403 protein-coding genes, 10 tRNA genes and 1 pseudogene (1 of these 414 cut by a window edge) are annotated in these 461373 nt (G+C 43.8%); 229 read left to right on the top strand and 185 right to left on the bottom strand.

Going from position 1 to position 461373, the window contains the following annotated elements; all coding sequences use genetic code 11:
• Positions 1 to 261: 261 nt before the first annotated feature.
• The 7 genes from ACZIX4_RS02285 to ACZIX4_RS02255 all read right to left on the bottom strand — a co-directional run bounded on the left by ACZIX4_RS02285 (position 262) and on the right by ACZIX4_RS02255 (position 12337).
• On the bottom strand, positions 262 to 1416 hold the full coding sequence (locus ACZIX4_RS02285) for an acyltransferase family protein (protein WP_463333985.1): 1155 nt from the start codon (positions 1414 to 1416) through the stop codon (positions 262 to 264).
• A gap of 27 nt (positions 1417 to 1443) precedes the next feature.
• On the bottom strand, positions 1444 to 3654 hold the full coding sequence (locus tag ACZIX4_RS02280; RefSeq protein ID WP_463333984.1) for a glycoside hydrolase family 3 C-terminal domain-containing protein: 2211 nt from the start codon (positions 3652 to 3654) through the stop codon (positions 1444 to 1446).
• 32 nt (positions 3655 to 3686) lie between these two features.
• Positions 3687 to 5966, bottom strand: coding sequence for a beta-glucosidase BglX (gene bglX, locus ACZIX4_RS02275; protein WP_463333983.1), 2280 nt, complete (start codon positions 5964 to 5966; stop codon positions 3687 to 3689).
• Between the two features lie 276 nt (positions 5967 to 6242).
• Positions 6243 to 7829, bottom strand: coding sequence for a DUF6377 domain-containing protein (locus ACZIX4_RS02270; protein WP_463333982.1), 1587 nt, complete (start codon positions 7827 to 7829; stop codon positions 6243 to 6245).
• A 285-nt stretch (positions 7830 to 8114) separates the two neighbouring features.
• A complete protein-coding gene (locus tag ACZIX4_RS02265; RefSeq protein ID WP_463333981.1) occupies positions 8115 to 9017 on the bottom strand; it encodes an SDR family oxidoreductase in 903 nt (300 codons plus the stop codon).
• 90 nt (positions 9018 to 9107) lie between these two features.
• Positions 9108 to 9929: a DUF4249 family protein gene (locus ACZIX4_RS02260; RefSeq protein WP_463333980.1), complete on the bottom strand. Its 822-nt coding sequence runs from the start codon at positions 9927 to 9929 to the stop codon at positions 9108 to 9110.
• 32 nt (positions 9930 to 9961) lie between these two features.
• A complete protein-coding gene (locus ACZIX4_RS02255) occupies positions 9962 to 12337 on the bottom strand; it encodes a TonB-dependent receptor (RefSeq protein ID WP_463333979.1) in 2376 nt (791 codons plus the stop codon).
• 302 nt (positions 12338 to 12639) lie between these two features.
• On the opposite strand from ACZIX4_RS02255, the gene ACZIX4_RS02250 reads away from it, so the two are divergent.
• From ACZIX4_RS02250 to ACZIX4_RS02180, 15 genes and pseudogenes are all read left to right on the top strand, one after another.
• Complete coding sequence (locus ACZIX4_RS02250; protein ID WP_463333978.1) at positions 12640 to 13686, top strand: sensor histidine kinase; 1047 nt, start codon at positions 12640 to 12642, stop codon at positions 13684 to 13686.
• Positions 13687 to 13690: 4 nt separating this feature from the next.
• Entirely contained in the window at positions 13691 to 14413 is a 723-nt protein-coding gene (locus tag ACZIX4_RS02245) for a LytR/AlgR family response regulator transcription factor (protein ID WP_463333977.1), read from the top strand.
• 177 nt (positions 14414 to 14590) lie between these two features.
• Positions 14591 to 15916, top strand: coding sequence for a TolC family protein (locus tag ACZIX4_RS02240; protein ID WP_463333976.1), 1326 nt, complete (start codon positions 14591 to 14593; stop codon positions 15914 to 15916).
• Between the two features lies 1 nt (position 15917).
• Complete coding sequence (locus tag ACZIX4_RS02235; protein ID WP_463333975.1) at positions 15918 to 16979, top strand: efflux RND transporter periplasmic adaptor subunit; 1062 nt, start codon at positions 15918 to 15920, stop codon at positions 16977 to 16979.
• 3 nt (positions 16980 to 16982) lie between these two features.
• Positions 16983 to 20117 carry an efflux RND transporter permease subunit gene (locus tag ACZIX4_RS02230; RefSeq protein WP_463333974.1) on the top strand — a complete coding sequence of 1045 codons (3135 nt, stop codon included), beginning with the start codon at positions 16983 to 16985 and terminating at the stop codon, positions 20115 to 20117.
• Between the two features lie 6 nt (positions 20118 to 20123).
• Positions 20124 to 20807, top strand: coding sequence for a LytR/AlgR family response regulator transcription factor (locus tag ACZIX4_RS02225; protein WP_463333973.1), 684 nt, complete (start codon positions 20124 to 20126; stop codon positions 20805 to 20807).
• 154 nt (positions 20808 to 20961) lie between these two features.
• A complete protein-coding gene (locus tag ACZIX4_RS02220; RefSeq protein ID WP_463333972.1) occupies positions 20962 to 21633 on the top strand; it encodes a lipid-binding SYLF domain-containing protein in 672 nt (223 codons plus the stop codon).
• Positions 21633 to 21755: pseudogene (locus ACZIX4_RS02215) on the top strand (helix-turn-helix domain-containing protein); the annotation flags it as partial. The gene ACZIX4_RS02220 and the pseudogene ACZIX4_RS02215, both read left to right, overlap by 1 nt.
• 180 nt (positions 21756 to 21935) lie before the next feature.
• Positions 21936 to 22325 carry a hypothetical protein gene (locus tag ACZIX4_RS02210; protein ID WP_463333971.1) on the top strand — a complete coding sequence of 130 codons (390 nt, stop codon included), beginning with the start codon at positions 21936 to 21938 and terminating at the stop codon, positions 22323 to 22325.
• A 192-nt stretch (positions 22326 to 22517) separates the two neighbouring features.
• Complete coding sequence (locus ACZIX4_RS02205; RefSeq protein WP_463333970.1) at positions 22518 to 23831, top strand: TolC family protein; 1314 nt, start codon at positions 22518 to 22520, stop codon at positions 23829 to 23831.
• A 6-nt stretch (positions 23832 to 23837) separates the two neighbouring features.
• The gene (locus tag ACZIX4_RS02200) at positions 23838 to 25061 is read left to right on the top strand and encodes an efflux RND transporter periplasmic adaptor subunit (RefSeq protein WP_463333969.1); all 1224 of its coding nucleotides are present in this window, start codon (positions 23838 to 23840) and stop codon (positions 25059 to 25061) included.
• A gap of 143 nt (positions 25062 to 25204) precedes the next feature.
• Positions 25205 to 25951: an ABC transporter ATP-binding protein gene (locus tag ACZIX4_RS02195; RefSeq protein ID WP_463333968.1), complete on the top strand. Its 747-nt coding sequence runs from the start codon at positions 25205 to 25207 to the stop codon at positions 25949 to 25951.
• Positions 25952 to 25969: 18 nt separating this feature from the next.
• On the top strand, positions 25970 to 27187 hold the full coding sequence (locus ACZIX4_RS02190) for an ABC transporter permease (protein ID WP_463333967.1): 1218 nt from the start codon (positions 25970 to 25972) through the stop codon (positions 27185 to 27187).
• On the top strand, positions 27180 to 28211 hold the full coding sequence (locus ACZIX4_RS02185; protein WP_463333966.1) for a sensor histidine kinase: 1032 nt from the start codon (positions 27180 to 27182) through the stop codon (positions 28209 to 28211). Before ACZIX4_RS02190 ends, ACZIX4_RS02185 begins: the two co-directional genes overlap by 8 nt.
• Before the next feature lie 105 nt (positions 28212 to 28316).
• Positions 28317 to 29057, top strand: coding sequence for a LytR/AlgR family response regulator transcription factor (locus ACZIX4_RS02180; protein ID WP_463333965.1), 741 nt, complete (start codon positions 28317 to 28319; stop codon positions 29055 to 29057).
• A 152-nt stretch (positions 29058 to 29209) separates the two neighbouring features.
• Here the strand turns inward: ACZIX4_RS02180 and ACZIX4_RS02175 are convergent, their stop codons facing one another.
• The 7 genes from ACZIX4_RS02175 to ACZIX4_RS02145 form a co-directional block, all read right to left on the bottom strand.
• Positions 29210 to 30052, bottom strand: a complete 843-nt coding sequence (locus ACZIX4_RS02175; RefSeq protein ID WP_054410214.1) for an AraC family transcriptional regulator — start codon at positions 30050 to 30052, stop codon at positions 29210 to 29212.
• Positions 30053 to 30218: 166 nt separating this feature from the next.
• Positions 30219 to 31157 (bottom strand): NADP-dependent oxidoreductase, encoded by a 939-nt coding sequence (locus ACZIX4_RS02170; RefSeq protein WP_054407606.1) that lies wholly within the window; start codon positions 31155 to 31157, stop codon positions 30219 to 30221.
• Positions 31158 to 31193: 36 nt separating this feature from the next.
• Positions 31194 to 32687 (bottom strand): L-dopachrome tautomerase-related protein, encoded by a 1494-nt coding sequence (locus ACZIX4_RS02165; protein WP_082344202.1) that lies wholly within the window; start codon positions 32685 to 32687, stop codon positions 31194 to 31196.
• Positions 32688 to 32691: 4 nt separating this feature from the next.
• Positions 32692 to 33831, bottom strand: coding sequence for an L-dopachrome tautomerase-related protein (locus ACZIX4_RS02160; RefSeq protein WP_463333964.1), 1140 nt, complete (start codon positions 33829 to 33831; stop codon positions 32692 to 32694).
• A gap of 153 nt (positions 33832 to 33984) precedes the next feature.
• On the bottom strand, positions 33985 to 34554 hold the full coding sequence (locus ACZIX4_RS02155; RefSeq protein ID WP_054407608.1) for a YbhB/YbcL family Raf kinase inhibitor-like protein: 570 nt from the start codon (positions 34552 to 34554) through the stop codon (positions 33985 to 33987).
• A 206-nt stretch (positions 34555 to 34760) separates the two neighbouring features.
• Positions 34761 to 35618, bottom strand: a complete 858-nt coding sequence (locus ACZIX4_RS02150; protein ID WP_463333963.1) for an MBL fold metallo-hydrolase — start codon at positions 35616 to 35618, stop codon at positions 34761 to 34763.
• Between the two features lie 94 nt (positions 35619 to 35712).
• Positions 35713 to 36519: a helix-turn-helix domain-containing protein gene (locus ACZIX4_RS02145; protein WP_463333962.1), complete on the bottom strand. Its 807-nt coding sequence runs from the start codon at positions 36517 to 36519 to the stop codon at positions 35713 to 35715.
• Positions 36520 to 36704: 185 nt separating this feature from the next.
• Here ACZIX4_RS02145 and ACZIX4_RS02140 point away from each other — a divergent pair, with 185 nt between their 5' ends.
• The 4 genes from ACZIX4_RS02140 (at position 36705) to ACZIX4_RS02125 (ending at position 39940) form a co-directional block, all read left to right on the top strand.
• Positions 36705 to 37562, top strand: coding sequence for a helix-turn-helix domain-containing protein (locus ACZIX4_RS02140; RefSeq protein ID WP_463333961.1), 858 nt, complete (start codon positions 36705 to 36707; stop codon positions 37560 to 37562).
• Between the two features lie 70 nt (positions 37563 to 37632).
• Complete coding sequence (locus ACZIX4_RS02135; RefSeq protein ID WP_463333960.1) at positions 37633 to 38196, top strand: DUF417 family protein; 564 nt, start codon at positions 37633 to 37635, stop codon at positions 38194 to 38196.
• A 133-nt stretch (positions 38197 to 38329) separates the two neighbouring features.
• The gene (locus ACZIX4_RS02130; RefSeq protein ID WP_054407612.1) at positions 38330 to 38869 is read left to right on the top strand and encodes a carboxymuconolactone decarboxylase family protein; all 540 of its coding nucleotides are present in this window, start codon (positions 38330 to 38332) and stop codon (positions 38867 to 38869) included.
• Positions 38870 to 38896: 27 nt separating this feature from the next.
• Positions 38897 to 39940, top strand: a complete 1044-nt coding sequence (locus tag ACZIX4_RS02125) for an alpha/beta hydrolase (RefSeq protein WP_173571678.1) — start codon at positions 38897 to 38899, stop codon at positions 39938 to 39940.
• A 77-nt stretch (positions 39941 to 40017) separates the two neighbouring features.
• Here ACZIX4_RS02125 and ACZIX4_RS02120 read toward each other — a convergent pair whose 3' ends face one another.
• Complete coding sequence (locus ACZIX4_RS02120; protein ID WP_082344203.1) at positions 40018 to 40932, bottom strand: helix-turn-helix domain-containing protein; 915 nt, start codon at positions 40930 to 40932, stop codon at positions 40018 to 40020.
• 208 nt (positions 40933 to 41140) lie between these two features.
• On the opposite strand from ACZIX4_RS02120, the gene ACZIX4_RS02115 reads away from it, so the two are divergent.
• From ACZIX4_RS02115 to ACZIX4_RS02075, 9 genes are all read left to right on the top strand, one after another.
• On the top strand, positions 41141 to 42337 hold the full coding sequence (locus ACZIX4_RS02115) for an MFS transporter (protein ID WP_054407613.1): 1197 nt from the start codon (positions 41141 to 41143) through the stop codon (positions 42335 to 42337).
• Positions 42338 to 42440: 103 nt separating this feature from the next.
• Entirely contained in the window at positions 42441 to 43265 is an 825-nt protein-coding gene (locus ACZIX4_RS02110; RefSeq protein WP_463333959.1) for an oxidoreductase, read from the top strand.
• Between the two features lie 47 nt (positions 43266 to 43312).
• Positions 43313 to 44050, top strand: coding sequence for a hypothetical protein (locus tag ACZIX4_RS02105; RefSeq protein ID WP_463333958.1), 738 nt, complete (start codon positions 43313 to 43315; stop codon positions 44048 to 44050).
• A gap of 35 nt (positions 44051 to 44085) precedes the next feature.
• Positions 44086 to 44922: an alpha/beta fold hydrolase gene (locus ACZIX4_RS02100; RefSeq protein WP_463333957.1), complete on the top strand. Its 837-nt coding sequence runs from the start codon at positions 44086 to 44088 to the stop codon at positions 44920 to 44922.
• A 106-nt stretch (positions 44923 to 45028) separates the two neighbouring features.
• The gene (locus ACZIX4_RS02095; protein WP_054407617.1) at positions 45029 to 45880 is read left to right on the top strand and encodes an alpha/beta fold hydrolase; all 852 of its coding nucleotides are present in this window, start codon (positions 45029 to 45031) and stop codon (positions 45878 to 45880) included.
• Complete coding sequence (locus ACZIX4_RS02090) at positions 45867 to 46763, top strand: helix-turn-helix domain-containing protein (protein ID WP_054407618.1); 897 nt, start codon at positions 45867 to 45869, stop codon at positions 46761 to 46763. Before ACZIX4_RS02095 ends, ACZIX4_RS02090 begins: the two co-directional genes overlap by 14 nt.
• 148 nt (positions 46764 to 46911) lie before the next feature.
• A complete protein-coding gene (locus ACZIX4_RS02085) occupies positions 46912 to 47730 on the top strand; it encodes an SDR family NAD(P)-dependent oxidoreductase (protein ID WP_463333956.1) in 819 nt (272 codons plus the stop codon).
• Positions 47731 to 47900: 170 nt separating this feature from the next.
• Positions 47901 to 48716, top strand: a complete 816-nt coding sequence (locus ACZIX4_RS02080; protein WP_463333955.1) for an SDR family oxidoreductase — start codon at positions 47901 to 47903, stop codon at positions 48714 to 48716.
• A gap of 215 nt (positions 48717 to 48931) precedes the next feature.
• On the top strand, positions 48932 to 49696 hold the full coding sequence (locus tag ACZIX4_RS02075; protein ID WP_463333954.1) for a helix-turn-helix domain-containing protein: 765 nt from the start codon (positions 48932 to 48934) through the stop codon (positions 49694 to 49696).
• A 9-nt stretch (positions 49697 to 49705) separates the two neighbouring features.
• Here ACZIX4_RS02075 and ACZIX4_RS02070 read toward each other — a convergent pair whose 3' ends face one another.
• Both ACZIX4_RS02070 and ACZIX4_RS02065 read right to left on the bottom strand, forming a co-directional pair.
• Complete coding sequence (locus tag ACZIX4_RS02070) at positions 49706 to 50521, bottom strand: helix-turn-helix domain-containing protein (protein ID WP_463333953.1); 816 nt, start codon at positions 50519 to 50521, stop codon at positions 49706 to 49708.
• Positions 50522 to 50589: 68 nt separating this feature from the next.
• Complete coding sequence (locus ACZIX4_RS02065; RefSeq protein ID WP_463333952.1) at positions 50590 to 52002, bottom strand: aldehyde dehydrogenase family protein; 1413 nt, start codon at positions 52000 to 52002, stop codon at positions 50590 to 50592.
• Between the two features lie 620 nt (positions 52003 to 52622).
• Here ACZIX4_RS02065 and ACZIX4_RS02060 point away from each other — a divergent pair.
• The 8 genes from ACZIX4_RS02060 to ACZIX4_RS02025 all read left to right on the top strand — a co-directional run bounded on the left by ACZIX4_RS02060 (position 52623) and on the right by ACZIX4_RS02025 (position 58710).
• On the top strand, positions 52623 to 53369 hold the full coding sequence (locus tag ACZIX4_RS02060; protein WP_463333951.1) for a phage integrase SAM-like domain-containing protein: 747 nt from the start codon (positions 52623 to 52625) through the stop codon (positions 53367 to 53369).
• The gene (locus ACZIX4_RS02055) at positions 53303 to 53902 is read left to right on the top strand and encodes a tyrosine-type recombinase/integrase (protein ID WP_463334580.1); all 600 of its coding nucleotides are present in this window, start codon (positions 53303 to 53305) and stop codon (positions 53900 to 53902) included. Before ACZIX4_RS02060 ends, ACZIX4_RS02055 begins: the two co-directional genes overlap by 67 nt.
• Complete coding sequence (locus ACZIX4_RS02050) at positions 53902 to 54765, top strand: hypothetical protein (protein WP_463333950.1); 864 nt, start codon at positions 53902 to 53904, stop codon at positions 54763 to 54765. The genes ACZIX4_RS02055 and ACZIX4_RS02050 overlap by 1 nt, the downstream gene beginning before the upstream one ends.
• Before the next feature lie 88 nt (positions 54766 to 54853).
• Positions 54854 to 55147 carry a helix-turn-helix transcriptional regulator gene (locus tag ACZIX4_RS02045; protein ID WP_463333949.1) on the top strand — a complete coding sequence of 98 codons (294 nt, stop codon included), beginning with the start codon at positions 54854 to 54856 and terminating at the stop codon, positions 55145 to 55147.
• A gap of 125 nt (positions 55148 to 55272) precedes the next feature.
• Positions 55273 to 56469: a BT4734/BF3469 family protein gene (locus ACZIX4_RS02040; protein WP_463333948.1), complete on the top strand. Its 1197-nt coding sequence runs from the start codon at positions 55273 to 55275 to the stop codon at positions 56467 to 56469.
• 160 nt (positions 56470 to 56629) lie between these two features.
• On the top strand, positions 56630 to 56851 hold the full coding sequence (locus ACZIX4_RS02035) for a hypothetical protein (RefSeq protein ID WP_463333947.1): 222 nt from the start codon (positions 56630 to 56632) through the stop codon (positions 56849 to 56851).
• A 10-nt stretch (positions 56852 to 56861) separates the two neighbouring features.
• Positions 56862 to 57908, top strand: coding sequence for a radical SAM protein (locus ACZIX4_RS02030; RefSeq protein ID WP_463333946.1), 1047 nt, complete (start codon positions 56862 to 56864; stop codon positions 57906 to 57908).
• A gap of 82 nt (positions 57909 to 57990) precedes the next feature.
• Complete coding sequence (locus ACZIX4_RS02025) at positions 57991 to 58710, top strand: hypothetical protein (RefSeq protein ID WP_463333945.1); 720 nt, start codon at positions 57991 to 57993, stop codon at positions 58708 to 58710.
• A gap of 27 nt (positions 58711 to 58737) precedes the next feature.
• Here ACZIX4_RS02025 and ACZIX4_RS02020 read toward each other — a convergent pair whose 3' ends face one another.
• The 3 genes from ACZIX4_RS02020 to ACZIX4_RS02010 are packed head-to-tail and all read right to left on the bottom strand — an operon-like array spanning position 58738 to position 60421.
• Positions 58738 to 59163 (bottom strand): hypothetical protein, encoded by a 426-nt coding sequence (locus ACZIX4_RS02020; protein ID WP_463333944.1) that lies wholly within the window; start codon positions 59161 to 59163, stop codon positions 58738 to 58740.
• 1 nt (position 59164) lies between these two features.
• Positions 59165 to 60019, bottom strand: a complete 855-nt coding sequence (locus ACZIX4_RS02015; protein ID WP_463333943.1) for a hypothetical protein — start codon at positions 60017 to 60019, stop codon at positions 59165 to 59167.
• A gap of 3 nt (positions 60020 to 60022) precedes the next feature.
• On the bottom strand, positions 60023 to 60421 hold the full coding sequence (locus ACZIX4_RS02010; protein ID WP_463333942.1) for a hypothetical protein: 399 nt from the start codon (positions 60419 to 60421) through the stop codon (positions 60023 to 60025).
• A gap of 101 nt (positions 60422 to 60522) precedes the next feature.
• Here ACZIX4_RS02010 and ACZIX4_RS02005 point away from each other — a divergent pair, with 101 nt between their 5' ends.
• The gene (locus ACZIX4_RS02005; protein ID WP_463333941.1) at positions 60523 to 60738 is read left to right on the top strand and encodes a helix-turn-helix domain-containing protein; all 216 of its coding nucleotides are present in this window, start codon (positions 60523 to 60525) and stop codon (positions 60736 to 60738) included.
• A gap of 450 nt (positions 60739 to 61188) precedes the next feature.
• Here ACZIX4_RS02005 and ACZIX4_RS02000 read toward each other — a convergent pair.
• Positions 61189 to 61262: transfer RNA gene (locus ACZIX4_RS02000), tRNA-Met, on the bottom strand.
• Positions 61263 to 61421: 159 nt separating this feature from the next.
• On the opposite strand from ACZIX4_RS02000, the gene ACZIX4_RS01995 reads away from it, so the two are divergent.
• Complete coding sequence (locus ACZIX4_RS01995; RefSeq protein WP_463333940.1) at positions 61422 to 61814, top strand: START-like domain-containing protein; 393 nt, start codon at positions 61422 to 61424, stop codon at positions 61812 to 61814.
• A gap of 54 nt (positions 61815 to 61868) precedes the next feature.
• Complete coding sequence (locus tag ACZIX4_RS01990; protein WP_463333939.1) at positions 61869 to 62708, top strand: aminotransferase class IV; 840 nt, start codon at positions 61869 to 61871, stop codon at positions 62706 to 62708.
• Positions 62709 to 62718: 10 nt separating this feature from the next.
• On the opposite strand, the gene ACZIX4_RS01985 is transcribed toward ACZIX4_RS01990, so the two are convergent.
• The 5 genes from ACZIX4_RS01985 to ACZIX4_RS01965 form a co-directional block, all read right to left on the bottom strand.
• Positions 62719 to 63279, bottom strand: a complete 561-nt coding sequence (locus ACZIX4_RS01985; RefSeq protein ID WP_463333938.1) for a YqgE/AlgH family protein — start codon at positions 63277 to 63279, stop codon at positions 62719 to 62721.
• Between the two features lie 118 nt (positions 63280 to 63397).
• Entirely contained in the window at positions 63398 to 63673 is a 276-nt protein-coding gene (locus tag ACZIX4_RS01980; RefSeq protein WP_411407096.1) for an HU family DNA-binding protein, read from the bottom strand.
• A 191-nt stretch (positions 63674 to 63864) separates the two neighbouring features.
• Positions 63865 to 64812: a methionyl-tRNA formyltransferase gene (gene fmt / locus ACZIX4_RS01975; RefSeq protein WP_463333937.1), complete on the bottom strand. Its 948-nt coding sequence runs from the start codon at positions 64810 to 64812 to the stop codon at positions 63865 to 63867.
• Positions 64812 to 66707, bottom strand: a complete 1896-nt coding sequence (locus ACZIX4_RS01970; protein ID WP_463333936.1) for a RecQ family ATP-dependent DNA helicase — start codon at positions 66705 to 66707, stop codon at positions 64812 to 64814. The genes fmt and ACZIX4_RS01970 overlap by 1 nt, the downstream gene beginning before the upstream one ends.
• Position 66708: 1 nt before the next feature.
• Entirely contained in the window at positions 66709 to 67248 is a 540-nt protein-coding gene (locus tag ACZIX4_RS01965; protein WP_463333935.1) for an AAA family ATPase, read from the bottom strand.
• Between the two features lie 198 nt (positions 67249 to 67446).
• Here ACZIX4_RS01965 and ACZIX4_RS01960 point away from each other — a divergent pair, with 198 nt between their 5' ends.
• A complete protein-coding gene (locus ACZIX4_RS01960; RefSeq protein WP_463333934.1) occupies positions 67447 to 67617 on the top strand; it encodes a hypothetical protein in 171 nt (56 codons plus the stop codon).
• 53 nt (positions 67618 to 67670) lie between these two features.
• Here ACZIX4_RS01960 and ACZIX4_RS01955 read toward each other — a convergent pair whose 3' ends face one another.
• The gene (locus tag ACZIX4_RS01955) at positions 67671 to 68747 is read right to left on the bottom strand and encodes a hypothetical protein (RefSeq protein WP_463333933.1); all 1077 of its coding nucleotides are present in this window, start codon (positions 68745 to 68747) and stop codon (positions 67671 to 67673) included.
• 210 nt (positions 68748 to 68957) lie between these two features.
• Here ACZIX4_RS01955 and ACZIX4_RS01950 point away from each other — a divergent pair, with 210 nt between their 5' ends.
• Together ACZIX4_RS01950 and ACZIX4_RS01945 are read left to right on the top strand one after the other, a co-directional pair.
• Entirely contained in the window at positions 68958 to 69581 is a 624-nt protein-coding gene (locus ACZIX4_RS01950; RefSeq protein WP_463333932.1) for a hypothetical protein, read from the top strand.
• Between the two features lie 273 nt (positions 69582 to 69854).
• Positions 69855 to 70085, top strand: coding sequence for a hypothetical protein (locus ACZIX4_RS01945; RefSeq protein WP_463333931.1), 231 nt, complete (start codon positions 69855 to 69857; stop codon positions 70083 to 70085).
• A gap of 76 nt (positions 70086 to 70161) precedes the next feature.
• Here the strand turns inward: ACZIX4_RS01945 and hisS are convergent, their stop codons facing one another.
• Entirely contained in the window at positions 70162 to 71586 is a 1425-nt protein-coding gene (gene hisS, locus ACZIX4_RS01940; protein WP_463333930.1) for a histidine--tRNA ligase, read from the bottom strand.
• 148 nt (positions 71587 to 71734) lie between these two features.
• Here hisS and ACZIX4_RS01935 point away from each other — a divergent pair, with 148 nt between their 5' ends.
• Positions 71735 to 72979, top strand: a complete 1245-nt coding sequence (locus ACZIX4_RS01935; RefSeq protein ID WP_463333929.1) for an ABC transporter permease — start codon at positions 71735 to 71737, stop codon at positions 72977 to 72979.
• Between the two features lie 76 nt (positions 72980 to 73055).
• Here ACZIX4_RS01935 and prmC read toward each other — a convergent pair whose 3' ends face one another.
• Together prmC and ACZIX4_RS01925 are read right to left on the bottom strand one after the other, a co-directional pair.
• The gene (prmC, locus tag ACZIX4_RS01930; RefSeq protein WP_463333928.1) at positions 73056 to 73901 is read right to left on the bottom strand and encodes a peptide chain release factor N(5)-glutamine methyltransferase; all 846 of its coding nucleotides are present in this window, start codon (positions 73899 to 73901) and stop codon (positions 73056 to 73058) included.
• On the bottom strand, positions 73898 to 74389 hold the full coding sequence (locus tag ACZIX4_RS01925; RefSeq protein WP_463333927.1) for a GNAT family N-acetyltransferase: 492 nt from the start codon (positions 74387 to 74389) through the stop codon (positions 73898 to 73900). The genes prmC and ACZIX4_RS01925 overlap by 4 nt, the downstream gene beginning before the upstream one ends.
• 88 nt (positions 74390 to 74477) lie before the next feature.
• Here ACZIX4_RS01925 and ribD point away from each other — a divergent pair, with 88 nt between their 5' ends.
• The 4 genes from ribD (at position 74478) to ACZIX4_RS01905 (ending at position 76757) form a co-directional block, all read left to right on the top strand.
• A complete protein-coding gene (gene ribD, locus ACZIX4_RS01920) occupies positions 74478 to 75539 on the top strand; it encodes a bifunctional diaminohydroxyphosphoribosylaminopyrimidine deaminase/5-amino-6-(5-phosphoribosylamino)uracil reductase RibD (RefSeq protein WP_463333926.1) in 1062 nt (353 codons plus the stop codon).
• A complete protein-coding gene (locus ACZIX4_RS01915; protein WP_463333925.1) occupies positions 75517 to 76137 on the top strand; it encodes an HAD-IA family hydrolase in 621 nt (206 codons plus the stop codon). The genes ribD and ACZIX4_RS01915 overlap by 23 nt, the downstream gene beginning before the upstream one ends.
• A 67-nt stretch (positions 76138 to 76204) precedes the next feature.
• A complete protein-coding gene (locus ACZIX4_RS01910) occupies positions 76205 to 76579 on the top strand; it encodes a DUF4258 domain-containing protein (protein WP_463333924.1) in 375 nt (124 codons plus the stop codon).
• Between the two features lie 100 nt (positions 76580 to 76679).
• Positions 76680 to 76757 (top strand) — tRNA-Val (locus ACZIX4_RS01905).
• Here the strand turns inward: ACZIX4_RS01905 and ACZIX4_RS01900 are convergent.
• The 5 genes from ACZIX4_RS01900 to ACZIX4_RS01880 form a co-directional block, all read right to left on the bottom strand.
• A complete protein-coding gene (locus ACZIX4_RS01900) occupies positions 76714 to 78276 on the bottom strand; it encodes a recombinase family protein (RefSeq protein WP_463334579.1) in 1563 nt (520 codons plus the stop codon). The two genes, ACZIX4_RS01905 and ACZIX4_RS01900, sit on opposite strands and share 44 nt — an antisense overlap.
• Complete coding sequence (locus ACZIX4_RS01895) at positions 78263 to 78457, bottom strand: hypothetical protein (protein ID WP_463333923.1); 195 nt, start codon at positions 78455 to 78457, stop codon at positions 78263 to 78265. Before ACZIX4_RS01895 ends, ACZIX4_RS01900 begins: the two co-directional genes overlap by 14 nt.
• Before the next feature lie 111 nt (positions 78458 to 78568).
• Entirely contained in the window at positions 78569 to 78925 is a 357-nt protein-coding gene (locus tag ACZIX4_RS01890) for a hypothetical protein (RefSeq protein ID WP_463333922.1), read from the bottom strand.
• Complete coding sequence (locus ACZIX4_RS01885; RefSeq protein WP_463333921.1) at positions 78912 to 80192, bottom strand: hypothetical protein; 1281 nt, start codon at positions 80190 to 80192, stop codon at positions 78912 to 78914. The genes ACZIX4_RS01890 and ACZIX4_RS01885 overlap by 14 nt, the downstream gene beginning before the upstream one ends.
• Entirely contained in the window at positions 80155 to 80592 is a 438-nt protein-coding gene (locus ACZIX4_RS01880; RefSeq protein WP_463333920.1) for a hypothetical protein, read from the bottom strand. Before ACZIX4_RS01880 ends, ACZIX4_RS01885 begins: the two co-directional genes overlap by 38 nt.
• 172 nt (positions 80593 to 80764) lie before the next feature.
• Between ACZIX4_RS01880 and ACZIX4_RS01875 the strand changes: the two genes are divergently transcribed.
• The gene (locus ACZIX4_RS01875; protein ID WP_463333919.1) at positions 80765 to 81127 is read left to right on the top strand and encodes a helix-turn-helix domain-containing protein; all 363 of its coding nucleotides are present in this window, start codon (positions 80765 to 80767) and stop codon (positions 81125 to 81127) included.
• Positions 81128 to 81154: 27 nt separating this feature from the next.
• Here ACZIX4_RS01875 and ACZIX4_RS01870 read toward each other — a convergent pair whose 3' ends face one another.
• Entirely contained in the window at positions 81155 to 82120 is a 966-nt protein-coding gene (locus ACZIX4_RS01870) for a hypothetical protein (protein WP_463333918.1), read from the bottom strand.
• A 2-nt stretch (positions 82121 to 82122) separates the two neighbouring features.
• Positions 82123 to 84168 carry an ATP-binding protein gene (locus ACZIX4_RS01865; protein ID WP_463333917.1) on the bottom strand — a complete coding sequence of 682 codons (2046 nt, stop codon included), beginning with the start codon at positions 84166 to 84168 and terminating at the stop codon, positions 82123 to 82125.
• A gap of 524 nt (positions 84169 to 84692) precedes the next feature.
• Here ACZIX4_RS01865 and ACZIX4_RS01860 point away from each other — a divergent pair.
• The 4 genes from ACZIX4_RS01860 to ACZIX4_RS01845 all read left to right on the top strand — a co-directional run bounded on the left by ACZIX4_RS01860 (position 84693) and on the right by ACZIX4_RS01845 (position 92267).
• Positions 84693 to 85763, top strand: coding sequence for a DUF932 domain-containing protein (locus ACZIX4_RS01860; RefSeq protein ID WP_463333916.1), 1071 nt, complete (start codon positions 84693 to 84695; stop codon positions 85761 to 85763).
• Positions 85764 to 86499: 736 nt separating this feature from the next.
• The gene (locus tag ACZIX4_RS01855) at positions 86500 to 86838 is read left to right on the top strand and encodes a hypothetical protein (protein WP_463333915.1); all 339 of its coding nucleotides are present in this window, start codon (positions 86500 to 86502) and stop codon (positions 86836 to 86838) included.
• A gap of 5 nt (positions 86839 to 86843) precedes the next feature.
• Positions 86844 to 87773, top strand: coding sequence for a hypothetical protein (locus ACZIX4_RS01850; RefSeq protein ID WP_463333914.1), 930 nt, complete (start codon positions 86844 to 86846; stop codon positions 87771 to 87773).
• Between the two features lie 717 nt (positions 87774 to 88490).
• Positions 88491 to 92267 (top strand): nSTAND3 domain-containing NTPase, encoded by a 3777-nt coding sequence (locus ACZIX4_RS01845; RefSeq protein ID WP_463333913.1) that lies wholly within the window; start codon positions 88491 to 88493, stop codon positions 92265 to 92267.
• A 319-nt stretch (positions 92268 to 92586) separates the two neighbouring features.
• Here the strand turns inward: ACZIX4_RS01845 and ACZIX4_RS01840 are convergent, their stop codons facing one another.
• From ACZIX4_RS01840 to ACZIX4_RS01795, 10 genes are all read right to left on the bottom strand, one after another.
• Positions 92587 to 94458 carry an AAA family ATPase gene (locus tag ACZIX4_RS01840; RefSeq protein ID WP_463333912.1) on the bottom strand — a complete coding sequence of 624 codons (1872 nt, stop codon included), beginning with the start codon at positions 94456 to 94458 and terminating at the stop codon, positions 92587 to 92589.
• Positions 94455 to 94967 carry an ABC-three component system middle component 2 gene (locus ACZIX4_RS01835; protein WP_463333911.1) on the bottom strand — a complete coding sequence of 171 codons (513 nt, stop codon included), beginning with the start codon at positions 94965 to 94967 and terminating at the stop codon, positions 94455 to 94457. The genes ACZIX4_RS01840 and ACZIX4_RS01835 overlap by 4 nt, the downstream gene beginning before the upstream one ends.
• Positions 94949 to 95290, bottom strand: coding sequence for an ABC-three component system protein (locus ACZIX4_RS01830; RefSeq protein WP_463334578.1), 342 nt, complete (start codon positions 95288 to 95290; stop codon positions 94949 to 94951). Before ACZIX4_RS01830 ends, ACZIX4_RS01835 begins: the two co-directional genes overlap by 19 nt.
• Positions 95287 to 96045, bottom strand: coding sequence for a hypothetical protein (locus ACZIX4_RS01825; RefSeq protein WP_463333910.1), 759 nt, complete (start codon positions 96043 to 96045; stop codon positions 95287 to 95289). Before ACZIX4_RS01825 ends, ACZIX4_RS01830 begins: the two co-directional genes overlap by 4 nt.
• A gap of 489 nt (positions 96046 to 96534) precedes the next feature.
• Positions 96535 to 97170: an NAD(P)H-dependent oxidoreductase gene (locus ACZIX4_RS01820; RefSeq protein WP_463333909.1), complete on the bottom strand. Its 636-nt coding sequence runs from the start codon at positions 97168 to 97170 to the stop codon at positions 96535 to 96537.
• A 15-nt stretch (positions 97171 to 97185) separates the two neighbouring features.
• The gene (locus ACZIX4_RS01815) at positions 97186 to 97941 is read right to left on the bottom strand and encodes an SDR family NAD(P)-dependent oxidoreductase (protein ID WP_463333908.1); all 756 of its coding nucleotides are present in this window, start codon (positions 97939 to 97941) and stop codon (positions 97186 to 97188) included.
• A gap of 9 nt (positions 97942 to 97950) precedes the next feature.
• A complete protein-coding gene (locus ACZIX4_RS01810; RefSeq protein WP_463333907.1) occupies positions 97951 to 99144 on the bottom strand; it encodes an NAD(P)-dependent alcohol dehydrogenase in 1194 nt (397 codons plus the stop codon).
• 9 nt (positions 99145 to 99153) lie between these two features.
• On the bottom strand, positions 99154 to 99540 hold the full coding sequence (locus ACZIX4_RS01805; RefSeq protein ID WP_463333906.1) for a DUF2255 family protein: 387 nt from the start codon (positions 99538 to 99540) through the stop codon (positions 99154 to 99156).
• Positions 99541 to 99542: 2 nt separating this feature from the next.
• Positions 99543 to 100604, bottom strand: a complete 1062-nt coding sequence (locus ACZIX4_RS01800; RefSeq protein ID WP_463333905.1) for a carboxymuconolactone decarboxylase family protein — start codon at positions 100602 to 100604, stop codon at positions 99543 to 99545.
• Positions 100605 to 100613: 9 nt separating this feature from the next.
• Positions 100614 to 101105, bottom strand: coding sequence for a (R)-mandelonitrile lyase (locus ACZIX4_RS01795; protein ID WP_463333904.1), 492 nt, complete (start codon positions 101103 to 101105; stop codon positions 100614 to 100616).
• A 148-nt stretch (positions 101106 to 101253) separates the two neighbouring features.
• Here ACZIX4_RS01795 and ACZIX4_RS01790 point away from each other — a divergent pair, with 148 nt between their 5' ends.
• From ACZIX4_RS01790 to ACZIX4_RS01775, 4 genes are all read left to right on the top strand, one after another.
• A complete protein-coding gene (locus ACZIX4_RS01790; RefSeq protein WP_463333903.1) occupies positions 101254 to 102150 on the top strand; it encodes a helix-turn-helix domain-containing protein in 897 nt (298 codons plus the stop codon).
• 106 nt (positions 102151 to 102256) lie between these two features.
• On the top strand, positions 102257 to 103081 hold the full coding sequence (locus ACZIX4_RS01785; RefSeq protein ID WP_463333902.1) for a helix-turn-helix domain-containing protein: 825 nt from the start codon (positions 102257 to 102259) through the stop codon (positions 103079 to 103081).
• 104 nt (positions 103082 to 103185) lie between these two features.
• Positions 103186 to 103743: a DapH/DapD/GlmU-related protein gene (locus tag ACZIX4_RS01780; protein ID WP_463333901.1), complete on the top strand. Its 558-nt coding sequence runs from the start codon at positions 103186 to 103188 to the stop codon at positions 103741 to 103743.
• Positions 103744 to 103754: 11 nt separating this feature from the next.
• On the top strand, positions 103755 to 104795 hold the full coding sequence (locus ACZIX4_RS01775) for an alpha/beta hydrolase (protein WP_463333900.1): 1041 nt from the start codon (positions 103755 to 103757) through the stop codon (positions 104793 to 104795).
• Positions 104796 to 105442: 647 nt separating this feature from the next.
• Here the strand turns inward: ACZIX4_RS01775 and ACZIX4_RS01770 are convergent.
• The 7 genes from ACZIX4_RS01770 to ACZIX4_RS01740 form a co-directional block, all read right to left on the bottom strand.
• A complete protein-coding gene (locus ACZIX4_RS01770; RefSeq protein WP_463333899.1) occupies positions 105443 to 106231 on the bottom strand; it encodes an SDR family NAD(P)-dependent oxidoreductase in 789 nt (262 codons plus the stop codon).
• A 44-nt stretch (positions 106232 to 106275) separates the two neighbouring features.
• Entirely contained in the window at positions 106276 to 106857 is a 582-nt protein-coding gene (locus ACZIX4_RS01765) for a TetR/AcrR family transcriptional regulator (protein ID WP_463333898.1), read from the bottom strand.
• Positions 106858 to 106911: 54 nt separating this feature from the next.
• Positions 106912 to 107832: a helix-turn-helix domain-containing protein gene (locus tag ACZIX4_RS01760; RefSeq protein WP_463333897.1), complete on the bottom strand. Its 921-nt coding sequence runs from the start codon at positions 107830 to 107832 to the stop codon at positions 106912 to 106914.
• Positions 107833 to 107841: 9 nt separating this feature from the next.
• Positions 107842 to 108678: an SDR family NAD(P)-dependent oxidoreductase gene (locus ACZIX4_RS01755; RefSeq protein WP_463333896.1), complete on the bottom strand. Its 837-nt coding sequence runs from the start codon at positions 108676 to 108678 to the stop codon at positions 107842 to 107844.
• 461 nt (positions 108679 to 109139) lie between these two features.
• Entirely contained in the window at positions 109140 to 109286 is a 147-nt protein-coding gene (locus ACZIX4_RS01750) for a hypothetical protein (protein WP_463333895.1), read from the bottom strand.
• Positions 109287 to 109322: 36 nt separating this feature from the next.
• Positions 109323 to 109463 carry a hypothetical protein gene (locus ACZIX4_RS01745; RefSeq protein WP_463333894.1) on the bottom strand — a complete coding sequence of 47 codons (141 nt, stop codon included), beginning with the start codon at positions 109461 to 109463 and terminating at the stop codon, positions 109323 to 109325.
• A 20-nt stretch (positions 109464 to 109483) separates the two neighbouring features.
• Positions 109484 to 110266, bottom strand: a complete 783-nt coding sequence (locus ACZIX4_RS01740; RefSeq protein ID WP_463333893.1) for an SDR family oxidoreductase — start codon at positions 110264 to 110266, stop codon at positions 109484 to 109486.
• A gap of 135 nt (positions 110267 to 110401) precedes the next feature.
• Here ACZIX4_RS01740 and ACZIX4_RS01735 point away from each other — a divergent pair, with 135 nt between their 5' ends.
• The 14 genes from ACZIX4_RS01735 (at position 110402) to ACZIX4_RS01670 (ending at position 124699) form a co-directional block, all read left to right on the top strand.
• The gene (locus ACZIX4_RS01735; protein ID WP_463333892.1) at positions 110402 to 110758 is read left to right on the top strand and encodes a winged helix-turn-helix transcriptional regulator; all 357 of its coding nucleotides are present in this window, start codon (positions 110402 to 110404) and stop codon (positions 110756 to 110758) included.
• 494 nt (positions 110759 to 111252) lie between these two features.
• Positions 111253 to 111885 carry a hydrolase gene (locus tag ACZIX4_RS01730; protein WP_463333891.1) on the top strand — a complete coding sequence of 211 codons (633 nt, stop codon included), beginning with the start codon at positions 111253 to 111255 and terminating at the stop codon, positions 111883 to 111885.
• A gap of 40 nt (positions 111886 to 111925) precedes the next feature.
• Complete coding sequence (locus ACZIX4_RS01725; protein WP_463333890.1) at positions 111926 to 113290, top strand: alginate export family protein; 1365 nt, start codon at positions 111926 to 111928, stop codon at positions 113288 to 113290.
• Between the two features lie 13 nt (positions 113291 to 113303).
• Positions 113304 to 114020: a M17 family peptidase N-terminal domain-containing protein gene (locus ACZIX4_RS01720; RefSeq protein ID WP_463333889.1), complete on the top strand. Its 717-nt coding sequence runs from the start codon at positions 113304 to 113306 to the stop codon at positions 114018 to 114020.
• A 7-nt stretch (positions 114021 to 114027) separates the two neighbouring features.
• Positions 114028 to 115923 carry an amidohydrolase gene (locus tag ACZIX4_RS01715; RefSeq protein ID WP_463333888.1) on the top strand — a complete coding sequence of 632 codons (1896 nt, stop codon included), beginning with the start codon at positions 114028 to 114030 and terminating at the stop codon, positions 115921 to 115923.
• A 15-nt stretch (positions 115924 to 115938) separates the two neighbouring features.
• Positions 115939 to 116373: a DoxX family protein gene (locus ACZIX4_RS01710; RefSeq protein ID WP_463333887.1), complete on the top strand. Its 435-nt coding sequence runs from the start codon at positions 115939 to 115941 to the stop codon at positions 116371 to 116373.
• 51 nt (positions 116374 to 116424) lie between these two features.
• Positions 116425 to 116898, top strand: coding sequence for a Dps family protein (locus tag ACZIX4_RS01705; RefSeq protein ID WP_463333886.1), 474 nt, complete (start codon positions 116425 to 116427; stop codon positions 116896 to 116898).
• 5 nt (positions 116899 to 116903) lie between these two features.
• Positions 116904 to 117560 (top strand): YoaK family protein, encoded by a 657-nt coding sequence (locus ACZIX4_RS01700; RefSeq protein WP_463333885.1) that lies wholly within the window; start codon positions 116904 to 116906, stop codon positions 117558 to 117560.
• Between the two features lie 12 nt (positions 117561 to 117572).
• On the top strand, positions 117573 to 119522 hold the full coding sequence (locus ACZIX4_RS01695) for a tetratricopeptide repeat-containing sensor histidine kinase (RefSeq protein ID WP_463333884.1): 1950 nt from the start codon (positions 117573 to 117575) through the stop codon (positions 119520 to 119522).
• 21 nt (positions 119523 to 119543) lie between these two features.
• Positions 119544 to 120908 carry a sigma-54-dependent transcriptional regulator gene (locus tag ACZIX4_RS01690; RefSeq protein ID WP_463333883.1) on the top strand — a complete coding sequence of 455 codons (1365 nt, stop codon included), beginning with the start codon at positions 119544 to 119546 and terminating at the stop codon, positions 120906 to 120908.
• A 20-nt stretch (positions 120909 to 120928) separates the two neighbouring features.
• Positions 120929 to 121555 (top strand): TMEM175 family protein, encoded by a 627-nt coding sequence (locus ACZIX4_RS01685; protein WP_463333882.1) that lies wholly within the window; start codon positions 120929 to 120931, stop codon positions 121553 to 121555.
• Positions 121556 to 121621: 66 nt separating this feature from the next.
• Entirely contained in the window at positions 121622 to 123199 is a 1578-nt protein-coding gene (locus ACZIX4_RS01680) for a sigma-54-dependent Fis family transcriptional regulator (protein WP_463333881.1), read from the top strand.
• Between the two features lie 136 nt (positions 123200 to 123335).
• On the top strand, positions 123336 to 124325 hold the full coding sequence (locus ACZIX4_RS01675) for an alpha/beta fold hydrolase (protein ID WP_463333880.1): 990 nt from the start codon (positions 123336 to 123338) through the stop codon (positions 124323 to 124325).
• 59 nt (positions 124326 to 124384) lie between these two features.
• Entirely contained in the window at positions 124385 to 124699 is a 315-nt protein-coding gene (locus ACZIX4_RS01670; protein WP_463333879.1) for a phosphoribosylpyrophosphate synthetase, read from the top strand.
• Positions 124700 to 124911: 212 nt separating this feature from the next.
• On the opposite strand, the gene ACZIX4_RS01665 is transcribed toward ACZIX4_RS01670, so the two are convergent.
• From ACZIX4_RS01665 to ACZIX4_RS01655, 3 genes are all read right to left on the bottom strand, one after another.
• Complete coding sequence (locus ACZIX4_RS01665; protein ID WP_463333878.1) at positions 124912 to 126897, bottom strand: glycoside hydrolase family 127 protein; 1986 nt, start codon at positions 126895 to 126897, stop codon at positions 124912 to 124914.
• A gap of 202 nt (positions 126898 to 127099) precedes the next feature.
• On the bottom strand, positions 127100 to 128734 hold the full coding sequence (locus ACZIX4_RS01660; RefSeq protein ID WP_463333877.1) for a RagB/SusD family nutrient uptake outer membrane protein: 1635 nt from the start codon (positions 128732 to 128734) through the stop codon (positions 127100 to 127102).
• 12 nt (positions 128735 to 128746) lie between these two features.
• Positions 128747 to 131758 (bottom strand): SusC/RagA family TonB-linked outer membrane protein, encoded by a 3012-nt coding sequence (locus tag ACZIX4_RS01655; protein WP_463333876.1) that lies wholly within the window; start codon positions 131756 to 131758, stop codon positions 128747 to 128749.
• A gap of 342 nt (positions 131759 to 132100) precedes the next feature.
• Between ACZIX4_RS01655 and ACZIX4_RS01650 the strand changes: the two genes are divergently transcribed.
• Together ACZIX4_RS01650 and ACZIX4_RS01645 are read left to right on the top strand one after the other, a co-directional pair.
• Entirely contained in the window at positions 132101 to 135220 is a 3120-nt protein-coding gene (locus tag ACZIX4_RS01650) for a ligand-binding sensor domain-containing protein (RefSeq protein ID WP_463333875.1), read from the top strand.
• Positions 135221 to 135222: 2 nt separating this feature from the next.
• A complete protein-coding gene (locus tag ACZIX4_RS01645) occupies positions 135223 to 135993 on the top strand; it encodes a response regulator transcription factor (RefSeq protein ID WP_463333874.1) in 771 nt (256 codons plus the stop codon).
• Between the two features lie 145 nt (positions 135994 to 136138).
• Here the strand turns inward: ACZIX4_RS01645 and ACZIX4_RS01640 are convergent, their stop codons facing one another.
• The 10 genes from ACZIX4_RS01640 to ACZIX4_RS01595 all read right to left on the bottom strand — a co-directional run bounded on the left by ACZIX4_RS01640 (position 136139) and on the right by ACZIX4_RS01595 (position 151904).
• The gene (locus tag ACZIX4_RS01640; protein ID WP_463333873.1) at positions 136139 to 137305 is read right to left on the bottom strand and encodes an aldose epimerase family protein; all 1167 of its coding nucleotides are present in this window, start codon (positions 137303 to 137305) and stop codon (positions 136139 to 136141) included.
• 81 nt (positions 137306 to 137386) lie between these two features.
• Complete coding sequence (locus ACZIX4_RS01635) at positions 137387 to 138085, bottom strand: L-ribulose-5-phosphate 4-epimerase (protein ID WP_463333872.1); 699 nt, start codon at positions 138083 to 138085, stop codon at positions 137387 to 137389.
• Positions 138072 to 139760: a ribulokinase gene (locus ACZIX4_RS01630; RefSeq protein WP_463333871.1), complete on the bottom strand. Its 1689-nt coding sequence runs from the start codon at positions 139758 to 139760 to the stop codon at positions 138072 to 138074. Before ACZIX4_RS01630 ends, ACZIX4_RS01635 begins: the two co-directional genes overlap by 14 nt.
• A gap of 81 nt (positions 139761 to 139841) precedes the next feature.
• Positions 139842 to 141821 (bottom strand): alpha-L-arabinofuranosidase C-terminal domain-containing protein, encoded by a 1980-nt coding sequence (locus tag ACZIX4_RS01625; RefSeq protein WP_463333870.1) that lies wholly within the window; start codon positions 141819 to 141821, stop codon positions 139842 to 139844.
• A 174-nt stretch (positions 141822 to 141995) separates the two neighbouring features.
• The gene (locus ACZIX4_RS01620; RefSeq protein WP_463333869.1) at positions 141996 to 143003 is read right to left on the bottom strand and encodes a family 43 glycosylhydrolase; all 1008 of its coding nucleotides are present in this window, start codon (positions 143001 to 143003) and stop codon (positions 141996 to 141998) included.
• Positions 143004 to 143008: 5 nt separating this feature from the next.
• Complete coding sequence (locus tag ACZIX4_RS01615) at positions 143009 to 143950, bottom strand: glycoside hydrolase family 43 protein (RefSeq protein ID WP_463334577.1); 942 nt, start codon at positions 143948 to 143950, stop codon at positions 143009 to 143011.
• A gap of 41 nt (positions 143951 to 143991) precedes the next feature.
• Positions 143992 to 145617, bottom strand: coding sequence for an arabinan endo-1,5-alpha-L-arabinosidase (locus tag ACZIX4_RS01610; protein WP_463333868.1), 1626 nt, complete (start codon positions 145615 to 145617; stop codon positions 143992 to 143994).
• Positions 145618 to 145642: 25 nt separating this feature from the next.
• On the bottom strand, positions 145643 to 147148 hold the full coding sequence (locus ACZIX4_RS01605; protein ID WP_463334576.1) for an alpha-N-arabinofuranosidase: 1506 nt from the start codon (positions 147146 to 147148) through the stop codon (positions 145643 to 145645).
• Between the two features lie 149 nt (positions 147149 to 147297).
• Entirely contained in the window at positions 147298 to 148863 is a 1566-nt protein-coding gene (locus ACZIX4_RS01600; RefSeq protein WP_463333867.1) for a RagB/SusD family nutrient uptake outer membrane protein, read from the bottom strand.
• Positions 148864 to 148877: 14 nt separating this feature from the next.
• On the bottom strand, positions 148878 to 151904 hold the full coding sequence (locus ACZIX4_RS01595; protein ID WP_463333866.1) for a SusC/RagA family TonB-linked outer membrane protein: 3027 nt from the start codon (positions 151902 to 151904) through the stop codon (positions 148878 to 148880).
• 232 nt (positions 151905 to 152136) lie between these two features.
• Between ACZIX4_RS01595 and ACZIX4_RS01590 the strand changes: the two genes are divergently transcribed.
• Entirely contained in the window at positions 152137 to 152820 is a 684-nt protein-coding gene (locus tag ACZIX4_RS01590; protein WP_463333865.1) for an NUDIX hydrolase, read from the top strand.
• Positions 152821 to 152911: 91 nt separating this feature from the next.
• Here the strand turns inward: ACZIX4_RS01590 and ACZIX4_RS01585 are convergent, their stop codons facing one another.
• Positions 152912 to 153574: a DUF4294 domain-containing protein gene (locus ACZIX4_RS01585; RefSeq protein WP_463333864.1), complete on the bottom strand. Its 663-nt coding sequence runs from the start codon at positions 153572 to 153574 to the stop codon at positions 152912 to 152914.
• 81 nt (positions 153575 to 153655) lie between these two features.
• On the opposite strand from ACZIX4_RS01585, the gene ACZIX4_RS01580 reads away from it, so the two are divergent.
• Entirely contained in the window at positions 153656 to 154744 is a 1089-nt protein-coding gene (locus tag ACZIX4_RS01580; protein ID WP_463333863.1) for a M42 family metallopeptidase, read from the top strand.
• A gap of 48 nt (positions 154745 to 154792) precedes the next feature.
• On the opposite strand, the gene ACZIX4_RS01575 is transcribed toward ACZIX4_RS01580, so the two are convergent.
• The 3 genes from ACZIX4_RS01575 to ACZIX4_RS01565 form a co-directional block, all read right to left on the bottom strand.
• A complete protein-coding gene (locus tag ACZIX4_RS01575; protein ID WP_463333862.1) occupies positions 154793 to 157000 on the bottom strand; it encodes a tetratricopeptide repeat-containing sensor histidine kinase in 2208 nt (735 codons plus the stop codon).
• Between the two features lie 200 nt (positions 157001 to 157200).
• Positions 157201 to 158784: a family 43 glycosylhydrolase gene (locus ACZIX4_RS01570; RefSeq protein ID WP_463333861.1), complete on the bottom strand. Its 1584-nt coding sequence runs from the start codon at positions 158782 to 158784 to the stop codon at positions 157201 to 157203.
• Positions 158785 to 159025: 241 nt separating this feature from the next.
• Positions 159026 to 160648, bottom strand: a complete 1623-nt coding sequence (locus ACZIX4_RS01565) for an ABC-F family ATP-binding cassette domain-containing protein (RefSeq protein ID WP_463333860.1) — start codon at positions 160646 to 160648, stop codon at positions 159026 to 159028.
• 183 nt (positions 160649 to 160831) lie between these two features.
• Here ACZIX4_RS01565 and ACZIX4_RS01560 point away from each other — a divergent pair, with 183 nt between their 5' ends.
• Complete coding sequence (locus ACZIX4_RS01560) at positions 160832 to 162190, top strand: TlpA family protein disulfide reductase (protein WP_463333859.1); 1359 nt, start codon at positions 160832 to 160834, stop codon at positions 162188 to 162190.
• An 89-nt stretch (positions 162191 to 162279) separates the two neighbouring features.
• Here the strand turns inward: ACZIX4_RS01560 and ACZIX4_RS01555 are convergent, their stop codons facing one another.
• From ACZIX4_RS01555 to ACZIX4_RS01540, 4 genes are all read right to left on the bottom strand, one after another.
• Positions 162280 to 162483: a hypothetical protein gene (locus ACZIX4_RS01555; protein WP_463333858.1), complete on the bottom strand. Its 204-nt coding sequence runs from the start codon at positions 162481 to 162483 to the stop codon at positions 162280 to 162282.
• Between the two features lie 133 nt (positions 162484 to 162616).
• Positions 162617 to 163279, bottom strand: a complete 663-nt coding sequence (mnmC2, locus tag ACZIX4_RS01550; RefSeq protein ID WP_463333857.1) for a tRNA (5-methylaminomethyl-2-thiouridine)(34)-methyltransferase MnmC2 — start codon at positions 163277 to 163279, stop codon at positions 162617 to 162619.
• Positions 163280 to 163282: 3 nt separating this feature from the next.
• Positions 163283 to 163741, bottom strand: a complete 459-nt coding sequence (locus tag ACZIX4_RS01545; protein ID WP_463333856.1) for a hypothetical protein — start codon at positions 163739 to 163741, stop codon at positions 163283 to 163285.
• Positions 163741 to 164415, bottom strand: coding sequence for a DUF4920 domain-containing protein (locus ACZIX4_RS01540; RefSeq protein WP_463333855.1), 675 nt, complete (start codon positions 164413 to 164415; stop codon positions 163741 to 163743). Before ACZIX4_RS01540 ends, ACZIX4_RS01545 begins: the two co-directional genes overlap by 1 nt.
• Positions 164416 to 164610: 195 nt before the next feature.
• Here ACZIX4_RS01540 and ACZIX4_RS01535 point away from each other — a divergent pair, with 195 nt between their 5' ends.
• Entirely contained in the window at positions 164611 to 165678 is a 1068-nt protein-coding gene (locus ACZIX4_RS01535; protein ID WP_463333854.1) for a branched-chain amino acid aminotransferase, read from the top strand.
• Positions 165679 to 165801: 123 nt separating this feature from the next.
• On the opposite strand, the gene ACZIX4_RS01530 is transcribed toward ACZIX4_RS01535, so the two are convergent.
• The gene (locus ACZIX4_RS01530; RefSeq protein WP_463333853.1) at positions 165802 to 166191 is read right to left on the bottom strand and encodes a pyrophosphohydrolase domain-containing protein; all 390 of its coding nucleotides are present in this window, start codon (positions 166189 to 166191) and stop codon (positions 165802 to 165804) included.
• A gap of 75 nt (positions 166192 to 166266) precedes the next feature.
• On the opposite strand from ACZIX4_RS01530, the gene ACZIX4_RS01525 reads away from it, so the two are divergent.
• The 9 genes from ACZIX4_RS01525 to ACZIX4_RS01485 all read left to right on the top strand — a co-directional run bounded on the left by ACZIX4_RS01525 (position 166267) and on the right by ACZIX4_RS01485 (position 174380).
• Positions 166267 to 166464, top strand: a complete 198-nt coding sequence (locus ACZIX4_RS01525) for a hypothetical protein (RefSeq protein ID WP_463333852.1) — start codon at positions 166267 to 166269, stop codon at positions 166462 to 166464.
• Between the two features lie 107 nt (positions 166465 to 166571).
• A complete protein-coding gene (locus tag ACZIX4_RS01520) occupies positions 166572 to 167351 on the top strand; it encodes a sensor histidine kinase (protein ID WP_463333851.1) in 780 nt (259 codons plus the stop codon).
• Complete coding sequence (locus ACZIX4_RS01515; RefSeq protein ID WP_463333850.1) at positions 167348 to 167950, top strand: response regulator transcription factor; 603 nt, start codon at positions 167348 to 167350, stop codon at positions 167948 to 167950. The genes ACZIX4_RS01520 and ACZIX4_RS01515 overlap by 4 nt, the downstream gene beginning before the upstream one ends.
• 192 nt (positions 167951 to 168142) lie before the next feature.
• Positions 168143 to 168736: a penicillin-binding protein activator LpoB gene (locus ACZIX4_RS01510; protein WP_463333849.1), complete on the top strand. Its 594-nt coding sequence runs from the start codon at positions 168143 to 168145 to the stop codon at positions 168734 to 168736.
• Positions 168737 to 168762: 26 nt separating this feature from the next.
• The gene (locus ACZIX4_RS01505) at positions 168763 to 170613 is read left to right on the top strand and encodes a COG3014 family protein (RefSeq protein ID WP_463333848.1); all 1851 of its coding nucleotides are present in this window, start codon (positions 168763 to 168765) and stop codon (positions 170611 to 170613) included.
• A gap of 2 nt (positions 170614 to 170615) precedes the next feature.
• Entirely contained in the window at positions 170616 to 170987 is a 372-nt protein-coding gene (locus ACZIX4_RS01500; protein WP_463333847.1) for a hypothetical protein, read from the top strand.
• Positions 170988 to 171065: 78 nt separating this feature from the next.
• The gene (locus ACZIX4_RS01495; RefSeq protein WP_463333846.1) at positions 171066 to 172631 is read left to right on the top strand and encodes a GyrI-like domain-containing protein; all 1566 of its coding nucleotides are present in this window, start codon (positions 171066 to 171068) and stop codon (positions 172629 to 172631) included.
• A gap of 4 nt (positions 172632 to 172635) precedes the next feature.
• Positions 172636 to 173655, top strand: a complete 1020-nt coding sequence (locus ACZIX4_RS01490) for a transglutaminase domain-containing protein (protein WP_463333845.1) — start codon at positions 172636 to 172638, stop codon at positions 173653 to 173655.
• The gene (locus tag ACZIX4_RS01485) at positions 173655 to 174380 is read left to right on the top strand and encodes a 5'-methylthioadenosine/adenosylhomocysteine nucleosidase (RefSeq protein WP_463333844.1); all 726 of its coding nucleotides are present in this window, start codon (positions 173655 to 173657) and stop codon (positions 174378 to 174380) included. Before ACZIX4_RS01490 ends, ACZIX4_RS01485 begins: the two co-directional genes overlap by 1 nt.
• A 33-nt stretch (positions 174381 to 174413) precedes the next feature.
• Here ACZIX4_RS01485 and ACZIX4_RS01480 read toward each other — a convergent pair whose 3' ends face one another.
• Positions 174414 to 175157: an SDR family oxidoreductase gene (locus tag ACZIX4_RS01480; protein ID WP_463333843.1), complete on the bottom strand. Its 744-nt coding sequence runs from the start codon at positions 175155 to 175157 to the stop codon at positions 174414 to 174416.
• A 94-nt stretch (positions 175158 to 175251) separates the two neighbouring features.
• Here ACZIX4_RS01480 and ACZIX4_RS01475 point away from each other — a divergent pair, with 94 nt between their 5' ends.
• The gene (locus ACZIX4_RS01475) at positions 175252 to 175593 is read left to right on the top strand and encodes a winged helix-turn-helix transcriptional regulator (RefSeq protein ID WP_463333842.1); all 342 of its coding nucleotides are present in this window, start codon (positions 175252 to 175254) and stop codon (positions 175591 to 175593) included.
• An 11-nt stretch (positions 175594 to 175604) separates the two neighbouring features.
• Here the strand turns inward: ACZIX4_RS01475 and hutH are convergent, their stop codons facing one another.
• Together hutH and ACZIX4_RS01465 are read right to left on the bottom strand one after the other, a co-directional pair.
• Complete coding sequence (hutH, locus tag ACZIX4_RS01470) at positions 175605 to 177113, bottom strand: histidine ammonia-lyase (protein WP_463333841.1); 1509 nt, start codon at positions 177111 to 177113, stop codon at positions 175605 to 175607.
• Positions 177114 to 177182: 69 nt separating this feature from the next.
• The gene (locus ACZIX4_RS01465) at positions 177183 to 178682 is read right to left on the bottom strand and encodes an NAD(P)H-hydrate dehydratase (protein ID WP_463333840.1); all 1500 of its coding nucleotides are present in this window, start codon (positions 178680 to 178682) and stop codon (positions 177183 to 177185) included.
• Between the two features lie 294 nt (positions 178683 to 178976).
• Here ACZIX4_RS01465 and thrA point away from each other — a divergent pair, with 294 nt between their 5' ends.
• The 5 genes from thrA (at position 178977) to ACZIX4_RS01440 (ending at position 187657) form a co-directional block, all read left to right on the top strand.
• The gene (gene thrA, locus ACZIX4_RS01460) at positions 178977 to 181427 is read left to right on the top strand and encodes a bifunctional aspartate kinase/homoserine dehydrogenase I (RefSeq protein ID WP_463333839.1); all 2451 of its coding nucleotides are present in this window, start codon (positions 178977 to 178979) and stop codon (positions 181425 to 181427) included.
• A 152-nt stretch (positions 181428 to 181579) separates the two neighbouring features.
• Positions 181580 to 182503: a homoserine kinase gene (locus tag ACZIX4_RS01455; protein ID WP_463333838.1), complete on the top strand. Its 924-nt coding sequence runs from the start codon at positions 181580 to 181582 to the stop codon at positions 182501 to 182503.
• Positions 182500 to 183792, top strand: coding sequence for a threonine synthase (gene thrC / locus ACZIX4_RS01450; protein ID WP_463333837.1), 1293 nt, complete (start codon positions 182500 to 182502; stop codon positions 183790 to 183792). The genes ACZIX4_RS01455 and thrC overlap by 4 nt, the downstream gene beginning before the upstream one ends.
• Positions 183793 to 183808: 16 nt before the next feature.
• Positions 183809 to 185350, top strand: coding sequence for a glycosyltransferase family 39 protein (locus tag ACZIX4_RS01445; RefSeq protein WP_463333836.1), 1542 nt, complete (start codon positions 183809 to 183811; stop codon positions 185348 to 185350).
• A 174-nt stretch (positions 185351 to 185524) separates the two neighbouring features.
• A complete protein-coding gene (locus ACZIX4_RS01440; protein WP_463333835.1) occupies positions 185525 to 187657 on the top strand; it encodes an RICIN domain-containing protein in 2133 nt (710 codons plus the stop codon).
• Positions 187658 to 187790: 133 nt separating this feature from the next.
• Here ACZIX4_RS01440 and ACZIX4_RS01435 read toward each other — a convergent pair whose 3' ends face one another.
• Entirely contained in the window at positions 187791 to 188531 is a 741-nt protein-coding gene (locus ACZIX4_RS01435) for an SDR family oxidoreductase (RefSeq protein WP_463333834.1), read from the bottom strand.
• Positions 188532 to 188703: 172 nt separating this feature from the next.
• Entirely contained in the window at positions 188704 to 189273 is a 570-nt protein-coding gene (locus ACZIX4_RS01430) for a Crp/Fnr family transcriptional regulator (protein WP_463333833.1), read from the bottom strand.
• Positions 189274 to 189436: 163 nt separating this feature from the next.
• Between ACZIX4_RS01430 and ACZIX4_RS01425 the strand changes: the two genes are divergently transcribed.
• From ACZIX4_RS01425 to ACZIX4_RS01390, 8 genes are all read left to right on the top strand, one after another.
• Positions 189437 to 190375, top strand: a complete 939-nt coding sequence (locus tag ACZIX4_RS01425; protein ID WP_463333832.1) for a ring-cleaving dioxygenase — start codon at positions 189437 to 189439, stop codon at positions 190373 to 190375.
• A gap of 196 nt (positions 190376 to 190571) precedes the next feature.
• Positions 190572 to 191468, top strand: a complete 897-nt coding sequence (locus ACZIX4_RS01420) for a pirin family protein (RefSeq protein ID WP_463333831.1) — start codon at positions 190572 to 190574, stop codon at positions 191466 to 191468.
• Between the two features lie 3 nt (positions 191469 to 191471).
• A complete protein-coding gene (locus tag ACZIX4_RS01415; RefSeq protein WP_463333830.1) occupies positions 191472 to 191750 on the top strand; it encodes a GNAT family N-acetyltransferase in 279 nt (92 codons plus the stop codon).
• Positions 191751 to 191783: 33 nt separating this feature from the next.
• Positions 191784 to 192578: an alpha/beta hydrolase gene (locus ACZIX4_RS01410; protein WP_463333829.1), complete on the top strand. Its 795-nt coding sequence runs from the start codon at positions 191784 to 191786 to the stop codon at positions 192576 to 192578.
• Positions 192579 to 192650: 72 nt separating this feature from the next.
• Positions 192651 to 193037, top strand: coding sequence for a rhodanese-like domain-containing protein (locus tag ACZIX4_RS01405; protein ID WP_463333828.1), 387 nt, complete (start codon positions 192651 to 192653; stop codon positions 193035 to 193037).
• Positions 193038 to 193790: a sensor histidine kinase gene (locus tag ACZIX4_RS01400; protein WP_463333827.1), complete on the top strand. Its 753-nt coding sequence runs from the start codon at positions 193038 to 193040 to the stop codon at positions 193788 to 193790.
• On the top strand, positions 193759 to 194490 hold the full coding sequence (locus tag ACZIX4_RS01395; RefSeq protein ID WP_463333826.1) for a LytR/AlgR family response regulator transcription factor: 732 nt from the start codon (positions 193759 to 193761) through the stop codon (positions 194488 to 194490). Before ACZIX4_RS01400 ends, ACZIX4_RS01395 begins: the two co-directional genes overlap by 32 nt.
• Before the next feature lie 125 nt (positions 194491 to 194615).
• Positions 194616 to 196886: a cation:proton antiporter gene (locus ACZIX4_RS01390; protein ID WP_463333825.1), complete on the top strand. Its 2271-nt coding sequence runs from the start codon at positions 194616 to 194618 to the stop codon at positions 196884 to 196886.
• 132 nt (positions 196887 to 197018) lie between these two features.
• Here the strand turns inward: ACZIX4_RS01390 and ACZIX4_RS01385 are convergent, their stop codons facing one another.
• Genes ACZIX4_RS01385 through ACZIX4_RS01375 form a run of 3 tightly spaced genes read right to left on the bottom strand, consistent with a single transcriptional unit; the run spans position 197019 to position 202734 of the window.
• Entirely contained in the window at positions 197019 to 198110 is a 1092-nt protein-coding gene (locus ACZIX4_RS01385) for an efflux RND transporter periplasmic adaptor subunit (protein ID WP_463333824.1), read from the bottom strand.
• Between the two features lies 1 nt (position 198111).
• The gene (locus tag ACZIX4_RS01380) at positions 198112 to 201339 is read right to left on the bottom strand and encodes an efflux RND transporter permease subunit (protein WP_463333823.1); all 3228 of its coding nucleotides are present in this window, start codon (positions 201337 to 201339) and stop codon (positions 198112 to 198114) included.
• Positions 201340 to 201351: 12 nt separating this feature from the next.
• Positions 201352 to 202734, bottom strand: a complete 1383-nt coding sequence (locus tag ACZIX4_RS01375) for a TolC family protein (protein WP_463333822.1) — start codon at positions 202732 to 202734, stop codon at positions 201352 to 201354.
• 167 nt (positions 202735 to 202901) lie between these two features.
• Here ACZIX4_RS01375 and ACZIX4_RS01370 point away from each other — a divergent pair, with 167 nt between their 5' ends.
• From ACZIX4_RS01370 to ACZIX4_RS01360, 3 genes are all read left to right on the top strand, one after another.
• Positions 202902 to 203930, top strand: coding sequence for a sensor histidine kinase (locus ACZIX4_RS01370; RefSeq protein WP_463333821.1), 1029 nt, complete (start codon positions 202902 to 202904; stop codon positions 203928 to 203930).
• Positions 203927 to 204634 (top strand): LytR/AlgR family response regulator transcription factor, encoded by a 708-nt coding sequence (locus tag ACZIX4_RS01365; RefSeq protein ID WP_463333820.1) that lies wholly within the window; start codon positions 203927 to 203929, stop codon positions 204632 to 204634. Before ACZIX4_RS01370 ends, ACZIX4_RS01365 begins: the two co-directional genes overlap by 4 nt.
• A gap of 131 nt (positions 204635 to 204765) precedes the next feature.
• Positions 204766 to 205815 carry an NAD(P)-dependent alcohol dehydrogenase gene (locus ACZIX4_RS01360; RefSeq protein WP_463333819.1) on the top strand — a complete coding sequence of 350 codons (1050 nt, stop codon included), beginning with the start codon at positions 204766 to 204768 and terminating at the stop codon, positions 205813 to 205815.
• A 111-nt stretch (positions 205816 to 205926) separates the two neighbouring features.
• Here ACZIX4_RS01360 and ACZIX4_RS01355 read toward each other — a convergent pair whose 3' ends face one another.
• From ACZIX4_RS01355 to ACZIX4_RS01345, 3 genes are read right to left on the bottom strand one after another with little or no spacing between them, the layout of a single operon-like run.
• A complete protein-coding gene (locus tag ACZIX4_RS01355; protein ID WP_463333818.1) occupies positions 205927 to 206238 on the bottom strand; it encodes a rhodanese-like domain-containing protein in 312 nt (103 codons plus the stop codon).
• 28 nt (positions 206239 to 206266) lie between these two features.
• The gene (locus ACZIX4_RS01350; protein ID WP_463333817.1) at positions 206267 to 206881 is read right to left on the bottom strand and encodes a thioredoxin family protein; all 615 of its coding nucleotides are present in this window, start codon (positions 206879 to 206881) and stop codon (positions 206267 to 206269) included.
• A gap of 12 nt (positions 206882 to 206893) precedes the next feature.
• Positions 206894 to 207427 carry a TlpA disulfide reductase family protein gene (locus ACZIX4_RS01345; RefSeq protein WP_463333816.1) on the bottom strand — a complete coding sequence of 178 codons (534 nt, stop codon included), beginning with the start codon at positions 207425 to 207427 and terminating at the stop codon, positions 206894 to 206896.
• Between the two features lie 180 nt (positions 207428 to 207607).
• On the opposite strand from ACZIX4_RS01345, the gene ACZIX4_RS01340 reads away from it, so the two are divergent.
• From ACZIX4_RS01340 to ACZIX4_RS01320, 5 genes are all read left to right on the top strand, one after another.
• Positions 207608 to 208060, top strand: coding sequence for a MarR family winged helix-turn-helix transcriptional regulator (locus ACZIX4_RS01340; RefSeq protein WP_463333815.1), 453 nt, complete (start codon positions 207608 to 207610; stop codon positions 208058 to 208060).
• Positions 208061 to 208090: 30 nt separating this feature from the next.
• Complete coding sequence (locus ACZIX4_RS01335) at positions 208091 to 208729, top strand: NAD(P)H-dependent oxidoreductase (RefSeq protein ID WP_463333814.1); 639 nt, start codon at positions 208091 to 208093, stop codon at positions 208727 to 208729.
• A 53-nt stretch (positions 208730 to 208782) separates the two neighbouring features.
• On the top strand, positions 208783 to 209352 hold the full coding sequence (locus ACZIX4_RS01330; protein WP_463333813.1) for a YceI family protein: 570 nt from the start codon (positions 208783 to 208785) through the stop codon (positions 209350 to 209352).
• A 79-nt stretch (positions 209353 to 209431) separates the two neighbouring features.
• On the top strand, positions 209432 to 209818 hold the full coding sequence (locus ACZIX4_RS01325) for a hypothetical protein (protein ID WP_463333812.1): 387 nt from the start codon (positions 209432 to 209434) through the stop codon (positions 209816 to 209818).
• Positions 209766 to 210032, top strand: a complete 267-nt coding sequence (locus ACZIX4_RS01320; RefSeq protein ID WP_463334575.1) for a Fic family protein — start codon at positions 209766 to 209768, stop codon at positions 210030 to 210032. The genes ACZIX4_RS01325 and ACZIX4_RS01320 overlap by 53 nt, the downstream gene beginning before the upstream one ends.
• Here ACZIX4_RS01320 and ACZIX4_RS01315 read toward each other — a convergent pair.
• Complete coding sequence (locus tag ACZIX4_RS01315; protein WP_463333811.1) at positions 210003 to 210188, bottom strand: hypothetical protein; 186 nt, start codon at positions 210186 to 210188, stop codon at positions 210003 to 210005. The two genes, ACZIX4_RS01320 and ACZIX4_RS01315, sit on opposite strands and share 30 nt — an antisense overlap.
• Positions 210189 to 210368: 180 nt before the next feature.
• Between ACZIX4_RS01315 and lpdA the strand changes: the two genes are divergently transcribed.
• Complete coding sequence (lpdA, locus tag ACZIX4_RS01310) at positions 210369 to 211757, top strand: dihydrolipoyl dehydrogenase (protein ID WP_463333810.1); 1389 nt, start codon at positions 210369 to 210371, stop codon at positions 211755 to 211757.
• Positions 211758 to 211900: 143 nt separating this feature from the next.
• Positions 211901 to 212491 (top strand): CpXC domain-containing protein, encoded by a 591-nt coding sequence (locus ACZIX4_RS01305; protein ID WP_463333809.1) that lies wholly within the window; start codon positions 211901 to 211903, stop codon positions 212489 to 212491.
• Between the two features lie 58 nt (positions 212492 to 212549).
• On the opposite strand, the gene ACZIX4_RS01300 is transcribed toward ACZIX4_RS01305, so the two are convergent.
• From ACZIX4_RS01300 to tgt, 8 genes are all read right to left on the bottom strand, one after another.
• Positions 212550 to 213683, bottom strand: coding sequence for a lactonase family protein (locus ACZIX4_RS01300; protein WP_463333808.1), 1134 nt, complete (start codon positions 213681 to 213683; stop codon positions 212550 to 212552).
• Entirely contained in the window at positions 213683 to 213964 is a 282-nt protein-coding gene (locus tag ACZIX4_RS01295) for a type II toxin-antitoxin system RelE/ParE family toxin (RefSeq protein WP_463333807.1), read from the bottom strand. The genes ACZIX4_RS01300 and ACZIX4_RS01295 overlap by 1 nt, the downstream gene beginning before the upstream one ends.
• Positions 213954 to 214160 carry a hypothetical protein gene (locus ACZIX4_RS01290; protein ID WP_463333806.1) on the bottom strand — a complete coding sequence of 69 codons (207 nt, stop codon included), beginning with the start codon at positions 214158 to 214160 and terminating at the stop codon, positions 213954 to 213956. The genes ACZIX4_RS01295 and ACZIX4_RS01290 overlap by 11 nt, the downstream gene beginning before the upstream one ends.
• A 353-nt stretch (positions 214161 to 214513) precedes the next feature.
• Entirely contained in the window at positions 214514 to 217090 is a 2577-nt protein-coding gene (gene dnaB, locus ACZIX4_RS01285) for a replicative DNA helicase (RefSeq protein WP_463333805.1), read from the bottom strand.
• Between the two features lie 189 nt (positions 217091 to 217279).
• Positions 217280 to 218233, bottom strand: coding sequence for an acetyl-CoA carboxylase carboxyltransferase subunit alpha (locus ACZIX4_RS01280; protein WP_463333804.1), 954 nt, complete (start codon positions 218231 to 218233; stop codon positions 217280 to 217282).
• An 88-nt stretch (positions 218234 to 218321) separates the two neighbouring features.
• On the bottom strand, positions 218322 to 219242 hold the full coding sequence (locus ACZIX4_RS01275) for a DMT family transporter (RefSeq protein ID WP_463333803.1): 921 nt from the start codon (positions 219240 to 219242) through the stop codon (positions 218322 to 218324).
• A complete protein-coding gene (locus tag ACZIX4_RS01270; protein WP_463333802.1) occupies positions 219229 to 220302 on the bottom strand; it encodes an LptF/LptG family permease in 1074 nt (357 codons plus the stop codon). Before ACZIX4_RS01270 ends, ACZIX4_RS01275 begins: the two co-directional genes overlap by 14 nt.
• A 102-nt stretch (positions 220303 to 220404) precedes the next feature.
• Positions 220405 to 221535, bottom strand: coding sequence for a tRNA guanosine(34) transglycosylase Tgt (gene tgt / locus ACZIX4_RS01265; RefSeq protein WP_463333801.1), 1131 nt, complete (start codon positions 221533 to 221535; stop codon positions 220405 to 220407).
• A gap of 263 nt (positions 221536 to 221798) precedes the next feature.
• On the opposite strand from tgt, the gene ACZIX4_RS01260 reads away from it, so the two are divergent.
• From ACZIX4_RS01260 to ACZIX4_RS01235, 6 genes are all read left to right on the top strand, one after another.
• Positions 221799 to 222695 (top strand): bestrophin family protein, encoded by an 897-nt coding sequence (locus ACZIX4_RS01260; protein ID WP_463333800.1) that lies wholly within the window; start codon positions 221799 to 221801, stop codon positions 222693 to 222695.
• A gap of 63 nt (positions 222696 to 222758) precedes the next feature.
• Positions 222759 to 223373, top strand: coding sequence for a porin family protein (locus ACZIX4_RS01255; RefSeq protein WP_463333799.1), 615 nt, complete (start codon positions 222759 to 222761; stop codon positions 223371 to 223373).
• Between the two features lie 71 nt (positions 223374 to 223444).
• On the top strand, positions 223445 to 224662 hold the full coding sequence (locus ACZIX4_RS01250; protein WP_463333798.1) for an RsmB/NOP family class I SAM-dependent RNA methyltransferase: 1218 nt from the start codon (positions 223445 to 223447) through the stop codon (positions 224660 to 224662).
• 78 nt (positions 224663 to 224740) lie between these two features.
• Positions 224741 to 225853 (top strand): endonuclease, encoded by a 1113-nt coding sequence (locus ACZIX4_RS01245; protein ID WP_463333797.1) that lies wholly within the window; start codon positions 224741 to 224743, stop codon positions 225851 to 225853.
• A gap of 99 nt (positions 225854 to 225952) precedes the next feature.
• Positions 225953 to 226624, top strand: a complete 672-nt coding sequence (locus tag ACZIX4_RS01240) for an XAC2610-related protein (protein ID WP_463333796.1) — start codon at positions 225953 to 225955, stop codon at positions 226622 to 226624.
• A 118-nt stretch (positions 226625 to 226742) separates the two neighbouring features.
• On the top strand, positions 226743 to 227192 hold the full coding sequence (locus ACZIX4_RS01235) for a hypothetical protein (protein WP_463333795.1): 450 nt from the start codon (positions 226743 to 226745) through the stop codon (positions 227190 to 227192).
• Here ACZIX4_RS01235 and ytxJ read toward each other — a convergent pair whose 3' ends face one another.
• Complete coding sequence (gene ytxJ / locus ACZIX4_RS01230; RefSeq protein ID WP_463333794.1) at positions 227193 to 227585, bottom strand: bacillithiol system redox-active protein YtxJ; 393 nt, start codon at positions 227583 to 227585, stop codon at positions 227193 to 227195.
• A 128-nt stretch (positions 227586 to 227713) separates the two neighbouring features.
• On the opposite strand from ytxJ, the gene clpB reads away from it, so the two are divergent.
• Together clpB and ACZIX4_RS01220 are read left to right on the top strand one after the other, a co-directional pair.
• Entirely contained in the window at positions 227714 to 230320 is a 2607-nt protein-coding gene (gene clpB / locus ACZIX4_RS01225) for an ATP-dependent chaperone ClpB (protein ID WP_463333793.1), read from the top strand.
• A 96-nt stretch (positions 230321 to 230416) separates the two neighbouring features.
• Positions 230417 to 232834 (top strand): T9SS type A sorting domain-containing protein, encoded by a 2418-nt coding sequence (locus ACZIX4_RS01220; RefSeq protein ID WP_463333792.1) that lies wholly within the window; start codon positions 230417 to 230419, stop codon positions 232832 to 232834.
• A 96-nt stretch (positions 232835 to 232930) separates the two neighbouring features.
• Here ACZIX4_RS01220 and ACZIX4_RS01215 read toward each other — a convergent pair whose 3' ends face one another.
• A complete protein-coding gene (locus ACZIX4_RS01215; RefSeq protein ID WP_463333791.1) occupies positions 232931 to 233173 on the bottom strand; it encodes a hypothetical protein in 243 nt (80 codons plus the stop codon).
• Positions 233174 to 233403: 230 nt separating this feature from the next.
• Between ACZIX4_RS01215 and ACZIX4_RS01210 the strand changes: the two genes are divergently transcribed.
• On the top strand, positions 233404 to 233604 hold the full coding sequence (locus ACZIX4_RS01210) for a hypothetical protein (protein WP_463333790.1): 201 nt from the start codon (positions 233404 to 233406) through the stop codon (positions 233602 to 233604).
• Between the two features lie 8 nt (positions 233605 to 233612).
• On the opposite strand, the gene ACZIX4_RS01205 is transcribed toward ACZIX4_RS01210, so the two are convergent.
• From ACZIX4_RS01205 to ACZIX4_RS01190, 4 genes are read right to left on the bottom strand one after another with little or no spacing between them, the layout of a single operon-like run.
• Positions 233613 to 234296 carry a response regulator transcription factor gene (locus ACZIX4_RS01205; protein ID WP_463333789.1) on the bottom strand — a complete coding sequence of 228 codons (684 nt, stop codon included), beginning with the start codon at positions 234294 to 234296 and terminating at the stop codon, positions 233613 to 233615.
• 4 nt (positions 234297 to 234300) lie between these two features.
• The gene (locus tag ACZIX4_RS01200) at positions 234301 to 235065 is read right to left on the bottom strand and encodes a sensor histidine kinase (protein WP_463333788.1); all 765 of its coding nucleotides are present in this window, start codon (positions 235063 to 235065) and stop codon (positions 234301 to 234303) included.
• Positions 235062 to 235709, bottom strand: a complete 648-nt coding sequence (locus ACZIX4_RS01195) for a hypothetical protein (RefSeq protein WP_463333787.1) — start codon at positions 235707 to 235709, stop codon at positions 235062 to 235064. Before ACZIX4_RS01195 ends, ACZIX4_RS01200 begins: the two co-directional genes overlap by 4 nt.
• Before the next feature lie 56 nt (positions 235710 to 235765).
• Positions 235766 to 236380, bottom strand: coding sequence for a hypothetical protein (locus tag ACZIX4_RS01190; RefSeq protein WP_463333786.1), 615 nt, complete (start codon positions 236378 to 236380; stop codon positions 235766 to 235768).
• Positions 236381 to 236608: 228 nt separating this feature from the next.
• On the opposite strand from ACZIX4_RS01190, the gene ACZIX4_RS01185 reads away from it, so the two are divergent.
• From ACZIX4_RS01185 to ACZIX4_RS01175, 3 genes are all read left to right on the top strand, one after another.
• Positions 236609 to 237484: a carbon-nitrogen hydrolase gene (locus ACZIX4_RS01185; RefSeq protein WP_463333785.1), complete on the top strand. Its 876-nt coding sequence runs from the start codon at positions 236609 to 236611 to the stop codon at positions 237482 to 237484.
• A 95-nt stretch (positions 237485 to 237579) separates the two neighbouring features.
• Positions 237580 to 237954, top strand: a complete 375-nt coding sequence (locus ACZIX4_RS01180) for a four helix bundle protein (protein ID WP_463333784.1) — start codon at positions 237580 to 237582, stop codon at positions 237952 to 237954.
• Positions 237954 to 239021: an agmatine deiminase family protein gene (locus tag ACZIX4_RS01175; RefSeq protein WP_463333783.1), complete on the top strand. Its 1068-nt coding sequence runs from the start codon at positions 237954 to 237956 to the stop codon at positions 239019 to 239021. Before ACZIX4_RS01180 ends, ACZIX4_RS01175 begins: the two co-directional genes overlap by 1 nt.
• A 94-nt stretch (positions 239022 to 239115) precedes the next feature.
• Here ACZIX4_RS01175 and trxA read toward each other — a convergent pair whose 3' ends face one another.
• Positions 239116 to 239418 (bottom strand): thioredoxin, encoded by a 303-nt coding sequence (gene trxA, locus ACZIX4_RS01170; RefSeq protein ID WP_463333782.1) that lies wholly within the window; start codon positions 239416 to 239418, stop codon positions 239116 to 239118.
• 157 nt (positions 239419 to 239575) lie between these two features.
• Here trxA and ACZIX4_RS01165 point away from each other — a divergent pair, with 157 nt between their 5' ends.
• Positions 239576 to 241144: a L,D-transpeptidase family protein gene (locus ACZIX4_RS01165; RefSeq protein WP_463333781.1), complete on the top strand. Its 1569-nt coding sequence runs from the start codon at positions 239576 to 239578 to the stop codon at positions 241142 to 241144.
• A gap of 61 nt (positions 241145 to 241205) precedes the next feature.
• Here the strand turns inward: ACZIX4_RS01165 and ACZIX4_RS01160 are convergent, their stop codons facing one another.
• Positions 241206 to 241904: a hypothetical protein gene (locus ACZIX4_RS01160; protein ID WP_463333780.1), complete on the bottom strand. Its 699-nt coding sequence runs from the start codon at positions 241902 to 241904 to the stop codon at positions 241206 to 241208.
• Positions 241882 to 242433 (bottom strand): hypothetical protein, encoded by a 552-nt coding sequence (locus ACZIX4_RS01155; protein WP_463333779.1) that lies wholly within the window; start codon positions 242431 to 242433, stop codon positions 241882 to 241884. Before ACZIX4_RS01155 ends, ACZIX4_RS01160 begins: the two co-directional genes overlap by 23 nt.
• A 160-nt stretch (positions 242434 to 242593) precedes the next feature.
• Here ACZIX4_RS01155 and gcvT point away from each other — a divergent pair, with 160 nt between their 5' ends.
• The 3 genes from gcvT to ACZIX4_RS01140 all read left to right on the top strand — a co-directional run bounded on the left by gcvT (position 242594) and on the right by ACZIX4_RS01140 (position 246611).
• Positions 242594 to 243676 (top strand): glycine cleavage system aminomethyltransferase GcvT, encoded by a 1083-nt coding sequence (gcvT, locus tag ACZIX4_RS01150; protein WP_463333778.1) that lies wholly within the window; start codon positions 242594 to 242596, stop codon positions 243674 to 243676.
• Positions 243677 to 243792: 116 nt separating this feature from the next.
• Complete coding sequence (locus ACZIX4_RS01145) at positions 243793 to 245829, top strand: S41 family peptidase (protein WP_463333777.1); 2037 nt, start codon at positions 243793 to 243795, stop codon at positions 245827 to 245829.
• A 71-nt stretch (positions 245830 to 245900) separates the two neighbouring features.
• Complete coding sequence (locus tag ACZIX4_RS01140) at positions 245901 to 246611, top strand: YebC/PmpR family DNA-binding transcriptional regulator (RefSeq protein WP_463333776.1); 711 nt, start codon at positions 245901 to 245903, stop codon at positions 246609 to 246611.
• 202 nt (positions 246612 to 246813) lie between these two features.
• Here ACZIX4_RS01140 and ACZIX4_RS01135 read toward each other — a convergent pair whose 3' ends face one another.
• Positions 246814 to 247308 (bottom strand): DUF6646 family protein, encoded by a 495-nt coding sequence (locus ACZIX4_RS01135; RefSeq protein WP_463333775.1) that lies wholly within the window; start codon positions 247306 to 247308, stop codon positions 246814 to 246816.
• Positions 247309 to 247484: 176 nt separating this feature from the next.
• On the opposite strand from ACZIX4_RS01135, the gene ACZIX4_RS01130 reads away from it, so the two are divergent.
• From ACZIX4_RS01130 to ACZIX4_RS01115, 4 genes are all read left to right on the top strand, one after another.
• Positions 247485 to 248036, top strand: a complete 552-nt coding sequence (locus ACZIX4_RS01130) for an RNA polymerase sigma factor (RefSeq protein ID WP_463333774.1) — start codon at positions 247485 to 247487, stop codon at positions 248034 to 248036.
• Entirely contained in the window at positions 248036 to 248593 is a 558-nt protein-coding gene (locus ACZIX4_RS01125) for a hypothetical protein (protein WP_463333773.1), read from the top strand. The genes ACZIX4_RS01130 and ACZIX4_RS01125 overlap by 1 nt, the downstream gene beginning before the upstream one ends.
• Positions 248577 to 249626, top strand: a complete 1050-nt coding sequence (locus tag ACZIX4_RS01120) for a DUF4097 family beta strand repeat-containing protein (RefSeq protein WP_463333772.1) — start codon at positions 248577 to 248579, stop codon at positions 249624 to 249626. The genes ACZIX4_RS01125 and ACZIX4_RS01120 overlap by 17 nt, the downstream gene beginning before the upstream one ends.
• A gap of 65 nt (positions 249627 to 249691) precedes the next feature.
• Positions 249692 to 250411 (top strand): head GIN domain-containing protein, encoded by a 720-nt coding sequence (locus tag ACZIX4_RS01115; protein WP_463333771.1) that lies wholly within the window; start codon positions 249692 to 249694, stop codon positions 250409 to 250411.
• 130 nt (positions 250412 to 250541) lie between these two features.
• Here ACZIX4_RS01115 and ACZIX4_RS01110 read toward each other — a convergent pair whose 3' ends face one another.
• From ACZIX4_RS01110 to ACZIX4_RS01090, 5 genes are all read right to left on the bottom strand, one after another.
• Positions 250542 to 250916, bottom strand: coding sequence for a DUF779 domain-containing protein (locus ACZIX4_RS01110; protein WP_463333770.1), 375 nt, complete (start codon positions 250914 to 250916; stop codon positions 250542 to 250544).
• Positions 250917 to 250981: 65 nt separating this feature from the next.
• Positions 250982 to 252487: an aldehyde dehydrogenase family protein gene (locus ACZIX4_RS01105; RefSeq protein ID WP_463333769.1), complete on the bottom strand. Its 1506-nt coding sequence runs from the start codon at positions 252485 to 252487 to the stop codon at positions 250982 to 250984.
• Positions 252488 to 252709: 222 nt separating this feature from the next.
• Positions 252710 to 253489 (bottom strand): TerC family protein, encoded by a 780-nt coding sequence (locus tag ACZIX4_RS01100; RefSeq protein ID WP_463333768.1) that lies wholly within the window; start codon positions 253487 to 253489, stop codon positions 252710 to 252712.
• 16 nt (positions 253490 to 253505) lie between these two features.
• The gene (locus ACZIX4_RS01095; RefSeq protein WP_463333767.1) at positions 253506 to 253880 is read right to left on the bottom strand and encodes a DNA topoisomerase IV; all 375 of its coding nucleotides are present in this window, start codon (positions 253878 to 253880) and stop codon (positions 253506 to 253508) included.
• Positions 253881 to 254465 (bottom strand): DUF1572 domain-containing protein, encoded by a 585-nt coding sequence (locus ACZIX4_RS01090; RefSeq protein WP_463333766.1) that lies wholly within the window; start codon positions 254463 to 254465, stop codon positions 253881 to 253883.
• A gap of 220 nt (positions 254466 to 254685) precedes the next feature.
• Between ACZIX4_RS01090 and ACZIX4_RS01085 the strand changes: the two genes are divergently transcribed.
• Positions 254686 to 255246 (top strand): hypothetical protein, encoded by a 561-nt coding sequence (locus tag ACZIX4_RS01085; RefSeq protein WP_463333765.1) that lies wholly within the window; start codon positions 254686 to 254688, stop codon positions 255244 to 255246.
• A 138-nt stretch (positions 255247 to 255384) separates the two neighbouring features.
• On the opposite strand, the gene ACZIX4_RS01080 is transcribed toward ACZIX4_RS01085, so the two are convergent.
• From ACZIX4_RS01080 to ACZIX4_RS01065, 4 genes are read right to left on the bottom strand one after another with little or no spacing between them, the layout of a single operon-like run.
• Complete coding sequence (locus ACZIX4_RS01080) at positions 255385 to 255603, bottom strand: DUF6095 family protein (RefSeq protein ID WP_463333764.1); 219 nt, start codon at positions 255601 to 255603, stop codon at positions 255385 to 255387.
• Positions 255590 to 256405, bottom strand: coding sequence for an N-acetylmuramic acid 6-phosphate etherase (murQ, locus tag ACZIX4_RS01075; protein ID WP_463333763.1), 816 nt, complete (start codon positions 256403 to 256405; stop codon positions 255590 to 255592). Before murQ ends, ACZIX4_RS01080 begins: the two co-directional genes overlap by 14 nt.
• 22 nt (positions 256406 to 256427) lie before the next feature.
• Complete coding sequence (locus ACZIX4_RS01070; RefSeq protein ID WP_463333762.1) at positions 256428 to 257147, bottom strand: ZIP family metal transporter; 720 nt, start codon at positions 257145 to 257147, stop codon at positions 256428 to 256430.
• 8 nt (positions 257148 to 257155) lie between these two features.
• Complete coding sequence (locus tag ACZIX4_RS01065) at positions 257156 to 257890, bottom strand: class I SAM-dependent methyltransferase (protein ID WP_463333761.1); 735 nt, start codon at positions 257888 to 257890, stop codon at positions 257156 to 257158.
• A gap of 183 nt (positions 257891 to 258073) precedes the next feature.
• On the opposite strand from ACZIX4_RS01065, the gene ACZIX4_RS01060 reads away from it, so the two are divergent.
• The 3 genes from ACZIX4_RS01060 (at position 258074) to ACZIX4_RS01050 (ending at position 260575) form a co-directional block, all read left to right on the top strand.
• Positions 258074 to 258562 (top strand): hypothetical protein, encoded by a 489-nt coding sequence (locus ACZIX4_RS01060; RefSeq protein ID WP_463333760.1) that lies wholly within the window; start codon positions 258074 to 258076, stop codon positions 258560 to 258562.
• A gap of 228 nt (positions 258563 to 258790) precedes the next feature.
• Entirely contained in the window at positions 258791 to 259945 is a 1155-nt protein-coding gene (locus ACZIX4_RS01055) for a THUMP domain-containing class I SAM-dependent RNA methyltransferase (RefSeq protein ID WP_463333759.1), read from the top strand.
• An 18-nt stretch (positions 259946 to 259963) separates the two neighbouring features.
• Positions 259964 to 260575 carry a hypothetical protein gene (locus ACZIX4_RS01050; RefSeq protein WP_463333758.1) on the top strand — a complete coding sequence of 204 codons (612 nt, stop codon included), beginning with the start codon at positions 259964 to 259966 and terminating at the stop codon, positions 260573 to 260575.
• A gap of 6 nt (positions 260576 to 260581) precedes the next feature.
• On the opposite strand, the gene ACZIX4_RS01045 is transcribed toward ACZIX4_RS01050, so the two are convergent.
• Entirely contained in the window at positions 260582 to 261520 is a 939-nt protein-coding gene (locus ACZIX4_RS01045; protein ID WP_463333757.1) for an alpha/beta hydrolase, read from the bottom strand.
• Positions 261521 to 261678: 158 nt separating this feature from the next.
• The gene (locus ACZIX4_RS01040) at positions 261679 to 263307 is read right to left on the bottom strand and encodes an acyl-CoA carboxylase subunit beta (RefSeq protein ID WP_463333756.1); all 1629 of its coding nucleotides are present in this window, start codon (positions 263305 to 263307) and stop codon (positions 261679 to 261681) included.
• A gap of 197 nt (positions 263308 to 263504) precedes the next feature.
• On the opposite strand from ACZIX4_RS01040, the gene ACZIX4_RS01035 reads away from it, so the two are divergent.
• Positions 263505 to 264149, top strand: a complete 645-nt coding sequence (locus ACZIX4_RS01035) for a DUF47 domain-containing protein (protein WP_463333755.1) — start codon at positions 263505 to 263507, stop codon at positions 264147 to 264149.
• 22 nt (positions 264150 to 264171) lie between these two features.
• Positions 264172 to 265494 (top strand): anion permease, encoded by a 1323-nt coding sequence (locus ACZIX4_RS01030; protein WP_463333754.1) that lies wholly within the window; start codon positions 264172 to 264174, stop codon positions 265492 to 265494.
• 165 nt (positions 265495 to 265659) lie between these two features.
• Here ACZIX4_RS01030 and kdsB read toward each other — a convergent pair whose 3' ends face one another.
• Positions 265660 to 266391 carry a 3-deoxy-manno-octulosonate cytidylyltransferase gene (gene kdsB / locus ACZIX4_RS01025; protein ID WP_463333753.1) on the bottom strand — a complete coding sequence of 244 codons (732 nt, stop codon included), beginning with the start codon at positions 266389 to 266391 and terminating at the stop codon, positions 265660 to 265662.
• 256 nt (positions 266392 to 266647) lie between these two features.
• Positions 266648 to 268069 carry an ATP-dependent DNA helicase gene (locus tag ACZIX4_RS01020; RefSeq protein ID WP_463333752.1) on the bottom strand — a complete coding sequence of 474 codons (1422 nt, stop codon included), beginning with the start codon at positions 268067 to 268069 and terminating at the stop codon, positions 266648 to 266650.
• A 107-nt stretch (positions 268070 to 268176) separates the two neighbouring features.
• Between ACZIX4_RS01020 and ACZIX4_RS01015 the strand changes: the two genes are divergently transcribed.
• From ACZIX4_RS01015 to ACZIX4_RS01005, 3 genes are all read left to right on the top strand, one after another.
• A complete protein-coding gene (locus ACZIX4_RS01015) occupies positions 268177 to 268977 on the top strand; it encodes a DUF3822 family protein (protein ID WP_463333751.1) in 801 nt (266 codons plus the stop codon).
• Positions 268974 to 269570, top strand: a complete 597-nt coding sequence (locus ACZIX4_RS01010) for an RsmD family RNA methyltransferase (RefSeq protein WP_463333750.1) — start codon at positions 268974 to 268976, stop codon at positions 269568 to 269570. The genes ACZIX4_RS01015 and ACZIX4_RS01010 overlap by 4 nt, the downstream gene beginning before the upstream one ends.
• A gap of 69 nt (positions 269571 to 269639) precedes the next feature.
• A complete protein-coding gene (locus ACZIX4_RS01005; protein WP_463333749.1) occupies positions 269640 to 270227 on the top strand; it encodes a hypothetical protein in 588 nt (195 codons plus the stop codon).
• Between the two features lie 252 nt (positions 270228 to 270479).
• Here the strand turns inward: ACZIX4_RS01005 and ettA are convergent, their stop codons facing one another.
• The 4 genes from ettA to ACZIX4_RS00985 form a co-directional block, all read right to left on the bottom strand.
• Positions 270480 to 272174 (bottom strand): energy-dependent translational throttle protein EttA, encoded by a 1695-nt coding sequence (gene ettA / locus ACZIX4_RS01000; RefSeq protein WP_463333748.1) that lies wholly within the window; start codon positions 272172 to 272174, stop codon positions 270480 to 270482.
• 53 nt (positions 272175 to 272227) lie between these two features.
• Complete coding sequence (locus tag ACZIX4_RS00995; RefSeq protein WP_463333747.1) at positions 272228 to 272404, bottom strand: CAL67264 family membrane protein; 177 nt, start codon at positions 272402 to 272404, stop codon at positions 272228 to 272230.
• A 77-nt stretch (positions 272405 to 272481) separates the two neighbouring features.
• A complete protein-coding gene (locus tag ACZIX4_RS00990) occupies positions 272482 to 273315 on the bottom strand; it encodes a CvfB family protein (protein WP_463333746.1) in 834 nt (277 codons plus the stop codon).
• A 99-nt stretch (positions 273316 to 273414) separates the two neighbouring features.
• Entirely contained in the window at positions 273415 to 273759 is a 345-nt protein-coding gene (locus ACZIX4_RS00985) for an MmcQ/YjbR family DNA-binding protein (protein WP_463333745.1), read from the bottom strand.
• A 143-nt stretch (positions 273760 to 273902) separates the two neighbouring features.
• Here ACZIX4_RS00985 and prmA point away from each other — a divergent pair, with 143 nt between their 5' ends.
• Both prmA and ACZIX4_RS00975 read left to right on the top strand, forming a co-directional pair.
• Positions 273903 to 274739 carry a 50S ribosomal protein L11 methyltransferase gene (gene prmA / locus ACZIX4_RS00980; RefSeq protein WP_463333744.1) on the top strand — a complete coding sequence of 279 codons (837 nt, stop codon included), beginning with the start codon at positions 273903 to 273905 and terminating at the stop codon, positions 274737 to 274739.
• A gap of 19 nt (positions 274740 to 274758) precedes the next feature.
• Positions 274759 to 275034 carry an ATP-dependent Clp protease adaptor ClpS gene (locus ACZIX4_RS00975; RefSeq protein ID WP_463333743.1) on the top strand — a complete coding sequence of 92 codons (276 nt, stop codon included), beginning with the start codon at positions 274759 to 274761 and terminating at the stop codon, positions 275032 to 275034.
• A gap of 74 nt (positions 275035 to 275108) precedes the next feature.
• On the opposite strand, the gene ACZIX4_RS00970 is transcribed toward ACZIX4_RS00975, so the two are convergent.
• A complete protein-coding gene (locus ACZIX4_RS00970) occupies positions 275109 to 275633 on the bottom strand; it encodes a hypothetical protein (RefSeq protein ID WP_463333742.1) in 525 nt (174 codons plus the stop codon).
• Between the two features lie 521 nt (positions 275634 to 276154).
• Here ACZIX4_RS00970 and ACZIX4_RS00965 point away from each other — a divergent pair.
• The 8 genes from ACZIX4_RS00965 to ACZIX4_RS00930 all read left to right on the top strand — a co-directional run bounded on the left by ACZIX4_RS00965 (position 276155) and on the right by ACZIX4_RS00930 (position 291733).
• Positions 276155 to 277573 (top strand): T9SS type A sorting domain-containing protein, encoded by a 1419-nt coding sequence (locus ACZIX4_RS00965; protein ID WP_463333741.1) that lies wholly within the window; start codon positions 276155 to 276157, stop codon positions 277571 to 277573.
• Positions 277574 to 277667: 94 nt separating this feature from the next.
• Positions 277668 to 280466 (top strand): triple tyrosine motif-containing protein, encoded by a 2799-nt coding sequence (locus ACZIX4_RS00960; RefSeq protein ID WP_463333740.1) that lies wholly within the window; start codon positions 277668 to 277670, stop codon positions 280464 to 280466.
• Positions 280467 to 280712: 246 nt separating this feature from the next.
• Entirely contained in the window at positions 280713 to 283751 is a 3039-nt protein-coding gene (locus tag ACZIX4_RS00955) for a SusC/RagA family TonB-linked outer membrane protein (RefSeq protein ID WP_463333739.1), read from the top strand.
• A gap of 11 nt (positions 283752 to 283762) precedes the next feature.
• Positions 283763 to 285232, top strand: a complete 1470-nt coding sequence (locus ACZIX4_RS00950) for a RagB/SusD family nutrient uptake outer membrane protein (protein ID WP_463333738.1) — start codon at positions 283763 to 283765, stop codon at positions 285230 to 285232.
• A 12-nt stretch (positions 285233 to 285244) separates the two neighbouring features.
• The gene (locus ACZIX4_RS00945) at positions 285245 to 286783 is read left to right on the top strand and encodes a hypothetical protein (RefSeq protein WP_463333737.1); all 1539 of its coding nucleotides are present in this window, start codon (positions 285245 to 285247) and stop codon (positions 286781 to 286783) included.
• Between the two features lie 6 nt (positions 286784 to 286789).
• Positions 286790 to 288454: a glycoside hydrolase family 16 protein gene (locus ACZIX4_RS00940; RefSeq protein WP_463333736.1), complete on the top strand. Its 1665-nt coding sequence runs from the start codon at positions 286790 to 286792 to the stop codon at positions 288452 to 288454.
• Between the two features lie 201 nt (positions 288455 to 288655).
• Positions 288656 to 290965 (top strand): beta-glucosidase BglX, encoded by a 2310-nt coding sequence (gene bglX / locus ACZIX4_RS00935; RefSeq protein ID WP_463333735.1) that lies wholly within the window; start codon positions 288656 to 288658, stop codon positions 290963 to 290965.
• A 12-nt stretch (positions 290966 to 290977) separates the two neighbouring features.
• Positions 290978 to 291733 carry a glycoside hydrolase family 16 protein gene (locus ACZIX4_RS00930; RefSeq protein ID WP_463333734.1) on the top strand — a complete coding sequence of 252 codons (756 nt, stop codon included), beginning with the start codon at positions 290978 to 290980 and terminating at the stop codon, positions 291731 to 291733.
• Positions 291734 to 291805: 72 nt separating this feature from the next.
• Here the strand turns inward: ACZIX4_RS00930 and ACZIX4_RS00925 are convergent, their stop codons facing one another.
• Genes ACZIX4_RS00925 through ACZIX4_RS00900 form a run of 6 tightly spaced genes read right to left on the bottom strand, consistent with a single transcriptional unit; the run spans position 291806 to position 298845 of the window.
• Positions 291806 to 292207, bottom strand: a complete 402-nt coding sequence (locus ACZIX4_RS00925; RefSeq protein ID WP_463333733.1) for an excinuclease ABC subunit B — start codon at positions 292205 to 292207, stop codon at positions 291806 to 291808.
• Positions 292208 to 292241: 34 nt separating this feature from the next.
• The gene (locus tag ACZIX4_RS00920; protein WP_463333732.1) at positions 292242 to 292835 is read right to left on the bottom strand and encodes a chemotaxis protein CheB; all 594 of its coding nucleotides are present in this window, start codon (positions 292833 to 292835) and stop codon (positions 292242 to 292244) included.
• Positions 292817 to 293626: a CheR family methyltransferase gene (locus ACZIX4_RS00915; RefSeq protein WP_463333731.1), complete on the bottom strand. Its 810-nt coding sequence runs from the start codon at positions 293624 to 293626 to the stop codon at positions 292817 to 292819. The genes ACZIX4_RS00920 and ACZIX4_RS00915 overlap by 19 nt, the downstream gene beginning before the upstream one ends.
• 11 nt (positions 293627 to 293637) lie before the next feature.
• On the bottom strand, positions 293638 to 294009 hold the full coding sequence (locus ACZIX4_RS00910; RefSeq protein WP_463333730.1) for a response regulator: 372 nt from the start codon (positions 294007 to 294009) through the stop codon (positions 293638 to 293640).
• An 18-nt stretch (positions 294010 to 294027) separates the two neighbouring features.
• A complete protein-coding gene (locus ACZIX4_RS00905) occupies positions 294028 to 297612 on the bottom strand; it encodes a response regulator (protein WP_463333729.1) in 3585 nt (1194 codons plus the stop codon).
• 27 nt (positions 297613 to 297639) lie between these two features.
• The gene (locus ACZIX4_RS00900) at positions 297640 to 298845 is read right to left on the bottom strand and encodes a hybrid sensor histidine kinase/response regulator (RefSeq protein WP_463333728.1); all 1206 of its coding nucleotides are present in this window, start codon (positions 298843 to 298845) and stop codon (positions 297640 to 297642) included.
• A gap of 263 nt (positions 298846 to 299108) precedes the next feature.
• On the opposite strand from ACZIX4_RS00900, the gene ACZIX4_RS00895 reads away from it, so the two are divergent.
• From ACZIX4_RS00895 to ACZIX4_RS00865, 7 genes are all read left to right on the top strand, one after another.
• On the top strand, positions 299109 to 300146 hold the full coding sequence (locus ACZIX4_RS00895; protein ID WP_463333727.1) for an endonuclease: 1038 nt from the start codon (positions 299109 to 299111) through the stop codon (positions 300144 to 300146).
• Between the two features lie 207 nt (positions 300147 to 300353).
• On the top strand, positions 300354 to 304706 hold the full coding sequence (locus ACZIX4_RS00890) for a T9SS sorting signal type C domain-containing protein (protein ID WP_463333726.1): 4353 nt from the start codon (positions 300354 to 300356) through the stop codon (positions 304704 to 304706).
• A gap of 250 nt (positions 304707 to 304956) precedes the next feature.
• On the top strand, positions 304957 to 307731 hold the full coding sequence (locus tag ACZIX4_RS00885; RefSeq protein WP_463333725.1) for a beta strand repeat-containing protein: 2775 nt from the start codon (positions 304957 to 304959) through the stop codon (positions 307729 to 307731).
• Positions 307732 to 308113: 382 nt separating this feature from the next.
• Complete coding sequence (locus tag ACZIX4_RS00880; RefSeq protein ID WP_463333724.1) at positions 308114 to 313261, top strand: beta strand repeat-containing protein; 5148 nt, start codon at positions 308114 to 308116, stop codon at positions 313259 to 313261.
• Positions 313262 to 313636: 375 nt separating this feature from the next.
• A complete protein-coding gene (locus ACZIX4_RS00875) occupies positions 313637 to 316813 on the top strand; it encodes a PKD domain-containing protein (protein WP_463333723.1) in 3177 nt (1058 codons plus the stop codon).
• A 127-nt stretch (positions 316814 to 316940) separates the two neighbouring features.
• Positions 316941 to 318200, top strand: coding sequence for a glycoside hydrolase family 5 protein (locus ACZIX4_RS00870; RefSeq protein WP_463333722.1), 1260 nt, complete (start codon positions 316941 to 316943; stop codon positions 318198 to 318200).
• Between the two features lie 81 nt (positions 318201 to 318281).
• Positions 318282 to 318929: an HAD family hydrolase gene (locus tag ACZIX4_RS00865; RefSeq protein WP_463333721.1), complete on the top strand. Its 648-nt coding sequence runs from the start codon at positions 318282 to 318284 to the stop codon at positions 318927 to 318929.
• A 124-nt stretch (positions 318930 to 319053) separates the two neighbouring features.
• Here the strand turns inward: ACZIX4_RS00865 and ACZIX4_RS00860 are convergent, their stop codons facing one another.
• Positions 319054 to 319482: a hypothetical protein gene (locus ACZIX4_RS00860; protein ID WP_463333720.1), complete on the bottom strand. Its 429-nt coding sequence runs from the start codon at positions 319480 to 319482 to the stop codon at positions 319054 to 319056.
• 63 nt (positions 319483 to 319545) lie between these two features.
• On the bottom strand, positions 319546 to 320181 hold the full coding sequence (locus ACZIX4_RS00855) for a RipA family octameric membrane protein (RefSeq protein ID WP_463333719.1): 636 nt from the start codon (positions 320179 to 320181) through the stop codon (positions 319546 to 319548).
• Positions 320182 to 320246: 65 nt separating this feature from the next.
• On the opposite strand from ACZIX4_RS00855, the gene ACZIX4_RS00850 reads away from it, so the two are divergent.
• Positions 320247 to 320858 carry an IMPACT family protein gene (locus ACZIX4_RS00850; protein WP_463333718.1) on the top strand — a complete coding sequence of 204 codons (612 nt, stop codon included), beginning with the start codon at positions 320247 to 320249 and terminating at the stop codon, positions 320856 to 320858.
• 71 nt (positions 320859 to 320929) lie between these two features.
• Here the strand turns inward: ACZIX4_RS00850 and ACZIX4_RS00845 are convergent, their stop codons facing one another.
• Complete coding sequence (locus ACZIX4_RS00845) at positions 320930 to 321328, bottom strand: acyl-CoA thioesterase (protein ID WP_463333717.1); 399 nt, start codon at positions 321326 to 321328, stop codon at positions 320930 to 320932.
• A 188-nt stretch (positions 321329 to 321516) separates the two neighbouring features.
• On the opposite strand from ACZIX4_RS00845, the gene dnaA reads away from it, so the two are divergent.
• The 6 genes from dnaA (at position 321517) to ACZIX4_RS00815 (ending at position 327792) form a co-directional block, all read left to right on the top strand.
• Positions 321517 to 322944 (top strand): chromosomal replication initiator protein DnaA, encoded by a 1428-nt coding sequence (gene dnaA, locus ACZIX4_RS00840; RefSeq protein ID WP_463333716.1) that lies wholly within the window; start codon positions 321517 to 321519, stop codon positions 322942 to 322944.
• Complete coding sequence (locus ACZIX4_RS00835) at positions 322944 to 323408, top strand: low molecular weight protein-tyrosine-phosphatase (RefSeq protein ID WP_463333715.1); 465 nt, start codon at positions 322944 to 322946, stop codon at positions 323406 to 323408. Before dnaA ends, ACZIX4_RS00835 begins: the two co-directional genes overlap by 1 nt.
• Positions 323408 to 324121, top strand: a complete 714-nt coding sequence (locus ACZIX4_RS00830) for an SAM-dependent methyltransferase (protein WP_463333714.1) — start codon at positions 323408 to 323410, stop codon at positions 324119 to 324121. The genes ACZIX4_RS00835 and ACZIX4_RS00830 overlap by 1 nt, the downstream gene beginning before the upstream one ends.
• A 302-nt stretch (positions 324122 to 324423) precedes the next feature.
• Entirely contained in the window at positions 324424 to 325944 is a 1521-nt protein-coding gene (locus ACZIX4_RS00825) for a SulP family inorganic anion transporter (RefSeq protein ID WP_463333713.1), read from the top strand.
• Positions 325945 to 325994: 50 nt separating this feature from the next.
• Positions 325995 to 327167, top strand: coding sequence for a Na+/H+ antiporter NhaA (nhaA, locus tag ACZIX4_RS00820; RefSeq protein WP_463334574.1), 1173 nt, complete (start codon positions 325995 to 325997; stop codon positions 327165 to 327167).
• 220 nt (positions 327168 to 327387) lie between these two features.
• On the top strand, positions 327388 to 327792 hold the full coding sequence (locus ACZIX4_RS00815; protein ID WP_463333712.1) for a hypothetical protein: 405 nt from the start codon (positions 327388 to 327390) through the stop codon (positions 327790 to 327792).
• Here ACZIX4_RS00815 and ACZIX4_RS00810 read toward each other — a convergent pair.
• The 4 genes from ACZIX4_RS00810 to dapF all read right to left on the bottom strand — a co-directional run bounded on the left by ACZIX4_RS00810 (position 327789) and on the right by dapF (position 331090).
• Positions 327789 to 328439 (bottom strand): peptidoglycan-binding protein LysM, encoded by a 651-nt coding sequence (locus ACZIX4_RS00810; protein ID WP_463333711.1) that lies wholly within the window; start codon positions 328437 to 328439, stop codon positions 327789 to 327791. The two genes, ACZIX4_RS00815 and ACZIX4_RS00810, sit on opposite strands and share 4 nt — an antisense overlap.
• 293 nt (positions 328440 to 328732) lie before the next feature.
• The gene (gene mltG / locus ACZIX4_RS00805; protein WP_463333710.1) at positions 328733 to 329773 is read right to left on the bottom strand and encodes an endolytic transglycosylase MltG; all 1041 of its coding nucleotides are present in this window, start codon (positions 329771 to 329773) and stop codon (positions 328733 to 328735) included.
• Between the two features lie 10 nt (positions 329774 to 329783).
• Entirely contained in the window at positions 329784 to 330314 is a 531-nt protein-coding gene (locus ACZIX4_RS00800) for a GNAT family N-acetyltransferase (RefSeq protein WP_463333709.1), read from the bottom strand.
• The gene (gene dapF / locus ACZIX4_RS00795) at positions 330308 to 331090 is read right to left on the bottom strand and encodes a diaminopimelate epimerase (RefSeq protein WP_463333708.1); all 783 of its coding nucleotides are present in this window, start codon (positions 331088 to 331090) and stop codon (positions 330308 to 330310) included. Before dapF ends, ACZIX4_RS00800 begins: the two co-directional genes overlap by 7 nt.
• Before the next feature lie 112 nt (positions 331091 to 331202).
• On the opposite strand from dapF, the gene ACZIX4_RS00790 reads away from it, so the two are divergent.
• The 3 genes from ACZIX4_RS00790 (at position 331203) to ACZIX4_RS00780 (ending at position 334848) form a co-directional block, all read left to right on the top strand.
• Positions 331203 to 332603, top strand: coding sequence for a S1C family serine protease (locus tag ACZIX4_RS00790; protein ID WP_463333707.1), 1401 nt, complete (start codon positions 331203 to 331205; stop codon positions 332601 to 332603).
• 140 nt (positions 332604 to 332743) lie between these two features.
• Positions 332744 to 333103, top strand: coding sequence for a hypothetical protein (locus ACZIX4_RS00785; RefSeq protein WP_463333706.1), 360 nt, complete (start codon positions 332744 to 332746; stop codon positions 333101 to 333103).
• A gap of 296 nt (positions 333104 to 333399) precedes the next feature.
• The gene (locus ACZIX4_RS00780) at positions 333400 to 334848 is read left to right on the top strand and encodes a glyceraldehyde-3-phosphate dehydrogenase (RefSeq protein ID WP_463333705.1); all 1449 of its coding nucleotides are present in this window, start codon (positions 333400 to 333402) and stop codon (positions 334846 to 334848) included.
• 425 nt (positions 334849 to 335273) lie between these two features.
• Here the strand turns inward: ACZIX4_RS00780 and ACZIX4_RS00775 are convergent, their stop codons facing one another.
• Entirely contained in the window at positions 335274 to 336326 is a 1053-nt protein-coding gene (locus ACZIX4_RS00775; protein WP_463333704.1) for a DUF2891 domain-containing protein, read from the bottom strand.
• An 87-nt stretch (positions 336327 to 336413) separates the two neighbouring features.
• On the opposite strand from ACZIX4_RS00775, the gene ACZIX4_RS00770 reads away from it, so the two are divergent.
• Positions 336414 to 337325, top strand: coding sequence for a helix-turn-helix domain-containing protein (locus ACZIX4_RS00770; RefSeq protein WP_463333703.1), 912 nt, complete (start codon positions 336414 to 336416; stop codon positions 337323 to 337325).
• Between the two features lie 87 nt (positions 337326 to 337412).
• Positions 337413 to 338309: an oxidoreductase gene (locus ACZIX4_RS00765; RefSeq protein ID WP_463333702.1), complete on the top strand. Its 897-nt coding sequence runs from the start codon at positions 337413 to 337415 to the stop codon at positions 338307 to 338309.
• A gap of 21 nt (positions 338310 to 338330) precedes the next feature.
• Here ACZIX4_RS00765 and ACZIX4_RS00760 read toward each other — a convergent pair whose 3' ends face one another.
• Both ACZIX4_RS00760 and ACZIX4_RS00755 read right to left on the bottom strand, forming a co-directional pair.
• A complete protein-coding gene (locus tag ACZIX4_RS00760) occupies positions 338331 to 338936 on the bottom strand; it encodes an outer membrane beta-barrel protein (protein WP_463333701.1) in 606 nt (201 codons plus the stop codon).
• 184 nt (positions 338937 to 339120) lie between these two features.
• Entirely contained in the window at positions 339121 to 339753 is a 633-nt protein-coding gene (locus ACZIX4_RS00755; RefSeq protein WP_463333700.1) for an outer membrane beta-barrel protein, read from the bottom strand.
• A gap of 246 nt (positions 339754 to 339999) precedes the next feature.
• On the opposite strand from ACZIX4_RS00755, the gene ACZIX4_RS00750 reads away from it, so the two are divergent.
• From ACZIX4_RS00750 to ACZIX4_RS00730, 5 genes are all read left to right on the top strand, one after another.
• Positions 340000 to 340962 carry an ABC transporter ATP-binding protein gene (locus ACZIX4_RS00750; protein WP_463333699.1) on the top strand — a complete coding sequence of 321 codons (963 nt, stop codon included), beginning with the start codon at positions 340000 to 340002 and terminating at the stop codon, positions 340960 to 340962.
• A 95-nt stretch (positions 340963 to 341057) separates the two neighbouring features.
• Complete coding sequence (locus tag ACZIX4_RS00745) at positions 341058 to 342071, top strand: 3-oxoacyl-ACP synthase III family protein (RefSeq protein ID WP_463333698.1); 1014 nt, start codon at positions 341058 to 341060, stop codon at positions 342069 to 342071.
• A 419-nt stretch (positions 342072 to 342490) separates the two neighbouring features.
• A complete protein-coding gene (locus ACZIX4_RS00740) occupies positions 342491 to 343009 on the top strand; it encodes a L,D-transpeptidase family protein (protein WP_463333697.1) in 519 nt (172 codons plus the stop codon).
• A 90-nt stretch (positions 343010 to 343099) separates the two neighbouring features.
• Entirely contained in the window at positions 343100 to 343426 is a 327-nt protein-coding gene (locus ACZIX4_RS00735; protein WP_463333696.1) for a hypothetical protein, read from the top strand.
• Between the two features lie 218 nt (positions 343427 to 343644).
• The gene (locus tag ACZIX4_RS00730) at positions 343645 to 344025 is read left to right on the top strand and encodes a hypothetical protein (RefSeq protein ID WP_463333695.1); all 381 of its coding nucleotides are present in this window, start codon (positions 343645 to 343647) and stop codon (positions 344023 to 344025) included.
• A gap of 167 nt (positions 344026 to 344192) precedes the next feature.
• Here the strand turns inward: ACZIX4_RS00730 and ACZIX4_RS00725 are convergent, their stop codons facing one another.
• On the bottom strand, positions 344193 to 344600 hold the full coding sequence (locus ACZIX4_RS00725) for a 5-fold beta-flower protein (RefSeq protein ID WP_463333694.1): 408 nt from the start codon (positions 344598 to 344600) through the stop codon (positions 344193 to 344195).
• 372 nt (positions 344601 to 344972) lie between these two features.
• On the opposite strand from ACZIX4_RS00725, the gene ACZIX4_RS00720 reads away from it, so the two are divergent.
• Positions 344973 to 346565, top strand: a complete 1593-nt coding sequence (locus ACZIX4_RS00720; RefSeq protein WP_463333693.1) for a peptide chain release factor 3 — start codon at positions 344973 to 344975, stop codon at positions 346563 to 346565.
• Positions 346566 to 346926: 361 nt separating this feature from the next.
• Here ACZIX4_RS00720 and ACZIX4_RS00715 read toward each other — a convergent pair whose 3' ends face one another.
• Entirely contained in the window at positions 346927 to 349971 is a 3045-nt protein-coding gene (locus tag ACZIX4_RS00715) for an Ig-like domain-containing protein (protein ID WP_463333692.1), read from the bottom strand.
• A gap of 365 nt (positions 349972 to 350336) precedes the next feature.
• Between ACZIX4_RS00715 and ACZIX4_RS00710 the strand changes: the two genes are divergently transcribed.
• Positions 350337 to 351380, top strand: coding sequence for an aldo/keto reductase (locus tag ACZIX4_RS00710; RefSeq protein WP_463333691.1), 1044 nt, complete (start codon positions 350337 to 350339; stop codon positions 351378 to 351380).
• A gap of 296 nt (positions 351381 to 351676) precedes the next feature.
• Here the strand turns inward: ACZIX4_RS00710 and ACZIX4_RS00705 are convergent, their stop codons facing one another.
• Positions 351677 to 353227, bottom strand: coding sequence for an alpha-amylase family glycosyl hydrolase (locus ACZIX4_RS00705; protein WP_463333690.1), 1551 nt, complete (start codon positions 353225 to 353227; stop codon positions 351677 to 351679).
• Positions 353228 to 353352: 125 nt separating this feature from the next.
• Here ACZIX4_RS00705 and udk point away from each other — a divergent pair, with 125 nt between their 5' ends.
• The 9 genes from udk to ACZIX4_RS00660 all read left to right on the top strand — a co-directional run bounded on the left by udk (position 353353) and on the right by ACZIX4_RS00660 (position 359909).
• Entirely contained in the window at positions 353353 to 353961 is a 609-nt protein-coding gene (gene udk / locus ACZIX4_RS00700) for a uridine kinase (RefSeq protein WP_463333689.1), read from the top strand.
• A 182-nt stretch (positions 353962 to 354143) separates the two neighbouring features.
• Positions 354144 to 354494: an FtsB family cell division protein gene (locus ACZIX4_RS00695; protein ID WP_463333688.1), complete on the top strand. Its 351-nt coding sequence runs from the start codon at positions 354144 to 354146 to the stop codon at positions 354492 to 354494.
• Between the two features lie 12 nt (positions 354495 to 354506).
• Positions 354507 to 355865: a methylmalonyl-CoA mutase subunit beta gene (locus tag ACZIX4_RS00690; RefSeq protein ID WP_463333687.1), complete on the top strand. Its 1359-nt coding sequence runs from the start codon at positions 354507 to 354509 to the stop codon at positions 355863 to 355865.
• A gap of 34 nt (positions 355866 to 355899) precedes the next feature.
• The gene (locus tag ACZIX4_RS00685) at positions 355900 to 357555 is read left to right on the top strand and encodes a T9SS type A sorting domain-containing protein (RefSeq protein WP_463333686.1); all 1656 of its coding nucleotides are present in this window, start codon (positions 355900 to 355902) and stop codon (positions 357553 to 357555) included.
• Between the two features lie 69 nt (positions 357556 to 357624).
• Complete coding sequence (locus ACZIX4_RS00680) at positions 357625 to 357864, top strand: hypothetical protein (RefSeq protein WP_463333685.1); 240 nt, start codon at positions 357625 to 357627, stop codon at positions 357862 to 357864.
• A complete protein-coding gene (locus tag ACZIX4_RS00675) occupies positions 357854 to 358147 on the top strand; it encodes a type II toxin-antitoxin system RelE/ParE family toxin (protein ID WP_463333684.1) in 294 nt (97 codons plus the stop codon). The genes ACZIX4_RS00680 and ACZIX4_RS00675 overlap by 11 nt, the downstream gene beginning before the upstream one ends.
• The gene (locus tag ACZIX4_RS00670; RefSeq protein ID WP_463333683.1) at positions 358144 to 359070 is read left to right on the top strand and encodes a methylmalonyl-CoA mutase family protein; all 927 of its coding nucleotides are present in this window, start codon (positions 358144 to 358146) and stop codon (positions 359068 to 359070) included. The genes ACZIX4_RS00675 and ACZIX4_RS00670 overlap by 4 nt, the downstream gene beginning before the upstream one ends.
• An 83-nt stretch (positions 359071 to 359153) precedes the next feature.
• Complete coding sequence (locus tag ACZIX4_RS00665; protein WP_463333682.1) at positions 359154 to 359786, top strand: carbonic anhydrase; 633 nt, start codon at positions 359154 to 359156, stop codon at positions 359784 to 359786.
• A gap of 49 nt (positions 359787 to 359835) precedes the next feature.
• Positions 359836 to 359909: transfer RNA gene (locus ACZIX4_RS00660), tRNA-Pro, on the top strand.
• A gap of 102 nt (positions 359910 to 360011) precedes the next feature.
• Here the strand turns inward: ACZIX4_RS00660 and ACZIX4_RS00655 are convergent.
• Complete coding sequence (locus ACZIX4_RS00655) at positions 360012 to 362450, bottom strand: beta-galactosidase (protein ID WP_463333681.1); 2439 nt, start codon at positions 362448 to 362450, stop codon at positions 360012 to 360014.
• Between the two features lie 208 nt (positions 362451 to 362658).
• On the opposite strand from ACZIX4_RS00655, the gene ACZIX4_RS00650 reads away from it, so the two are divergent.
• Both ACZIX4_RS00650 and ACZIX4_RS00645 read left to right on the top strand, forming a co-directional pair.
• Entirely contained in the window at positions 362659 to 363378 is a 720-nt protein-coding gene (locus tag ACZIX4_RS00650; protein WP_463333680.1) for a hypothetical protein, read from the top strand.
• A gap of 156 nt (positions 363379 to 363534) precedes the next feature.
• Positions 363535 to 367626 carry a DUF7948 domain-containing protein gene (locus ACZIX4_RS00645; RefSeq protein WP_463333679.1) on the top strand — a complete coding sequence of 1364 codons (4092 nt, stop codon included), beginning with the start codon at positions 363535 to 363537 and terminating at the stop codon, positions 367624 to 367626.
• A 92-nt stretch (positions 367627 to 367718) separates the two neighbouring features.
• On the opposite strand, the gene ACZIX4_RS00640 is transcribed toward ACZIX4_RS00645, so the two are convergent.
• From ACZIX4_RS00640 to ACZIX4_RS00615, 6 genes are all read right to left on the bottom strand, one after another.
• Positions 367719 to 370175 carry a DUF4982 domain-containing protein gene (locus ACZIX4_RS00640; RefSeq protein ID WP_463333678.1) on the bottom strand — a complete coding sequence of 819 codons (2457 nt, stop codon included), beginning with the start codon at positions 370173 to 370175 and terminating at the stop codon, positions 367719 to 367721.
• Positions 370176 to 370363: 188 nt separating this feature from the next.
• On the bottom strand, positions 370364 to 371815 hold the full coding sequence (locus tag ACZIX4_RS00635; RefSeq protein ID WP_463333677.1) for a bifunctional 2-methylcitrate dehydratase/aconitate hydratase: 1452 nt from the start codon (positions 371813 to 371815) through the stop codon (positions 370364 to 370366).
• A gap of 25 nt (positions 371816 to 371840) precedes the next feature.
• A complete protein-coding gene (prpC, locus tag ACZIX4_RS00630; protein ID WP_463333676.1) occupies positions 371841 to 372995 on the bottom strand; it encodes a bifunctional 2-methylcitrate synthase/citrate synthase in 1155 nt (384 codons plus the stop codon).
• Positions 372985 to 373890 (bottom strand): methylisocitrate lyase, encoded by a 906-nt coding sequence (prpB, locus tag ACZIX4_RS00625; protein WP_463333675.1) that lies wholly within the window; start codon positions 373888 to 373890, stop codon positions 372985 to 372987. The genes prpC and prpB overlap by 11 nt, the downstream gene beginning before the upstream one ends.
• A gap of 270 nt (positions 373891 to 374160) precedes the next feature.
• Positions 374161 to 376128, bottom strand: coding sequence for a polyphosphate kinase 1 (gene ppk1 / locus ACZIX4_RS00620; RefSeq protein WP_463333674.1), 1968 nt, complete (start codon positions 376126 to 376128; stop codon positions 374161 to 374163).
• Between the two features lie 89 nt (positions 376129 to 376217).
• Entirely contained in the window at positions 376218 to 377225 is a 1008-nt protein-coding gene (locus tag ACZIX4_RS00615) for a bestrophin family protein (RefSeq protein ID WP_463333673.1), read from the bottom strand.
• A gap of 211 nt (positions 377226 to 377436) precedes the next feature.
• On the opposite strand from ACZIX4_RS00615, the gene ACZIX4_RS00610 reads away from it, so the two are divergent.
• The 3 genes from ACZIX4_RS00610 to ACZIX4_RS00600 all read left to right on the top strand — a co-directional run bounded on the left by ACZIX4_RS00610 (position 377437) and on the right by ACZIX4_RS00600 (position 380580).
• Positions 377437 to 378258, top strand: a complete 822-nt coding sequence (locus ACZIX4_RS00610; protein WP_463333672.1) for an SDR family oxidoreductase — start codon at positions 377437 to 377439, stop codon at positions 378256 to 378258.
• A gap of 15 nt (positions 378259 to 378273) precedes the next feature.
• Positions 378274 to 379431, top strand: coding sequence for a mannonate dehydratase (uxuA, locus tag ACZIX4_RS00605; RefSeq protein WP_463333671.1), 1158 nt, complete (start codon positions 378274 to 378276; stop codon positions 379429 to 379431).
• A gap of 111 nt (positions 379432 to 379542) precedes the next feature.
• Positions 379543 to 380580: a glycoside hydrolase family 53 protein gene (locus tag ACZIX4_RS00600; protein WP_463333670.1), complete on the top strand. Its 1038-nt coding sequence runs from the start codon at positions 379543 to 379545 to the stop codon at positions 380578 to 380580.
• Positions 380581 to 380854: 274 nt separating this feature from the next.
• Here the strand turns inward: ACZIX4_RS00600 and ACZIX4_RS00595 are convergent, their stop codons facing one another.
• A complete protein-coding gene (locus ACZIX4_RS00595) occupies positions 380855 to 381574 on the bottom strand; it encodes an NUDIX hydrolase (RefSeq protein ID WP_463333669.1) in 720 nt (239 codons plus the stop codon).
• Between the two features lie 250 nt (positions 381575 to 381824).
• On the opposite strand from ACZIX4_RS00595, the gene ACZIX4_RS00590 reads away from it, so the two are divergent.
• The 13 genes from ACZIX4_RS00590 to ACZIX4_RS00530 all read left to right on the top strand — a co-directional run bounded on the left by ACZIX4_RS00590 (position 381825) and on the right by ACZIX4_RS00530 (position 403440).
• Entirely contained in the window at positions 381825 to 383315 is a 1491-nt protein-coding gene (locus tag ACZIX4_RS00590) for a xylulokinase (protein ID WP_463333668.1), read from the top strand.
• 7 nt (positions 383316 to 383322) lie between these two features.
• On the top strand, positions 383323 to 384645 hold the full coding sequence (xylA, locus tag ACZIX4_RS00585; protein WP_463333667.1) for a xylose isomerase: 1323 nt from the start codon (positions 383323 to 383325) through the stop codon (positions 384643 to 384645).
• A 48-nt stretch (positions 384646 to 384693) separates the two neighbouring features.
• Positions 384694 to 387801, top strand: a complete 3108-nt coding sequence (locus tag ACZIX4_RS00580) for a SusC/RagA family TonB-linked outer membrane protein (RefSeq protein WP_463333666.1) — start codon at positions 384694 to 384696, stop codon at positions 387799 to 387801.
• A gap of 15 nt (positions 387802 to 387816) precedes the next feature.
• On the top strand, positions 387817 to 389388 hold the full coding sequence (locus tag ACZIX4_RS00575) for a RagB/SusD family nutrient uptake outer membrane protein (RefSeq protein ID WP_463333665.1): 1572 nt from the start codon (positions 387817 to 387819) through the stop codon (positions 389386 to 389388).
• A gap of 24 nt (positions 389389 to 389412) precedes the next feature.
• Positions 389413 to 390264: a hypothetical protein gene (locus ACZIX4_RS00570; protein WP_463333664.1), complete on the top strand. Its 852-nt coding sequence runs from the start codon at positions 389413 to 389415 to the stop codon at positions 390262 to 390264.
• A gap of 62 nt (positions 390265 to 390326) precedes the next feature.
• Positions 390327 to 392813: a glycoside hydrolase family 2 TIM barrel-domain containing protein gene (locus ACZIX4_RS00565; protein ID WP_463333663.1), complete on the top strand. Its 2487-nt coding sequence runs from the start codon at positions 390327 to 390329 to the stop codon at positions 392811 to 392813.
• A gap of 43 nt (positions 392814 to 392856) precedes the next feature.
• Positions 392857 to 395253 carry a glycoside hydrolase family 31 protein gene (locus ACZIX4_RS00560; RefSeq protein ID WP_463333662.1) on the top strand — a complete coding sequence of 799 codons (2397 nt, stop codon included), beginning with the start codon at positions 392857 to 392859 and terminating at the stop codon, positions 395251 to 395253.
• A gap of 94 nt (positions 395254 to 395347) precedes the next feature.
• Complete coding sequence (locus ACZIX4_RS00555; RefSeq protein ID WP_463333661.1) at positions 395348 to 397507, top strand: glycoside hydrolase family 3 C-terminal domain-containing protein; 2160 nt, start codon at positions 395348 to 395350, stop codon at positions 397505 to 397507.
• A gap of 16 nt (positions 397508 to 397523) precedes the next feature.
• A complete protein-coding gene (locus tag ACZIX4_RS00550; RefSeq protein WP_463333660.1) occupies positions 397524 to 399767 on the top strand; it encodes a glycoside hydrolase family 3 C-terminal domain-containing protein in 2244 nt (747 codons plus the stop codon).
• Between the two features lie 90 nt (positions 399768 to 399857).
• Positions 399858 to 401354, top strand: coding sequence for an alpha-L-fucosidase (locus ACZIX4_RS00545; protein ID WP_463333659.1), 1497 nt, complete (start codon positions 399858 to 399860; stop codon positions 401352 to 401354).
• Positions 401355 to 401688: 334 nt separating this feature from the next.
• A complete protein-coding gene (locus ACZIX4_RS00540) occupies positions 401689 to 402201 on the top strand; it encodes a hypothetical protein (RefSeq protein WP_463333658.1) in 513 nt (170 codons plus the stop codon).
• 52 nt (positions 402202 to 402253) lie between these two features.
• A complete protein-coding gene (locus tag ACZIX4_RS00535; protein WP_463333657.1) occupies positions 402254 to 402754 on the top strand; it encodes a hypothetical protein in 501 nt (166 codons plus the stop codon).
• Between the two features lie 149 nt (positions 402755 to 402903).
• Positions 402904 to 403440, top strand: a complete 537-nt coding sequence (locus ACZIX4_RS00530) for a hypothetical protein (RefSeq protein ID WP_463333656.1) — start codon at positions 402904 to 402906, stop codon at positions 403438 to 403440.
• A 74-nt stretch (positions 403441 to 403514) separates the two neighbouring features.
• Here the strand turns inward: ACZIX4_RS00530 and ACZIX4_RS00525 are convergent, their stop codons facing one another.
• Both ACZIX4_RS00525 and ACZIX4_RS00520 read right to left on the bottom strand, forming a co-directional pair.
• Positions 403515 to 404255 carry an LVIVD repeat-containing protein gene (locus tag ACZIX4_RS00525; protein ID WP_463333655.1) on the bottom strand — a complete coding sequence of 247 codons (741 nt, stop codon included), beginning with the start codon at positions 404253 to 404255 and terminating at the stop codon, positions 403515 to 403517.
• Positions 404255 to 404755, bottom strand: a complete 501-nt coding sequence (locus tag ACZIX4_RS00520; RefSeq protein ID WP_463333654.1) for a hypothetical protein — start codon at positions 404753 to 404755, stop codon at positions 404255 to 404257. The genes ACZIX4_RS00525 and ACZIX4_RS00520 overlap by 1 nt, the downstream gene beginning before the upstream one ends.
• A gap of 152 nt (positions 404756 to 404907) precedes the next feature.
• Between ACZIX4_RS00520 and ACZIX4_RS00515 the strand changes: the two genes are divergently transcribed.
• The 8 genes from ACZIX4_RS00515 (at position 404908) to ACZIX4_RS00480 (ending at position 413288) form a co-directional block, all read left to right on the top strand.
• Positions 404908 to 405789 carry an SDR family oxidoreductase gene (locus ACZIX4_RS00515; RefSeq protein WP_463333653.1) on the top strand — a complete coding sequence of 294 codons (882 nt, stop codon included), beginning with the start codon at positions 404908 to 404910 and terminating at the stop codon, positions 405787 to 405789.
• A gap of 190 nt (positions 405790 to 405979) precedes the next feature.
• On the top strand, positions 405980 to 407713 hold the full coding sequence (locus ACZIX4_RS00510) for a T9SS type A sorting domain-containing protein (protein ID WP_463333652.1): 1734 nt from the start codon (positions 405980 to 405982) through the stop codon (positions 407711 to 407713).
• 131 nt (positions 407714 to 407844) lie between these two features.
• Positions 407845 to 408621 carry a ParA family protein gene (locus ACZIX4_RS00505; RefSeq protein ID WP_463333651.1) on the top strand — a complete coding sequence of 259 codons (777 nt, stop codon included), beginning with the start codon at positions 407845 to 407847 and terminating at the stop codon, positions 408619 to 408621.
• Entirely contained in the window at positions 408618 to 409526 is a 909-nt protein-coding gene (locus tag ACZIX4_RS00500; RefSeq protein WP_463333650.1) for a ParB/RepB/Spo0J family partition protein, read from the top strand. The genes ACZIX4_RS00505 and ACZIX4_RS00500 overlap by 4 nt, the downstream gene beginning before the upstream one ends.
• The gene (locus ACZIX4_RS00495) at positions 409526 to 410122 is read left to right on the top strand and encodes a DUF5683 domain-containing protein (RefSeq protein ID WP_463333649.1); all 597 of its coding nucleotides are present in this window, start codon (positions 409526 to 409528) and stop codon (positions 410120 to 410122) included. The genes ACZIX4_RS00500 and ACZIX4_RS00495 overlap by 1 nt, the downstream gene beginning before the upstream one ends.
• Positions 410123 to 410125: 3 nt before the next feature.
• Entirely contained in the window at positions 410126 to 410824 is a 699-nt protein-coding gene (gene dapB, locus ACZIX4_RS00490; RefSeq protein WP_463333648.1) for a 4-hydroxy-tetrahydrodipicolinate reductase, read from the top strand.
• 44 nt (positions 410825 to 410868) lie between these two features.
• Positions 410869 to 412584, top strand: a complete 1716-nt coding sequence (lepB, locus tag ACZIX4_RS00485; protein ID WP_463333647.1) for a signal peptidase I — start codon at positions 410869 to 410871, stop codon at positions 412582 to 412584.
• Between the two features lie 83 nt (positions 412585 to 412667).
• Positions 412668 to 413288: a WbqC family protein gene (locus ACZIX4_RS00480; protein WP_463333646.1), complete on the top strand. Its 621-nt coding sequence runs from the start codon at positions 412668 to 412670 to the stop codon at positions 413286 to 413288.
• Positions 413289 to 413459: 171 nt separating this feature from the next.
• Here the strand turns inward: ACZIX4_RS00480 and ACZIX4_RS00475 are convergent, their stop codons facing one another.
• From ACZIX4_RS00475 to mutL, 4 genes are read right to left on the bottom strand one after another with little or no spacing between them, the layout of a single operon-like run.
• Positions 413460 to 414503, bottom strand: a complete 1044-nt coding sequence (locus ACZIX4_RS00475) for an endonuclease/exonuclease/phosphatase family protein (protein ID WP_463333645.1) — start codon at positions 414501 to 414503, stop codon at positions 413460 to 413462.
• Positions 414504 to 414538: 35 nt separating this feature from the next.
• Positions 414539 to 415444 (bottom strand): rhomboid family intramembrane serine protease, encoded by a 906-nt coding sequence (locus ACZIX4_RS00470; RefSeq protein ID WP_463333644.1) that lies wholly within the window; start codon positions 415442 to 415444, stop codon positions 414539 to 414541.
• Positions 415445 to 415449: 5 nt separating this feature from the next.
• Positions 415450 to 416211, bottom strand: a complete 762-nt coding sequence (locus ACZIX4_RS00465; RefSeq protein WP_463333643.1) for a rhomboid family intramembrane serine protease — start codon at positions 416209 to 416211, stop codon at positions 415450 to 415452.
• Complete coding sequence (gene mutL / locus ACZIX4_RS00460) at positions 416208 to 418145, bottom strand: DNA mismatch repair endonuclease MutL (RefSeq protein WP_463333642.1); 1938 nt, start codon at positions 418143 to 418145, stop codon at positions 416208 to 416210. Before mutL ends, ACZIX4_RS00465 begins: the two co-directional genes overlap by 4 nt.
• A gap of 148 nt (positions 418146 to 418293) precedes the next feature.
• Here mutL and ACZIX4_RS00455 point away from each other — a divergent pair, with 148 nt between their 5' ends.
• Positions 418294 to 419424, top strand: coding sequence for a hypothetical protein (locus ACZIX4_RS00455; protein WP_463333641.1), 1131 nt, complete (start codon positions 418294 to 418296; stop codon positions 419422 to 419424).
• Positions 419425 to 419504: 80 nt separating this feature from the next.
• Here the strand turns inward: ACZIX4_RS00455 and ACZIX4_RS00450 are convergent, their stop codons facing one another.
• The 23 genes from ACZIX4_RS00450 to ACZIX4_RS00340 all read right to left on the bottom strand — a co-directional run bounded on the left by ACZIX4_RS00450 (position 419505) and on the right by ACZIX4_RS00340 (position 440876).
• Positions 419505 to 419816: a DUF3467 domain-containing protein gene (locus ACZIX4_RS00450; protein ID WP_411409088.1), complete on the bottom strand. Its 312-nt coding sequence runs from the start codon at positions 419814 to 419816 to the stop codon at positions 419505 to 419507.
• A 2-nt stretch (positions 419817 to 419818) separates the two neighbouring features.
• Entirely contained in the window at positions 419819 to 424117 is a 4299-nt protein-coding gene (gene rpoC, locus ACZIX4_RS00445; RefSeq protein WP_463333640.1) for a DNA-directed RNA polymerase subunit beta', read from the bottom strand.
• 71 nt (positions 424118 to 424188) lie between these two features.
• Positions 424189 to 428001, bottom strand: a complete 3813-nt coding sequence (gene rpoB, locus ACZIX4_RS00440) for a DNA-directed RNA polymerase subunit beta (protein ID WP_463333639.1) — start codon at positions 427999 to 428001, stop codon at positions 424189 to 424191.
• 124 nt (positions 428002 to 428125) lie between these two features.
• Positions 428126 to 428500: a 50S ribosomal protein L7/L12 gene (rplL, locus tag ACZIX4_RS00435; protein WP_463333638.1), complete on the bottom strand. Its 375-nt coding sequence runs from the start codon at positions 428498 to 428500 to the stop codon at positions 428126 to 428128.
• Positions 428501 to 428556: 56 nt separating this feature from the next.
• Positions 428557 to 429078 (bottom strand): 50S ribosomal protein L10, encoded by a 522-nt coding sequence (rplJ, locus tag ACZIX4_RS00430; protein ID WP_463333637.1) that lies wholly within the window; start codon positions 429076 to 429078, stop codon positions 428557 to 428559.
• Positions 429079 to 429101: 23 nt separating this feature from the next.
• Entirely contained in the window at positions 429102 to 429791 is a 690-nt protein-coding gene (rplA, locus tag ACZIX4_RS00425; RefSeq protein ID WP_463333636.1) for a 50S ribosomal protein L1, read from the bottom strand.
• A gap of 19 nt (positions 429792 to 429810) precedes the next feature.
• Positions 429811 to 430248, bottom strand: a complete 438-nt coding sequence (gene rplK, locus ACZIX4_RS00420; protein ID WP_463333635.1) for a 50S ribosomal protein L11 — start codon at positions 430246 to 430248, stop codon at positions 429811 to 429813.
• A 67-nt stretch (positions 430249 to 430315) separates the two neighbouring features.
• Positions 430316 to 430867, bottom strand: coding sequence for a transcription termination/antitermination protein NusG (gene nusG, locus ACZIX4_RS00415; RefSeq protein WP_463333634.1), 552 nt, complete (start codon positions 430865 to 430867; stop codon positions 430316 to 430318).
• A 10-nt stretch (positions 430868 to 430877) separates the two neighbouring features.
• Positions 430878 to 431072, bottom strand: coding sequence for a preprotein translocase subunit SecE (gene secE, locus ACZIX4_RS00410; protein WP_463333633.1), 195 nt, complete (start codon positions 431070 to 431072; stop codon positions 430878 to 430880).
• A 21-nt stretch (positions 431073 to 431093) separates the two neighbouring features.
• A tRNA-Trp gene (locus ACZIX4_RS00405) sits at positions 431094 to 431164 on the bottom strand.
• Positions 431165 to 431222: 58 nt separating this feature from the next.
• Complete coding sequence (gene tuf / locus ACZIX4_RS00400; RefSeq protein WP_463333632.1) at positions 431223 to 432410, bottom strand: elongation factor Tu; 1188 nt, start codon at positions 432408 to 432410, stop codon at positions 431223 to 431225.
• 55 nt (positions 432411 to 432465) lie between these two features.
• A tRNA-Thr gene (locus ACZIX4_RS00395) sits at positions 432466 to 432537 on the bottom strand.
• Positions 432538 to 432619: 82 nt separating this feature from the next.
• A tRNA-Tyr gene (locus ACZIX4_RS00390) sits at positions 432620 to 432700 on the bottom strand.
• A gap of 44 nt (positions 432701 to 432744) precedes the next feature.
• Positions 432745 to 432818 (bottom strand) — tRNA-Thr (locus ACZIX4_RS00385).
• Positions 432819 to 432910: 92 nt separating this feature from the next.
• Complete coding sequence (gene hpf, locus ACZIX4_RS00380; protein ID WP_411409078.1) at positions 432911 to 433213, bottom strand: ribosome hibernation-promoting factor, HPF/YfiA family; 303 nt, start codon at positions 433211 to 433213, stop codon at positions 432911 to 432913.
• 28 nt (positions 433214 to 433241) lie between these two features.
• Positions 433242 to 434156, bottom strand: a complete 915-nt coding sequence (locus tag ACZIX4_RS00375) for a tyrosine-type recombinase/integrase (protein ID WP_463333631.1) — start codon at positions 434154 to 434156, stop codon at positions 433242 to 433244.
• Between the two features lie 79 nt (positions 434157 to 434235).
• Complete coding sequence (gene rpsU / locus ACZIX4_RS00370; protein WP_411409076.1) at positions 434236 to 434430, bottom strand: 30S ribosomal protein S21; 195 nt, start codon at positions 434428 to 434430, stop codon at positions 434236 to 434238.
• 74 nt (positions 434431 to 434504) lie between these two features.
• Positions 434505 to 435854 (bottom strand): alpha-amylase, encoded by a 1350-nt coding sequence (locus ACZIX4_RS00365; RefSeq protein WP_463333630.1) that lies wholly within the window; start codon positions 435852 to 435854, stop codon positions 434505 to 434507.
• Between the two features lie 483 nt (positions 435855 to 436337).
• The gene (locus ACZIX4_RS00360) at positions 436338 to 437477 is read right to left on the bottom strand and encodes an acyl-CoA dehydrogenase family protein (protein WP_463333629.1); all 1140 of its coding nucleotides are present in this window, start codon (positions 437475 to 437477) and stop codon (positions 436338 to 436340) included.
• Between the two features lie 18 nt (positions 437478 to 437495).
• Positions 437496 to 438431 carry a ComEA family DNA-binding protein gene (locus tag ACZIX4_RS00355; RefSeq protein ID WP_463333628.1) on the bottom strand — a complete coding sequence of 312 codons (936 nt, stop codon included), beginning with the start codon at positions 438429 to 438431 and terminating at the stop codon, positions 437496 to 437498.
• Positions 438432 to 438455: 24 nt separating this feature from the next.
• On the bottom strand, positions 438456 to 438683 hold the full coding sequence (locus tag ACZIX4_RS00350) for a PspC domain-containing protein (protein ID WP_463333627.1): 228 nt from the start codon (positions 438681 to 438683) through the stop codon (positions 438456 to 438458).
• A 69-nt stretch (positions 438684 to 438752) separates the two neighbouring features.
• Positions 438753 to 440021 (bottom strand): DUF2851 family protein, encoded by a 1269-nt coding sequence (locus ACZIX4_RS00345; protein ID WP_463333626.1) that lies wholly within the window; start codon positions 440019 to 440021, stop codon positions 438753 to 438755.
• Between the two features lie 471 nt (positions 440022 to 440492).
• A complete protein-coding gene (locus tag ACZIX4_RS00340) occupies positions 440493 to 440876 on the bottom strand; it encodes a hypothetical protein (RefSeq protein ID WP_463333625.1) in 384 nt (127 codons plus the stop codon).
• Positions 440877 to 441172: 296 nt separating this feature from the next.
• On the opposite strand from ACZIX4_RS00340, the gene ACZIX4_RS00335 reads away from it, so the two are divergent.
• Together ACZIX4_RS00335 and ACZIX4_RS00330 are read left to right on the top strand one after the other, a co-directional pair.
• Positions 441173 to 442021, top strand: a complete 849-nt coding sequence (locus ACZIX4_RS00335) for a transketolase (protein WP_463333624.1) — start codon at positions 441173 to 441175, stop codon at positions 442019 to 442021.
• Positions 442022 to 442124: 103 nt separating this feature from the next.
• Positions 442125 to 443078 carry a transketolase family protein gene (locus tag ACZIX4_RS00330; RefSeq protein WP_463333623.1) on the top strand — a complete coding sequence of 318 codons (954 nt, stop codon included), beginning with the start codon at positions 442125 to 442127 and terminating at the stop codon, positions 443076 to 443078.
• Between the two features lie 637 nt (positions 443079 to 443715).
• Here ACZIX4_RS00330 and ACZIX4_RS00325 read toward each other — a convergent pair.
• Positions 443716 to 444672, bottom strand: coding sequence for an FKBP-type peptidyl-prolyl cis-trans isomerase (locus ACZIX4_RS00325; RefSeq protein ID WP_463333622.1), 957 nt, complete (start codon positions 444670 to 444672; stop codon positions 443716 to 443718).
• Positions 444673 to 444752: 80 nt separating this feature from the next.
• Here ACZIX4_RS00325 and ACZIX4_RS00320 point away from each other — a divergent pair, with 80 nt between their 5' ends.
• The 3 genes from ACZIX4_RS00320 to ACZIX4_RS00310 are packed head-to-tail and all read left to right on the top strand — an operon-like array spanning position 444753 to position 446242.
• Positions 444753 to 445160 (top strand): RNA-binding S4 domain-containing protein, encoded by a 408-nt coding sequence (locus ACZIX4_RS00320; protein WP_463333621.1) that lies wholly within the window; start codon positions 444753 to 444755, stop codon positions 445158 to 445160.
• Positions 445153 to 445737, top strand: coding sequence for a methyltransferase (locus ACZIX4_RS00315; protein ID WP_463333620.1), 585 nt, complete (start codon positions 445153 to 445155; stop codon positions 445735 to 445737). Before ACZIX4_RS00320 ends, ACZIX4_RS00315 begins: the two co-directional genes overlap by 8 nt.
• Before the next feature lie 13 nt (positions 445738 to 445750).
• The gene (locus ACZIX4_RS00310) at positions 445751 to 446242 is read left to right on the top strand and encodes a phosphoribosyltransferase domain-containing protein (RefSeq protein ID WP_463333619.1); all 492 of its coding nucleotides are present in this window, start codon (positions 445751 to 445753) and stop codon (positions 446240 to 446242) included.
• On the opposite strand, the gene ACZIX4_RS00305 is transcribed toward ACZIX4_RS00310, so the two are convergent.
• The gene (locus ACZIX4_RS00305; RefSeq protein ID WP_463333618.1) at positions 446239 to 446754 is read right to left on the bottom strand and encodes a shikimate kinase; all 516 of its coding nucleotides are present in this window, start codon (positions 446752 to 446754) and stop codon (positions 446239 to 446241) included. The two genes, ACZIX4_RS00310 and ACZIX4_RS00305, sit on opposite strands and share 4 nt — an antisense overlap.
• Before the next feature lie 143 nt (positions 446755 to 446897).
• Between ACZIX4_RS00305 and ACZIX4_RS00300 the strand changes: the two genes are divergently transcribed.
• From ACZIX4_RS00300 to ACZIX4_RS00285, 4 genes are all read left to right on the top strand, one after another.
• Positions 446898 to 446970 (top strand) — tRNA-Lys (locus ACZIX4_RS00300).
• Positions 446971 to 446996: 26 nt separating this feature from the next.
• A tRNA-Lys gene (locus ACZIX4_RS00295) sits at positions 446997 to 447069 on the top strand.
• 53 nt (positions 447070 to 447122) lie between these two features.
• Positions 447123 to 447204 (top strand) — tRNA-Leu (locus tag ACZIX4_RS00290).
• Positions 447205 to 447523: 319 nt separating this feature from the next.
• A complete protein-coding gene (locus ACZIX4_RS00285; RefSeq protein ID WP_463333617.1) occupies positions 447524 to 448102 on the top strand; it encodes a hypothetical protein in 579 nt (192 codons plus the stop codon).
• A gap of 90 nt (positions 448103 to 448192) precedes the next feature.
• Here ACZIX4_RS00285 and ACZIX4_RS00280 read toward each other — a convergent pair whose 3' ends face one another.
• Positions 448193 to 449113, bottom strand: a complete 921-nt coding sequence (locus tag ACZIX4_RS00280; RefSeq protein ID WP_463333616.1) for a helix-turn-helix domain-containing protein — start codon at positions 449111 to 449113, stop codon at positions 448193 to 448195.
• 226 nt (positions 449114 to 449339) lie between these two features.
• Positions 449340 to 450182, bottom strand: a complete 843-nt coding sequence (locus ACZIX4_RS00275; RefSeq protein ID WP_463333615.1) for an SDR family NAD(P)-dependent oxidoreductase — start codon at positions 450180 to 450182, stop codon at positions 449340 to 449342.
• A 335-nt stretch (positions 450183 to 450517) separates the two neighbouring features.
• Between ACZIX4_RS00275 and ACZIX4_RS00270 the strand changes: the two genes are divergently transcribed.
• The 7 genes from ACZIX4_RS00270 (at position 450518) to ACZIX4_RS00240 (ending at position 457343) form a co-directional block, all read left to right on the top strand.
• A complete protein-coding gene (locus tag ACZIX4_RS00270) occupies positions 450518 to 451621 on the top strand; it encodes a fatty acid desaturase family protein (RefSeq protein WP_463333614.1) in 1104 nt (367 codons plus the stop codon).
• 246 nt (positions 451622 to 451867) lie between these two features.
• Complete coding sequence (locus ACZIX4_RS00265; RefSeq protein WP_463333613.1) at positions 451868 to 452182, top strand: RNA recognition motif domain-containing protein; 315 nt, start codon at positions 451868 to 451870, stop codon at positions 452180 to 452182.
• A gap of 219 nt (positions 452183 to 452401) precedes the next feature.
• Positions 452402 to 453517, top strand: coding sequence for a DEAD/DEAH box helicase (locus ACZIX4_RS00260; RefSeq protein WP_463333612.1), 1116 nt, complete (start codon positions 452402 to 452404; stop codon positions 453515 to 453517).
• A 71-nt stretch (positions 453518 to 453588) separates the two neighbouring features.
• Positions 453589 to 453789: a hypothetical protein gene (locus ACZIX4_RS00255; protein ID WP_463333611.1), complete on the top strand. Its 201-nt coding sequence runs from the start codon at positions 453589 to 453591 to the stop codon at positions 453787 to 453789.
• A 69-nt stretch (positions 453790 to 453858) separates the two neighbouring features.
• A complete protein-coding gene (locus ACZIX4_RS00250; RefSeq protein WP_463333610.1) occupies positions 453859 to 454110 on the top strand; it encodes a hypothetical protein in 252 nt (83 codons plus the stop codon).
• A 26-nt stretch (positions 454111 to 454136) separates the two neighbouring features.
• Positions 454137 to 454370 (top strand): hypothetical protein, encoded by a 234-nt coding sequence (locus tag ACZIX4_RS00245; protein ID WP_463333609.1) that lies wholly within the window; start codon positions 454137 to 454139, stop codon positions 454368 to 454370.
• Between the two features lie 147 nt (positions 454371 to 454517).
• Complete coding sequence (locus ACZIX4_RS00240; protein ID WP_463333608.1) at positions 454518 to 457343, top strand: T9SS type A sorting domain-containing protein; 2826 nt, start codon at positions 454518 to 454520, stop codon at positions 457341 to 457343.
• Between the two features lie 159 nt (positions 457344 to 457502).
• On the opposite strand, the gene ACZIX4_RS00235 is transcribed toward ACZIX4_RS00240, so the two are convergent.
• Positions 457503 to 457853 carry a nuclear transport factor 2 family protein gene (locus tag ACZIX4_RS00235; protein WP_463333607.1) on the bottom strand — a complete coding sequence of 117 codons (351 nt, stop codon included), beginning with the start codon at positions 457851 to 457853 and terminating at the stop codon, positions 457503 to 457505.
• A 117-nt stretch (positions 457854 to 457970) separates the two neighbouring features.
• Here ACZIX4_RS00235 and ACZIX4_RS00230 point away from each other — a divergent pair, with 117 nt between their 5' ends.
• From ACZIX4_RS00230 to ACZIX4_RS00220, 3 genes are all read left to right on the top strand, one after another.
• Entirely contained in the window at positions 457971 to 458540 is a 570-nt protein-coding gene (locus ACZIX4_RS00230) for a hypothetical protein (RefSeq protein WP_463333606.1), read from the top strand.
• Positions 458541 to 458802: 262 nt separating this feature from the next.
• Positions 458803 to 460467, top strand: coding sequence for a T9SS type A sorting domain-containing protein (locus tag ACZIX4_RS00225; RefSeq protein ID WP_463333605.1), 1665 nt, complete (start codon positions 458803 to 458805; stop codon positions 460465 to 460467).
• A 692-nt stretch (positions 460468 to 461159) separates the two neighbouring features.
• Positions 461160 to 461373 carry the beginning of an Ig-like domain-containing protein gene (locus ACZIX4_RS00220; protein WP_463333604.1) on the top strand. 14612 nt of this gene lie beyond the right edge of the window, so only the first 214 of its 14826 coding nucleotides appear in the window; it begins with the start codon at positions 461160 to 461162; its stop codon lies off the right edge, out of view.

Raw genomic sequence — 461373 nt, 5'->3', positions numbered from 1 at the left:
ACCGTTAAAATTCAAAAGTAAGTTATTCTGAAAAGAAACCGCATATAATTAATATTTTAAACAAAACAACGGACCATAATGCTATAAAAAAGAGCCGCCCCCTCCGGGACGGCTCAACCAAACTCTGATTTATCATGCTAAGTAAATTATAAACACACCCTTAGCTCACCGGGCGAATCCATTTACTATTAACAACCAGATATTATTGTTAACTTTTAACGATAAAATTCTCTAAAGTCTTGCACTCTGCATCAGCAGACGTTAATTAGCTGCCTTCGCTTTCCTTAAATATTTATCCATTAGCCATTGCCTAACAGGTATATCGTAAAGCTTTAGTGAAGCGTATGCCACCAGAATAGTCAGCACAAACACACCGGCACCTACCGGCCAGGCTTTCTCTAATGGCACTTTATTATTATCTACCCAGCTGTAAAAAGTATAAACAATAGGATAATGCGTAATGTAGATGGGGTACGATATGTCACCGAAAAAGTTGCAAAGGCGCTTAACCTTAGCCCCGCTTACAACCCCGCAGGCGCCTATGTATACTATAGCAGGAAATATAAATATGATTACCATAGAATCATAAATGCCGTTTGCCCAAAGGCTTCCAGAATCTCCAACCCTTGGAAACGCAAGAGTGATAAAAATCAGCACACTGCTGTACAGGAATGCATTTTTTATGTCCTTCTGCTTAAATAACCTGCGTAGTAACATACCGGCCAGGAAAGGATACGCTAAACGGGTAAAGCCTATACGTAATTGCACCGCATCCACTGACCAGCCGCCTATTACATCTCCGCCGGGGCTTGTTACTGCATAATGGATTAACACTATCCCAGCGATTACCACCAGTAGAGACAGGACGGTATTCGAGGCTTTTTTAAGGAACAGCGCATAGAAAATGTTGGCAATATATTCGAAAAAAAGCGACCATGCCGGGCCGTTAAGCGGATGCATCTCTGCCCAGCCCCTGATGTCCAAACCTGTTGTTACAGGGATTAGCGTACAGCCTATAACGGTTACCAATACCAGTTTCCAAACTGGTGTCCCTTCAATAGCCGGAAACATGGACGATGCCTGCAAGTAAAAGCAGATGGCTCCCAGCAGCATCCCTACAATAATCATGGGGTGCAGCCTTATAAGCCTTCGTTTAAAAAAGTCTTTAAGGCTCATCTTGCCCCAGCGGTCGTCATAGGCATGGGCTATGACAAAGCCCGACAAAAGGAAGAAAAAGTCTACGGCAAGGTAACCGTGGTTAATGATTTGCTTACTGTGGTCGCCCCCCGAAAAAATCTCGAAGATGTGGAATACCACTACAATCAGGGCAGCTACTCCCCGAAGTCCGTCAAGTATAGGATAGTGTTTTTTACTGTCAGGAAATACGGTCTCCTGCACCGGACTAATATTACCCATTTCTGTTTGTTTGGTTATAGCGTTATTTTATTTAAGGGTAAATTTCACCTGCCCCTTAATATCCTGGGATGAAGCACCTACTATGGCCTGGAAATCGCCCGGCTCGGCTACCCATTCGTGCTTTTTGTCATCAAAATAGCTCAGGTCTTCTTTATCTAAAGTAAGGGTAATGGTTTTCTCCTCACCTGCTTTAAGGTATACTTTTTCAAAGCCTTTCAATTCTTTTACCGGTCTTGGCAATGACGATTTAAGGTCGGCCACGTACAACTGTACTACCTCAGCACCATCGCGCTTTCCTGTATTTTTTACGGTAACAGTAACGGTAAGCGTATCATCTTTACCCATAACGGCTTTATCGGCCTTAATGTTGCTGTACTTAAATGTAGTGTAGCTTAACCCGTGCCCAAACGGGAACAACGGTTTTATGTTTTGCTTTTCAGCCCACCTGTATCCTACAAAAATGCTTTCTTTATAGGTAACTTCATCGCCACCCGGAAACGCATTATAAGCATTAGCCGCGTTGTCCTTTATTGAAACAGGGAACGTAAATGTAAGCTTGCCCGATGGGTTTACATCGCCAAACAATACCGCAGCAAGTGCATTGCCAGCCTCAGTCCCTAAAAACCATCCCTGTACTATAGCCGGAACTTCTTTTACCCACGGCATGGCCACAGCATTACCCGATATGTTTACAAACACAAGGCTCTTATTCACTTTTGCCAAAGCACTGATCAGGTCGTTCTGGTTATACGGCAGCTCCAGTTCTTTACGGTCATACCCTTCACAGTCCTGGTAATCGCTCTTGTTAAGCCCGCCCACAAACAGTACCAGGTCGGCATCTTTTGCAGCTTTAAGCGCTTCCGCCTTAAGTTCAGCGGCACTGCGGGTTTCTTTCAGGTTTTGCCCGGAAACAACCCCGTTATAATCACCGGCTGCATCGCCTACATAGCCACGCACATATACTACCTCAGCGTCCTTGCCGGCTCTTTTCTTTATTCCGTCTAGCGGCGATACTTCATATTTTGCTTTCAATGACGAACTGCCTCCGCCTACGGTCATCATCTTGATGGCATTTTCGCCAATAACCACTATTTTCTTATGCTTTGCCGTATTTACAGGCAGCAATGCATTTTGGTTCTTAAGCAGTACAATACCCTCCTCGCCTATGCTGCGTGCGGCAAGTGCATGTTCCTCCGTACCGAAAGAGCCAAATGGCCTGTTGCGGTTCATGGTAGTCCTGAATGACAGGCGCAGTATGTTTCGTACCTTTTCATCCAGCTCCTTTGTACCTACCTCACCCGATTTAATCAGCTCAAGGTACGGCTGCGCCAGGTAATAGTTGTCGTAAGCATTTTTTCTTCCTGCCGAAAGCCCGTCTGTCCAGGTACCAAATTCCATATCAAGGCCGTTAAAAATAGCTTCTTTGGTATTGTGGGTACCACCCCAGTCGGCTATTACCACACCATTAAAATCCCATTCCTTACGAAGGATATCCTGTAACAGCACCTTGTTATGGCAGGCATGCTGTCCGTTATACTTATTATAAGCCCCCATTATGGCCCAGGCGTTACCTTTTTGTACGGCTGCCTTAAACGCCGGAAGGTATATTTCATACAATGCCCTGTCGTCTACAATAACATTGATGGCACCCCTGTTGGTTTCCTGGTTGTTAAGCGCATAGTGCTTCACGCAGGCCGCCACACCGTTTACCTGTACCCCCTGTATGTAAGGCACTACCATTTCACCGGCAAGGAACGGGTCTTCGCCCATGTATTCAAAGTTCCTTCCGTTTAGCGGCGTGCGGTAAATATTAACACCGGGGCCCAGCACCACATTTTTGTTACGGTAACGGGCTTCTTCTCCAAGGCTTTTACCATAAAGCCTGGCCAGGTCCCTGTTCCACGTAGCCGAAAGCGCAGTAAGCGCCGGGAACGCTATACACGAATCGTTAGTCCAGTTGGCCTGGTCCCATTCGTCCCACAATGTTTCCGGGCGGATACCATGCGGGCCGTCGGTCATCCAGTTTTCAGGAATGCCAAGGCGCGGCACACCCGGCGAACTGAATTTTGACTGCGCATGGATCATTGCTATCTTTTCTTCGGTGGTAAGCCTTTTCAGCGCATCTTCTATACGCTGTTCCATCGGTTTTGTGTCGTCAAGATAAACAGGTATTGCCTGCTGTGCCTTTGCCTGGAATGCCAGGAGCAATATAGCTACGACTGCTATTTTACGTATCATAGTTTATTTTATGTTTGAGATATTGGTTATTCTTATTTCAGGTTAAATGAAGCCGTTTTTACCGTATTGCTGTCTGTGCCTATCATAACTTCAAAAGCACCCGGCTCGCTTACATGCTGTAGCTCGGCATTGTAAAACTTAAGCAACTCCTCATTAATGGTAAAGGTAACAACTTTAGATTCGCCCGGCTTTAATGTTATCTTCTCAAAGCCTTTTAACTCCTTCACCGGCCTTGATATACTGGCTACAACGTCTCTTATGTACAATTGCACCACCTCGGCACCTTCCTTTGAACCTGTGTTTTTTACCGTAACACTTGCAGTAATTGTATCCGTTGCCGGCATTTCCTTAGCGCTCAGGTTAATGTCGCTATATTCAAATGTGGTGTAGCTTAAGCCATAGCCAAACGGGTAAAGCGGTGCATTTTTCTCGTCCATGTAATTGCTCCTGAACTTTTCAAAGCTTTTGTCCGATGCCGGCCTTCCCGTCTTCAGGTGGTTGTAATACAATGGTATCTGCGCTACATTCCTCGGGAAAGTGGAAACAAGCTTACCGCCTGGGTTAACAGTACCAAAAAGCACATCGCCTATAGCCTGGGCTGCTTCGGTACCGCCAAACCACACATTAAGTATGGCCGGTACGTTTTCCTGTTCCCAAACCAGTGTCATAGGGCGCCCTGCAAACAATACAAGCACCACAGGTTTGCCGGTAGCAACAAGCTTCGCCAACAGCCTTTTCTGCACCGCAGGGATACCGATATCGGTACGGCTGCTGGATTCACCACTCATTTCAGAAGCTTCTCCCATGGCAGTAACAATTATATCTGCCTTGGCGGCAACAGCCAGGGCCTCAGCCGTCATTTCTTCCTCAGTCCTGTTATCCCACGTTATCTCCCTGCCAAACATGGTGGCATCTTTCTGCATGGCCGGGTTGTCTATCAGGTTAGTACCCGCAGCATACAGTATGTTGGCATTTTTGCCCGCAACATCCTTCAGGCCTTCTATAAGGCTCAACGGCTTGTCCAGTTTGGCGGCCACGCTCCAGGTACCCACCATATTCGATTTGCTGTTACCCAGCGGGCCTATCACGGCAATGGTTTTCGATTTGCTAAGCGGCAGTATGTTGCCTTCATTTTTAAGCAGCACAAAACTTTCAGCCGCTGTTTTGCGTGCCACAGCCCTGTGCTCTTTTGTGTAGATTTCTTTTTTAGCCCTTTTGCTGTTGCAAAATTTATACGGGTCTTTGAATAACCCCAGCTTGTATTTTGCCTCAAGCACACGGCGGCATGCACGGTCTATTTCCTCTACCGAAGCCTTGCCTTCCTTAACCGATTCTGCCAATGTAGTAAGGTACCCTTCAGCCACCATATCCATATCCAGCCCGGCGTGCAGTGCCAGTTGCGAAGCCTGTTTCAGGTCGCCAAGGCCATGGCTCGGGATTTCCCCTATACCACCGTAGTCTGCCACAGTAAAGCCTTTAAAATCCCACTGGTTACGCAGTACTTCAGTCAGCAGCCAGCGGTTGGCATGCGCAGGTATCATATCCACCACATTAAACGAAGCCATGACACTCCCCACACCCTGCTCTACTGCTGCCTTATACGGATAAAAATAATCATTGTACATGCGTACATGGCTCATGTCTGCGGTATTGTAATCCCTGCCTGCCTCAACGGCACCATACAGGGCAAAGTGTTTTACGCAAGCCAGTATATTGTAGTTTTCAGAAAACGTATTGTCTTTTCCCTGATAGCCCCTAACCATAGCCTTGGCGATTTTTCCGCCCAGAAACGGGTCTTCGCCGCTGCCTTCAGATACGCGGCCCCACCTTGGGTCGCGGGCTATATCTACCATAGGGCTGAACGTCCAGTTGATACCATCAGCACTTGCCTCCGTAGCTGCAATGGCAGCCGATTTTTCTATGGCATCCATATCCCAGCTGCACGCAAGCCCCAGGGGTATTGGGAATACGGTTTCATAACCGTGTATAACGTCCATCCCGAAAAGCATCGGGATTTTCATACGGCTTTCCTCTACGGCGATTTTTTGTATGTCCCTTATTTTATCGGCACCCTTAATGTTGAACATTCCGCCCACCTGCCCTTTGCGGATTTTAGCAGCAATATTGCTGTTACTACCAAGGCCGGTAATAATGTCCCCCTCACTCGGAAGGTTCAGCTGGCCTATTTTTTCCTCAAGGGTCATCTTCGCCATCAGCCCGTTGATGAACTTATCCATCTCCGGATCCTGTTGCTGGGCTTTGGCACTAACGACTGCTAAAACAGCAAGTGCCACTGTCACGATTTTTTTCATTGCGTATCTGGTTTTTCTCCAGCCTTATCCCGGCCGGTATTGACAGCAACAAAACTAAAACGATATAGTGAAGTATTTTAGTAGTGGAATTTAGAATGTAGACGCTTAAAATAAATAAACCATTGTTTTACAGACAGATAAAACAAAAAACCAATAAAAAATAGTAGCCCGTAAAACAGCCCCTGAAACAAAATGGGTAGTAAAAAACACATCAATCACCCATACATCATTACTACAACGGATGTTTTAAAACCCTTGTTAAAGCTGGAAAACGGCTTAACCAATCCCTTTTACCTGCTGTTCAAAAACCTCCCGTGGCACTGCTGCCTTGTTCCTTATTTTAGTCCGGTAATTGTATATTGTGCTTACCGAGTAACGCAGGAAGGATGCTATTTTAACCCCGTCGCTAATACCCAGCCTTTCCAGGGCAAATATGCGCAACTCGGTATTTAGTATCTCACCGTCCTTTAGTTCTATCTGCTCTCCGGGCAATAAAAGGGCGTTAAGCTCCTTTACAAAATCCGGATAAAGGTTTATGAATATGATGTCGAACCTGCGGTACAGATCGTTAAGTTCTTCATCAATAACCCCACTCGATTTTAGTATATCAGACAGTTCATCGAACTGCTTGCTCATCGCTTTTTTATTGAGTTTTTTCCGGTAATCGTCCAGCTTATCTATGTAGGACGAACAGATGTCAAAAAACTGCGCTATGTACTCTTCCTTAATACGGTTCGATTCGTGCAGCTGCTTATTAAAATCCTTCAGCTGCTCATTAACGTTATGCAGCTCCCCGTTAAGCTCCCGGAGCTTTTCCCCGGAAACGGTGAGTTCCTCCTTGATTTTAGAAACCCTTCGCATCTGGCGGTAAACATAGATTATTGCTGCTGCCAGGAACAACACAAGGATACTGATAAGATAAAGATATCGTTCCAGCTGCTGGCGGGCCTGTGCTTCTTTTTCCTGATAGGATGCATTGATAATGGAATTGAACTCAGACATCATCAGCGTCCTGAATTTTACATTGCAAAACACAGCATCGGCCAACGCAGATTGTGCATACTTATATGCCAAATCTATTTTTCCGTCGTAGTAATAAAAGATGGCAAGATTTTGAATGGCACCATGGTCTTTAATAGCATTTTCAATATCGGTAGTAGCAGCAAGGCTGTAATAATTAAGGCCGTCCTCTCGCTTTTTCTCAACCATGCTTATATCGCCCAAAAGGTATACGTACATGGCATAATCTGCATCCCTTTTGGTACTTTTCTTTGCCATATCACTCAGCAGTTCCCTGGCCCTGGTATACTCTTTCTTATACATGAGTTTCTGGGCAAGGTTTATCTTGTACTTAGGAGCGTTTGGATTAAGCACCGCAAGCAGCGAATCCCTGTACACTTCTATCTGACGGCTGTAATATTCGCTCGGGGTATTTGTAGTGTAGTGTTCATAAAACTGGCTGTAAAACTCATAGTAAAGCGCCTTGATGTCATTGGGCAACTGTTTTGATTGTATACCACTAAGCAATGCCTGTGCCTCAAGGTAACTCCCTTTTGAGGAATACAGGTTTGCCAGCTGGATTTTCGCACGGTCTGCGAAATAAGAATTGCCCGAAGCTTCCGCTACTGTAATATTCCGTTTTACGTAATAAAGCGCCGTATCTATTTTAAACTTCCTGTACTCTTCGTATAGTTTCTGGTTAATGCTGTATTCCTCATCGGTTCCTTTTACCTGTTTCAGTTTAGAGGTATAGGAAGCAATGCGGTCCATCTTGGCTTTTACATACGTATCCTTTTCAAGCAATGCCTTATCAAGCCGTGACCTGGCAGATTCCAGGTCCTGCCCCATCAGGGAACTGCTCAAAACAAGGAAAAAAACAGCGATAAAAAACTTGTGCCTCACGTTTGGTTATGCATTTCTAAACATGCAAATATATACTAATAAGCATTTTTTTGCTTTACTTTTTTTAGTAACACTGTACCAACCTAAAATAAGCTGAGATAGCGGGCTTAAGAATCCAAACAAATAATCCGAAGGAATTTTCCTTCGGATTATCAGTAGGTCTACCTAAACAAATATCAAATTGTTGAGGAAGATGCGGAAAAATTATATTTATTAAGATTACTCAATTTACCCAATACCCCCCTTCTATGCCTGCTTTTTACTTTCTCCGTGAGAATAAGCATTATACTTTTCTGCCAAAAACTCTGATACAGCTTTCGGGCTTCTTACTAACAATGCCTCCAGCTGGTTGCTTTCGCCTTCTAACTCGCCCTGCGCCACCGCTGCCGCAAAACCGGCAAGCATCAAAACCATTTTTCTCGGTATATTTTCCGTAGCCGCATTATCAATATAGCGGTCATAGTTGGCATTTATATAGCCTACACTGTGCCCCGTAATCTGTGTAAGCAACAAGGCTATTTCTGCAAACGTTACATTGTTTGCACAAAGGTCGTACGTCTTGTTTTTATGGCTGTTAGACACCAATATATTAGCCGTAGCTTCTGCAAGGTCGCCCCTAAGGGTAAATGCCACACTGCCATTTCCCGCAGGCAGGAAAATTCCATCATCAAGAACCCTGTTGCCAAGGAAAACAGGAAGTAAATCCATATAAAGCCCATTGCGTAGTATGGTATACTCCATACCGCTTTTTTTAATCGCATTTTCAGTATCCAGGTGCGAATTCACAATAGATTTAATTGGCGAGTCGGCACGGTCAGTTTTATGCAGCTGGCTGGTGTATATAATATGCTTTACCCCTGCCCTTTTGGCCGCCTTTACTACCTGCTTATGCTGTGCACTCCGGTTAATGGTTTTGGTACTGGAAACAAAAAGCAGTTTATCTATCCCGGCAAAAGCCCAAAGCAGTGAGTCATAATCATCATAATCTCCATAAATAATGTTTATGCCGAGTTTTTCAAGGTATCCTATTTTTGCAGCGTCCCTTGCCATGGCATACAGCAGGTGGGGCTTTATACCCAGTTTTACTAAAGTTTCAATTACTACCTTGCCATATTCTCCAGTTGCTCCTGTAATTAATATTTTCTCCATAGTTCTTCAAAATAAATGTGCTGTTAAAAAAAATGCCGGCATACGAAAACGCAGGCCGGCACCTAAACAAAACAAAGTACTTAACCCAAATTATTGTATTGTATAGTCTCTCTTATCTACTTCTGCAAGCCTGAAATAGCCGAAGGCAAAGTTGTTAAACTCGGTTTGGTTTACAATATTACCACGCACCGCCGATGGTGTTGTTGGCCAGGGGCCGGCATCGGCTCCGGAGGCTATAATCAGCTTATGCATATAATCGTAGTACTGCTTAGATATGCCATATAAACTTATATTTACAACATCTCCCGGTTTTAAATCTTCGTGCGAATAGAATTCGGGCACTATATTACCCTGGCTGTTTTCGTCATCCTCAACTTCATACAGTGGATATGCCACCGCCGGTGACGTTACACCAAAGAGATAGTAGTTTGTAACTGCCGGATCGTCCTGGTAATAATAGGTAATTTCTATTTCATCGCCGCCCATACCGCCTTCATCGTCCTGTTCTATGTTTTCCATAATATCAGGTGCCGCAGTAAGGGTTTCGGTAGCAGTGTAAGTTTCGCCGTTCAGCAATATTGTCATTTGGTAGGTTTCACCTATTGCCGGTTCAAAATTGGTGCAGATGTATTCACCGGTACCTGTAGTTTCGGTAAAAGTAAATACCGTCCCCGTAGAATTAGTAACTGTAATATCAGCTCCTGATACTGTAGGGAATGTAGGGCTGTAATAACCCGTAGTTGTAGAAAGCACAATCTTTTGCTCGTTACCAGGGGTACCTTTAACCCAGTTTATAGAGGCGTCTATAACCAGCCGTGGTGCTGCCGTATCAAGGTCTACATCAATAACATCTTCGCAGGAAATGATTGAAAACCCTATTATCATCATTATTATTTTCTTATATATATTCATCTTATAATGCTTTTAGTTTAAACTGTATCTCCTTAGAATTTAAAGTTGTAGGTTACACTCGGCATAACCCCGAATATAGACAGCCTTTTTGCTTCGCTGGCACCGGTATCCTGGTTTTGCCCAAAGGTGTATGATGCAGCGTTGTTCCTTGCATACGCGTTGTAAACACTGAATACCCACTCACCCTGCCAGCCTTTGGTTTTATCGGGTTTTGGCACATAAGTAGCCGAAAGGTCCAGGTGGTGGTATGCCGAAAGGTTATCGGCATTCCTTGTACCATAGTTGGCCACCGTTATGCCGTGGTACTGGTATTTGCCGTCAGGGAATGTAGCAGCCTTACCGGTCTGGAAAGTGAATATCGCCCCGAAAGACCATTTTTTTGTGAACTGGTATGCACCTGTAAGCGAAAGGTTATGGGTTTTGTCGTAATTAGCACGGTACCAGTCGCCATTATTAATGCCGGGACCACCTGCTGTTCCGCCCGGTGTACGCTGTTCCGCCCTCGATAAGGTGTAAGACAGCCAGCCGGTAAGTTTGCCTGTATTCTTTTTAAGCATAACTTCTAAACCATACGCACGGCCTTCCCCATTTAGCATTACCCGTTCAATGGCCCTGTTTGCAATAAGGTCGGCTCCGTCAATGTAGTCAGACTTATTTTTGATTTTTTTATAAAACACTTCTGTTTCCAGTGAGTACTTATCGTTACTGAAGTTCCTGAAATAACCTGCCGCTACCTGGTCTAATATCTGCGGTTTCAGGTACTGGTCGCTCGGTGCCCATATATCAAGCGGTGTAGCCGATGCCGTATTAGAAATAAGGTGTATGTATTGGCTCATACGGTTATAACTTGCCTTAATCGACTGGTCATCATCCAGGGCATAAGACACCCCTAACCTCGGCTCAAGGTTGTCAAAGTTTGCTATTTTTTCGTTATCCTTATATTGCTTTGTACCTGTAGGTTCTGCTTCCTCATATATTTGATACTGCTCGTTAAACACCACCGGGCGGTTATCTGCATAGGTATTCCTTAGCTCTTTACCCAGCCTTAAAAAGTTACTGTAGCGCAGGCCATAGGTCATAGACAGCTTATCGGTAAGCTTATGTTCTGCGCTTATGTAGGCAGCGTTCTCCCAGGCATATTTTCTCTCCAGCTGTTCGGGGTTTACGCTTGATGTGTTGCCAAACGGTGTAATAGTCCCCGGGTTAAAGTTGTAATAAATAGAGTTGATACCGTAATTAAGCACAAAATCGTTAGATACATAGTGCTTAAAATCGTACTTAAAGTTGTAGTTCTTTATTTCGGTAATACCGTTTAGCCCGGCAAACTTAATCCTTATAGCATAGTCATAATCGCTGTAAATGGCCGATGCGTTTGAGAAAAGCTTGTCTGAAAAAATATGGTTCCACCTTACGTTAACAAAGGTATTCCCGTAGTCGTTTATAAGGGCATCGTTAAAGTTCATGTAATCATAACCGTAGTAGCCCGATACAAAAAGGTTGTTATTTTCATTAAGCTTATAATTAAGCTTGGCATTAAGGTCATAGAAATAAACCGAGTTAGGCTCATCGGCCAGTTTAAGGAAAAGATGCATGTACGAGCCCCTGCCTGCCACCACAAAAGAACTTTTTTCTTTTACAATAGGGCCTTCAACCAAAAGACGGCTCGAAATAAGCCCAATACCCCCTGTGGCATGGTATTCTTTATTATTCCCTTCTTTCTGGTAAATATCCAGTACTGATGATATCCTGCCCCCAAAATTGGCCGGGATGCCTCCCTTATATAGCTTAAGGTCTTTAATAACATCTGAATTAAAAACAGAGAAAAACCCAAAAAGGTGCGAAGTGTTGTACACTACCGCCTCATCCAGCAACACAAGGTTACCGTCTACAGAGCCGCCCCTTACGTTAAAGCCCGAAGCCCCCTCCTGCGCGCTGGTAACACCCGGCAGCTGTAATATTGATTTCAGGACGTCAACCTCACCCAAAACAGCCGGCATTTTCTTAATAGTAGCTATAGAAAGCTTGTGTACGCTCATTTCAGGCTTGCGGATATTTGCCTTATTAGAGTTAGATGTAATAACAACTTCCTGTAACTGCTGGCTGCTTTCTGCCATGGCAAAATCCTTCTTTGTATTGCCCTGCAGCGAAATTTGTTCCTGCACATCGGCAAATCCCATGTAGCTTATCATAACAGTGTAGGTCCCTTTAGGAAGCGTAACCGAATAAAAGCCATAAGAGTTTGTGGTAATTGACACATTGGCTTCAGGAATGTAAATGCTTACACCTATCAGTGTCTCATTGTTAGACTTGTCTGCAATGGTACCGCTAAGTGTGGCTTTTTCCTGGGCCAAGGCGCTGAAGGCCGTACTAATGACCAACAGCAATACATAAAAGATTTTCTTCTCCATTTTTAAGTATTTGAATTAGTAATTAAATCCGGAGCTAAACTATGTTTTTACAAAACCCTTATTTTAGATAATATACCAAACAGAGTATTTACTATATTAAAATGAGAATTACCACTACTAAATATATTTGGGCTGCCGGTAAATTATATTCAGTACTTTTAAGTGTTTAAACCGGTAAAATGTGCAGCATTGTATAATGTACACTAAGCAGCTTATTTGGTATATGCTATTTTATATTTGGTATAATATAAAATTACCCGCCTGCTTTTTAAAATACATTTGTGTACTATACTTTACAGATCATGAGCGAAACTTTACACACAAAAAAAATAGAAACCAACTGGATGCTTTTGGTTATCATTTCAAAGAAATACAGGCTTTACCGCCATTTAATACTTATAGTGTTTAGTATAGTAGTACTGTACTATAGCCCACCGGAGTATGTAGAGCCTTATGAAACCTACAGCAGGGCAGTTACCTTTTTCCAGATATTGTTTTTGGTGTACAGCAATATGTACTTTTTTGTACCCAGGTTCCTGTTTAAGAAAAGATACCTTAGTTATGGCCTGGCAATACTGGCCAGCATAATAGTTTCGGGCATTATTCACCGCACGGCCTCTTATTTTTTAAGGCACAATTTACTGCCTTATGAAGAGGACAGCCTTAACTTCCTTACCTTTTCATTTTCCATATTAGTGCTTACCGTGGCCTCTGCCTCAGTTAAGCTATTTCAGCAATGGATACATGATGCCCAGCTAATACACGACCTGGAGCAGGCAAAAACCAATGCAGAACTGGAACAATTGAAAAACCAGATTAACCCGCATTTTTTATTCAATATGCTTAATAATGCCAATGTATTGACTAAAAAAGACCCTGATAAAGCATCTGAGGTATTGGTAAAACTGAGCGACCTGCTGCGTTACCAGCTTTACGACAGCAGCAGGCAGAAAGTACTGCTTACCTCAGACATCCATTTCCTGGAAGATTTCTTAAATTTGGAAAAAGTAAGGCGCGACAATTTCCATTTCATGATATCTAAGGAAGGTAACCTCAGCGGTGTTCAAATCCCTCCTTTGCTTTTTATTACATTTGTAGAAAATGCCGTTAAACATAATAACGATGCTTCAAGGCAATCTTATGTACACCTTTACTTTGACGTAATAGATAATGAGCTGTATTTTAAATGTGTAAATTCTAAACCTACTGTAAAAGCTGTAAAAAAAGCCGGAGGGCTGGGGCTGGCCAATATAAAACGCAGGCTGGAACTTCTTTTCCCGTTATCGCACATGCTGAAGATTGAAGATGAACAGGAAACGTACACCGTTACCCTAATTATAAAAATATAACTTAATGACCTGTATTATTGTAGATGATGAGCCGCTGGCAAGGGAAGCCATACAAATGCTGGTTGAACAATTCAGCCAGCTTGAACTTATAGGTACTTTTAACGGCCCTGAGGCTGCCGGGAACTTCCTGGCAGGCAATAAAACAGATTTAATATTCCTGGATATACAAATGCCGGGCGTAAACGGTATTGAATTTGCCCGCACCATACCCAAAGAAACACTGGTTATATTTACCACTGCTTTTTCTGAGTTTGCTACAGACAGCTATGAGGTAGATGCTGTAGACTACCTGATTAAGCCTGTAAAAGCCGAACGTTTTATAAAAGCCGTAGAAAAAGCAAATGTTTACCTGAAGCTGCTTAAAGCAGATTATAGCCAGAATAACATTGAAAACGTAACCGAAGACTACTTTTTTGTAAAGGCAGACCGCAAGATGTTTAAGGTGTATTTTAAGAACATCCTCTATGTAGAAGGACTTAAGGATTATGTGGTAATGCATACCGAAGGCCAAAAAGTAATAACCGGTATGAATATAAAAACCATTTTTGACCAGTTACCGAAAAGCATGTTTGTAAGGGTAAGCAAATCGTATATAATAAACATCAACCATATAGATTCTGTAGATAACAATACTGTGTATATAGGCCGTGCCGAAATCCCTATAGGTAATGTATACCGTGATTTCTTTTTTGATGAATATGTAACCAAAAAGCTCCTTAGCAAGTAAAGGTTGTGCTGTATATTATTGCTTTAGCCTTACCTGTAAAAAAACAGGTATTTTTTTCGTATTATTTGGTATACCAAAAACTCCATTTGGTATAAATATAAAAAAACGCTTTACTGCCCTGCCTACTTTAGCCCTGTATAACAAACTGCTGTTGCAGAAGTTTATAACTAAAGTGCTATGGGCAAACGAACTGTTTTACTGCTACTGTTAGGGTTTTCTTTTAAAGCCCCCGCACAGGAAATATATACCTTAAAAAAATGCATTGATTACGGCTTAAAAAACAACCGTAACAATGCCATTTATGCCAATGAAAAACGTATTGCCGATGCCAAAGCCCGCGAGGTTCTTTCAGATTACCTTCCACGGGTAAGCATCAGTGCAGCTTTTGATAATAACCTGCGGCTTCAGCAGAGTATTATCCCGGCAGGAGTTTTCGGGCCAGACGAAATCAGGGGTTCACTTTCGCAGCGGTACGCCACAGATGCTGTAGTGCAGGCAGAACAGGTTATTTATAACCAGTCACTACTCACAGGCATAAGGGCGAGCAAATACCTGAAACAACAGGCCACCCTTAATGCCGTACAAAACAGGGAAGCCATTATATACAATATAAGCATGGCTTACTTTCAGGTATTAGTGTACAGGCAACAACTGGAATTGCTGCAAACCAACAGTGATACCTATAAACAACAGATAGAAATATATACGTTACAGGCCGGTAAAGGCATTCTCCTGCAAAAAGACCTTGACAAAGTTGTGGTAGACTATAACAACATTGATTCTCAGATACGCATAGCGCAAAGTAACCTGGAGCTGGCTATGAACGAACTTAAATTTGAGATGGGGCATCCTATAGCAGATAATATATTACTGAATACTGCCACTCAATGGGAAATGCCTGCTGATGAAGACACAAGCACTACATTTTCTCCTCTGGAAAGGACGGGGTACAAACTTGAGGTAGTAAATGCAAAAATACTTGAAACCGAACATGCACGCATTAAAGCCGAGGGGCTGCCAGTGCTGTCAGCCTATTTCAGGTATGGTGCGGTAAGCTTCAGCGACCATTTTAAAGATGCCTATAACGAAAGTTTCCCCTACGCCACAGCAGGTATAAAACTTAGTATTCCCTTCCTGGACTTCTACAACAGGGATTCCCGCTACCGCCAGGCAAAACTAAAACATGCCAATGCCGAAGAAAACCTGAAACTGGCAGAAAGCAGGTACACGGCAGACTATGAAAACGCCCGAACCAAGTTAGTACAGGCCCGTACCAATGTAGCTATTGGCAAACGGAATATAGAACTTGCCGGGCAGGTACTAAAAGTTACCAGCCTGCAACTGCAAAAAGGTACCACAAACCTTACCGACTGGCTTAATACGCAATATGCGTTAAAAGAAGCGCAGAACACATACCTCGGTTCGCTATATCTTTTTTACCAGGCGGGCATAGACCTGGAAAAGGCAAAAGGTACTTTACAAACGTTTTATAATTCATTGTAACATGAAGAACAAAACCCTATTACTAATCGGCCTGTGTGCTGTTGCCGGGCTTATTGCCTTTAAGCTTGTGGCTAATAAGCAGAAGATAGAAGAGAAAGAAAAACCCACAGATACCGCTAACCTGAGGATTCCTGTAACTACGGCAACGGTTTCAGAAAAAGTACAGGAAATAAAACTGGCAAAAACAGGAAGGTTTACACCATACAGCGAAGCCACAGTGGTAGCTACAGGTAATGCAAATGTAAAACGGCTTTTCTTTTCACTTGGAGATAAAATAAAAAAAGGACAGGTACTTGCTGTACTTGATACACGCCTGTTGGAACTGGAATTGCAGAAATCAGAATCTACCGTATTAAAGCTAAAAAATGACCTGAAAACCTATACCGAATTGTTTGAAGGCAATGCCGCTACCCGCGAAAAAGTTGACGAAATCAGGCAAAGCTATAGTGATGCCATGAACCTGTCGGGCCAACTTAAAAGGCAAATTGCCGATGCTTCCATTAAAGCACCTGTGGGGGGGATCATTGAAACAAAAAAGGTTGAGGAAGGTGTTTTTGTTGCTGCCGGTACCGAAATAGCCACTATAGTAAACCTCGAAAAAATAAAAGTAAGCATTAACCTTACCGAACAGGAAGTATACCAGGTAAACTTAAACCAAAAGGTTACACTTACTACAGATGTGTACCCCGGCATAAAATTTACAGGCAACATCACTTTTATCAGCCCACGTGCCAATGAAGCAAATAATTATACTGTAGAGGTAACTGCGGCCAATAACACCACTACTCCCCTTAAGGCCGGCACATTTGTTACCGTGGGCTTGTCTCATAAAACACTTGAAAAAATAGTACTTATCCCCCGGGCAGCGTTGTTACAAGGCATCCAGGATGCTTCGGTATATGCAGCAGAAAACGGCAGGGCACAGCTGATAAAAATTAAAACCGGCAGGACCTTCGGAGAGCAGATAGAGGTTACCGGTGGCCTTACAGCAGGAAGCCGTATTATTATATCGGGGCAAATTAACCTCCACAACGGCTCACCCATACAAATTATAAACAACTAAGCCATGTCACTTACCGCTATAGCCATAAAAAGACCGTTGTTACTATTGGTGGCATTTACCATACTGCTGTATTTTGGTATATGGTCTTACCTTAACCTTAACTACAACCTGCTCCCTGATTTTGCTATGCCCGAGGTTTCAGTCAGCGTACTGTACCCGGGTGCATCGGCGGCTGAAGTGGAAACCACGGTAACAAAAAAGCTTGAAGATGCCTTCTCTACCGTAGAAGGTCTTAAATCCATTACTTCGTCTTCAGAAGAAGGCGTATCGGGCATAAAACTCACTTTTAAAAGCACAACCGATATTAACCAGGCCGAACGCGATGTGCAGCGGAAAGCAGACCAGGTTATGGAAGACCTTCCCGAAAAAGCCGGGCACCCTGTTGTAAGCAAAATAAACATGCAGGAAGCCCCTGTAATAAGGGCTGCGGTAACAGCCGATATACCACCCCGCGAACTTTATAATCTTATTGACAAACAACTGCGCCCTGCATTACAGGTTATTGAGGGCGTGGGGAAAGTAGATATTATAGGCGGCGAAAAAAGGGAAATCAGGATTAATGTAAACCGGGAGAAACTTTTAGCCTACGGGCTGTCTATAGAGCAGGTTACGCAGGCTATTGCCAATGCGAACCTTTCTTATCCTGCCGGTAATGTGCAAACTACCGAAAGGCAATTTTCCATCAGGTATGATGTGTATGTAAAATCTCCTGAACAGATTCGGCAAATTATAATTTCACAAGACCCCGTAAACGGAGCCGTTTACCTTGAAGATGTAGCAGATGTGGCAGACGTGTCGGCAGATGCAGCCACCATAAACCACATAAATGGGGTACCATCGGTAGGCATCCAGATTATTAAGCAAACCGATGCGAATGCCGTAAAGGTAAGTGCATTGGTAAAGCAGGCTTTCACGAAACAGGAAATGCAACACAAGGCAACCAGCCTTAAATTCACCATTTCCTCAGACCAGAGCGAGTATACCCTGGATTCGGCAAACGCTGTAGTATACGACCTTATGCTCGCCGTACTGATTGTAGGCCTGGTAATGCTTGCTTTCCTGCACAGTGTAAGGAGTTCTCTTTTTGTACTGGTAGCATTGCCTGCATCTATCATCCCTACGTTTATTGCCGTATATCTGCTTGGCTTTTCGCTAAACCTAATGACACTTATGGCCCTGTCATTAGTAGTAGGTATCCTGGTAGACGACTCTATAGTGGTATTAGAAAACATTTACCGCCACATGGAAATGGGCTCCAATAAAAAAGATGCAGCACTCAGCGGCCGGAACGAAATAGGCTTCACTGCACTTTCCATAACACTGGTAGATGTAGTAGTGTTCCTTCCCCTGGCACTTAGCGGAGGTATGATAGGCGGTATATTACAGGAATTTTCGCTTGTAGTGGTATTCTCTACGCTTATGAGCCTGTTAGTTTCGTTTACCATAACACCGCTGCTGGCAAGCCGTTTCGGGAAATTAGAACACCTGAAAGATACTACACTGTGGGGCAAGGCTGGCCTTAGCTTTGAGAAATTTCTTTTCAATGTGAAAGAAAGTTACGGCAGATTGCTTGAGGTAGCGCTCCGCAGGAAGAGGTGGGTCCTGCTTATAACAATAGGGCTTATAGCCGCTACCATAGCATTAGTACCGGCTGGCTTTATAGGCGCCGATTTTATGCCGGCCACAGACCAGGGCAACCTTGTACTGAAACTGGAACTGGAACCTTCTGCCCCACTGTACAAAACCAACGTATATGTACAACAGGCAGAAAAAATAATTTTAGCCCAGCCCGAAGTGGTTACTGCTTTTGCAAATGTGGGGTTTGTAAGCGGTAGCGCTTCGGGTAGTGGGGCTAATGCCAACCTCGCCGAAATTACGCTGACACTGGTAGACCGAAATGAACGCTCTATGTCTTCGCAGGAATTTGGCACCTATATACAGCAAAAACTCACCCAGTCAATTGCCGGGGTACGGTTTTCCACAGCTTCTACTTCACCCACCGGCGAAGCGGACAGCGCTCCCATTGAAATTGCGATAAAGGGCTTGGATATGCAACAGGTAAGGACCGTTGCAGAAGCATACAAACAAGTAGTAGAAAAAGTACCGGGTACACAGTTTGTAAAACTATCTGTAAAAGACAGAAAGCCCGAAATAGCAATTACCCTGGACCGTGCCAGGATGGGCATGCTGGGCCTTGACGCTAAGATTGTGGGCGCAGTGCTCGAAAATTCATTCAACGGGAATGATGAAACTAAGTATAAAGAACAGGGAAATGAATACAACATAAAGGTACAGCTGGATAAATTTAACCGTGCTGATGTTACTGATGTAAAGAACCTGCCATTTGTAAACACCAAAGGCCAGGTTATATTACTGTGGCAGTTTGCCCACGTAAGCGAATCGTTAGGCGAAACAGCGCTACAGCGCATAGACCGCATGGGGGCAATCACAGTACAGTCTTACGTTGCCGGACGCTCTACAGGTACTATAAGCGATGAGATAAAAGCAGGGGCAAAAAGCATCAGCATACCCAATGGTATTACGGTAGATTACCTTGGCGAAACTGAGAACCAGGAAGATGCTTTTGGCAACCTCATCTTCGCGCTTGTTACCGCATTTGTATTGGTTTACTTTATCATGGTAGCGTTATACGAAAATGCCGTATATCCTTTTGTAGTACTGTTTTCTATACCTGTAGCCCTTATAGGAGCCTTACTTGCACTTGCACTTGCTATGGAGTCGCTTAATATTTTTACTATTATAGGTATGATAATGCTGCTGGGGCTGGTATCTAAAAACGCCATACTGATTGTAGACTTTACCAACAAACTAAAAGCCGAAGGGCACGGCGCTACCCGGGCACTGATAGAAGCCGGTAAGGAAAGACTGAGGCCCATATTAATGACCACCCTGTCCATGATATTCGGTATGCTCCCTATAGCAATGGCGGGCGGTGCATCTGCCGAAATGAAAAACGGTATGGCCTGGGTAATAATAGGAGGGCTTACAAGCTCTATGCTCCTAACACTTTTTGTAGTGCCGGCAATGTACCTGATTATTGACAATACCCTGAACCGCCTTGTAAAACGGAAGCCTGCCGCCAAAAACACACTTAATGATATACAAACCCATTCATAAGACAAAATGATTAATGCTGTAGCTGTTGATGACGAACCTTTAGCCCTCGAAGGCCTGAAAATGCTTTGCGAGCAAAGCGGTTATATACATCTCACAAAAACATTTACAAGCCCGAAAGAAGCCTTAAAGTACCTGCGGAAATTTCCTGCAGACCTTATATTCTGTGATATAGAAATGCCCGAAATGACAGGTATAAGCCTTATAAATAAATTGAGGTATAAAACAATGGTGATATTTACCAGTGCATTTCCTCAATATGCTGCTGCAAGTTATGAACTCAGCGCTATAGACTACCTGCTGAAGCCAATACCGGAAAACAGGTTTAGTCAGGCATTGGTTAAAGTGCAGGAACACTATGCGAAAAATAAACCGGTTGCGGACAGGTACATTTTTATCAGGGCCAATTTCAGCCTTGTGCAAATTCAGCTGGATGATATAGAGTATATAGAGGGGCTTGCAGATTACATTAAAATACATGTGTTTGGCCGTAAGACCATAATTGCCCGCAAGTCAATGAAAGACATGCTGGAAAAGCTTCCCGGGGAAGATTTTATACGGATACACCGCAGCTATATACTCCCCCTTAAAAAAATTGAGGCCGTAAAAGGGACAACAATCTTTATTAACGGCAAAAAATTTCCTATCGGTAAAACATATATCAGCACTTTCTTAACACGCTACTTTGACTGATTTGGCAGCCCTTGTAGTATTAACATTTTGAATAAACGTTCGTCGCATAGCTGGCCTACTTTGTCTCATAAATTTTGGCTTCAGCTGTTTAATTGCAAAATTTAACTTGTGATTACTGTAGCTGAAACATATAATAACTAAAAATGAAAGAACTATGAGAAATTTAAAATTCTGGAATATTCCATTAATGGCAGTATTACTGATTATCCTTACCTCAGCCACGGTACAGGATGAAGAAACTAAGAAGATTAATGAATCTGCAGGTATTCTTGTTGAATTTAAAAACATGAAAGAAGGCTTACCCCAAGATCTCCTTACAACTTACGAGGGCATAGTAGTAATACCGAAATTATTAAATGCAGGCATTGGCGTTGGCGCTAAGCGGGGTAAAGGCATAGCAGTGGTAAAATTGCCCGACGGCACCTGGAGCAATCCGGTATTTGTTACCCTTACAGGTGGCAGTGTTGGCTTCCAGGCCGGTATACAATCTATAGACCTTATTTTAGTATTTAAGAATAAAGGGGTACTCACAGAAGTTAAGAAAGGGGAATTTACCCTTAGTGGTGATGCTGCCGTAACTGCGGGTCCGGTAGGCCGGAACACATCTGCCGGTACAGACCATAAGCTGGAAGCGGAAATATATTCATACTCTAAAAGCAGGGGGGCCTTTGCAGGTGTAAGTATTAGCGGATCGGTGTTGTCTATTGATAAATCTTCCAACACCAAATTTTACGGAAACAACAGTGATGCAGAAACCATATTTTCTGCAAGCAACAGTAATGATAAAACGGTAGCAAGCTTAAGGGATGCACTTACATCTAAATAACTGAGTTGTCTATAAGCGAAATAGCTTACGGACTGGGTTTTGAGCATCCGCAATCATTCAGTAAACTCTTTAAAACCAAGACAAATCAAAGCCCTTTAGAGTTCCGGCAGTCCTTTAATTAAGAAGTAAGCTATCATTATCAAAAATATTTTAGTGCTAAAAAAATTCATCACCGGCTGAGACTTACTCTCAGCCAGTCAGTTGATTGATTAGTTGGTTGACAAAAACTGCCTGTTATCAGGCAGTTTTTTATTCCCATTCCAAAATAAGATGCATGCAATTAACATCTAACCCGATTAAAAATGATTCCAATAAATTTTATAAAAGCTACTTTAATTTCCGGCTTATTTATACTGTTAGGCAAGCCTCAGCAGCAAGACCCGTTTTTAGGCATTTGGGAAAATGAAGACAAAACACTTCAGATTGAAATGTTTTATGCTGAAGGAACTTATCACGCAGACCTTATAAGTATAAATGGTGAATCACGAAAGGGAAATAACCAGGCTATTTTAATCCAGATGATGCGGAACGAAAAAATCCTTTATGGCGGTACCTATAGGGACCATATAACCCGGAAAGAGAATGAAGCAAGGATAAAGCTTATCAATGATACTACATTTACCATGAAAATATTTTGCGGTTGGGGAGGTAAACATTACAGATGGACAAAGCTTAAGGATAAAATTAAGTAACGAACCTTAACAAATATTGAACTTTTGAAAAGAGATTTGTTCCTAAAACCCATTTCATTCATTTCAATAACCCAAAGCGTTTTACCGTCTTCTATAAATAAGGAATCAACGTCGGTACAATGTGTGCAAACGTCGATTCTGTAATTCATTTTTACTTGTACGGTTGTTCCTTTGATGTGTAAATCAACGGATATGAAGACCTTTGTAAAAATAATAATCGCCATACTTTGCCTGACTCCGGCGGCCTATAGCCAGGAAAAAAGCTGGACATTACAGGATTGTATAGACTATGCCACAGCGCACAACATTACCATAAAGCAAAGTGAGTACAACAAACAAGCTGCCGAGGTTACCTATACCCAGAGCAAGTACTCAAGGCTGCCATCAGTAAGCGGTTCTGCCAGCCAGAACGTAAGGAACGGACAGAGTGTAGACCCTATTACCAGCCGTTTTGTAAACCAGACGATAAACTCTACATCGGTAGGTGCGGGAGCACAGGTTACGCTTTATAACGGCAACTACATTAACAACACCATAAAGCAGAACGACCTGTATGTAAAACAAAACGAGTTTTACATCAGCGAGACTAAGAACAGTATCATACTAAGCGTTACCGAGGCATACCTACAGGCGCTGTATTATAAAGAAGGCATAAGCGTTGCCGAAGCCACAGTAGCATCTTCTCGTGAACAGGTAGCCCAGATGCAGTCTAAATTTAAAGCGGGGTCGGCAGCGGGACTTGATGTAGCTGATCTGCAAACCCAGGTTAGTAATGACGAATACACCCTGGTTACCGCCAAAAATAGTTACCGCCAGCAACTCATAACACTAAAGCAATTGCTGGAACTGGATCCTGCAGAGGAGTTTAACATAGCCACACCTACCCTACCTGAGGAAACCAAACCGGTACCCGGCCTTACTGAAACATATAACAACGCGGTAGCTACCATGCCCGAGATTAAAAGTGCACAGCTGCAAACCGACATCTATAATTACGACATTAAAAAAGCTAAAGCAGGCTACCTGCCCACACTTAGTGCCAGCGCAGGGCTGTACAGTGGGTATACCAATACACAGAACTACAGCTTTAGCACCCAGCTGAACAATAACTTCTACCAGTCGGCAGGCCTGTCGCTCAGCATCCCCATCTTTAGCAACTACAAGAATAAAGCTTCAGTAGAAAAGGCAAAGATAAATGTGGAGCTCAGCAAAATTTCTACGCAAAGCGAAGTGAAGCAACTGTACCTGAAAGTGGAAAGCGCGTGGCAAAATGCCATATCGGTACAAAGTGAGATGAAGGCCGCAGAAGCATTACGCAATTCGTCTAAGCAAGCGTACGAAATGGCACAAAAAAAGGCAGATTTAGGCTCACTTAGCGCTACCGACTTACTGGTAAGCAAAAACACCTATCTCTCTGCCGAACAGAAATACCTTCAGACAAAATTCTCAAACGCTTTATATTATCAGTTACTGCAATTTTATCAGGGTAACGAGATAAAACTATAATTCACCATGAAAAACAACAAGAAAATACTGATTGCCGTAGTGGCACTGCTGGTTGTGGGCCTGGGTTTGTACTTCTTTGTATTCAATAAAAAAGAACAGCCGGTTACCCTAAACACTACAACGGTAAAAAAAGGGAACATAAGCACCGTGGTTACTGCCACAGGCACCATAGAAGCCGTAAAACAGGTAGAAGTAGGCACACAGGTATCGGGTGTGGTACAAAAAATTTATGTAGACTACAACTCCCGTGTAAAATCAGGCCAGCTCATAGCCGAACTGGATAAGGATAACCTTAATGAACTACTTGATCAGGCTAAGGCTGCTTACGATGTGGCCGTAAATGACCAGCACTACAAGCAAACCCTTTATAACAGGCAAAAACAATTATATCAGGCAAGTGTTATCAGCCAGGCTGATTTCCAGGAAGCTGAATACAATTTGGCTACAGCCAAAGGTACTGCAATCCAGAAACTGTCTGACCTGAAAAAGGCACAAACCAATTTGGGTTATGCTAACATCTATTCTCCAATAGACGGTGTGGTACTGAGCCGCGATGTAGATGAAGGGCAAACCGTAGCGTCAAGCTATTCTACCCCTACCCTGTTTACCATAGCACAGGATTTAAAACAAATGCAGGTGGAAGCCGACGTGGATGAAGCCGATATCGGCAATGTTAAACAAGGACAAAGGGTAACGTTTACCGTAGATGCCTTTCCCGGTGAGGAATTTAATGGATCGGTAACACAGGTAAGGTTAAACAGCACAGTAGAATCTAACGTGGTCACCTATACTGTGATAATTAAAGCCGACAATGAAGATGAAAAGCTAAAACCGGGGCTAACAGCAACAGTCTCCATCTACACCATGGAAGTTAAAGATGTACTGACTGTTGAAGGCCAGGCACTGAACTTTGTACCTGACTCAGTAGCATTACAGCAATACAACAAGCAGCATGGTTTTGCAAATACAGCACTACCGGCACCCAAAAAACAGGACGGCCAGGCAACAGATAATAAAGTTGTATGGATAGAAACCGCTACAGGTTTACAGCCTAAAGAAATAAAAATAGGGCGTAATGACGGTATTAACTACGAAATACTGAATGGCCTTGCCGAAGGTGAAAAAGTAGTAACCCGAATGGAAGCCGCAAGTAATATTACAACGCCGGCAGGCGGTGGCGAGGCATCGAGCCCGTTTATGCCCAAGCCACCGGGAAGCAAAAAGAAATAATATCTTATAGTTTCGTGAAACTTTGGATATAGGTTGAGTAGGTCATGTTTTTTACGGGGCAGCCGGTTGAGGTTTAGTAATCATTCTCCATGCGTATTACGCCGGCTGCCTAAAAAAACGGTTTATCCTAAAAACATTCTATCATGAGCAAAACAATCATTAATATACAAGACCTTAAGCGCGAATTTACTATGGGCGGTGAAACGGTACGTGCACTAAAAGGGGTGAACTTCGCCATACAGGAAGGCGAGTTTGTAACCATAATGGGCAGCAGCGGTTCGGGTAAAAGCACCATGCTGAATATACTCGGCTGCCTGGACCAGCCTTCATCGGGATTGTATGAAATAGACGGCATTGCCGTAAAAGACCTTAGCCGTAACGAGCTGGCACGCATCCGTAACCGAAAAATAGGCTTTATATTCCAGGCGTATAACTTATTGCCGCGTACTACAGCCATAGAAAACGTAGAGTTGCCATTACTATACAACAGTGAGGTCTCTGCCAAAGAACGACGGGAGCGCGCCCTCCATGCGCTGGACCTGGTAGGATTATCAGGACGTCTGCACCATACTCCGAGCCAACTCTCGGGTGGGCAGCAGCAGCGTGTAGCCATAGCGCGTTCACTGGTAAACGACCCGGTTATTATACTGGCAGACGAAGCCACAGGTAACCTTGACACCCGTACGTCTTATGAAATTATGGCGCTTTTCCAGAAACTGAACAGCGAAGGCAAAACCATAGGTTTTGTAACCCACGAGCCCGATATAGCCACCTTCAGCAGCCGCACCATTGTGCTTAAGGACGGTAACCTTATAAAAGACGACCTCATAACCAACAGGCAAAATGCAGCGGCAGCGCTGGCCGCCCTTCCGGTTGATAAGCATGAATAAATACAAAAACGATTGACCATGAATCTTTCCAATCTTTTAAAGATAGCCTTTAAGGCCCTTAAGCTGAATAAAATGAGGGCGTTCCTTACCATGCTGGGCATTATTATAGGCGTTGCCTCGGTTATTGCCATGCTGGCTATAGGAGAAGGCTCTAAGCAAAGCATAAAGTCGCAAATATCAAGTATGGGGTCAAACATGATTACCATACGCCCGGGCGCCGGTATGATGGGTGGCGTAAGGCAGGATCCCGCCAGCATGCAGACCCTTACCATGAACGATTATGAAACCATAAAGAACGAATCGAAATATACTGAGAATACATCGCCTATGGTAAACAGCAGCGGGCAGTCCATAAACGGCTCTAACAACTGGCCTACTACTATTTACGGTGTGGCCCCGGAATACCTTAAGGTACGTGTTATGGAAGTGAAGGAAGGCACCATGTTTACTGACCAGGATGTAAAATCATCAGCTAAAGTAGCGGTAATAGGCCAAACCGTAGCAGAGAACCTTTTCCCTGACGGCCAGAGCCCTATTGGCAAAACCATCCGCTTCAATAGCATACCATTTAAGGTTATAGGCGTTCTATCAGAAAAGGGCGAAAACACCTTTGGCCAAGACCAGGACGACGTAATACTTGCCCCTTACACATCGGTACAAAAAAGGATACTTGCCGTTACCTACCTGCAATCTGTAGTAACTTCCTCTACCAGTGAAGAAACTGCCGAGAAAGCAGTGGAAGAAGTTTCTGCATTACTGCGTGCCAATCACAAAATTGCCGATGGCGCTGATGATGATTTTAACGTGTTCTCCCAACAGGAGCTTATTACAACCCTTAGTTCTACCAGCGAAATGTTAACGGTATTGCTGGTAGCCATAGCAGGTATATCGCTGCTTATAGGCGGAATAGGCATTATGAACATTATGTACGTATCGGTTAAGGAACGTACCCGCGAAATAGGTCTGCGGATGGCTGTGGGTGGCCGCGGCGGCGATATATTGCTGCAATTTTTAACCGAAGCAGTAATTATAAGCGTAACGGGGGGTATTATTGGCGTACTTTTAGGATTAGGTACTACATTTGTAATATCACTCATTGGGTGGCCGGTAAGCATTACGTTCTATTCGCTGGTGCTGTCGTTTGCCGTGTGTGCCGTAACAGGCATTTTCTTTGGGTGGTACCCGGCAAAAAATGCCGCAGCCTTAGACCCCATAACCGCTTTGCGCTATGAATAAACTTATAAAAAACAGGTTCGTAAGGGTACTCCTCCATGCACTGGTGTGGATGGCATTATTCTGCCTGCCGTACCTGTTGGCTTCATCTCAAAACTTCAACATATCACTTTTTGCAGAGCGCCTGTTGTTGCCACTGGTACTTTCAGCCCTGTTATTTTATAGTAATTACCTATTGCTTACAGACAGGTTGTTGTTCCGCAAGAAAAGGTTGGCCTACTTTGTCATTAACATCCTGCTGATTGCCCTGTTTGTAGCCGTAAGGATGTGGGCGAGGGAATACCTGTTTGTACCGGACGATAACGGCCCAAGGGAAAAGCCACCGGTAATTTTCTTTATTTATTTTGACAGTATATCATTCCTGATTCCGTGGGCCATAGCCGTGGCAGCAAGCGTTTTTGAGCGTTGGCTAAAGACCGAAGCAGAGAAAAAAGAAAGTGAAAATGCGCGGTTGCTATCGGAGCTTGAGCATCTTAAATACCAGCTCCAGCCGCACTTTTTCTTTAACTCACTGAACAACATTTATGCATTGGTGGATATTTCTCCCGAAAAGGCAAAAGTTACCATTTTGGCACTAAGCACCTTAATGCGTTATTTGTTGTATGAATCGAATACTGAAAAGGTAAGCCTTGCCAAAGAAGTAGATTTTTTGCGGAAGTATATTGAACTTATGCAGTTGCGTACATCGGCAAATACGGTAGTGGAAACAGATTTTGAGGGAATATCTGCCAATGCACAGATAGCCCCACTGCTACTGATACCGCTTATAGAAAATGCCTTTAAGCACGGTATTTCGGCCACGCAGAAAAACCATATAAAGGTAACGCTTAAATACACAGGCAATGAACTGTATTTTGAAACCCGTAACGGCAATTATCCTAAAAACCAAACGGATCGTAGCGGTAGCGGCATAGGCCTAAAAAACATACAAAAACGCCTGGAGCTTATTTATCCTGAGGTATATACATTTACAACAGGTATAGAAAACAATGAGTTTGTTGCAGCACTTACTTTAAAAGTTGATTAATAATTGGTTGGTTTGTAACCCGCAGTACATCTTACAGATGGCTACGGGTTTTACAGGCTTTAAAAAAGTAGTATCTTGTAACTTATAAATTATGACAACTTAAGTATGCTTATAACATGCATTATAGTAGATGATGAGCCTATGGCACTTGCGCTTCTTGAAAGCTATGTGGCCAAAACCCCTTTTTTAAAGCTGGTACGCAAATGCCATAATGCTTTTGAGGCACTACAGGCTGTAAATGAACAGCCGATAGACCTTGTATTCCTGGATATACAAATGCCTGAGCTTACCGGCCTTGAGCTGTCTAAAACGCTGCCACAGCATACACGCATTATTTTTACGACCGCCTTTAACGAATATGCACTTGAAGGTTTTAAGGCACGTGCGCTGGACTACCTGATGAAACCTTTTGGCTTCGACCAGTTTTATAACGCAGCGCTTCGTGCAAAAGAATGGTTTGAGCTGCTGCAAAAACAGGAAACTGTTATTGTAACACCCGAAGCCTCTGCCCCGACTGAAAAACCGTTTATTTTTGTAAAATCAGAATACCGCCAGCTAAAAATAATGCTTGATGAGGTGCTGTATTTTGAGGGGTTAAAAGACTACATAAAAATTTGGATAGAGGGGGAACCCAAACCCATACTCACCCTTATGAGCCTTAAATCGCTGGAAGCCGACCTTCCCGCCAGTAAGTTTATGCGCATACACAGGTCTTTTATCATTGCACTTAACAAAGTGGAAGTCATAGAGCGTAATCAGGTGATAATAAATAAGCAGCGTATTACCGTAGCTGACCAGTACCGTGATAAATTTCAGGAGTATATACGCTCAAATTCAATCAATTAAAAAATTTTATAAAATAAAAAATCCGAAAGAAAATTCTTTCGGATTTTAGTAGCGTTACCCGAACAAATGTCGAACTATTTTAAAGAGGATTTGGAGCGTTTGTCTACATTAACTTTACCCTAAAAATATATTTCAGGGACTTATCATTAATATTATCCTGCAAAACTACTACAACTGGTCCCCGCATCATCATAATATTTTTTAATGACCTTCGTCATATGGCTGGCATCAGTAAATCCAAGGTCATAGGCAATTTCCTTAAGGCTCTGCCCAGAATATTCCATACGGCTTTGCGCCACATTTACACGTGATTTCAGTATATATTCTTTAAGGCTCTCACCCGTTTTCTTTTTAAAATATTCACTTACATAATTTGGCGAAAGGTTAAACTCGCCCGCAATAACATCGGACTTAAGCTTATTATTATCAAATAGGTTAAATTGTATATACTGTAACACATCACGTGTTTGGTTGTCTTTGTCTTTATGTTTTTCAAAGAAACTGTTTTCGAAATTCCTGAGCAGTATATTGAGCATTGCCACCATGTTTGTGCGGAGTATAGACTCCGAAAAATTAGCTTGCTGCCTTTCAAGCTGCATACTGTTTATAAGGCTAATCATTACTGCCTTATCGGCATCAGAATGAATGACATCCCCGGGCGTGCGGTTATAGGTACTCAGTATATAGTGTAGATTACTAAACCACTGGCTGTAATCCATCATGGTGCGCTTGTCTTCCTTAAAAAACAGGGCATTGAATTTAATAAACACAAACGTTGTGGGCTTGTCTATCTCAAACGAATGGCAGTCGTAAGGAGGCAGCAAAAAAATGCTCTGCCCACTGTAGGGCAGTATACTGCCATTGATGCACTGGTTGCCGTTGCCCTCCTGTATAAAAACCAATTCAAAGAAATTATGGCGGTGCGGACGGCGTGTCCACTCCGTTAGGGTTTCTTTTTCAATGTCAAAGGGTTGCAATGAATTTTCTATATGCATATTGGTTTCTTTTAGATAACAGGAAGGGGTAAACAAATATAAAACTTTCCCGCTTTTTACAGAATAATACATTTGCATAATGACCCGGATTTTGAGAATTATAAATACACAATCTGCGATCGCCATAAGGCAGCCGCAGATGTGCCGTTGTGTTGCTTTAGCAGTATTATAGCGTTACTACTACTTTACCTACGGTACGACCGCTTTCTACATGCAGATGTGCTTTATCCATATCTGCAAAAGCAAAGGTTTCAGATACGTGCGATTTTATATACCCTTTTGCCAGCCAGTCTGCAATTACTTTCATATCATCGCCGTTAGAACTAACCATAAAAAAGTAACCGTTTACGCCTTTCGCTTTCGCTTTTTCGGTTACAGCTTCGTTAAGCCCTGTTGGGATACTGATGACCGTACCGCCGCTTTTAGCCACTTCAAGTGAATTGTCTATGTTATCGCCGCCTACGGTATCAAAAACAAAATCAAAACTGTATGGGCTTTCTGCCCAGTTGTAGCCGTGATAATCAATATGGGCATCAGCGCCAAGACTCAGCACGAAATCTTTATTCTTAGTCGATGAGGTACCCGTAACATTAGCACCCAGGTGTTTCGCTATCTGTACGGCATAGTGCCCCACACCACCCGATGCAGCGTGAGCCAGTACATTTTGCCCCGGCCGCACCTTAGCGTTGTGTACTATAGCCTGGTAAGCGGTAAGTGCTGCGAGCGTAGCTGCCGCGGCTTCTTCATGGCTAATGTTGGCTGGTTTAAGTGCCAGGTGTGCAGCGGGTGCGGCAACATATTCGGCATAAGCTTTACCATGACCGGGAAAGTTTACCATACCAAAAACTTCATCGCTTTTTTTGAATCCTGAATTACTGCCTGCCTGGACTACCACGCCGCTGATGTCCCAGCCCAGTATAAGTGGAAGTTCTTCTTTAAGCCTGCCAAAAACACCCTTGCCGGCACGGCTTTTTACGTCTACGGGGTTTATACTTATGGCTTTAACCTGTACCAGCACTTGGTCTTCGTTTATAGATGGTGTAGGAAGTTCTGTATGAACCAGTTTTTTAGTATCACCCGGTTCGTTTATAATAATAGCTTTCATGTTGTTATGTATTTTAATGTTGATTTTTTTATTTGATTACCTAAATGGCACGCCTGCTACAAGTGGCTTAAACCTGAAAATATAAAACGGCGCCGTTGCTTTGTTTTGGCCATTGTTAAACACTTCGCCCAGGTGCACCTGCGCTGCCGATACATACATGTAACCATCGGCAGCGTTGTAGCTTACGCCATCAGGCCACAGCATGTTATTATCAATTACAAATCTGTGCACACTGCGGTCTTTAGCCAATACTACATCTATACTATTTGTTTCAAGTGCTGTGAGATAAATATTACCCTCAGCATCAATACTTAGTCCGCCATTGTTTGGCTTAGCTGAATAGGTTTCAACGCGCTTGTCTAACTCCGCTTGCAAAAAGGTTTCGTTTAAAATATCATCAATTTTTACACGGTAAATCTTGCTACCATTTAGAGGTGCATAATACAGCCATTCAAACCCTGCATCGGCAGTAATACCATCGGCACCTACCAAAAGGTTTTTACCGTTTATGGCTAACGGTTTTCCATTAATAACTGTGGGGGTATTTTCCGGCAAAGTGGTGCGGGTGCCTTCCAGAAGCCTGCGTGTGGCTCCGGTTTTCATATCAACCACAATAAGGGCTGCTTTGTTGCCGTCGCCGCCGTTGCCTATGCCTTCATCTGCAATAATAAACACACCGTGTTTGGTATCTACCACCATATCATTAGGCTGCGATGTAGTAGCAACTGCCGTTTGTGGCAGGTAATAAATTCTTTCAAGCTTATCGGTTCGCGTGTTCCAACCTACAATTTTAGGAGTTATGGCATTGCGCTGCCCCATATCGAGCATCCAGATAATACCATTAGCATCGTTGCGGATGCCCAATACATTACTCAGGTAATGGTCGTCAGTATCCCGTGGGGTATTCCATTCCAGGTTAGGAAATGGGCTGCTTGTCTTGGCCTTTGCATCATATTTCACAACTCTTATATCAGGGTTAAAAAATGGGTGGTTGCTGTAAACCAGATCACCCTGTGATGTGTAGGCTATGTTACCTACGGCATTTTCTACCGTTGCATAAACTTCAGGTGTGGTTACTTTGCCGTTCCATTTGGCAGACACGGTTGCTTTTGTATCTGTCTTGGTAAAATAATTATCGGTTCCGGCAATCCAGTCCATACGGGCAGGAGTAAAAAAATCGATGTCTATAGTATTATCTTCCAGAGCTATAAAACTGTGTGGCACATTAGCTGGAATGATGATACCTTCGCCTGCTTTTACAATTACTTCCTTTCCTTCAACCAAAACCTTAACACTGCCTTGTGTTATGACCGAATATTGCTCGTTTATATGCTGGTGTACGGGTACCACTGCGCCTTTTTTATAGGTAAAATAACCTATGGTGCCTGATTCGCCCGAAATAGTGCCGCGAGTCAGTAACTCATTTACCTGTTTTACGGGGAGGCTTTTAAACGAAAAGTGCTGTACCTGCTGCGCCTGCCCTACCCATGCAATAGCAAGGGCTATGGCTGTTATTAAATTCTTTGCCATGGCATTACAGTTTTAACCTTAAAATTTTATACGGTTTTTCGGTTTTGTTTACGTTGTTGTTAAACCACGGCATAAGCTGTATTTGCGATATAGATATATACAAGTAGCCATCGTTAGAAATGCTATAGCTGTCCGGCCAAATCAGTTTATCTGTATCGGTAATCAGCGTATGCATTTTAAGGTCGGGTGTTATTTTTACAATACTGCTTTTCTCAAGGTCGCCCAGGTAGAGGTTACCGTCTTTATCGAACTCCATACCATCGGTAGTTATAAAATGCCCCAGGTCTTCTACTTTATCGTTAATGGTTTTAAGTGGAGTAGTAAAATCTCTCAATAACGTGGTGTTTACGCGGTACAACTTATCATCGGTAAGGGGTTTATAGTACAGCCATGCTTTATCGGGCGAAAGCGCTATACCATCTGAATTTATTTTAGGTATACTGCCGTCTGCCTTGGCAAATTCTTTTCCGTTGAAAGTAAAATGATAGGCCGGGTCAGACAGTACCGATGGCGAATCGTGCAGTACAAAGCGTGAATCACCCGTTTTAGTATTAAGCACTACAATACCACCGTTAGAAGAACTGGTCATGTATGCAAAACCGTTTGTGTTGTCTATCCTTATGTCGTTTATGTAGCTGTCTTTTCCGGCTACGCTTTCGGGGAATTTGTATATGCGCTCTATACTGTTGTCAGCAAGTTTTATTTTAATGACCTTGTTACTTTTCTGGTATACCGGGCCAAGTCCTATACCCGCCGCGTCTACCACCCATAGGTAGCCTTTTTCATCGGCCACCACTGCCTGTACACAAACAAATTTGTTGTCGCCGTTGTCGCCTTTTTTAAAGCTGTTCCAGTTGGCATCCGGGTAAGGCACCGGTTTGCCGTCTTTTACTTCAACAACCGAATAGCTGTGTTTATCAAGCCAGTACGGATAGTTAGTAAACACCCTGCCGTCCGGCGATACTGCCACGCCGGTAAGTTGATAGGTACTGTCTGCAAACACCTCCTCAAGCTGGGCTACAGGCGTTTCCTGAATAGTATCAGTAGCAGCCGGTTGTGCCGTTTCATTTGTTTTTTCTTTGTTACCGCAGGCCAAAAGCAAAGCTGCTATGGCAAGTGCAGATCCTATAATATATTTTTTCATGATACTGTGGGTTTATGTATTTTGATGTTACAAAGTTAGTTTTGGGGTATGCCGTTAGTCTAGTACGTTTTTAGGATTTAATAGTACAAAATCACGTTTCTTGTTTTTAAAAAAGGGTGACCGCCCGTATCCGGGCGGTGTATTAAACCCACATTAAGGCACATAAACATATGCTATTATAGATGCCTTTGCTATAACATTAGCACTAAGATTAAAGCCCACCAGCGCGGGGTTTGCATCTTTGTCCAGGTTAAGTTTAGATTTAAGGGCATATACCGTAATTACATACGGGTGGTAGCCGCTGCCGGGTATAGGAACCGGGCCACCGTAGCCATACTGCTTAAAGTCGTTTAAAGACGATATACTGCCGGCAGGTAATAGTTCTGGGTGTGTACTGGCTGCACCGGCCTTTAGCGCTTTTGTATCTTTAGGCAGGTTAAACAGCACCCAGTGCCACCAGCCGCTACCTGTTGGGGCTTCGGCATCATACATGGTTATGGCAAATGCCTGGGTGCCGTCGGGGGCGTTATCCCAGCTCAGGTCGGGCGAAATGTTGCCGCCTTTTACACCCCAGTCGTTATAATAAAAATCGTTAGTTAGCTGCCCGCCCAGCGTAGCGCTTTTAAGGGTAAATGTTTTAGGAGATGTTTGCGCCTGTAGCACAACTGCTGCTAATAACAGCGTGCCTAAAAAAATGTTTTTTACAGATGAAATAGTTTTCATGGTACTAATAATTAATGTTTTAAAATTGTTATTGCAGGTACGTTAACCTTACAATGCAAAGTTCGGTAGCAAGAGGGTGGTGTTTATGGTACGTTTCTGGGTTAGGCAGGTATAAAAACAGGTTTATTTACCTGCCCCATAAAACAAATCCTGCCCAGAAGGATTGTGGACAGGATTATAGTTTAACTATTCAGTATTGCTGCGTGTTACAGCCATTGCTTAGGCACTAACTGATAGCCATTGCCCAGTTTTTTTACATAACTAAGGCTGGGAAATTCAAAGTGCGGGCCGGCAAGCAGTAGCCTTTCGGCAGTTGCTTTTTCCAACAGTGTTTTTCTTGTTTGCGCTGCCTGGGCATAATCAACATCGGTAGCAAAGCCCACTTCGGGCATGGCAGCCTGAATGGTCGGTATGGTAAAAATATCACCACAAAACAGCAGTTTTTCACCATCAGATTCTAACAAAAACCCAGTATGGCCCGGTGTATGCCCGGGTAGCGGTACCGTGGTTATGCTTTCTAAAATCTCAGAACCCGAGGTATTAATCCTTTGGTAAGGCTGTAGCGCGGCTTTTATATCTTCGGCATTTTGTATATCATGCGGCTGGGTGTGAACGGTTTTCAACCAATAATCTTCTTCCACATCAGATACCCATATTTTAGCATTAGGAAAATTCTTTATTCCATCGCGTGTTATAAGTCCATAAAAATGGTCGCCGTGCAGGTGCGTTAACAGTACCGAGCCTATTTGTTCGGGTTGTATGCCTATGAACTGCAGTGCTTCCAAAAGGCGGCCTTCCATATCTGGGGCAAGTTTGTTACCCATGCCCGTATCTATAAGTATTGGCGCATGCCCTGCACCTTCTATAAGAAATACATTTGTTGTTAGTGTAGGTACTTCGGACCTGAAAGCTTCGTGTAAAAAATGTCCAAGTCCATCGGCAGGTGCATGCGTTAAGTAGGGTTCACCGGCAGTAAAATAGCTATCGTTTATTACGGTTACTTTTTTTGTACCAATTTTCCATTGTAGTATGCCCGGTAAAAGTTTAAGAGCTGTATCCATCATTAAATAAAATATATTGAGTTTATAAAATAGTTATCCTGTCCATAGATTTTTGTCTATAGCTATTTAAAATGTATCAAATTAAAATATGTGGTGTTTAGTTGTGCTTAGCGATCATAGAGGGCGATATGCCATACTGTTTTTTAAACACATAAGAAAAGTGCGATAAATCCTGAAAGCCGAGGTCAAGATATATTTCTACCGACGTTTTGTGCTGGCTTACAATCAGCTCATAAGCACTGGCAAGGCGTTTTTTAAGTATCCAACGGGCGGGCGGTTCATTATATAGTGCCTTAAAATCTCTCTTAAAAGATGTAAGGCTTCGCCCGGTGAGGTAGGCAAAACGTTCTAAAGGCACATTAAACAAAAAGTTTTGTTCCATAAACGGGCTCAGGTCGGCTTTTACAGGCTGGGTGAAATCAAACAGCACATCCTGCCATGTAGCCGCATTTTGCATGAGCAGTAATAATGCCTCCTTCTGTTTTAGTTGCGACAACTTTATATCATTTTCAAGGAAACCTTCGTAAGCCAAAAGCGATTCCATAAAAACTTTTATGGTTTCATAATTTCCCAGGCTTTTCATTTCCGGCTTTCCCGCAGTCCCCGCTGTTTTATAGCCAAATTCTGAAGCTAAGTCAAGCAGCGTATTATCATCAAAAAAGAGAGTAATAGTTTTAAAATCGGTTTCAGAACCATTAAGCTTTTTAAATTTTAGTAGTTGGTTCTTTTTTATAAAGAACAGATCGCCTGCTGTAAGCACGTTTTTGGTAGTGCCGTAGTCCAGTTCCATTTGGCCGGAAACCACAAGGCCCAAGCTGTGCAGCGCAACAAACTCTTCGCCATCTTTCCAGTCTGAAGCATGGCATGCAAAACTAACCGGGGTAAATGTATCTTGCTTAATCATAGTTAAAACTTAATTGCTTATACAAAGGTAAGCAGATTACAGCTTGGTTACTTTGCTAAAAAGGCCAAAAACAACTTTGTAAAAAAGGCCAATTTACATCCAGACATAATTGTATTCTTTATTCTCAACTTATTGAAAAGGAAACTAAATTTGTGCTTGCATTATGCAACAAACCAAACACACTTATGGGGCAGTTAACATCTGGAACGGGAACCAAGCTAATAAGCCTGTACAATGCAGGCGAAAATATTTTGGGTACACCAATACGGTTCAGCGAATACAGTATAATTTTTGTAAACGCGGGACAGGGCACATTCTATTCAGATTTTGGCGCATTTCCATTCAATGGACCAATGTTGTTCTTTGCCACACCCATGCAACTAATATATATAGAAGAGATAATTGCCGCTCAATATACCGTACTACAGTTTCATGGTGATTTTTATTGTATGGAATACCACCGTGAGGAAGTGGCGTGCAACGGCCTGTTGTTTAACAACATATATATAGAGCCTTCTCTACAACTTAGCGATGCCGACCATAAGGGTTTTAACCAGCTTATGGAGCAGATAACCGAAGAGTTTACAATGACCACACCTTCGGATATTGTTTTAAAATCGTTACTGCAACTGTTTCTGGCAAAATCGAGCCGCGTAAAAAACAGGGAGCTGGACAGTACCGCCCACATAAGCCAGCGCGATGACGAAATGGAACGCTTTAAAGAGCTACTGGAAGCCCATTTCCTTACCCTGCGCAAACCTGCCGATTATGCCGATTTACTTATCATGGCACCTAACACACTTACTAAGCGATGTACAAAGTACTTTAAAAAAACACCTTCGCAACTTATTACAGAGCGCCTTATTGTTGAAGCAAAAAAACAATTGCACCTTACCCGAAAAAGCATTAAGGAAATAGCCTACGCCCTTAACTTTCAGGATGAGTTTTACTTTAGCCGCGTTTTTAAAAAACATACTAATGAGTCTCCCCAAACCTTTAGAGATAAAACAGGCATATCTATAGTGGCAGATTTGTACAGGTAATATCCTTTTTTGTCCATGTTTCAGGGTTTATGCCCGGTGTAACTTTGTTTCAACAATAACAAATTACATTATGAAACGATTAATTCAACAAATAGCCCATTTAGAATCCCTTGCCAAAAACGCAACCCGTTTTGCCATAGTAGTAGTTTTTATATGGATAGGCAGCCTTAAGTTTTTTACCTACGAGGCCGATGGTATAGTGCCCTTTGTGGCAAACAGCCCTTTTATGAGCTTCTTTTATAATCACCCTGAAGATTATAAAACCCACCAGAATAAAGAAGGCGAATTTATAGCCGAAAACCATGAGTGGCATATTGAAAACAATACCTATGGTTTTTCTAAAGGGCTTGGCATCTTTTTAATTGGCGTGGGCGTTCTTGTTGCCCTGCACAAAGTTGCACCGCTATGGAGTATGGTGGGCAGCCTGCTGGTGTTTTTAATGACGCTGGGTACACTCTCATTTCTTATTACCACACCCGAAAGCTGGGTACCTAACCTGGGCGATACTGATTATGGTTTCCCATTCCTGTCCGGGCGTGGCAGGCTGGTTGTTAAAGACCTTGTAATACTGGGCGGTGCGCTTATTACCATGAGCCAGTCGGCACAGCTTTACCTGAAAAGAAATAAAGCATAACGTTTTGCACAAAATTACAGCTACGTAATTCTGTGCTATTCTTCCCGAAAAATGAAGCATCCTGTGGCAAACAGGCATCATAACTTTGCCTTATCAAATTGAAACAATCAATAACATTAAAAAATTAATAATCATGAAAGCAATTAACGTTCCTGCAAAAGAACAGGTAAGCGAACAATCGCAACAACTATTTGAAGCCATTTCTAAAAAAATGGGAAAAGTGCCCAACCTCTATGCTACCATAGGCTATTCGGCAAACGCGCTTAAAGGTATACTGGAGTTTGAAGAGGCATTTAGCCACAGTGCCTTTACCGCTAAAGAGCGTGAGGGTATTAACCTTGTGGTTTCTCAGGTTAACAGCTGCGACTACTGTTTGGCTGCCCACACCATGCTTGCCGGACTTAAAGGTTTTAAAGCCGATGAAGTTATAGCCATGCGTAAAGGTTTTTCTTCTGATGCTAAATTTGAAACCGCGCTGCAACTTGCCAAATCTATAGCCGAAAATAAAGGCGCTGCCAATGCCGACGTTAAAGATGCATTTTTTGCCGCAGGTTACACCGAAGCTGCCCTTATAGACCTTATAGGTATAATTACCGTGCGCACCTTTACAAACTATGTGTATGCCCAAACCGAAATCCCTGTAGACTTTCCCGCTGCACCCGCACTTAACTAATTAAAACAACACAATAAAATTTTAACCATGAAAGCTTTAAATTTAAAACACGTGGTACTGGCAATTGTATTGCTAACCGCAAATGTGCTGATGGCACAGGAAAGGCCATATAAAGGCGAAAACGATCCTGAGGTTTTTAAAGAAGTACAATCTTTCTTAAAAGCGCTTAACTCAGGTGGTGGTAAACCTATGGAGCAAATGACTCCGGCTGAGGCACGACAGATACTGATAGGTGCTCAAAAATCAGTGGAGGTTGATTATTCAGGCATTGAAGAGTCTGAAAGGGTAATTACCCAAAACGGTTATAAGGTAAAAATACACATTACCAAACCTAAAGGAGCTAAGCCCAATGCACCGGTGTTTATTTTTATACACGGTGGTGGCTGGGTACTGGGCGATTACCCTACACACCGCAGGCTGGTGCGCGACCTTGTGGTAGAAAGCGGTGCCGTAGCCGTATTCCCTGACTACAGCCCGTCGCCCGAGGCTAAGTACCCTACCGCTATAAACGAAATATATGCAGCAACAGAATGGGTTGCTAAAAACGGTAAAGAGATAGGAGTTGACGGTAAAAACCTTGCCGTGGTGGGTAATAGCGTAGGTGGTAATATGTCGGCAGTAATTGCCCTAATGGCGAAAGACAAAAAAGGCCCTGAAATAAAGCTACAGGTACTGCTATGGCCCGTAACCGATGCTAACTTTGAAACAACATCCTACAATGCTTACGCAAACGGAAGATTCCTTACTAAAAACATGATGAAATGGTTTTGGGACAGCTACCTGCCTGATGCAGCCAAAAGAAAAGAAATATATGCATCGCCACTACAGGCAAGCTTAGATCAGCTTAAAGGCCTGCCACCGGCACTGGTACAAACCGCAGAAAATGATGTATTGCGCGACGAAGGCGAAGCCTATGCACGCAAGCTTGACCAGGCAGGTGTACCTGTGACGCTTACACGCTACAGCGGTCTTATACACGACTATGGCCTGCTAAACCCTATAGCGAGTGTACCGGCAGTAAAAACAGCTGTGCTACAGGCAGCTACGGTAATAAAAAACACGCTAAAATAAGTAGTGTTAAGCAACTGCGTTAAACAAAAAAGATAAGCCAAAACAGCTTATCTTTTTGTTTTATATACAGACTATGGTTAAACCTGCGCTCCATATTGCTGTTTGTACTGCACCGGTGTGTGGCCTACCACTTTTTTAAACAGCCTTGTAAAATAAGAAGGGGTTTCAAAACCCAGATCATAAGCTATTTGCGCCACGTTATTATCACTGCTCAGGAGCAGGTTTTTGGCCTCTTTTATAAGGTAGATGTGTATGTGGTCGAGCGCGGTTTTACCGGTTTCCTGTTTTAGTACGTCGCTCAGGTACCGGGGCGATATGCTTAGCTTATCAGCCAGGTAGTTTACCGTGGGCAAGCCTTTACTTTGGTGCAGCATGGTTTCAAAATAGCTTCCCAGTAAATCCTGAAACTTTTTTAACGTAGTGCCCGATACATTGGTACTGCGGTTAATAAACTGCCTTTTATAATAACGGTCAGAATATTTAAGTATCGAATCTATATGGCTTAGTATAATATCACGGCTAAGTTCGTCTTCGTTGTTTTCATATTCGGCTCGGGTTTTATAGTATAAGTCCCATATTACAGTTTCTTCCTGTGGCGAGAGGTGTAACGCTTCATTAATTTCATACTCAAAATAACCATACTTTTTAATCAGGTCATGCAGGTGGTGGCCAGACAGGTAGTCTTCATGAAAAAACAGCACAAAGCCTTTTTCAGCAAACTTTACATTGCTTACCTCTATAATCTGCCTTGGTTTTACAAATACCATAGAGCCGTTGTCGTTATCATATTTGGTTTTGCCGTAAAGCATATAACCATCCATAATCTTCTTTAGAGCTATCATATAAAAATCGCCCGTAAACCTTGACTGCCCTACAGAGTAGGTCATAAGTTCTTTACAGGTCATCATACTTATATGCGGGTGCAAGGGCGGTTCAAAACCACTTTTTTCATGCAGCTCAGTAATGCTTTTGTAGTGGGCTATTTTTTCCATAATAGGTGGTTTTATAGATGGTAGGGTTTGTGTTTATAGATTACGAAAATTAACACAAATTCCTGTGAATCGCAACTGTTAGTATAAAATATCCTGATTTTACCAGCGACGTTGTTTTGTGCCATTCTTACCTACAAATGAACCATTTTTCTGGCAGGGCTAATACTAATTTTGATGTATTAAATAAGCGAAACTAATTCCTGTAATCATGAAAAGTCAAAACCTCAAGTTTCTTCGCATCAGCAGCCTCTTGGCATTTATACTTATTCCGCTGGGTGGCCTTACAACAGATATTTATATACCATCTCTCCCTGCAATGGCACAACAGCTCAGTGTTTCGGTTGAGTCGGTACAATTATCCTTACTGATTTTTATGATCAGTTCCGGCTTAAGCCAGTTGTTCATAGGCAGTATTCTTGACAGCTTTGGCAGGTATAAAATTAATATTGTTGCACTTGTACTGTTTTCCTTATCAAGTTTTATTATCGCCATGGTGCCAAACATATACCTGATTTATGCTATGCGTGTAATACAGGGCATAACCGTATCGCTTATAATAGTGGGCAAGCGTGCCTTTTTTGTAGACATGTACACCGGGCATGCACTAAAAAACTACACCAGCCTTTTTTCTATAGTATGGGCAACCGCGCCCATAGTGGCACCATTTATAGGAGGCTATCTTCAGCAATTATTTGGGTGGGAATCTAACTTTTACCTGCTTGGCATTTTAACCGCTATAGTGCTGTTTTTTGAGCTGAAGTATACAGGAGAATCGTTAAAAAACTTCCAGCCGTTTAATTGGGTAAACATATCAAAGGTTTATAAAACAATGCTCTCCACACCCGATTTTAGCCTCGGCCTTCTTATTATAGGGTTTACTTATTCGCTGCTTGTAATCTATGGCATGGTAAGTCCCTTTATTATTGAAAAGGTTTACGGCTACTCATCGGTTGAAACCGGGTACAGTTCGCTACTATCGGGTGTATCACTCATGAGTGGTGGCATTATAAGCAAATCGTTGTTAAACAAACCTCTGTTTACAAAACTCAATACCGCAATTGCAATACAGCTTATAGTTGCCGTAGCCATGTTGCTTACATCTATATCTGCAACAAGCATTTGGGTATTAATAGGCTTTACCGTACCCATACACCTTATGTCGGGTTTTATATTTAATAATGTGTACGCTTACAGCCTACAGCGTTTTACGCACAATGCCGGTACAGCCAGTGGCCTTACGGGAGGCAGTATTTATGTAATTAGCTCTGTAGTGGGCTATGGGCTCATAAATACCCTGAGTATTAAATCAGTTCACGCCCTATCGGCTGTAAACCTTGGCATTGTAGCGCTTTTGCTAATGGTAATAGTTGCTTTTAAGCACTATGTAAAAGCCAGGATAGCCTAAACGTTGTTTTGTGCTATTACTCCCTACAAATGAACCATTCCGCCTTTAGTCACGACACTAACTTTGCTATATCAAAAAACAATAACCATAAAAACTTATAATCATGTCTAAAACAATTTTTATTACCGGAGCATCAAGAGGATTTGGAAAACTATGGGCAGAAGCCTTTTTAAAACGCGGCGACAAAGTAGCCGCTACCGCACGCAATACGGCAGACCTTGCCGATCTTGTGGCAACGCATGGCAATAACATTTTGCCTGTAAAACTTGATGTTACAAAACGCGAAAGTGTAAATGAGGCTGTAGCCAATATTGTAAATCATTTTGGCCGCATAGATGTACTTATAAACAATGCAGGATATGGCTTGTTTGGTACCGTTGAAGAAACTACTGAAGAACAGGCCAGGGCGCAAATGGAAACTAACTTCTTTGGCCTGCTGTGGGTAACACAGGCGGTACTGCCGGTAATGAGGGCTCAAAAAAGCGGCCATATTATTCAGGTTTCAAGCTTTTTAGGGCTTACCACGCTGCCCATGTTGGGCCTGTATAACGCATCAAAATTTGCAGTGGAAGGGCTTAGCGAAACTATAGCTACCGAAGTAGCACACCTGGGCATTAAGGTTACACTTATAGAGCCTAACGGTTATGCTACAGACTGGGCCGGGGCATCGGCAAACCAAACCGATAACGGTATTACAGATTATAATCCGGTTCGCGAGGCATTTGCTACCACCGGCGAAAATCCTGATACCTGGGGCAAGCCCGAAGCCACGGTAAGCATAGTGCTTGACCTTGCAGATAATGCAAACCCGCCGCAAAGGCTGCTGTTTGGGCGTATAGCCTATAACGTAGTAAAACAGGTGTATACCGAAAGGCTAAACAACATAGAGGCTTGGAAAGAAGTAAGCATAGCCGCCCACGGACATTAATCTGTTACCATCTAAACCATTATATCAACATTAAAAAATATTCAATCATGACAACTTCAACCCAACAATTAGTAAACAAAGTTATTGCCGCACACGGAGGCGCCAACGCAGCCAACTATAAAACATTAAAAATACACACCAATATAGGTGGTGTGGTATGGCCCATAAAAGGGCACGACGGCGCCCTTGCCGATGTAGATGTAGCATTTACCGGCTCATTAACCGAACAGAAGAGCAGCTGGAAAAACCTTTTTCAACCGGGGTATACCTCTACATTTGAACCAGGAAAAGTACAACTGCTTGATGAAAACGGTAAAGTACTCGAAGAGCTTATAAACCCTCGCGAATCATTTAAAGGCCATACCGTAGAAACCCCATGGACAAGGGCGCAACTGGTATACTTTTCGAGCTATGCCACATGGAATTATGCTACCGCGCCTTTTAACTTTCTTGTACTGGGCGTAGAAATCAACGAGCTGGAGCCGTGGAATGAAAAGGGTGAAACCCTTAGTAGGCTTGAGGTTATATACCCCGATGGTTTTGCCACACACAGCAAACGCCAGGTATTTTATTTTGATGAAAACGGCCTGCTAAAGCGCCATGACTATTGGCCGGTAGTTTTGGGTGGCTCATCTGCAACGCAAATAATAGAAGATTATAAAGAATTTCAGGGTGTAAAAACCGGTACCAAAAGAAACATCTACATCCTTAACGATGCCGACAACAGCTACCAGACTGACCCTGTACTGGTGTCTATAGACATACTTGATGTAAGCTTCGAATAATAAATCATTACCAACACATTAAAACAATAAACAAGATGAGCACTCTAATAAATGCAATATCGGCACCCACACAATACATAAATGTAAATGGCACTAACTACGCCTACCGAAGGTTTGGCAAACCGTCTGATATTCCCCTCGTAGGTTTCCAGCACTTTACAGGTACGCTAGATAATTGGGACCCCATAATTCTTGATGGCCTGGCACAGGAACGCGAGATACTGATTTTTGACAATGCAGGCGTAGGAAATAGCACCGGAGAGACACCTGATAACGTAGCCGATATGGCACACGATGCCGCAGACTTTTTGAAAGCACTGGGCATAACTAAAATTGATGTACTTGGGTTTTCGCTTGGCGGGTTCATTGCACAATATTTGGCGGATAAGTATGCTGACCTGATACGAAAAATCATAATTATAGGTGCAGCACCACAGGGAGTAAAGGTTTTAGAACGTTTTCCTGGACTTATATACAAAGCCATGCAAAAAGACCCGGCTGAACGCTTTTTATATATTTTCTTCACCGCTACTGAGGCAAGCCGTGCCAAAGGTAAAGAAACCCTGCAAAGGCTATTTACCAGGACAGAAGACCGCGACCGCGAAACGGTACAGGAAAGTGTATTGGCACAAATGACTGCTATCACCCGCTGGGGATCTGACCCGGTAACTATAGACCTTAAAACCATACAGCACCCGATATTAATAGTACAGGGCAGTAAAGATGAAATGATGGACTCTGACAATTCATACCAATTGTTTAAAGCCTTGCCCAATGCGCTGCTAAATTATTATCCTGATTCGGCACACGGCTCTTTTTACCAGTATCCGGAAGTATTTGTAAACCAGGCAAACTATTTCCTGAACTACTAAGCGCTTAAACCCAAACGTAAATTTGTGCTATCATCCCGTTAAAGCGTATTATCATGCTGGGCAGATAGTAAGTAATTTTACATCAGATAATTAAACTATGAAAATCATGAAAACATCTCCATCAAAAACTGAAACAAAATTTACTGAAATCAATGGTAATAAAATAGCATACCGTGTTTTCGGGCAAGGGGAATACCTGCTTTTTTACAATCGCTTCCGCGGTATACTTGACACCTGGGACCCACTTTTTCTTGATACCCTGGCAGAGAAAAACACCATAGTACTTTTTGACTATCCCGGTGTGGGCGACTCTGAAGGTACATTGCCTACCGATATTTATGAGGTAGCAGGTACGGGCATTAAACTTATGGATTACCTGAAAATAGACACATATAATGTGGCGGGTTGGTCTTATGGAGGTCTGGTTGCACAGGCGGCATTGTTTCTTAACAAACAAAGAATATCAAAAGCCATACTTATAGGTACTAATCCGGTAGGCAATAACGAAGTGCCTTTTGAAAAGAGCTTCTTTGAACGTGCCCTTAAACCGGTTAACGACCTTGAGGATGAATATGTACTGTTTTTTGAGCCTGAATCTGAACAAAGCAAAGCCGCGGCAAAAGCTTCTCACAATCGCATTGCCGAGCGCCTTGACAGGAACAAAATACCTGCAACACAAGAGCAGTTTCAGCGCTATTTTGGCGGATCGGCCATGATAAAAGAAGACAAAGACGGCTTCCGCGGGCAATATAAAACACTACAGAATCCGGTGCTTATAATCTCTGGTGACCACGATATAAGCTTTGCCGTAGAAAACTGGTTTCCGCTGCTTCGCAACGCGCCATCTGCACAACATATTATATTGAACGATGCAGGCCACGGCCCACAGCATCAGGAGCCTGTGCTAACAGCGGGTTACATAAATTTATTTTTGAACACTAAAAATGAAACACTATAAAACACTTAGTGAAATGCACCGGGACAACGGCTGGCCGCCACCGGAAAACCCATTACTGGGTATTGTAGGCTGCCAGTCTGACTGCCCGCTGGGAGACCGGGAGTTTACAGCCGACTGTTATATGATAGGCTTTAAAAAGCTGAAGTCGGGCGTTATACTTTATGGCCGTACAAGTTATGACCACAGTAATGGCGCAATGATGTTTGTAAAACCGCGCCAGATTATAGAAATGAAAAACCTAGAACTGGAGGAAGACGGCTTTATGCTGCTTATTCACGAAGATTATTTAAACGGCCACGAACTGCACAGCAGCATACAGAAGTATGGGTATTTTGAATATGAGGTTAATGAAGCGCTGCATCTGTCGCCCACCGAAGAAGAAACTGTACTAAGCCTGTATGAAAAAATTAAACGGGAATATTATAACAATACCGATGAGTACAGCAGGGAAATTATACTGAGCCATATTGACTCGATGCTTACGTATGCCCAGCGCTTTTTTAAAAGGCAGTTTATAAACCGTACCAATCTTTCGGGCAAAACAATTACAAAATTTAATGACGCCCTTAAAAAGTATATGGACAGCGATTTACCTAAAGAGCAGGGTTTGCCATCGGTGAACCTGCTCGCAAAAGGGTTAAACATATCATCGCGCTACCTGAGCGACCTGCTAAAACAGGAAACAGGGAAAACCGCTATAGAGCATATACATATTCATTTGGTAACCATGGCTAAGAACATGCTTTTGGCAAGTGGTAATAATGTGAGCGAAATAGCTTATTTACTGGGCTTTGAAAACAGTTCTTACTTTACCCGCCTGTTTAAAAAACAGGTAGGACTAAACCCTCTTGAGTTTAAAAAAAGTAAAATGGGACTGGCATAACCTTACAGGTTTATGAACGGATAAACCTTATCATAATTAAAAACAGGATACGTAAATCTGTGCTATTTCTTCCTACAAACAGACAATTCTACCGCATTTAACCGCAATAGATTTGCATATATAAATCACAAATTAAAAATATATTATCATGAAAACAATTTTTATTACAGGGGCATCAAGAGGGTTTGGAAAACTTTGGGTAGAAGCCCTTTTAAAACGGGGCGACAACGTAGCCGCAACCTCAAGAACCATAGCCGCCTATAAGGACCTGACTGAACAGTACCCAACACAATTTTTGCCCATTCAGTTAGATATTACCGATAAAAAGGCGGTAACCGAAGCCGTAAACAACGCTCATAGGCATTTTGGCAGCCTGGACGTGGTTATAAACAATGCTGGTTATGGCTTATTTGGAGCGATAGAAGAAGCCGGGGAACAGGAAACTAAAGATATTTTTGAAGCGAATGTTTTTGGTACGCTTTGGGTAACACAAGCCGCGTTGCCTATATTCCGTGCGCAGAAAAGCGGGCATATTATTCAGCTGTCAAGCGTACTTGGGGTTTGGACGCTGCCTACCCTGGGTATTTACAACGCTACAAAATTTGCAGTTGAAGGCTTAAGTGAGGCACTTGCCAGCGAGGTTAAAGAATTTGGTATTAATGTTACGCTAATAGAACCAAACGGATACACTACCGATTTTGGAGGAACATCTGCCGTACAAAGCACAGCAATAGATGCTTACAATGATATTAAGGCAGGATTAGGTAATACCGAAGGACTGCTACCTGAAGATTATGGCAAACCAGAGGCTACAGTACCGGCTATCCTTAAGCTGATAGACAGTAGTGAGCCGCCGCTACGCCTGTTTCTTGGCAAACTGGGCTATACTAAAACTAAACGTGTATATGCCGAAAAACTTGCCACATGGGAATCATGGGAAGATGTTGCAGTTGCCGCACACGGTTAATTTTCTAACAACTTATAAAAACGATTTGTACTAATTCTGTACAAATCGTTTTTTAGTTTACAGCTAATGGTAAAACATTAGAGAAATGTATAAATGATTTCTTGAAATGTATAAATCCTTCATATAGAATACACTGAACTTTGTGCCATAAACATTTAAATTTTAGAGAGATGCAAAAAACAGTTTTTATAACAGGGGCTTCGTCTGGATTTGGCAAAGAAACCGCAAAATCATTCCATGAAAAAGGGTGGAATGTAATTGCTACAATGCGTAGTCCGGAAAAAGAAGAAGATTTAAATAATCTTAAAAATGTATTACTAACAAAACTTGATGTTCAGGATGAGCAATCTATAAAAAATTCTATTGACAGCGGAATTGAAAAATTTGGTAAAATTGATGTTTTAGTAAACAATGCAGGTTATGGCCTGATGGGAGTTTTTGAATCTGCAACAAAAGAACAAATTCAAAAACAGTTTGAAGTAAATGTGTTTGGGCTTATGCAGGTTACTCAGGCCGTTTTACCTCACCTCCGTGAAAACGGCAAGGGGGTCATTATAAACATATCATCGTTTGGTGGTGTGGTAGGTTTACCCTTTGGGAGCCTCTATAATAGTTCTAAGTTTGCTGTTGAGGGTTTTTCTGAAGCGTTATCACATGAACTGGCTAAATTTAACATATTGGTAAAAATTATTGAGCCTGGTGGTGTACACACTAATTTCCGCAACGGACTTGATCTGATTAAAAATGAAATAGCAGCATACAACCCCATAATGGCTGACTTTTTTAGCCGTTATGCCGAACCTACAAAAGACCTGATTAAAGCAACTCCCGAAGAGGTTGCAAATACAATTTATAATGCGGCAATAGACGAAAGCAATAAATTACGTTATGCTATTGGAGCAGATGGTGAGTTTTACATCAATCTGAAATTGAAAAATGATGAAGCTTCTTACATAAAAAACATCAGGGACTTCTTTATTAACTAAGTATGTTCCCCAAAGCTAGCTGATACGCCTAGGGGAATTTTCATAGAATTTAAATTAGCTTTTATGTAATTTTAACCAATAATTACCTGTTATGAGCCCATGTTATATCGATATAAAATCCATCTCAGAAGTTCACCGCTTTTATAATTGTAGCAAACCAAAGCATCCTTTAATTACCATTATAGATCTTAACACAGTTACTCCTGACAGGCTTAGTGAAGAAGTTTTATATAGAACTGATGTGTAAGCGCTTTGACGGCGTACTAAAGTATGGAAGATCTCATTACGATTTTGAAGAAGGGTCACTAATGTTTACATCACCCGGGCAGGTTATTTTTTCAGAACCTGGATTAGAAGTTAACGAAGGCTGGGGGCTTTTTTTCCATGCAGATTTACTTGCAGGAACAGATCTTGGCCGTAAAATTCAGGACTACTCTTTTTTTCTATATGAAAGCAATGAAGCACTACATATTTCTGAAGATGAAAAGCAAGTTTTGCTTGATTGTTTAAAGAAAATAAAAACAGAATATTCTCAGAATATAGATAAACACACAAAAAGTCTCATTGTAGATAATTTACAACTGCTGCTAAATTATTGTAACAGATATTATGACCGTCAGTTTTACACACGCGAAAATATTAACAATGATATCGTGAATAATTTCGAATCATTACTTATTAAATTTTTTAGCGACGAAAATTTGCTTGATGAAGGTTTACCCGATGTGAAATATTTTGCTGCCAAACTTAGCTTGTCACCAAATTATTTATCTGATATATTAACCAAATTCACAGGCAAAACTACTCAGGAGCACATACACCTACAATTGATTAGCAAAGCAAAGTCTATGCTATGGAGTACAAATAAATCTGTAAGTGAAATAGCTTATTCTTTAGGTTTTGAGCATCTATCGCATTTTAGTAAATTATTTAAAAATAAGACTGGAATTTCGCCAAGAGAGTATAGGTCTCTAAATTAGTAGTAAAAATTATAATCTAACACTATTATTCTTTAAAATATTTGTAGGGCTGTAGCCAAAATGCTTTTTAAATGTATGGGAGAAATGAGATAAATCTTCAAATCCAAGATCGATATAGATTTCAGAAGCTAATTTATTTTGTTCGGTAATGAGATAATGAGCCTCATGTAAACGCTTCTGCAAGATCCATTTATGGGGTGAAGTATGAAAAACTTTTTCAAAATCTCTTTTAAAAGAGGCAAGGCTTCTCCCCGTAAGATATGCAAAGCGTTCCAGGTTTACATTGTATTTGTAATTTTGGGCCATGAATGACTCAATATCAATTTTATGAGGATTCGAAAAATCAAAAAGAATATTTTTGAGTTCTGGCTGTATTCTTATCAAAATAAATAATAGCTCCTTGATTTTTAAATCAATAAAATCACTTGTGAGAAAACTTTTATTATCTAAAATAGTTTGTAATGATGTAATGTAATTTTGAAGGACATCATTAATCTTTATGAGAATTAAAGGCTCTTCAAATTGATAAGTCTGTGTTTCAGTTGAAATGTGGTACTCTTTTGCCATATCACGCAATACGTCATTACCTATCAGAATATTTAAGCTTTCGAAAACACCATTTTCCGGTGGAGATTTGGCGAATTTCACTAACTGATTCTTTCTGATCAAAAGAAAATCTCCTTTGTCCGCTACATATTTTTGGTTACTACCTGCAAGAGTGAATTTACCGGAAATTTGGAACGAAAGCGTATGTTGAGGAACAAAGTTTTCTCCTTTTCTACTCATTTCATGATAACAGGAATATAAAATATCAGATTTTTCCATTTCAGCTAAACAATAAAAAGTAAGAAGTTGTTTTAGAGGAACAACTTCTTACCAAATATAACCAATTATTATAGTACCGCCTTAGTTTCCAAATACGCTTCTAATCCATACACGCCATATTCTCTTCCAACACCTGATTGTTTAAATCCGCCAAATGGCACCATTGGATCATGGCTAAATCCATTTACACAGACCCTTCCGGCATCAATTTGGGAGGCAACTTTTTTTGCATGTTCAACATCTGAAGAACTTATATATGCTGCCAAACCATATGAAGTGTCGTTAGCAATTTCGATGGCTTCTTCTTCGGTTTCATAAGGAATGATGGAAAGGACCGGGCCAAAAATTTCTTCCTGGGCAATCCTCATATCATTTTTTACATTTGTAAAGATGGTCGCTTTTACAAAGTTGCCCGCTTCAAGCCCTTTTGGTTTTCCTTCTCCTCCCACCAAAAGTTGTGCACCTTCAGCCTGACCAATTTTGATATATTCCTGAACCCGTTCAAACTGCTTTATACTTACCATTGGGCCTATGTTAGTATTCTCATTTTGGGGTAGCCCAACAACCACTTTATCAGCAGTTGTTTTTGCAATCGCATTTACTTCATCCAGTTTTTCTAATGGCACTAATAGCCTGGTAGGCGCAATACAGGCTTGTCCGTTATTCATATATGCTCCAAATACTGCCATTGGTATTGCTTCCTCAAGATTGGCATCATTCAAAATAATGTTTGGAGATTTTCCTCCTAATTCTAAAGTAACGCGCTTCATGGTGTCTACTGCTAATTTTGCAATTAATTTTCCAACTGCTGTAGAACCCGTAAAAGAAATTTTGGAAATATCCGGATTTGTTGTTAATTCCGTTCCTACCACGTTTCCTAAACCCGGAACAAAGTTTATAACGCCCTTTGGTAAATCGGCTTCATGAAAAGCCTCCATTAATAATTGGGTTTGTAGACCACAAATTTCGCTTGGTTTTATAACTACAGTGCAACCAGCAGCAATAGCGGTTGCAACTTTACTGCATACTGAGCTGTTACTTGCATTCCAAGGTGTTATAATACCAACTACTCCAACAGGCTGAAGGCTGATATTGGATGAATTTATTTTTTTCTCAAAGTCAAAAGTTTCTATCACTTCAATCATTGAGTCAAACCAGCTACCGGTGTATTGATTGCTTAAAGATGAAAATTGAAATGTCCCTCCATATTCCTCGATCATAACGTTGGTAAATTCCTGCTGCCTTTTCTCTACAGAAGTTTTTAACTTTTGAAGGTAATCTATACGTTGATGTATTGTAGATTTAGAAAATGTTTTAAAAGCTTCCTTAGCGGCAGCAATTGCTTTTCTTGTATCAGCTTCATCTGCAAGCGTTAGCTTGCCAATTATTATATTATTGGAAGGATTGATCAAATCTAAGATTTCTGTACCATGTGGCGTAACAAACTCCCCATTAATGTAAATTTTATCTACTATTTTCATTTTATAAAGTTTTATAAGACAAAATTAGCGGACGGCTCAAATGCTTACTTTGTAAAAAAGCTCATATTTACTTTGTAATATAGCTCAACAATATTGAAATGCAGATTTGCATTGCGAATAACATTTTTACTTCCAGTAAAATAAAGTTAGGACTAGTATACTGTCCAAGCAGATAGGGTTAAACTAAAAAAATTACAGGCAAAATAACACAGGAACTGCTGCACTTACAATTAATTAATTCTGCCAAGAAAGTATAGATTATTGATCTAAATGGATTGTAAAGTCAACTACGTTATTAATTAGAAATAAAAATGCCATGGAATATAAATTTTGTATACCATACATCAAAACTTACTTTACGAATAATTCTGAATACAAAAAATAAAGTGGCGCTATTAGTCTCCTAATAGCGCCACTTGTCTCTGTAGCGAAGACGGGAGTAGCGAAGGTATTCTACAGAAATGTAGTGAAATTTCACCATTACAAAAAGCCAATAAAATCAATGGTTTACGACTGAATGAACTTTCAAGAAATTTCATCTCTTTTCAATACATTTTCAATAAATCCGTGAATTATCCGTGAACGTTTTTGTATCTTTAAGCCTTGAAAACACTAAGCTTATGGCAACAGTTCAGTTTAAGGCTTTAGGTAAAAAAAGCCCCGTAAATCTTAACCTTCGATTCTTTCATAACAAAATAAACTGTTATGCTAAATCCAACATTTTTGTAAACCTTTCTGACTGGAGTATTGAAAAGAATACTATTAAAAAGAATGCCTCACAAGAGGTAAAAGACAAGGTTACACCCTTAATAGAGAGTTTAACCAAATATGTTCTTAGTAGCTTTACTAACGACTTCCCTACTGGGGAAACCATAGATACTGTATGGCTAATAAAACAAGTAGACGGTTTTTATGCTAAGCCCGATGATGAAAATGATTATAGGTATTACTTCATACCTTTTGTGAGAAAATATATTGAGGAATCTAAAACACGGGTTAACCCTAATTCTGGTAAGGTAATTTCAACTTTGACTATAAGAAACTATAGCACTACACTTAAAAGGCTTGAGGAGTATGAAAAAATTTACGGAAAATTAAGGACAAAAAATGTTAACTTAAATTTTCATAAACAGTTTACAAGCTTTTGTAAGACTGTAGGCAAATACAATGGTACTATAATAGAAAAGTATGTTTCCCAAGTAAAACACTTTGTTAAGGAGGCAAAAATTGAAGGATATGAGACAAATGTAGAAGTTGAGAGTAGAAAGTTCACGTTTAAAAGGGATACTACATTTGATATATATATATCAATCGGAATGAAGTACAGGAAATTTTTAATCTTGACCTTAGCGAAAACCCACGTTTAGATAATGCAAGAGACTTGATGATAGCAGGCTTGTGGACTGGCTTAAGAATTTCAGACCTAAAAAACTTCAACAACTTCCTAATTACAGGTAATAGGATTAAAATTCTCGAAACTGAAAAAACAGGTGAAGCTGTGGTAATCCCTGTCCATCCACAGTTACAATATGTTTTAAGCAAAAGAAATAACAAACTCCCAGAACTTTCAAGCCAGAACTTTAACGAATATATGAAAGAAATTTGTGAGATGGCTAAAATGACTGAAATGACATTAGGCACGAAGAAAGACCCGAAGACTAAGAGAAATGTAAAGGATTACTATCCTAAATACAAACTGGTAAGTAGTCATACACTTAGAAGAAGCTTTGTTACAAATCTTGTAGACCTAAATGTAAGTGCTGAAACAATAATGGCTCTATCTTCTCACCGAAGCTACAGAGAGTTTGCTAAGTATATCAAAACTACCAAAGAAGAAACAGCTAATAAGGTTGAAAAGATTTGGCAAGAAGAAGAGGTTAACAATTTAAAGGTGGTATAATGGCTGAATATAAAATATACGATTTTTTGGAGTCAAATCACTTTGAAAAAGAACACAGCACTTTTATGAGCTCTGTAGTATCGCAAGTTGTTAAACCAGATAATATAGAAGGGTTTGTATATTCATGGTTTACTGACTATGACGACCCTCATATAAAGAAGGATATACTGCCTCTTGAATTGCAAGATAAGAGCAGCTACTTTTTAGTGCGAAATCCTAATCTGTTTAATTTTGATAGCCAAACCATTATACTAACAGAAAACGAAATAAATTATATTAACAGTACGTACTTCATTGCCCAATTGCAAAACAATTATAAAAAGCTATTTGCTGAATTAGATGCTTTTCATAGACATTTTGAATCCCTAAGTAAATATTCGCTGATTGATTGTTACAAAACTATTTTGCATTTTTTGAAAGATAGTCGAGGACTCTACAAGGGCAACATCTCTAACATTTATAGGTTAAACTCCATTAAATTCAAAGACTTAGCTGAAAATAAATTATTACAATACCAAAATGAAGTACAAGCAAAAAGAAAGTTGTTAGAATATAATATTAATCCTGCCTTGAGTTACGATAGTAGTATATTTAAGTCAGCTCAGACGTTTGAGCATTTTAAAGAATACACAATGTCTAATATTCTAGAACCGTATAAAGATTATTCATATCTCTTTCAAAAAATGCTTGCCGAGGGTTTTATACATAGGGTAAAACATTCTACTTTCAATGACTGGCTTCTGGAGAATGGTTATATTAACAAAGAAGACCATGATTTAATAGATAGCAAGGTTAACTTTATGTCACTTAAAAAGTCGGAATCGTACGTTAGAAAAGCCAACTTTGAACATATCTTCATGTAAATTCCGATTTTCGGAATTTTTCAGCCATAGAGTGGAAAAAATGCCATAGTACCTTTGTAATAGAATTAATAAATCAAGGTATAATTTTATGAGCAACACCCTTCAATTAGTACATATCACAGTAGATGATTTGGCTAACCTATTAAGGAAAACTGTGGCTGAAGAAGTCAACAAAGTAATTGGTATTTTGTCTAAACAGGAAAAATCAAATGACCCCGAGCTTCTGACACGTGGTGAGGCTATGAAGCTTCTCGGAAAGTCTGCCCCCTATTTATGGAGGCTGGATAAAAAAGGAATTCTTCGGAGTAGAAAAATGGGTCGAAGTGTCTACTACTACAAAGAAGACATTTTCAACCATTTAAACCAAAATCAAGCAGTATAATAAGCCTGCTTAGTTTGAAAAAACTTCACTCGGCTGCGCAGCCTCTATTAAACATCAAAATTTATTAAAATCAGGTTCATGGGAATACCGTGCAGGTATTACTATGTCTATAAACTATTGTACAAATGAAAAATTTAGAAATTACTGGCAGCACAGAAGCAGCCAATACAATTAATGTAAATACTTTCCAAGCAACGAACAAACCAAAAGTTCACGATACAGTCTCTGTTGACAAGATACTGGCTGTAATAAAACATGGAGACAAAAACCTGCCCCTTATTCAGAATGCCAGGAAGCATGGGAAGGGCAGTGAGGAATATGTCAAAATAAAAACCTTTTATCTGCCCACAGTTCGATTCAATTTCCTTTTTGACAGCCATGCCAAGAATGAGAATATTATTGCCCCTACAGGGCTTATTTATCTTGATGCTGACAACGTCGACACTATTCCAGATAGTGAATACATATTTGCCAAATGGAAATCTCTTTCGGGGTTAGGATATGGCATACTTGCGCGTGTGGAGGGACTAACCAAAGACAACCATCATGAGACCTATAACTCACTTGCCAGCCTTATAGGTGTTAATGCTGATGCAGGAGGTAGGAAGGCTACCCAACAAACAGTCCTTTCTTATGACCCAGACCTATACTACAATGAAAACTCTAAAATATATGTATGTAAAAAGGTATCATTCACTAATATAAATAAAGAGAGAAAAGGTATAAGGGCTAATGATACTTTTTTGGATGAGGGTAAAATACGTTTCCATAATATTGGGGACTTTTTTACAGATGATACACCATACTTGATATTCAAAGACAAGGTATGTGTGTGCACTCCCTATATACCCAGAGTTATCCCAGAGGGTAAGAGAAATGCCACTATGTTTTATATACTTTGCCAGTATGCAGTTTTAAACCCCTTACAGGAAGCTTTTTTATATGGTATAGCTGAGCAAATCAACATAAACATGAAGCCCAATCTCTCCAAATATGAGATTACACAGATTGTTAGGAATGTGATTGCTGCGAGAAAGAGCAATACCTTAAAGAATTGCTGTACTCACCACCGAAAAATATTATTTAACCCGCAGCATCCTTTTTCTTTCCATCAAAAAATGGAGATAGTAACTTCTATATTAGGAGCTGAAAGAAGCCAAAAAACACTTCAGTTAATTTATCAGGTCTTGGAAACCTGGGATTTTGAAACCGATGGGAAAATAACTCAATCTAAAGTTGCTAAAATGGTCGGACGTGGAATAGCCACTATAAAAAGGCATTGGCACAATTTTGAGGATTATTCAGAATATTTAGGTCATTAAACCTATGTACTTCCGACAAAACAATTGATTATCAATAAAATACCTATTAATAGGTATTGTTTGTAAACAAAATTTTATGTTAATTTGATAGAGATTGTTAATCATATTAACGGGGAAGCTGAAAACCGACAGAGTAAGCCAACACAATAACTTTGAAAATATGTCAAAATGCAGACCAGAACCAACACCCACTGGACGTGATTTAATCGAAAAAGGTGTAATTCTCGAAGAATCTTTACTAAAAACTAAGAATGGAAATATTCTTTCGAGAGAGGAGGAAGTACGATATGTAGTATTAAAAATTCCATATGAACTTTTAAAAAATGACCCAGAGACTCAAATTGCTTTTAAAGACATTGTTCATATTAGTATAACGGAATAAAATAGCGGTTATGGAATATGCCTTACTCCCAAAATTTATTCAATTCGAATTGACTTATGCATGCAACAGTGGATGTATGTTCTGCTATAATCCAAGTCGAAAGAAGCAGACAAATGAAGAAACTATTGTTAGGGTCTTGAAAGAATTGAATCGTTATAGACTTGACCATGTGCAATTAATTGGTGGTGAAGTAACATTATTCAAAGAAAAGCTACCTTATTATTTAAGTCTTCTTGATAAAGTTAAAACAAGGTCTATGGTTACCAATGGAAGAACCTTTATTCCAGAAACTATTGAATATTTAGATGAAGTATATATCTCCATTCACGGAGACAAAGAAATGCATGAATCAATAACTCGGGTAAAAAATTCATTCGAAATAATTGAATCAACAATTTCAGAGTATGTAAAAGCAAATATTATAGTCAGTAGCGATACTGTATTAACCAGTCTAAATTATGACCAAATGTTTAATATTTGCGCCTATGCCTCTGAATTAGGGATGAAAAATATATTTGTAAACATATATCAGTCGGCAGGCTTAGGAACGAAAAAAGAAGGCGATTTAACTCCAAGCCTGAACGAGATAAGAATTGCGATTGGACAGTTAATCAAAGCAAAGGAAACACTTCCCCTTAATATTAATTTTGGCACTTCAACTCCCTATTGTTTAGACGAAAGATTAATAACAGAAGATTTAGCTTTTACTTGTGGAACGGGAAGTTGGTTCAGCTCTATTAATCCTTGGGGAGAATTAAGAATCTGTAATCAGTCAACAAAAAGTTATGGCAATGTTCTTGAAGAAGAGTTGGGTAGAATTTGGCACAAGAAAAAAATTGATGATGATTACCGAAATCTAAATTGGATTAAGTCTGTAGAACCTTGCAACAGCTGTGTCTTTAAATATGATTGCTTAGGTGGTTGTAGAATTAATGACAAAGGTGAGGCAAGAGTCGACCCTATTGTTAATAGGGAGCAAGATAAGTTGGTTACGCAAAACAGGTTGATAGAATTGTATAACCATTCGAAAAAAGTTATTCATTACGAAATAAATTAATCTTAAAGACTTTACTAAATTTAGTTATTTCATGAATAAGAAATTATATTAATCTCCACACACGACAATAAATCAGACACTTATGGATAAGATTATAGATTGGATTCCTGCAATCCTAATTTTGATTTCAATTATGACTATTGGACTTGTCATAATAGTTAAATATGGCAAGGACATTTTTAGTAAAGATTACAAATCAAATAATTCCTTACTTTGGGTAACCTCTTTACTTTTTATATTTATACTTATCATACACTTATTTAAAGAACAGGTTTGGACAGGCGATATGTTGAAAGTTTTAATAGGAATTCTCTTGGGTTCTGGAGCAAATGAGCTGAGTAAAATAAGTGGAGGTGAAAAAGGAAATACACTAAGGGACAATACTATAACAAATGCTATGATTATTCAGGCTTTAGGCGATGTAAATCAAAAAATTGAAAACTTTAAATCTGAGGTAAGTAAAATAGAACATGCTACTATAAATCAACACTCAACTATTGAAAAAAAGTTAGATTTGATAACGGAAGACTTTTTAAAACCCCAAATTAGAAAACCAGAAAGACTAAGATTAGAAACAGATGACCCAATTCTACTGGATAAGCTCAAAGAAATCCAAAATAACTCCGATAATTGGACATGGAAATGGATAGAAGAATGTATAAACTATCCAGAATTTCGCAAAAAAATAAATGACAAAATTCTGGAGATAGAAAAAGAGGGATGGAAAACATCTTTTCTAAGTTTTGATAATACAGCGAGAGGGATCCATATAAATTTAGAGTTGGAAAAATCTTTTAAATAGACAAAGTTCCACATTTGAAATATTCGCTTAAATACCTTCTATTAATTTATCAATTACTTGACTTTTATACATCATCTGAATAATAATTTTTTCCGTATAGCTAACTTGTTTAAGATATTTACCAATAATAGTAAGTTCTTTTTCGGTTGGCACCCCATTACAATTAGCATATTCAAACACCAACATCATTAGAAACTCTTTCTGAAGGTCTGGAAGCGATTTTAACAGCCTCAATACACCCGAGCCTCCAACAGTGTCAAGATAAGGCACACAATCAACCATAACCACTTCAAAGTCCTTCGCACATTGCTCTATAAATAGGATTTTGGGTTCTTGCTCTTCTTTTGGAAAGGAGGTAACTGTTATCATGTAAAGAAACAAAAGAATTGATTTCTTTTGCTCTAAAGACAGCCTGCCCTCATCCTCTTGATGTAATGATGTTAAGCCTATCATTTTATAAGCTTTGTAGGGATTTTAAAAAGGTTTTATCATCATTAAGCCTATCATCAATTACATTTACGATTTTTACCATTGCAGGCTTGATATTTTGATATTGTATGGTGTCATACCCCGCAGTTAACTCAAGATAGGAATTCCTTATTTTGTTTTGCTCATCGACTGGTATGTTGGTATCAAAGAAAGAATAAATATATAAGTTGGTATAAGATATATTGAAACTAACAGCATTAGTTATCTCTAAGTCGTAAATACTTATCATCTGAGCCGATTTATATTTAAGTTCATCAACACTTAATTTAAAAGTGTTTTTATTTTCACGGCTTATATTACCTTCTATTATTGCGCTCCTGTGTTTTACTACAGGTGCTTTATCCAAATACAAACTTTTATATTGCTTATGTTTTTCTTCTGCCAGATTTAATATCTCAGCAAATAATAAGTCCCCATCAATTTTATAGACACTAAAGGCATTGAGGGTTTTAAGCCTGTTTACTATTATTGCAGCAGCTATTAAAAAAGCATGATATTTACCCGCAGGAGTTAACTCACCAACATTAGTTTCTAATTGACTGGTAGTGATACTATTTGCATATTCTATCTTATTTATAATCAAAGGAATGGGATTAGCTTTCTTTTTCTTGACTGATTTTTTTGGGGGAACTGGTACAACTGGGTGTAAAACATTTTTTGGCACTTCTTCTTCTATAGTTTCTTCTAAAGCTTTTTTAGACGTCGACCTGCTTATGAAGTATAAAACAATCCCTAAGATTAATGCTCCTATAACAACTGCCCCCGTCTCTGGTTTAGAACCTGTACGATATTGTAATGCTATTACTTCGAAAATTGTCATAAACTATTGCTTTATATAAATTGCCTGTGCAGGACTATTCACCCACTTTATCTGAGTATCTGTAACCTTTTGAAACTCATAAGAAGTCGTATTACTCCCTATAGTAACATTAACGGTATAGTTTGCGTTAGTTGTTTCTTCATCTACATGGGTGTACACATCTGTACCTTCATAAATGGCAAGGCTTTCTTTATTACAAGCCGACTGACTTAAGGCAATTACACATACATCATCTGAAGTGAATTTGAAACCATAAGAAGTAGTTCCTTCAAGATACCAGTTACCTCTTATCCATGAAGGCGGGTTGATAGAGTTTTCATTTTGGTTCACTGAGCCATTGTCGTCAGAGCCTGAACAGCTAATAAGTATTGGTACTAAAATAAGAAGAAATTTTTTTTTCATAATAAAGTAGATTGATTTCAGCAAATATAAAAAAATCAGACGAATAATGCACGCATTTTAAATCATTGACTTAAATGCATGATTGATGGTTCTTTATAGTTATGAAAAATGAGGTGACAAAAATTGTCGGACAGAATATTAAGGATACCATAAAAGCTAAAAATTTTAAGGTAAGAATTGTTGCTTCAAATGCTAATATGGATGTAGAAACATTCCGTAAATATCAGAATGGCGTAATGGAAATGGGAATAGAAAAAGCTGTAAGGATTGCTAAAGCTTTGGAAATAGAAGTAGGAGACCTCTTTAAAGGGGTATAAAATACCTACCTCTCATATCTGAAAATAGGCAATAAGTAAAATATAAAGCTGAAGTAATACTTTGTAATCTTTATATATCCGTAAATTTATAATTTACATGTAAATAACAGCCCCCCAAGATAAGCCGAGTAAACAGCATTTTTAGACATAGCTGGGATAAGCAATAACTCTATAGTATATATTATATTGTTTTTTATACAAAATATATCTTATCTCTATACCTCAGTAGAGTCCGTATTTGAAACCGCCCCTATGCAAGGCAAATCTTCCCCACCCCGCCCCAAAATATAGAGAAACCTATTTTCAAATACATTACAGCAAACTGCCAGAAAAATGCCTTTCAAGAAATTTCAAATCATTAAAAAAAGATAAAAAAAGGGAAAGTCGTGAATTATTCGTGAATAAAAAAACCTAACCAGTTAGTTTATAACTGATTAGGCTTCAAATGAGTAGCGAAGACGGGAGTTGAACCCGTGACCTCAGGGTTATGAATCCTGCGCTCTAACCGACTGAGCTACCTCGCCATTTTTCGGTTATTCTTACAAGCAGGTTGCTTGCTGAATGCGGGTGCAAATATAGTACTTTATTCAATTTGTCCAAACATATTTGTGCCAAAAAAATTATTTTTTCAAATGTTTTTTTTTGAATGTTAAAAATTATATATTTCCAAAAATTTTGACGCAATGGACGAAAAAATAAAGTATGAATTGGAATTTCCGATAACATCTTCGCCTCAACTGCTTTACCAATATATATCTACACCTTCCGGCCTATCCGAATGGTTTGCCGACAATGTAAACTCGCGTGGTGAGTTTTTCACTTTCATCTGGAATGATACTGAAGAAAAAGCACGCCTGTCTTCTAAGAAGAATGGTGAAAAGGTAAAGTTCCGCTGGGTAGACGAAAATAACAACGATGGTGATTACTTTTTTGAGCTACGCATTTTGGTAGACGAAATCACTAAAGACGTATCGCTGCTTGTGGTAGACTTTGCAGAAGAGGAAGATGTACAGGAATCTAAACAGCTATGGGAAAACCAGATTTCCGACCTGAAACATGTTTTAGGCTCGGTTTAAGGTTTTACAATATTATAGAGTATATTTGCCCTGAATTTTTTCAGGGCTTTTTTTATGATTAATTACAACGGCAGCCTTACAGCTGATACGGCCATAGCATTAGAGGAAAACAGGGGATTTTTATACGGTGATGCCGTTTTTGACACCTTTAAGGTGCTGGATGGAAAAATACTGTTCCTGGAAGATCACTACTTCAGGCTTATGGCGTCGGTACGTATAGTACGTATGGAAATCCCGTTGCACTTCACCATTGAATACCTGCAGGAACAGGTTAACGCACTTGTATCGCAGCTGCCCGCAGCGCCGTCTTATCGCGTACGTATAACATTTTTCCGCAAGACCGGAGGCAAATACATGCCCACCACCCGCGAAACCGAATTTATCATTAAAGCAGAGCCACTACAGGAAACCCTGTACAGCATAGCCGACACGCCGTATGAAGTAGAGCTGTATAAGGATTTCTACATATCAAAGCAGCTGATATCTACCCTAAAGACAAACAACCGCATTTTAAACGTCACTGCAAGCATTTTTGCCTATGAAAACGGGTACAACAGCTGCCTGATGGTAAACGACGATAAAAACGTAATTGAAGCGCAATACGGCAACCTGTTTATGCTTACCGGTAACAAACTGGTAACACCACCAATAACCGACGGATGCCTAAACGGTATAATGCGTAAGCAGGTACTGGAACTGGCCCGTAAAACCGAAGGTCTGGAAGTAACCGAAGCCTCCATATCACCTTTTGACCTGCAAAAGGCCGACGAACTATTTATTACCAATGTAATAACAGGCGTGCAGCCCATAACGCGCTACCGCAAAAAGGATTTTACCACGGCTACTGCCAAAGAAATCGTTAAGCGCCTTAATGCTAAGATAAGGCTTGGCTAAAAACTGTTGGTTAATTTAATGCAGGATTCTCCGGGGCGTTACTCCATATAATGTAGTCGCCACCCAGTTCCATAATCTTCTCTTTCCAGAAAGCGTTGCTTGATTTATCTATTATGCGGTGCTGGTAGCTGTTTTGCGATACTATCCACGAACTGTCTTCCAGCTCTTCTTCAAGCTGGTTTGCAGACCACCCGCTGTACCCCAGGAAAAACCTGATATTACCCTTACTTATCCTGCCCTGGTTAATCATATCCTTAGCCAGTTCAAAATCACCACCCCAGTAAATACCGTTAGATATTTCAATGCTTTCCGGTATCAGTTCAGGCACGTTGTGTATAAAATACAGGTTGTCCTGCTCTACCGGGCCGCCATTGTATATCTTAAAGTGGGCATTTACCTCAGGAAGGAGGTCGTTAATGGTAAAATCGAGAGGTTTGTTCAGGATAAAGCCTACCGAACCCTCGGCACTATGATCGGCAAGCAACACCACCGACCTGTTGAAAGAAAGATCTCCTATTGTGGAAGGCTCTGCCACAAGCAGGTAGCCTTTTTGGGGTTTTAGTGAAATCATACTCTTGCAATTTGAACTAAATTTAACAAAAAAAAGTCAGCTTCAAAAAATTTTTGCAGAGTTTTAAAAAAAAAGCTTCCCAAAATTTGGGAAGCTTTTCAGTATCTTACAAATACGCTTAACCGTTTACGTGTCCGTCTAGTTCGGCACCCGGCTTAAACTTAACCACATTCTTAGCAGCGATGCTGATAGATTTGCCGGTTTGTGGGTTCCTGCCTTCCCTGGCAGCCCTGCCAGAAACAGAGAATGAGCCAAAGCCTACAAGTGATACCCTTCCACCGTCTTTAAGAGCGTTACTTACGTTTGAAACGAATGACTCCAGTGCTTTTTTAGCGGCGCCTTTAGATATACCTGCATCAGCAGCAATAGCGTCGATTAATTCTGATTTGTTCATAATTAAATGTAATTAATTGTTTGGTTAAAAATATCTTTTTTCCAATTCCTGTCCTACAAATTTAACAGGATTTACGAATGACACAAGTAAATAATGACGATTTGATTTTAATTGTTGATAACTTTTTTCATAATGTTAATAAACATAGTTGTTTTATTAAAATTCTCTAAAAATTACTATAAAATGCCGTATTAATTCGCCTTTGCTTCTTCTGTAAACACCATACCGTTAAGCAGTTCTGAGGCCGTCATCCTGCGTTTTCCGGGGAATTGCAGGCTTTTTAAAACCAAAAAACCGTCAGTTGTATATACAACAATTTGTTTATTTATTACAATCAGGCTACCGGGTGTGTTATTATGCTCCTGTTTTTCAAACGAAGCTTCGTACACTTTTACATTCCACTCCTCCCCTTTATCAGCTATAAATGTCCATGCTGCCGGATAAGGCGACAATCCCCTCACCTGGTTATAAATTTCCTGCCCGGGGCGGCCCCAGTCGATTTTACAATTGTCTTTATTGAGCTTATAAGCTGTTTTTATATCGCCATCCTGTGGCTGTAAAGTTGTCTGCACATTATCCGCTTCTATAAGTACCAATGTTTTTATCACCGCATCCTTACCCAGCTCCATAAGGCGGTCGTGCAACTGCCCTGCAGTTTCATCTGCACCAATTTCGGTTTCCTCCTTAAGTATCATGGCACCGGTATCTATTTTATCGTCTATGAAAAAAGTGGTAACACCCGTACGCTCCTCGCCATTAATCACAGCCCAGTTTATAGGAGCAGCTCCCCTGTACTGTGGCAACAGCGACGCATGCAGGTTAAACGTACCAAACTCAGGCATCCTCCACACTGCTTCCGGTAGCATGCGGAATGCTACTACCACTTGCAGGTTGGCTCCAAGGGATTTCAGTTCCGCCAGGAAAGCCTCATCTTTAAGATTGGTAGGCTGTAGCAGTGTAAGTCCTTTTTCCAGTGCATATTCCTTTACGGCGCTGTATTTTATCTTCTGGCCGCGGCCTGCCGGTTTATCGGGTGCGGTAATTACCCCTACAATATCATAATTACGCTGATAAATGGCATCGAGTATACCCACGGCAAATTCGGGCGTACCCATAAAAACTATCTTAAGCTTGTTCATTATACAAGTATATATTCGTTATTGGTATTCATTGTTATCCTCCTTGCATTTAAAAGGAGCTGTATAGCCTGCACCGCCTCATCGGGCAACAGGGCAAGCTCCTGCTCTATACCCCGCGAAGATAAGGGCTTTTGCCCAAGCAGCCCTAATATGGCCGTAGCAGTTTCTATAGGGCTTTGTGGCGGGCGTTTCTGCGTAATGCAATACGAGCAGATGCCGCAATCTTCCTCCACTTCTTCATCAAAATATTCCAGTATCAGGCGGCTTTTGCAATGGGCAACATCGGTTACATACTGCACCACGCTATCAAACTGTTCTTTTTTAATGGTATTTTGCTGTTCAAGGTATTTGGCAATACGGTTTATTGTATGGTCATCTTCACGCACCTCATTAAATACAATACTACTGTCATTACCCAAGGCCCTTAACGAAAGCGCTCCCTGAGCTTCCATACGGCGCAGCATTTGCATAAAAGTATCAACAGATACTTTGGCCTTGCCAGCCACCATACCCGTATTAACCGCTGTTTCCATATCAAAGATGCCGGTATAGCTTCGCAGCAAAACCAACACTGCCTCTTCATCTGCCGGGTTAAGGCTTGTATAACGCACCACTTCCCTACTAGAAATGATGAACTGCACGTACACTTTCTCCGTAAACTCCTGCGAAAGCGTAAGCACCCCCTGCCTGTCCAGGAACTGGAGGGCATGATATGCCTTTACCGCAGGGAAATTATATTTTTTGCAGAAATCATTAAAATTGAACGGGTATACCTCACCCGGGCCTTCGCCATAGGCAATCTGTAAAAAAGCATTCAGTTTCAGGTACACCTGCTTTAGGAAGGCCTTATCGGCAAGCCCGTCAATAAACTGTGCTTTTGCCATGGTAATATCGGTAGGATGCATCAGCACCACACCAAAACTCTTCTCCCCGTTCCGGCCTGCGCGGCCTGCCTCCTGGTAATAGCTTTCCAGATTTTCGGGTAGCTGTATGTGGGTCACCGTTTTTACATCAGGCTTGTCTATCCCCATCCCGAAAGCATTGGTAGCCACTACCACCTGGCATTCGTTGTGCAGCCAGGCCTGCATATTAGCCTCCTTCTCCTTTTCTTTTAAGCCCCCATGGTAATAGGTAGCCGTAAAACCCATAGACTGCAACTGGCGCGATACATCTACACAGGCACGTCGGTTCCGTACATATACGATAGCCGAGCCTGTATTTTTAGCAAGTATCTGTTGCAGGCGGGTAAGTTTGTCTTCGCACTCAAATACCATATAGGCGATATTCGGGCGGGCAAAGGACTTTTTAAATACCTGTGGATTGTTCAGCCCCAGGTGTTTTATAACATCTTCCTGCACTCTCTCCGTGGCCGAAGCCGTAAGTGCTATAAAAGGTACTTTAGGTAAATGCTTTTTAAGTGCCGAAATTTTAAGATACGCCGGACGGAAATCGTGTCCCCATTGTGATACGCAATGGGCTTCGTCTATAGCCACAAGGTTTATGGGCAACTCCTTAATACGGTCTACTATCCAATCAGCTTCCAGTCTTTCGGGTGAAAGGTACAGGAATTTATACCCCCCAAATTTGCAGTTATCAAGCTGGTTGCTTATTTCGTCTTCGCTGATGCCACCGGTAAGTGCTATAGCCTTTATATCTTTTTTTTGCAGGTTTTGCACCTGGTCTTTCATCAGAGCAATGAGCGGAGATACCACAAGGCAAATCCCTTCCTGCATCATGGCCGGCACCTGGAAACAAACCGACTTACCCCCGCCCGTAGGCATAAGGGCAAAGGTATCCCGGCCGCTGAGCACTGCGGCTATGATTTCTTCCTGCGGCGGCCTGAAGCTGCTGTGATTCCAGTATTTTTTAAGGATTTGTAATGCCTCTTGCTGCATACTATTTAAAAAGATGCCCTAAGATAAAAAGAATTCTGTTCTCAGGTGTATCTTTTGGTACTTCTGTAAGGTCGTAACCATACTTACGGTAGGTTTCCTGCAGGTGTTGGGCTATTAGTTTCGCCTGCTCATAATTTTCGTATCGGGCTTCATCGGCAGTATAAATTTCTTCCCACGGCGGCAAAAAGAATATTTTGTGGTATACGTGGTCTTTACACGCCTGATCAAAAAACGGCGGATACGAATCTCCTATATAATGCATGTAGGCCAGTACATCGGGTATACCGCGATCTATAAATACGACATCGGCTTCTTCAGCAAGGGCGTTGTGGAATTGCTTCTTGCGGCCTTCCAACAACAGTTCACTAAACAACAGCGGCTTTTCCAGGAACAGCTGCTCTATACCCTGCCTGCGTGCCTCAAGGGTTACCTCGCGCGAAATTTCGGGGTAGCATATATAGCCCTGCCCTTCCAGCTTTTCTATAAGTGTGGTCTTTCCGCTTCCGGGACCGCCAATTAATACTACAACCTGTTTGCCCACTGTTTTGTTTTATAAAGCCGCAAAGGTAATTAAAGCACGCCAATTACAAAAACGGCTTTATAAACCCCTACAAAAACAAAAAACCACAAAAAATGTTAAAATCAGGAAATAAATTCACAAAAATCACTCAACATCATTTCATTATAAAAAAATATATGTATATTTATGGAGAAGTTTAATGAATAATGGGAGCACGCTATGAAGAAGTTAATGACATTTGCCGGATTTGAGGCGGCTGTAGACGAGCGCTACAGCAAAAAGAGGTACGCATCTTACCGTTCTTTTAAAACAAAAAACACACTGATGGTTTATATACAGGTTGCTATTGCACTGGCGGTAAGTATCAGGTTACTTTATATTTTCCTGTAAGCACGGCTTATATGGAAAAGGGAAGCCCTACGCTTAGCGTAGGGCTTTTTAGATTAATCATAAGATCCACTGAAAACAATTAATTTACTTTCAATTTTACCTAATATATCTTTCAAATTACCTACATTTTGGGAATTTTCATCAAAATATCTTTCATATACTATCTTTAAATTTCCTGCGTACTGAACAGAAAATATCTTAACCTCAAATATTTTTTTCCTGATTGTTGAAGCTTTTACTATAATTTCTTTAGTTTCAATAGTAATTTCTAATTTGCCACTTAGTTTAGAAATTTCATACAATAAAGGATAAACAATTTGATTAGAAATATGCCTGAAGTCAGCCTCTATTTGCTCTTTTTCACAAAATTCATTATAGGTATTATAAGCATTAGTAAAATCACGATATATTTTTGCTATTGGCAAATCATTTATTTTATCTTGATAAATCACTTTCAATCTTTCATATTCCATCACACATAAATTAGCCAAAGAATCTAGCAGTTCACTTATATAAATATGCCGTTTTACTTTATCATTAATATGATTATCATACTTGAATTTTAACTCTTTAAAACATTTAGAATAAAAATCTATAAAGTTATTTAAGTCTAAAAACAGTTTTTCCCAATCACGATCATATTTAAAAAAATGTTGGATGGCTTTAAAATTCATTAGCAAGTCCATTCCTAAAATCCTACTAAAGCTATCATTAGTAAGAAAAGCAACAGTATTTGCTTGCTCTGGTTTGGATAATTCCAAATTGAAAAACTCATGCAAATTTTCACCTTGTGATTCTATACTAAATACTGTTTCATTTAGTAATGCTTTGAGTAATGTCAATCTATTTCTTAAATCTTCCTCTTCTTGCTTATCCTTTAAAAATTTATCTTTCGTAATTTGATGTCTTTGCTCTGCCATACCATACAAAACAAACATAATTGTTAAGAAAGAAAGTATTCCGCTTATTAAAGTTCCATATCCTGATACTTCCTGTCCATTGTATTCTATTTGTAAAAAAGCGGGATTTTCTGTATCATTAATTACATCTATTGTAAAAACAATGACAAGTAGAATAAAAATTACTGCAATAATACCACACACCCATTTATAAATTGTAAACTTACTCATCAAAACTTATTTGTTGGTTATACGTTAAAAGTAGTGCTTTTAATCAAATCTCAACACTAAATTGTCATAACGGTGGCAGCAATCGGAATATGTTAATCTACATGTAACGAATTATATTAAAGAACAGCAGTAAATTTAACAACCATTATATATAGGGCAAAGCACCTAAGTAATGTACATTTGCTATATACCATTTTTACACATTAAATTATGAAAAACCTATTTGCACTTATTTCGGCATCCATAATATTAATATCGTGCGGGGGCAAAGAGGCCACTACTTATGCTTCTCCCCTGCAATTACAGCCATCACCCGAAAAAGGGCTCGCCATAGGCACCATTACCTTTGAAGGCGATGTACCGGTAAATGAAATCTACCGCTTTTTTTATGAAGCCACTACCGGAGATAAATCATTTAAAAAGAATAATGCAGGCAAAATAATGATTCTTACCCGCCAGAAAGACCAAAAGGGCTGGAAAGGTGAATTTGGAAATACTAAAAGCTACCTTGTTGTTATAGAACGTGAAGCGGGCAGTTATGCATTTACCACCTATAGTTACCTGAACCGGCTTGGTCCAACCGGAGAGGTAAGCTACGCCGAAAAATTTGCCATACCGTTTGAGATTAAAAAAGGTGGCATAACTTATTTTGGCGAGCTAAATTATGTGGATAAAGCGGTGAAAGGCACACCGAGAATCTTCGTGGCTGACTATTTTAGCCGCGACCTTCCTGAGTTTGAGAAGAAATACCCTACAATAAACTGGAAGCAGGCTGAAAACCAAACAGCTAAGAAGGGTGATACCGGAAATGGGACGGTTGATTTCAGGTTCTAGAATGCCGTAACGCTCAATTATAAATAATATTGTAAGAAGGGAATATATTTATTAAATAAATTTCATCAAACGATATATTATAGCACAAAAGTTTGCATTAATGACATTATTTTAAGAGGTGAAAATTTCATTTTATTTGTAATTTTAACACTATTTGTACTGTAAAAAATAACAATCACCACTAAGATGTGTTAAATTAATAAATTTTAACATTTACCAATGCAGATTATTCATGCAAAAATGTAATTTTACCTTAACCTAAAATTAAAGCTTATGGAGAAAATTACCTTTGACGCTATGCAAAATTTCATTGTGGACAACGAACTGACCGATAGCATTGCTATTTCGTTGCATCCTGAAAGTTTTGATGATTTGGTATTGGATTATCTTGATGCAAACGGCCTATTGTTACAGCGCCCTTTTGAGATTCTCGGTATTGAAATCCTTCAGGACGCAACAGGCATCGTTGCAAGAAATGAAGTTAAATTACTGGGAGTGGCATAACCACCTACCTAAAAAAATAAAATCCCGTATTGGCTTGCAATACGGGATTTTTATTTTGTATGTAAACTACGTTTTATTAACTATTTAGTACCGCAATCAGTTCTTCAAAAGTAACGCTTTGTTGCTCACCTGAAGCCAGGTTTTTAAGGGTATAAGTACCCGAAGCCATTTCAGCATCGCCCGCCATAACCGCGTATGGTATGGCACGTTTATCGGCATGCTGGAATTGTTTTCCTATTTTGGCAGCATCAGGGTATACCTCAGCTTTTATATTTTCGGTACGCAGCCTGCTTACAGCCTTTTGGGCGTAAAGTGCCTCTTTATCACCAAAGTTGATAAACAACACTTTAGCACCCTCAGTTACCGTCTCCGGGAACAGGCCAAGCTCTTCAACCACAAGGTAAATACGGTCAAGCCCAAACGATATACCTACCCCGCTCATATTCTTAAGCCCGAAGATACCGGTAAGGTCATCATAACGGCCACCGCCACCTATAGAGCCAAGTTTTACTCCCTCAGGGGAAGAAACTTCAAATATAGCCCCGGTGTAATAGTTAAGCCCACGGGCCAATGTAACATCAAGGTCAAGTACAGAAGTCCCTAAGCCAACTTCAGCTACATTATTACATATAAAACGAAGCTCCTCCACACCTTTCATACCTTCTTCAGATGAAGCAAGCAGGCCGGCAAGTTGTTCTATCTTTTCACTTATGGTTCCGGTAAAATTAAACAGCGGCTGCACTTTTTCAATCGCTACTGCACTAATGCCTTTCGCTTCCATTTCAGCCTTAACACCGGCTTCGCCAATCTTGTCAAGCTTATCAAGCGCTACGGTAAAGTCAATCAGCTTATCCTTGGCACCTATGACCTCGGCAATACCGCCAAGTACCTTACGGTTATTTATTTTTATGGTAACACCGGCCAGTCCAAGTGAGGTAAATACGGCATCATACAATTGCACCAGTTCCACTTCCTGCCATAGCGAAGTACTGCCCACCACGTCGGCATCGCACTGGTAAAACTCACGGAAACGGCCTTTTTGTGGGTTATCGGCACGCCATACCGGCTGTACCTGGTAACGCTTAAAAGGGAAGGTTATCTCATTCTGGTGCTGCACCACATAGCGGGCAAACGGCACGGTAAGGTCATAACGAAGGGCTTTTTCAGATATTTTTGCCGTAAACTTATTCAGGTCCACCAGCTGCTCTGTTGTAATTGTCTCAGCTGAATTAACCAACAGCTCGTTTAACGAAGCCGGTAGTTCAACGCCTTTTTTATCATAAAAATAGTTGCCGCTGTTCAGTATCTTAAAAATAAGCCTGTCGCCTTCCTCGCCGTATTTTCCCATCAGGGTATCGGAGTTTTCAAACGAAGGGGTTTCTATAGGCTGGAAGCCGAACAGTTCAAAATGTCGTTTTATTACCGATATGATGTACTGACGCTTAGCCACCTCTGCGGGTGAAAAATCTCTTGTTCCCTTAGGGATTCCCGGTTTTGCCATTGTAGTAAAATTTTTGTGCAAATATAGCCATTTCGGTATTTAGATTTAAGTTTTAGGGCAGCGTACTGTAACAACCGCGTACAATGAGCGACAAACCATAAACAGAAATGTTTTATTTTAGCATTAATTATCAATCAGGAATCGCATCATGTTTAACCTTTTCAGGGAAAATACCAAAATAGCGCTGGGCTCCATTAAAGGGCAGGCACTGCGTACTACGCTTACTGTTTTTATCATTAGCCTGGGTATATGGGCACTGGTAGGTATACTTGCTGCCGTGGCGGTACTGGAAAACAGTATAAGCAGCAGCTTTGCCGGTATGGGTGCTAATACTTTTAGTATTACACGATACGACAACAGCAACCGTATGGGCCGCCAGAATGATGCCGATGCCCGTGAAAATCCTGCGATAACCTACCCACAGGCTAAAGCATTTCAGGACAGGTATCATTTTCCGGGGGCTAAAACATCACTTTCGTTTGTTGCTGCCAGCAGTGCCGAAGTGAAATTCGGCATAAAAAAATCAGACCCGGAGATTACCGTAGTGGGGGCTGATGAGAATTTTTTACCCAACTCCGGGCTTGAAGTTACACAGGGACGTAATTTTGCCAATTTTGATATTACCAATAATAATTACGTATGTGTAGTAGGTGCCGACTTTGAAAAAGGTGTGCTTAAAGATGTTAACCCTGTAGGCCAGGTAATATCCATACGAGGGGCTAAGTTTAAGGTTATAGGTGTGCTTAAGGCACGCGGCTCTACCTTTGGAAACCGTCAGGACCTTAACGTAATTATACCGATACAACTGGCGCGTTCGCTGTTTACCGCATCGGGGCTGGACTATACAATAAAAGTAAGTATAGCAAAACAGGATTTTCTGGATGGCGCTGTAGGTGAAGCCACGCTGGCCATGCGCCGTGTACGTAAGCTGCCGCCTACTGCTACACAAAACTTTGGTATAGAACGCAGCGACGAACTATTGGAAACCCTTAGGTCTGATACCGAGTTTTTAAGTTACATAGCCTGGGGTGTGGGGATTATCACCATATTTGGTTCATCTGTGGCACTCATGAACATTATGCTGGTTTCTGTAACCGAACGTACCCGCGAAATTGGTGTACGAAAATCATTAGGCGCAACAAAGGCTATTGTAGCCATGCAGTTTTTTACCGAAACGCTGGTTATTTGCTTTATAGGAGGCCTTGTGGGTATTGCATTGGGAATATTGTCGGGATATGGAATATCCGTTGCATTTAACCTTAGCTTCCCTATGCCCTGGGCTGCCACAATAGCTGCACTCGGTGTAGTTGTGGGTGTTACCATTGTTTCCGGGCTACTACCAGCTATAAAAGCCGCAAGGCTTGATCCTGTTGAGGCATTACGATACGAATAGCATGCAGTCTCAGTTTTCAGTTACTACGTACTATGACTACATGCTATGACTGAAAACTGAGACTGAGACCGAAAACTTAAATAACACAGGAAATCATTCTGTCGTTACCGAAAAGGTCTTTGCGAAGTACAACATTTTTAAAGCCCATATCTTCTAATAAAGCTACGGTTTCCGGGCCAAGGTATTGGTTTATTTCGTAGTATAGCTTACCTCCGGGTTTCAGGTGGTTTAGTGCCAACTGTGCAATTTTTCTGTAAAATATAAGCGGGTCGGTATCTTCTACAAACAGGGCCAGGTGTGGTTCGTGTTCCAGCACATTTGGTTTTATTTCTGATTTTTCAAGGTTCCGCACATAAGGAGGGTTAGATACAATCACGTCGTACTGCTGTGGCAGGTTTTCTGCTGTAAGTATATCTGTCAGGATAAAGTTCACTTGCACATTGTTTGTTACTGCATTTTCTTTGGCTACAGCCAATGCCTCTTTTGAAACATCTATGGCTGATACTTCAGTTTGCGGGAGGTTTTTGCCAAGGCTAATCGGTATACACCCTGAGCCGGTGCCTATGTCCAGTATGCTTAGTTGCTGTTTTTTGTTGTTTTCATGGATAATCCATTCTACCAGTTCCTCAGTTTCGGGGCGTGGAATCAGCGTATTTTCGTTAACCTTAAACTCAAGCCCGTAAAAATATGCCTTGCCAAAAATATACTGTATCGGCCTATATTGTTCCAATTGATGCAGCACATTTTGCCATTGCCCTGTTTCCTCAGCAGTAACCGTTTCATTGCTGCGCATTAAATAATCGATGCGTTTCCAGCCTTTCAGTTCTTCAAGCGAAATGATGAAAAAACGTTCGGCCTCGGCTGCATCATACAGCGGGGTTAGCGTTGCGGTAAATGCTTCTTTATATTCTTTCAGGGTCATGGTACAAGGTTTTTTAGCATCCACACCGGGCAAGAACTATGTCCGGTATTGCCCATAGGGGCATCAAGATAATAGAAACCGTATTTTTTATACAGTTTTTGGGCAGCATCCATATACGGCAGGGTTTCCAGATAGCATTGGCTATAGCCAAATTCTGCAGCAGCTTTAAGGCAGGTTTCCATAAGCAGGGCACCAATCCCTTTGCCACGTGCTAAGGTATTGCTGTACATTTTTTGCAATTCGCAAATGCCTTCAGGGCCGTTTTCAAGCGGGGCTATACCGGCTCCGGCAACAACTACACCGTCGATTTCGGCTACATAGTATACTGAATTTTGGGTGGTATATACCTCATTAAGCCTGTCCAGGATAGGGTCGGCATAAGCAGTGCCTGTTTTTGGAGCATCAAGTTCATCGAACACCCCACGGATAATGGCTGCTATGGCGGCATTATCGGCAGGCTGTATTTTACGGATTACAATATTTTGCATACCGCAAAAATACGGTTATTTGTGGATTTGGTAATCCGGTTATTTGGTAATCGGAAACTTTGTAACTTTGAAGCTTTGCTACTTGAAGATGACTCACGAAACATACATGAAGCGTTGCCTGGAACTTGCCGAAACCGGTATGCGGGCTGCCATGCCAAACCCAAGTGTAGGCGCCGTACTGGTACATAACGGAAGGATTATTGGCGAAGGCCATACCTCACCTTATGGCGGCCCCCACGGTGAAGTGAATTGTGTTAATTCTGTCTGCCCAGAAGACCGCCACCTGATACCTGAAGCTACATTGTATGTAAGCCTGGAACCGTGCAGCCATCATGGTAAAACGCCGCCCTGCTGCGACCTTATCATTGCCCAGCAGATAAAAACAATAGTAGTAGGCACTACTGATCCACACGTTAAGGTAGCGGGTAATGGTATACGGAAGTTGCGCGAAGCAGGACGGGAAGTAATTGTGGGCGTACTGGAAAAGGAATGCCGCGACAGCAACCGCCGTTTTTTTACCTTTCACGAAAAGAAAAGGCCATACATAATACTGAAATGGGCCGAGAGTGCCGATGGTTTTTTAAGCCCCGCAGAGCGAAACGATACAAAACCGGTTTGGATTACTAATGGCTATTCACGCCAATTGGTACATAAGTGGCGTAGCGAAGAAGAAGCTATTTTAGTGGGTACACAAACGGTACTGGACGATAACCCAAAGCTGGATGTACGTTCGTGGACAGGCCCCAACCCTACCCGTATAGTACTGGACAGTAAGGGTAAGATTAATAGCACATACAGTGTTAAAGACCAAAAAATCAATACAATAGTTTTGACAGAACAAACAGATTTTATTAACTTAGACAATCTGTTGTATGAGCAAACCGCTTTTGGCAGCCACCTGCCTGAACGTATTGCCGAGATATTGCACAGGCATAACCTGCTTTCTGTAATTATAGAAGGTGGCAGCCAAACCCTGAAAAGCTTTATTGATGCGGGCCTATGGGACGAAGCCCGTATATTTAAAGGTACCGTTGTTTTCGGTAAGGGAGTGGTATCTCCGGCAATATCGGGTACAGTGGTTGCAAAACAACAAATCCTTAATGATGAACTGTTAATATTGAGGAACTATGGTACAAGCGATAATATTTGACCTTGGCGATGTATTTCTGGACAAGAAACCCGAAGCCCAACGCAAAGCCCTGGCTGCACTTGGCCTTACCGAATGGGACAGCGAACTGCAAAAGCTGGACCGCCGCTTTGAAGCCGGAGCCGTAAGCAGTAACTTTTTCATTAAAACACTACAAGAGCGTACCAACAACGCTACTGAAAGTGAAGTTATTGATGCCTGGAATGCCAGTATAGGCGATTTCCCGCTGAAACGGCTTGAGTTTCTTCAAAAGCTATCGGACAGTTACCGGTTATTCCTGCTGAGTAATACCGATGCTATTCATATCGAGAAGTTTGAGCACGATACCGGCAGCAGTTTCTATGGCGACTTCTACCGCTGCTTCGAAAAGGTATATTATTCCCATGAAACCGGAGTGCGTAAACCTGATCCGGAAGCATTTAGTATGCTTATAAAAAACCATAACCTTCAGCCAAAGCGTACACTTTTGGTTGATGATAAAAAATCTAATACCGATGTAGCCGAAGCGCTTGGCCTTAAAATATGGACACTGCAAAAAGATACCGAAGACGTTACCCAACTTTTTGACCGTGGTATCCTTTCTATGGAAAAAACGGCTTAAATATTATTTACTTACAGTTAAGATGCTAACCTGTATTTGATTATTTTTGCACAAATTTTTCTAAGTAATGAAATTTAAACACAGGTTAGCATATTACCTGTTCGGGCTTACCCTGGGCGGATTTTTAGTAGCTATGATATTTAACGGACGCGGACAGGACTTTTGTTATTTGCCAAACTGCCGCGTATTGAAAAACATCCGTACAAAGGGGCTCTTTATAAGTGATGATGCCAAGAAAGCGTATAGTGAAGGTTGGGTAAACCAAAAGGATATAGACATGACCTTACAATATGGTGACGTAGATTTTGATAAAAGTAACAAGCCTGTAAAAGGTGGAAAACTGTATACTATAGAAGGTAAAAATGCTAAGGGTGAAACTATTATACTGGAAGTTGTAAACAACGAAGAGAAGGCTACCCTGCTAAATGTAAAAAAACCTTAATTTTTTTATCATTTTATCTTGCAGATATTAAAAACTGTGTTATCTTTGCACTCGCAATAACAAACAAGGAAACGCGGTTGAAATTGTTAATAACACATTGGGGCGATTAGCTCAGCTGGTTCAGAGCACCTCGTTTACACCGAGGGGGTCGGGGGTTCGAACCCCTCATCGCCCACCATAAAGGACAAAGAAGTTTTTTTACTCTTTGTCCTTTTTTTATGCTTGTCTATTTCCTTGTTAATTAGATAGATTAGGTTAACCGCCTCGTTAATCCTGCCGGTTCGAAATTCATTTTCTTCAAATGAAAAATTCTCAGGATATATTGAACCGATCAACCCACGCACATCCTCCAGTTTCCCCGTATCAAACAGCATTCTCATGTTCAACAGCCTGTCAATCCCCTTTCTAAGCAGTTCTTCGATGTCATCATCCTCATTGTTCAGGGTTCCGAGCTTGACCTCCAGCTTGGTTATCATGGAACCGTAATCCGATTTCATTTCCCTGTAGTCGTCCGCATCGATCTTACGGGTGGCCAGCAAGTCCCTTGCATGGCTTAATCTTCCTTCATAATCCTTCAGCTGGGCAAGGATACGTTTCTTTTCATCCTGTGAACCTTTGGTCTGTTCGTTATAGGCTTCTACGATTAATTCCACATACAGTTCCTTGATCTCAGGACGTGGCATGAACTTGTCCAGTTCCAGCTTGAAAAGTTCGTTCACAGGTTCTGCCCTCATGCGGTGCGTGCAGCCGCCAAAGCAATGGTAGTATGAATAGTAACGGCTTCGCCCTTTTGACTTACTCGCCGTAAGCACCTTCAGGCATTTTGGGCAGCGCAGGAAACCCCTCAGTGGGAAGTCCGCATCAATCTGCATTTTTGGGCGGTATGACCTGCTACGCCCGTCCAGTACATCCTGGACGGTGTAATACAGGTCTTCGGTAATGATGGCCTCATGCTGCCCTTTTACCAACTGGCTTTCCTCGTCCTTGAATTTGGGCACGAAGATCTTGCCGCAGTACAACGGGTTGCGGATGGCCAGCCAAAAGGCGTTCTTGCCTACGCTTAAGCCTTTCCTGCGTGCCATACGCAGGATATCTTCCGTGTTGAAGATGCCCTTGGCGATTTCCTCAAATGCCCACTTGATGATACCAGCCTGTGGTTCCTTTGGGGCTATGTATTTCCTGCCGTCCTCTTTTGACTTGTTCGCATAGCCTATCGGGGCTTGGCTCACATAACGCCCTTCCTTCATTGCCCTGCGCATGCCGTACAGCACGTTCAACGCCCTGCGGTCGTTCTCCACTTCAGGTGCCGCAAGGTAAAACGCAAGCATCATCTTGTTTTCTGGGATGGACAAGTCCAGTGGCTGTTCTATGGCCTGAGGCTCCACACCCGCCTTGCGCAGGATGCTTATCATTTGGTAAGCATCTCCTGCATTACGGCTGAACCTGTCCCATTTGGTGAACAGTACAAGGTCCGTTTTGTGCTTTTGCTTCTTCAGCAGTACCAACAGTTTCTTCCATGCAGGGCGGTTGAACGATTTTGCCGAGTGGTCTTCATATATCACTTCACGGATGGTTATCTCATTTATCATGCAATACTTGCGCAGCACTTCTTCTTGGTTGCGCTGTGAATATCCCTTATCTGCCTGCTCGTCGGTACTTACCCTTACATACAGGTCTGCTATCTTATTTGCTTTCATGGTTACTCTTGTTTCGGTTTTTTCTCTTTAGGTAATTTGATACGGTAATATTTGCCATCTTTCGTAGGAAATTCAGTATTTCCTGTGCCTGTTCCAGTGTTACGTCCAACCCTGCTTTCTTCAGTAATTGCCACGCCCTTTCGGGGCCAATCCTTCCATTAGTCCTTTTCTCATTTTCCATAGCGCACCTTCTTTAGCATTAAATGAAAAAGACCGACGATCGGCCTTTTACTCTCTCGAAATGTTGACCGCTAAAGGTAGGAGGCAAATCTCAAATCATCATAATCAAAATTTACCCAGGATCAGAAGGTGGGTCAGCCCTAAGCTTCAGGTGCAGTTTGTAGCATTCGTCGATGATCTCCGATTCTTCCATCGGCATGAGTTCCAGTGCAAGTCCAAGCACTTCCGCAATGGTATAGGCCGAAGCGTATTTCTTATTGCCATCGTGTTCTTCCAATCCATATAACGCCGCAACGCTTACCTTGATAAGATCCATCACGGTCAGGGTAAGGTCGTTGTACCCAAGGAAGTATAATTTTGCAGTATGCATCCCTTCACGCCCCTCATAAGGTTCCAGCATGTTGAACTGGGTTGCTTTTCCGAGGGTTTCTGCCAACTCGGTAAGCGCTTTTAGTTTATCCGTTTCCATTGCTATTATTTTTTAAGTTATCAATTTGTGCTTTTGCCAGTTCCAGCACCGTATTATAAAACTGCCTGCAAATAGTTTCCAATTTGTTGCTGTCAGCGATGCTGTATTGGTTCACGTCCTTGTAGCGTGCCATATCGGGGTTTGCTGCAAGCAGCACATAAAGCGAACTGTCCGTTCCGGCCTTGAAGCCAGCGGTAAAGTCCTTGTCGAAAAGGTAGTGCAGCAGCGCAAATAAATGCCCTAGGTTAACACGGTTGGGGCGGTACGCTGCATACAGTTCAATAAGCCCTAAGGAAAGGTTCACCACTGCTTGGTGCAGCAGGGAGTTTTTGACCAAAGCCTCTTCATCCTTACCCAGCATAGCAGCAGAAGTAAGAAACGATTCGGCGGCCAGCTGCCTGTCGAACCAATAGCATACCGATTCCTGCACATCCCTCTTGATAGCTCTGCCTGCTATTCTAAGGCTGCTACCGATTTGAAGCCCGTTGTCAATAAGCTTGCTGAAGAACCAGCGGTCGTTGTCCCGTTTCTTCCTGATAGACTGCCTGCGGTGCAGCAGTATGGTGACCTTATGCTTACCGCCCAGCAGGTTGCGCACCTTGGCCTCAATAACCGAGGCGGCATTTTCCTTGAACTCCATTGCGAATACCACAATGTAAAAGTGGAAGCCCGGATCCCGGTAATGCTTTTGGGATGGCTTTAGGCTGTCGTACGGCCTATAGCCAAAGCAGAACGCCGAGCGGGTATTGATATAGCCGTAGATAATATCGCTGATGCTTGACAGCGCGGCACCGATTTTATAATTGCTATCCAGCGGTTCCTGAAGTATGCGCACGCCTGAAAAGTGTTTTGCTACCGAACCGGCCAATGCAGTCTTGTAGTCCTTTAGCTTCGGCTTTAGCTGTCCTGATAAAAACGAATGGATAGCTTCGACTGCCTTAAAGGCTTTTTCAATGCTTTGCTTTTCGTCAATTTCCAGTTCCTTAAAGAAAACCGAGTAATAGGTCGCGTCAAGGGTTTCTACGATTTTTTTGCCCTCTTCAGTATCGTAATCAAGAAATTCCTTTAACTGCGGAACGAAATTAATGACCCACTGGTATTGCTCGTAAAGGCTGTTGCTGCCGATAAAGGCATCGCCGTACAGTTCGGAAGCCGACATAAGTAAATAGCGTAAGCCTTGGTGCAGGCAAAAGGCAGCTTCTAACACCCTGCCCGAACGGTTCAGGCCTTTATAGTTCTTTAGGCATGCGTCGGCAGCCCATTTCATTTCCCTGAAACGGGACGTTAACCCTTTTTACTAAGGGCTTGGTATTGATCTGGGCGGGACAGAATACTTTGGTATCAGGCCGTGCATATACCAATTTCTCCAAAGCACAATGCTCGATAAACAGCGGCAGGCCTTTTTTAAAGGCGTGCTTTGCCCAATCGGCACTGAAGAATTTAAAGACATAGTCAGGATGCGATTCCACTACCTTGCTGTTCTGGAAAGCCTCCAGCTCTTCATAGAAGCCATCTGAAACAATTGTGCAGATAAGTATTTTATCATTTCCTTCGATCAGGGAAACATATACGGCATCGGTATGCAAAAAGCCCGTGATGTTGCCCACGGCCTGTTCCAGCCCGTTATGTTCGGGATGGCCTTGCGGAATTTTAATTGGGTGATCCATATTCTCTTACTTTTACTGTTGTACATCATCGAAAAACTTTATTTTTGTTTGTACACAGCAAGTAAAGGCACAGCGGTAACGTACCGAACCACAAACGGTTGTGGTTTACCAGTAACTGCTTGTATTTTACCAGCTAAATAAATCCATACAGAATTTTCAATACCTTTGAGTTATGAGCACAGCAACAAAAAACCATATAGGAAGAAAGATTAGCCGCATCCGTGAATTGCGAGGTATGAAGCAGGAAGCTTTGGCTACTGCTTTAGGCATTAGCCAACAAGCTGTTTCAAACATTGAAAATAGTGAAACTGTAGAAGATAAAAAACTTCAGGAAATAGCTACTGCGCTAGGAGTTACCGCTGAAGCCATCAAGAATTTTACTGAAGAAGCTATCTTCAATAACATTAATAACTTCCACGATAATTCAATACAGAACAACTTCAATCCTATTGAAAAAGTTGTAGAATTATATGAAAGATTATTGCAGGCTGAAAAAGATAAGGTTGCTTATTTAGAAAAATTATTAAATAAGTAATTTGCCCCGCAACTTACAATCATAATTTTAAGGTTTAATGATGCCTAATTCTATTAAAATATCTTTTTTCATCTTACTTAAAGGTCTTCTGTCAAACTTGGCTTCCTGAAAGTGTACTCCAAAAGCTAAACGATAAACCTCATCTCTATTTAATGTAATACCGTCTAAAATTTGACTTTCTAACATGTCAATATAATCTTCTGAATAAGCATCTTTAATCCTTCTTAAATCCTCAATTTCGTCTTCATGAGCCTTAAATATTTCTTCTAACTCAAACGCTTTTAAAGACGTGTTCGAAAAATCATCACCTTTATTTGTGATAATCTTGAAACTGAATTTATCGTAGTCTCTATAATCATAACTGAATGTGTATTTTAAATCATTAGAAGGGCTTTTATAATACGGATGGAAATGAGTTGAAAGAGTAAAAGGAGTGTTGCCTTTAACTCCGCTATTACAGACAGAACAACTGGGGATTAAATTGTAGAATGACAGTGCCAACAAAGGATAGTTACTTTTGGAAAACCAATGGTCAAACGTAGGTCTAGTAACTTTTTTTCCTGAACTAGTTATTACCGTTTTAGTATAAATGCGATTACAGTAAACACAAGTTGGTATGTCTAACTTTTCAGCCAAATGATATGCATTGTAATATCTGTATGTTGCCTTATCATCAGTCTTTATCCAACTTTCATAATTAAGTAATGTTTTAAGAGATTTCTTTAAACCTCTTGACGTGAACTTTGCCTTTATCGTATCGAGTTCATCAGGAGTACCAATTAATACAGTACGTAAATTAACTTCATCATTTAAGAATTTTGCTATGGTGCTTTTTATTCCCTTAATTTTATTTATTTTATTAATAATAGCTATGGGAGCTGTTTCAGAAAAAGCATTTCCATTTAATTTTTTTTTAATTATATAACGCATTATGAGATAATGATGATCTCTTGCCTCTATAATGTTATGAAGATTATCATCAATAGAATGCATATCTACTTCTTTTTATTTATTAAGAATTGGATCTCGTTGTCAATAATCTGATTATAGTAATTATTATCTGGAACGAGGTCAGTTATCATTTCTGTAAGTTTCAATTTAACAATCTTTTCGTCAATAAGATTAATTAACTGTTTGTAATACTTTAATTTTTCTTGGAACTGAGGTGTAGATTTTCTTAAATCCGATAGTTTTTGGTTCTCGTTTATCCAGTTTATAGTATCTTTTATTTTGGATTTTGAGAAATCTCCAACTAAACCATCTTCAACAAAAAACGAATGAGCTAACAAATCGGTGATATTTGCTCCGAATGTTTTTTTAATTCTGTTCTTATCTGTCTCTGAAATTATAGCACAAAAGTTAGTGTCTTTTTGGAGAAAAACCACGTTGTTGATAGGAAAATCCGACAATGTAAGCGGATCATGTGTAGTAATTATTATTTGTAATTTTGGTTCTATTTCAAGAACTTCAAAGAAATATGGAAGAGTTTTTAAAATTGCATTTACATATTTTTTCTTCCATACGGGGTGAAATCCTAAATCAGCTTCATCTAATAATAAAATATAATTTGTTTTACTGGGTAGAGACTGGCTCTGACGAGTTAAATTTGTAAATATGAAGTTATAAAGTTTTGAAAAGAAATTTAATAATGCGTTTTCCCCTGAACTCAGGCTTCTTTCAGTTGGTCTAAATGAAATAAATCCATCTGTGTAGTTAGCTTTATCAATCAATCCTTCTCTTTTTGGATAATAATGCAGCAAATTGTTTATTATTCTTTTATGCAGCTCTAGGAGTTCTTTAACTTCAATTAAAGTTAGTCTTATACTTTGCTTATTTATATTATCTGGATCAGACTCCTTTTCAAAAAGTGATTTTAATTTTTCAAAAAAAGGAAGAATTTCATCATAATTAAAGATGTGCTTTTTGTATTTTCCTTTTTCGACATAACTTTCTTTAATAAAATGAATAAGTATTTCAATTGCAGATGAATTTTCAAAACGGTTTCTATCGTAAGGATTCTCAATTTTTCCCTCTTCAAGCCAAGTATTATGCTTCTCCATTTGTTGAACTACGACGGAGATAAAACATCTTATTACAAACCGTTCTAATAGATACTTGTTTACTAATGCTTGTCGTAAGTTCCTTTCTACTTTAGAATTTTCGTCTCGAAAAATATGCCAATTCTTACTTTCATTTTCTGCTTTTTCTAATATAACTTCAATTATGGGGCGCAGCGGATTAGGTGTATTCCAAAAATCAGGCATTTCGACTTCTCTAAAATGTATAATCCCTGTTTCATATTCCGGTAGCTCAAAAACATTCCTAAACACCAAATTATTTTTAAAAATTTCAGAGTTTAGAAATTCAACTTGTCTTATCGAATTTTTAAATATCAACTCTTCATGCAATCTAAAGCGCCAGCCATTTTCATTAGTTCCCTTTTTATCAATATTTTCAAAATCCCCTTTTATGTATTGGTCAAGAGATATGTCATATTCGTCAACATCACTGAAATTACTATTATATTTTAAGTCAAAATGAGGAGAATAATATATGGTTTGGAAATCTTTTATATTAACATTTTCTAATTCATTATATCCTTCAGGCAATTGTTCACCATTAAGTGTTTTTTTAATTATAAAATCTCGTTGTATGGAAATATTGTCTTTGTCATTATCAACAACAATAAATGCTTTAAGGTTAGAATAAAGGACCTTAGTTTCACCGTCAATTTCTGCTAAAACGGTACAAATATTATGCGGCATGGAATATTTATGTTCAACAAATAAGCTTCTTATTACGTCCAGTATTGACGATTTCCCGACACCGTTTTGCCCCACAATAGCGCTTATTAACTCTATGCTGCAAGTGCTGTCAGAAACATTAAAGAAATCAGGTATATATCTCTCATTGAGCTTGCGCTGTACTATTAAATCTTCACCTATCTTGTTAAATGAATACAGATACTTCCCTCCAAAATTTAGTGTTTGCGGTTTATCTATCAAATATTCGTGTTCTTCTAAGTAGATACTTACTATCATGTGAAATTTATTGATTATTAATGCAATACCTAATATATGATATTTAAGGTAATTCTCTCAATTATTTTTTAGTTCAACTTTTAACAGCAGTATTATTCCTAGCAATTGACATAAGACCGAGCTTTTAAAACAAAACCTTCCGGCTTACCGTCAGCATTTGTTTCTGTATTGTTCCAAGAGCATGCTCCTTCAGACATGCACTTTCCTGATATTCCCACAACCTAAAGATTTATTTAATTTTCTGCTGATTGTTTTCCACATGCGAAACGTCAAAAAAGGCAGCTAAGTTATTGCAGGCGCAGCTCACGCCGGCAAACCAAAAGACTACGGCATAATGGCTCGTGCCTCGCCACCCTTCGGGACTTATTCCGTTTCCTTTTGGTTTCCCGCTGCGCCCGCACTTTTTACCTGCTTTCTTTTTTTCCGTTTTTTCTTTGTGGAAAACTAATGTGTTTTATGGAGGCTGACGGCTTAAAAAGAAAAGTGATGAATTAGTATTACTTAATTTTTAAATCTTGGAAATCATGGGACACAATCTTAATTTCAACGAAAAGACAGGCCGTTATTCTTTCTTCAGCGTGAAGGAAAAAGCATGGCACAATTTAGGCCAGGTCGTAACCGAATACCCCACAAGTTCGGAGGCAATTAAACACGCAGGGCTGGACTATGAAGTGGTAAAATCTCCGCTGTTTACTAACGGCGTCGAAACCCTACAAACTGGTATAGATTTAACTGCTGGCGAGCCAATTAAAGTGCCAAACTATTTTGCCAATGTGCGCAGCGATAACAATACGGTTTTGGGTGTGGTGGGCAAAGATTACCACATTGTACAGAACCATGATGCGTTTGCTTTCTTTGATGCTATAGTAGGCGGTGAAAGTGGCATCTTATACGAAACAGCAGGGGCTTTAGGAAACGGCGCCCACATTTTTATTACCGCTAAGTTACCCGGCTATATCCGTGTGGGCGACGGCGACGATGTAACCGAAAAATACATCTTCCTGACCACCTCTCACGACGGTAGCGGAAGCATAACGGCAGCCTTTACACCTGTGCGCATTGTATGCCAAAATACCCTTAACGCCTCACTAAAGAACATGACCAATGTGGTGCGTATTAAGCACACCTCCGGGGCAAAGCAACGCCTGGAGAATGCACACAAGGTTATGGGGTTGGCAAACACGTTCAGCAGCCAGTTAGAGGGTATCTTTAATGAGTGGGCAAACGTCAGGATAAAAGATAACGACGTAAAGAAATTAATACAGTTGGCGCTATGCCCAAACAACGAAACCTATGACCTTTTAAAGAAGGGAGCGGAAGATGAATTGTCAACGGCTTTCAAGAACATGGTGGAGGATGCTTTTTCCTATGCGATGGTAAATGATACCCAGCAAATGGACACCACAAAAGGTACTTTGTTCGGGGCTTACAATGCTGTGACCGGCTATTACCAAAATGTGAGGAACTACAAAGATGAAGAAGCCAAATTGCAATCTGTTGTTATGGGTGGGACAGCGCAAACAAAGGCGCAAAAAGCCTTTGAGTTATGTGCAGGTTTTGCAAAAAATGACAGCGGTATATTCCTTTTAAATTGATACAGGATTATACCATTCTCAAACAGGGGCAGGCATTTTAGCCTGTCCTTGTTTTTCCTAATAATGACGAATCCGCCCCTGATTGCTATTACCTCATAAAACATCTCGAAATTGTCTGAAAGCTCAAAATTTCTTTGGAGATTGCCACGTTGGTGCAATCGGCAAGATGAACGGTTGTATCACAACCGCATTCTTGCCGCCCATCCCTCGGAACTCGGGGCGGGGGACGCTGCTATGTTTTTAAAGCGTTGAACTAATCTAGAGTGTATAACGTATAAAGAAAAATACAGTGTCAAATAGGCATTTACTTGATCTCTCATATCGAATGGCTTTTCACCATTAAAAACTACACAAGCATTAACTGACACGATATATTTAAGTATTTGAGGCAATGCGTTTCTAACGACAACTTTTCCTCATAACACTAGCTGTTTCAAAGGACAAATAAATTGTCAAAAGTGGCTATTTAAATAGTAGCCTGAATCCTATTGGTATCAACTTTAAAAAGTTTTTGAGGAAGATAAACGCAAGGTTTTTGGCTATTAAAATAAAAGAGAGTGTTGCTTTTCCAAATCAAACACGAGCTACAATTCAATATTGAATATGCTAGATACAACCTTAAATAGTTGCAAAGATGAGATTCACTACGGAAAAAATATTTATGTACATTTTCGAATAAAATATCGAAGAAGTTAAATTCTTATTATCTTTAAGGTTTAAACTTAATCACCAATATATGAGGCCACTAATCATAGAATTTATAGAAGCTGCAACTGAACCGGATTTAGATTTTTCAATGATTGAATATGATGAGCATTTAAACCTTAATGTTAACAAAGTTACCGGACTTCCGGCTGTACAAATGCCAACAATGAGTACAGTTACAGGCACTAAAGTTTTTAATGAGATTTCAGACTCAGATAACAGCGAATCAATGACGATGATGGCAACTATGACGGGAACTTTTACTACCACCGAAGGCTCTGATACCGACCCTCGCAATTCTTTGCATTATGCCTCAATGATAACAATGACGACAACCAGGACAATGCTTGAGTCTTCTGATACGGATTAATGTTTATGATATTAATTATTACTCACAAAGAAGATTACACTGCCGATTATCTCATAAATATTTTAAATGAGCGTAAAATTCAATATAAAAGATTTAACTGTGAAGATATTTTAAAAAACCCATTATCCGTGGACTTTCAGTCGCATTATTTGATTGATCTTTTAGATGAAAGCACTTATCATTCCGTATGGTTTCGTCGCGTAAAACTACCTGATTTCCCAGGCTTGAAGCCTCATGTACAACTTTATCTTCAAAAAGAATCTGAAGCATATTTTAAGAGTTTGTTCAGTCTAATCGAAGCTAAATGGCTAAGCAATCCATTCTCAGTATACCAAGCTGAACACAAACTTTTACAAATAAGAACTGCAAAAAATATAGGTTTCAAAACTCCAAAGACTCTTGTTACAAATTCTAAATTTAAGCTAAAGGAATTTTTTCAGGCGTGCAACGATGATATAATTGTAAAACCTATAGGACAGACACGAATATCTTCAAACTATGGCGCCGAGTTTATATATACTAATATTGTTACAAAAGAGCTTATTACAAATATTGAAGACTATGATTTGACACCCTGTATATTTCAGGAACAAATAATTAAAGCGAGCGAAATTAGAGTGACTGTTGTAGATGATAAAGTTTTTGCGGCTGAAGTAGATTCCCAAAATGACCCCGCAACTAAAATTGACTGGAGACGAAAAAAAAACACCTTTTCAGCGTGTGAATTGCCAGACGACATTAACAATCTTTGTGTTAGGCTTGTGAAAGAACTAAGTTTAAATTTCGGAGCGATTGACCTTATTAAAACGCCAGAAGAGGATTACGTTTTTCTTGAAATAAATCCTAACGGGCAATGGGCTTGGATTGAACTTGAAACTGGATTGCCGATATCAAATGCTATTATAACTTATTTGTCAGATGAAAAGAATTCGTAAGCTACTTAACTCTATAGGCATCTTTGAGGGAAAATTTATTAATAATCCTGTTCCAGATCATGTAACCTTATATGATGATCAACCTGACGAAATAAAAAGCAGTGCACATTTGTCATATCTTCAAGGCTTATCTTCGGACGAAGAGAGTAGATTAAACCTAATAGAAAGCAAATCTTCTCAATTGGTAGGACAAACTGGAGTAATCTTTTCATTGTTAAGTCTTTTTGTACCAATTCTTATCGATAAGATAGGGGATTTTTCATTCTATGTAAAGCTATTGCTTCTTTTACTTTTATTACTGTCTCTATCCTTTTATATATTAACCATAACAAATGCACTAAAAAACTACGATCTCAAGCGATATAACTATAGTAATCCGGCACCCGCCAATGTACAGACCTTCCATCAAAAGACAATAGCAGAATTTAATTCAGAAGTTATAAGAGACTTATTATACAGTCTTCATAGGAACAAAGAAATAAACAATAGGAAAGCGACCAGCTTAATACAATCTTATATTTCTTTCCGCATAGCAAACCTCCTCACTGCAATATTGGTAATCTTGATATGTAGTATGTTATTGCTTGGAAAGCAAAATACTAAAGAATTGGAAAATTTCAACAATAATATTAGTTCGAGTACTTCAATATGCTACTGAATATATACTCATGCAATGAAAATACATCATTGTTTAGTTAATTTAAAACTGGTATAGTTATGAATACGATCACCCAAATAGAAAATGCTTTAAAAGCGATTAATCAGGCTAGTTTTCAGACGTTGATAAATCACCTATTGTACTTACAGGGCAACAAGTTCATTGGCGCTCCGGGTGCCGTAGTTGGAAAGGAGAAAACCAGTAAGGGAACTCCAGACTCCTTTTTTGTAAATGACGATAACTATATTTTTGTGGAATGTACAACCCAAGAAAGGTTGGGTGCCTCAAAATCTTTTTTTGATAAACTTTCAAAAGACATAGACCATTGTTTTAAAGAGGATGTGACAAAAATAAAAAAAGAAAAATTAGAAAAGGTTATACTAGCTTGTAATGAAAAGATAAGTGCAGAAGAATACAACCAATTAGATACTAAAGTAAAATCATTTAATAATGATACAAAGTTTGAGGTTTTAAACATTCAAAATTTACCTTTACTCATATTTGATCTTCCTAAATTGGCCGAAGAATATCTTAATGTCCAAATTATAAAGGGTGACATTTATACACTTGACGAGTTTCTTTTAAAGACAGAAAAAGGCTTACAGCCAGCGCTTACAAATGAGTTCATAGGCAGAGAAGAAGAAATTGCAAAATGCAATGAAATTTTACAAAAATATGATGTTCTACTATTGTCGGGAGGCGCCGGTGTCGGAAAATCTAAACTGGGCGTAAAGATTTTAGAAGAGTTTTCCAAAAAAGGATATATCCCGATTGTCATCCAAAGTTCAGGTGTATCGTTATGGGATGATTACCAACATCTTTTTTTGTCCGGAAAACAACATATAATACTTTTTGACGATGCGAATAAATCAATTACTAATCTAAATTATTTGCTAAGTAAACTAGAGGGTACACAATCTTATTCCGCAAAAGTTTTAATTACATCTAGGGATTACGTAAAAAAGCAAGTCTCTTCCGCCCTTGAAAATTACTCCTACAAAGAGCTAAATATCCCGGAATTCAAAGATGAAGAAATAGCGAGAATAATTAGTTCAGCTTTACCAAATCTTCAATATCATAGCGATATAAAGAGAAAAATTGTAGATTTAGCTAAAGGGAATGCAAGAGTTGCGCTAATGGCGACCTATTCGGTTACACCAAATTCAGAAACTAACTATTTAAACAGCCCCGTGTTGCTATATGAAAAATATTTTAAAAAAATCTCTGATGAAATAGGTGTTTTCAATAACCCAATAATTCTCAAATCCCTTGCAATTGTATCATTCTTCGGAATTATCGACAAGAATAATGAAGAATTAAAAACGATATTATTCATTAAATTTCAAATTGATTGGGACGATTTATGGACCAGCGTAATGGAACTTCATAACAATGAAATTTTAGATGTTTATTCACATGAAATTGTTAGGGTATCTGACCAGGTTCTAGCCAGCTATGCGTTTTATAAATGCTTTATAGACAATAACTCTGCTGTAATTAGCTATGCCGAATGGATTGCAACTTTTATAGGAAATTTTTCAGCCAGAGTCCGTTCAACCCTAATAGATGCAAATAATACTTTTGTTTATCATCACGTAAAAGATTTAGTATTACCACATCTGAACAATGTGTTAAAGCAGATTAATACTGATAACGAGTTATATGCTTTTTATGAATTATTTTGGTTTTACAAAGGGCGTGATTGTCTATTATATCTAAAAAAGTGGATAGAAAGTCTTGAACAAGAAAGGGATATTGAAATTTATAATTTTTCCTATATACATAACGACCATACTACAGCTTCTAAAAATTTTGAACTTTTAAAGAATTTTTGGAATCACGCTAACGAATTATTAAAGCCATCGTTGGAACTGACTCTTAGGCTATTGGAAAAACAACCTAGTCGCATACCAGAGGTTCTAAAATTTCTTCACGATAACTTTAATTTTAAGATGCAGGATGTTGAACACGGATATATACGACAAAATGTATTATTAGATACATTTTTTGACACTAATCTCAATAACATTAAAAAAATATTAGCGGATGGCATCTTTCTTAATTTGGCAGAGGTATTTCTAGGCTGGCATTACACAGAATTTGGTTCATCTAAAGGTCATGCGTTTACTATATATAATTTTGATTTATATAAATCGGACGAATTAATGAAGTTAAGAGAACGCATATTTAACCGTTTCTATGAATTATATAAGCCTAAAGATGAACAATCGAGAAAAATTTTAAATCGCGTAATTTATCCAGGCGGAGATATTGACAAAAACATTTTTGTAGATGAAATACCAATTTATCAAAAATTCATTTCTTACAAGTTAGATAAAACACAATATGCGGATTGCAAATTTGTTAGTAAGCTTGCTAAATATTTAGAGAAAGCCGGAACAAAATACCCTCAAAATTGGGATGACTTTATTGAATCTGATATAACAAAATTATCAAAGTTTTTAAAACCCGATTGGGAATATAAGGATGGTAAATCTATTGATGAATCTGAAAATGAAAAGCGAAAGGAATTTGATGATTTTATAAGAAAGAATGATTGGCAAAGTATTGAGAAATTTCTATTAAATATAGATATGCTCTTTAAACAACAGAACGATAATAATAGTTGGCATATTGAATCTGCTGTTGCAGATATTTATATCTCTTTAGCAAGAAAAGATAAAGACGAGTTTGAAAAAGCTCTAATCCTTTATTTTAGTAAGAAGATATCATTTCAGTTACGGAGCAATGTTTTAAATATTGTGCTACTAGAAGGTATTATGACCGGTAGGGAGTTTTTCAAAATACTGAATGGATATGAGTTACGCGAGAAGTTTTTTTGGGAATCGGCATTAGTTACGATGTTACCAGAGGAGCAGATTGATAAACAATTCTTGATTCTTCTCATTGAAATATTTAATAATACAGACGAGCATCTTTATATTCACAGAATGCTTGACTATTTGAAGTATAAAGAAGTATTCGATGAATATAAAAAAGAAAAACCAGAATTAGAGAAACATAATATCATTACTTATCTGACCAGTATAATCCTAACAAAAGCGCCTAAAACTAGGCGTAGTTTTGGATTTCATTTTTGTGCTGAATGTGTACAATATTTTGAAGATCAATTTCAAATGTTGGAAGATGTATTTTGGGCTCAATATGAAATAGATCCGCATTTTGATTATGATGGTAAAGAATTAAAATCATTATTAGACATAAATAAAGCGTTTATAAACCAGGGTTTAAAAAGTGATATTATTGGATTAGACTATTCTTCAAAAATAAGGTTAAGGGACATTAATACTGATTTTGTTTGGGAATATGAGGAATATGAAAAGCTGATTGAAGATATACTATTAACAATTTTGGATAAAGTTGAACATACTTTTTTCGTAGAAGAAGATATTTTTTCACTTTTTAAATTCAGACAGGCGGATGAGAATAGGGCAAATAAAGTCAAGGGATTAATTTTAAAACTAACCCAGAAATATTCTAGTAATGATAACATAGTTTTGTTATTGGCAGAAGTTGTTTATAATTATTACAGAGACTGGTTCATACAATATTTTAAAGAATTCCTTTTGCTAAATAATGATATTGAAATCGTAAGACGAATCAGTTTTGGTAGAAGCTCGAGTACAACAGGTAGTTGGGTTCCCGTATATCAGAAGAAAATTGAGTTCTATGAAGATATTTTAAAAATGATAAATTCTCTACCTAATATTTTGGATTATTCTAATCATATAGATTATTTCGAACAGAAAATTATTTGGAAGAAAAAAGACATTGAAAGAGAACAGAAGCGAGATTTTATGGATGAGTTTTACTAAACATTACCATTTTACCTTAGTAGATTATAAAATTCGAATTATTTCCTTATTAAGCATTTCTCGACACATGTAATCTCGGATAGGCTAACAGAATATATAAATCTTGAGAATATAATGTAGAAGAAACCTTTATTATTATCATGTGCTTCACCATCCTAGTGATTATGCTCATGGTAGTTGTCAAGTTCCCGAGAAGAAATAAATAGTGGTGGCAATAAATATGGCTAAGGATTAGGTAGGTCTAAACGTTTTTCTAAATATCGCCGTAACGTTTGAAAAACTAAAAATGATTGTATATCATAATAATAAACATTGATAACTATTCTTTTTTATCGTTTTCATGATTTTCGAAAAAGCCTTCCCTGCCAATTCCTTTCTGGCCAGAGAAATGAATATAATTCATATTCTCAATGATAGTTACGTCAGGCTCTTTATTCTCGAGAATAATAACCTGTTGACCTATTGAGGTTTTTGCTAACGACATGAAAAATGCAGATTCCACATTTTGGTCTACCTGCTCAGACGATGTTTGGGTACCGTCACGGTCTTTAAAAGTTGTTAAAGGTGAATCAAGTATTATAAATTTAGGATGGTTTCGCTGTTTAGTAATTGCATACTTCATTAATCCGTAAATAAAGGCGGTATAAGTGATAGCGCGATAACCTTTTCCGTTAGTTGATCTTGGACTATTATTTATTTTTATATCGAAAACAGTGCTTTTTCTATCAAATACAACACTTGTCACGTTCGGATATTGCCATTCAATTAGTAAATTTTCAACTGTATTGCAAAACTCTCCGAATTGAATGTTCTGCTCCGCTAGTTCTGTTTCATTTACCTCATCTTTTTTCTTACCTAACTCATTTAAAGCATTTAATTGAGAATTGTAAGTGGTAATGTCGTGTCGCAACGACTTAAAGCGATCTAAACTGGCTCTGCTATTAGATAAGATTTGCAACCTTTCTTTTAATGACTTACTTATGGGGGTTAACGAGTTATTAAGAGCTTCGTCAATTTCACTAATCTTGAATTTTACTCTTAAGATAGACTTATCCTGTTTAATTTTATCTTCTTTTAATTGAGAAATTGTTTGACTTAATTCTGCTTGCTTGAGTATTATTTTTGATAACTCTTTTCCCAAAGAATCCTCAAAGTTTTCGTTATCAATATTATATTGTCCAACGTGTTCAGAATGAGAATCATTCATTTCTGAACCACAAACCGGGCAACTAACAATGTTTAACTGGTTAATGAGAAAACTACCCTCAGAAATAAACTCTAAGCGGTTTCGATCACTTATGTAATGTTTATCGAGTAATTCAAACCGGTCAAGTAATTCTTTATTAAAAAACTTCTTGCTTTCGAGTTTGTCGATGTTCTTAAAGTATACAGACTTTTGGTTTCGCAATTTATCAATTTCAGCAATAGAAGTTTTATATTCAAGATTTAGCTGTTCATATTGTACATCAAGTTGTAATTGTAATTCCTCAATATTTTGACCTTCGTATTCATTAAGCTTCTCTTGGGTTTGTTGAATAAGTTCTTTGATCAACTCGATTTTTCCCGCAATCTTATTTTTTAAAATTTTGGGATCTTCTGTTTCAACTAGTAGTGTGGCATCTTTACCTGCTAAAAAGTAATAAAAGAGCGATTGCTCCTTCGTTCGAGTGACACTTTCACCGGAATGATTTACAGGTGAATCCTCTGAAATTATTGTTTTTTCGTCAACAAGGCATAAGCCTGCAACATCTCTAAAACTTAATCGGACTTTATTATTCTGCTTGTTTTTTTGCAACAGTACATCTTGAAGTCCACATAATGAAAGTAAAAAAGTCGCAATATTTTTTGGATCGGAAGAAAGCTTTTCCCCATAGGTTTCATAAGGTGAAGTACTTTTAAAATCTCCTTGCTTAATTTCAAAGGAACCGCCTGAAAGGCTGCGTTTCAGCGTGTAAGAAGCATCATCATAAGCATTGACCGTCAAATGTACTTTTTCATAACCCTCACTTTCTTTAATAGGTTTAGGTAGTTTTTGCCCGCCCATCATGAAATCAATACATTGGAATATGAAAGTTTTTCCAGTGTCCGATGCACCTGCAATAACATTTAAACCTTCTTTGAATTCAATCGAAGCAGGTTTCTTGCCGTAGCCAGTTATAGTCAAATTGCTGATAAAAAATCCCTTACTCATTCAAATAACGTTCTAAATTTTGATTCATTAACAAATTCGCCTCCCCATTTTTGAATATTCGCATTGATAACTTCCGATAATTGGTCCTCAGTATAGGAGCCGTATACCTCGTGAATCCAGTTACTTACCTCCACTATTCGCTTTGCATAATCACTTTCAAAATATTCCAGTGCTTTACCGCCGATTTCTGTGATCTCATATAGGATACCTTCTGCTGAAAAATGCAACTTTATTAACTCACGACTAATAAGAAGCCTAATAGCATTTGCAAGAAGTTCTCTCTTGACAACAATTTCAGAACTTCTAAATGGATATTTAGGGTGTATACTTTTTTGTTCCTTAGAAACATCTCCAGAATGAATTAAAAAATAATCCAAGTATGTGAGTTTGTCGATAGATAAGCCTTCTTTAAATCGAGACAATAAAAATAGAATACGCAATCCAATCTCGATTGACGAATTGAAAAGCCTGATGTTGCGATCTTCAGAATTTATTTTCCAGCCACCCATATCAATTTTTTATCATTTGCTAAATGATGACAAATTCCTTCTCTATCAGCCACACGTAACTGATTAACTAATGGACTGGAATTAATAATTAAAGATTTTGCAAAGTTAGTTGTTGCTTTCACCCTCTCATATCCGCTTTTATAACTTTCTCCAGCAACATCGACTACTCCCGCATAAAATTCCTCCTTTAAGTCTCCAAAGTAATCCGTATCGGTAGGTAGAGTGTCCCTACTAAATTGGTTTAGGGAATCAGCAGAGTAAAACCCTAATCGTTGCCTATTAAAATGATTTTCCAACTCTTCGTGTTCATTTAAATGAGCTATCTCTGAAATATTTTTTTTACATAATCGCTGTATGCATCGAATAATTGCTTAGTGTATACAGATTCGCTAGCCGCGATACCTGTAGGTACAGTTACATCCAAATTTCTTCTTTTTTTTAATCCGCCTCCAAATCTACTAGCGTAATAAGAAGTATTTGCATGCTCATCAATTAATCTTTGAGGATCATAACTCTCAAAAATTGAAAAATCAATTGCATTAAGATGTGACTTCAGCTCATCAGTTAGCGGTACTTCATGTTTAGATTTTATTTTATCTTTACAATGCTTATCCCAATTTTCAACTAATTGGCTTTTTAAAGTTTCTGGGTTCTCTAAAAATTGGTTGAGCTTGGGGCCTGCACCTTTAGGCGACACAAAATAGTATTTTCTAGGGAGTTTGTATTTATTCTCATAAGTGTAATAAACTAGTTTGGCTAGCTCACTATTTATTTCAGAAGGTGCAAGAGGATTGTCATAGTGTTTACATTGATAATTGTCCCAAAGTTCGGCATCGACTTGAGCAATAACATCACGCCCCATGTCACCTGCTCCAGAACATTTTTTACAAATTTTATAATCTCCTTTTTTAATTAGATAACCAGTTACCCATTCTCTAATCATATCCTCAAATTGTTCGGGAGATAATATTTTTAACCTATCTATTGCTGTCACCGGTATTCCAAACATAATGTCTTGATTGGTTAACATACCAATATTTTTTGGGTTGGGGAAATCAACTGTAGCTAAGACAGACATTGATAAAGTTTAGATAAAATTTGTTTAAAAGTTTAAAAGTAGAATATTTTTCTCAGAAAACATATTCCTATCCTTGCCAATAGTATATAATAGCGAAAAAAAAAAATAGTTAATTCGCTAATTATCAAAATCAACAATAACCCGATAAATCTTGAATGTGAAATTTGTTACGAGATATTTTAAAATCATTCTATAATAAGACATCAAAGTAAATAAACGATTAAAAAATAAAATGATTGATATTGGATTTGAATAGAAATCAAATATTAAATCAAAAACCGCGGCTGTGTTATCAATCTTAATTTGATATATATTATTACTTACTACAGAGACAAAATTACCAACAGTTTAAATTACTCAGATCCACCCTAAAGTGGTTCGAAAATTGTCCCATAAGACCCACTGAAAAACAAATAAATCCATTGGATTCCAATGGATTTATTCTTTTCATGAACTCTGCATAGATTTCATCTTGTTGAAATATGAATTTTAAATAAACTTACTAAATTCATCTTCAGCAGTCCGTACTTTTTTCAAATTTTGCAACCAGTCGCCTTCATCTGTTCGGTAACCTAATGCTAAAAGGTACACGCTTTTTAATCCTTTATCCTGTATACCGAGTAAATCGTCCAGACTATTATTGTCAAAACCACCCATAGGCGTACTATCTATTTTCAGTTCAGCTGCCTGCGCAATTGCCATACCTAAACTAATACAGGCTTGTTTAGCAGTATCAATAAAAGCAGCGTCCTCATCCATTTCATGTTGTGAAGCAGTAATCCCCGCAGTATGAGAACCAAATGCAGTTCCCCTTTCTGTGCCACGTTCGTCAGTAGTGTGATTAAAGATGGTTTCAATCCTTTCTTCGGTATACTTATTCCAGGCGGCGAATATCATCAAATGTGAGCATTCCTTTACAATTTGCTGTTTCCAGGCAACTTCATAGATTTTTTCTTTCAGTTCCCGATTACCTATAACAATTACTTTATAAGGCTGGATACCATAAGATGAAGGAGCCAGCCTTGCAGCTTCAACAATTGTTTTAATATCATCATCCGATATTTTCCTGTCGGGATTGTATTTTTTGGTGGCATAACGCCAGTTTAAATTTTCTATTAAAGACATTCCAGTAGTTTTAAATTATTGCACTGTATACCCTCCATCGACCGATATAGCCTGCCCAATAACATAGGTAGAGGCATTGCTGCAAAGCCACAGAACCACATCAGCAACTTCTTCGGCCTTGCCCAGGCGTTTTATAGGCAACTGCTGTATAAGGATATCCATAGCTTCAGTCTCATTAGCCAGCATGTCTTCTACCATAGGCGTAACTATAATTCCGGGACAAACTGCATTAATCCGTATTCCCTGCTCGGCATATTCCAACGCCGCACTTTTGGTCAACCCTAAAATCCCGTGTTTAGAAGCATGGTAGGCAGCACGGCCCGGTACACCTACTAACCCTCCCAAAGAGGAATTGTTTACTATAGCACCTCTGCCATGCTTTCGCATGTGTTGCAGTTCGTATTTCATAAAGTTCCATACGCCTTTCAGGTTTACATCCAATATACGGTCGTATGTTTCATTGCTTACATCGGCAAGCTCCTGTGCAGGTGACTGTATCCCCGCGTTATTAAAAGCGAAATCAAGCCTGCCAAATTTTGCTGCAATTTTATCAATAGTATCCCTAACCTGATCTTCATCAGCTACATCGCATACAAATGCTTCAGCTTTATATCCTGCGGCTACAAGTTCTTCTGCTTGTATAGCAGCATCTTGTATATCTACCAATGCCACAGTTGCACCGGCAGCGGCAAATGCCTTGGCGGCAGCAAGCCCCATACCCATAGAGGCCCCGGTAACTACCGCAACCCTATCTTTAAATTCTTCGTTCATGTTTTGTGATTAAAATGTTGAGGCGTCAATTACATAGCGGTAGCGTGCCTGTTTGTTTACTACTTTATCCCAGGCATCATTAATTTCGTTAGCCTTGATAATCTGTATTTGCGGATAAATTTTATTCAGTGCGCAGTAATCCATTACCTCCTGTGTTTCAGGAATACCGCCGATAAGTGAACCGTTAAAGTTGACACGGTTAAATATCATGTTGAAATTATTGATAGTCAGTTCTCCGTTTACCGGCTGGCCTACCTGGGTAAAGAACCCGTTTGGCTTAACGCATGAAATGTAGTTTGACATTTCATAGGCATATGGCACGGTAGAAATCATATAATCAAGCTTGCCAAACCAGGCTTTTAACTCTTCCTGATTTTCGTCAACCAAAATTACTTCTTTAGCCCCAAATGATTTACTATCGTTAACCTTATCGACAGACGTGGTAAAGGCATATACTTCGGCACCTTTAGCTACTGCAATTTTTACGGCAAGGTGCCCCAATCCGCCGATACCTACCACGCCAACTTTATCGCCTTTTTTAATGCCCGTTTTCATCATGGGTGAATAAGTAGTGATACCTGCGCAAAGTAGTGGTGCTGCATACTGAAGGTCTATATTTTGCGGAATTTTAATGGCAAAATGTTCCGTTACCACAAGATTGTTTGAATAACCACCCTGTGTTATGCCGCTTGGCGATGTTGCGTCGGGGGCTCCATAAGTGCCCACCATTCCGGTAGTTTCGCAGTGGTGCTCCTCGCCGTTCTTGCAGCTGGTACATTCCATACAGCTATTCACCATACAGCCTACACCGGCTTTGTCACCTACTTTAAACTTGGTTACCTTTTTACCCACGGCAGATACTATACCAGCGATTTCATGACCGGGTACCTGCGGGTATTTTTGTTGTCCCCAATGCCCCCTTATGGTATGGATGTCTGAGTGGCAGATACCCGAATATTTAATGTTAATCAGGATATCATAATCGCCCACAGGCCTGCGTTCAAATTCCCATGCTTTCAGTGGTGCTTTTTCATCGGTTCCGGCATAGCCTTTGGTTTTTATAGGTTTGCTCATATCAATGTTTTTTAGTGTGTTATTTTCAGTTTCTTTTTCACCGGCCAATAGCCCTGCCGGCGTAGCCAATGCCAGCCCGGTTCCGGCAAGTGCTGCCTGTTGAAGGAATTTTCTTCTCGATGTTTCCATTTCTTTTGGTTATGATTTTAAAATGATATGCACCGTGGCTGCCCTAGCCCTTTCACTTATCATTGGTGTCAGATACGGGCTTTTACCATACTTTTCTTTATAGGCAAAGTCTATCTTTTGGCTCAAAACAGCATCTTCTACGGTTTCAAAAGTTACCTCTTTTACCATGCCCGCAGCATGGATTTGACCTGCCTTTTGTTGTAGTGCCGACTGGTGCCAGCTTGACTGCCTACCATTATATGCCCTAACATATAGATTGCCATCTACCACCACATTCCATATCCATGTAGGCGTGCCATAGGTTACACCATCTGCCCTGAAGGGGGCTATTTTAAGGTCGTCTGCCGTATTTATTTTATCTAAATCGGCAACTGAAAAACTATTGCTTGTACTCATAATTATTTTATCTTTTTAAAAACCTGCGGCATAGTAGCTATGTCCAAAGCATCCATGTCAACCAGCTTTAAGGATTTAACCATTTTGAGGGTGGTTTCTTTATACTTTTTAAAGTGTGGGGTTTGCAGGTGTGCCTCATAGGCGTTTTTATCAGCATATATTTCTACAATACGCACCTGTGCGGGGTTTTCTTTCTGGAACATCGGGTAAATGGCAATAACTCCGGGCTCTATTGCCACGGATGCTGAAGATTCCTCCTTTAAAATGGCTTTATACTCCTCCAAAAATTCAGGCAAAATTTCAATTTCAGAAATACGCACCATCATATCCGGTGCAGTTATGGGTAGTTCGGGTTCGCCTACATTCCTGCGTAATATATTGGCTTGCACGCGGCCTGCATATTTCTCTGTAATGCCGCAAAGAGCTTTAAGCTGCACATCGGTAATCCCTGTGTTTTTTCCGATGCCAAGGTGTGATTTTAACTGCGCTTCTACTCCCGGCATGGCAGCAAGGGCAGAAATGGTGACCAGTTCACGTTGCTGGTAGCTTAATACATCGCTCACAAAAATATCAGCAAAAAGATGTTCTTTCAGGAAAGCATCAATACGTGGTGCAAACTCCCCGAAACCCGGTGCCGGTTTGGGCTGTGGTGTTTTACTGATTTCCTCCAAAACCTTACGCCCCTGTTCATACTTATCTTTTGTCGGGTTTTCTACCACAATGGTTTTACCTTCGGTATCTTTAATGCCTTTAGTAGCCCGTTCTTCTACCACGGTTTTGAAAACTCCAAGTGCGTTAAGGCTGCGCGGGAAACCGCAATAGGCATACAACTGCACCAGTGCTTCTTTAATTTCATTTATGGCAAGGCCGCTATCTAAACCCGAGATCAATGTAGTTTTTAGCTCGGTTGTATTGCCTGTAGCTGTTAATGTTGCTATGGCTGCCAGATTTTGCTGGTGGGTATCAAGCCCTGAATTGTTTTCTGTTTTAGTTTGTGCATTCATGGTAGTAGAAATTAGTACCAGAAACAGCAATAAAGTGTTGATAATGCTTTTTCTGTTCATAGCTTGATTTTATTGATTCGCCTGTTTGTACTCTTCATCGGTAACAGGTGCGAGCCATTTGGCATTTTCCTCACCCAGATAGTTGGTTATTGCAATATGTACCATATTGGTTTTAGCCGTTGCGCCATGCCAATGCTCCACGTTTACAGGTATGTCTACTACATCCCCTTTACGTATTATGCGTGCAGGTTTGCCTTTCTCCTGGTACAAGCCTTCGCCTTCGGTTACTATAAGTACCTGCCCTTTTGGGTGTGTGTGCCAGTTGGTTCGTGCACCGGATTCAAAGGTTACGCTGCCTATTACAAAATCATTGTTTTCGGTACGCTGCTGTATTGGGTGCAGGTATGCGTTGCCTGTAAAATATTCTGCCGGTGTACGGTCGCCTTTTGGAAAAAGCGGTGTGGTTTCAGTTTTTGTAGTTTCCATTTTGTTCTCTGTTTGTTTGTTGTTGCAGGCCGCTATGGTTAGTATCAGCACAGCCAGTATTAATTGTTTTATCATATTGCGTTATTGTTTATCACAAATTTCGGGATAACCAACACAGTAGCATTTATACATTTTACAGGTATATATACCACTTTTACTGATTTGGTAAGAGTATGATACAACAGGCCATTTGTTTCAATACATTTGTTTAAAATGATTTGATATGAAGACGGTAGAACGGATGGATACAGTTAAGCAATACAACGATTCGGTAGGAGCTGACACACTGCACCCGCTGGTAACGGTAGTGGATTTTGACCAAATCCCTTCATTCCAATATTTCCGAAGGTATATGGGTGTGTATGCTGTTTTTCTTAAATATATAAAGTGCGGCAATATGATGTATGGCTGCCAGCCGTATGACTATGAAGATGGCACCCTGGTGTTTGTAGCTCCCGGACAAGTATACGGTATAGATAGTAAAGGAGAAAAAATAAAGCCCTGGGGCAAAGCCCTCGTATTTCACCCGGATTTAATTACCGGTACTCATCTGGGGAAAATAATTAAAGATTACAGCTTCTTTTCCTATGAGGTTAATGAGGCGTTGCACCTTTCTAAAAAGGAACGTGCCACCATTAACGATTGCTTTGAAAAGATTGCTTCAGAAATAGAATTGAACCTGGACAAGCACAGTAAAACCTTAATAGTTTCTAATATAGAACTGTTCCTGAATTACTGCATGCGTTTTTATGACCGCCAGTTTATAACACGTAATCACGCAAACAATGATGTACTAACACGTTTTGAAAACCTGTTGAATAATTATTTTACGTCTGGCAAACCCGCTACTGTAGGGTTACCGTCAGTAGGGTACTTTGCAGAGCAGCTCAACTTATCGGCTAATTACTTTGGCGACCTGATTAAGAAAGAAACCGGAACTACGGCGCTGGATTTTATACAATCCAAACTCATTGAGGTTGCTAAAGAGAAAATACTTGCTTCAAATAAAACAATCACAGAAGTATCTGATGAACTTGGCTTTAAATATCAACAGCACTTTACAAGATTATTTAAGCAAAAAGTGGGTATGGCACCTGTAGAATTCAAAAACATGAATTAAAATAGTTTTTAGAGTGAGCCAATAAGAAACGCTGTATGAGCTTCTCAGAAAAGTATCTATTGTGGTTAATCAATATCTTTGTACAGTACATATTCTGTAAACATATATGAACCAGGTAATAGAAGATAAATTAAAGACAATAAGTTATTCAGGCATTTTCCTGTCGTGTTTCTCGGAGCAGAGTGAAAAGTGTATTCATTCCACACCCGAACACGTTTTGCTGTATCTGTATTCCGGTGAACAAATCATTGAATATGGCAACAGGAAATATGTGATTAAACCCGGTGAATGCGTGCTAATACGCCGCGACCACCGCCTTTTGATGTATAAGAACAGTACAGCGGAAGAACTATATAAAGGTATTTCACTTACTTTCAGCAGGAATATACTAAGGGAGTTTTACAGTAAGCTGAATAAATCAGCATTACCGGCTGATATAGCTATTACTGATGAAGTTGTCTTTAATTTGGCTCCCCGTGCTGATGTCACGAGTTTGTTTCAGTCATTAACTCCTTACTTTGATGAAGAAGTAAAGCCCACAGAGGGTGTAGTGCATTTGAAACTGCTTGAGGGTATTTATGCGCTTTTAAACAACAACGAAACATTTTACCCTATACTCTTTGACTTTACAGAACCCTGGAAAATTGATATTTTAGAGTTCCTCAACGAATATTTCCGTGATGACCTGAATATGGCACAAATTGCGGCATATACAGGGCGTAGCCTTGCAACGTTCAAAAGGGACTTCAAAAAAATCAGTACCCTAAGCCCACAGAAATGGCTTATAAAAAGACGTTTGGAAGAGGCGTATGAAAAGCTTAAAGGCGGCCATAAAGTACAGGATGTTTACATTGAAGTAGGTTTTAAAAATCCGTCTCATTTTTCAACCGCTTTCAAAAAACAGTACGGTGTACCTCCCACCGAAGTATAATGAAAATGAGCTTGTGAGAAAAGCAATATGAGCCCCGCAGTAAAGCCACTGCGGGGCTCTGTTTTTAATTTTGTCTTATTAATAAATAGGATAAAACAGAAGTTATGGATACCGATATTTTTGAACGATTATACAATGGAGATACCGTTTCGGCTGATGATGGGCAGATGGATTTGCTTCGGGAAGCTTCTTACGTCACTAAACAATTAGTGCTGGAAATGAACTGCTCTTCAGACCCCGCAGAAATTAGAAACCTGCTGAGCCGGATAACCGGTACCGAGATACACGAAAGCACTGCTGTATTTACACCACTCCACATCAACTATGGCAAGCATACCAAAATAGGCAAAAATGTTTTTATAAACTTCGATTGCATTTTTCTGGACTTAGGAGGAATTACCATAGAAGACAACGTGCAAATAGCCCCCAGGGTAAGTTTACTTTCAGAAGGGCATCCGCTGTCACCGCAGGACAGGCATGCCCTTGTCCCCGGGCAAATAACTATCAAAAAGAATGCATGGATTGGTGCTTCTGCTACCATACTGCCGGGAGTAGCCATTGGTGAAAACGCAGTTGTAGCTGCCGGTGCCGTAGTTACCAAAGATGTACCGGATAATACACTGGTAGCAGGTATTCCTGCAAAAATTATTAAAACAATTTAAATAGTAATAAAATGAAAAAGACAATAATTACAGCAATGTTATCCCTTTTTATGTTAGGGGTCAGTGCTCAAAACCAGAAAAAAGAAATGAAACAGTTAGACACAACAGACCATTATACGTTTCAATTGAGCGATAAGGTAACCCGCCAAAAAGTAACCTTTAAAAATAGGTTCGGAATAACGCTTACAGGCGATTTGTATATTCCTAAAAGTAATAGAACAACGCCACTTCCTGCTATTGCTGTTAGCGGACCATATGGTGCAGTAAAGGAACAGTCATCGGGCTTATATGCGAATCAATTAGCACAACGCGGTTTTATAACGCTCGCATTCGACCCGTCTTATACAGGTGAAAGCGGTGGCGAGCCCCGTAATATTTCATCGCCCGATATAAATACCGAAGATTTTAGTGCAGCAGTAGACTTTTTAGGTTTACAAAAAAACATCGACCGCAATAAAATTGGCATCATCGGAATATGTGGATTTGGCGGATATGCCCTGAACGCGGCAGCACCGGACAAACGTATCAAAGCGGTTGCCACTGCTACAATGTATGATATATCAAGAGGGACAGCAAACGGTTATTATGATAAAAAGACACGAGAAGAACGTACAAAAGAATACATACAGATAGGCGAACAACGCTGGAAAGATGCAGAAAAAGGAACTCTGGCTTATGGTGCTACAGGATTAGCAAATGTACCAGAAAATGCACCACAGTTTGTGAAAGAATATGCAGCGTATTACAGGACAAACAGAGGTTTCCATCCGCGTTCTCTCAACTCAAATGCCTCGTGGTCATTGACCAACGCTGTGACCAATATGAATGCACCAATTCTGCATTACATAAAGGAAATTTCGCCAAGGCCTGTGTTAATCATTGCAGGCGAAAAAGCACACTCACGTTATTTTAGTGACACGGCTTATGAAGCAGCGGCAGAGCCCAAAGAATTAGTAGTTGTACCCAATGCAGTCCACACCGATTTGTATGACCAGGTAGATAAAATCCCATTTGATAAACTGGAGACATTTTTTAAAGAGAATCTAAAATAATTACCTGTTAGTAAAATAATAAAAGTCAATCTCAGAGTGATTTATTGGATGTGATATTACACAATTGTGTCATGAGTTATGACACAGTTATGATAATCTAATTCAAACTTATTAAAAACTCGCACCAGTGGTGCGAGTTTTTAATAAAGTATCATCTGTTTTTAAACAATAATTCCACCTCACTTCGAGATCTCGTATAGTAGCAGGGTATATATCATATATACCCTATAACCGATAATATTTCAAATTAGGTTTTTAAGAGATAAGACTTTAATAGACTGAAGTAAACAGGGAAATTTCAATCTCTCAAATAAATAAGGCATGGTTTAAACGGCTTTTAAAAAGCATATTATATCTTTCGTTATGTTTCAAATTAGGATATGAAAAATAACTCGCGTGTTCTGAAGTGGCAAATGTTAAAAAAATGTTTTTTAAAGCTGAAAAGGTGAACTATTTGTTATTCAAGAACTAAAGTTGTCCTAACAGCTATTTTTAAAATTTATTTTTGGGCTAGTTAACTAGTTATACCGAAGTTAATTTATTCAAGTCTACCTTGAAATGGTTCGAAAATTGTCTCGTAAGGACCACAGACAAATAACGCCACTGGGAGACAGTGGCGTTATCTTTGTTATATTAGGTAATGGGTATTACACTTTTAATACTCCGCTATCAGCCCTTAGGTTTGCTCCGTTGGTTGCAAGAGATAAGGGGCTTGATAAGTATACTGCAAGATTGGCTATTTCTTTGGGCTCAATAAATCTTTGAAGAAGTATATGTGGATTGGTTTGTTGAATGATTGCATTTTTCATGGTTTCAACATCCAGTTGTTGGATATCTGCAATTTGTTCAACTGTCCTGGCAACTCCATCAGAATAAGTGGGGCCGCCTAATATTGTATTCACAGTAACTTCTGTTCCCCTGGTTAACTTTGACAAACCATTGCTAAGTGCACTCATTGCCGCTTTAGTCATTCCATAAGGAATCATGTTTTCTGGTACATTTACACCTGATTCGCTACTGATAAAAATAATCCTTCCCCAATTATTTTTCAGCATTACTGGCAATACGCTCCTTGAAAGACGCATACCGCTCATAACGTTTATTTCAAAATAACTATACCAGTCTTCATCAGGTATTTTGTAAAAATCTTCAATGCCATAAATACCTATATTGTTAATCAGTATATCAATGTTTTCCAGTTCATTTAGTAATTCTGATACTTCCGCTGTATTAGCAAAATCTGCCGTAATAAAGGAAACATCTGCATCAGGGAATTGTTTTTGCAGTTGCCCGCAGGCGTGTTTTGTTTTTTCAGCATCTCTGCCATTAATAATAACAGCAGCACCTTCGCTTAGCAGTAGTTCTGCTATAGAAAAACCAATGCCTTGTGTAGAACCGCTAATAAATGCTTTTTTCCCTTTAAGTAGTAAATCCATGTTTTTATTTTTGTAATGATTGTTAAAAAAATAGTGAAAAAATTTTAATCCAGTATTTTTAGGTGAATCTCAATTTGGCCTTTTAAGATTTCCTTGTCCGGATAAATTCTGCGTAATGAGTTGATACCACACCAAAACGTAATCAGGTACGTTCCTATCATTTCCGCCGGTATTTTTGATGTAATAATTCCTTTATGCTGCGCCCCGGCTATCACCATAGTATAAAGTTGCTCCGTTTCTTTAAGTATCTTAAGGGCCTCGCTATGCAAATCATCATCAACTAATGCCATTTCTATGACAGTATTGGCTACAATACAGCCTTTAAAATGACTTTTCTTATCCGTATCAGCCAGATCCAAAAAGAACTTCTTAATCAGTGCTATAGGGTTATCAGAATTTTTCAGTAACTGACTGAATGTATTCAAATCTTCTTTTCTTTGTTGAAGTGCTTTCTTAAAAAGCTCTTTTTTGCCGCCTTTAAAGGTGTTGTAGAGGCTTCCTGCCCCGGCACCGGTGGCATTAGTAAGATCTGTTAGTGAAGTGGCAGTATACCCACGCTCCCAAAAAACTTCCTGGGCTTTTAATATAAGTTGCTTGTCCTGATGGATGTTTGGCCTGCCTTTCATTATTGTAATGTTTGATACAAAAATAATAAAATTAATGAATCATCCCATTTTTCATTAATTAAATGACTGCCTAAATTCCAATGGAGTTTGATTGGTGTTCTTTTTGAATAACTTACTAAAGGATTGAGAATACCCAAAACCCAAATGATACGCTATTTCACTTACAGTCATAGTAGAGCCGGCGAGCAGTTGCTTCGCTTTTTCTATAAGATGCTGCTGAACATACTGTTGTGTACTCAGCCCTGTAGTAGTGCGCAGTAAATCGCTTAAATAGTTAGGTGACAAATGGAGCTGCTGTGCAATGAACTGAACTGTAGGCAAACCTTTATCCAGGGATGCCCCGGTAGTAAAATAATTATCAAGCAGTTGTTCCAACTGCGAAAGCAAATCGTTATTAACCGCTTTTCGGGTGAGGAACTGGCGGCCATAAAAACGGTTAGAATAATTCAATAACAGTTCGATATGGGATACGATAAGATCCTGGCTGTAATGGTCTATGTTATTCTTCAATTCTTCCTGCATTTGTTTTAGCAATGAGGAAATTATTTCAGCTTCCCTTTCTGAAAGATGGAGGGCTTCTGTAATAGCATAAGAAAAGAAACCATAATTATTAATGCCTTTTCCTAAAGGATAAGGACGTATTATTTCCGGCTTAAATACAAGCATATATCCTGTTACAGGATTATCATTTGTAGCAGTGACAGAAAATACCTGGTCGGGCTTTGTAAAAGTCATCATGCCTTCTGCAAAGTCATAATCCATTTGGCCGTATTTCAGGTTCCCGTTACTGCCCTTCTTTAGGGTGATACAGTAAAAATCATTGGTAAAATGTTTCCACACATCACTGTGCTTATAGCTCAGCAATTCAAAATCAATAATACTGACCAGCGGATGATCCGGTTTATGAAGTGCAAAAAGGCGATGCAGCTCTGAAATTGATTTGATAAGGTGAGGTGTGGAAACTTCTTTTTTCATCTTATAAAATTAAAGATTATTATAATCTGTTGAAAGTGAAAGATGCTTCCATTGTTCCAGTTCTATGCTTTCTTTTTTACGCTGTTCAATAATAGACTGATAGCTGTCTGTTCCTAAAGGCAGGTGAATGGGAGGTTCGGGTAAACGTGAAATCTCATAAAGCACATCAGCTAATTTCTTCGGGTCGCCGGGCTGGCTGCCACTAAAACTGCGCAACATTTTTACATGCTCGTTTACCCCATATCCTTCAACAATTTTAGAAGCAACCGTAAGGGTTTCGTTCATAAAATTGGTACGGAACATTCCCGGGGCGACTACTGTTACGTTTATTCCGAAAGGTTTCAATTCCTGCGCCAATGCCTCCGAAAGGCCGATTACGGCAAATTTAGAGGCATTGTAACTACCTGTATTCGCATAGCCGATATATCCCATATTAGAAGAAATATTTATGACGTGTCCTGATTGTTGCTTACGCAAATGGGGAACGACGTTCCGGATAACATTGGCCATGCCAAACACATTCACATCTACAGTCTTACGAAATTCCGCATCACTGATTTCTTCTATGCTACCAACAAGGTAATATCCCGCATTATTTAAAACAACATCGATTCTTCCAAATGCCTCAATACCTTTTTCAATTGCATTTTTTACATCTTTCTCATTAGTTATATCTACTTGAAGCGGTAAAAAGTTTTCTGAAGCTACGCCAATGCTTGCTATCTGTTCTTCTAAATTTCGGGAAGCAGTAATTACTTTATCTCCACTTGCCATCACTTTTTTTGCCACTTCGAGCCCCATCCCTTTAGATGCCCCGGTTATAAACCACACTTTTTGAATACTCATAATTTTGCTTTTTATTTAAAGCAAAGGTCTATTTTACGCTCTTCTATTTTGTATCCCAATCACGGTTTATTGTGTTTCAATTTTGAAATAAAGGTTCCGGGAGCCCCAAATAATTATTGTAAAATTTAAATTCGCTGAAAGTTTTCATTTCATGAAATTACAAATTTGTTTAGTGTTTTTAAATCCAATAGGATGTGACTTTCTGGGACAATCAAAGCTATTGGGAGACAAATTATTATGATTTGAGACAATACTTGTAAATTGATTGGCTATTTACAGGTATTAATCGTTCTATTTTAAGTTACTAAAAAACGTCAAAATAGGCATAAGGTGTTCGACTGTAGTCCCTGACAGCCCACCATTGAAAAACCTTCAGTTCTCACTGAAGGTTTTTTGGCTTTAATATTTCATAACTTTTGGTATTGATCCGATTTCTTCCGATTCGGCCATCCCGCCACACCTTATCCTGTTACTTTTAAATGTTGGATTTGTCCATCAACAATATCAAAATGAAATTTTAAAGTAATCGGGCTTCCCGGGAACGTACCGGAGCATTCTGCAGATAAGATGCTTGTCGCACCATTTTCTGCGTATTCAAGAGGTTTCATCACTGATTTGTATTTTTCATTTGATTCTTCAATCCATTACAGGATTTCCGGTCTTCCGTTATGTGTTTTGCCTTCATCAAATACCACCGCAGTTTCAGAAAAACAATTCGCATAGGTAATACTGTCAAAGCTGTTTTGTGCATTAATTAAGTCTGCTATTACTTTCGGTAAGTTCATGTTGTTATTTTTGGAGATTATTAAATTGTTGGTACGGTACCCCCATCTATTACATATTCAGTGCCTGTCAGGTAGCTTGCCCTTGGTGAAACAAGGAAACCAACCAATTCTGCTACTTCTTCAGGTTGTGCAGGCCTGCCGTAAGGTATTCCGCCCAATGCATCCATTACACTTTGTTGCGCTTCTTCTACAGTACTGTTTGCGTTTCTTGCAATTTCGCCCAACCAGGCTACAGATGCCGATGTGTTTATCCATCCCGGTGAAACCGTCAGTACGCGGATACCCTTAGGCGTAACTTCGTTGGACAGGCTTTTGCTGTAATTTCTCAACGCTGCTTTTGCTGCAGCATAAGGCAGGGTAGAATCATATAAGGGCAGTATGCCTTGGATAGAGGCGATGTGGATAATAACACCACTTTTCTTATCTATCATCTGCGGCAAAAACGCCCTGTCTAACCGAACCGGTGCCAGCAAATTGGCTTGTAGGGTTGATACCCAATCTTCATCGGTTAACGCAGCAAAGCCACCCGCAGGTGTCCCCGATCCACCAAGGTTGTTCACAAGGATATCCAGTCGCCCGTATGTAGACAACACTTCACTGACCAGCTTTTGGGTATCTTCAGCTTTACTCAAATCGGAAGGGATGAAATGCAGCCGGCTGTTTTCGTCTTCCGGAAAGTTTCGGGCGGTAATAATCACCGTTGCACCTGCCTGAAGCAGCCTTTCTGCAATTGCCTTTCCGGCTCCTTTTGTGCCTCCTGTTACTAAGGCAATCTTGCCTGATAATTCATTGTTATAGTCCATTTTATATTGTATTTTTAATTTCTTTGTACAAATCTCGGGAGTATGTTAGTTCCTCACAAGTACGGAGTTACGATTCATATAGGGATAAATTATTCCCCTATTGCAGAGATTGGGATATAGGTTTAACTTTGTAATATGTATGAGAGAAAAACAATACCGAACTTAAATTGCGGCCTTGATTTGATAGGTGAAGTACTTTATGGTAAATGGAAGATACGTTTGCTTTGGTTTATCAATCAGGGACATAAGCGTCCAAGTGAATTGCAGCGTAAAATACCCGATGCTTCGCGGAGGGTTTTAAATATTCAGCTGAAGGAGTTAGAAGAACACCAGCTTGTTTCAAAAGTTATATACCCTGTTGTGCCTCCAAAAGTAGAGTACAGCCTTACAGATTTTGGAAAAACGCTGATTCCGGTAATTTCCGCCATTGGGAATTGGGGAGATGAACATGAAGAACGTTTACGGTCATTAATTTTAAAGCGTTTAGATTAAAATTATGATATAGAAGAAATCAATCATCAATTTACACATTCAGTTTGACCTCTGTCACTCCATAGAAAGACAAATAATGCTATTGATTTCATTTTAAAGTTTTAAAAAAAGACAAAATTGGTATCAGGTATCCGATCGTAGCCACCGGCATTATACTACTACAAGGCTTTATTGTCAGATAAATCTAATTAAATCACAGAAAACCTGCACTTTAGGAAATTGCAGGTTTTTTATTTTACCCTCCTGCACAATCATGACCATAAATAATACCATACTGACCTAATGTATACTGGCAATCTGTGACCGGCACAGAACTAATAGACCATGCTTTGGGTAAAGCCGTATTACAAAGAATATAAAAGCACATATATAAATTTACGAAATACCGTAAAATAAAAATCACACAATAAAATCAATCACTTGATTTACAAAACCTTAAAAACAAGGCCTCATAATAGCATATAGGTATGGCATAACATAAATACCATATCATTATGAAACCATCTAAAAACCTGTTATCACCAGATAACCACACTCTTGTTCTAATCGATTTTGAAGGCCAGATGGCTTTCGCTACCAAAAGCATTTCTATTACAGAACTGCGCACTAACACCGCAATCATTGCCGGGGCTTCAAAAATCTTTAACGTCCCTACAATTGTAACCACCGTTGCAGAAGAAAGCTTTTCCGGCCCTGTATTTCCTGAAGTGGAAGAATTCTATCCACAGGCTACATCGGGCTATATAGATCGCACCACCATGAACAGCTGGGAAGACGAAGCTGCCTACAAAGCCATGAAAGGTACAGGCAAACAAAAAATTGTACTTGCCGGACTGTGGACAAGCGTATGTATTGTAGGCCCCGCGCTATCTGCCCTTGCCGAAGGATACGAGGTATATGCAATTACCGATGCCTGTGGCGATGTAACCGCCGAAGCCCACGAACGCGCCGTACAGCGTATGGTACACGAAGGTGTGAAACCTATTACATCTGTACAATACCTGCTGGAGCTGCAACGCGACTGGGCACGCCAGGAAACCTACGGCCCGGTAACCGACCTTATGAAAAAATACGGTGGCGGATATGGCCTGGGCATACAATATGGCCACAACATGCTAAAACACTAATAATACCACTGCCCTCCTATTTCCCCGAAGCCAAATGATTATGAGAAAGTATTACATTATATCCCTGCTTGTCTTATGCAGCTGCAACCTTGCCGCGCAGCCCTTTAAACTGCTGCGCTATGACGAGGATTACAGCTACCTGAAAGATTCGGCAAGTAGCCTGTACCAAAACTTTAAGTACCTGCCGCTGAATAAAAGCGGTAATGTGTACGCATCATTTGGCGGGGAAGCACGGGCAGAGTATGTGGATTTTAATAATGAGGACTGGGGCAGGCTGAACATAGGCCACAACAACTTCCTGCTGCAACGCTACAGCCTGCATGCCGATGTACACCTGGGGAGCAAAGTAAGGGTGTTTGCTCAATTACGAAGCGCCTTACAGGACGGTCGCAAAAATGGCCCACGCGGCATAGACGAAGACCAACTGAATGTACAGAACCTTTTTGTAGATATTTCCCTTTGGCAAAAGGAACAGCAAAAACTGGTGTTCCGTGGGGGAAGGCAGGAACTTGATTACGGTTCCGGACGGCTTATATCGGTACGCGAAGGGCCAAATGCAAGGTTGTACTTTACCGGTGCCAAAGCCATGTACATAGCACCACGCCTTACTGTCGACGCTTTTGCAATGATGGCCGATACTACCTACACCGGAGTTTTTGATAACAAACCGACCAAACAACTGAACCTGTGGGGCGGTTACGGCAAAATCATTTTTCCGGCGGCAGGCAACCTCGATGTGTACTATATAGGCATACGCCGCGACTATTCGCAATTTGAGGAAGGTACTGCCAAAGAAACCCGCCACACTGTAGGCGGCAGGTTTTGGCGCTACGGAGGTGGATTCATTTACAACCTGGAAGCTGCGTACCAGTTTGGCAGCTTTGGTAATGGCAACATTAATGCCTGGACCGCTTCGGCAGACCTGGGTTATATGTTTGAAAACACGAAGTTCAGGCCTACCATCAACCTGCGTAACGATTACATTTCGGGAGACAGGCGTGCCAGCGATGGCAACCTGCAAACCTTTAACCCCATTTACCCTAAGGGTGGTTACTTTGGCTTCAGCCCACAGATAGGCCCTGTAAACCTCATCGACATACACCCTTATGCTACATTCGACCTGCTGAAAACCCTGCGCTTGCAGCTCGATGCCGTGTACAACTGGCGCTATGCTACCCAGGATGGCGTGTACCGCCCAAGCGGGGCTTTTAACAGGCCGGGGGCTTCATCAGATAAAAGATATATCGGTACAGCCTACCTCGCAGGGCTTACCTACACACTTAACCCGCACACAAGCTTTACAGGAGGCGTACAATATTTTAATACCGGCGCCTTTATAGAAGACATCATCCCTAATGCTAAAGACGGGCTGTTTATAAACGTCCGCATCACCATCAAATTTTAATCAAATCACAATTATGAAGACAATACAACTACTAAAAAGATATGCCCTTGTAACTGCATTTGCACTGGTGTCCGTTACATCATTCGCACAAGGCAAAACAACCGCCATAGGCACCTCAAAAATATGGGGTACCGTAGAGGGCGTTGCAGTCGAAGGCCTTGTACAGGGACCATCGGCAGCAAAATCAGACCTTCAGGTAGCTTGCGTATTTGAATATACCGAAGGCGATATTTTTAACTCACCTCCCGCCCTGCCTGCACAGTTTAACGGCCTAGTACACCTGGACGATGCCATGAAAGGCCAGCTTACCGAATTACGCAAAGCAGGCAAATTTAGCGGCCACGCACTGGAAACCGTATTGCTTACCCCTACCAAAGGTGCACTGGGTGCGCCAAAGCTGCTGCTTATAGGCCTGGGTGACCGTAATAAATTTACCCCGGAGCTGATGATACAGGTAGGGAGTGTTGCTACCCGCGAAGCATTAAACCTTGGCGTAGAGCATTTCTCATTTGCCAGCGACCTCAAAGATGCAGGTATCGATTCGCCAACGGCAAAAGTTGCCGGTTATGTTACCGAAGGCATTTTTGAAGCCTACCGCAGTGAGCTTTGGCTGAAAGAGCGTAAGCTTGCCAACTTTAAACCCCTTAAAAAAATTACCCTGCTGGCTGGACCCGCCTTCTTTGAAGTGGCCGGACAGGGAATTAACGAAGCCATCAATAACCTGAAATAATATCCCTATGAAAGCTGACCTTATACTTTACAACGGAAACATACACAGCCACGTACCCGAAAACAAAGGAGCCACTGCCGTAGCCATAAAAGACGGAAAGTTCATAGCGGTGGGCAGCGACAGCGACATTATGACCTTTAGTGCCGATGCCACGCAAATCATCGACCTTAAGCAGAAGCGCGTTGTGCCGGGCATTAACGATTCGCACATACACCTTATCCGTGGCGGGCTTAACTATAACCTGGAGCTGCGCTGGGATGGTGTACCGTCACTGGCTGATGCCATGCGCATGCTTAAGGAACAGGTAGACATTACCCCTTCGCCACAATGGGTACGCGTGGTGGGCGGCTGGAGCGAATTCCAGTTTGCGGAACGTCGTATGCCTACCCTTGAAGAAATTAATACCATAGCACCCGATACCCCGGTTTTTATATTGCACCTGTATGACAGGGCTTTGCTTAATGCTGCCGCACTCAGGGCTGTAGGCTATACCAAAGATACGCCTGCTCCTCCGGGAAGCCACATAGAACGCGACAGCAAAGGCAATCCTACAGGGATGCTCATAGCCACGCCAAACGCCCTTATACTGTACTCTACGTTGGCAAAAGGCCCTAAACTTTCGTATGAACACCAGGTGAATTCTACACGCCACTATATGAAGGAACTGAACCGTTTCGGTATCACCAGTGTGATAGATGCCGGTGGCGGTTTCCAGAACTTCCCTGATGATTACAAGGTGGTTAACGAACTGAACGAAAAGAAACAACTTACTGTACGCATTGCCTACAACCTGTTTACGCAACGCCCGAAACAGGAATTTGAAGACTTTAGCGACTGGATAGACACCGTAAAGGTATATCAGGGCGACGATATGTACCGCCATAACGGTGCAGGCGAAATGCTTGTGTTCTCGGCTGCTGATTTTGAGGACTTTTTACAGCCAAGGCCGGATTTGCCCGAAAACATGGAAGCCGACCTTGAAAAGGTAGTACGCCTGCTGGTAGAAAACCGTTGGCCGTTCCGCTTGCATGCTACCTACAATGAGAGCATCACCCGCTTCCTGAATGTATTCGAAAAGATAAATCAGGAAATTCCGTTTAACGGGCTACCGTGGATTTTTGACCATGCCGAAACTATAGACGAACGCAACATAGAACGCGTGAAAAAACTGGGCGGAGGCATCGCCATACAAAGCCGCATGGCCTACCAGGGCGAGTATTTCACCGACCGTTACGGAGCTGCCGCAGCAGAAAGCACGCCACCAATCAAAAAAATGCTGGAAATGGAAGTACCCGTAGGTGCAGGATCTGATGCTACACGTGTAAGCAGCTATAACCCTTGGGTGGGCATGTACTGGCTTACAGCAGGTAAAACAGTAGGCGGGCTGCAACTGTACCATGACACAAGGCTGGACCGTGAAACGGCTTTGGAATTGTATACCCGTGGCAGTGCATGGTTCAGCCATGAGCAAACCAAAAAAGGCGACATTAAAGCCGGTATGCTGGCCGACCTTGCCGTACTGGACAGGGATTACTTTACCGTAACTGAAGAAGATGTGAAAAAAGTGGAAGCTGAGCTTACCGTTGTAGACGGCAAGATTGTGTATGCCAAAGGCGATTTTTCGTCGTACTCCCCTCCCACTATCCCTATACTACCCGACTGGTCGCCAACCAATAGTTATAACGGTTATTACAGCGCCGATATACACGGTAAAAAACTGGCAGGTAACACCACGCAGCTTACACCGCACAACCACAATCATGTGGCCAATGCCGTACACAACTGTGCAGGCAGCTGTAGTGTACACGCACACGACCACAACAAGGCAAGGATGAGCAACATCCCTGTAAACAACTATACGGCATTTTGGGGAGCGTTTGGCTGCTCTTGCTTTGCCTTCTAAAACATTCATTATTATATGGAACTCATCAAAACCATTTTATATTCAGATGCGGGCAGCCCGTTTAACAACGCTGCGCTGCTCGTATTCAGAGTATTGCTTGCACTGGAACTGTTCAGGGTACACGGCATGAAAAAATTCAGGATAGAAAACGGAGAGCGCGAACACGTACCAAATCCCTTACATCTTCCCGAAAAACTAAACGCGTTGGTAGCCACTTTTTCTGATACTGTGGTGCCGTTCCTCATCATAGCAGGTGTTGGTACACGGCTTGCTGTTTTGCCAACCATTGGCGTAACTGCTATCGGTTACTTTGTAGTGCACCGCCACGATTCGGTTGAAGTACGCGATGTACCGTATATGTATACGCTATCTCTGCTGTTCCTGCTGGCATTGGGTGCCGGAACGTACTCGCTGGATCATTACATTTTAAATCTTATTAATCTGGGGTAATGGTTAACACCACAGGTCTCAAAAAATATCAAACTAAAAAACAACAATATCATGGAACCGAAAATTGGCATCAAAGAAACACACCTTGCCGAAGTAGCACAATCACTTAGCATACTGCTGGCAGACGAAACCGTGTTGTATACCAAAACCCGCAACGCCCACTGGAATGTGGAAGGCAATGACTTTTACAACAAGCACCTGTTCTTTGAGCAACAGTACAATGAGTTGGCCGAAATCATAGACAGTGTTGCCGAACGTATACGTACCCTGGGCCACTACGCCCCCGCCACACTTAAGGAATACCTGGAGCTAACGCACCTTACCGAAACCAAAAGCCAGGATAACAACAGCATCGGGTTTATTAAGGAGCTGCTTATAGACCACGAAAGTGTACTGATACGCCTGCGCGAAAATATAGACCGCTTTGCGTCGGAGTTTAAGGATTACGGTACGAGCGATTTCATTACCGGGCTTATGGAAACCCACGAAAAAATGGCCTGGATGCTGCGTGCCCACCTAAAATAAGCCTTATGGAGCAAAAAAACATAAACACCATTACCCTGGTACTGGCTTTAGTGGCAGGGTATTGTGACACGGTTACATTTGTGGCCGCAAAAAATATATTTTCGGCGCACGTTACGGGCAACTTCATAGTGTTTGCCTACCAGCTTGTAATCGACGCCGATATTGATGCATGGATAAAATTGATTACCTTTCCGGTATTTATTGCCGCAGTTATGGCGGGCGGATGGCTCTCTAAAAAAACAGGGCAAACCAACCTACTTTTAACGGAAGCCTTGTTGCTTATAGCAGCAGGTGCAGTGGCTTTTGCATTACACCTACAAAACCAGGACAGCGTGGTTATGTACACTGTTGTATTGATAATTGTATTTGCTATGGGGCTGCAAAATGCTTTTGGCAAGCTATATAATAAGGCTACTCACGGCCCCACCACCATGATGACGGGCAATGTTACCCAGGCTTCGCTGGACCTGAGGGGTATTCTGGTAAACAGCAACAAAACCGAAGCTATCGCAAGCCTAAAAAAGCAATCGGTTACCATTTTTGGGTTCCTTGGCGGGTGTTTCGCAGGCGGATTTTTAGGGCGCGAGTTTGGCCTGGCATCGGTGTTACCGGCCGGGATATGCATGGTTATTTGCTATGCCCTATCTAAGAAACAAGATTAATTGAACGATTATATGAAGTTTTACATCCTGCTTGCCACGGTGTTTTTTACAGTAACAGCCTTTTGCCAAACGGTTGGCGAAGATGAATTTGCCCGCATAAAGCAGGAGGCTGACTCGTACAGGTCAATGGCTGTGGACGCGTCGTATGATGATATACCTAAAAAAGCAGGTTATTTTATAAAAGCTGCTACACTATACAAAAAAGCAGGGGCTTATAATGATGAAGCCGACACATGGACTGAAGTATCCATACTCTACAACAGCATAGATGATCCTGATACTTCTATAAAATATGCTGAGGAAGCTATTAAGGTTAAAAAAAGGCACAACAACCCCGACCTGTGTAAAGAGTACGCCATGCTGGGGTTAAACTACAGGGTACAGGGCAAATACCAGGATGCACTTTCTTATGCGCTGGCAGCCGAAAAAATGAGCGAAAAGAGCAATATAGATAAACAAATGCTTAGCATTATTTATGACCTTATCGGAACAATTTACTCTGAACTGAAATACTATGACCAGTCTGTAGCGTATTATAAAAAGGCTATTGATGTGTCTAAGGAAATAAATGACCTCGAAGGGGTTAACTCAATTACGATAAATACTGCCAGAGGACTGCTGAGGAGGAATAAAGTTAAAGAAGCCCTGGAAATGCTTGACAGCGGTGCCAAATACTATCATGGCGAAAATTGGGACATAGAATATTCTGAAATGTATATACTTGTATACTGCAGGCTTAAAAAATACAATAAAGCCCGTCCGTATTATGAGCGTTTGCTTAAATACAGTGAACACATTGGTAAATATAAAAACCACATCAGGGAGGAAAAAATGTATTATGCCATGGCACGTTACCTACTGTATACGGGGCAGGCAGATAAAACCTATGTTTACATAAACCGCTTAAAGGAACTTGCAAAGATCAGTAACGACCTTTACAACCTTGCCGAACTTGAAGAAACGCATTTTCAGTCGGATTCAGCCACAGGAAATTATCTTGGGGCTATTCAGCATTTAAAGGCGTATAAAGAGTTGAACGACTCGCTGTTTAATATGAACAGTACGAAACAGTTTGCCGACCTGCAACTGAAATATGAATCTGTAAAGAAAGACAAAAACATAAAGCTACTGGAAAAGCAAAGCGAGTTGCAAAACGAGCGTATTAATAACGAAATTATCATCCGTTATGTGTTCATAGCCAGCCTTGTAATTTTGTTTATTATCCTTGGGCTGCTGTACAGCAGGTATTGCTCAAAACAACGGAACAACCGTATACTTGAGGCCAAACAGGAGGAAATTAACCGTAAAAACACTGCGTTACAGCACCTTGTGGAAGAAAAGGAATGGCTGCTGAAGGAAATTCACCACAGGGTAAAGAACAACCTGCAAATTGTGATAAGCCTGCTGAATACACAAAGCGCTTACCTGGAAAATGAAGATGCCCTACTGGCTATACAAAACAGCCAGCACCGCATGCAGGCCATGTCGCTCATCCACCAGAAGCTGTACCAGACCGAAAACCTGGCAACGATAGATATGTCGTGGTATATTTTCGAATTGGTGAACTACCTTAAAGAGAGTTTTGACCACGACCGAAAAATAAAATTTAAGCTTGATACCGAGCGTGTCGACCTTGATGTGGCACAGGCCGTGCCGCTGGGGCTTATACTTAACGAGGCCATAAGCAATGCCATAAAATATGCCTTCCCCGGCAGGGAAAAAGGTAAAGTTAGCGTTTCGCTAAAAAGCCTTGGCAACGAAAACTACCGCCTCATTATAGCAGATGACGGTATAGGCGTACCCGAGGGATTTGAAGACCAGGAACGCGAATCGCTGGGGATGAACCTGATGATGGGGCTTACCGGCCAGCTCGACGGCGAATTTAAACTTGAAAACAACAACGGCCTTGCCGTAATAATAACCTTTACACGAAAACAACAACTGCCTGATACCGCAGCATAACTGAAGCATTATTTACGCAAAATGAAAGAGAAGATATTAATAGTAGAGGATGAATTTATTGTAGCTAACGACCTTAAGATTATGCTTACACGGGCCGGCTACCAGGTTACGGGTATTGCCGCCAGCGTGGTGCAGGCACGTAAACTTATAGCCGATAAAAAGCCCGACTGGGTACTGCTGGATATTATGCTGAAAGGCGACCTTACCGGCATAGACCTGGCGCGGGAACTTATAGAACAGCAACTGCCGTTCCTGTATATTTCTGCGAATACGAACCAAAGTACGCTGGAGGCGGTTAAGGAAACACAGCCCTACGGTTTTATGGTAAAGCCCTTCAGGGAAAAGGATTTGTTGGTAATGCTGGACATAGCCCGCTACCGTTACGGCATAGAAAAAGGCATTTCGGGTAAGGAAGCAACCTCAAAAAGCATAGATGGCATTGTAGGCCAAAGCCCTAAGCTCCAAAGCGTATTGGACAAGATAAAAATTGTAGCCCCCACAGATACTTCGGTACTGATACTGGGCGAAAGCGGTACGGGTAAAGAGCGTATAGCCCATGCTCTGCACGAGCTTTCGCAATATAAAGATAATGCTTTTGTTACGGTGAACTGCGCCGCCCTGCCCGAATCGCTTGTAGAATCGGAACTGTTCGGTTACGAGCGTGGGGCATTTACGGGAGCCAATTCCGCCCGCGCAGGTAAGTTTGAACAAGCGCATAACGGCACTATTTTCCTTGATGAAATAGGCGAACTGCCCCTAGATGCACAGGTTAAGCTGCTGCGTGTACTACAGGAAAAAGAAGTGGAACGCATAGGCGGCAATGGTACTATTAAAATAAACGTACGTGTTATTGCCGCTACTAACCGTACACTGGAAAAAGAAGTAGCCGAAGGGCGTTTCAGGCTCGACCTGTATTACAGGCTTAATGTATTCCCTGTAGAATTGCCGCCACTCCGCGAGCGTAAGGAAGACATAGAACCACTGGCCTACCACTTCCTTAAAAAATATGCCGCAAAAGCACGCAGGGAAGTCGTGGGCATTTCCCCGGCAGCGCTAAGCCAACTGAACCAATACAACTGGCCAGGTAACATCCGCGAGCTGGAGCACCTTATAGAACGCAATGTATTGCTGGCACAGGGCAGCTGTATCGAGCGGTTTGACATGCCGGTAGTGATTCCAACAGGGCAGGCTGTAACAGTGCAAAATGTTACCAACGGCACGCTGCGTTCTATGGAAGATATGGAGCGTGAACACATTATGGAGGCACTAAAACAGTGCGGCGGCAAGGTATTTGGCCCCGGTGGTGCAGCAGAAATCCTTAAAATGCCCCCTACAAGCCTGTATGCCAAAATGAAAAAACTGGGTATACAACAGGAATATTACTAACCAATTTTTAAATCACTACAATGGAAAAGGAAACCGCAAGGATAGAAGGCTTTAGCGATGCCGTGTTTGCCATAGCCATAACGCTGTTGGTATTAGATCTCCACATACCCGAAAAAGGCCAGCTGGCAAACGCAGCTACGATTGCAACCTTCCTTGAGGAGCAATGGCCTGCCTACCTGGCATTTGCGGTATCTTTCTTCAGTATCTATATCATGTGGGTAAACCACCACAAAATTTTCAAGCAGATTTACAGCCGCAATACCGCCATTACTTTTATAAACGGGCTGATATTATTCTTTGCCTCGGCGGTATCTTACCCTACGGGATTGTTGGCACGTTTTTTTAATACACCATCGGCTAATGTGGTGGTGGCTATTTACACCGGGCTTTTCATCCTTATCAACCTGTCATACTTACTGTTGTGGTATGTAGCCGGTAAAGACAAAAGCCTGCTGCGCCCGGGTATTAGCAATATCGCCATCAGGAAAATCACACTGAACTACGTTTATGGCCTGCCTGTTTATGTAGTGGCATTTGCATTGTCATTCAGTTACCCGGTTGTAGCATTGGTTATGTGTGTCTGCCTGTGGGTATACTGGGCGTTATCGTCGGGCAAGCTTGAAAAAGCCGGAATCCAGACAGTATAATTCACACCAATAATTTATGTAATTTGTAGCGAAATTTTACGAAATTCGCGTATAATCCCTTAACCGATGCAGCACAAAAAGCCCGATACCGATGCCATAGTAAAAGCCATGCAGGAAAGGGAAAGGGCGCAGTTGCTGCAACTTTCGTTATGCACAGCCTTATCACAGGCTACTGACACTAATGCCCTATCTACCGTAGTACAAAAGCTTAAAGAACAGATTGATTTTGATGCCTTTGTAATTTGCACTACGGATGCCGATGAAAAAGAATACACCGTTTTTTTTCATGATAACCCAAAATCGTTATCAGGATTAAAAGGCATACAGCATAAAGTAAGCGACGGTTTTTTCGGTAAAGCACAGCAATCCGCCGAACCGGTTACATTCAGCCTTACTGCCGCTGACACAAAAAACCTCCCTGTTTTTATGGAACGTGAAAGGCAATTTGCCATGCGCGAAGCTGTAGCCTTGCCGCTGCATTACCACAAAAACAACCCTTCGGTACTGTTCCTTTTTTACAAAAAGCCAAAAGGGTTTACCCCCGAGGCAAACAGGCTGCTGCGCGGGCTAAACATGCAGTTGGCACTGACGGTTTCTAACATACTGGTTACAGAAAAAATAGCACAATATGGTAGCGCCATAACACCCCTGCCCCAACCCTCAATCTCAGCCCCGGAAGAAATAACAGTTGGCTATTCGGGTATTATAGGCCAAAGCAGGGTGATGCTAAGTGTTATTGAACTCGTTAAGCAGGTAGCCCCTTCAGACTCGGGGGTGTTGCTACTTGGCGAAAGCGGTACCGGTAAAGAGGTTATTGCTGCGGCTATCCATAAAAATTCGGAGCGCAGCAGCAGGGAAATGATACGCGTCAACTGTGCCGCCATACCTGCCAACCTAATAGAAAGCGAACTGTTTGGGCATGAAAAAGGCAGTTTTACCGGGGCTGTACAGCGTAGGCTCGGTAAATTTGAGCAGGCTGACAACAGCACACTTTTCCTTGACGAAATTGGCGAATTGCCTTTAGCTTTGCAAACAAAGCTGTTACGCGTATTACAGGAAAGCGAATTTGAACGCATCGGCGGCAATAAAACCATTAAGGTAAATGTACGTATTGTTGCAGCGACCAACTTGAATCTTGTCCGGGAAGTAGCGGAAGGGCGCTTCCGTGCCGATTTGTTTTACAGGCTGAATATCTTCCCTATACTATTACCTGCATTACGTGAGCGTACTGAGGACATACCCGAGCTTGCACAGTATTTTGTGGATATATACTGCAAAGAGCAACACAAAAAGAAACCCGCCCTATCGGCGAAAGCCTTACAATGCATGGCGGTATATCCATGGCCGGGCAATGTGCGTGAGTTAAAACACACCATAGAACGCGCCGTACTACTGGCCGGTAAAAGCATAACCGAAGAACACCTGCCGGGCCTTAAAACAAGTGGAAATTTATTTGGGAATAATAAAATTAAAACCCTTGAACAGGTTGAAAAAGAACACATACTTAGTGTAATAAGGCAATGTAACGGACGTATATCGGGTACGTATGGCGCAGCAGCTTTACTGGGACTGCCTGCCACAACGCTGGTTTCTAAAATGCAGAAACTGGGCATCAAAAAAGACTTTAAAAGCAGGGGCTTGTAAAACACCGCTGTAAAATTCACGGTATATCATGATTTTTTGTTTTTAGTCATTTCACAAACAACTGAAAACAAACACTTTAAAAACAAGGCTTGCTTATTGGCTTATAGTTCATAAATCTAATTAAAATCAAAAATTTATGAGCACATCTACCATTTTCCCGCAGGTTGCAATCGCTCCTGTTATTACCAAAACAAAATTCACCATCAAAATTGTTGTTGCACTGTTACTGTTTGCTACCCTCACATCGTGCAACACCAAAGAAAATGAAGCCTCTGTAACCATCTCTACCAAAGCTGATAACGCTAGCGCAAGGGCTGAGTATATAGACGTAGAACCCAATGTAAGGCTGCACATTACCGATATGGGCGACGGCCCTGTTGTAGTACTGATACACGGCTACCCGCTTAGCGATGCATCTTGGGAATACCAGTACCACGACCTCGTAAAAGCCGGTTACCGTGTTATAGGCATTACCCTGCGTGGCTTCGGGCAGTCAGACAAGCCTTATGGCAAGTACAATTACGACCAGTTTGCCGCCGATATAAAAGCGGTTTTGGATCAGCTTGATATTAAAGATGCTACCCTTGGCGGGCACTCTATGGGCGGTGCCATTGCTCTGCACTATGTTGCCAAATATAACAGCGCCCACGTAAGCAAGTTGGCCCTGTTTGCCGCTGCTGCCCCATGCCACACCAAAAAGCCTGACTATCCTTACCCTTTATTTACAAAAGAGCAGATAACCAGTTGGGTAGAACTAAATAACACTAACAGGCCTGCGCTGCTCGCTGCGGTGGGCGAACAATTTACGCTAACCCCTACATCAGTTCCTGCAGGTATAGGCGCATGGCTGGGCAATATTGAGCTACAATCTTCTGCATACGCTATGGAACAGGCGCTTATAGCACTGCGTGACGAAGACCTTAGGGGTGACCTGCCTAAAATAAAAGTACCTACCCTGATATTCAATGCCCGCCAGGATAAGATAGTAGCCTATGAGCTGGCTGAGCAAATGCACAAAGCCATAGCCGGTTCTGTACTTGTACCTTTTGAAAACAGCGGCCATGCACTTTTTATAGAGGAAAAAGACAAGTTTAACCAGGAGTTTATCAAGTTCCTTAAACAATAATTATAACAATCCCCTGCCAGTAAGTATTGGCAGGGGATTTATTAAAAACCATATTTATTATGCAAAATATTCAACCATCTTTTGATACGGTTACACAGGCACTAAGCTGGCTTGGCACACAGGGATTTACACACGATTTTAACCTTGATAACGATTGTATCAGGTTTAACAGCGGGAAAGAATCCATGTCGCCCGACGATTTTAATATTGAATACTTTTTCAGGTTTGAAGGCGATACCGACCCGGGCGATGAAAACATAGTATACGCCATAAAATCTGACACTTATGGCATTAAGGGCGTTATGATAAATGCCTTTGGCACCTATGCCGACCCTATTTCTACCGAAATGCTGAAAAAGCTATCAGTACATTAATACCGATAATAAACATTTACAAAGTTTCAAACGATAACAACATCGTTAATTAAAACACTACAGTTGTAGAAAAGTATATAAAAAACCTGTCCGTATTTTTACGGACAGGCCTGTGTGTAAAAAATACTAACTTAATTTTAATGTTTCAAAGGCACTTCATTTTTTAATTTATAAATAGGTTCTTGATTCCTTATTCTTAGATAATCACCGGATTATTTTGACTCCGGTAACCAAACCTTCATTTCGTTCACACCACGGTTGCTCCAGCTATAGTACGGTATGGCAGTAAAGGTTTTACCCTTTGTTTTTCCTTCTATGGTGTAAATACCTTTCAGCAATTCCGGCCTTTTCTTTACCGTAAAAGTAGTTTTGGCATCTACCTTTATGCCCTGTATATCTGCATTATCAGCAGCTTCTACAGTATATACTAATGGGCCACGCTCTAAAGAAACCTTGCCACGGTCGTCTGTTATCTTGTCGCTGGCTTCCACTTCGCGTACTTCCATCGGGAAGTTTAGCGTTACCACATCACCTTTCTTCCAGTTGCGGGTTACGGTGTAGTACCCCTCCTCTATCTTAATGTTTTGTTTCTTGCCATTAATCTGTAACTCAGGGGTACCTTTCAGCTTGTTTGTATAGCTATACAGACCGCCCGGCATTACCTTATTCCTTGCCCAGCCCGGTACGCGGAATTTTACCGTAAACGTACCTTCCTTCTCAGGATTAAAAGCTACTTTAACACTACCATCCCAAGGGTAAGACGTTTCCTGGCTTACCTGTAGTTTGTTTGATGCCAATGCTACATCGGCGGTATTGCCCATATACAGGTTTACGTAAAGTACATCATCCTTCTGGGCATAAATAAGGCCAGGTATGGCAGGGATAAAACGTATCAGGTTAGTCGGGCAGCAAGAGCAGTCAAACCACGCCGAACGCGTACACGCCCCACGGTTAAACAGGTACTTACCGTCACTTTCCAATGCATTAGGGTAAAAGAACTCAGTCCCTTTTAATGAAATCCCCGAAATCAACCCGTTATACATGGTACGTTCCAGTACATCGGTATACTTTACATCCCCGGTAAGGTTAAATAACCTGTTGTTCCAGTATACAGAACCAATAGCGGCACAGGTTTCATTATAAGCTGTAAGGTTTGGAAGTTCGTAATTGTCACCAAAAGCTTCACCATCGTGGCGTGCACCAATGCCTCCTGTTATGTAAGTTTTCTTTTCTACCATGTTGTCCCATATTTTATCTATGGCGGCACGGTAGGCAGCATCGTTATAAATGGCCGCAATATCGGTCATGCCTGCATACAGGTACACGGCACGTACGGCATGGCCAACAGCCTCATCTTGCTGGGTTACCGGTACGTGGTCTTGCGCATAAGCGCCATATTGTTCTTTTTTGTTTGGGTCGCCCCTGTGGTCCAGGTAAAACTTGGCCAGCTTCAGGTACTCTTCCTTACCGGTTATCTGGTACAGTTTTACCAGTCCTGTTTCTATAATTTCATGCCCAGGTACTGCAAGTATCTGCCCCGGCTTGTCGCCAAAGGTTTTTACAAACAGGTCGGCATTCTTCAGTGCTATATCTAAAAAGTTGCGCTTGCCCGTAGCCCAGTAGTGTACTGCGGCAGCTTCATACATGTGGCCGGCGTTGTATTCTTCATGGCTCATGTTCATGTACTCCCAACGTACGCCTTTTTCTACCTTAACCCACGGCGCAGGCGGCTTTGCCGGGTTTATGGTACGCCAGGTGGTAAGGTAACCGTCTTTCTCCTGGCCTATTTTTATAATTGCAATAAGCGAATCCAGCAATACTTCCAGTTTTTCATCGGGTGAACTGATTAGTGAGTTTGATGCGCCTTCAATGATTTTGTATACATCGCTGTCGTCAAAAGGCATCTGTCCTCGTACTTCACCTTTTTTTACGCCCCCGGCAATAAGAAAGTTTTCAAAACGGCCTTCTTCACTACACTTTTGTATAGCGTATTCTATAGTTTTTTCCTGCACCCTTTTAATAATAGGGAGCCAGAAATTATCGGTTACTTTTACATGGCTTATGGGCACCGCCTGTATAGGATAACCAATGGCTTTTTGTGATGCTTCGTTTTGTGCAGTTTCGTTTTTTACCTGTGCATACCCCGTGGCAGCAGCTGCCATGAGTAGTGCCAGGCTTAATCTTTTAAGTTGTTTCATTATAAATTGTTATCTCTTTTGCTATTAATTGCCCTTAACCAGTGTAAGGTTCCCAAAAATACTACACAAACAGGTAATGATGTATAAAATTATCGTCTACAGCAGCACCTGCCCATTAGGTGCCGCCATAAACGATAAAAACCTCAAATAATCCTAAACACCCTTTGATTACGGTTGCACGGTTGCAGCCGTAAAATATATTTTAATACCCTATATTTTGGGTTAAGTTGCCGTTAGTAAGCAATGCTGCTGTAGGTATAGGATATACCGTCCTGTAAGCAGCGCTTGCCGAGTGCGAAAACCACGACTTGGTAGTAAAGGCCCCAAAACGTATCATGTCCTGCCTGCGGCGGCCCTCCTGATTAAACTCCCATGCAAGCTCATCAAGGAAACGGCCATATTGTATATTGGCACCGCCTTCGTGCGTAGTTGCGTTAACATCCCTAAGGCCGTAGTCATAAGAACTGCCTCCCTGTAGTTGCGCACCTGTAACCACTGCAAGTGAAGGATTAGATGCAAATGCCCTTTGCCTTACCTGTGTTACTATAGTAGCAGCTGCATCGGCCTGGCCGGTACGCAGTAGGCATTCGGCCTTCATCATCAATACATCTGCATAGCGGAACAGCGGGAAATCATTACTAAGTACATTGGTACTGCCTTTGGCAATTTCAAACTTACCAAAACGGTAACCGTGTATTTCTTCTGAGGCATCTACACTTGGTACTTCGTTTATGTAACTAAGCGGTTGGCCATTATAAGCCCCCATAGTACAGTTTAGCGGTTGTCCGCCACTATTGTATTGCGGGCCATAGATAAAGTTTTCGGTAAGCCTGCTGTCATTAGGATCAAACGTTTCTATAAACTGCGGTATGGCACACATGCCGCCCCAAGGGGTATCCGTAAGGTTATAGGTAGCCTGGTTAGCCGGCTGCAGGGTTTGCAGGTGTATATCAAACTGGTTCCATTCCCTTGTATACTGGGCATCTATGGCAAGACCAAAGATAATTTCAGATGAATTTTCATTTTCTGTGGCAAATACGTTCTTTTGGTTAGCCTCAAGCTGGTACTGCCCAAAATTTATAACCTCCTGGCAGGCTGCCTGGCATTCTGCCCAGCGGGCAGTACCAGTATATACTTCAGCATTAAGGTATATCTTGGCAAGCAGTGTGTAAGCAGCCCATTTGTTAAACCTGCCATAATACGCGCCCCCTTTAGTCTCATCAAGCAAACTAATGTTCTCAGTAATTTCGCTTACTACAAAATTGTACAGCTCAGTGCGTGAAGCTTCGGGAGGCAGGAAACCTTCCGGCACATCAAATTGTGTGCTTAGCGCTCCCTTACCATACATATCAATAATTACATAGTAATAAGAGGCTCTTAGCACCTTCAACTCGGCAATGGTTTTAGCTGCCGATGCCTCATCCATAGGTATAAAACCGGTTTCTATCTGGTACATCAGCTGGTTACATATAGATATACCTTTATAGGTACGGTTCCAACCTTGTAGTACATTATCTTCCTGTACAAACCAGTTGTGCTGGTGTATACGCTTGTATATACCACCGTCTACCCATCCGTTCGGCCTGCCCGGTATTACAATTTCATCTGCCGATACTTCCTGGCTGCGCCATACGCCATTCCACAACAATAGTGTTTCCCTCCATGGGGTATAAGCCGAACCCAATAGCGCAGCTACGTCATCGCTTGTAGGATGGAATTCTTCTGTAATAAAGGTGTTATAGTTCCTGTTTTCAAGCTCTGTACAGCCCGAAAGCGAAAGGGCTAAAGCCAGGATAATACCCTTACTTATATTTCTTTGGATTTTATATTTTTTCATTGTTCAATTTTTTTAGAATGTTACGTCAAGGCCAAGCGTAAATGTACGTGCAGTAGGATATTTATCCCTGCCATCGTTACCCGGTGCCAGGCCTCCCCTATCTACTTCCGGGTCTATACCTTTATATTTTGTAATAAGGAAGGTATTTTGCGTAGCGCCATATATCCTTGCAGAGCTTATGTATTTGCCCACCTTATTAAAGGTATACCCCAAGGTAATGTTGTCTATCTTCCAGAAATCACCATCTTCTATATAGTAGCTGTTATACTGAAGCGGAGCAGTCAGCAATGCTTTGCCGTATACAAGATCCTGAGACGACTTCATACGGTTATAGTTTGTAATGGTAGGGTTTTCCAGGTACATCCTGTCAAAGTTGAGTATCTGGTAGCCAAAAGCCCCCCTCATGGTTATGCCCAGGTCAAGGTTTTTATACCTGAAATTGTTGTTCCAGCCGCCATACCATTTCGGTAAGCCGTTGCCCAGTACCTGTTTTTCTTCCGTAGCACCACTGAACTCGCTGTAAGGTACCCTTTGTCCATCCGGAGTTTCATAAATCCACTTACCATCTTCGCCAATATCAACTACCTTATAACCATAGAAGTTACCTATCTGGTCGCCTACTTTTACAATATGTGTATCGGTTTGTATCGGCTCACCCGTAGCACCGGTGTAGAAATAATCCTGAGTCAGGGTATACACATCGTTCGTAAGGCTTTTTAGCTTATTCTTGTTTTTAGAATAGGTAAAGGTTGTTGTCCATTCAAAGTCTGCAGTCCTTACCGGGGTAATGTTCAGCAATACCTCTATACCCTTGTTTTCAAGCTCACCTACGTTAGCACGCGTCCTGTCATACAAATTTGGTGGAACCGGTACAGTATAGTTATACAAAAGGTCTTTAATATTACGCTTGTAGTAATCTACCGAACCCGAAATCCTGTTATCGAAGAAGCCATAATCAATACCTATGTTTATTTCGTGTTTTTCTTCCCATTTAAGGTGGGGGTTAGGGTTTTGTGCAGGTATTAATGTCCTTATCCAGTTGCCATCATAATAATAAGATGCTCCAAAACCTGTAAGCGCCACGGCTCCAAAACCATCAGTATTAGGTGTACCGGTAACACCATACCCTGCCCTTACCTTTAGTTCGCTTACTTCTTTAATATCTTTCATGAAACTTTCCTGAGATATCCTCCAACCGGCAGAAATTGAAGGGAATGAACCCCACGGCTTGTTTGTTTTGTATAGCTGGCTTGCTGCCTCGCGCCTTAAACTGGCCTGTAGCAGGTACCTGTCTTTATAAGCATAATTAACCCTGCCGAAGAAACTTATAAGGTTAGTTGCCCACGTATTGCCTCCCATAGTAGCCCACCTGCTACCCTGCTGTAAACCAAGCCCAAGCCCTATCTGGTGGTAACTAAACTGGTCTGTCTGGAAGTTATTATTAGTCATGTAGTAATCACGGCCATAAGTATCCTGGTAGCTGTAACCACCAAGTACAGTAAAATCGTGCTCACCTATCTTCTTGCTGTACTGCGCAGTAAGTTCAGCCAGCCTGTCCTGTGTTTCACGTGTGCCGTTAGATGCATAACCGTTTACACTGTTCCTTATGTTCGATATATTATTCTTTGTTTCATAGTATCCCCTTGTTTCGTTATACCTTGAGTACGATACCAAAGCAGAAAGCTTAAGCCCATCTATAGGAAGGAAATCTACCTTACCGTTTAACCTGCTGAAGTTGTTCCTGTTTTCACCATCAGATTCTTTTAGCCTGCCCACCGGGTTATCATAGTTAAAATTACCTGCATCGGCAGTTGTATCATAAGCCCCATCGGCATAGCGTATAGGAGCAGTAGGGTTGCGTATAAGCGCCTGGCGGTATACATAACCGTTAAACCCATATCCGTCGCCAGTAGTAGTATAGTTTCCACTCCTGTTAAGGAAACCGAAGTTAAACTTCAGTTTATCATCCAGCATAGAGTGGTTTATATCTACCCTACCTGTGTAAATGTTGTTGTCTGACTTAAGGAATATACCCTCCAGTTTCCTTACGTTAATGCTAGCCAGGTAGTTGGTTTTCTCATTACCTCCCCTAAAGCTAAGGTTATGCGTGTGGCTTATAGGAGTCTGGGTTATGGCATCGAGCCAGTCTGTATTAGCTTCTAAATCATCGCCCGGTGCACGTGTGCCTGCTGCTATCTGGTTGCGGTAGTCCTGAGCCGTAAGCATATCGTAGCTCCTTGTTATCTGCTGGGTACTTAGCATAGTGCTGTAGGTAACCCTGTTTTGGCCGCCTGCCGCCCTTTTGGTTGTAATGAGTATTACACCGTTAGTACCCCTGGTACCGTACATAGCCGCAGCCGAACCGTCTTTAAGCACGCTTATCGACTCTATATCCTGCGGAGCTACTGTATTAAAGTCGCCCGGAACACCGTCTACAAGCACAAGCGGATTAGCATTACCCCCTATAAGCGTACTGCTACCCCTAAGTAGTACCTGGGTATTGCCTGTAGGGTCGCCACTGTTTAACGAAATGGTTAAACCGGCAACTTTGCCCTGTATTAGCTGGCCCACATCCTGTACGCTACCTTTGTTAAAGTCTTTAGCCTGTACCGATGCTACCGAACTGGTTACCTGCTCTTTCTTCTGTGTACCGTAGCCTATAACCACCACATTGCTAAGCTCTGTGGCTGTACTGGCAAGTGTAACATTAATAATTGTTTGGCCGCCTACTGCAATTTCCTGCGAGGTGAAACCTATGTAAGAAAAAACAAGTATATCGTTTGCGCCTGCCTCTATAGAGAATTTTCCGTCCATATCGGTAGATACGCTTTTAGATGTTCCCTTTACCAATACGGTAGCCATGGGCAACCCCATATTGTCTTCAGATGAAGTTACAGTACCTGTAACAATGGCCTGGGCATAAGCCTTCCCTGAAAAAAAGGTTAATGAGAATAAAAGCATAAAAAGCGGCACTAAGTAGTTTCCCCTTTTTGGCTTTTTAACATTGAGGTAAGTGTTAATCATATAAAACGAGTTATTGGTTACGAAAACGTTTGAATTTAGACTCCCACTACACATCTGCTCTTTTACAGAGAAATTAATCAGTATATAAAAACGGATGGGAATGTTTATCTTAGCAACAGCCTTTAAACAACAGCAGCCTTAGCCGGGATTGTTATTAAAAAATTGTTAAGGCGAAATTCAAGAGAATAACGAAAACGTTTTCAACAAAAAGTCCCAAAACTTCTACAAAAAGTTCCACCGAAAAAACCTCCCAAAAAAAAGAGTACCTTCGGCAGTAGTTTTAAAGGGAAAAAGCATCTATTAATGATGATACGGAAATTTATTTTATGTTTAATTATATTATTGGCAACAGTCGCAGCAGCCTACTCCCAGGCTTATACCTTCAGGCACTATGAGGTAGAATCGGGCCTGTCTAACAATGCCGTTATATGCAGCGTGCAGGACAAAGCCGGGTTTATGTGGTTCGGTACCCGCGACGGCCTGAACCGTTTCGACGGTTATGCATTTAAGGTATACCGTTTTCCGCAAAACAATTATGTGCATGCTTTACATGTAAGTGCAGACGGCAACCTGTATGCCGGTACCGAAAAGGACATCTATAAATACGACGCAAAATCAGACTCTTTTTCCCTGCTTATTTCCTCAAAAAGTTTCCCTACCGATGACATCATTTCCGACGGGAAAGGAAACATATGGTACAATGCAGGCAGTGTATTGTCGTGCTATTCTGAAAAAACAAAGCAATCAAAAAGTTACCCTCCCGAAAACTATTTCTGGGCAACCGGCATTTGCTTTGACAAGCATGGTGTACTCTGGGTATCTACACCCGATGGTTTTTTAAAGAGGTACAATAAAGACAGTGATTCCTTTGAAACCTATGATATGTTCAGCCATCCCGATACCGGAAAATGGCGTTTTATAAGCGGCATACAATGTACCGAAGACGATAAGATATTAATATCAACCAGTAAGGCCGGCTTTAAAATTTTTGATTCAAAAGATTTTACCTACCGCGATGTACCGCTTTGCTGCGAAGAGATAGACAACCTGTTCATACACTGCTGCATACAGGTTTCTCCTACAGAAATATGGATAGGTACCGAAACCGGTATCTTCAGCTATAACACCAAAACCGGCGAATCGTTTAAAATCCAGAAAAAGAACGGCGACCCCTATGCCCTTTCAGATAATGTGATTTATACCTTTTATAAAGACCGGGAAGGCGGCATATGGGTTGGCTCCTACTTTGGCGGCATTAACTATTACCCCCGGCAGTATACACCTTTCCATAAATTTTACCAGCATTCTACCGATATGCCCCTTAGCGGCAATATAGTACGGGAAATCACCAAAGATACCTTTGGTAACCTTTGGGTGTGCATTGAAGACGGTGGACTAAACAAGCTGGATACCAAAACCGGGAAAAGCGTGTATTACAAACCCGACGGTACCAAAAAGGGCATATCCTATATAGGTGTCCACAGCCTGCTGGCCAACGGAAATGAACTATGGGTAGGAACTTTTGAACATGGGCTCGATATTTTGGACATAAAAACAGGATTAGTAATCCGGCATTATGATGTAACCTCACCAAACGGTTTCAGGTCGAACTTCCCCTTCTGCTTCCACAAAACAACTGAGGGTGAAATATACCTTGGCTCTTTCCCGGGTATTTACAACTATAATAAAAAGGGCGATTACTTTAGCCCGTTGCAGGGTTTTCCCGCCGACATCAACTGTAAATATATTATTAAAGACCATACCGGCACTATATGGGCAGCGGCATCGGGCAAAGGGGTTTTGTATGCCAATGCCAAAACCGGAAAAACTGGCGCTTATACTCACGAGCCTAAAAATGCAACGAGCCTGAGCAGCGAAATGGTTAATGCCATTTTTGAAGACAGCAGCAAAAACCTGTGGTTTGCCACAGAAAACGGCCTGTGCAGGTTTAACCGCAGTAAGGGTAATTTTACGCGCTATGGCACCCAAAACGGATTTCCCAGCAACTTTATACTTTCGGTACTCGAAGACTGCCTGCACCGGCTGTGGGTAAGCACGACAAAAGGCCTGGTGTGTTTTGACCCCGTAAGAAATAAAGCTTTTGTATACACTACAGGGAACGGCCTGTTGAGCGACCAGTTCAATTTCAGTTCGGCATTTATGGATACCGATAATAAAATGTATTTCGGCAGTGCAAAAGGCCTTATAAGCTTTAACCCGCTGGATTTTATTACCGACAATTATATACCGCCCGTATACATTACCGGCCTGCAGATAGATAATAAGGAAGTGGTAACCGGGGCAAAAAATTCGCCTTTAAAGCAGTCCATATTCAAGACATCTAAAATTACGCTTAAGCACAACCAGTCTACCTTCAGCCTTGATTTTGCGGCATTGGGCTACACTGCCCCCGAAAACCTGAAGTATGCCTATAAATTGGACGGCCTCTCTAACAAATGGACCTACATTACCGGCAGCAGGAAGATAAACTTTACAAAACTGGAACCGGGTGACTATACCTTCAGGGTTAAAGCTGCAAGCAGCGGTGGCGTATGGAGTACCAAAGAAACCAAACTGGTTATAGAAGTACTGCCACCATGGTGGGCCAGCCGGTGGGCATTTGCGGGTTACTTTATACTGGCGATTGTGTTGATATTTACATTATTTCATTATTATCACCAATGGATTGAGGAAAAAAACAGGCGCAAGATAGAGCTACTGGAAATAGCCAACCAAAAGGAACTGATGCAAATAGAAATCAGCAAGGAAAAAGAAGTGCTGGAATCTAAAATAGAGTTCTATACCCAGGTGGCGCATGAAATAAAGACGCCACTTACACTGATTAAAATCCCGTTGGGCAGGGTTATACGCAAGACTGAGGGTATAACAGATATTGCCAACAGCCTTAAAATAATAGGCGGAAACACTGACAGGCTTATAGAACTAAGTAACCAGCTGCTGGATTTCAGGCAGACGGAACTAAAGGCCTACAGCCTTTCGTTTGAAGAAGCCGATATATCTGAACTGCTCGCGGATACGTATGCAAATTTTATAACCCTTGCAGAACAGGCCAATATAAGCCTTATCATTAGCATGCCGCCGGAAAACCTGTTTGCCCGCGTAGATGTAGATGCCCTAAAAAAGATAATCTACAACCTGCTGAGCAATGCCGTAAAATACGCCGCCACTACGGTAAACATAGACCTGCTGCCTTATTATAAGGACAACAGCACTTTTACCATTCGGGTTAAAAACGACGGTTTCCTGATACCGGAACATTTACAGGAAAAAATCTTTGAGCCGTTTTTCAGGATTAAAAACACCGAAACAAAAACAGGGACGGGCATCGGCCTGGCACTGGCACGTTCCATAGCGCTTACCCACAACGGCAGCCTGGCGCTGGAAAGTCCGGAAGACAACAAAAATGTATTTTCACTCACCTTACCTATTTTTAACTTATAACAATGAAACAAACCATCCTTTTAGTTGATGACAATATAGAGCTGCTGGAAGCACTCGGCGATGAATTGGGTGAAATATATACCGTGGTAACCGCCTTAAACGGGCAGCAGGCACTGGATGTTTTGAAGAAAACCGAAATACAGGTGGTGGTTTGTGATGTGATGATGCCGGTTATGGATGGCTTTGAATTTTGTAAAATCGTAAAATCCAACCTGGAATACAGCCACTTCCCGGTAATACTGCTCACCGCAAAAAACACGCTGCAATCGCGTATTACAGGGCTGGAACTGGGTGCCGATGCCTACATAGAAAAGCCCTTCAGCGTGGAACATCTTATTGTGCAGATAGCAAACCTTATTTCTAACCGTAACAAGCTACGCAGTTATTTCGCACAGTCGCCATTGGCTAATATAAAAAGCATAGCCCATACCGAATCGGACGAAATATTCCTGGAAAAGCTGAACGAGGTAATACACAACAATATTGACGACCAGTTCCTGGACATAGACAAGCTGGCCAAACTGATGAATACTAGCCGCACCAGCCTGTTCCGTAAAATCAATGCCATATCAGACCTTACACCGAACGAACTTATAACCATAACCCGCCTTAAAAAAGCGGCGCAACTGTTAGTGGAGACCAATTATAAGATATTCGAAATTGCATACATGCTGGGCTTTAATTCGCAAACCAGTTTTGGACGCAGCTTCGTGAAACAGTTTGGCATGGCTCCTACCGAATACCAGAAACTAAAGCAAAAAGACAACAAATAGACTTTAAAAATAAATCCGGCACTCAGCCGGATTTTGTTTTTGCGATAATCATAAAAAAACCGGTCCCCTGCCAGAGACCGGTATCATTAGCAAATAAGTAACCCAAACTTATTGTAACTAACCTAACAAACTATCATTAATGCTATTATTTAGCAGAAAACTTGTAAATGGTGGTAGAGGTATATTTCTCTCCCGGGTTTAGCACTGTAGTAGGGAATTTCGGCTGGTTAGGCGAATCCGGGTAGTGCTGTGTTTCAAGGCAAAGGCCGCTGCGTTTTTCGTAATTACCACCGGCTTTACTTGGTTTGGTACCGTCTATGAAGTTACCGCTGTAAAACTGTACCGCAGGCTCATCAGTAAGTACCTCCATATAACGGCCTGATGCCTTGTGGTACAGGCTGGCTACTTCCTTAACCTTTTTGCTGCTGTCGGTAAATACCCAGCAGTGGTCAAATCCGCCGCCTTTTTTCAGCTGGTCGTCTGTAGCATTTATGTCTTTACCTATTTCTTTAGCTGTTGTAAAGTCAAATGGTGTACCGGCTACTGCCTTTAGCTCACCTGTAGGGATAAGCGTAGCATCTACCGGAAGGAATTTATCTGCCTTAATTTCAAGCTCATGATCCAGGATGGTCTTGTACTTACCGCTCAGGTTAAAGTAGCTGTGCTGTGTAAGGTTAACCACGGTTTTCTTATCGGTTTCAGCCTCGTATTTAATTTCAAGGGCGTTGTCGTTAGTAAGCACATACGTAACGGTTACTTTCAGGTTGCCAGGGTAACCTTCCTCACCGTCTTTAGCAGTGTAAGAAAGCTTTAGTGACGGAGCATCGCCCTCAATCGGCTCAGCAGTCCATACCCTTTTGTCAAAGCCTTTACCGCCATGCAGCGAGTTTGGCCCATCGTTTACGGTAAGTTGGTATTCCTTACCGTCAAGGCTGAATTTACCCTTTGCAATACGGTTACCGTAACGGCCTATGACAGCACCGAAAAAGTACGGGTTAGACGTAAGGTAAAGCTCCGGTGAAGTATAACCAAGCACCACATCTTCAAACTTACCATCCTTATCAGGGGCAGTAAGCGAAAGGATGTCGCCACCCATGGTGATAACTTCCATTTTCATGCCATTGGCATTGGTAAGGGTATACTTTTCAATTTTTACACCTTCGGCAGTTGTGGCGTAATCAGACTTTTCAATCCCGGCTTTAGTGGCCGGCGCTGTTTGTTCGGTCATTGGTTCTTCTTTTTTTTCTTCCTTGCAGCTAAACAGCAATGAGGTGGCCATTAGCGTGCACAAGGCTATTTTCACGTTTTTCATGATAAAGTTTTGGTTTGTGTTATAGCATTATTTACCGGTACTGCAGTTATAGCGGGTTGCAGCACCGGTAATTAACTGTAACTACTGCCCGTAATAGGCATCTTTGCCATGCTTACGGTCGTAGTGTTTTTGTATCAGCGAATCCTTAAGGCGTGGCGCCGCAGGATTTATCTGCAATGTAAGGTAGGCCATTTCGGCTACAGCCTCAAGCACCTTGCTGTTGTATACCGCCTTGGCAGCATTCTTACCCCAGGTAAATGGCCCGTGGTTGCCCAGCAGTACCATTTCTACCTCTTCGTAAGAAATGCCTTTTTCCTTAAAGCAGTCCAAAATCTGGATACCCGTGTTGTGCTCGTAGTTCCCCTGGATCAGGTGATCTGCCATAGGCGCAGCACAAGGTATATCAGCCGTAAGGTGGTCGGCATGTGTAGTACCAAACACAGGGATGTCGCGCTGCGCCTGTGCCCATGCTACCGAATATGTAGCGTGGGTATGGGCAATACCGCCTATTTTTTCCCAGTGCTTGTACAGGTAAGCATGCGTTTTGGTATCAGATGACGGCCTCATGCTGCCTTCAATAATGTTGTTGTCAAAATCAACAATAACAATATCTTCCGGCTTCAGTATTTCGTAAGGCACACCGCTTGGCTTTATGGCAAATACGCCACGCTCACGGTCTACAGCACTTACATTACCAAAGGTATAAATAACCAGCTTAAGCGCATCAAGCTGCATATTGGCTTCATAACATTCCTGTTTCAGCTCTTTATATATGGACATGCTCTTTGTTTTTTATTACGTTTTCTACAAAGCTACCCAATTCTGCATACTGATGCATCAGTAACTCGTATTTTTCTACAAGGTCGGCCTGAGGGAAATACTCCGCCTCAAAATCAGACCCCATTTTTTTGCTTGCTTCAATCACATCGCCATACACACCACCGGCTACGGCAGCATAGATAGCAGCGCCAAGTGCAGGTGCCTGGTCGCTTTCGGCAACTTTAATAGGCATGTTAAGCACGTTGGCAAGCGTTTGCATGATGAATGGCGACTTACGTGCCACACCACCGATTCCGATTACCGAAGTAATTTTAACGCCTTCTGATTCAAAACGGTCTACAATCATTTTAGATCCGAAGCAAATCGCGTTTACAAGCGCTTTAAAGATGTGTGGTGCCTTAGTACCAAGCGAAAGTCCGGTCATGGCAGCTTTAAGCTCCTGGTTAGCATCCGGGGTACGGCGGCCGTTAACCCAGTCAAGGGCTACAGGAACCGCTTCGTGCAACGGAATAGCCTCAGCCTGCTTGGTTAGCGTACGTATAAAATTGGCATCCACTTCCTCAGCAAGTTTTGCTTTTTGCTCGTCGGTAAGGATATCTGAAGTAAGTACAAGGTTATCAATTGGCCAAGAAAGCACATTTTTAAACCATGCAAGCACGTCGCCAAAGGCGCTCTGCCCTGCTTCAAGGCCGATAAGCCCCGGTATAACCGAACCATCTACCTGGCCACAGATACCTTTTACAGTATTGGTTCCGATAACTTCTGAAGGCGAAATCATGATGTCGCAGGTAGAAGTACCCATTATGCGCACCAGTACGTTTTCGTCTACTTTAGCACCTACCGCACCCGAGTGCGCGTCAAACGTACCTACGGCGATAACCGTTTTTGTAGTAAGGCCAAGCTTTTCAGCCCACTCTGCATTAAGGTTACCGGCTACAAGGTCGCTGGTATAGGTTTCATCATATAGGTTACCCCTTAGCGTAGCAAGGTACGGGTGCAGCTGCGAAAGGAATTCTTCCGGTGGCAGCCCGTTCCAGCTTTCGTGCCACATGGCTTTGTGCCCTGCGGCGCAACGGCTGCGCTTAAAGGTTTTAAGGTCTTTTTGGTCGGCAAGCAGGTACGTCATAATGTCGCAGTGCTCCATCCAAGTAAAGGCAGCGTTTTTCACAGCCTCGTCCTCGCGAACAATGTGAAGTATTTTTGCCCAGAACCACTCAGATGAGTAGATACCGCCTTCGTATTTGGTAAAGTCCTCACCACCCCATGAAGCCGCAAGCGCGTTGATTTCGCCTGCTTCCTTAATAGCCGTATGGTCTTTCCAAAGCACCATCATGGCGTTAAGGTTTTCTTCAAAGTCCGGAACCAGTGCCAGCGGTGTACCATCCTGCGTTACAGGTACCGGAGACGAACCTGTAGTATCTATACAAATACCTACAACACTCTCAGGGTTTACCTCGCTGGTAGCCACTACAGATTTTATGGTTTTTTCAAGGCCTTCAATATGGTCTAACGGGTGCTGGCGGAACCTGTTTGAAGGTGCATCGCAGTACATCCCCTTTTTCCAACGGGCATACCAGTGCACTTCAGAGGCGAGCTCTGCCCCATTATCTGTATCTATAAGTACCGCCCTTACAGAGTCGGTACCGTAATCTAATCCTATTACATACTTTTTCATGTATCCAAATAATTGTGTGTTCTATTTTTTTACAAATATAGTATTCTATCTTTATAAATGTAATTTTTACACTTATATTTTTTAGGAAATTTTAACGCGTAGCAATACGAACGAATACGCAGGGATTTCGGCCTCTATCTTGCTTTTTCCGGTCTTGAATTTGCTTTCTTTCGGCGTAACGGTTTCCTTGGTAAAATCGTTCTCAGCTTTCAGGCTGTCGTTTTTCAGCACCGTCATGGTACCTTCGGCAACCAGCTTCTTCCCTTTTACATCTATCTTGGCTGTTTGCGCTTTGTCAGATGTATTTACAAGCTTCACTATCACCTCATTGCTGGCTTTGTCAACTACCGCACTGGCAAACATACCGTTTTGGCCTGTAATGTTTTTACCGTCGGCAGTAAGCGAAAGCAGGTTAGTACCGGCGTTGTTTCCGTATAGTTTCTGTACGTAATAGTTTGGCGTAGCATAGCTTTGCAGGTTATTGAACCAAATAAGGTCCGGTGTCCACTGCCAGCCGTCAGCATGTGCAAAAAGCGGCGCGTAGCTGCTCATATACACCACATCGGCATTACGCTCCAGGCCGGTCATAAATGCCGCTTCAGAAAGCGCAGCTTCCCAGTTGTTACGGTTTTCAGAGCTGGCTATGTCTTTGGTTTGTACTGCATATTCACCTGCAAATACCTTAGGGCCTTTGCGGTCGTACTTATCATAACGGTTTACGTTTGTTTTAAACCACTCCGGTGTGTTGTAGTAGTGCTCATCTACAAAATCAGCATTCAGTTCCTTAAGCTGTTGCCAGCCGTAGTCGAAGTATTCACCCGACGGGAACGGCCCACTGCCCGATATTATCTTTATGTTAGGGTATTTGGCACGGATAGCCTTTTCAAACACTTTGTAGCGCGCTATATAATCAGGCCCCCACTGCTCGTTACCCACACCTATCATTTTTAGGTTAAATGGTTTCGGGTGGCCCATATCGCTGCGCAGCTTACCCCATCTGGTAGATACTGCACCATTGGCAAACTCAATAAGGTCCAGCGCATCCTGCACGTACGGGTCAAGCTCGGCAAGTGGCACAAGCTCTCCTGTATTAAACTGGCAGGCAATACCGCAGCTCAAAATAGGAAGTGGCTCTGCCCCTATATCCTCAGCCAACTGGAAGTATTCAAAGAACCCAAGCCCAAACGTTTGGAAATAATCCGGTGTAGGCTTGTGGGCAAACTCTACATTCCAGCGGTTTATAAGTGTTTCGCGGTCGTCAGGGTTACCCACGGTTTTTTTCCACTGGTAGCGTTGCTCCAGCGTACGGCCTTCTACAATACAGCCGCCCGGAAAACGCAGGAAGCCCGGGTTAAGGTCGTACAGTTTTTGTACCAAATCCTTACGAAGCCCGTTTGGCCTGTTTTTCCATGTATCCTGCGGGAATACCGAAACAAGGTCGATATTTATGGTACCGGTACCGGTAAAGCTTACTTTCAGCTTGCCTTTGGCCGCTGTTTTGGTAGCTTTTATCTGTGCTGTATATTTTTTCCAGTCTTTACCGGCAGGGCTTACAGAGGCTTCGCCTATCACGTTGCCCTGTTCATCTACAAACTGGAAGTTGATTTTACTGATGTTACCGTCCTGGTTCGCAGCCAGGATAGAAACGTTGTACGCATCGCCTTCCTTAATTCCCATACCACGGAAACCTTCATTGATAAGGCTGTAGCCTTTATCATTCTTCACCTCTATACGGGCAAAGTTTTTATTGCCTGAAGTTTTAGATTCAATGATATTGGCATAACCCGATTTATCGTTAAGCGAATGCCTGTCGCTGTTCGGCTGTGCCCACCCCATAAGCGGTGTATCAAACTCGAACGAACGGTTTTTTACCATTTCGGCATAAAGCCCGCCATCTGCACCAAAATTGATGTCTTCAAAGAAGATACCGTACATGGTAGGCTGTATTTTTACGCCTGTTTCTTTAGTATCCAGCACATACTTGTTTTGCTGTGCCGAAGCAAGGAAGCTACCCAGGGCAATTGCCGAAAAAGCAGCACTCTTTAAAAGTTGATTTTTCATTATATATTAGTTTGTTCTCTCGGTTAAAAATGAGGTGTACTACTCATGTACACCCTACTGTTTATAATAAGGACAGGCAGCCGCAAGCTACGAAATACCTTTACCAGGCTTATGGGCAGGGCCTGTTCAGGAAATCATATTTCTTATCAGCTGCCGTGTACTGTTTTATTTATGTTACTGCATTGGCGCTACTACAGGCCAACCGTCTTTCCATTGCATTTCTTTAATGATAAGCTTGGGTGCACCTTTTTTGGCATTGTCATACCCGTGGAATACAAGGTAATCCTTACCATCAAAAGTATAAGCACTGTTGTGCCCTACCCCGGCCCAGTTTTTATTCCCTTCTATTACCAGCGTGCCGCCTCCCTGAAAAAGTTCCTTCCCGGTAGCATCTACATACGGGCCGGTAACGGTTTTGCTGCGGCCTACCACTACCTTATAAGTACTGTTTTCGCCACGGCAGCAGTAATCCCAGGACAGGAACAGGTAATACCAGCCGTCTTTTTTAAATATAAACGGAGCCTCAAGTGCAGCATCGCCCGGGTCTTTATCCTGCAGGCTGAAGGTGCGTTCGCGGCGCGCCACGGTATACCACTCTTCCGGCTGTTTTGCTATCGAAAGCAAATCAGGGGTAAGCTTTACCAGTTTCAGCCCATTCCAGAAAGAACCGAAGGTAAGCCAGGGTGTGTTATTCTCGTCAAATACAAGATTAGGGTCTATGGCATTCCACAGGTCGCGGTTAGGAACCGATTGTATTACAATACCGTGGTCTACCCATTTAAAATCTTTGTCCTTAGGGTTAAGCGTTTTGTTTGTAGCTACCCCTATTGCCGATGTATTTTTGGCAAAAGACGAAACGGAGTAGTACAGATAGTACTGCCCGTTGTGGTAGCTTACATCTGGAGCCCAGATGTGGCCCTTAAAATCAGGCGCTACAGCAGTAGCCCATTTTGGCTGCTCCGCAAAAACAGGTTTTTCCTTAGTCCAGTTTTTCATATCCGGTGAAGAAAATACCGATATGCCATGCCCGGTGCAAAACAGGTAGTACATACTGCCCTGCTTTATCATTACCGGGTCGTGCACTATAGTTTCGCCCGTGGGCAGCGCTTCCTGCGAAAAAGCACTGCCACAAACGAGAAACAAAACTAAACTAACCCAAATATAAATGAAATGATTTCTCATACTTATCAGTTTTGGATGCCTTCAGAGGTCATAACTACACGTTTCATGGTACCGTCAGGGTTATAATACAACCTGTCTATACACACCGAACGGCGGAAACTTCCCCCATGCGGTTGTATGGCACCATTGTGGTATATAAAGTACCATTGCCCCTTAAACTCTATAATACTCTGGTGGTTGGTATTGGAATTGCCCGCCAGTTCGTTCAGTATGCCTTTGTATTCCCAGGGCCCCTCAATGCTTTTGCTCATGGCATAGGCAATCTTCTCAGGGAACTCGTATGCATACGAAAGGTAGTACCATCCTTTATTTTTATGTATCCATGGTGCTTCGGTAAAATGCGGCAGGTCTACCACCTTAATTTCACCTTCAGTTTCCACCATGTTTTTTTTCAGCTTAATGTAGTGGCACACGGTGTTGCCCCAATACAGGTACGCCTGCCCTTTCTCATCTATAAATACGGTGGGGTCTATGTCATCCCAGGTAATGCCCGTTTGGGTGGTCATATCATTGGTAATGATTGCATTGCCTACAGCATCCTTAAACGGGCCCAGTGGCGAATCGCTTACCGCCACGCCTATGGCTTTACCCTTTATAGTTTTATGCTCGGCGCAAATGTACCAGTAAAACTTACCGTTGCGCTCTATAACCTGAGATGCCCAGGCATCGCCGCTGGCCCAGCTGAATTCGCTAACCTTAAGTGGCACTTTGTGCTCTTTCCAGTGTACCATATCGGCAGACGAATATACCAGCCACTCGTTCATCTTATAAAAGTTGAAATCGTTAGGAGCTTCGTCATGCCCTGCGTACAGGTACACCGAGTCTTTATATACAAGGGCTGCGGGGTCGCCCATGTACTTGTCTTTTATTATGGGGTTGTTATACACAGGCTCTTTAGCCGCTGCCTTCTTCTGGGCAGTACTGGCCAGTGTGCTGAGCGTTGCCATAACAACCAAAGCAACTTTCTTCATAATTGTGTGTTGAAATATTAGTATAACCTTTTACCCCAAATGCCTTTACCTTCGGCTGTATAGCCCGAAATGGCAAGGGTAACTTTACGCGGGCTGCTTTCCCAGTCCCATGAATCGAATACCTTACACTTCATACCGTTTATAAGTACTTCTTTATTAGCAGTGTCATAACTCCATGTACCGGTAATGCCACCACCCACGGTACCATTGGCATTAAGGCTTACGGATACCGATGTCTGCATTACGCGATACTGGTAACCCGCGATGATAATCTCGTAAGTACCGGCTATTTTTTCTGCTGTAATTTCAGTTTGAGGTACACCGGCATAACGCTCCGGCGATACCACCGGCCATCCGTCTGATGTCCACTGTAGTTCGCGTACCTGGCCCATCATCACGGCATTAGATACGTTTATACCCGGTACATTTTCAGGCAGCCTGCCCTGTGAGGAAAAGTACCACTTGTTATTATTATCCGGATCCTGGAAAATCGCACAGTGCGAAATACCTACCCAGCCAGTATGGTTGTTAAACTTGTACGGGTGCGTAACCAAAGGCCAGCACTCTGCTCCCTGCGATACGTTTCCGCCATCCATACCGTAGTATGGCCCAAGGATATTGGTAGACCTTGCTACGCGGGTGTTGTATGCCACAGCAAGTTCGTCATTTGCCATAAACAGGTAGTAATACCCTGTTTGCGAATTATAGATAATTTCAGCACCCTCAAGCGCCTGCCAGCGGTTTGTGTTTATGTTACCACGGCCTGCTATACGCGTACCGTAATCGTCAATAGTATTCAGCTGGAACGGCTTACCTGTTTCAGGGTCAAGCTGAACGGCAGCGATACCCGTCATCCACGAACCGTATATAAGCCAATGCTCACCCTCAGGGGTAATAATAAAACTCGGGTCTATACCATTAAATTTATAGTATGAATTCCAGTCATTTCCATTACTGCGTATGTAGTCTACCACACCATCTGGCTCACTGCAAATTACCATACCCTTGTCTACCCATTGGTTAGAAGCCAGGTCAGTCGTTTCCATAAAGCCGATGTATGGCCTTTCACCCCAAGACAGGTTCGGGTCAGTACCGGTAATAAGCGCATCTACAACAATACTGTAGTACATACGGTACTTGTCACCCACTTTGCGCACGCATGGCGCCCAGTAACCATAGCTCGGGTTTTCTATAGCCGGAAGCCCCATAGCTGCACGCTTAGCATTCATGGTTTCCTTTACCCATGCCGGTGGGTTATCCATAGTAGAGCCTATGTATTCCCAGTTAACAAGGTCTTTAGACCTGCGCCCGTGGAAATGCCCGTGCCCGAAGGTAGCATTACCATACGAAGCATCGGTTTGGTACATATAAAAGTACTCGCCCTGTTTTATTACCGTAGGGTCATGCACGTTAGCCAGGTTCCACTGACTGCGGTTTTCCCAACCGCTTATAGGCGTATAATTATCTGCATAAGTAGGCCCCGGAAAGGTTTCACCTACCGGCGGTGTATCGTCGTCATTACCGCCACCGCCGCCATTGCTGTCAGAACTTGTACATCCTGCAAGTATGGAGCAGGCAAGCACTGCCGATAAAAAGAAGCTACTGCTGCTTTTTACGGCCATCTGCCATTTTATATTTTTCATAGTAATTTAAAAATTTAGTCCAACATTATTTTCCTTCAAGAACCACTACAGAGAATGGTGGCAGTGTTACGCTAAGTACTCCTTTTTTAAATTTAAAGTCTTTAAAGTCTTTAGGAGTTATCGCCGTTGGGTTTTCAAATGTGTTACAATCCTGAAGCTTGCCAGAAGTAATGATTTTAGCAGTAAAATCCTTAAGGTTTAGGCCTTCAAGTGTTACTTCGGTAGTTATTTTTTGTTTCGAATCGATGTTTACCAATGAAATATGGGTTTTTCCGTCTTTCTGCGAAGCCGAAACAGAAACCGCCGGAAGCGTTTCATTACCAAACTTATATTCAGGTGTTTCTAATTTTACCGGAAGTAGTTTAGCATCCTGGTGTACCTTGTACATCTTCATTACGTGGTATGTAGGTGTAAGCAGCATTTTATCGCCTTTGGTTAGTATCACCGCCTGTAGCACGTTTACCGTTTGGGCAAGGTTAGCCATACGTACACGGTCGCTGTGGTTGTTAAATATGTTTAGCGTAGTACCCGCTATCATAGCATCGCGCATGGTGTTTTGCTGATACAGGAAGCCCGGGTTTGTACCCTCTTCCACATCATACCATCCGCCCCACTCGTCTACTACAAGCGCCACTTTTTTCTTAGGGTCATATTTATCCATTATTTCGGTATGCTTTGTAACCAGTTCCTCCATTTTCAGGGCGGTTTTCATGGTTTCAAAGTATTGGCTTTCATCAAATTTTGTAGATGAGCCTTTTTTCTCCCAGGTTACAAAAGAGTACGAGTGCAGCGCCACACCATCAAGCAGGCTTTTTGGTATTTCGCGCATCAGTACTTCCGTCCAGTGGTAGTCGGCCACGTTAGCACCCGATGCTATACGGAAAAGTTCCCCTGTGTTAGACCAGTCTGTCATAAAAGTAGCATACTGCCTGTAAAGATTGGCATAATGCTCGGCAGTCATGTTACCGCCACAACCCCAGGCCTCGTTACCTACACCCCAAAACTTAACACCCCAAGGTGTTTCGCGGTTGTTCTTTTTACGGAGGTCGCTCATCGGGCTTTTACCGCCGTGGTTTACATACTGTATCCATTCGGTAAATTCCTGCACGGTACCACTACCTACGTTAGCAGCAAGGTATGGCTCAGTGTCCAGCACTTCGCACAGGTCCAGGAAATCATGCGTACCAAAGCTGTTGTCTTCGGTAACGCCGCCCCACCATTGGTTAACTATAGTTGGCCTCTGGTTCTTTGGCCCGATACCGTCTTTCCAGTGATAGGTATCGGCAAAACAACCGCCCGGCCAGCGCAGGTTAGGTATACCAAGGTCTTTAAGTGCTGCAATAATATCATTGCGCACACCCTTAGTGTTAGGGATAGCGCTGTTTTCACCCACGTAAAAACCGTCGTAAATACAACGACCAAGGTGTTCTGAAAAATGCCCGTAAATGTGTTTGCTAATAGTTGGTGCATCGGCTTTTGCTGTTACCGTAACGGTAGATTTTTGCTGTGCAAGCAATGCGCCCGGCAGCATAGTAGCTGCTGTAAAGAAAAGAGTGGTAAAGATTTGTTTTTGTTTGCCCATAAAAGTGAGTTTGATTTGAGTTTGATATTCGGAAAATAATTAATGCCAATGCGGCGGGCCCTCACATACCCGCCGCATGGCATTAACTTCATTAGTTATTAATAACTTGGATTTTGCTCAATATTCGGGTTGTTATCCATTTCATATTGAGGTATAGGGAAATACTCCCTGCCATTCTGGTAAGTGTTAAACTCGGCATCGCGGGTTTTCAGCCAGGCAAGCTTGGTAGCATCCTGTAGCCATCCCCAACGACGGATATCATCAAAACGGTGGCCTTCGGCAGCAAACTCCAGGAAGCGCTCATGGGCTATCTGGTCCCTCATTTGCGTTTGGTTCATACCTGGGTGTACAGTTGCAAGGTCGGCAAGTCCCACACGTGCACGTACCTGCTGAATGTAGCTATACGCTCCGGCAGTGTTACCCGTTTCATTAAGTACTTCTGCATACATAAGCAATACATCTGCATAACGAAGAAGGCGCTCGTTAATACCACTCCTCCAGTCGTATTCGTCTGCAAAATCACCATCTGCATTTTGGTACTTCCTCCAGAAAAGGTCGTTAAGGTCGGCAGGGCTGCCTGCATACTTCGTCTGGAATGACTGGCCGTACAGCATCATACCCGGTTTGTTGTAAATAATTGTAGCATCTAGCCTTGGATCTACAGCACCACCTGCGGTAGTTTCCTGCTGGAACTCGTTAAACAATGCCCATGTAGGCTGTACGTCTGTCCAGCCGAAAGCGCGCGGTGCATAGGTAATAGCACGTGCGCTGGTTTTACCCCAGTCTGATGCAGGGGTACCTCCCCAGCCAAGACCTACACCGCCGGCATCGCGGCTAAATTGTACTTCAAATATAGATTCTGAATTGTTTTCGTTAGCGGTAGTAAAGTTGTCTTTATAATTTGCTACCAATGCATAGGCGCCAAGGTTAATTACGGCTTCAAATGAAGTTTTTGCACCTGCATAATCATAGGTAAACAACTGTGCCTTGCCAAGGTAAGCCAAAGCAGCACCTTTAGTAGCACGGCCTTTCTCGCTTTGGTCTGGGCCGGTAACGTTATCATATGATACCGGAAGCAGGTCGGCAGCCATTTGTAGGTCAGACTTAACCTGTGCCCACCCCTCTTCCTGAGTTTTCTGGTCGTGGTATACCTGGTCGCTGCTTAGTGGCACCGGTACATTCCTGAACATGTTTACCGCATGGAACAGGTAAAGCCCCCTAAGGAAATAGGCCTGGCCTAAAATCCTGTTTTTATATGCTTCGTCTTCAAATGTAATACCCGGTACGTTATCCAGCACCTGGTTAGCACGGTAAATACCCTGGTAGTAGGTTTCAAAAGCCCAGCCGTAAATAGCTGCGTCAGCAATACTTGAATTAAACCTTCCCACATTGGCCATTGCCGCCCAAGGGCTGTTACTGCGTGAGTCGTCAGATTTTGTATCCAAAAGCAGTGGGGTACTCCTCATGTAACTTCCGTCTGTTATAAGGCTGCCGTATGCTGCGTTTACAGCTTTCTGCGCATCATCTGCAGTTTGCCAGAAACTAGCCTCACTTTCATAGTTCGGGTTTTTCTGTACCAGGTCTTCTTCATTTACACATCCGGTAAGCATTACTGCCATCGCAGGGATGATAAGTGTATTTTTTAATGTAAATATTCTTTTCATGTCTTTTCAATTTTTTAGAAACTAGCTTCAATACCAAGTGTTAGCGTACGTGGGTTAGGGAACGAGCCTCCGTCAAAGCCCCTTGACCTAAGTCCATCGTTCATAAAGTCCGGGTCGATACCTTTGTAAGGCGAAATGGCAAGCAGGTTAGATCCCTGTGCATACACTCTTATACGTTCTACATATTTATTCTTATCTAAAGGTACATTAAAGCCTACCTGAAGGTTTTGCAGCCTTATATAGTCACCTTTTTCTATAAATCGTGTAGATGGCCTTGCATTAGCATTAGCTTCAAGTACATCCGGGCGTGGTACGTTAGTGTCTGTATTGTCCGGCGTCCAGTAATTAAGCATGTCTTTGTGGTGGTTAAGAAGGCCACCTATCATTAGCGCATTGTAGGTACCGTTATACACCTTGTTACCTCCGTGACCTTGCCAGAACATTGTGAAATCGAAGTTTTTATAGCTGGCATTAAAGTTAAAACCGTAGCTGTATTTTGGTATTGTAACACCTGTATAGGTACGGTCGTTATCATTAATCTGGCCATCGCCGTTAATATCTTTAAATTTCACGTCGCCGGGCTGTGCAAGAGGCTGTGTAGCGTGGTTTGCAATGTCTGCAGCATCCTGGAAAATACCTTCAGCTACATAGGTATAAAGTTCACCGGCGCTACGGCCTACCTCCGTTTGTGAGTTTGTACCTGTTAGCGGCAGGTTTTGATTAGAAATTTTAAGCACCTCATTTTTCAGTGTACCAACGTTTGCATTAATGTCCCATTTAAAATCATGGTCATGGTTCATATACGTTACCGAAAACTCAAGGCCTTTGTTTCTTAGTTTACCAATGTTAGTAGAAATAGTTGCTGGGAAAGCACCTGATGAAAACGGTATCGGCTGGTCTGCCAGTACGTCATCTGATGTCCTTATATAATATTCTGTGGTAAACTGAAGTTTATTTTTAAACATGGAAAATTCAAGTGCAGCATTCCATGTTGTAGTATCTTCCCACTTAATTTCCGGGTCTATAAGAGCCACTACCGTTGTACCTTGTGCAAGTGAGTTGTTAAAATTGTAGCCTGCAAACGGGTTGGTTAACGGCGAATACATGTAAGGTGCTATAGTGTTGTTACCCAATAGTCCATAACCACTCCTAAGCTTTAATGAATCCCACCACTCAGGCAGTTTTATATCGTTGCTTATTTTCCACGCACCAGATACTGAATAATAGTTACCGGTATCGTTTTTAGGCGCAAACCTTGACGATTTATCCTGGCGGAAGTTAACGGTTAAGAAATATTTATCGTTAAACGTATAGTTTAGCCTTCCAAGGTATGACATCCTCGTTTCACGGGTAAAGCTTTCACCACCTGAAATAGCATCACCATATTGTATTTGTGCTATTTCTCCATAGTCATAGCCTACACCACGGCTCCACATATATTCTGTCCTCCAGTCTTCCTGTACATTACCTACAAGCGCTTCTATCTTATGCTTGCCAATTGTAACTTCATAGTTAAGCAGGTTATCTATAATAGTCCTGGTTTCACTGGTATGGTTTATGTTTAGGGCAGACTCATCCCTTGTAGTTATATAATACCAGCCAAGGTCGCTCTCCGGTACAAACATCCTGTTCTTAGCATCAAGCTTATCTGCAGTAACCCTAAGTGAATATTTTAGGCCTTTGATAATTTCATACTCACCATAAATATTACCTATAAAACGGTTCCTGTCTGTACTGTTAGTAAGCAGGTTGTTCCAGCCTATAACGTTAAGGGTAATAGCCCTTTGCGTAAGGTTATCTGTACCTCCGTAACCACCCAGCCTGTTAGGGTCGTACACCGGCATGGTAGGTATAGCCTGAAGCAATGCTGTTATTTGAGACTCTCCGTTATATGAGTTGAAGTTTTCCTTATCACTGTTAGTGTAGCCTAATTTGGCAGTATACTTAAATTTTCCTTTTTGCCCACCTACATTAACACTGGTAGTGTAACGCTCATACGCCTGAGGAACTTTAAGATAACTGGTATTTTTAAAGTAGTCTACGTTTACACTGTAGTTCATGTTTTCGGCACCACCGCTAAAGGTTAATGAGTGGTTTTCCACACGGCCGGTACGGTAGGCAGCATCTTGCCAGTTAGTATCTACATCGTCTATAAAATACGGGCTGTTAGGGTCGTTACCCGGAAGTATAGACTGGCCCGAGTTAATATAGGCCTGGTTTGTAATTTGCTGGTATTGTTCCCTGTTTGTAACCGGAATCCTTTTACCAATTGTCTGGAAACCTGTAAGCGACTTAAAGTTAACGCTGGTTTTACCTGCCTTACCTTTTTTAGTAGTAATAATTACAACACCATTTGCACCACGTACACCGTAAATAGCCGCTGCCGATGCATCTTTTAGCACCTGCATGGTTTCTATTTCACCCGGAGCAAAGTCATAAGGGTTATCTACAATCATACCGTCTATTACAAACAACGGGTTATTGTTTGTAAATGAAGTTAGTCCACGGATTTTGATGTTTACAAAACCACCCGGCTCACCACTACTTTGTACGGTAACACCCGGCACCTGGCCCTGTAGCTGCTTAGCCACATCATAGCTAATGGTCTTTTTTGCATTTTCAACATTTACAACCCCTACAGATCCTGTAAGGTCGGATTTTTTAGCGGTTCCGTAACCTACAACCACCACGTCGTCCAGCTGCGTGGCAGACGAGGCAAGCTTTACATTAATAGTAGTCTGGCTACCTACTGTAACCTCCTGGTTTGCGAAACCAATGTATGAGAAAACTAATACATCGTTTGCGCTGGCCTTGATAGAAAAATTACCATCAAGGTCGGTAGACACACTGTTTGAAGTCCCCTTTACAATAACGGTGGCCATAGGAAGGCCCATGCCATCCTCTGCCGATGTTACCGTACCGCTTATGTTTACCTGGGCCGAAGCCGTGAGTGCGGTAAACAGCACGAACATTAAACCTGCAAGCTTACTTTTAATAACCCTGCAAGCGGTGTCTTTTAATAATGTGGTTAATGCCATCATAAAATTAAAATTTGGTTTGTTTAATAAATGTATTTTTTACACTTCCAAATTTAGTTAAAGATTATCTAAAAAAGCAAATAAATTTTTCACTTTTTTAAAATTTATTATAAATAAACTAATAACCCTGTAATGCTACAACGTTCTCGCTAAAAATTTGTATTTTCATGCGATTTATGCAATATAATTGCATGTTACAACCATAGTTCTTAACTTGCCACCAATTCACACACACATGAATAGTTATAACGACCAGGAAAAAGTACTCTTAGCAGCCGACTGTATCATTTTCGGATTTGACAAAAAACAGCTTAAAATATTGCTGATAAAAAGGGATTTTGAACCCGAAAGGGGTAAATGGTCTCTTATGGGCGGATTTTTGCGTCCGGATGAAAACCTGGATAATGCCGCTACACGCGTACTGCACCACCTTACGGGCCTTAATAATGTATACATGGAGCAGCTGCGCGCCTATAGCGCTATAGACAGGGATCCTGTTGCACGCACGGTATCTATTTCCTACTACGCACTCATTAATATATCAGAACACACCGAACTGAATTCTAACTTCTCGGCAGAGTGGTTTGATATTAATGAGTTTCCCAGCCTTATCTTCGACCATAATATAATGGTAGCAAATGCCCTTACGCGCCTGCGCTACCGCGCTTCCACTAAACCTGTAGGATTTGAACTGCTGCCTGAAAAATTCACCATGAAGCAGCTGCAAATACTGTATGAAGCTATTTTGGGAGAAAAGCTGGATAAGCGCAACTTTATCAATAAGATAAATGGCCTGGATATTTTGGTAAAAACCGAAGAGAAGGATATGAAATCATCCCGAAAAGGATCGTTCCTGTACATGTTTGACCAGGAGAAGTATAATAGTAAGGTGTCAGACGGTTTTACGTTTAAGCTGTAGCTTTTTAGCTGTCAGCAATCAGCTTTCAGCGATAACAAAAGCTATAAAAAATTCAGATGAGAGCTGATGGCTAATCGCTGATTGCTGAAAGCTATTCGCTTTTTTCTTTCTGCCTCGCGTGCCACTGTTTTTTAAGGGCCGGATAGTCTATGGTAAAGGCAGGTTCTTGCCTTATAAGCCTATGCTCATCAAAAGCCTTCAGTAAAAAGCCTTCTATCATAAAGTCTTCGGCTACATTTGCCGGGCTATACGTCCTTTTAAGGTCTATCTGGAAAAGCTTAGCCATACGGTTGCTCCAAAAAGCTTTCCAACCGTTCTTGTGCTCCTTAATAAGGTCATAGGTACTTTCACCGGTTTGCCTGTAAATCAGTTTTACCAGTATCTGGCCTTCCTTGCGCGACAGTTTTTTCAGTTGGCCCTCAAACTCTTCTTCAAGGTATTTCTCTACCATCTTGGCGTACTTCTTCTTATCCTTTTCAGATTTAAGGCGAGACATGTTGTAGTTTAACGTGGTAATCCTTTCAGCCGCAATCTTTGCATACGGGTATACTTTCAGCACACGGCGGCGCAGCGCCATAAGCTGTGCTTTTTCATCGGGAGAAATAGAATCCTTCACACCGCCAATAACCAAATCGGGAAGCTGGGTATTAAACACAATAGAGTCCTGTACTATACTATCGTTTTGTATTACCTGGGCATGGCTGGTGAGGCCGCATAAAAGCAGGAACAAAACAATAAAGAAAGTTGGTTTCATGTTCATAAAAATTCTGCTCAAATGTATACAATAATATATAACTCTGCTATGTAATTTATATTTTAGCCGAAAATTAAATTTATGTCTGCAAAAACTATACTAAACGATGCTTCTGTAGCATTTTTAGAGCAATATTTAAACAACGCCTCCCCTACCGGATATGAAAGCGAAGGGCAAAAAATATGGATGGAGTACCTGAAACCTTATGTAGACACTTTTATAACCGATACTTACGGCACTGCAGTAGGCGTTATTAACCCCGATGCCCCTTATAAAGTGGTGATTGAAGGCCACAGTGATGAAATATCATGGTACGTAAATTATATTAGCGACAACGGCCTTATCTATGTGATTCGCAACGGCGGCAGCGACCACATGATAGCCCCCAGCAAACGCGTGAACATACACACCAAAAACGGTATTGTGAAAGGAGTTTTCGGGTGGCCGGCCATACATACGCGTATACGCAGTAAGGAAGAACCTGTGAAAACCGAGCAGCTGTTTATAGACCTGGGCTGTAGCAACAAAGACGAGGTAGAAAAACTGGGCGTGCACGTGGGGTGTGTAATTACCTACCCCGATGAGTTTATGGTACTGAACGAAAACAAGTACGTATGCCGCGCCATAGATAACCGCATTGGTGGCTTCATGATTGCCGAAGTAGCACGCCTGTTGCACGAAAATGGCAAAAAACTGCCGTTTGGACTATACATTACCAATTCTGTACAGGAGGAAGTAGGGCTGCGTGGTGCCGAAATGATTACCAAAACCATACGCCCGAATGTAGCTATTGTTACCGATGTGTGTCACGACAGTACCACACCTATGATTGACAAAAAGATTGAAGGCGATACACAAATAGGAAAAGGCCCCGTAGTTACTTATGCCCCGGCAGTGCAAAACAAGCTGCGTGAACTTATTGTTGACACAGCCGTGAAAAACGAAATACCATTCCAGCGCCTGGCATCGAGCCGCGTTACGGGCACTGATACCGATGCTTTTGCATACAGCAACGGCGGTGTGGCTTCTGCACTTATTTCACTACCGCTACGCTACATGCACACCACTGTAGAAATGGTACAGAAAGAGGATGTAGAAAATGTAATCCGACTTATATACGAAACACTACTGAATATAGAGGACGGTGAAACGTTTTCTTATTTTAAATAAAAGCATCTGAGCAAAAGTCCTGCCTTAAATATTTAAGGCAGGACTTTTTTATGATACAGCACTGTTAGCTACATACCTTTCAAAAGTAATGTGTATAACTACACCGTTTTCAGTATAAATTTCGAAATCGCCATTCAGTTCATTACTCAGCCCTCGCAGTAGCGTCATACCTAACGAATCGGTTTCATCAATATCAAATCCGTCGGGCAGGCCTTTTCCGTTATCCCTCACCATAAGGCTGTACAGCCCGTTATCTGTTTGGTGTAAAGATATTTCTATAACAGGCTTTATCACTGCATCCTTAAAGGCATATTTAATGGAATTTGTAATGGCTTCATTAAGTATCAGCCCTGTGGGTACCGCCTGAGACACATCAAAATCTACAGCTTCAACATTCAATGCGAAATGTATCTTTTCGGCATCAAAGCTGTCTTTAAGGAAATACACCAGCTCCCTTACATAGTTTTCCATATTGATGGACGAAAGGCTGTCGTTCTGGTACAGTTTCTGGTGGATGAGCGACATAGAGTGTACCCTCCTCTGGCTGTCGTTTATTGCTTTTTGTGCCGTAGGGTCTTCAAGGTATTCCGACTGAGTGTTCAGCAGGCTTATAACAATCTGTAAATTGTTCTTTACCCTGTGGTGTATTTCCTTAAGCAGGAATTCCTTTTCCTGTACAAGTCGGCTCAATATGGTATTTTTATGGTTGATAACGGACTGCTGCCTGTGTAGTATACGGGTAATCCTTACCTTTTTCCTGTATAAAATAAATACTACAACGGCAATAACTATGATGAATAGCCCAAGCCCATACGCAAGATTTCGCTCCAATCGGGCCTGTTTTGCCTTTTGCCGTTGCAGCTGCCCGTCTTTCGACAGCAGCTGTATTTCATGGTCTTTCTTTTCGGTTTCATAAATAGTAGCCTGTTCGGCAAATTGCATGCTTTTGGCCTGGTTATACATTTTATTTTTCTGATCCTGGAATGCATGGAAGTTTTTCAGGGCCCCGGCATAATTACCCGACACAGAATCGAGCTGGTATTGCCAATGGTAAATAAATATATTGGTATTTAAAGAATCACCTGCCACCATTTTCTTGTACAACCCCAAATATTGCCGTGCCTTATCATACTGATTATTGGCAATATATGTGTTAATATAGGCCTTGTATACGTAATAATAATTACCGGCATGTTCGTTATCGCCAGACGGTACCATTTGCCGTATCTTTTGTAAATAGGCCAGTGCTTTCTTATGCTGCTTTTTACCAAGATATAAATCTATGTAGAGGCAATGGGTGCTTAGGAAAATATTTTCATCTGAAAAGGTATAATGCTTAAAAAGGTAATCAAGCTTGTGCAGCCCTTCATCAAAGCGTTTTAGCTCAGATAATGCAGCCACAGCATTATTGTACAGGTAAAAAATATTTAGAGTATCATTGTTCTTTTCTGCAACAGGAATCCCTTTCTCACAGTAATCCAACGCCTTTTGAGGCTCCTTTATATTAAAATACTTCAGGCTCATAGAAGTACAAATAGTAGGCAACATAAGCGAATCTTTATATTTATCTGCCAGGCGGGCAGCCATAAGCCCGTATTTTAAGCCTAAATCGTCTCTGTGTAAAAAGGTATAACAATCGCCCATGGTATCGTACAAACGCTGTAACTGTTTATACCCTGCCTTATCATAGTAACCGATGGCGTTTTCTAAAGCGGCTATAGCCTTATCATCCTTCAATAAATACCGGTATTCATCGGCAAGCATTTCAGAGGTTTCACCTGCTTTTTTAAAAAATTTGTTTGCAGCAAAATAGTGAATGGCTTTCTGTATAAGCGCTATCCTTTTATCATCATCTGTATCGGGATTATAATAATAAAAGGCAAGGTGAAGATGGACATCACCGGCCGTCTCTGTCCTTTTTCCTGCCAGCAGTGGCAACGCCTTATTGTAATAAAACAACGCCTTTTCTTTATGGTTGTTTTTGCAAAAGGCTTCAATGTAATACATGTAACAGGCAGTCAACTTAATATTATCATTCGTTGCCACAGCAAGCTGTTCGGCCCGGTGTATCATATCTATGCTTTTCGCCACATCTTTATCCGTATAAGCCGGATTTTGAAGTAAAGTAGCGGCGTCATCCAGCAGCTTTTGTATACGTTCAGTTGTACCCTTGTCGGGTACAATGCTGTTAAATGCATGTACCGGCATGGCATACAGCAGTATGCCTGCCATAATAACGTGAATAAATGCCTTCATATAGTTTTGATTGTTTTGTAAATATAATCTTAAAAACAAAAAAACCAAACAATTAGAAGTAAGCTTCTTAGCTACTTAGCTGCTGAGCATCTTAGCAAAAAATCCCGTGAGTATATTTACTCACGGGATTTTTCATAATTTATACTTTTACTGAAACTGTGACTGTGACTTAAAACTCAGAAGATCAGAAGCTAAGCAGCTCAGAAGCTTCTTAAAAAAGAAACATCATCTATATGGCAAAAGGCACCGGCCGCACCTTCGGCTATAAAGCCAATTTCTGCTTTGCCGCCTTTAACTACCACATCTTTTATGGTGATGGTTTGCCAGGCCGTATTTTCATTTTTGATGCTGTATACCTGTACTTTACTGCCCCCTTGTGCGTACATTTCGAGTTTAGAGAAACCTTTACTGTTCTGCACTTTTGCGGTTAGTGTATACTTCCCGTCTGTTAATTCCACATACGGGGTAGATGTTATCACCTGGCTTACCTTCCGTTTAAAGGCTACCTTATCACTAATATTCAGGCTCTTCTCCCCTATTACTACCTTCCTGTCGGCTTTGGTATTAAAGTAATTCAGCTGTGGCGAATCGTCACTGCCTACCGTTACCTTATTGCCTTCTATAACTTCAGTGTCCCACCCCAGCAGAAAATCCTGCACAGGCTTTACGGCACTGGGTATCTTATTGCGGTCGGCTTCGAAGCTGCCGTTCATTACATAGTTGTTATCATTGGCTACAGCCCACTCGCCTGTCTGCTCGTTCAGGTTCCAGCTGCTTAGCGAGTTAAAATACGGCACCGGCCCGTTAAACGACAGCGGGAACCACTGGTTGTAGCCCAACCCATTCCCTGCAAAATCAGCCCAACGGTCGCCGCAATACAATATTGTTTCCTGTTTGCTACCTTTTACTGACAGAAAAAATCCGGTCTGCGTTACGTGAGCATAATCCTTTTCACTGCCGTTCATCACCTGCATATCGTTAGAAGGAATGTAAGGTCCTTTTATATCATCGGCCACAAGATAGTAGGCATAAGAACAGTCCCACCCGTATATGTTTGATGCGCACATGTAGTATTTGCCGCCATATTTAAACATACAATTGCCCTCACGGCTTGCTCCCTGGAATATTTTGTTACAATCCAGCAGGCCTATCTTACCGTCTTTAATCCCTATTTCCGAAAGGTAAATTTTATCCCTGCCCCTTCCGTAGCAATACACCAGGTACGATTTTCCGGTATCTTCATCGGTAAAAACAGTTTGGTCGCCCGTATTGGTAGTGCCAATCATCGGCTCCATATCAATCTCGTTATGCTCTGAAAATTTCCCGGTTGGCGTATCGCTAACAGCCACCAGCACTTTAGCGCCACGCTGCACAAATAGGGCATATTTACGCATTTCTTTTACGTAAGCCACCCCAAGGCGCCCCACCCATGTAGGTTTCATCCCGTTTGTAAAAGCCTCTGCTGTGGTCATTACGTCAGCCTCAAACTTCCAGTTAACAAGGTCAGTAGAACTATAGCATGTAACGGTTTTAAATGTTGAATTTTTCAGGGTTACCTGCGGAGCATTACGGTAGGTTTCGGCTTCTTCATAATTTACGCCGTACCAAAAGTACTTTACCTTTCCCGTAGCAGGATCGGGAAATTTAAAGATACCCCCGCCCTGGCTGTATATGGGAGTGCCCTGTGCCGTATCCCAAAACACATCGTTTTTAATATTCGTTTGGGCAACGGCAGTCCCCAGCCATAGCAACCCTACAGCTACAATAATCTTCTTAATCATCATGATGCTTAATTATTAATGCAATAATTATCATCTGTAAATATGTAGAAATATTTAAAATGAGGTGTCCTGTAATGTCCTGAAATCCTAAGCTGTTAAGCATCTGAGCCACTTAGCTTCTTAGCAAAAAAATCCCGTAAGCATATATACTTACGGGATTTTAATATTGTCAATTCCTGAAAACTGCGACTGCGACTGAAAACTCAGCAACTCAGCACCTCAGAAGCTAAGCGGCTTAGTCGCTTTAAGAATACATTTTCTTACGCAACTCCTGTACTTTTTCGTCGTCAAGGTAATCGTCAAATGTCATGTAGCGGTCTATAACGCCCTTAGGGGTTATTTCTATCACACGGTTTGCCACCGTTTGTGCAAACTCGTGGTCATGCGTGGTAAACAGCACCGAACCTTTAAAGTTCTTAAGCGAGTTGTTAAACGCCGTAATACTTTCCAGGTCAAGGTGGTTTGTAGGCTCATCAAGCATCAGTACATTGGCACGAAGCATCATCATACGGCTAAGCATACAACGTACCTTTTCACCACCCGATAGTACACGGCCGGTTTTAAGGGCTTCTTCACCACTAAAAATCATCTTACCAAGGAAACCACGTACATAAACCTCGTCGCGTTCTTCCTCTGTCTTGGCCCACTGGCGCAACCAGTCTACAAGGGTAAGGTCGTTTTCAAAAAACGAGTGGTTATCTGCCGGAAGGTAACTTTGTATGGTGGTAATACCCCACTCGTATGTACCGGTATCTGCAGTAAGGTTACCGTTTATAATTTCGTAAAAGGCACTGGTAGCACGGCTGTCTTTAGAGAACACCACTATCTTATCGCCTTTGGCCATGTTAAGGTCAATGTTCTTAAACAACAGCTCACCGTCTACAGAAGCCGAAAGGTCTTTTACGTTAAGTATCTGGTCACCTGCCTCGCGCTCCTGCTCAAATATAATGGCCGGGTAGCGGCGGCTTGATGGTTTAATATCGTCAACTTTAAGTTTTTCAAGCATTTTTTTACGGCTGGTAGCCTGCTTACTTTTGGCCACGTTAGCGCTAAAACGCATGATGAATTCCTGTAGTTCCTTCTTCTTCTCCTCAGCCTTTTTGTTCTGCTGGGCACGTTGCCTAAGGGCCAGCTGGCTCGATTCGTACCAGAACGTATAGTTACCGCTAAAGTGGTTTATCTTACCAAAGTCGATATCCGAAATGTGAGTACACACAGCATCAAGGAAGTGACGGTCGTGCGATACTACTATTACAGTATTGTCATAATTGGCAAGGAAATTCTCCAGCCATGATATGGTTTCAAAGTCAAGGTCGTTGGTAGGTTCGTCCATTATCAGTACGTCCGGATTTCCGAAAAGTGCCTGCGCCAATAGCACACGTACTTTCAGTTTACCGTCCATATCGCCCATAAGGGTGTAGTGGAACTCCTCGCCTATACCCAGGTTGCTCAGCATAGTAGCGGCATCTGAGTCGGCGTTCCAGCCGTTCATTTCTTCAAAAATAATCTGCAGTTCCCCCACCCTTTCACCGTCTTTATCGCTAAAATCAGGCTTCAGGTATATTTCATCCATTTCCTTTTTTACCGAGAAAAGGGTTTTGTTCCCCATCATCACGGTTTCCAGTACCGTATGTTCGTCAAACATGTTGTGGTTCTGGTTCAGCACACTCATACGCTTGCCGGGTTCCAGGTGTACGCGCCCCGATGTAGGGTCCATATCACCCGATAGGATTTTTAGGAAAGTAGATTTACCGGCACCGTTGGCACCTATTATTCCGTAGCAGTTACCCTGGGTAAAGGTTGTGTTCACTTCGTCGAACAAAATCCTTTTGCCAAACTGCACCGATAGATTTGAAACTGACAGCATCTGAATTTTTTTTTGCAAAAATATAAAAAAATAGCCTTTCATTTGCAGCGCAAACCAATAAGCTTACCCATACATGATTTAACGGTCTTTTAACAACTTCAATAGCATAATAAAAATATTTTTGCATTTGCACCATTATTCACCTGAATGTCTTGTAACCTTACCAAATGGCCTTTGTATATTATGTTACTGCTGCTCGCGTCTTGCGGGGGCGATGATGATAATTACACCGCTTATTTTAGCGGCCAGGTGAAAAATGCACGCCAGCCCTACCTGCTTTTCAGCCGCGATAACAAAGTGGTAGATACCATAAAGCTGGACAAGGAAAACCGTTTCTCCGTAAAATTCGATTCGCTCACCCCAGGCATGTACAGCTTTAAACTGGAGCCTGATTACCAGTACATTTATTTCGATAAAAACGACAGCATTTCGGTAGCTATAGACGCCGATGATTTCGACAGGTCTATAGTATTCAGTGGTCGCGGCGACCGTAAGAACAATTTTATGATGGAGCTTTTTGCCATGCACGAGCATTCGCGCAAAAACTCTTATGATATTTTTTCTGCTACGCCCGAAGCGTACAGCCATTACATTGATTCGGGCTACGCGAGCAGGGAAAAATTCTACAAAAAAAGCAAGCAGGACATACAGTGGAGCGAGGGTTTTGACTTTTATGCCCAATACCGCCTTAAGCTGAATTACTATGCCTACAAGGAATATTATTCGTACGTATACGCACGCCGCACGGCTACAGACATTCGCCCTAAGGTACCTAAAGACTTTTTTAATTACCGTAAAACAGTAGATTTTAACAACAGTAAACTGGCCGGTTTTTCGCCATTTGTACGCTACAGCATGGCGTTGACCAATAACCTGGCGTACTATAAAACATTTCCTGTAGGTGCTGAATTTAAGGAAAACAGCCTGGAATACAGCCTTAACAAGCTGAATATAGCCGACTCTATCTTTAAGAACCCGGAAATTAAAAACCAGATATTAAATTCTATTGCGTTTGCTTACCTGCTCCAGGACCAAAATGTGGTTAATAACCAAAAATTCTTACAGCGCTATAGCGAACTTTCTACCGATAAAGGCCCGGATAATGAGATTGACAAAATGCGTGAAAGCATAAAAGAGCTTTCTGAAGGTAAAAAACTGCCTGTAATAGCACTTACGGGCCTTGATAATAAACCGTTTGATATACAAAAGGATATAGCCCGAAAAACCGTAGTGTTTTTCTGGACAGGATGCGCCCGTGTAAACCTGCAAAAAGTATATGATAAAATAACTGAGCTTAAAGCACAGCACAAAAATGTAGACTTTATAGGCATAAACGTAGACAACGATACCGAATGGCGCAAAGACCTACAGGTATACGACCTGGAAGGTGTAAAGCAGCTGCGTGCTACCCGTTTTGAAGAACTAAGGCAGAAATGGGTACTTACCAAAATAAACCGCACCATAGTGCTTAATGCCGATGGCTCTATAAAAAATGCGTTTACCAACCTGCTTGATGACGGCTTTGAAAAAGAGCTGAGATAAAAACCACCGAGAGATTACAAAACCCCAATAAAAACAAAAACCGGCTGCCTGTAATGGGTAACCGGTTTTTTAAATAAAGGCAGCGACCTTTATTTTGTATTTTCTACTACTGTAAGGCAGCTTTGCAGCTCGGGCCTGTTGGTGGTAAATTTGTAAAGCCACTCTACCAGCTGTTCCAGCTCATAAGGCAGCAGCATTTTTAAGGCTTTTTCTACTTCCTTGCAAAACAGCGACGGGTCGAAACTTACCGTTTCCAGCACTGTTTTAGTGTAATTAAACATGGATGCAGGCATAAAATGATGGTTTGAATTTATGGTTATAGTAAGAACTTGGATGTAAAAGTATAAAATTATTTCCAGCCTAAAAAACGAATATCATAATTTTAACCTAATAAAATTTTAAATATGACAATTATTTAACCACATTTCAATTTTTAAAACCTCTCAGCATTTCACGCTTGCCCGGTGGGCCGGGTAGTTTTTCGGTGGTGAAGCCGACAGCCTTCATGGCATTTTTTATTACGGTGCGGCAGGCATAGGTAACCAGTATGCCACCGGGCTTAAGTGCCCTGTACATTTTGGCAAAAATCTCCTCGCTCCACAATTCGGGCTGTGCATGGTAACCAAAGGCATCAAAATAAATCAGGTCGTAAATCTCGGTATCGTCTATATCCTGAAAGAACTTATGCTGCTTAGTTAACGTAAATGTATCATTCAATATTGCCGCTTCTTCCCACTTTGCTGCATGCATTGTGTTAAATATATCGCTGTGTGCACCGGCATTAAGTTCGGTTACATAATTCAGCTGTAGGGCTTCTTCTAATGCTACAGGGTATGCCTCTACCCCTGTATAATTTATACTCTGTCCGTTTTTAAGGCTTTCAAGGTACGTAATAAATGCGTTAAGCCCCGTACCGAAGCCTATTTCTAAAATGGCAACGGGCTGCCCATTGGTTAAGGCCAGCCCGTTTTGTATGAATACATGGTATGCTTCGCGTATGGCGCCAAACTTAGAGTGGTAACTCTCCTTCATATCCGGAAGGTGTATGGTTACCGATCCGTCGCCGGTTACTATAATTTCCCTTTTCAAAATTTATTTTATGTAAAGTTTTTTAATCCTGGGTATGGGGCCGCCACACTTGCCTTCGTGGCAGCTAAGGCAGGCTGTAACAGCATCGTTAAAATGCTGTTTGGCATTCTTCGGGTCGTTATAAATCAGCTCCTGTGCCTTTATAAAATTGGAAGCCTGCTCATTGAAAAAAGCATCGCGGTCGCTTTCATCGGTCATGGCCGCCGAATGTATCTTTACAATATGCTCCGGGAAATGCCCTACTGCTTCGCCTTTAACAATGCGCTGCTTCAGCTGCTCATTTTCCACATACATCTGCTCCATAAGCGCTGCCAGTTCGCTCATTTCATACATCTTGAACTCCTTTTTCGGCTTGGCACAGGCAGCAGTATCTTTTTTGGCAGTCTCTACTTTAGCAGGGGCTTCTTTTTTACAGGCAGAAAGAGCGGTAAAAACCGCCAATATAAAAAGTACTTTCCTCATTATTTGCTTATCAGCACACCATCGGCCATAAATCCGTACTTAACTTCAGGCTTGGTTATTTTGGCAATTTCCTCCTCGCTTTTGCCACCGTCTTTGGCATAATGCTTCAGTTGCGCTACAGATATTTCGCTAACAAAAGCCTTACCCTGCACTACAGCTTCCTGTCCGCCTGCATTTAGCGGTACAAAAAACGCATAGTCCTTAAACTTCACAAAAGACTCTTTGCCCTGCGAAAGGTCCAGCGACATCCAGCAACCTTTCTTCTGGCACACGTCCTTTATATTGGTCTTAAACTTCACGTTTACAGAATCGCCCGGTTTCAGTGTATTGTATTTTTTAAGCATCTGCTCTTTGCTCAGTGCATTATCGGCCACTATCTTATCTCCAAACGATGCATAGTCGGCTTTATCCGCCGATACTTTCTTTTCGGCTGCCTCAGGTTTTTCCTTCACTTCAGGCTTTTCTTTAGCTTCCGGTTTTTCAGGTTGCTCAGCAGCTTCCGGGGCTTCTTTGGCCTCAGGCGCTTCAGCATCATTAGTTACCGTATCTACATCCACATTAGTAGTATCGTGTTCGCCTTCTATAACCGTATCTTCGGTTTTTACTTCAGTTTCGTTTTTCTTACAGGCGGCCAGGCTAAGCAGCGCGGCGGCAAGCACTATGGTCTTTCTCATTTTTAACTAATTTGGTCTTTTGTGTGACAAATTTATACAGAAAGTTTAATTACAACAACTTAACGCCTTTATTTATATTTCTTTCTTTCAGCCCATTGTTTTTTTATTTTTCATTTTTTTCTACCAAAACCGGCCTAACTATGATTTTTTAGTAAATTTGCGAAAACGCGAATAACCCTAAACTACAATACAATAATGAGCGGTAACCCTACTTTTGCCATTGAAGTGCACAAAGCCCAAACCTCAAAGATAGGAGCTGTAGACTTCAACAACCTGCCATTCGGGAACGTATTTACAGACCACATGCTGTACTGCGATTATAAGGATGGACAGTGGGGCACACCGGTAATTGAACCCTATGCCCCTATACCTATGGATCCGTCGTCCAGGGTATTCCACTACGGACAGGCCATTTTTGAAGGCATGAAAGCCTACAAGGATGAGCAAGACGACATCTGGCTTTTCAGGCCCGACCAAAACTACATCCGCTTTAACAAATCGGCAGTACGCCTGGCCATGCCCGAAGTACCCGAAGATGTATTTATGGAAGGCCTTAAGCAACTGATAGCGCTGGACAGCGAGTGGGTAAAAAAAGGCAAGGGCAACTCCCTGTACCTGCGCCCGTTTATGATAGCCACCGGACACGGTGTTATAGCATCGCCATCGCAGGAATACAGGTTCATGATTATTATGTCGCCTGCTAAGTCATACTACTCAGGCGAGGTAAAAGTGCTTATTGCAGAACACTTTAGCCGTGCTGCAAATGGCGGTATAGGTGCTGCTAAGGCAGCAGGTAACTATTCGGCGCAGTTTTATCCTACCAGGCTGGCAAACCAGCAGGGCTACCAGCAGGTAATTTGGACAGACGATGCCACGCATACCAAGCTGGAAGAAGCAGGTACCATGAACGTATTTTTCCGTTTTAACGATACCCTGTGTACCGCACCTACCAGCGAGCGTATACTGGACGGCGTAACCCGTAAGAGTATTATAGCCCTTGCGGAAAGCGAAGGCCTGAAGGTGGAAGTGCGCCCGGTACTGGTATCTGAACTTATAGAAGGTATTAAAGACGGTTCGTTACAGGAAATTTTCGGGGCCGGTACCGCTGCGGTAATTAACCCTATTAAGGGCTTTAGCTACCAGGAAAACTACTATGAACTGCCGGTGCAGGAAAACCCTGTATCGCTTCAGCTTAAAGAAAAGCTTACTAACATACAGTATAAAGTAGCCGAAGACGCCTTTGGGTGGACGGTGAAAATATAATTTTACAGCTGTCAGCACTTAGCTATGAGCTATCAGCCTACAAAAAATGCCTTAGAAAATTCTAAGGCATTTTTTATTCACTTGTTCCGGGTTTGGGCAGCACTATAAACAATAAACCATGAACTACAAACCTGAAAGTATCTCAGTAAAGTCAGGTTTAAAGTAATTAGGACCTTTCATTACCTTGCCATCTTCGCGGTATATGGGTTCGCCGTTATCATCCAGCTTGCTCATGTTACTACGCTGAATTTCATCAAACACTTCCTCTATTTTGTGTTGCAGGCCATGCTCTATAATGGTGCCGCACAGTATATACAGCATATCGCCCAGGGCATCTGCTACTTCTACAAGATCGTTATTTTGTACCGCTTCCAGGTATTCTTCGTTTTCTTCCTTCATCAGGTTGTAACGCAGCAGGTTGATGTTATCGCCAAGCGTGGCACGTGGAGCCTCACCTACCCCAAGTTTAAACGAAGTATGGAACAGCTTTACGGAGTCGAGTTGTTTTTTCATTGTGCAAAAAATTTATGGATTAAAAGTAAGCCGAAATAAGGGCTGTTACCGTAACTTTGCACAAAAGATTTCAACATGTTTTCTACCGGACAAATTGTTTTTGCAGCCTTGTTTGTGGTGGTTTTTGTAACAGCACTGGTATTTATGTACCGTAAAGACCTGCCACTGCACAAGCTTCATTATAAAAAAACATACATTATACTGCTGGCATTCCTTGGGTTTATAGCATTGCTTTTTGTTATAAAGGTACTTACTAAGGACACCATACACTAACTGTGTTAAAAAAATCAAAATCCCTACTTATGGGGATTTTTTTATGCTTCTGTTTTGCCCAAATTTGCCAACGGGAAAATTGCTAAACAGAAAACACGACCTATTACATGTTAACCTTAAGTATCATTGTATTGATGCTGATATTGTGTTTCGGTATACTCTATATTGTAACAGACTACTATCAGCAAAAGTTGTCGCTACAAAGCGAACACATACGGTTTCTTGAACTTGAAAACGACCTTAAAGGGCATGAAATCGTAAGCCTGGGCACCATGCTGAACAAGCAGGAACAGGAACGGACTATGGCTATGGATGAACTGCACGACAACCTGGGCAGTACCCTGGCCGCACTAAGGGCAAACTTTGAAAGTATCAGCGTACTGAACCCGCCTGCCGGTGAAAGGGAAAACCAGCTGCTGTATAATACCGGCCAATTGCTGGAACAGGGCTACCAAAAGGTAAAGAGGCTGGGCGCAAGTAAAAGCTTTGGCGTAGGTGCAAACGAAGGTTTAATACCCGCCTTAAAAAAACTTGAAGCAATTGCATCAGAAAATACGGATGTAAATATACAAATGCTTATCTTTAACCTCTCTGAACGTTTGGGCAACGCGCAGGAAATAAGCATTTTAATCATTGTGCACGAACTGTGCCTTAACATTATAAAGCACAGCGGAGCCACCGAAGCCACCATTCAGCTTACCGGGCATGACAACCTGGTAAACATTATTGCCGAAGACAACGGAAAAGGATTTAGCATACACAAGGCTTTAATGAAAGGGAACGGACTGAAAGATATTTCGGGCAGGGTGGCACAGCTTGGCGGTACATTTAACGCAGATTCTGCTCCCGGAAGGGGAGCCACCATACTAATAGACATACCGATATGATAACCGTAGCCATTGCCGAAGACCACCAGGCACTTATAGACGGCATGAGAGTGTACCTGGAATACGAAAAAGGGATTTCTATAGTGGGCGAAGCCAATAACGGCGCCGGCCTGCTGGATATAGTACGCCTAAAAAAGCCCCATGTGGTGCTTACAGATATTCGTATGCCGGTAATGGACGGGATAAGTGCCACCAAAACCATTAAAAAAGAATTCCCGCATTGTAAGGTAATAGCTTTCACCATGTTTGACCAGGAAGATGCCATAGCGCAAATGCAGGAAGCGGGGGCGTCGGGGTATATACTGAAAAGCGCGTCGTTAAAGGACGTAACTGCGGCTATAAGGGCTGTGTATAAAGGAGAAACGTATTTCACCCAGGCGAAGTTACCTGCAAAGAAGGCCGAAATAATACTTAGCAAACGCGAAGCCGAAATACTGAAACTGGTAGGCCAGGGAAAAACATCGCAGGAAATAGCTGAAGTGTTGTTCATAGAAAAATCCACCGTAGATACCCATCGCAAAAACATTTTGAAAAAGCTTAACCTTCAGGGTAAAAACGATTTGGTACGTTACTCAGTAGAAAAGAAATACGATTTTTAAAAAACAAAAACAGGCTGCTAAAGCCGCATGTATAAAGAGCTAACTAAATTTTTATTTTAGTTATTTGTAGTTGGTTTAGGAAATGGGTCCCTCAGTGAGGGACCCATGGTTTTATTTGGCACGCTCTTTGATTTAACACGGTTAACCATATTAAAATTATCAATACATTTACATTAATCAAAAAACAAAACAATGAAAAAAAATATCTTTACCCTTCTTGCTGTAGCATCACTTGGGCTTTCTTTAACCAACTGTTCATCTAAACAAACTGTAGAACGCGTAAACGAAAACAGCGTAACCGACCTTAGCGGCCGCTGGAACGATACCGACTCTCGTCTTACAGCAGAAGAAATTACCGCCGAAATGATGGACCACTCATGGTACAGCACTTACGCCAGTGAAAACGCTGCCAAAAAGCCGGTAATCATTGTAGGCCTTATCACAAACAAATCACACGAACATATAGCTACCGAAACTTTTTCTAAAGACATAGAAAAAGCCATTATCAACTCAGGCCGTATGAAGCTGGTACAAGCCGGTAACATGCGTGAGGAAGTAAGGGCTGAGCGTGCCGATCAGCAAACCAATGCTGCACAGAATACCATTAAGAAATTTGGTTTAGAACATGGCGCTGATTTTATGCTGCAGGGTACTGTAAACTCTATTGTAGACCAGGGCAAAAAAGAAAAAGCCGTATACTACCAGATAGACCTAGAGCTTACTAACATCCAAACCAACGAAAAGGTATGGATAGGCGACAAAAAGATTAAAAAAATCGTACGATAATATAGGCTAATTTCTTTTTTGAACAGATGAAAAGAGCCGTAACCTTTGTTGCCGCCCCGCTAAGGGCGGCACTTTTACTCTTACTGGTATCCGTTACCTCCTGCGCTACGTACAACGATAAAATTACCGATGTACAGCAGGAAATGGTAAACGGGCGCTTTGAACATGCTTCGGGGCTGATAGACAAAAACAAGTTCCTCGGTAAAAAGCGCAACAAACTCCTTTACCTCCTTGAAAAAGGAAAAATGGAGCACATGCGTGGCAATTATGAGGAAAGCAACGAACTTTTTGAAGCAGCATACATACTTGTAGACGACAGGATAAAAACCTCTGCCGGGCATGCCGTAGCGGCTAACCTTACCAATCCTATGGCTGCACCCTACAAAGGCGAGGATTTTGAAAAAGTAACCATACACTACTACAAGGCGCTCAACTATTTTATGCTGGGCCAGCCCGATGAGGCACTGGTAGAAGCCAAGCGTATCGACCTGAAATTACAGGAGCTTAACAACCGCTACAAAGACAATAAAAACAAATACACTCGCGATGCCTTTAGCCAGATATTACAGGGTATATTGTACGAAAGTACCGGCGATATAAACAATGCTTTTATTGCCTACCGTAATGCCGAAGAAATTTATACCTCTGCCGGAGGTACCTACTATGGTGTAGCACTGCCTAGACAATTACAGGCCGACCTGCTGCGTACTTCTTACGCGCTGGGTTTCACGCAGGAATATCACGACTACCTGAAACTGTTTAAGCTTCCTGCTAATACAGTGCCACCTAAACCTGCAAGCGATGGCGAGGCCATCATTTTCTGGGAAAACGGCCTTGGCCCTGTAAAAGACCAGATAGTAGTTACGGCATCGGGCGCGGGTAGTTTTTTCTATGGCTCTTATATGGAAGACGGCGTGGTACAGGACATCCTCATCCCTATACCTTTTGGCAGCAACCTGGGTAATATCAATGCCATTGCCATACCTAAATACACCCGTAGCACCAGCTACTACGGTAAGGCTTCGCTTACAGTAAACGGTAAGGAACAATATTTTGAAACCGCACAGGATTTTTACCCTATTGCTAAACAGTGCCTAAAAGACCGCAACCTGCGCGAAACGGTGAACATAGCCACTCGCTTTGCCGCAAAAAAGGCAGGGAGCATACTTTTACAGGAGATTACCCGGGAGGCAGTAGGTAAAGACGGTGCCGAACTGGTACGACTGGGTGCCGATGCCGCAGGCGCCATTACCGAAAAGGCCGATACACGCAACTGGCAGTCGCTACCCGCTACCATAAACTATGCACGCGTACCGCTCAGCCCTTCGGGTGAAAACAGGTTCATCATAAAAAAGTACGGGCCGAATAATGTTATCGACACCGATACGCTTACCATTCCGTACAAAAAAGGCATACAGGTTGTGAATTATTTCGACCTGGGCCGTACGCAGATTTTACCTGCTGATACTTCGGTGAAAACCACACCAGCTGCTACCCCATCGGTAAAAATGGATGCAAAATATGCCGCCAAATATGATAAGTGGGTAGACAGCGAAAAGGGTGTATCGTACAAAGTGCAGTACTATCCGGAAATGGTTGAAGGCAAAAACGTATGGGGCAAAAAGATCACTTTTAAAACCACGCTGCCTTCTACCTTAAAAGTTACGTATGCCATAACCGATAAGCCGTATACCGACAAGATGAAGCTGGTATCGTTAGATGAATTTGAAAAGCTACAGGATGAAGGCAAGGCTGCTGATGTATATTACTTCCTTACCGACAATGTAAAATCGGGTGCGGAAACTACCGGATGGTACCCGTTTGTACAGGAAGGTGCAGACTGTTATGTGACCATCATTAAAGTTGAAAATCAATAGCCATGAAAAAACTGATGTCCCTATTATTGTTACTGGTATCGGTTGCGGTATTTGCGCAGCAAAACAACCAGGAAGAGTGGCAAAATACCAGTTGCTACAGCAAAATACAGTTCAAACTGAAATATGTGGGCAAAAACGGTGACCGCCATATATGGAAAGTACAGTTCAGGAGCAGTTACGAAACCGTTGTTTCCTTTAATTACCACGTAAGCGACGAATCGGGCCAGTACGAAGCCACCACCCACCGCAAAGTACTGAACCCTGGCGTTGTAAGCGCTGAAATAGAAACCTACACCGACAGCGACAACATTTTTATAACGGTAGACAAAGTGAGCCTTTCGCCCTACCCCAACAATTTTATAGACTGCGAATAAACGCTTTTCTATAAAATACGCGCGGGTAATAGGGATTTACGGAATTATTTATAATTTTACAGGAATTTAGTCCCGTTAATGAAAATTGCAAAATATGTTTTTCTGTTACTGCTTTTGGCAGCTATAGCGCTTACTGTGTTTATAGCCACCCAAAACGGCACCTATACCATAGAAAAACATACCGTGGTAAACGTACCCAGGCCGGTACTGTACAACTACGTAAACGATTTTAAAAACTGGGAAAACCTGGGCCTGCTTAAAGGTGCCGATTCTACCGCTACGTTTAACTACAGCAGCAGGACCGCCGGTACAGGAGCTTTCATGAGATGGGAAAGCACTAAAGGCAGTGGAAATATTACCACTACTGCTAACGCCGAAAACGACTCCATTACCCAAAAAACAGAAGTTGACAACCTAGAAAGCAGCCTTGCCTGGAAATTTAAGGACACGCTGAAATCGACCCGGGTGAGTATAAAGCTTACAGGTAACCTTACCTTTATGGAAAAAGCCGAGGCTCTTGTAAAAGGCGGCATCAGCAAAAATTACGAAAAGAACATACAGCAGGGTCTTGAAAACCTGAACGCTTACCTGGTTACAGAACTGCAAAACTACAAGATAGAAGTTAAGGACATCGTTACCAAGAAAGGAGCATTCTACCTGGGGCATACCGTAAAAACACCTTTGGATAAGGTAAACAGCCTGTCAGCAGAGCAGTTCGGCAAGTTGGAGGATTTTGCAAAGCAAAACAAAATAGCCATAAACGGTGCCCCGTTCATCATTTATAAAGAACTCAACAAAACGGCTAAAACCGCTACCTGTACTTTCGCCATCCCGCTTAAGGAGGCCATATTTACCAGTGCAGGCAGCGAATATAACGGTGGCGAGCTTACCGCATTTAAAGCGCTGAAAACATCGCTTAAGGGTGATTACTCGCACCTGCCGGCTACATGGAAAAAGGCTTGGCAACATGTAACCGAAAAAGTGTTAGAGGAAAACACCACTGGCGAATATGTCGAAATTTACACCAAAAGCACCAGGCAAACCCGCAGGCCATCGCAATGGCAAACGGATATTTACATCCCTATAGGCAAGCCGGTAATTGTTGATTCGTTAAGCAACCAGCCTATATTGCCACCTATTAACGATGCTACCGTAGCACCGGCAGCTAACCAGACTGTGAAACCAGTAGTAAAACCACAAACAGGTACTAAACCGCAACAAACGGTACCACCTACCACACACCCTACAGGGACTACAACACCGGCGACAGGTACAAAGCCTACAGGCACTACCGCCAATTCCCTAACCAGGACACAAAGTGGCACTACCACAACCGGAACCAAGCCTACAGGTACTACAACAGGTAACAGGACAGGTACAAATACCGCAACAGGCGGACGCACCACAACTTCGGGCAGTACACCTTCAGGGCGTACTGCTGGTTCAAGGACATCTACGAACCAGGCTACCGGCGGTGGGCGTACTACAGGTACATCGGGCACCTCAACAGGCACTGCAACTACCCCAAGGAGACGCACCACTACTACCCCCGTAACCAGTACGCCACGCAGTACTACGGCGCCTGCCACTACCACACCCACAAGCAGCAAGGGTGATGACGGGCTGAACCCTCCAAGGGAATAATGCCATGAAATCTCCAAAGCCAAACCACCACCTTTACCATTTATTATTACTGCTGTTTTGTACTATTGCTTTTGCGCAGGCTCCTCAAACCGATTTTACGCAACTGGACAGTATTTCCCGTACAAAAAAATATGACGGTGATTTACCACTACTCGTAAGCCAACTTACACAAAACTGTTCCTCTCAAACCGAAAAGGCACGTGCCATTTTTGTATGGATAACTGATAATATAGCGTATGATGTTATTGCCTATAATACCGGGCACCATTACAAACGGCCGGCACCACGAAAAGGTAAGGACTATAACGAGCTTGTTAAACAATGGGAAATAAATTACACTGATGTGGTTTTAAGGACAAAGCGTGCCGTATGTGAGGGGTATTCCTATCTTTTTCAAAGAATGTGCAGCTATGCCAATGTAGAAACATCTTACGTAACCGGATATACAAAACGTAGCCCGGAAGATATTGGCGAAATGGGGAGCAAAAGCCATGCATGGAATGGTATATGGCTTGATAATAAGCACTATTTTATTGATGCTACATGGGCTTCCGGGGGGTGTAGCCGCTACCCTGACGGCAAACTTAAAAAGTTTGAAAAAATTTTCGATAATTTTTATTGGTTAACACCGGTAGAAAAATTTTGCATAGACCATTACCCTGAAGATAACGCTAATCCGGGTGTTTTACATTATCCGACAGAAAAATACAGGGATAATCCATACATCAGGACAGATTATATTCCATCTCTTGAAATCATTGCACCACAAAATGGTATTATCAAAGTGAGCTTATGTCAAAGAATTGATATTCAATTTAAATCTGAAAAAGAAATTAAAACGATAACAATCAATACAAAATCAAAAAGCAGTACCTCAACACAAGAAGGAGTCTCTGTTGATTTTAAAAAGGACGACAATATCTATTCTTTCAATTACGCCATAACTGACACTGAAGCCAATTATCTGGAAATATATCTTGACAGGCAGATGATTGTGAGTTATAAAATAGAAATTACAAACTAATGGACACCATCATAGGCATTATGGGCGCTATGCCCCAGGAAATAAACGGTATTATCCCACTCATAAAAAACCCACTGGAAACCACTATAGGCCGCCGTACCTATACGCATGGCACTATAAACGGCATACGTGTAGTATTGGTATTTTCACGTTGGGGAAAGGTGGCAGCGGCGGCAACAACTGCTACGCTTATAAACGAATTTAAGGTAAACCGTATCGTTTTTATGGGGGTTGCAGGTGGTATAGCCCCTGAACTGAATATAGGCGATGTGGTAGTAGCCGACCGCCTCATTCAGCACGACATTGATGCCCGCCCTATTATGGAGGAATTCCAGATTCCACTTTTGGGTAAAAAATTCCTGGATGCGGATACCTCGTATCGCGATAAGGCTGCACTAGCGATAAGCCAGCTGATACTCCGTTCCCCTGCTGAGGGCTTTACCCCAAAAGTTGTAGTGGGCGACATTGCCAGTGGCGACCGTTTTTTTGCCACCTCAGCCGACAAGCAAAACCTACTGGCAAAACTCCCCACAATACAATGTGTGGAAATGGAAGGTGCTGCCGTAGCCCAGGTTTGCTTTGAGCACGACACCCCGCTTACGGTAATCCGTATCATATCAGACACCGCCGACGAAGAATCACCCGCCGACTTCCTGCACTTTATAGAAACCGTAGCCAGCACGTTTTCCTCAAAAATAATTGAAGCGCTATTCCTTGCAGAATAGCGCTTCAAACAAGATAGGATTAACCGGAATATCTTAATCTAATAAATATCCTCCGTCTATAATAAAATCTGAACCCGTTATAAATGCTGAGCGTTCATCAGCAAGGTACGTTACCAGGTCACCTATTTCTTCTGCCCTGCCCATACGTGATAGTGGTATTTTTTTCAGTATCATATCGCCTATAGTATCCAGCATCTCTTCACTAAATCCTGATTTTTGGAGAATTGCTGTTTCAGTAGGGCCCGGGCTTACGGCATTTACCCTTATTTTCTTAGGAGCCAACTCAGCCGCGGCTGTTTTCATTACTGAAGTAAGTGCAGCCTTACTGGCCTGATAAATGGAAGAATGTGGCCTGCTGGTTTGTGATACTATAGACGAAAGGAAAATTACCGAAGCACCTTCAGGCAAAAGAGGTATAAAACGGCTAAGGGTAAAATAAGCGCCTTTAAAATTCACATCCATCATTTCATCAAAACCTTCTTCCGTAGCATCGGTAATTTCAAAAAGCTTTGATATCCCGGCATTTATAAACAATACATCTACCCTGCCGAACTGTTCTTTAATAGTTGTAGCCAAAGCTTCAATATCGTTAAGGTCCGCCTGGTTTGACACCAATCCTGTCACGCCAAGTTCATGTGCAGCCTGCTGTACCGCTTCAGCCCTGCGTCCGGTGATGATAACCTGTGCGCCGTTGTCTTTAAGTATTTTTGCTGTGGCATATCCTATGCCGCTGTTGCCTCCCGTTACCAGTGCTATTTTGTTCTCTAAATTGTACATAGTTAAATTTATTTGTAAAGGCAAAGTTATAACTGAAATGGTATAACTTTGTAACCAGTATCATTAGTGATACCAGATACCTAAATTTGACACTATGCGTAACCAGCCCGATGAATTACAGGCATTACAGGACACTATTTATGTTATAGGCGGAAAATGGAAGTTGCCCATAATAAACTCTATTTGTAACGGCAACAAGCGTTTCCGGGAAATAGAACGCAGCATACCGGGCATTACCACCCGTATGTTATCAAGGGAACTGAAAGAAATGGAGCTGAATAATCTTGTGAAACGCACCGTTTACCCGGATATTCCGGTGCGGGTAGAATATGAATCGACAGAATATTGTAAAAGCTTCGGCACTATTATACAGGCGATGATAGACTGGGGCAAACAACATCGTGACCATATAAAACACGTTGTAACCGAAAAATAAAAAAGCGTTTACTATTCGTAAACGCTTTCGTCAATCTGCAGGTTGTGCAGGAAAGACAGTGTATTTTCTATGTCGTAATGCAGTATGCGGTCTTCAGTTACAACAGGTACTTCTTCGCGGTATGAACTGATGAACATTTCAAGGAAATCGCTCGATTTTAATGGCCTGCGGAACTCCAACGACTGAGAGGCGTTCATAAGCTCTATGGCAAGGATACGCTCCAGGTTTTCCATAATCCTCAGTGTTTTGGTAGCAGCATTAGCACCCATACTCACGTGGTCTTCCTGCCCGTTACTCGATACTATGCTGTCTACACTGGCCGGAGTGGCAAGCTGTTTGTTCTGGCTCACGATACTTGCAGCAGTGTATTGCGGTATCATAAAGCCTGAGTTAAGCCCTGGGTTGCTTACCAGGAATGGAGGCAATCCCCTTAGCCCACTTATAAGTTGGTACGTACGGCGTTCTGATATGCTGCCCAGTTCGGCAAGGGCTATACCAAGGAAATCAAGCGTAAGCGCCAACGGCTGCCCGTGGAAGTTACCTCCCGAAATGATTTCATCGCTTTCTACAAATATATTAGGGTTATCTGTAACCGAATTGATTTCGGTACGGAATACCTTCTTCACATAATCAATAGTATCTTTAGTAGCGCCATGCACCTGCGGTATACAACGGAAACTGTACGGATCCTGTACGTGCTTTTTAGCTTGAGCTATAATTTCACTGTCCTCCAGCAGCTCATTAAAACGGCGGGCGGTAACAATTTGCCCTTTATGTGGGCGTACTATGTGTATGTGCTCGTTAAACGGCTCTATACGCCCATCAAAACCTTCCAGTGATATAGCGCCTATAACATCGGCCAGGTACGAATATTTTACAGCCCTAAGCAATATGTGCACCCCATAGGCACTCATAAACTGCGTACCGTTTAGCAGGGCAAGCCCTTCTTTGCTTTTCAGCACAATAGGCTCCCAACCAAAGTTATTCAGCACCTTATGTGCAGGCTGGCGGAAACCATCGGCAAATACCTCACCCTCCCCTATCAGCGGCAATGAAAGGTGCGCCAGTGGCGATAAATCACCAGATGCCCCAAGTGAGCCTTGGTTGTACACTACCGGCAGTATGTCGTTATTATAAAAATCGATAAGGCGCTCTACGGTAACAAGCTGCACACCGCTGTTGCCATAGCTCAGCGACTGTATCTTTAGCAGCAGCATAAGCTTTACTATGGCTTCGGGTACTACATCACCGGTACCGCAGGCGTGCGATTTCACAAGGTTTTCCTGTAGTTTGGAAAGGTTATCGGTGTCAATCTTTACATTATACAGCGCACCAAAACCGGTATTGATACCGTAAATGGGCGTTTCGTGGGTCTCCATTTTCTTATCCAGGTAGGCGCGGCACTTTTCTATATTGGCACGGGCTTCCTCGCTAAGGGCAAGCTTCTTATCCTGGGTAAGGATAATGTTCACAGTTTCAAGGGAAAGGATATCACTGCTGATATAATGTATGTTCTCCATCAGGTGCGGATTTTTGAAAGCCCAAAATTCACTAATCTTCAATTAAAAAACAACAATTTTACAGATATTTCATTTTTGCCTGCATTCTGCCTCTATTTTCAGGTAGGCTTTGCCCAGATAATACAGTATGTCGCTTGCCGTAAATGCCTGTACGCTTGTTTCGTGTATGCCCACATCGGCAGTAAGCCCGTGCAGGTATACGCCAAAAATAGCAGCATCTACCGGGTTGTAGCCCTGTGCCAGCAGCCCTGTAATAATTCCCGTAAGGCAATCGCCGCTGCCACCGGTAGCCAGCGCAGCATTCCCTGTGGAATTGATGTATACGTTATCGCCATACACTACCATGGTATGGGCATCTTTAGCTACCAGTACCAGTTTGTATTGCGATGCAAAAGCCTTCATCTTATCCAACTTATCAAAATCGTTGTCCCAACTGCCCATAAGGCGTTCCAGCTCTTTAGGGTGCGGGGTAAGTATGGTATTTTCGGGCAGGTGTTGCAGCCAGTCTTTATTTTGTGCCAAAATATTCAGTGCATCGGCATCAATGACTAATGGCTGGGTTTGCCTTTGCAGGAAATTATAAATAGCCTCCTGCGTTTCGGGATGCTGACCTATGCCGGGCCCAAGCCCAATGGCTTTCGGCTGTACATCGAAGTTGATATTTTGTATATGCCCTTCACCATCCGTCAGTGCCATCGCTTCAGGAAAATAAGATTGCATCACCTCATAACCGCATTCCGGCAGGTAGGCCGTAACCAAACCGCAACCGGCTTTCAGCGCTGCTTTGGCCGCAAGGCATACTGCGCCAATTTTGCCATAGCTGCCACCAATAATCAGTGCATGCCCCTGCGTGCCTTTGTGCGCATGGGGTTTCACGGGGCGGTATCGTGGCGAAATCTCTTTACGGTCTATAAAGTAGTGCGTTGTAGGAGTAACTTTGATATAATCTTTATCAAGGCCAATATCCAGCACTTTTATACGGTTTACAAATGCGCTGTTACCCGGCAGGAAAAACGCCAGCTTCGGGAACTGGAAGGTAAACACATAATCACTTTTAACGGCAACGATAGTAGGCTTGTCCATAAACAGGCCACTGGGCACATCTATAGAAATAACATGGCCGTCGCAACGGTTTATTTTTTCAATGACGTTTACTACTGCTTCGGGCATGTCTCGGTTCAGGCCAATGCCAAATAGAGCATCTATGTAAATCAGCTTGCCCCTTTCATATTCGTATTCCAATCCTTTATTATCTTCAATGCCGCTTGCCAGCAGATCCTGCAAAGCGGTTTCAAAATCGGCTGTGGGCTGCCCTGCCGCGTCTACCACATCCACCTTCACAGGGTAGTTATCGGTATGCAGCAGGCGGGCTATTACCAGGCCATCACCACCGTTGTTACCACGCCCGCAAAAAACGTGGAAGGTGGTTTCCTTATCGGGGAAGTGTTTTTTAATCCACAAAAAAGCTTCGGTGGCGGCCCGTTCCATAAGTTGGTACGAGGTGATATTTTGGTTTTCTATTGTTATTTTATCAGCTTCGCGAATGTTTTTTGTTTCAAAAATTTTCATACACCCGTTAATTTGTTGAATTTTTAGAATATCCTTAAAAAGGCCGTATAGATTTGGCTGGCTATGTAAAATTATTACATTTGTAACTATATGAATCACTTCGCCAATAAATATTTAACAATTGCCGCCTCATCCATTGGGGCTTTCGGCATTATTGGCACAACAACCGGCACCGGCATCACCCCTTGCGGGGTATAATCATTTACATATAGCCATTTTAAGGGTTATTTTCGGGAGAAAATAGCGCAACCCTCTGTATTTAAATCCATATATTTACCGAAAACCATTTCAGAAATGAATGTCATAAAGTTTGGCGGAACCTCTGTTGCCAATGCGCAAAACATATCGCGCTGCATAAACATCATCAAGCAAAAAAGTGAAAAAGAATCTGTAATTGTAGTAGTATCAGCCCTTGGCGGCGTTACCGACCTGCTGCTTAATGCCGCAGTACAAGCCTCAGAAAAACACGAAACCTATAAAGAAATTGTACAGGCTGTAGAAAGCCGCCACCTTGATACCGTAAAGGAACTGATACCCGTGGCAGGGCAAAGCGCCGTACTGAGCCACGTGAAACGCGAACTGAACCGCCTGGAAACCCTGCTGGACGGCTGCTCGCTCCTTGGTGAATTATCTGAACGTACCAAAGACCTTATCCTGTCATTCGGGGAGGTGCTTTCATCATATATTATTTCGGAAGCCCTATTAGCACAGGACGAAGATACCGAACTCGCCGACAGTCGCGAACTGATACAGACCAACAGCCGTTTTGGTAAAGCATCGGTAGACTTTGAAGCTACAAACAAACTAATATTCGATTACTTCGAGCACAGCAATAAAAAGATAACTGTTATGCCGGGGTTCATAGCCCAGTCGGCTGACGGGCATACCACTACCCTGGGCCGTGGCGGCAGCGACTATACCGCAGCCATTGTAGCCGCAGCGCTTGAGGTACCTTCACTGGAAATCTGGACGGATGTAAACGGTATTTACACCGCTAACCCTAAGCTGGTAAAACAGGCGGAACCGATTCCGTACATTACCTTTGAAGAAGCGATGGAGCTTTCGCATTTTGGTGCCAAAGTACTCTATGCCCCTACCATACAGCCGATACTGAATAAGGACATTACCCTGCATATAAAAAACACCTTTGAGCCTGAAGCCCACGGCAGCGTGGTAAGCAAGGTGCCTGAGGTAAAAAGCGATAACCCTATACGCGGCATCAGCAATGTAGACAACACCACGCTGATTACGCTTGAAGGCCCGGGCATGGTGGGCGTAGCAGGCTTCTCTAAGCGCCTGTTTGACGTAATCAGTAAAGAGAACGTTAGTGTTATCTTCATCACTCAGGCGTCGTCTGAGCACTCTATATGCCTTGGTATAGCCGATGCTGAAGCGGCTAAGGCCGAAGCGGCTATCAATGCCGAATTTGGTTTTGAAATCCAACAGGGAAAAATATACCCTGCCATTATAGAAAACGGCCTGAGCATTATAGCCGTGGTGGGTGAGAACATGAAGAACCACCAAGGGCTTAGCGGACGTATGTTCAGTTCGCTGGGTAAGAACAACATCAATATAAGGGCGATTGCACAGGGCGCAAGTGAGCGTAACATCTCTGCCGTAATTGACAGCAAGGATGTGCAAAAAGCGCTGAACACCCTGCACGAAACCTTCTTTGAAGACGCTACCGTACAGCTTAACCTCTTTGTTATGGGTGTGGGCAACGTAGGCGAAAGGTTTATAGCCCAAATACAAAAGCAGGCACAATACCTGCGCGACAACCTGCACCTGAACGTACGTATAGCAGGCCTTGCCAATTCGCGCACCATGTATTTTGATGAGGAGGGCATTGACCTTGATAACTGGAAAGAGTTACTGCCTAAAGGTGAACCGAGCGACCTTGACAGCTTCATCAAAAAGATTAAAGCACTAAACCTGCGCAACAGCATTTTTGTAGACAACACGGCTAACCATGAGGTGGCGGCTACGTATGCCCAATACCTGAAAAGCAGCATAGCAGTGGTTACCTGCAACAAAGTAGCCTGTTCATCGGAATATGCAAACTACAAGCACCTGAAAAACCTAAGCAGGCAGTACAATGCCCCGTTCCTGTTTGAAACGAATGTAGGTGCAGGATTGCCAATCATCGACACCCTTAAAAACCTGGTAGCCAGCGGTGACCGTATACATAAGATACAGGCGGTACTGAGCGGCAGCCTCAACTTTATCTTTAACAACTTTAACGAGCACAACAGTTTCCGCAGTGTGGTAAAACAGGCTATGGCTGAAGGTTACACAGAACCGGATCCAAAGATTGACCTTAGCGGCATAGACGTGAAGCGCAAGCTGGTTATCCTTATCCGCGAAAGTGGCTACGAAATGGAGATAGACGATATTAAGACCAAGCCATTCCTGCCGGATGAGTGTATGGCTACGACTACCAATGATGAATTCCTGAAGTCGCTTGAAGAACATGCACATACTTTTTACAATATGTACGAACAGGCTAAGGCACAACATTCTAAACTGAAGTTTGTGGCTTCGTTTAAGAAAGGTAAGGCCAAGGTTAGCCTGCAAATGATTCCGCAGGACCACCCGTTCTATAACCTGGAAGGTAAGGACAATATAGTGCTGTTCTATACTGACCGCTACGCCGACCAGCCACTGATTATTAAAGGTGCAGGTGCGGGTGCCGATGTAACAGCCTCGGGTATTTTTGCGGATGTAATCAGGATAGGAAACAGGTAAGAGCCTCACCCCCAGCCCCTCTCCAAAGGAGAGGGGAGACAAGAATGGATATAGCTCAAAAGATACTATAATTTGTTGTTATTATATAACGATAACGCCCTCGTGTAGCTCCTCCCTCTCCTTTGGAGAGGGCTGGGGTGAGGCCTAAAACTATGGAGGAGATAAAAATATTTTGCCCGGCTACCATAGCCAATGTATCGTGCGGTTTTGATGTGCTTGGGCTTTGCCTGGACAGCACGGGCGATGAAATGACCATAACCAAATCGGCGCAGAAAGGCATCCGCATTACTGAAATCATCGGTGCTGATTTGCCTTTGGAAACGGAGAAGAACGTGGCCGGAGTGGCAGCATTATCGCTAATTCAAGCCCTTCAACCTGATTGTGGTTTTGACATCAGTATCACCAAAAAAATCAAGGCAGGCAGTGGTATAGGCAGCAGTGCGGCAAGTGCGGCGGGCGCGGTATTTGGCATTAATTATCTGCTTGGCAACCCACTTACTACAAAAGAACTTGTTGTCCACGCCATGCAGGGCGAAAAACTGGCCAGTGGCAGCGCCCACGCCGACAACGTAGCCCCTGCCCTTTTGGGTGGGTTTACATTGGTACGCAGCTACGAACCGCTGGACATCATCAGTATAAAAGCCCCGAAAGAACTGTATGCTACGGTAATCCATCCGCAGATAGAACTAAAGACTAAGGATGCACGCTCTGTACTGCGCGAAAACATCAGCCTGAAAAAAGCAACGATACAATGCGGTAACCTGGGTGGGCTCATCAGTGGCCTGTATACCAATGATTACGAACTGATAGGCCGCAGCCTGCACGACGAACTCGTAGAACCCGTACGCAGCATTCTTATACCTAAATTCGCTGAACTAAAGGCAGCAGCCATAGCAGCAGGTGCTTTGGGTGGTGGGATTTCGGGTTCGGGGCCATCGGTCTTTGCGCTGAGCAAAGGAAAAGAAAACGCTGAAAAGGCAGCCGAAGCCATGAAAATCGTCCTTGAAGAAATCAACGTGCCGTTTGAGGTGCATGTATCGGCAATAAATCCAACAGGAATAAAGATATTAAAATGAAATACTACAGTTTAAACAACCCCGATATACAAACCAGCTTTAAGGAAGCTGCCATAACCGGTATAGCCAAAGACAAAGGGCTGTACTTCCCGGAAAGCATACCACAGCTTGATGCTAATTTTATAGCAAACATAGAACAATACAGTTACGAAGAAATAGCCTACCGCGCCATAGCATCATTTGTGGGCGATGAAATCCCTGAAGATAAACTTAGGCAGATTGTAGCCGAAACACTTGCCTTTCCGTTCCCTGTGGTTCAGGTGGAAGAAGGCGTGTATTCGCTGGAGCTGTTTCACGGGCCTACCATGGCTTTTAAGGATGTGGGTGCACGGTTTATGTCGCGTTGCCTGAATTACTTTACGCAGGGAGAAGACAAGAAAATTACCATACTGGTAGCCACTTCGGGTGATACCGGCGGGGCTGTAGCCAGCGGTTTCCTTGGTGTGGAAGGCATTGACGTGGTAATACTATACCCAAGCGGTAAGGTGAGCGACGTACAGGAGAAACAACTGACCACCCTTGGACAGAACATAAAAGCGCTGGAAGTTAATGGCACCTTTGACGATTGCCAGGATATGGTAAAACAGGCGTTCCTTGATGAAGAACTAAAAGATGTAAGCCTTACGTCGGCCAACTCTATAAATGTCGCGCGTTGGCTGCCGCAGATGTTCTATTATTTCATTGCCTACAAAGAACTGAAAAAGCTGGGTAAACCATTAGTGGTAAGTGTGCCAAGCGGTAACTTCGGGAATATATGTGCCGGTATGATGGCTAAGAAAATAGGCCTGCCTATAGCGCATTTTGTGGCTTCTACCAACGTAAATGACACGATACCAAGGTTTATGGATTCGCAGAAATACACCCCAAAACCTACCGTGGAAACACTGAGCAATGCCATGGATGTAAGCAACCCAAGCAACTTTGTACGCATACTGGAACTGTTCGGGAAGGAATTTGGCGCGCTTGAAAACGAGCTTACCTCCTATCCGTTTACCGATGCCGAAACCGTGGCTGCAATGCAAAAAGTATACACGGAAAACGGCTACCTGTGCGACCCACACGGGGCTGTAGGTTACCTCGGTTTAAAAAAATATTTAGAAAATCATGAAAATTTAACAGGAGTGTTTTTAGAAACCGCGCATCCTGTTAAATTTGCAGACAGCATTGTAAACAACCTTAACATTGAAATCCCTATCCCGGATCAGATAAAGGCGGTACTGGGCGGCGAGAAAAAAGCTGCCAGGATAAGTACCTACAGTGAGCTGAAGGATTATTTAAAACACCAATAAAACACCGCTATAAGCCATGAAGAATACTGTAATACTGTTGTTATTTGTTATCATTAAAATAGTATTACAGTTTTTCCTCATCCACCCCGGCTACGACCTGCACCGCGATGAATACCTTCACCTGGACCAGGAACACCACCTGGCATGGGGCTATCTATCGGTACCGCCGGTTACCTCATGGTTTTCATACCTCATCTGGCTGCTGGGTAATGACGTATTTTGGGTACGCTTCTTCCCCGCCCTGTTCGGGGCGCTTACCATAGTGGCGGTATGGCACATTATAAAGGAACTGAAAGGCGGTTACTATGCCCAAATACTTGCAGCCACAGCACTTATATTTAGCGCACTGGCACGCATTAACCTGTTGTTTCAACCCAACTCTTTCGATATACTGATGTGGGCATTCGTATGTTTTGCACTGGTAAAACACATCAGCACGCAGCAAAACCGCTGGCTGTATGCTATGGCAACAGGCTTTGCCATTGGTTTCCTGAACAAGTATAACATTGTATTCCTTATGGCTGGGATAGCGCCTGCACTGCTTTTTACCAGAAACAGCCGTATACTTACTAACGGGCATATTGTAGGCGCAGGGTTATTAGCCCTGATTATTATTTCACCTAACCTATACTGGCAATACGACCATTACTGGCCGGTGCTGCACCACATGCAGGAATTGGATACCACCCAGCTTGCCAACGTAGACCGTGGAGGCTTTCTAAAAGAACAACTGTTGTTTTTCCTTGGTACGTTTTACCTGGTTCCTGTAGCGCTTATCGGCTTTTTGTTATACATCCCATTCAAAAAATACAGGGTGTTTTTTGTGTCATTCTTCATCATACTGGGCATTTTCATCTGGCTTAAAGCCAAAGGATATTACGCCATAGGACTGTACCCTGTGTATATAGCCTTCGGTTCGGTATACCTGGAAGAGTTGCTGCAAACCGGCAAAAAACGTTTCCTGAAGCCCGCATTGGTTATCATTGCCATAGCAATCTTCATCCCGATTGCCACAATCGCCTTCCCCATATACGGCCCTAAGGAAATTTCAAAGGTGTCGGCACGCTACAAAGAACTCGGGCTATCGCGTTGGGAAGACGGGAAGCTGCACGACCTGCCACAGGATTTTGCCGATATGCAGGGTTGGCACGCCATTGCTTACATGGCTGAGAAAGCCTACCACAAGGTAGACAACAACGGCAATACCCTTGTATTGTGCGATAATTACGGGCAGGCCGGTGCCATAAATTATTACAGTATTGACCCGAACATACAGGCCGTGACCATGAATGCCGATTATGTAAACTGGATAGACCTCAGCAAAAAATATCAAAACATAATCCTCGTGCAGGAAGCAAGTGATACCGACCCGGAACGCAAAAAAGAAAAGCCGCTTTTTGAATCGGTAACGCGATATGGCAAGCTGAATAATCCATTGGCAAGAGAAAACGGCGCTTGTATTTATATCCTTAAGGGTGCCAAAGTAGATATCAGGCCTCTTTTAAAAGCAGATATAACCGACGAAAAGAATCGTTGGAGAGGTTTTGAAACGGAGTAAACGACAGTTGTTAAAAAACTGATTTTCAGCAGTATTTTTCACATCTAAATAAGTTTTTGTAAAGATTTAAACCGCAGAATGATAGGTTTTTGATAGAGGGTATTTTGATGATTTAAAAATTTTAACAGGCTAATTTTATAAAAATTAAAATTTTGTCTCATTAAATTTTTAATTATGAAAAACCATTCACTCATTTCGCGCAACAGCGTAAAAAAACTATTCATTACTTCAGCGACCGGATTACTTCTCAGCTTTTCGGGGTTGGCTCAAACCGTAACCCCATGGCTCACTAAAGGAGACCAGTCCGCACTACTGTCGCAGCAGGGCACCGTAAGCTTTGCTACAAACTCCGGCAGTAACTCTAACACCATTACGGTAACCCCCGGCACCACCTACCAAACCATAGATGGCTATGGCTGGACGTTAACCGATGGCAGTGCACAGGTGATTTCGGGGCTGAATGCCACAACGCAAAACAACCTTTTACAGGAACTATTTAATCCCTCTACCGGGCTTAGTTCTAACGTGGTGCGCATCAGCATCGGTGCTTCAGACCTGAGCCAGTACACCTACAGCTACGACGACACTTATGGTGATACAGCGCTGAATAACTTTAGCCTGTCGGGTTTTACACTTACCTACACTGTGCCGATATTGCAGAAAATCCTTGCCATTAACCCAAACATCAAGATACTGGCTACCCCGTGGAGCGCACCGTACTGGATGAAGAGTAATAATGGCTGGATAGGCGGCAGTCTTTTGGCAGCCAACTACAGCGTGTATGCCAATTACTTTGTAAAATACCTACAGGCCATGCAGGCGCAGGGCATAAAGATTTGGGCAATAACCCCTCAAAACGAGCCGGAAAACCCTTATAACGAGCCGAGCATGACCATGAACTCTACCGAGCAGAAAAACTTTATCAATAACAATCTTGGCCCTGCACTGATGTCGGCAGGATATGGCTATGTGAAAATCATTGCCTTTGACCACAACTGCGACAATACCGCCTACCCTACCGATGTGCTGAACAACAGCAGCTATGTAGACGGTGCGGCTTTTCACCTGTACGCAGGCAGCATATCGGCAATGACTACCGTGAAGAACAATACGGGTAAAAACGTATATTTTACTGAGCAATACGTAGGCGGCCCGGGCAGCTTTTCAGGAGATTTTGGTTGGCATTTGCAAAATGTAGTCATCGGCAGTATGAACAACTGGTCTAAAACCGCCCTGGAATGGAACCTGGCTACCGATACCTCTTACGGGCCACATACCTCGGGTGGGTGCACCAATTGTATGGGAGCCGTTACCATAAACAGCAGCAGCAGTTACACACGTAATTCACCTTACTATATCATCGGGCAGATTTCCAAGTTTGTGAAAAACGGTGCTGTACGCATCGGCAGCAGCAGTACAAACGGCAGCCTTTCGGCATCGGCATTTAAAAACAACGACGGTTCTGTGGTGCTTGTGGTATACAACTCATCAGGTTCGGCATTGAGTACTAAAATTGTTTCGGGTTCCAATGCATTTACCTACTCTATCCCCGCATCTGCGGCCATCAGCTTTAAATGGACCGAAGGCAGCACACAGGGCTTCCCCGGCTATTACAACATTATATCAAGGCTGAGCAGCAAAGGGCTTGACGTAGCAGGTAACTCAACAGCAAGCGGCGCCAGCATACAGCAATGGGACATTACAAGCGGAGGCGGAAACAACCAGAGATGGAGGTTTGAAAGCGCAGGAAATGGCCAATATTACATCCGTGTGAAATCGACTAACATGTACCTTGCCCTTGCCAGCACGAGTACGGCAGACGGCATTAAAGTGCAGCAAAAAAGCTTTGTAAATAACGATACTTACAAGTGGACAGTAACCAGTGTAGGAAGCGGCTATTACAAAATAGAAAATGTATACAGCGGCAAGGCGCTTGATGTTACCGATGTTTCTACAGCAAACGGTGCACTGATACAGGTATGGGGATACGGTGGCGGTACCAACCAGCAGTGGCAGCTTACGTTGGTAGAAAATTCAGCAAAGATGGGCGGTAATAAAAAAGTGGGCGAAGCCGGTACCCCGGTGTTCAGCATTTACCCAAACCCTGCTGTTGAAAAGGTAACCCTTGTAGCCGATGAAAGCGGGAGCTACACCATAACGAGCCTTACCGGCAGCGTAGTAGCAAGGGGTAATGCTGCCAAAGGCGAAAACAACATAAGCATAGGCCATCTTGCCGGCGGATATTACATTATAGCCCTACAAACAGAAAGTGGTACTATAGAAACACAAAAACTAGTGAAACAGTAATAACAAAAGTATAAAGGTTGAAGTATCAAGTATTAAGAGAATAACCGGAATACTCGTTTTTTATATATACCTTTCCTAAAAACGAAGGCTGCCCTTATCGGGCAGCCTTCATCTATTATATTTGCACTGGTCATTAACCTTTAAAACCACCATCAATGTTAAGGCTGGCACCGGTAATGTATGCGGCTTCAGGGCCTGCAAGGAAAGCAGTGAAGGCTGCAATTTCGTCAGGTTGTGCATAGCGGCCTATAGAGAGCTGCGTCCTCATATAATCTGCAAACGGGCCGTTTTCGGGATTCATTTCAGTATTTACAGGGCCGGGTTGCAGGTTGTTTATGGTAATACCCTGAGGGCCAAGATCGCGAGACAGTGCCATGGTAAGCCCTTGTACTGCCGCTTTACTCGCAGCATAGATACTTCCGCCTTCAAAAGGCATACGGGTAGCATTGGTGCTGCCTATGTTTATGATACGCCCGCCTACCGACATGTGTTTTACAGCCTCTTTAACTGCCACAAAAATAGCGCGTACGTTAACATTAAACGTTTTATCATAGTCTTCAAGGGTAAGGGTATCTAATCCTCCTATTACAAGTGCTCCGGCATTGTTCACCAATATATCCAGTTTACCGAAGGTAGCAGCCACAGTGTCTACAGCTTTTTTCACGGCATCGGCATCGGCGGCATTGGCCTGTATGGCAAGTGCTTTATGATTATCAGCTTCCAGTTCTTTTACAAGCTTATCAGCTTCTTCTTTGCCTGATACATAGGTAAAAGCTACTGAAGCCCCCTCGTTAGCAAGGCGTTTTACAATTGCAGCACCTATACCACGGCTGCCTCCCGTTACTAATGCGATTTTATTTTCTAAAGTTTTCATAATACAAAAAGTTTAAATTTTAATGTTTCTTTTTAATTGCCAAAAACTACTTGCTTTTGACATTACAAAGTTGCGACAAGGAGGTACCCTAAAGCATTGACAATGCGCAAAAAAAACCATTGACAAATGTCAACGGTTTCCTTTGTACAAATATCTAATAATATAGATACGGTTATTTTTTAGCGCGTATGCGGCTGAGTGTTTCGGGGGTAAGCCCCAGGTAAGAAGCTATCATGTGCTGTGGCACACGGCTTACCAGTGTGGGGTAGGTTTTAATAAAGTCAAGATATTTTTCTTCAGAAGTATAGCTTATGTCTGCCTGTATACGGGTTTGCAGTGCTATAAAACCCCTTTCCACAAGACTATGCCATAAATCGCCAAAAGCAGGTACTGCATGGTGCAGCATTTCGAAATCGCCTTTTGGTATAATCACTACCTCGCAATCTTCAAGTGCTTCTATATTATAACGTGCCGGTACATCGTATACGTAACTGTAGCGGTCGCCCGTCCACCAGTTTTCTGGGGTGAATTGTATAATGCGCTCCTGCCCTTTTTCATCTACTCTATACGTACGCAGCAATCCTACCGACACAAAGGCATTGTTTCGCCATATATCACCTTCCTGTAGCAGGTATTGCCTGCGTCGCAGCTTCTTCAGCCTGCATACGCTTTTTATAAGGTCTGTTTCCTCTTCGGTAATTTCAAACTTGTCTTTAAGATATGCTATAAAATTATCTACCATAAGGTAAAGGTATTAAAATACTATTCAATAGCAGTTTTCATGCACAAAACACTCTCAAATCACTTTCTTAACCTAGTTCAATGCACACAAGTATAACGTGGGGTAATTTTACACTATCAAAATGAAACAACAATTAATTTAATATTTAAACAAAATCATTACCATGGAAAACAGGATATACGGCATACACCACATTACTGCGATAGCAGGAGATGCCAAAAGGAACTTTGATTTTTACAGCAACGTACTTGGCTTACGTTTCATCAAAAAAACCGTAAACTTTGACGACCCCGGAACCTACCACTTTTACTTTGGCGACGAAGTGGGCAGTGCAGGTACCATACTAACGTTCTTCCCTTGGGGAAGTGCTATACCACAAGGCCGCCGAGGCAGTGGCATGGCTACCGAAATAGGCTACTCTGTACCAAAAGGCAGCCTTGAAAAATGGGTAGAGCGTTTTGAAAAATATAATGTTATCTACAACAAGCCCGCCGAACGCTTTGGCCAACGCTACCTTACTTTTGTAGACCCTGACGGACTAAAACTGGAACTATATGAAGTGGAGACAGACGACCGCAAGCCTTGGGAAACAGACGAGGTAAAAGCTGATATAGCTACAAGGGGTTTCCATAACATTACACTTACGCTAAACAGCATTACCGGTACTGCCGCTGTGCTTACTGATATATTCGGTTATAAACTGGTAGGACAGGATGCTAACCGCTACCGCTATGCTACCGATGCCGTAAACGAAGCGGCCATAGTAGACCTTGTGGAACTTAAAGACGAAAAGCACGGCCATGTGGCGAACGGTATAGTGCACCACGTAGCTTTCAGGGTGAAAAATGACGAGCAATTACTGTACTTCCGCGAAAAAGTGGCAGACAGCGGGCTTAACATTACACCGATGATAGACCGTAACTACTTCCACAGCCTGTACTTCAGGGAACCGGGAGGAGTATTATTTGAAATCGCTACCGATAACCCCGGATTTATGGTAGATGAAAAGCTGGAAGAGCTTGGCAAAGGGCTTAAGCTTCCTGCAAAATATGAAAACATCCGGGAAGATATAGAGGCTCATTTGGTTCCTATTAATTCTTAATTACAACACAACTATCTTTGAAAGGCTGCCCTGCTATGTAGGGCAGTTTTTCGTTTATAGTAAAATTGGCAACTTAAAATTTCCATATCCGCTATTTGAGCCGTTTTTAAAGGAGCTGCGTTATGTATTTAACATTTTTACACTCGGATATTTCACAATTTTGTAGTAACTTAACATCCTAATTACAAAACTGACCATGTCTAACATTAACCTGATTATTGAAGAACGTCCGGCCAGCATAGGTAACTTCCTTGTAGGGCGATTATTACCCTTCAGGGAAAAGCGTACCGTAGGCCCGTTTGCCTTTATAGACCACATGGGGCCTACTACCCTTAGCGACCATGAAAACTTTGATGTAGGCCCGCATCCGCACATTGGCCTATCTACTCTTACCTATTTATTTGAAGGTGCCATAATGCACCGCGACAGCCTGGGCACTGCCGTGGAAATTGTTCCCGGGCAGGTAAACTGGATGACTGCCGGCAAGGGAATCGTACACTCTGAACGTACACCCGAACACCTGCGCCACAGCGATAAGTCGCTCCACGGCCTGCAGATATGGGTAGCCCTGCCAAAAGAACTTGAACAATGCGAACCCAACTTTGCCCATGTGGAAGGCGATGGCCTGCCGAAATGGGAACAGGATGGTATACAGTATACGCTTATAGCCGGTGAGGCTTTCGGTAAAAAATCGGAAGTGCCGGTATATAGCCCGCTGTATTACCTGGAACTGAAAAGCACTGAAAGGCAAAAAGCCTCATTTAATGGCAACCTGTATGGTGAAAGCGGCCTGTACATACTGGAAGGCAGCATAGAAGCCGAAGGGCATACCTTTGGGACGAAGCAACTTTTGGTAGCCAAAGACAGTTCGCTGTGCGAATTTACAATGAACGAAAACACCACACTATACATTTTTGGTGGCGAGCCTTTCCCTGAGCCGCGCCACATTTACTGGAATTTTGTAGCCAGCGACCCACAGCTTATTGAAGATGCAAAAGAGCGCTGGGAAAAACAGGAGTTCCCGAAAATAGAGGGCGAACACGGATTTGTTCCCCTGCCGGAACAGCATCCCGGCCTTAACATAAAAAAGTAACCAATGCAGATAAAACACTCAGACAACGGTAAAAAAGGCATCTTCAGGGCTACTGAAGGTGATACGGAAGCCGGTATACTCACCTATTTTTGGAACAGCCCCGATACCTTTACCATAGAACACACTGTAGGAAACCCGGAATTTAAAGGCGTGGGTACTACCCTGCTGGATGCAGCGGTGGCGTATGCCCGTCAGAAAAACGTAAAAATTATACCGGAATGCCCCTTTGCGAAAAAAATGTTTGACCGCAGACCGGAAATACAAGACGTATTAGCAGCTTAAAACTATCCCCCAACTCCTCCCCAGGAAAAGAAAATGAACATATCTAAAACCATAGTATTTATTACGGGCGCTTTCGTATCCCATACCATTTGGGATGAATGGAAGGCCTATTTTACTGCCCAGGGCTACACCACACTGTCGCCTGCATGGCCCGGCAAGGAAGCCCAGGCCGAAACACTCCGTGAAACATTACCCAACGACAAAGATTTTGCATCACTTACGCTTGATGACATCATAGCCCATTACGAAAACATTATAAAATCCATGCCACAGAAGCCTATAGTTATAGGGCATTCTATAGGTGGGCTTATAGTACAGTCATTGGTAAACAAAGATTTGGTTGCCTCTGGCATTGCCATACATTCGGTTCCACCAAAGGGTATATTTTCATTTGAATGGTCGTTTTTAAAGTCCATCATAAACCCGCTTGGCGTACTCCCTTTCAGCAAAAAAGTGTACCAAATGCACCTTAATGAGTGGAAATATACGTTTACTAATGGCCTTAATACAGAAGCACAGCAAAAATCTTACGACCGCTATTGCATACCCGAATCTCGGAAAATACTGCGAGGGGCATTTTCATCGGCGCCAAAAATTGATTTCAACAAGCACCATCCGCCACTGCTGCTCACCACCGGCAGCGAAGACCGTATAGTGCCGCAATCATTGGTATACGAAAACTATATCCGCTACAACAAAAACCATTCGGTAATCCATTACCAGGCGTTTAAAGGGCGTAACCATTTTGTACTGCGCCAACCGGGTTGGCAAGACGTAGCCGAGTTTATATTGTCATGGCTGGAAATCAACGTAAACTATAAGGATTAACAGCCTGCAAAAGCCGTATATGCATTGGTAAGCAACATTTTTGTAACTTGCCTCAAAATTCTGTATTCAACCATGAAAAAATATATAGTGGCAGCTATGGCCCTTGTGCTGCTTTCGGCCTGTAAGAAAGAAGAGAAAAAAGGTACGGAACAGGTTCCGCCGGCGGCATTCGCCAAAGAAATGTCGGCCGATGCCGGGCAGCTTATTGATGTGCGCATGCCTGTAGAATATAGCGAAGGCCATATAGAAGGCGCTAAAAACCTGCACATTTATGATAAAGACTTCCAGGAACGATTGGACAGCCTTGACACGGATGAAACCGTATATGTGTACTGCAAAGCTGGTGCCCGTAGTGCCGAAGCCGTTACCATACTGGAACGTAAAGGCTTTAAACACATTGTAGAACTTGAAGGCGGCCTTGATGCCTGGAACCAGGCAGGCGAACCCGTAAGCAAATAAATGAATCTGCATACGCTAAATATTATCCTTTCTGTAACTACCGGCGTGTTGCTGGTGGCCTGCCTATGGCTGTACCGCAGGTATAAAAAGGCAAAAAAGGTAAAGAAAGAGGTCGAAAAACGTTTCGTGGAACTGGAAACCAAGGCTAACAACCTCCAGCTGCAAACCCTGGAAAGCCGCCTGAACCCACACCTGTTTAAGAACATACTAAACAGTATACAGAGCCATGCTTACCAAACATACTTTGCCATGGACAAGCTGAGCAATGTGCTGGATTATATTTTATACGAAAGCCAAAAGCGTTTTGTAAGCCCCCGAGAGGAAATAGACTTTGCCCTGAACCTCATAGAGATAAATAAGATAAAACTAAGCCCGCTGTTCTCTATTTCAGTTAAGAAAAAGATAGACGAGCTTGATGAACTTTATGAGGAAAAAATATTGGCTCCGTTGATTTCGATAGACCTGATAGAAAACGCCTTTAAACATGCCGACCTGCAAAGCCCCGATGCTTTTATTTCGGTAATTATAGAATTTAAGGATAATATATTCACCATAATAGTGCAGAATAAGGTATCGCCAAAATCGGCGTTCCTTAAAGAACACAGCGGTATTGGCGCCAGTACATTGGAACAAAGGCTTAAGATACTGTACAACAACTGCTATAAACTGGATCGCTATACTGAGGAAGATGTTTATGTAGCACAACTAAAAATAAACCTGCTTGAACACAAAAATAAAATGCTTACTGCTTGATGACGAGCTGCCGGGCCTTACCCTGCTTAAAATGCTGTGCGAACAACAACCTGAGCTGGAAGTGATAAAAGCCTTCAACAGCCCGCTTACTTTATTGCAGGAAGCCCAAAAACTGGATTTTGACCTGCTGATAACCGATATAGAAATGCCGGGCATGAACGGCCTTCAGGTGGCAGATGCCCTGAAAGGTAAAGCCATAATTTTTACCACAGCCTATAAAAACTTTGCCGTAGATGCTTTTGACCGCGATGCCATAGATTACGTAGTAAAACCCGTAAAGGCCGACAGGCTGCAGCATGCCATACAAAAGGTGGCGCAATACCTGGCTACAAACACAACTGCCGCCGCACCCACTGTAAAACAGATACAGCTGAATACCGATAAGGGTAAAGCGCTTATTAGTACTGACAAGATTTTCTGTTTTATGACCAGCAATGTAGACAGCCGGGATAAGATACTGTTAATGAACGACAATACCCGCATGACGGTAAAAAACTGCTCGTTTGAAAAGCTGCTGGATATGCTGCCGCAAGAGGAGTTTTGCCGTATTAATAAAAAGGCCATCATAGCCATAAAACATGTGCAGTTTTATACACACGACCTAGTGACCGCTGACCGCCTGCAAACTGACGGAAGCCACTATACTTTCCCGTTAAGTGAGATATACCGTAATGATTTTGTAAAAAAAGTGCGGGTTTAAAGGGGTTTTAGGGCTATTTTAAGATTTCATTACAATTTTTCCCGAGTTTGCTGCAAAAGGATTTTTAGCAATTGAGCAATTCAAAAAAGCGCTATAATATTGTGCTGCTAAAAAGACAAACGTAAATGAAAAAGTTCAGGAACAGTATATTTTATACTGTAGTAATTGCAGTGTTTTCGGTACTTATCTACCTCGCTTTAAAAAATGGCAAAACACTGGAAGCCGGCCGCGTTATTAATGACACTACAACCGGTAACGGCCAGTGGCAGGACTTTATAGACTCCATGTTCCATAACCTTACCGATCCGCTTGCCTTACTTTTAGTACAAATCATCACCATTATTTTCGTGGCCCGCCTATTCGGCTGGATATGCCGCAAACTGGGCCAGCCGTCTGTTATCGGCGAAATGATAGCCGGTATAGTACTCGGCCCCTCACTCGTAGGTACTTATTTCCCTGAATATTCGGGCATGTTATTTCCAAAAGAATCATTGCCAAACCTTAAATACTTCAGCCAGCTGGGCCTTATACTGTTTATGTACGTAGTAGGTATGGAACTCGACCTCAGCGTACTGAAAAATAAAGCGAAAGATGCAGTAATCATTAGCCATGCCAGTATCATCATCCCATTCACCATGGGTCTTGGCCTGGCGTATTTTATATATAACCAGTTTGCCCCTGCCGGTGTAGCTTTCAGTTCATTCGGGCTGTTTATGGGTATTGCCATGAGTATTACGGCATTCCCGGTACTGGCACGTATTGTACAGGAACGGGGCCTGCACCGTACACGTATTGGCGCTATGGTTATTACCTGTGCCGCCGCCGACGATATTACCGCATGGTGCATACTTGCAGCCGTAATAGCCATAGTTAAGGCCGGTACATTTGTAAGTTCGCTTTACATCATAGGGCTTTCGGTATTATACGTAGTATTGATGTTGTTTGTGGTACGTCCGTTCCTTAAGCGCATCGGCGACTTATACTCACACCGTGAAAACGTTACCAAGCCTGTAGTAGGCATCTTCTTCCTTACCCTGCTTATATCGGCATACACTACCGAAATCATCGGTATACATGCACTGTTCGGGGCGTTTATGGCGGGTGCTATTATGCCGGAGAACATGCGTTTCCGTAGCATTTTCATAGAAAAAGTGGAAGATGTAAGCCAGGTAATGCTGCTACCGCTTTTCTTTGTGTTCACAGGCCTAAAGACTAACATCGGCCTGCTGGACGACCCGTATATGTGGAAAGTATGTGGATTCATAATCCTCGTGGCCGTAGCCGGTAAATTTCTGGGTAGTGCCATTACGGCTAAATTTGTTGGCCAAAACTGGCGTGACAGCCTTACGATAGGTGCCCTGATGAATACCCGTGGCCTTATGGAACTTATTGTACTGAACATAGGACTGGAGCTGGGCGTACTTTCTACAGAGGTATTCTCCATGATGGTTATTATGGCGCTTGCCACTACGTTTATGACCGGCCCTGCACTGGATTTGATAGGGCTTATATTTAACCGAGGAAAAAACTACGTTCCAGCCGAAATACGACAGGCCAGTCGCTTTAAGGTGTTGTTTTCATTTGACACGCCTGAAACCGGTAAACCCCTACTGAAACTTGCACATGCAATGGTGTCTAAGATGAGTACCAATGCCATGGTTACCGCCATGCACGTACCGCAAAGTAGCGAAATACACACCTTCAACCTACAGGAATACGAGCATGAAGCCTTTAAACCTGTACTTGCTGAAGCAGAAGAACTGGGGCAGCACGTCACCACCCTGTTTAAGGCCACGAGTGATATTGACAGTGATGTTGCTGTGGTAGCCAATAAAGGCGAGTTCGACCTTGTGCTAATCGATATAGGCCAGTCGATATTTGAAGGTACACTGCTGGGTAAGATACTTGGTTTTACTACCCGTATCATCAACCCTGAAAACCTGCTGAATACCTTTACAGGTAAAGAGAAGTTTTTTGAAAACTCGCCTTTTGACGACAAAACGCAGCAGATACTTACCAAAACGCAAACCCCGGTGGGCATTTTCGTAGATAAAGGTTTTAAAGGTACCGACAGGATTTTCCTTACACTGTTTGACCGGGATGATGCCTACCTTATAGAATATGCACATAAGTTTATTGCCAACGGAGGTTCGCAGGTAACCATACTGGATGCAGATGGTTCGGTAAAAAACAATCCTCAGATAAAAGAAAGCATACGCAGTGTAGAACAGGTGGTACCAAACCACATACAACTGATTAGCAACCGAAAAATAGAAAAAGAACTGCTGCAAAGCAACGACCTGCTTATCATCAGTAAAGAAAGCTGGAAGAAGCAAATAGAGTCTGGTGCAGAATGGCTTAACGATACACCTTCACTGTTAATTATAAAGAAATAAAACTGATAATAATTAAGTCGAAAGAGGGTTGCCATACGGCAACCCTTTTCATATATAACCAAAAGAAAGCCCCGCATACGCAGGGCCTCCAACCAAACAAAAAATTACTATTTATGATGTAGTAAGTAAAGCCTACTGATTAATTGCGTCGCCGTTGTGCATTTCCTCACTTGCGGTTTTTACCAGCTGTTGGTTTACGGTAAGGCTGTCGCTGTATACCTCTACCCTGTCGCCAAACTCACGCCCTTTAACAACGGCAGTACGATGGTATTTATTATCCTTCACGCCAATAACATACGTACCTTCGCTGCTGTTTACCACAGCCGTTTTCGGTACTACAAAAGTGCTGTCCTTAGCATTAAGCGGCAGTATTACCTGTGCCACCATACCCGGAAGCAGTTTTTTATCGGCGTTGATAACATCCATCTCTACACGTTCAGAACGCAGCCTCAGGTCGAGCGCACCACTCATACGCTTTATCTTACCACTGAATGATTTACCCGGAAGTGAATTCACGGTAAAGCTCAGGTTATCACCTTCAGAAAGGTAAGCTGTGTATGCCTCAGGTACCGATACGGCCAACCTTAGCTTGGCCTGGTCCTGCACCGTAAATAGCGGCAGGTCGCTGCCTTTACCCTGAGGGCCTACATAAGCCCCGGTGTTCACGTTACGGACTGATACCACTCCATCAAACGGGGCGCGGATTTGCAGGTAACCCTGCATGGTTTGCAGTTCGCGCATGGTAGCCTTAGCCGCCTGGAACTGTGCATAGTCGCTACTTTTACGCGAAAGTGCTATATCAAGGTCGTTTTTAGAAATAGTACCTTCTACTTTACTGGTTTCCAGCAGGCGGTTGTATGTGGCATTACTTGCCGTATATACCGCTTCAGCCGAATGCAGCCTGCTTTGGGCGGCCGCTATCTGCGAACTGATTTCAGGTGCCTCAAGTACTATAAGGAGCTGGCCCGCCTTTACCTGGCTGCCAATATCCACTTTTAATTCTTTTACGTAGCTGGCTACCTTTGCATACAGGTCTACCTGGCGGAAACCTTGTAATTCTGCCGGAAGGCGTATTTCGCTCGAAAGTTTTTCTTTGGTAACACCAAAAGTTTCGGTTACCGTTTTTTCAGGGGCGGGTGCTGCGGTTTCTTCCTTTTTTTCGCCACAGCCGTATAGTAACAGCAGTGCTAACGTTGCCGATGATAGTAAGGTGATCTTTTTCATATTATGATTGTGTAGGTACATAATGTTTGCTTTGTTCGTCTTCGGGGTCTAATGATGGCGACTGTATACCGGCCTTGCCCTGTGCCCAGGCAAAGATAACAGGTAATACCACCAGTACAGTAATGGTAGAGAATATAAGCCCGCCGATTACTGCGCGGCCCAGTGGCGATGTTTGTTCGCCGCTTTCGCCGTGGCCTATAGCCATTGGCAGCATACCCACCACCATGGCCACACTGGTCATGATAATCGGGCGAAGGCGTATAGAAGCCGCCTCACGTGCTGCTTTAAGGGCATCGCCGCCATTTTCCTTGCGGAGGTGTTCGGCATTAGTAACCAGTAGTACGGCATTGGCTATGGATACCCCGACCGACATGATGATACCCATGTACGACTGAAGGTTTAGTGTACTTCCAGTAGCGAGCAACAACAACAGCGCACCCAGTACCACCGCCGGAACAGCAGTAAGGATTACCAGCGACACACGGAACGACTGGAAGTTGGCCGACAGCATAAGGAAGATAACCACCACCGCTACAAGAAGCCCGCTTTCCAGGCTGCCCATGGTTTCGGTAAGTACTTTACTTAAACCGATAGGCTCTACAAATAAGCCGCGTGGCAGTTCGCCAAGGCCTGCTATGGTTTTGTTCACGTCTTTTACAGCGGTACCAAGGTCGGTATGGTCTATGTTAGCCGTAACCGAAATATAAGGCATGGCGCCAAGGTTGTCGTTTTCACCGTGGGTATCGCTATAGCTTATAGAAGCCACATCACCCAATACCGGGCGTACCGAGTTTTTCAGCATTGGTATATCGTTAATGTCCTGCTCAGTGCTCATTTTATCTAATGGCACCTGCACCTGTACGTTGTACGACAGTCCCATTTTCTCATCAATCCACGTGTTCTTTTCAGTATAGCGTGATGATGATGTACTGGCTATCAGCGAACGCGAAACATCGCTCATATCCACCCCTACCTGTGCGGCCTTAACACGGTCTATGTTAATGTTAAGCGCAGGGTAATGTATCGGCTGTGCTATCTGCACATCGCGGAAATATGACTTCTTGTTAAGCTCGGCAATAATTTTATTAGCGTACTCCTCGTTCAGCTTTTTGTTTTTGCCCGCCACACGTATCTCAACAGGCGTAGGCGAACCTTGGCTCAGTACCTTATCGGTAAGCTCTATCGGTTCAAACGAAAGTCTTAAATCCGGCTCTACTGCGTGTATATTTTTACGTAGCTGGTCTTTAAAGGAATCCATATCAGTGTGCAGGTCTTTAAGCGACACCTGGAACACTGCCTCATGAGGGCCTGACATGAACAGGTATATAGGCGAAACCGAGAACAGCGACGGGTGCGTACCCACGTATACCGATGATATGCCTATGTGCTCTTTACCGGCTGTTTTTTCTATTACCTTCAGTACTTTGAGGGCTTTTTCTTCGGTGCGCTCCAGCCTGGTGCCGTTAGGGGCACGCATACGCAACTGGAACTGGCTGCTGTTTACCTTAGGGAAAACGTCCTGCCCTATTATGTTCAGCATCAGTATGGCAAGTCCTGAGATGATGATTAGATAAGCAATACCCACAAACTTACGTTTTGGCAGCAGCCTGTCTATCAACTTCATGAAACGGATACGGAATTTCTCGAAACCGCTTACCTTCCCGTTAGAATCGTAGTCTTCTTTTTCGGCATATTCATTTTTATGCAGGTAATGTTCCGCTTCTACGCCCTGGTGATTGTCATGCTCTTTGTGCTTGTGTTTCATAATCCAGTTGGCCATAACCGGTACAAAGGTTTGCGACAGCAAGAACGAAACAACCATTGCAAAACCGATAGCCATAGCCAGCGGAAGGAACAGCGCACCCGGTATACCCGCCATGGTAAACGCCGGTGCAAATACCGCCAGTATACACAGCAGGATAAGCAGCTTAGGCAGGGCTATTTCCTTACAGGCATCCCATATAGCAAGGGCTTTGGGTTTACCCATATCAAGGTGCTGGTGGATGTTTTCTATGGTTACGGTACTTTCGTCTACCAGGATACCGATGGCAAGTGCCAATCCGCTCAGTGACATCAGGTTGATGGTTTGCCCGAATAATTTCAGGAACAGCACACCCGATATTACCGAAATAGGTATGGTAAGGATAACGATAAGTGCGGCACGGCGGTCGCCCAGGAAGAGGATTACCATAAGGCCCGTAAGTACGGCACCAATAGCCCCCTCTGTAATAAGGCTTTTAACCGAGTTGATAACATATACCGACTGGTCAAATTCATACGAAATGGAAACATCCGGAGGAAGCGTAGCCTGTATTTTAGGCATGTTTGCCTTCAGGTTTTTCACCACATCCCAGGTAGAGGCATCACCCGCTTTGGCAATACTTACGTACACCGAACGCTTGCCGTTTACAAGGGCGTAACCGTTGGTAATATCGGCACCGTCTTTTACCGTGGCTACATCGCCAAGGTAAAGGTTTTGCACGCCGCCTTTAAACAGCGGTATCTTTTCGAAGTCCTTAACTTCTTTAATCGTATTGTTTGTTGGGGTAATGTAGTTGATGTCCCCCACCCTTACGTTACCCGAAGGTGCCGTCTGGTTGTTCAGCCTTATGGCCTCCACAATCTGGTCGGGCGTAAGGTTGTAAGCATTAAGCTTGGTAGGGTCTACGTTTATTTCTATAGTACGCGGGCTACCCCCAAATGGCGGCGGCGACAGCAATCCCGGTATACTGGTGAATGACGCACGTACGTATACGTTAGCCAAATCCTGCAGCTCGTTATTGCTGCGGGTTTTACTACTCAGTACCAGCTGCCCTACCGGAAGCGACGAGGCATCAAAGCGGATGACAAACGGCGGCTGCGATCCCGGCGGGAAAGCGGCCTGTATCCTATTGCTCAAAGCGCTCAGCTCGGCAGCGGCCTGTGCCATGTTAGTACCTTCGTAGTAGCTTATCTTCATCAGGGTAAGGCCCTGTATGTTCTTGGTTTCAATGCTTTTTACACCATTGGCAAAAAGCATGATGTTGATGTAGTTTTTGGCAAAGTAAGACTCCATCTGGTCGGGTGTGTAACCACCAAAGGGGTGTGCTATGTAAATCACCGGAAGGTTCATTTTCGGCAGGATGTCTACCTTAATGTCCCTTACAGCCCCTATCCCGAAGAAGAAGAGCCCGGCTACCAGCACCAGTATCGATATGGGTTTGCGCAGTGCAAAACGGATTAAATTCATCTTGTAAGGTAATTACAGTTCGTTTATAAACAGGTTAAAATCGCCGGTGGCGGCTGCCTTAAGCAGCAGTGCCTGCCATACATTGGTATAGATAACGTCGCGGTCTGTTTCGGCGCGGTTCAGCGTATACAGTGCCTGGGTAACGTCTACCAGATTGGTAAGGCCGTTCCTGTACAGGGTGGTACGCTGCACGTAGGCCTGCTGGGCAGCATTTACCTGGCGCGGCGCTTCCTGGTAGTTTTGCATGGCAAAACCAAGGCGGGCGTTGGCAGCATCAAGTTGTGCTTTCAGTTGGGTATCTACAGCTTTGTATTCTTCCTGAAGGCCTTCGGTAACCAGCTTTTGTGCGCTTACCTTTTTAGACGAGCGCATAATATTGGTAAGGTTCCAGGTAACACCCACACCGGCAAGGTAGTTCTGGCGGTTCGGGCTTATGCCGTCCCAGTAGTTTTGGGTAAAGGCCGTCTGGTCGCTGGCGTAATTTGACTTAAAACCTGATGCCCTGGTTTGGAACACACCAAACAGGCTGAACGTAGGCCAGTACTCGCGGCTAAACGCTTTCTCCTGCTGTGCACTGTAGTTAATACGGCTTTTGTAGAACTGAAGGATAGGGTTCTTCTCCCCTGTTTCCGATTCACCGGTAAGCACTGCTTTAGGCACCCGGGCTACCATAGTGGTGTCGGCAGCAAAATCCTTCGTGTCTACCCCCAGCAGGCGTACCAGTTCGGCATTTTGCATTTTTACCTGCTCCTTAAGCTGGTTCAGGGAAATCTTGGCCCTTGATACTTCGGCGGAAGCCAGTGTAGAGTCTACCCCCGGAAGCAGTCCGTTCTTTACACGCACGGCGGCGTTTTTCTGGACTACGATGGTACGGTCCAGGTTTTTCTGTTGCGAAATAACCAACCGCTGGCTGGCAAGCAGGTTTAGGTAAGCGCCTGCTATACGTACTTTTTGCTGGAATTGCTCCTGCTCAAAGTCTTTTTGCTGGCGTTCGGCATCGGCCTTAGCCACATTAATACGTTGTTTGGTACGGCCAAAGGTGAAGAAATCCCAGTTGACGTTTACCAGGTAAAGCGCCCCGAAGGCAGCATTCCAGTTTTGTTCGGGCAGCGGCAGCCCCGATGAGGCTACGCCAAGCCCTCCAAATCCGTAAAGCGGGCCGTTTTGTCCGTTTACGGTACCGTAATCCTGCTGGGCAGAAAGGTTGAGGTTTGGCAAATAGTCGCGTTTAACCTGCTTTACGGTTTCGTCTGAAGCCCTGGCGTATTTTTCCTTGGCTTTAACCAAACCGTAATTTGCCATTCCGGTATCTATAGCATCGCGCAGGGTAAGTGTCTGGCCATACGTATACATTACCGGAAGCAAAAAAAGCAGCATGATCTTTTTTGCGTACATTGTAGATGATGTTTAAGTAAGGGTTTTGAAAAATTGTAGCACAAAGGTAAGGAGGCATTTTTTTTAAACGGTCGTTTAATCCGCTTTAAATGATGAATTCAATTCGTCACACAAAAACGCTTAGTTACGCTAATATGTAGTTATTTTGTAGTGTTATTAACTTAGCAATGAAACGCACTTTTACTAAAATAGTGGAAAACCCGTGGTGGCAGGAACTCCTTATACTGGTGTTCTGCTTCATCCTTTTTACCCTGAACGACTGGATACTCATCCGTTCGTGGAAGGGTATGTGGGGCGGTTCGTTGTATTTCTGCATGCTGTACGGCCATGCCCAGGTAAACCGTTTTGTACTGCTGCCCATACTGATTAAGAAACACCGTCCGTGGCTGTACCTGCTGGCAAGCGCGGCACTTGTGGCTGTTTTCTCGGTAATAATGTACGAGGCCACCACCAACTGGATTTATCGCAATTGTTTCCTGTATAAGACATCGCAGCAAAAAAGCTACTGGTTCCAGACAGCTACTTTGGTGGCAACATTAGTTTGTATTATATCGGTAACGCTTATCTTTAAATTCTACCGCGACCGCAAAAAACTGGACAGCGAAAAAATACTGTACAACCAGGCACAGCTTAATTCGCTGAAACAACAGCTGAACCCTCACTTTTTGTTCAATACGTTCAATACCCTGTACGGCATCAGCCTGCAATTCCCTGAGCGTACACCAAACCTGATTATGCACGTTTCGCAACTGATGCGTTACCAACTGGAAAGCAATGAACGTAACTGTGTGCCGCTGGATGACGAGGTAAACTTTTTACAGAGCTATACCGAACTGGAAAAAGAACGTGTGGGCTACCGCTGCGATATCCAGTTCAACATTGACATAGACGATGAAGGTGCCTACAAAATACCGCCCATGCTGCTGATTTGCTTTGTTGAAAACGCCTTTAAGCATGGAACCAGCACCATAGAACGCAGTTTTGTGGATGTTTCAATTAAAGTACGCGAGGGTAAAATGGATTTTTATGTAAAAAATTCCATGCCGGAGAAAAAGCCCGATGTGGTAAGTACCGGCATAGGAATGCGAAATACTACCGAACGCCTGAAGCTTCAGTACGGCAGCAACTATACGCTAGACATCGCAGAGAACGGTATATTTTCGGTACATTTACAATTGCAGTTGAAACGCTTATGATGCCGAACCAAACCATACGCTGTATAATTGTAGACGACGAACCCGCCGCCCATTATGTATTGGCTAATTACATAAAACAAGACCCGTTCTTAGAACTTGTACACCAATGCTATAACGGTGTGGAAGCCCTTGAATACCTTACAGGCAACACTATCGACCTTATGTTCCTGGATATAGACATGCCTGGCATAAGTGGTATGGATTTATTAAAAAAGCTGAAACAGCGCCCTAAAACGGTACTTACCACGGCATATAGTGAGTTTGCACTGGAAAGCTACGAATACGGCGTAATGGATTACCTGCTGAAACCTATTTTCCATCCGAGGTTTGTAAAATCGGTTAAGCGTTACCTGGAACTGTCTGATGCTTCACCGGCAGAACTACAGGCCGAGGTGAAAGGTACTATAAGCGTAAAGGTAGACAGCGACACCATAGAAATTGAACTGGCATCGATACTCTATGCCCAGAGCTATGGCAATTACGTAAAGATTTTTACCCAAAAGCGCTACTACCTGGCTACTATAACTACAAACGACCTGGAGCACTTGTTGCCCCCCGCCAACTTTATGAGGGCACATAAGTCGTTTATTATTGCGCTGGATAAAGTGGACGAAGTACACCGCGACCACGTAGTGATAAAGCGTACTGATATACCTATCGGCATAACCTACAGGAGGGAACTTGCGGAGAAACTGCAACGATGAGTTATTTTAAATTTTGAATTTTATATTTTAAATTGATTTACTCGTAATCTTTAAGGACAGACAAACAAAATTAGCTGATGGCTAAATGCTGACAGCTGATAGCTTAAATAACCTAACAAACTAAAACAATTATGATTAAAGTTAACGCTTATGCGGCTTATGATGCTACTACACCATTAAGGCCGTTTGATTTTGAAAGGCAAGACCTTGGCCCGCACCAGGTACAGATAGATATATTGTACAGCGGTGTATGCCACAGCGACATCCACACGGCGCGCAGCGAATGGGGGCCTGCAAAATACCCTGTAGTTCCCGGCCATGAAATTGTGGGGCGCATCATTGCCGTTGGGAGTGAAGTGACCAACTTTAAAGTGGGCGAACTTGCCGGTGTGGGCTGTTTCGTAGACTCGTGCCGTAAATGCCAGAGCTGCCTTGAAGGTGAAGAAAACTACTGCGAAGAAGGTATGACCGGTACGTACAATAGCTATGAGCGCGGTACTACCATACCTACGTACGGCGGATACAGTACCAGCATTAGTGTAGACGAAAATTATGCCCTGCATGTAAGCGATAAGCTTCCGCTGGAGGGAGTAGCACCGCTGCTTTGCGCCGGTATTACTACGTACTCTCCCCTACGCCATCTTAATGTAGGCAAAGGCCATAAGGTAGCGGTACTTGGTTTGGGTGGACTTGGACACATGGCGGTGAAATTTGCTGCTTCATTTGGTGCCGAGGTAACCATGCTGAGCACCAGCCCAAGCAAGGAAGCCGATGCGCGTGCACTGGGTGCGCATAACTTTGCCCTGATTACCGACCCTGCCGTAATGAAATCACTGCAAAACAGTTTTGATTTTATTGTCAACACTATATCCGCACAGCATGAGTATGCTACCTACCTGAACCTGCTGCGTAAAAACGGTACTATGGTGGTATTGGGTGTTCCACCTACTCCTTCTACAGCCCCTGCTATGGCATTAATCATGAAGCGCCGCAGCATAATAGGCAGCCTTATAGGTGGTATTAAAGAAACCCAGGAAATGCTGGATTACTGTGCTGAACACAACATCACGTCAGACGTTGAGGTAATCGACATGAGTTACATAAACGAAGCGTATGACCGTATGATGAAGAGCGACGTGAAATACCGCTTTGTGATTGATATGGGTTCAATGAAGAATTAGTTGTAGAGACGTTGCAATGCAACGCCTGAAATAAAACCAAAATAAAAACGCTGCATTATTTGCAGCGTTTACTAAAACAAAAGAGACGTTGCAGTGCAACGTCTCTACTTTTTATGGCTGCACCACAGGGCCATTCCAGCCCATAATGCCGCCACTAAGGTTATAGGCTTTTAAGAAGCCAAGCTGTGACATAATGTTACAGGCATTGCCACTACGCGCACCCGAACGGCAGTATACATAATAGCTTTTATCTTTATCCAGTTCGCCTATGGCCTCCATAAAGGCAGGTCCCTGGTAAATATCTATGTTAATGGCGCCGGGTATAATACCATCGTTCCATTCTTCGGGGGTACGCACATCCAGTATTACCGCATCGGTTTCGTTCTGGGTACCATCCCACCATTGTTCCTGAGATAAATTCATCTTTGTTGTTGTTTGATGCGCAAAGGTATTACGCTTTTATAGAACAGCCAATAGCCTTTGTTTCTTTTACGGTAACGTCTTTACCTTTCAGCAGGGCGTTAACTGCATTTTCTACATATTTTTCTTTTGCAGCAGCGGCATCTTCGTAGTTGTCATCTATAGCGCCAATGTATTTCACCACATTACCGTTAGCCGTTTTTTGCAGTACATATACGTGTGGTGTTTTAGTAGCGCCATACTGCGGGAATACTTTTTGGCCTTCATCCAGCAGATACGGGAAGCTGTAGTGCTTTTCTTTGGCACGGGCCACCATATTGTCGAAACTATCGTCGGCTACCTTATCAGGATTGTTCGGGTTAATGGCAATGACCGGGTAACCCTGCGCCTTGTATTTCTTATCCAATGCAATTATACGGTCTTCATACGCCTTGGCATACGGGCAATGGTTGCAGGTAAACACTACGATAAAACCCTTGGCCGATTTAAAATCTTTAAGGCTAACCTTTTTCCCATCCACGTTTTTAAGGCTGAAATCGGCAGCGGTATCCCCCACTTTATATCCGGCAACGGTATCTCTGGTTGTAAAAGCCGCAAGTGCCCCTACTACCAGGAACAGCGACAAAAATTTAAAAGCTTTTTTCATAATAAAGTCTGTTTATTTAAAATTGTTTAATTCCAGTTCAAGGTCGGCCAAAGAAAACGACTGTTCGTAGAACTTACGCTTCCTCTTATTATATATAACGGTGGCAGGTATGGCACCGCTCCAGTCGGTACTCACTTTAGGTACCCAGGTATTCTGGTCCGGGTCGCGCATTAGTATCACTTTACTTTTCAGCTGGTTCTTTTCTATAAAAGGCAGCAGGCGGTTCTGCGCCATTTTAGGCATATCCAGGCTCACAAGGATAACTTTTACCTTTTCGTCTTTATATTTTTCGGCCAGTTTTTCAAAATTCGGCAACTCCTCCACACACGGAATACACCAGGTAGCCCAGAAGTTTACAACATAAGTAGTATCAGTATCGCGGTTTAAAAAGTAACTCAACCCCGACCATTCGTATGCTTTTACCGTAGTTTTGCCATTGGTAAACACCTGTACGGGCTTTGGCTCGCCCTTAACCGGAGTACCCGAAAACGCTGATAAAAAAGCAAATACAGCCACGCCGGCAGCTGCAATAAGAAGTTTTTTCATGGTAAATATTTTATTGCCTAAGCAGCTATTAAATTACTACAAACCCACGCTTAAAATACCCCCTTAAATCCCGTTAACAAATTATTAACGCCTGCTTTGTAAAAGTGATTACAATTTACTATACATTTGTATATACAAATATTGTAATTACAATTGTTGATTTTACTAACATTTGTTGCAATGAAGATAGAAGAGATAATAAAGAGCCCGAACATGAAGCCTGAGAAACAGGTGGTAATGAACCTTTTTTATACTACCCGCCTTATAGGCGAGAGTACACTGGAGGTGATGAAAACCTACGACCTGAGTCCAGAGCAGTTTAATGTACTGCGTATACTGCGTGGGCAAAAAGGCAAGCCGGCCAATATGGGCGTTATACAGGAACGTATGATAGCCCGTACCAGCAACACCACCCGACTGGTAGACAAGCTGCTATTGAAAGGCCTTGTAAGCCGTGAAATATGCCCCGATAACCGCCGTAAGATGGAGATAGGCATCACCGAAAAAGGCCTTGAACTATTGCAGCAACTGGATCCTAAAGTGGAAGAGGCAGAGGACAAATTTGCCAATAACCTTACCACCGAAGAAGTACAGCAATTGATACACCTGTTACAAAAGTACCGAACTGTTTAATACAAGACACACACATTCACATTATATTAAATGAAAGAATATATTAACAGCCAGAAATGGCGCTATGCCGTGAAGAAATACGACCCGGCAAAAAAAGTTTCAGCTGAGGACCTTGCACTGCTTAAAGAAGCGATACAACTAAGCGTATCGTCTGTGGGCCTACAACCGTATAAGGTAATAGTAGTGGGCAGCCAGGAAATGAAAGAAAAACTTGCAGCTGCTGCCGGAGGCAACAACGCTAACCTGTTTAAAGACGCATCGCACATACTGATTTTTGCAAATGAGGTTAATGTAAACGATGCTCAGGTAGATAAGTATGTAGCAAATGTAAGCGAAGTACGCGGTGTACCTGCCGAGGCCGTAGCCGGTTTAGGCACTTACCTGAAAAACTTTTTGGGTACGCTTACAGACGAGCAAAAAAACATTTGGACTGCCAAGCAAACCTATATAGCATTGGCTAACCTTATACACACCGCTCCCCTGCTTAATATAGACGCTACACCTATGGAAGGCTTTAATGCCGCTACTATTAATGAAATACTGGGCTTAACAGAAAAAGGCCTTAACGCATCGTTAGTAGCTACTATAGGTTACCGCCACGATGAAGATGCCAACCAGCACCTTAAGAAAGTACGCAAGCCTGAAGGCGAGCTCTTTATAACTTTATAAAACGACTATTTATTAAATTCAAAACAATTTTTTAATCCTAATTTTTAACACAGATGAAAAATCTAAAATCCATTGCTATTGCATTTGTAATAGCGCTTTCTGCACTAACTGCTTCTGCACAAACTAAAAAAGTTGACGTAAAAGCCAGCGTTATCAACTGGGTAGGTAAAAAAGTAACCGGCCAGCACAGTGGTACTATTTCTTTTAAAGAAGGTTCACTTATCTTCACTAAAGGTAAACTTACAGGTGGTTCATTTACAGTAGATATGAACTCTATCAACGTAACTGACCTTAAAGCAGGCGAAGGTAAAGAGAAACTTGAAGGCCACCTTAAAGCTGACGATTTCTTCGGTACTGACAAATATGCTACTTCTACCCTTGTGTTTACTTCAGTAAAAGAAAAAGCTAAAAACGTATACACTGTAACTGCTAACCTTACTATTAAAGGTAAAACTGCCCCTGTAACTTTCGAACTTACTACAGGCCAGAAAGCTGCTTCTACAGCATTTAACGTAGACAGGACTAAATACGACATCAAATACGGTTCAAAAAGCTTCTTTGAAGGCATTGGTGACAAAGCTATCAACGACGAGTTTGAACTTTCAGTAAAACTGGTTTACTAATAATTAGGGTTTAAATTGACCGTGAAACCGCTTCCCATCAGGAAGCGGTTTTTTTATGATAAAACGTTACATTTGGTATATGCAAGATAATACCAACTATACAGAAGGACCAGAAGAAAACCTGTTAGGATTAACAGATAGTAATGTTGTTAATGAGATTGAAGCTGAAGGCATTTTATTGGCAGAATCAATGATTTACGGAATGGATCCATTAAGCGATATTACCGCAGGATTAATCCTTGAGCTACATGAAGCAGCATTCAAATCATTATATGACTGGGCTGGGAAATGGAGAACAATACAGGTTAGTGTCGGTACATTAAATCTTCCTCCATATTACAATGTCCCAAACTTAATGTATCAGTTTCTGGACAACCTTAATTTTAAAATTTCAATAGCAAAAAACATAGAAGATTATAAAAAACATAGAAGATTATATAGAGTGCATAGCATACTCGCACTATGAATTTGTAAAAATACATCCGTTTAATAACGGTAATGGCCGCTTGGGACGGATTGTCATGAACCTTGTAGCACTAAAGTTTGGTTATCAACCTTTAGAATTATACAAACGAGAAGGTGATTCAAGGAAAATTTATATTAATGCATTGCGTACAGCAGATAGTGGCGATTACACGCTTTTACACAACTTAATCCGTGAAGAACTCAGGAGTCTCTAATTCCTTTTTAATCATGAGCTTTTCCACCATAGCCTCAATCTTCTCTTCAGGCACCATCTGATTCTCAAGTGCCATAGTAGCAAATACAGTTTTTTTGAGCATTTCTCTCAAAAAAGCCTTGCTTCGTAATTGCGGATATTTATCGTAAAAAGTCATTGTTAGATATGTACTATCACACAAAGGTAGTAAAAATTAATTTATTCTATTTTTTAGCTATTACTGTATTTCCTAATCTTCAAATCTTTCAATTTTTCAATCCCGAAAACATTTCCCCCATTCCAAATAAATCCTTAATTTCGTAGCGCACAAATTTTAACGAGAAACATTTACAAGCTAATGAAATACGATATCATTGTATTGGGCAGCGGCCCGGGTGGTTATGTTACTGCCATTAGGGCATCGCAACTGGGCTTTAAAGTAGCCATTGTAGAAAAAGAAAGCCTGGGCGGTATATGCCTTAACTGGGGCTGTATACCTACAAAAGCACTGCTAAAGAGTGCACAGGTATTTGATTACCTGAAACATGCTGCTGATTACGGCCTTACCGTAAAGGAGTTTGACAAGGATTTTGGCGCTGTAGTAGCCCGCAGCCGTGGCGTAGCCGACGGTATGAGCAAAGGCGTTCAGTTCCTTATGAAAAAGAACAAAATTGAAGTTATATACGGCTACGGTAAAGTAAAACCGGGCAAAAAAGTGGAAGTTACTGATGCTGACGGTAAAGTAAGCGAAATCAGTGCCGACCACATCATCATTGCTACAGGTGCACGCAGCCGTGAGTTGCCAAACCTTCCGCAAGATGGCAAGAAAGTTATCGGTTACCGCCAGGCTATGGTACTGCCTGAGCAGCCTAAGAGCATGATTGTTGTAGGTTCGGGCGCTATAGGTGTAGAGTTTGCACACTTCTACAACTCTATGGGTACTAAGGTTACCATAGTAGAGTTTATGCCAAACGTGGTTCCTGTTGAGGATGAGGATGTATCAAAACAATTTGAGCGTTCACTTAAAAAATCAGGTATCGATGTAATGACCAACTCTTCTGTGGAGCGTATAGACACTACAGGTAACGGCGTTAAGGCATTCGTTAAGACTGCTAAAGGGGAAGAAGTACTTGAGGCTGACATCCTGCTTTCTGCTGTAGGTATCAAATCAAACATTGAAAACATCGGCCTTGAAGAGGTAGGTATTGCTACCGACAGGGATAAGATACTTGTAAACAAATACTACGTTACTAACGTACCTGGTTACTATGCCATTGGCGATGTAGTTCCGGGCCAGGCGCTTGCACACGTGGCTTCGGCAGAGGGTATCCTTTGTGTGGAGAAAATCGCTGGCCTGCACGTAGAGCCGCTTGATTATGGTAACATTCCGGGCTGTACATATGCTACACCTGAAATTGCTTCAGTAGGACTTACCGAAAAAGCTGCCAAAGAAAAAGGTTACGAAATCAAAGTAGGTAAATTCCCGTTCTCTGCCTCAGGTAAAGCTAAGGCTTCGGGTGCTTCAGACGGTTTCGTAAAAGTGATTTTCGACGCTAAGTACGGCGAATGGCTGGGCTGCCACATGATAGGCGCCGGCGTTACCGATATGATAGCAGAGGCTGTTGTAGCACGTAAGCTTGAAACCACAGGCCACGAAATCATTAAATCGGTACACCCGCACCCTACCATGAGCGAAGCCATTATGGAAGCTGCCGCTGCCGCTTATGATGAGGTAATACACATCTAATTTCAGATTGTAGAATTAAGATTGCAGATTGAGCTTCACTAAGGTAAAATCTAATAGTCTAAAGTTCTAACAATCTATAACAATACCTATCCGCCCTGATACTTTCGGGGCGGATTTTTTATATTTACCAAAAACAAACCACTATGAGTAAAATCACCCCAAAAGTTATAAACTGCCCTTTTTGCAAAGAAACACAGGTAGCCAATATCTACGATTCTGTTAATGTAACTATAGACCCTACCCTTAAGCTTAAAGTACTTAAAGGCACTTTAAATGATAAAGCCTGCGACAGCTGTGGTAAAACCATAAACATTATAAGCGGTTTCCTGTACCATGACATGACCCAAAAGGTAATGATATCACTCAATACTTCTGATGAACCGGGAATTGCATTTGACAAAGAGAATCCTTTTTTAAAAATGGAAGGCTACATTGTAAGGGAGGTAAACGAATACTACGACCTGATTGAAAAAATTACCATTTTTGATAACGGCCTGAATGACGAGGTACTTGCGTCCCTTGCCGAGGGCTTTATTTCGTCTTTAAATGAAATTGTAAAGGATGCCAAGCTCTACGTGTTTTTTGACCGGATTGAAAAAAGCCTGTTCAAAAAGGAGATTGTTTTTAAATGTTTTACCCACCCTTCTCAAATGATGGAACTAAAACAACCTATAAGTAAACTGGACAAAGCACAGCAAAGCTTGCTCTATAATATGGATGTACTCAGGAATTAACAGAGTCCACTCCTCCCCACTTTTTAAGAGGGCTTTACCAAAACAATCCTGTCTCCTGTCAGTAATTCCGTACTGCTACAGTAGTAACATTTTCTATATTGATTTCCTGCCCGGTAAACTGCAGCAGGCCGGTTTCGGGATTTCTTTTAAATACAGTTACCGAGTTGGTTTTTACATTGCATACAATCACAAAACTACCGTCGGGTGTAAGGGTAAAGGTACGCGGGTGGTTGCCCATGGCGCTTTGGTACCCCAACAGTGTAAGCGTACCGTCGGTACCCACACGGTATATGGCTATGTTGTTTTCTTCCATACGGTTAGTGGCGTACAAAAACTTCCCGTCGGGCGACAGGTGCACATCCGAACTTTCAAAAGCCGTAAGCCCGCTGTCTTCGGGATGGGTAAAAATACGTTGGGCCCGGGTGAGTTTACCGTTACTGTTTAGAAATACGCTTACTGCACCGCCAAGCTCTTCAATCATGTAGAGGGTATCGCCTTTTTTATTAAAGGCCAAGTGCCTTGGGCCACTGCCGGGTAAGGTTTTGCTTTCGGTGAAAGCAGTTGTGGTTACGGGTTCTTTCCTTTTTGGGTCAAAGCTGTAACACCACAATACATCTCCACCAAGGTCGGTAACCAGCAGTTGCTTCCCATCGGGACCAAAAGCCACACAATGCGCGTGGGCAGTTTCTTGCCTTGCAGGGTTTACGCCACTGCCTTTAGTGTAATCAAAATGTTGTACGGGCTTGCCTATGGTGCCGTCGTTATTAACAGGATAGATGGTAAGCCCCGCCTGGGTATAGTTAGCGCAGGCAAGCCATTTACCCGAGGGGTGTACCGCCACATATACGGGGTTTTCGCCGAGGCTGCTCTGGGTAGAAGTATGAGTAAGCATCCCGGTTTTTGGGTTAAACCCAAAGCTGCTTACACTGCCTCCGCCGGATGTTTTGCTGTCGGTAACGCTGTATACGGTTTTGCTGTCGGGTGAAAGGGTAAGGAATGATGGGTTTTTAACGCCGCTGAGCCTGCTTACTTCGGTGAGTTGGCCGGTTGTAGTATCAAGGCTGTAAACGTACAGGCCGGGCTTGTTTTTATCCCAGTTGTATGACCCGAAGAACACGTAGGTTTTCTGGGCAAAGGCTGCAACCGAAAACAGTATGAGTAAGAGGTAGATTGATTTTCTTGTAAACAGCATTATGGCTTGTCGGTGTATTTTATAAAACCGAATACTTCTATTTCGTTTAGTTCCGGTTTTATGCGGTAGATAATTACATAACCTTTAAAAACCAAATCCCTTATGTTTTCATTCCTGAAATAAATGGATTTTCTGTTGCTGTAGGGCATTACAGAAGAATCTTTAAGTTTTTGTAATACATCACTTCTAAACTTTCTTGCAGCTGAAGGCTTGTCTTCTGCAATATAAAGTAACTGGTCATTAAATTTTATCCTGAAACTTTGCAGTAGTTTAACCTTCATACTTTTTCAGGAGTTCGTCAGTTTCTTTTTCAAATTCTTCTAAAGAAATAAAAGTTTCTTCTCCTGCATCAATCCTCCTGAGGTCTTCCTCAAGCTCTGCTTTATTACGTAAAAATTCCTCCGAAACAATTTCCACATCGTTACGGTCAAACTGCTTCAACAGCCACATTACATGGTCGTAAACTTTAGAATTCACTCTTAAATGTATGGTTTCCATAGGACTTCAATTTTACCAAATGTACAAAAAATACCGTTTACTACTCCCGGCCTTAAACCGTATTCCAACAAAAAAGTGCCCCGTAAGGCACTTCAAAAATTTACTCTGCAATAACTATTTCGGCATCCGTTACGGCAATGGCCAGTATAGCATCGGTAAGTATCAGTTCGTCAGTGTTTATGTTTTTACTCATCCTCTGGTTTTTATTTAAGCTGCTGAGCTACTTAGCTGCTGAGCCGTTTGGTTTATTTTATAAGTCTTAATTTTCGGAAGTTTAGCAATTATGTTTTTCAATTACTAAAAAGCTAAGAAGCTCAGCGGCTTAGAAGCTCTTAAAACGGTACATCATCGTCGTCAGGTCGGCCGCTGTTCATGTTGCTGCCAAAGGCTTCGTTAGGGCTCGGCAGGTTCTTGGTGATGAAGTCGTTGCTGCTGTTCATGCTCGACGGCAATTCGTCAAACGGCGATGCGCCAAAATCATCAAGGTTGTCAAATTTACCGAGGCTGCCTATGAATTTCAGCCTGATATTGTCAAGCCCACCGTTACGGTGCTTGGCCACAATAAACTCGGCCTGGCCTGCTGTAGGCGACTGTTCCTCGTCATCCCATTCTTCAATCTTATAGTACTCGGGGCGGTAAATGAACGATACGATATCCGCATCCTGCTCAATCGCACCCGATTCCCTAAGGTCGGAAAGGAGCGGACGTTTGCTGCTTCCCCTAGTTTCCACCGCACGCGACAGCTGCGACAGTGCTATAACCGGTATGTTAAGTTCCTTAGCCAGTGCCTTAAGGTTTCGCGATATGGTAGAGATCTCCTGTTCGCGGTTACCTCCGTTTTTGCCACTGCCACCGGCGGTCATCAGTTGCAGGTAGTCGATGATGATCATCCTGATACCGTATTGCGATGCCAGCCTTCGGGCTTTTGCACGCAAGTCGAATATCGATAGCGATGGAGTATCGTCTATGTACAACGGTGCACGTTCCAGGTCTTTTACCTTAATGCTCAGCTGTTCCCATTCGTGTTTTTCGAGCTTACCGGTACGTAGTTTTTCTGACGAAAGCCCCGTTTCACTCGAAATAAGACGGGTTATCAGCTGTACCGAGGCCATCTCCAGCGAGAATACCGCTACGCCATGCCCGTAGGTAATGGCTATGTTCCGCGCCATAGAAAGTACGAATGCTGTATTGTGGGTAACGGTCATGTCTTCTAATAAGAATAGCCTGTTACCGTCAATCTCAAAACCGTAGTAATCGTCTTCCTTATCCAGTTTCACCGAAATCCCGGTTACTTTCCAGTCAACTATCGTTTTGCCCTCTCGGGCTTTTTTGCGTTCTATTTTAGTAGGGATGCTATTGATGTTACCAAAAACACGCACCCTGTATACGTCGCCTTCAAATCCGGTGGACTTAATGGTAGCTTTTTTCTTTTTAAGGGAAGTACGGAAACCAAGGGTGTCGCACAGAAATTTAATCTGTTTAGCAAATTCCTCGTTTTTCTGTACGATTTCAAAACAGTTGAACTCAGATGTGTAATAGCCATCGGCATCAATAATACCTGCTAAAAGCTGTAGCCTGTTTTCCTTACTGTTTATTAAAAACTCCTGTGGAATGTGTTTATTGGTAAGCACATTCAGTGCCCTCAGTTCTTTTTGTATGTCTATATAAAAACTTTCAGCAATGGCCTTATTACGTTTTACAATGCCGTAGCTATTGGTGCGGTTTTCCTGTTCGTAGGTAACCAGTTCGCACTCCATACTGTCGGCATAGCCTTGCAGGTAGGCAATAACTTCAGGATCGGTATTGGTTATACGCTGGCTGTACGAATGTCCGTCACCCAGCCAAAGCCCCATAAAATAAGGCTCCAGCGGCAGTGGTTTTTCATCAAAATCTACCGCTACCTTATAGCCTTTATAATTTGATTTGAATTTATCGCTTTTTTCCAGCCAGTCTTTTACGGTAATGTTCAGGACATCGCCTTTTTTATGAGGGCCTTCATTCCTGCTGCGTTTCAGCGAAAGGATATGGCTTTCGTTAACACGGTACGACATGGCTTTGTTCTGGTGTATCCAGTACATACGCTCACGCCCACGGGCTATAGAAAGTACTGTACGCGGGGTAGAGTCATCGCCCATTAGTAGGTCGCCTGTAACTACATCTTCCACCTTTTTTAGCGAACCGTCATGCATAAGCACGTTGGTGCCTTTGCCCAGGCACTTACCCATACCCGGCCTTGCCGCTATAATGATAAGGTCGCTCGGTTGCCAACCGCTGGTCAGTTTGTCCAGCTCATGGAAACCGGTAGCCACACCAGATAGTCCTTCTTTGCCCGCGATTTCCTCAATACGTTTTTTAGCCTGCATCACAAGGCTCTGCGCGGTTTCAGAACTACGCTTTATGTTGCCCTGGGTTACCTCGTAGAGTTTGCTTTCGGCTTTGTCCAGCAGGTCAAACACGTCGGTGGTTTCGTCGTAGGCATCTTCAATGATTTCACTGGAAAGGCGTATCAGACTGCGCTGTATGTACTTTTGCAGGATGATGCGCGAGTGGAACTCTATGTGTGCCGAAGATGATATTTTTTGCGTAAGCTGTATCAGGTAAAAGTCGCCGCCGGCTGCTTCCAGCTTGGCATTCTTTTTCAGCTGTGCAGAAACGGTAAGCAGGTCAATAGGCTGGGTATCGTTAAACAGCTGCACTATGGCCTCATAAATGTGCTTGTGGCTGTCCTTGTAAAAGGCATCGGGCTGCAGTATGTCTATAACCTCGTCTACACCTTTCTTATCTATCATCATGGCACCCAATACAGCTTCTTCTAAGTCTAAAGCTTGTGGCTGAATTTTGCCAGCCTCAAGAGCTATAAGCCTAGAAGAGTCTTTTTTTCGTGAACTATATTGTTGCGCATTTTCCATTTGATAAATTTAGCCTTTAAAAAACTTCTATCAAGATTAATTTGTAACCAAAAAATGTTGATAAATTTTACAATTTGTTAACAACAAAAAAAACTGTAATAATTACTGGTGTTTTGTTGATAACCAAAAAAATAGTCCGAAACGTATTGCTTCGGACTGTGACTTTTTTAATGGATTGATATTCAGCTATTATTTATTGAATTCGCCCATATTAAAGTATTTTTCCATCCTTTGCTCCACAAGTTCGGCTGTTGATAAGTCTTTCAGCTCATTGTAGGCTTTGGTTATGTACTGCTCTACCGTTGCAAAGGTGGTTTCCCTGTCATAGTGGGCACCTCCAAGCGGTTCAGGTATTATTTCGTCTATCAGCTTTTGCTTCTTCATGTCGTAGCTGGTAAGCTTCAGCGCTTCGGCTGCCTGCTCCTTGTATTCCCAGCTCCTCCATAGTATCGATGAGCACGATTCCGGCGATATTACCGAATACCAGGTGTTTTCCAGCATGTACACGCGGTCGCCCACGCCTATGCCCAGTGCACCACCCGATGCACCTTCACCTATAATAACGCAGATAACAGGCGTTTTAAGGCGGCTCATCTCAAAAATATTTCGTGCAATAGCCTCACCCTGGCCGCGCTCCTCGGCCTCAAGGCCCGGATATGCGCCCGGTGTATCTATAAAGGTAACTACTGGGATCTTGAATTTCTCAGCCATCTGCATTAACCTTAGTGCCTTACGGTAGCCTTCAGGGTTAGCCATACCGAAGTTGCGGTACTGCCTTGTCTTGGTATTAAAACCCTTCTGCTGGCCTATAACCATAAAGCTCTGGCCGTTTATTTTGGCAAGACCACCTACCATGGCCTTGTCGTCTTTAAACGCGCGGTCGCCAAAAAGCTCCAGCCAGGTATCGCCTGTCAGTGCCTTTATGTAGTCCATAGTATACGGGCGGTTCGGGTGGCGCGAAAGCTGTACCCTTTGCCATGCAGTAAGGTTTTTATATATGCTTTTTTTAGTTTCTACGAGTTTTTTCTCTATCTGTTTGCAGGTGTTCGATACGTCCACATCGCTCTCCTGGCCTATGATGGTACATTTCTCTAACTGCTCTTCCAGTTCTTTAATAGGAAGCTCAAAATCCAGGTATTCCATAGTAGAGGCAAAAATTTATATTTTGTTTATAGTTGAAAGCGACAAAGATAAGTAATTATGTTTAATACGGCGTATATAATATTGCCAATTAACCCGTCTGAGAGGTGCGGTTTTTCAGCACACCGTTGATAATCACCGTGATGAGGATAATGCCCGCGCCGATATAGAATGAGGTATTCATTTTTTCGCTTTCGCTGAAAACAATAAGCGCCAGTATAATACCGTATATGGGTTCAAGGTTTATGGTAAGCATCATGGTGTACGGGGTAATCGTTTTCATCACCTTTACTGCGGCTATCTGTGCATAGGCGGTACATACCGAAGCCAGCAGGAACAGCCACAGCCAGTCGCTCCCCGAAAGGTTAAAAAACTGTGGTGTAAACTGCCCGTCGTACAACAGGTACAACGAAAAGAAAAAGATGCCGCCCAGCAGTTCATAGAACGATACGGCGGTGGCATTATATTCTTTGGCAAATTTTCCGTTTATCATGGCAAATACCGTGCTGAGGAAAGCACTGAGCAGTGCAACGGCTATACCCCACGGATAGTTTATATCAGCCCGGACCCAAATGCTGTTATTGATTATAACAAACAATCCTGATATAAAAAGCAGGCCTACAATAATAAACATACCGAAAATTACCTCATATGGAATCAGTTTCCGCCCGTAAAGCAGTGGTTCCAGCAGAGATGCAAAGAATGCACCGGTGCTGAGGCAGGCTAACGTGACTGATATGTTGCTGATTTTTATGGCATGAAAAAACGTAAACCAATGCAATGCTATAATGAGCCCCGCAAAGAGCATACGCAGTAAAGCCTTCGTGGGTACGCGAAACGGCGCTTTCATAACCACGGCATATACCACCATGAGTACCAGGGCTATAACCATACGGAACCACACCAGCGGGAATGCCTGTAACGATATAAGCTTACCAAGCACAGCAGTAAACCCCCATACAAATACTATGAGGTGCAGGTGCAGGTAATTTTTAAGGTTATCGCCTTGCATTGCGTAGCAGGTAAAAGGCTAATATACCAAAAGTTACGTTAGGAATCCAGCTGGCAACGAATGGCGAAAATGCAGATTTCTCTGCCAGTACGCCAAAAACCTTATCGAAAAACACATAGGTAAAGGCCAGGGCTATGCCTATGGCCAGGTTAACCCCCATACCACCACGGCGTTTCATGCTTGAAACCGATACCGCTATTATGGTAAGGATAAAGGCCGAAACAGGTATGGTATACTTTTTATACAGCACCACCAGGTACGAGTTAAGATTGGCCGAACCGCGCTGGCGCTCCTTGTCTATAAAATCTGAAAGTTGGCCGTAGGTCATGGTTTCGGCGGCGTATACTGCCGGGGTAAGGTCGTCTGGCTGGAAATTAAACTTAAATGTCTTAGACGGCGCTTTTTCAATTTTATCCCCCATAGCACCTACCGTACGCTTAGTAAAACCGTTAAGGGTGTAGGTACTGTCTTTTTCGTTATAGCGTATGCTGTTAGCGCTTATTTTACTGGCCAGCTTGTTTTTACTGAAGGTTTCCAGGTTAAAGTTGTAACCGGTTTTGCTTTGGTAGTTAAAGCTGCTTACATATATGTATTCATTATCGCTTATCTGTTTGTACACATCGGTACTTTGGCGTACTTCCTTGCGGGTAAGGTGGGTAGAACGGAAATCATTGTACCCCTTGCTGGCCCTTGGCAAAAAGAAAAAGCCCATCAGCAATGCTATAACCGATACTATACCGGCACCTATAAGGTACGGCCTCAGGAAACGGTTAAACGATATACCCGAACTTAGTATGGCTACAATCTCGGTATTATTAGCAAGTTTACTGGTAAACCAAATGATACTGAGGAACAGGAAGATGGGAAACAAAAGGTTAGCGAAATAGATGGTGAAATCGCCGTAGTATATGGCAATGTCTTTAAAAGGCACCTTGCTTTCCAGCATGCGGTTTACCTTTTCAGATACGTCTACAACTATCCCTATCGGGACAAACATTAGCAGCATTACAAAGAATGTAACAAGGTAACGCCTTAGTATGTACCAGTCTATTATCTTCATGTACTTTTTATTATCAGTTGTTGGTTTTTGGTTGTTAGTTGTTGGATATTGGTAAACTGAAGCTTCCAACAACCAACAACTAATAACTAACAACCAAAGAAATTAAAGCCTTTGGCTCATGTTACGTACCATCATTTCCTTCCACTCGCGGAAGTCGCCTGCAATAATGTGCTTGCGGGCTTCGCGCACCAGCCACATATAAAAGCCAAGGTTGTGTATGGTGGCTATCTGCTTGCCTAAAAACTCATCTGCGGCAAACAGGTGGCGCAGGTACGCCTTGGTGTATTCGGTATCTACAAACGTTATGCCCATTTCGTCTACGGGGCTAAAGTCGTTTTCCCACTTCTTGTTCTTTATATTTATGGTGCCGTTAGCCGTAAACAGCATGCCGTTACGGGCATTGCGGGTAGGCATCACACAGTCGAACATATCTACGCCCAGGGCAATGTTTTCCAATATATTTATAGGAGTGCCCACACCCATAAGGTAACGCGGTTTGTCTTCGGGTAGTATGCTGCACACCACATCAGTCATGGCATACATTTCTTCGGCAGGTTCGCCTACGCTAAGCCCGCCAATGGCATTACCCACGGCACCGGCATTGGCTATGTATTCGGCACTTTCCTTACGCAGGTCTTTATAGGTACTGCCCTGTACAATAGGGAAAAACGCCTGGCTATAATCGTATTTAAACGGAAGCTTTTCCAGGTGGTTAATACAGCGGTCCAGCCAGCGGTGCGTCATGTGCATGCTGCGCTTGGCATAGCGGTAGTCGCACGGGTAAGGGGTACATTCGTCAAACGCCATAATGATGTCGGCGCCTATGGTGCGCTGTATCTCCATAACGCTCTCCGGGCTGAAGAAGTGGTACGAACCGTCTATGTGGCTCTTAAACTTTACACCTTCTTCCTTAATCTTTCGGTTAGCCGAAAGAGAATATACCTGGTAGCCGCCACTATCGGTAAGGATAGGCCTGTCCCAGTTCATAAATTTATGCAGGCCGCCTGCCTGTTCCAGTATGTCCGTTTTCGGGCGCAGGTACAGGTGGTAGGTGTTGCCCAGTATAATATCGGGGTTTATATCGTTTTTCAGTTCGCGCTGGTGCACGCCTTTTACAGTACCCGCCGTACCCACCGGCATAAAAATCGGTGTCTGTATAGTGCCGTGGTCGGTGGTTATTTCACCGGCGCGGGCCTTGGTTTGCGGGTCTTTGGTAAGTAAGTCAAATTTCATTACGCTATTTTACAGTCGGCAAAGATAACAATTTCAGATTGGTTGTCGGATGGTTAGATTGTTTGGATGGTTAGATTTTTAGGCTATTAGATTCTTAACAATACAAATGATAGCGTTTTACCCTATACTGGCCTGTTTTCACTTTACCAGAAAGCTGATAACCAACGGTTAATACCCTGTGTGAAATTTATTATAAATATATCCCCTGCCCTATCCAACCGTAAGGCTAAGTACGTAACTTTATATCAGTTAACCATCACCTTATGCTTGTAGACAGAATCCCACCGCTCAGTTATATCTTCGGGAAAGTAAAGTACGAAATGCTCGTGGTATTCATCCTGGGCATCATCATCCATTTTACTACAGAACGCCTGGATCCGTACCTACCCGAAATGCCGCTTAACATAGCTGCTTTTTTAGGCACGGCCATATCGGTATTGCTTTCGTTTAAAATGAGCCAAAGCTACGACCGCTGGTGGGAAGCCCGCAAAATATGGGGTGCCATAGTAAATGATTCACGTAGTTTTGTACTGCAATTACAGGCTTTTGTAAAAGGTACCGAATTTGAACCCCAGATAAAAACCATGGCCTACAGGCAAATTGCATGGAACTATGTATTGGGACGTTCACTAAGGGGGCTTGAACCGCTTGAAGGCTGTGAGGAATTACTAAACAATGAAGACCTTACCAAACTACAGGGGCACAACAATAAGGCATTGGGCATACTACAGCAAAACGTAAAGCAGGTAAGCACACTGCACAGCGAGGGTGTAATATCGGACTTTACACATGTGCAGTTCAACAACATTTTTATCCGATTTTCAGATAACATGGGCATGGCCGAGCGTATAAACAATACGGTATTCCCGGTTACGTACCGCTTGTTTTTGCACTTTACCATTTACCTGTTTGTGATCATCCTGTCCATAGGGCTTAATAATGTAAAGCTCTATTATGAGATTCCCCTTCTTATGCTGGTAAGCATGGTATTCTTTCTCCTCGAAAAAACAGCCTACCACCTGCAGGATCCGTTCCGCAACAGGCCAAGCGACACTAATGTTACCACTATAGCCCGTAATATAGAAATCAACATCCGCCAGCTGCTGGGCGAAGAATGCGTGCCGCCACCTATAGAAAAGGACAGTTTTTACAGTATGTAACCTTCTTTGTAAATACAATTCTTTTTCGTAAGATTGTAGTTGTTAAAACAATTTAACCAACCAATGAAAAAACATACTGCCCTGTTAACCTTGTTGCTTGTATTTACTTTAGCACATGGACAACAGAAATTAGGCTTTACTACAGGTATCAATTACGCTATGTTTACCAATGGCTTTGCCAAACAGGTTACCGGCTTTGATGGCACTGCTTATCATTTTGGAGCCATTTATGAATACCCTTTAAATGAAAAAATAACTTTCCGTCCTAAGCTGTTATATTCGCAAATGGGTAACCGAAGCCCGAAAAGCTATACGCCTGAAGATTTTATGGACTCATCAAGCAGCTCTGATTCCTATTCTTACAAGCTGGATTATCTCAGTATACCTGTTGATTTTAAGTTTTGGAAAAAAATATATGTACTTGCAGGCCCACAAATAAGTTACCTGCTGAAACAGGAAAGCAAAAATACATTTACAGGGCCCGTTTCTAAAAAGACAGATATAGGGCTGCACCTGGGTACCGGTTTTACAATACACAACTTTTTTGCAGAAATAAGTACCTACCAGGGGCTTACTACATTACTTACCTTTCGCGACCCTACTACACCCGGCATCGGCGTGAAAGAAATGCGAAATGCAAGCCTTCAACTTAGCCTTGGCTATAATTTTGACCTTTAACAGCTTCGCAATAGTATTAAGCTAAAAAAATCCGCCAAAATATAGTACATTTGCGCTCAATTTTTTTGAAAATGAGACTACACAGGAATTTGTGCTTTACGGTGATTGACTCACTGGGCTATATTTTTAATGATGGCGAATACGCTGATAAAGTGGTGGCACGCGCCCTGAAAAAGGACAAGCGCTGGGGCAGCCACGACCGAAAGTTTGTGGCAGAAACCATCTACGAAATTGTGCGCTGGAAACGCCTGTATACCGAAATAGCCGAGGTAAAAGAACCGTATGACCGCGATAACCTGTGGCGCATATTTGCCGTATGGGCAGTACTGCGTGGCATTCAGTTGCCCGACTGGAAGTATTTTGAAGATACTCCCCTGCGCCGTATTAAAGGTAAATTTGACGAACTGAGCAAAATACGAAAATTCCGTGAGGCAATACCTGACTGGATGGACGAGCTTGGTGTTGCCGAACTTGGCGAAGCCAAATGGAGCAAGGAAATTGCCGCACAAAACGAACAGGCACAGGTAATACTGCGTGTAAATACGCTGAAAACCACTAAAGAAAAACTACGCGACATACTTCGCGAAAGCAATATAGAAACTGAGTTTGTAAAAGATTACCCTTTTGCACTGGTACTTAAGGAGCGTGCCAACGTATTCCTTACCGATGCTTTTAAAGAAGGATTGTTCGAGGTTCAGGATGCATCGTCTCAACTTGTAGCGCCATTCCTTGATGTACAGCCGGGCATGCGCGTGGTAGATACCTGTGCCGGTGCCGGTGGCAAAACCCTGCACCTGGCTGCCCTTATGGAAAACAAAGGCCAGCTAATAGCCATGGACCTGTACGAAAGTAAGCTGAAACAGCTGAAGATTCGTGCCAAACGCGACAGCGCCTTTAATATAGAGTACCGTATTATAGACAGTACCAAGGTAATTAAAAAACTGCACGAAAAAGCCGACCGTGTACTGATTGACGCTCCTTGCAGCGGGCTTGGCGTACTGAAACGTAACCCGGACAGCAAGTGGAAACTGGAGCCTGAATTTATAGACAACATCCGTAAAACACAAGCCGAAGTACTGGAAAACTACAGTAAAATACTGAAGCCCGGGGGTAAACTGGTATATGCTACCTGTAGCGTATTGCCAAGTGAAAACGAGCAACAGGTACAACGTTTCCTTAAAGAGACCGAGATAGGTAAAGAATTTACCTTTGTGCAGGACCGTAAGATACTGGCATCTGAAAGCGGATTTGATGGGTTTTATATGGCCCTGATGGAACGCAAAAAATAACTTTAACCTATATTTGATGTTAAATTTAAGCCAACCTGAAGGTAAAACTACCTACATTTGTTGGCTTAAATTTTTGGAATGAAAAACATAATTACCCTTTTTACTGCGATTGCCACGCTTAGCGCATTTGCCCAGGCACCGGCCGGTTACTACAATACGGCCACCGGCACCGGTTACACGCTTAAAACCCAGCTTCACAACATCATAAAAGACCATGACGACCAGGGCTATGGAGGGCTGTATACTACATTTGCACTTTCTGATAAGGATTTATACTACGAAAACAACGGTTCTATATTAGACATCTATTCTGAAAAGCCGAACGGGCCCGACTCTTATGAATACTATTATGGTTCTGACCAGCAGGATGATGGCAGTGGTGGTACAGCTGAGGGACAAAAATTTAACCGTGAGCACATTATACCGCAGTCGTACTTCGGCTCTGAATTGCCCATGTATGCTGATGCTCACTTTATACTCCCAACCGATAAATACGTTAATGCACAACGCGGCAACTACCCTTTCGGTGTGGTAGCCACTGCAAACCAAACCTATACAAACGGTTCTAAAAGGGGAAACAACCTAAACTCAGGCTATTCTGCCGGATATACAGGCGTGGTATTTGAGCCTATAGATGAGTTTAAAGGCGATGTAGCCCGTATGTTCTTTTACTTTGTTACACGCTACGAAAGCCAGTTGAATGGCTTTTACACTGCTGTAAACGAATCGTCTACACAATCTAAAGCAATGTTTGACGGTACCGAAGGGCATTCTTTTTCGGCTACCTTCCTTAGCATACTGCTTACCTGGAATACGCAGGATCCTGTAAGCCAGCGCGAAATAGACCGTAACAACGCCATATACGGCCGCCAGGACAACCGCAACCCGTTTATAGACCACCCGGAGTACGCTACAACAATATGGGGTACTGTGGCAGGTGTTGACACTAATTTTTCAGCTACGGTTGCTGTGTATCCTAACCCGGCTGTAAACCATGAGGTGAATATCTACAGCGAAGCTGCAATTGAAAACATCCAGGTAATCAACCTTAACGGACAGCTGATACAACAGATAAACAAGCCACAAGCCAGCAACTATACCTATACGGTTAAAGATTTGCCTACTGGCTTCTACCTGCTGAAAATGACAAGCGGCAGCCAAACTTCTACTAAGAAAATCGTGGTAAACTAAGCCCATAAAAATATTATTTAAGAGCCTCCCTTTACGGAGGCTTTTTTATACCCGTGAGCGAAATATTTATTTACATTTGGTGGAAATACCAACCACGAAATGAGACTCTTTTATCTGTTTATCTTTTTGATTTCGGCAAACTTTTACGCACAGGATAAAACACGCTATATAGAATTTGAATCTATAGAAACAAACAACGAATATGACAGTATCAACTGGGCAACCGGGAATAAAATACATCATGAATTTGAGTTAAAAGGCCGCAAGCCTGTGCGCTGTACGCTAACCGTTATTGCAAACGAAGGAGTAGTGCTGTCCCACTTTGTTGATAATCATTGGCAAGCAATAGACACGCTTGGCTATTCGGTTTTCCCCGACGTAACACCGGCATTTACCATAACAGACTTTAACAGGGATGGTAATGAAGATTTTATGTGCTGGACACATACCAATGTAAACGGTAACGACTGGGAGCGGATTTTCCTGAGCAATCCTGATACCGGACAATTACAGAAGCTCCGCACCACACCTGATGAGGAAGATGTTTGGTGCGCACCTGAATACAACCCGAAAAAGAAAATCATCAGTTGTACACTGCTTTCAGGAGTATTTGGGCGGAGCGCGGAATATACTTATAAGTTGGACGGGCTTACCGCCATACCACTTAAAAAGACAGAGCAGGACAACACGCAACTCGATGCTACAACCGGGGAAGGTGCAGAAACACGTGAATATATTGGTAAAAATGGCAAATGGGTTTTAAAAGAATAGCGCTATGAAGAGGTTTTTATATCTATTACTCATTATTATTTGTATTTGTTGTAATAGAAAACAAACAACATCGTCTAAACATGAATTAATATATAAAAGTATCTATAAAGACACAGTAATGGCATTAGACAGTTTGAACTTTATTGACTCTAACGGGAGCAGCAAGCTTACCAAGGAAATCGCACAAAAGACCCTTGAGGAATATTATGCTGCAAAAGGCATCCATAATTACAAAACCGGCTACCAGGATGATGAGGGTAATCAAATGTGTGCATATTATGATACGCTATACACCTATCACCTGAACAATGACAACCATGAAGATGGTATTATAGAATATCACCTTATGCCTTGTTTTGCTTCGGGGCATTGTTACCAGCCATGGTATGCCTTTATAACTAAGATTAATACAGGATATAAAATTGTAAACCCTGAATTTTTACCCTCAGGCTATGGGATAGACAGTATAGCGACTGAAGGTAACTACAACTACTTGTATTTCTATCGTTTTGATTGTGGAGAGAATGGAGTTGTACAGCGCTATAAAACGAAACTAAACCACAAATAACTACAACTTCCCCTTTACGACACCGGCATCAATGTTATCGTGTGATTCATTGTAAACTGCTACGCCGTTTTTAATAAGCAGTATTTGTGGGCTTTGGTGCATTACGCCAAAACGGTTGGCTATTTCATTACTAATGTCTCGGTGTTCCAGTAAGTCCAGGTAGTAGGGCTTGGCATCCCCCTCCCCTATGTTGTAGGCGCCTTCAAAACCTTTAAGTGCCATACGGCTGATGCCGCAACGGGTACTGTGCTTAAAAATAATAACAGGTGTTTCGGCCGATTCTGTTACTATATCGTCCAGTTGTTTTATTTCTGTTAAACCGTTCCACTTTACCGCAGAAGTGTTTGCATCTTTATTGTCAGAATTACCGAATATCCCACCAAACAAGCCCATATTTTTAAAAATTTACGACAATTTGACTGTTAAAGCTAATTATTCAGCATCGTAAACAGCCGTTTTGTCAGATTATACGTATTGGAACATAAATTGACTTACAGTTACCAAATTTAAGGAAATACGATATGAACTTTGCTAATTATACTATAAAATCACAAGAGGCCGTGCAAAGGGCACAACAAATAGCCCAGGGCCTTGGCCACCAGCAGCTTGAAAACGAGCACATCGTGAAAGCGATACTGGAGGTAGACGAAAACGTGACCCCGTTTTTGCTTAAAAAACTGAACGTAAACCTGGGGCTGTTCGGTCAGATACTGGACAGTATTCTGAACAGTTTCCCTAAGGTACAGGGCGGTGAAATGCAGCTTTCTCGTGAAGCGATGACTGCACTTAACGAAGCGAGCAATATTGCCCGTAAAATGAATGACGAGTATGTAAGTATTGAGCACCTGCTGCTTGCTATATTTGCATCACGCAGTAAGGTAGCCCAGATACTGAAAGACCAGGGCGTAACCGAAAAAGGCCTTAAAGCTGCCATAGACGAACTCCGCAAAGGCGAAAGGGTAACCAGCGCCAGTGCTGAGGAAACCTATAATTCCCTAAACAAATACGCCAAAAACCTGAACCAGTTGGCCAACGATGGCAAGCTGGATCCGGTGATAGGCCGTGACGAAGAAATACGCCGCGTATTGCAAATCCTAAGCCGACGTACCAAAAACAACCCTATGCTTGTGGGTGAACCCGGCGTGGGTAAAACTGCGATTGCCGAAGGTTTGGCACACCGTATCATCCAGGGTGACGTACCCGAAAACCTTAAAAACAAGGTGGTCTATTCCCTTGATATGGGTGCATTGATAGCCGGTGCCAAGTACAAAGGTGAGTTTGAGGAACGATTAAAATCGGTTGTGAAGGAAGTAACCTCTGCCGAGGGCGATATCGTGCTGTTCATAGACGAGATACATACACTTGTAGGTGCAGGCGGTGGCGACGGCGCTATGGATGCTGCCAACATACTAAAACCGGCACTTGCCCGTGGAGAACTGCGTGCAATAGGCGCTACCACACTGGACGAGTACCAGAAATACTTTGAGAAAGACAAGGCTCTTGAAAGACGTTTCCAGAAGGTAATGGTAGATGAGCCGGATACCGAAAGCGCCATTTCTATACTCCGTGGTATTAAGGAAAAATACGAGGCACACCACCAGGTACGTATTAAAGACGATGCTATTATAGCTGCGGTAGAGCTTTCCCAAAGGTATATTACCAACCGTTTCCTGCCCGATAAGGCGATTGACCTTATGGATGAGGCAGCGAGTAAACTCCGTATGGAAATCAACTCGAAGCCGGAGGAACTGGATGTGCTTGACCGTAAAATAATGCAGCTCGAAATTGAGATTGAAGCCATTAAGCGTGAAAACGACGAGCCTAAGCTGAAAGCACTTGGCCTGGAACTAGCCAACCTTAAAGAGGAGCGCAACGAGATATTTGCCCGCTGGAAAAGCGAAAAAGATGTGGTAGACAGCATACAGGCTACTAAAACTGATATTGAAAATTATAAGCTTGATGCCGAAAAAGCCGAACGCGAAGGCAACTATGGTAAAGTAGCCGAGCTGCGTTACGGTAAAATAAAAGAATCGGAAGAAAAGCTGAACGATTTACAGCAGCAGCTACAGGAAACCCAGAAAGGGCAGAGCCTTATTAAAGAGGAAGTAACCCACGAGGATATTGCCGAAGTTGTAGCCAAATGGACGGGCATCCCTGTTACGAAAATGCTGCAAAGCGAGCGCGAAAAACTGCTTAACCTTGAAGCCGAACTGCACAAACGTGTGGTAGGCCAGGAAGAAGCCATAGAGGCCGTGAGTGATGCCGTACGCCGCAGCCGTGCCGGTTTACAAGACCAGAAGAAACCTATAGGTTCGTTCCTGTTCCTGGGTACTACCGGTGTAGGTAAAACTGAGTTGGCCAAAGCCCTAGCAAGTTACCTGTTTGACGATGAAAATGCCATGACCCGCATCGATATGAGCGAGTACCAGGAACGCCACAGCGTAAGCCGGCTTGTAGGTGCGCCTCCGGGATACATAGGATATGATGAAGGTGGCCAGCTTACTGAAGCCGTACGCCGCAAACCATACAGCGTTATCCTGCTGGATGAGATTGAGAAAGCCCACCCTGACACCTTTAATATATTGCTTCAGGTGCTGGACGAAGGCCGTCTTACCGACAACAAAGGACGTTTGGCTGACTTTAAAAATGCCATCATTATTATGACGAGCAACATGGGCAGCCACATTATACAGGAGAAATTTGAAGCGGTTAAGGACATAGACACAGCTATTGAAGCTGCTAAAGTGGAAGTACTTGGCTTGCTGAAACAAACCGTAAGGCCAGAGTTCATAAACCGTATAGATGATATAGTGATGTTTACCCCGCTGAGCAGTGCCAACATACATGAGATTGTAGGCCTGCAGCTTAAGGGTGTTACAAAGCTCCTTGCACAGCAAAACATTACGCTTGATGCCACACCGGAAGCGATTGATTACCTTGCCAAAAAAGGTTACGACCCCGACTTTGGTGCACGCCCTGTAAAACGCGTGATACAAAAAGAGGTTATGAACCAACTGAGCAAGGAAATACTAAGCGGCAAGGTTGCTACTGACAGCATTATACTGCTGGATAGTTTTGACGGCCAATTAGTATTCCGTAACCAGACGGATTTAGTAAGCAACAACTGAACAGATTTTTTAAATAGTACTGAAGCCATCCTGTAACGGGTGGCTTTTATATTTGTGTAGAATTGATATATTTGCAATAAATCAATCAACATTAAAATGAAAAAAATCTATTTTTTTTTATTAGTATCTATACATACCTACCATATCCATTCTCAAATACTTTTTGGAGATGAGCATGTCCTTTTAGACAGTAAGGAGTATTTTCCGTCTGAAAGTGCAGCCTTAACAACAGCCGATATAAACAATGACGGTTTTCCCGAGGTTGTATTAATATCTGGAGGAGATAATACTTCGCTGGTATGGTATAAAAATGTAAATGGAGACATTAAGTATGAGCAAGCCCATATAGTTGCAAATGATATTGAATATGCCAAGAAGATTATTACGGCAGACTTTGATAATAATGGGTTAATAGATCTCATTGTTTCTAGCCAGATAAGTGGCAAAATTATTTGGTATAAAAATCTAGGTAATTTTACATTTTCAGAAGGAATTCTCATATCGACCATTCCTTTAGTCTATTCAATTAGCAGCACAGATATAAACAATGATGGATGGACCGATATAATTGCTGCAAATGATGATATTGTAGTAACATACCTTAATAATGAAAGCAATTCCTTTACGGAAAGCCAGACAATTTCATCATATTCCTATACACTTAATTTTAAAGCACTCGATATTGACAATGATGGCGATGAAGATTTATTCGGAATTAATGGTAGCCAAATAAATTTATATCGCAATATTGAAGGAACCTTCGAAAATGGAAATACTATCTCTTCTACAAACGCCGCAGCGGCATTTGCATTCAACGATGTCGATGATGATGGGTTCTTTGATTTACTTATTGCATATGGTAGTAGTGTTTATGTGAGGGTAAATGTTAATGGAGAATATTTTGGTGAACCCACATTATTAATGGACACCCCTGTTGAAATACAAACATTAGCTATTGCCGATTTAGATGGAGATACAGAAAAAGACCTAATAATCGCATCATATAATCTGATAGGTTGGTACAAGTACAATAATAACACCAATACTTTTGAAAATTACAACCAAATAACATCAAATGTCAGTTTGTTAAATTCATTTGTAACCGAGGATTTAAATAATGATGGGCTTCAAGAAATAATTTGTGCTTCCTTCTCGAGTAACGATTTTGGAAAGAGGAAAGCATCTTATTTTAAATCTAACCAACAAGGTGTTTTTGATGAAGTACTCTTCAATACATATTTATCAGCTATCCGTAATAATGAAATTGTAGATGTGGATGGTGACGGATTCAATGATATAATATCCGGAGGAAAATCAATATTTTGGAATAAAAACCAAGGAAATAATGTTTTTTCTTCCAATTATCTGATTTCCCCTTATAACAATCTTCCACTTTCATACCGCATTGCTGCTATGGATTATAATAATGATGGAATTAAAGATGTTGCGGGTATTAAAGGCAGTGTGCTTGAAGTTTACAAAAATGAAAACCAAGGGGAGTTTACATTAATGTATTCTCTAACTTTTTCCTCAATGCCAATTGATATAGAGAATGCCGATATAAACGGTGATGGTAATATTGACATTTTATTTACTTTTTCCCCTCCTGAAAAGATAGGGTATCTTATAAATAATGGTAATTTTGAATTTTCGGATATAGCTTATCTAGACTATAATAACTTTTATTTTGAGCCTTTTTCTGTTGAATGTGACGATATAGACAATGACGGTGACATTGATATTGTAGTAGCTAATACCACGTCATCAATACAATGGCTAAAAAATGATGGCAACCTAAATTTTTCCCTTAATAACATTATAGTAGAAACCACCAGCAATATCTTATACCTTGCAGACATTAATAAAGATGGATTTATTGATGTTATTTCTGGTTCCAGCAATAGTTACAGTAACGGATATAGTTATTGGATAAAAAATAGTGTAAGTGGCTTTACTACAACCCATACAATAGCTAATAAAAGTAATCAAGCCTTGGTTTTTGATGATTTTGATAACGATGGCGACACAGATGCTATAGGTGTGGTTTATCATTATTATGAGCCATTTGACGAAAAAATATATTTATTTAAAAATAATGGTAATTCATTTAGCACTTCAACCATTGATAGTTTGGGCGATGCCGTCAGCCTTTCCAGGGATCTTGTACTTGGCGATTTAGACAATGATGGAAAAAAAGATCTTGTTACTAGTTTTTACTTTATCGGAAAAGTGAGTTTTTACAATAATAATTCAGTCTTACAGACCGGAGCTGTACTAAATAATTCATTGGATAATAACTTATTTTACCCAAACCCATGTTTTAATATTATTAACATAAAAAATTCAGGAGAAATAAATATAGCTGTTTATAATGAGTTAGGACAAAACGTATTATCATTTGAAAATTATAACGGTAAAAGTATAGATATAAGCAGCCTTAATGAGGGTATTTATTTTTTTAAAGTACACTCTGATAACGCCTTTTATACCCAAAAAATTATTAAGCGAAATTGATAGTCTGAAATTTCACTCTTTGATTAAATAACACATATAAAAACGGGATTACTTTGTGAAAGTAATCCCGTTTCATTTTAAAGCGTAGCCGTGTGTTTAACGGACGCTTTTATAATCGTAGTATTGCCGTATGGTCATTACGTCTTTATCGTTTTGCCTGCGTTTTATGGAAAAATATACACCTGCCGCTACTGCCAGTATAGTAATTGGGATTATTACAAAAAGCGTATTTATAAGTACTACGCTGATTACAGCATTATCGTAATCAAAACTATCGGCCACAAAATAACCGCCAAGGATTAGTGCCACTATGGTTAGTAGAATGTATATTAGTTTCATAATGCTGTAGATTAGGAGGTTTCAACTATTTTCAGCACCAAATTTCCAAAAACAAAACATTCAAAACCAGAACTTTATAATCGTTATAACATTTAATTATCTTTTATTTACAAAGCAAATTCTTACATACATGCATTAACAAAACTATATGCGTTAAGGTTTTAACAAACAGTGATTTTAACTGTAAAATTCCATGACCTTTGATAAGGAATTTCTAAAAAATCATCACTATGAACCTTAAACGCATCTTCGGAACATTGCTTACTATACTTGGCATTGTTGGCCTTATTTATGCAGCATATATCTTTATAAATAGCGCCATGGGTGAGCAAAGTATAAAAACACTGGTAATATATGGAGTACTTGGGCTTATCTTTTTTGTATCGGGTATAGGACTTATAAAGCGTACACGAGACGACAGCAACACCTAAGCAATAGGCTATATAAACGGCCTTGTAAGTTTATTTTGGTATGAGAACAGCACCAGGCCTACTTTCGATTTTATTTTAAATTTATCGAAAAGCGCACTGCGATACGATTCTATAGACTTTACCGATACGCACATTATATCAGCCATTTGCTCGTAAGTATATTCCTTTTCATCGCACACCAGCGAAAGGAATTCCAGTTCCCGACGGGTAAGCCCGGGTATGTGCTTTTCGTGGTCTTCATGTGTATGCAGGTCAAACCGTTTTACCCTGCGTAATATTTCCACCACATTAGCATAGCCAGTAGTAGCTATGCTGTCTATAGCATATTTCAGGTCTTGCGCGGCGCAATTTTTATGTAAAAAACCACGGGCACCATAATAAAAGGCTTCATCTATAATATCCTCGTCTAAATACTGAGTAAGGAGTAATACCCGGTTTGTTTTCGGTGTAGTATCCTGGGCGTCTTCACTGCGTTTTTCCAGTTCTTTCAGTAAATCGGTACCGCTGAGGCCCGGCATAGAATAATCTACAATTAAAACATCGTGTGGTATTACAGGCTGGTGGTTTAAAAAATCCAACGCACTATCGTACTCGGCCGCTACCGAATAGTCTCCTAATTTTTCTATAAGTTCTTTGAGGCCTTTCCTTACAAGTTGGTGATCGTCTACGAGGCCAATTGTAATTTTATGCATAGCGTTATTTTTGGGACAATATCACTTGGGTACCCTTACCGGGTGCTGAATTAAGTGTAAAATTAAGGTTCACCAGTTCGGCACGGCTTTGCAGCGTATGTAGCCCCAGGCCTTCACCTTTATCTACAGCACTAATATCAAAACCTTTACCATTATCAGCTACGGTAAGTTCAAAAGGTTCAGCAATAAGCTTTATGCTGATTTCGGCAGCCTGTGCATGTTTTAATGCATTGTTTACCAATTCCTGAAAAATCCTGTAAATTACTATTTGGCTGCCGGAATCGAACCCTTTGAGTTCATTTCCCTCAAAATTAAACAAAATTTTTATTCTTCCCAACTGTTGCAGCCTTGAAACTTCGGCAGAAATGGCCTTTACAACATTTTGCTGCACCAAAAGCTGGCCGCTAAGGGAGTGGCTTGCCCTGCGTATAGAGTTAGACAGTTCTGCAACTGCGTTAGACACAGGCTCCATTGTTTCAGATAGTTGAGGGCTATCAAGCTTCAAATTCTCAACAAGGAAATTAATATACGTAATCTGCTGACCGGCATCGTCATGAAGCTCCTGCGAAATATTATTAAATACCTGTTCCTGGGTTTCCAGTATGGTTTCGGTGAGCGTTTTCTGGAAGGCCAGGTCTTTTTCGTAAATAAGCCTGGTGTAGTTTTTTATCTTATTAATGTACAGCTTTATGAGCAATGCGCAAAACACTATTATAGCACTTACAAAGGCTATGGTAATAAGTATTCCGGCAACAAGATTATCTATCATTTCCTGAGTTGTTTTTCTTTAAAAAAGTAAATATTTATTATAGAATAGTAAATAAGGTTAGGGAAGTTAACGGCCACATCATACATATTTACATTTCCTAAAATTATAGTATTAGACAATTTACTATTATCAAAACCATTCATAATACTCACACCCATAAAAAAAAGGATAGGGGTAAATAAAAGCAAACTCTCATTACTTTGGAAAAAGGCAAAATTCTCAACATTAAGTTGTCCAAAATATTCTTTAATAAAAATCAACATGTAGATTGCTGCACCAACTACAAAACTATAGATATTAAATTTCCCCATCCCTTCCCATAGTAGCATGTCAATCAAACAAAAAACCAAGTAAGGCACTATTACATACACCCAAAAAGACTGTCTTTTAAAAACTTTAAGTAATAATAAAAGCCAAATGGTATTATGGATTGTTGTCGTTACAGGATATATCCACTCATTATCTAATGTGTCAATTATAATAGAATACGTTATTACAATTTCACTAAAAACAAAAGCCGTTAGGATTAAAAGAAGCCCTATATGCTCCTTTTTTTTAAAATTTGCAAAAAAGAAAGCATTTATAGCCGAAAAGGCGATATAAAACTGGAGTAAACTTATTTCAGTCAATATTTTTTGAAACATAAATTCAGCCTGTATTACAAGAGGCTGAATTTACACTTTTTTACTTTAATTATACATTAAGCCCTTGGTCTCGTCCTGGAAAAATTATAAAACCCAATAAAGCTACCATTATCAGTCACTTTAAAAAAGATATCGCTACCACCTGCAAAAGCACCTTTGGCAAATGAAAACACTGTAGTACTTGTATTAAGCCCATGGTTACTTACAATAGCCCTTAAAAGTGGCACAGAGAACAAGGTGTCAAGCGTTATATCTGTCGTTTTCGCATAGCGCAGTGTTGTAACGTCATAATATACCCTCAAATATTCGTTGTAATGGTCAGTATACGAAAGGGATAATGCAGCAAATTCTGTCAATAAATCAGCATGACTTTTACTACTGTATCCCCCTGCCGGAACTGCTGCTGCTACCGTATACTCGGCGCTGTCGGGGTGCATTATATGTGCCACTTCTATTGTGCCATACATAGCCGGGAAATCTATATACTGGTCGTTAGTTTTGAGCCAGTTAAACAAAGTGGCATCATCTGTAGAAATCCTTAACAAGTCTACATGGATAACTGTAGAGAGTTCTAATACAATACCGGCTGCGTGAGTCGTTGTCCAGCCTACCGGGACTAAGTTCTTCTTAATGATTACAATAAACTGCGATGGTGGTAAGGTAGATGGCATAAGCTTTAGAATTAAATTTTAACAAATGTTTTACTTCAAATATGCAACAACAATCGTTAGAAAATATTAGGTAAAAACCTAGTTTTTTGCATCGATATTTACATTATATTTTGCGTGTGAGTTAAAATTCGAATACAGCTCCTACATGAAGGTACAGCTTAACATTGGGCGAATGCCAAAACCGAAAAAAATGCGTAAATTTGCCCCTCAATTTTATAATAAACCAAAATGGGTAAAGTAAAAGTAGGACTGGTACAGATGAGCTGCGAAAAAGAAAAGCAGCCAAACCTGGACAAAGCTATACGCGAAATTCGCAATGCTGCTGCACAGGGCGCACAAATCGTATGCCTTCAGGAGCTGTTCACTTCGCTTTATTTTTGCGATGTGGAAGATTATGAAAACTTTAAGCTGGCCGAAGCCATACCGGGCCCAAGCACCGATGCACTAAGCGCCGTAGCTAAAGAGCTTAATGTGGTTATTATAGCATCGTTATTCGAAAAGCGTGCCGAAGGGTTGTACCACAACACCACAGCTGTTATAGATGCAGACGGTACCTACCTGGGCAAATACCGCAAAATGCATATACCGGATGACCCTGCCTTTTACGAGAAATTCTACTTTACCCCGGGCGACCTTGGCTACAAGGTATTCCAAACGAAATATGCCAAAATAGGTATCCTTATCTGCTGGGATCAATGGTACCCGGAAGCAAGCCGTATTACTGCACTTATGGGCGCCGAAATTATGTTTTACCCTACCGCCATCGGTTGGGCTACAGACCAGGATGAGGCTACCAATAAAGAACAGTATGATGCATGGCAAACCATACAACGCAGCCATGCCGTGGCAAACGGCGTACACGTGGTAAGTGTAAACCGTGTAGGTTTTGAGCAGGACGGCGCCATGAAGTTTTGGGGCGGCAGTTTTGTAGCCAACCCACAAGGTACACTTATGTATCTTGCAGATCATGAAAGCGAAGTTACAACTGTAGTGGAAGTTGACACAAAACTTACCGACCACTACCGTACGCACTGGCCGTTTTTAAGGGATCGCAGGATAGATAGTTACCAGCCTATTACCAAAAGATACCTGGACGGGGAATAGGTAAAAATGGTGACATTTTGCATTTGTGTGCGGAATTAACATAATTAGAGTGTTTTTTTTAGTAATGTTGTACTGTCAAAACCAGTAAAATACACATGGAAATTACGCACTTTAAATTTGAGCGCCTACAGGTGTGGAATCAGGCTATGGATTATGGTGAACGCATCCATAAGATATCCATAGACTTCCCGCCTAATGAGCTGTACAGTCTGCAAACACACATTACAAAAGCCGCAGACAACATCGCCTTCCTTATATCGGAAGGCATGGCCGAAGAGTCTAACGAGGATTTCAGGAAGTACCTTGCGTACTCTATGAGGTCCATTTCAGAGGTGGTCTGCTGCCTGCACAAGGCACAACGAAGAAATTATATATCACCGGAAATCTTCAGCGAGCTGTATACAGAGTCTTACCTGTTGTTAAACCACACCAAGGCCCTGAAAAAATCGCTGAAGCCAAATAAAAATTAATGGCAATACATACAGGACAAACTCCAAAGTCATTAGGGTTTCACTTCCCTGCCGAATTTGCACCCCAGCGTGCGTTATGGCTTTCTTGGCCCCATAAAGAGGAATCTTGGCCAGGCAAGCTGCACACCATTTATAAACCGTACTGCGAGTTTATACTACAGGTAAGCCGCCACCAAAAGGTATGCATTAACGTAGCCAATGAAGCTATGAAACAGTTTGCCCAGAACGAACTGGATGCTTACCTGCCACTGGTACCGGGTGCTAAGCTTAGTGAAGTTACCTTTTACTTCCACCCTACTAACGATGCCTGGTGCCGCGACCACGGCCCTGCCTTTGTGGTAAACCGCGAAACAGGCGAAAAGGCGGTTGTGGACTGGGGTTATAATGCCTGGGGTGGTAAGTACCCCCCGTTTGACCTGGATGATGTTATACCTACCCGTATAGGTGAGGCATTAGGGCTTAAAGTTTTTAATGCCGATATTGTTATGGAAGGCGGTAGCGTGGAGTTTAACGGTAAAGGTACTTTGCTTACCACCACTGCATGTTTGCTTAACGAAAACCGTAATCCGCACCTGAACCAAAAACAGATAGAGGAATACCTTACCGAATACTACGGTGTGGAGCACATCCTTTGGCTGGGCGACGGTATTGTGGGCGATGATACCGACGGGCATATAGACGATATTACCCGTTTTGTAAATGAAGATACTGTAGTTACTGTAGTTGAAGAAGATAAAAACGACGACAACTTCCACCTGCTTCAGGAAAACCTTGATTTGCTGAAAGGTATGCGCCTTCAGGATGGCAAGCAGCTGAACATTATAGAGCTTCCTATGCCAAAAGCAGTGATTTGGGAAGACCAGAGGCTGCCTGCATCGTATGCTAATTTTTATATTGCAAACGAAAGCGTGATTGTACCTACTTTCCGTGATGATGCTAATGATAAGAAAGCGCTTGATATACTAACAGATTGCTTTAAAGGCCGCGAGGTTATAGGCATAGACAGCACCGACCTCATTTGGGGACTTGGCAGCTTCCATTGCCTTAGCCAGCAGGAGCCTTTGTAGATTTCAGAATTAAGATTTTAGATTTCAGATTGAACTACACTCGGATTTTTCGTATGAGTGGAATCTGAAATCTAAAATCTGAAATCATAAATGGCTATTGTACGCTTTTTATCCTGCTTACAATTTCTTCCTTAGGCACAACACCTGCCTGTTTCCAAAGTATTTTTCCTTCTTTAAACAGCATCAGCGTGGGTACGCCCCTCAGCTGGAATTGCGGGCTTGCCATAAGTTCCTGGTTCTTGTCTACGTCAACCTTAATTATGGTTACGCTATCGCCCAGGGTTTCCTTTACCTCGGTAAGTATGGGCGACATCATTTTGCACGGACCGCACCAGGTAGCAAAAAAGTCTACCAGTACCGGCGTGGCACCGTTAATAAGCGTTTGAAATCTTTCCATGGCACATTAGTTTTTATTTAAAGTTAGCAATAAAAATGGCCGCCTAAACTGCTTTAACACCGCCTTGGCTATTAGTGCTAATTATGCGTTAATCTGCGGGGTACGATTATTTTTTATTAGAATTCTTCCTACATTTATCAAAAAAGTAACCGACAGTATGAAGAAGATATTTTTAATGGCCTCCCTTTGCCTTATGATGGCCAACATTACATCGTGCAAGAAAAAGGATGGTACCGATGTGGAAACCCACGAGCATGATGAAAAAATGATAGCACTGGATACCAATGGCTTTGCGGCTTTCTACGAACGCTACCCCGATTACAAACCGTATAAAAAAGAAATAAGCGAGCTGTACAAAAAACACCCGCACTATATATGGCACGAAAAGCGTGGGCTTATAGAATTTGCCGAAGTGCTGTATAACCGCGTAAACCAGCTGGACGATGAAGGCCTTCCGAGCAAATTGCCTTACAAGTCGACAATTGACGATTTGTTCCAGGATTCAGGGCGTGGCGAACGGCCAAACGTGCAGTCGGAATTACTGATTTCGGCAATGTATTTTTATTGGGCTGATAAAACCCTGGAAGGATTGCCTACTGAGAAAAGGCAGCAAACCGGGTGGTTCCTGCCGCGCCAGCATACTGATTATGTTGCCTACCTGGACACACTGATGCAGGAGCCTCAGAAAATTAAGGGCGACAAAAAGGAGCTTTTCAGCCAGTACTACAACCTGAAGAAAGGCCTGCAAAAATACCGTGAAATAGAAAAAAAAGGCGGTTGGCCTGCCATTACCCTGCCCGAAGGCACAAAATCGCTTAAAGAAGGCGACAGCGGCGATGCTGTAGCCCAGCTGCGTACACGGCTTGCCGTAGAAGGTTATCTTGCCAAAGACAGTAAAAGCACCACTTTCGATAAAGACCTGAACGATGCAGTGGCTTCATACGAAAAAAGCCATTTCCGCACGTATAACAATAAGGTAACGGAATCGATTATAAAAGAACTGAACGTACCGGTAAACGAACGTATAAAGACCATAGCAGTGAATATGGAACGTTGCCGTTGGATACCTACAACAATTGACACACAAAAGGAATACATAGCGGTAAACATACCGTCGTACAGGCTGCGTTATGTCATAGACGGCAAACCGGAGCTGATTTCTAATGTGGTGGTGGGCAAGGATGCTAACCGCACCGTGATATTCAGCGGGAATATGAGTTACCTGGTTTTCAGCCCGTACTGGAACGTGCCGCCGAGCATTGTACAAAAGGAAATAAACCCGGGCATAGCCAAAGACCCGAATTACATGGCAAAACACAACATGGAGTATTACAATGGCAAGCACATACGCCAAAAGCCGGGCGGTGATAATTCGCTCGGTTTGGTAAAATTCATGTTCCCGAATACGAACAACATTTACCTGCACGACACCCCTGCCAAGAGCCTGTTTAGCGAAGACGACCGCGCCTTTAGCCACGGCTGCGTGCGTGTACAGAAAGCCCGTGAACTGGCTATTATGATTACCAAAAAAGACGGTGGCTGGAACGAGGCGAAAGTAGACAAGGCCATGAATGCCGGTAAAGAAAACAGCTATGTACTGAAGAAAAAGATACCGGTATACCTGACTTACTTTACGGCCTGGGCCGATGAAAAGGGTAACGTTGCCTTCTTTGATGACATTTACCAGAGGGATGAAAGCCTGGCTACGCTGATGTACTCTAAATAAAGGACTATCCTAACCTGAATATGAAAGCCCGTAACCTGATGATTTGGTTACGGGCTTTTTCTTATAGTTCTCCGTCTGCTTTAACGCTCATTTTATAATCAAATCCCCACATATAGGATATTTTCCACTTACCATCCTCTTTCACTGCATTAAACTTATAACTGTATTCATCAGCTTTAGGTTCAGCATCACCAAAGTAATAGAAAAACTCGCCAGAGTCGCCTTTAAGGCTGGTGATACCTACTTTAACATCATTCCAGTCACCCGGGTCGTCCTGGCACATACACCAAGGGTCTACATCATTTACAAAACTGAACGGCGGTAGCTCTCCCATATCCCAAGGGTCAAATTGCTTATTCTTTATTTTTTCATCAAGGGTATTTATTATTGCCGCATAGTTATCAATAAACTCCGATGAGAAAAAACCTGTACTTCTCAGTTTAATCAGGTTTTTAGAAAGCCCTATCTTATCGAATCCTGTACAAATAGAATCCTTAGGGAAAGTGGGCAATAAGTCAATACTTTGGCCTGACTCTGCCCACTTAATAGTTTTACGGATAAGTTGGGCAAGCTGTTCCTTCTCGGCTTTTCCTTCTTCAGCAACCGGGGTTGCAGGTGCAACTTCCGTTGAATCAACAGCAATACTGACAGCATTGGCTTCTTCCTTTTTACAGGCAGTAAATAACGATGCCAACAACAATGCGGTAAGGATGGTTTGTTTATAATTGGTTGAATTATTACTGTTTTTCCAGCACCACATCTACAGGTTTGTTCATTTTACGGCCAAACTTTATAGCTGCCTGCTGGCTGTCGTTACTGCACAACACATACATGTTGTAGGCATAGAGTGGCAGTATTACGGTTTTAAACTGCCCGCCATTTTCCTTGCCGTCTACATCCTCTATCTTAAAGCTGAACCGGTCTGCGGGGAACGTATTGGCTATAGACAATATGTAATTATCCTTCGCATACGGGAAAAACCAACGCTCATTCCCCGTAAGCTTTGTTCCTTCGGGTAAGGCTTTGTTATCATCGCCTATGGCATAGTTTTGCTTAAAGCGCATGGGTTCGTTGGCACGGCTCCAGCTGTATACATTGCCTACATTGATTACCTCACGCCCCAGGCTGTCTACAATAGTAATCTTCAGGTTTTTTATGTTTTCCTTTTTACCGTTTTCATGTACATCAAGCACCAGGTAAGACGTAAAATCGTACCCGCAGTGCATGGTTACCTGCTGGGCTTTGGCCGAAAAGCCTATAAAAGCTAATAGAATAACAATATATCGCATGGTACAAATGTAAGTATTTTGGGCAATTGGCACGCAGGCTTTGGCGAACCGGCACAGTATTTTATAACACTGAACAATAAAACAGTTATATCGTAAATTCAACAGGGTTTATTGTGATTTTTTCAATAATTTAGCGTCCGGAAATTTTATTCTCTAAAAAATGAAAAATACCGCGCTTACGCACATACACGAACAACTGGGTGCCAAAATGGTACCTTTTGCAGGCTACAATATGCCTGTACAATATGAAGGGGTAAATGCAGAACACGAAACCGTGAGGAACGGCGTAGGCGTTTTTGACGTTTCGCACATGGGTGAGTTCTTCCTTAAAGGGCCAAACGCCCTTGCCCTGATACAAAAAGTAACCACTAACGACGCTGCTACGCTTACCATAGGCCGTGCACAGTACTCTTGCCTGCCGAACAATGAAGGCGGTATTGTAGACGACCTTATTGTGTACCGCCTGGGCGAAGAAGAATACCTGCTTGTAGTAAACGCCAGTAACATAGAAAAAGACTGGAGCTGGATATCGCAGCACAATGACCTTGGTGTGGAAATGACCAACGCCAGCGAAGACTATTCGCTGCTGGCTATACAAGGGCCTAAGGCTGTTGAGGCCATGCAGGCACTTACATCCATAGACCTTGCTGCCATAAAATACTACCACTTTGAGGTGGCAGATTTTGCAGGCGTAGACAATGTAATCATTTCGGCTACGGGCTATACCGGCAGTGGCGGTTTTGAAATCTATGCTAAAAACAGCGACATAGAAACTATATGGACCAAGGTATTTGAAGCAGGCGCTGCCTTTGGCATCAAGCCGATAGGCCTTGCCGCGCGCGATACCCTGCGCCTGGAAATGGGCTTCTGCCTGTACGGTAACGATATTAACGATACTACATCGCCAATAGAGGCCGGACTGGGCTGGATTACCAAATTCACCAAAGAGTTTACCAACAGCGAAGCCATTAAAAAACAAAAAGAAGAGGGAGCTACCCGTAAGCTTATCGGTTTCGAACTTATAGACCGTGGTATTCCACGCCACGACTACGAAATTGTAGATGCCGAAGGTACTGTTATCGGTGTGGTAACATCGGGTACACAGTCGCCATCGCTTGGTAAAGGTATCGGCCTTGGTTATGTACCAACGGCTTTTGCTCCTGAAGGCAGCGAAATATTCATCCGCATCCGTAAGAATGATGTGGCTGCCAAAGTGGTAAAGCTACCGTTCTACAAAAAATAGGCATACAATTTATACCTGCTATAAGCCGTTTTCTGCTAAAGGAAACGGCTTTTTTAGTTAAAGCCGTTTACACCCCGCTTAATTTTGGTTATATTTGAGATATATCAAGCCTTATTATGAAGAAATACGTACTGCTGATACTGTTTGTTTCGGCTGCTGTTGCCGCACAGGACAACCGGAATGCCTGCCGCATTTTTGCGCGCATCAATACCCTGATGCAGGAAAAGCATTTTAGCCCAAAGCCGCTGGACGACAGCCTTTCGGTGTATGCATTCAATACGGTTATCGACCAGCTTGATGATAACCATATCCTTTTTACCGAAGATGAATACAATAGTATGCTTGTCCACAAAACCAGCATAGACGATTATATTAAATCGCAGAAATGCTCTTTTTTTGATGGGTTTATAAACACCTATCGTGCTGCGTTGCTTCGCAATAAAAAATTTATTGAGGAAATAGCAGCCGAAACACTTACCTACAATACTAAGGATACCATTTTTTATTCTAAAAAGGTATACCCGTTTGTGAAGGATCCGCAACGCATAAAACGCTACCTGCGTAAAAAAATAACCTACGACATACTGGAAGATATAGCCGAACTGAGCAAAAACAAGGACTCACTAACTAAGCAGCTGCCCGCGCTTTTTGAAACCACCAAGCATAAGGTACTGGAAACCTACCTGTGCCGTGCCGATAACCTGCTGTCGCCACCTGAGGGTTTTGAAAACAGCATTTATAACCGATTTTATAGTGTGTTCTGCTCGTATTTCGATCCGCATTCTACCTATTTTAATTATAATGAAAAAGCTTCGTTTGTATCGACCATCAGCACCCAAAGCTATACACTGGGCCTGTACGTAAGCCAGACTGATGACGAGGAAATTGTAATAGACGAAGTAGTACCCGGCGGCCCGGCTTTCAACACAAAAAAAATAGAGAAAGGCGACAAGATTATTAAGCTGGCATCTAACAACAACGAGTATATTGTATCGTGCTCGTCTATGGATGCCATAAACAGCATTGTAAGCAGCGACACCTACCGCAATGTAGACCTTACCCTGCGCAAAAAAGACGGCACACTGTACACTGTTACCCTTATAAAAGAGGTAATGAAAGACGATGAAAACCTGGTGTACAGCTATGTTTTGGGCAATGGTAATGATAAGTACGGTTACATAAAAATACCGAGTTTTTATACCAATTACGATAACCCCGATGGCAGTGGCTGTGCTGCCGATGTGGCTACCGAAGTAATTAAGCTTAAAAAACAAGATATTAAAGGCATTATCATAGACCTGCAATACAACGGCGGCGGTTCTATGGACGAAGTAATACAACTGTGTGGCATGTTCATCAACTACGGCCCGGTGGCAGTGCTTACCGACCGCCAGATGAAATACAACACCGTGCGCGACTACAACCGCGGCATGATTTACGAAGGGCCACTGGTAGTGCTGGTTAATGCGTTCAGCGCTTCTGCGAGTGAGTTCTTTGCCGGGGTAATACAGGATTATAACCGTGGTATTATAGCGGGCAGCCCTACCCACGGCAAGGCTTCTATGCAAAACATAATCCCCATTGAAGAAAATGACAACAATGACTTTATAAAAATTACCATAGACCGTTTTTACCGTGTAAGCGGCAAGAGCAGCCAGTACACTGGCATACTGCCCGATGTGGAACTTCCTATGCTCTTCAGCCCGATACTGCCACGCGAAAAAGGCATGCCGAATGCGCTTAAAAACGATTCTATAGACGTGCACCTGCGTTATTCAAAGTTGCCTATCCAGCCGCTTAATGAAGCGATATTTAAAAGTAAAGACCGCGTAGGCAGTAATGCTTCTTTTACTACCATAGCCAGCCTTAATGAGCGTATTAACCTGCTGTATAACGATGACAGAAGGAAACTGCCTGTAACTTTTACGGCCGTATACGACCAGGTACACAGTACCGATGGTTTGTACAAAGACATTAAAGAAGCCGCCGAAAAAGAAAGCAGCATTACCGTAACGGGCAGCTATACCCCACAGGGCAGTGAAGATTTTGTAAAAACAGTAAACGACTTTAAAATAAAGGGCATTAAAACTGACCCGTACGTGTATGAGGGCATCAACATACTGCACGACCTCAGCATGTATAAAAAGCAATAAAAAAGCCTGCGGTTTTGTTTTGGCAAAAAGCGCGAATAATTATATTTTTGTGCTCCAAATAAATAATCATTATGGGAAGAGCGTTCGAATTCAGGAAAGCCAGGAAAATGAAACGTTGGTCTGCCATGGCCAAAACCTTTACACGTATAGGTAAAGATATAGTGATGGCCGTTAAGGAAGGCGGGCCAAACCCTGAAACCAACTCAAGGCTAAGGGCGGTAATACAAAATGCCAAGGCAGCTAACATGCCTAAGGACAACGTAGAGCGTGCCATTAAAAAAGCATCTGATAAAGACACAGCTAACTTTAAAGAAGTACTTTTTGAAGGCTATGCACCACACGGCATTGCCATACTTATAGAAACCGCTACCGATAACAACAACCGTACTGTGGCAAACATCCGCAGCTACTTTAACAAGTGCAACGGTACCATGGGTACACAAGGTTCGGTAGAGTTTATGTTTGACCATACCTGTAACTTCCGTATACCGGCTGAAGGCCAGGATGTAGAAGAACTGGAACTGGAAATGATAGACTTTGGTGTGGAAGAAATCTTTGCCGATGAAGACGGTATCATGATGTATGCGCCGTTTGAAAGCTTTGGTTCAATCCAGAAAGAACTGGAGCACCGCGGCATAGAAATCCTTTCTTCAGGTTTTGAGAGGATACCTCAGGTTACAAAGCAGCTTACCGAAGACCAGGTAGCTGATGTGGAAAAACTTCTTGAAAAAATAGAGGAAGACGACGACGTAATGAACGTGTACCACACTATGCAGGAATAATTTATTTTAAATTATAAATTTGAATTATAAATGAAAGGCTGCCAATCGGCAGCCTTTTGTTATTTTATGTATTTCTCAAAGTCATTCGACATTAGGTCTAAAACTAGATGGCGCGGATTTGTAATCCGTGCCTCAACAATAAGCACGGATTACAAATCCGCGCTATCAAAGTAAAATGTGAAAACTGTCTACAAAATAACTTCTACAAATTAAATGATGCCCCTACCTGGAAAGTAAACTGGTTGTTGAAGTAATCATACCCATTTACATCGCTGTCATAGCGGGCAAACGGAAATACAATTTCAGAATATAACCCGAAACCTTCGGTAAAGAAGTAACGTGCACCCACGTGCCCGCCAAAGTTACGCAGGCCAACATTAAGGCCGGGGTATACATCTACCTTATCCCCTATTCCTAATACATCGCCTATATTAGCATTCAGCCTTGCTTTAAAATCGGCACGGTCGCCAAAATCAGGATCTTCAACGCCTCCGTTTTCGGCATTCAGCAAATACGTAGCCGAAAAACCATACGACAGGTTTTTGCCAAGGCCAAAATCTACCGTACCAGTAATACCATTGGCATCATCCTGGGCATTAAAGCCTATTTGCAGTTTGGTATCGCCTTTTCCATGGTAAACCTGTGCGCCGGCCAGCGTGGTAAATACAAGTGCTACAGGAAGTAAAAGTTTTTTCATCCTAAAAAAAAATTAGTAATACTATACGTGTAAATTTACACCGAAAAGCCAACAAAAACAAGGCTTTTGGCTTTAGGATATAAAATCATCATCATTTTTTTGTAACTTTTTTAGCAGGCTACTGTAACAATAAGAATTACACAGCAGTCATTATATCAAAACCTATAACGCATACATTGACGGTACCAAACCAGAATATCGACCAGCTTGTGGCCCTGTGCAGGGAGGGCAATCGCAGTGCGCAGTTTGAAGTGTACAACCGCTATTATAAAGCGATGTACAATACTGCACTGCGTATAGTGAAAGATGTACACTGGGCCGAAGATGTAATGCAGGAGGCTTTTTTAAAGGCGTTTACAAAAATAGGGGCATATCGTGGTGAAGTAGCTTTTGGTGCCTGGCTGAAGCGCATAGTGGTTAACCACAGCCTGGACAGCTACAAAAAAATAAACCAGGAAGCTGCCGCACCGCTGGACGACATACTGTATAAAGTGGAAGATGATGGCTACAAGGAAGAAGCCAAAATAGATTTCCAGAGTATGCAGGTACAGCAGGTAGGCGCTGCCATACAAAGCCTTAAAGAGAGTTACCGCCTTGTACTTACCCTGCTGTACATAGAAGGTTACGACCAGGAAGAGATTTGTGAAATAATGGCTATTACCCCGGGTAACTGCCGTACCACCATAAGCCGGGCAAAGGAAAGCCTGCTTAAAAAACTGAGAGGATAATGAAAGAAGAACAAAAACACGATGAACTTGACCACCTTTTTGGCGGCATGAACGGGCAATGGGATACCGAGGAACCCGCACTGGGGCACCACCACCGTTTTATGCAAAAGCTGGAAGGCAATGACGAAAAAAAGAAAAAAGGCCTCCTTTGGATTGCCGTGCCTGCTGCGGCCATGATAGCCATGATTATGGGGCTTGCGTTTATGTTTATGAACCGCCCTACCGATGCTGAATTGGCATACAACAGCATGTCGCCAAAAAACCGCGAGGCACAGGAATATTTTAATACCGTAATTAAAAAAGAGCTGGCTCAGGTAGAAAAGGAAAATTCGCCTGAGACAAAAAGGCTCGTAGCCGATGCACTGGTGCAAATGGACCAGCTTGAAAAAGATTATAACAAGCTGCTGGCCGAACTGGAGCAAAAAGGCGAAAACAAAAAAATAATCCATGCGATGATAACCAACCTGCAAACACGGATATCATTTTTGGAGGAAGTGCTTACACAAATAGAAAACATCAAAAAAATTAAAGAAACGTACCATGAAAACAATCTATAAACTAACCTTGTTATTCCTGTTGCTTCCGCTGGGGCTCTCGGCGGGCATAATAAAGGGTAAGTATACTAAAGAGAAGAAGATAGAAAAGGGCTTTGCAGTAAACAGTAATGCAGGCCTACAGGTGGGCAATAAGTTCGGGAACATAGCCGTTACTACATGGGACCAGGACCGTACTGAAATTGAAGTGGTTATCACCGTAAGCGGTAACAATGAAGACGATGTGGTAAAAAGGCTGAACAGCATAGATGTGGAGTTTGACGCTACAAAGGCATTGGTGAACGCAATGACACGCTTTGGCAACGTTAGGGGGAAAACCAGCATGGAGGTAAACTACACCATACGCATCCCTAAAAACGGTACCCTGGGCCTTAACAACCAATACGGCAGCATAAAGCTGGGCAAAATATACGGCGGTATGAACATTGACCTGCAATACGGCAACATCACCATTGACGAAGCTAATGGCGATACGAATAAACTTGACCTTCAATACGCTAACGGCAGCAGGGTAAATTATATCAAAAACATGAACCTGAGGATGCAGTATAGCGATATGAACATCGGTAAATCAGGGACAATTACCGCTAACTGCGACTATTCTAACATCAAAGCAGATGAAGTACGTACACTGAGCCTGGATATGGATTATGGCGACCTGACTGTAGGTTCAAGTAATATTATCAACCTGAAATCGAATTACAGCGGCTTTAAATGCGGAAGGATAGACAACCTGCTGAATGCTTCGGTAAACTACGGCAATGTGAATGTAAAGAGCATTGCAAATGGCGCTCGCAGTATAGTGGTAAACGGTACCTATAGCGACATTAGGCTGGGATTTGCACCCGAAACAGCATTCAGCTTTGAGTTTAATACCGAATATGGCGGGCTTAGCGGCAAGGAGCTGCTGAACTTCTCTGAAAAAACAGAGAAAGACATCAGGGCACATTATGTAGGTACAAGCAAAGCCGGAGAAGGAAACTGTAAGGTATATGCCAAATCAGAATACGGAGAAATAAGGATAAGCAGGAATTAATCACCCCTGCTTTTAAATATCATCATCAATCATCATTTATTTATCAATCATAAAAACGAGCAGTTATGAAAAACGCAATGTTATGGGTTGCAGGGATATTCTTTTCCCTAACCGCAGCAGCACAGGAGGGCACCACCATAGCCCCCTCAAATCACAAGGTAACGGAAGAGCGCAATACGGGTTCTTTTGAAAAACTGAAAGTAGACGGGCCTTTTGAAGTGGTACTTACCGAAGATACCGCCCAGAAACTGAGTATACAGGGTGCAGATAACCTGATGCCGCTTATAGAAACCTCAACTAAAGACAATACACTTAACGTAGTACTGAAAAAGGGCTATAAAGTAGCACCTTCTAAGTACAGCAAGATTACAATACGCATACCGTATTCCCTGCTTACTGAAGTACACCTTGTAGGTTCGGGATGCATTACATCTAAAAACATTATACGCAATAAAGTACGATTCCTGCTGAATGGCTCGGGTAACCTTACATTCGAAGTTTATAACAAAGATACCGAGGTAGCGGTTATAGGTTCGGGCAATGTGAAGGTGAAAGGTACTTCGGGTATATTGTCGTGTAAGCTTACAGGCAGCGGCAGCATAACAGCAGCCGATGTAGAATGCCTTACTGCCGATGTACAGCTTACCGGAAGCGGTAACATAAAGGTATCGAGCAGTAAGTCCATTAAAGGCAGGCTGGACGGAAACGGCACCATAGCTTTTGGCGGACAGCCCGAAGGACAGGACCTTATGCGTACCGGTAACGGAACCTTCAGTGTTTTTTAATATAAAAATGGTTTAACCTTTTTTGATTGAAGCGAAAAAGGTTAAACCAATTCATATACAAGTTTTAGGTTAGCCGGCTGGTAACAGCCGTAAGAAAAGCATCGGCCTGATACCCGATGCTTTTTGATTTTTAATCTTCAATGTAATGCAGCGGCGTAAGGTCGGCACGCTCCTCCTCAGTATACAACCGGGAATCTATAATAAAGCGCTTGCCCAGTGGTATTTCCAGTGAAAAGCTTGCACCACGCCCGTCTACCGCAGTAAGGGTAAGGTGGGTATGCTGCCAGTATTCAAACTGGTCTTTACTCATCCAGAATTCGCAGCCCTCTACTTCGCCCAGGCATACATCGCTGTAGCCCAATTTAAAGTCGCCTTTTTCAAAACACATGGGCTGGCTGCCGTCGCAGCACCCGCCACTCTGGTGGAACATTAGTTCGCCATAACGGCCTTTCAGTTCGTTTATTAAAGCTATCGCCTTTTCGTCAGCTTCTATCCTTTTGTACATAACTAATCATATTAATAAAAAAACAGGCCACCATGAGGGGCAGCCTGTATTCAAACTACTTAATCTTAGAAGAATCCTAATTTTTGTTTGCTGTAGGATACCAGCATGTTTTTGGTTTCCCTGTAGTGCTCCAGCATCATTTTGTGGTTCTCGCGGCCAAAGCCCGATTTTTTGTAACCACCAAATGGTGCATGCGCGGGATATGCGTGATAGTTATTCACCCAAACACGGCCTGCCTTAATAGCACGCGGCACCTGGTACAGCTCATGGGCATCGCGTGTCCAAACACCTGCGCCAAGGCCATAAAGGGTATCATTGGCTATTTCTATTGCTTCTTCAACTGTTTTAAACGTAGTTACACACACCACCGGCCCGAAGATTTCCTCTTGGAAAATGCGCATTTTGTTATTACCTTTAAATATCGTCGGTTGGATATAATAACCGGTAGCAAGCTCGCCCTCCAGTTTATTCACATCACCACCTGTAAGCAGCTCGGCACCTTCCTCCTTACCAATTTTAAGGTAGCTCTGTATCTTCTCGTACTGGTCGTTACTGGCCTGCGCGCCTATCATGGTAGACTTATCAAGCGGGTGGCCTGCAACAATAGCATTGGTACGTTCTACCACACGGGCTATGAATTTATCGTAAATATCTTCGTGTACCAGGATACGGCTCGGGCAGGTACATATTTCACCCTGGTTCAGGGCAAACATTACTGCGCCTTCTACCGCTTTATCGAAGAAATCGTCATCGGCATCACCTACTGATTTAAAGAAGATGTTTGGCGATTTACCACCAAGCTCCATAGTACTTGGTATAATGTTTTCGGCGGCGTATTGCATAATCAGGCGGCCTGTAGTGGTTTCACCTGTAAATGACACCTTACTGATGCGTGGCGAAGTGGCCAGCGGCTTACCGGCTTCTACGCCAAAACCGTTCACTATATTTATTACACCCGCAGGCACAACATCCTGAAGGAGCTCCATTAGTACTATAATAGATACGGGGGTTTGCTCGGCGGCCTTAACTACGGTACAACAACCAGCAGCAATGGCCGGGGCTATTTTCCAGGTAGCCATAAGCAGCGGGAAGTTCCACGGTATGATTTGCCCTACCACACCTATCGGCTCGTGCAGTACAATGCTTACCGTGTTTTCGTCATGCTCAGAAATAGTACCTTCTTCGGCACGGATAACACTGGCAAAATAACGGAAGTGGTCTACACACAACGGAAGGTCGGCAGCAAGGGTTTCGCGGATGGGCTTACCGTTGTCTATCGTTTCTACTGCGGCAAGGTATTCCAGGTTGGCCTCAATAGTATCGGCTATTTTATTCAGTATGCTGCTGCGGTGTGCAGGCGATGTTTTGCTCCAGGTTTTAAATGCTTCGTGGGCGGCATCAAGTGCCAGGTCGATGTCTTCTTTAGACGAACGTGCGGCTTTGGCAATAAGCTTACCATCTATAGGTGAAGTGTTGTCGAAATACTCACCTTTTACCGGTGGAACAAACTTACCACCAATGAAATTATCATATTTGTCTTTAAATTGCGGACGTGCTACAATAGTGCTCATAACTTTAAATTTGCTTTTTGTTTAATCCAAAGTTACCTACTACATCGTTTTAGAAATAGCACATTTCATTCAATCAATAGCACAAATTTTCCAATTATTGAGGATATGATTTTTTAAGAGGTTAGTTTTTGAAGAGTGTTTAATTTCAGCCCACGTAGAGACGTTGCATTGCAACGTCTCATAATGTCGATTCCCGCAAGACGTTGCAATGCGACGTCTCTACTAATTTTTATTCTTCCGCATTTTCATATTTAAAAACTCCACCGCGAGCGAAAATGCTATGGCAAAGTACAGGTAGCCCTTAGGCACTTCGCCTACATGCTGGCCTGCAAGTACCGCCCCGCTAAGGTGCATACTCTCTGTTATTAGCATAAAGCCAATAAGGATAAGGAATGACAACCCAAGTATCTGTATCGAAGGGTTACGGTTTACAAAACTGCCCACCGGAACGGCAAACAGCATCATGATACCTACCGATACCACCACAGCGGCTATCATTACAGGCAGTGCGCCGTGCATGCCATTGGTCATCCCCACGGCGGTAAGTATAGAGTCTATAGAAAATATAAGGTCGATAAGCAATATTTGTACAATAGTGGCTGCCATAGACCTGCCTGCACTTGCTTTCAATTCTTTCTCCTCCTCGCCTTTTTCGTCTACCTTTTCGCGGATTTCCTTGGTGCTTTTATAGATAAGGAAGATTCCCCCCGCAAAAAGTATGAGCGCCTGCCCTGTGAAATCGGCTTTAAACCAACCCCAGTCTACCCCGAAAAGCGCACTCTTCATACGGATAAGCACCGTAATACCCGATAGCAACGCAATACGCAGGAACATAGCCAGGAAAAGCCCTATGCGTGTGGCCTGTTTTCGGCTGGCTTCGGGCAACTTGCCGGTTACTATGCTGATGAAGATAATGTTGTCTATGCCTAATACTATTTCCAGAAAGGTAAGGGTAAGCAGGGCAATCCAGGTATCAGGGTTGGCCAGGAAGCTAAAATCCATCGGGGTAAGGTTTTAATTAGTCGAGTTTAGTAACGGTGCCTCTTTGCTTATGGGTGTCGCCCACCAGCGAGAACTCAAAGGTATAGGAATTTCCTTTGGTTGTCAAAATTTTCATGTGTACCCCCTTCATTTCGGCAGTAGATTTCGGGTTTACCTTTTCCAGTACAAACTCGCAGTCGTTCAGCCAGCGTACCGACGAGGTGTCTACCTTGCCCTCGTAAGTGGCAATTTCAAACTTCTCATCGCGGGTAAACTCGGTTACGTTTTTTTTGCCGTCTATTTCCACTTCCGAGCGGAATTTCCCAGTTTTAAAATCGGCACAGTTGCGTTCCTGATTGTAACATCCCATAAGCAGCAGGGCTACAACGGGTATAAGTAACATTTTTTTCATTTATTGGTTATCGTTAAGCCTTTTCAGCTCGTTATCGGTAAAATTACGGATGCCTTTTTCCTGTGCAAACTTCCCGGCATTGTACACCGCCGAATTGTTCTTTGGTATGCTGAGGCTGTCCCATGCGGTTTGCTTCAGCATTTTGGCATAGAATACTATCTGCCCCACGTGGTACGGATAGTGCGCCAGCTGCCTGTTTATGGCCTCCACCACTGTATGCCCCTCGTTACGGATGTAGATAATGCTGTCCAGGTTATCGGGGGTCACAGTGTCAAGCGCCGTGAACAGGCATGCCCAACCTTCCTCCCATGCTTTTAGCAGGCTGTCCTTGTCGGCAAAATCATCTTCAAACTCGGCATCGCGGTTCCGCCACTCCTTTTCGCCATCGCTGGTAAGGAAATCCGTCCAGCGGCTCAGCATATTGCCGTGCAGGTGCTTTACTATTACGGCAATGCTGTTGGTATCCTCATCTGGCGAATAGAAAAGCTGCTCCGGCCGAAGTTGCGCCATAGCTTTTTCGCCCAGTGTTTTGTAGTACAAAAACTGCTTACGGGCGCTTTCTATGTAGGCTGCTGTTGCTTGCATAATTAGTTTATTGACACTGATTTTCTTTAACTTAAACCTACAAGGTTTTAGAAACCTTGCAGGTTGGCGGAACCCGGATTGTCTTTAGTTTCCTGCAAGGTCTTTGAGACCTTGTAGGTATTAATACACTTACAAAAATACGGGTTTAAAGGATATGTTGTGGCAGATGTTTGTGTTGATTTATTTTGTTAATTTGAGGAATCAACCAAAAAAATAAATTATGACCTATTCAGGGATTCTTATAAATATTTTGACTTCTTCATTTGTAATAACTATTGCCACTTATCTCCTTCAAAAACGAATTGATAAAAAATTCATTAAAATCGAAGAGTTTCAAAAAACATTAATAACTATAAGAAAGGAACGCCATGATACAGTATTAAAAACCTTACAAGACATATGGGATAAAATAATTGAATTGGAATATTATATTCGGCACGATTTAGCTCAACAATACAAAGAAGCGCAGAGTAAAAGTCAAGAATCAATTATACTAGACTCTTCACCTCTTTTGAATACATATGTTTTTATTGAAAAAAGAAGCATTTTTCTATCAAATGAATTGAGCAATCAAACTAAAGACTTCTTTATTAATCATTTACAAAAAACATATAATGGATATATTGAGGGACTTAATAAGGTATCAAGGAAAGAAATATCTATGGAAGACTTTAACATCTATGTATCTGATCAACTTAGTACTGAATACCAAAAAGAACGTGAACAGTTGAAAAAATCTTTCGAACAACAAGCTGGAAAAATTTTATATATAGATAATTAACTTCCAACATTCTTCCATTTCAATCGAATCTTTAACGGAGTCGAGAAATCTCTTTTAAATCATTTTTTTTAGGGAATTTCCCCACTGCGCTGCACTTCAGTCTAAATGAATTAGTGTAATTCGTGGCTTAGTTACCAACTAATCCTTCATACTCTTCATCACCGTCCTTAACCCCAAAAACATAAACCACATCCCTATAAGGCATAAAATACAGCCCAGTCCCAGTATCGGCATAAAAAACGGGTGCTTCTTATTCTGGAAGGCATTATTTACCACTACCGGCCCTATGAAAAACAAGGGCAATGCGGCAAACAGGTAACGCAGGCCGCGCATCAGTATTCTTTTATCGGTTGGCATAGGCTTCTATGGCTTTACGTACATTTTTATGTTGCTCTAACAAGGCTTCGGCTTCAGTTTGGCTGATGCCCAACTCGTCTATAATCATGCCCACGGCACGGCCTACAAGCTTGTGGTTGCTCAGCTGCATGTCTACCATTTTGTTGCCTTTTACCTTACCAAGCTGTATCATGGTAGCAGTACTAATCATATTCAGCACCAGCTTTTGTGCGGTACCGGCCTTCATGCGGCTGCTACCAGTTACAAACTCAGGCCCGACCACTACCTCTATCGTGAATTTTGCCGTTTGCGAAAGCGGGCTGTCCGCATTACAGGTAATGCAACCTGTAGCAATACCCAGTTCGTTGCATTTTTCCAGTCCGCCAATAACGTAGGGCGTAGTACCTGAAGCGGCTATGCCTACCACCACGTCATTCTCGTTGATGTTGTATGCAGACAGGTCGTTCCAGGCGGCCTCACGGTCGTCTTCGGCAAACTCCACAGCGCGGCGTATGGCGGTATCTCCCCCTGCTATAAGCCCGATAACCAAATCAAACGGCACACCAAACGTAGGCGGGCATTCGCTGGCATCTACTATACCCAGGCGGCCGCTGGTACCGGCACCTATGTAAAACAAGCGGCCACCCTTTTTCATTTGGGTCACCACGGTTTGTACCAGTGCTTCTATCTGCGGAAGCGCCTTTTCCACTGCCAGCGGAACGGTTTTGTCTTCGTTGTTTATGTTGGCCAGCAGTTCGGCAACAGGCATTTTCTCCAAATGCTCGTACTTGCTGCTTTGTTCGGTAGTGCGGATGAATGACATAGTTTACGCTTTATTGGTAAAATTACAGATAATAGGCCAAAACCACACCCAACCCTATACTTAGCATTTTGGCCAGGTTAAATTTATGGTCTTCGCCACTCTCAAAAATAATAGTACTGGATATATGGAACAGTATGCCCACTACCACAGCCGATATATACGGGTAATATTCCTCTACAACCGTAAGCTGCCCCGAAAGCAGTGTACCCAGTGGCGTCATGGCAGCAAAAGCCACCATGTACAGCAGTACTGGTATTTTTTTCATACCTGAGTTGACAAAAAACGCCGTAAGGATAATGGCTATAGGGAAATGGTGTATACCGATGCCCCACGCCATACCCGGGTGGTGGCTTACCGGCATGCCTTCCAGCAGTGCGTGGATACAAAGGCTTATAAACAGCAGCCACGGCATACCATGATGGTGCCCGTGATTGTGTACATGTCCGTGCTCGGCTCCCTGCGAGAAGTATTCCAAAATAATCTGGAAGATGATACCTGCCATAATGAAGATGCCCACTGTGTGGCCGCCGTGGTCATGACCGTGGTCGTGTCCTTCATGCCCTCCTGCGTGCAGGGTGGCCTCATACACTTCAGGAAGCAGGTGCAGTACGGTAAGCGAAAGCAGGAACGCACCACTGAAGGCCAGCAGCAGTTTCAGGCTTTTTTTTCCTGTAGGTTTCAGCAGCAGTGCTACGCCTATACCTACCAGTACCGATAAAAACGGAACTAAATATACTGTCATAAAATAGTTTACTTAAAGATCATGATAAGCCTGTCCGACTCGTTTTTGTAAAATTTACGCAAGCGGTAATCGCCAAAGGTTTCCAGCAGGTAAATGCCTGCTTCTTCCATCATCTGCTCAAAATCGGCCAACGTAAGTGCCTTTACTTTTTCGGTAAAATGGAAGTCCTTGCCCTTATCGGTAAATTTAATGTCTTTTATAATATGGTTGTCTACCACGCTGCGGTGTATGTGGAAATCGATACCGTCTACTGTTTTCACCTCCTGTGGCACCAGGTTTTCTATCACCTTATGTACATTCATAAAATCGATTACTGCAAATCCGTACTCAGTAAGGCTCTGGCAGATTGCTTTTAGCGTAACAACGTTATCGGCATCATCCTCAAAATACCCAAAACTGGTAAACAGGTTAAAAATGGCATCGTACTGCGTAGGGAACGGTTCGCGCATATCGTGCACCATAAAGTGCAGCTTTTCGTTCTCAAACTGACTTGCCTGGCTGATGCTGTTTTCGCTTAGGTCGGCACCGGTAACATCGTAGCCCAACTTGTTCAGGTAAATGGAGTGGCGGCCTTTTCCGCAGGCCAGATCCAGTATTTTAGCATCGTCGGGCAGGTTAAGGTAAGCGGTAAGGTTGTCCATAAAAAGCTGGGCTTCCCCATAATCGCGGTCTTTATAGAGTATGTGGTAGTATGGCGTATCAAACCAGGATGCGTACCATGTACATTGTTCCCCCTGTGGCATAATGTTTTATAAATTGTAGGATACAAAGTTAGGTTTTATAGCCCAAACCTACAGTGCTTTTAAATATTTTTTGCAGTCTTTGCAATAATAAACGATTGATTGTTTAACACGTTTTTAGTTAGCATTGGCATATAAAATGCTTATATTTACAAACACAATCATGACTTAAAAACATAATAACCCATGGAACAACAAGTAGCGATATACAACTCGCACAAAGAGGCTGTTGAAGCCCTTAAGACCCTGCATGCTAACGGCTACCCTACTAACCACCTTTCGATAATAGGGAAAGCAGGTATTTTAGACGACGAACACCTGCACCTTGACGAAACCGACAGGGACACAAACATCCCTGCGTATGTGGGTATGGGCGCCGGTACGGTTATAGGATTACTTACCGGTATAGGCGTATTCGCAATACCCGGATTTGGTGCACTATATGGCGCGGGCGCTTTTGTAGGTGCACTAGCCGGTGTAGACCTTGGTATCATAGGCGGTGGTTTTGCATCGGTATTGGCAAAGTATTTTACTGACGACAAACACATTGAAGACATTAAAAACCACCTGGAAAACGGCAAATTTGCCCTTGCAGTAAGTGGTGATGAAGAAGAAATAGCCAAAGCTAAAGAAATACTGCATGTAGATGCTGCACACACGCACTACTACGGGTAAAATTCTTTAAAAATATAATAATCAAGGGCTGTCTCGGGGGTTCCATTTCGAGCGAAACGCAGTGTAGTCGAGAAATCTCAAAATCATTTTAAGAGATTTCTCCATTCCGCTTCGCTGCAGTCGAAATGGAAAACGGTAGTAACAACTACTCCTGAGACAGCCCTTTTTTTGTACCGATAGCCAACTTCCATTTATAAAATGTATTTTTGCAACTGAAACTACTGCCTGATGGAAAATTTTAAAATGGTGGCCAAAACGCTGTTTGGCCTTGAAGAAGTATTGGCAAAAGAACTGCAAATGATGGGTGCGCAAAGCGTGGAACCAGGCGTGCGTATGGTAAGCTTTGTAGGCGATAAAGGCTTTATGTACAAAGCCAACCTGGCACTGCGTACAGCCCTTAAAATACTTAAACCCATACACAGCTTCAGGGCGTGGAATGAAAAGGCACTGTATGCTGGTGTACAAAGCACCGACTGGAGCAAGTACCTTAATGTAAACCAAAGCTTTGTGGTAGATGTTACCGTAAGCGGTGAAGAGTTTACCCACTCGCAGTTTGTGGCCCTTAAAACCAAAGATGCCATTGTAGACCAGTTCAGGGATAAGTTTGGCAAGCGCCCTAATATCGATAAAGACTTCCCGGACCTGCGCATTAATGTGCACATATTTAAAGAACAGTGCAGCATAGCGCTTGATACCAGTGGCAACTCACTACACCACCGTGGCTACCGCAGCGCTACTAACATAGCCCCTATAAATGAAGTACTGGCTGCCGGTATGCTGCTGCTTAGCGGCTGGGATGGCAGTACGCATTTCCTGGACCCTATGTGTGGTAGCGGTACTATATTGGCTGAAGCTGCCATGATAGCCTGTAACATCCCGGCGAACATAAACCGTAAGGAGTTTGCCTTTGAAAAATGGGCCGACTGGGATAACGACCTGTTCGACAAAATTGTGGATTCACTGATGAACAAAACGCGCGAGTTCCACTACACCATAAAGGGTTATGATAAAGCGCCGTCGGCTGTGCTTAAAGCGAAGGACAACATCCGCAATGCTAACCTTGAAGATTACGTAACCATTACCCAGGAGAATTTCTTCGATACTAATAAAGAAACTGAAGGTCCACTACACATGGTATTTAACCCTCCGTATGGCGAACGACTGGATATAGACCTTGAGCGTTTTTACCGCGAAATAGGCGATACCCTGAAACAGGGCTACCCGAACACTAACGGCTGGTTTATTACCGGTAACCTTGAGGCACTGAAATTTGTTGGCCTGAAACCGTCACGTAAGATAAAGCTGTTTAACGGTAAGCTGGAAGCACGCCTTGTAAAATACGAAATGTACGAAGGTAGTAAAAGGACTAAGTTTCAGCAATAACATTTAAAACCAACCAACATGAAAAAATTATTACAGCTAAAACACTGGCAGTTGTTTATACTGCTTGCAGGCATACCTATTGTAGCACAATTCTCTTTGATGGGTTACATATTTTCGTGGGTGCTTACGCAAGACAGGGCATTACCGGCTGATGACCCTATGGTTATTATCGACTTTTTATCAGTATTTATGACCGGAATGTGCATTATTACAACGGTAACAATGTTGCTTCATTTTTCATGGCAATATACGCTCGGAACGAATCTCTATAAAAAGTTACCGGAAGGCGTAAGCATGAACCTGCCACTTTTTAAGGCATTCATGATTTTCCCGCTGTTATACGTGCCGTGTTTTATGTTTTATATGGCAAGTATGATAGAAGGCATTAAAACGCTTACCTTCCCTAACCCGTTTGTAATCATGCTGATGATACCATTTCACTTTTTCAGCATATTCTGCATGTTCTATTGCATTTACTTTAATGCAAAATCGCTAAAGGCTGCAGAAAAGCAAAAACCGTTAAAAGGTGACGAATACTTAGGCGAATTTTTCCTGCTGTGTTTCCTTGTCGTTGGTATATGGATATTACAGCCAAGAATTAATAAGCTGTTTGCCGAGGAAAATAATTAAGGGTAGCTAAAAGCTACCCCTTTTTATAATACCCGGTTTCTCCTGCATGAACAGGAATGCCAGTACCTTGTCAAATCGTTTTTGCCAGGCAATTTCCAGGTGCGGTTCGTTTTGTGCCTTTATGGTAATCCAGTTTACATTTTCCACATAGCCTTTTTTGCGCAGCATATCGTCTATCATGCGTTGGTGTATTTCGTAGTACTGGTCCAGCGTGGCAGTACCATAGTCAAAATACAGGCGGTGTGTTTTCGGGTCAGGCAGGTGTTCCCAAACGTATTGCTTTACAGCCATAGAAGGCGCCATGTTAGTATTATCCATCATTACTGACCAATGAGTACTAAGGCAGGCCGCCTCACCAAAAACATCGGGGTATTCGCAAATGGCATACATAGAAAAAAGCCCGCCTAATGAACTACCGCTAATAGCTGTATTAGGTGCATCGGTTAGCGTACGGTATTTTTTATCTATATAAGGTTTCAGTTCTTTTACCAGGAATTGCAGGTACTCATCGCCCAGCAGGGTTTCGTCTTTTACACCAAACTGCTTCATTACCTTACTTACCGCTTCTTTATCAGCCGGGGTAAAGTTGGCTGCAGCCTTCTCCGGGAAATACTCGGTAATCCTTGTTTCATCAAGACTCCATACCGCCACAATAATCATAGGCCTTACAGCCTTTTGACCTATCAGTTTATCAGCAGTGGCATCGGCTTCCCATGCCACCTTGCTTTTAGAGGTTTCGGGGTTAAAAACATTTTGCCCGTCGCACATATACAGCACCGGGAATTTTTGTTTCGGGTTAGCAAAGTACGCCGCAGGCAGGTACACCTCTACATTGCGCTTCTTTACGTATTTCGACTTAAAGTTGTCTATCTTTTCTACCTTACCCTGGGCAAAGGCAACAATACTGAAGGCCAGCATGAAGAACAAGGCCATTATCTTTTTCATAAAACAATGCGTTTATTGGTTTAAAGCACTAAGATAGTCTTTTTGCAATAAGTTGCGCCTAAATAAAATAACACTAACACACCAATTAGTTATTTTAAACAGAAAAACCGCCTGCCATTGCAAACGGTTTTCCTTCAATTAAATTCTAACAAATATTTTTAAACTTGTATCACCCCAAGGTTAAACTGCTTTTCTATGGGCGCATGGTTAGCGGCTTCTATGCCCATGCTTATCCACGTACGGGTATCCAGCGGGTCTATGATACCATCAGTCCAAATACGTGCTGCAGCGTAGTAAGGCGATACCTGCGCATCGTATTTCGCTTTTATTTTGTTGAATAATTCAGCCTCCTTTTCAGGGGTAAGCTCCTCGCCTTTTGCTTTAAGCGAACTGGCTTCAATCTGTAATAACACCTTGGCTGCCTGTGCCCCACCCATTACAGCAAGTTCGGCACTTGGCCAGGCTGCTATGAGCCTCGGGTCATACGCCTTACCGCACATGGCGTAGTTACCCGCGCCATAACTGTTACCCACCACTATGGTAAACTTAGGCACTACCGAATTACTCACGGCGTTTACCATTTTGGCACCGTCCTTTATAATACCGCCGTGTTCGCTTTTACTGCCTACCATAAAGCCCGTAACATCCTGAAGGAACACCAGCGGGATTTTTTTCTGGTTACAGTTGGCTATAAAGCGTGTAGCCTTATCGGCACTGTCAGAATATATCACCCCACCAAACTGCATTTCGCCTTTTTTGCTCTTTACCACCTTACGCTGGTTAGCCACGATACCCACAGCCCAACCGTCGATACGCGCATAAGCGGTGATAATGGTTTGCCCATAACCGGCTTTGTATTCGTCGTATTCAGAATTGTCTACAAGGCGTTTTATCACCTCCGTCATATCGTACTGCTCGTTTCGGGCGGCAGGTATAATACCGAAAATATCAGCCGGGTCAAGCGCAGGTTTCTCAGCCTTAATACGGTTAAATCCGGCAGGAGTGTAATCGCCTATTTTACTTACTATATTACGTATGCGGTCCAGCGCATCTTTATCATCTTTAGCTTTATAATCCGTTACCCCCGAAATTTCGCAATGCGTAGTGGCACCGCCCAGGGTTTCGTTGTCTATGCTTTCGCCAATGGCAGCCTTGACAAGGTAGCTCCCCGCAAGGAAGATACTACCGGTTTTATCTACAATCAGGGCTTCATCGCTCATGATGGGCAGATATGCACCACCGGCAACGCAGCTCCCCATAACAGCAGCAATCTGGGTGATGCCCATACTGCTCATTATAGCGTTGTTTCGGAATATACGCCCAAAGTGCTCCTTATCAGGGAAAATTTCGTCCTGCATGGGCAGGTATACCCCTGCGCTGTCTACAAGGTAGATAATAGGCAAACGGTTTTCCATGGCTATTTCCTGTGCGCGAAGGTTCTTTTTACCCGTAATAGGAAACCATGCACCGGCTTTCACCGTGGCATCATTAGCCACTACCACACACTGCTTACCAGAAACATAGCCTATCTTTACCACCACGCCACCACCGGGGCAGCCGCCGTGTTCGGCATACATACCATCACCGGCCAGTGCAGCTATTTCAATACTTTTCGTATTTTTGTCCAATAGGTAGTCTATGCGCTCGCGGGCAGTCATTTTACCTTCGGCGTGAAGCTTTTCTATACGCTTTTCGCCACCGCCCAGGTATACTTTGTTAAGTTTTTGTCTTAAATCAGACAACAAAAGTTTATTATGGTCTTCGTTCTTATTGAAGTTAATATCCATAAAAATTGATTTTTATTAAAAACATATAATTTTTACACCACCAAAATACGAATTTGTTTTTAATACAGCAATTTTGTTTCTGTTTTTTCAAAAACAAAGACTTAACCTGTAGTTAACATTGGTAACGTTAGGTTTAATACAGGTTAATAATTCCTTAACATTAGGTTCATACATTTGCCGCATAAAACTAAATGTAAATGTCTATTAACAACATTTTCCAGTTTCTTGTACCAAAGGATAAGAAATTTTTCCCGCTGTTTGAGCAGGCAACACAAAACCTTGTAATACTTGCGCAAACCCTGCACGAAGCCATAAACGCCCCGAAACAGGAACGCGACGCGTACTTTAAAAAGATTGAAGAGCTTGAAGAAGTTATCGAACAGATAACACACAATACTAACCTGGAACTTAGCCGCAACTTTATTACCCCGTTTGACCGCGAGGATATACACGCCCTGATAAGCGCTATAGACAACGTGGCGGGTTATATATACGGTGCTTCAAACCGTATAAAGCTGTACCAGGTAGAAAAAATTTCGAAAAGCATCCGTAAGATGACCGAAATTACCGTAGAGGCTACCCAACTGATACAGCTTGCTGTGGGCGACCTTAAGGACATGAAAAAACTGAACAATATTGCTGATGCCTGCAAAAAGCTGTACAAGCTGGAAGCTAAGAGCGACAGCGTATTTGATAAGGCAGTAGCCGATATTTTTGAGAATGAAATAGATGCCAAAAACATCATTAAGTACAAAGAAGTACTTTCATCTCTTGAAACTGCTGCCGATAAGTGCAAAGGAGTGGCAAACGTGCTGGAATCTATAGCCGTGAAGCATTCATAACACAACCCCTTTTACACAAAATATGTTTACATTACTTATTGTAATTATAATACTGGCGCTGGGCTTTGACTATATAAACGGTTTCCACGATGCGGCAAACTCTATAGCCACTGTTGTAGCCACCAAGGTACTTACACCATTCCAGGCGGTACTGTGGGCAGCGTTTTTTAACTTCCTTGCCTATTGGGTATTCGGGTTTGGCGTTGCCGATACGGTAGCCAAAACCGCACATACCGACAGCATTAACCTTGTAGTGATACTGGCCGGTATTATTGCCGCCATCATCTGGAACCTGTTTACATGGTGGAAAGGTATACCGTCGTCTTCATCACACACGCTTATAGGCGGTTTTGCCGGTGCAGCCGTGGCACACGGTTTTTCGGGCAACGTAACCAATCCTGACCACTACGGCTGGAAAATAGTAAGCTGGTACAAAGACCCTAAAGCTGGTGAACTACTGCCAAGCGGCGTACTGATAATTATTTCATTTATTGTATTGGCCCCGGTAGTAGGTATGATTATATCGTACTTCATTTCTATATGGATGATGTATTCTTCTCGCAAGGCTATAGGCCCAAAAATAGTTACTGTAGCACTTATGCTATTGGTTTTCCTATTCCTGTATTCGGTTTGGGAAGATTACGACCACATTAAAAAACCGCGTTTTGAAAGCCACTTCTGGGCAGAGGTATTTGACCCGGCCAACATTAAGTGGATGCTTGTAGCCGTTATTTTCTACGGCCTTGCAATATTCAACCTGCTGTTCAGCTCATTCTCTGCCGCAAGGGCCGAGCTTGTACTGAAACGTATGCAGCTGCTGTCTTCGGCTTCATTCAGCCTTGGACACGGTGGTAACGACTCACAAAAAGTTATGGGTATCATTGCTGCTGCTGTAGCGGTATACCTTAATACACTTCATCAGGATGTAAGCACTATGCCCGAATGGCTTAGGGTGGTGCTACCTAACGAAGAACTTGGCATAAAGAGCCAGATGCCTGAGTGGATTCCGTTGGCGTGTTATACTGTAATAGGACTGGGTACGTTAAGCGGCGGCTGGAAAATTGTAAAGACCATGGGGTCTAAGATTACCAAAGTAAACGCCTTTGAAGGTGTGGTAGCCGAATCGGCCGGTGCGCTGACCCTATTCTCTACAGAGCACTTTAAAATCCCGGTATCTACCACGCACACCATTACAGGCTCTATCATTGGTGTAGGTGTTACAAAAAGGGTATCGGCAGTACGCTGGGGTGTTACCATAAACCTGCTGTATGCATGGATACTTACCATACCGGTATCGGCAGTAGTGGCAGCACTTATATACTACTTGCTTGATCTGTTTATATAATAAAATCAGGAAACTAAATTATACCGGCTGCTTTTCCATTTTGAGCGAAACGCAGTGGAGTCGAAAAATCTCAGTTGGTTAAATTTTAGAGATTTCTCCACTCCGTTGCACTTCGGTCGAAATGGAAAAACAACAAAGGGCGCTGTAAAGCGCCCTTTGTTGTTTTTATACCCCAAGCAGTTTCTTTGCTTTCTCTAAATCTTCAGGTGTGTCTATACCGATGCCCACATGGCTGGTTTCTACCATACGGATGCGTTTGCCGTATTCCAAATACCTTAATTGTTCCAGTTTTTCACTGGCTTCCAGTTTCTGCATGGGTAGTTTATAGAAGTCCAGCAGTGCATGCTTACGGAAGGCATAAATCCCCACATGCTTAAAGTAACGCACCCCAGCTTCCTTATCCCTTGGGTACGGGATTACTGAACGCGAAAAGTACAGTGCAAAGCCCTTCTGGTCTACAATTACCTTTACATTGTTCGGGTTTTCTATGTCTTCCCAATCGGTTACCTCATACATTACCGATGCCAGGTCAACCTCGTGTGCAAGGTCGGACTTAAACACCTCCAGCACATCGGCCAGCGGCTCTTTGTTGATAAATGGTTCATCACCCTGTACGTTTACCACAATATCTACATCCATGTGTTCCACGGCTTCGGCAATACGGTCAGAGCCGCTTTCGTGCTCCTTAATACTCATAATGGCCTTGCCGCCGTTTGAGGTTATCTCGTTATAAATAATATCTGAGTCGGTTACCACAAACACATCTTGAAACAGCCCTGTATTCAGCGCTGCCTGGTAGGTGCGGGTTATTATGGTTTTGCCACCCAAATCCTGCATCAGCTTGGCAGGGAAACGGGTACTGGCGTATCGTGCGGGTATTACGGCTATTATTTTCATGGTACAGGCCTCACCCCCAGCCCCTCTCCAAAGGAGAGGGGAGCAGCTTCACTCAAACCTGAGAAAACTACGGGGTATTTTTATGTTATGTTTATTTATAATCCAAATTTAAGGGTTTTCAAGTCATTGCGAGGCACGAAGCAATCTAATAAAGGTTTTAAATTCGTTTTTTTAGATGAGATTGCTTCGTGCCTCGCAATGACTCAGACGCGCATGCAATGCGTTTGTCATATCCCGAGACGCATGCAATGCGTCTCTACTCCTCAAAAAACTCATCCTTAAAACCTATTAAATACACCTTATCGCGGCTACGGGTTATGGCAGTGTACAGCCAGCGTATATAATCACGGTCGATACCGTCGGGCAGGTAGGGCTGTTCTACAAACACCGTGTTCCACTGCCCGCCCTGGCTTTTGTGGCAGGTTATGGCGTAACTGAATTTTACCTGAAGGGCATTAAAATGTGGGTTGGCCTTCGTCATTAAAAAACGTCGGTACTGCGGCTGGTCCTGGTAGTCTTCCTGCACCTGCTGGTACAAACGGTTCGACTCTTCGTAGGTTAACGATGGCGCTTCACTGTATAAGGTATCCAATAGCAAAACGGTTTCCAATGGCAGGTGGTTGGGGTAATCTACAAGGCGGACTTTCACCCGGGCAAACTTAAACCCGTACAGCTCCTCTATCCTGAAGATTTCCAGCACTTCAATAATGTCGCCATTGGCAATGAAGCCTGCTTCACTTTTTTCATCGAGCCAAAAATAGTTGTTCTTCACCACCATAAGGAAATCCCCGGCAGAGAGTTCGCTTTCACGATCGAGTATGCGGGCACGTATCTGCTGGTTGTAGGCATTGGCGCGCTTGTTACTGCGCACTATAAATGCGGTGTCTTCTATGCTATAATTGCTATAAGCGGTGTGTATGGCATCCTGAATATCGTAACCATCGGTAAGGCGTACAATGTCCTTAAACCCACGCACGTTGAATTTAAAGGTATCAAAAAAAGCGGTCTTTAGCAGTTCGCGGAGTTCGGTGGCATTATACAATATACCCGACTTCTCAGCCTGGCGCATTACCTCATCAAGCTCTATATGCTGCACTTCCTTAAAATAAGCCTGCCCCAGCACGCGTTCGTCCAGCGCAGGGCTAAGGTCGGAATTTACCGGGGGCAGCTGTGCGGTATCACCCACCAATACCATGCGGCAGTTTTGCCCACTGTACACATAGCCCATAAGGTCGTCCAGCAGCGAACCGTTCACGTACATATTGCTCTCCGTAGCCGTGTCCGATATCATCGAAGCCTCATCGACTATAAATATGGTGTCCTTAAACTTGTTCTGTTGCATTACAAATCCCACCTGTCCCCCACTCCCCTTCTTCGGGAAGTAAATGCGCTTGTGTATGGTAAAAGCAGGTTTTTCGGCATAGCCCGAAATTACCTTGGCGGCACGGCCGGTAGGTGCCAGCAGTACGTACTTTTTACCGGCAGCATCCAGGTTGTTTACCAGTGTGGCTATGATGGTGGTTTTTCCCGTACCGGCATAGCCTTTCAGCACAAAAAGGTCGTCGCGTGTGCCGTTTACCACAAACCAGGCTATCTGCTGCAAAAAGATATCCTGCCGCCCGGTAGGCGTAAACGGGAAATTATCCCTGAGGATGCGGTAAAATTGTACGGGGGTCACTTTTAAGGAATTGTTATTTTTTGCACCTCAAAGATAACATCATTTTACCCAACGCGCAGGCTAAACCAAAAAAGAATGTAAATTTGCGCCAAGCACACTACACAAACATGGATACCATAAGCGGTAAGCACTTTAAAAAACTTGTACTACAGGCCTCTGCGGCAGGGGTATCGTTTTGTGTGCTCGATACGCTGCACTACGAAATAAAACAGGTGAGCCATATTCCCTTCAGCAAAACGGTTCCGCTGGAAGACGAGCTTTGGCGGCTGTTTGTACAATACCCGGAACTTCGCCTTGGTTTTAATGAAGCCATGGTGCTGCACGACAATGCCTTTAACACGCTTGTACCCACTGCACTTTTTGATGAAAACTTTGCCGGGAGCTACCTGCAATACAATACCCGTGTATTTGAGGGCGATGCCTACGCATGGGACAGCCTGGGCAATTACGATATTACCAATGTGTACGTGCCGCTGATGAACATAAACAATTATCTTGTTGACCGACTTGGTGGTTTTGAATACCGTAATGCCAACAGCATACTGGTAGAAAAACTGCTCGATGCTTCTAAGAATGCATTTGAAAAACAGGTGTTTGTACACATACAGCCCACACATTTTGAAATCGTGGCAACGCACGGCCAAAAGCTGTTGTTGTTCAACTCGTTTGAGTACGCCGCTGCGGAAGACTTTTTATACTACCTGCTCTTTACACTCGAACAATTAGACCTGAATCCGGAAACCGTAAAGGTGTACCTGTTGGGCAATATAGACGCAGACAGCCCGTTGTACACACTGGCATATACGTACATACGCAATATAACCATTTATGATGCTGCGGCACTGGCTGCCAAGTGGCAAACTACCCATAAAGATGCTTTAACCAACTTTATTTTACTGAACGCATGAGGATTATTTCCGGCAAATATAAAGGCCACAGGATAAGCCCGCCTTCCAACCTGCCCGTGAGGCCTACGACCGATATGAGCAAGGAAGCCCTGTTTAATATACTGAACAACCGTTTCGATTTTGACGGGCTTAAGGTGCTGGACCTGTTTAGCGGTACAGGCAACCTGAGCTATGAATTCGGGTCGCGCGGCGCGGTAGCCATTACATCGGTAGATGCCGATTTTGGCTGTGTGCGTTTCATAAAAAAAACCACCGGCGAATTTGAGTTCCCCATCACCGCAATAAAGAGTGATGTGTATAAATTCCTTGCAGGGCATAAAGCCGTGTACGATATTATTGTGGCCGACCCTCCGTATAACTTTACGCAGGAGCAGTTTGAGGAAATTGTATCGCTGGTGTTTGAAAACGAACTGCTGAACGAAGATGGCATGATGATTATAGAGCACAGCAAGTACACCAAAATGGAGCACCTGATGAATTTTTCGTTTGAGAAAAAGTACGGCGGTAGCATTTTCAGCTTCTTTGAATTTGACAAAGACGAAAGCGAAGAACCTCTGGGCTATGATATTGACAGCGAAGATGATGAGATATAAGATACGGCTTTAGAGCCGTATTTTTTTGTATAATGTTTTTTTAGTAGATTTGATTTACAATTTTAAGTAATGGATTTTAAAGACTGGATTGATCTTTCTGCATCATTAGTTACGATTATATCATTATTAGGTATATGGTATGCTTATGCATTTTCTAAAAAACAAATTTACTTTTCGACAATTCATAAATGTATTGACGACTATAGAAGTTTTATAAAGGAAAATGAATTAACAACTACAAAATCAGCATTTGAATATGTTGATTTAGTCAATGAAGAATTTTTCTATCTCGAACAAAAATATCTGCCATTTAATATCTGTATTGAGTGGATTGATGGAATGATTGATTATTTACCATTTATTGACCATAATGGAGAATTTATTCCTTCGTCAAAAATAAGGTTATTTGAAAATGAAATAGATAGCAAAAAGCTTTTATTCGAATATCCACGAGTTTTCAATGCAATAAAACTAAAGATAGAAATAGACTTTGATAAAATTTTTCTTAAGCCAATTGATGAGGAAAATTTAAAAATCCGAAAAATCGAACGTGATAAACTAATTCTAAACATTCTACTTAGTCTGAATATTTCTAAAAATCTTAAAAGACATGCTAAAAAAAACTTCATAAAAAGTAATAAATCCATTTCTTACTAAGATTGCCGCACTTCGCTCGCAAGGACGGTGCGTGAAGAAAGTTACGTAACTATCGAAATGAATGACGGTCCAATCCGGTACGTCTTTGCGAGGAGGAACGACGAAGCAATCTAAACAAAGCCGTGAGATTTCTCGACTATGCTACCCACCGCTCTAAATAGAAAAACCCCGCTCTTTCGAACGGGGTTTGTTATGTTAAGACAGTAAGGCCGGGAAGCGCTGCAATCTTTTGCCTTTTCCCTTATGCCTGAATTATCCCCTTATAAGTTTCTTATACTTAATACGCTTCGGTGTTAGGTCACCACCAAGACGTTTCCTGCGGTTTTCTTCATATTCAGAGAAGCTGCCTTCAAAGAAGTACACCTCAGAGTCGCCTTCAAAGGCAAGGATGTGGGTACAAACCCTGTCCAGGAACCAACGGTCGTGGCTGATGATTACGGCACAACCTGCAAAATTATCAAGGCCTTCCTCAAGCGCACGAAGCGTGTTCACGTCAAGGTCGTTAGTAGGCTCATCCAGTAGCAGTACGTTACCTTCTTCCTTAAGCGTTATGGCAAGGTGCAGCCTGTTTCGTTCTCCACCCGAAAGGGTACTTACTTTTTTGTTCTGGTCGCTTCCGCTGAAGTTGAAACGGCTCAGGTAGGCACGGCTGTTCACCTGACGCCCGCCCATCATGATCAGTTCCTGCCCATCGGCAAAGTTTTCCCAAATCGACTTTTCAGGGTCAATGTTGGCGTGGCTCTGGTCTACATACGCAATCTTTACGGTTTCGCCCACTACAAACTCACCTTTGTCCGGTTGCTGCTCACCCATTATCATACGGAAAATGGTAGTCTTACCCGCACCGTTCGGCCCGATGATACCCACTATACCTGCCTGTGGCAGTGTAAAGTTCAGGTTATCGTACAGTAGCCTGTCGCCAAAACCTTTGGCAACGCCTTTGGCTTCAATAACATTGGTACCCAGCCTTGGCCCGTTTGGTATGTAGAGTTCCAGTTTTTCGTCAAGTTCCTTTTGGTCCTCGTTAAGTAGCCTGTCGTAGTTCTGTAAACGTGCTTTCTGTTTTGTCTGGCGGCCTTTGGCACCTTGGCGTACCCACTCAAGCTCACGCTCCAGGGTCTTGCGGCGCTTAGAGGCTGTTTTCTCTTCCTGCTCCAGTCGTTTCGATTTTTGGTCAAGCCAAGACGAATAGTTACCTTTCCATGGAATACCTTCGCCACGGTCAAGCTCAAGGATCCAGCCTGCTACGTTATCAAGGAAATAACGGTCGTGCGTTACCGCGATAACCGTACCTGCATATTGCGACAAGTGTTGCTCCAGCCACAGTACGCTCTCGGCATCAAGGTGGTTGGTAGGCTCATCCAGCAGTAGTACATCAGGCTGCTGAAGCAGCAGGCGGCATAGTGCCACACGGCGCTTCTCTCCACCCGAAAGTACTTTAATCGGCGTATCGGCTTCAGGGGTACGCAGTGCATCCATGGCTATTTCAAGCTTGGTGTCAAGCTCCCATGCACCGGCTGCGTCTATCTTATCCTGAAGGTCGGCCTGGCGGTCCATCAGTTTCTGCATTTTATCGGCATCCTCGTATACTTCAGGCAGCATAAACTGGTCGTTTATGTTGTTGAACTCCTCAAGGATGGCTACGGTTTCGGCTACGCCTTCGCGTACAATTTCTATAACCGTTTTGTTTTCGTCAAGCTGTGGCTCCTGCTCCAAATACCCTACGGTATAGCCCGGTGAAAATACCACATCGCCCTGGTAGCTCTTGTCTACCCCGGCTATGATTTTTAAAAGGGTAGATTTACCCGAACCGTTAAGCCCCAGGATACCGATTTTAGCCCCGTAAAAGAAGCTAAGGTAGATGTCCTTAAGTACCGGTTTTTGTGCGCCCTGATACGTCTTATTGACGCGGGACATCGAAAATATTACTTTCTTATCGTCAGACATTATTAATGTTCTATTTGTTTAAAGTTTAAAGTTTCAGGTTACTTACTCTGCTGTTAAACGCGCCCTTTCAAGGCGTTAAAAACCCACGCTATTGCAAAAAAGCCGATTCCTACGGCACCGAAGCCGTATCCGGCTACTTCAGTGTACTTAAAGGCACCAAGGCATACCAGCAAAACACCCATTATTACCATTATCAGTGTTGCCCAGCCCAGTACAGTATTCTTATTCATCATTTCGTGTTTCCTCCTATCGTTATAGTAAAAGCAAATATCGGTAAAGATTGTGTATTTATAAAATTAATATCCGGTTAGGATTTTACAAGATAGATACCGTCTTCCTTTATGTCGATAAGCCTTTGTTTGTACAATGAGCCTATGGCTTTCTTAAACGCCTTTTTACTCATTTTAAGTACTGTTTTTATGTCTTCGGGATGGCTGTCGTCGTGCAGGCGCAGGAACCCACGGCTGGCGCGAAGCTCATCCAGTATCTTTTCGGCATTTGGTTCTATGCTTTCCAGACCCGGTTTTTGCAGGGTAACGTCTATTTTATTATCCTGACGGATGGTTTTTATATAACCGGTAAGCCTTTCGCCAAGGCGTAGTTCGTCGTACACATCGTTCTTGTACAGCAGTCCTCGGTGCTTGCCGTTTATAATAACGTTGATACCAAGGTCGGTAAAGTGCGATACTATAACTTCCACCTCATCACCCTCGGCTACGGTAAGGGTTTCGTTATCTAAAAACTGGCTCAGCTTGCTGCTGCCCACAAGGCGGTTGCTTTTTTCATCCAGGTGCATGTGCACCAGGTAGCGCTTCCCTTCTTCCATAGGGCGTGCCTGCTCACGGAAGGGCACAAACAGGTCCTTCTCCAGCCCCATGCCCAGGAACGCGCCAAACTTATTCATGAAGTTTACACGCAGCAGCGCAAAATCATCCAGGTTAATAAGCGGTTCCAGTGTGGTAGCCACAGGGCGTTCTTCCTGGTCCAGGTATACAAATACGGTCATTTCGTCCCCCTCTTTCCATTCGGCCGGCACGTATTTATTGGGCAGCAGTATATCGGTAGTACCATCGGTAAGGTACAAGCCTACGCTGGTGCCGCGTGCTATGGTAAGGGTGTTGTGTTTTCCTATCTCAATCATCAAATATCATTATGAGGTGCAAAGGTAATGATTTAACTATTGACCATTGAAAGATTTAAAGATTGAAAAATTAAAAGATTCGGCGTGTAAAACCTTAGTTTAACGAATCTCTTTCCTGACCTTGGCTGGGAGTTTTTCAAATACAAGTTGGTAGGACGTGGTTATGTGCTTTTCCCATTCTGCTTTGGTAAAATTACTGATGTCATCGGTGTATACCCATTTGTAGTGGGCAAGGTAGGCCGCCGGGGTTATGCCTTTCCGTTCAGTAAGCAGGTCGAAATCCTCCGGGGTTACCTTAAAGGATGCTGTTGGCGGCACCTGGTCGGGCCCGGTAATAAGGAACATCTTATCGCCAACGTTAAAGCACAGGTGGTTTTCCCATTTAATATCAGTGGTAACGCCCGGCAGGCTTTCGCATATCTTTTTGATTTCTTCTATAGTCATGTGGCTAATTTAATAATTCTTTAATTTACCAATGTAGCAATTCCACTCCTGCCTAACAATTGTTACATTGATACATTAAAATATTGCTACATTATAAAATTGCTACATTGAAACAGTATCTTTGCAAAAAATTTCCATTCACAATGTCTGAACTTGTTTACATAGGTTACCACTTCGCCATAGAGCCGAAAGAACCCGCTACCGAAATACTTATTGCCGAACTGGGCGAAACCCCGTTTGAAAGCTTTGAGGAAACCGAAACCGGGCTTAGTGCTTACATCCAGAAACAATACTGGACGGAAGATGTACTGGCCGATGTGCAGATATTACAATCGGACGAGTTTACCATTACCTATACCTTTGAGGAGATAGAGCAGGTAAACTGGAATGAGGAGTGGGAAAAGAATTTCGACCCTATAGAGGTAGACGGGCTGTGCCGCGTACGTGCGCCGTTCCACGAATATAAGGAGGTGCAGTACGACATTGTTATTGAACCGAAAATGAGCTTCGGTACCGGGCACCACGAAACGACCCACATGATGATTCAGCACCTGCTGGAAATGGAGGTTGCCGGGCTGAAAACGCTGGATATGGGCTGCGGTACGGCTATACTTGCCATACTTGCCGAAATGAAGGGCGCCCAACCGATTGATGCTATAGATATAGACAACTGGTGCTACCTGAACTCTATAGAAAATGCAGAACGCAACAACTGTAAACACATAAGCGTATATGAAGGTGATGCCGCATTATTGCCGGGTAGAAAGTACGACCTGCTTATTGCCAATATAAACCGGAACATACTGCTGAACGATATGCAAGTGTATGTAGACTGCCTTAACCCGGGCGGTACATTGCTGCTGAGCGGCTTCTATGAAGAGGACATTCCGGCGATAGACGAAAGCTGTACTGCCAAGGGTTTACAGTTGATAAAAAAGCATAAAAAAAATAACTGGGTAGCGCTAAAATATATAAATTAGCAGTATTAAAGTTTTGAATATGAGCACAAGAGAAAAAGTACTTGAAGAAGTACTCGTTGAAGAAGATGTTGCCAACAGTAGTGAGATTGTATTGTATAATGACAATGTAAATACCTTCGACCACGTAATAGATACCTTAATGCGTGTGTGCGAACACACACCGCACCAGGCCGAACAATGTTCGCTTATAGTACACTATAATGGCAAATGTACCGTAAAAACAGGCGACTTCAGTGAGCTGGTACCACAATGTACCCAACTGCTGGAAGCCGGCCTTAGCGCTGAGATAGTATAACGAAATAATATACAACAAAAACGGATGCCAAATGGCATCCGTTTTTTTCATGCTTTAAGTGGCCGGCACAAAAATTACTTTTTAAATACATAGGTAGTACTACCCGATGTATATACAGCCTCACCACTGCTGTTCCTGTCAGGGTAAGAAGACAGTATGTTGTCGTCTACCAGGGTAAGTGTGTTACCATCTTTTACAAGGGTGATAATCTGGTCGTCACCGTTTTGGTCTTCGTACGCCGCAGAGATAATGGCATCGTTATCGGTACCGCTTTGCACCTGCCATGTACCCGATGCTTCAAACTCGTTTTTACAGCCTACAGAACCGTCGCTCTCGTCAATCAGGATACCGGTGATAACATAGGTAAACGTGTTGTCGCTGTTCAGCCTTATCCTGCCACTGTCATAGCAACTTGATTCTTCCTTCTGGTTTTCGTTTTCGTCGCCATCCTGGTCAAAATCGGTAGCAGCCTCTGTGTTTACTTCTTTCAGGTTATACGTCCCCGCAATACCTACGTCGTTATTATCGTCATCGTTACACGATGTTAGTCCCAGTGCACCTATAGCCAGTGCACCAAAAAGAAATTGCATCTTTTTCATATTGCAAAATTAATTAGTGTTAGTAGCCCAAAACTATACTGCTGAATATTTCAATTTTCTTAAAATGAAACTTTTACAATAAGTTTAACAGCCAAACACCTGTTTATTTTTCTTCATTTTCTTTAAAATCAACATACTTACAAAACCCTGTAAGAAAAATTACTTAATGCCTTTTAACAACCAACTTTAACCAAAACATTAACATCGCATAACACAATATGCATTTTGGGTTGATTTTGATAGTATCAGGTATTGCCCAAACGTTTATTATACCACAACAAAATTTTAACAAGCGGTATTTTAACTATACAATACCTATACAAAGCTGTTTTGTTGTCTGGCAACATACGGTTTAGCAGTTTCAGTAAAAATGTTGAAACAGCCACTATCTTCAAGGATTTCCATTTTTATACATTCCAAAAAAATAAGGTTAAAAAAGTGTATAGTTTCTATATAGGCGCATTTATTACATCGTTTTCGTTGATTATATAATTTTATCCTACAACCTTAAACGAATATTTATGGAACCCAAAACTCTACTCTTTAAAACATTTTCAAAAGTTACAGCAGCCTCTTTGGCACTGTTTGGTTTGCACACCGCAACCGCCCAGACGAATATTACCATAGACGCCAATGCCAACTGGGTAGGCGGTATGCTGTGCTATGAAAACACACCCGAGCAAGCGTATATATGGTACAATGACTGGGGCCTTGCCGATGTAAAAACCGAAAAGAACACTACAGACAATACACTTACCCTTTATCCTAATTATAATACGTACAACGCTACAGACAGTTACTGGGCCAATGGCGATATGGGCAACAAATACCTGGACGGCATCAGTATGATTATAGACGATGCACTGGCAACACAGGAATTTACATTTACAGCTAATGTTACGTCATTCACCCTTGCCTCGGGTTATACGGCCAGGGCGTTTGTAAAAACATTTACCGCCGAATGGGCACCCCTAAATGAAACCTATGTAGCCATTACAGGTACGGGTATTGTAAGCATTCCTTACAATGCCGCACAGTATGCCGGTACCGCACACGTTCAGTACGGTTTTATGATACACGGGCTTAACGCCAATCCTGCCTATATGGAGGAATACGGCAATGTAGTGGTTACCGCAGGTGAGCCGGAAGTACCGCAGGGTACTGAGGTAGCTATAACCACCTCATCGGCACTTATGGGATATGCCAACTGGTTTAACCCTGCCGATAACAGCTATGTAAGTGGAGGCGAATGGGGCTTAAGCGATATGCAAACTGTATTAAACGAAGACGGTACCATAGACCTATACCCTAACTTTAATACCTATGGTAACGGTACCGACCCTTACTGGGCAAACGGCGAAATTGGCGCCAAGATATTTGAAGGCAATACCTACGTACAGGACGACTCACTGCTGGGACAAACGGTAACCTTTAATGGGTACTGCACGAGCAACACCTTTGCAGAAGGGTATACCGCAGTTGCATACGTAAAAGTAATGGACGCAGGCTATACCACGGTTAAATACATAAATGCAGCCCTTACAACAGGCGAAGATTTCAGCCTTACGGTAGCGCCATCTGATTATACTAACGGGGCGCACTTCCAATACGGGTATACCGTTACCGGGCTTAATGCCAACCCTGCACAGGCCGAAGCTATTGGCTTTGCCAAAGTAGGTACCGCAGCGGCCGCAGTAGCTAACAATACTAAAGATGCATTCACCGCCTACCCTAACCCTGCCAACGATGTACTGAACATTAACGGACAGGATATAATTGAAAACCTTACCGTATACAACATGCTGGGACAGGCAGTAATGGCTGCCCAACCGAAAAACACTACGGCAACACTAAACGTAAGCAGCCTTAATGCGGGCATTTACATAGTTAATGCCACTGCCGGAGGCAAAACATCGGCCATACGGTTTATAAAGCAATAAAGTAATTTAATTTTCGTGTTGATAGTAAACCGCAGTGCCCATGGTACTGCGGTTTTTTAGTATATTCGTACATTAATCCTCTCAACTAAAACGTTTGAAAAAGCTATTCTTTTTATCCATCATATTTTGTTTCCTGTCGGTAAGCGCACAGGACCTTCCACCTATTATAAAATACAACCCGGTTAGCTACGCAGCGGGCAACCAAAACTGGATGATAAGCCAGGATGCTAAGGGCTATATGTATTTTGCCAACAACGAAGGGCTGCTGGAATACAACGGATCTGAATGGAGCCTGTACCCTACCCCAAATGAAACCATAATGCGATCTGTAAAGGTGATAGGAAACCGCATTTACTGTGGCTTTTACATGGATTTCGGGTATTGGGTACGCAAAGCCGACGGCAGGCTGGCCTATACGTCTTTGGGCAAAAACATCAGGAATAAGATTATAGACGACGAACAATTCTGGAACATTATACAGTACGACCGCTGGGTGCTGTTCCAATCGCTGATGCAGGTTTTTATTTACGATACCAAAACGGGTAAGTTTAACGTCATAGGTTCTGACACCGGTATGCACCGCGTGTTTACGGTAAACAATACCGTGCTGTACCAAACTTTTGGCTCAGGGTTGTTTCAAATAGAAAATGGTAAAAGCAAGCCACTCAGCAACGACCCTTTCCTTAACGAAAACAAGATTGTAAACATTTACAGCCAGGAAGACGGTTACTTAGTACTTACCCAACACAACGGTTTTTACACTTTTAAAGACGGTAAATTCGTTAAATGGGCCATCCCCGCCGATGCCGATTTGGGTATCGGAACCATCTACAGCAGCAGCAGGCTTTCCGACGGTAGTTTTGCCATAGGCACGGTGAGTAACGGTATTTTTATCCTGACTGCTAATGGCACCGTAAAATACCACATTACACAGAACAAAGGTTTGGGTAACAACACAGCCCTTTCGCTTTATGAGGATAACGACCACAACGTATGGCTGGGGCTTGATAACGGTATTAACTGCATTAACCTGCAATCGCCGGTACGCAGCTATGCAGACGATACTGGTTTCCTTGGCACGGTGTACAGTTCGGTACTTCATAACGGCCTGCTGTATGTAGGCACCAACCAGGGATTGTTTTGCAAACCCTACAATTCGGCAGAGAATTTTAAATTCATCCCCGGCACCAAGGGCCAGGTATGGTCGCTGTATGAATATGACGGCACACTGTTTTGCGGGCACGACTTTGGCACCTACATCATTAATGGTACTACAGCCACAGCGATATTTACAGGGTTGGGAACATGGAAATTTGAACCGCATCCTCACAACAAAAACCTGCTGATACAGGGCAACTATATGGGGCTTTCAGTATTGGAAAAAACAGCTGCCGGCTGGAAATTCCGTAACCGCATTGACAACTTCGGGGTATCGAGCCGATTTTTTGCCATAAGGAAGAACAACGAAATCTACATAAGCCACGAGTACAAAGGGATTTACAGGGTAAGTGTCGATGCCGGGTTTACAAAAGTAAAGGACGTTACCATTTACAAAGAACCTGTTAAAGGCCGAAATGTAAGCCTTGCTACGTTTAACGGTCAGGTGTATTTCGCTTCGAAGGAAGGTATTTTCAGGCTAAATGATAAAACCAAGAAGTTTGAAAAACAGGCACGGCTTTCGGCTATTTTCGGTAATGACGAATATACATCGGGCAAACTGATACCCGACAGCAGCGGAAAGCTGTGGTTTTTTACCAAAAACTACATCAACTACCTGTCATCAGGTACATTGGCAGCCGAACTCAAGCACAACATCATACCCATACCATCGAGTTTAACCAACTCTATGCCGGGGTTTGAAAACATAGCACAGCTATCGCCAAATGTATACCTTATAGGCACTACAGATGGCTACTACACACTGAATATCAATGAAATTTCATTTAAAAAATATGCCGTATCCATTACCGGCATTACTGCAAATGAGCAAAACAAAGCCCCGTTTAACTTATCTGTAAGTGGCAATGGCAAGGTGGATTACAATGCTAACAACCTTACTTTTACCTTTACCGTACCTGAGTACGGCAAGTACATTAATGCCGAATACAGTTACCAGCTTGAAGGCATGCAGGACGAGTGGAGCGAATGGAGCACACGCCCCACGGTAAACTTTAAAAACCTGCCTGCGGGTACTTATACCTTTAGGGTACGCGCAAAGACGGGCGATTCACAATCGGTAAATACGGCAGTGTACAGTATTACGGTACTACGCCCGTGGTATGCCACTAACTTTGCAATTTTTATTTACGTGATACTGGGTATTGTGGCGGCTTACCTTATAAACCGCAGTTACAAGAACTACTACCGCGAACAACAGGAAAAACTGATAGAGGAAAACAACCGCCTGCTGGAAATTAAGGAGCTGGAAACCGAGCAGGAACTGATGCGCCTTAAAAACAACCAGCTGCAACAGGAGTTTGAAAACAAAAACCGTGAGTTGGCCGCCAGCACCATGAACCTCATTAAAAAGAATGAGCTGCTTTCGGCTATAAAGGATGACCTGAAGAAAACCAGTGAGGGCGACCGCAGCCTGAAATCGGTTATAACCACCATCAACAAAAACATAAACGAGGACGATACCTGGGATATGTTTAAGGAAGCCTTCAACAATGCCGATAAGGACTTTTTAAAGAAAATAAAAGCCTCTCACCCGGCACTTACCCCTAATGATTTGCGCCTTTGTGCCTACCTGAGGCTTAACCTTTCCTCTAAGGAAATAGCCCCGCTGCTTAACATTTCGGTACGCAGTGTGGAAATAAAGCGCTATCGTTTGCGTAAAAAAATGGATTTGCAGCACGAACTGGGCCTGGTTGAGTACATATTGTCAATATGACCCAACTCAACATTTTGTAAAATCACCTATACAACACCTATACAAACCCTGTATTTACAAGGTTTTCGTAAATATATTTTAACACTTATCAAAACCGCTAAAAGCCTGTTAACTCTGCGTTAACGGGTTTCTTCGGCACCAACCCATCATTTTTTTATCAATGTTGAATTTTTGTAGAGGTTTATTTTAAGTATCGTCTGCAAAAGGCAGGTAATTTTATCATATCACAAAAAACCCAAATCATATATGAAGTCAAAATTATTCTTGTTTGCCTTCCTGTTATTTACTGCATTCTGTTTTGCACAGGATGTACAAATAAGCGGGCAGGTAACCGAAGCCGCCACAGGACTGCCCATACCGGGAGCCAGTGTAACGGTTAAAAACAGCACCGTAAGTACCGCTACAGACATTGATGGTAATTATACCTTAAAAGTGCCCAAAGGTGCTACAGTTGTATTTAGTTACATAGGTTTTGAAACTGTAGAAAAACCAGCCACAGGCGGTACGGTTTCGGTGAGCCTTAAAGAAACTGCAAAAACACTGGATGAAGTAGTGGTTATAGGCTACGGAACCCAGAAGAAAAAAGAAGTTACCGGGGCCGTAGGCTTTGTAGGTGCCGAAACCATAGACAAAATACGCCCTGTAAAAATAGAGCAGGCGCTACAGGGTACGGTAACGGGGGTAAATGTTACCACCACATCGGGCTCGCCGGGTGCGGGGTTATCCATCCGCATCAGGGGTATCGGTACAAATGGTAATGCCGAGCCTTATGTGCTGATAGACGGCTACGCAGGTGAACTTGGCCTGCTGAACCCGGCCGATATAGAAAGCATCACCGTACTGAAAGATGCACAGGCCGCTATTTACGGTGTTTTGGGTGCCAATGGTGTAGTACTGGTTACTACCAAAAAAGGCCGCAAAAACCAGAAACCAAAAGTTGCGTACAACGTATACAGCGGTTTCCAGGAAACCAGCCGTAAGCTGCCTTTGCTTAACGCAACAGAGTATGCTGCACTACTTAACGAAAGCTACGCAAACGGCGGGCAGCAAATACCCTACCCTAACCTAAGCGGATTAGGACGTGGCACCGACTGGCAAGACCAGGTGTTTAGCAAAGGGGTGCCTATTACTAACCATGACCTTAGCCTTTCGGGTGGTAGCGAAACCATAACCTACTCTTTGGGAGTTTCTAACCTGGACCAGAAAGGTATAGTAGGCGAAGAGAAATCAGGCTTTAAGCGTAACACCGCACGCCTGGCTTTGGGTGTAGACATTACCAAAAAACTGAAACTGAATACAAATATCATCTTCACCCAGTTTGACAGGAAAAACCTGAACGAAAACGTATTGGGTTCGGTATTGTTTAACGCGCTTAACGTACCGGCCACCCTAACACCTTATGACGAAAATGGCGATTATACACTGGTACCCAGCACTACAGGCTTTGGTACAGAGATTATTAACCCGCTGGCGCAGGTGCACAATACCTATAACGCCTATAACTACCGTAAACTGAACGGTACCTTCGGGCTGGATTACCAGCTTATTGACGGGCTTACCGTTACAGGGCGTATCGGTTTTAACAGCGCAAGCAGCAACGGCAGGAGTTTTAGCCCGCAGGTAGATTACGGCGGAAAAATATACGACGTTACCCGTAGCAGCGTTAACCAAAGCGCCGTAACTGATAAGAGCTATACACTGGACGTATTTGCCACTTACGACCGTACTTTTGCCGATACACACCACGTAACGGCTACTGTAGGTACCACACAATACAGGTCGTGGGGCGAAGGCCTTTCGGCAACAGGGTTTGATATTCCTTACAACAGTTGGGAATACGCCAGCATCAACCTGTCTACAGGATTCCTTAACGGGAAAACATCAAGTTCTTATTCGTATGACCAGCGCAGGGTATCGCACTTTGCAAGGCTGCAATACGATTATAAAGGACGTTACCTTGTTTCGGGTATACTACGCCGTGACCTTTCCACTAACTTTTCACCACAATACAAGGTGGCATGGTTCCCGTCGGTTACTGCAGGCTGGGCCATATCTGAAGAACCATTCTTCAATAAAGACGGTATTATAAGCTTTGCCAAACTACGTGCAAGCTATGGTACGCTGGGCAGCGACGGTAACCTGGGCGGTTACATATTCTTTTCCGGCCTTGACGGTGAAGCTACCTATGTGTTTAACAACGTAATGGTAAACGGTACCGCTACAGGTGTTGTACCAAACCCCATAGCCAAATGGGAAGAAGCGAAAAAACTGGACATAGGTGCCGACATTAACCTGTTTAACGACAAAGTAAACTTAGTTCTTGATTATTTTGATGATACAAGAGAGAACCTTCTGGTTCCTAATATACCTACTTCTGCAATAGTGGGTGTGGGCGCACCGGGTGCGGGTTCGCCTACGGTAAACGCCGGTACGGTAAAAAACTCAGGTTTTGAATTTGCCATTGGCTACAAAAATAACCTTAGCCAGGATTTCAGGTTGGAGGCCAACTATAATGTAACATTCATTAAAAATAAAGTTACCCAGGTAAATAACGGTACAGGCTTTTACCCGGGCGGTAGCTTCGGGCTTAGCGAGCAGCCGTCGCGTATGGAAATAGGTATGCCAATGGGTTATTTCTACGGATACAAAATGGAAGGCATTTTCCAGAACCAGGCTGAAATAGATGCTGCACCAAGCCAGGCCGGCTTGCCTACATCTTCTACCTCACCCGGAGATATACGCTTTAAAGATGTAAACGGTGACGGTGTGATTACTACTGATGACAGGACGAATCTGGGCGACCCGATACCAAACGCTACAATGGGCTTTAACCTTACCCTGAACTATAAAGGGTTTGATTTTACGTCTTATGTTTTTGCATCGTTGGGTAACGATATGATACGTGCTTATGAGCGTAATGTACCGAATGCTAACCGCCTTAACTACGTACTGGACCGCTGGACCGGCGAAGGTACCAGCAACAGCGTACCAAGGGTAACCACAGGCGCTACAAATAACACCATATTTTCATCGTACTATGTGGAAGATGCTTCGTACTGCCGTATACAAAACGCGCAGATAGGCTACTCTATAAACCCTGAATGGCTTAATAATGCCATATCTAAAGCACGCATTTACTTTGCTGTAAACAACCTGTACACCTTTACAAAATACAGGGGCTTTGATCCGGGCGCTTCAAGCGGGGCACCTATAGGCAGTGGTATCGACTACGGTTTTTATCCGGTACCGAGAGTGTATATGATAGGCGCCAACATTAATTTTTAATTACAAGCATCATGAAAAGGAAATTTCTTATCGCCATAACGGCTTTAACCATAATAAGTTTCAACAGTTCGTGCGACGATTTTGTTGACACCACCCCACCCTACCAGCTGGATTCTGACAATTATTTCCTTAACGAAAATGATTACCAGAACGCGCTTATAGGTGTATACGATATACTGCAAAGTACGTATGTAAACGTACTCCTTGGCGAAATAGCCTCAGACAACACCCTGTGCGGCGGCGAAAGCGCTACAGACGTACCGGGTTTCCAGCAGGTAGACCAAATGAGCCACACCCCTGTAAACGCCAACATTAAAAACGTTTGGGACTGGATGTTTGCCGGTATAGCCCGTGCCAATTACATCATGGAAAACAAGGACAAAACCGACTTTGAAGGCAAGGAGAAAATCATTGCGCAAACACGTTTCCTGCGTGCGTATTTCCACTTTGAGTTGGTAAAATGGTTTGGTGAAATCCCTATGAAAGGCGACCAACGCTTTTTGGTGGGTGACGAAACCAGCATAGCGCGTTCCAGCACAATAGACGTTTACGCATCTATAGAAGAAGACCTGCTGTACGCCATAGAAAATATGGAAACCGGCCCGCAGGAAGCAGGCCGCATAACCAAAGGCGCTGCACAGGCACTACTGGGCAAGGCATACCTGTACCAGGGTAAATACCAGCAGGCCGCCGACATACTGGAGCAACTGATACAAAGCAATGCCTACACCCTTGTGAGTGATTACGACACTATTTTTGAAAACTCAGGGGAAAACGGTACCGAATCGGTTTTTGAAATACAATATACCGACCAGGAAGGTGCCGGTTTCGGCTGCCTTCAGTGTAGCGAGGGTAACGTAGCCGTGGGTTTTAACGGCCCAAGGAACTTTGTAGGCCCGCTATACGATTCGGGCTACAGCTTTAACATCCCTACCGCAGAATCATACGGTATTTATGAACCGGGCGACAACCGCCGCGATGTGGCCATACTGGATATTGTGGCATTTGCCAATGTAAATCCGGGTACTACATATGGTGAAGGCTACCAGCACACCGGGTATTTCAACAAAAAGTACATACCAAGGCAGGGCGACCAAAACCTGGGCGACAGCAAGCTGACCAACCCTAACAACTACAGGGCTATACGCTATGCCGATGTACTGCTTATGGCGGCCGAAGCCTTTAACCAAGTAGGCAACGACAACAAAGCCCGTACGTATGTAAACATGGTAAGGGCACGTGCCTTTGGCGACAGCAACCATAACTTCAGCGCTTCGGGGGCTGCACTGGCCGACCTTATCTTTGAAGAGCGCCGCAGGGAACTTATGGGCGAAGGACACCGTTTCTTCGACCTGGTACGTACCGGCCGCGGCAGTATGATACCGAATTTTACCCCGGGTAAAAACGAGATATTCCCTATACCGTATGAGGAAATCCAATTCAGCAACAACAACTGGCAGCAAAACCCAGGCTATAACTAACAGTTAACCATTATGAAACACTTTAAATACATCATTATACTGTTTGCAGTCCTGTTGTTTGGCTGTGAAGAAGAAGGCGATATAGGCTTTGTGGAAAACGCCGAAGCGCCAAAGAACATTACTGCGCTGTTTACCATTTCGCAGGACAATACGGGTAATGTAACCATTGCCCCGCACGGCGAAGGCGTTACCGCATTTGAAGTATACTATGGCGATGGCACTGCCGAACCCGGCACGCTGTCGGCAGGTGAAAAGATAAACCATATTTACCCCGATGGTACCTTTACGGTTAAGATAGTGGGCATTGGTATCAATGGCAAAACCACTTCGGTAGAGTTGCCGTTAACGGTATCGTTCGTTGCACCGGAAAACCTTGAGGTTACCATAATTAACGTAGTGGGCAGCCCTATGGTTATAAACGTTATTGCAGAGGCCGACCTGGAAACGTACTTTGAGGTAACCTTTGGCGAAGACCCTGCTGCCGAACCCATAACGTTTAATGAAGGCGATACCGTAGCGTATACGTATACCAATATTGGTACATACACGGTTACCGTAACAGCTTTTAGCGGTGGTAGTGAAACCACTTCATACACCCAGGAAGTAACGATAAGCAACCCGCTACTGTTGCCCATAGACTTTGAAAACAGTACGCTTAACTATGTCTTTACCACATGGAGCGGCGCTGCTGCAAGCGTAGTGGATAACCCTGATGCTACCGGCATAAACACCAGCAGCAAAGTAGGCCAACTGATACCTGCCGCAGGACAAACCTGGACAGGCGGCTTCCTTACCCTGGACAACCCTCTGGATATGACCAACCATTTCTTTAAGATAAAAGTATGGTCGCCACAGGCAGGTGTCCCGGTATTGCTTAAGCTGGAAAACCTTTCCGATGGTGCTGTAAGTGCCGAGCATACCCTGTACACCAGCGTAGCAAACCAGTGGGAAGAGCTTATTTATGACTTCTCAGGGGCTACGGCCAGCTACTCTAAAGTGGTACTGTTCTTTAACGCGGGTAATCCTGGTACGGGCGATGCTTATTACTTCGACGATATAGAACAATCGGCTTCAGGTGTAGAGATAGGCTTCCCGCTTACCTTTGAGCAAAACCCTAACCTTACCTGGAACAACTTTGGCGGTGCACTGGGCACACAGGTAGCCAATCCTGACCAAAGCGGCATCAATACCAGCATGCAGGTTGGCAGGTTCCTTAAAACACCCGGTTCGCAAACATGGGCAGGTATTGCCATACCGTTTGATGATGTAATCGACTTTTCGGTAATGAAAAAAGTAAAAATGAAAGTGTGGTCGCCACAGGCAGGCATTACCGTGCTGATGAAGTTTGAAAACATGAACCCGCACGTGCAGGCCGACGATATTGAAAAGACCACTACCACTACTGTAGCCAACCAGTGGGAAGAAATAACGTTTGACTTTACCGGTATAGACAACTCCAAAAACTACCAGCAGATAGTGTTGTTCTTCAACTTCAACGTGGCCGGTACGGGTGAATCTTACTATTTTGATGATCTAAAACAATCAAACTAAAATACTATGAAAAAGGCTTTAAATATATTTACACCGTTCCTGTTGCTGCTGCTTTTTGCAGTGGCCTGCCAGGACGACGACCATAGCTTTGGCGACCTTACCGCACCGGCCAACCTGGAACTGGGCTACACCATTGTAGGCCAAAGCGCAGAAAACCCTAACGGCGACGGCAGCGGTAACGTAGACCTTACCGCCCATGCCGATGGTGCTATAACCTATAAATTTATTTACCCTGACGGAACTTTCGACAGTAACGGGAAAGGTGAAATAACCAAGCGCTTTACAGAATCGGGTATACACTCGTATGAGGTTACGGTAATTGCTTATGGCAAAGGCGGTACCTCAACCACGGGTTCTATAACCGTTACCGACCTGCTAAGCACCTTTGACGACCCTATAACCGTACAGAAGCTTACCGGCGGCGATACCAAAATATGGTATTGGGCAGCATCGGAAGCAGGGCACCTTGGCGTAGGCCCTAATACGGTAGACGGTAACAACTACTGGGCATCGTGGTATATGGCACAGCCTTTTGAAAAAGCGGCTTCGCCTTCAAGCAGCTGCCTGTACAACAACAAGCTTACCTTTACCAAAGACGGCAACCTGATACGCTTTAGCCTTGATAATGGAGGTTCAACCTTCTTTAATGCGGGTTACGTGGGCGTTGCCGGAGGTACCCAAACCGAAGACACCTGCCTTGCTTTTGATACATCAGGGCAAAAGACCGTATCGCTTGAGCCGCGTAACTCAGTAGTGCCAAACGAGTATACTACAGGTACACAGATGAAATTCAGTGATAACGGCTTTATGGGCTATTACATTGGCACAAACATTTACGAAATCCTTGAAATAACTGATAACCGTATGGTGGTACGTGCAGTACAGGCTAACAATACCGGATTGGCCTGGTACCATATCTTCACTACGCAAGACCCTTACGGCACCCCGGACCCGGTGTACAACACCCTTATGTGGGCCGATGAGTTTGACTACGAAGGCGCACCGGACAATACTAAGTGGAATATGGAAACCGGTAACGGAACCAACGGCTGGGGTAATAACGAGCTGGAATATTATCGTGCCGAAAATGCTACTGTAAACGGTGGTACCCTTAAAATTACAGCGAAAAAAGAAACGTTCAATAACTTCCAGTATACTTCGGCGCGTATGCATACGCATAACAAATACGACTTTAAGTACGGACGTGTGGTTATTAAGGCAAAACTGCCTACCGGTGGCGGCACCTGGCCTGCACTGTGGATGCTGGGTAGTAACTTTGAAACTACCGAATGGCCTGCCTGTGGCGAAATAGATATTATGGAGCATGTGGGCAACAGCCAGAACGTAATACACAGTACGCTGCACTATCCGGGCAATTCGGGCGGTAATGCCAATACCTCGCAGGTTACCGTACCAGGGGTATCGGAAGGCTTTAAGATTTATGAGTTTATATGGAGTGCCGATATTATGAAATTCTACGTAAGGGATACCGAAACATCTGACCCTGTGCTTGTGAAGCAGTTTGCAAACTCTACCGTAAACCACCCGTACTTTAACTGGAACTTCTTCCTGATATTTAACGTAGCTATAGGTGGAAACATGGGTGGAAACGTAGACCCTGCCTTCACCCAGAGCGCCATGGAGGTAGACTACGTACGCGTATACCAATAAGATTTTCCAAAAACATCATTCTTGAAATACCTGTCCGAAGGCGGGGACTGTTTCAAAAGGTAGTGCATACTGCTTTGTTCCATTTCGACCGAAGCGCAGCGGAGTGGAGAAATCTCTAATTATAATCGGGATTTCTCCCTGCCGGTCGAAATGGAACACTGAAACAGTCTTTATATCCATTTGGGAACAACACACAATACCATGAAATATAAATTTAGCAGTTACGTTTTTGCAGCTCCGCTTGCCCTGGCTTTAGGCTGTGGCGGCAGCAAACAACCTGCCGCACAGCAGCCACCGGTGGTTACAGCCGAAAAAAGCAGTATAGACCGCAAGGTAGACTCGGTGCTGGCACTGATGACCCTGGAAGAAAAAGTGGGCCAGATGAACCAGTACAATGGCTTTTGGGAAGTAACCGGCCCTGCCCCGCAGGATGGCGCTGCCGCCCTTAAATACGAACACCTGAAAAAAGGCTGGGTAGGCTCTATGCTTAACGTAAGGGGCGTAAAGGACGTGCGTGCATTGCAAAAAATTGCCGTAGAAGAAACTCGCCTGCACATACCCGTTATCTTTGGGTTTGATGTAATACACGGGTACAAAACGGTAAGCCCTATCCCATTGGCGGAGGCCGCAAGCTGGGACCTGGATGCCATACAGCACTCAGCCGAAATAGCCGCTGCCGAAGCTGCCGCAAGTGGCCTTAACTGGACGTTTGCACCTATGGTAGATGTAAGCCGCGATGCCCGCTGGGGCCGTGTTATGGAGGGCGCAGGCGAAGACCCGTACCTTAACAGCCGCATAGCCGAAGCACGCGTTAAAGGTTTTCAGGGTAATCTGGGCGAACTGAGCCTTGCCGCCTGTGTAAAGCACTTTGCAGGCTATGCCTTTGCCGAAGCAGGCCGTGATTATAACACCGTAGACATAAGCGATAATACATTGCACAACATCATCTTGCCGCCGTTTAAGGCTGCTGCCGATGCCGGTGCGCTTACCTTCATGAACTCGTTTAACGAGCTTGAAGGCGTGCCTTCTACAGGCAACAGTTACCTGCAACGCGATTTGCTGAAAGGCGAATGGGGTTTTAAAGGCTTTGTAGTGTCAGACTGGGGTTCTATGGGTGAAATGATTCCGCACGGGTATGCCAAAGACCTGAAAGAGGCCGCCATGAAAGCCGCCAATGCAGGCAGCGATATGGATATGGAATCGTACGGGTATGTAGCCCACCTGGCCGCACTGGTACGCGAAGGCAAGGTAAGCCAGGATAAAATAGATGATGCTGCACGCCGTATATTACGTGTAAAATTTATGTTGGGATTGTTTGATGACCCTTATAAATACTGCAACGAAACCCGCGAAAAGGAAACCATCGGCAAAAAGGAATTTCACGAAGGTGTGCTGGATATGGCACGCAAATCTATCGTACTGCTGAAAAATGAAAAGAACCTGCTGCCTTTGGCAAAACAGGGTAAAAAAATAGCGCTTATAGGGGCTTTGGCAAATGACAAAACAAGTCCGTTGGGCAGTTGGCGTATCGGTGCCGATGATGGTACCGCTGTTTCGGTATTGGAAGGGATGCAGCAATATAAAGGCAACCAACTGGTGTATGCCAAAGGTACCGATGTAGCACTGGGCAGACCGGTTTTCGTAAGCGAAACACACATTAACACAACAGATAAAAGCGGTTTTGCCGAGGCTGTAAAAGCCGCAAAAGCTGCTGATGTGGTAGTAATGGTACTGGGTGAACACGGACTGCAAACCGGTGAGGGCCGCAGCCGCAGTGACCTGGGTTTACCGGGTGTACAGCAGGAACTGTTGGAAACCGTATTTAAAGCCAACCCGAATATTGTTTTGGTACTGAACAACGGCAGGCCACTGGCACTACCGTGGGCAGCGGAAAACATTCCCGCAATTGTAGAGGCTTGGCACCTGGGTACTGAAGCGGGTAATGCCGTAGCGCAGGTATTGTATGGCGACTATAACCCAAGCGGTAAATTGCCCATGAGTTTTCCGAGGAATGTGGGACAGGTACCTATTTACTACAACCACAAAACCACCGGAAGGCCCGGCAACGGCCAGCCTACCGAAAGTGTTTTCTGGTCGCATTATACCGATGTGGCAAACAGCCCGCTGTATCCGTTTGGGTATGGGCTAAGCTATACCACGTTTAGCTACGGCAACCTGAAACTGAGCAGCAATTCATTTGGCAAAAGCGGAAAAATCATGGTATCGGTTGACGTAACAAATACCGGAAAAACAGAGGGCAAGGAAGTAGTACAGCTGTACCTTCACGACCGTGTGGCTTCGGTAACGCGCCCCGTAAGGGAACTGAAAGGCTTCGAAACCATCGGCCTGAAACCGGGTGAAACCAAAACCGTTAGCTTTACCATTGATGAAAAACTGGTTAGCTTTTATACTGCAAATAAAAAGTTTGAGGCAGAACCGGGCGATTTCTTTGTGTTTTTAGGCGGCGATTCTAACGCTGCGCTTAATGCATCATTCAGCTATACCGAATAAATTTATACCATTATGAAAATACTATCTACTACCCTGCTGTTGTGCGCTACTGTAGCGGCTTTGGCACAACCTAAAAAAGGCAAGCTTGTATGGGAAGAAAACTTTGAAGGCACTGTCCTCAACGAAAAAGTGTGGAACTTTGAGTTGGGCAATAACGGCTGGGGTAATAACGAACGCCAGGATTACACAAAGGATAACCACCGCGTAGAAGGCGGCTTTCTTACCATAACAGCAAAAAAAGATGGCGAACACTACACCAGTACCCGTATAACCACTGCTACTAAAAAGGAGTTTAAATATGGGTATGTGGAAGCCCGTGCCAAGCTACCCAAAGGTTACGGCATTTGGCCTGCATTCTGGATGCTGGGTGGCAACATTAAGCAGGCAGGATGGCCGCTTGCCGGTGAAATAGACATTATGGAATACATAGGCCGCGAACCGCATACTATATATACTACCCTGCATACCAAGGCTACGCATGGCGAACATGCCAGTAGCAAAAAGACCGATATGGGCAATATAGAGGAAGGTTTCCACACGTATGGAGTAAACTGGACTAAGGATGCCATGACGTTTTATGTAGACGGTAAAGAGGTGTACAAATATGCACCCGAAAAAAAAACCGTAGAGAACTGGCCGTTTGACCAGCCATTTTATATATTGATAAATATGGCAGTGGGCGGCAATTTCGGTGGCCCGAAAGTAGACGACAGCATTTTTCCGCAGGAGTATGTTATAGACTACGTAAGGGTATACAACAACGGATAAATGAAGCGTTTTTTATAGTTTTTAAGTTAGTAGGCCGTGCAGTTTTGTACGGCTTTTTTTATTTATGGCAAATTAATTCTGTTGTGCCTTAAACAGTCCAAGTAAAAAATTAGGGTCTACCATACCTGTTTCCGAAGCTTCCATAGCATCCAGTACGCTTTGTGTTGCAAACGGGCTAAGTCCCATAGTAATACCTATTTCGTGTATGGCTACCTGCTCTGCATCGTGCAGTATACCGTCGGCGTGCATTAGTAGCGCCAGCCTGTAAAAATGCAGTATGCGTTCGTGTTCATCTTTTATGGTAAGGTGTTCGGCCGGTTTGCTGAACAGGCTTTCAAATACATCGGTTTCTACATCGAGGTGCTTTGCAATGATGGTCAGGAAGCGGTATTCGCGCTCGTTTACATGCCCGTCTATACGTGCAAAAGCTATCATATCTGACAATAGGCTGAGTTTCTCGTTGTAGGTGCTCATAAAAAAGGATTTCTGCGAAAATATCTTTTTCGTGTTAAAAATCCAAACCTGCATCGAGGTTGTTAATAATTTGTGGTAAATCATCGGGGGTAAAAACCTTATCAGGCTCTACAATACCCAGTGCATGTTGTGGCATAAAAGGTATATCAGCCGTGGCAGGATCCTGTATACCCACGCTTCCCCCTGCTGCTTTAACGGCCTTCAGCCCATCGGTACCGTCGGCATTGGCACCCGAAAGCAATAATGCGGTAATACCGCTTCCATACGCATCGGCAGCCGACTGGAATACCACATCAATACTCGGCCTGCTGTAGTGGACTTTTTCTGAAACATCAAGGCTGAGTTCGCCATTCTTTTCAAAAAGCAGGTGATAATCTGCCGGGGCTACGTATATACGGCCTCGTTGCAGCAATGTTTTATCTTCAATATCCTCAACAGTGGTGCTGGTTTTAAGGGCTATGAGTTCTTCCAGCAGGCTGTCTTCGGTATTTGCCCTGTGCAGCACTATCACCATAGAAAGATGGTTTAGCGGCTGTAGCTGTGGCAGGGCTTTTATCAATACTTCCAGGCTGCCGGCAGAACCGCCGATAAGCAACAGGCGTTTTACGGTCAGCGAATCTTTTTCCATATTTTTTCTTTCCTCAGCTGTTCGTATTGTTTTTGTATGCCCGAAAACTTAATGGTTTCCTTTGTACCTAATATCATATAGCCCAAAGTAGCCAGGCTGTCGTCAAACAGGTGCAGGGCGCGGTCCTGAAGGTCTTTATCAAAATAAATAAGTACGTTTCGGCACAGGATAACGTCAAACTCGTTAAACGAGCGGTCTGACACCAGGTTGTGCTGCGAAAACACCATTTTTTCTGAAAGCTCAGAACTGAATTTGGCAATGCCGTAATTGGCAATATAGTAATTTGAAAAGTCTTCCCTGCCCCCTGCCGCTACGTAGTTTTCGCTGTACATCTTCATCATACGCAACGGGAACACGCCGCTTTTGGCAGTATCAAGTACATTGGTATTAATATCGGTAGCGTAAATAAGGCTTTTGTGCAAAAGGTTGGCTTCCTTAAGGAGGATGGCCATAGAGTATACCTCCTCTCCGGTAGAGCAGCCCGCATGCCATATACGGATGAAGGGCTTGGTAGCCAAAACGGGGATTATCTCGTTTCGCAATACGGCATAAAACGCCGGGTCGCGAAACATTTCGGTAACGTTTACGGTGATTTCCTCTACCATACGGCTGAAGTAAGCCTCGTCTACCCTGACGCGTGACAGGAACTCGGCAAAACTGGAAAAGCCGTCAATTTGGTACAGCCTGTCCACCCGGCGCTTAAAGGAAGCCCGGGAATAGCCCGAAAAATCGTAGCCGTAGTATTCAAAAATATCGTTTATAAGGAGTTGCAGTTCCCTATCCTCTATCATACACTTTAAAATTACAGTGCGGCAAGCTGCTGCATCAGTTTATCTACATCTATAGGCTTAGACACATAGCCGTCGGCGCCTGCCCTAAGGCATTTTTCGCGGTCGCCCACCATAGCCTGTGCGGTAACGGCAATAACGGGAATCCCCTGCCTGTTTTCCAGCCCTTTTATAACCGGTATGGCCTGGTAACCGTCCATGCCGGGCATCATCATATCTATAAGCACCACATCAGTGGGTATATCGCCTTCCAGCAGTTCTATGGCCTCTGCCGCGCCCTGTGCCGAAATACAGCGGTAACCCCTGGATTTCAGTACGGCATTCAGTGCAAAAATATTGCGGGCATCATCGTCAATGATCAGTACGGTTTTGTTCTTTGCGTCCATTCTTTTATATTAAATTGATCATTGTTTGTCGTATAGCCATACCCTTAGCAGCGACAGCAGCTGGTCGGTATCTACAGGTTTGGTAATGTAATCGCTGGCACCGGCATTGATACACTTCTCACGGTCGCCGGTCATGGCCTTAGCCGTTACAGCAATCACCGGAAGGTTCTTAAACCTGTTGTCCTGCCTTATGTGCGTGGCGGTTTCGTAGCCGTCCATGTTTGGCATCATCATATCCAGCAGCACCACATCGGTATCAGGGTTCTGGTTCAGCGTTTTCAGTGCCTCTTTACCGTCTATGGCGGTAATTACGTTCATCTTCAGCGATTCAAGCGCCTTGGTAAGCGAGTAAATGTTACGCACATCGTCGTCTACCACAAGTACTTTTTTATCACTCAGTATATTGTTCAGTGCGCCACGTTTCTTGCCTGCATCGCCCGGTTTGCCCTTGTTTTCCTCCACCAGGTGCAGGAACAGCGATACCTCATCAAGCATACGCTGGTACGAGTGGGCCGTTTTCACAATAATACTGTCGGCATACTTGCGTATCTTAAACTCTTCCTTCATAGACAGGCTCTTGCCTGTAAATACTATAACAGGAAGGTTTTCCAGTCCCGGGGTCTGTTTCACGTTTTCCAGTATCTGGTAGGCCTGCCTGTCCGGCACGCCCATATCAAGGATTACACAATCTACCTCTTCGCGTTTCAGTGCCTCAACACCATCTACAACTGCGCTTTTTATTTCAGAATTAATATTGTACGAACCAAGGAAATACGCCAGCGCCTGTGCATGCTTAGGGTTGTCTTCCACAATAAGCACCTTTTGCGACTCGCGGTTTATAAAATGCTCTATGCGCTTAAATACATCCGGTATCTGTTCATAGGCCATAGGCTTATCCAGGAAGTTAACCGCACCTTTAAGCAGGCTTTCTTTTTTAAGCTTATGGCTGGACATGATGTGCACCGGTATATGGCGTGTTTGTGCATTTGCCTTCAGTTCTTCCATAACCTCCCAGCCGCTCTTCACCGGAAGCTCTATATCCAGCAATATACCCGATGGCTTATAGGCCAGGGCCAAATCAAGCGCCTGGTCGCCACGTACGCTTACAATGCCTTTGTACCCACGCTTGCGCGTAAAGTCGAGCAAGGTGCGGGCAAACGGTACGTCATCTTCCACAATAAGTACCGAACGGTCGCCGGGTTGCAGGCCTTCGCGGTCGTCTTCCACACTTTCGGGGATTACGGCACTGCGGTATTCTTCTATAGGTTTTTCAAGTAAGGTTTCTTTTTCCTGAGCCGGTTTTGTATCGGTTTTAGGCTGTACCAAATTAGTAGGCGACACCGTAACCTGCTGCGGTACCGGGGCACCGTATACCGGGATGGTAAGGGTAAACTCACTACCCTTGCCTGCTTCGCTTTTCAGCGAAAGCTCGCCGTTAAGCAGCTTGGCCAGTTCGCGGCTGATGGAAAGGCCAAGGCCTGTACCACCAAACTTACGCCTTGTACTGCCGTCTGCCTGCTGGAAGGCTTCAAACACCATGGCTTGTTTTTCCAGCGGTATGCCTATGCCGGTATCTTTAACCGTAAACTGTAATAGCTTATCATTGCTTGCATGCCTTTTTACGCTAAGGGTTACACTACCTTCAGTTGTAAACTTAACCGCATTTGAAAGCAGGTTTTTAAGTATCTGCTCCAGGCGCATTTTATCGGTACGCAGCACCAGCGGCGCATCTTTATCGTCTATATACAGGCTTATTGCCTTTTCCCTTGCCAGCGGGGTAAACATACCCCTAAGGTTAGATGTAACTTCTTCTGTGGCAATATCTATGAATTCAAGATCCATTTTACCGGCCTCTATTTTGCTAAGGTCCAATATCTCATCGATAAGCCCTAACAGCCCGTTACCGGAACTTTGTATTACCCTTGCAAATTCTATTTGCTCCTCGTTAAGGTTAGCATCACTGTTTTCAGAAAGCAGCCTGCTTAACAGTAATATAGAGTTAAGCGGGGTACGCAGTTCATGCGACATATTAGCCAGGAACTCACTCTTGTATCGGGTAGATATTTCCAGTTCTTCCGATTTTTTAAGGATTTCCAGGTTACGCTCCTCAAGCAGTGCACCGCGTTCGCTAAGCTCCTCATTGGTTTGCTGAAGCTCTTCCTGCTGCACGCGCAGTTCTTCTTCGCTGGCCTGTAGCTTTTCGGTTTGGGTTTCCAGCTCGGCATTCATGCTTTCCAGTTCGCTGTGCTGTGCCCTCAGTTCTTCGCTTTGTGCCTGGGTTTCTTCAAGCAATTCCTGCAGGCGCTTACGGTTTTGAGCCGCCTTAAGCGCAATACCTATATTATTTGAAACCGCTTTAAGGAACTCAACCTCACGCGGGCTGAAGCCTTTAACGCTTACAAGCCCCATGGCGCCCTCTACCTTAATGTCTACCAAAGGAAGGGCTATAATGTGCGATGGCTTCAGTTCGCCAAGCGCATACGATATGCTTACATTTTCTGTGTCAAGGCCTTTCAGCTCCATCATATTGCCAGATAAAGCCGCCTGCCCCAGCACGCCGTCGCCAAACTGTATACTGCGCCTTGCTTCAGTCGGTACAAAGCTGTAACCCGCCATAGCATTCAGCATATCGTTTTCTACAATATAAATAGCCGCAGCATCGCTATTGATGTAACCGGCTATGTAGTCTACAATATCGCGGCACAGTTGCTCTACCGGTTTTTCGCCAATCATTACGGTATTAAGTTCGGCTATACCTGATTGTTCCCATTCGTTATCAGACAGGGTTTTGAATGACTGGCTCAGCGACCTGGCCATGGCATTCAGCGAGCCGCTTAACGAACCAAGCGAGTCGTTTTGACGGTCATCAGTACGTATCTCATAATCACCCGACGAAATTTGCGAAGCAATACCACTGATAACTTCTATACGTTCGCTCATTTCGCGATCTTTATCCTTTAGTGCATCATGCAGCTGCGAACGTTCGCGATAATCACGCATTATCCTTGAAAAATAGAACCCGCTTATAACAAGCGACAGCAATGCTGCAAGTACTATTGTAACTACTGATGCATCGCTGTAGCGTTCCGTATATTCCATGCGCTGCTTCAGCAGGCGTTGTTCTTCGGTTTGCAAGTCGGCAATACACTTACGTATATCCGCCATAAGCTCACGTCCTTTGTCTATATCTTCAGGGTAAACCATACGCTGCTCGCGCTTCAGCTTTATACGGTCGTTCATAAAATTAAAGAATGAAGCCGTAAGCGGCTTCAGCTTTTGCAGGGTTTGCTGCTGCGTAGGGTTGTCTATAGTAAGCACCTCTACCTCGTCAAAAAACGAATCACACTCTTTCTGTGCACCCTTGTACTGGGTCAGGTATTCTTCCTTACCGGTAATCAGGTAGCCCCTCATACTGGTTTGTGCTTCCAGTACTACGGTGTTGCCTCCGTTAAGGTTAGATATTACCTGCTGGGTATGGTCTACCCATCCGGTACTGTCCAGTAGGTTTTTTATACAAAAGTAAGATGCAAGCGAACTCACTATCAGTATAATGAACGATATACCGAAGCCTATAAATAAATTCCTCCTGAAATTAGTATTCATCTAATTTTGTGTTTGTCTTTGGTTATATTAAGCCGGGAACACCATAACAAAGCTGGCACCCTCGCCCGGTGCGCTTTTGGCGGTAATAATCCCGTTGTGCTTTTCTGTTATCTTTTTGGCAATGGCCAGGCCTATACCGGTACCGTCATACTGCTGTCGGTCGTTAAGGCTCTGGAAGATGATAAAGATACGGTCTAAATACTTTTCATCGAAGCCTATGCCATTGTCTTTTACAATTATACGGTAAAAATTGCCCGTGGCATTAGCCGCAGGCGCGTCAAAGCTTTTATCATTACTATATTCTCCCCATATAGTAATTTCGGCAGGGACACCCGCTTTGGCAAATTTAAGCGAATTTCCCACTAAATTCTGAAAAAGTTGCCTTAATTGGCTACGCACACCCGGTATGGGTTGCAGCGGTGCTATATGTACATGGGCATGCTTCTCCTCTATAAGGTAATCAAAGTCGGTAAGCACCTCATCTATAACCTCATTCAGGTTTACCTGCTCGGGCAATGCGGTAGACGAAAGTCGCGAATAATCAATCAGGTCCGTTATCAGCCGCGACATACGGTCGGCCGAACGCAGGGTGCGGCTTATATAGTCGAGCGCATCACCTGAAGTAACATACCTGTCGCGTATTATTTTGGTAAACATTTCTATTTTACGCAACGGTTCCTTGAGGTCGTGCGATACCACCCAGCTGAATTGCTGCAACTCGTGGTTACGCAGTTCCAGCTCCTCGTTTTTCTGGAGCAGTTCGCGGGTACGTTCCTCTACCTTGGCTTCAAGGTTATCTTGTGCCTCTTTGCGTATTTCTATCTCCTTGCTGAGAATGTCGCGTATGTGGCGCAGTTCCTGTTTTTGCTCGTACAGTTTCAGGAAGGTTTTCACCTTAAGTATCAGCAAGTCTGGATCTACGGGCTTGGTAATATAATCTACCGCACCGCTTTCATACCCTTTGGAAATGTATTTCTTTTCCTTGTTTATCGCCGAAAGGAAAATCACGGGAATGTCTCGCGTGCGCGAGCTTCCGGCCATGATTTCCATTACCTCAAAGCCGTCCATGCCGGGCATCTGCACATCGAGGATAATGAGTGAATAATCGGTTTTAAGGATTTTTATAAGCGCCTCCTCACCCGATTCTGCCGAATCGCAGTCGAGGTTGTGTATGGCTAATATTTTTTTAAGGGGCAGGATGTTCTCCCGCTGGTCGTCTACAATAAGGATCATGTCAGCTGGGTAATTTTACCGGTAAAATGGCTGTAATTGTACTTTGTGCCAATGCAGCCTGTAAAGGCCAAACACACAGCAGATAAGGAAAAACAGGAATAGTAAGGTGCCATCATGTTCCAAAAATAGGAAAAAGATTTGTTAAAGCCTTGTTAAGGGTTTAATGATAACGTATTTAGCAGAAATAAATGTAATATAACAATAGTGTTACCAGCACTATAGCGTTTTGCATTATCTTTGGTCTTACTAAACTATTACGCTGGATGAAGAAACTTTTACTCCTTATAGCTCTGCCTTTTATAGCCACCGCACAGGTACCGCAATACTACAGCAGTATTGATTTCAACCTTACCGGCGATGCCCTAAAAGCACAACTTGCAACACTGATTACCGATACCCACACTACCGAACTGGTATATACACCGGGCGTATGGAACGCACTGAAGCAAACCGACCTGGACCCCACCAACGCCGAAAATGTGCTGCTTGTATACGGTTATGATGACACCGACACCGAAGTTAGCACCGACCGCACCCGCGATAAAGACCTGAGTTGCCACACCAGCAGTTGCAACGGGCTTTGGGTACGCGAACATGTATACCCACGGTCGCTGGGCAACCCTAACCTGGAGTTTGAAGGGCCGGGATCGGATGCGCACCACCTGAGGGCTATAGACAACAGCATGAACAACAGCCGCAGTAACCGCGTTTTTGCCGATGGCAGCGGGCATGCCACTACCCTGCCTAACGACCAGTTTTACCCCGGCGATGAGTGGAAAGGCGACGTAGCCCGCATGATGATGTACATGTATGTACGCTACGGCAACCAGTGCGAGGCTACCGTAGTGGGTGCAGGCGATACCAACTACAGCACCTATGCCGATATGCCGAATATTTTCCTGGAGTGGAACGAGGAAGACCCTGTAAGCGACTATGAAACCAACCGCAATGATATACTTGAGGATATACAGGGTAACCGCAACCCTTTTATAGACAACCCGTACCTGGCCAGCCGTATCTGGAACGGCCCGCAGGCTGAAGACACCTGGGGATTACTTGCCACAGCAACCGACAAACTAAACAACATCTATTTGTACCCTGCCTGCACCAGCGGCGAAGTACATATAATGAATACCGAAAACGCAACCTACACATATACCTTATATAATACACTGGGGCAACAGGTACCTGTATTTGTAACAGACGGTACTTTTTCGGTGGAGAAAAATGCGCCCGGCATGTATTTTTTAACAATTACCAATGGCCAATATGTTAAAACCGTAAAACTGATACGTAAATAAGTCCTGATTTTTTAACAACCTCTTAATTTACACCCTGTCAAATTATATTTTTAATAAAGATATTTACATTTAACAACATATAAATCACAACATAAAGTAAAACAACTACTTATCAACATTCTTTTAATTAATAAATTTCTAATTCTATATTTGCGTCACGCATATTATTCTCTGAAACCGAAACTAGAACTTTAATTATTACTGCGAATGGTAAAAAATTTACACACAAAAGTTAACAGGCTTTTGCTGGTGGCGTTGCTGCTGGTATCTGCTATATCCTGGGGGCAATCGATATGGACAAACCCGATTACCGGCACCAATCCTAATGCCTCTAACCCTTACACAACAGGTGATACCGCCAACGCCAATATAACCGTAAGCGGTATAGGCCGCGGAGCAGGAGCCACAGGCACCAACGCAACTAACAGGTATAATGCAAGCAGCTGGAACACCACAGCTTTAGACCCTACCGCTTATTTTGAATTTACCCTTACCCCAAATACAGGATACAAAATAAATTTAAGCAGCTTTGTGTATACTTCGCAGGCGAGTGCATCAAATCCTGTTACAAGTGCTGAGGTACGTACCAGCTTAGACGGCTTCGCAGCCGGTGTTGGTACACCTACACTAACCGGCACAACTATAAACCTGAGTGCCAGCACGTACCAAAACCTTACTTCAGCCATAACAATACGTTTTTATGTATGGGGTAATGCTTCAACAGTCACAACATCTACTTTCAGTATAAACGATTTCACCTTTAACGGTACTGTAGAAGCTGCTGTTTATCCGGAAGTGACTACCACTACAATAAGCAGCGTTACCAGTACCGGGGCTACCGGCGGCGGTAACGTTACTGCCGATAACGGCGTTTCGGTTACACATAAAGGTACCGTGTGGAATACCTCGGCTGCACCTACCATAGCGCTTACCACAAAAACAGATGATGGCACAGGTACCGGTAGCTTTACAAGCACACTGTCTGGCCTTACTAATAACACATTATATTATTACCGTGCTTATGCCACAAACTCATCGAGTGCTACGGCTTACGGTACAGAGTATTCTTTTTACACCCTGGCGCTGACTCCTGCCGCTCCTACGCTTAGCGACCCGCAGCAAACCAGCATTAAAGTTGCCGTTAACGGTAACGGAAATGGCAGTACCGTGCTGTATGCCATCCGTGTAAACAGCACACAATACGTACAGGCTGACGGCACCCTTGGCGCAAGCCCTGCCTACAAAACCGTAGCCAACTGGGGCACTACAACCATAACCGGACTTACACCGGGCACTAACTACACCGTAGATGTTACCGCACAAAATACAGGAGGCGTAGATTCGGCTTACGGGCCATCTGCCAGCCTTGCCACAAACTCGGCTGCATCGCCTGCACTTACGCTGGTAAGTTCGTCATTAACCTTTGGCAGTGTATGTACCAATGCCTATGCTACCGGGACAATCGTATTTAGCGGTGCCAACCTTTCTAATGCCGATATTACGGTATCTGAACTTTCCGGGTACAGTTACTCACTTACAGAATCAGGAACCTACACTTCACCGCTTACCATAACAGGTTATAACGGTGCCGAAATTACAGTGTACGTGCGTTTTGCACCACCATCTGTCACCACCTACAACGGAACCATATCGGTAGCCGGCACCGGAACTAACAGCACTGCGCAATTTACCGTTAGCGCCAGCGGAACCGGTATAAACACTGCCGCCGCCACAACTACCTCTTCAACCACCTCAGGTATTACAGAGGTATCGGCTACAGTAAATGCTACGGTTACTACCGGCTGTACTGCCGTTACCACTTACGGTTTTGAGTATGCTACTACAACAGGCTTTACCATAGGCACAGGCACTACAGTTTATTCAAACAACCTTGCTTCAGGCAGCTTTAGTGCTACGCTTAGCGGCCTGCAGGCTTCTACCACCTATTACTACAGGTCGTTTGTTATAGACGGCACCGGTACCTATAACGGTTCGCAACAAACACTGACCACCGCCAGCCTTGGTACACCAGTGGCAACAGCTGCAACAGCTGTAGCACAGACTTCATTCACTGCCAACTGGAATGCTGTTTCGGGTGCCGACTCCTATACTGTAGACGTGAGTACCAGCCCTACCTTTGGCGCGTATAATGCCGGGGTAACCGCTACCGACCTTTTTATATCTGAATACGTAGAAGGTACCAGCAACAACAAGTACATTGAAATATACAACGGAACCGGTGCAAGTGTAAACCTTACCGATTACAGGCTGAGGCTGTATGCCAACGGATCTGGCACGGCATCTAACGACATTGTACTTACAGGTACGCTGGCTAACGGCGCTACAATAGTATACAGGAACACCAGTGCAAACATTTATGCCGGCACAACAACAACTAACAGCGCCGTTAACTTTAATGGTGATGATGCTATAGTACTGTATAAAATATCTACAGCATCTAACGTAGACATCATAGGCCGTATAGGCGAAGATCCGGGCGTAGAATGGCGTGTAAACGGAGGATTTACAACACTGGACAAAACCCTGAGGAGAAAAAACACCATAACACACGGTGTTACCACAAACCCTGCAAGCGGTTTCCCTACCCTGGCTACAGAATGGATTACCCTTGATATAAACGATGTAAGCAACCTTGGCAGCCATGATTTCGGTTTTGTGGCTTCTTATGTTAGCGGCTACGAAAACTTCCCGGCCACCGGAACTTCGGCCAGCATTACCGGCGTTGATGATAATACTACTTTTTATTACAGGGTCAGGGCTGCAAGTACAAACGATACTTCAGACAACTCTAACACTATAAGCTTAACTACACTATCAGACACTGTTACCTGGGTAATCCCGAACGGCCTTACCGCACCGGAGTGGCAACCAAGCGGGCAAACCCCTACAGCACTTACCCATGTGGTTATTGCCGAAGACTATAACACCACTGCAGATGGTACATTTACTGCCAAAAGCATAACGCTTAATAACAGCTATACCTTTACCCTGGCAGAAAATACAACCATAGTACTTGAAGAAGGCATAACAAACAATGCTGATGCGGCCGATTTTGTAATAGAAAACAACGCATCATTATTACAAAATAGTACTACCGCCAATACTGCAGAAATCACTGTGCTGAAAACAAGCAACCCTTTGTTCAGGTTAGACTACACCATGTGGTCATCTCCGGTAATAGGGCTTAGCCTTTATGATTTCAGTCCGGCTACAGCATCAACACGTTTTTATGAGTATGGCTATTTCAGCTCTATCAGTGCTTCAGCGTACGGCCCGGTAGCTTCTTCCACCCTGTTTGAAGCAGGTAAAGGCTACCTTATACGTATGCCAAACGTACTTTCGGGCAACGTGACCGGTACTACTAATGATTATGTAACCACACCTGCCGAATATATAGCTGGCACCGATAACTACTACTACGAAGGCGAATTTGCCGGTGTACCTAATAACGGTACCATAACCCGCATGCTTTCGTTGGAAGGAAGCCGATATAACGCTGTGGGTAACCCTTATCCGTCACCACTTAGCGTATACGAATTTGTAACCCAAAACAGCAGCGTGCTGGAAACCGGCGCCCTGTACCTGTGGAGGAAGAAAAATGATGCCGACGTATCGTCTTACGCCACACTTACACTATCGGCATTTACAGCTAACAGCGGTTCTGCTTCGGGCGGACAGGACCAGTCGGGTTACTTTACCAACCCGGATGAAACCACCTGGACACTGGCACCGGCACAAGGCTTTTTGGTACAAACCAAATCAACCGCCGGTACAGGTGCCGAGCTTACCTTTAACAACAGCATGAGGAAACAGGCATCATCTGCCGGGCAGGCATTCTTAAAGAATGCTAACCCTAATGCAGGGATAAGCAAATCACGCTACTGGCTGAACCTTACCAACACCTCAGGTGGCTTTAGCCAAATGGCGGTAGCCTATATGGAAAATACCTCTACAGGTTTTGACTTTGGTTACGATGGTAAAACCCTGGTAGACGGAAACAACATAAGCCTGTATACTTTAGCTGAAGAAAACACCCTTACCATACAGGCAAGGCCTCAGTTTGAAAACCAGGACGTGGTAACTGCAGGTTACAACGCCACACAGGCAGGCGAGTATACCATAAGTATGGATCACAACGATGGTGTATTTGCCAACGGGCAAAGTGTGTTCCTTGTAGATAAAGCGGAAGGCCTGGTACGCAACCTAACCGAAGACAGCTATACATTTACTACCGAGGCCGGTACGTTTAACGAACGTTTTGACATTGTATATACTACCACCGCACTGGGTACTGAAAACCCTGTTATAGATGCAAGCACTGTTGTGGTATACAAAAATGGCAACACTATAGGCATCAATACCGGCAGCACCCTTATGGAAGGCGTAACTGTGTACGACATCCGCGGCAGGAAGCTGTTTGCACAAAGTGGCCTAAGCACTACCGAAACTACAATAAGCAACCTTACCGCGCAGCAGCAGGTACTGATTGTGGAAGTAAAAACCGTAAAAGGTACTGTTTCTAAAAAGATTGTTTACTAAACCGATTATAAAAATCACTTCACTGAACCCCGCAGCCCAACAGCTGCGGGGTTTTTCTTTGTAATTAGCTCAATCTCATTGCGAAAAACAAAAATATTGTATCATCAAAAAATTAACCTCAAAACAAAAACTTATCAACACGCAAACGTTGTAGCAAACTCCGAAAACGATTGAAGCTATTGCAGATGTTAAAATAGGTGTAGTTTTACATAACTAAATATTGAATATTACCCTTACTAATTGTTTCAGTATGAAAAAACTACTACTGCTATTTTATATACTTTTTGGCTTTACCGCACAGGCACAAACCGATGTGTACTGGCGCAGCGAAGCGCCTAACGGTAACTGGGAATGGGGCAGCACCTGCGATAACGGCAGCGATGGCCAATGGTACTATAACTGGGGCGGCAACCGCAAAAGGCCCGATTGCTATTCGTTCCACTACCTGCATTTTGCAAACAACAACCAGGTAACCATGAACCTGAACTCAAGCGACGACTTTAGTGTAAACCGTATTTATTTTGAAAGTTCGGCGTCGTGGTCGCGCACTATAAATACCGATAACGGCAAGAAAATCTTCTTTAAGAATGCAGGTGCCAAAATGGAGAACTTCTCCTCAGTTAACCACACCTTTAACGTTGAAATTTCGCTGGATGCCACTACCGAGATAAACCCCGTAAGTGGCGACCTTACCCTAAACGGCAACGTAAACACCTTTGGCAATACTATTAATGTATACGGCAGCAATGCCAAAACCCTTACCATAGCCGGGGTGATAAACGGCAGCGGCAGCCTGTACCTTAAACAGAACTCTACGGTAGTGCTTTCGGGCAGCAACACCTATACGGGCAGTACTGTGGTAGAAGCAGGTACACTGCAACTGAACAATACATCGGGCGCACTACCTGCTGCTGCATCGGTAACGGTACAGAGCGGTGGTACATTGCGTATAGCAAAAAACCAAACCCTTAGCGGGCTTACCATAAACAGCGGTGCCACCCTTGTTATAGACAGCGGCGCATCACTTACAGTAACCGGAAGTTATACGAACAGTGGCACGCTAACCAATAACGGTACACTGATATTACAGTTGGCCGGCACCACATCCTTCCCGGGTAGCAGTACAGTAAGCGCTCTAAACGCCTTAACAGTAGCTTCGGGCACGGTAAGCCTCAGCGCAAACATCAGCCCTGCAAACCTTAGCGTTACAGGAGGGACACTGGATTTGGGCAGCTATACAGCCAACTCGGCTACCGGCGGGACACTAACACTTTCGGGCAGTGGTGCGCTAAAAATAGGCGGCACCGCTACCCTGCCTTCGGGGTATGGTACGCACAGCTTCAGTAGCGGCAGTACTGTGGAATATTACGGTACGGCACAAACCATAGGCACACTAAGCAACAGCCAAAAATACGGTTACCTCACCCTATCAGGCACGGGGCAGAAAACCCTTGCAGGGAATGTGAGCGTGGCAAATAACCTTACACTGCAAAGCACGGCTTCGCTATTAGTAGGCTCGGGTAAAAACCTTACCGTAGACAACCAGTTTTTTAACAACGGCGTTGCATCGCATTTCACCATAGAAAACAATGCAGCATTGGTACAGACAAATAATGTAACCAATACCGGCCAGATAGTACAGTACAAAAACAGCAACACGCTATACAGGTTGGATTACACCATGTGGTCGTCTCCCGTGGCAGCACAAAACATGTACGACTTCAGTCCCGCCACAGCGGCAAACCGTTTTTATGAATATAAGTACATCAGCACAACAAACAGTGAAGCCTATGCACCTGTAGATGCCACAGCTACCAGCTTTGCCGCAGGGAAAGGCTACCTGATACGCATGCCAAACGTATTGGGTACTTCAGGGTACAATGAAGGCACTACCGCAGTTCCGTTTATTGGCACCTTTACCGGCGCACCAAATAACGGCACCATAACCGTACCGATGTCTAACGAAGGGAACCGCTTTACCGCTGTAGGTAACCCATACCCTTCGCCAATAAGCGTATACGAATTGTTTACGCAAAACAGTGCCGTACTAAGCCAAACGGGTGCATTATACCTTTGGCGCAAGCGGAATAATGCCGCAACAGCATCATACGCCACGCTTACCCTTGCAGCCTTTACGGCAAACGGCAGCGGGCAAAATGCCACAAACAGCACCGGCGGGCAAAATGCTTCGGGTTATTTTACCGGTAGCAATACCACCTGGCTTTTAGCTCCCGGACAAGGCTTTATAGTGCAAACCAAAAGCGGCGTTACCGGCAGCCCTGTGCTTACCTTTAATAACAGTATGCGTAAGGTAGTACCCGGCAGCGGGCAGGCTTTCCTGAAGATGGCGCAGCAGGAGGGAGCACCGAAACTGTGGCTGAACCTTACCGATGCGAACAATGGCTTCAGCCAGATGGCGGTGGCTTATATGGAGGAAGCTACAATGGGGCTCGATTTTGGTTTCGATGGGCAGAGGCTGGCCGACAGCGAAAACATAGCACTATACAGCCTTGCCGAAAACGAAACCCTGGCCGTACAGGCACGCCCGGCTTTTGACATAACAGATATAGTACCGCTGGGATTTACCGCTACTGCAACGGGTAACTATACTATAGGACTGGATCACACCGAAGGTATTTTTACCGAAGGGCAAAAAGTATACCTGCGCGATAACCAGGAAGGTATACTGCGCAACCTGAGCGAGAATGACTATACCTTTAGTAGTGAAGTTGGCGTTTTTAACGAACGTTTTGAAGTGGTATATACCACCCAGGCATTGGCTACCCCTGCCATAACGGAACAACCTGAGGTAACACTATATAAAGAAGGTAATACTATACAGCTAAATGCAGGCAATACTATAATAAGGAGTGTAGCAGTGTACGACCTTAACGGCAGGCTGCTGTATACACAAAAATATAATACACAAAACGCTACTACGGCAAACCTTACTATAGCAAAACAGGTAGTACTGGTACAGGTAGTAACTGATAAAGGCACCACAAACAAGAAACTGGTTTTTTAAACAAGTAGTATGTAATTTTCTTCTGGTCCCTTCGCTGTATAGTGAGGGGATTTTTTTTTGAAAAAATTTACATAAAAATAAAACCATACGGGTATTGCCTTACGTATATAGTGCCAAAGCATCCTTACATATATATATATTGCGATCCCCCAAAATGAAGCCGCCCTATAGGAATAATGAGTGGTTTTTGGCGGCAAGCCTCCATGTTATAAAAATATGGAGGCTTTTTTTTACATTATTGGCAATCAGGAGTACTTAACAATTTAATAATGTTAATAGTGATTATAATCGCCTGTAAGAGTGTTTTTTGTGATAAAATTTGATATAACTTTGCTGAGCCAAAAATACACATTCGTTAAAAGAAGAATTTAATGCTTAATTTATGCTAAAACTACTACAGAGCAATTTTTACAGATTGTTCCTCCTTGCCACGCTGTTGCTGGGAGCGAACGTAACATGGGGGCAGGTAAGTATGGCTACGACCGGTTCTTACAGTCAGGATTTCAATACGCTTCCAACCACTTCAAGTACAGCCTGGACAAATAACTCAACTATATCGAATTGGTATAGTTCTTATTCAGGTAATGTGGTTGCCAGTGCCGGTACAACATCAACTGCAAGCCTTTACAGCTATGGCACTGACATAGAGTCCGATAGAGCTTTAGGGTCATTCGTTACAAATGCATCCGGAGCCATAGCTTATGGATTACAGCTCAAAAACAATTCTTCGGCCGCTATAACATCTATTTCTGTAGCATATACCGGAGAACAATGGCGAAAGGAGAATAATTCTACTCAGGACAAGATAGATTTCTATTATAGAATTTACAGTAGTGCTCAAACATCAGTCGATAATTCAACTGCAAGTTGGACACAAGTTACCGGCCTGACGTTTACAGCACCAATTGCAACTGCTACAACAGCAGCAGCCCTAAATGGAAATAACAGTGCAAACAGGTCTGGAATATCTGCCGTATCTTTATCTGGAATTTCGGTACCTGCCGGATCTTTCTTAGTAATCAAATGGATAGACACAAATATTTCTGGAACTGATCATGGCGTGGGTATTGACGACGTAACTGTTTCATGGACAACAGTTACTACTTATACTCTAACTTATGACGGTAACAGCCAAACTTCCGGAACTGCTCCTACAGGAAACAGTTATGTTTCAGGCGCTTCCGTTACATTACCGTCAAACACGGGAAGCCTTATCAAGACTGGATATACATTTGGTGGATGGAATACTGCTGCCGATGGTTCTGGCACAAACTATTCAACAGGGGCTACATACACAATGCCCGCTGCCAATACAACACTATATGCGAGGTGGATTGTAAATACAACCCCAGCACTTGTAGCTACACCTGCCACACTAACAGGATTTAGCTACATTAACGGAAATGGCCCTTCGTCAAGCCAGTCGTTTAACCTTTCAGGTGCAAATCTTACAGGCGCCCCAGGTAGTATTACTGTAACTGCAGCCCCTGATTATGTAGTATCTTCAGATAATATAACTTTTGGCTCTACTGCAACGATATCTTACACTACAGCTACACTAAGCAGTACACCTGTTTATGTAAAGCTTAAAGCAGGCCTTGCAGACGGAAACTATAATAGCGAAACTATAAGCATAAGCGGTGGCAGTGCTACTACATCAGTTACGGTAAGCGGTAGCGTTACCAACCAGGCACCTACTGCATCAAACGTAGTTGTTACCGGCGCGAACTATATAGTAGGTACACAGCTTACAGGTTCGTTTACCTATGCCGATTACGAAAGCAACCCTCAGGGGACTTCTACTTATAAGTGGTATACCGCTACCGACAATACCGGTACAGGCGCTGCCCAGATTTCGGGAGCAACTGCTACCACTTTTACACTTACCAGTACACAGCTTGCAAAATACATCCGCTACAGCGTTACCCCTGTAGCATCGGCTGGTACAACAACCGGTGTAGAAACATTCAGTGGATGGTATGGCCCTGTTGTAGCACCTGTCCTTGCTATAAGCGGTACTACAGCACACGGTTCGGTATGTGTTAGCACTGCCGGCACACCTGTTACCTATACCATAACAAATAATGGTACCGCAGCTGCTTCGGGCATAGCTGTAGGCACAAGCAACAGCATGTTTGCTGTAAGTGGATTGTCTTCAACTTCTATTCCTGTAGGTGGCACAGCTACCTATGTGGTTACCTTTACCCCTACATCTTCGGGCGCTAAAACTGCAACCATTACTGTAAGTAGCACAACAGGCGGTAGCAACAGCCCTACCAGCAGCCTTACCGGTACAGGTGCAGCAGCAGGAGCACCAACAGTTACCACAAGTACTGCAGCCGGGATTACAAGTTCAGGAGCAACTATACCCGCTACTGCCACAATATCAAATTGTAGCACAGCTATAAGTGCCTATGGCATTTATTATAGTACCTCAAGTGGTTTTGCTAACGGTTCGGGAACTCAGGTGCAAGGTACTAACCTGGCCAGTGGTGCATTTAGTGTTACCCTTAGTAGCCTGGCTCCTGCCACCACTTACTATTACAAAGCATATGCAACTAATACATCAGGCACAACTTATTCTACCCCACAGGGAAGTTTTACAACTCAATGTGCATCACTAAACCTACCTGTTTCTGAAAACTTCGAAGCTTCTACTTTCCCTCCGACCTGCTGGACGAAATTTATAGGTGCAAACGGTTATGGGGTAAGTGAAGAATGGAGCCGTACAACTTCGGGAACTTATAACGGATCTGCCGGTTCAGCACGTATTTCTTATGATGTTGCACCAGATGGGGAAGTAGCCGAAGACTGGTTAGTAACTCCTGGTATAGTGCTTCCTAATAACGGAAATGCAATAAAACTAAGCTATTTTGAGAAACAATCATTCGCAACTGATTATGGTGCTACCCACTACATAAAAGTATCCACATCATCTCAAACTACAATAAGCTCATTTACTAATGTTACTTCTTATGGCGAATCAACGTTTTCAGCCGCCTGGACGCAAAGGACGATTGATCTTTCCGCTTATGCAGGACAAACGGTTTATATAGCTTTTGTATACAGCCAAAATGATGATGACGAGTGGTATATTGACAACATATCGGTAAAAGATGAATTAATTGCACCTGTAGCAACAGCTGCTACAGATATAACTCCGCATGAATTTAAGGCAAACTGGAATACAGCAGCAAATGCAAATAAGTATAAACTTGATGTATATACCGGTACTATTGTAAACACTACCCTTTATGAAAACTTTAGCCTTGGAATGCCAGGTAGCTATGGTTCTAATACATCCTCTAATTTATCAACCGGTACATGGATATTTGATAACGTAAGAGGTAGCACGCAAACCTACTACACCGGCATAGCAGGTGCCCAGATGCAGGGTGGCTCTTCAAGTTCAATGACCACACCTGCATTTAGTAAGGTATCTAACATATCTTTTTATGCTAAAAAAGGTACATCTGACGCAATTAACCTTACTGTTCAAAAAGTAATCAATGGTGTAGCCTCTAATTTTACCACTGTTGCTTTACCTACAGGTACATCATGGGAGTTTTACAACGTAACCATAAATGACACCAATCCAGCTGTGAGTTACAAAATTATAAATCCGGCTATAGGAGTGGTTTATATAGATGAAATGACCATCAACACTTCTACAGGCAGTGAAACATTTATCCAGCCTTTCCAGGATTATGAAGTAACAGGTACAAGCCAGATAGTTAATGGCCTTACACAAAATACTTCTTATAATTATAGGGTACGTTCAGTAAACACTGCTACTAATACAACCAGTGGAAACTCTAACGTAATTACTGTTACTACAGGTAAAGAGCTTATATGGAACGGTTCTACATGGAGCTATGGCGCTACTACAGGCGTTACCCCTACTGTGGCCGACAGCGGTACTGTAGCAGGTACTTATAACACTACTACTAATGGCGACCTTACCATAGGTGCCCTTACTGTAAACAACGGACAAAGTGTTACGGTTACACCTAACAAAACAATAACAGTAGCTAACGCTATTACTAACAACGGTACCTTTACCGTACAAAACAACGGTGCACTGGTACAAACCAATACTGCCACTAACACCGGTAATGTTGTAGTAATTAAAAACAGTAACGCACTGTACAGGCTTGATTATACATTGTGGTCGTCTCCGGTATCGGGTGCACAAACGCTACAGCAATTCTCTGAAGGTACAGCGGCCAACCGTTTCTATGAGTACCTTGATTCAGGTTTATACTCTCCGGTTACAGCCAGTTCAACTACTTTTGCACTGGCAAAAAGTTACCTTATCCGTATGCCAAACATACTTACCGGTGACGTTACCGGTACTACTAACGGTGGTACTACTACCCCTGCACAGTATATAGCCGGTGAAGGTGACTACTATTTTGTAGGCTCGTTTAACGGTGTACCAAACAACGGTACTATAACACGCAACCTTAATACTACAGGTAACCGCTATACTGCTGTGGGTAACCCTTATGCTTCGCCAATAGGTGTAACAGAGTTTTTTGCACAAAACAGCGGCGTACTGCAATCGGGTACGGGGCTTTATTTCTGGAGGAAGCGCAACAGTGCAGGTACTTCGTCTTACGCTACGGTTACTGCTACTTCATATGCATTTAACACCGCAAACGGTGCTACAACCGGTGGCCAGGTTAACGATACCTACTTTAACCAGGCGCCAAGCAACTGGCGTATAGCTCCGGGACAGGGCTTTATAGTGCAAACCAGCAGTTCAGCTACAGGCACCCCGGCTGTAACCTTTACCAATGCCATGAGGAAATCGGCTGTAACAGGTGGCGTATCATTCTTTAAGCAACAGCAAGGCATGGCCGACCTGTCTCGCTACTGGCTGGATATCATAGACGAAAGCGGTAACGCAGGACAAATGAGCGTGGCGTACCTTGATGGTGCTACCACAGGTATAGACTACTCTTATGATGCTTTTGCAGTAAACAACGAAGAGTTTATAATGCTGTACTCACTTGCCGGTGATGACAAGCTGAATGTACAAACAAGGCCTTCGTTTGAAAATACCGATGTGGTTCCTGCAGGTTTCTATACACCACAGGCAGGTACATATACCATAGCCCTTACCAATAAAGACGGTGTGTTTGAAGAAGGACAGAAAATATACCTGAAAGACAACCAGGAAGGTATAATACACAACCTTGAAAACCCTTATACATTTGCCACAGGCGAAGGTGTAAACAACAACAGGTTTGAAATACTGTACAGCACTACCGCCCTGGGCACAGACAACCCTGTAGCAGGCAATAACGTTATGGTGTTTAAAAACAACAGTACTGTTAGCATCAATGCAGGCAGCACACTTATAAACGGCGTGGAGATATTTGACATACGCGGCAGGAAACTGTACAGCGAAAGTAATATTAACGCTACAAACTTCAGCACAGATAAGCTTGCTGTAGAAAACCAGGTTATCATTGTTAAGGTAAATACTGCAACAGGAACCGTATCAAAAAAGATCATCTTCTAAGCGTTTTACGCAGAAAATAAAATCTGATTTTAATCCCCGCACCTAAAAAGTGCGGGGATTTTTTTATCACACTTAATTAACAAATTTATTTTTTATTTAACAACCGGGATTTTCCCTATAAATGCATTAGGAATAGTTGTATTAATTTCATCCAAATATTTATTTTTCACATATAATCATTTAATTTTATTTAATTCACAATTTTAACTACTTTAAATTACGAATTTATCATATTTTAACATAATTTTAACAATTTAGCTATTGACTTTGAGGCGTTTGCGAATGTAATTTAGCATTATATGATAAATGATTATGATGTTCTTTTACAACCACCGCAGTTGTAGAAAACCCATTTTACTGATCGGTTTTTTACTCATGACTGTATTTGCAAAAGCCCAAACAAAGGTTTATGCTACTACAGTGAACACGTCATTCTCGGCAGCCAGCACCTCAAATGCTGCTGACCAGAATTTAACTACCGCCGCAAGGCTCACAACAACAAATGTAACAGTATCACTCGAAGGATCTATTGAATTAAAGTACTCTACGCCCGTTGCGGCAAACACACCCACTTACATTAAAATTAATATGCAGGACAGCGGCCAGCTACAGGCCCTTGTAGGAGGTGCCGTGGGTAACCTTTTAAACAGCGTATTAGGTATTGTTTTCGGGCAGCAATACATACAGGTTTCCGCCCGTAATGAAACCACAAGCGTATTTTCGGCATCAAGCAATTACGACCAGCACCGCTTGCGGGTTGTACGCGACAGCGCAGGTAGTTACTATATTGTAATTACGCCAAATGCCACTTACAACATCATCCGTATTGAAAACAAACTGAACGGTATTGTAGCACAACGTTGGCTTGATGTGTACGACGTGTTTCACGTAAGCGGTACTGCAAACTGTGCCATAGGTACGTATACCTCGTATACTGCTACCGGACTGGTATCGCTGGGTACCGCAGGGGTGTTTAACTCATGGTATGCTATAGATGCTGATGCTACAAACTACAGTATTATAAGCCTTGGGCAGCTGGGAGTGGGTACATCCATATCGCAAACCGTGTATTTTGAGGGGCCATCGGCAGCTTCAGACTATTATTTTGTAAAATTCAGTTTAAACAGCGCCCTCCTCAGCCTCGGCATACTCGAAAATACCCAAATTATAGCCTATAACGGCCCCACGCAGGTATATAGCGCCTATTTAAACGACCCTGCGTTTGTTTCCCTGGGCCTTAGTACTGCTATCACTAACGGCCAAATAATATCACTACCCATACAACCGGGCGGAGCTGTAGACCGTATAACGATAAGAATGAACGGCCTGGCAAGTTTGGGTGCACTCACACAGGCTATAAACCTTTATGGTATAACAAAAGGAAATTTCACTGTAAACGTTTCGGGTAGTGGCAGCTACCAGGTGGGACAAACGGTAACACTAACAGCTTCAACAACAGGATGTAACTCCCCTTACACCTACTCATGGAGCAGCGGGCTGGGATCTACCGCCTCAGTAACAGCCCCTTCTACCACACCCGGAACTTACACATATACCGTTACTGTAACTGATATATACGGCATACAAAAAACCGGTACGGCTACCGTAACTATAGAACAACCTCCTGTAGCTGGAACCGTAAGCGGTGGGGGGCAGGTTTGCTACGGATATTCACCCGGGAACCTTACCGTGAGTGGATATACGGGAAACATTTTGCGGTGGGATCGCAGTACCAGCCCTTCATTTGCTTCGGTAACAAGTATAAATAATACCACGCCTACATTAACCAGTGCCGAAATAGGCCCGCTTACACAAACTACTTATGTAAGGGCTGTGGTAAAACTAAACTCGTATGCCGAAGTATACGCTACAACCACACTAACCGTACACACCACTACGTGGAATGGTACCACATGGAGTAACGGAACCCCTACCAGCGGAAGCCGCATTTATATGACCGGCAATTACAGCGAAGCCACTAACCTTGATGGTTGTGCCCTTGAGGTAAACAACGGCGCGGTAGTAATTATTCCGTCTGAATATACAGTAACGCTGCAAAATGAGATAATGGTAAACAGTGGCAGCTTTACACTGGAAAGCAATGCCCACCTGGTACAGGTAAACAATGTGGCTAACACGGGTAACATTACTGCCGTAAGAAGGAGTTCGCAACTTTTCAGGCTGGATTATACCCTGTGGTCATCGCCGGTAACAGGCACACAAACGCTGCGTAATTTTTCGCCGGCTACAAGCCTTAACCGTTACTACGAATATAAGTACGACACTACAGACGGTGGTACTACCTACTATGAAGCCTACTGGCCGGTAGACCCGCTAACTACAACCTTTGCCCCGGCAAAAGGCTTCCTGATAAGGATGCCGAATGTAGATAGCACTCCGGGTTATAATACAGGCAGCACGTCTATAATATTTACCGGAAACTTTGTAGGTGTACCAAACAACGGTACCATAAACAAGGCCATGTCAGTAAGTGCCGGAAGGTTTACCGCCACAGGTAACCCCTACCCTTCGCCAATAAACGTGCAGGCTTTCTTTGATGCGAATGAAACAAAAATGGAAACGAATACCGGTCTGTACTTCTGGAGGAAGATAAACGACCCTAATGCCAGCAGCTACGCCATACTTACCCGCGATGTATTTATAAGCAACCCTGCAACAGGTGGTGCAGCCGGTGAGGCACAATACGGTGGTGCTATTTGGGACAACTTCTTTAACAGCCAGGTGGCTCCTGCAAACTGGGTTATTAACCCGGGCCAGGGCTTCTTCATCCAGACTGATGATGCACTTTCTTCGGCTAACGTAACGTTTACTAACACCATGCGCCGTGGTAACCACAATGCACAGTTCTTTAAAAGCGCACCCCAGGAAGTTTCTAAATACGGACTGGATCTTAGCGGGCCAAGCAAAAACCTGAGGCTGGCAGTAGTATACAGCCCTACGGCTACACTGGGTATTGATGCCCACAGGGACGTAGTACGCTTTGAAAATGCCGATGGCGACTTCTTTACCATAGCAGAAGACAATGCGCTTGCCGTACAGGCCAGGCCGGACTTTGCCGATACCGATATAGTACCTATGGGCTACTTTGCCGCCGAAGCCGGTACCTATACCCTAAGCATAGGCTTTACCGATGGTGTATTTGCCGAAGGCCAAAAAATATATGTGTACGATAAACTGGAAGGCCTGCTAAGGAACCTTACTGCAAACGACTACTCATTCAGCTCTGAAGCCGGTACATTTAACGACCGCTTTGACATACTGTATACCGAAACTGCCTTATCTGTAAGTGAAGTTACCCCGGAAAATAACGCACTTGTTGTATATAAATCAGGTAACAGCATAGGTATAAACGCAGGCAGCATGACGCTAAACCGCGTAGAGGTATATGACATTAACGGCCGCAAAATTATTGAAAGCCCCACTATTAATGGGTCGGCCTATACTATAGACGCACAGGGAACAGCCAGCCAGGTGCTTATAGTAAGGTCGTATACCGATAAGGGAACTATTAGCAAGAAAATAGTTTTCTAAGCATCCAGCAATGCTATATTAGTTGGCCCCCGTGCTTGTACAGGCACGGGGGCTTTTTTTATGTCCTGCCCACGCTATAACGTAATAGTTTGTATCTTTAGCCTTCCAAAACATAACATCTGTTCTAATGAAACAACTATTACCTAAGGGCCTTATTGCGGCCCTTGCGCTGCTATTGGCATCATGCTCGGCGCAGAAAGACGTGGGCCAAAGCAAGTTTGGCAACAGTACAAAAGTTCCGCACACCAGCGGAAAAAACATCATTACCCCTACCGGCGAAGCCATAATGCTGAAAGGGACTAACCTGGGCAACTGGCTGGTACCCGAAGGCTATATGTTTAAAACCGGGCAGGTAAGCGCCCCTGCAAAAATAGACGAGATGCTTACCCAGCTGGTAGGCCCGGACAGTACCACGGCATTTTGGCACAAATACCTGGACCGCTACATTACCCACGACGACATTAAGTACCTGAAGCGCATTGGCTGTAACCACATCCGCCTGCCGTTTCACTACAAACTGTTTACCAATGACCTGTACATGGGTACGCGCAATGCGGGCTTTGCCTACATGGACCGTGTGGTAGAATGGTGCCGTGCCGAAAACCTCTACGTATTGCTGGACATGCACTGCGCACCCGGCGGCCAAACCGGCGATAACATAGACGACAGTGCAGGCTACCCGTGGTTGTACTTTAGCAAGGCGAGCCAGGATGAAATGAGCGATATTTGGGTACGTATAGCGCAGCACTATAACAACGACCCGATAATTATAGGCTATGACCTGGCAAACGAACCCTTAGCCCACTATTTCCTGAAGGAAATACCCGATTATAACCACCGCCTTTTCCTGCTGTACCAAAGGCTTGTAGCCGATGTACGCAAGGTGGACAAAAAGCACAGCATTTTCCTGAACGGCTCGGTATGGGCGGGCGATTTCGGGGTGTTTGAAAGCATACTGGATGACAATATAGTGTACGAGTTCCATAAGTACTGGTTTGACATTAACCAGGATGCCATACAGAAGTATGTGGACTTCCGCGCAAAACACAATGTGCCTATATATATAGGTGAAACCGGTGAGAATACCGATGAGTGGATTAAGGAGTTCACCCCACTGCTAAATAAAAATGATATCCACTGGGCATATTGGCCGTATAAAAAGATGGACAACACCCGTGGCATTATGAACTTTAAGCAGCCGGAAAGTTACCCGCTGATTACCAAATATGCTGAAGCCGACCGTGGTAGTTTTGAAAAGATACGCAACAACATGCCCGACCGCATTAAGGTGCAGCAGGCCCTGAATGGTTTCCTGGAAAACTGTGCGTATAAAAACTGTTTCCAGAACAAGGGATATATAGAGGGATTAGGCTTAAAAGTGGAGTAACAATTCAATATCTCAGATACAAACCGCGGCAGTAATGCTGCGGTTTTTTGTTTTATATTTGAAATTCAATCATATCTGAAAATGCAAAAACTAAAAGCCGTAATTTTCGACCTTGACGGTACCGTAGCCAATACATTGCCGTTGTGCATAGCAGCATTCCGCCTGGCTATAGAGCCGCACATAAACCGCAGTGTAAGCGATGCCGAAATCATAGCCACTTTTGGCCCCAGCGAGGAGGGTACCATAATGGCACTCGCCCCTGATTACTACGAACAGGGCGTAACCGACTACCTTACCCATTACACAGCCCTCCACAGCATGTGCGAAGCGCCGTTTGAAGGCATTATACCGCTTTTGGAACAACTAAAGCAAAAAGGTATACGTACGGCAATGGTAACAGGGAAAGGCCGCAGCAGCGCATTGGTATCGCTTGAGAAATTTGGGCTGCTCCCCTACTTTGAATTGCTGGAAACCGGTGTACCCGAAGGGCCGAGCAAACCACAGGGTATTAAGGCAATCCTTAACCTGTGGGGCGACCTTGATAAAAACGAAGTAATCTACGTAGGCGATGCCCCGAGCGATGTTACCGCCTGCCGCGAAGCGGGCATACCCATAGCCGGTGCCGCCTGGGCAGAAACCGCGGAACCCGATCAACTGGCTGCCATGCACCCTGATGCGATGTTTGGCACCGTTGAGGAATTTTCGAAGTGGTTGTTAGGGAATATATAGGTTTTATACGTCTTCCATTTCGACTGAAGCGAAGCGGAATGGAGAAATCTCAAAACATTGATTAAAAGAGATTTCTCGACTTCGCTAAGGCTACGCTCGAAATGGAAGACGAACAACCATTAAACTATTTAGCCTCAGCCGGTTTGGTTTTTACAGCTGCTACAAGGTTATTGTGTTCGTTAGTATAAAACACCACCTTGCGTGTTGCAGGCAGGCCGGTTATGCTACTCTTCAGTATGTTGCAGCTTATTTTTTCTACCAGCGCCTTATCGTCAGGGGCTACAATATACACCCCAATTTCCTCCGGTTTGTGGTTAAAAAAGTACACATCAATCTTCTTGGTGGTATCTATAGCCGTAACCGCCTGGGTTACTTCGCCCAGCAGGGTTTTGTCTTCTTCGGTGTATTTAAAGTTGGCTGCCAGGGTCTTGGCATCAATCACCTCAAAGGCGCTCATGCCTATGCCGCAGTACAGCTCTTTAGGTTTTTCGGTTTGCCCGCATGAAGCCAGCAGCAGTAACGCCAATGCCGATGTTACAAACGTTTTTTTCATAATAGTTGTTTTCAGTTTTTCCTGTTTATTTGGAATACCTAAGGTATAAAATTTCCCACAGTTTTAATGTATCAAAAATCCGCTTTTGAGATAAGTCGGCATATATATTAGTAGTATACATACTATAACAGTAAGCAGAGGTAATAAAATTGTAATTACTAGATAAACTACATCAAAATAAGTCAAATTAATTATGTTACAGATAATATGGAGAATCATAAATAGAATCCATAAATAAAAGCTCATTTGTCCAATTGCAATATTAATCTTTGAGGGTGAAAAGGCCCCTCCTTTGGTAGAAAAAATGCTATCACTTCTAAAAGTCTGCGGAAATCCCATATTACCCATTATATTTTCTTTCGGCAAACCCATTTTTTTATAATGTTTCCATTCGAACTTACTTATAGCATTTTCATAAACTTCATACCAAGCTTTTGATGCTTTAGCCATCAATATCCAAATAATTGAAAAAATTACCCCAATACAGCATATAAAAAGACATGCCGTACTATATCTCAATATTATGTTTGATTTATAATCGACCTTAACTATCTCAAAAACAATATAGCCATAGGCAGTGAAACAAAGTATTAAAAAAACTGATAAAAAAACTGACCTTTGCCAAAGATTAGATATTTCTAAATCTCGGCATCTATACAGTTTATCCAAAGTATACTTCAAATCTTCTTTTTTACCCATTGCTTATCATCCTATTTATATTTCAAAGTTAATAAAATATATTTTGCCCTACCTTTGCGCCCGGCATGGAAAAAGATACGTACAATACACTGGCCGCCCCCGGCAACGAAACCCTGTTTAAGGAAAAGGGCAGCAAGTTCTTTGGCTATGCTTTCCCCGTGGCAGATGAAGCCGAAGTAAAAACCATACTGGCAGACATTAAGAAACAGCACCCGCAGGCACGCCACTGGTGCTATGCCTTCCAGCTGGGCACCGAACCTAACGTGTACTACCGCGCTAACGACGACGGTGAACCCAGCAACACTGCTGGCCAACCTATTTACGGGCAAATACAAAGCTTTGGGGTTACTAATGTGCTGGTGATTTCGGTGCGGTATTTCGGTGGGGTAAAGCTGGGTGTGGGCGGGCTTATTGCCGCGTACAGGCTTTCGGCACAAATGGCACTCGAAGCAAGCGAAATTGTGGAAAAAACCATAGACGTGCACTACACCCTTAAATTCGGGTACCAGGACATGAACCGCGTGATGCGAGTGATTAAGGAAAAGAACCTGGAGGTGGTTTCCCAAAAAATGGAAATGGACTGCGAAATGGTAGTGGCCACCCGCAAAAAAAACGCCCCAATGGTACTTGAGGCGTTTGAGAGTCTTTATACGATAGAAGTTTTGTTTCAGGTTTAAAGTTTCAAGTTTTTTGACCGTTCTGTATGTTCAAACAACTTTAAAAATAACTTTAAACCTGAAACTTTAAACTAAAAGTTGAGCTTCTCTTTTACGTAATCCGGAGGGCTTACAGGGCGCCCGGTTTTCATGTCTACGAACACTAACATAGAGTACCCGGTTGTTAATAACTCGTTAGTTTCGTTGTATATTTCGTAGTCAAATTCTATCTTAACGCCTTGCTGTTTTTTAAAGATGGTACGCACCCGCAGAAGGTCGTCATACTTAGTCGGTTTTTTATAATTCATGCTAAGCGACACCACCGGAAGCATTACACCGGCCTCTTCCATAGATTTATAGCTAACTCCAAGATTACGAAGCCATTCCACACGGCCCATTTCAAAATATTGTGCATAATTACCGTGATAAACCACACCCATCTGGTCGGTTTCGGCGTATCGTACACGTACAGTAAATTCGTGAAAATTCATATTTTTTTAATGTTAATTTTAACCTAAATTTATGTTACAGATGCTTACAATTTTTTTTTAGAATAATCAATACACCCAAAGTTTTTTTTTGAGGAATTTTGTACTCATATTTGTTCTCCCGAAAAGGAATGAACCTGTGCATTCCGCATTAGTAAAAGCAACAATTATAAACACCTAATATTCAGGATATGACGAAAACTGCGCAATCGGTATGGGAGAACTGTCTGTCGTTCATAAAGGACAATATACAGGATCAGGCATACAAAACCTGGTTCGAACCGATAAGAGCAGTAGAACTTTCAGACAACGCACTGTATATACAAGTGCCGAGTAAATTTTTTTACGAATGGCTGGAAGAACACTATGTGAAACTCCTGAAGGTGGCGCTTACTAAAGAACTTGGACAGGGCGCTAAGTTACTTTATAAAATTAAGATGGAAAACACTTACGGCAACAAACAGCCCTTTACAGAGCAGTTGCCAAGTGCCCACCGTGCCCCTGTAAAACCACAGGAGGTAGACGTACCTGTACAAAACAAAAACCCAGAGCTTAAAAACCCGTTTGTAATACCCGGTATACGCAACCTTAAAATAGAATCGCAACTGAATGCCAATTACAGTTTCGATAACTTTTTTGAGGGCGACTCTAACCGTCTTGCCCGTTCGGCAGGTATGGCCGTGGCAAACAAACCGGGCGGAACCTCGTTTAACCCGCTGCTTATCTTCGGTGGTGTAGGTTTGGGCAAAACCCACCTTGCACACGCGATAGGCATTGAGATTAAAGAGAAATACCCTGAAAAAACCGTGCTGTATATTTCGGCTGAGATATTCACCCAGCAGTATATCGACTCGGTAAAACGCAATACCCGCAACGACTTTATCCACTTCTATCAGCTGATAGACGTCCTTATTATAGACGACGTACAGTTCCTGTCGGGTAAAACCGGTACGCAGGATGTGTTTTTCCACATCTTTAACCACCTGCACCAAAATGGCAAACAGGTTATCCTTACATCAGATAAGGCGCCTGTAGACATGCAGGACATAGAGCAACGCCTGCTTTCACGCTTTAAGTGGGGGCTTTCGGCAGAGCTGCACCAGCCTGATTATGAAACACGTATCTCCATCCTGAACCACATCCTGTACCGCGACGGTGTAGAGATGCCACAGGAAATTGTAGAGTACGTAGCCCGTAATATTAAGAGCAATGTACGCGAACTTGAAGGTGCCATAATTTCACTAATCGCACAGTCGTCATTTAACCACCGTGAGGTAACCCTTGAGCTTGCCAAGATGGTGGTAGAGAAGTTTGTAAAAAACATAAAGCGCGAAATATCTATAGACTACATACAAAAGGTAGTGTCGGATTATTTCCAGCTTGATGTAGATACGCTGAAATCTAAAACGCGTAAGCGCCATGTGGTACAAGCCAGGCAGCTGGCCATGTTCTTTGCCAAGAAGTACACAAAGTCTTCACTGGCAAACATCGGCTCGCAGATAGGCGACCGCGACCATGCTACCGTACTGCACGCCTGCAAAACCGTAGACAACCTGGTGACTACCGATAAGCAGTTCCGAAAATTTGTAGACGACATCAACAAAAAACTTTCGGTGTAATGGCTGTAAAGATACTGATGGTTTGCCTGGGTAATATATGCCGTTCGCCACTGGCCGAAGGGATTATGCAGAGCAAATTGCCATCGGATAAATTTACGGTAGACAGCGCGGGTACCGGCGGCTGGCATGCAGGCCAATGCCCTGATAAACGCTCTATAAGCACCGCCAAAGGCCGCGGGCTTGACATCAGCACACAGAAAGCACGCCAGCTTAAAAAATCAGACTTCGATACTTTTGACTATATATATGTAATGGACAGCAGTAACCTTAGTGATGTATTACACCTGGCTCCTGCTGCACAAAAGCATAAAGTAAAATTGATAATGGACGAACTTCACCCCGAACTGGGCGTAGAAGTACCAGACCCATACTATGGCGGCCCGCAGGGCTTTGAAGATGTATACGACATGCTTGACGAAGCCTGTACTATTGCCGCCGCAAAAATCCTTAAAAACCATAAGTAATGCCAGCCGGTAAGTTGTACCTGTTGCCCGTTCCGCTGGGCGAAGACGCCAACCCTAAGGATGTGCTGCCCGAAACCGTGGCGCGCTCCATAGAGTTTATAGACCACTATATAGTAGAGAACGAAAAAACGGCACGCCGCTTTATTAAGGCGATACTCCCCACCAAAAAACAACCCGACCTGAAGCTTTCGGTACTGAACAAACGTACAGAAGCGTCTGAGCACGCTGCTTTTATACAGCCCTGCATGGAAGGTAAAAACGTAGGGTTAATGAGCGAAGCCGGTTGCCCCGGTGTAGCCGACCCCGGCGCTGCCATTGTAAAGCTGGCACATGAAAAAGGCATACAGGTAGTGCCGCTTGTAGGCCCCTCCTCTATCCTGCTGGCTATGATGGCCAGTGGCATGAACGGCCAAAGCTTTGCATTTAACGGTTACCTGCCCATCGACAAAAACGACAAGAAAAACGCCCTGAAGTATTTCGAGAAAACATCGCAGGAGCGTGGGCAGTCGCAATTGTTTATAGAAACGCCGTACCGTAACAACAAGCTGATGGAGGATCTTTTAGCAATGCTTCAGCCCAATACACACCTGTGCGTAGCTGCCGATATTACCCTGGACACGGAATACATCAAGACCAAAACCGTAGCCCAGTGGAAAAAAGAAAAACCCGACCTGCATAACAGGCCTGCGATTTTTATTGTGCATAGATTCTAAAGAAGCTACTGAGCGACTTAGCTGCTGAGTTTCTGAGCAGCTCCACTCGTATCTATAATAATGAGTGAACATAGTCCTATCCGGGCCGTCATTGCGAGGAACGAAGCAATCTCATTATTAAAAACATGAGATTACTTCACTACGTTAATGACGATGCGTGAGAAACGTTATGATTGGAACAGTCCAATCCGGCATGCCATTACGAACGGAAGCAATCTACTCTTTCGAATACTTTATAAGATTGCTTCGCTCCGTACCTCCGCTCGCAATGACGGTAACGAAAAACTCAGTAACTTTACCCAATGAAATTCTTCGACTTTTCCCAAAAGATAAACTACAAAAACGAGATACTGGCCGGGCTTACCGTAGCCATGACCATGATACCCGAATCGCTTTCCTTTGCTATACTGGCAGGGTTCCCGCCGCTTACGGGGTTATACGCTGCCTTTATTATGGGGCTTATAACCGCAGTACTGGGCGGCAGGCCGGGGTTGGTTTCGGGTGGTGCGGGCGCCACCGTGGTAACACTCATCGCCCTTATGAAAGCGCAGGGGTTGGACTACGTGTTTGCCGCCGTAGCATTGGCAGGGGTTTTCCAGATACTGGTGGGCGTGTTTAAGTTGGGCAAATTCATCCGCCTGGTACCGCAGCCCGTTATGTACGGGTTTGTAAACGGCCTTGCAGTAATTATTTTCATGTCGCAGCTGGAGCAGTTTAAAACCGTAGTCAATGGTGAAACCACTTGGCTAACCGGCACGGCGCTCTACACCATGCTGGGATTGGTAGCACTTACGATAGCCGTAGTTATCGGCTTCCCGAAGGTGACCAAAGCCGTACCGGCATCGCTGGTAGCCATAATTGTAGTATTTGCCGTGGTGCTTATCTTTGGCATAGAAACCAAAACCGTAGAGGACATTGCTTCGGTAAAAGGAGGTTTCCCACCGTTCCATATCTCGGATATACCTTTCACCTTAGAAACCCTGAAAATCATCTTCCCCTACTCACTGGTTATGGGCGCCGTGGGCCTTACCGAAGGCCTGCTGACCCTGAACCTCGTAGACGAAATTACCGGTACGCGCGGCAACAGCAACCGCGAATGCCTGGCGCAGGGTACCGCCAATATAGCCAACGGTTTCTTTACCGGTATGGGTGGCTGCCCCATGATAGCCCAAACCATGGTAAACCTTAATGCAGGGTCGCGTGCGCGACTGGCGGGGATTATCGGGGCGTTGACCATATTGGCTATCATACTTTTCGGTGCGCCGGTTATTGGCAAGCTGCCCATGGCGGCACTCACTGGGGTAATGATGATGGTAGCCATAGGCACCTTTGAATGGGCCAGTTTCCGTATCATTACCAAGATGCCAAAGTCAGATATTATAACAGGGATATTAGTGGCCGCCGTTACCATATTTTTACACAACCTGGCACTGGCAGTACTTATCGGGGTAATAATCAGCGCACTGGTTTTTGCTTGGGAAAGCGCCAAGCATATCCGCGCGAAAAAGCACATTGACAATGACGGCACAAAGCACTATGCGATTTACGGCCCGTTGTTCTTCGGTTCGGTTAGCGTGTTTAATGATTTATTTGATATTATAGGCGACCCACAACAGGTGGTTATTGATTTCAGGGAGAGCCGCATAGCCGACATGTCGGCCATAGAAGCGCTGAACAGCATTACCAAAAAATACGCCGCCCTGGGCAAAACCGTACACCTGAAGCACCTCAGCCCCGATTCAAGGGAGCTTTTAGATAACGCATCGGCGGTGATTGACGTAAACATTACCCACGACCCCGAATACAGGGTAATGAAAGCATAAACCTGTTAAAACACTCGGAAAAAGCGGGCTAATTGGCTATATTTGTAACTATGGCTAAGCTTATCAACCTACACGCATTCCGAAAGTTTTTCGCATCCTCATCGGCCGGTGGCATACTGCTGCTTATCAGCGTAGTACTCTCATTAACCATAGCCAACACTGGCCTGGCCGATAATTTCCAGAAACTGCTGGATACGCAATTTGGCTTTGAAAGTAAAAGCATCCACCTTAATTACACCATAAACTCGTGGATAAACGACGGCCTTATGGCGGTGTTTTTCCTGCTGGTAGGCCTGGAAATAAAGCGCGAGGTAGTAGAAGGCGAACTCTCTGAAGTAAGCCAGGCCGCACTGCCGGTACTTGCTGCACTGGGCGGAGCACTGCTCCCTGCCATAATATACGGCCTTATCAATCACAACACCCCCGGAACATCGGCAGGCTGGGGCATCCCTATGGCTACCGATATTGCGTTTGCACTGGGTATACTGTCGCTTTTGGGTGATAAGGTACCACACCAGCTAAAGATATTTTTGGCAGCACTGGCCATCGCCGACGACCTTATGGCCATACTTGTCATCGCATTTTTTTATACCAAAGAAGTACACATGAATTACCTGCTGTATGCTGCAGGCGTATTTGCACTGCAACTGGCATTTAACCGCATGAAGCTGAAAAGCATCTGGTTTTACATCATCCCCGGGGTATTTATGTGGTATTTCATCCACCATTCGGGCATACATGCTACCATAGCAGGTGTGCTTACGGCCTTTACCCTGCCTACCACAGATGATGACACCGAATCACCCTTAGAGCGCCTGGAGCATCTGCTGGGCAACCCGGTAAACTTTATCATTATGCCCATATTTGCACTGGCCAATACCAATATTACTTTTGAGCAAAGCATGGCAGGTGGGCTGGTAAGCACTATGGGGCTGGGCATTATTTTAGGGCTTGTGCTGGGAAAACCGTTAGGTATTTTAGGCATATCATGGGCTGCCGTAAAACTAAAACTGGCAAAATTACCTGAAGGAACCAACTGGCTGCACCTTATCGGGGCGGGTATACTGGGTGGTATAGGCTTTACCATGTCGGTATTTATAGCACTGTTATCTATAGGCAGCGTTGAATTACAAAATGAAGCCAAGGCGGCTATACTTTTAGCATCGGTGGTGTCGGGTTGTGCGGGGTATTTTTTCCTGTACCGCTTAAACAAGAAGGGTTAAAACATAAATCTCCCTTCACCTACCCTTTCACCCCCTGAAAAAAACGCAGATTAAGCGACACTTCATGCCTTTAAAAACTAAACTTCATGCTAATATTGCCGTTTCGTTAAAATAAGCAGGCTTATTTTAAATTATCCTTTTTTCTTCAACAAGTGTTAAAATCTGTTAAAATGTATAAGGATAATTTTATACATTTGACACATTCTTAAAAATCACTCACATGTTACCGGAATTTTACATAGCAGGCATATTGGCTGTGCTACTGTTATTATACCTGCTGTTTGCCCTGCTTAATAAAAGCAGGAAGCATACCTCGCGCAAACAGGAGATTATAACCGGGCTGCAAAGTGCAAGGGTAAGGTCGCTGAAATTACAGGACAGGCTCAGTTCGTTTATACTGGCTAATAATACGGCTTCTGATGCTTTTACAGAAGGCTATACCTATAAGGAATACCTGAAATCATTACAGAAGAACCACGTACAGAACCTGTCGGATAAAAACATGGCCCGCATTAAGAACACGAATAACCGTATCATCTTAATGCAGGCCAGGGATATGCTGTCCGGGCAACAGGTATTATTAGCTGAAGCCGAGGAAAAGCTGAATGCTATACTTAAAGATTAAAGCTGCACCTGTGGGCTGGGATGTGCTACGATGCCCGAAGTATCGTACCCGCCAAATTTTTTGATGTAGCTGCGTAATGATGTGCCGAAACCGTCGCGGTAACCGTTTTTACCGTTGCTGTTAAGAAATAATTTTACAGAATTAGCGCCCGCAAGGTGGGCTGCTGCAAGGATGCCTGATTCGGTAATGGTAATGCCTTTCATTATTTTACCTTCGTATCGGCCAATTTCTTTACGGAGTTCCCATTTGTTTTTGCTTAGCAGCGCGCGGAAAGCACGTTCCTGCAAGCCCGGGTTTTTAAGAAAACCCTTAGTATTAGTAATGCCTACCGAACGTAAGGCCGATTTTCCGAACTGGTACTTGCCCATATAACCGTAACGGTTTACCAGCGTGTACATGCCCTGGCTCTCTTTAATGGCTATTGCCTGTTTAAAGCCTACGTACGATTTTCCTGTCGATGGAAAATTAAAAGTAACCTTAGCGGTTTCATCAATGGTAGGAACAGAGTAATGAGTGATTTCGTCTTCGGCCAGGTGAAAACCTTCTATCCTTCCGAACTGTTTTTCTTCTTTGGTCTTAAAACCGGTGCTTACAGTTACTATGAACAGTGCCAGCCCGGAAAAGTAGATCCATTGTCGTTTTATCATGCAGTATTATTTCTCATAACCTGTCACATTATGAATTTCACAGGGGCAAATATACGAAAAAACCTAAGCCTGATAAACAGATAGTTATACACAAATTTTACTTTAACTTAACTTTAAGAGCCGAAAACCACCACCTAAAACCCCGTGAACACCCTTAAACACAGGGGCTACCGAGGATAGGCATGGCCGGGTTTCGCAAGGGCGATTTGTAATGAAAAAGTGCTATTTTGTAATGAAAAAAATGCCCCTTGCAGGTGTTACAAGGGGCATTTAGCAAAATATTTTGTAGGATTTTACCTCTTTATACCCATCTTTTCTACCCAGGCCACATACTTTTGGCGGTTTACCTCATGCTGCGCCGGTGTCACGGCAAATTCATGGTAACCGAAGTTGGTTACGCTTGCGCAGAAATAAATATAATTGTGCTTTTCTGGGTTAAGTACAGCATCTATAGCCGTAACATCGGGCATGGCAATAGGCCCCGGCGGAAGGCCGTTATTCTTATAGGTATTGTATGGCGAATCTACCACAAGGTCTTTGTAAAGCACCCTTTTTATAACCTGGTTAAAATCGCCCGAGTTCTTTTTTACGGCATAGATAACCGTAGGGTCGGCTTCCAGCTTCATGCCTTTGGTAAGGCGGTTAAGGTATACACCGGCCACACGCGGCCTTTCATCGGTCTTTACGGTTTCCTTGTGCACTATAGAGGCCAGTGCCGATACCTGCAGCGGGGTAAGTCCCAGCGCTTCGGCTTTGGCAGTACGCCCCGGGTTCCAGAACTTGCGGTACTCTTTAATCATTTTATCGCGCACCTTGGTAGCAGTGGTATTCCAGTAAAACTCATACGAGTTTGGTATAAAAATACTCAGTACGTTGTCTTCGTTAAGGCCGTTTTCATCAAGAAACTCTTTATCGGTAAACGCAGTCAGTATTGCCAGGCTGTCCGGTTCCAGCTGGTGCGACAGGCGGCCTGCAAGGTTTTGTATGGTTTCCTGGTTGTTAAACGACACCTTTACCGTTACCGGGTTGCGCAGCGATACTATAATATCGTTGTTGCTCATACCTTTGGTAATGATAAACTTACCCGATTTTACATTCTGGTCGTATTTTTTAAGGCCGGCCACCCACTCAAAGCTCTCCGGGTTTTCGGTAAGTGGCGCCATTACTTTTTTTACATCTTCAAAAGAGCTGCCGGTAGGTAAAAAGACAGCCATTTCCTTGTCTTCAAATTTGGTGTTAGCCGCTAAAATCTTTTTATAAAAGATATAGCACGCTATGGTTCCGCCCAGTATTACTACAAGCGAAAAAATCCCGATAATTTTTCTTGCTTTCAAAAGGTTACAGTTATTGTTTGTTTATCAATTGGTACAAAGCTTCGTCGGCCCAGGCATTCCCCCGCCTGTTCCACTGCTGCTTAACCCCCACTAAAGTGAAGCCAAAATTAGTAAAAAGGGCGGTACTTACGCTATTGGCAGTATCAATATTTGCATAGAGTTGGTGCAGGTGCAACGTACTGAAAGCGTATTGTATAACCAGCCCCAGCGCTTCGGTGCCCAGGCCCTTGCCACGCAGGTTTTCATCGGCCACAATAAGCCCTATGCCTGCACGCGCATTGGCAGGATCATAATCAAACAGGTCAATTAGCCCCACGGCTTCAAAGCTTTCTTTAAGGCAAATGGCCAGGCGCAGCTGTTTTGCCTCGTAAATGTCCTGGTGGGCATTTTCAAGGTACTGGCGGATAAGGAAACGGCTGTAGGGGGTTTGCGTATAGCTTACCTCCCACAGGTTTTCGTTATTTTCTATACGGTAAATAAATTCGAGGTCTTCCGGCTCCAGGGCACGCAGGTAAATGGCATTCCCGGTAAGGGTTACCATGTAACGTCGCCTTTAAACACGTAGTCGGCAGGGCCGGTAAGGTATACTTCCTTAAACTGCTTGCCATCTTGTGCAAACGTCACCTGTAGCTGTCCACCCGGCGTTTGCAGGTGGATGGTATCGGCATCGGTCTTGCCCAAAACCCTCATAGCTATAGCCACGGCAGTAACGCCGGTACCACAAGAGTAGGTTTCGTCCTCTACCCCACGCTCATAAGTGCGCACCGAAAAACGGTCAGGACCCAGCTGGCTCACGAAGTTCACGTTGGCCCCGGCATCGCCATACAGGCCGCTGTAGCGAATGTTTGCCCCTATGTGCTTTACATCAAGGTTCGGCAGGTCTTCCACCAGCTCCACGTGGTGTGGCGAACCGGTATCAAGGAACACATAATCTTCGTAAACCGATACGGTATTTACATCTTTCATGTGCAGTGATATGGTACCGTCATCGCTTATAGTGGCGTGGTGGCGCCCATCGGCAGCCAAGAACTCGGTTTCGTTATCTATAATGCCCAGGAAATTGGCAAAGGCCACAATGCAGCGCCCACCGTTACCGCACATACTGCTGGTATTTCCATCGGAATTATAATACACCATACGAAAATCGGTACTTCCGTCGTTTTCTAAAAGGATGAGGCCATCAGCCCCTATGCCAAACCTGCGGTCACACAGCTGCGCTACGAGTTTGGTATTATTTTTGGGAAAGGTTTCATCGCGGTTGTCTATCATCACGAAGTCGTTACCCGTGCCCTGGTATTTGTAAAAAGTGGATTCCATTTAAAGCAGGTATTGTAGCACAAAAGTACGAATATAAACGACACTGATGTTATAGCATTCGCCGCACTTTAACTGATAGTTTAACATTAATAAAACTGAATACTTATTGTTTATGAAAAATTTTTCAAGCATGCTTGTGGTATCGCTTTTAAGCGGCGCCATTACCCTTGGAGCTTATAAACTGGTATTTGAAGACGCTTCATTCCGTTCACCACTTTCTATAGCAGCTCCGCAAACCAATGACAGCCATACCGTAGCCTACAGCGCCGGTGCCGAAAACGTGGATTTTACCTCAGCGGCAGACAAGGCCGTGCATACGGTAGTACACGTAAAAAACACTATATACCGCCAGGCACCAGTAAGCATGATGGATTATATGTTCGGGTACCGCGGTAACGGGCAGCCGCAGGCCCAGGTGGGTACCGGAAGCGGTGTTATTATTACCGAAGACGGCTACATAGTAACCAACAACCACGTGATTCAGGATGCTAACGAGCTGGAAGTGACCCTGAACAACAACAAGACGTATAAGGCCAAGCTGGTAGGTACTGACAGCAAAATGGACATTGCCCTGCTGAAAATAGACGCCAACGAAAAACTACCGTACGCCACCTTTGGCAACAGCGATGATATTAAGGTAGGTGAATGGGTGCTTGCCGTGGGTAACCCCTACAACCTGAACAGTACTGTTACTGCGGGTATTGTATCGGCTAAGGCGCGAAACCTGAGCAAAGAAGGCATACAATCGTTCATACAAACCGATGCCGCCGTAAACCCCGGCAACAGTGGTGGCGCACTGGTAAACACCCGTGGCGAACTGGTGGGTATTAACACCATGATTTCGTCTACAACAGGTTCGTACGTAGGCTACTCGTTTGCAGTGCCGAGCAACATTACCCGCAAAATTGTGGAAGACCTTATGGAATACGGCAACGTACAACGCGGCGCACTGGGTATACAGGGTAACGAACTGAACAGCACATTCAGCAAGGAAATAGGCGTTTCTGAAACACAGGGTTTCTATGTAAACAGTGTGGTGAGCAAAAGCGGCGCCGAGAAAGCCGGAATCCGCAAGGGTGACATCATCAAGAAGATAGACAACCACGACATCCACGGCTTCCCTGATATTAATGCGGCAATCGTTACCAAAAGGCCAAACGATGTGGTGCAGGTACTGGTAAACCGCGACGGCAAAAACATAACCCTGCCGGTGAAGCTTACCAAAAACGAAATCAACAGTTTTACCTACGAAGGGCTGGAGCTGGAAGACCTGAGCGCTGCCGAAAAGAAAACACTGAAAATTAATTACGGCATCCGTATTAAGGAGATTACCGATGGCGACTTTTTACCTTATTATAACGAGCTTAAAGACGGTATCATACTAAGCATCAACAATACGAAAGCTACCGATATTGATACGGTTATAGAGATACTTTCGCGTAAGCAGCAAGGCCAGCGTATGCCAGTGCAACTGCTGAGTAAAGACGGGCAGATGCTCCGCTTTATACTATAAAGGTCCTTATTTATTTTAGATATTTATTTTGAAGTGCCTCCCCTGCGGGAGGCTTTTTTTATACCAAAACTTAACATATGTCGGTTTTAAGTACCGGGGCAATTGACTACATTTACAACCTTACACCTTATTATATTACCATGAGAAAGCTAGCCCGCCAAACAGAGATGCTGCTCCACGCAGCCTTAACCGGAGTTTTATTGCTAAGGGCCGGCCAGCTAATACTGGACAATATGTACTACCCCGGCGGTATACTGCTTGGCCTTATGGGTATAGCCATGGTAATAACCCTTTTCTGGAAAAGGCTGAAACTGGCACCGCGCGATGCCCGCCTGGCCTGCTACTACCTGGAAGCTCCTGCCCTGCTGCTAAACTATGTGGTTTTTAATACCGTAGGCGATACCCTTGCCTCACAAATATGCCTTATAGCCGCGGTAGCATTGCCATTCCTGGGCTTTGCCACTGCTATAAAAACCCATCGTAAAAGGAAGGTGGTTTAGCAATCAGCTTTCAGCGGTCAGCCATCAGCTATCAAGCCTTTGTAATCAGATTAAGGCGTTGTGGTGCAACGCCTCTACGGGTGAATTGTTTGTGTATTCTTATATTTCTGTGCTGAATACATGTAAAAGTGTAAAAAACCACACTTTTGTTAATTCTCAGCAAAATCAAGCTAAATAGAATATAATTCAATACGAAAACATTTTCGTTGAAAAATAATTCAAAAAATATTTTACGAAAACGTTTGAATTATATACATTTGTCATCAGATAACACAAAAACCCAAACTTTTGTCCTCATGAATAATGCCGTGCTTTATGAAAAGGAGCTTAACTATCAGGCAGACAGGCGACGCGCCGGTGTAGAGCTGATAAATATTGTAAGCGAATTGTGGTATGATAAGTCGATAGAGCTTGTACTGTTTCGTAACCAACTGATTGATAAAAGCATAGGTGAAATAATGAACCTGCACGATTATGCCGCTGAGTTTATTAAGAAGCCTATCAATATTTTTGATACAGTAGAAATAGCACGGGCCATAAAAGTAGCCGACCTGCCCCCAAGCCGCCTGGATATAGGCAAGCTTACCTATGAATTTCATGAGGACACCAATACCTGCCACGATGCAGCGCTGTTTGTAGGCAACAAGCTTAGCGGAGCACGCCGCAGCAGCAATATAAAACCTAAAGATGTGGTGCTGTATGGTTTTGGCCGTATAGGCCGCCTGCTTGCCCGCGATATTATGGACAAGGTAGGTAAAGGCGCCCAACTGCGCCTGCGTGCTATAGTAGTACGCGAGAAAGCCGATGCCAATATGCTGGCCAAAAGGGCATCGCTGCTAAAGCATGACTCCATTCATGGCGAGTTTAACGGCAGTGTGGTGGTAGATGAAAAGAATAAATCACTGATTATAAACGGTACTACAGTACACATTATAAGCACGAACAGCCCCGAAGATATAGACTATACGGCTTACGGCATTAAAAACGCCCTGCTTATAGACAACACCGGCGCATACACAGATGCCGAAGCACTGGAACGCCACCTAAGGGCAGATGGTATTGAAAAAGTAATACTTACCGCTCCCGGCAAGGGCGTGCCAAACATTGTATACGGCGTAAACCATAATGAATTTGACCCTGAAAAGGTAGATATATGGTCGGCGGCATCGTGCACTACAAATGCCATAACCCCTGTGCTTAAGGCTATTGAGGACACCCTTGGCATTACCAAAGGCCACCTGGAAACCATACACGCCTATACTAACGACCAGAACCTGGTAGATAACATGCACCGTAAATACCGCCGTGGCCGTGCCGCAGCGCTGAATATAGTAATTACTGAAACCGGCGCAGGTACTGCCGTAGCCAAGGCAATACCATCATTATCGGGTAAGCTGACCAGCAATGCCATACGCGTACCGGTACCAAACGGATCGCTTGTGGTGGCCAGCCTTGATGTGGAAAGGGCTACTAACGTACAGGAAATAAACGAGATACTAAAGCACTACGCGCTGGAAGGCGAACTGGTGGAACAAATAAAATACTCGCTTAACAACGAACTGGTTTCCAGCGATATTGTAGGCAGCACTGCCCCCGCCATTTTCGACAGCAAAGCCACCATTGTAAGCCCTAACGGCACCAGCGTAGTGCTTTATGTATGGTATGATAATGAGTATGGCTATAGCCAGCAGGTAATACGCCTGGCAAAATACGTGGCAAAAGTAAGGCGCTACACGTACTACTAAAATTGTCTTCAACCTAATCCTTTTTCTTCATAATTGTGTGTAAATCTGCCCCACCAATCCTCCGGGGCAGATTTTTTATTTTTACGATATTCCACAATTTATAAAAAAATTTAAAATCAGTGTATTAAACAACACGCTCCTAACCCTCTCAGAGAGCTATTGTGCGGACACATCTTTGCGACTTAGCTTCTTTGCGAGGAATTTTCTACCACAAGGGACACAAAGTTTTTCACAAAGTCCACAAAAGTCCTAAATTATGCTTAACAAGAACACCAAGGCTTTCCTTTGGAAAGCAAAAAGTCCACAAAGCGATTTGAGTACACACAATAGTTCCAGGAAGGGAAAAGCTTCACTCATACCTTTTTATACACCTGAAGACTGCGACTGAAAACTGACTTCTCCCCTTCTATTTCCTCCTTTGGGGGTTAAGGGGCTTCCTCAAACGCATGCAGTGCAAAACTTGCCAGCCAGTGTTCGCCCTCATAGTTACCGTCTACAATGGCAGGCAGCGAATAGGTAAGGTGTGCATCAGCCAGTGCTTTCAGGTGGCCCAGTTGTTTTGGGTATTGTTTTGCAAGGCGGTACAGGTTCCATGCACGGCTGAAGTTAAGCCCGTCCAGGTGTACCAGCAGGCCGTCGGTTCGGTCGCTTACCTTACCGGGTTCCCAGTTATAGTTTTTATCGAACAGTTTCGGGGCAAAATCCTTCAGCCATTTTATAAAATCCTTCCGCGAAAGCACACGCTGCATCAGCCCGATTTCCTCCATACAGGGCGAAAGGAAATCCGTGCCGCTGGGTTCCCAGGTGAACGGGCAGTCGATGTCATTTTTAAACAGGCGCAACGCATGTGTGCTGATGCTGTTTTGCAGCTCGGTATTGTTGGCGTGCACGGCATAATCCCACGCGAATGACAACCCGAAAGCCGTATTGGTATGGGTACCCACACGCAGGGGGTACACCAGTTTTGGCATAAATTCTATGTAACGGTCGCATACCAGCTTGGTAAGTGGCAGCAGGTTCTGGCTCAGCTTTTTGGCGAAAGGTTCGTTGTAGGTATCCAGCTCCTGTTGTAGCTTTAAAAGCCACGTCCAGCCATAGGTACGTTCAAACGACTTTTCGTGCCGCTTGCTCATGTAAGCCACTTCCTGTGCTATGTTTTCCTTACTGAGGTTGATGTTCAGCTTTTGGATGATTTCGTCACGGTTTTCCAGGTTAGGGAAATGCTTCAGCAAATACACCAGGCTCCAGTGCCCGTGCACGCTGGAATGCCAGTCGAAACAACCGTAAAATGCAGGGTGCAGCTTTTTAGGGTTGGCTATCTCGGTACTGTCGGCCAGCAGCTGCCCCAGCTTGTTTGGGTATTCCTGTTGCAGGCATTTCATGGGCAGGCGGGCAAGGCCGTCAGCACGCTCAGGCGTAAGCTGCTGCGCAAAGGAAACAGCGGTACCGAACAGCAAGGCTATAGTAAGGAATTTCATAAGGTGGTATTAGAGTACCAAAAATACGCTTTTTAGGCGAAAAGGGAGGTTTGTAAAACAAATGATTGATTTGTATAACTTTGTAGTATGGCTGATATAATAGAACTTAAAAATTTTTACAACCACGTACCCCACCAGTCGCCCGAAGACCACAACACGTGCATGGGGCATTTTAATGTTGTAAAAATTGAGGACCTCTACATCAACGCACAGCCTAAGACCAGTAGATACAGCCGCCGCACCTTTTTTAAAATAGCCCTTGTCATTGGCAAAAGCATTATCCACTATGCCGACCGAAGCTTTGCCGTAGACGGCGCCACCCTTGTGTTTACAAACCCCATGGTACCTTACCAGTGGGAAACCCTGAGCGAAGAGCAATCCGGTTACATCTGCATTTTTACAGAACAGTTTTTCAGCCGGTTCGGGAATATAAAGGAAATGCCTGCTTTTCAGTCGGCTGCCAGTGCTATAGTTCCATTAGCCGATGAAGAGAGCGAGTTTTTTAAAGGCTTGTTTAAGCGCATGCTGGATAACCTGGAAAGTGATTATGCATATAAGTATGATTTGCTGCGCAACCAGCTTATGGAATGCATTCACGAAGCCCAAAAGATGCAACCCGCTGAGGGCAACGCGCATAATACAGCCACAGCAGCAGAGCGCATAACAACCCTGTTTGCCGAGTTGCTGGAACGTCAATTTCCACTGAAACTGGAAAACCAGTCCATACTACTGAAATCGCCATCGGAATTTGCAACCCAACTGAATGTGCATGTAAACCACCTTAACAAAGCCCTGAAACAGATAACCGGTAAAACCACATCGCAGCACATTGCATCACGTATACTGCAGGAAGCGCGTACGCTGTTAAAAATGACCGACAGGAGCATTAATGAAATTGCCTGGGCATTGGGCTTTGACGAACCCAACCATTTTTCGTCGTTTTTTAAAACCCAAACTAAAATATCCCCGCTTAAATTCCGCCAGTCACCCACAGATTGATTTTTGTAGTTTTTGGTTTCATATTGGTAGGCTCCGTTTTTAGCACCTGTACGAACTTTGTCTTATAAATTTTTAAACCATAAAATTATGTGGACAACAGAAAACATGCCGCTACAGCAGGGTAAAACAGTTATTGTTACCGGTGCCAATACCGGCATAGGGTACGAAACCGCACTGGCTTTTTATACTAAAGGTGCCAATGTGGTTTTAGCCTGCCGCGATGTAGCAAAAGGCAATGATGCAGCCGAAAAAATCAAATCACATGAGGGTGAGGGTACCGTTATTACAGAAGAATTAAACCTTTCCAGCCTGCAATCGGTAAGGGAATTTGCGCAGCGCTTTTTGGCAACACATACCCACCTGGATATATTGGTAAACAACGCCGGTGTAATGATGACACCCGCCTCTAAAACGGAAGACGGGTTTGAATTACAATTCGGCACCAACTTCATAGGGCACTTTGCCTTAACCGGGCTACTGTACCCGCTTATAAAGTCTACTAAACATTCAAGGATTGTTACCGTAAGCAGTATGGCCTACCTGAGCGGAGCGATAGATTTTGCCAACCTGAAATCAGAGGTTTCGTATGACCCGGTGCGGGAATATGCACAGAGCAAGCTGGCCAATATTTTCTTTTCGCTGGAGCTGAACCGCCGTATACAGGCTGCCGGTGATGATGTGCTTTCTATAGCTGCACAACCGGGAGCCAATGCTACCGAACTTGCACGCCATATGGATAAGGCTGCATATGACGATGCTGTAGCACGTTTTGAAGGGCTTATGGAACCTTGGCAGGGTGCTTTGCCTTCGCTGTATGCAGCTACCGCACCTGAAGCCGAAGCAGGCGAATTGTATGGGCCACACATAGGCGGCCACAAAGGCTACCCGGTAAAAGACACCCTGCAACCACATGCACTGGATGTGACTGTTGCCAAACAACTTTGGGAATATGCAGAGGAAGTTACAGGTGTAGTATTTCCTTAATAACAAGACCTGGAAGTGATGTTACCTCCAGTCGGCAGTAGAACCGTTACGCCCGAAATACCAGGTAACGCCCACACTTAGGGTAGCGTACTTACCGGTAAAATCATCGTAAGGCCCTGTACCGTCAAAACGGTAGTTCTGGGCTAAGTTAAGTACCCCCGAAAGATCTCCGGTAAGGGCCACATTTGGCGAAAGGTAAAACTGTGCCGTGCCGCCAATGATTACGTGTGCGCCTTTATCGGTTACACCTTCCTCGGTTTTAAGTATGGTAGCCCCTCCCCCGGCATGCACCAGCACATTAAAGGTACGGGCTGCCACATCGCTCACCCGGAATGCCCTGCCCACGTTGTACACTGCCTGTAAAGACAGGCGATTCAGGGTAGTATTGGCACTACGCCCATCGTCTGATTTAAACATGTCGTAGCCGTAATCGGCTTTGGCACCCCAGTACTCATTACCCATATAGCGCAGGCCAATATCAAAATGGTTGAAGCCCGTAAGCACCGGCCCCCGGCTGTAGTTAAAGCCGTAACTGCCCTCTACAGAGTACTGGTTAAAATGGTTGGTTTCCTGGGCTAATGCAGCACTACCGGCCAGCATTGCCATTAAGATTATCATCTTTCTCATACACAAGTTTTTATGGCTACAAAGCCTGTTCCTGTAAAGCTTATGTAATGTATAGCATAGAGTTATTTTGAGGTAATAACGATAAAATTGGCAAAAATAACTTACAAACCGCGTTAAAATATCCCTAAATAAATGGGTATAAAAAAAGGCAGCCTAAGCTGCCTTTTTTGTATAAAGAGTTGTATTACCTCCAGTCGTTGTCTGAACCGAAACGGCCAAGGTAAATGATAAGGCCTAAAGATACAGTAGAAGTACCGCCAATAAACTTATCAGGCCTGCCTTTTGTAGGGTCGTCATGGAACTGACCATCATAATCCCTGTGCTGAGAGTAGTTACCAACGTAAGTCCAGTCGGCATAAAGGGTAAAGTTATTACTTAGGTATAGCTGTGGGGTAAGACCTATAACGGCATTAGCCATACTGTCAGTCTGGTCACCTGCAGGCATGTTAATAGGCTTTATCCAAGAATAACCTACACCCGCGTGTGCAAGTATATTAATGTTGTCTACATACTCAGCCCAGTCAAGCTTACGGCCAAGATTGTAAACCACCTGTGCCGAAATCCTGCTGTAATCAGTACCGGTTTCAAGTGTTGGTGTCATATCGTAACGGTATTTGTCAAAGCCTGCGTCAAGTTTTACCCCCCAGTACTCATTCCACATATACCTTACACCACCTTCAAAATGGCCAAACTCTGTGCTTACAGGCTCACCTGAAATGCCAAGACCATAACCCCCTTCTACAGAAAACTGCCTGCGCTGGGAAAATGCAGACACAGTAATCAACATTGTAAATACAAATAACGTAACTTTCTTCATTGGTTAATTTTTTTAGGAACGTTGCAAATATATTAACTTTTTTTAAACATTTCTACATAAAAACCTAATTTGCAAAATTTTAGGAACTATTTTTCACGAAAATCACTTTTTAAATATTATATCCTCAAAATTATCTGCTTTTTATTTAATGATTAACAGTTAACCGTTTACAAACCCTATTTTTTTAATAAAAATAATTCACATAAAATCTTATTGAATATTTTTGCACCTTAATAAAGCAGTAGTATGCTGGCAGTAAAAAACATTTCTTTCGGGTATACCGAAACCACTATAATACACAACATTAGCTTTAATGCCAAAACCGGCCAAAACATAGCCGTTATTGGCGAAAGCGGGTGTGGCAAAAGTACCTTGCTTAAACTCATTTACGGGCTGTACGACCTGGGTGGCGGCGAAATAACCTATAAAGGAGAAACGGTAACCGGCCCTAAGTTTAACCTGATTCCCGGCATGCCTTACATGAAGTACCTGGCACAGGATTTTGACCTGATGCCCTTTACTACCGCTGCCGAAAACGTGGGCAGTTTCCTTAGTAATATATACGTAGAGGAAAAACAGCAGCGTATAATGGAGCTGCTTCAAATTGTGGAAATGGAAGCCTTTGCCGATACTAAGGTGCAGTACCTTAGCGGAGGCCAGCAACAGCGCATAGCCCTGGCCAAAGTACTGGCACTGGAACCCGAGGTTCTGCTGCTGGACGAACCCTTTAGCCACATAGATAACTTCAGGAAAAACGCCCTGCGCCGCAACCTTTTTGCCTACCTGAAAAAGAAAGGCGTTACCGTAATAGTAGCCACGCACGACAGTACCGATGCACTGTCTTTTGCAGATGAAACCATAGTGATTAAAAACGGGCAACTGCAGGATAAAGGCCCCAGCCGCGATATTTACTATAGCCCTAAGGATAAGTACACTGCATCGCTTTTCGGGGAGGTAAACGAGATAAAGCTGGAGCTGCTTACCCTTACCCAGAACACCGCCGAAACCGTGCTGATATACCCGCACCAACTGGCCATTTCAGCCGATGGGCCACTTAAGGTGGTGGTGAAACAATGCTACTTTAAAGGTAGTCGCTACCTGGTAAAAGCCGCCCTTGCCAAACAGGTAATTTTCTTCGAACACTATAAGGAAATCCCCGCAGAAACAGAGGTGTCACTGGCCATAGACCGCAATGCATTTGGGGTTTAGGCAAAAATGTGTAATATTCAGATAAAATATTGTAAATTTGAACTTTACTTAAAATATAGAATATTTTTGCACCCCATTTTATAAAACATTTAAAAATGTACCACTCTAAAATATCAGGCCTGGGCTACTACGTACCATCTAACGTGGTAACCAACGACGACCTTGCTAAACTAATAGATACTAACGATGCCTGGATACAGGAGCGCACCGGCATACAGGAGCGCCGCCATGTGGTAAAAGGCGATGGCGACACCACCACTACCATGGGGGTAAAAGCCGCACAGGTAGCCATAGAACGTGCTGGTATACAGAAAGATGACATCGATTTTATCATCTTTGCTACGCTAAGCCCTGACTACTATTTTCCGGGGCCGGGTGTGCTGGTACAGCGCGATTTAGGCCTTAGCCGCACCATAGGCGCACTGGATATACGCAACCAGTGTTCGGGGTTTATATATGCCCTTTCGGTAGCCGACCAGTTCATTAAAACCGGCATGTACAAAAACATATTAATCATTGGTTCTGAACTACATAGCACCGGTCTTGACATGACTACACGTGGCCGTAACGTATCGGTTATCTTTGGCGACGGTGCCGGGGCGGCAGTGCTTACCCGCGAGGAAGACCTTACCAAAGGCATACTGTCTACCCACCTGCACAGCGAAGGACAACACGCTGAGGAACTGAGCCTTATAGCTCCCGGAATGGGCAAACGCTGGGTAACGGACATCATTGCCGAGAACGACCCTGAAGATATATCGTACTACCCGTACATGAACGGGCAATTCGTGTTTAAAAATGCAGTGCAACGCTTCTCTGAAGTAATCAACGAAGGGTTGAAAACCAACAACTTACAGGTTTCAGATATTGATATGCTGATACCGCACCAGGCCAACCTGCGCATCAGCCAGTTTATTCAACAGCAGTTTAAACTTACTGATGACCAGGTATTTAACAACATCATGAAGTACGGAAATACCACCGCAGCATCGGTGCCGATAGCGCTTACCGAAGCCTGGGAACTGGGCAAAATCAAGGAAGGCGACACCGTGGTGCTGGCAGCCTTTGGCAGTGGGTTCACCTGGGGCAGCGCGATTATAAAATGGTAACCAAATTTTTGTTTCAGGTTTCAGGTTAACCCCTTCAAGTTTAAATTTGAAGGGGTTTTCTTATATAAAAAGTTATCAACAGGCGAATATTCCACAATTTGTACAAAAAAGTACATTTTCGTGTGGAATATAAAAATGGTTAAATTCCTTAAAATTAGCATTTTGACATTTTAGGGTATTGCAATTTTCGACATGAATATTCCACATTTTCCACAGGTATTTTACTGAAGGAATGCTTTCAGTACTCTTTCATGTTCTTTTGTTTATGGTTCATGGTTGTCAGTTGTTGGTTGTTGGGAGCTACACTCATTTCCAAAAAATATATTCCTCTGTAAATTTTACTGAACGATTGCCTTCAGTACTTTGTAGTACCATAAGCCGTAATTTTGTACTTTCATTTCGCCAATGGAACCCAAACAATGAAAACGAAGTTTATGGCCTATATTATAGTATGCAGCATCGTGGCGCTTGCGGTGTATTATGTTTACCCCGAACGAATGTTGGCACCCGGCACGGTTATCAACCGGCTGGTGGTACACAAGGGCAAACGCATTATGGAAGCCTACAGCGGTGATACACTCGTAAAAGTATATACCGTTTCGTTGGGCTTTAACCCGTCGGGACACAAGCAGTTTGAAGGCGACGGCTGTACCCCCGAGGGCCGCTACACCATAAATGCACGCAATGCCAAAAGCGCCTATCACAAAAACCTGGGCGTAAGCTACCCGAATGAGGCCGACCGCATCGCTGCGGAAAAGCTTGGTAAAAGCCCCGGCGGCGATATTAAAATACACGGCCTGAAGAACGGGCGTGGCTATATAGGCAAATTCCACCGGTGGAACGACTGGACACACGGCTGTATAGCGGTAACCAATGCCGAGATAGACGAGCTGTTTACAGCTGTTAAAGACGGTGCCGAAATAGAGATTTTGAAGTAAAACGATTTATAGCCACGAATTACACGAATTGGCACTAATCAATTTGTGTAAATTCGTGTAATTTGTGGCTAAACAGAAAATAAAAAATCAATGACACTCCCCGAACTGATACATTACTTTACCCAAGGCAACAGCTACGAAGACTTCTGCAAGATGCAGGGGCTGAACAAGTATGCCGAGATAGAACTATACATGCAGAAACCCTTTGGGCTAAACGGCAAGCTGGAATTTTTCAAAATAGAAGAAACCGCAGGTAAGCCACATTACAGCTACAACGGGTCGGAGTTTTACAGTTTGTTTGGGTTTGATTATTTCCTGAATGCGGTAAAGGATGCCGACCGCAACAGCGATGATTTTGTTGACGAAATAGATTTGGCACTCAGGCTGATAGGCTATGCGGAAAGGGATGGTTTTTAGATTGTTGTTTTTTTTGTTAGTTATTTGGTAATGAACGGTATAGATTTGTCTGTTGTCGAAATATGAAACACTTAAAATATGGCGCGTAACATCTCTTTTTGCCTGTCTTCAGATGTTGATGGGGATGACTGGAATAATACTACTGAAATTAGTTTCAGCATGTATTATGTGCTTATGTATATGCATCATTGCTTAGCGAAACGGGAGGTTTAAAACTAATGAATGCCTCAGTGCCCGAACTGTTTCACCCTAATGTGAATAGCAGGCCAGATAACGTTACAAATGAAAGCAAAGCGTATTATACTGCAAAAGAGCTGAAGGGCGTAACGGATTTTTTAACCAATACAGTAATACCCGCATTAGAACATCTGCCTAAGGAAACTGATCTGGTTATAGATGTATATGAAGGTGTTGACGGGTTTATAGAGAAGTGGTACAACGGGGCTTCTTATCTAAAAAATTTCAATGTGTTTGAACATGAAATAGAGTCGGATTTTACAGGTTATATACCTAACATATTAAGTACCGCTATAACTGCCAGGGACTTTTTTGAAAAAGTGATTAATAATAACGACACTTACGAAATCATAGTGGAATGATTTGTAAGCTCAGGTTTTTGTACCAACAGTACTGAGTTACTGTAGAGATTCATTGCATGCGTCTACCAATTAAAAAACATATTACAATAAAAAGAGACGCATGCAATGCGTCTCTACGGATAACAGGTATTTACTTTCTTTTAAATTTCCCTGAGGAAAAACAAGTATTAAAACTTAAAGAAAAAGAACGCTACGGCTGCCCACTCTTTCTTTACGCCACGGGCATAGCCTATGGTACTGTGGCTGCTGCTTTCTACTGTGCCGTCGTCTTTTACGTAGCCTATAGTGCTGTGGCTGCTATTCTCTACAGTACCGTTGCTTTTTACGTAACCTACCGTACTGTGGCTTCCGTTTTCTATGGTACCATCACTTTTAATATAGCCTATGGTGCTATGGCTCCTGTTTTCTATGGTGCCGTCGCTTTTAATGTAGCCTACGGTGCTGTGGCTGCTGTTCTCTATAGTGCCGTCGCTCTTAATGTAGCCGGCTGTACTGTGGCTGCCCGATTCAATGGTTTGAGCCTGTACGGCAACGCCACATAGCGCGAAAGCCGCGATAACGAAAAGTTTCTTCATGATATATAAACTTATTTATTGGTTACGTGTTGGGTTGTGGTAAATGGGGTTGGCTCCATTTATCATGCAATATAGGGACAATATTTGTAACGGCGACGGATAATGTGGGAAAATACTTTGTTTATGAGACTGCTTCGTGCCTCGCAGTGACTGCAACCTGAGTGAAGTTACTACCTCCCCTTTGGGGAGGGTTGGGGAGGGGATGAAAAGATGTGTCCACACGATAGTTCAATAGCGAAGCACCTTCACCCCTGCCCGCAACCGGCATCGGACTTTTGACCTGAGACTTTCGGCATCAGACTTTACAACTTTCTACTGTATGACTTTACGACTTAAAAGTGTACTTTTGCACTCTCAAACAAATAAGTTGAAATGAGTTTTAAAGACGAGATAGCACGCAGGCGTACCTTTGGTATCATATCGCACCCCGATGCCGGTAAAACCACCCTTACCGAAAAATTACTTCTTTTCGGTGGGGCCATACAGGAAGCCGGCGCCGTAAAAAGCAACAAGATTAAAAAGGGCGCTACCAGCGACTTTATGGAAATAGAGCGCCAGCGTGGTATATCGGTGGCTACATCGGTGCTTGCCTTTAACTACCAGGATAAAAAAATAAACATACTCGATACCCCCGGCCACAAGGACTTTGCCGAAGATACCTTCCGTACGCTTACTGCGGTGGATAGCGTTATTGTGGTTATAGACGTGGCAAAAGGTGTGGAAGAGCAAACCGAAAAGCTGGTGCAGGTGTGCCGCATGAGGAACATCCCTATGCTGGTATTCATCAACAAGCTGGACCGTGAAGGTAAGGATGCTTTCGACCTTATGGACGAAGTGGAACAAAAGCTCCAATTAAAAGTTACCCCGCTGAGTTTCCCTATTGGTATGGGTTACGATTTCCAGGGGATATACAACATCTGGGAAAAGAACATCAACCTGTTTAGCGGCGACAGCCGTAAGGATATTGAGGACACCATAGCGTTTAACGATATTAATAACCCCGAGCTTGACGGGCTTATCGGTGAAAAACCTGCCACAAAACTGCGTGAGGAACTGGAACTGATAGACGAGGTATACCCTCCGTTTGACCGCCAGGCGTATCTTGAAGGTAAGTTGCAGCCGGTACTGTTCGGTTCGGCATTAAATAACTTCGGTGTGCGCGAACTGCTGGACTGTTTCATAGCAATAGCCCCTACCCCGCGCCCTAAGGAAAGCGATACCCGACTGGTAGAGCCTGACGAAAAGAAATTCAGCGGCTTTGTATTTAAGATACACGCCAACATGGACCCTAAGCACCGCGACCGCCTTGCGTTCGTGAAAATTGTTTCGGGCACCTTTGAGCGAAACAAGCCGTACCTGCACGTACGCCAGGGCAAAAACCTGAAATTCAGCAGCCCGAACGCATTCTTTGCAGAAAAGAAAGAAGTGGTGGATATATCCTACCCGGGTGATATTGTAGGCCTGCACGATACGGGCAACTTTAAAATTGGCGATACCCTTACCGAAGGCGAAAACATGAACTTCAGGGGGATACCGAGCTTCTCGCCGGAACATTTCCGATACATTAACAATGCCGACCCGATGAAAGCCAAGCAGCTTGAAAAGGGTATCGACCAGCTGATGGACGAAGGTGTGGCGCAGCTGTTTACCCTGGAGCTGAACAACCGTAAGGTTATCGGTACCGTGGGTGCACTTCAGTATGAAGTTATACAGTACAGGCTGGAGCACGAATACGGTGCCAAGTGTAGCTACGAAAACTTCCCGGCGTACAAAGCGTGCTGGGTAAGGCCGGAAGACCCGAAGAATGCCGAGTTCCTGGAATTTGCAAGGATAAAGCAGAAGTTTATGGCCAAAGACAAATACGGCCAGCTGGTATTCCTTGCCGACTCTGAGTTTTCTATACAAATGGCACAACAGAAATACCCAAGCGTAAAATTGTTCTTCACGTCTGAAGAAATACGATAATATAAAGGCTCCCATTTGGGAGCTTTTTTTATGATTTGAACCCCAGAGGGGTGGCATGTTTATAGCAACATAATACAGCAGAGTAAGCAGAGCTCCGGAGGAGCGGCATAGTGTTACGGCTATATACCGTTCCTCCGGAACTCCTGAATCCCAACCCACTCCTGTACAATAAACATGCCGCTTCTCCGAAGCTCAGAAAAGAATATCACTTAATAACAAAGGCTCCCGTTTGGGAGCCTTTATCATATATTAAATTTAAATATTGCCTTTATTCAAACCTACAAGGTTTTAAAAACCTTGCAGGTATCAGGCGTTATCCTCCTGCAAGGTCTGCGAGACCTTGTAGGTGTTATAACGAAAATTAATCCTTAAGCACTTTTACAGTACGCGTACCTGACGCAGTTTCCACTTTTACCAGGTAAGCCGCTGGTTGCAGTGCCGAAAGGTCTACCACAACGTTTGTTGTTTGCGGCGCAACTTCCATTACCTGCTGGCCTAACAAATTAAAAATAGTAATACGGCGTACAACATCCTGAGCATTGATGTTCATAACATTGCGTACCGGGTTAGGATATAGCGTAAACAGTTTACCGTTCAGGTTATCTGTACCAAGGTCGTTGTGGGTAGTAATTGCTAAAGCCTCACTCTGGCAATCACCCTGCACCGAAACGGCGTAGTAGATTGTATTATCTTCTAAAGCTACATCTTCAGTCAACGGCATAGTAAGGTCTGCATCGGCATACCAAACTACAGCAGCACCTGTAACTTCAAGGGATGCAATAGTTTCACCTGACACAAAAGTTTGGTCGGCTTCACCTATAGGTTGGGCAACAGTAGTCAGGGTTACAGCAATGGCAGCACGTGGGCTTTCGCAGCCGTTAACCGTTTGCGAAACGTAGTATAGGGAAAGTCCAGCTTCAATAGCAGTATCTTCAGCAAGGGCTTCGCCACCTGAAGCTTGTGCGTACCATTGCAGGTTATCGCCTTCCACTTCAATATCGGCTACAACAGCTACGCCACATAATGTTATGGCAGCATCTGCCGGTGCAGCAGGGATGGTGCTTACCGTAACCTCAACAGCCGTACGCGGGCTTTCGCAGCCGTTAGTAGTTTGCGAGGCATAGTACGTACCTGTAGCAAGGGCTGCAGCAGGACTAAGCGGTGTTGTAGCATCTTCGGTAGCATACCACATTACATCTTCGCCTGAGGCTTCAAGCTGGCTTACCTGTGTAGCACCACAGAAGGTTTGGGCTTCAGCCACGGGAGCAGCAGCAACTTCGTGTACGGTAACGGTTACCGCAGTTTTAGGGCTTTCGCAGGCCGTTATGGTTTGAGTTGCATAGTACGTACCGGTAGCAAGGGCAGCATCGGCAGTAAGCGGAGTAGTATCGGCCTCAGCAGCATACCACTGTATACCGTTACCAGAAGCCATCAGGTCGGCCACAGTAGCGCTTCCGCAGAATTCCTGGGCCTGGGCGACAGGGGCTACAGGTATGGTATTGATGATAACAAGGAACGCCACACGTGCGCCTTCGCAGCTGTTCACGGTTTGAGATGCATAGTAAATACCCGTTTGCAGTGCAGCATCGGCAGCAAGGGCTTCACCGCCGGTAAGGGTTGTATAGTACATAGGCGATGCACCTTCGGTAACGGCAAGGTCACTCACAAGGGCTTCACCACAAAATACCTGAGGGGCAATGGTAGGCACCGCAGGGATATCGTATACTGTTACCACAACCGCAAGGCGTGGGCTTTCGCAGCCGCCTATGGTTTGCGTAGCGTAGTAGGTAGCAGTAGTAAGGGCGGTATCGCCGGTAAGTGGTGTAGTATCGGTTTCGTTAGCGTACCACACTACGGCAGTACCTTCGGCAACGAGGCCGGACACAAGTCCCGAACCGCAAAACTGCTGGGCCACAGCCACCGGAAGCGCAGGCACCTCATTAACGGTTACAGCCACAGTTGATTTAGGGCTTTCGCAGCCGTTAACCGTTTGGCTTACATAATACGTAGCCGTAGCAAGGGCAACATCGGCGGCAAGCGGAGTGGTATCTGTTTCGGTGGCATACCATTTAAGGTTATCACCCGTCGCTGTAAGTCCGGCCACAGTGCCCGTACCACAGAATAGTTGTGCTTCGGCAACAGGGGCAGCAGGTATAGGGATAATGGTAACCTGTGTAATTGTGCGTGGGCTTTCGCAACCGTTTATTGTTTGGCTCACATAGTAATCTCCCGTTTCAAGGGCAGTTTCAGCAGTAATGGCAGTACCTCCGGTAGCATCGGCATACCAAAGCAGGGCCGTTCCTGTTGCAACCAATTGGGTAGCCGTAGCAGCACCGCAGAAATCCTGTGTGGCAGCTACTTCAGGTGCAGCCGGTATTTCATTAACAGTAATAACAACCGGAAGCTTCTCACTTTCGCAGTTGGCTATTACCTGGCTAACATAATAGGTAGCTGTGGTAAGGCTTGCGGTAGATGTCAACGCTTCAGTAGCAGTTTCGCTGTCGTACCATTTTATGGTTCCGGTACCTGTGGCTACAAGGTTAGCTACAGTACCGCTTCCGCAGAACAGCTGGGCGGCGGCCACAGGCTGCTCTACCACGCCACATGGCGGTACAACGGCCATAATCACGTTAGAGTGTGCCGAAATCATTTCGTTTATTTCAGCCCTTACCCTGTAATAATAGGTAGTATTCGGTTGTATGCCAAGGTGCACAAAAAGTGACAGGCCGCTTACGGCTACGTTGTCATAATCTTCCAATATATTGGCAAAGCTTGGGGTATCACTCACATCTACGCGGTAGCCTGTAGCGCCGGTTACAGCGTTCCAGTTGGCCGTAAAGCCCGCCGTGGTAAGCTCGGTGGCAGGCGTAGCAAAAGGCGGCGACACGCTTACCTCACCGGCTATAACTATTGTTTTGGCATGGCTGTAGCCAAGTCCCGATGTAGAACCCGGGGCGCGTTGCACGGCTATGGTTATAGAATTGCCCGATGTTACAAGCTGGTTAGCCTGTGGTACGGCAAGCTCGGTTATAGGAGTACTGCCACTACAGCTTGTAGAATTAGGCACCACACTTACAGGGCCGGTAGCCACACCATTATTGGTAACTTTAAAATTAAAATTGGTAGGGCCTGAATTACTACGCACACCGGTACCGTTTACCGATGTTACGGTAAAGTTATAGCCCGGCTGCGCCTGCAGTACCAGGGTGGTTACGGCATTACCACCGTTAGAGTTGGTAGAACAGGCAGTAACACCATCAAAAGAAACAATAGAAATACCTGTGGGTAGGCCTACAGGGCCGCCAAAACCGTGTGTAAAGGTATAAGGCACCTGTGCGCTGCAAACAGCAGCAAAAATCAGGAAAAACGCCAGAAAGGGTTTTTCCCAAAGTAACTTTTTAATCATTTTTAACTCTGGTTTTTAATTAGGTTTATAGAACAGCTAAAAATATGATTTATGGCAAACGCAATCGTTTCAGGAATTTTAAGTTGTAATTAAACAATTGTTAATCAGCAAGAAACAAAACTTTAGTAGTACCGATTTTTTGCACATTTGCGTAAATTTTTCGTTTGTGCAGGGATAATAGTAGTACCTTTAGGAAGCATATTTTCCGAAAACCGTCCGGAAATTTTAATGAAGGTTTTCCAAAAGGTACATATCATTAATTTACAACTAAACATTATAAAATTACAAGTTATAAATTACCCATGTTACAGAAATTTGTATTTGAATAGTACACATCACAATAAAAACTAAAACCACAAAACACAATGGAATACAGATTTTTGGGCGCTTCGGGCCTGCAGGTCCCTGTGCTGAGCTTCGGTACTGGCACCTTTGGCGGGGGAAACGAATTTTTTAAAGCCTGGGGAAGCACGCAGGCGGAGGAAGCTACACGCCTTGTAGACATTTGCATGGATGCAGGCGTAAACCTTTTTGATACTGCCGATATTTATTCCGATGGTATTTCGGAGGAAGTACTGGGCAAGGCCATTGCCGGGCACCAGCGCGATAAGCTGTTACTTTCTACCAAGGCTACATTTACCTTTGGCGAAGCCCCGAACAACCAGGGTTCATCGCGCTTCCACCTTACCCGCCAGATAGAGGGCAGCCTGAAACGCCTTGGTACCGATTATATAGACATTTACCACATGCACGGTTTTGACGGCAATACGCCCGTGGAGGAAACCCTGCGTACCCTTGATGATTTGGTACAGAGCGGCAAGGTGCGTTACATTGCGGCTTCTAACTTTTCGGGTTGGCACCTTATGAAATCGCAGGCCATTGCCGAAAAATATGGCTGGAGCCGCTACGTAGGCCAGCAGGTATATTATTCGCTGGCCAACCGCGAATACGAATGGGAACTGATGCCGCTGGGTATCGACCAAAAGGTGGGTGCATTGGTATGGTCGCCGCTTTCTGCAGGTAGGCTTGGCGGTAAATACGGGCGCAACAAACCCATGCCGCAGGACGGACGCGTAGCCCAGGGCGGCAGCCCCGTACCCGAAATGGTGGTAAACGAAGAGGTGTTTTACAATACGGTAGATGCACTGTACGAAGTAGCGGAAGAAACCGGCAAGAGTGTGGCGCAGGTAGCACTGAACTGGCTGCTGCAACGCCCTACGGTATCGAGCATTATCATAGGCGCAAGGACGGAAGAACAGCTACACCAAAATTTGGGTGCGGTGGGCTGGAACCTCAGCACAGCACAGGTTAAAAAACTGGATGAAGCGAGTACCGTACCGCCTATTTACCCGTACTGGCACCAGTGGCAAAACAAATCGCTTAACCCTACCCCGGAGTTTTATAAATAAAGCTTTGACGTAATACATAAACCAAAGGCTGCCCGGTAATTTTACTTAGGGCAGCCTTTGTCATTTAAAATTTTGACTGTAAAAATAGATTGCCGCGCTTCGCTCGCAAGGACGGAACGTGAAGAAAGTAGCGTTAGAGTGTCTGGTCATATGAATGTCCGTAAACCATACCATTTTTCAGGCTCCGTCATTGCGAGGAGGTACGACGAAGCAATCTAATATCGCCAAGCAACTCCTAATGAGATTGCCACGCTTCGCTCGCAATGACGGGACGTGAAGAAAGCGACGCAATAGTACTAATCAAACAACAACCTCCACACCTGTACACCGTACGGTTTTATCATTACTGTAGTACCCCCGGCCGGGAATTTAAAGTCATTGCCCAGTATAACCTTGGTGGCGGTAAGGTTCAGTTTCGGGTCATCAATGGTTACGGCTTCCTCGTTGTCGCCCAGGTTTATCATTACCAGTACCGGCCTGCGGCTTCCTTTTTTTATAAAGGTAAGCACGTTAGGGTTGGCATTCGGCACATTGGTAAACTTAGTATCACTAAATGCTTCCTCCATACGTTTTATACGCAGCAGTTCCTTATAGTAATTATATAGTGAGTTAGGGTCGGCCTGTTGTTCTTCTACTGATATGCCGTCATTGGGTTTGGTATTACGGTTGTCCCACCACGGGCCGCTGTCTTTGTACCAATTGGCCATGCCTGTACCCTCCCCGCTTTTGTACCAGTCAAGCGCCTCACGCAGTGGGATGTCGTTACCATCGGTAGCGCCTTTACCCTGTTCGCCCTGCATACCTATTTCCTGGCCGTAGTAGATGGAGGTAACGCCTCCCAACAGTACATTAAGCGCAGCACCTACCTTCTCCTTACCGATGTTACCACCTGCGGTAGTGGCAAAACGTTTGGTATCGTGGTTTTCTATAAACACCACCTGTTCCTTGCCTTTCGGCAGGTAGTTAAAAGTGCTGTCGGCAGCCTTTATAATTTCGTTTTTATCAAATTTAGAAACCGCTGCCCACAGACGGAAGGCAAACACGCGGTCTACGGTAGCCTTGTTCAGGTACTCATAGCCGTACGAAGCCCAGTTGGCCTGCTCCGCCACAAAAAGCAGTTTTGGGTTTTGCTTACGCAGGCTGGCGAGTATCGGTGCCCAGAAATCCTTAAACAGGTTGGTAAGCCTTCCTGCATTGTCCAGGTTGTCCATGGCATGGTCTAACCTGAAACCGTCTACACCGTCGTTAAAATTACCGTCTCCATCGGGGTCGGCCCAATACTTCAGCATTTTCAGGGTATAGTCTTTTACCTGCTGGCTTTTCATGTTTACCACAACCAGCTGCTGCTTTTGGTTGTCGTAGGTGGTAAATTCGGGTACACCCATAAAATACCAGGGCTTTTCATTCTTTTTATCGAGGTAAAAAATATACGGAGTGTATTTGGAAGCCGGGTTCTTGTACGATTCCTTAAACCACGGATGGTCGGCAGTTACGTACTGCATCTCCACGTCCTGGTATATCTTCATGCCGTGGCGGTGCACTTCCTGCACCAGGGTGCGGTATTCCTTCAGCGAACCGTACGCCGGGTCTATATGTTCAAAATCTTCGGCGAAATAGCTGTGGTAAAAATCAGACGTGTACAACGGTGTAAGCAATATACTGGTAACACCCGTTTTTTGCAGGTACTCCAGCTTTTGGCGGATGCCCTCCACGTCGCCTTTACCATCAGCATTGCTGTCAAAAAAGCTGCGCTGGAACACGTGGTAAATAACTTCCTGCGGCTGCCTTTGGGCTGCGGCGGGGCTTAAACATAGCACAACTAAAACAACGGTTAACAGGTTTTTCATAACAGGTTTTGGTAAAAAGCAGTGATTTTCCTTTTGCATTTCCCAAAGATAAGTTTATTTCACAATCATTGCCAATGCACCCCTATATTTGCTACTTTTGCAAAAAACATACATACCAGAAAAAAATGCTCGTTATCGGAATTGCCGGTGGTACCGGAAGCGGAAAAACCACTGTAGTACACCAGATTATGAACCAGTTGCCCCTTACCGAAGTGGGCGTACTATCCCAGGACCATTATTACAGGGATAACACGGGGCTTAGCTATGAAGACCGTGCCAAAATAAACTTTGACCACCCGCGCGCCATAGACTTTGACCTGCTGTATACGCACATTAAAGAGCTGAAGGAAGGCAAGGCCATAGAGCAGCCGGTGTATTCGTTTGTAACCCATAACCGTACAGACGATACCATACTGACCCATCCGCGCAAGGTGATGATTGTAGAAGGCATCCTTATACTGGCCGACCCTAAGCTGCGCGAGCTGTTTGACATTAAGGTATTTGTACATGCCGACCCTGATGAAAGGCTTATACGCCGTATGAAGCGCGACATAGCCGAACGCGGACGCGATATGGAAGAGGTACTGAGCCGCTACCAGAGTACGCTGAAGCCCATGCACGAGCAGTTTATAGAGCCTACAAAGGCTTTTGCCGATATTATTATACCGAATGATAAGTACAATACCGTAGCCATTGATGTGGTAAGGGCTGTAATAAACCAGAGGATAGCGTAGTTTTTCCATGTCGACGATAGGAGACATCTCTATTGTTTTTCTGAGATTGAACCTCTGTCGATATTAAATCCTCTTGTTTAGAGATTTCTCCATTACGCTGCGCTTCAGTCGAAATGGAAGAAAGCACCAAAAAATTAATACATTAGCAAAAGCGATAAAAAACTTATCTTGCAGTACGAAACATGGAAGAAGAGAAAAAAAGTTGGTTTTCAAAATATCCGGTGCTTAAAGTGCTGGGTAACCGCTATATGCTGGTTATTGTTTTTGTAGCGCTGTGGCTCACCTTCCTGGATAACTACTCCTATTTTGAGCACCGTTCACTTGATAAGGAGATAAAAAAACTGGAAGATAAAAAAGAATACTACACCCACGAAATAGAGGAAGACAGCAGCGCCATAAAGCAGCTGAAAAACACTGACCAGACCGAACGCTACGCCCGCGAGAAATACTACATGAAACGCGACGACGAAGACATTTACATCATAGAGTTTGAAGAAGATGCCCCTAAGGTAGAAGATACCACCTCCCTTTAAAAATACTTTTTTATGGGCAATAACCTTTTTGAGGAATTTGGTGCGGTATCGTCTAAACTGTGGAAGCAGAAGATACAATATGAATTGCAGGGCCAGGACTATAACCAAACCATGGTTTGGGAAAGCCCCGAAGGCATTAAGGTAAAACCCTTTTACCATGCAGACGAAGCCAAAGAACCGTTGGCTATCCCTGCAACCTCTTCCCCTTTTAAAATAGGACAGGACATTTATGTGCAGGATGTGGCCAAAAGTGCCGCACGTGCACAATCTACCATACAGCGTGGCGCCGAAGCCATACGTTTTACCCTGCCCGATGCCAATACCGATGCTGCGGCATTACTGCAAGGGCTGGACAGCAACGTACCGGCATACTTTTATCTGAAATCCCTTTCTGTTGATTTTGCCAAAAAGCTTGATGTTGTAGCAGTTGGCAAACAGGCACAGTATTACCTTATGGCCGACCCTGTGGGGTACCTTGCCAAAGAGGGTAACTGGTACGACGGTGGCGATAACTTTGCCCAACTGAAACAGATAGCCGACAGCAGCCCTAATATAAGCGTGGTTAGCGTAAACGGCAGCCTGTACCAAAATGCAGGTGCCAATATGGTGCAGCAACTGGCTTATACCCTTGCTCATGCCAATGAGTACTTTAACCTTGGCTTTGGCGAAAAGCCATTAGTGCTGGAAGTAGCTGTGGGCGGCAATTACTTTTTTGAAATTGCCAAACTGCGTGCACTGCGCATACTATATGCTGCTGTAGCCAAGGAATATAACCTGAACCAAACCTGCCATATACTGGCTACCCCTACCCGGCGTAACAAAACCCTGTACGACAGCAACGTAAACCTGCTGCGCACCACTACCGAATGTATGGCTGCCATACTGGGCGGTGCCGATACGGTGGTAAACCTGCCTTACGATATCTTTTACCGCAAAAGCAACGCTTTTTCAGACCGTATGGCGCGAAACCAGTTGGCCATATTAAAAAATGAAAGTAATTTCGGCAGCATACCAAACCCGGCTGACGGTGCCTATTACATAGAGGAACTTACCATGCAGCTGGCCGAAAAGGCATTGGCACTGTTTAAGGAAATTGAGGCTGGTGGCGGGCTACTGCAACAACTGAAGCTGGGCAACCTGCAACGCAAAATACAGCAAAGCGCAGCCCATGAGCAGGAACTTTTCAGCAGCGGTAAAGAGGTGCTGGTGGGTACTAACAAATACGCCGACAATAACGAACGCATGGGGCGGTCTATTGAGCTGTATCCGTTTGTAAAAACCAAACCCCGCAAAACGCTGGTAGTACCGATTATAGAAAAAAGGCTGGCCGAAAAGCAGGAGCAGGAACGGTTGGAACAGGAAGAAAAATAATATATTACACAAAATAACAGACAACCAATTAATCATGAAGAAAATTACCCTACTGTGTTTAGCATTATTCGGATTAAACGCAGCCACCGCACAAAGCTGGGACTGGATGTTTTCCACACAATCAACAGAAGGCACCGGCGGCATGCCTACATTCTCTTACGTAACAGGCATAACAACCGATGCCCAAGGCAGTGTTTACATAAACTGCATTTCTACCCAGGCAAGCATGGCTTTCGGCAACGAAAACTTTGAGGGCAGCTCGTTTCTGGGGCGTAACTTCCTTGTGAAGCTAAACAGTGCCGGTGCGGTACAGTGGGTTAACGCCACTGCTGCAAATGCATCTATAAATACCATAGCCGTAGCTACCGATGCTGATGGCAACCTGTACTCTACAGGAGAATTTACCGGCAGTTACAATTTTGAAGGCTATACGTTCAGTACCGGGGATGTTTATTCGGGTATCAACTCTTTCATAACAAAAAAAGACAGCAACGGTACTACCCTGTGGGCAAAGCATATAGGCGTAGAAGAAAGCCCGGAAAGCCCCATGTATGTAAACCGCTTTATACGCGCATATGATATTATAACCGATGCTTCAGGTAATATTTTTGTATGTGGGCAGGCACGTGGCACCACTGCCGTTTTTGACACGATAACCCTGCCGGTAACAGGAGAATCTGACACTTTCATTGCCAAATACGACAGTACAGGTACAGTATTATGGGCAAAAATGATAACCGAAGACAGCTACCAGGGTGGCCGCAGGCTGGCCTGCGACAGCACCGGTAACGTATATATGGCTGGTAGCCATGCCGGTGATGGTACCATAGCGTTTAACGATACTGTTTTGGGCGGTAACAAAAGCCTTACCTTTTTGGTAAAATACAGTCCCGAAGGTGATATGGCCTGGCTGAAATCACACACAAACAATACTAATAACGCCGTGCATTGCTACAATATAGCTATAGATGCTAACGACAACATTTATACCGTAGGCTATACCGATTATGCATCTATAACTTTTGGCGGTACCACATTAACCCCTTCGGCAGCGGGGCTACAGTATGGCTGGGCAGTAAAATACAATACTGACGGCGATGTGCTGTGGGCAAAATCACCTGCCGGTGGTGGCAGTATGTGGGATGTACAGGCAGGTACTGACGGGTATGTATACCTGCTGGGCAATTTTTACACCCCGCAAATAACCTTTGGCGCCACTACCCTGACAAACGAGGGCGGGTTAAACGGATTTGTTGCCAAGCTAAACGGAAACGGAAACTATACCTGGGTGGAACAGATAGGCGGCACTACGCATGCCGAATCGTACCTGGCGGTAGATAATGCAAACAATTCGTTATATGTATCGGGTAATTATACCAACATAAAATTTGGTAACGAAACCTACACAGCTTCTACAAACGAGTTATACGTATCAAAATTCAGCATACCGGCACTGGGTACCGGTAATTTTAATACCCAAAAGCAACTACTGTACCCTAACCCCGCTACAAACGTTATAAAAATATCGGCAGATAATATAAATAGCACAGCTCCTTACAAAATAACCGACCTTACCGGAAGGGTGGTACAAAAAGGTTTTACCGGCAGCGAAATTAACGTGTCGGCACTACCGGGTGGTATATACATCTTCAGCAGTGGTGTTTATTCCGGTAAGTTCATTAAAGAATAGATTACAGGGGAGGCAGTTGCAAAACGGCATTGCACAATAATTTTGTATATTTATAAAAAAGTACAGGCCATGGAAGCGATACGGAAATTTATAAAGGTAGAAGGCAAAACCATAAACATTACCCTGCCCGATGATTTTTATGCTGATGAAGTAGAGGTAATTATTTTGCCTTCGGGTAATCAATATCCCGAAACCATACCCCAATGGCAAATGCAGCAGGTAATGGAACGTAGAGAAGAATACCTCAGAAACCCTTCGATTGGGCTTGATTTTGATGAGGCAATAAAAAAAATTGAGGATGCCTTATAAATTAATAATTCTACCTAAAGCGGTTATTGATATGAATGAAGCTGCTTCGTGGTATGAAAATAAACAGAAAGGCCTTGGCAAGAGACTAATTAAAGCAGTTAAAACTGAAATTGATCTCATACGTCAAAATCCATTGAAATATAGCATAAGGCATATGGACGTACGAACTGCACTAACCAAAACTTTTCCCTATCTGATATACTTTACTGTTTATTCAGATTCGATTATAATCCATGCAGTTTACCATACATCCAGGGATTCCCAAAAGTGGAGTGACTTATGAGAAAAAACCTCCAGCACATACAACTCACTAAAACTTCGGCAGCAGCCGATAATGAGCAATTAGGGCACCCGGATTTCGGGGCAGGCTTCGCGCCCTACCTGCGTGGGATACATGCTACCATGTACGTACTAAAACCCTGGAAAATAAAGCAGTTTAACGATATTAATAATGCAGAGGGTGACGAACAGGAACAACTTTCGGGCACCCTGCAATTTCACGTCCTTACGGCAATAGAAAGCGCTCCTGCCCCTGCCCTTTCGGGTATAGCCACAACCGATATGTTAAATATATCGGGTTACGGGTTGCAGCAGGCAGGTACCACTGCCGAAACAGAGCTGGCCTATATGCTGGCTTACGGGCTGGAAGTTGTACGTAGCGGGTTGGCCGCAGGTATACCTGTTGACGGGCTTGCACAACGCGTTACTTTTTCGTTTGCTGTTGGCCCCGCCCATTTTACCGAAATAGCCAAAATGCGGGCAGCCCGTATGCTTTGGGCAAAGCTGCTAAAACAATTCAGCCCGAAAGACGAGAAGTCGATGGCACTGCACATCCACAGCCGGGCCGGAAGCCTTAACGCTGCCGACCCGTTTAACAATGTAATACGCATTTGTACCGAAGCGGCCGCGGCAGCCTTTGGCGGCATACAATCACTGCATACTTTTGCGTATGACGGGCTTGCAGTGCAGCCATCTGAACAGGGGGCGCGCCTGGCACTTAACACCCAGCTGTTTGTGCAGGAAGAAACTATGATTACCAAAACTGTAGACCCCTGGGGCGGCAGCCATTACGTAGAAAGCCTTACCGATGAAATAACCCAAAAAGCATGGGCGCTTATAGAGGAAACGGAAGCAGCAGGTGGCTTTTTTAAAGCCATAGCAGCCGGTATACCACAACAACGGATAGGAGGAAATACACACCACTAAGCATCTAATCCTACCACGCAGAAATAAACATATGTTACGTTTGTTTTTGCTACTTTTGATGAAACAACTTAAACTGATTTTCCATGGACATAAAAAAGGTATTTGAAAACAACCGCGAGTGGATAACAAAACAACTGGATACAGACGGCCAGTATTTTGAAAACCTTGCCAAAGGCCAGTCGCCCGAAATTTTATACATAGGGTGCAGCGACAGCCGTGTTACTGCCGAAGAGCTTATGGGCGTAGCCCCGGGACAGGCTTTTGTACACCGTAACATAGCCAATATGGTGCCGAATACCGACCTGAATGTGATGTCGGTTATTAACTATGCCGTGAGCCACCTTAAAGTGAAACACGTAGTAGTATGCGGCCATTATAACTGCGGTGGCGTTAAGGCTGCCATGGAACAGAGCGACCTGGGCATACTGAACCCATGGCTGCGAAACATACGCGATGTATACCGCCTGCACCGCAAAGAGCTGAACAGCATAGAAGATATGGCAAAACGCTATGACCGCCTTGTAGAGCTTAACGTGCAGGAACAGTGCATTAACGTTATTAAAACCGCCGAGGTACAAAAAGCCTCTGCCGAAAGGGGTATTACCGTACACGGCTGGATATTTGACATCCGTAGCGGTAAGCTTATAGACCTTAATATTGATTTTGATGCCGTTACCAGCAACATTGTAGACATCTACAAGATTGCCACAGAATAGGCTTCCCCGCTAAGGCAAAACAAAATATAGTTGCACGCCTTACAACGTTCGGGATGTAGCGCAGCCTGGTAGCGTACTAGCATGGGGTGCTAGGGGTCGCTGGTTCGAATCCAGTCATCCCGACTTGACTGGACAAACGAAAAAAATAATCGTTTGTCCAGTTTTTTTAAACTATGGGTACTATGAAATATCCCCTTACCAGAACGTTTGATTTAACTTAGGTTTTTATTTAAAGTTCAATGTCGTTTTATATTGCGGTATGAAGGTAAAGTTACGCACCTCCAGGACCTGCTGCTTATCGCCAAAGTCGGGCACATCTTCTTTATGGATGTCATCAAGGAATGTAGCCCCCTTGTGCAGTGGCCTGAAATAAAAGACCATTTCCTTTGTTTTGGCCGAAGGAATAAATTTCCTTAAACCAATTTTCCAGTCTATACCCTTAAAGAATTCGTCAATTACAAGGTTCCCGTCAACAAAGCCCATAGCGGTATCTCCGGTATAATCAATTTCAAGATAAATATCATTGAGGCCGGCACTAAGCTCCGGAAACGCTACGGCATATTTGCGTTCCCCGATTTTTTTTACTGAAGGTTTGTCCAGTTTGGCTGCGCGGAGTGTAACAGCGTAGTTGCTGAAAACAGGGCTGCCGTTGCCTTGTGTAACTGTACCTGTGGTAAGATTCAGGTTACCCTTATAGGCAGGGTAAAGGGATATGCCGGTAGTGTTTTGCATGTCAATAAGCAATTCAAACGAGCCGTCGGTTTTGGTAAGCACAACCCCATCGGAAAATAACAGGTAATCTTTCCCCGATAGCTGTATACGGTATGATTTAAGTGCCAACTCCTTATCCAGTACTAAAACGGTTGTTTTCTTTCCTTTTGCGTTTACGGTAAATTGCGATACTCCATCAGTTGTCTTCACAAGTACACCGCCCTTTGTTTCACTCAGTACAGCACCCGTAAGGCCCTCAATTTTAAAGCCGCCTTTTGAATCAAAAAGGAACTCAGAAGTAACGCCTTCAGGCCTGAAAAACACGTAATACGGAGTCTCACCCCTGCCTTTGCACAACAATTGGGATGTTGCGTAAATAAGCCTGTTACCGTTAAGGTCAAAGTTATACGGGAAAATAGCATTGCCATCCGTTTTTATGTTAAAGCCGCCCTCAGCAGGAATATTGATTACCCCTTTTTTGGTTTTAACCGCAACCTGTATATTATTCTTGTCTGTAGATACAGCGTCGTCCTGAAAGTTATTTACAAATAAAAACCCGCTGTCCCCTTTTGCCCTGACCGCATAGCGAAGATCTGATACGTTTTCCGGTTTCAGTGCAGGCGTATTCTGTGGCAGTACAGTGGCCATGGGTGCAAGCCCGTTGCCAAAGTCCTGTACAAAATAATGCAGGAGCTTAAGCCTGTGGAAACCCTCCCTTACCTGTCCGAATTCTCCGATTGGTGCCTGGAAATCATATGAAATCTTCGGTAGCCCAAATGCCTCATCACTAAAGAAAAACTCCCCTTTGGGCGTAAGGCCTCCATGGTACATATAATAACCAATACCGTTACAGCCACTGCCAAGGCAACGATTAATCATTGCATCAAAACTCTTGTGTTCGGCAATGGGCCTGCGGCTGTAAACGGACATAATGCCGGAACCAAGCTCCGCTGCAAATACAGGATAATCTTCGGGATTGTAACGTACCGGTGAGTAGTCCGGGTCCTTGTGCATGTCTTTATACAGGAAGAATGGGGAAAGGTCTTTACCTTCGGTCCAGAAAGGATACGCATACGCGGCCATTACCGGGATAGATTCATTGGGTATTATTGCTGCGTAACCCCAGCCGGTAGCTGTCCAGATCGGGGTATCCATCCCTGCTTTTATAGCCAGATTTTTAAGGGTCTTCATGTGTTCGTTGCCCGAAGAGGCATTGGGATTGTTGTTATCGGCTACACTCACACCATTGTGAGTTGCGGTAAGGTCGCGTTCTGAGGCAGTAAAATCAAGCGGCTGGCCCGGATAGCTTAATCCCCAGGGTGAAGCCGAATGCTGATATTCATTTTCTACCTGTATTCCTATTACAGGGCCGTTATCCTTAAAATAAAGGCCCGAAAGCTGATTGGCTGTTTCTTTGTAAAACCTCTCAACATAGGAAAGATATACCGAATCATTAGAGCGTATCATTAACGGCTTACCCAAAAGCCAGTCCGGCAAACCGCCATTGCGTATCTCACCATGGTCAAACGGGCCTATGCGTACCACAACATACATGTTGTATTTGGCACACAACTCAACAAATTTCCTGAGGTTACGGTCACCGTCCCAACGGAAAATGCCTTCTTTATCTTCGTGGATGTTCCAAAAAATGTACGTAGCAATGAGGTTAATGCCCCCGGCCTTCATTTTTTGGATGGATTCTTCCCAATACTCCTGCGGATAACGCGAAAAGTGAAATTCGCCGGTAATAGGAATAAAGGGTTGCTCATTTACTGAGACGTAGTAGTTGTTTACCGATATTTGTGTGCCTGTAGGGCTTTTGCCCCCAAGTTTCAATTTTCCTTTCCTTACTTGTTCCTGTGCTACACGGGTATCTATTTCATACGATAAAGATTGTGCGTAAACATGGCTTAAAAAGCTTAAAAACAATAAGGCAATTATGCATTTTCTCATACCAAAATTATTAATGGCGGTTACGGTACCAAAGGTAAGCTTGTGTATAAATTAAGCATCCTGTAGTGTAAGCTAACTCCCTGATTGCTTAAGTGTTTTTTTGGTCAATAGGGTTGAAACTAAAAAAAGTAGTACAAATTCATCGATTTCAAAAAGAAATGATTTAATTTGCTTCAAGTTAATATAATCACTTAATATATAAACCCTTATGAAAACCTTCCGAATTTTACTTAGTGCAGCCGCCTTATTGCTTAGCTTATCCGGCATAGCACAGACAAAAAAAGTAGCCGTAGTAACATTTTACGCTGATAAGCTGGTTAACCTTGATGATGTAGGCCTTGCGGGTATTCCCCAAATTGCAGAGCTACAAAATGACCCGAGTTTTAATCTACAGCCTATACTGAATACTTATCACGATAAGTTTTTTAACGATTATGCCAAAAAGTTCCCTTTTACATTAGTACCGGAAGCGGACGTGACGGGCAATGCAGCCTACCAAAAATTTTCGCCTGAATTTAAGCCCGGGGATGAGGGATCTCGTTACGCTGTAATTGACGGCTATAAAGCGGTAGATTCTAACTGGGGTAAAAACAATGAAAAGGAACTTGTAAAATTGTTCCCGGATGCTGACGGCGTTATGTTTGTTTACATCGGATTTGCCCTGAACAAAGGCTTTGGTGTAGGCGGTACAGCCACTACAAAAATGAGGGCTTATACCAATATAGTGCTGTATAACAAAAAAGCTGAAAAGGTGTTTACCATTAACGAAGGAGCAAACTCTAAAAAAACCGGGGTAATGGTTGGCGGGGTTCCGGTAATGAAGCCTGAAAAAATCCTCCCGATGTGCGAAAGTGCCCTTGAAGAATTAATCAAAGACCTGGACAAAAGGATCCAGAAAATTATTGATAAGAGCGCTAAAAAATTGTAATATTAGCCCGCAATTAATTTAGGGTTTCTACAAAAATATATAAAAACCACCTGAGAGATTAGGTGGTTTTTTTTATAGAATATTTTTTAGATGCATTACAGAAGCTTTTGCAATATGTATAAAAAAACTACTTTTGTACATCAAAACCAACCCGCTATGAAATTCTTTACCACGTTTTTTGCGCTTGTATTACCTTATTTATTTTTTGCCCAGCCGGGTAAATCTACTATGCCTGAAAACAGGGGATTCATAGAAAATAAAGGGCAATTTTTCAACCAGCATAAAAAAGCAAACAAGGAAATACTTTACCTCCTTAATACCCCGGGACTCAATGTGCAGCTACGCAAAACAGGGTTTAGTTATGACTTCTACGAAATTAAACAGGAACAAACGATAAAGAAGGCAAACAGAAAGGCATTACCTACAGCTAAGGCCGATAGCATTGATTATAAAATAACTACAGAATTTCACAGGGTAGATTTTAATTTTGAAAATGCAAACCCTTCCGTAAAAATTGTCGCAGAGAGTCCGTTGTCATCGCACTTTAATTATTACAATATGCCCTGGAAGTCGACAGGCGTAGAAAACGTACACCAGTACCATAAGGTAACTTACAAAGACATTTATAAGGGTATCGACCTGGTGTTTTCTATACCCGAAGACATAAAAAAGCCGGTTGAGTATAATTTCATTGTACATGAAAACGGCAATATAAACGATATACAATTCAAAATAAACGGCGCGCCTACAGAAATCATTGATAATACAATAGCGCTTAAAACCCGTTTCGGCATCTCACAGGAAACCATACCTATGAGCTGGGCAGAGAACAACCATACAAAAGATAACCTGGACATCGTTTACCAAAAAAAAGGGAAAAACACCTATGGGTTTAGCGGAGGCAAAGAAACACACGGCAGAAAAATTATCATAGACCCGGTACCCGTGCGCCTGTGGGGTACTTATTATGGTGGGTATGCGTGGGCATCTTCGGCAAGTATAGTAAATGATGCACTTAATAATGTATATATAAGCGGTGCTACGGGCAGTTCTGAGTTTGTTGCTACAGCAGGTGCCTTTCAGTCTACATATATATCGGGTGCAACGCCGGGATATATAAGTAAATTCTCACCCGAAGGGGTTCAGATTTGGGGAACTTATTATGGTACAAGTGCTGATAAAATAGCAATTGATAACGATTTTAATGTAATAATTTTTGGTAACAGGTTGAATGAACCGGTTAACGTTACCACACCGGGTTCGCACCAGCCAAACAAAAACTATTTAAATGATTGTTACATTGTTAAGTTTGATTCGCAAGGGCAAAGGCTCTGGGGTACGTATTATGGGGGTAATGGTAATGATTATGCAGGTGATGTAGTTATAGATAGCAATAATAATATATACATTGATGGAGACACCGGGAGTACTGATCATATAGCAACTCCCGGTAGCTTTAAACCTACTGTTAGCGGTACGTTTAACAGTAATATCGACGGTTTTCTGGTTAAGTTCTCCCCGGAGGGTGTACGCTCTTGGGGTACCTATTTTGGTGGAGATAATGCCGACGGATTTTATGGTTTAGATATTTCAGCCGATAACAGGCTCTATGCTTCAGGAATTACACATAACAATGCAATGGCCACACCGGGTACGTTCAGGCCGGACTGGGATGGTACGCCGGAAATTATTGTTGCTGAGTTTGATACATCGGGCAACCGTATATGGAGTACTTATGTGGGAGGTAATGCAAATGACTATGCATTTGGTTCAGTGTTGAAAGATGATATACTTTATATGTATGGCCGTACAAATAGTAATACGGGCATAGGTACGCCGGGTAGCTTTGAGCCCGATTTCATAATTATAGAAAATCAGTTCGAAATACCATGCTTAATAGCTTTTAACCTTACTAGCCAGTCAATTGTGTGGGGTACCTATTCTAAAGTACAGGTTCAGGACCTTGCTGTAAACCAGGCAGGAGAAATTTTTTATTCGGGGACTACTAATGAAAATACCGGTATTACCACACCCGATGCCTATATGCCTGAAAATAACAGTAATTATAAATCGTATCTTATAAAGCTTGGATTAGCGGGCGAGCGCATATGGGGAACCTATTATGGAGGTTCAAATCAATTTCATATAACCGTGGCATCTGTAGATAGTGCAGGAAATATTTTTATGCACGGCCGTACCAATAATACTACCGGTATTGCCACTGATAATGCATTTCAGCCAGATATGTCGCCAGGGAATCAATGGGCATCGTACCTTGTAAAGTTCGGGGATTGTAGTACTTCAGGCACGTTATCTTCAAACTCACCGGTATGCGTGGGCCAAACCATAAACCTTAACGCCCAGGGCGGGGCTAACTACCTCTGGACCGGTCCAGACGGTTTTTCATCTACACAGCAAAACCCCACAATACCATCGGCCACGGCACTAAAAGCGGGTACCTACAGCTGTGCCATAACCGGTACCTCGGGCTGCGATGCTACCCATACGGTAGAAGTTGCAGTAGGCGATACTGTTCCACCACAATTTACGGTGCCACAACTGCCAGCTTTAACAGCCGATTGCAGCCTTACCATAACACAAATACCCACGGCTACAGATGGCTGCGACGGTATTATAACGGCCACAACCACTAATCCGTTAACGTATACGGTAGCGGGTAATTATACTATAATCTGGAAATTTACAGACAGCTCAGGTAACGAATCAACCCAACAGCAAGACGTAACCATAAACGCTGCCAACGCTCCTGTGGCAGCTACAGTATCGCTTTACAGGTGTGCAGGCAATACTATTTTTAACCTTACCGAAGTACAACCCCTTATTACAGGCGATACTACGGCAACCTTTAGCTATTATACATCTCAGGCCGATGCCCTGCTACAGAGCAATGCGGTTACCGGTATTACCTCATATAGCACAACGCTTAACCAGGATATTTATGCCGTAATAAGCTTTGCCAATGGCTGTAAGGCAATGAGTGTAGTACAACTCGTATTTAATGCACTGCCCACCGTACCGGCGTATGACATAGAAAAGTGTTTCGGCACAGGAAGCCAGGTGTTTAACCTTTCGCAGGCAGTACCGGTTTTAGACCCTTCTAATGTGCATGAAGTAAAATTCTATGCCACGTTACAGGATGCCCAGAATAATTTGCCGATTGCAAATAGTAACAGCTTCACTACAAACACAGCTGTATATACCGTTTATGTAACAATGAAAAATGCTTCAGGGTGCGTAGGCAGCGGCACTATTGACCTTAAGGCACTGCATGCTACGGAGGTACAACTGGCAGACTATTATGAATGTGTGGCAGACACACCTGTAACGTACAACCTTTCGCAAAACGAAACGTCCATTACAGCAACACTGCCCGCTAACAACTACCAGTTTAGTTATTATGCTAATTACAATGATGCTATAGACGGTACTGCTAATACCATACCATCGTCCCTATTGCTAAGTGAGCAGCCTGATATAATCTACTACAGGGCTGAAAGCCCTGGCAATTGCCCCTATATTTTTAAGCAGCAGCTTGGCCTTATTCCGGCTCCTGAATTTGATTTGGAAACCGTATACAGGATTTGTGCAGGCGAAACGGTTACCATATCGCTACCCGGTAATTTTAATAGCTATGCCTGGACGGGTGGTGGCACAGGGGCATCGGCTTCGTTTACAGAAGCAGGAGATTATAGTGTTACCGTAACGGCTGTAGTGAACAATACCCTGTGCGAAACTATTAAGCATTTTACTGTAGAACTGTACAGCGTTCCGCAGATAACAGAGGTACTTACTACTGATTTTAGTGACGATAATAATAGTATTACCGTTCTACCATACAGTATAGATTATATGTATTCTATAGATGGCATTACATATCAGGAAAGTAACACCTTTACAGGTTTAAGCAGTGGTGTTTACACCATTTCGGTTAAGGATAGGGCAGAATGTGGTATCGTTACAAAAAAGGTGACCCTGCTTAATTACCCTAAGTTTTTTACCCCTAACGGCGATGGCCAAACCGATTACTGGCGCATAAAATACCTCACCTATAAAACCCGCGTGCATATATACGACCGATACGGAAAATTACTTACATCAATTGGCTACAATGACAAAGGATGGGATGGTACCTATAACGGGCAGCCTCTGCCGGCTACAGATTACTGGTTTATAGTGCAAAGGGAAGGCGAACCGGAATTTAAAGGGCATTTTTCACTTTTGAGGTAAATCAAAACGCTGGTTTAACTAAGTCACGCAAAATAAAAAGCCCGTAAACAATTACGTTTACGGGCTTTTCTATCGATTTTATTGGTTACATCTTACAACGCTTTCAGTTTTAGCTCAGCCTGCTGAAGGCCCTTTCCGGTAACTTTTAGTGTAATGTCACCGGCTGTTTTTCCGGACTGTACCAGCACCACAAGCTTACCGCTGAACAAGTCCATATCAGGGCTGTGGAACACCTCTAACGATGTGGCATCGCCATTGCAGGCCGCCCTGTAGGTACCCGCACCCGATACCTCAAAATGCAGCCTGTTTGTAGCCGTAGGGCACGGTACGCCGTTTTTATCCACTACCGAAACGGTTACAAATGCCATATCGTCACCATTGGCTTTCAGGCCGGTAGTATCTGGGGTCAGCACTATACGGTAAGGCGCATCGGCAGTCTGTATTTTTTCTTCGGCAACAGGCTTACCGTCCTTGTCAAGCGCTACAACTTTCAGTTCACCCGGTTCGTATTTTACGTCGTTCCACATCAGCCTGTAACGGTTTTGCGGTGTGCTGTTGTTCTTTTTCTGTACGCCCTGGCTTTTGCCGTTTACAAAAAGTTCGGCACTGTCGTAGCTGGTATACACAAACACGGGAGTTACCTGCCCTTCACGCCCCTGCCAGTTCCAGTGCGGCAGTATGTGCAGGGTAGCATCTTTGGTATTCCAGCGGCTGCGGTACAGGTAGTAGCGGTCTTTTGGCAAACCTGCAAGGTCGCACATCCCGAAATACGAACTCCGCGACGGCCAGAAATCATCATACGGGGTAGGTTCGCCCAGGTAGTCAAAGCCGGTCCATACAAACTCGCCTATTACCCATTGCTTATCATCCTGAAGCACAAAATCCTCATCGGGCACATTACTCCAGCTACAGGCCTCCAGGTCGTAAGAAGAACATTGCAGGTCGTCATATTTCTTTTCCCTGGCCTGCACTACGGGGAATTTATAAATACCCCTTGAACTCACGGTAGAAGCTGTTTCAGAGCCTAATATAAACCCTTGCGGGAACGCCTTGTGGGCATCTTCATACAGGTGCACGCGGTAGTTAAGCCCCGGTATATCCAGCAGGGCGCCAAAGCCGCTTTGCATGGTTTGTTTCACCTGGTCCATACCCACAGTAACGGGGCGCGTAGGATCTTCCCTGTGGAAAACATCCTGAAGGAACTTCGCCCGTTTAAGGCCTTCCTCGCCATACTGGTCCGGCACCTCGTTACCGGCGCTCCACATTACTATGCTTGGGTGGTTTCGGGTAGCACGTACAAGGTTTACTACATCTTTTTCAGCATATTCGTTAAAGAAACGGTGGTAGCCATTTTGCACTTTTGGCTTGCCCCATTCGTCAAAACTTTCGGCAAGGAACAAAAAGCCCATTTCGTCGGCCAGTTCCAGCTGCTCAAACGACGGCATGTTGTGCGAACTCCTTATAGCATTACAACCCAGGTCTTTCAGTATTTGCATTTGCCTGCGCAGTGCCGCTATGTTTATGGCCGAGCCAAGCGGGCCAAGGTCGTGGTGCAGGCATACGCCTTTAAATTTGGTAACCTTTCCGTTAAGGCTGAAACCTTTTTCAGGCTCGTATTTTATTTCACGGATGCCAAAGCGTGTAGTGACCTCATCTTTTAGCGTAGTACCGTTGTACAGTTGCGTTACGGCTTTATACAGGTAAGGCGTTTCGGGGCTCCACAGCTTGGGTGAAGCCACTGCTACCGTATCTTCAAAAGCACCGTTAACCGCCGGTTGGCTTTCGTGTATGGCAACAACATTATCGTTGGCATCAAGGATTTTTGTCACCATATGGCTATCGGCACCGGCAGATGATGCGGCCTTAATGTTTACCGTAGCCTGCTGTGCAGTAATAACGGGGGTGGTAACAAACACGCCCCACTGGTCAAAGCTTTCCTTATCTTTTACCACAATACTCACATTGCGGTACAACCCCGCACCTGGGTACCAGCGCGATGAATACTCCTTATTGCTAAGGTGTACCGCCAGGGTATTTGGCTTGCCCGGTGTAAGGTGCTTTGAAATATCAATATAAAAATACGCATAGCCATAAGCCCACTCCCCTATTTTCTGTCCGTTAAGGTACACCTCGGGTTCGCTCATGGCACCGTCAAAAACCAAAAGGGCGGTGTTGTTCCCGGTAAACTCCGGCACGGTAAAGGTTTTGCGGTACCAGCCGTCGCCTATATGCGGCAATGCCCCGGTACGCCCGGTTTTTTCGGTAGGTACGGTTTCGCCGTTTTGCTCAATGGCTACATTCTGTATATCCCACTTTTTGTCAAACGGCCCGTAAATGGCCCAGTCGTGCGGAATGGTTACGGCCTCCCAGCCGGTATCGTTAAACCCAGTGCCTTCAGCCCCGGCAGGATTCCCTTTTGTAAATTTCCAGTCTTCCCTAAGCAGGGTTACCCCCCTGGTTTCGGCACCGTTTTTTTGCCCCGAACACCCTGCAAGCAGTGCAGCAAACAGTACAGTGGCAACCGCAGTCGATTTAAAGTTTTTCAACATAATTGTAATGTATTGTAATTATCGGGTGGCAATGGCGCATCGTCCTCAAACGTTTTACCTGCCACCTCAAACCCTGCAAAGGTACTAATAATTATTACCCTCACCCTTCTGTATATACCTAATAAAAAAAGGCAGGTACTATTGCACCTGCCTCTATATCATAGGGACGTTATGTAACGCGCCGTGGCTTATATAACCAGTAAATCTACAAATGTATTTACGTCAAGGTTTGCCAGCGTATCAAAATCCAGTGAGTTTTCCAGCACCGTTTTTTGTTGCTTTTCAGGGAAAATACGCGCAAGGTTAATTTTGTATTTGGCTATCAGTTCAGGTATGCCTTCTTCCCTGCGCCTTTTGTGGCCTATAGGGTATTCTACCACTACTTCGTCAAGGATGGTGCCGTCTATCAGCTCCACGGTAAGTGCATTGGCTATAGAGCGTTTTTCAGGGTCGTGGTAGTCGGCAGTAAATTGTACGTCTTCCACACATTCCATTTTATCGCGCAGCAGGTCTATCCTTGCATCAGATGCTATGTTATCTTCATAGTCGGCCGCAGTAAGCCTTCCGTACAGTAGCGGCACGGCAATCATGTACTGTATGCAGTGGTCGCGGTCGGCAGGGTTGTTCAGCGGGCCTTTTTTGTCAATGATGCGTATGGCAGCCTCATGCGTGCGTATGGTAATCTTTTTAACGTCTTCGGCAGTTTTGCCAATAGAATGCAGCCTTGCGTTAAGCGTCATGGCAGCTTCAACAGCTGTTTGTGAATGGAACTCCGCCGGGAATGAAATCTTGAACAGCACATTCTCCATCACGTACGAACCGTAATCCCTCTGGAACTTAAATTCGTTGCCTTTAAAAAGCACATCGTAAAAGCCCCATGTTTTGGCAGTAAGCACCGATGGGTAACCCATTTCGCCCGTTTGTGCAATAAGTGCCAGGCGCACCGCACGCGATGTGGCATCGCCCGCAGCCCATGATTTACGGCTGCCGGTATTAGGTGCGTGGCGGTAGGTACGCAGTGCCTGCCCGTCTACAAATGACAGTGATATGGCATTGATAAGCTCATCCCGGGTTAACCCCAAAAGCTTGCCCACAACTGCCGTAGAGGCTATTTTAACCAATATAACGTGGTCTAATCCCACTTTATTAAACGAGTTTTCCAAAGCCAATACACCCTGCACCTCGTGTGCCATGATCATGGCTTCCAGTACCTGCTTCATTTTCAGCGGGGCTTTACCTTCGGCAAGGTTCGTCCTCGAAAGCCAGTCGGCAGTGGCAAGGATTCCGCCAAGGTTGTCAGACGGGTGCCCCCATTCTGCAGCCAGCCAGGTATCGTTAAAATCCAGCCAGCGGATGATGGCACCAATGTTAAACGCCGCCTGTATAGGATCGAGCTGGAATTGCGTACCCGGTACTTTGGCACCGTTTGGCACTACAGTACCTTTTACAACAGGCCCCAGCAGCTTGGTACAGGCAGGGTAGGTAAGCGCCTCAAGCCCGCAGCCAATGGTATCAAGCAGGCAGTAGTGTGCCGTTTTCCAGGCTAAATCGTTCTTTATTTCATAATTTAAAACATAGTCGGCTATATCGGTTAACACCTTATCGGGTTGCGGCCTTTCGTTTGAAATATGTGATGACATTCTTTTATATGTATTGTTTTATGGATTAACTTCTTTCATTTAACGGGACAAACTCCTTGTTTTCAGGCCCGATATAATTGGCGCTCGGGCGGATGATTTTACCGTCCTGCCTTTGCTCTATAATGTGGGCGCTCCAGCCGGTTACCCTCGAAATTACAAACAGCGGGGTAAACATCAGTGTAGGTACACCCATCTGGTGGTATGATACGGCCGAGAACCAGTCCAGGTTAGGGAACATGTTCTTTTCATCCCACAGCAGGGTTTCCAGGCGTTCGGCTATGTTGTACAGCAGCATATCGCCTGCTTCTTCAGAAAGCTCTTTGGCGACTTTCTTTATCACGATATTCCTCGGGTCGGAAATGGTATACACCGGGTGCCCAAAGCCTATGATTACCTCTTTATTGGCCAGCCTTTTTCGGATGTCTTCTTCGGCATGGTCAGGTGAACTGTAGCGGCTTTGTATGTCAAAAGCCACCTCGTTTGCACCACCGTGTTTTGGCCCGCGCAGCGCACCGATGGCGCCTGTTATGGCCGAATACATATCTGAACCCGTACCGGCAATCACGCGGCTGGTAAACGTAGAGGCGTTAAACTCGTGCTCGGCATACAGGTTAAGCGAAATCTGCATAGCCCTTACCCAAGATGCGGGAGGCGTTTTGCCATGCAGCAGGTGCAGGAAATGCCCGCCTACGGTATCGTCGTCAGTTTCTACCTCTATGGTTTTCCCATTGTGGGTAAAGTGGTACCAGTATAATAATGCCGAACTAAAACAGGCCAGCAGTTTATCGGCAATGTCTCTTGCGCCAGATACGTTATGGTCGTCTTTTTCAGGTTGGATTGTTCCAATAGCCGATACCAGAGAACGCATCACATCCATAGGGTGTGCAGCTGCAGGTATTTGCTGTAATATTTTTTTTACAGAATTTGGTAATCCCCTAAGCGATTTCAACTTTGTCTTATAGTTTGTAAGCTGGGCTTTGGTAGGTAGTGCACCGTATATAAGCAGGTAGGCCACTTCTTCAAACTCGGCCTTTTCGGCCAGGTCCAGTATGTTGTACCCCCTGTAGTGGAGGTCGTTACCGCTTTTACCTACGCTGCACAGGGCAGTATTACCGGCAGCAACCCCTGAAAGTGCTACACTTTTTTTAGGTTTAAATGTAGTTTCGTTATTACTTACCATTTTTGTTGTTTTTAAACAGGTTATCTAATTTTTCCTCGTAGCTGTAGTAGCCTATGCTTTTGTACAATTCCTCGCGGGTTTGCATGGTATCAATCACGTTTTTCTGGGTACCGTCGTTGCGTATGTGCTGGTATACATTCTGCGCTGCTTTATTTGCCGCACGGAATGCCGACAGCGGGTACAATACCAACCCGACTCCCGCATCACCAAGTTCTTCAACCGTATACATCGGTATCATACCAAACTCAGTAATATTGGCCAAAACAGGAATCCCCGTGGCATCTACAAACTTCTGGTAGAAACTCAGGTCGGGCACTGCTTCCGCAAAAATGAAATCGGCTCCGGCTTCTTTATAGGCTATTGCACGTTCAAGGGTTTTTTCAAGCCCTTCGTTCGCAAAAGCATCGGTACGCGCACCTATTACAAAATGCTCATCAGTACGGGCATCGGCAGCGGCCTTCAGGCGGTCTACCATTTCGTCTTTGCTCACCACTTCCTTGCCCGGCCTGTGCCCGCAACGCTTGGCGCCTACCTGGTCTTCTATATGCAGTGCGGCAGCACCGGCCTTAATTAAGGATTTTACAGTCCTTGCCACGTTAAATGCCGATGGCCCGAAACCCGTGTCGACGTCTACCAGCAGCGGCAGGTCGCACACATTGGTTATGCGCTGTATGTCTATGAGTACGTCTTCCAGCGTGGTGATGCCCAAATCTGGTACACCCAGCGAACCGGCAGCTACACCGCCGCCCGAAAGGTATATGGCATTAAACCCCGACTGTTGTGCCAGCAGAGCGTGGTTCGCATTTATAGCGCCTACAATTTGCAGGGGCTTTTCCTTTTCCATGGCCTCCCTGAAACGCAGCCCGGGAGAAGACGGATTACTAAAATTATGCATGAAACGGTTTATTACAGAATTATATTAAATATAAAAAAAAGAACTTTTACCCTGGGTAAATTTAGCAATTTTTCACAACGAAAACGATATAACTGAAACAAATTAAAAAATAAGATAATTCACCTGAGTGCGGTAAAAAATAAATATTTAACAAAAGAAAACATCTGTCGTTTAAAACAACATGCTTTTCTTAAAAAACCAATAAAAATTACGCAATTTATCGCATCAGGATGACAATAAAATACCGATGGTTTTTATAAACAGAGGCGGTTACAGCGCATTGTATATCCGCTCCTGCGAATGCTGTACCTGTGTTGTATCCAGTTGTTGGTACAATAAGGCCAGCAGTTGGCTTTGCAACTGTGGGTCGTACACGGGGAAACACACCTCTATACGCCTGTGTATGTTGCGTTCCATCCAGTCTGCCGAACCCATAAATACCGAAGGGCTGCCACCATTAGTAAACACAAAAATACGGCCATGCTCCAGGTAGCGCCCCACTATACGGGTTACGGCTATGTTTTCGCTCAGGCCTTCTACACCAGGCACCAGGCAGCAAATGCCACGCACTATAAGCTGTATACGCACCCCCGCTTGCGAGGCTTCGTAAAGCTTGTTTATAAGCAAAAGCTCTTCCAGGTTGTTCAGCTTTATGGTGATACCGGCAGCTGCACCCTTACGGGCCAGGGCTATTTCGTGGTCTATAAGTGCGGTAAAGCGTTCCTTCAGGTTAAATTTTGCTACAAGCAGGTGGTTAAATACTATGGTATCTTCAGCTGTAGGCTGCCTTTTTTTCTTCAGGAACCTGAACACCTTGCCCAGCTCCTTCATCATCCCGGCGTGGGCGGTGAGCAAAATATGGTCGGTATAAAAACGGGCAGTGCTTTCGTTAAGGTTGCCCGTAGCCAAAAGCCCTACCGCTTTTTTGCTGCTGCCTTTAGCAAACTTTACCAGCGCTATTTTGGCATGCACCTTTAGCGACGGCACGCTGTAAATAATACGTATACCGGCCTGCTTAAAACGCTTGGTCCACTTAATGTTATTTGCCTCATCAAAGCGGGCTTTCAGTTCTACCACTACGGTAACCTTTTTGCCGTTGGCCGCAGCACTTATCAGCGCATTTGCTATACGCGAATCAGCCGCCACGCGGTACAGCGTAATATAAATTTCCGATACCTCTGGGCTGGCAGCAGCTTCGTTAAAAAAGCGCAGCACCGTATTGTACGACTGGTATGGGGTATTAATCAGTATATCTTTTTCCTGCACCTGTGCCAGCAGCCCTTCGGCATGGGGTATTTCCAATGGCTTTGCAGGCCATGGGGTGTATTCGGTACCCGGATGTTTCAGGGGGAGCTGCGCCAGGTCTTTAAGGTTGTGGTAGCAGCCGCCCTCTACAATCAGTGCCCCTTTCAGGTTCAGGCTGTGTACCAGCGTTTGCATCCATTCCTGCGGCATGCGGGCATCGTACAGCAGCCTTGAGGCCAACCCGAAATCGCGGCGTGCCAACTTCCTTTCCATTTGCCGTGCCAGGTCGCCACTGTATTCATCTTCCAGCTCCAGTTCGGCATCGCGGGTTATCTTAAACGAATAGGTATTTCCGGCATCGGCACCCGGCAGTATAAAGCCTAAAAATGCGCGTACAATATCGTCGGCAAAAACAATATACTGCCTCCCTCCTTCGGTAAAGCTCACAAAACGTGGCTGCTCATCGGCAGGTATGTTTACAATGTACTGGGCATTTGGGGTATCGGCCAGCAGGTAGAGTTTATTATTTTCAGGGAAGAAATTACAATCAGGGGTAAGCTTTACATACTTTATATAGGCCAGCAGCACATTATAAAAATAATCAGAAGCGGCTGTGATTATTGCATCGGGCAGTGGCTGCTGGTACACCAGCGTTACCGAAATAGCGTCCAGCGCTTTAATAATCCCTTCCCTCAGTATGGTCCCGAAATTTTCCTGCTGGGCTTTTACGGCAGCAACTACATAGTGCAGCGTTTCGGCATCCCTGGTATCGCCACCTTTTTTGTGTACTTTTTTAAGCAACGTAAGCGCCGGTATACGTACCCTGTAAAACTCATCAAGGTTAGACGACCATATCGACAGGAACCGTATACGCTCTAAAAGCGGTACAGCGGTATCGGCTGCCTCCTGTAGTACCCTGTTGTTAAACGACAGCCAGCTAAGGTCTCGGTTGTTATAAATAAGAGTAGTACCTACCTGTATATTTGCCTCCATACGTATTGGGTTTTGATAAAAGTATAAAAACAATCTGTTAAGGCTGTTAAGTAAATATTACCTGTGTAACCGCCACCCATACCCGCGTACTACATCAAAATATCGTTTTTAGGCTGTATGGGTTTCGGCAGGTTTGTTTCACCCAGCATTTGCAGCAGGTCTATTTCTATGGTGCGGCATATAGAGAGCATAGGTACATCATTATACAAGCCTTCAAACGGGTTTTCAGAATAGTCGCCTATGATTTCCATAACCACATAAATCCAGCCTACCACCACGCCGAAAGGTATGCTGAGCCAAATTACATCGTCGCCCAGCTTATTAAACTCGGACACTATACCAAAGGGTAACAGGAACACAAAAATGCACACAAACGTAAAGCTGTAGCTGGCATACTGCCTCGGGAACGGGAACCTTTTAATACGTTCGGCCTTACCCTGCTCGTCATAAAAGCTGTTCAGCGCCTTTTGCAGTTCTGCCTGTTGTATCATGTTCAGGCTGTTGTTTTTATACAGTGCCGCCACCTGCGCCGATTGCAGTTCTATAATCTGCGTAGCCTTATTAGCCGCCGGTGCCAGCTTTTGCAAGTCGGCAACAGTAAGGTAGTGCTTTTGGCTTACTTCTTCTAACTCTACTTTATAAGCATCATCCAACATTTTTTCCCGGCGCTTGCGGTTATAATACCCGAAGTTCCAGTTAAGGCTTACGTGTTCCCATTGGGTAGGCACCAGCAGCTGTTCGCGCAGTGTATAGAGGTAAGCAATGTGGCGGTAAATGATTTGGCGCGCCTCCTGCCCTGTGTCATCGGCTATAAAATGTTTCGCCATAGTGCCCAGCATACGGCTGTTGTTTATAATAGCGCCCCATACCCGGCGGGCTTCCCAAAGCCTGTCATACGCCTGGTTGTTTTTAAAACCTACATAAAACGCCACTGCGGTACCTATAAGCGACATGGGCAGCCACGGGATGATCATCCATTGCCAGCGGGTAAAGTAATACAGCAGGGTAACGGCACACATCCATGCGGTGAGCCACACCAGGTGATGGCCGGTAAATTCGAAAATTGCCCTGAGTTGAAGTGTCTTTTTTACAATCATGGTACGTTTAGGGAGGTTTAAGGTTGTAAGAACAAGCGGGTTAAATATAGTAATTTTTCGTTCGAAATAACCGCAATTCCATATCAGCAAACGATTTACCCCGAAACTTACGAATACGTTTTAGTTAAAATCCTGACGGTTATAAAGCGCTGCCCAACTTTTTGATTTAATATTGAACCATATTTAAGGACAAAATAACGCATAATCGCAAATGGGCATTTTAGATACCTTTTCGTTACAAGGAAAAGTAATTGTGGTAACCGGCGGCACGGGTGTGCTGGGCGAATCATTTATAACTGCCATAGCACAGGCCGGGGGCAAAATAGCCATACTGGGCCGCAATGAAGCCAAAGCCCACGAACGCGTACAACTAGCCGAAAGCCTTGGTACCGAAGCACTGGCAGTTACCGTAGACGTAACCGATGAGCAGGACGTTCTCCGTGCAAAAGATATAATCATCAGCCATTTCGGCACGATAGACGGGCTGGTAAATGCCGCAGGCGGAAACATACCGGGCGCTACCATAAACCCCGATGATAACCTGTTTGATGCATCTATGGCAGACACTATAAAAGCCATAGAGCTTAACCTGTACGGCACCATAATACCCACGCATGTATTTGGGCGGGTTATTGCCGAAAAGGGCAAAGGCGCTATTGTAAACATTTCGTCATTGGCGGCCAGCCGTGCCATTACGCGTGGCATGGGTTATAACGTAGCCAAGCACGGCATAGACGGCTACACCAAATGGATGGCTACAGAACTATCTCTCCGCTATGGCGATAAGGTGCGTGTCAATGCCATAGCGCCGGGCGTATTCCTTACCGACCAAAACCGCAGCCTGCTTACCAATACCGACGGCACCTTTACCCAAAGGGCGCAAAAATTTGTAGACAATACACCGTACTCGCGCCTGGGGCAGCCGCAGGAACTGGAAGGAACCCTCGTATATTTGCTAAGCGATGCATCAGGGTTTGTTAACGGCGAAATAATTTTTGTAGACGGTGGTTTTAATGCCTGGTGCGGCGTATAATTTTTACTTATGAACATGAAACTGGAACAAACCTGGAGGTGGTACGGCCCTGATGATACCGTAACATTACAAGATGTAAAACAGGCCGGGGCCACAGGCATAGTATCTGCACTGCACCATGTGCCGCACGGCGCCGTATGGACCGTGGAAGAAATACAGAAACGTAAACAACAGATAGAAGACGCAGGCCTTACATGGAGTGTGGTAGAAAGTGTACCGGTACACGAAGCGATAAAAACGCGAAATGCCGATGCCGAAAAATACCTGGACAACTACAGGCAGTCACTCAGGAACCTGGGTGCATGCGGACTGAAAACCGTGTGCTATAACTTTATGCCCGTACTGGACTGGACACGTACCGAACTGGCACTGGAAATGCCAAACGGTGCCAAAGCCCTGTACTTCAACTGGGCCGACCTGGCGTATTTTGACATTTATATCCTGAAAAGGGAAAATGCCGCCGCCGACTATAGCGAAGATATACTGAACGCAGCAGCAGCAAGGAAAGAAACCATTACTGAAGCCGAAAAAGCTACCCTGCAGGAAATTATACTTATGGGTGTACCGGGCGAAGACAGTACCACACTGGAAAGCCTTACCCAAAGCATCATCACTTACCAAAGCATCGGCTTTGACGGGCTGAGGGAAAACCTGCTGTATTTCCTTACATCCATTGCCGATGTATGCAAGGAGCAATCTATTAACATGACCATACACCCGGACGACCCTCCGTACCCTATCCTTGGCCTGCCGAGGATAGCGTCTAACAAGGCCGACCTGGAATTTATAATAAACGGCGTAAACGAAGCCTTTAACGGCATCTGTTTCTGTACCGGTTCGCTGGGGGCAGGCGCACACAACGATATTAACGATATTTTCGATGCGGTGAAGCACAGGGTTAACTTCCTGCACCTGCGTAATGTAAAGAAAGATGCACAGGGCAATTTCTTCGAAGCCGACCACCTGGATGGCGACGTAAACATGTACCGCATTATGAAAGCGGTTGTAGAAGAAAACAACAAACGCAGCACCCCCATACCTTTCAGGCCGGACCACGGCCACCAGATGCTGGACGACCTCCACAAAACCAGCCACCCGGGCTATTCGGCCATTGGCAGGCTACGTGGCCTTGCCGAACTACGCGGCCTGGAACTGGGCATTATGGGACAATAACAATTAAAGCAGTTTTCGGGGTTATATAAAGGCGGGGCATTAGTGCCCTGCTTTTTTTGCCATAACCTTAAAAATGCGGGGCGGTTTCATTAAATTTGGTAAAATTTAACCATGAAAAAACGTTTAGCCATACTACCGCTCGTACTTGCTATTGCCACAGCATTTACAGCCTGCACATCAACCAAAAACACTACTGCACAAAACAATACGTTTGCTAAAGGCGCCGATGTGGGCTGGCTCCAGCAAATGGAAGCCACCGGTTATAAATTCCGCGATGCAGACGGCAGCGAAAAAGACTGCCTGCAACTGCTGAAAGACCGCGGCATGAATACCATTCGCCTTCGCGTATGGGTACACCCGAATAACGATAAGGCCAGTGGGCATTGCAGCCCCGAAGAAACCGTGGCTATGGCGGTGAGGGCGCAAAAAATGGGCATGCGTATTATGATCGACTTCCACTATAGCGATTCATGGGCCGACCCCGGCAAGCAAAATAAGCCTGCTGCCTGGGCAAACCACAGTTTCCCGGAACTGCTTAATGATGTGTACCAACATACCTTTGACGTACTTACCCTACTGAAAAAAGCAGGCGTTACGCCGGAGTGGGTACAGGTGGGCAACGAGATACCCGGCGGTATGCTTTGGCCCGACGGCAGCACCACTAACTGGCCTCAGCTGGCACAACTGCTGAACAAGGGCTACGAAGCCACCAAGGCCGTAAACAAAAAGATTAAGGTAATCGTTCACCTGGACGAAGGGAACAACAGCAAAAAGTTCCGTGAGTTTTATGACAATGCCACTACCCATAAGGTAAAATACGATGTGATTGGCCTGTCATACTACCCTTTCTGGATAAAGACCGACTACACCGAAAATATTGCCGACCTGGAAAACAACCTGAAAGACATGGCACAGCGCTATAACAAAGAGGTTATGGTAGTAGAAGTAGGCGGCGAAGATAACAAGGTAGAAAACACCCGCGACATGCTGGTTGCCGTGATAAAAGCCGTAAGAAATGTACCTGACAATAAAGGCCTGGGGGTTATCTACTGGGAGCCGCAAGGTGCCCGTAGCTGGAGCCATTATGCCCTAAGCGCCTGGCTGGACGACGGTAAACCATCGCCTGCGCTTGATGCTTTTAAAGAATAAACAGCAATCACATTTATTTGAAAACAATACATTTACACAAAAATTAATGCCGGGTACTTCCCGGCATTAGCGTGTAAAAAAATATTTAAAAAACAAACCAAACCTCTTCAAGCTCCTTAACTATTCAGAATCTGGCTATAACCAATACAAAAATAGGTACAGGCACCGCGCGCGGCATCCTGTACTTGCCTGAAATACACATAAATAATTATTAAAATAACAGAGAAAGCAGCATTATTTAAAATGCAGCCAATTAAACGTAAGTGAACTTGTGTTAAAACTCGAAGTTGAAACCTTTTTTGGTAAGCTTCTCGTAGATTTTTTCGTCAAACTGGTACAGCTGTGCTGCGCGGTGCGACACATTTTCCTGTTTTTCATCCAATGGAAGTAACAGTTTCATACGCAAAAACTTACGCCTGAAGTTCGACTTATCCATAGCAATACCTAAAATTTCCTCATACAGCTGCATCAGCTCAAACAAGGTGAATTTTTCAGGCAGGAGGTTAAAACCTAAAGGCTCCTGTTTTACGCGGTTGCGCAGGTGGCCCAGGCTGTAGTCCAGTATATGGTTGTGGTCGTAAATTAGTTTCGGGATGTCTTTTATTTTATACCATTTGGCATCAGAAGCCGTAAAACCTGCCTTAATATTGTAGTCTTCACGTTTTACCAGTGCATAATAGCCTATGGTAATAACGCGCCCAAGGGGGAAACGGTCGGGTTCGCCAAAAGCTTTAAGCTGTTCCAGGTATACATCGTCCAGGCCGGTAAGGTCGCCCAGCAGCCTGTGCGCAGCGGCATCGGTACCTTCGGTTTCCTTAATCCACCCACCGGGTAAACCCCATTCGCCTTTACGGATACCTTCGCCGTGCTGAACCAACAGTACCTCAAGGCTGCCGTTATCAAAACCGAACACCACACAGTCGATGGTTATGGCATTCATCACCGTGCGTTCAACAACTTTTCCGGACTCCCTGTCAATAAATTTCTTCAGCATTGCTTCAGTTGGAATAAAACAAGGCGAAGATACGTAAAAAAAAAGAATTCTTAACAAATTCTAATTTTTTCATCATCTGTTAATAAAACTGTTAGCAACTAAGAATAATAAATTTTTTACGCAAAAATTTTGCTGATATCAAAAATACGCCGTATACTTGTGGTCACAAATACCATAAGAAAAAACGTTATAGTCACTCAAACCATTAGTGTTTATGCGGCTTAGCGCTAAAAAAAGGAAAATAAAAGCAATGTATTTTTTAGGAATCGATTTAGGAAGTTCGTCAATAAAATTATCGGTGCTGGATGCCGATAGTGGTACCATAACCGCATCGGTTACCGTACCGGAGTCTGAAATGGTTATAGATGCCCCTCAATTTGGCTGGGCCGAGCAAAACCCGGAAGCCTGGTGGGCGTATACCAAAGACGGTATAGCACTATTAAATGCCAAGTACGGCATTGACCTGAAAAACATTGCCGCCATAGGCATAGCGTACCAAATGCACGGGCTGGTACTTACCGATGACAAACTGAACCCTGTACGCCCGTCTATAATATGGTGCGACAGCCGCGCAGCCGAAACCGGTGATGCCATATACCAAAAAATGGGTACGGCAAACTGCCAGCACAGCATACTGGGCAGCCCTGGCAACTTTACCGCTGCCAAACTGAAATGGGTAAAAGACAACGAACCGGAAGTATTTGCCAAAGCGCATTACATGATGCTTCCCGGAGATTATATAGCAGCAAAGCTGTCGGGTGTGGCGCAAACCACACCATCGGGCCTGTCTGAAGCTGCTTTGTGGAACTTTGCCGAAAACCGCCCTGCTACAGAGGTGCTTGACGCAATGGAACTGCCACACAACTTGCTGCCTGAGGTGGTACCTACCTTTGGCCAACAGGCAAGCATAAACCCTGAAACCGCTGCTGAGCTTGGGCTTAGCGCCGATGTAAAAATAACCTACCGCGCAGGCGACCAGCCGAACAACGCCCTTTCACTGGGTGTGCTTAATGCAGGCGAAATAGCTACCACTGCAGGTACATCGGCAGTAATATATTCGGTTACAGAGGCCAATGCCTTTGATGCCGACAACCGCGTAAACACGTTCTTACACGTAAACAATACTGAAGCAGATAAAAGTAACGGCGTACTGCTGTGCATAAACGGCAGTGGTATACTGTACCAATGGCTACGCAAAACCCTGAGCACGGGTGCCGACGGGCTAATATCTTACGAGGCACTGAATACCGAAGCTGCAAAGGCCGAGCCGGGCAGCAAGGGGCTACGCTTCTACCCTTTTGGTAACGGTGTAGAGCGTATTTTCAGCAACAAGCCGGCTGTTAGCGGTATACAGAACCTGAACTTCAATATACACAACAGCCCCGAAGTGGTGCGCGCTGCCTGCGAGGGTATCGTATTTGCCATGAACTACGGCTTTGACATTATGAAAGGTATAAACGCCGGAGGAACCGTGGTAAAGGCGGGCAGGGCTAACCTGTTCCTGAGCCCAGTGTTCCGTGAGATATTTGTGAATACCACACAAACTACCCTGGAACTATACAACACCAGTGGTGCCGAAGGTGCTGCACGCGGTGCTGCTTACGGCAACGGCTACTACCCTACCCTTGATGCTGCCTTTGAAAACCTGGAGCACCTGGAAACCATAGCCCCTACCGAAGCACTTAGTGCTAAATACGCCGAAATCTACAATACGTGGAAAACCCACATTAATTCCCTATAATACAATTATGAGTACAACAAAACAAGCTTACTTTAAATCGGTAGACAAAATAAAGTTTGAGGGGCGCGAAAGCGACAACCCGCTTGCTTTTAAATGGTATGATGAAAATCGCGTGGTTGCTGGCAAAACCCTTAAAGAGCACTTTAAGTTTGCCATGGCATGGTGGCATACACTATGCAATACCGGTAACGACCCATTCGGGCCGGGTACCGAAACACACGCATGGAACTCAAAAGATAACGCCGTAGCGCGTGCTAAAGATAAAATGGATGCCGGTTTTGAATTTATGGAAAAACTGGGTATACCGTACTACTGTTTCCACGATGTAGACCTTGTAGACGAAGCGCCGACCCTGGCTGAGTTTGAAGAGCGTGTACAGGCTATGGTGGAATATGCAAAACAAAAACAACAGGAAACCGGCATTAAGCTGCTTTGGGGTACCAGCAACCTTTTCAGTAACCCACGTTACATGAACGGTGCTTCAACCAACCCTAACTTTGATGTGGTGGCGTATGCAGGTGCACAGGCTAAAATTGCTATCGACGCTACTGTAGCCCTTAACGGTGACGGTTACGTTTTCTGGGGTGGCCGCGAAGGTTACATGAGCCTGCTAAACACCGACATGAAGCGCGAGCAGGAACACCTTGCCATGTTCCTTGCCATGTGCCGCGACTATGCACGCAAGGAAGGCTTTAAAGGTACGTTCTTCATCGAGCCAAAGCCAATGGAGCCAATGAAGCACCAGTACGACTTTGATGCTGCTACCTGTGTAGGTTTCCTTAACCAGTATGGCCTTAAAGACGACTTTAAACTAAACATAGAAGTAAACCACGCTACCCTTGCCAGCCACACTTTTGAGCACGAGCTTCAGGTAGCCGCAAATGCAGGCATGCTGGGCAGTATCGACGCTAACCGTGGTGATTACCAGAATGGCTGGGATACCGACCAGTTCCCAATCGACATCTACGAAGTGACACAGGCCATGCTTGTATTCCTTCAGGCAGGTGGTATGCAGGGCGGTGGTGTAAACTTTGATGCCAAAGTACGCCGTAACTCAATAGACATTGAAGACAAATTCGTAGCCCACATCAGTGGTATGGACGTATTTGCACGCGGGCTTATTGCAGCAGAAAACATACTTACAAACACAAACTATACAACACTGCGCACACAGCGCTACGCATCATTTGACGGCGGTAACGGAAAACAGTTTGAAAAAGGAGAGCTCACTTTGGAAAACCTTAATGCTATCGCACGCCAGAATGGAGAACCTACACCTATAAGCGGTAAACAAGAACTGTTTGAACAGATTATTGCTAACGCTTACTAGGACGCCTAACCCATAATGTAAAACCCTATAACCAAACTCTCATTTATCATGAAAAGTAATTTTTGTATTCCGCCAAGAGTACTTACGCTTTGCATGTTGTTTATGCTTACGATGCTATCGTATACAGCATTTGCACAGCAGGCCACTATTTCAGGTACCATTACCTCTTCAGACGACGGCCTGGGGCTACCCGGTGTAAACGTAGTAGAAAAAGGCACAACAAATGGTGTAAGTACCGACATTGACGGTAAATTTCAGATCAGCGCTAACCCTAATGCTGTACTGGTTATCAGCTACGTAGGTTTTGCCACGCAGGAAGTTCCTGTAAGCGGCCAAACCACAATAAACGTGGTACTTAAATCTTCTACCCAGGAACTCGAAGAAATAGTGGTAGTAGGTTACGGTACACAAAAACGCAAGGTAAGCACAGCTGCTACAACCGTAGTAAGCGGTAAAGACCTGCAACAAACAAACAGCATTGATGCTACAAGCGCCATACAGGGGCAAACAAGCGGTGTAAACATTACACAGACATCGGGCCAGCCGGGTGCGGGCATGGTGGTAAACATCCGCGGTGCGGGTACTGTAGGTAATGCAAACCCGCTGTATGTAGTAGACGGTGTGGTGGTAGATAACGGTATCAGCTACCTGGATCCATCTACCATAGAAAGGATAGACGTACTTAAAGATGCCTCTGCGGCAGCTATTTACGGTGCGCGTGCCGCTAACGGTGTAATCCTTGTTACTACTAAAAGAGGTGCCGAAGGCAAAGTAAACGTATCATTAAACAGCTATACAGGCTGGCAGCAAAGCTACAAAAGGCTGCCGATGCTTAACGCAAGCCAGTATGCTACAATAATGAACGAAGCCCGCGTAAACTCTGGCTTCTCTCCGCTGTACACTCCGGAGCAGATAGCGTCTATGCCAAACACAAACTGGCAGGACGAAATGTTTAACGACAGCGCCATGAAACAAAACCACTCACTGCTTGTAAACGGCGGTAACGAAAAAGTGGTATACAGCACAGGCCTTTCGTACTACGGCCAGGAGGGCCTTATAGGCAGCCAAACCGGCCAGTCTCAGTACGACCGTGTTACCTTTAACACAAACACTACCTTTAACATTGTAAAAGACCGCTTTAAAATAGGCGAAAACTTCTCTTACGCTAACATTAAGAGTAAAGGTATTGCAGACCAGGGTATCTACAACAACTCGCTAAGGGGCTTCATCAATACACCGCCAAACTATAACGTGTATAATGAAGATGGTACTTACGGTTCATCTGACATCAGTGCAGATATTACTAACCCGCTTGGTTTACTGTACTACACTAACTTTAAAGAAACCCTTGCAAACCGTTTTGTAGGTAACGTATTTGCAGAAGTAGTACCGGTAGCAGGCCTTACGCTTAAAACATCGTTCGGTGTAGACATCTATACAGATAACTACCGTGCCTTTACCCCTACTTACGAGCTTTCATCTGTAAGCTATGCCGCCATCAACTCGGTAACACAAAGCAGTACAAACAACTTCTCGTACATATGGGAAAACACGGCTAACTATAAAAAGAGCTTTGGCAACCATAACCTGGACCTCCTTGGCGGTATATCTGCCCGCGAGCGTTTAAACAGGTACTCAAGCGCCACAGGAAGGGACCTTACCTTTAACGACTTTGGCCACGCTTACCTTGATAACGTAACAAACCAGGCGCTAAACACTACCGTAGGTAACCGTTATGACTATGCCATAGCATCATACTTCGGCAGGATACTGTACGATTACGATAACAAATACCTGTTTACTGCCACAATACGCCGCGACGGTTCGTCAGAATTTGGCGCAAACAACAAGTGGGCGGTATTCCCTTCATTCTCTGCAGGATGGAACGTAGACAGGGAATCATTCTTCCCGCAGGACAGCAAAGTGATAAAAGCACTTAAAATACGCGGTAGCTGGGGACAAAACGGTAACGACCAGTTTTCAAGGAGGTTCGCTTACATGTCTACCATATCGTCTTACGACAAAAACTACCAGTTTGGTAACGGTACAGACCTTGTAAACTTTGTAGGCGCAAGCCCGGACGCCCTGAAAAACGATAACCTTAAATGGGAAACTTCAGAGCAGCTGGACCTTGGTTTAGACGCTACACTATTTGACAACCTTACATTTACTTTTGACTATTACGATAAAACTACTAAAGACTGGCTACTACAGGCCACAGTACCTGAAATTGCAGGTGCACAGCCTCCGTTTATTAACGGTGGTAACGTAAACAACAAAGGTTTTGAAGCCGCGGTGGGTTACAACACCACTTTTGGCAGCGACTGGAGGCTTACAGTAAATGCCAACATCTCTAAAAACAAAAACGAAGTTACCAAGGTAGCTAACCAAAACGGTATCATTTACGGCGAAAGCAACCTGCTTTTCCAGGGTATAGATGAAATTAACCGTGTACAGGAAGGCCAGCCTATCGGCTACTTCTACGGACTTAAAACCGATGGTATCTTCCAGAACCAGGCTGAAATTGATGCTTATTCTCAAAACGGCAACCTTATACAGCCGAATGCCCAACCGGGTGACGTGAAATTTGTAGACCGTAACGGAGACGGCGCCATTACTGCTGATGACAAAACTAAAATAGGCGACCCTAACCCTGATTACTACTATGGTGTTAGCTTCCAGCTGAACTATAAGGCGTTTGACCTTTCGGTATACACGTATGGTGTAGCCGGTAACCAGATAGCGTATGGCGTTCGCGATTACTCAAGGCCGTTCTACAACTACACTACAGACGTGTTTGACCGCTGGACAACCGAAGGCAGCTCTAACAAACTGCCAAGGGTAACCTACGGAACAGACAGTAACGGTAACTGGACAAAATTTAGCGACCTTTACATGAAAAACGGCGATTTCTTCAGGATTAAAACCATAACCCTGGGTTGCGACGTAGCTAAGCTTACAGATGTAGTGGGCAAAACGTTCTCTCAGTTCAGGATATACGCTTCGGCTAATAACCTGTTTACCTTTACAAAATACCCTGGTATGGACCCTGAGGTGGGCTTTGGTAACGCAAACCAGTCTTGGGCAAAAGGTATAGACGTAGGTTCTTACCCGCAGCCAAGGACATATATGCTGGGCTTAAGTGTTAACTTCTAAAAAATGCATGGAAAAATGAAAAATATAATCAAAGTATTCGGGATAACATCATTACTTGTACTGGGTTCGTGTACAGATGATTTTATTACAAAGTCGCCTTACACCCAGCAGGTGGAGGAGAACTTTTATAAAACCCCGCAGGACGGACTTAAAGGGCTGGTATCGGTATACGATATACTACAGCGCGAAGGCTACGGCGGATGGCTTATGAACACAGAAATGGCTTCAGATAACTGCTACGGCGGCTTCGGTACTGCCGATAGTAACGTAGACGTGGAGCGCGACCGTTTCCAGTTTGTAACCGATAAGGAAATGAACGACCCTATATGGGAAAACGATTACATAGGTATATACAGGGCAAACGTATTGCTGGAAAACCTTGATAACATAGAGTGGGGTACAGATACTGCACTGCGCACACAGTATGAGGCTGAGGCAAAATTCCTTAGGGCATTTTACCACTTCCGCCTTGCAAGGGTATTCGGCGACATCGTTCCGCTGGACCACACCCTTACCGAAGCTGAGTTTGAATCGCCTCGCCAGCCGGCAGAGGTTACCTACAAGCTTATTGCAGAAGACCTTAAGTTTGCTGCAGATAACCTGGGTAACGACAACTACTCTACCCCGGCTAACCCTAACTATGGCCGTGTAACAAAATGGGCTGCCGAAGCTTTATTAGCTAAAGCATTCCTGTTCTACACCAGCTACTACGATACGGCAGACCTTGCCGGTGTGGTAACAAAAGACCAGGCAGTTACTTACGTAAATGATGTGGTAAACAACAGTGGCCACGCCCTTGTAGACGAGTTTGCAAGCCTTTGGCTGGCATCATCGGCATCTGAAAGTGTAGCTTATGCAGGCGAAGGTAATACCGAAACAGTTTTCGCTATCCGTTACAATACTTCGGGTAATGCTAACTGGAACCTGCACGATGGTAACCGTTTTAAGGTAAACATATCTGTACGTGGCGGCAACTTTGGCCCTTACGGCCAGGGCTGGGGCGGTGGCCCGGTAACACCTATGCTGTATAATGCTTATGGCTCTGGTGATACCCGACGCGACGCTACCATTATAGATTTTGTAGGCGAAGCACTTGGCTATGATGCCGATGCTAACGGACAGCGCCAGTACACCGGCTACGGCTGGAAAAAAGGTACCCGCAGCGTAGGTGAGCAAGGTACAGGCGACTTCCAGATTGATAACGCCGAGGATATTTACCTTATCCGTTTCTCAGACGTGCTGCTTCTGGCTGCCGAGCTTAACCTGGGCACTAACGATGCTTTTGCACAAACCTGCTTAGACAGGGTACGTAACCGTGCTTACGGTGTTACAGACAACTCACACAGTGTACCGGCTACACTGGACAATATCCTTAACGAGCGCAGGCTGGAACTTGCCCTTGAAGGCGAAAGATGGTTTGACCTGATAAGGCAGGGTATGGCTGTAACTACAGCAGCAGTAAACGCTACAAACCAGGGTGGTGAATTTGCCGTAAGCTTCAGGCCGGAAACCCTTGGCTGGTTTGCACTTCCGCAATCGCAGGTACTGGTATCTAACGGTGCTATAACCCAAAACCAGGGTTGGTAATAACAACAAAAACAAACGAGTCTTATGAAAAATATGTTTAGAATGATTGTTGCCCTGCTGGTTGTAGGAACCGTTGTTTCCTGCGATCCGGTAGAAGACCGTGACAGCCTTCCGGCTATTACGCTTGATCCTACAGAGTTAAACTTCTCTGTAACAATAGACCCTAACGACCCTAATAAGGTAATCATGACAAACCTTACTGAGGACGTAATACCGTACTGGAACTTTACTAATGCTGCCGGCGATGACCTGGGGCACAGCAACCAGCAAACTACCACCACGGTACTGCCATTTGCAGGTACGTATAATTTTTACTTTACCGCTTACACACGCGGCGGTGCAGTAACTTCTGAGGCTGTGCCTATTACAATACAGCACAACGATGAAGACTATTTTGAAGCGGCTGAGTGGGGTTACCTTACAAATGGTACCGAAGGCAAAACCTGGGTGCTGGACATGGACAGCCCTATAGGATGGTGTGGCCTTGATTATCCTGCAACAAGCGGTGATAACTGGAACTGGTTCCCTACCTATAATGACGCAAGCTGGTCTATGGTAAACAAAAACTGGGGCAGCATGACGTTTGACCTTGATGGTAACTATAACGTAAGCGTAACCCAGACTGCACTTACCACAGATACCGAGGTTGCAAAAACAGGTACCTTCTCGCTAAACCTTGATACAGACAGGCTGGTATTTAACGGCGGCCCTGAAATGCTGTACGGTGGCGACTACTACCCTGATTGCAGCAACTGGGTAAACGTACACGTAATAGAACTTACTGAAACTTCACTGCGCCTTGCAGTAGTGCGCGACCAAAGCCGTACAGGCGAAGGCCAGTGCCAGATAATGTTCCACTACAAACCTGCAGAATAATTTTTCTCATAATTGGGGCCGGTAAGCATGAGGGCTTACCGGCCTTTTTTAAATAACCCGTAATGACTGCACCTTACAAACTAAACCTTATTAAAACCCTGGCACTTGCAGGTACCATAACCCTGGTAGCTTGCGGTACCCAGGACACTACCCTGCTTGCAAACCGAAAAGAGAATTTTAATGCCGGTTGGCAATTTCACCTGAATGATTCTAAAGACCACGATACCATAGGCACAGCCACACAATGGCGCACCCTTAACCTTCCGCACGACTGGAGCATAGAAGGCAGCTTTGACGAGCACAGCCCTGCGGGAATAGGCGGCGGCGCACTAACCGGCGGCCTTGGCTGGTACAAAAAAACATTCAGCGTGCCAAAAGCCGACAGCGATAAAATTACCACCATAACGTTTGACGGGGTATACCGTAACAGCAGCGTATGGGTAAACGGCCATTATCTGGGCAACCGCCCTAACGGGTACATTGGCTTTAGCTACAACATTACCCCTTACCTTAAATTTGGCGAAGGCCAGAAAAATGAAATCATTGTAAAGGCCGATAACTCGAAACAGCCCAATTCGCGCTGGTATTCGGGTTCGGGTATTTACCGCAGCGTGTGGCTTACTACCACTGCCAATGTACACGTAGCCGAATACGGTACGTACATTATCACACCGAAGGTTTCGGCAGAAAAAGCTACCATAGCGCTTGAAACCACCGTAAAAAATGAAGACAAAGCAGCAAAAACTGCTACTATAACCACTACCATTTATAAAGGCAATAGTGAGGTAACAACCGTTACTGCCGAGCAAAAGATAGGTGCCAATGCACAGCAGGTAGTGGCGCAGCAAACCGAGATAGCCAACCCGGCACTGTGGAGCACCGAAAAACCGGAACTGTACCGCGCCGTTACCGAAATAAGCGTAGACGGCAAAGTAGCCGATGTGTATGAAACCACCTTCGGGATACGCGATTTTAAATTTGACTTAGACAAAGGCTTTATCCTTAACGGGAAGCCGCTGAAAATAAAAGGCGTATGCCTGCACCACGATTTGGGTCCGCTGGGTTCGGCGTTTAATACCCGTGCCATGGAGCGCGAATTGCAGATTATGATGGAAATGGGTGTTAACGGTATACGTACCAGCCACAACCCGCCTGCCCCGGAACTGCTGGACCTGTGCGACAAAATGGGCCTTATTGTTATGGACGAAGCCTTTGATATGTGGGCACAGGCCAAAAACCCTGACGACTACAGCAAAGACTGGGACAAATGGCACAAGAAAGACCTGGAAGACCAGGTACTGCGTGACCGTAACCACCCGAGCGTGTTTATGTGGAGCATAGGCAATGAAATCCCCGAGCAATGGAACGACAAGGGTGCCGAAACAGGCCGTGAACTTGCCGCCATTGTAAAGAATCTTGATAAAACAAGGCCGGTTACAGCGGCTATGAACCCTCCGGTGGCGGTAGATGCTACCAAAGTGAGCATACAGTTTACAAACACTGCCGATAAGCCGAACAACCTTGCGGCATCGGGTGCGCTGGACATCATTGGCTACAACTATGCCCACCAAACCTGGCCAAAACACCAGGTAAACTTCCCCAAAGTGCCATTTATTGCTACCGAAACTACTTCGGCACTGGAAACAAGGGGCTACTACGATGCAAAATCAGATACGATAAAAATATGGCCGAAGCGTTGGGACATACCGTTCTATGACGGTAACCCGGGCAATACGGTTTCGGCATACGACCAGGTACAGGCGCCCTGGGGTTCTACCCATGAGGAAACCTGGAAGGTGATGAAGAAATACGATTTCCTTTCGGGGATGTTCATCTGGACGGGCTTCGATTATATTGGCGAACCTACCCCATACCTGTGGCCGAGTATCAGCTCGTACTTCGGTGTGGCCGACCTTGCCGGTTTCCCGAAAGACGTATACTATATGTACCAAAGCGAATGGACGGATAAGGATGTGCTGCACATCTTCCCGCACTGGAACTGGAAAGCCGGGCAGGAAGTAGACGTATGGGCGTACTACAACCACGCCGATGAAGTGGAGCTGTACCTTAACGGCAAGTCGCTTGGTAAAAAAAGCAAACAGGGTGACGACCTACACATTATGTGGAGGATAAAATACGAGCCGGGCACACTGAAGGCCGTATCGCGCAAAGGCGGCAAGGTGGTATTGGAAAAAGAAATAAAAACCGCCGGTGCACCGGCTGCCCTGAAAGCCACTGCCGACCGCGAAACCATAACTGCTGACGGCACTGACCTGAGCTACATAACCGTAGACATTACCGATGCCAACGGTGTATTTGCCGCAACAGCCGGTAACATCATAAACTTCAGCCTGAAGGGCGACGGTAAAATAGTAGGCGTGTGCAGCGGCGACCCCGTAAGCCACGAACCGTACAAAGCTGAAAAGCACAGTGCCTGGATGGGCAAATGCCTTGTAATAGTACAGGCAGGAACCAAGGCTGGTACACTGGAACTTACAGCCAGTTCACCGGGGCTTAAAAGCGCTACCGTAACCCTGAATACAAAATAATGGATTGCAAATAACCTCTCGCTTATAACCAAACTATAACCTCATGAACAAACAAAAACTCACCTTACTGTCGGCTGTAGCGGCGCTCTTTATGGGAGGGCACAGCATGCAGGCACAGGTACAGAATGCCGATGTGCTGAACGGGCCTATCGATATCAGCAAGGATTTTGAGAACTACCTCAACGCCTTTTATTTTGCCGATGAGCTAGCGTCTTTCGACCCGGCTACCGGGAAAGGCACGGTAAAGTACATACGCAATACCTACCAGATACGCCACGCATTCGACAACATGCTGATGAAGCCAATAGTGACTCCGCCAAACGAGTTCCCTACCACCGAGTACGAGGTATCGCCCGTATTGCCATTCAGCATACAGTTTGTTTCAGAACGTGCCGTAAGGATAAAAATGGCTTCGGGGCCGCAGTTCCACCAGCCTGCAGAATCGCTGATGCTGGTAAACGGCACAGCACCAAACCACCCTGAACTTTGGAAATACAGTAAAACCACTACCGGGCACAAGTACACCAGCAAGTACGGTTCGGTAGAGATAATAGCCAACCCGTGGCACGTAAAAATATACGATGCAGCCGGTAAGCTACTTACCAGCACCATCCACGACAAGGATGTGCAAAATACCTACACCCCTATCCTGCCGTTCAGCTTTGTGCGCCGCACTGCCGATTATTCGCGCAGCATGGCACCGGTATTCAGCCTGGAGCCCGATGAAAAGATATTCGGCTGTGGTGAATCGTTTACCAACTTTAACAAGCGCGGGCAAAAGGTAATCCTGTATACAGATGATGCTAACGGCGTACAGAACGAAACCATGTACAAGCCGATACCGTTCTACATGAGCAGCCGAGGCTATGGCGTGTTTATGCATACCTCATCGCCCATTACTGTCGACTTTGGTAAATACGAAGCCAACAGCAACAAGATGATGATGGGCGACGATGAGGCCGACCTGTTCCTGTTTATCGGTGAGCCGAAGGACATCCTTGACGAATATACCGACCTTACCGGAAAGGCATCAATGCCGCCGCTATGGTCGTTCGGGTTATGGATGAGCCGCATTACCTATTTCTCTGAAAAAGAAGGCCGCGAGGTTGCCAAAAACCTTCGCAAATACAAGATACCAACAGATGTAATCCACTTTGATACCGGCTGGTTTGATACCGACTGGAGGAACAACTACCAGTTTGCCTCTAAGCGTTTTGAAGACCCGGTAAAAATGATGGTCGACCTGAAGAAAGACGGCTTTAACGTATGCCTTTGGCAGCTGCCGTACTTCACGCCGAAGAACACGCTTTTCAATGAAATTGTAGACAACAACCTTGCCGTGAAAGACCGCAAAGGCAACCTTCCGTATGAAGATGCCGTGCTGGACTTTACCAACCCGGCTACCATAAAATGGTACCAGGGCAAACTGAAAAACCTGTTTGACCAGGGTGTTGCCGTATTTAAGGTCGACTTTGGCGAGGCTGCACCGTATGACGGTATTTACAGCAACGGCCGCACCGGTTTCTATGAGCACAACCTGTACCCACTACGCTATAATAAGGCTGTTGCCGAAGTTACCCAACGCGAAAAAGGCTATACGCTGATATGGGCGCGCAGTACCTGGGCCGGAAGCCAGCGTTACCCGCTGCACTGGGGTGGCGATGCCGCTACCACTAACGGTGCCATGAGCGCTACACTTAGGGGTGGGCTTTCACTGGGGCTTTCAGGGTTTAGTTTCTGGAGCCACGATGTGGGCGGATTTGTGACCAAATCGCCGGAGCCACTGTACCGCAGGTGGACACCGTTCGGGATGCTTACCAGCCACGTACGCAGCCACGGCGAACCGCCTAAGGAGCCCTGGCTGTACAGCAGCGACTTCCTGGAAATGTACCGTAATGCCGATAACATGCGCTACGAGCTGATGCCGTACATCTATGCACAGGCAAAAGACTGCAGCGAACGCGGCCTGCCGATGATGCGTGCCTTGTTTGTAGAATACCCTAACGACCCTGGCTCTTGGCTGGTGGATAACGAATACCTTTTTGGATCGGACCTATTGGTGGCACCGCTGTTTGAGGAAGTTACCGAAAGGGACGTATACCTTCCGCCGGGACAATGGATAGATTACCAGACTAAAAAAGTATACGAAGGCGGCTGGCACAAAATTAAGGCCGGAGACCTTCCGATAGTGGTACTGGTTAAAAACGGTACCGTACTTCCGCACATAAAGCTGGCACAAAGCACCCAGGACATGGACTGGAGCAAGCTTACGCTTAAAGTATACGCTACCGACAACACAACTGCGGCTACAGGCAAGGTATACCTGCCGGGCAGCGATGCAGTACAAACCGTAAGCACTGCCAAAAAAGGCAGCAGCTTTGAGGTAAGCCAGAATCCTCTGAATGGAAAAACCACTTTTAAAACCGAGTGGGTTAAATAATTTAAGTTACTATTTGGGTTAGTTGATTTAGGTTGCCGGGGATCTGCCGGAAACAGGTCCCCGGTTTTTTATCTGCCCATTTACAAAACCGATAATGAAATTTTTAAAACTATACATACTGCTACTCATCAGTACCACGGCATTGGCACAGTACAAATACCCTTTCCAAAATCCAACTTTGGACACAGAAAAGCGTATTGACAACCTGTTGCAGCTCATGACGCTGGATGAGAAGATACACGCACTGAGCACCAACCCATCGGTGCCACGGCTGGGCATTAAAGCCGCCGGGCATGTGGAAGGCCTGCACGGGCTGGCACTGGGCGGCCCGGGAGAATGGGGTGGCAAGGGCAAAGCGCCACTGACCACAACCACGTTTCCGCAGGCGTATGGCCTTGGCGAAACCTGGGATACCGAGTTACTACAAAAAGTAGCAGCCGTAGAAGGTTACGAAACCCGTTATGCCTACCAGCACTACAACCGTGGTGCACTGGTAGTACGCGCCCCGAATGCCGACCTTGCCCGCGACCCGCGTTGGGGGCGCACCGAGGAAAGCTATGGCGAAGATGCATTTTTTAACGGTACCATGACCGTGGCTTTTGTAAAAGGGCTACAGGGCAACGATAAAAAATACTGGCAGACTGCTGCGCTGATGAAGCACTTCCTTGCCAACAGTAATGAAGACGGCCGAACCTATACCTCATCGGATTTTGATGAAAGGCTGTTCAGGGAATACTATTCGCTCCCGTTTAAAATGGGTGTGGAAGACGGTGGCAGCCGTGCCTACATGGCGGCATACAACAAAGTGAACGGCATACCGGCTATGGTACACCCCATGCTGAAGGACATTACCGTAAAGGAATGGGGCCAGAACGGTATCATCTGTACCGATGGCGGTGCGTTTGGCTTAATGCTCTCTGACCATAAATATTATGCCGATAAGTTCCTTGGGGCAGCAGCAGCGGTTAAGGCGGGCATCAACCAGTTCCTGGACGATTATGCCGATGCCGTATACGGCGCTGTGGCAAACGGCTATCTTACCGAAAAGGACATCGACACAGTTATCCGTGGTGATTACCGCGTGATGATAAAGCTCGGCCTGCTGGATGGCGAAACCAAAGCCAACCCGTTTGCAGCCATTGGCGCAGAAAAAGATACCACAGACCCTTGGGCAACCGAAGCCCATAAAAAACTGGCGCTGGAAGCTACGCAAAAGTCGATTGTACTGCTGAAGAACGACCCGGCTAAGCAGCTTTTGCCATTGGATAAAACCAAGATAAAACGCATAGCCGTTATAGGCCCGCGTGCCGACGAGGTATTGCTGGACTGGTACAGCGGTACACCGCCGTATACTGTAACACCGCTTGCAGGTATTAAGGCCAAAGCAGGAGAAAAAATTGAGGTGACTTACGCTTTAGATAATAAGGACGGTAAAGCCGCAGCCCTTGCCAAAAACGCCGACGTTGCCATAGTGGTGGTAGGTAACCACCCGTGGTGCAACGCCGGGTGGAACCAATGCCCCGTGCCGAGCAACGGTAAGGAATCGGTAGACAGGCAGTCGCTGGAACTGGAGTATGAAGACCTTGTGAAGGTTGTGCAACAGGCCAACCCGAATACCGTAGTTGTGTTGATGAGCAGCTTCCCCTACTCCATTAACTGGACACAGGAGCACGTACCTGCCATAGTACACATGACGCACAACAGCCAGGAAACGGGCACCGCCCTTGCCACTGTGCTGTTTGGCGACTACAACCCTGCCGGAAGGCTTACGCAAACCTGGGTTAAGGATATAACCGACCTGCCCGAGCTTATGGATTATAACATCCGCCATGGCAGGACGTATATGTATTTTAAAGGGAAGCCACTGTATGCCTTTGGCTATGGCCTTAGCTATACTACCTTTGCGTATAAGGCTTTGGAAACCAATACGGCTTCGCTAAAGAAAAACGGTACGGTAACCGTGAATGTTACCCTAACCAATACCGGCAGCCGCGACGGCGAAGAAGTGGTGCAGCTGTATGTAGCACATCCTGATTCAAAAATTGAAAGGCCGGTTAAGGAACTGAAAGCCTTTGCCCGTGTGGTGCTGAAAGCCGGTGAGACGAAGACCGTACCGCTTACGCTGCTTGCAAAGGATCTGGAATACTGGAACGCACAGAAACAACGCTTTGAACTGGAACCGGGGACGCTGGAACTACAGGCAGGCGGAGCATCGGACAACATAGTACTTAAAAAGAATATTAAAACAGAATAGTAACCTGAACCCAAATATGAAGAACAAGTTTTTATGCCTTTCGGCAGCAATGATGCTTGTAATGGTATCTTGCAAAGAAGACAAATCAACAGACAGTACCGAAAGCGGCGCTATTGCCGCCAAGTATGAAGGTACTCCTATGAGCGACGAATGGGACGCTGAAATTGACGGAATTGTTAGTAAAATGACCCTTGAGGAAAAAATCGGGCTGCTGCACGGTTACACCATGTTTACTAACGAGGGCGTGGAGCACCTGGGCATCCCGGAAGTACACATGGCGGACGGCCCGCTGGGCATCCGCGAAGAGCTGGAGCGTATGAGCTGGGCGCCGCTGCACCTGGAAACCGACTATGCCACGTACTACCCTGCCGGTGGTGGCCTTTCGGCTACATGGAACCCTGAAATGGCGCACACCTTTGGTAACAGCATAGGCGAAGAAGCCCGTGCCCGTGAAAAAGACGTGCTTCTTGCCCCTGCGTTCAACATTATCCGTACACCGCTGGGCGGCCGTACGTATGAGTACATGACCGAAGACCCGTTCCTGAACAAAACCCTTATTGTACCTTACATTGTAGGTGTACAGGAAAACAACGTGGCCGCGTGTATTAAGCACTACGCCGCCAACAACCAGGAAACCAACCGTGGTACGGTAGACGTGCTTATGGACGAGCGTACGCTACGTGAGGTATACCTGCCTGCGTTTCACGATGCGGTTACCAAAGCAAATGCATACAGCGTAATGGGCGCTTACAACAGGTTCCGTGGTGATTACCTTTGTGAAAACCCGTACATGCTTCAAAACATCCTTAGGGATGAGTGGGGCTTTAAAGGTGTGGTAATCTCTGACTGGGATGCTGTACACAGCACCAAGAAAGCACTTGAAGCCGGTACCGACCTTGAAATGGGTACCAACAAGCCATCGTTTGACGAGTTTTATTTTGCCAAGCCGCTTCTTGCTGAAGTAAAGGCAGGTAAAGTAAGCGAAGCTGAAGTAGACAAGCACGCCAAAAGGATCCTTAAAATGCTGTACAACCTTAAGGCTATGGGCAAAACCGATGGCCGTGCCAAAGGAAGCATTGCTACAGAAGCGCACTTTAAGGATGCCTACAACATTGCATCAGAATCTATTGTATTGCTTAAGAACAGCGAGAACCTGCTTCCGCTTAGTACAGACGGTATTAAGAGCGTAGCCATCATTGGCGCTAACGCCGATAAAAAACACGCACAGGGCGGTTTTGGTGCCGGTGTAAAAACCAAGCACGAAATTACCCCGCTTGCTGCACTTAAGGCCAAACTGCCTAAGTCGGTAACCATTAACTATGCCGAAGGTTACAAAACACTTTTCAAACCTAAAAGGGAAATGAAATTTGGCGAAGTAACACAGGAAGCTAAAGAAACGGTTACAGAACTTGACCCTAAAATGGTGGCTGAGGCTGTTGCCGCTGCTAAAAAATCAGATGTTGCCATCCTTATTGTGGGTGCTAACCGTGACTACGAAACAGAAGCATCTGACCGTATGGACCTGTCACTTCCGTTTGGCCAACAGGCACTTATTTCAGCTGTAAAGGCTGCCAACCCTAAAACCATAGTGGTATTTACCGGTGGTGCTCCTTACGACCTTAACCAGCTTGAAAAAGAAAACTCAACCATCGTTTGGAACTGGTACAACGGTTCTGAAAACGGTAACGCCCTTGCCGATGTAATCCTTGGTAAAGTGAACCCATCGGGTAAACTGCCATGGACCATGCCTAAGCGTATAGAGGACTCTCCTGCACATGCTACAAAAAGCTTCCCGGGTGGCGCTACTGTAGAATACAAAGAAGGCATCCTTGTAGGTTACCGTTGGTTCGACACTAAAAACATAGCACCGCTTTATCCGTTTGGTTACGGCCTTAGCTATACTACATTTGAACTTGCCAATGCCAAAGCCGACAAAAAAGAGTACGGCAACGACGATACCGTTAAAGTTACCATCGACGTGAAAAACACGGGTAAGGTAGACGGTAAAGAAGTAGTACAGCTTTATGTGGCTAAAACAGACAGCAAAGTACAACGTGCCGCTAAAGAACTTAAAGGCTTTAACAAGGTAGCTGTAAAATCAGGCAGCACTGAAAAAGTGACCATTGAAGTTCCGGTTAAAGAGCTTGCGTACTACGATGTAGCTTCTAAAAAATGGGTTGTAGAACCGGGTACATACACCTTTAAGCTGGGTAACTCTTCAAGGGATATCAAAGCTGAAGTGAGTGTGACTGTGAAGTAATATATATTACACAACGTTTCAATTAAGGAGGCACAGAGTTACACGGAGTTAATCCGCCACTCTGTGCCTCTTTTTTATAAACCAAACAATATGATGAAGAAAAATACAATAGCAATAGCCGCTTTATTTGCGCTGGCAAGCTGCTCTACCGCTAAAAAAGGCGTGCCAGAAGTACGCCACTATGAGCCTACGTGGGAGTCATTGGCGCAGTACGATGAGTCGGCTGAGTGGTTTAAGGATGCCAAGTTCGGTGTCTATGCCCACTGGGGAGTACTTTCGGTACCGGCGTATGCCAACGACTGGTACCCGCGCAACATGCACGTGGTAGGCACCGACGAAAACAAGCACCAGGTGGAAACCTACGGGCCGCTGAATAAATTTGGTTACCATGATTTTGTGCCGATGTTTAAAGCGGAGAAATTCAACGCCGACGAATGGGCTGACCTTATGGTGAAATCGGGCGCTAAATTTGGAGGTGTGGTTGCTGAACACCACGACGGCTGGAGCAACTGGGCCAGTAAAATAAACCCGTGGAACAGCCAGAACATGGGGCCGCACCGCGACCTTGTAGGCGAACTGGCAAAAGCGATTCACGGGCGTGGGCTGAAGTTGGTTACCAGCTTCCATAAGGACAGGAACCTGCAATTGTTCCAGGACGAAAAGGACAAGTGGCTGGATGATACTTCGTACTTCCCGTACAACCCTGATATGGCTACATCGAGCACCGACCCTAAAATCCGTATGATGTATGGCAACATACCAAGGGAACAGTTTTATGCCAACTGGCTGGGCGAGCTGAAGGAGCTTATTGATAACTATTCGCCCGACCTGATTTACTTTGACAGTAAAATGACCAAGATACCGGAGCCGTACAAGCAGCAGTTTTTGGCACATTACTTTAACCATTCGGTAGCAGAGAAAAAGCAGATTGTGGTTACCCACAAGGAAGGCGAACTGCCAAAGACCGTAAGCCTTGAGGATTTTGAAAAAGGCCGCAACAACGCCATTACCAATGATTTTTGGCTTACAGACGAAACCGTATCGGTAGGCAGCTGGAGTTATACCAATGACCTTGGCCTGAAAAACGCCGATGAAATCATTCACCTGCTGGCAGATATTGTGAGCAAGAACGGCGCACTGATGCTGAACATCTCCCCTATGGCCGACGGTACCATACCGCAAAACCAGAAGGACATACTGCTTAGCATAGGCAAATGGCTGGAAGTAAACGGCGAGGCCATATACGGCAGCCGTACCTGGAAAACCTTTGGCGAAGGCCCTACCAAAATGGGCAAAGCCGGTATGTTTGCCGATAAGGTAACCTACACCGAGAAAGACGTACGCTACACCCGCAAGGGCAATACGGCGTATGCCATATTCCTGGGGTGGCCGGGCAGCAACAGCGCAGTGACATTAGAAGCCTTTAGCGGTAAGGTGTTTGATACTATCCCTAAAGTGAAAAAGGTAACTGCACTGGCTACAGGCGAAAACCTGGCCTTTACTACAGACGACAAAGGCCTGCACTTCAGCACACCTGCTAAAATGATAGACGAAAAAGCTTTTGTAGTGAAAATAGAAACAGAGTAATACTATACGCTACTCATACATAAGGTGGCTGCTGTAAAAGGCAGCCATTTTTTATGGTTATCAGCTACGGCATATTATTTATCACGATGGGCACAAAGTTTTTCACAAAGTCCACAAAAGATATAAATTGTGCTTAATAAGAACACCAAGGCTTTCCTTTGGAAAGCAAAAAAAGTCCACAAAGCGTTGCGCATTTGCTTCATAGGCTTAGTTGTAAAGAAATAACCTGATAGTAATAAAGCTACAAATATTTCATTATATTTGGGGAACAAACCAAAAGCATTCCTCCTAAAATGCTTTGAGCCAAAACGTAACCAATTATTTTTAAATAACTATGAAAAAGTTTTTATCCCCTTTCGTTGCACTTTTTTGTATAGCAGCCATTTCGTGTAGTAATGATAACGATACTGCACCGCAAACCACAGGCTACAATTCTACACTGAAGGCAGATGATACAGCCTTTAAGCCTGTTAGTGCTGAAGACGCAAAAACATCCTGGGCATACGGTGACCCGGATGTGCATGAACGCGTTTTTAACCTTACAGACCCTGCTACTTCGGCTGAGATAGAAGTATATATTACAGCGCATGATGCTGATGCCAGCGGTACTTATAGTGCTTCGGCTTCTTACACAGAAAATGCTCTTATGGGGCAATACAGGCTTGGCTATGAATCATACACATTTGACCCAAACAGTAAGGTGGTGGTAAAGGATAATGGTAATAATCATTACAAAATTATCTTTAAAAATGTGAAGGCTAAACGCACGGTTGATGGTACACAAGTAACTAAAAACATTACCGGAAGCTTTGAAGGGACTTTTACGGAGGAACCACTGGTTCCGTAAGATAAATGTTTACTTATTAATAAGCACCGAGCCAACAAATTTTAAATTTGCTATGAAGAAGTTACTATTAACTATTGTTGTTTGTATCAGCTTTGTATGCTGTAGTAAGGATGATTCACCAAAAGATGCAGGATTTACATCTGCTATTACTGTAAACGGTACACCATTTACACCTTTCAGCACCAAAGATGCCATGACATTAGGAATCTATTGGCCAGATGATACACAAGACAGGTCATTCGCACTGAAAGATGGGCTATCATCTGTAACAATTAATATTTCCGTTCCTGCAAATGAAACAGATACCGACGGCACATACATCCACGGGCCGGAACCATGCTCTGCAAGCGGTTGCCTTATGGGAAGCTATTATTCCGGAAATAAAGAATATATATTTACTGAAGGTGCTACTGTTGCTGTTGAAGACAATGGAGACAACAATTATAAGCTTACTTTTAGTAATGTAAGCGCCATTCATGATGCATCAGGGGCGGCGATAAACATTAACGGTAGTTTTGAGGGTAAATTCACTCCGGGGCCTTTTACAGAATAGATATTTTAAATTTTTCATAATAAACAGCATCCTGTGTTAAACATCGTATAAAGTGCTGCTTTTTTTAATAAAACTGTTGTAACTTTAAGTGTATTTACAACGCAATACACACTGTACAATAACCGTTTAATATATAAAACCGCACAATTATGAAAAAGATATTTTTACTCCTGCTGTGTGTTGCCTCAGCATCCGTTTGGGCACAACAAGACAAAGACTACGTAGAATGCAACCTGAAAGGTAAAACCGAATCGGTACAGTTGCAATTCCCCCTAAAAACCTATGCGCTTACGGAGGGACTAAATACTTACATGGTGGTACAGGGCAAAAAAATAAAGGTTACCCGTGCCGATGTGCCCGACTATACAAATGAAAATGCCGGCCGCAATACCCCTACCGATATACTGAACCAGCACATGATTGATGATAAAAAACCCGGTGCATCTATAGCCGAACTCTACACCCGTAAAACGGAGATATTTGCCACAAGGGATAATAAGATAATGGCTTTTTGGTACAATGAAAACCCTGAAGGTTTCCCGGCGGAGCTAAAAGTAGCCTGTGTTACCGGAAACTCTATAATACAGCTTACCCTTATGGAACCGCTACAGGACAGCGCAGCCTGCAAAAGGCTCCTGATTTCCATACTGGGTACTGCCAACTTACAGGAAGTTGCTTCCAAATAAAAACAAACAGGGCTATCCTTTAAAAGCAAACATAAACTTTTACGGATAGCCCTTCTTGTATACTTTTTATACTGTTATTGCATAAACGATATTTCACTGTTTAACGAAAACTGGTCTATGGCAGCGGCAGTCAGCGTGTAGTTATACACACCGCTATCTCCTACGGCATAAAGTTGGTTACCGCGTATAATAACATCGTGGCACTGTTTATTTATAGTCGTTGCCAAAACAGGTTCCTCCGGGTTTGTAATGTCAAATATCTTAATGATGTCGTCGCATACTACAAGATAATGCCCGTACAGGCCAAGGCCCTTAGGTGCTATAAGGCCGCGCTGGTGTACCAGTACCGGTTCGTTTACATCGGCTATATCATATACCATAAGGGCATTGGTATTGTTGCCGCACCAGGTATTGGTATGCAGGGTTACAAAGGCGTGGGTACCGTTTGCCACCACTGGGTCGCAGGCAGTGAAGTGCGATACTGAGGCCAGCATTTCAGGGTCTTCGGGGTTGGCTATAGAGTACATAAACATACCGCTTTGCGAACCGATGTACAGTATATCGCCATCGGCAAAAAGCGTTTCTATGTCAAAGCCTATCTGTATGGTATTTACCTGCACCGGCCCCGTAGCGCTGAGCAGCGAAAACACATTAAGGTTACTATGGTCTACACTGTACAGGTAATCGCCTTTAAGGGCAAAAATAGCGGTAGAGCCACCCTGTCCGTCGGCACCGTTGTAGGTACTTTCCTGGCTGTCGCTGCTGCACGCTATGGCAAGCGCAGCGATGATGATAAATAGGTATATCTTTTTCATTACGATTTCGGTATCCAGTTAACAATCACTTCATTTTCCGCAAGTTCTTCGTAGCTGTCGTCGGGTGCTATTTTTTGCGGGAACACATTGCGCACACGCCCGCTCACCGAAATGCTGCTGCCGTTATAAGTAAGCGTTACCAGGTCTACCGCCTGGTTAATGTACAGGCTGGTGTTGCGTATGGCCACATCGGTAGCGCCGGGTACTTCTATAAAAGCTACCGGCACAGGATTTTCCGGGTTTTGGTAATTGTACACATGGAAACCCTTGTTCACTTCGGTAACGTACATCAGGTTATCTTTAATGTAAATTTTACCGGCAGCCCCTACCGCACGCGTGGGTTTCAGGCTTATGGAAGTTTCCAGTTCGGCACGGGTCATGGTTACGGCCTCAAAGTTTTGTTCGGCTGTATTTACAAATTCATCATCTGTGCCGTAGCCCCAGCAGCTGCTAAGCAACAGGCCGGTACTTAATGCAATAAATAGAGTAAGGTATTTCATAATCAATTGGTTATTTTATATAATGATACCGAAATTTTGTTAAGGTTGCGTGCATGTGTTAAATTTTAATACACAAAATCAGCCGGGGCAACCATAGGCACGCATACTATTTTTAGTATCTTTACTATATAAACAAACCTCATTTTAAGACAATGAACTATACTGAAAAGATGCTTCGCGACGATGCCCTTAGCGGCAAAGTAATAGTGGTTACGGGCGGCGGAAGCGGCCTGGGACAGAGCATGACCAAATATTTTTTAGAGCTTGGCGCAAAGGTAGCCATTACCAGCCGCGACCTTGATAAGCTTCAAAATACTGCCAAAGAACTGGAAGCCGAAACCGGTGGCACCTGCCTGGCAGTACAATGCGATGTGCGTAATTATGACGAAGTGGAAAATATGCTGCAAACCGTGTTGGGCGCCTTTGGCAAAGTAGACGTACTGCTTAATAACGCTGCGGGCAACTTCATATCCCCTACCGAGCGGCTTTCGGCACATGCGTTTGACACTATTATAGACATAGTGCTTAAGGGCAGCAAAAACTGTACGCTGGCTTTTGGCAAACACTGGATAGATAGCAAACAGCAAAATACCGTAGTGCTTAATATTGTTACCACCTACGCCTGGACGGGCAGCGCCTATGTAGTACCGAGCGCCACTGCCAAAGCCGGTGTGCTGGCCATGACGCGAAGCCTTGCCGTGGAGTGGGCCAAATACGGTATACGTACCAATGCCATAGCGCCGGGGCCTTTCCCTACCAAGGGCGCATGGGACAGGTTACTGCCGGGCGACCTGAAGGAGAAATTTGACCTGGCCAAAAAAGTACCGCTCAAGCGTGTGGGCGACCACCAGGAGCTGGCTAATCTTGCCGCGTACCTTGTATCTGATTTTTCGGCGTATGTAAATGGTGAGGTAATAACCATAGACGGAGGCGAATGGCTGAAAGGCGCAGGGCAGTTTAACCTGCTGGAAGCCATACCCGAGGAACTTTGGGACCAGCTTGAAGCCATGATACGTGCCAAAAAGAGTAAATAACACACTATCCTTTGCTTTATTTTAAAGCTTAGTTTGACAGGATGATAGACAGTAAGGGGGCTTTTACAGCTCCCTTTGCTATTTCAGGGCAAAATTTCCTGAAAAAAATAATATTTTATTTAGACTTATTACAAATTAGGGTTTATATTTGCAGCGGAAATTTATCCTTATTAAATCTAAATAAGCCAATATGAAAAAACTATTACTTGCAGCCGGACTGTTGGGTGCGGTACTTAACATGAATGCCCAGGACTGCACCGCAGTTGCTGAACTGAATGAAAACTTTGACAACTACACTACAGGCCAGCAAGAGGTAATCTCTCAATACTGCTGGACTGCAATAAGCAACGGTATGTATGTATACCCTGCTTCTGTAAGCGGCACACCTGTTGCACAGTTTTACAGCTTTATGAGCCCGGGCCAGGCAGCTTTCCTTGTATCGCCTGAGGTAAACAGCTTTGATGGTAACCACACACTTACATTTGATGCTTCTTCAGGCACAGCTGTTGTACTACAACCGGGTTACCTTACAAACCCTACAGACGCTACTACTTTCGTAGCTGTAGGTGGCGAAATAACCCTTGCTGCTGCTCCTGCAACAACATACACTATAACAGACTTCCCTGCTCTTGAAACCAACGCTAACATAGCATTCAGGTTTGTAGCCGCAGGCGCTCACAATACTGCAAACATAGACAACATCGTTTGGGCTGAGACCCCGGATGCTTGTCCTGCTGTTTCGTCTATCGACGAAAACTTTGACGACTACACTACAGGCCAGCAAGAAGTAATCTCTCAATACTGCTGGACTGCAATAAACAACGGTATGTATGTATACCCTGCTACCGTAGCCGGTACTCCTGTTGCACAGTTCTACAGCTTTATGAGCCCGGGCCAGGCAGCATTCCTTGTATCGCCTGAGGTAGACAGCTTTGACGGTAACCACACACTTACGTTTGATGCTTCTTCAGCTACAGCTGTTGTACTACAGCCTGGCTACCTTACAAACCCTACAGATGCTACTACTTTCGTAGCTGTTGGTGGCGAAATAACCCTTGCTGCTGCTCCTGCAACAACATACACTGTAACTGACTTCCCTGCTCTTGAAGGCAATGCACACATCGCATTCAGGTTTGTAGCTGCAGGTGCACACAATACTGCAAACGTAGACAACATCGTTTGGGCTGAGACTCCGGACGCTTGTCCTGCTGTATCGTCTATCAACGAAAACTTTGATAGCTATACTACAGGCCAGCAAGAAGTAATCTCTCAATACTGCTGGACTGCAATAAACAACGGCATGTATGTATACCCTGCTACCGTAGCCGGTACTCCTGTTGCACAGTTCTACAGCTTCATGAGCCCGGGCCAGGCAGCATTCCTTGTATCGCCTGAGGTAAACAGCTTCGACGGTAACCACACACTTACATTTGACGCTTCTTCAGCTACAGCAGTAGTACTACAGCCAGGCTACCTTACTGATGCTGCCGACGCTGCTACTTTCGTAGCTGTAGGTAACGAAATAACCCTTGCTGCTGCTCCTGCAACAACATACACTGTAACTGACTTCCCTGCACTTGAAGGTAATGCTCACATCGCGTTCAGGTTTGTAGCCGCAGGTGCACACAACACTGCAAACGTAGACAACATTGTTTGGGAAACTACAGCAGGTACAGACAACCTACAGAAAAAAGCCTTTACCCTATATCCTAACCCTGCTGTAAACGGCATAGTAAACCTTGCCAACACCAGCGGTAACGAAGGTACAGTAAACGTATACAGCCTTACAGGCGCTAACGTATTCCAGGCGAAAGCTGCTACAGGAAACCAACAGTTAAACCTGTCTCAGCTGGGTGCCGGTATGTACATAGTACAATTCACTACAGGAAATTACACAACCAGTCAAAAGCTTATCATTCAGTAATAATTGCGTAGTTTAGTTTTTTTCAAGCCACACCTTTTGGTGTGGCTTTTTATTTTTATGGTGTTAACAAATTCCGTTTTCAGGTACCATAAATAATTGTATTTTTACGGTTCGAAAATTTCATTCAAAAAATGGGTAAAATCATTGCTATTGCCAACCAAAAAGGCGGCGTGGGTAAAACAACCACCTCAGTTAACCTGGCTGCCGCGCTGGGAGTGCTGGAAAAGAAAGTATTATTAATAGATGCCGACCCTCAGGCCAATGCCAGTTCGGGCCTTGGGCTGGATGTAGAGACTGTGGAAATAGGTACCTACCAGATACTGGAACACAGCAACACACCCGATGAAGCCACGGTAGAATGCACCGCGCCAAACGTATGGATAATCCCGGCCCACATAGATCTTGTGGCCATTGAAATAGAGCTTGTAGACAAGGAAAACCGCGAATACATGCTGAAAACCGCGCTGCAAAGCGTAAAGGATAAGTACGATTATATACTTATTGACTGTGCACCGTCACTGGGCCTGCTTACGCTTAATGCGCTTACTGCTGCCGACAGCGTGGTGATACCTATCCAATGCGAGTACTTTGCACTGGAAGGCCTTGGAAAACTGCTTAATACCATAAAAAGCGTACAGAAAATACACAACCCTGACCTGGATATAGAAGGGCTGCTGCTTACCATGTACGACTCGCGCCTGAGGCTGAGCAACCAGGTGGTGGAAGAGGTGCAAAAGCACTTTAACGACATGGTATTTGACACCATTATACAACGAAACATTAAACTGAGCGAAGCGCCAAGCTTTGGCGAAAGCATTATAAACTATGACGCTACGAGCAAGGGTGCTACAAATTACCTGAACCTTGCCGAGGAGATCATCAAGAAAAACAGTAAAGTAGGTTTATGACAAAAGCAGTAAAAAAACAAGCACTTGGACGCGGGCTGTCGGCACTTTTAAAAGACCCTGAAAACGACATTAAGTCGGTAGAGGATAAAGGTGCAGACAAGGTTGTAGGCAATATTATAGAGCTTGAAATTGAGTCGATAGAAATAAACCCTTTTCAGCCGCGTACCAGCTTTAACGAGGAAACGCTGCACGAACTGAGTACCAGCATTAAAGAGCTGGGTGTGATTCAGCCCATTACCGTACGCAAAACAGATTATAACAAATACCAGCTTATAAGTGGTGAACGCAGGCTGCGTGCCAGTAAGCTTGCAGGCTTAACCCACGTACCGGCGTATATACGCCTGGCGAATGATAACGATTCACTGGTTATGGCCCTGGTAGAAAACATACAGCGCCACGACCTGGACCCTATAGAAATAGCCATGTCATACCAGCGCCTTATGGACGAAATACAGTTAACACAGGAGCAGGTAAGCGACCGCGTGGGCAAAAAGCGTTCTACCATAGCCAACTACCTTAGGCTGCTGAAGCTGGACCCGATAATCCAGACCGGCATACGCGACGGCTTTATAAGCATGGGCCACGGCCGTGCCATCATCACCATAGATGATTTTGATGCACAGGCCGATATTTACCAGAAAATAGTAAGCCAGAACCTGAGCGTGCGCGAAACCGAGGCATTGGTAAAAATTTACCATGAAGGCGGCAAAGACACCCCGGGCGAAAAACCGGCAGAAAATAAAACAAGTGGTTTTACCGTTAATGATGACGAGCGCAAGGCATTTACCGGCTTCTTCGGGGCTAAGGTAGATGTAAAGGTAGACGCCAAAGGCAAAGGTAAAATCACGATCCCGTTCCATTCTGAAGAAGACTTTAACAGGATCATTAAACTGATACAAGGTTAGTGAAAAACATATTTTTCATACTTACGGCTTTACTTGTTTTTTCGGTTTCGGCACATGCGCAGGACCCTAAAAAGGAGCAGGACCCTAAAAAAGAAGTAAAGCCGGTTAACCAGGATTCTATAAACAAGGTACTGGCCTCTACGTATAAATATGATGCCCTTGCCCCAAGCAAGGCTGCTTTTTATTCGGCCATGGTGCCCGGCCTGGGACAGATTTACAATAAAAAATACTGGAAAGCACCCATAGTATGGGGTGGCCTTGCCATAAGTATCTATTCCTTCAGCTGGAACCACACGCAGTACAATATGTACCGTGATGCCTATAAGCAGGTACTGGCCGGGCATGAGCTTAGCGGCAAGCTGGAAGGCATAGATGCCGACCGACTTATACGCGCACAAAAATTCCACCAGCGTAACCGCGACCTTTCGGCACTGGTTACCGCAGGCATTTACATACTGAACATTGTAGATGCTAACGTAGATGCCCACCTGAGGCAGTTTAACGTAAACGAAAACCTTACCTTTACCCCGAGTTTTGACCAGAACCAGATAGACTACCAGTATACTGTAGGGGTAAGCATGAGATACCGCTTTTAAATTATGAAAATAGCACTTTTAGGCTACGGCAAAATGGGCAAAGTTATAGAACGTATAGCCCTGGAAAGAGGACATGAAATTGTACTGCGTAAAACCGGCAGCAGCAGTTTTGACGGCCTTACCGATGCCGATGCCGCCATAGACTTCAGCGTACCCGATGCCGCTGTGGAAAACATTTCCCAATGCCTTAACAACAATATACCTGTAGTAAGCGGCACCACTGGCTGGCTGGAGCATTACCACAATGTGGCTGCACTTTGCGAGGAGAAAAAAGGCGCTTTTATATACGGGTCTAACTTTAGCCTGGGGGTAAATATTTTCTTTGAGCTGAACAGCCACCTTGCCAGGATGATGAGTACGCTGAAACAGTACAAGGTGACCATGGAGGAAATCCACCACACACAAAAACTGGATGCCCCAAGCGGTACGGCTATTTCATTGGCAAAAGACATCATAGCCCATTCAGATTACGCAGGTTGGGCTATAGAAACCCCGAAACAAGATGATATTTACATCGATGTGAAGCGTATAGAGAATGTACCCGGCACACACGTGGTTACTTACGATTCTGAAATTGACTCAATAGAAATAAAGCACACCGCACACAACCGCGAAGGATTTGCCCTTGGTTCTGTTGTAGCCGCCGAATGGCTGGTGGGCAAAACAGGCATTTACAGCATGAAAGACGTGCTGGGCCTGTAACATTTTAGTATAAACAAACACATATACCAAAAACATAAGAAGATATGACTTTAGTGCAATGGTTTATATTTTTCCTGGCCGTACAGGTAGTACACTTTGCCGGGACCTGGAAACTGTATGAAAAAGCGGGCCGCAAACCGTGGGAAGCCGCCGTACCGGTATACAATGCCGTGGTATTGATGAAAATAATCAACCGCCCGTGGTACTGGACCATACTGCTTTTCATCCCTGTGGTAAACGTTATTATGTTCCCGGTTATCTGGGTACAAATACTGAAAGCCTTCGGAAAAAAAACCACTACAGATTATATCATCGGTATACTTACCTGTGGTTTGTACATCTACGCCCTTAACTATTCGGGCAAAGGCGATTATAACGGCAATACTGAACATGGCGAAAGCACACTGAGTTCGCTATTGTTTGCCGTAGTGGTAGCCACCATAGTACACACCTATGTAATACAGCCGTTTACTATACCTTCATCTTCATTGGAAAAAACCCTGCTTATTGGCGACTTCCTGTTTGTAAGCAAGGTACATTACGGTGCACGCGTGCCCGAAACTACCATTGCAGCACCTATGGTACACGATACTATTCCGTTAGTAGGCGTAAAATCATACAGCAAATGGCCGCAACTGCCGTATTTCAGGCTTCCAGGCTTTGCTAAACCGCAAAAAAATGACATCGTGGTATTTAACTGGCCGGTAGATACGGTAAGGTATTTCCGCGACCAAAACAGCATAGGCATCCGTAAGCCGGTGGATAAAAAATCGAATTACGTAAAACGCTGCGTAGGTACACCGGGCGATACGTTTGAACTTAAAGACGGTTTTGTATACATAAACGGCAGCGAATTGAAACTTTCGGACAGGGCTAAGCCACAGTATATGCATTATGTAGAATCTAAACAGCCGGATGCAAGGCCATTGCTTAGTAAATACCAACTGGATGAGGCTTGGGCTTTCTATAACATTAAGAAAGACCTTTGGGACAATACCGAAGTGCAAAACTACCTGCACAGTAAAGAAGTAAAATCTAACCTTACTGAATATTCACGCGATTCTACCGATGTAGAAGTATGGGGCTACATAGGCAGCGACGATGCTGCCAAACTGAAAATGGAGCCTGTAATGAACAAACTGGCTGTTAATGCTACTTTTGAAAAAGCGAACCTGCTTAAAAGCGATGCAGATGTAAAATCAATATTGCGTATAATACACAAGCCTGACGCTTTCCTGCTTAGCGCCTTGCCTAACAACCCTATCTTCCCGCACAGCGATAAAACATCTACGGTAGATAACATGCCTGCATTTAAAATACCGGCTGAGGGTGCTACGGTAAACCTTACCACCGAAAACCTGCCGTATTACGAAATGATCATCAAGGAATATGAGCATAACGACCTGAAGGTTACCGGTAACGAAATACGCATAAACGGCGCTCCTGCCACAAGCTATACCTTTAAACAGGACTACTACTTTATGATGGGTGATAACCGTCATAACTCCGAAGACAGCCGCTACTGGGGCTTTGTGCCGGAAGACCACATTGTGGGCAAACCGGTACTTATTTGGCTGAGCCTTGACCAGAACCAGCCGTGGGGCAACATCGGTAAAAAGATCCGTTGGGATCGCATGTTTACCACTGTGGGTGGCAGCGGCGAACCGGTGTCGTACTTCAGGTATTTCATCATAGCGCTTATAGGCTACTTTGCACTTGATTTCTTTGTTTTGAAGAAAAGGAAGAAAGCTGAAAATTAATTAATTTGAAAATTTGGAAATTTGAAAATGTCCGTTTTAAGCAGCATTTTCAAATTTCCAAATTAACTCATTTTCAAATTATCATGAGTAATATACTTTTACACCCCACATATTTTCCATCCATCAGCCATTTTGTGGCTATGGTACAGGCTGACAGCATAACATTTGAGGTGGAAGACAACTTCCAGAAGCAGACGAACCGTAACCGTATGTACATTTACAGCCCGAACGGTATACAGCTGCTGAACATACCTGTAAAGCACAGCCCTGTTGCAGGCCACCAGAAGTTTAAGGATGTAAAGATAGAACCGGCATTTGACTGGCAGAAACAGCATTTTAAGTCGCTTGAGGCTGCGTACCGTACTTCGCCCTTCTTTGAGTATTTTGAAGACGATATACGCCCTGTATTTGAGCAGAAGCACAAGTACATGATGGAGCTGAATTTCCAAATTATGGAAATTGTGTGCCAATGCCTTGGGATGCCTTTTGACTATACCAAAACAGAGGAATACTTCCACGAAACACCCCAATATACCGACCTGCGCCCACTTGCCAACGGTAAAAAAGACCTTAACGAGTTTGAACCCTACACCCAGGTTTTTGAAGAAAAACACAGCTTTATAAACAACCTTAGCATACTGGACTTACTGTTTAACGAAGGCAGGTACGCATTGGATTACCTGAAGAAACAGGAACTTAAATAGGTTATTCGGTGATGCGGTTATTTGGTTATTGGACCATTACCAATAAATCGCGAATCGAATCGTTTCCCCCGGGCTCTGCCCGAGGCTAATATGCGTGACCCCTTCAGGGTCAAGGATATTGCAACTGAGTGAAGCTCATTCTTAATTCTAAATTCTGAATTCTAAATTCCCTTACTCCTCCTCTTTCTCAAAACACAGGCGTGTCATCACCGGGAAATGGTCGGAATTTACAAAATCGCTAAAGGTGGTGTATTCCAGTACGTTCAGGGTTTTGTCGGTAAACACATAGTCGATACGCGCGGGATAGTATTTGAAGTTGTACGACTTGCCAAAGCCACTCCCCGCTTCCTCAAACGAATCTTTCATGCTTCCCCTTATGCTGCGGTAAACATAGCTGAAGGCGCTGTTGTTAAGGTCGCCGCAAATAATCATCGGGTACTTGCATTCGCTTTTGTGCTTTTCCATCAACTCAGCCTGTAGCTGCTGCTTCTGGAATGCCGCACCGATACGCCTGAAGATAACCTTGCTTTTCTCCTCATCAATATTATTATCGTGGATGTCGGGGCTTATTTTTACCGATTGCAGGTGTATGGTGTACACACGCAGGGTATCCTTGCCTTTCTTTATATCAGCCCAAACGGCATTGTTAGCCGAACCGGGAAACTGTATATCGCCCGTATTGATGATTGGGAATTTAGAAAACACTGCCTGCTCGGTCTGCCCCTTCTCAGAGAATATGAAGCGGTGCCTATACTGGCGGAATGCGGTGTCGCCTACGGCCTGTTTGCTGTATTCCTGTATGCAGAGTATGTCGGGGTTCTTTTCTTTAACGAAAGCGCTTATTTTGGCCGGTATATCACGGTCGGGCAACCATTCGTAAAGGTTGAACAGGCGTACGTTATAGCTCAACAGGGTAAACTGCCCTTCCTCATCGGGCTGGGTCTCGGCGCTGAACTTAAACATTTTGTTGATAAACGTAATGCCTACAAGCAGTATAATACCCGAAAGCAGCATCTGCTTTTTGGCCTGGAACATCCAGTAGCAAAAGAAAAAGGCATTGAGCACCAGCATCAGTGGCATTACCAGCGTAAATACGGCCAGTATAGGCGAAAGCTTGGGTGAAATAAACGGTAACAGGTACGAAAAAACCGTGAGCACCGTAAGCACGATGTTCATGAAATACATAAACTTATTAAACCACGAAAGTTTTTTCATTTACTAAGGGGTGCCCGGTAACCCAAATCTACGGATTATTTGCCAACTTTAAATAAAAACTCCTTTTCCTCTTTGGTAAGGCTGTCGTAGCCGCTGCGGCTTATTTTATCCAGTATTTCGTCTATCTGCTTTTGGGTGAAGTCCTGCGCCTTTGGTGCGGCAGTGCGCGAAGATGGGGCCGTATTGCGGTGTACTTTTTTAAACGGTGCCGATTTCTTTGGCTTAAACAAATTGGCAAAAAAGTCGATTATCTTAGAAACGCCCGTACTAAGGTCGGTACCGTTTTGCAGCAGTTTTATGTATACCGCGCCCAACAACGCCCCCGAAAGGTGCGCCAGGTGGCCGCCGGTATTTTCGGCAGAAATATAAATCAGGTCCAGTGCCACAAGTACCAATGCCACGTGCCAAAGCTTTACCCTGCCTATAAGCATTAGGTGTACTTCGTAGTGCGGGGCGTATACCGCAGCGGCAATCAGTATGCTCATAATAGCTGCCGAAGCCCCCACCATAGGGTAATGGTTGCCCCTCATAACAGGGATGAAGGTATCTCCAGCAATAAATACAAGCCCGGCAAATATTGCCGCAAGCACGTACAGCCCGAAGAACTGTTTCTGCGTAAAGAAAGTCAGGAAAAGCCTGCCCGCAAATACCAGCATCAGCATGTTAAACAGCAGGTGCATTACGCCATAGTGTAAAAACGCATATGTAAACACAGACCAGGGCTTCCAGGCCAGGTCGGCAAAATTTGGCGATACGCTAAAAAGGTTGTCTGTACTGCCCTGCGTCCAGTCGAACATCGGGTATGTGGGATGGCTGCTTCCTAAGCCCATAAGGCTGAATATAACCATCGGAAACAGGAATAACCCCACATTCCAGAAGATGAGCTGCTGCACAATCCCCCCTATGCGGTATTCCGTTTTAATATCGTCTATAAATCCCATAAAAGTTAGTTCCAGCGGTTGTGGTTAAAGCGCTTGTTCTTCCAGTACATCATTAGCAAAAAGCCTACCAAAGCACCGCCAAGGTGGGCAAAATGCGCCACACCGTCACCCTGGCCTATTACTGCCCTGCCACGAAGCCCCATAATAAGGTCAAACGCTATAAGGCCGGGTACAAACCATTTTGTTTTTATAGGGATGGGGAAAAATATCATCATCATTTCCACTTCGGGGAACATAAACGCAAAGGCCACCATAACACCATACAGCGCACCCGATGCACCTACAGCAGAACCGTTATAAGCACTGTCAAAGTTTTGTAAACCTAATGGTCCCAAGTAATCGATAAGCGCTTCATAGTTATGCGACTGCAGCATTTGTATAGCAGCCTCCTGCGAAATACCATTACTGCTAAGCGTGCTAAGTGCTTTTTCGAACACTATATAGTCAATGCCAAGATAAAACAGCGCCGACCCTACCCCGCACAGCAGGTAGAATGTAACGAACCTTTTGGCTCCCCAAAAATGCTCCAGCGGGCTGCCGAACATCCACAGGGTTATCATATTAAAAAGGATGTGGGTTACACCTGCGCTGCTGTCAAACCTTGCATGCATAAACATGCTGGTAAATACCTGCCATACCTTAAAGTTAGGGTTGGCCGGAAAATACAACGATAAATATTCATAAGCCTGCGGTACAAACTGCGAGCATAAAAACACAATAACATTAATAATGATCAACTGCTTAACAGTATCGGTCATCTTCATCATAAGGCAAAACGTTTATCTAAGTCTTCCACACTCATGGTGATGAAAGTTGGTTTATTAAAAGGCGAAACATCGGGCTCCTTACAGGCAAACAAACTGTTTACCATGGTTTCCTGTTCTTTTTCGGTGAGCAGCGTACCGGTTTTTACGGCCAGGCTGCGCGCCATAGATTTGGCCAGGCGGTCGCTCAGGCTAAAGCTGCTTTCGGGTACTTCCTGCTGCAGGTCGTTTATCATTTCCTCCAGCAAAATAGACACCTCACTTTCGGCCACGTTTACCGGCAGGCCGTTTACCACTATGTGGTCGCTGTGCATTTCGGCAAATACAAAACCGGTACTTTCCAGCGAAGGCTCCATTTCTTTTACCAAAGCCATTTCGGCAGGGGTAAAATACAATACCAGCGGAAACAACAGCTGCTGACTTGGTGCCTGCTGTACTGTAATATTACGCAAAAATTGCTCATATAGTATGCGCTGGTGCGCCCTTTTCTGGTCGATAATCACCATACCCGAACGGATGGGGCTTACAATGTATTTTTTGTGTATCTGGTAGGTTTTGTATACCGTGGTTTCCTCCACTTCAGTATCGTTAAAAAGCGAACCTGTTACCTCTTCCGACTCAAAGTTTATCTCGGCAATCTCCTCGTTAGACGGGCTGGTGCCTACATACAGGCTTTCCCAGCTGGGCTGTGTTTCCTTCTTAAACGACGGTATACTGAAGCCCCCTCCCCCACTGCCCGAAGAAGCTTTGGAAGACACGCTGCCGCCAAGGCTGCGCCCACCGCCCGAAGATGAGAACGAACTGCTGAAACCGCCACCGGGGCTGTCATCGGCAAAGGGATTGTAGTTGCGGTCTACCTCTACCGTAGGCATGGTAGCCGATTTACTTTCGTAATCGTACGGTGTATCGAGGTTGGCATCGCGGTCAAAATCCAGCACCGGGGCAATGTTGAACTGGCCCAGGCTGTGCTTTATCGCCGAACGCAATATGGCATATAGCGCGTGCTCGTCGTCAAACTTTATCTCGGTTTTTGTAGGGTGGATGTTTATATCTATGCTGTGCGGCGGCACATCAAGGTACAGGTAGTACGCAGGCTGGCAGCCGTCTCTCAGCAGGCCTTCGTAAGCCGCCATAACGGCATGGTGCAGGTACGGGCTTTTTATAAAGCGGTTGTTTACAAAAAAGAACTGCTCGCCCCTGTTTTTCTTGGCAAACTCGGGTTTCGTCACAAAGCCGTTTATGGTAACAATCTCGGTAGTTTCGTTTACGGGAACCAACTTCTCATTGGTTTTACCGCCAAAAACGCCTACGATACGCTGGCGCATGTTGCCCGCAGGCAGGTTAAACATTTCACTGCCGTTGTGGTACAGCATAAAGCTGATGTTGGCATGTGCCATGGCCACGCGTTCGAAATCATCTACAATATGGCGGAACTCCACCGTATCGCTTTTCAGGAAGTTGCGGCGCGCGGGTATATTGAAGAACAGGTTCTTAACCGAAAACGCAGTACCGCGTGGCAGTACGGCCACATCCTGCTGGGTGAATTTACTCCCCTCTATTACCAGGTGTGTACCCAGTTCGTCCTGTTCCTGGCGGGTTTTCAGTTCCACGTGGGCTACAGCGGCAATGGATGCCAATGCCTCCCCCCGGAAGCCCTTGGTATGCAGCGAAAACAGGTCTTCGGCATGGCGGATTTTACTGGTGGCGTGGCGCTCAAAGCACAGGCGGGCATCGGTAACGCCCATGCCACGGCCGTTGTCTATAACCTGTATAAGGGTTTTACCGGCGTCTTTTATTATGAGCTTAATTTCTGTAGCCCCGGCGTCTACCGCGTTTTCCATGAGTTCCTTAACCACAGATGCGGGGCGCTGCACCACCTCACCGGCGGCGATTTGGTTTGCAACATGGTCTGGGAGGAGCTGGATGATACCGGACATTTGAATTTACTGTATTATTAAAAAAGGAAACCAAAGGTACGGAAATTTTGCGGGATGGGGAAGATATGACCGGCTGCAATAAATAGGTAAAACCCTATTTTTCGTTTTAACATTTTTTTATAAATTACCCCTCCAACAATAAAACACCATGAAACAATATTTTATCTATTTGATTTTCCTATTTCCCTTATTATCCAAGGCACAAACGCCAATTGATGTTACTGACCAAAAAATTAAAGTCGGGGCGCTTGGGGAAGAAACCCTTTATTTTGGTTTTGCAGCCGGAGACAAAATAATTTTCAATTTCGAAGAAATCGACAAGAAAGATTTAAAAGAATTGGAAATTAGTGAATACCCTGACCATTCGAAATTTTCTGATTTTAAGACATCAAAAGTTAACAACCAAACTATAAATGTCAATCAAGCTGCTGTTTATAAGTTTAGATTCAAAAACACAGGTATTGGAGCGAGAATCTGTAAAATAAAAATCCAGCGTATACCGATAAATGAAAGTACTACAAACTTTAATACGGCTGTAAAATGGGAAACCAAACAAGAGACAACTTACAACAAGTACTATAAAGATGTACTTGTAGGATATGATACCATCTACGAAGAGAAAGTAACACATGATTTAGTCAAAACAGAAATTAAAGAAGAATTACTTGTTAATAAAACACAACGAGTTCATTCTCAGACTAACGCCAATTCAAGTAGAACTAATATATTTTTTACTTTGCCAACGAACCAAATAACGCCTTACAAAACCACGAAACTAATTTCTTGGGCATATTGGGTTGGCGTAGAACAAGCTGGCGGTAATGCATGGAAAGAAAACATGAAGACTGTTTCAAAACTAGTAAAAAAGGGAGCGGTATATTTTACATCTCCTCTGGGTGCATTGGCAGCCGGAGCAATAACCGAATTGATGATTCCAAAAGTAGGAGAAGATGTATACTATGCTGTAGCAGATGCTGCGAATAAGGACCTATTTATGCGCAATACCTCTTACAGAATATATGATGAAGGCAAAGGCGTTGCAGGATATAGAATGTTTTCAGACCCTAACATATGTCAAGGAAGCTATTTTGTTCTTCTTAATAATGATAATGTTATGTTAGGAGTTGATGCAGATGTAAAAATCATCGCTATGATTGAACATAACTACTATGAAGATGTAAAGCACCGGGAACAAAAAATTAAACCCCGCTATGAGAAAAAAGAATTTTCAGATCCAATAGTAACATCACAAACGATACCTGTAATAATGGGTAAGTAGTAAGATGATAGTATCATTTGATACTACCATCCCCCATAATAAACAAAAAACCCCTTCATTACTGAAGGGGTTTTGCTTTACTAGGCCTGGCCTGCGGGGCCGAATGTTAACGGCAGCTGCGGCTGGTCTGTTTCGCTGATAATGCCGTGGGCACTCTCATAGCGGTGTATGTTCTCGGCAAGGGCCTTTAGCAGCCTTTTGGCATGCTGCGGTGTAAGCACTATACGTGATTTCACCTTGGCTTTTGGCACACCCGGCATTATAGTGATAAAATCTACTATAAATTCGCTCGGCGAGTGGTTGATGATGGCCAGGTTACTGTAGGTACCCTCGGCTGTTTTTTCATCAAGCTCTATGCTTATCTGCCCCTGTTGCGGTTTTTGCTCGCTCATAATTAATAATTATATTCCTCACGCGGAGTTAACAGGTCGTTGTACTCTTCTTTAGAACCTACGATAGTGTTATCATAGTCCCTCATACCTGTACCTGCAGGGATGCGGTGGCCTACGATTACGTTCTCTTTAAGGCCTTCAAGGAAGTCTACCTTACCGGCTACGGCAGCCTCGTTCAGTACTTTTGTAGTTTCCTGGAACGATGCAGCAGAGATAAACGACTTGGTTTGCAGCGACGCCCTTGTAATACCCTGAAGTACCGGAGTAGCCGTTGCCGGAACTACATCGCGCGCTGTTACAAGGTTTTGGTCGTTACGCTTCAGGATAGAGTTCTCGTCGCGCAGCTGGCGTGGCGTTACTATCTGCCCGGCTTTCAGGTTTTGAGAATCGCCTGCGTCCTCTACCACCTTCATGCCGTATAGCTTGTCGTTTTCTTCAATAAAGTCAGACGTGTGTGCAAGCTGGTCTTCAAGGAACAGGGTATCTCCCGGATCCTGGATTTGCACCTTACGCATCATCTGGCGGATTACAACCTCAAAGTGCTTGTCGTTAATCTTTACACCCTGAAGGCGGTATACCTCCTGGATTTCGTTAACAAGGTACTGCTGTACCGCACTCGGCCCCTGTATCCTAAGGATATCCTCAGGAGTAATGGCACCGTCTGAAAGCGGCATACCGGCACGTACAAAGTCGTTCTCCTGTACAAGGATCTGGTTAGACAGTTTTACAAGATATTTCTTGATTTCACCGAATTTCGACTCAATAACAATCTCGCGGTTACCCCTCTTGATTTTACCGAATGAAACCACACCGTCTATCTCAGAAACCACAGCAGGGTTACTTGGGTTACGTGCTTCAAGAAGCTCGGTAATACGTGGAAGACCACCCGTAATATCGCCCGCTTTAGACGAACGCCTTGGTATCTTCACAAGGATCTTACCTGCTTTAATCTTCTCACCGTTGTCTACCATAAGGTGGGCACCCACCGGTAGGTTGTACGAACGGATAAGCTCGCCATCGTTACCATAAATAAGTAGCGTAGGGATAAGCTTCTTGTTACGCGCTTCAGAGATTACTTTCTCCTGGAAGCCGGTCTGTTCGTCAATCTCAACGATAAACGACTGGCCCTGCTCTATGTCTTCATAAGCTACCTTACCGGTAAACTCAGAGATAATAACACCGTTATACGGGTCCCACTTACATATTACAGTACCTTTATCTACAGTTTCGCCGTCTTTTACAAAGATGCTGCTACCGTAAGGAATGTTGTGCGTATTCAGTACAATTCCGGTATTAACGTCTACAAGCTTAAGCTCAGTAGAACGAGAGATAACAATATCTATCTCTTCACCATCGTTGTTTGTACCTTTAACTGTTTTAAGGTCTTCTATTTCAAGACGGCCTGCAAAACGTGTTTCGATGCTTGATTCTTCAGAGATACCACCCGCAACACCACCTACGTGGAACGTACGTAGTGTAAGCTGTGTACCCGGCTCACCGATAGACTGTGCAGCAATAACACCTACAGCCTCACCCTTCTGGGTCATTTTACCGGTAGCAAGGTTACGTCCGTAACACTTGGCACAGATACCTTTCTTAGCCTCACATGTTAGCGGTGAACGTACTTCTACGCTGTCTATAGGGGCAGCGTTTATCAGCCTCATTTCCGCTTCAGTGATTTGTACACCGGCAGCTACAAGCACTTCGTTTGTAAGTGGGTTTACCACATCCTGAAGCGCCACACGGCCAAGTATCCTTTCACCAAGGCTTTCTACAACCTCTTCGTTTTTCTTAAGCGCTGTAACTTCTATACCGCGTAGTGTACCACAGTCTACCGAGTTAACGATAACATCCTGTGCCACGTCATGAAGCCTACGTGTAAGGTAACCGGCATCCGCCGTTTTAAGCGCCGTATCCGCAAGACCCTTACGGGCACCGTGCGTAGAAATGAAGTACTCAAGGATCGAAAGGCCTTCCTTAAAGTTAGAAAGGATCGGGTTCTCAATAATTTCACCACCACCGGCCGTAGATTTCTTCGGCTTCGCCATAAGGCCACGCATACCGGTAAGCTGGCGTATCTGCTCTTTACTACCCCTCGCACCCGAGTCAAGCATCATGAACACCGAGTTGAAACCTTGCTGGTCCTCACGGATGTTTTTCATGGCAAGCTCTGTAAGCATGGCGTTTGTAGAGGTCCACACGTCAATTACCTGGTTGTAACGTTCGTTGTTGGTAATAAGACCCATGTTATAGTTCATGGTAATACCTTCAACCTGCTCATTAGCTTCAGAAATAAGCTCCTGCTTACGCGGAGGGATGATGATATCACCCAAGCTGAATGAAAGGCCGCCGCGGAATGCGAAACGGTATCCCATATCTTTCATATTGTCAAGGAACGCTGCGGTAGCAGGTACGTCTGTAGCATTAAGAATTTTACCAATAATGTCACGTAGCGACTTTTTGGTAAGTACTTCGTTAATGTAACCGGCAGCTTCAGGAACCACCTCGTTAAACAATACCCTACCGGCAGTAGTCTGTATGATTTGGTAAACAAGTTCACCTTTATCATTAAAATCTTTAGCGCGTATTTTCACACGGGCGTTAAGATCCAGCCTGCCTTCGTTTATAGCAATGTTAACCTCTTCTGCCGAGTAGAACGTAAGTCCCTGGCCTTTTATAGTAAGGTTTTCGGTAGAAAGGCGCTCTTTGGTCATGTAGTACAGACCCAGTACCATGTCCTGAGAAGGTACCGTGATAGGAGCACCGTTAGCCGGGTTAAGTATGTTGTGCGATGCAAGCATAAGCAGCTGTGCCTCCAGGATGGCCTCAGGGCCAAGCGGAAGGTGAACCGCCATCTGGTCACCGTCAAAGTCAGCGTTAAATGCCGTACATACAAGCGGGTGAAGACGGATAGCCTTACCTTCTATAAGCATCGGCTGGAACGCCTGTATACCCAGCCTGTGAAGCGTAGGGGCACGGTTTAGCAATACAGGGTGTCCTTTAATTACGTTTTCAAGGATATCCCATACCACCGGCTCTTTTTTGTCGATGATTTTCTTGGCCGATTTTACCGTTTTAACGATACCGCGCTCTATAAGCTTACGGATAACAAACGGTTTGTACAGCTCGGCAGCCATATCTTTAGGAAGGCCACACTCGTACAGTTTCATTTCAGGCCCAACGACGATTACCGAACGCGCTGAATAGTCAACACGCTTACCAAGTAGGTTTTGGCGGAAACGTCCCTGCTTACCTTTAAGTGAATCTGATAGTGATTTAAGCGGCCTGTTGCTTTCGGTTTTTACAGCCGAAGCTTTCCTTGTGTTATCGAAAAGTGAATCTACAGATTCCTGTAGCATACGCTTCTCGTTACGTAGGATTACCTCAGGGGCCTTAATCTCCATAAGCCTTTTCAGACGGTTGTTACGGATAATTACCCTGCGGTAAAGGTCGTTAAGGTCAGACGTTGCGAAACGGCCACCATCAAGCGGCACAAGCGGACGAAGTTCTGGTGGGATAACCGGGATAACTTTAAGGATCATCCACTCAGGGCGGTTTTCCCTGTTCAGGTTACTCTCACGGAACGACTCTACAACCTGTAGCCTTTTAAGGGCTTCCGTTTTACGTTGTTTAGACGTTTCGCTGTTAGCGCTGTGGCGCAGCTGGTAAGACAATGCATCAAGGTCTATCCTGGCAAGCAGGTCCATGATACACTCAGCACCCATTTTGGCGATAAACTTGTTAGGGTCTGTATCGTCCAGGTACTGGTTGTCTGCAGGCAGCGTATCAGCTATGTTTATATATTCCTCTTCAGTAAGGAAATCAAGTTCATGTATTGTAGTACCGTCTGTATTTTTAGCAATACCCGGCTGTATAACCACATACCTTTCGTAGTATATGATCATGTCCAGCTTTTTAGACGGAAGGCCAAGAAGGTAGCCTATTTTGTTTGGCAATGAACGGAAATACCATATGTGCGCAATAGGCACCACAAGGTTAATGTGACCTACCCTGTCACGACGTACTTTTTTCTCGGTCACTTCCACACCGCATCGGTCGCAAACAATACCCTTATAACGTATCCTTTTGTACTTACCACAAGCACATTCAAAGTCTTTTACAGGACCAAAGATACGCTCGCAGAAAAGGCCGTCCCTTTCCGGTTTGTGCGTACGATAGTTAATGGTTTCCGGCTTTAGTACCTCACCCCTTGATTCTGCCAGGATGGACTCCGGAGACGCAAGGCCTATCGAAATTTTGTTAAACCTTTTTACGGTATTCTTATCTTTTAATTTTGTCATGATATGTAATCTGCCAATTTATAAAAAAGTATGGAAAAGCAGTGGCACCGCAGCACCACTGCCGTGTGGTTTTATTCTTCTAATCTGATGTCTAAGCCAAGACCTTTCAGTTCGTGCATCAATACGTTGAACGATTCTGGTAAGCCCGGTTCCGGCATGGTTTCACCCTTAACGATAGATTCGTAAGTTTTAGCCCTACCGATAACGTCATCCGATTTAACGGTCAATATTTCCCTTAGCGTGCTCGATGCACCGTAGGCTTCAAGTGCCCACACCTCCATCTCACCAAAACGCTGGCCACCAAACTGTGCCTTACCACCAAGTGGCTGCTGCGTAATAAGCGAGTACGGACCGATAGAACGGGCGTGCATCTTATCATCTACCATGTGGCCCAGTTTCAGCATGTAGATAACACCTACGGTTGCCGGCTGGTGGAAACGGTCTCCGGTACCACCATCGTACAGGTACGTGTGGCCGAAGCGTGGTATTCCTGCCTCATCAGTAAGGGCATTGATCTGGTCTAGCGAAGCACCGTCAAAAATTGGCGTTGCAAACTTCTTGCCCAGCTTAAGGCCGGCCCATCCAAGTACGGTTTCATAGATCTGACCGATGTTCATACGCGAAGGTACACCCAGCGGGTTAAGAACGATGTCTACCGGAGTACCGTCTGCAAGGAACGGCATGTCTTCTGCACGCACAATCCTTGATACGATACCTTTGTTACCGTGGCGGCCCGCCATTTTATCACCCACTTTCAGCTTACGTTTTTTGGCAATGTAAACTTTGGCAAGCTTAAGGATACCGCTTGGTAGTTCGTCACCCACCGTAATGGTGAATTTCTCCCTCCTTAGCGCACCCTGAAGGTCGTTCAGCTTAATCTTGTAGTTGTGTACAAGGTCGTTCACCATGGCGTTGGTCTCCTCATCGGTAGTCCACTGGCCTTTTGTAAGGTGCGCGAAGTCTTCTACAGCATACAGCATCTTTTGGGTAAACTTCTTGCCTTTTGGAAGTACTTCTTCGCCAAGGTCATTCATTACACCCTGAGATGTTTTACCGTTTACTATTTCAAATAGTTTTTCGATAAGCCTGTCTTTAAGCTCTACGAACTTCACTTCAAAGTCCATTTCCAGCTTGGTAAGATCGTCTTTATCTTTGGTACGCTTGCGCTTGTCTTTTACAGCACGTGCGAATAGTTTCTTATCAAGAACCACACCATGAAGTGATGGAGAAGCTTTTAGTGAAGCATCTTTCACATCGCCCGCCTTGTCGCCAAAGATGGCGCGAAGCAGTTTTTCTTCCGGCGTAGGGTCTGATTCACCTTTAGGGGTAATCTTACCGATAAGGATATCGCCAGGCTTAACCTCGGCACCAATCCTTATCATACCGTTCTCATCAAGGTCTTTAGTAGCCTCTTCAGATACGTTTGGTATATCGTTGGTAAGTTCCTCGTTACCCAGTTTTGTATCCCTCACTTCAAGTGAGTAATCGTCTACGTGGATAGAGGTGAATATATCGTCGCGTACTACTTTTTCAGAGATTACGATAGCATCCTCAAAGTTGTATCCTTTCCATGGCATGAACGCCACAAGAAGGTTACGCCCAAGGGCAAGCTCACCGTTTTGTGTAGCATAACCCTCACACAGTACCTGGCCCGGAACCACCCTGTCGCCCTTACGAACAATAGGTTTAAGGTTGATGCTGGTACTCTGGTTCGTTTTACGGAACTTAATAAGGAAATATGTTTTCTCATCCGGGTCGAAGCTTACGCTCCTTTCACGGTCTGTACGGTCATACTTAATAGTAATCTTATCGGCATCTACATACTCTACAGTACCATGGCCTTCGGCGTTGATAAGTACACGAGAGTCTGATGCTACCTGGCGCTCAAGGCCGGTACCCACGATTGGCGAGTCAGGACGTAACAATGGTACGGCCTGGCGCATCATGTTCGATCCCATCAGCGCACGGTTCGCGTCATCGTGCTCAAGGAACGGAATCAACGAAGCCGAAATCGATGCAATCTGGTTTGGCGCTACGTCAGTATAGTGTACTGCAGACGGGTCTACCACCGGGAAGTCACCTTCCTCACGGGCAATAACCTTCTCATCTGTAACCACACCTGTAGCATCCATACCTATGTTGGCCTGGGCTATAAGCTTGCCTTCTTCTTCTTCAGCACTTAGGTAAATAGGTTCTGTTTCCAGGTCTACTTTACCATCTACTACTTTACGGTAAGGGGTTTCTATGAAGCCCATTCCGTTTACCTTGGCATAAACACCAAGAGAAGAGATAAGACCAATGTTCGGACCTTCAGGCGTTTCAATAGGACAAAGACGGCCATAGTGTGTATAGTGAACGTCTCGCACCTCGAAACCTGCCCTTTCCCTTGAAAGACCACCCGGACCTAGGGCAGACAGCCTGCGCTTGTGGGTAATCTCAGCAAGTGGATTCGTCTGGTCCATGAACTGAGAAAGCTGGTTAGTACCAAAGAACGAGTTGATAACCGATGAAAGCGTTTTGGCATTGATAAGGTCTATCGGGGTAAATACCTCGTTATCCCTTACGTTCATACGCTCGCGGATGGTACGTGCCATACGGGCAAGACCTACGCCAAACTGCGCCGAAAGCTGCTCACCTACCGTACGTACACGACGGTTAGAAAGGTGGTCGATATCATCAATTTCAGCCTTAGAGTTAATAAGCTCTATAAGGTACTTAACTATAGTTATGATATCCTCTTTGGTAAGCACCTGCTTATCCATAGGGATGTCAAGGTTAAGTTTTTTGTTCATCCTGTAACGGCCCACGTCACCAAGGTTGTAACGCTGGTCTGAGAAGAACAGTTTATCTATAATGCCTCGTGCAGTTTCCTCATCAGGTGGTTCTGCGTTACGCAGCTGACGGTAAATGTGCTCTACGGCTTCTTTTTCAGAGTTAGTAGGGTCTTTTTGAAGCGTGTTGTGGATAATCGCATAATCAGCCTGGTTGTTGTCTTCCTTATGAAGAAGGATAGACTTAACGTTAGCCTCGATGATTTCCTCTACGTTGTCCTTATCAAGAAGGGTGTCACGGTCAAGGATGATCTCGTTACGCTCAATAGATACCACTTCGCCTGTATCCTCGTCCACAAAATCTTCATGCCACGTGTTAAGCACACGCGCAGCAAGCCTGCGCCCAATGTATTTTTTCAGGCTGCTTTTAGACACTTTAATTTCTTCCGCAAGGTCAAATATTTCAAGGATATCTTTATCCCTTTCAAAACCTATGGCGCGGAATAGTGTAGTAACCGGAAGTTTTTTCTTACGGTCGATGTATGCGTACATAACATTGTTGATGTCTGTAGCAAATTCTATCCAAGAACCTTTAAAAGGAATTACCCTGGCAGAGTATAGTTTTGTTCCGTTTGCGTGGAACGACTGGCCAAAGAATACGCCCGGCGACCTGTGTAGCTGAGATACTACAACGCGCTCTGCGCCGTTGATAACAAATGTACCGCTTGGAGTCATGTATGGGATAGTACCCAGGTACACGTCTTGTACAATCGTTTCAAAATCTTCATGTTCGGGGTCAGTACAGTACAATTTAAGGCGGGCCTTAAGCGGCACGCTATACGTTAGTCCCCTGTCTATACACTCCTCGATTGAGTACCTCGGTGGGTCTACAAAATAATCAAGGAACTCCAGTACAAACTGATTGCGGGTATCAGTGATCGGAAAGTTTTCCATGAAGGTGTTATAAAGACCTTCATTGCCCCTTTCATCCGACTTGGTTTCAAGCTGGAAGAAATCCCTGAACGATTTTATCTGGATGTCAAGGAAATCCGGGTAGCTCGGGATATTTTTTGTCGAAGCAAAGCTTATTCTTTCAGTCTGATTTGTTATCATCAATGGACAAAATTTATATTAAAGTAAAGTAATAAGGCCGTATAAAAGTTTATTATACGAAAAATGGTTTAGGCCATTGAGATTCATCTCAAGGCCTAAACCTTAGGTTTTATATGCCGTAAGCTTATTTAAGCTCCACTACAGCACCAGCTTCTTCAAGGGCTTTCTTAAGGCCTTCAGCCTCTTCTTTAGAAACAGCCTCTTTTACGTTAGCAGGGGCGCCGTCTACAAGGTCTTTAGCTTCTTTAAGACCTAGGCCTGTAAGTTCTTTTACAGCTTTAACTACTGCAAGTTTAGAAGCACCAGCATCTTTAAGAACTACAGTAAATTCAGTTTGCTCTGCAGCAGCAGGAGCATCAGAAGCAGCAGCAGGACCAGCTACTACAGCAGCAGCTGCAGGCTCAATACCGTACTCTTCTTTTAGTATAGTTGCTAGTTCGTTAACTTCTTTAACAGTTAGGTTAACTAGTTGTTCAGCGAATTGTTTAAGATCTGCCATTTTTTCTATCGTTTTAAACAGTTTGTAAAATATAATTTATTATGTGCGTTCTGCGATTAACCTTCCTTTTCAGAAAGGGTTTTAAGGATACCTGCAATTTTGCCACCACCTGATTTAAGTGCGCTAACAACGTTTTTAGCAGGAGACTGAAGTAGGCCGATGATTTCGCCGATAACTTCGTCTTTAGATTTAAGGGCTACAAGAGCATCAAGCTGGTTGTCGCCGATAAATACTGCTTCGTGTATATAAGCACCTTTAAGTACTGGCTTGTCTGACTTTTTACGGAACTCTTTTATAACCTTTGCAGGAGCGTTACCGTTATCAGATATAAGTATTGCAGTGTTACCTTTTAGTATTGTAGGAAGGTCGCTGTAGTCGTTCTCAACGATTTCCATTGCTTTTTCAAGCAGGGTATTCTTAACTACCTCAAGCTTTATACCGGCTTTAAAACAAGCCCTCCTAAGGTCTGAAGTAGTTGATGCATCAAGACCAGATATATCTGCAACATAAACTACGTTTGCTTCGGCTAACTGTGCAGTTAAATCTTGGATTACGCTTGATTTTTGTTCTTTTTTCATGGTAAAAACTTTTTAACTACCAATTATACCGCTTTAGGATCTAAAGCAATAGCCGGGCTCTGGGTGCTAGAAAGGTGGATACCTTTTATGTAAGTACCTTTAGCCGCAACTGGTTTTAGTTTAATTAATGTTTGGATAATCTCGTGAGCGTTCTCCTCTATCTTGGCAGCATCAAAAGATACTTTACCGATACCGGCGTGAACAATACCTGTCTTATCAACTTTAAAGTCGATTTTACCGGCTTTAACCTCCTGAACGGCTTTGCCCACTTCCATGGTTACAGTACCGGTCTTAGGGTTTGGCATAAGGCCGCGAGGACCAAGGATCCTACCAAGAGGGCCCAGTTTACCCATAACAGCAGGAACAGTGATGATAACATCTACATCTGTCCAGCCGTCTTTAATTTTCTGAAGGTAGTCATCAAGGCCTACGAAGTCTGCACCAGCAGCTTTAGCTTCAGCCTCTTTATCCGGAGTTACAAGGGCAAGAACCCTTACATCTTTACCGGTACCGTGAGGAAGAGATACAACACCCCTTACCATTTGGTTTGCTTTACGCGGGTCTACACCAAGGCGCACAGCGATATCTACTGACTCATCAAATTTAGCAGAGGCAACAACCTTAATTAATGCAGAAGCATCTTTAAGAGAGTATAGCTTACCTTTTTCGATTTTAGCAGCAGCTTCTTTTTGTTTTTTTGTCAATTTTGCCATTCTTTCTTGTCTTTAACGATTAAAAAGGAGCTGCGCCTGTTACTGTTATACCCATAGACCTTGCAGTACCTGCTACCATGCTCATTGCTTTCTCTATAGTGAAAGCATTAAGGTCTGGCATTTTGTCTTCTGCAATAGTCCTGATCTGATCCCAGCTAACACTGGCTACCTTCTTACGGTTAGGCTGTCCTGAACCTCCTTTTAGTTTGGTAACCTCAAGAAGCTGGATAGCTGCCGGTGGAGTTTTTACAACAAAATCGAACGACTTGTCTTTGTACACGGTAATTTGTACCGGTAATACTTTGCCTGGCTTATCCTGGGTCCTTGCATTAAATTGCTTACAGAACTCCATGATGTTAACGCCAGCAGCTCCCAAAGCAGGTCCAACCGGTGGCGATGGATTCGCGGCACCTCCCTTAACTTGTAGTTTAACTACTTTACTAATTTCTTTAGCCATTTCTTTAAAAAAGATTTAGCACATCTTCAATTGGAAGCGAGGATGTGATTTATAAATAATTGTATAATTATACTTTTTCAACCTGCATAAAGCTCAGTTCCAGCGGCGTCTTCCTTCCGAAGATTTTCACCATCACCTCTAGCTTACGCTTTTCTTCATTCACCTTTTCAACTGTACCGTTAAAGCCGTTGAAAGGACCATCTATAACTTTTACCGTTTCACCTACAGCATACGGTATGTTTACGTTGTCAGTCTTCACTGCCAGCTCATCTACCTTGCCCAGCATACGGTTTACTTCAGTAAGCCTTAAAGGCACAGCATCGCCGCCTTTGGTTTCACCAAGGAAGCCTATAACGCCGGTAATAGATTTTATGATGTGTGGAACTTCACCAGTAAGGTTAGCTTCAAGCATTACATAACCAGGAAAGTAAACCCTGTCTTTGCTGATTTTCTTACCGTCACGTACTTGCACAACTTTTTCAGTTGGTACCAGTACCTGCGATACATAATCAGAAAGGCCGGCTTTACTTATTTCTGTTTCTATGTAGTTCTTAACTTTATTTTCCTGACCGCTTACCGCTCTAACCACATACCATTTTTTGACACTGTTATCAGTCATCGCAATAAAATTAGTTTTTTAACAAAGCATACAACTTCGCCATGATTACCTCAAAGCCTCTGTCTACACCGAAAGTAATCAGGGCAAACAGTAGCGAAAACACGGCCACAATAACAGTAAGGCGTTGTACCTCTGCCCACTCTGGCCACGATACATTTTCTTTAAGCTCTGTAAATGCCTCCGATATATAATTGGTTACTTTCATCTTATATCTTTTATGCTTCTGCACGGGTGGAGGGATTCGAACCCCCATCAACGGTTTTGGAGACCGCTATTCTACCCTTGAACTACACCCGTTTGATTAAAAACCGGCCGGTACAAAAGCACCGGCCGGCTTTCTATATTTAAACTATAATTAGTCTAGGATTTCAGTTACCTGACCAGCACCTACTGTACGGCCACCCTCACGGATAGCGAAACGTAGACCTATGCTTAGTGCGATTGGGCTAAGTAGTTGAACCTCGATAGTAAGGTTATCACCAGGCATAACCATCTCAACACCTGCAGGTAGAGAAATAGTACCGGTTACGTCAGTTGTACGTACATAGAACTGAGGACGGTAGTTATTATGGAATGGAGTGTGACGTCCACCTTCTTCTTTCTTAAGGATATAAACCTCAGCTTTGAAGTGAGCGTGTGGCTTAACAGATCCTGGCTTGATAATAACCATACCACGACGGATATCAGCTTTATCTATACCACGAAGTAGAAGACCTACGTTATCACCAGCTTCACCACGGTCAAGGATTTTACGGAACATCTCAACACCTGTAATAGTAGATGTAAGTTTTTCAGCACCCATACCGATGATTTCTACTGGGTCACCTGTGTTAGCAACACCAGTTTCGATACGACCTGTAGCAACAGTACCACGACCAGTGATAGTGAATACGTCTTCAACAGGCATAAGGAATGGCTTCTCAACGTCACGAACCGGAAGTTCGATCCACTCGTCAACTGCATTCATCAGGCTCATTACAGTTTCAACCCATTTCGGCTCACCGTTAAGTGCACCTAGAGCAGAACCTTGGATAACTGGACCGTTATCACCATCATACTGATAGAATGAAAGTAGGTCACGGATTTCCATTTCTACAAGCTCAAGAAGCTCAGCATCGTCAACCATATCCACTTTGTTCATGAATACAACGATACGAGGCACACCTACCTGACGGCCAAGAAGGATATGCTCACGAGTTTGTGGCATAGGACCATCTGTAGCAGCAACCACAAGGATAGCACCGTCCATCTGAGCAGCACCAGTAACCATGTTCTTAACGTAGTCAGCGTGACCTGGACAGTCAACGTGAGCGTAGTGACGGTTTTGAGTAGAATATTCTACGTGAGATGTATTAATTGTAATACCCCTTTCTTTTTCTTCAGGAGCGTTGTCAATTTGATCGAAAGATTTAGCTTCAGAAAGACCAGCATCTGCCAATACTTTAGTAATAGCAGCAGTCAAAGTTGTTTTACCGTGGTCAACGTGCCCGATAGTACCTATATTAAGGTGCGGCTTTGACCTATCAAAAGTTCCCTTTGCCATGATTTAATAATTTAATCTTAGTTTATAATTAGTGTTCAAATTCTTTTAAACCTTGAGCCAATGACGGGAATTGAACCCGTGACCTCTTCCTTACCAAGGAAGCACTCTACCCCTGAGCTACACCGGCAGTCTGCTTATCCTGAAATCGCTTTCGTGAATCGCGGCGCAAAACTACAATTCAATTTTCAATATTCAAAATAAATTTTTAGTGGGGAGAGCAGGATTCGAACCTGCGAAGGTTTCCCAACGGATTTACAGTCCGTCCTCGTTGGCCGCTTGAGTATCTCCCCTAACCTTTACTTTGTTGCAATATGTAATTTAGAACATATTTTTGAGCCGATAGAGGGACTCGAACCCACGACCTGCTGATTACAAATCAGCTGCTCTAGCCAGCTGAGCTACACCGGCAACATTTCATAAAAAAGTCCGCTATTTCTAACGGACTGCAAATGTAGAGAAATTATTTTTTAATCAAAACTTTTTCCAAAAAAAATTTAAATTCATGAATAAGCCCTGATTTTCTGCTTTCTTTTCATTAGTAAACGCTCCATAGAATCGGCCGCAAGCTCCACTGCCTCCTCAAATGATTTACATTGTTTCTTTACAACAAACTCATCTCCCGGTACGCTTATTTTTACCTCGGCAATCTTATTAAGCTTGGCATTTGTATTGTCAACCTTGAAAAAAACATCCGAACAAACCACTCTGTCATAGTACTTTTCAAGCTTATCTAGCCTGTCTTGTACAAAGCCTACCAACTTCCTGTCAACTGTAAAGTTAACCGCATGAACGTTCACTTTCATAATAAAAAATAAAATTAGGTTAAACAAATCAGGAACCATTATTGCTGCGCGGGTGGGCATCCTTATACACCGACTTCAGCTCTGCGAGGCTGCTGTGGGTATACACTTGCGTAGATGCCAGGCTGGCGTGCCCTAACAATTCCTTTACTGAATTTAAATCGGCCCCGTTATTCAATAAATGGGTGGCAAAGGTATGCCGCAACACGTGCGGGCTCTTTTTCACCTTAACGGAGACAACACTAAAGTAACGATTTATTAACCTGTATACAAAAGTTTCGTTAATTTTTTTTCCCTTATCGGTCAAGATTAACATTTCAGGATGCACGATTTCTTCCAAACTAGCACGTTTTACAAGGTATTGCCGCAATACATCTGCTGTACAGGCCAGTACCGGCACTATACGTTCTTTATCTCTTTTACCCAATACCTTCAGTGTACCGTTACCGGGGTCGTAGCTATTCACCTTTAAACCAATGAGCTCGGCGCGGCGTATACCTGTGGTATAAAACAGCTCTACAATCAGGCGATTGCGCACCCCTTCAAAATCGTCTGCATATTCTTCACCTGCCACCACATCCTGAACATCCTGCATTTCCTTTTCATTAAAAGGCACCTGCACTTTCTTCTCGGTTTTTAAAGCCTTGTGTTTTTGCAGCGGGCTTACGTTTATCTGTTTGGATTTCAGCAGGAATTTGTAAAATGCTTTTAACGAAGACACCTTACGGTTTACCGAACGGTTACTAAGCCCCTCCTGCTCTACCAGACGGATAATCCAGCCGCGCACCTGCCCGTAGATTACCTCCTCAAGCAAAGCACCGCTTTCTTCCTCCCTGATAAAGCGTTCAAAGCCAAACACATCATCAAGGTACGCCCGTGCCGTAAGCGGGCTGTAGTTTTTCTCCTTTATAAGGTAATCGCGAAATGCATCTTTGCTGTCAAACATATACAAATAAAAAAACCGCTAACAGCAAAGTTAAACTTTAGCTGCTAACGGCTGCTATTTAAAGCCCCAAAAAATTATCTTAAGCTTCAAGTGCGTCGCGAAGACCTTGAATGTAAGCTGCTTTTTGAATCTCTGCACGCCTCTTTACAGATGGCTTAGTGAAAGCCTGGCGAGCCCTTAACTGACGTACAGTTCCGGTTTTGTCGAATTTACGCTTATAACGTTTAAGCGCCCTGTCGATATTTTCTCCGTCTTTTATCGGTATTATTAACATATGCGATACACCTCCTCTCGTTTACGGATGCAAACTTACGCTAATAAAACATATTCACCAAATAAATATTACAATTATTTAACAGACCATACGGTATATCCGTGCGGTGGTGCCTGTATCTGTACCCATTTGTCTCCCTGCGTAGTAGGCTCCCAGGTAGAGTTGCCGGTGTAGTCTTTTATAACGGTGCTGGTCCAGTTAGTTTGTACCCATCGCTGCTGCCAGTTATCACTGTTATTAATGTATACAACCAGCCCCGGGCTGCCGTTACGGCGCGCTATGTACTCGTCGTTATCTGCATAAGAATAGGTAGTGGTACCACTCGCCTTATTATTGTGTATCCATATAAGGTTGTTCAGCTTGTTTTTGTCCAGCCACTCCTCATAATCGCGGTAAAAAATACACGGATACCCCTCATGCGTAAGGATATAGGCATAGGCCAGTATCTTATTATTGTATATCTCGTCGGTATCATGGTTGGCCACAAAGGTCACCGCCCTGTATGCGTTACGCTTCAGCAGCATGTCGTTGTTCAGCTTGGTAAGGTCGTTCCCCTGCAGGGCATCGCGCATGGCGTAGTAGCAGGCAAAGTCAAACGCACTGGATTCGGCGCTGTTCGCCCAGGTTTCCAGTGTGGCGGCATTACCATCCCAGTACTCCCCTACTGCAAATCCGCCTGAGGCGTTCTTAAAGTTCTTTACCACCCACGGTTCAAAGCCTTTTACCATATCAAAACGCCAGCCGTCAAAGCCCATGGTGTTCTTATAGTATTTGGCAATGGAGTTGCTGTTGTTGTACAACCAGTTCTGCACATACAGCTTATCATGGCAAAGGTCGGGGTAGCCCCCAAAGGTACCCGCATCGGAAGCATGCACATCATTCGGATGGAAGTCGTAATACGAACGTGTAAACAATCCCGAAGCCGGTGTAAAGTTAGTGTAGGTACTGCCGCCGGTAAAAGGGTTCGACTGCGAAGCCCCGCCACTGCAATGGTTGATTACAATATCGGCAATCACGCTAAGGTCGTTGTTGTGCGCCGTAGTAATAAGGTTCTGGATTTCAGTAAGCGAGCCAAAACGGGTTTCGGTATTGCCCATTTGGTTATAGCTTCCAAAATCAAAATAATCAAAAGGGTCGTACCCCATGCTGTAGCCCCCGCTGGAACCCTTTGTGGCAGGCGGCAGCCAAATGGCATCGATACCTGCACTGGCCCACGAAGGCACCTTGCCCGAAATGGTGTTCCACCAGGTACCGCCACCGGGGCAGTCCCAGTAGAAGGCCTGCATCATTACTTTGCTCCCGGTAGAACGCGCAGTGAGGTTGCTCGGCGTAGCCTTAGTGGGTTCCGCAGCTACCACGGTTGATTTTGTGGCATCTTCTGTTGTACAGGCGCTTAGTAATAGAAATGCGCCTGCAACGGTCATAATTGTTTTTTTTATAAAATATGGGTTTGGATATTGTCGAATTTACAAAACCAAACCTTAAACTTTACCTAATCCTCAAATCACACCGTCACTACAACGTTATAGTGTTAATAAATAAAAACACGCCGACAGATGAACGGTAAATTTTATCGGTGACTGAAAAACAGATATTTACGACTAGAAGGAAAGGACACTGACCCCGATAGTTATCGGGGCTGATTTATTGACATTCCGTCATTGCGAGGAACGAAGCACCCGAGGGCACAGCCCGAACTGACGGAGTAATCTCATTATTTCAAAATAAGAGCTACTTTATAAGATTGCTTCGTCGTACCTCCTCGCAATGACTGACGCAAGAGTCCGTAGAGACGTTGCACTGTAACGTCTCTACTCTCCCTTTTGGGGAGGGCTGGTGAGGTACCCAAAAAAAGAGGCCTCCTTACGGAAGCCCCTTCGCATTTTGGTTAAGTATAATAAGTAGTGCTATTTCAGTATATTGCGCGAAATCACCAGCTTCTGGATTTCGGTAGTACCCTCACCTATAGTACACAGCTTGGCATCGCGGTAGTATTTCTCCACCGGAAAATCCTTGGTATAGCCGTAGCCACCATGTATCTGCACCGCCTCGTTGGCAATGCGTACACAGGCCTCGCTGGCATACATCTTGGCCATAGCCCCGGCAGTAGTCACTGGCTCATGGTTGTTTTTAAGGTGTGCCGCTTTGTGCAGCAGTAACTCACTGGCTTCTATCTCTGTAGCCATATCGGCAAGCTTAAAGGCTATCCCCTGGAAGTTACTTATCGGTTGGCCAAACTGGTGGCGCTCCTTGCTGTATTTCAATGCAGCTTCATAAGCGCCTTTGGCAATACCCAGTGATAACGCACCTATAGATATACGGCCGCCGTCCAGTATTTTCATGGCCTGTATAAAGCCCTCGCCTACCTCGCCCAGCCTGTTAGCATCAGGGATGCGGCAATTGTCAAATACCAGTTCGGCAGTTTCGCTGGCACGCATGCCCAGCTTGTTCTCCTTCTTCCCTGAGCTAAAACCCGGTGTGCCTTTTTCAACAACAAAAGCAGTCATGCCACGGCTGTCGCCTTTAGCACCCGTGCGGACAATAACTACCGCTACGTCACCGCTTTTACCATGCGTTATGAAGTTTTTGGCGCCGTTAAGCACCCAGTGGTCACCGTCCTTGATAGCAGTGGTGTTCATCCCCCCGGCATCGCTACCGGTGTTGTGTTCAGTAAGGCCCCAGGCACCTATCCATTCGGCAGTAGCCAGTTTCGGCAGCCAGCGCAGTTTCTGGCTTTCATCACCAAACATTAGTATATGATTAGTACACAAAGAGTTATGCGCCGCTACCGACAACCCAATAGACGGGTCGGCTTTAGAAAGCTCCTCAATAACGGTAATATATTCGTGGTAACCCAGGCCGCTGCCCCCGTATTCTTCGGGTACCAAAACCCCCATATAGCCCATATCGCCAAGCTTCTTAAAAAGCTCAAGCGGAAAGTGCTGGGTTTCGTCCCATTCCATATAATACGGCAGGATGTTAAACGCTGCAAACTCCTTAATAGAGGCAGCAATCATGGCTTGCGTTTCGGTCATTTCAAAAACCATAGAATTATAGCTTAAATTTCAGTATTCCAAATATAAGCTAATTATTTTTGATTTAACAACAAAAATTTCGTTTATTTTTGACAATTCATCAAAATCATCAATTTTACCATCCATACTGCGCTGTGTAATCACGGCACGCGCCACCTCCTTATTAAGGTACGGAAAACGGCTCAGTTGCTGTAACGACGCGGTGTTTACGTTAATCTTGTTCACCTGTGGGTTTGCCCCTACTTTAAAGGATTTCTTAAGCCCGGCAACAGCCTCAGGCGAAAACTCCTTAAAATCGTCCATCTGCTCCATACTTACAAAAGCACCAAGGTCAGCACGGCGGCGCAGTATTTTCTTGGCAAAGGCAGGCCCTATACCATAAACACCAATTAGGTCTTCCTCAAGTGCCGTGTTGATATCCAATTGTTTAGCAACAGGCTGCTTCTTAGCATCAGCATCATAAGGCTTCGGTTTATCATCCTTATAATCAGTAGCTAAAGCACTGCCCTGCTGATTTTTAAAGTTAGCATTATTTTTCTTATTGACCCAATCGGGAAACTTAAAATAAGGTGAAATTACAGCCAGTAAACTATCAGAAACTCCGGTAACGTTCTTAAAATCAGCAGGCGAGTTAACCCACTGGTTTTTAGCGCGGAATGCTTTTAGCTTATCTATCTGTGCGGGGGTCATGCCCAGCGTATAGCCCTTATAATCACTGATAAAATTAGGATTGAACGGATATATTTTATGCGAAGTGCTGTCGGCCTTTGCTTTCAGGGCATCAAGCTTTACCTGTTGGGCAAGCCATTGCTTTTCTTCCTCTGAAACCTTTGATGCAGAAGAAGTTGAGCGCCCAACAAAGAACCACGCCGCCTGTACTATTATAATAAGGAGTACAAGTGCCACAATGCCTTTTCGCTGGCCTGAAGTAAAACGGTAAGGGAGGGTTGGTTTTGGTTGCGTCATTATATCAATCTGTATTACAATGCACTACAAATCAAACACCGAACTGCGCTTGGTATATACCATGTCTTTCAGCCGCAGCCAGAACGCAAGTGTAAGGTATACCCCAAACCACAGGCCCGCCGTTACAAAGGTGATGTAAATAAAGAAAAGGCGTACGTTTGTGGCGCGCATGCCCAGGCGGTCGGCAAGGCGGCTGGCTACCTCAAAGCCGTGTTTTTCAAAGTAATGGCGAATATTGGTTATCAGGGGCATAGCACTCAGTTATAAAGTCGTAAAGTTGAAAGTCATAAAGTCCGTTACGCCAAAGATAAGGAAAAAACCTTAGCTTTTTAAAAGGCTGATTCCCAAGGCACACTGCATGCAGCGGTGGTGGTTGCAGTACTCGTTTTTCAGTTGCAGCAGGGCCTGGCTGTCGTATGCCGAAGGCACGTCAACCTTATAGTGCCTAAACTTATCTATCACCGCATTGCTTTCAGGTTCAAGCTGTTGCATCAGGTTAATCAGTTCCTCGGTATTGTCTTTGGCAAGGCTTTGGGCATAAGCAAACTTAACAGGGACTATCGTATTAATTATCAACAAGTCTACAAATGAAACAGACAGCCCTTTACGCTTGGGGCTGCTTTCTTTATCAAAGCGGTAATGGGTGTGCCAATACGGGCTGACATGTACGGAAAACAGCTCCCTTATTTCACGTAAATCACTACAAACCATTATTTTAGAAAACAGGTTTTGCTCCGCGTAGTACAGTGCAGCAAGCTGTGCCAGGCGTATCGTAGGGAAGTTATCGGGGCGGTGCCTGAAGAACTCCGGCGGCGTACCTATGTAAGGCTGAAGCCGGTACTTGTGCTGTGCGTAGGCATACTGTTGTTGCAGGTTCTTGGGGTACAACTCCTCAAAGTCGCCCATAAGCAGCGAAGCCCTCCCAAACAGCAGTGCTTCAAGGTTTTGCACATCAAACATTTCTTTCCGCACCACACTGAATGGTAATGATTTAGCCAACTCAAAGAACGCTGCACCATTGGTATTCAGCCCGAAATTCTTCGCTAAGAAACAGAACAGCACGGCTTCCCAGTCGCCACCCGTTTCCTTAGCCAATTGCATGACCGGCAACGCCTTACGCTCCAGCCTTTCAAAGAAGAGCCGCTCCTTCCAGTTGCCAAACAGGAAGCTGTCGGCAGCACCAATTTCCCTCTCACAATTAATCCACGTCTTAGCCGAAAGCAATGCTTTGTAACTGTTTATCAAATTGTTATCTACAACCCGCCACAGTTCCAGCACAGGTATCTCGGTGCCGTTTGGGCGTAGTACATCAGTATCATGCTCCCAAACCACGTGCAATATTACATTGTCATAGTTAGGGTCGGTTTCGTGGCGGTGGGCGTACCAGTCCGAGCTTTTCAGGTGAATTTCTACATTGCCCGCCCAGCGCTGGTTTCCTATAACTACCTGTGCGTTAAAGAAATCAGGGCCGCTTTGCTGCAAATACTGGCCTGTATTAAGCACCTGTATAGGTTCGCCGGTTACGGTGGTGAGTGAGGTCTGGCCGAACTTTTTATGCTGCCAGATATAATGTAAGAAATCTTCTCTCATTTTTGGTTTTGTTGGTACAGCCAAGTTAAAAAATTCCTGTTGAATACCGGTAGCTTATTTTGAAGGTTTTTTCTCTCAATAAAAGTTATTAACAGGGTAATAATCCACAATTTGTACAAAAAAGTATAAAATGCTGTGGAATATCTTCCTGTTCAAAAAACCACAATAGTTTAAAAATCAACGAAATAACACAAAACACTTTTTCACAATACCCTTCAAATATTCCACATTTTCCACAGGAAATTTACTGAAGAAATGGGTTCAGTACGCTGCGCGGTTTTTTTGTTTACGGTTCGTGGTTTATAGTTGTTGGTTGTTGGAAGCTTCATTCGCAGGTAAATTTACTGAACGAATGCCTTCAGTACTTTGCGGAGGGATGTGGCGTAACTTTGCAGAAGGATTTTTATCAAACAAAAACAGCCTGCAAAGTAGCAGGCTGCCTGTTTCTGAAAAACTATATTGTATCAGTTACTACTTTTTCTTTTTGCCAATACAGCAATCCTGGTAAGTAGCTGTGCATAGATTGTATGCCTTATTCATGTTGGCCTTGGCAGCAGCTATTTTTTCCTGCATTTCGGCTTTACTGATTTTACCTGCCTTAAACTGGCTTGAGGCTTTTTCAACAGCGTTAGTGTATACAGCATCTATAGCTAAAGCACTCTTATTATATTGCTTTGTACACTCAGGGCAACCCGTAGAATCTGTTGCTATTTTAAGCATTTCAGGTTGGATAATTACTGAACCTTTGGCATTCGGCAGCAGTGTTTCGTCCTGGCTGTTTGAATAAGATATTAAAAATGACACACCTAAAACAAGCAGGAACAAACCCCGGATAGCTTTGGTACTTTTTTTCATAGGATAAAATTTATTGGTTGACTAATAATGATTGGTAAATATATGAAAAAGTGGTTAACTTTTAGTTATTAGCTTTCAGCAGCCGGTTTTCACCCTCCTGACCCTGAAGGGGTCGCGTATACTAACCCAGGGCACCGCCCTGGGTATAAAACTATCTTAACTGACAACCAATCACTTATAAAAGTGTAATAAAAACACTTATAACTAATAGATTTACAGCAGGTTAAAGAAATAAATTTGTTTGCCAAAGCCGAAAATAGGCCTACCTTTGCGCCAGTTTAACTTTACACAAACAAATGGAAACTAACACACAACAACTACACGATTTGGCCGTACAGGTAAGGCGCGACATTCTGCGCATGGTACACGCCGTAAACAGTGGCCACCCGGGCGGTTCGCTGGGCTGTACCGAGTTTATGGTAGCACTGTACCAGGCCGTAATGGAGCGCAAAGAAGGCTGGGATATGGACGGCAAGGATGAGGACATCTTCATACTGAGCAACGGGCATATTTCACCGGTATTTTACAGCGTGCTGGCACGCAGCGGGTACTTCCCGGTAAGCGAGCTGGCTACCTTCCGCCTGCTGAATTCACGCCTTCAGGGTCACCCTACCACACACGAAGGGCTTCCGGGCATACGCATAGCATCGGGTTCGCTGGGCCAGGGCATGAGCGTGGCCATAGGTGCTGCACAAACCAAAAAACTGAACAAAGACAACCACATTGTATACACCCTGCACGGCGACGGCGAACTTCAGGAAGGCCAGAACTGGGAGGCTATTATGTATGCTTCGGCTTACAAGGTAGACAATCTTATAGCTACCATAGATGTAAACGGCAAGCAGATAGACGGCCCTACCGACGAGGTGTTGCCTATGGGAAGCCTGAGTGCCAAGTTTGTAGCTTTCGGTTGGGATGTGGTAGAAATTGCCGCCGGTAACCACCTGGAATCCATCATAGCGGGCTTACTTTCGGCGAAAGCCAAAACCGGGCAGGGCAAGCCTGTAGCCGTATTGCTGCATACTGAAATGGGTAACGGCGTAGACTATATGATGCACACCCACGCATGGCACGGCAAAGCGCCAAACGATGAGCAGCTGGCTAAGGCACTGGAGCAAAACACAATTACATTAGGGGATTATTAATTTATTTAAAGATTGAAAAATTTAATAATTGAAAAATTCAGCGGGGTATAACACGCCCGAATTTTTAAATCTTTTCAATATTTAAATTTTTAAATTAAAAATCATGACAAAATACACCAATACAGGAAGTAAAGATACCCGTTCGGGATTTGGCGCCGGCCTTACCGAACTTGGGCAAACCAATGAAAATGTGGTTGCCCTGTGTGCCGACCTTATCGGCTCGCTGAAAATGGACGATTTTAAAAAGAACCACCCGGAGCGTTTCTTCCAGGTGGGTATAGCCGAGGCCAACATGATAGGTATGGCTGCGGGTATGACCCTTGGCGGCAAGATACCGTTTACGGGTACGTTTGCCAACTTCTCTACCGGAAGGGTTTATGACCAAATCCGCCAGAGTGTTGCATACTCCGACAAGAATGTAAAAATATGTGCCAGCCACGCAGGGCTTACCCTGGGTGAAGACGGCGCTACCCACCAGATACTGGAAGACATTGGCCTTATGAAAATGCTTCCGGGTATGACGGTAATCAATACGTGCGACTTTGCACAGACCAAAGCCGCCACATTAGCCATAGCCGAACACCACGGCCCTGTTTACCTGCGTTTTGGCCGCCCTGTAGTGCCAAACTTTACCGGCGAACTGGAGTTTGTTATCGGCAAGGCTATACTGCTTAACGAAGGTACCGACGTGACTATAGTTGCCACCGGCCACCTGGTTTGGGAAGCGCTGGTTGCTGCCGAGGCACTTGAAGCTAAAGGTATTTCTGCTGAAGTAATAAACATCCACACCATCAAGCCACTGGATGAGGAAGCAATACTGAAATCGGTAGGCAAAACCGGTTGTGTGGTAACTGCCGAAGAACACAACGTACTGGGTGGCCTTGGCGAAAGCGTAGCCCGCGTACTGTCGCTTAACAACCCTGCACCGCAGGAGTTTGTAGCGGTACAGGATACCTTTGGCGAAAGCGGTACCCCTGCACAGCTTATGGACAAATACGGCCTGAACAGCGATGCTATTATCGCCGCTGCCGAAAAAGCCATTTCAAGAAAAAAATAATAGTTTAGTTTTTTTGATAGTTAAGAAGATCCCGGAGGCATAAGCTTCGGGATTTTTTTGTTTGAGGGTAATGTGGTGATTTGGTTATGGGATTATTCGTGGATTTGTGTATTCGTCAATTTGTTGCCGCTACCGAGGCCTGTCATGGCGAGGAACGAAGCCATCCCACAACTTTGTACCTGATAGCGCGGATTTGTAATCCGTGTTTAAAACATACAAACTTATATAATGTCACGGATTGCAAATCCGCGACATCGGTACCGGACGGCTTTACGAAGAATTTGCAACACAGAGAAACACGGAGATTTCACAGAGAAACACAGAGTAATTATTAACCAAAGTTTTGTCATTACTCTTTAAAGCAAGCGAACTATTCCTGCGGAATATTAAGGATTCATAGCAACATTAAGAGATTGCCGCGCTGCGCTCGCAAGGACGGTGCGTGAAAAACGCTATGAATACAGCACCACAAATCAGTCCCGTCATGGCGAGGAACGAAGCCATCTCATAAAGTAACTTCCTAATAAGACTTTTCTACCTCACTATGCCTGCACATAAAAATCATGTGATAGCTACCGCCAATATACAAAAAACTCCTGCGGTGGGCAGGAGTTTTTCGTTATAAGATAGTATAGTATTAAGGGTTCGGGTACTGCCTGCAGTTAGCATCCAGGTACAGCCTGGTACGCAGGGGGTCGGTAGTATTACCGCCGCAGCTTGGGGCGTTATCAAAATTATAATAAACACCCGGAGATACATACAGTTCCCCAAGAGTAGAAGTACCATCGCCATCGTCATCGGTATCCAGGTAGTCCGGCACTTTGTCGTTGTCGGTATCTACATAGCCTATATCTTCAGTTGAATCCATACCATATTCGTAGCGGTTTTCTATACCGTCTCCATCAGCATCCGTGTAATCTACAGCATATAGCTTAAAGCTGAACACAAGGCTGTCATAAGACCCTACAAGCCCGCTTGATGAGTTATAATACGCAAGGCCCGACGGGATGAACATAACACCCGCACCGTAGTTTTCAAAATGCGCAGGGTCTATACTGCCCGGCTCATCTACATACGTACCCCCACGGAAAAGTGGCAGTATCTCCCTCCAGCCTGCTACATATACATCGCTGTACAGGTTAAGCGGCGCCTGCGGAAACGGGTCGTAGTCAAACATGGTATCATCAAGCAGGTTACCCCTGTATGATACCAGTACGCCATCGGCACGTGTAGGCCTGTCGCCCACACCTTCATTCAGCTTAAGGTAATAAATACGGTAAGTAACAATGTTTTTAGATTCGCTGTTACCCACAAGTGCAGTAGGTGTAAAATCTACATATTGCAGCGGGTATTGTTGCTGGTCCCATATAGATGTTTGGGCAGCAGGGTTGTCTATGCTGTCCAGCACTATGTTAAACTCGGCATCTACACTCTTTATGTAGTGGTTTTTAAGGTATTTTTCTATACTGTCTTTTTCAGCGGTATATTGCTCGGTGTAGTCGCGCGGCGGCACTGTTTTGTCGTCGTCTTTGTTGCACGACGCCATAAAGCCTATAACAGCAACAAGGGCAATTGCCTGTAAAAATCTCTTCATATTAATTTTTTTTCAAGGGTGCAAGATACGATTTTCCCGTATTTTTGTGTTGGTAATAACACCGATTTTTAAGAATTAGTATGAGGATTGATAAATATTTGTGGTGCGTGCGCTACTACAAAACCCGCAGCATAGCCACACAGGCCATACAAAAAGGCCATGTTACGGTAAACGGGCAGCAGGCAAAGGCATCGCGCGATGTGTTTCCGGGCGATAAGGTAACCGTGCGCCGCGACCAGATAAACTATGTACTGAGCGTGCTGGACATACCTGCAAACCGCGTAGGCCCCAAGCTGGTAGACATGTACCGTAAAGACGAAACCCCTGCCGAAGCATTTGCCCATTTGGAACTGCTAAAGCTAAGCAAGGAACACTACCGTGCCAAAGGTACGGGCCGCCCTACCAAAAAAGACCGCCGCGAACTGGACGGCTATACCGATGACGATAACGAATGGCCGGATGCCGACGAACTTTTAGCCGATGACTAAGCTGGATAAAAACTACTGGGAAAACCGCTACCAAAGCGATGATGCCCCATGGGATGCCAAAAGCATAACCACACCCATAAAAGATTTGGCCGACAGCCTGACCGATAAACAGGTGCAAATATTAGTGCCGGGCGCAGGCAACGGGCATGAGTTTGAATACCTCATCAGTAACGGGTTTACCAATGCCTATATGCTGGACATAGCCGAAAGCCCGCTTAAAAATGCCGCAGCCCGACTGCCGCAGGTAGATGCTTCACATTTTATATTGGGGGATTTTTTTGTGCAAGAGGGGCAATACGATGTTATTATAGAGCAGACGTTCTTTTGTGCGCTGGATCCGGCGTTGCGAAGTGAATATGTTACCAAAATGCACAGCCTGCTGAAACCGGGCGGCATACTGGCGGGGCTGCTGTTTAACTTCCCGCTTACCGAAGAAGGCCCTCCCTTTGGCGGAAGCGCAGGTGAGTACAAAGCGCTGTTTGGCAACCTGTTCCATATAAAAACACTGGAACCTGCCCAAAATTCGATAAAACCGCGACAGGACAGGGAACTGTTTTTTATCTTTGAAAAAAAATAACTGCAACAACACCATGAACGTTATCCTGAACAACAAGGAAATAGAATACAAAACCAGGCGTATGGCCTACCAGATATACGAAACCTTTGTAGACGAAACCGAGGTGGTTATAGCCGGTATAGCCAGCAACGGCTATGTTTTTGCGCAAATGATAGCCGCAGAGCTTACAAAGATATCCGATATTAAAACCACACTGTGCGAGGTAACCATAAACAAGCAGCAGCCGCTGGAACCGGTAAAAACATCGCTTACCCCGGCAGAGTATACCAATAAGGCACTGGTGCTGGTAGACGATGTGCTGAACAGCGGTACCACGCTTATTTATGGTGTAAAGCATTTTCTTGATGTGCCGCTTAAAAAGTTTAAAACGGCGGTGCTGGTAGACCGTAACCACAAACAATACCCCGTAAAAGCCGATTTTAAAGGGCTGTCGCTGTCTACCTCCATGATGGAGCACATTATAGTAGAGCTTACCGGTACCGAGCCTTATGCGGCACTGCGCTAAAGCAGGCTCATAATTTCGTCGGCTACCTGTGCGGGCGTTTTCCCATCTGTTTTTACTACATGGCGGGCGTGGTTATAAAAATAACTGCGCTCAAAAAGGTGCTGCCCTATAAACGATTCCAGCTCCTCCCCTTCCTTTCCTGCCAATAGCGGACGGGTGTTGCCCTGCGCCTTAGTACGGCGTATTACTTCGGCTATACCGGTTTTCAGGTAAATAGATATTACATCATCGCGCTGCAGCAGCAAATGGTTGTTTGCATAACAGGGTGTACCCCCTCCTAAAGCGAGTACAAAATCGGCCTCGCTGTCTAAAAGTTGGGTCAGCGTTTCATGCTCCAGGCGGCGGAATTGTATTTCGCCCTGCTCCTTAAAGATGTCCGGCACGCTTTTTTGGGTGTTTTTTTCAATCACCTCGTCCAGGTCCAGGCAGTCTATTTCGGCTGCTTTGGCCAGTAAACGGGCAGTTGTGGTCTTTCCGGAGCCCATATATCCACACAAAATTATCTTTTTCATATTAATAAGCCTTTACTAAACAGGCGGTTGAAGAAATTAGTCAAAAAAAACTCAAATTTATAATAAAATCGTTTTGATAAATAAATAATACCTCCGTATATTTGCACCCGCATTCAGGAAGTGATATACACTTTGATTTATTGGACTCGGTAGCTCAGCTGGTAGAGCACATCACTTTTAATGATGGGGTCCTGGGTTCGAATCCCAGCCGGGTCACAAGAAGACACTTACTGAAATGCACCGACTCGGTAGCTCAGCTGGTAGAGCACATCACTTTTAATGATGGGGTCCTGGGTTCGAATCCCAGCCGGGTCACTAAAAAGTTAAGCATAACCGCTTAACTTTTTTTGTTTATATTTACTGCTACCGGCCATGTGGAGAAATTGGTAGACTCGCCATCTTGAGGGGGTGGTGCCGCAAGGCGTATGGGTTCGAATCCCATTGTGGTCACGAATAAAAAGCCTCAACCACTCTCTTATCCAGGTGGTTGAGGCTTTTTTAGTTTATTTATTTCCCACTAATTTTATTATTATTGACTTATAAGTATAACCTACAAGATGGCTAGTTCCTTCAAGGGTAGATTCGTGTACATCTTTTCTATTTATCGGAGGCCGAAAATTTAATTACCACTAATATCACACAATCAAATCAACTGGCTATATGCATGTTATGTATTTTTTTTAGTAAATTTATTTTTTTCAAAACACTTTTTCTAAAATGACTGGTTCAGTTAACAACTTATTTTCAGGAATACTCAAAAAAAGTAAATATGGCATCTGAAAACACGAAATCTGGATTTAAGCAAGCAATAATTATTGCAATAATCTCAATAATAGGTTCAATTATTGTAGCAATTATTGCCAAATGGCCAACATCAACACCAGTTGTTAATCCTAATCCGATAAATCCGAGCGTGAAAAGTTTGTCCATCTGTGAAAAATATATTTTAGCAATTAATTCGATTTCGACAAAATTCGAAGAGTTTAAGGGGGAAAAGACTAGAGATGATGAAATTTATATAGAATACATGAGTAGATATTCATTCGACAAATATCCAACCTATGTGGTTTATGATAAAGAAGATTTTACTACAGAACTTGAAATTCAATATTATAAGGGCATTGACTCAATTAAGGCCGTAAATGCATTTGTTAAATGTAAAAATACAATTGAAGCTTGTTTAAATATAAAATATAAGGTAATGCCTAAACTACCAAGTCGACACACTAATAATTATAACGTCGACAATGAGTACTATTATGGTGAAAATTTTGAAATTTTTGTAAACTTTTCAAAGTTCCGAGACACTTTGAATGTTACTACTATTATATCAAATAACACCATGTAGAAACTAATTCCCCGCTGGCGCAAGCATCTTGCTTGTGCTATTAAAGGTACGGGCAAGATGCCCGCACCAGCGTAAAGAAAATATCCTCTCTCAATTAAAACTCCGCCTGAACTCCACCGGAGATACACTCGTTTTAGTCTTAAATAGTTTGCTGAACGACTGCGGGTGCTCAAAGCCCAGGCTGTAGGCAATTTCAGAAACCGAAAGGCTAGTGACTGATAGCTGCTCCTTAGCTTTTTCTATAAGCTTGTTGTGTATGTGCTGCTGGGCGTTTTGCCCGGTATGGGAGCGCAGCATATCGCTAAGGTAGCTGGGCGAAATATGCAGCCTGTCTGCCAGGTACTGCACTGTAGGTATACCGCTGTTAAGCGATTGTTCATTGCCAAAATACCCATCCAGTATTTCTTCAAGGTTTTGCAGCAGGTCGTTGCTCACCGCCTTACGCGTTATGAACTGGCGGCGGTAAAAACGGTTGGCATAATTCAGCAGCAGCTCTATCTGTGAGATGATAACATCCTGGCTAAAATCGTCCAGGCGGCCGGTGAGTTCCTGCTCTATGATTTCGAAAATGGAGATAATAACCGCCTTTTCGCGGTCCGACAGGTGCAGCGCCTCATTAGCCGAATAAGAGAAAAAGCCATATTGCTTTATCTTCTTTGCCAAAGGATACGATAACAAAAAGTCGGGATGGATAAGCAATGTATACTGCGAGCACACACCACCGTGATGTTCGTCGTTGCCTATAACCTGCCCCGGTGCGGCAAAAAGCAGGCCGCCCTCATCAAAATCATAGTAATGCTGCCCATATTTTATGCGCCCGCTAAGGCGCGGCTTGTACGATATTTTATAAAAATGCAACACGTGGCTTTGCGGCATGCCACGTTCCACCACATTGTTGCTCTCGGCACCCAGTATGGTTATCAGCGGGTGGTTAGGCTCCGGCAGGCCAAAAGCACGTGCCGCTTCGGTAAGCGATGTAAAGTTGTGCGGTGTGTTTTCTTCCTTTTTCATTTGTCAAAATTTAAGCGGAAAATTTTATATAAAGGTAACCGATAATCAGCAGACTACCGGTTACCTTGATGTAATTGATGTGTGTGGGTTTGTCATTGCGAGCGGAGGAACGGAGCGCGGCAATCTCATAAAGCATGTTTTCAACGATGAGATTGCTTCGTTCCTCGCAATGACAGAACCTGAAGAAAGGAATCCAATCCTCCCTCAATGTAATTGGTTTACTATATTACCCCTGTGCAGCTACAGCCACAGCTTCCCAGGCTTCCCACTCAGCCATGCGTTTTGCATATTCGCCGCGTACCCAGGCCAGGTTATGGCTACCCAGTGACAGGCGTAGTGGCGGATTCTCGTCATCTACGGCGGCAAATATTCCGTTAGGGGTAGCATCGGGGTTGCCGCGCTCCAGGTTTTGCAGCTGCTGGAAGAAGTTGTTTTTAAAGTCGTTGTAAATATCCATGCCCGGGGCAAACTTAAGCGACTCCTGGCTGCCAAACTCGGTAGCATACGCGCCCGGCTCTATAATGGTAACCTTAATATTGAAGTCCTTCACCTCCAGGGCAAGGCTTTCGTGTATGGCCTCAAACGCCCATTTAGACGATGCATAGTAGCCAATAACCGGCAGGGTTACATGCCCAAGGTTGCTGCTTGTGCCCAGTATGTGGCCGTAGCCCTGCTGGCGCAGCAATGGCAAAGCCGCCTGTATTACTGCAAGTGTGCCAAAAATATTGGTATCGTACATGGCCTTAACGTCTTCGGCGCCGGCTTCTTCTATGGTACCCACCAGCGAGTAGCCGGCATTGTTCAGCACTACATCCAGCCTGCCGAAATGGGCATGGGCTTTTTCTACGGCTTCTTTGGCCTGTGCGGTATTGGTAACGTCGAGTTCCAGGGTAAGTACGTTGTCGCCAAACTGCTCGTTAAGCACCGCTATGCTTTCCAGCTTGCGTGCGGTAGCCGCTACCTTGTCGCCACGCTTTAGCGCAGCTTCTGCCCATACACGGCCAAAACCACGTGATGCACCTGTTATAAACCAAACCTTTGTACCGTCTGTTGTTTTTTGATCTGACATAATGTATATGTTTTAATTTGATAATACAAAGTTCGGTAGGCAGTGCATGGTACACGTAGCCTAAACGGGTGGGTACGTAGCCGAATTGAGGGAAGTGTTGTTTAAGGTTATCGCCTAAAGAACAAGACGCGCGTACACTTTTTATATTTTTTACTGCACGAGATTTAAATTTATCCGATGGATAATAAAATTCCCCAATCTTCGTTATCTTTACATACTTCAACAAAGGAATATTTCCGAAAAAATTATTGGAACCCCAATAATATAGAATGCCCTCTCACCGTCCTGTCTAACTGATTGCATAGTGAATTTAAAGTTGACGCTATGTAGTTATCATGACTAAACGTTTAAAATTCCCTCCCAGGTCTGCTTTCTTTACAGTCCTAAGGCAAAGGGTGGATGCGCATTTTGCCGAAACAGGCAGGCACAAACACGCCAATGCCGCCATGTGGATTAAAACTTCTATATTCCTTGCTGGCTTCTTTGGCTGCTATGCGCTTATCATTTCGGGCATACTTCCGGCTTTTGCTATGCTTGGCCTTGCCATACTGCTGGGCATGTTCAGTGCATTTGTAGGGTTCAACATCTGCCATGATGCAATACACGGCTCGTTTTCGGCTAACAAACATGTTAACAAAGCTCTTGGCATGGTATTTAACCTGCTTGGTGCCAGCCCATATATTTGGGATATTTCCCATAACGGCGTACACCATACCTTTACCAATATACCCGGGCATGACGAAGACCTTGTTATTGCACCGGGATTAATACGCATTGAAGAAGACGACCCTAAAAGAAAGATACAGCGCTACCAGCATTGGTATGCCTTCCCGCTTTATGGGCTGGCAAGCCTGTCGTGGGTTTTCCGTAAAGATTTCATGAAGATATTCCAGAAGAAAATCGGGCAGGTTGCGGTAAAGCATCCGGCTAAAGAGTATTTTAACCTGTTTGCCTCAAAGGGGCTGTATTATTTCCTGTTCATTGTACTGCCGTTACTGGTTTTAAACATTACCTGGTGGCAGTTCATCATAGGCTTTGTTGCCATGCACCTGGCGCAGGGGCTTACCATGGGGCTTGTTTTCCAGTTGGCCCACGTTGTAGAGGAAACTGATTTCCCCAATGCAAATCCCACAGGCACTATGGAAGAGGCATGGGCAGAACACCAGATGCGTACCACAGCTAATTTTTCTTCTGATTGCCGTATTGCCGCATTCTTCCTCGGGGGGCTTAACAGGCAGATAGAGCATCATTTATTCCCAAAAGTTTGCCATATACATTATGCCGAGATAGGGAAAATTGTAAAACAGACCGCACAGGAATATGGCTTACCCTATATTGAAAGCCCTACCTTTTTTTCGGCAATGCGGTCACATTACCGGGTGCTTAAAAAGTTTGCCGCAGAGGTAAAAACGGCACGTGCTAACTACCAGTCTGCCTGATATAAAAAGGTGTAGTCGCAGCTACATTATCATCTAATTTATTGATTTTCAATTTTTAAATTTGAAAGTTTTTAAAGGAAACACGCATTACTGAATATATTATGCCTACCTTTGTGCCATATTGGTTCTCTGCCAATGCTCACTCTGATAAGCAAATTTGTTCATATCGTAAAAAATTTGTCCTCACTTACTCTTCAGTTTAGGCGTTTCAGTTGCCTTAATTTTTAATTTAAACAAATTTACATTATGAACATTTATGTAGCAAACCTGGGGTATGGCACCTCAGAAGGACAAGTGCGCGATGCTTTCAGCGCTTACGGAGAAGTAACTTCAGTAAAACTAATAGTTGACCAGATGAGTGGACGCCCTAAAGGCTTTGGCTTTGTGGAAATGCCAAACACTGCTGAAGCTGAAAAAGCGATTGAAGAGCTTAACAATTCAAAACTGGACAGCCAGATTATAGTAGTTAATGAAGCGCGCCCTAAACCGGCTAATTCAGGCTACGGTTCTAACCGCGGCGGTGGTAGCGGCTATTCAAGGTCTAACGACAGAAGATTTTAAAAGACGGCCCTCACCGTTTGGCTAAGAATGGTTAAACGCCATTCTTAGTTTTTTTACCCAATGAATTTTTTATCTTATAAAGTGCCTATCTGTTTATAAAATTCATCAGGTATAGATTACTATTCTTAATGGTAATCCCCACAGGAACATTCACCTGTCCCGCTCATAGTGCATAGCTATGATTTTATAAACATTAAAGCCGTTACGGCACACTTTATCATGACATTTGAAAATTTAAATATTTCAGCCCCCATACTTAAAGCATTGGGGCAACAAAATTATACCACACCAACCCCTATACAACAACAGGCCATACCTGTTATCCTTTCCGGCAAAGACCTTATAGGCTGTGCCCAGACAGGAACGGGCAAAACCGCGGCCTTTGCAATCCCTATTTTACAGCAACTGGCCGGCAGGCCTGCAAAGCAGCGCAAGGCCATCAGGACATTAATACTAACGCCCACCCGTGAGCTTGCCATACAGATAAGTGAGAATTTTACATCTTACGGGCAGCACCTTACATTAAGGCACACTGCAATATTTGGCGGCGTGTCACAATTCCACCAGGTAAAGGCATTGCGAAACGGTATAGATATACTGATAGCAACACCCGGCAGGCTGCTGGACTTATTGCAGCAACAATACATAGACCTTTCGCATCTTGAGATATTTGTGCTTGATGAAGCCGACCGTATGCTGGACATGGGTTTTGTACGCGATGTAAAAAAGATCATTACAAAATTGCCCCTACAAAGGCAGACCCTGTTTTTCTCGGCTACCATGCCCACAGCCATACAACAACTGGCCGACAGCCTTTTGCAAAATCCTGAATACGTAAGCGTAGCCCCGGTATCTTCAGCTGCCAAAACGGTAAGCCAGAGTGTATATTTTGTAGATAAAAAAGACAAGGAAAAACTACTGTCGCGTATACTAAGCGATACAGGCATTTCACGTTCGCTGGTATTTACCCGTACCAAGCATGGCGCCGACCAGCTTGTAAAACTCCTTGCCAAAGAGGGCATATTTGCTGCGGCCATACACGGCAACAAATCTCAGAATGCAAGGCAACGGGCGTTACAAGGCTTTAAGGTAAACCAGCTCCGCGTACTTGTGGCTACCGACATTGCAGCACGCGGCATTGACATAGACGAACTGCCGCACGTAATTAACTATGACCTGCCCGAAGTGCCGGAAACCTATGTACACCGCATAGGCCGTACAGGCCGCGGGGGCAATACCGGCACTGCAATATCGTTTTGCGGGGCAGAAGAAAAAGCAGATTTAAAAAGTATAGAAAAACTGATTGGCTTTAAGCTGCCGGTTTCAACACTTTAATCCTGTTAGTGCCGGCATATCAATTTGCCACACGGACAACTAACGGCTTTGTAGAATTTAATTTTCAGAATATGGGAGATTCCTTTTTTAAGAAAGAAAACAATAAGAAAAAGACTTTAATAAAGAAACAAAAGGCACAGAAGCGGGAAGACAGGAAAACGAATAACAACAAGGGCAAAGGCTTTGACAGCATGATTGTGTATGTTGATGAAAACGGCCACTTTACATCTACCCCGCCCGAAACAAAAATGCCCGAAACAAAAAGACCGTAAATACCGGCCCCGTATAGGTACCAATACCCCCGGGCTTTTATAGTTTTTGCAATATATACCCGATTTAGTATGAGCCTTAGTAATTATAAAAATACGATTGGGCATCCAATCGCAGTGAGCCACAGGCTGACACTTCCAAACGGGAAGAGTGAGATAGAGTACATACAGGGGGAACTTAAAGATGTTTCAGAACATACTATTGTTATAGAACAGTATTTTACGTTTGAAAAATACCTCAACAAAGTGGAAACGCTGTCTGTATTACGGACGTTAAAATACAAGCAGTTTACGCTGTTGTCTAAGCTAAAAGCCTCCAAATAAAGTATAATAATCTAACATTTAAAACAATGGCAGATTTAAAAACGAAAATAACCTTCCTGAATGCCGGTACGGCATTCGGTACAGAAGAACTTTACCGGCTTATAGGCAACCGGGAAAACACAGACTTATTCTTTAAAAAGGATAAAACACTGTGGCTGGAAGGCCTGGAATACAAGGTAAAAAATATACAAATCAGGGTTTTAGAAACGCCTGAAAATGGTTTTAACTGCGAAATACTTATTGAAGTAGCCACTATCTGATATATCTTTTCCGGAACACTGCTTCTATTTTCAAAGCAGTGTTTTTTTATTGTTACCTTCATCCACAACCCACTTAGGGTAAACCGCTTTATAAATGTTATACATTGTTGTACAGTCATTACCAATAAAAGTCCAACAATCACATTTATGAAAAAAAATTACATGCTTTGTATACTGCTGTGCGCACTGAACGCCATGGCACAGTCCGGTACTTTAGACTCCACTTTCGGGGATAATGGTAAGGTGCATACCGGTTTTGGCACAAACGGTTACAGCAGGGCAAATGCCGTAGCAGTACAACCGGACGGGAAAATCATTGTGGGCGGTGCTACATACACTGCCAATACCGCAAATAACTGGCAGAAAGATTCTGAAAACATTACGCTGCTGCGTTATAATACCGATGGCAGCTTTGACAGCACTTTTGGCAACGGTGGTACGGTTATGGTCGACCTCTATAAGTTTTACAATAACAACACCCGGGGCGGTATGGTATACGACATCAGTATACAGGCCGACGGCAAGATTGTAACCTACGGTTCAGCCATTTCAGATACCGGCAGTGAAACCATTTTAATGCGGTTTAATAGCAACGGCAGCATTGATACCGGATTTGGCATTAGCGGAAAGGTTACGTGCAATTCAGGCCCCGTAGATAGCGGCAATACCCTGATAGTACAGCCCGACGGCAAAATTATAGCACTGGGCATACAATGGACACAGCCAAGCAGCAATGTATGGAACACCCAGTTTGTAGTGGAGCGCTATAATGAAGACGGCAGTAAAGACACCGGTTTTGCAACCGATGGCCGCGTAGTTACTACGTTTGGCAATGGCTACGACATGCCCGAAGCCATTGCCTTACAGGATGACGGGAAAATTATAGCCGTTGGGTCGAGTGCAACCCACAACTTCGGGATTGTGCGGTATACCGCCAATGGTGCCCTCGACACCACTTTTGACGGCGATGGTAAGGCAACCACATCATTCGGGGCAGGAAGCAACAGTATGGCTAATTTTGTAACCGTGCTTGCCAACGGTAAAATTTTGGCGGCCGGGTATGCAGGCTACACAACAAGCAACGTCCTGAGTTTTGCATTGGCACAGTATAACACTAACGGAAGCCCGGACACTACTTTTGACGGTGACGGCAAGGCAACAAACGCTTTTGATGAAGGCGATGACTCTTTCAGCATAAACGCCGTAACAATACAACCCGACGGAAAACTGCTGGTAGCCACTTCAGGCATTTACGACAGTGCTTCTTTTGTAACCCGCAGGTACAACAGCGATGCCACCCGCGATACCTCATTTGGTACCAACGGCAACGTAACCACCACCATACAGGAAGGCTATAACCAGGCACGCACACTGGCATTACAAGCCGATGGTAACATTTTGGTAGCAGGCTATTCGCATGCGGTGCCGTCTACTCAAGATGCTTTTGCCGTAACACGCTACGACAGCAATGGAAGTTTAGACGCTAATTTTGGCACAGACGGAAAACTAACTACATCCTTTGATTCCACCAACGATGAAAGCAGCATACTGTTACTGCAACCCGATAATAGGCTGGTAGCCGTGGGCACCCGCAGGACCCGTACACCGAACAATTACAGCTATAAAGACATTATCCTTTCCCAATACAATGCCGACGGCAGCCTGGATGAAGCGTTCGGTACTGGAGGAAAAGTTATTTCTGCATTTGGGCTACAAATCAATAAAATAAACAGCGCCATAGTACAGCCCGACGGAAAGGTTGTAATTATGAATACCTTCTATAACACCTCTGTAGATAACCAGTATCATTACGAACTGATGCGCTATGCTACAGACGGTACTATAGATACTGCATTTGGCACCGAAGGCCACGCTACAATTGATGCCGAAAGCAGCGTAATGCTCAGCCAGCCCGACGGGAAAATCATTACCATAAACCTGGACTACGATGAGCAAAACAATACCATAATAGTTGTTAACCGCTACAACAATAACGGCACCCCTGACAGCAGTTTTGGCACTAACGGTGTGGCAACTACCCCCGGTACACCATTTGGCATGCCCGGTGCCGTACTACAGCCCGATGGTAAAATTGTGGTTTCCTACAATGAGATGAATGAAAACGGTTATGTAGGCTATAAAGTGAAACGCTTTAATGCAAACGGCAGTTATGACGATACCTTTATATCGCCCCTTACTGTTGTAGACAACGGCGCGTACGCACATACCCCGTTTATACAGCCCGACGGCAAGATACTTGTTACCGGGAGGAGCGTGGGCTATGATGCCGGTGTTTTCTACCAGTTTGTGGCAGCCCGTTATAACACAGACGGCAGTACCGATACCACCTATGGTACAAACGGCGTAGTGGCATCGTACCTGGCAGGTAGTTTTGACCCGTATAACGTAATACAGTCGGTATTGCGCCAGGCAGACGGGAAGTTTGTGGTAGCGCTGAGCAAGGTAGAACAATATCCGGCCAACCCTACCCCTGATACGTATGATTTTGTAATTTCAAGGTTTAAAGCTGACGGAGGTTACGATGATGATTTTGGGTCGCTGGGGCAGGTGAATACCGCATTTTACAATAAGTATGACGAAGCATTCTCAATGGTATTGCAACCCGATGATAAGATTGTAGTAGGCGGCACTACTGATACGGGCATCAACCGCGATTTTGCACTGGCGAGGTATGAAAACACCGTTGAATTGGGCAATGAAGATTTTACTGATGTAACCTCAAACCTGTTGCTGTACCCTAACCCCGCAAAAAGCACCCTGAATATAAAGCTACCCAACCAAACCGGGGTAACAATAACAGGTGTAGCAATCTACAATACACTGGGCCAGCAGGTATATAACTATAACAAAAACATTGATAAGATAGATGTGAGCCAGTTGCAACCGGGCATATACACCATAAAAGTGGCAACCGATAAAGGCGGCCGCAACGGTAAGTTTATTAAGGAGTAAAGTGTTATTTTAAAGTGATACAATATTAAAAAATGTTTCACAAGTAGTTATATACCACGGTTTTCCATTTCGACGATAGGAGAAATCTCAAAGATTGTAATCGAGATTTCTCCACTCCGCTACGCTGCGGTCGAAATGGAAATCGCCTATATCAAAAAACTACACCTCTATATCCATCCTTTTTATAAGGCCGTCTTCAAAGGTGTAAATATGTTTTACGGTACCATCAAATACCACCCCGCCCTCCAGGTCCTTTACATGCTGGTGCACCAGTACCTCCAGGCTGTTGTCCTGCCTTTCGGTAAAGCCGGTCGGTTCCACATTAGGGTTTACCTCGCCCCACTGCCGCGTCCAGTAGCTGCGTATTTCGTTGTGCCCCACTATGTGTCCGCCTTCCCAGGCCTTAGGCCAGTATACCTCACTTTGCATAACGGTAAGCGCGGCATCTATATCGCGTGAATTAAAAGCGGCGTAGGCTATTTCTATAACGTCTTTGTATTGGGTTTCCATAAGGTTGTTTTTTTGTAAATGTATTTAATTTACCCCAAACCTTTTGCACATAAACCTCATTTAAGCCTATAAATATTCCGGTAATAAATAGTATGTTTGCCGCTCAAAACATAACCAATGAACAAACTACACCTTATTATTGCACTTATATTTAGCGGCTTATTTTTCAGCAAGGCATATGCCCAACCCAATACCGGCCAGTTTATAAACGTTAACGCAGGTATGGGGCTTACCTATACCGACTATGAGGAGGAAAACGGCGTATCGGGCAACGGCTTTTACGCACAGGCCGAATACGTATGGGCACCCTACACATGGCTGGGTGTGCGCCCTTATGCCGGTGTTATTATAGCTTCGGGCGAATCTGAAAACAGCGACCCGGCGCAGTGGCGTATTAAAACCAATGCAGCCTTGTTAGGCGTTAAAGGCCGCCTGGCTGCCCCCATACCTTATGTGGCACCGTTTATAGAAGCGGGCGTGGGCATGTCCATTGGCTCGTTTGAAACCTATAACGAAGGCTATCCGTACCGCAAGAAAAGCGGCGTGGTAGCACACATCCCTGTTTCACTGGGGCTTGCAGTGGGTAAAAAGCACAATGTAGAAATCAAGTTCTCATACTACTTTACCGATGCCGTAGACCAAATGTCGGGCGCGGCCGCTGTGGGCTTCTCCTTCCCGGTAGACTAACACCTACCCTTATCCCTTATCCCTTATCCCTTATCCCTTATCCCTTATCCCTTATCCCTTATCCCTTATCCCTTATCCCTTTTGCCTTTTGCCTTATCCCCCTTTTCACCACTACCCGGTATCACTTAACATAAAAAAAACTTAGCGTTACTTTTAGTAAACACTAAAGCCCTATATTTACGCCCTTTGTCTGCAAAAACGGCTGTGTGCCTTTTGGTTAGGCAAAGCACCTTATAAATATAGAGTACACCAAATGCAAAAAATGAAAAGCCTTATCATGCTGCTGGCCTTTATGGGCATAAGCCTGCTGCATGCACAAACCACCATCCTAAACGAATCATTGCTTACCGAAAGCAGCTTTAACACCTTTACCGCCATTAGCGTTACCGGCACACAAACCTGGTACGGCAGCACGTCTTACGGCGCCGTGTGCAGCGGGTATTCGGGTGGGCAGAATTATGCCAACGAAGACTGGCTAATAAGCGCCCCTATGGACCTTTCGGCCATGGACAACGTACAGCTTAGCTTTAGCCACACACGCGGCAACGCTGCCGTTATGAATGTAGGCGTAGCCGAAGGCTGGTACAAGGTATATGCCGTGGGTAACTATACCGGCGACCCTACCACTACAAACTGGATAGAGTTAACCGGCATGAACCAAAACGTAACCACAGCATGGCAATACATAGCGTCGGGCAGCCTTACCATTCCTGATGCAGCCAAATCGGCAAACACACGTATTGCGTTTAAATATGTGTGCAGCAACACACAAAGCGCCACCTGGGAAATAAAGAACGTAAAGGTTACCGGCGAAATACAGGTAAACCCGGGCACCGATGCACTGTTTACCATAACCAACTGGAATACCGAATGGCTGGGTTGCCCCGAATTTGGCCCTGATAATGAGGAACAGCAAGCCGAAAACGTAGCCAATGCCATGCTGCTTATGGACAGCGACATTTACTGCCTGCAGGAAGTAATAAACACGCCTAATACCCCTACCATAGCCACCCTGGTATCACTTATGGGAAGCGAAGAATGGGGCGGCACCATAGTACCCGGCGATACGGGTTACTGCAACCAGAGGCAGGGTTTTATTTACCGCAAGTCGAAAGTGCAGTTTGTAAATTCTGCACAGCTGAGCAGTGGTAATGCTTACCAGGGTAACAGCTATTACTACAACTGGTCCAGCGGGCGCTACCCGGCTGTGTACAATGTAAAACTTATAACCGGTGATAACCTTATACCCGTAACGCTGGTAAATATACATGCCAAAGCCGAAGACAACGACGACAGCTACATACGCAGGGTGGGCGCAGCCGATGCACTAAAAACCATACTGGACGGCAGTGCCTATAATACTAAAAATGTTATCCTTATAGGCGACTATAACGACTACCTTACCGGTACACAAAGTACAGACCAGTGCAACTGCGATGTGTCGTCTTTCCAAAATTTTATGGATGATACGGCTAATTATACCGCGCTTACGCAAAATATTGTAGCGGCTAACAGCGGCTGGAACCCCCACCCTATCATTGAGAATATTATCATTTCAAATGAATTAGCCGGTAACTATGTAGCAAACAGTGCCGCACAGGAAGTGTCTGTACCGCAAAACATAGAGAGCTACTACTATACCACCTCAGACCACCTTCCGGTGAGTGCTTCCTTTACCTTCCCTACGCTTGCCACACCGCAGTTCAGCAAAGCTGCATTTACCCTGTACCCTAACCCGGTAAAAGACGTACTGAACATAAGCACAGACATACCTTTAGCCGATACCGCAGTAGCCCTATACGACTACACCGGCAGGCAGGTACAGCTTGGCAAACCAAACGGCAACAGCGTTAATGTAAGCACATTGCCTACAGGTATATACATTATAAAAGTTGGCGCCACCACAGCTAAGTTTATAAAAGAATAAGCTATACACCTTTTTACATACATGAAAAGCTCCGGGACATCCGGGGCTTTTTTTGTTTAAGGCTTGCTGTATCTCTACACGAAACATTGGCTTAACCCACCCTAAAATTTCAATATTAAACAAAAACCATATATTCAGTTTCATTTTAAAACACAAAACAAACAATACGTTTCTGTTTCACTAAAAATCATCGCTTTTAATCAACATAGCACTATAACGTTATACTGCTGTGATTTCTTAAAATATACCCAATGTCAGGTATTTTTTAAATATGCTGCTTGCCTTATTTTTACAGGCTGACAAAGTATTTTATTCAGGCCAATCTCATTTTTTCGGGAGGAAGGAATTTGCCACGGGCAAGGCAACTATTTACCAATCAACCTGAACACACATCAACAACCGGCAATTAACAACAAATTTAAGATAAAGCAATGACAACAAACCACCACCCTGAAACCAACCGGGGTACTAAAACTAACAGGCAAAACCATTCAATTTTTAAATAACGCGCAGCATTTCGGGTATGCCTGTCGCGGGCTGTATGTACCATCTGCGTTGTTTATGGTGCAGTTCACGACATTTATTTGCATAACCCACTAAAGCACAACTACTTTTAACAGCTTTTTCTGCTACAGCATTGCATTCTGTACAATAGTTTGTAGTACCCCAATTAACAACTTTAATTACCAGTTATGATTAAAAAAATTACCTTACACCACGTAGTGCTGTTATGGTTTTTCCTGCTTGCATGTACCGTGCTACAGGCGCAAACCATACGCTATGTAAAGCCGGTTGCATCCGGAAACGGAACGGGCAGCAGCTGGGCTAATGCCAGTGCCGACCTGCAGGCGATGATAAATGCATCGTCTTCGGGCCAGCAAATATGGGTAGCCGCAGGCACCTATA

The organism is Flavobacterium niveum (assembly GCF_055231775.1).
The sequence above is the reverse complement of the archived record's forward strand: the minus strand, read 5'-3'. Positions and strand labels throughout refer to the sequence as shown.

What these genes read in the sequence shown, in the direction of transcription:
- ACZIX4_RS00345 (WP_463333626.1), bottom strand. Translation starts at nt 440,021, where the DNA reads ATGAGAGAAGATTTCTTACATTATATCTGGCAGCATAAAAAGTTCGGC.
- ACZIX4_RS01345 (WP_463333816.1), bottom strand. Translation starts at nt 207,427, where the DNA reads ATGAAAAAACTTCTTATTGCAGCTGCCGGCGTGGCTGTATTTGCTTTT.
- secE (WP_463333633.1), bottom strand. Translation starts at nt 431,072, where the DNA reads ATGAAAGTAACCAATTATATATCGGAGGCATTTACAGAGCTTAAAGAA.
- ACZIX4_RS01495 (WP_463333846.1), top strand. Translation starts at nt 171,066, where the DNA reads ATGAAAATTGCAAAATATGTTTTTCTGTTACTGCTTTTGGCAGCTATA.
- ACZIX4_RS01895 (WP_463333923.1), bottom strand. Translation starts at nt 78,457, where the DNA reads ATGGAAAATGAGAAAAGGACTAATGGAAGGATTGGCCCCGAAAGGGCG.
- ACZIX4_RS00550 (WP_463333660.1), top strand. Translation starts at nt 397,524, where the DNA reads ATGAAGAACAAGTTTTTATGCCTTTCGGCAGCAATGATGCTTGTAATG.
- ppk1 (WP_463333674.1), bottom strand. Translation starts at nt 376,128, where the DNA reads ATGGAGGCAAATATACAGGTAGGTACTACTCTTATTTATAACAACCGA.
- udk (WP_463333689.1), top strand. Translation starts at nt 353,353, where the DNA reads ATGCTCGTTATCGGAATTGCCGGTGGTACCGGAAGCGGAAAAACCACT.
- ACZIX4_RS01560 (WP_463333859.1), top strand. Translation starts at nt 160,832, where the DNA reads ATGTTACTGCTGCTCGCGTCTTGCGGGGGCGATGATGATAATTACACC.
- ACZIX4_RS00480 (WP_463333646.1), top strand. Translation starts at nt 412,668, where the DNA reads ATGAGTAATATACTTTTACACCCCACATATTTTCCATCCATCAGCCAT.
- ACZIX4_RS00610 (WP_463333672.1), top strand. Translation starts at nt 377,437, where the DNA reads ATGGGCATTTTAGATACCTTTTCGTTACAAGGAAAAGTAATTGTGGTA.
- ACZIX4_RS01480 (WP_463333843.1), bottom strand. Translation starts at nt 175,157, where the DNA reads ATGTACAATTTAGAGAACAAAATAGCACTGGTAACGGGAGGCAACAGC.
- ACZIX4_RS00350 (WP_463333627.1), bottom strand. Translation starts at nt 438,683, where the DNA reads ATGCCCCTGATAACCAATATTCGCCATTACTTTGAAAAACACGGCTTT.
- ACZIX4_RS02035 (WP_463333947.1), top strand. Translation starts at nt 56,630, where the DNA reads ATGTCAAAATGCAGACCAGAACCAACACCCACTGGACGTGATTTAATC.
- uxuA (WP_463333671.1), top strand. Translation starts at nt 378,274, where the DNA reads ATGAAACTGGAACAAACCTGGAGGTGGTACGGCCCTGATGATACCGTA.
- ACZIX4_RS01410 (WP_463333829.1), top strand. Translation starts at nt 191,784, where the DNA reads ATGAACATATCTAAAACCATAGTATTTATTACGGGCGCTTTCGTATCC.
- ACZIX4_RS01620 (WP_463333869.1), bottom strand. Translation starts at nt 143,003, where the DNA reads ATGAGAAATCATTTCATTTATATTTGGGTTAGTTTAGTTTTGTTTCTC.
- rplK (WP_463333635.1), bottom strand. Translation starts at nt 430,248, where the DNA reads ATGGCTAAAGAAATTAGTAAAGTAGTTAAACTACAAGTTAAGGGAGGT.
- ACZIX4_RS01605 (WP_463334576.1), bottom strand. Translation starts at nt 147,148, where the DNA reads ATGCTGCCGGGCGCATTGCTTGCACAGCAAAAATCTACCGTTACGGTA.
- ACZIX4_RS01955 (WP_463333933.1), bottom strand. Translation starts at nt 68,747, where the DNA reads ATGAGTAAGTTTACAATTTATAAATGGGTGTGTGGTATTATTGCAGTA.
- ACZIX4_RS00520 (WP_463333654.1), bottom strand. Translation starts at nt 404,755, where the DNA reads ATGAAATACCTTACTCTATTTATTGCATTAAGTACCGGCCTGTTGCTT.
- ACZIX4_RS02100 (WP_463333957.1), top strand. Translation starts at nt 44,086, where the DNA reads ATGAGCACTCTAATAAATGCAATATCGGCACCCACACAATACATAAAT.
- bglX (WP_463333983.1), bottom strand. Translation starts at nt 5,966, where the DNA reads ATGAAAAAAATCGTGACAGTGGCACTTGCTGTTTTAGCAGTCGTTAGT.
- ACZIX4_RS02060 (WP_463333951.1), top strand. Translation starts at nt 52,623, where the DNA reads ATGGCAACAGTTCAGTTTAAGGCTTTAGGTAAAAAAAGCCCCGTAAAT.
- dapB (WP_463333648.1), top strand. Translation starts at nt 410,126, where the DNA reads ATGAAAATAGCACTTTTAGGCTACGGCAAAATGGGCAAAGTTATAGAA.
- ACZIX4_RS01750 (WP_463333895.1), bottom strand. Translation starts at nt 109,286, where the DNA reads ATGAAACCTCTTGAATACGCAGAAAATGGTGCGACAAGCATCTTATCT.
- ACZIX4_RS00270 (WP_463333614.1), top strand. Translation starts at nt 450,518, where the DNA reads ATGACTAAACGTTTAAAATTCCCTCCCAGGTCTGCTTTCTTTACAGTC.
- ACZIX4_RS01865 (WP_463333917.1), bottom strand. Translation starts at nt 84,168, where the DNA reads ATGATAGTAAGTATCTACTTAGAAGAACACGAATATTTGATAGATAAA.
- ACZIX4_RS00655 (WP_463333681.1), bottom strand. Translation starts at nt 362,450, where the DNA reads ATGAGAAAATGCATAATTGCCTTATTGTTTTTAAGCTTTTTAAGCCAT.
- ACZIX4_RS00540 (WP_463333658.1), top strand. Translation starts at nt 401,689, where the DNA reads ATGAAAAAGTTTTTATCCCCTTTCGTTGCACTTTTTTGTATAGCAGCC.
- ACZIX4_RS00340 (WP_463333625.1), bottom strand. Translation starts at nt 440,876, where the DNA reads ATGAAAAAAAGTACCAAAGCTATCCGGGGTTTGTTCCTGCTTGTTTTA.
- ACZIX4_RS01090 (WP_463333766.1), bottom strand. Translation starts at nt 254,465, where the DNA reads ATGCAAGCAACAGCAGCCTACATAGAAAGCGCCCGTAAGCAGTTTTTG.
- rplA (WP_463333636.1), bottom strand. Translation starts at nt 429,791, where the DNA reads ATGGCAAAATTGACAAAAAAACAAAAAGAAGCTGCTGCTAAAATCGAA.
- ACZIX4_RS01205 (WP_463333789.1), bottom strand. Translation starts at nt 234,296, where the DNA reads ATGCATAAAATTACAATTGGCCTCGTAGACGATCACCAACTTGTAAGG.
- fmt (WP_463333937.1), bottom strand. Translation starts at nt 64,812, where the DNA reads ATGAACAAGCTTAAGATAGTTTTTATGGGTACGCCCGAATTTGCCGTG.
- ACZIX4_RS00360 (WP_463333629.1), bottom strand. Translation starts at nt 437,477, where the DNA reads ATGGTTTTTGAAATGACCGAAACGCAAGCCATGATTGCTGCCTCTATT.
- ACZIX4_RS00560 (WP_463333662.1), top strand. Translation starts at nt 392,857, where the DNA reads ATGAACAAACAAAAACTCACCTTACTGTCGGCTGTAGCGGCGCTCTTT.
- ACZIX4_RS01590 (WP_463333865.1), top strand. Translation starts at nt 152,137, where the DNA reads ATGAATAGTTATAACGACCAGGAAAAAGTACTCTTAGCAGCCGACTGT.
- ACZIX4_RS01780 (WP_463333901.1), top strand. Translation starts at nt 103,186, where the DNA reads ATGGATACCGATATTTTTGAACGATTATACAATGGAGATACCGTTTCG.
- ACZIX4_RS02185 (WP_463333966.1), top strand. Translation starts at nt 27,180, where the DNA reads ATGAATAAACTTATAAAAAACAGGTTCGTAAGGGTACTCCTCCATGCA.
- ACZIX4_RS01925 (WP_463333927.1), bottom strand. Translation starts at nt 74,389, where the DNA reads ATGCAAAATATTGTAATCCGTAAAATACAGCCTGCCGATAATGCCGCC.
- ACZIX4_RS01005 (WP_463333749.1), top strand. Translation starts at nt 269,640, where the DNA reads ATGGATTTTAAAGACTGGATTGATCTTTCTGCATCATTAGTTACGATT.
- ACZIX4_RS02130 (WP_054407612.1), top strand. Translation starts at nt 38,330, where the DNA reads ATGAAAGCAATTAACGTTCCTGCAAAAGAACAGGTAAGCGAACAATCG.
- ACZIX4_RS01235 (WP_463333795.1), top strand. Translation starts at nt 226,743, where the DNA reads ATGGCATTAGACAGTTTGAACTTTATTGACTCTAACGGGAGCAGCAAG.
- ACZIX4_RS00920 (WP_463333732.1), bottom strand. Translation starts at nt 292,835, where the DNA reads ATGGAAAAAGATTCGCTGACCGTAAAACGCCTGTTGCTTATCGGCGGT.
- ACZIX4_RS01815 (WP_463333908.1), bottom strand. Translation starts at nt 97,941, where the DNA reads ATGAACGAAGAATTTAAAGATAGGGTTGCGGTAGTTACCGGGGCCTCT.
- ACZIX4_RS01580 (WP_463333863.1), top strand. Translation starts at nt 153,656, where the DNA reads ATGTCTGCAAAAACTATACTAAACGATGCTTCTGTAGCATTTTTAGAG.
- ACZIX4_RS01065 (WP_463333761.1), bottom strand. Translation starts at nt 257,890, where the DNA reads ATGCCACAGGGGGAACAATGTACATGGTACGCATCCTGGTTTGATACG.
- ACZIX4_RS01280 (WP_463333804.1), bottom strand. Translation starts at nt 218,233, where the DNA reads ATGGAATACCTGGATTTTGAGCTTCCTATTAAAGAACTGGAAGAGCAG.
- ACZIX4_RS00750 (WP_463333699.1), top strand. Translation starts at nt 340,000, where the DNA reads ATGCTGGCAGTAAAAAACATTTCTTTCGGGTATACCGAAACCACTATA.
- ACZIX4_RS01095 (WP_463333767.1), bottom strand. Translation starts at nt 253,880, where the DNA reads ATGAAAAAAATGTTACTTATACCCGTTGTAGCCCTGCTGCTTATGGGA.
- hisS (WP_463333930.1), bottom strand. Translation starts at nt 71,586, where the DNA reads ATGGCAAAACCGGGAATCCCTAAGGGAACAAGAGATTTTTCACCCGCA.
- ACZIX4_RS01475 (WP_463333842.1), top strand. Translation starts at nt 175,252, where the DNA reads ATGCGTAACCAGCCCGATGAATTACAGGCATTACAGGACACTATTTAT.
- ACZIX4_RS02205 (WP_463333970.1), top strand. Translation starts at nt 22,518, where the DNA reads ATGAAGACCTTTGTAAAAATAATAATCGCCATACTTTGCCTGACTCCG.
- ACZIX4_RS01010 (WP_463333750.1), top strand. Translation starts at nt 268,974, where the DNA reads ATGAGGATTATTTCCGGCAAATATAAAGGCCACAGGATAAGCCCGCCT.
- ACZIX4_RS00905 (WP_463333729.1), bottom strand. Translation starts at nt 297,612, where the DNA reads ATGAATACTAATTTCAGGAGGAATTTATTTATAGGCTTCGGTATATCG.
- ACZIX4_RS01035 (WP_463333755.1), top strand. Translation starts at nt 263,505, where the DNA reads ATGTCTATTAACAACATTTTCCAGTTTCTTGTACCAAAGGATAAGAAA.
- ACZIX4_RS00710 (WP_463333691.1), top strand. Translation starts at nt 350,337, where the DNA reads ATGGAATACAGATTTTTGGGCGCTTCGGGCCTGCAGGTCCCTGTGCTG.
- ACZIX4_RS00500 (WP_463333650.1), top strand. Translation starts at nt 408,618, where the DNA reads ATGACAAAAGCAGTAAAAAAACAAGCACTTGGACGCGGGCTGTCGGCA.
- ACZIX4_RS01250 (WP_463333798.1), top strand. Translation starts at nt 223,445, where the DNA reads ATGAGACTACACAGGAATTTGTGCTTTACGGTGATTGACTCACTGGGC.
- ACZIX4_RS02230 (WP_463333974.1), top strand. Translation starts at nt 16,983, where the DNA reads ATGTCACTTACCGCTATAGCCATAAAAAGACCGTTGTTACTATTGGTG.
- ACZIX4_RS00910 (WP_463333730.1), bottom strand. Translation starts at nt 294,009, where the DNA reads ATGGACGCAAAGAACAAAACCGTACTGATCATTGACGATGATGCCCGC.
- trxA (WP_463333782.1), bottom strand. Translation starts at nt 239,418, where the DNA reads ATGGAAAGATTTCAAACGCTTATTAACGGTGCCACGCCGGTACTGGTA.
- ACZIX4_RS00650 (WP_463333680.1), top strand. Translation starts at nt 362,659, where the DNA reads ATGAAAACCTTCCGAATTTTACTTAGTGCAGCCGCCTTATTGCTTAGC.
- ACZIX4_RS00775 (WP_463333704.1), bottom strand. Translation starts at nt 336,326, where the DNA reads ATGAAATTCCTTACTATAGCCTTGCTGTTCGGTACCGCTGTTTCCTTT.
- ACZIX4_RS00770 (WP_463333703.1), top strand. Translation starts at nt 336,414, where the DNA reads ATGGCTGATATAATAGAACTTAAAAATTTTTACAACCACGTACCCCAC.
- ACZIX4_RS01445 (WP_463333836.1), top strand. Translation starts at nt 183,809, where the DNA reads ATGAAGAATACTGTAATACTGTTGTTATTTGTTATCATTAAAATAGTA.
- ACZIX4_RS00265 (WP_463333613.1), top strand. Translation starts at nt 451,868, where the DNA reads ATGAACATTTATGTAGCAAACCTGGGGTATGGCACCTCAGAAGGACAA.
- ACZIX4_RS00785 (WP_463333706.1), top strand. Translation starts at nt 332,744, where the DNA reads ATGAGAAAGCTAGCCCGCCAAACAGAGATGCTGCTCCACGCAGCCTTA.
- ACZIX4_RS00330 (WP_463333623.1), top strand. Translation starts at nt 442,125, where the DNA reads ATGACAAAATACACCAATACAGGAAGTAAAGATACCCGTTCGGGATTT.
- ACZIX4_RS02210 (WP_463333971.1), top strand. Translation starts at nt 21,936, where the DNA reads ATGATTCCAATAAATTTTATAAAAGCTACTTTAATTTCCGGCTTATTT.
- ACZIX4_RS02045 (WP_463333949.1), top strand. Translation starts at nt 54,854, where the DNA reads ATGAGCAACACCCTTCAATTAGTACATATCACAGTAGATGATTTGGCT.
- ACZIX4_RS00450 (WP_411409088.1), bottom strand. Translation starts at nt 419,816, where the DNA reads ATGAGCGAGCAAAAACCGCAACAGGGGCAGATAAGCATAGAGCTTGAT.
- ACZIX4_RS01945 (WP_463333931.1), top strand. Translation starts at nt 69,855, where the DNA reads ATGGAGAAAATTACCTTTGACGCTATGCAAAATTTCATTGTGGACAAC.
- ACZIX4_RS00745 (WP_463333698.1), top strand. Translation starts at nt 341,058, where the DNA reads ATGTACCACTCTAAAATATCAGGCCTGGGCTACTACGTACCATCTAAC.
- ACZIX4_RS00945 (WP_463333737.1), top strand. Translation starts at nt 285,245, where the DNA reads ATGAAACACTTTAAATACATCATTATACTGTTTGCAGTCCTGTTGTTT.
- ACZIX4_RS00890 (WP_463333726.1), top strand. Translation starts at nt 300,354, where the DNA reads ATGGTAAAAAATTTACACACAAAAGTTAACAGGCTTTTGCTGGTGGCG.
- ACZIX4_RS00940 (WP_463333736.1), top strand. Translation starts at nt 286,790, where the DNA reads ATGAAAAAGGCTTTAAATATATTTACACCGTTCCTGTTGCTGCTGCTT.
- rpsU (WP_411409076.1), bottom strand. Translation starts at nt 434,430, where the DNA reads ATGTTAATAATACCGATAAAAGACGGAGAAAATATCGACAGGGCGCTT.
- ACZIX4_RS00535 (WP_463333657.1), top strand. Translation starts at nt 402,254, where the DNA reads ATGAAGAAGTTACTATTAACTATTGTTGTTTGTATCAGCTTTGTATGC.
- ACZIX4_RS00965 (WP_463333741.1), top strand. Translation starts at nt 276,155, where the DNA reads ATGGAACCCAAAACTCTACTCTTTAAAACATTTTCAAAAGTTACAGCA.
- ACZIX4_RS01585 (WP_463333864.1), bottom strand. Translation starts at nt 153,574, where the DNA reads ATGAAACCAACTTTCTTTATTGTTTTGTTCCTGCTTTTATGCGGCCTC.
- ACZIX4_RS01810 (WP_463333907.1), bottom strand. Translation starts at nt 99,144, where the DNA reads ATGGAAACATCGAGAAGAAAATTCCTTCAACAGGCAGCACTTGCCGGA.
- ACZIX4_RS01900 (WP_463334579.1), bottom strand. Translation starts at nt 78,276, where the DNA reads ATGAAAGCAAATAAGATAGCAGACCTGTATGTAAGGGTAAGTACCGAC.
- ACZIX4_RS00600 (WP_463333670.1), top strand. Translation starts at nt 379,543, where the DNA reads ATGAAAAAACGTTTAGCCATACTACCGCTCGTACTTGCTATTGCCACA.
- prpC (WP_463333676.1), bottom strand. Translation starts at nt 372,995, where the DNA reads ATGGTAAGTAATAACGAAACTACATTTAAACCTAAAAAAAGTGTAGCA.
- ACZIX4_RS01625 (WP_463333870.1), bottom strand. Translation starts at nt 141,821, where the DNA reads ATGAAAAATCAACTTTTAAAGAGTGCTGCTTTTTCGGCAATTGCCCTG.
- ACZIX4_RS01515 (WP_463333850.1), top strand. Translation starts at nt 167,348, where the DNA reads ATGATAACCGTAGCCATTGCCGAAGACCACCAGGCACTTATAGACGGC.
- ACZIX4_RS02120 (WP_082344203.1), bottom strand. Translation starts at nt 40,932, where the DNA reads ATGGAAAAAATAGCCCACTACAAAAGCATTACTGAGCTGCATGAAAAA.
- ACZIX4_RS00895 (WP_463333727.1), top strand. Translation starts at nt 299,109, where the DNA reads ATGAAGAAACTTTTACTCCTTATAGCTCTGCCTTTTATAGCCACCGCA.
- clpB (WP_463333793.1), top strand. Translation starts at nt 227,714, where the DNA reads ATGAACTTTGCTAATTATACTATAAAATCACAAGAGGCCGTGCAAAGG.
- ACZIX4_RS00310 (WP_463333619.1), top strand. Translation starts at nt 445,751, where the DNA reads ATGAACGTTATCCTGAACAACAAGGAAATAGAATACAAAACCAGGCGT.
- xylA (WP_463333667.1), top strand. Translation starts at nt 383,323, where the DNA reads ATGAGTACAACAAAACAAGCTTACTTTAAATCGGTAGACAAAATAAAG.
- ACZIX4_RS02125 (WP_173571678.1), top strand. Translation starts at nt 38,897, where the DNA reads ATGAAAGCTTTAAATTTAAAACACGTGGTACTGGCAATTGTATTGCTA.
- ACZIX4_RS01210 (WP_463333790.1), top strand. Translation starts at nt 233,404, where the DNA reads ATGAACCTTAAACGCATCTTCGGAACATTGCTTACTATACTTGGCATT.
- ACZIX4_RS01120 (WP_463333772.1), top strand. Translation starts at nt 248,577, where the DNA reads ATGAAAACAATCTATAAACTAACCTTGTTATTCCTGTTGCTTCCGCTG.
- ACZIX4_RS01980 (WP_411407096.1), bottom strand. Translation starts at nt 63,673, where the DNA reads ATGAACAAATCAGAATTAATCGACGCTATTGCTGCTGATGCAGGTATA.
- ACZIX4_RS01270 (WP_463333802.1), bottom strand. Translation starts at nt 220,302, where the DNA reads ATGAAGATAATAGACTGGTACATACTAAGGCGTTACCTTGTTACATTC.
- ACZIX4_RS01885 (WP_463333921.1), bottom strand. Translation starts at nt 80,192, where the DNA reads ATGAAATGGGCTGCCGACGCATGCCTAAAGAACTATAAAGGCCTGAAC.
- ACZIX4_RS01840 (WP_463333912.1), bottom strand. Translation starts at nt 94,458, where the DNA reads ATGAGTAAGGGATTTTTTATCAGCAATTTGACTATAACTGGCTACGGC.
- ACZIX4_RS02085 (WP_463333956.1), top strand. Translation starts at nt 46,912, where the DNA reads ATGAAAACAATTTTTATTACAGGGGCATCAAGAGGGTTTGGAAAACTT.
- ACZIX4_RS00690 (WP_463333687.1), top strand. Translation starts at nt 354,507, where the DNA reads ATGGGCAATAACCTTTTTGAGGAATTTGGTGCGGTATCGTCTAAACTG.
- ACZIX4_RS01860 (WP_463333916.1), top strand. Translation starts at nt 84,693, where the DNA reads ATGGGACACAATCTTAATTTCAACGAAAAGACAGGCCGTTATTCTTTC.
- ACZIX4_RS02030 (WP_463333946.1), top strand. Translation starts at nt 56,862, where the DNA reads ATGGAATATGCCTTACTCCCAAAATTTATTCAATTCGAATTGACTTAT.
- ACZIX4_RS00685 (WP_463333686.1), top strand. Translation starts at nt 355,900, where the DNA reads ATGAAGAAAATTACCCTACTGTGTTTAGCATTATTCGGATTAAACGCA.
- ACZIX4_RS00725 (WP_463333694.1), bottom strand. Translation starts at nt 344,600, where the DNA reads ATGAAGAAACTTTTCGTTATCGCGGCTTTCGCGCTATGTGGCGTTGCC.
- ACZIX4_RS02110 (WP_463333959.1), top strand. Translation starts at nt 42,441, where the DNA reads ATGTCTAAAACAATTTTTATTACCGGAGCATCAAGAGGATTTGGAAAA.
- ACZIX4_RS00790 (WP_463333707.1), top strand. Translation starts at nt 331,203, where the DNA reads ATGAAAAATTTTTCAAGCATGCTTGTGGTATCGCTTTTAAGCGGCGCC.
- ACZIX4_RS00915 (WP_463333731.1), bottom strand. Translation starts at nt 293,626, where the DNA reads ATGATAGAGGATAGGGAACTGCAACTCCTTATAAACGATATTTTTGAA.
- ACZIX4_RS01315 (WP_463333811.1), bottom strand. Translation starts at nt 210,188, where the DNA reads ATGACTTTTTACGATAAATATCCGCAATTACGAAGCAAGGCTTTTTTG.
- ACZIX4_RS01185 (WP_463333785.1), top strand. Translation starts at nt 236,609, where the DNA reads ATGGGTAAAGTAAAAGTAGGACTGGTACAGATGAGCTGCGAAAAAGAA.
- ACZIX4_RS01135 (WP_463333775.1), bottom strand. Translation starts at nt 247,308, where the DNA reads ATGAAAAAACTTTTACTTCCTGTAGCACTTGTATTTACCACGCTGGCC.
- ACZIX4_RS01805 (WP_463333906.1), bottom strand. Translation starts at nt 99,540, where the DNA reads ATGAGTACAAGCAATAGTTTTTCAGTTGCCGATTTAGATAAAATAAAT.
- ACZIX4_RS00470 (WP_463333644.1), bottom strand. Translation starts at nt 415,444, where the DNA reads ATGGGATTTATAGACGATATTAAAACGGAATACCGCATAGGGGGGATT.
- ACZIX4_RS01970 (WP_463333936.1), bottom strand. Translation starts at nt 66,707, where the DNA reads ATGCAGCAAGAGGCATTACAAATCCTTAAAAAATACTGGAATCACAGC.
- dnaA (WP_463333716.1), top strand. Translation starts at nt 321,517, where the DNA reads ATGACGAAAACTGCGCAATCGGTATGGGAGAACTGTCTGTCGTTCATA.
- ACZIX4_RS01330 (WP_463333813.1), top strand. Translation starts at nt 208,783, where the DNA reads ATGAAAAATCTAAAATCCATTGCTATTGCATTTGTAATAGCGCTTTCT.
- ACZIX4_RS00595 (WP_463333669.1), bottom strand. Translation starts at nt 381,574, where the DNA reads ATGCTGAAGAAATTTATTGACAGGGAGTCCGGAAAAGTTGTTGAACGC.
- ACZIX4_RS01730 (WP_463333891.1), top strand. Translation starts at nt 111,253, where the DNA reads ATGAAACCATCTAAAAACCTGTTATCACCAGATAACCACACTCTTGTT.
- ACZIX4_RS00240 (WP_463333608.1), top strand. Translation starts at nt 454,518, where the DNA reads ATGAAAAAAAATTACATGCTTTGTATACTGCTGTGCGCACTGAACGCC.
- ACZIX4_RS01765 (WP_463333898.1), bottom strand. Translation starts at nt 106,857, where the DNA reads ATGAAAGGCAGGCCAAACATCCATCAGGACAAGCAACTTATATTAAAA.
- ACZIX4_RS01340 (WP_463333815.1), top strand. Translation starts at nt 207,608, where the DNA reads ATGAAGATAGAAGAGATAATAAAGAGCCCGAACATGAAGCCTGAGAAA.
- ACZIX4_RS01050 (WP_463333758.1), top strand. Translation starts at nt 259,964, where the DNA reads ATGAAAAAATTATTACAGCTAAAACACTGGCAGTTGTTTATACTGCTT.
- tuf (WP_463333632.1), bottom strand. Translation starts at nt 432,410, where the DNA reads ATGGCAAAGGGAACTTTTGATAGGTCAAAGCCGCACCTTAATATAGGT.
- ACZIX4_RS01990 (WP_463333939.1), top strand. Translation starts at nt 61,869, where the DNA reads ATGATTAATTACAACGGCAGCCTTACAGCTGATACGGCCATAGCATTA.
- ACZIX4_RS00315 (WP_463333620.1), top strand. Translation starts at nt 445,153, where the DNA reads ATGACTAAGCTGGATAAAAACTACTGGGAAAACCGCTACCAAAGCGAT.
- ACZIX4_RS00705 (WP_463333690.1), bottom strand. Translation starts at nt 353,227, where the DNA reads ATGAAAAACCTGTTAACCGTTGTTTTAGTTGTGCTATGTTTAAGCCCC.
- ACZIX4_RS01125 (WP_463333773.1), top strand. Translation starts at nt 248,036, where the DNA reads ATGAAAGAAGAACAAAAACACGATGAACTTGACCACCTTTTTGGCGGC.
- ACZIX4_RS01115 (WP_463333771.1), top strand. Translation starts at nt 249,692, where the DNA reads ATGAAAAACGCAATGTTATGGGTTGCAGGGATATTCTTTTCCCTAACC.
- ACZIX4_RS00275 (WP_463333615.1), bottom strand. Translation starts at nt 450,182, where the DNA reads ATGTCAGATCAAAAAACAACAGACGGTACAAAGGTTTGGTTTATAACA.
- ACZIX4_RS02175 (WP_054410214.1), bottom strand. Translation starts at nt 30,052, where the DNA reads ATGCATATAGAAAATTCATTGCAACCCTTTGACATTGAAAAAGAAACC.
- ACZIX4_RS00900 (WP_463333728.1), bottom strand. Translation starts at nt 298,845, where the DNA reads ATGATCCTTATTGTAGACGACCAGCGGGAGAACATCCTGCCCCTTAAA.
- ACZIX4_RS01855 (WP_463333915.1), top strand. Translation starts at nt 86,500, where the DNA reads ATGAGGCCACTAATCATAGAATTTATAGAAGCTGCAACTGAACCGGAT.
- ACZIX4_RS01365 (WP_463333820.1), top strand. Translation starts at nt 203,927, where the DNA reads ATGATGCCGAACCAAACCATACGCTGTATAATTGTAGACGACGAACCC.
- ACZIX4_RS00285 (WP_463333617.1), top strand. Translation starts at nt 447,524, where the DNA reads ATGGCATCTGAAAACACGAAATCTGGATTTAAGCAAGCAATAATTATT.
- ACZIX4_RS01180 (WP_463333784.1), top strand. Translation starts at nt 237,580, where the DNA reads ATGGAAATTACGCACTTTAAATTTGAGCGCCTACAGGTGTGGAATCAG.
- ACZIX4_RS01390 (WP_463333825.1), top strand. Translation starts at nt 194,616, where the DNA reads ATGAAAAAGTTCAGGAACAGTATATTTTATACTGTAGTAATTGCAGTG.
- ACZIX4_RS01960 (WP_463333934.1), top strand. Translation starts at nt 67,447, where the DNA reads ATGAAGAAGTTAATGACATTTGCCGGATTTGAGGCGGCTGTAGACGAG.
- ACZIX4_RS01375 (WP_463333822.1), bottom strand. Translation starts at nt 202,734, where the DNA reads ATGTACGCAAAAAAGATCATGCTGCTTTTTTTGCTTCCGGTAATGTAT.
- ACZIX4_RS01370 (WP_463333821.1), top strand. Translation starts at nt 202,902, where the DNA reads ATGAAACGCACTTTTACTAAAATAGTGGAAAACCCGTGGTGGCAGGAA.
- ACZIX4_RS01160 (WP_463333780.1), bottom strand. Translation starts at nt 241,904, where the DNA reads ATGTGGTGCTGGAAAAACAGTAATAATTCAACCAATTATAAACAAACC.
- ACZIX4_RS01655 (WP_463333876.1), bottom strand. Translation starts at nt 131,758, where the DNA reads ATGATTAACACTTACCTCAATGTTAAAAAGCCAAAAAGGGGAAACTAC.
- ACZIX4_RS02160 (WP_463333964.1), bottom strand. Translation starts at nt 33,831, where the DNA reads ATGAAAAAATATATTATAGGATCTGCACTTGCCATAGCAGCTTTGCTT.
- ACZIX4_RS00680 (WP_463333685.1), top strand. Translation starts at nt 357,625, where the DNA reads ATGGAAGCGATACGGAAATTTATAAAGGTAGAAGGCAAAACCATAAAC.
- ACZIX4_RS01710 (WP_463333887.1), top strand. Translation starts at nt 115,939, where the DNA reads ATGGAACTCATCAAAACCATTTTATATTCAGATGCGGGCAGCCCGTTT.
- ACZIX4_RS00760 (WP_463333701.1), bottom strand. Translation starts at nt 338,936, where the DNA reads ATGAGAAAGATGATAATCTTAATGGCAATGCTGGCCGGTAGTGCTGCA.
- ACZIX4_RS00675 (WP_463333684.1), top strand. Translation starts at nt 357,854, where the DNA reads ATGCCTTATAAATTAATAATTCTACCTAAAGCGGTTATTGATATGAAT.
- ACZIX4_RS02285 (WP_463333985.1), bottom strand. Translation starts at nt 1,416, where the DNA reads ATGGGTAATATTAGTCCGGTGCAGGAGACCGTATTTCCTGACAGTAAA.
- ACZIX4_RS01425 (WP_463333832.1), top strand. Translation starts at nt 189,437, where the DNA reads ATGGAAAACAGGATATACGGCATACACCACATTACTGCGATAGCAGGA.
- ACZIX4_RS01165 (WP_463333781.1), top strand. Translation starts at nt 239,576, where the DNA reads ATGAAGAAGATATTTTTAATGGCCTCCCTTTGCCTTATGATGGCCAAC.
- ACZIX4_RS00280 (WP_463333616.1), bottom strand. Translation starts at nt 449,113, where the DNA reads ATGAAAAAGGAAGAAAACACACCGCACAACTTTACATCGCTTACCGAA.
- ACZIX4_RS00880 (WP_463333724.1), top strand. Translation starts at nt 308,114, where the DNA reads ATGCTAAAACTACTACAGAGCAATTTTTACAGATTGTTCCTCCTTGCC.
- ACZIX4_RS00375 (WP_463333631.1), bottom strand. Translation starts at nt 434,156, where the DNA reads ATGTTTGACAGCAAAGATGCATTTCGCGATTACCTTATAAAGGAGAAA.
- ACZIX4_RS00635 (WP_463333677.1), bottom strand. Translation starts at nt 371,815, where the DNA reads ATGTCATCACATATTTCAAACGAAAGGCCGCAACCCGATAAGGTGTTA.
- ACZIX4_RS01355 (WP_463333818.1), bottom strand. Translation starts at nt 206,238, where the DNA reads ATGAATTTATCTCAGGAACAATGGTGGGATGGTACCCAGAACGAAACC.
- ACZIX4_RS01435 (WP_463333834.1), bottom strand. Translation starts at nt 188,531, where the DNA reads ATGAAAACTTTAGAAAATAAAATCGCATTAGTAACGGGAGGCAGCCGT.
- murQ (WP_463333763.1), bottom strand. Translation starts at nt 256,405, where the DNA reads ATGTCATTCATCCGCACTACCGAACAAAGCAGCAAGTACGAGCATTTG.
- tgt (WP_463333801.1), bottom strand. Translation starts at nt 221,535, where the DNA reads ATGAAATTTGACTTACTTACCAAAGACCCGCAAACCAAGGCCCGCGCC.
- ACZIX4_RS01850 (WP_463333914.1), top strand. Translation starts at nt 86,844, where the DNA reads ATGATATTAATTATTACTCACAAAGAAGATTACACTGCCGATTATCTC.
- ACZIX4_RS01490 (WP_463333845.1), top strand. Translation starts at nt 172,636, where the DNA reads ATGAAATCTCCAAAGCCAAACCACCACCTTTACCATTTATTATTACTG.
- ACZIX4_RS01695 (WP_463333884.1), top strand. Translation starts at nt 117,573, where the DNA reads ATGAAGTTTTACATCCTGCTTGCCACGGTGTTTTTTACAGTAACAGCC.
- ACZIX4_RS01790 (WP_463333903.1), top strand. Translation starts at nt 101,254, where the DNA reads ATGAAGACGGTAGAACGGATGGATACAGTTAAGCAATACAACGATTCG.
- ACZIX4_RS01540 (WP_463333855.1), bottom strand. Translation starts at nt 164,415, where the DNA reads ATGAGAAAGACCATAGTGCTTGCCGCCGCGCTGCTTAGCCTGGCCGCC.
- ACZIX4_RS02090 (WP_054407618.1), top strand. Translation starts at nt 45,867, where the DNA reads ATGAAACACTATAAAACACTTAGTGAAATGCACCGGGACAACGGCTGG.
- ACZIX4_RS02180 (WP_463333965.1), top strand. Translation starts at nt 28,317, where the DNA reads ATGCTTATAACATGCATTATAGTAGATGATGAGCCTATGGCACTTGCG.
- ACZIX4_RS02005 (WP_463333941.1), top strand. Translation starts at nt 60,523, where the DNA reads ATGAAAAATGAGGTGACAAAAATTGTCGGACAGAATATTAAGGATACC.
- ACZIX4_RS01660 (WP_463333877.1), bottom strand. Translation starts at nt 128,734, where the DNA reads ATGAAAAAATATAAAATCCAAAGAAATATAAGTAAGGGTATTATCCTG.
- ACZIX4_RS00950 (WP_463333738.1), top strand. Translation starts at nt 283,763, where the DNA reads ATGAAAAGGAAATTTCTTATCGCCATAACGGCTTTAACCATAATAAGT.
- ACZIX4_RS01430 (WP_463333833.1), bottom strand. Translation starts at nt 189,273, where the DNA reads ATGGTAGATAATTTTATAGCATATCTTAAAGACAAGTTTGAAATTACC.
- ACZIX4_RS02070 (WP_463333953.1), bottom strand. Translation starts at nt 50,521, where the DNA reads ATGGAAAAATCTGATATTTTATATTCCTGTTATCATGAAATGAGTAGA.
- ACZIX4_RS01680 (WP_463333881.1), top strand. Translation starts at nt 121,622, where the DNA reads ATGCAGCACAAAAAGCCCGATACCGATGCCATAGTAAAAGCCATGCAG.
- ACZIX4_RS02040 (WP_463333948.1), top strand. Translation starts at nt 55,273, where the DNA reads ATGAAAAATTTAGAAATTACTGGCAGCACAGAAGCAGCCAATACAATT.
- ACZIX4_RS00615 (WP_463333673.1), bottom strand. Translation starts at nt 377,225, where the DNA reads ATGATTGTAAAAAAGACACTTCAACTCAGGGCAATTTTCGAATTTACC.
- ribD (WP_463333926.1), top strand. Translation starts at nt 74,478, where the DNA reads ATGACTCACGAAACATACATGAAGCGTTGCCTGGAACTTGCCGAAACC.
- thrC (WP_463333837.1), top strand. Translation starts at nt 182,500, where the DNA reads ATGAAATACTACAGTTTAAACAACCCCGATATACAAACCAGCTTTAAG.
- ACZIX4_RS00670 (WP_463333683.1), top strand. Translation starts at nt 358,144, where the DNA reads ATGAGAAAAAACCTCCAGCACATACAACTCACTAAAACTTCGGCAGCA.
- ACZIX4_RS01030 (WP_463333754.1), top strand. Translation starts at nt 264,172, where the DNA reads ATGTTTACATTACTTATTGTAATTATAATACTGGCGCTGGGCTTTGAC.
- ACZIX4_RS00815 (WP_463333712.1), top strand. Translation starts at nt 327,388, where the DNA reads ATGTTACCGGAATTTTACATAGCAGGCATATTGGCTGTGCTACTGTTA.
- ACZIX4_RS01640 (WP_463333873.1), bottom strand. Translation starts at nt 137,305, where the DNA reads ATGAAAAACGTGAAAATAGCCTTGTGCACGCTAATGGCCACCTCATTG.
- ACZIX4_RS00825 (WP_463333713.1), top strand. Translation starts at nt 324,424, where the DNA reads ATGAAATTCTTCGACTTTTCCCAAAAGATAAACTACAAAAACGAGATA.
- ACZIX4_RS02255 (WP_463333979.1), bottom strand. Translation starts at nt 12,337, where the DNA reads ATGGAGAAGAAAATCTTTTATGTATTGCTGTTGGTCATTAGTACGGCC.
- ACZIX4_RS00865 (WP_463333721.1), top strand. Translation starts at nt 318,282, where the DNA reads ATGCAAAAACTAAAAGCCGTAATTTTCGACCTTGACGGTACCGTAGCC.
- ACZIX4_RS00850 (WP_463333718.1), top strand. Translation starts at nt 320,247, where the DNA reads ATGGAAAAAGATACGTACAATACACTGGCCGCCCCCGGCAACGAAACC.
- ACZIX4_RS01070 (WP_463333762.1), bottom strand. Translation starts at nt 257,147, where the DNA reads ATGACAGTATATTTAGTTCCGTTTTTATCGGTACTGGTAGGTATAGGC.
- rplL (WP_463333638.1), bottom strand. Translation starts at nt 428,500, where the DNA reads ATGGCAGATCTTAAACAATTCGCTGAACAACTAGTTAACCTAACTGTT.
- ACZIX4_RS01240 (WP_463333796.1), top strand. Translation starts at nt 225,953, where the DNA reads ATGAGACTCTTTTATCTGTTTATCTTTTTGATTTCGGCAAACTTTTAC.
- ACZIX4_RS01845 (WP_463333913.1), top strand. Translation starts at nt 88,491, where the DNA reads ATGAATACGATCACCCAAATAGAAAATGCTTTAAAAGCGATTAATCAG.
- ACZIX4_RS01825 (WP_463333910.1), bottom strand. Translation starts at nt 96,045, where the DNA reads ATGTCTGTCTTAGCTACAGTTGATTTCCCCAACCCAAAAAATATTGGT.
- ACZIX4_RS00740 (WP_463333697.1), top strand. Translation starts at nt 342,491, where the DNA reads ATGAAAACGAAGTTTATGGCCTATATTATAGTATGCAGCATCGTGGCG.
- ACZIX4_RS01405 (WP_463333828.1), top strand. Translation starts at nt 192,651, where the DNA reads ATGAAAAAATATATAGTGGCAGCTATGGCCCTTGTGCTGCTTTCGGCC.
- ACZIX4_RS01045 (WP_463333757.1), bottom strand. Translation starts at nt 261,520, where the DNA reads ATGAAAAAGATAATGGCCTTGTTCTTCATGCTGGCCTTCAGTATTGTT.
- ACZIX4_RS01275 (WP_463333803.1), bottom strand. Translation starts at nt 219,242, where the DNA reads ATGCAAGGCGATAACCTTAAAAATTACCTGCACCTGCACCTCATAGTA.
- ACZIX4_RS00455 (WP_463333641.1), top strand. Translation starts at nt 418,294, where the DNA reads ATGAAACAATATTTTATCTATTTGATTTTCCTATTTCCCTTATTATCC.
- ACZIX4_RS01040 (WP_463333756.1), bottom strand. Translation starts at nt 263,307, where the DNA reads ATGGATATTAACTTCAATAAGAACGAAGACCATAATAAACTTTTGTTG.
- ACZIX4_RS00810 (WP_463333711.1), bottom strand. Translation starts at nt 328,439, where the DNA reads ATGATAAAACGACAATGGATCTACTTTTCCGGGCTGGCACTGTTCATA.
- ACZIX4_RS01350 (WP_463333817.1), bottom strand. Translation starts at nt 206,881, where the DNA reads ATGAAAAAAGCTTTTAAATTTTTGTCGCTGTTCCTGGTAGTAGGGGCA.
- ACZIX4_RS00645 (WP_463333679.1), top strand. Translation starts at nt 363,535, where the DNA reads ATGAAATTCTTTACCACGTTTTTTGCGCTTGTATTACCTTATTTATTT.
- ACZIX4_RS01615 (WP_463334577.1), bottom strand. Translation starts at nt 143,950, where the DNA reads ATGGCAACGCTCAGCACACTGGCCAGTACTGCCCAGAAGAAGGCAGCG.
- ACZIX4_RS02260 (WP_463333980.1), bottom strand. Translation starts at nt 9,929, where the DNA reads ATGAATATATATAAGAAAATAATAATGATGATAATAGGGTTTTCAATC.
- prpB (WP_463333675.1), bottom strand. Translation starts at nt 373,890, where the DNA reads ATGCATAATTTTAGTAATCCGTCTTCTCCCGGGCTGCGTTTCAGGGAG.
- ACZIX4_RS02200 (WP_463333969.1), top strand. Translation starts at nt 23,838, where the DNA reads ATGAAAAACAACAAGAAAATACTGATTGCCGTAGTGGCACTGCTGGTT.
- ACZIX4_RS01610 (WP_463333868.1), bottom strand. Translation starts at nt 145,617, where the DNA reads ATGAAAAATATAAAATGGCAGATGGCCGTAAAAAGCAGCAGTAGCTTC.
- ACZIX4_RS00800 (WP_463333709.1), bottom strand. Translation starts at nt 330,314, where the DNA reads ATGGTAACCCTTACCGGGAATGCCATTTACCTGCGTGCCCTGGAGCCG.
- ACZIX4_RS01520 (WP_463333851.1), top strand. Translation starts at nt 166,572, where the DNA reads ATGTTAACCTTAAGTATCATTGTATTGATGCTGATATTGTGTTTCGGT.
- ACZIX4_RS00225 (WP_463333605.1), top strand. Translation starts at nt 458,803, where the DNA reads ATGAAAAGCCTTATCATGCTGCTGGCCTTTATGGGCATAAGCCTGCTG.
- ACZIX4_RS01545 (WP_463333856.1), bottom strand. Translation starts at nt 163,741, where the DNA reads ATGAGGAAAGTACTTTTTATATTGGCGGTTTTTACCGCTCTTTCTGCC.
- hutH (WP_463333841.1), bottom strand. Translation starts at nt 177,113, where the DNA reads ATGGAGAACATACATTATATCAGCAGTGATATCCTTTCCCTTGAAACT.
- ACZIX4_RS00570 (WP_463333664.1), top strand. Translation starts at nt 389,413, where the DNA reads ATGAAAAATATGTTTAGAATGATTGTTGCCCTGCTGGTTGTAGGAACC.
- ACZIX4_RS02165 (WP_082344202.1), bottom strand. Translation starts at nt 32,687, where the DNA reads ATGGCAAAGAATTTAATAACAGCCATAGCCCTTGCTATTGCATGGGTA.
- ACZIX4_RS00985 (WP_463333745.1), bottom strand. Translation starts at nt 273,759, where the DNA reads ATGACTATAGAAGAAATCAAAAAGATATGCGAAAGCCTGCCGGGCGTT.
- ACZIX4_RS01325 (WP_463333812.1), top strand. Translation starts at nt 209,432, where the DNA reads ATGCAAGATAATACCAACTATACAGAAGGACCAGAAGAAAACCTGTTA.
- ACZIX4_RS02115 (WP_054407613.1), top strand. Translation starts at nt 41,141, where the DNA reads ATGAAAAGTCAAAACCTCAAGTTTCTTCGCATCAGCAGCCTCTTGGCA.
- ACZIX4_RS01715 (WP_463333888.1), top strand. Translation starts at nt 114,028, where the DNA reads ATGAAAGCTGACCTTATACTTTACAACGGAAACATACACAGCCACGTA.
- ACZIX4_RS02155 (WP_054407608.1), bottom strand. Translation starts at nt 34,554, where the DNA reads ATGAAAACTATTTCATCTGTAAAAAACATTTTTTTAGGCACGCTGTTA.
- bglX (WP_463333735.1), top strand. Translation starts at nt 288,656, where the DNA reads ATGAAATATAAATTTAGCAGTTACGTTTTTGCAGCTCCGCTTGCCCTG.
- ACZIX4_RS01645 (WP_463333874.1), top strand. Translation starts at nt 135,223, where the DNA reads ATGAAACAAACCATCCTTTTAGTTGATGACAATATAGAGCTGCTGGAA.
- ACZIX4_RS01380 (WP_463333823.1), bottom strand. Translation starts at nt 201,339, where the DNA reads ATGAATTTAATCCGTTTTGCACTGCGCAAACCCATATCGATACTGGTG.
- ACZIX4_RS00335 (WP_463333624.1), top strand. Translation starts at nt 441,173, where the DNA reads ATGGAAACTAACACACAACAACTACACGATTTGGCCGTACAGGTAAGG.
- ACZIX4_RS02025 (WP_463333945.1), top strand. Translation starts at nt 57,991, where the DNA reads ATGGATAAGATTATAGATTGGATTCCTGCAATCCTAATTTTGATTTCA.
- ACZIX4_RS01060 (WP_463333760.1), top strand. Translation starts at nt 258,074, where the DNA reads ATGGAACAACAAGTAGCGATATACAACTCGCACAAAGAGGCTGTTGAA.
- ACZIX4_RS01200 (WP_463333788.1), bottom strand. Translation starts at nt 235,065, where the DNA reads ATGATAGATAATCTTGTTGCCGGAATACTTATTACCATAGCCTTTGTA.
- ACZIX4_RS01675 (WP_463333880.1), top strand. Translation starts at nt 123,336, where the DNA reads ATGAGCACATCTACCATTTTCCCGCAGGTTGCAATCGCTCCTGTTATT.
- ACZIX4_RS02080 (WP_463333955.1), top strand. Translation starts at nt 47,901, where the DNA reads ATGCAAAAAACAGTTTTTATAACAGGGGCTTCGTCTGGATTTGGCAAA.
- ACZIX4_RS02235 (WP_463333975.1), top strand. Translation starts at nt 15,918, where the DNA reads ATGAAGAACAAAACCCTATTACTAATCGGCCTGTGTGCTGTTGCCGGG.
- ACZIX4_RS01915 (WP_463333925.1), top strand. Translation starts at nt 75,517, where the DNA reads ATGGTACAAGCGATAATATTTGACCTTGGCGATGTATTTCTGGACAAG.
- ACZIX4_RS01300 (WP_463333808.1), bottom strand. Translation starts at nt 213,683, where the DNA reads ATGCTGTTTACAAGAAAATCAATCTACCTCTTACTCATACTGTTTTCG.
- ACZIX4_RS01385 (WP_463333824.1), bottom strand. Translation starts at nt 198,110, where the DNA reads ATGAAAAAGATCACCTTACTATCATCGGCAACGTTAGCACTGCTGTTA.
- ACZIX4_RS01745 (WP_463333894.1), bottom strand. Translation starts at nt 109,463, where the DNA reads ATGAACTTACCGAAAGTAATAGCAGACTTAATTAATGCACAAAACAGC.
- ytxJ (WP_463333794.1), bottom strand. Translation starts at nt 227,585, where the DNA reads ATGGGCTTGTTTGGTGGGATATTCGGTAATTCTGACAATAAAGATGCA.
- ACZIX4_RS00955 (WP_463333739.1), top strand. Translation starts at nt 280,713, where the DNA reads ATGAAGTCAAAATTATTCTTGTTTGCCTTCCTGTTATTTACTGCATTC.
- ACZIX4_RS01190 (WP_463333786.1), bottom strand. Translation starts at nt 236,380, where the DNA reads ATGCCATCTACCTTACCACCATCGCAGTTTATTGTAATCATTAAGAAG.
- ACZIX4_RS00720 (WP_463333693.1), top strand. Translation starts at nt 344,973, where the DNA reads ATGAGTTTTAAAGACGAGATAGCACGCAGGCGTACCTTTGGTATCATA.
- ACZIX4_RS00925 (WP_463333733.1), bottom strand. Translation starts at nt 292,207, where the DNA reads ATGAGCACCTACAACGAGAAACTCAGCCTATTGTCAGATATGATAGCT.
- ACZIX4_RS01700 (WP_463333885.1), top strand. Translation starts at nt 116,904, where the DNA reads ATGGAGCAAAAAAACATAAACACCATTACCCTGGTACTGGCTTTAGTG.
- dnaB (WP_463333805.1), bottom strand. Translation starts at nt 217,090, where the DNA reads ATGGAAAATGCGCAACAATATAGTTCACGAAAAAAAGACTCTTCTAGG.
- ACZIX4_RS02010 (WP_463333942.1), bottom strand. Translation starts at nt 60,421, where the DNA reads ATGAAAAAAAAATTTCTTCTTATTTTAGTACCAATACTTATTAGCTGT.
- ACZIX4_RS00590 (WP_463333668.1), top strand. Translation starts at nt 381,825, where the DNA reads ATGTATTTTTTAGGAATCGATTTAGGAAGTTCGTCAATAAAATTATCG.
- ACZIX4_RS02170 (WP_054407606.1), bottom strand. Translation starts at nt 31,157, where the DNA reads ATGAAAGCTATTATTATAAACGAACCGGGTGATACTAAAAAACTGGTT.
- ACZIX4_RS00870 (WP_463333722.1), top strand. Translation starts at nt 316,941, where the DNA reads ATGAAACAACTATTACCTAAGGGCCTTATTGCGGCCCTTGCGCTGCTA.
- kdsB (WP_463333753.1), bottom strand. Translation starts at nt 266,391, where the DNA reads ATGAAAATAATAGCCGTAATACCCGCACGATACGCCAGTACCCGTTTC.
- ACZIX4_RS01775 (WP_463333900.1), top strand. Translation starts at nt 103,755, where the DNA reads ATGAAAAAGACAATAATTACAGCAATGTTATCCCTTTTTATGTTAGGG.
- gcvT (WP_463333778.1), top strand. Translation starts at nt 242,594, where the DNA reads ATGAAAAATACCGCGCTTACGCACATACACGAACAACTGGGTGCCAAA.
- ACZIX4_RS02020 (WP_463333944.1), bottom strand. Translation starts at nt 59,163, where the DNA reads ATGATAGGCTTAACATCATTACATCAAGAGGATGAGGGCAGGCTGTCT.
- ACZIX4_RS02145 (WP_463333962.1), bottom strand. Translation starts at nt 36,519, where the DNA reads ATGATTAAGCAAGATACATTTACCCCGGTTAGTTTTGCATGCCATGCT.
- ACZIX4_RS00765 (WP_463333702.1), top strand. Translation starts at nt 337,413, where the DNA reads ATGTGGACAACAGAAAACATGCCGCTACAGCAGGGTAAAACAGTTATT.
- ACZIX4_RS00325 (WP_463333622.1), bottom strand. Translation starts at nt 444,672, where the DNA reads ATGAAGAGATTTTTACAGGCAATTGCCCTTGTTGCTGTTATAGGCTTT.
- ACZIX4_RS01600 (WP_463333867.1), bottom strand. Translation starts at nt 148,863, where the DNA reads ATGAAAAGAATATTTACATTAAAAAATACACTTATCATCCCTGCGATG.
- ACZIX4_RS01055 (WP_463333759.1), top strand. Translation starts at nt 258,791, where the DNA reads ATGGAAAATTTTAAAATGGTGGCCAAAACGCTGTTTGGCCTTGAAGAA.
- ACZIX4_RS01800 (WP_463333905.1), bottom strand. Translation starts at nt 100,604, where the DNA reads ATGAACAGAAAAAGCATTATCAACACTTTATTGCTGTTTCTGGTACTA.
- prmA (WP_463333744.1), top strand. Translation starts at nt 273,903, where the DNA reads ATGTCTGAACTTGTTTACATAGGTTACCACTTCGCCATAGAGCCGAAA.
- ACZIX4_RS02195 (WP_463333968.1), top strand. Translation starts at nt 25,205, where the DNA reads ATGAGCAAAACAATCATTAATATACAAGACCTTAAGCGCGAATTTACT.
- ACZIX4_RS02220 (WP_463333972.1), top strand. Translation starts at nt 20,962, where the DNA reads ATGAGAAATTTAAAATTCTGGAATATTCCATTAATGGCAGTATTACTG.
- ACZIX4_RS00855 (WP_463333719.1), bottom strand. Translation starts at nt 320,181, where the DNA reads ATGGGTAAAAAAGAAGATTTGAAGTATACTTTGGATAAACTGTATAGA.
- ACZIX4_RS01465 (WP_463333840.1), bottom strand. Translation starts at nt 178,682, where the DNA reads ATGAAAATTTTTGAAACAAAAAACATTCGCGAAGCTGATAAAATAACA.
- ACZIX4_RS00565 (WP_463333663.1), top strand. Translation starts at nt 390,327, where the DNA reads ATGACTGCACCTTACAAACTAAACCTTATTAAAACCCTGGCACTTGCA.
- ACZIX4_RS01785 (WP_463333902.1), top strand. Translation starts at nt 102,257, where the DNA reads ATGAACCAGGTAATAGAAGATAAATTAAAGACAATAAGTTATTCAGGC.
- ACZIX4_RS01420 (WP_463333831.1), top strand. Translation starts at nt 190,572, where the DNA reads ATGTCTAACATTAACCTGATTATTGAAGAACGTCCGGCCAGCATAGGT.
- ACZIX4_RS01795 (WP_463333904.1), bottom strand. Translation starts at nt 101,105, where the DNA reads ATGATAAAACAATTAATACTGGCTGTGCTGATACTAACCATAGCGGCC.
- ACZIX4_RS01110 (WP_463333770.1), bottom strand. Translation starts at nt 250,916, where the DNA reads ATGTACAAAAGGATAGAAGCTGACGAAAAGGCGATAGCTTTAATAAAC.
- ACZIX4_RS00235 (WP_463333607.1), bottom strand. Translation starts at nt 457,853, where the DNA reads ATGGAAACCCAATACAAAGACGTTATAGAAATAGCCTACGCCGCTTTT.
- ACZIX4_RS02050 (WP_463333950.1), top strand. Translation starts at nt 53,902, where the DNA reads ATGGCTGAATATAAAATATACGATTTTTTGGAGTCAAATCACTTTGAA.
- ACZIX4_RS01360 (WP_463333819.1), top strand. Translation starts at nt 204,766, where the DNA reads ATGATTAAAGTTAACGCTTATGCGGCTTATGATGCTACTACACCATTA.
- ACZIX4_RS00780 (WP_463333705.1), top strand. Translation starts at nt 333,400, where the DNA reads ATGAATAATGCCGTGCTTTATGAAAAGGAGCTTAACTATCAGGCAGAC.
- ACZIX4_RS01570 (WP_463333861.1), bottom strand. Translation starts at nt 158,784, where the DNA reads ATGATGATTAAGAAGATTATTGTAGCTGTAGGGTTGCTATGGCTGGGG.
- nhaA (WP_463334574.1), top strand. Translation starts at nt 325,995, where the DNA reads ATGGCTAAGCTTATCAACCTACACGCATTCCGAAAGTTTTTCGCATCC.
- ACZIX4_RS00860 (WP_463333720.1), bottom strand. Translation starts at nt 319,482, where the DNA reads ATGAAAAAAACGTTTGTAACATCGGCATTGGCGTTACTGCTGCTGGCT.
- mutL (WP_463333642.1), bottom strand. Translation starts at nt 418,145, where the DNA reads ATGTCCGGTATCATCCAGCTCCTCCCAGACCATGTTGCAAACCAAATC.
- ACZIX4_RS01175 (WP_463333783.1), top strand. Translation starts at nt 237,954, where the DNA reads ATGGCAATACATACAGGACAAACTCCAAAGTCATTAGGGTTTCACTTC.
- ACZIX4_RS00885 (WP_463333725.1), top strand. Translation starts at nt 304,957, where the DNA reads ATGAAAAAACTACTACTGCTATTTTATATACTTTTTGGCTTTACCGCA.
- ACZIX4_RS00545 (WP_463333659.1), top strand. Translation starts at nt 399,858, where the DNA reads ATGATGAAGAAAAATACAATAGCAATAGCCGCTTTATTTGCGCTGGCA.
- ACZIX4_RS01705 (WP_463333886.1), top strand. Translation starts at nt 116,425, where the DNA reads ATGGAACCGAAAATTGGCATCAAAGAAACACACCTTGCCGAAGTAGCA.
- rpoC (WP_463333640.1), bottom strand. Translation starts at nt 424,117, where the DNA reads ATGACAAAATTAAAAGATAAGAATACCGTAAAAAGGTTTAACAAAATT.
- ACZIX4_RS01245 (WP_463333797.1), top strand. Translation starts at nt 224,741, where the DNA reads ATGAAAAACATAATTACCCTTTTTACTGCGATTGCCACGCTTAGCGCA.
- ACZIX4_RS00845 (WP_463333717.1), bottom strand. Translation starts at nt 321,328, where the DNA reads ATGAATTTTCACGAATTTACTGTACGTGTACGATACGCCGAAACCGAC.
- ACZIX4_RS01875 (WP_463333919.1), top strand. Translation starts at nt 80,765, where the DNA reads ATGAGCACAGCAACAAAAAACCATATAGGAAGAAAGATTAGCCGCATC.
- ACZIX4_RS01100 (WP_463333768.1), bottom strand. Translation starts at nt 253,489, where the DNA reads ATGGATTTTAGCTTCCTGGCCAACCCTGATACCTGGATTGCCCTGCTT.
- ACZIX4_RS00555 (WP_463333661.1), top strand. Translation starts at nt 395,348, where the DNA reads ATGAAATTTTTAAAACTATACATACTGCTACTCATCAGTACCACGGCA.
- ACZIX4_RS00510 (WP_463333652.1), top strand. Translation starts at nt 405,980, where the DNA reads ATGAAAAAACTATTACTTGCAGCCGGACTGTTGGGTGCGGTACTTAAC.
- ACZIX4_RS01505 (WP_463333848.1), top strand. Translation starts at nt 168,763, where the DNA reads ATGAAAAGAGCCGTAACCTTTGTTGCCGCCCCGCTAAGGGCGGCACTT.
- ACZIX4_RS01995 (WP_463333940.1), top strand. Translation starts at nt 61,422, where the DNA reads ATGGACGAAAAAATAAAGTATGAATTGGAATTTCCGATAACATCTTCG.
- ACZIX4_RS01890 (WP_463333922.1), bottom strand. Translation starts at nt 78,925, where the DNA reads ATGGAAACGGATAAACTAAAAGCGCTTACCGAGTTGGCAGAAACCCTC.
- ACZIX4_RS00475 (WP_463333645.1), bottom strand. Translation starts at nt 414,503, where the DNA reads ATGAAAAAACTTTCGTGGTTTAATAAGTTTATGTATTTCATGAACATC.
- ACZIX4_RS01215 (WP_463333791.1), bottom strand. Translation starts at nt 233,173, where the DNA reads ATGAAACTAATATACATTCTACTAACCATAGTGGCACTAATCCTTGGC.
- ACZIX4_RS00245 (WP_463333609.1), top strand. Translation starts at nt 454,137, where the DNA reads ATGGCAGATTTAAAAACGAAAATAACCTTCCTGAATGCCGGTACGGCA.
- ACZIX4_RS01880 (WP_463333920.1), bottom strand. Translation starts at nt 80,592, where the DNA reads ATGGATCACCCAATTAAAATTCCGCAAGGCCATCCCGAACATAACGGG.
- ACZIX4_RS01535 (WP_463333854.1), top strand. Translation starts at nt 164,611, where the DNA reads ATGAGCGGTAACCCTACTTTTGCCATTGAAGTGCACAAAGCCCAAACC.
- ACZIX4_RS01105 (WP_463333769.1), bottom strand. Translation starts at nt 252,487, where the DNA reads ATGAGCACTATTGTAGCACGTCCGCAATTTAAAGACAAATATGATAAT.
- rpoB (WP_463333639.1), bottom strand. Translation starts at nt 428,001, where the DNA reads ATGATAACAAATCAGACTGAAAGAATAAGCTTTGCTTCGACAAAAAAT.
- ACZIX4_RS00995 (WP_463333747.1), bottom strand. Translation starts at nt 272,404, where the DNA reads ATGAATAAGAATACTGTACTGGGCTGGGCAACACTGATAATGGTAATA.
- ACZIX4_RS01155 (WP_463333779.1), bottom strand. Translation starts at nt 242,433, where the DNA reads ATGCGATATATTGTTATTCTATTAGCTTTTATAGGCTTTTCGGCCAAA.
- ACZIX4_RS01720 (WP_463333889.1), top strand. Translation starts at nt 113,304, where the DNA reads ATGAAGACAATACAACTACTAAAAAGATATGCCCTTGTAACTGCATTT.
- ACZIX4_RS01950 (WP_463333932.1), top strand. Translation starts at nt 68,958, where the DNA reads ATGAAAAACCTATTTGCACTTATTTCGGCATCCATAATATTAATATCG.
- ACZIX4_RS00665 (WP_463333682.1), top strand. Translation starts at nt 359,154, where the DNA reads ATGGACATAAAAAAGGTATTTGAAAACAACCGCGAGTGGATAACAAAA.
- ACZIX4_RS00730 (WP_463333695.1), top strand. Translation starts at nt 343,645, where the DNA reads ATGAATGCCTCAGTGCCCGAACTGTTTCACCCTAATGTGAATAGCAGG.
- ACZIX4_RS01635 (WP_463333872.1), bottom strand. Translation starts at nt 138,085, where the DNA reads ATGTCCATATATAAAGAGCTGAAACAGGAATGTTATGAAGCCAATATG.
- ACZIX4_RS00975 (WP_463333743.1), top strand. Translation starts at nt 274,759, where the DNA reads ATGAGCACAAGAGAAAAAGTACTTGAAGAAGTACTCGTTGAAGAAGAT.
- ACZIX4_RS02095 (WP_054407617.1), top strand. Translation starts at nt 45,029, where the DNA reads ATGAAAACATCTCCATCAAAAACTGAAACAAAATTTACTGAAATCAAT.
- ACZIX4_RS00465 (WP_463333643.1), bottom strand. Translation starts at nt 416,211, where the DNA reads ATGATGAAGATGACCGATACTGTTAAGCAGTTGATCATTATTAATGTT.
- prmC (WP_463333928.1), bottom strand. Translation starts at nt 73,901, where the DNA reads ATGACCCTGAAAGAATATAAAGAAGCATTTACCGCAACGCTAACCCCG.
- ACZIX4_RS02225 (WP_463333973.1), top strand. Translation starts at nt 20,124, where the DNA reads ATGATTAATGCTGTAGCTGTTGATGACGAACCTTTAGCCCTCGAAGGC.
- ACZIX4_RS00305 (WP_463333618.1), bottom strand. Translation starts at nt 446,754, where the DNA reads ATGAAAAAGATAATTTTGTGTGGATATATGGGCTCCGGAAAGACCACA.
- ACZIX4_RS00530 (WP_463333656.1), top strand. Translation starts at nt 402,904, where the DNA reads ATGAAAAAGATATTTTTACTCCTGCTGTGTGTTGCCTCAGCATCCGTT.
- rplJ (WP_463333637.1), bottom strand. Translation starts at nt 429,078, where the DNA reads ATGAAAAAAGAACAAAAATCAAGCGTAATCCAAGATTTAACTGCACAG.
- thrA (WP_463333839.1), top strand. Translation starts at nt 178,977, where the DNA reads ATGAATGTCATAAAGTTTGGCGGAACCTCTGTTGCCAATGCGCAAAAC.
- ACZIX4_RS01760 (WP_463333897.1), bottom strand. Translation starts at nt 107,832, where the DNA reads ATGAAAAAAGAAGTTTCCACACCTCACCTTATCAAATCAATTTCAGAG.
- ACZIX4_RS00755 (WP_463333700.1), bottom strand. Translation starts at nt 339,753, where the DNA reads ATGAAGAAAGTTACGTTATTTGTATTTACAATGTTGATTACTGTGTCT.
- ACZIX4_RS01140 (WP_463333776.1), top strand. Translation starts at nt 245,901, where the DNA reads ATGGGAAGAGCGTTCGAATTCAGGAAAGCCAGGAAAATGAAACGTTGG.
- ACZIX4_RS00735 (WP_463333696.1), top strand. Translation starts at nt 343,100, where the DNA reads ATGACACTCCCCGAACTGATACATTACTTTACCCAAGGCAACAGCTAC.
- ACZIX4_RS01455 (WP_463333838.1), top strand. Translation starts at nt 181,580, where the DNA reads ATGGAGGAGATAAAAATATTTTGCCCGGCTACCATAGCCAATGTATCG.
- ACZIX4_RS02135 (WP_463333960.1), top strand. Translation starts at nt 37,633, where the DNA reads ATGAAACGATTAATTCAACAAATAGCCCATTTAGAATCCCTTGCCAAA.
- ACZIX4_RS01440 (WP_463333835.1), top strand. Translation starts at nt 185,525, where the DNA reads ATGAAAAACCATTCACTCATTTCGCGCAACAGCGTAAAAAAACTATTC.
- ACZIX4_RS00230 (WP_463333606.1), top strand. Translation starts at nt 457,971, where the DNA reads ATGAACAAACTACACCTTATTATTGCACTTATATTTAGCGGCTTATTT.
- ACZIX4_RS01510 (WP_463333849.1), top strand. Translation starts at nt 168,143, where the DNA reads ATGAAAAAAAATATCTTTACCCTTCTTGCTGTAGCATCACTTGGGCTT.
- ACZIX4_RS02280 (WP_463333984.1), bottom strand. Translation starts at nt 3,654, where the DNA reads ATGATACGTAAAATAGCAGTCGTAGCTATATTGCTCCTGGCATTCCAG.
- ACZIX4_RS01530 (WP_463333853.1), bottom strand. Translation starts at nt 166,191, where the DNA reads ATGAAAAAACAACTCGACTCCGTAAAGCTGTTCCATACTTCGTTTAAA.
- ACZIX4_RS01685 (WP_463333882.1), top strand. Translation starts at nt 120,929, where the DNA reads ATGGAAAAGGAAACCGCAAGGATAGAAGGCTTTAGCGATGCCGTGTTT.
- hpf (WP_411409078.1), bottom strand. Translation starts at nt 433,213, where the DNA reads ATGAAAGTGAACGTTCATGCGGTTAACTTTACAGTTGACAGGAAGTTG.
- ettA (WP_463333748.1), bottom strand. Translation starts at nt 272,174, where the DNA reads ATGTCTGACGATAAGAAAGTAATATTTTCGATGTCCCGCGTCAATAAG.
- ACZIX4_RS01335 (WP_463333814.1), top strand. Translation starts at nt 208,091, where the DNA reads ATGAAAGAATATATTAACAGCCAGAAATGGCGCTATGCCGTGAAGAAA.
- ACZIX4_RS01835 (WP_463333911.1), bottom strand. Translation starts at nt 94,967, where the DNA reads ATGGGTGGCTGGAAAATAAATTCTGAAGATCGCAACATCAGGCTTTTC.
- lpdA (WP_463333810.1), top strand. Translation starts at nt 210,369, where the DNA reads ATGAAATACGATATCATTGTATTGGGCAGCGGCCCGGGTGGTTATGTT.
- ACZIX4_RS02265 (WP_463333981.1), bottom strand. Translation starts at nt 9,017, where the DNA reads ATGGAGAAAATATTAATTACAGGAGCAACTGGAGAATATGGCAAGGTA.
- ACZIX4_RS01015 (WP_463333751.1), top strand. Translation starts at nt 268,177, where the DNA reads ATGGATACCATAAGCGGTAAGCACTTTAAAAAACTTGTACTACAGGCC.
- ACZIX4_RS00715 (WP_463333692.1), bottom strand. Translation starts at nt 349,971, where the DNA reads ATGATTAAAAAGTTACTTTGGGAAAAACCCTTTCTGGCGTTTTTCCTG.
- ACZIX4_RS01260 (WP_463333800.1), top strand. Translation starts at nt 221,799, where the DNA reads ATGCTTGTAGACAGAATCCCACCGCTCAGTTATATCTTCGGGAAAGTA.
- ACZIX4_RS01935 (WP_463333929.1), top strand. Translation starts at nt 71,735, where the DNA reads ATGTTTAACCTTTTCAGGGAAAATACCAAAATAGCGCTGGGCTCCATT.
- ACZIX4_RS00575 (WP_463333665.1), top strand. Translation starts at nt 387,817, where the DNA reads ATGAAAAATATAATCAAAGTATTCGGGATAACATCATTACTTGTACTG.
- ACZIX4_RS00255 (WP_463333611.1), top strand. Translation starts at nt 453,589, where the DNA reads ATGGGAGATTCCTTTTTTAAGAAAGAAAACAATAAGAAAAAGACTTTA.
- ACZIX4_RS00250 (WP_463333610.1), top strand. Translation starts at nt 453,859, where the DNA reads ATGAGCCTTAGTAATTATAAAAATACGATTGGGCATCCAATCGCAGTG.
- ACZIX4_RS00365 (WP_463333630.1), bottom strand. Translation starts at nt 435,854, where the DNA reads ATGACCGTTGCAGGCGCATTTCTATTACTAAGCGCCTGTACAACAGAA.
- ACZIX4_RS01595 (WP_463333866.1), bottom strand. Translation starts at nt 151,904, where the DNA reads ATGATGGCATTAACCACATTATTAAAAGACACCGCTTGCAGGGTTATT.
- ACZIX4_RS01415 (WP_463333830.1), top strand. Translation starts at nt 191,472, where the DNA reads ATGCAGATAAAACACTCAGACAACGGTAAAAAAGGCATCTTCAGGGCT.
- ACZIX4_RS00830 (WP_463333714.1), top strand. Translation starts at nt 323,408, where the DNA reads ATGCCAGCCGGTAAGTTGTACCTGTTGCCCGTTCCGCTGGGCGAAGAC.
- ACZIX4_RS00355 (WP_463333628.1), bottom strand. Translation starts at nt 438,431, where the DNA reads ATGACGCAACCAAAACCAACCCTCCCTTACCGTTTTACTTCAGGCCAG.
- ACZIX4_RS00695 (WP_463333688.1), top strand. Translation starts at nt 354,144, where the DNA reads ATGGAAGAAGAGAAAAAAAGTTGGTTTTCAAAATATCCGGTGCTTAAA.
- ACZIX4_RS01740 (WP_463333893.1), bottom strand. Translation starts at nt 110,266, where the DNA reads ATGGACTATAACAATGAATTATCAGGCAAGATTGCCTTAGTAACAGGA.
- ACZIX4_RS01145 (WP_463333777.1), top strand. Translation starts at nt 243,793, where the DNA reads ATGAAGAAATACGTACTGCTGATACTGTTTGTTTCGGCTGCTGTTGCC.
- ACZIX4_RS01305 (WP_463333809.1), top strand. Translation starts at nt 211,901, where the DNA reads ATGAGTAAAATCACCCCAAAAGTTATAAACTGCCCTTTTTGCAAAGAA.
- ACZIX4_RS01255 (WP_463333799.1), top strand. Translation starts at nt 222,759, where the DNA reads ATGAAAAAACATACTGCCCTGTTAACCTTGTTGCTTGTATTTACTTTA.
- ACZIX4_RS00260 (WP_463333612.1), top strand. Translation starts at nt 452,402, where the DNA reads ATGACATTTGAAAATTTAAATATTTCAGCCCCCATACTTAAAGCATTG.
- ACZIX4_RS00320 (WP_463333621.1), top strand. Translation starts at nt 444,753, where the DNA reads ATGAGGATTGATAAATATTTGTGGTGCGTGCGCTACTACAAAACCCGC.
- ACZIX4_RS01670 (WP_463333879.1), top strand. Translation starts at nt 124,385, where the DNA reads ATGCAAAATATTCAACCATCTTTTGATACGGTTACACAGGCACTAAGC.
- ACZIX4_RS01400 (WP_463333827.1), top strand. Translation starts at nt 193,038, where the DNA reads ATGAATCTGCATACGCTAAATATTATCCTTTCTGTAACTACCGGCGTG.
- ACZIX4_RS01525 (WP_463333852.1), top strand. Translation starts at nt 166,267, where the DNA reads ATGTTTTCTACCGGACAAATTGTTTTTGCAGCCTTGTTTGTGGTGGTT.
- ACZIX4_RS01485 (WP_463333844.1), top strand. Translation starts at nt 173,655, where the DNA reads ATGGACACCATCATAGGCATTATGGGCGCTATGCCCCAGGAAATAAAC.
- ACZIX4_RS00930 (WP_463333734.1), top strand. Translation starts at nt 290,978, where the DNA reads ATGAAAATACTATCTACTACCCTGCTGTTGTGCGCTACTGTAGCGGCT.
- ACZIX4_RS00970 (WP_463333742.1), bottom strand. Translation starts at nt 275,633, where the DNA reads ATGAAAAAGATGCAATTTCTTTTTGGTGCACTGGCTATAGGTGCACTG.
- ACZIX4_RS01665 (WP_463333878.1), bottom strand. Translation starts at nt 126,897, where the DNA reads ATGAAACAACTTAAAAGATTAAGCCTGGCACTACTCATGGCAGCTGCT.
- ACZIX4_RS01080 (WP_463333764.1), bottom strand. Translation starts at nt 255,603, where the DNA reads ATGCCAACCGATAAAAGAATACTGATGCGCGGCCTGCGTTACCTGTTT.
- ACZIX4_RS00835 (WP_463333715.1), top strand. Translation starts at nt 322,944, where the DNA reads ATGGCTGTAAAGATACTGATGGTTTGCCTGGGTAATATATGCCGTTCG.
- ACZIX4_RS01735 (WP_463333892.1), top strand. Translation starts at nt 110,402, where the DNA reads ATGTATGAGAGAAAAACAATACCGAACTTAAATTGCGGCCTTGATTTG.
- ACZIX4_RS00875 (WP_463333723.1), top strand. Translation starts at nt 313,637, where the DNA reads ATGACTGTATTTGCAAAAGCCCAAACAAAGGTTTATGCTACTACAGTG.
- ACZIX4_RS02190 (WP_463333967.1), top strand. Translation starts at nt 25,970, where the DNA reads ATGAATCTTTCCAATCTTTTAAAGATAGCCTTTAAGGCCCTTAAGCTG.
- ACZIX4_RS02250 (WP_463333978.1), top strand. Translation starts at nt 12,640, where the DNA reads ATGAGCGAAACTTTACACACAAAAAAAATAGAAACCAACTGGATGCTT.
- ACZIX4_RS02240 (WP_463333976.1), top strand. Translation starts at nt 14,591, where the DNA reads ATGGGCAAACGAACTGTTTTACTGCTACTGTTAGGGTTTTCTTTTAAA.
- ACZIX4_RS00640 (WP_463333678.1), bottom strand. Translation starts at nt 370,175, where the DNA reads ATGTTGAAAAACTTTAAATCGACTGCGGTTGCCACTGTACTGTTTGCT.
- ACZIX4_RS02105 (WP_463333958.1), top strand. Translation starts at nt 43,313, where the DNA reads ATGACAACTTCAACCCAACAATTAGTAAACAAAGTTATTGCCGCACAC.
- ACZIX4_RS01555 (WP_463333858.1), bottom strand. Translation starts at nt 162,483, where the DNA reads ATGCCTGCATCCATGTTTAATTACACTAAAACAGTGCTGGAAACGGTA.
- ACZIX4_RS02065 (WP_463333952.1), bottom strand. Translation starts at nt 52,002, where the DNA reads ATGAAAATAGTAGATAAAATTTACATTAATGGGGAGTTTGTTACGCCA.
- ACZIX4_RS01910 (WP_463333924.1), top strand. Translation starts at nt 76,205, where the DNA reads ATGAAATTTAAACACAGGTTAGCATATTACCTGTTCGGGCTTACCCTG.
- ACZIX4_RS00505 (WP_463333651.1), top strand. Translation starts at nt 407,845, where the DNA reads ATGGGTAAAATCATTGCTATTGCCAACCAAAAAGGCGGCGTGGGTAAA.
- ACZIX4_RS01870 (WP_463333918.1), bottom strand. Translation starts at nt 82,120, where the DNA reads ATGCATTCTATTGATGATAATCTTCATAACATTATAGAGGCAAGAGAT.
- ACZIX4_RS01690 (WP_463333883.1), top strand. Translation starts at nt 119,544, where the DNA reads ATGAAAGAGAAGATATTAATAGTAGAGGATGAATTTATTGTAGCTAAC.
- ACZIX4_RS00525 (WP_463333655.1), bottom strand. Translation starts at nt 404,255, where the DNA reads ATGAAAAAGATATACCTATTTATCATCATCGCTGCGCTTGCCATAGCG.
- ACZIX4_RS01725 (WP_463333890.1), top strand. Translation starts at nt 111,926, where the DNA reads ATGAGAAAGTATTACATTATATCCCTGCTTGTCTTATGCAGCTGCAAC.
- ACZIX4_RS02245 (WP_463333977.1), top strand. Translation starts at nt 13,691, where the DNA reads ATGACCTGTATTATTGTAGATGATGAGCCGCTGGCAAGGGAAGCCATA.
- ACZIX4_RS02015 (WP_463333943.1), bottom strand. Translation starts at nt 60,019, where the DNA reads ATGACAATTTTCGAAGTAATAGCATTACAATATCGTACAGGTTCTAAA.
- ACZIX4_RS01085 (WP_463333765.1), top strand. Translation starts at nt 254,686, where the DNA reads ATGACCTATTCAGGGATTCTTATAAATATTTTGACTTCTTCATTTGTA.
- ACZIX4_RS01500 (WP_463333847.1), top strand. Translation starts at nt 170,616, where the DNA reads ATGAAAAAACTGATGTCCCTATTATTGTTACTGGTATCGGTTGCGGTA.
- ACZIX4_RS01220 (WP_463333792.1), top strand. Translation starts at nt 230,417, where the DNA reads ATGAAAAAAATCTATTTTTTTTTATTAGTATCTATACATACCTACCAT.
- ACZIX4_RS00580 (WP_463333666.1), top strand. Translation starts at nt 384,694, where the DNA reads ATGAAAAGTAATTTTTGTATTCCGCCAAGAGTACTTACGCTTTGCATG.
- ACZIX4_RS01755 (WP_463333896.1), bottom strand. Translation starts at nt 108,678, where the DNA reads ATGAGTATTCAAAAAGTGTGGTTTATAACCGGGGCATCTAAAGGGATG.
- ACZIX4_RS02150 (WP_463333963.1), bottom strand. Translation starts at nt 35,618, where the DNA reads ATGATGGATACAGCTCTTAAACTTTTACCGGGCATACTACAATGGAAA.
- ACZIX4_RS01295 (WP_463333807.1), bottom strand. Translation starts at nt 213,964, where the DNA reads ATGAAGGTTAAACTACTGCAAAGTTTCAGGATAAAATTTAATGACCAG.
- ACZIX4_RS00515 (WP_463333653.1), top strand. Translation starts at nt 404,908, where the DNA reads ATGAACTATACTGAAAAGATGCTTCGCGACGATGCCCTTAGCGGCAAA.
- ACZIX4_RS00990 (WP_463333746.1), bottom strand. Translation starts at nt 273,315, where the DNA reads ATGATTGAGATAGGAAAACACAACACCCTTACCATAGCACGCGGCACC.
- lepB (WP_463333647.1), top strand. Translation starts at nt 410,869, where the DNA reads ATGACTTTAGTGCAATGGTTTATATTTTTCCTGGCCGTACAGGTAGTA.
- ACZIX4_RS01565 (WP_463333860.1), bottom strand. Translation starts at nt 160,648, where the DNA reads ATGCTGTCAGTTTCAAATCTATCGGTGCAGTTTGGCAAAAGGATTTTG.
- ACZIX4_RS01770 (WP_463333899.1), bottom strand. Translation starts at nt 106,231, where the DNA reads ATGGATTTACTACTTAAAGGGAAAAAAGCATTTATTAGCGGTTCTACA.
- ACZIX4_RS01575 (WP_463333862.1), bottom strand. Translation starts at nt 157,000, where the DNA reads ATGAAGGCATTTATTCACGTTATTATGGCAGGCATACTGCTGTATGCC.
- ACZIX4_RS01985 (WP_463333938.1), bottom strand. Translation starts at nt 63,279, where the DNA reads ATGATTTCACTAAAACCCCAAAAAGGCTACCTGCTTGTGGCAGAGCCT.
- nusG (WP_463333634.1), bottom strand. Translation starts at nt 430,867, where the DNA reads ATGACTGATAACAGTGTCAAAAAATGGTATGTGGTTAGAGCGGTAAGC.
- dapF (WP_463333708.1), bottom strand. Translation starts at nt 331,090, where the DNA reads ATGGAATCCACTTTTTACAAATACCAGGGCACGGGTAACGACTTCGTG.
- ACZIX4_RS01630 (WP_463333871.1), bottom strand. Translation starts at nt 139,760, where the DNA reads ATGAAAAAGTATGTAATAGGATTAGATTACGGTACCGACTCTGTAAGG.
- ACZIX4_RS02140 (WP_463333961.1), top strand. Translation starts at nt 36,705, where the DNA reads ATGGGGCAGTTAACATCTGGAACGGGAACCAAGCTAATAAGCCTGTAC.
- ACZIX4_RS01820 (WP_463333909.1), bottom strand. Translation starts at nt 97,170, where the DNA reads ATGTCTTTAATAGAAAATTTAAACTGGCGTTATGCCACCAAAAAATAC.
- ACZIX4_RS01195 (WP_463333787.1), bottom strand. Translation starts at nt 235,709, where the DNA reads ATGTTTCAAAAAATATTGACTGAAATAAGTTTACTCCAGTTTTATATC.